General features: G+C 66.1%; 419 protein-coding genes, 1 tRNA gene, 4 pseudogenes and 1 riboswitch (1 of these 425 cut by a window edge). Of the genes and pseudogenes, 219 read left to right on the top strand and 205 right to left on the bottom strand.

The annotated features are described in order from the left end of the window. Positions 1-161: 161 nt before the first annotated feature. A complete protein-coding gene (locus ACPXCG_RS06775; protein WP_425790308.1) occupies positions 162-773 on the top strand; it encodes a DedA family protein in 612 nt (203 codons plus the stop codon). Positions 774-840: 67 nt separating this feature from the next. Here the strand turns inward: ACPXCG_RS06775 and ACPXCG_RS06770 are convergent, their stop codons facing one another. Together ACPXCG_RS06770 and ACPXCG_RS06765 are read right to left on the bottom strand one after the other, a co-directional pair. Beyond that, a complete protein-coding gene (locus tag ACPXCG_RS06770; RefSeq protein ID WP_425790306.1) occupies positions 841-1,764 on the bottom strand; it encodes a MaoC/PaaZ C-terminal domain-containing protein in 924 nt (307 codons plus the stop codon). Beyond that, positions 1,764-3,119 (bottom strand): 3-oxoacyl-ACP reductase, encoded by a 1,356-nt coding sequence (locus ACPXCG_RS06765; RefSeq protein WP_425790304.1) that lies wholly within the window; start codon positions 3,117-3,119, stop codon positions 1,764-1,766. The genes ACPXCG_RS06770 and ACPXCG_RS06765 overlap by 1 nt, the downstream gene beginning before the upstream one ends. A gap of 146 nt (positions 3,120-3,265) precedes the next feature. Here ACPXCG_RS06765 and ACPXCG_RS06760 point away from each other — a divergent pair, with 146 nt between their 5' ends. The 5 genes from ACPXCG_RS06760 (at position 3,266) to ACPXCG_RS06740 (ending at position 8,070) form a co-directional block, all read left to right on the top strand. Next, positions 3,266-4,561, top strand: coding sequence for an acetyl-CoA C-acetyltransferase (locus ACPXCG_RS06760; protein ID WP_425790302.1), 1,296 nt, complete (start codon positions 3,266-3,268; stop codon positions 4,559-4,561). Between the two features lie 203 nt (positions 4,562-4,764). Then, entirely contained in the window at positions 4,765-6,453 is a 1,689-nt protein-coding gene (locus ACPXCG_RS06755) for a VanW family protein (protein WP_425790301.1), read from the top strand. A gap of 79 nt (positions 6,454-6,532) precedes the next feature. Next, positions 6,533-7,309, top strand: a complete 777-nt coding sequence (locus ACPXCG_RS06750; RefSeq protein WP_164308217.1) for an SDR family NAD(P)-dependent oxidoreductase — start codon at positions 6,533-6,535, stop codon at positions 7,307-7,309. Positions 7,310-7,430: 121 nt separating this feature from the next. Next, on the top strand, positions 7,431-7,667 hold the full coding sequence (locus ACPXCG_RS06745) for an AbrB/MazE/SpoVT family DNA-binding domain-containing protein (protein ID WP_425790298.1): 237 nt from the start codon (positions 7,431-7,433) through the stop codon (positions 7,665-7,667). Further along, positions 7,651-8,070 carry a type II toxin-antitoxin system VapC family toxin gene (locus tag ACPXCG_RS06740; protein ID WP_425790297.1) on the top strand — a complete coding sequence of 140 codons (420 nt, stop codon included), beginning with the start codon at positions 7,651-7,653 and terminating at the stop codon, positions 8,068-8,070. Before ACPXCG_RS06745 ends, ACPXCG_RS06740 begins: the two co-directional genes overlap by 17 nt. Positions 8,071-8,202: 132 nt before the next feature. On the opposite strand, the gene ACPXCG_RS06735 is transcribed toward ACPXCG_RS06740, so the two are convergent. Both ACPXCG_RS06735 and ACPXCG_RS06730 read right to left on the bottom strand, forming a co-directional pair. Next, a complete protein-coding gene (locus tag ACPXCG_RS06735) occupies positions 8,203-10,038 on the bottom strand; it encodes an acyl-CoA dehydrogenase (protein ID WP_425790295.1) in 1,836 nt (611 codons plus the stop codon). Positions 10,039-10,161: 123 nt separating this feature from the next. Further along, a complete protein-coding gene (locus ACPXCG_RS06730; protein ID WP_425790293.1) occupies positions 10,162-11,148 on the bottom strand; it encodes a DMT family transporter in 987 nt (328 codons plus the stop codon). 36 nt (positions 11,149-11,184) lie between these two features. Between ACPXCG_RS06730 and ACPXCG_RS06725 the strand changes: the two genes are divergently transcribed. Next, the gene (locus ACPXCG_RS06725) at positions 11,185-11,766 is read left to right on the top strand and encodes a TetR/AcrR family transcriptional regulator (RefSeq protein WP_425790291.1); all 582 of its coding nucleotides are present in this window, start codon (positions 11,185-11,187) and stop codon (positions 11,764-11,766) included. On the opposite strand, the gene ACPXCG_RS06720 is transcribed toward ACPXCG_RS06725, so the two are convergent. Together ACPXCG_RS06720 and ACPXCG_RS06715 are read right to left on the bottom strand one after the other, a co-directional pair. Beyond that, complete coding sequence (locus ACPXCG_RS06720; RefSeq protein WP_425790289.1) at positions 11,749-12,519, bottom strand: deoxyribonuclease IV; 771 nt, start codon at positions 12,517-12,519, stop codon at positions 11,749-11,751. The genes ACPXCG_RS06725 and ACPXCG_RS06720 overlap by 18 nt on opposite strands. Before the next feature lie 27 nt (positions 12,520-12,546). Continuing rightward, complete coding sequence (locus tag ACPXCG_RS06715) at positions 12,547-12,762, bottom strand: hypothetical protein (protein ID WP_425790287.1); 216 nt, start codon at positions 12,760-12,762, stop codon at positions 12,547-12,549. Between the two features lie 175 nt (positions 12,763-12,937). On the opposite strand from ACPXCG_RS06715, the gene ACPXCG_RS06710 reads away from it, so the two are divergent. The 3 genes from ACPXCG_RS06710 to ACPXCG_RS06700 all read left to right on the top strand — a co-directional run bounded on the left by ACPXCG_RS06710 (position 12,938) and on the right by ACPXCG_RS06700 (position 15,393). Then, on the top strand, positions 12,938-14,239 hold the full coding sequence (locus tag ACPXCG_RS06710) for a phosphatase PAP2 family protein (protein WP_425790285.1): 1,302 nt from the start codon (positions 12,938-12,940) through the stop codon (positions 14,237-14,239). A 10-nt stretch (positions 14,240-14,249) separates the two neighbouring features. Further along, positions 14,250-14,672 (top strand): hypothetical protein, encoded by a 423-nt coding sequence (locus ACPXCG_RS06705; RefSeq protein WP_425790283.1) that lies wholly within the window; start codon positions 14,250-14,252, stop codon positions 14,670-14,672. A 106-nt stretch (positions 14,673-14,778) separates the two neighbouring features. Then, positions 14,779-15,393 carry a DUF305 domain-containing protein gene (locus ACPXCG_RS06700; RefSeq protein ID WP_425790281.1) on the top strand — a complete coding sequence of 205 codons (615 nt, stop codon included), beginning with the start codon at positions 14,779-14,781 and terminating at the stop codon, positions 15,391-15,393. A gap of 63 nt (positions 15,394-15,456) precedes the next feature. On the opposite strand, the gene ACPXCG_RS06695 is transcribed toward ACPXCG_RS06700, so the two are convergent. Next, the gene (locus ACPXCG_RS06695; RefSeq protein ID WP_425790279.1) at positions 15,457-16,530 is read right to left on the bottom strand and encodes a DUF4185 domain-containing protein; all 1,074 of its coding nucleotides are present in this window, start codon (positions 16,528-16,530) and stop codon (positions 15,457-15,459) included. Between the two features lie 52 nt (positions 16,531-16,582). Continuing rightward, on the bottom strand, positions 16,583-17,461 hold the full coding sequence (locus ACPXCG_RS06690) for an acyl-CoA thioesterase domain-containing protein (protein WP_425790277.1): 879 nt from the start codon (positions 17,459-17,461) through the stop codon (positions 16,583-16,585). Between the two features lie 67 nt (positions 17,462-17,528). On the opposite strand from ACPXCG_RS06690, the gene ACPXCG_RS06685 reads away from it, so the two are divergent. Next, positions 17,529-18,098, top strand: coding sequence for an HdeD family acid-resistance protein (locus tag ACPXCG_RS06685; RefSeq protein WP_425790275.1), 570 nt, complete (start codon positions 17,529-17,531; stop codon positions 18,096-18,098). Between the two features lie 43 nt (positions 18,099-18,141). Here the strand turns inward: ACPXCG_RS06685 and ACPXCG_RS06680 are convergent, their stop codons facing one another. Next, entirely contained in the window at positions 18,142-18,720 is a 579-nt protein-coding gene (locus ACPXCG_RS06680; protein ID WP_425790273.1) for a hypothetical protein, read from the bottom strand. Between the two features lie 106 nt (positions 18,721-18,826). On the opposite strand from ACPXCG_RS06680, the gene ACPXCG_RS06675 reads away from it, so the two are divergent. Further along, positions 18,827-19,345 carry a DUF4282 domain-containing protein gene (locus ACPXCG_RS06675; protein ID WP_425790271.1) on the top strand — a complete coding sequence of 173 codons (519 nt, stop codon included), beginning with the start codon at positions 18,827-18,829 and terminating at the stop codon, positions 19,343-19,345. Positions 19,346-19,466: 121 nt separating this feature from the next. Here ACPXCG_RS06675 and ACPXCG_RS06670 read toward each other — a convergent pair whose 3' ends face one another. Continuing rightward, positions 19,467-20,660: a hypothetical protein gene (locus ACPXCG_RS06670; protein ID WP_425790269.1), complete on the bottom strand. Its 1,194-nt coding sequence runs from the start codon at positions 20,658-20,660 to the stop codon at positions 19,467-19,469. Between the two features lie 174 nt (positions 20,661-20,834). On the opposite strand from ACPXCG_RS06670, the gene ACPXCG_RS06665 reads away from it, so the two are divergent. Beyond that, a complete protein-coding gene (locus ACPXCG_RS06665; RefSeq protein ID WP_425790267.1) occupies positions 20,835-21,344 on the top strand; it encodes a DUF5709 domain-containing protein in 510 nt (169 codons plus the stop codon). Between the two features lie 7 nt (positions 21,345-21,351). Here the strand turns inward: ACPXCG_RS06665 and ACPXCG_RS06660 are convergent, their stop codons facing one another. Next, complete coding sequence (locus tag ACPXCG_RS06660; protein ID WP_425790265.1) at positions 21,352-22,080, bottom strand: Clp protease N-terminal domain-containing protein; 729 nt, start codon at positions 22,078-22,080, stop codon at positions 21,352-21,354. A 261-nt stretch (positions 22,081-22,341) separates the two neighbouring features. Here ACPXCG_RS06660 and egtB point away from each other — a divergent pair, with 261 nt between their 5' ends. The 3 genes from egtB to ACPXCG_RS06645 all read left to right on the top strand — a co-directional run bounded on the left by egtB (position 22,342) and on the right by ACPXCG_RS06645 (position 25,080). Then, positions 22,342-23,583, top strand: coding sequence for an ergothioneine biosynthesis protein EgtB (gene egtB / locus ACPXCG_RS06655; RefSeq protein ID WP_425790515.1), 1,242 nt, complete (start codon positions 22,342-22,344; stop codon positions 23,581-23,583). Next, complete coding sequence (gene egtD, locus ACPXCG_RS06650; protein ID WP_425790263.1) at positions 23,580-24,536, top strand: L-histidine N(alpha)-methyltransferase; 957 nt, start codon at positions 23,580-23,582, stop codon at positions 24,534-24,536. Before egtB ends, egtD begins: the two co-directional genes overlap by 4 nt. A gap of 163 nt (positions 24,537-24,699) precedes the next feature. Continuing rightward, positions 24,700-25,080, top strand: coding sequence for an SHOCT domain-containing protein (locus tag ACPXCG_RS06645; protein ID WP_425790261.1), 381 nt, complete (start codon positions 24,700-24,702; stop codon positions 25,078-25,080). A 174-nt stretch (positions 25,081-25,254) separates the two neighbouring features. Here the strand turns inward: ACPXCG_RS06645 and ACPXCG_RS06640 are convergent, their stop codons facing one another. Further along, entirely contained in the window at positions 25,255-26,037 is a 783-nt protein-coding gene (locus ACPXCG_RS06640) for an HAD-IIA family hydrolase (protein ID WP_425790259.1), read from the bottom strand. Between the two features lie 126 nt (positions 26,038-26,163). Between ACPXCG_RS06640 and ACPXCG_RS06635 the strand changes: the two genes are divergently transcribed. The 4 genes from ACPXCG_RS06635 to ACPXCG_RS06620 are packed head-to-tail and all read left to right on the top strand — an operon-like array spanning position 26,164 to position 31,973. After that, a complete protein-coding gene (locus tag ACPXCG_RS06635) occupies positions 26,164-27,147 on the top strand; it encodes an ABC transporter permease (protein WP_425790257.1) in 984 nt (327 codons plus the stop codon). Between the two features lies 1 nt (position 27,148). Beyond that, entirely contained in the window at positions 27,149-28,189 is a 1,041-nt protein-coding gene (locus tag ACPXCG_RS06630) for an ABC transporter permease (RefSeq protein ID WP_425790255.1), read from the top strand. Continuing rightward, positions 28,186-30,318 (top strand): dipeptide ABC transporter ATP-binding protein, encoded by a 2,133-nt coding sequence (locus tag ACPXCG_RS06625; protein ID WP_425790253.1) that lies wholly within the window; start codon positions 28,186-28,188, stop codon positions 30,316-30,318. The genes ACPXCG_RS06630 and ACPXCG_RS06625 overlap by 4 nt, the downstream gene beginning before the upstream one ends. Beyond that, a complete protein-coding gene (locus tag ACPXCG_RS06620; RefSeq protein WP_425790251.1) occupies positions 30,315-31,973 on the top strand; it encodes an ABC transporter family substrate-binding protein in 1,659 nt (552 codons plus the stop codon). Before ACPXCG_RS06625 ends, ACPXCG_RS06620 begins: the two co-directional genes overlap by 4 nt. A 321-nt stretch (positions 31,974-32,294) precedes the next feature. On the opposite strand, the gene thiD is transcribed toward ACPXCG_RS06620, so the two are convergent. Both thiD and thiC read right to left on the bottom strand, forming a co-directional pair. Then, a complete protein-coding gene (thiD, locus tag ACPXCG_RS06615) occupies positions 32,295-33,149 on the bottom strand; it encodes a bifunctional hydroxymethylpyrimidine kinase/phosphomethylpyrimidine kinase (RefSeq protein ID WP_425790249.1) in 855 nt (284 codons plus the stop codon). Continuing rightward, positions 33,146-34,816 (bottom strand): phosphomethylpyrimidine synthase ThiC, encoded by a 1,671-nt coding sequence (thiC, locus tag ACPXCG_RS06610; RefSeq protein WP_425790247.1) that lies wholly within the window; start codon positions 34,814-34,816, stop codon positions 33,146-33,148. Before thiC ends, thiD begins: the two co-directional genes overlap by 4 nt. Then, positions 34,806-34,920: riboswitch (TPP riboswitch) on the bottom strand. It overlaps the preceding gene by 11 nt. A 223-nt stretch (positions 34,921-35,143) precedes the next feature. On the opposite strand from thiC, the gene ACPXCG_RS06605 reads away from it, so the two are divergent. Continuing rightward, entirely contained in the window at positions 35,144-35,491 is a 348-nt protein-coding gene (locus ACPXCG_RS06605; protein WP_425790245.1) for a GNAT family N-acetyltransferase, read from the top strand. 81 nt (positions 35,492-35,572) lie between these two features. Next, positions 35,573-36,334, top strand: coding sequence for a siderophore-interacting protein (locus tag ACPXCG_RS06600; RefSeq protein ID WP_425790243.1), 762 nt, complete (start codon positions 35,573-35,575; stop codon positions 36,332-36,334). Positions 36,335-36,473: 139 nt separating this feature from the next. Here the strand turns inward: ACPXCG_RS06600 and ACPXCG_RS06595 are convergent, their stop codons facing one another. Genes ACPXCG_RS06595 through ACPXCG_RS06585 form a run of 3 tightly spaced genes read right to left on the bottom strand, consistent with a single transcriptional unit; the run spans position 36,474 to position 48,576 of the window. Then, a complete protein-coding gene (locus ACPXCG_RS06595; protein WP_425790241.1) occupies positions 36,474-38,276 on the bottom strand; it encodes an ABC transporter ATP-binding protein in 1,803 nt (600 codons plus the stop codon). Then, on the bottom strand, positions 38,273-39,853 hold the full coding sequence (locus ACPXCG_RS06590; protein ID WP_425790239.1) for an ABC transporter transmembrane domain-containing protein: 1,581 nt from the start codon (positions 39,851-39,853) through the stop codon (positions 38,273-38,275). The genes ACPXCG_RS06595 and ACPXCG_RS06590 overlap by 4 nt, the downstream gene beginning before the upstream one ends. Beyond that, complete coding sequence (locus tag ACPXCG_RS06585; RefSeq protein WP_425790237.1) at positions 39,850-48,576, bottom strand: amino acid adenylation domain-containing protein; 8,727 nt, start codon at positions 48,574-48,576, stop codon at positions 39,850-39,852. Before ACPXCG_RS06585 ends, ACPXCG_RS06590 begins: the two co-directional genes overlap by 4 nt. Positions 48,577-48,745: 169 nt before the next feature. On the opposite strand from ACPXCG_RS06585, the gene ACPXCG_RS06580 reads away from it, so the two are divergent. Continuing rightward, entirely contained in the window at positions 48,746-49,681 is a 936-nt protein-coding gene (locus ACPXCG_RS06580; RefSeq protein WP_425790235.1) for a methionyl-tRNA formyltransferase, read from the top strand. 26 nt (positions 49,682-49,707) lie between these two features. Here the strand turns inward: ACPXCG_RS06580 and ACPXCG_RS06575 are convergent, their stop codons facing one another. After that, a complete protein-coding gene (locus ACPXCG_RS06575; protein ID WP_425790233.1) occupies positions 49,708-51,372 on the bottom strand; it encodes a (2,3-dihydroxybenzoyl)adenylate synthase in 1,665 nt (554 codons plus the stop codon). Between the two features lie 143 nt (positions 51,373-51,515). Between ACPXCG_RS06575 and ACPXCG_RS06570 the strand changes: the two genes are divergently transcribed. Genes ACPXCG_RS06570 through ACPXCG_RS06560 form a run of 3 tightly spaced genes read left to right on the top strand, consistent with a single transcriptional unit; the run spans position 51,516 to position 57,720 of the window. Next, entirely contained in the window at positions 51,516-52,868 is a 1,353-nt protein-coding gene (locus tag ACPXCG_RS06570; RefSeq protein WP_425790231.1) for a salicylate synthase, read from the top strand. Next, entirely contained in the window at positions 52,856-56,413 is a 3,558-nt protein-coding gene (locus ACPXCG_RS06565; RefSeq protein WP_425790229.1) for an amino acid adenylation domain-containing protein, read from the top strand. The genes ACPXCG_RS06570 and ACPXCG_RS06565 overlap by 13 nt, the downstream gene beginning before the upstream one ends. Further along, a complete protein-coding gene (locus ACPXCG_RS06560) occupies positions 56,410-57,720 on the top strand; it encodes a SidA/IucD/PvdA family monooxygenase (protein WP_425790227.1) in 1,311 nt (436 codons plus the stop codon). Before ACPXCG_RS06565 ends, ACPXCG_RS06560 begins: the two co-directional genes overlap by 4 nt. A 38-nt stretch (positions 57,721-57,758) precedes the next feature. Here ACPXCG_RS06560 and ACPXCG_RS06555 read toward each other — a convergent pair whose 3' ends face one another. Next, entirely contained in the window at positions 57,759-58,403 is a 645-nt protein-coding gene (locus ACPXCG_RS06555; protein WP_425790225.1) for a GNAT family N-acetyltransferase, read from the bottom strand. A gap of 76 nt (positions 58,404-58,479) precedes the next feature. Between ACPXCG_RS06555 and ACPXCG_RS06550 the strand changes: the two genes are divergently transcribed. From ACPXCG_RS06550 to ACPXCG_RS06525, 6 genes are all read left to right on the top strand, one after another. Continuing rightward, positions 58,480-59,259 (top strand): thioesterase II family protein, encoded by a 780-nt coding sequence (locus tag ACPXCG_RS06550; RefSeq protein WP_425790223.1) that lies wholly within the window; start codon positions 58,480-58,482, stop codon positions 59,257-59,259. After that, positions 59,256-60,578 (top strand): polyketide synthase, encoded by a 1,323-nt coding sequence (locus ACPXCG_RS06545; RefSeq protein ID WP_425790221.1) that lies wholly within the window; start codon positions 59,256-59,258, stop codon positions 60,576-60,578. Before ACPXCG_RS06550 ends, ACPXCG_RS06545 begins: the two co-directional genes overlap by 4 nt. Further along, entirely contained in the window at positions 60,571-63,744 is a 3,174-nt protein-coding gene (gene nbtC / locus ACPXCG_RS06540; RefSeq protein ID WP_425790219.1) for a nocobactin polyketide synthase NbtC, read from the top strand. Before ACPXCG_RS06545 ends, nbtC begins: the two co-directional genes overlap by 8 nt. A 62-nt stretch (positions 63,745-63,806) precedes the next feature. Beyond that, positions 63,807-64,721 carry a hypothetical protein gene (locus tag ACPXCG_RS06535; RefSeq protein WP_425790217.1) on the top strand — a complete coding sequence of 305 codons (915 nt, stop codon included), beginning with the start codon at positions 63,807-63,809 and terminating at the stop codon, positions 64,719-64,721. A gap of 72 nt (positions 64,722-64,793) precedes the next feature. Next, positions 64,794-70,112, top strand: coding sequence for an amino acid adenylation domain-containing protein (locus ACPXCG_RS06530; RefSeq protein ID WP_425790215.1), 5,319 nt, complete (start codon positions 64,794-64,796; stop codon positions 70,110-70,112). Then, complete coding sequence (locus ACPXCG_RS06525) at positions 70,094-74,653, top strand: amino acid adenylation domain-containing protein (RefSeq protein ID WP_425790213.1); 4,560 nt, start codon at positions 70,094-70,096, stop codon at positions 74,651-74,653. Before ACPXCG_RS06530 ends, ACPXCG_RS06525 begins: the two co-directional genes overlap by 19 nt. A 41-nt stretch (positions 74,654-74,694) precedes the next feature. Here the strand turns inward: ACPXCG_RS06525 and ACPXCG_RS06520 are convergent, their stop codons facing one another. From ACPXCG_RS06520 to ACPXCG_RS06490, 7 genes are all read right to left on the bottom strand, one after another. Then, complete coding sequence (locus ACPXCG_RS06520) at positions 74,695-76,074, bottom strand: SagB family peptide dehydrogenase (protein ID WP_425790211.1); 1,380 nt, start codon at positions 76,072-76,074, stop codon at positions 74,695-74,697. A 7-nt stretch (positions 76,075-76,081) separates the two neighbouring features. Continuing rightward, positions 76,082-77,059, bottom strand: a complete 978-nt coding sequence (locus ACPXCG_RS06515) for an ABC transporter substrate-binding protein (protein WP_425790209.1) — start codon at positions 77,057-77,059, stop codon at positions 76,082-76,084. Positions 77,060-77,121: 62 nt separating this feature from the next. After that, positions 77,122-77,907, bottom strand: a complete 786-nt coding sequence (locus ACPXCG_RS06510; RefSeq protein ID WP_425790207.1) for an exodeoxyribonuclease III — start codon at positions 77,905-77,907, stop codon at positions 77,122-77,124. Between the two features lies 1 nt (position 77,908). Continuing rightward, complete coding sequence (locus ACPXCG_RS06505) at positions 77,909-78,418, bottom strand: barstar family protein (protein ID WP_425790205.1); 510 nt, start codon at positions 78,416-78,418, stop codon at positions 77,909-77,911. After that, entirely contained in the window at positions 78,415-78,900 is a 486-nt protein-coding gene (locus tag ACPXCG_RS06500; protein WP_425790203.1) for a ribonuclease domain-containing protein, read from the bottom strand. The genes ACPXCG_RS06505 and ACPXCG_RS06500 overlap by 4 nt, the downstream gene beginning before the upstream one ends. Positions 78,901-78,920: 20 nt before the next feature. Next, positions 78,921-79,871: an N-acetylglutamate synthase, CG3035 family gene (locus ACPXCG_RS06495; RefSeq protein ID WP_425790201.1), complete on the bottom strand. Its 951-nt coding sequence runs from the start codon at positions 79,869-79,871 to the stop codon at positions 78,921-78,923. Between the two features lie 32 nt (positions 79,872-79,903). Continuing rightward, positions 79,904-80,512 carry a peptide deformylase gene (locus ACPXCG_RS06490; protein ID WP_425790199.1) on the bottom strand — a complete coding sequence of 203 codons (609 nt, stop codon included), beginning with the start codon at positions 80,510-80,512 and terminating at the stop codon, positions 79,904-79,906. Between the two features lie 275 nt (positions 80,513-80,787). On the opposite strand from ACPXCG_RS06490, the gene ACPXCG_RS06485 reads away from it, so the two are divergent. From ACPXCG_RS06485 to ACPXCG_RS06470, 4 genes are all read left to right on the top strand, one after another. Then, positions 80,788-81,162: a DUF3263 domain-containing protein gene (locus ACPXCG_RS06485; protein ID WP_425790197.1), complete on the top strand. Its 375-nt coding sequence runs from the start codon at positions 80,788-80,790 to the stop codon at positions 81,160-81,162. A gap of 69 nt (positions 81,163-81,231) precedes the next feature. Further along, the gene (locus tag ACPXCG_RS06480; RefSeq protein WP_425790195.1) at positions 81,232-81,726 is read left to right on the top strand and encodes a LytR C-terminal domain-containing protein; all 495 of its coding nucleotides are present in this window, start codon (positions 81,232-81,234) and stop codon (positions 81,724-81,726) included. 71 nt (positions 81,727-81,797) lie between these two features. Next, positions 81,798-82,475, top strand: coding sequence for a superoxide dismutase[Cu-Zn] (gene sodC, locus ACPXCG_RS06475; RefSeq protein WP_425790193.1), 678 nt, complete (start codon positions 81,798-81,800; stop codon positions 82,473-82,475). A 28-nt stretch (positions 82,476-82,503) separates the two neighbouring features. Next, positions 82,504-83,625 carry a glutamate--cysteine ligase gene (locus tag ACPXCG_RS06470; RefSeq protein ID WP_425790513.1) on the top strand — a complete coding sequence of 374 codons (1,122 nt, stop codon included), beginning with the start codon at positions 82,504-82,506 and terminating at the stop codon, positions 83,623-83,625. 188 nt (positions 83,626-83,813) lie between these two features. Here ACPXCG_RS06470 and mnhG read toward each other — a convergent pair whose 3' ends face one another. From mnhG to ACPXCG_RS06440, 6 genes are read right to left on the bottom strand one after another with little or no spacing between them, the layout of a single operon-like run. Beyond that, complete coding sequence (mnhG, locus tag ACPXCG_RS06465; protein WP_425790191.1) at positions 83,814-84,146, bottom strand: monovalent cation/H(+) antiporter subunit G; 333 nt, start codon at positions 84,144-84,146, stop codon at positions 83,814-83,816. Next, positions 84,143-84,406 (bottom strand): monovalent cation/H+ antiporter complex subunit F, encoded by a 264-nt coding sequence (locus ACPXCG_RS06460; RefSeq protein WP_425790189.1) that lies wholly within the window; start codon positions 84,404-84,406, stop codon positions 84,143-84,145. Before ACPXCG_RS06460 ends, mnhG begins: the two co-directional genes overlap by 4 nt. Further along, positions 84,403-85,125 (bottom strand): Na+/H+ antiporter subunit E, encoded by a 723-nt coding sequence (locus ACPXCG_RS06455; RefSeq protein ID WP_425790187.1) that lies wholly within the window; start codon positions 85,123-85,125, stop codon positions 84,403-84,405. Before ACPXCG_RS06455 ends, ACPXCG_RS06460 begins: the two co-directional genes overlap by 4 nt. Continuing rightward, positions 85,122-86,732, bottom strand: a complete 1,611-nt coding sequence (locus tag ACPXCG_RS06450; protein WP_425790185.1) for a Na+/H+ antiporter subunit D — start codon at positions 86,730-86,732, stop codon at positions 85,122-85,124. Before ACPXCG_RS06450 ends, ACPXCG_RS06455 begins: the two co-directional genes overlap by 4 nt. Continuing rightward, positions 86,729-87,331 (bottom strand): Na(+)/H(+) antiporter subunit C, encoded by a 603-nt coding sequence (locus tag ACPXCG_RS06445; RefSeq protein ID WP_425790183.1) that lies wholly within the window; start codon positions 87,329-87,331, stop codon positions 86,729-86,731. Before ACPXCG_RS06445 ends, ACPXCG_RS06450 begins: the two co-directional genes overlap by 4 nt. After that, complete coding sequence (locus tag ACPXCG_RS06440; protein WP_425790181.1) at positions 87,328-90,240, bottom strand: Na+/H+ antiporter subunit A; 2,913 nt, start codon at positions 90,238-90,240, stop codon at positions 87,328-87,330. The genes ACPXCG_RS06445 and ACPXCG_RS06440 overlap by 4 nt, the downstream gene beginning before the upstream one ends. A gap of 77 nt (positions 90,241-90,317) precedes the next feature. On the opposite strand from ACPXCG_RS06440, the gene ACPXCG_RS06435 reads away from it, so the two are divergent. From ACPXCG_RS06435 to ACPXCG_RS06410, 6 genes are all read left to right on the top strand, one after another. Continuing rightward, a complete protein-coding gene (locus ACPXCG_RS06435) occupies positions 90,318-90,737 on the top strand; it encodes a hypothetical protein (RefSeq protein WP_425790179.1) in 420 nt (139 codons plus the stop codon). A 124-nt stretch (positions 90,738-90,861) separates the two neighbouring features. Beyond that, positions 90,862-91,431 (top strand): hypothetical protein, encoded by a 570-nt coding sequence (locus ACPXCG_RS06430; protein ID WP_425790177.1) that lies wholly within the window; start codon positions 90,862-90,864, stop codon positions 91,429-91,431. Positions 91,432-91,476: 45 nt separating this feature from the next. After that, a complete protein-coding gene (locus tag ACPXCG_RS06425) occupies positions 91,477-91,635 on the top strand; it encodes a hypothetical protein (protein ID WP_425790175.1) in 159 nt (52 codons plus the stop codon). Then, on the top strand, positions 91,632-92,015 hold the full coding sequence (locus tag ACPXCG_RS06420; RefSeq protein ID WP_425790173.1) for a DMT family transporter: 384 nt from the start codon (positions 91,632-91,634) through the stop codon (positions 92,013-92,015). Before ACPXCG_RS06425 ends, ACPXCG_RS06420 begins: the two co-directional genes overlap by 4 nt. Continuing rightward, positions 92,015-92,335 (top strand): DMT family transporter, encoded by a 321-nt coding sequence (locus tag ACPXCG_RS06415; RefSeq protein WP_425790171.1) that lies wholly within the window; start codon positions 92,015-92,017, stop codon positions 92,333-92,335. The genes ACPXCG_RS06420 and ACPXCG_RS06415 overlap by 1 nt, the downstream gene beginning before the upstream one ends. A 67-nt stretch (positions 92,336-92,402) precedes the next feature. Further along, positions 92,403-92,942: a DUF1990 family protein gene (locus tag ACPXCG_RS06410; RefSeq protein ID WP_425790170.1), complete on the top strand. Its 540-nt coding sequence runs from the start codon at positions 92,403-92,405 to the stop codon at positions 92,940-92,942. Between the two features lie 5 nt (positions 92,943-92,947). On the opposite strand, the gene ACPXCG_RS06405 is transcribed toward ACPXCG_RS06410, so the two are convergent. From ACPXCG_RS06405 to glp, 4 genes are all read right to left on the bottom strand, one after another. Then, the gene (locus tag ACPXCG_RS06405; protein WP_425790169.1) at positions 92,948-95,371 is read right to left on the bottom strand and encodes an AAA family ATPase; all 2,424 of its coding nucleotides are present in this window, start codon (positions 95,369-95,371) and stop codon (positions 92,948-92,950) included. Beyond that, positions 95,371-96,492, bottom strand: coding sequence for a CDP-alcohol phosphatidyltransferase family protein (locus ACPXCG_RS06400; RefSeq protein ID WP_425790168.1), 1,122 nt, complete (start codon positions 96,490-96,492; stop codon positions 95,371-95,373). Before ACPXCG_RS06400 ends, ACPXCG_RS06405 begins: the two co-directional genes overlap by 1 nt. A 3-nt stretch (positions 96,493-96,495) precedes the next feature. Further along, complete coding sequence (locus tag ACPXCG_RS06395; RefSeq protein ID WP_425790166.1) at positions 96,496-97,215, bottom strand: phosphatidylserine decarboxylase; 720 nt, start codon at positions 97,213-97,215, stop codon at positions 96,496-96,498. 151 nt (positions 97,216-97,366) lie between these two features. Further along, entirely contained in the window at positions 97,367-98,581 is a 1,215-nt protein-coding gene (gene glp, locus ACPXCG_RS06390) for a gephyrin-like molybdotransferase Glp (RefSeq protein WP_425790164.1), read from the bottom strand. 67 nt (positions 98,582-98,648) lie between these two features. Here glp and ACPXCG_RS06385 point away from each other — a divergent pair, with 67 nt between their 5' ends. After that, a complete protein-coding gene (locus tag ACPXCG_RS06385; protein ID WP_425790162.1) occupies positions 98,649-99,449 on the top strand; it encodes an HAD-IIA family hydrolase in 801 nt (266 codons plus the stop codon). A gap of 69 nt (positions 99,450-99,518) precedes the next feature. On the opposite strand, the gene ACPXCG_RS06380 is transcribed toward ACPXCG_RS06385, so the two are convergent. The 4 genes from ACPXCG_RS06380 to ACPXCG_RS06365 all read right to left on the bottom strand — a co-directional run bounded on the left by ACPXCG_RS06380 (position 99,519) and on the right by ACPXCG_RS06365 (position 103,102). Then, positions 99,519-99,992 (bottom strand): SRPBCC family protein, encoded by a 474-nt coding sequence (locus ACPXCG_RS06380; RefSeq protein ID WP_425790160.1) that lies wholly within the window; start codon positions 99,990-99,992, stop codon positions 99,519-99,521. 203 nt (positions 99,993-100,195) lie between these two features. After that, entirely contained in the window at positions 100,196-100,624 is a 429-nt protein-coding gene (locus ACPXCG_RS06375; RefSeq protein WP_425790158.1) for a DUF350 domain-containing protein, read from the bottom strand. 118 nt (positions 100,625-100,742) lie between these two features. After that, the gene (locus ACPXCG_RS06370) at positions 100,743-101,855 is read right to left on the bottom strand and encodes an acyl-CoA dehydrogenase family protein (protein ID WP_425790156.1); all 1,113 of its coding nucleotides are present in this window, start codon (positions 101,853-101,855) and stop codon (positions 100,743-100,745) included. A gap of 50 nt (positions 101,856-101,905) precedes the next feature. Beyond that, positions 101,906-103,102 carry an acyl-CoA dehydrogenase family protein gene (locus tag ACPXCG_RS06365; protein WP_425790155.1) on the bottom strand — a complete coding sequence of 399 codons (1,197 nt, stop codon included), beginning with the start codon at positions 103,100-103,102 and terminating at the stop codon, positions 101,906-101,908. A 169-nt stretch (positions 103,103-103,271) separates the two neighbouring features. On the opposite strand from ACPXCG_RS06365, the gene ACPXCG_RS06360 reads away from it, so the two are divergent. Then, positions 103,272-103,886: a TetR/AcrR family transcriptional regulator gene (locus tag ACPXCG_RS06360; protein WP_425790153.1), complete on the top strand. Its 615-nt coding sequence runs from the start codon at positions 103,272-103,274 to the stop codon at positions 103,884-103,886. Between the two features lie 31 nt (positions 103,887-103,917). Here the strand turns inward: ACPXCG_RS06360 and ACPXCG_RS06355 are convergent, their stop codons facing one another. Then, a complete protein-coding gene (locus ACPXCG_RS06355) occupies positions 103,918-105,198 on the bottom strand; it encodes an MFS transporter (RefSeq protein WP_425790151.1) in 1,281 nt (426 codons plus the stop codon). An 80-nt stretch (positions 105,199-105,278) separates the two neighbouring features. Between ACPXCG_RS06355 and ACPXCG_RS06350 the strand changes: the two genes are divergently transcribed. Continuing rightward, positions 105,279-105,884 (top strand): TetR-like C-terminal domain-containing protein, encoded by a 606-nt coding sequence (locus ACPXCG_RS06350; protein WP_425790149.1) that lies wholly within the window; start codon positions 105,279-105,281, stop codon positions 105,882-105,884. A gap of 199 nt (positions 105,885-106,083) precedes the next feature. Beyond that, the gene (locus ACPXCG_RS06345) at positions 106,084-107,493 is read left to right on the top strand and encodes an amidase (protein ID WP_425790148.1); all 1,410 of its coding nucleotides are present in this window, start codon (positions 106,084-106,086) and stop codon (positions 107,491-107,493) included. Between the two features lie 73 nt (positions 107,494-107,566). Here ACPXCG_RS06345 and ACPXCG_RS06340 read toward each other — a convergent pair whose 3' ends face one another. Together ACPXCG_RS06340 and ACPXCG_RS06335 are read right to left on the bottom strand one after the other, a co-directional pair. Next, a complete protein-coding gene (locus ACPXCG_RS06340) occupies positions 107,567-109,207 on the bottom strand; it encodes a solute symporter family protein (protein WP_425790146.1) in 1,641 nt (546 codons plus the stop codon). Next, on the bottom strand, positions 109,204-109,563 hold the full coding sequence (locus tag ACPXCG_RS06335) for a DUF485 domain-containing protein (RefSeq protein ID WP_425790144.1): 360 nt from the start codon (positions 109,561-109,563) through the stop codon (positions 109,204-109,206). The genes ACPXCG_RS06340 and ACPXCG_RS06335 overlap by 4 nt, the downstream gene beginning before the upstream one ends. A 430-nt stretch (positions 109,564-109,993) precedes the next feature. On the opposite strand from ACPXCG_RS06335, the gene ACPXCG_RS06330 reads away from it, so the two are divergent. After that, complete coding sequence (locus tag ACPXCG_RS06330; protein ID WP_425790143.1) at positions 109,994-111,613, top strand: HNH endonuclease; 1,620 nt, start codon at positions 109,994-109,996, stop codon at positions 111,611-111,613. 123 nt (positions 111,614-111,736) lie between these two features. Here the strand turns inward: ACPXCG_RS06330 and ACPXCG_RS06325 are convergent, their stop codons facing one another. From ACPXCG_RS06325 to ACPXCG_RS06275, 11 genes are all read right to left on the bottom strand, one after another. Continuing rightward, positions 111,737-113,479: a cation acetate symporter gene (locus ACPXCG_RS06325; RefSeq protein ID WP_425790141.1), complete on the bottom strand. Its 1,743-nt coding sequence runs from the start codon at positions 113,477-113,479 to the stop codon at positions 111,737-111,739. Further along, positions 113,476-113,856: a hypothetical protein gene (locus tag ACPXCG_RS06320; protein WP_425790139.1), complete on the bottom strand. Its 381-nt coding sequence runs from the start codon at positions 113,854-113,856 to the stop codon at positions 113,476-113,478. The genes ACPXCG_RS06325 and ACPXCG_RS06320 overlap by 4 nt, the downstream gene beginning before the upstream one ends. Next, positions 113,853-114,650 carry a LytR/AlgR family response regulator transcription factor gene (locus ACPXCG_RS06315; RefSeq protein ID WP_425790137.1) on the bottom strand — a complete coding sequence of 266 codons (798 nt, stop codon included), beginning with the start codon at positions 114,648-114,650 and terminating at the stop codon, positions 113,853-113,855. The genes ACPXCG_RS06320 and ACPXCG_RS06315 overlap by 4 nt, the downstream gene beginning before the upstream one ends. A gap of 25 nt (positions 114,651-114,675) precedes the next feature. Next, positions 114,676-115,890: a sensor histidine kinase gene (locus tag ACPXCG_RS06310; protein ID WP_425790135.1), complete on the bottom strand. Its 1,215-nt coding sequence runs from the start codon at positions 115,888-115,890 to the stop codon at positions 114,676-114,678. Between the two features lie 65 nt (positions 115,891-115,955). Next, complete coding sequence (locus tag ACPXCG_RS06305; protein WP_425790133.1) at positions 115,956-117,587, bottom strand: polyamine aminopropyltransferase; 1,632 nt, start codon at positions 117,585-117,587, stop codon at positions 115,956-115,958. Positions 117,588-117,611: 24 nt separating this feature from the next. Then, positions 117,612-118,037: a DUF350 domain-containing protein gene (locus ACPXCG_RS06300; protein WP_425790131.1), complete on the bottom strand. Its 426-nt coding sequence runs from the start codon at positions 118,035-118,037 to the stop codon at positions 117,612-117,614. Between the two features lie 81 nt (positions 118,038-118,118). After that, positions 118,119-118,697, bottom strand: coding sequence for a DUF4247 domain-containing protein (locus ACPXCG_RS06295; RefSeq protein WP_425790129.1), 579 nt, complete (start codon positions 118,695-118,697; stop codon positions 118,119-118,121). Next, complete coding sequence (locus tag ACPXCG_RS06290) at positions 118,694-119,218, bottom strand: DUF2617 family protein (RefSeq protein ID WP_425790128.1); 525 nt, start codon at positions 119,216-119,218, stop codon at positions 118,694-118,696. The genes ACPXCG_RS06295 and ACPXCG_RS06290 overlap by 4 nt, the downstream gene beginning before the upstream one ends. Then, positions 119,215-119,847 (bottom strand): DUF4178 domain-containing protein, encoded by a 633-nt coding sequence (locus tag ACPXCG_RS06285; RefSeq protein WP_425790126.1) that lies wholly within the window; start codon positions 119,845-119,847, stop codon positions 119,215-119,217. Before ACPXCG_RS06285 ends, ACPXCG_RS06290 begins: the two co-directional genes overlap by 4 nt. An 82-nt stretch (positions 119,848-119,929) precedes the next feature. Further along, complete coding sequence (locus tag ACPXCG_RS06280; protein ID WP_425790124.1) at positions 119,930-120,547, bottom strand: response regulator; 618 nt, start codon at positions 120,545-120,547, stop codon at positions 119,930-119,932. Then, the gene (locus ACPXCG_RS06275; RefSeq protein ID WP_425790122.1) at positions 120,544-121,779 is read right to left on the bottom strand and encodes a sensor histidine kinase; all 1,236 of its coding nucleotides are present in this window, start codon (positions 121,777-121,779) and stop codon (positions 120,544-120,546) included. The genes ACPXCG_RS06280 and ACPXCG_RS06275 overlap by 4 nt, the downstream gene beginning before the upstream one ends. A gap of 168 nt (positions 121,780-121,947) precedes the next feature. On the opposite strand from ACPXCG_RS06275, the gene ACPXCG_RS06270 reads away from it, so the two are divergent. The 4 genes from ACPXCG_RS06270 (at position 121,948) to ACPXCG_RS06255 (ending at position 126,648) form a co-directional block, all read left to right on the top strand. Continuing rightward, positions 121,948-122,988 carry an ABC transporter permease gene (locus ACPXCG_RS06270; RefSeq protein WP_425790121.1) on the top strand — a complete coding sequence of 347 codons (1,041 nt, stop codon included), beginning with the start codon at positions 121,948-121,950 and terminating at the stop codon, positions 122,986-122,988. 75 nt (positions 122,989-123,063) lie between these two features. Continuing rightward, positions 123,064-123,774, top strand: a complete 711-nt coding sequence (locus ACPXCG_RS06265) for an ABC transporter ATP-binding protein (RefSeq protein WP_425790119.1) — start codon at positions 123,064-123,066, stop codon at positions 123,772-123,774. A 237-nt stretch (positions 123,775-124,011) separates the two neighbouring features. After that, the gene (gene groL / locus ACPXCG_RS06260) at positions 124,012-125,637 is read left to right on the top strand and encodes a chaperonin GroEL (protein WP_425790117.1); all 1,626 of its coding nucleotides are present in this window, start codon (positions 124,012-124,014) and stop codon (positions 125,635-125,637) included. Positions 125,638-125,838: 201 nt separating this feature from the next. Further along, on the top strand, positions 125,839-126,648 hold the full coding sequence (locus ACPXCG_RS06255; RefSeq protein WP_425790115.1) for a tyrosine-protein phosphatase: 810 nt from the start codon (positions 125,839-125,841) through the stop codon (positions 126,646-126,648). Between the two features lie 59 nt (positions 126,649-126,707). On the opposite strand, the gene ACPXCG_RS06250 is transcribed toward ACPXCG_RS06255, so the two are convergent. Together ACPXCG_RS06250 and ACPXCG_RS06245 are read right to left on the bottom strand one after the other, a co-directional pair. After that, the gene (locus ACPXCG_RS06250) at positions 126,708-127,796 is read right to left on the bottom strand and encodes a zinc-binding dehydrogenase (RefSeq protein WP_425790113.1); all 1,089 of its coding nucleotides are present in this window, start codon (positions 127,794-127,796) and stop codon (positions 126,708-126,710) included. Then, the gene (locus ACPXCG_RS06245) at positions 127,796-128,362 is read right to left on the bottom strand and encodes a 2,4'-dihydroxyacetophenone dioxygenase family protein (protein WP_425790111.1); all 567 of its coding nucleotides are present in this window, start codon (positions 128,360-128,362) and stop codon (positions 127,796-127,798) included. Before ACPXCG_RS06245 ends, ACPXCG_RS06250 begins: the two co-directional genes overlap by 1 nt. 103 nt (positions 128,363-128,465) lie before the next feature. On the opposite strand from ACPXCG_RS06245, the gene ACPXCG_RS06240 reads away from it, so the two are divergent. Next, the gene (locus ACPXCG_RS06240) at positions 128,466-129,494 is read left to right on the top strand and encodes an AraC family transcriptional regulator (RefSeq protein ID WP_425790109.1); all 1,029 of its coding nucleotides are present in this window, start codon (positions 128,466-128,468) and stop codon (positions 129,492-129,494) included. 225 nt (positions 129,495-129,719) lie between these two features. Beyond that, complete coding sequence (locus ACPXCG_RS06235; protein ID WP_425790107.1) at positions 129,720-129,941, top strand: hypothetical protein; 222 nt, start codon at positions 129,720-129,722, stop codon at positions 129,939-129,941. Positions 129,942-129,951: 10 nt separating this feature from the next. Here ACPXCG_RS06235 and ACPXCG_RS06230 read toward each other — a convergent pair whose 3' ends face one another. Next, positions 129,952-130,428 carry a PaaI family thioesterase gene (locus ACPXCG_RS06230; RefSeq protein ID WP_425790105.1) on the bottom strand — a complete coding sequence of 159 codons (477 nt, stop codon included), beginning with the start codon at positions 130,426-130,428 and terminating at the stop codon, positions 129,952-129,954. 125 nt (positions 130,429-130,553) lie between these two features. On the opposite strand from ACPXCG_RS06230, the gene ACPXCG_RS06225 reads away from it, so the two are divergent. The 8 genes from ACPXCG_RS06225 (at position 130,554) to ACPXCG_RS06190 (ending at position 136,557) form a co-directional block, all read left to right on the top strand. Beyond that, positions 130,554-131,093 (top strand): TetR/AcrR family transcriptional regulator, encoded by a 540-nt coding sequence (locus tag ACPXCG_RS06225; protein ID WP_425790511.1) that lies wholly within the window; start codon positions 130,554-130,556, stop codon positions 131,091-131,093. Between the two features lie 119 nt (positions 131,094-131,212). Beyond that, on the top strand, positions 131,213-131,890 hold the full coding sequence (locus ACPXCG_RS06220; protein ID WP_425790104.1) for a DUF4166 domain-containing protein: 678 nt from the start codon (positions 131,213-131,215) through the stop codon (positions 131,888-131,890). A gap of 51 nt (positions 131,891-131,941) precedes the next feature. Then, positions 131,942-132,382 (top strand): SRPBCC family protein, encoded by a 441-nt coding sequence (locus ACPXCG_RS06215; protein ID WP_425790102.1) that lies wholly within the window; start codon positions 131,942-131,944, stop codon positions 132,380-132,382. Positions 132,383-132,534: 152 nt separating this feature from the next. Next, the gene (locus ACPXCG_RS06210) at positions 132,535-133,056 is read left to right on the top strand and encodes a DUF6764 family protein (RefSeq protein WP_425790100.1); all 522 of its coding nucleotides are present in this window, start codon (positions 132,535-132,537) and stop codon (positions 133,054-133,056) included. 66 nt (positions 133,057-133,122) lie between these two features. Beyond that, the gene (gene ppk2, locus ACPXCG_RS06205) at positions 133,123-134,085 is read left to right on the top strand and encodes a polyphosphate kinase 2 (RefSeq protein ID WP_425790098.1); all 963 of its coding nucleotides are present in this window, start codon (positions 133,123-133,125) and stop codon (positions 134,083-134,085) included. 42 nt (positions 134,086-134,127) lie between these two features. Further along, complete coding sequence (locus tag ACPXCG_RS06200) at positions 134,128-134,955, top strand: hypothetical protein (RefSeq protein WP_425790096.1); 828 nt, start codon at positions 134,128-134,130, stop codon at positions 134,953-134,955. Continuing rightward, positions 134,952-135,839 (top strand): alpha/beta fold hydrolase, encoded by an 888-nt coding sequence (locus ACPXCG_RS06195; protein WP_425790094.1) that lies wholly within the window; start codon positions 134,952-134,954, stop codon positions 135,837-135,839. The genes ACPXCG_RS06200 and ACPXCG_RS06195 overlap by 4 nt, the downstream gene beginning before the upstream one ends. Positions 135,840-135,867: 28 nt before the next feature. After that, positions 135,868-136,557, top strand: a complete 690-nt coding sequence (locus ACPXCG_RS06190) for a rhomboid-like protein (protein WP_425790092.1) — start codon at positions 135,868-135,870, stop codon at positions 136,555-136,557. Here ACPXCG_RS06190 and ACPXCG_RS06185 read toward each other — a convergent pair. Further along, the gene (locus ACPXCG_RS06185) at positions 136,521-138,575 is read right to left on the bottom strand and encodes a prolyl oligopeptidase family serine peptidase (protein WP_425790090.1); all 2,055 of its coding nucleotides are present in this window, start codon (positions 138,573-138,575) and stop codon (positions 136,521-136,523) included. The two genes, ACPXCG_RS06190 and ACPXCG_RS06185, sit on opposite strands and share 37 nt — an antisense overlap. 319 nt (positions 138,576-138,894) lie before the next feature. On the opposite strand from ACPXCG_RS06185, the gene ACPXCG_RS06180 reads away from it, so the two are divergent. Further along, positions 138,895-140,544 carry a serine hydrolase gene (locus ACPXCG_RS06180; RefSeq protein WP_425790088.1) on the top strand — a complete coding sequence of 550 codons (1,650 nt, stop codon included), beginning with the start codon at positions 138,895-138,897 and terminating at the stop codon, positions 140,542-140,544. A gap of 103 nt (positions 140,545-140,647) precedes the next feature. Here ACPXCG_RS06180 and ACPXCG_RS06175 read toward each other — a convergent pair whose 3' ends face one another. Continuing rightward, entirely contained in the window at positions 140,648-141,886 is a 1,239-nt protein-coding gene (locus ACPXCG_RS06175; protein ID WP_425790086.1) for an NADH:flavin oxidoreductase, read from the bottom strand. Continuing rightward, positions 141,883-142,485 carry a TetR/AcrR family transcriptional regulator gene (locus ACPXCG_RS06170; RefSeq protein ID WP_425790084.1) on the bottom strand — a complete coding sequence of 201 codons (603 nt, stop codon included), beginning with the start codon at positions 142,483-142,485 and terminating at the stop codon, positions 141,883-141,885. Before ACPXCG_RS06170 ends, ACPXCG_RS06175 begins: the two co-directional genes overlap by 4 nt. Before the next feature lie 239 nt (positions 142,486-142,724). On the opposite strand from ACPXCG_RS06170, the gene lpdA reads away from it, so the two are divergent. After that, complete coding sequence (lpdA, locus tag ACPXCG_RS06165; protein WP_425790082.1) at positions 142,725-144,110, top strand: dihydrolipoyl dehydrogenase; 1,386 nt, start codon at positions 142,725-142,727, stop codon at positions 144,108-144,110. A 43-nt stretch (positions 144,111-144,153) separates the two neighbouring features. On the opposite strand, the gene ACPXCG_RS06160 is transcribed toward lpdA, so the two are convergent. The 3 genes from ACPXCG_RS06160 to ACPXCG_RS06150 are packed head-to-tail and all read right to left on the bottom strand — an operon-like array spanning position 144,154 to position 148,944. Further along, positions 144,154-145,677 carry an MFS transporter gene (locus ACPXCG_RS06160; protein ID WP_425790080.1) on the bottom strand — a complete coding sequence of 508 codons (1,524 nt, stop codon included), beginning with the start codon at positions 145,675-145,677 and terminating at the stop codon, positions 144,154-144,156. Between the two features lie 2 nt (positions 145,678-145,679). After that, on the bottom strand, positions 145,680-147,293 hold the full coding sequence (locus ACPXCG_RS06155) for an amidohydrolase (protein WP_425790079.1): 1,614 nt from the start codon (positions 147,291-147,293) through the stop codon (positions 145,680-145,682). Continuing rightward, the gene (locus ACPXCG_RS06150; protein WP_425790077.1) at positions 147,265-148,944 is read right to left on the bottom strand and encodes an MFS transporter; all 1,680 of its coding nucleotides are present in this window, start codon (positions 148,942-148,944) and stop codon (positions 147,265-147,267) included. Before ACPXCG_RS06150 ends, ACPXCG_RS06155 begins: the two co-directional genes overlap by 29 nt. Before the next feature lie 114 nt (positions 148,945-149,058). Between ACPXCG_RS06150 and ACPXCG_RS06145 the strand changes: the two genes are divergently transcribed. Continuing rightward, on the top strand, positions 149,059-149,943 hold the full coding sequence (locus ACPXCG_RS06145) for a DNA-3-methyladenine glycosylase family protein (protein ID WP_425790075.1): 885 nt from the start codon (positions 149,059-149,061) through the stop codon (positions 149,941-149,943). A gap of 104 nt (positions 149,944-150,047) precedes the next feature. Here ACPXCG_RS06145 and ACPXCG_RS06140 read toward each other — a convergent pair whose 3' ends face one another. Then, positions 150,048-150,689 carry a class I SAM-dependent methyltransferase gene (locus ACPXCG_RS06140; protein WP_425790073.1) on the bottom strand — a complete coding sequence of 214 codons (642 nt, stop codon included), beginning with the start codon at positions 150,687-150,689 and terminating at the stop codon, positions 150,048-150,050. Positions 150,690-150,729: 40 nt separating this feature from the next. After that, entirely contained in the window at positions 150,730-151,296 is a 567-nt protein-coding gene (locus ACPXCG_RS06135; RefSeq protein ID WP_425790071.1) for a carboxymuconolactone decarboxylase family protein, read from the bottom strand. A 26-nt stretch (positions 151,297-151,322) separates the two neighbouring features. Here ACPXCG_RS06135 and ACPXCG_RS06130 point away from each other — a divergent pair, with 26 nt between their 5' ends. Further along, positions 151,323-151,790, top strand: coding sequence for a MaoC family dehydratase (locus ACPXCG_RS06130; protein WP_425790069.1), 468 nt, complete (start codon positions 151,323-151,325; stop codon positions 151,788-151,790). Between the two features lie 58 nt (positions 151,791-151,848). Here ACPXCG_RS06130 and ACPXCG_RS06125 read toward each other — a convergent pair whose 3' ends face one another. The 3 genes from ACPXCG_RS06125 to ramB all read right to left on the bottom strand — a co-directional run bounded on the left by ACPXCG_RS06125 (position 151,849) and on the right by ramB (position 156,416). Next, positions 151,849-153,231 (bottom strand): lipase family protein, encoded by a 1,383-nt coding sequence (locus ACPXCG_RS06125; RefSeq protein WP_425790067.1) that lies wholly within the window; start codon positions 153,229-153,231, stop codon positions 151,849-151,851. Positions 153,232-153,432: 201 nt separating this feature from the next. Further along, complete coding sequence (locus ACPXCG_RS06120; protein ID WP_425790065.1) at positions 153,433-154,839, bottom strand: lipase family protein; 1,407 nt, start codon at positions 154,837-154,839, stop codon at positions 153,433-153,435. A 158-nt stretch (positions 154,840-154,997) separates the two neighbouring features. Continuing rightward, positions 154,998-156,416: an acetate metabolism transcriptional regulator RamB gene (gene ramB, locus ACPXCG_RS06115; protein WP_425790063.1), complete on the bottom strand. Its 1,419-nt coding sequence runs from the start codon at positions 156,414-156,416 to the stop codon at positions 154,998-155,000. A gap of 99 nt (positions 156,417-156,515) precedes the next feature. On the opposite strand from ramB, the gene ACPXCG_RS06110 reads away from it, so the two are divergent. The 5 genes from ACPXCG_RS06110 (at position 156,516) to ACPXCG_RS06090 (ending at position 163,379) form a co-directional block, all read left to right on the top strand. Then, positions 156,516-157,280: a hypothetical protein gene (locus ACPXCG_RS06110; protein WP_425790061.1), complete on the top strand. Its 765-nt coding sequence runs from the start codon at positions 156,516-156,518 to the stop codon at positions 157,278-157,280. Between the two features lie 392 nt (positions 157,281-157,672). Beyond that, positions 157,673-158,968, top strand: a complete 1,296-nt coding sequence (gene aceA, locus ACPXCG_RS06105; protein ID WP_425790059.1) for an isocitrate lyase — start codon at positions 157,673-157,675, stop codon at positions 158,966-158,968. Positions 158,969-159,123: 155 nt separating this feature from the next. Continuing rightward, positions 159,124-160,008 carry a 3-hydroxybutyryl-CoA dehydrogenase gene (locus ACPXCG_RS06100; protein ID WP_425790057.1) on the top strand — a complete coding sequence of 295 codons (885 nt, stop codon included), beginning with the start codon at positions 159,124-159,126 and terminating at the stop codon, positions 160,006-160,008. A gap of 81 nt (positions 160,009-160,089) precedes the next feature. Continuing rightward, positions 160,090-162,414 carry a 5-methyltetrahydropteroyltriglutamate--homocysteine S-methyltransferase gene (gene metE, locus ACPXCG_RS06095; RefSeq protein WP_425790055.1) on the top strand — a complete coding sequence of 775 codons (2,325 nt, stop codon included), beginning with the start codon at positions 160,090-160,092 and terminating at the stop codon, positions 162,412-162,414. Between the two features lie 239 nt (positions 162,415-162,653). Then, complete coding sequence (locus ACPXCG_RS06090) at positions 162,654-163,379, top strand: heparin-binding hemagglutinin (protein WP_425790053.1); 726 nt, start codon at positions 162,654-162,656, stop codon at positions 163,377-163,379. A 109-nt stretch (positions 163,380-163,488) separates the two neighbouring features. Here the strand turns inward: ACPXCG_RS06090 and ACPXCG_RS06085 are convergent, their stop codons facing one another. After that, positions 163,489-164,016, bottom strand: a complete 528-nt coding sequence (locus ACPXCG_RS06085; protein ID WP_425790051.1) for a helix-turn-helix domain-containing protein — start codon at positions 164,014-164,016, stop codon at positions 163,489-163,491. A 68-nt stretch (positions 164,017-164,084) separates the two neighbouring features. Between ACPXCG_RS06085 and ACPXCG_RS06080 the strand changes: the two genes are divergently transcribed. Next, positions 164,085-165,284 carry a benzoate/H(+) symporter BenE family transporter gene (locus ACPXCG_RS06080; protein ID WP_425790049.1) on the top strand — a complete coding sequence of 400 codons (1,200 nt, stop codon included), beginning with the start codon at positions 164,085-164,087 and terminating at the stop codon, positions 165,282-165,284. A 27-nt stretch (positions 165,285-165,311) separates the two neighbouring features. On the opposite strand, the gene ACPXCG_RS06075 is transcribed toward ACPXCG_RS06080, so the two are convergent. Beyond that, positions 165,312-165,665, bottom strand: coding sequence for a WXG100 family type VII secretion target (locus tag ACPXCG_RS06075; RefSeq protein WP_425790047.1), 354 nt, complete (start codon positions 165,663-165,665; stop codon positions 165,312-165,314). Between the two features lie 212 nt (positions 165,666-165,877). On the opposite strand from ACPXCG_RS06075, the gene ACPXCG_RS06070 reads away from it, so the two are divergent. The 3 genes from ACPXCG_RS06070 to ACPXCG_RS06060 are packed head-to-tail and all read left to right on the top strand — an operon-like array spanning position 165,878 to position 168,073. Further along, positions 165,878-166,774 carry a hypothetical protein gene (locus tag ACPXCG_RS06070; protein ID WP_425790045.1) on the top strand — a complete coding sequence of 299 codons (897 nt, stop codon included), beginning with the start codon at positions 165,878-165,880 and terminating at the stop codon, positions 166,772-166,774. After that, complete coding sequence (locus ACPXCG_RS06065; protein WP_425790043.1) at positions 166,765-167,529, top strand: hypothetical protein; 765 nt, start codon at positions 166,765-166,767, stop codon at positions 167,527-167,529. Before ACPXCG_RS06070 ends, ACPXCG_RS06065 begins: the two co-directional genes overlap by 10 nt. Next, positions 167,516-168,073 (top strand): hypothetical protein, encoded by a 558-nt coding sequence (locus ACPXCG_RS06060; RefSeq protein ID WP_425790041.1) that lies wholly within the window; start codon positions 167,516-167,518, stop codon positions 168,071-168,073. Before ACPXCG_RS06065 ends, ACPXCG_RS06060 begins: the two co-directional genes overlap by 14 nt. Positions 168,074-168,180: 107 nt before the next feature. On the opposite strand, the gene ACPXCG_RS06055 is transcribed toward ACPXCG_RS06060, so the two are convergent. From ACPXCG_RS06055 to ACPXCG_RS06045, 3 genes are read right to left on the bottom strand one after another with little or no spacing between them, the layout of a single operon-like run. Beyond that, the gene (locus ACPXCG_RS06055) at positions 168,181-169,050 is read right to left on the bottom strand and encodes a polyphosphate kinase 2 family protein (RefSeq protein WP_425790039.1); all 870 of its coding nucleotides are present in this window, start codon (positions 169,048-169,050) and stop codon (positions 168,181-168,183) included. Between the two features lie 29 nt (positions 169,051-169,079). Next, positions 169,080-169,889, bottom strand: a complete 810-nt coding sequence (locus ACPXCG_RS06050; protein ID WP_425790037.1) for an SDR family NAD(P)-dependent oxidoreductase — start codon at positions 169,887-169,889, stop codon at positions 169,080-169,082. Continuing rightward, a complete protein-coding gene (locus ACPXCG_RS06045) occupies positions 169,886-170,689 on the bottom strand; it encodes a TetR/AcrR family transcriptional regulator (RefSeq protein ID WP_425790509.1) in 804 nt (267 codons plus the stop codon). The genes ACPXCG_RS06050 and ACPXCG_RS06045 overlap by 4 nt, the downstream gene beginning before the upstream one ends. A 40-nt stretch (positions 170,690-170,729) precedes the next feature. On the opposite strand from ACPXCG_RS06045, the gene ACPXCG_RS06040 reads away from it, so the two are divergent. The 6 genes from ACPXCG_RS06040 to ACPXCG_RS06015 all read left to right on the top strand — a co-directional run bounded on the left by ACPXCG_RS06040 (position 170,730) and on the right by ACPXCG_RS06015 (position 175,869). Continuing rightward, a complete protein-coding gene (locus tag ACPXCG_RS06040; RefSeq protein ID WP_425790035.1) occupies positions 170,730-172,082 on the top strand; it encodes a DUF445 domain-containing protein in 1,353 nt (450 codons plus the stop codon). A gap of 135 nt (positions 172,083-172,217) precedes the next feature. Continuing rightward, positions 172,218-172,688: a helix-turn-helix domain-containing protein gene (locus ACPXCG_RS06035; protein ID WP_425790034.1), complete on the top strand. Its 471-nt coding sequence runs from the start codon at positions 172,218-172,220 to the stop codon at positions 172,686-172,688. Positions 172,689-172,692: 4 nt separating this feature from the next. Then, positions 172,693-173,496 carry a heparin-binding hemagglutinin gene (locus ACPXCG_RS06030; RefSeq protein WP_425790032.1) on the top strand — a complete coding sequence of 268 codons (804 nt, stop codon included), beginning with the start codon at positions 172,693-172,695 and terminating at the stop codon, positions 173,494-173,496. A gap of 65 nt (positions 173,497-173,561) precedes the next feature. After that, positions 173,562-173,858: a DUF2516 family protein gene (locus tag ACPXCG_RS06025; protein ID WP_420714213.1), complete on the top strand. Its 297-nt coding sequence runs from the start codon at positions 173,562-173,564 to the stop codon at positions 173,856-173,858. Positions 173,859-173,925: 67 nt separating this feature from the next. Next, the gene (locus tag ACPXCG_RS06020) at positions 173,926-174,768 is read left to right on the top strand and encodes a MerR family transcriptional regulator (RefSeq protein WP_425790030.1); all 843 of its coding nucleotides are present in this window, start codon (positions 173,926-173,928) and stop codon (positions 174,766-174,768) included. Between the two features lie 24 nt (positions 174,769-174,792). Next, positions 174,793-175,869: an alpha/beta fold hydrolase gene (locus ACPXCG_RS06015; RefSeq protein WP_425790028.1), complete on the top strand. Its 1,077-nt coding sequence runs from the start codon at positions 174,793-174,795 to the stop codon at positions 175,867-175,869. Between the two features lie 7 nt (positions 175,870-175,876). Here the strand turns inward: ACPXCG_RS06015 and ACPXCG_RS06010 are convergent, their stop codons facing one another. Next, complete coding sequence (locus ACPXCG_RS06010) at positions 175,877-176,971, bottom strand: UDP-N-acetylmuramate dehydrogenase (protein WP_425790026.1); 1,095 nt, start codon at positions 176,969-176,971, stop codon at positions 175,877-175,879. Between the two features lie 46 nt (positions 176,972-177,017). On the opposite strand from ACPXCG_RS06010, the gene ACPXCG_RS06005 reads away from it, so the two are divergent. The 6 genes from ACPXCG_RS06005 to ACPXCG_RS05980 all read left to right on the top strand — a co-directional run bounded on the left by ACPXCG_RS06005 (position 177,018) and on the right by ACPXCG_RS05980 (position 182,189). Beyond that, the gene (locus ACPXCG_RS06005; protein WP_425790024.1) at positions 177,018-177,512 is read left to right on the top strand and encodes a DUF2505 domain-containing protein; all 495 of its coding nucleotides are present in this window, start codon (positions 177,018-177,020) and stop codon (positions 177,510-177,512) included. 179 nt (positions 177,513-177,691) lie between these two features. Beyond that, positions 177,692-178,201, top strand: a complete 510-nt coding sequence (locus ACPXCG_RS06000; RefSeq protein WP_425790022.1) for a DUF2505 domain-containing protein — start codon at positions 177,692-177,694, stop codon at positions 178,199-178,201. 22 nt (positions 178,202-178,223) lie between these two features. Then, complete coding sequence (locus ACPXCG_RS05995; RefSeq protein WP_425790020.1) at positions 178,224-178,991, top strand: class I SAM-dependent methyltransferase; 768 nt, start codon at positions 178,224-178,226, stop codon at positions 178,989-178,991. A 145-nt stretch (positions 178,992-179,136) separates the two neighbouring features. Next, positions 179,137-179,970: a carbon-nitrogen hydrolase family protein gene (locus ACPXCG_RS05990; protein ID WP_425790018.1), complete on the top strand. Its 834-nt coding sequence runs from the start codon at positions 179,137-179,139 to the stop codon at positions 179,968-179,970. Next, a complete protein-coding gene (locus ACPXCG_RS05985) occupies positions 179,967-181,211 on the top strand; it encodes an LmeA family phospholipid-binding protein (RefSeq protein WP_425790017.1) in 1,245 nt (414 codons plus the stop codon). The genes ACPXCG_RS05990 and ACPXCG_RS05985 overlap by 4 nt, the downstream gene beginning before the upstream one ends. A 156-nt stretch (positions 181,212-181,367) precedes the next feature. Beyond that, on the top strand, positions 181,368-182,189 hold the full coding sequence (locus ACPXCG_RS05980) for a DUF1542 domain-containing protein (protein ID WP_425790015.1): 822 nt from the start codon (positions 181,368-181,370) through the stop codon (positions 182,187-182,189). Between the two features lie 10 nt (positions 182,190-182,199). Here ACPXCG_RS05980 and purU read toward each other — a convergent pair whose 3' ends face one another. Then, the gene (gene purU / locus ACPXCG_RS05975) at positions 182,200-183,114 is read right to left on the bottom strand and encodes a formyltetrahydrofolate deformylase (protein ID WP_425790013.1); all 915 of its coding nucleotides are present in this window, start codon (positions 183,112-183,114) and stop codon (positions 182,200-182,202) included. Positions 183,115-183,141: 27 nt separating this feature from the next. Here purU and deoC point away from each other — a divergent pair, with 27 nt between their 5' ends. After that, complete coding sequence (gene deoC, locus ACPXCG_RS05970; RefSeq protein ID WP_425790011.1) at positions 183,142-183,819, top strand: deoxyribose-phosphate aldolase; 678 nt, start codon at positions 183,142-183,144, stop codon at positions 183,817-183,819. Positions 183,820-183,899: 80 nt separating this feature from the next. Here deoC and ACPXCG_RS05965 read toward each other — a convergent pair whose 3' ends face one another. Further along, positions 183,900-185,015, bottom strand: coding sequence for an acyl-CoA dehydrogenase family protein (locus tag ACPXCG_RS05965; RefSeq protein WP_425790009.1), 1,116 nt, complete (start codon positions 185,013-185,015; stop codon positions 183,900-183,902). A gap of 171 nt (positions 185,016-185,186) precedes the next feature. Here ACPXCG_RS05965 and ACPXCG_RS05960 point away from each other — a divergent pair, with 171 nt between their 5' ends. Continuing rightward, positions 185,187-186,419, top strand: coding sequence for an aminotransferase class I/II-fold pyridoxal phosphate-dependent enzyme (locus ACPXCG_RS05960; RefSeq protein ID WP_425790007.1), 1,233 nt, complete (start codon positions 185,187-185,189; stop codon positions 186,417-186,419). After that, positions 186,416-187,909 carry an NAD-dependent epimerase/dehydratase family protein gene (locus tag ACPXCG_RS05955; protein ID WP_425790005.1) on the top strand — a complete coding sequence of 498 codons (1,494 nt, stop codon included), beginning with the start codon at positions 186,416-186,418 and terminating at the stop codon, positions 187,907-187,909. Before ACPXCG_RS05960 ends, ACPXCG_RS05955 begins: the two co-directional genes overlap by 4 nt. Before the next feature lie 42 nt (positions 187,910-187,951). Here ACPXCG_RS05955 and ACPXCG_RS05950 read toward each other — a convergent pair whose 3' ends face one another. Continuing rightward, complete coding sequence (locus tag ACPXCG_RS05950; protein ID WP_425790003.1) at positions 187,952-188,902, bottom strand: NAD(P)/FAD-dependent oxidoreductase; 951 nt, start codon at positions 188,900-188,902, stop codon at positions 187,952-187,954. A gap of 27 nt (positions 188,903-188,929) precedes the next feature. Next, a complete protein-coding gene (locus ACPXCG_RS05945; RefSeq protein WP_425790001.1) occupies positions 188,930-189,799 on the bottom strand; it encodes a class I SAM-dependent methyltransferase in 870 nt (289 codons plus the stop codon). A 48-nt stretch (positions 189,800-189,847) separates the two neighbouring features. On the opposite strand from ACPXCG_RS05945, the gene ACPXCG_RS05940 reads away from it, so the two are divergent. Both ACPXCG_RS05940 and ACPXCG_RS05935 read left to right on the top strand, forming a co-directional pair. Further along, positions 189,848-190,411 carry a helix-turn-helix domain-containing protein gene (locus ACPXCG_RS05940; RefSeq protein WP_425789999.1) on the top strand — a complete coding sequence of 188 codons (564 nt, stop codon included), beginning with the start codon at positions 189,848-189,850 and terminating at the stop codon, positions 190,409-190,411. A gap of 106 nt (positions 190,412-190,517) precedes the next feature. Beyond that, positions 190,518-191,789, top strand: a complete 1,272-nt coding sequence (locus ACPXCG_RS05935) for a L,D-transpeptidase (RefSeq protein ID WP_425789997.1) — start codon at positions 190,518-190,520, stop codon at positions 191,787-191,789. A gap of 20 nt (positions 191,790-191,809) precedes the next feature. Here ACPXCG_RS05935 and ACPXCG_RS05930 read toward each other — a convergent pair whose 3' ends face one another. Beyond that, a complete protein-coding gene (locus ACPXCG_RS05930; RefSeq protein WP_425789996.1) occupies positions 191,810-192,580 on the bottom strand; it encodes an SDR family NAD(P)-dependent oxidoreductase in 771 nt (256 codons plus the stop codon). Between the two features lie 42 nt (positions 192,581-192,622). Here ACPXCG_RS05930 and ACPXCG_RS05925 point away from each other — a divergent pair, with 42 nt between their 5' ends. From ACPXCG_RS05925 to ACPXCG_RS05915, 3 genes are read left to right on the top strand one after another with little or no spacing between them, the layout of a single operon-like run. Further along, positions 192,623-193,744: an ROK family protein gene (locus tag ACPXCG_RS05925; RefSeq protein WP_425789994.1), complete on the top strand. Its 1,122-nt coding sequence runs from the start codon at positions 192,623-192,625 to the stop codon at positions 193,742-193,744. Between the two features lie 56 nt (positions 193,745-193,800). Further along, positions 193,801-194,613: a transglutaminase-like domain-containing protein gene (locus tag ACPXCG_RS05920; RefSeq protein WP_425789992.1), complete on the top strand. Its 813-nt coding sequence runs from the start codon at positions 193,801-193,803 to the stop codon at positions 194,611-194,613. A 4-nt stretch (positions 194,614-194,617) separates the two neighbouring features. Next, positions 194,618-195,733, top strand: coding sequence for a zinc-binding metallopeptidase family protein (locus ACPXCG_RS05915; RefSeq protein WP_425789990.1), 1,116 nt, complete (start codon positions 194,618-194,620; stop codon positions 195,731-195,733). 231 nt (positions 195,734-195,964) lie between these two features. On the opposite strand, the gene otsB is transcribed toward ACPXCG_RS05915, so the two are convergent. The 4 genes from otsB to ACPXCG_RS05895 all read right to left on the bottom strand — a co-directional run bounded on the left by otsB (position 195,965) and on the right by ACPXCG_RS05895 (position 200,031). Further along, the gene (otsB, locus tag ACPXCG_RS05910; RefSeq protein WP_425789988.1) at positions 195,965-196,756 is read right to left on the bottom strand and encodes a trehalose-phosphatase; all 792 of its coding nucleotides are present in this window, start codon (positions 196,754-196,756) and stop codon (positions 195,965-195,967) included. Next, positions 196,753-198,288: an alpha,alpha-trehalose-phosphate synthase (UDP-forming) gene (locus ACPXCG_RS05905; RefSeq protein WP_425789986.1), complete on the bottom strand. Its 1,536-nt coding sequence runs from the start codon at positions 198,286-198,288 to the stop codon at positions 196,753-196,755. The genes otsB and ACPXCG_RS05905 overlap by 4 nt, the downstream gene beginning before the upstream one ends. A gap of 4 nt (positions 198,289-198,292) precedes the next feature. Beyond that, entirely contained in the window at positions 198,293-198,454 is a 162-nt protein-coding gene (locus ACPXCG_RS05900; protein WP_425789985.1) for a hypothetical protein, read from the bottom strand. Positions 198,455-198,534: 80 nt separating this feature from the next. After that, on the bottom strand, positions 198,535-200,031 hold the full coding sequence (locus tag ACPXCG_RS05895) for a threonine/serine ThrE exporter family protein (protein WP_425789983.1): 1,497 nt from the start codon (positions 200,029-200,031) through the stop codon (positions 198,535-198,537). A 4-nt stretch (positions 200,032-200,035) separates the two neighbouring features. On the opposite strand from ACPXCG_RS05895, the gene ACPXCG_RS05890 reads away from it, so the two are divergent. Further along, positions 200,036-200,110 (top strand) — tRNA-Thr (locus ACPXCG_RS05890). A gap of 95 nt (positions 200,111-200,205) precedes the next feature. Here ACPXCG_RS05890 and ACPXCG_RS05885 read toward each other — a convergent pair. Next, the gene (locus tag ACPXCG_RS05885) at positions 200,206-200,463 is read right to left on the bottom strand and encodes a hypothetical protein (RefSeq protein ID WP_425789981.1); all 258 of its coding nucleotides are present in this window, start codon (positions 200,461-200,463) and stop codon (positions 200,206-200,208) included. A gap of 101 nt (positions 200,464-200,564) precedes the next feature. Between ACPXCG_RS05885 and ACPXCG_RS05880 the strand changes: the two genes are divergently transcribed. Then, positions 200,565-202,121 (top strand): carboxylesterase/lipase family protein, encoded by a 1,557-nt coding sequence (locus ACPXCG_RS05880; protein WP_425789979.1) that lies wholly within the window; start codon positions 200,565-200,567, stop codon positions 202,119-202,121. Positions 202,122-202,133: 12 nt separating this feature from the next. Here the strand turns inward: ACPXCG_RS05880 and ACPXCG_RS05875 are convergent, their stop codons facing one another. After that, a complete protein-coding gene (locus ACPXCG_RS05875) occupies positions 202,134-202,880 on the bottom strand; it encodes an SDR family NAD(P)-dependent oxidoreductase (protein ID WP_425789977.1) in 747 nt (248 codons plus the stop codon). Between the two features lie 225 nt (positions 202,881-203,105). On the opposite strand from ACPXCG_RS05875, the gene ACPXCG_RS05870 reads away from it, so the two are divergent. The 6 genes from ACPXCG_RS05870 (at position 203,106) to ACPXCG_RS05845 (ending at position 208,220) form a co-directional block, all read left to right on the top strand. After that, positions 203,106-203,381, top strand: coding sequence for a hypothetical protein (locus ACPXCG_RS05870; protein WP_425789975.1), 276 nt, complete (start codon positions 203,106-203,108; stop codon positions 203,379-203,381). Between the two features lie 102 nt (positions 203,382-203,483). Continuing rightward, positions 203,484-203,882: a RidA family protein gene (locus ACPXCG_RS05865; protein ID WP_425789973.1), complete on the top strand. Its 399-nt coding sequence runs from the start codon at positions 203,484-203,486 to the stop codon at positions 203,880-203,882. Then, positions 203,882-205,075, top strand: coding sequence for a winged helix DNA-binding domain-containing protein (locus ACPXCG_RS05860; RefSeq protein WP_425789971.1), 1,194 nt, complete (start codon positions 203,882-203,884; stop codon positions 205,073-205,075). The genes ACPXCG_RS05865 and ACPXCG_RS05860 overlap by 1 nt, the downstream gene beginning before the upstream one ends. Before the next feature lie 157 nt (positions 205,076-205,232). After that, the gene (locus ACPXCG_RS05855; protein WP_425789970.1) at positions 205,233-205,958 is read left to right on the top strand and encodes a response regulator transcription factor; all 726 of its coding nucleotides are present in this window, start codon (positions 205,233-205,235) and stop codon (positions 205,956-205,958) included. Beyond that, positions 205,955-207,445 (top strand): sensor histidine kinase, encoded by a 1,491-nt coding sequence (locus ACPXCG_RS05850; RefSeq protein WP_425789968.1) that lies wholly within the window; start codon positions 205,955-205,957, stop codon positions 207,443-207,445. Before ACPXCG_RS05855 ends, ACPXCG_RS05850 begins: the two co-directional genes overlap by 4 nt. 97 nt (positions 207,446-207,542) lie before the next feature. Continuing rightward, on the top strand, positions 207,543-208,220 hold the full coding sequence (locus ACPXCG_RS05845) for a DUF899 domain-containing protein (protein ID WP_425789966.1): 678 nt from the start codon (positions 207,543-207,545) through the stop codon (positions 208,218-208,220). An 81-nt stretch (positions 208,221-208,301) separates the two neighbouring features. Here ACPXCG_RS05845 and ACPXCG_RS05840 read toward each other — a convergent pair whose 3' ends face one another. Together ACPXCG_RS05840 and ACPXCG_RS05835 are read right to left on the bottom strand one after the other, a co-directional pair. Further along, a complete protein-coding gene (locus ACPXCG_RS05840; RefSeq protein WP_425789964.1) occupies positions 208,302-209,141 on the bottom strand; it encodes a hypothetical protein in 840 nt (279 codons plus the stop codon). 21 nt (positions 209,142-209,162) lie between these two features. Further along, positions 209,163-210,194, bottom strand: a complete 1,032-nt coding sequence (locus ACPXCG_RS05835) for a DNA adenine methylase (RefSeq protein WP_425790507.1) — start codon at positions 210,192-210,194, stop codon at positions 209,163-209,165. A gap of 132 nt (positions 210,195-210,326) precedes the next feature. Between ACPXCG_RS05835 and ACPXCG_RS05830 the strand changes: the two genes are divergently transcribed. After that, positions 210,327-210,755 carry an HIT family protein gene (locus tag ACPXCG_RS05830; protein WP_425789962.1) on the top strand — a complete coding sequence of 143 codons (429 nt, stop codon included), beginning with the start codon at positions 210,327-210,329 and terminating at the stop codon, positions 210,753-210,755. A 58-nt stretch (positions 210,756-210,813) separates the two neighbouring features. Here the strand turns inward: ACPXCG_RS05830 and ACPXCG_RS05825 are convergent, their stop codons facing one another. Continuing rightward, entirely contained in the window at positions 210,814-212,988 is a 2,175-nt protein-coding gene (locus ACPXCG_RS05825) for a DEAD/DEAH box helicase (protein WP_425789960.1), read from the bottom strand. A gap of 122 nt (positions 212,989-213,110) precedes the next feature. Here ACPXCG_RS05825 and ACPXCG_RS05820 point away from each other — a divergent pair, with 122 nt between their 5' ends. From ACPXCG_RS05820 to purD, 4 genes are all read left to right on the top strand, one after another. Further along, positions 213,111-214,394 (top strand): glycosyltransferase, encoded by a 1,284-nt coding sequence (locus ACPXCG_RS05820; RefSeq protein WP_425789958.1) that lies wholly within the window; start codon positions 213,111-213,113, stop codon positions 214,392-214,394. Further along, complete coding sequence (locus tag ACPXCG_RS05815; protein WP_425789956.1) at positions 214,391-216,544, top strand: glycosyltransferase family 39 protein; 2,154 nt, start codon at positions 214,391-214,393, stop codon at positions 216,542-216,544. Before ACPXCG_RS05820 ends, ACPXCG_RS05815 begins: the two co-directional genes overlap by 4 nt. Before the next feature lie 180 nt (positions 216,545-216,724). After that, positions 216,725-217,945 (top strand): low temperature requirement protein A, encoded by a 1,221-nt coding sequence (locus ACPXCG_RS05810; protein ID WP_425790505.1) that lies wholly within the window; start codon positions 216,725-216,727, stop codon positions 217,943-217,945. Between the two features lie 63 nt (positions 217,946-218,008). Next, entirely contained in the window at positions 218,009-219,262 is a 1,254-nt protein-coding gene (purD, locus tag ACPXCG_RS05805; RefSeq protein ID WP_425789954.1) for a phosphoribosylamine--glycine ligase, read from the top strand. 201 nt (positions 219,263-219,463) lie between these two features. Here the strand turns inward: purD and ACPXCG_RS05800 are convergent, their stop codons facing one another. The 7 genes from ACPXCG_RS05800 to ACPXCG_RS05770 all read right to left on the bottom strand — a co-directional run bounded on the left by ACPXCG_RS05800 (position 219,464) and on the right by ACPXCG_RS05770 (position 224,370). Then, positions 219,464-220,420 (bottom strand): alpha/beta hydrolase-fold protein, encoded by a 957-nt coding sequence (locus ACPXCG_RS05800; protein WP_425789952.1) that lies wholly within the window; start codon positions 220,418-220,420, stop codon positions 219,464-219,466. 152 nt (positions 220,421-220,572) lie between these two features. Next, on the bottom strand, positions 220,573-221,373 hold the full coding sequence (locus tag ACPXCG_RS05795) for an ABC transporter permease (RefSeq protein ID WP_425789950.1): 801 nt from the start codon (positions 221,371-221,373) through the stop codon (positions 220,573-220,575). Continuing rightward, positions 221,373-222,356, bottom strand: coding sequence for an ABC transporter ATP-binding protein (locus ACPXCG_RS05790; RefSeq protein WP_425789948.1), 984 nt, complete (start codon positions 222,354-222,356; stop codon positions 221,373-221,375). Before ACPXCG_RS05790 ends, ACPXCG_RS05795 begins: the two co-directional genes overlap by 1 nt. Continuing rightward, positions 222,353-222,883 carry a GbsR/MarR family transcriptional regulator gene (locus ACPXCG_RS05785; protein WP_425789946.1) on the bottom strand — a complete coding sequence of 177 codons (531 nt, stop codon included), beginning with the start codon at positions 222,881-222,883 and terminating at the stop codon, positions 222,353-222,355. Before ACPXCG_RS05785 ends, ACPXCG_RS05790 begins: the two co-directional genes overlap by 4 nt. A gap of 98 nt (positions 222,884-222,981) precedes the next feature. After that, positions 222,982-223,380 carry a DUF302 domain-containing protein gene (locus ACPXCG_RS05780; protein ID WP_425789945.1) on the bottom strand — a complete coding sequence of 133 codons (399 nt, stop codon included), beginning with the start codon at positions 223,378-223,380 and terminating at the stop codon, positions 222,982-222,984. Between the two features lie 25 nt (positions 223,381-223,405). Further along, positions 223,406-223,675 (bottom strand): metal-sensitive transcriptional regulator, encoded by a 270-nt coding sequence (locus ACPXCG_RS05775; protein ID WP_425789943.1) that lies wholly within the window; start codon positions 223,673-223,675, stop codon positions 223,406-223,408. A 128-nt stretch (positions 223,676-223,803) separates the two neighbouring features. Next, positions 223,804-224,370: a TetR family transcriptional regulator gene (locus tag ACPXCG_RS05770; RefSeq protein ID WP_425789941.1), complete on the bottom strand. Its 567-nt coding sequence runs from the start codon at positions 224,368-224,370 to the stop codon at positions 223,804-223,806. 117 nt (positions 224,371-224,487) lie between these two features. Between ACPXCG_RS05770 and ACPXCG_RS05765 the strand changes: the two genes are divergently transcribed. Continuing rightward, positions 224,488-225,393, top strand: a complete 906-nt coding sequence (locus ACPXCG_RS05765; protein WP_425789939.1) for an SDR family oxidoreductase — start codon at positions 224,488-224,490, stop codon at positions 225,391-225,393. A 33-nt stretch (positions 225,394-225,426) separates the two neighbouring features. On the opposite strand, the gene ACPXCG_RS05760 is transcribed toward ACPXCG_RS05765, so the two are convergent. Further along, positions 225,427-225,900: a nucleoside deaminase gene (locus tag ACPXCG_RS05760; RefSeq protein ID WP_425789937.1), complete on the bottom strand. Its 474-nt coding sequence runs from the start codon at positions 225,898-225,900 to the stop codon at positions 225,427-225,429. Between the two features lie 152 nt (positions 225,901-226,052). Here ACPXCG_RS05760 and ACPXCG_RS05755 point away from each other — a divergent pair, with 152 nt between their 5' ends. Together ACPXCG_RS05755 and ACPXCG_RS05750 are read left to right on the top strand one after the other, a co-directional pair. Continuing rightward, positions 226,053-226,646 (top strand): TetR/AcrR family transcriptional regulator, encoded by a 594-nt coding sequence (locus ACPXCG_RS05755; RefSeq protein WP_425789935.1) that lies wholly within the window; start codon positions 226,053-226,055, stop codon positions 226,644-226,646. 116 nt (positions 226,647-226,762) lie between these two features. Further along, positions 226,763-227,098 (top strand): hypothetical protein, encoded by a 336-nt coding sequence (locus tag ACPXCG_RS05750; RefSeq protein ID WP_425789933.1) that lies wholly within the window; start codon positions 226,763-226,765, stop codon positions 227,096-227,098. Positions 227,099-227,108: 10 nt separating this feature from the next. Here ACPXCG_RS05750 and ACPXCG_RS05745 read toward each other — a convergent pair whose 3' ends face one another. The 3 genes from ACPXCG_RS05745 to ACPXCG_RS05735 all read right to left on the bottom strand — a co-directional run bounded on the left by ACPXCG_RS05745 (position 227,109) and on the right by ACPXCG_RS05735 (position 229,338). Continuing rightward, entirely contained in the window at positions 227,109-228,164 is a 1,056-nt protein-coding gene (locus tag ACPXCG_RS05745) for an LLM class flavin-dependent oxidoreductase (RefSeq protein WP_425789931.1), read from the bottom strand. Beyond that, positions 228,161-228,715 carry an SRPBCC family protein gene (locus tag ACPXCG_RS05740; RefSeq protein WP_425789929.1) on the bottom strand — a complete coding sequence of 185 codons (555 nt, stop codon included), beginning with the start codon at positions 228,713-228,715 and terminating at the stop codon, positions 228,161-228,163. The genes ACPXCG_RS05745 and ACPXCG_RS05740 overlap by 4 nt, the downstream gene beginning before the upstream one ends. 113 nt (positions 228,716-228,828) lie before the next feature. After that, positions 228,829-229,338 carry a winged helix-turn-helix transcriptional regulator gene (locus ACPXCG_RS05735; protein ID WP_425789927.1) on the bottom strand — a complete coding sequence of 170 codons (510 nt, stop codon included), beginning with the start codon at positions 229,336-229,338 and terminating at the stop codon, positions 228,829-228,831. Between the two features lie 98 nt (positions 229,339-229,436). Here ACPXCG_RS05735 and purB point away from each other — a divergent pair, with 98 nt between their 5' ends. Next, the gene (gene purB, locus ACPXCG_RS05730; RefSeq protein ID WP_425789926.1) at positions 229,437-230,864 is read left to right on the top strand and encodes an adenylosuccinate lyase; all 1,428 of its coding nucleotides are present in this window, start codon (positions 229,437-229,439) and stop codon (positions 230,862-230,864) included. A gap of 91 nt (positions 230,865-230,955) precedes the next feature. Here the strand turns inward: purB and ACPXCG_RS05725 are convergent, their stop codons facing one another. Next, a complete protein-coding gene (locus tag ACPXCG_RS05725) occupies positions 230,956-231,246 on the bottom strand; it encodes a SelT/SelW/SelH family protein (protein WP_425789924.1) in 291 nt (96 codons plus the stop codon). A gap of 35 nt (positions 231,247-231,281) precedes the next feature. On the opposite strand from ACPXCG_RS05725, the gene ACPXCG_RS05720 reads away from it, so the two are divergent. Beyond that, on the top strand, positions 231,282-232,172 hold the full coding sequence (locus ACPXCG_RS05720) for a phosphoribosylaminoimidazolesuccinocarboxamide synthase (RefSeq protein ID WP_425789922.1): 891 nt from the start codon (positions 231,282-231,284) through the stop codon (positions 232,170-232,172). A 3-nt stretch (positions 232,173-232,175) separates the two neighbouring features. After that, the gene (locus ACPXCG_RS05715) at positions 232,176-234,323 is read left to right on the top strand and encodes a S9 family peptidase (protein ID WP_425789920.1); all 2,148 of its coding nucleotides are present in this window, start codon (positions 232,176-232,178) and stop codon (positions 234,321-234,323) included. 79 nt (positions 234,324-234,402) lie between these two features. On the opposite strand, the gene ACPXCG_RS05710 is transcribed toward ACPXCG_RS05715, so the two are convergent. Both ACPXCG_RS05710 and ACPXCG_RS05705 read right to left on the bottom strand, forming a co-directional pair. Then, complete coding sequence (locus ACPXCG_RS05710) at positions 234,403-235,959, bottom strand: DHA2 family efflux MFS transporter permease subunit (RefSeq protein ID WP_425789919.1); 1,557 nt, start codon at positions 235,957-235,959, stop codon at positions 234,403-234,405. Then, positions 235,956-236,453, bottom strand: a complete 498-nt coding sequence (locus tag ACPXCG_RS05705; protein WP_425790503.1) for a MarR family winged helix-turn-helix transcriptional regulator — start codon at positions 236,451-236,453, stop codon at positions 235,956-235,958. Before ACPXCG_RS05705 ends, ACPXCG_RS05710 begins: the two co-directional genes overlap by 4 nt. A 213-nt stretch (positions 236,454-236,666) precedes the next feature. Between ACPXCG_RS05705 and ACPXCG_RS05700 the strand changes: the two genes are divergently transcribed. The 5 genes from ACPXCG_RS05700 (at position 236,667) to ACPXCG_RS05680 (ending at position 239,775) form a co-directional block, all read left to right on the top strand. After that, on the top strand, positions 236,667-237,149 hold the full coding sequence (locus ACPXCG_RS05700; protein WP_425789917.1) for a glutathione peroxidase: 483 nt from the start codon (positions 236,667-236,669) through the stop codon (positions 237,147-237,149). A 260-nt stretch (positions 237,150-237,409) separates the two neighbouring features. Then, positions 237,410-237,649, top strand: coding sequence for a phosphoribosylformylglycinamidine synthase subunit PurS (gene purS / locus ACPXCG_RS05695; protein ID WP_425789915.1), 240 nt, complete (start codon positions 237,410-237,412; stop codon positions 237,647-237,649). Positions 237,650-237,659: 10 nt separating this feature from the next. Then, a complete protein-coding gene (gene purQ, locus ACPXCG_RS05690) occupies positions 237,660-238,340 on the top strand; it encodes a phosphoribosylformylglycinamidine synthase subunit PurQ (protein ID WP_425789913.1) in 681 nt (226 codons plus the stop codon). Beyond that, positions 238,340-238,516 carry a hypothetical protein gene (locus tag ACPXCG_RS05685; RefSeq protein WP_425789911.1) on the top strand — a complete coding sequence of 59 codons (177 nt, stop codon included), beginning with the start codon at positions 238,340-238,342 and terminating at the stop codon, positions 238,514-238,516. The genes purQ and ACPXCG_RS05685 overlap by 1 nt, the downstream gene beginning before the upstream one ends. Further along, positions 238,513-239,775 carry a M18 family aminopeptidase gene (locus ACPXCG_RS05680; RefSeq protein WP_425789910.1) on the top strand — a complete coding sequence of 421 codons (1,263 nt, stop codon included), beginning with the start codon at positions 238,513-238,515 and terminating at the stop codon, positions 239,773-239,775. The genes ACPXCG_RS05685 and ACPXCG_RS05680 overlap by 4 nt, the downstream gene beginning before the upstream one ends. A 33-nt stretch (positions 239,776-239,808) precedes the next feature. Here the strand turns inward: ACPXCG_RS05680 and ACPXCG_RS05675 are convergent, their stop codons facing one another. The 3 genes from ACPXCG_RS05675 to ACPXCG_RS05665 all read right to left on the bottom strand — a co-directional run bounded on the left by ACPXCG_RS05675 (position 239,809) and on the right by ACPXCG_RS05665 (position 243,289). Next, the gene (locus ACPXCG_RS05675; RefSeq protein ID WP_425790501.1) at positions 239,809-240,549 is read right to left on the bottom strand and encodes a lytic transglycosylase domain-containing protein; all 741 of its coding nucleotides are present in this window, start codon (positions 240,547-240,549) and stop codon (positions 239,809-239,811) included. 443 nt (positions 240,550-240,992) lie between these two features. Then, positions 240,993-242,312 carry a hypothetical protein gene (locus tag ACPXCG_RS05670; protein WP_425789908.1) on the bottom strand — a complete coding sequence of 440 codons (1,320 nt, stop codon included), beginning with the start codon at positions 242,310-242,312 and terminating at the stop codon, positions 240,993-240,995. Beyond that, positions 242,312-243,289, bottom strand: coding sequence for an AraC family transcriptional regulator (locus ACPXCG_RS05665; RefSeq protein WP_425789906.1), 978 nt, complete (start codon positions 243,287-243,289; stop codon positions 242,312-242,314). The genes ACPXCG_RS05670 and ACPXCG_RS05665 overlap by 1 nt, the downstream gene beginning before the upstream one ends. A gap of 92 nt (positions 243,290-243,381) precedes the next feature. On the opposite strand from ACPXCG_RS05665, the gene ACPXCG_RS05660 reads away from it, so the two are divergent. Together ACPXCG_RS05660 and ACPXCG_RS05655 are read left to right on the top strand one after the other, a co-directional pair. Then, complete coding sequence (locus ACPXCG_RS05660) at positions 243,382-244,242, top strand: NmrA family transcriptional regulator (RefSeq protein ID WP_425789904.1); 861 nt, start codon at positions 243,382-243,384, stop codon at positions 244,240-244,242. Then, on the top strand, positions 244,239-244,718 hold the full coding sequence (locus ACPXCG_RS05655) for a DUF1772 domain-containing protein (protein ID WP_425789902.1): 480 nt from the start codon (positions 244,239-244,241) through the stop codon (positions 244,716-244,718). Before ACPXCG_RS05660 ends, ACPXCG_RS05655 begins: the two co-directional genes overlap by 4 nt. 7 nt (positions 244,719-244,725) lie before the next feature. Here ACPXCG_RS05655 and ACPXCG_RS05650 read toward each other — a convergent pair whose 3' ends face one another. Next, positions 244,726-245,592 carry an SDR family oxidoreductase gene (locus ACPXCG_RS05650; protein WP_425789900.1) on the bottom strand — a complete coding sequence of 289 codons (867 nt, stop codon included), beginning with the start codon at positions 245,590-245,592 and terminating at the stop codon, positions 244,726-244,728. A gap of 108 nt (positions 245,593-245,700) precedes the next feature. Between ACPXCG_RS05650 and ACPXCG_RS05645 the strand changes: the two genes are divergently transcribed. Beyond that, the gene (locus tag ACPXCG_RS05645) at positions 245,701-246,123 is read left to right on the top strand and encodes a winged helix-turn-helix transcriptional regulator (RefSeq protein ID WP_425789898.1); all 423 of its coding nucleotides are present in this window, start codon (positions 245,701-245,703) and stop codon (positions 246,121-246,123) included. Here ACPXCG_RS05645 and ACPXCG_RS05640 read toward each other — a convergent pair. From ACPXCG_RS05640 to ACPXCG_RS05630, 3 genes are all read right to left on the bottom strand, one after another. Continuing rightward, positions 246,111-247,463 carry a VOC family protein gene (locus ACPXCG_RS05640; RefSeq protein ID WP_425789896.1) on the bottom strand — a complete coding sequence of 451 codons (1,353 nt, stop codon included), beginning with the start codon at positions 247,461-247,463 and terminating at the stop codon, positions 246,111-246,113. The genes ACPXCG_RS05645 and ACPXCG_RS05640 overlap by 13 nt on opposite strands. Beyond that, positions 247,460-248,014 (bottom strand): RNA polymerase sigma factor, encoded by a 555-nt coding sequence (locus ACPXCG_RS05635; RefSeq protein WP_425789895.1) that lies wholly within the window; start codon positions 248,012-248,014, stop codon positions 247,460-247,462. The genes ACPXCG_RS05640 and ACPXCG_RS05635 overlap by 4 nt, the downstream gene beginning before the upstream one ends. Positions 248,015-248,090: 76 nt before the next feature. After that, a complete protein-coding gene (locus ACPXCG_RS05630; protein WP_425789893.1) occupies positions 248,091-248,945 on the bottom strand; it encodes an alpha/beta fold hydrolase in 855 nt (284 codons plus the stop codon). 72 nt (positions 248,946-249,017) lie between these two features. On the opposite strand from ACPXCG_RS05630, the gene ACPXCG_RS05625 reads away from it, so the two are divergent. The 3 genes from ACPXCG_RS05625 to ACPXCG_RS05615 all read left to right on the top strand — a co-directional run bounded on the left by ACPXCG_RS05625 (position 249,018) and on the right by ACPXCG_RS05615 (position 251,661). Beyond that, the gene (locus tag ACPXCG_RS05625) at positions 249,018-249,635 is read left to right on the top strand and encodes a TetR/AcrR family transcriptional regulator (protein WP_425789891.1); all 618 of its coding nucleotides are present in this window, start codon (positions 249,018-249,020) and stop codon (positions 249,633-249,635) included. Positions 249,636-249,734: 99 nt separating this feature from the next. Beyond that, positions 249,735-250,541 carry an LLM class flavin-dependent oxidoreductase gene (locus ACPXCG_RS05620; protein WP_425789889.1) on the top strand — a complete coding sequence of 269 codons (807 nt, stop codon included), beginning with the start codon at positions 249,735-249,737 and terminating at the stop codon, positions 250,539-250,541. 298 nt (positions 250,542-250,839) lie between these two features. Beyond that, the gene (locus tag ACPXCG_RS05615) at positions 250,840-251,661 is read left to right on the top strand and encodes an alpha/beta hydrolase (protein ID WP_425789887.1); all 822 of its coding nucleotides are present in this window, start codon (positions 250,840-250,842) and stop codon (positions 251,659-251,661) included. A gap of 360 nt (positions 251,662-252,021) precedes the next feature. On the opposite strand, the pseudogene ACPXCG_RS05610 reads toward ACPXCG_RS05615, so the two are convergent. The 4 genes and pseudogenes from ACPXCG_RS05610 to betT all read right to left on the bottom strand — a co-directional run bounded on the left by ACPXCG_RS05610 (position 252,022) and on the right by betT (position 258,539). Beyond that, positions 252,022-253,142: pseudogene (locus ACPXCG_RS05610) on the bottom strand (IS3 family transposase). Between the two features lie 143 nt (positions 253,143-253,285). Beyond that, entirely contained in the window at positions 253,286-254,866 is a 1,581-nt protein-coding gene (locus tag ACPXCG_RS05605) for a GMC family oxidoreductase (protein WP_425789885.1), read from the bottom strand. After that, positions 254,863-256,377: an aldehyde dehydrogenase family protein gene (locus ACPXCG_RS05600; protein ID WP_425789883.1), complete on the bottom strand. Its 1,515-nt coding sequence runs from the start codon at positions 256,375-256,377 to the stop codon at positions 254,863-254,865. The genes ACPXCG_RS05605 and ACPXCG_RS05600 overlap by 4 nt, the downstream gene beginning before the upstream one ends. Then, positions 256,374-258,539, bottom strand: a complete 2,166-nt coding sequence (betT, locus tag ACPXCG_RS05595; protein ID WP_425789882.1) for a choline BCCT transporter BetT — start codon at positions 258,537-258,539, stop codon at positions 256,374-256,376. Before betT ends, ACPXCG_RS05600 begins: the two co-directional genes overlap by 4 nt. 120 nt (positions 258,540-258,659) lie before the next feature. Here betT and ACPXCG_RS05590 point away from each other — a divergent pair, with 120 nt between their 5' ends. Continuing rightward, entirely contained in the window at positions 258,660-258,998 is a 339-nt protein-coding gene (locus ACPXCG_RS05590; protein ID WP_425789880.1) for a hypothetical protein, read from the top strand. Between the two features lie 391 nt (positions 258,999-259,389). Next, the gene (locus ACPXCG_RS05585) at positions 259,390-261,936 is read left to right on the top strand and encodes an ATP-dependent Clp protease ATP-binding subunit (protein ID WP_425789878.1); all 2,547 of its coding nucleotides are present in this window, start codon (positions 259,390-259,392) and stop codon (positions 261,934-261,936) included. Between the two features lie 330 nt (positions 261,937-262,266). Here the strand turns inward: ACPXCG_RS05585 and ACPXCG_RS05580 are convergent, their stop codons facing one another. After that, entirely contained in the window at positions 262,267-263,499 is a 1,233-nt protein-coding gene (locus ACPXCG_RS05580) for an RNA polymerase sigma factor (protein ID WP_425789876.1), read from the bottom strand. Next, a complete protein-coding gene (locus tag ACPXCG_RS05575; RefSeq protein WP_425789874.1) occupies positions 263,496-263,921 on the bottom strand; it encodes a YciI family protein in 426 nt (141 codons plus the stop codon). The genes ACPXCG_RS05580 and ACPXCG_RS05575 overlap by 4 nt, the downstream gene beginning before the upstream one ends. Positions 263,922-264,040: 119 nt before the next feature. Between ACPXCG_RS05575 and ACPXCG_RS05570 the strand changes: the two genes are divergently transcribed. Both ACPXCG_RS05570 and ACPXCG_RS05565 read left to right on the top strand, forming a co-directional pair. Further along, positions 264,041-264,904, top strand: a complete 864-nt coding sequence (locus tag ACPXCG_RS05570) for an enoyl-CoA hydratase-related protein (RefSeq protein ID WP_425789872.1) — start codon at positions 264,041-264,043, stop codon at positions 264,902-264,904. Between the two features lie 82 nt (positions 264,905-264,986). Next, entirely contained in the window at positions 264,987-265,889 is a 903-nt protein-coding gene (locus ACPXCG_RS05565) for an SGNH/GDSL hydrolase family protein (RefSeq protein ID WP_425789870.1), read from the top strand. Here ACPXCG_RS05565 and ACPXCG_RS05560 read toward each other — a convergent pair. Then, on the bottom strand, positions 265,873-267,204 hold the full coding sequence (locus ACPXCG_RS05560; protein WP_425789868.1) for an acyltransferase: 1,332 nt from the start codon (positions 267,202-267,204) through the stop codon (positions 265,873-265,875). The two genes, ACPXCG_RS05565 and ACPXCG_RS05560, sit on opposite strands and share 17 nt — an antisense overlap. Before the next feature lie 313 nt (positions 267,205-267,517). Here ACPXCG_RS05560 and ACPXCG_RS05555 point away from each other — a divergent pair, with 313 nt between their 5' ends. Further along, entirely contained in the window at positions 267,518-268,393 is an 876-nt protein-coding gene (locus tag ACPXCG_RS05555) for a lysophospholipase (protein WP_425789866.1), read from the top strand. An 18-nt stretch (positions 268,394-268,411) separates the two neighbouring features. On the opposite strand, the gene ACPXCG_RS05550 is transcribed toward ACPXCG_RS05555, so the two are convergent. From ACPXCG_RS05550 to ACPXCG_RS05535, 4 genes are all read right to left on the bottom strand, one after another. After that, positions 268,412-269,056, bottom strand: coding sequence for a DUF305 domain-containing protein (locus ACPXCG_RS05550; RefSeq protein WP_425789865.1), 645 nt, complete (start codon positions 269,054-269,056; stop codon positions 268,412-268,414). Continuing rightward, the gene (locus ACPXCG_RS05545) at positions 269,053-270,552 is read right to left on the bottom strand and encodes an LVIVD repeat-containing protein (protein WP_425789863.1); all 1,500 of its coding nucleotides are present in this window, start codon (positions 270,550-270,552) and stop codon (positions 269,053-269,055) included. Before ACPXCG_RS05545 ends, ACPXCG_RS05550 begins: the two co-directional genes overlap by 4 nt. A 136-nt stretch (positions 270,553-270,688) precedes the next feature. Continuing rightward, the gene (locus tag ACPXCG_RS05540) at positions 270,689-272,011 is read right to left on the bottom strand and encodes an MFS transporter (protein WP_425789861.1); all 1,323 of its coding nucleotides are present in this window, start codon (positions 272,009-272,011) and stop codon (positions 270,689-270,691) included. 169 nt (positions 272,012-272,180) lie between these two features. Next, positions 272,181-272,564 (bottom strand): winged helix-turn-helix transcriptional regulator, encoded by a 384-nt coding sequence (locus tag ACPXCG_RS05535; protein WP_425789859.1) that lies wholly within the window; start codon positions 272,562-272,564, stop codon positions 272,181-272,183. Between the two features lie 102 nt (positions 272,565-272,666). Between ACPXCG_RS05535 and ACPXCG_RS05530 the strand changes: the two genes are divergently transcribed. After that, positions 272,667-273,500, top strand: coding sequence for an alpha/beta fold hydrolase (locus ACPXCG_RS05530; protein ID WP_425789857.1), 834 nt, complete (start codon positions 272,667-272,669; stop codon positions 273,498-273,500). A 200-nt stretch (positions 273,501-273,700) separates the two neighbouring features. On the opposite strand, the gene ACPXCG_RS05525 is transcribed toward ACPXCG_RS05530, so the two are convergent. Continuing rightward, on the bottom strand, positions 273,701-274,300 hold the full coding sequence (locus tag ACPXCG_RS05525; RefSeq protein WP_425789855.1) for a TIGR03086 family metal-binding protein: 600 nt from the start codon (positions 274,298-274,300) through the stop codon (positions 273,701-273,703). A gap of 90 nt (positions 274,301-274,390) precedes the next feature. Between ACPXCG_RS05525 and ACPXCG_RS05520 the strand changes: the two genes are divergently transcribed. Next, a complete protein-coding gene (locus ACPXCG_RS05520) occupies positions 274,391-275,332 on the top strand; it encodes a helix-turn-helix transcriptional regulator (protein ID WP_425789853.1) in 942 nt (313 codons plus the stop codon). Positions 275,333-275,419: 87 nt separating this feature from the next. On the opposite strand, the gene ACPXCG_RS05515 is transcribed toward ACPXCG_RS05520, so the two are convergent. After that, positions 275,420-276,121: a TetR/AcrR family transcriptional regulator gene (locus ACPXCG_RS05515; protein ID WP_425789851.1), complete on the bottom strand. Its 702-nt coding sequence runs from the start codon at positions 276,119-276,121 to the stop codon at positions 275,420-275,422. A 158-nt stretch (positions 276,122-276,279) separates the two neighbouring features. Here ACPXCG_RS05515 and ACPXCG_RS05510 point away from each other — a divergent pair, with 158 nt between their 5' ends. The 6 genes and pseudogenes from ACPXCG_RS05510 (at position 276,280) to ACPXCG_RS05485 (ending at position 280,665) form a co-directional block, all read left to right on the top strand. Beyond that, on the top strand, positions 276,280-277,503 hold the full coding sequence (locus ACPXCG_RS05510; protein WP_425789849.1) for an oxygenase MpaB family protein: 1,224 nt from the start codon (positions 276,280-276,282) through the stop codon (positions 277,501-277,503). Between the two features lie 59 nt (positions 277,504-277,562). Further along, positions 277,563-277,754 (top strand): Sec-independent protein translocase subunit TatA, encoded by a 192-nt coding sequence (gene tatA / locus ACPXCG_RS05505; protein ID WP_425789847.1) that lies wholly within the window; start codon positions 277,563-277,565, stop codon positions 277,752-277,754. 4 nt (positions 277,755-277,758) lie between these two features. Beyond that, on the top strand, positions 277,759-278,187 hold the full coding sequence (locus ACPXCG_RS05500) for a globin domain-containing protein (RefSeq protein WP_425789845.1): 429 nt from the start codon (positions 277,759-277,761) through the stop codon (positions 278,185-278,187). Between the two features lie 52 nt (positions 278,188-278,239). Further along, positions 278,240-278,692: pseudogene (locus ACPXCG_RS05495) on the top strand (MaoC/PaaZ C-terminal domain-containing protein). A 103-nt stretch (positions 278,693-278,795) separates the two neighbouring features. Then, positions 278,796-279,896, top strand: coding sequence for an enoyl-CoA hydratase/isomerase family protein (locus tag ACPXCG_RS05490; protein ID WP_425789843.1), 1,101 nt, complete (start codon positions 278,796-278,798; stop codon positions 279,894-279,896). After that, a complete protein-coding gene (locus ACPXCG_RS05485; RefSeq protein WP_425789841.1) occupies positions 279,889-280,665 on the top strand; it encodes an enoyl-CoA hydratase in 777 nt (258 codons plus the stop codon). The genes ACPXCG_RS05490 and ACPXCG_RS05485 overlap by 8 nt, the downstream gene beginning before the upstream one ends. Positions 280,666-280,743: 78 nt before the next feature. Here the strand turns inward: ACPXCG_RS05485 and ACPXCG_RS05480 are convergent, their stop codons facing one another. Further along, a complete protein-coding gene (locus tag ACPXCG_RS05480) occupies positions 280,744-281,571 on the bottom strand; it encodes a mycofactocin-coupled SDR family oxidoreductase (RefSeq protein ID WP_425789839.1) in 828 nt (275 codons plus the stop codon). 124 nt (positions 281,572-281,695) lie between these two features. Here ACPXCG_RS05480 and ACPXCG_RS05475 point away from each other — a divergent pair, with 124 nt between their 5' ends. After that, entirely contained in the window at positions 281,696-282,337 is a 642-nt protein-coding gene (locus tag ACPXCG_RS05475) for a TetR family transcriptional regulator (protein WP_425789837.1), read from the top strand. Positions 282,338-282,494: 157 nt separating this feature from the next. After that, the gene (locus ACPXCG_RS05470) at positions 282,495-283,484 is read left to right on the top strand and encodes an alpha/beta hydrolase (RefSeq protein WP_425790499.1); all 990 of its coding nucleotides are present in this window, start codon (positions 282,495-282,497) and stop codon (positions 283,482-283,484) included. A 268-nt stretch (positions 283,485-283,752) separates the two neighbouring features. On the opposite strand, the gene kstR is transcribed toward ACPXCG_RS05470, so the two are convergent. After that, on the bottom strand, positions 283,753-284,415 hold the full coding sequence (kstR, locus tag ACPXCG_RS05465) for a cholesterol catabolism transcriptional regulator KstR (RefSeq protein WP_425789835.1): 663 nt from the start codon (positions 284,413-284,415) through the stop codon (positions 283,753-283,755). 121 nt (positions 284,416-284,536) lie between these two features. Between kstR and ACPXCG_RS05460 the strand changes: the two genes are divergently transcribed. The 7 genes from ACPXCG_RS05460 to ACPXCG_RS05430 all read left to right on the top strand — a co-directional run bounded on the left by ACPXCG_RS05460 (position 284,537) and on the right by ACPXCG_RS05430 (position 293,427). Then, a complete protein-coding gene (locus ACPXCG_RS05460; RefSeq protein WP_425789833.1) occupies positions 284,537-286,717 on the top strand; it encodes an acyl-CoA dehydrogenase family protein in 2,181 nt (726 codons plus the stop codon). Positions 286,718-286,835: 118 nt separating this feature from the next. Further along, positions 286,836-287,948 carry an acyl-CoA dehydrogenase family protein gene (locus ACPXCG_RS05455; RefSeq protein WP_425789831.1) on the top strand — a complete coding sequence of 371 codons (1,113 nt, stop codon included), beginning with the start codon at positions 286,836-286,838 and terminating at the stop codon, positions 287,946-287,948. After that, positions 287,938-289,101 (top strand): acyl-CoA dehydrogenase family protein, encoded by a 1,164-nt coding sequence (locus ACPXCG_RS05450; RefSeq protein WP_425789829.1) that lies wholly within the window; start codon positions 287,938-287,940, stop codon positions 289,099-289,101. Before ACPXCG_RS05455 ends, ACPXCG_RS05450 begins: the two co-directional genes overlap by 11 nt. Beyond that, complete coding sequence (locus tag ACPXCG_RS05445; RefSeq protein ID WP_425789827.1) at positions 289,098-290,150, top strand: bifunctional MaoC family dehydratase N-terminal/OB-fold nucleic acid binding domain-containing protein; 1,053 nt, start codon at positions 289,098-289,100, stop codon at positions 290,148-290,150. The genes ACPXCG_RS05450 and ACPXCG_RS05445 overlap by 4 nt, the downstream gene beginning before the upstream one ends. Then, positions 290,147-290,572, top strand: a complete 426-nt coding sequence (locus ACPXCG_RS05440) for a MaoC family dehydratase (RefSeq protein WP_425789826.1) — start codon at positions 290,147-290,149, stop codon at positions 290,570-290,572. The genes ACPXCG_RS05445 and ACPXCG_RS05440 overlap by 4 nt, the downstream gene beginning before the upstream one ends. Next, positions 290,572-291,756 carry a lipid-transfer protein gene (locus ACPXCG_RS05435; protein WP_425789824.1) on the top strand — a complete coding sequence of 395 codons (1,185 nt, stop codon included), beginning with the start codon at positions 290,572-290,574 and terminating at the stop codon, positions 291,754-291,756. Before ACPXCG_RS05440 ends, ACPXCG_RS05435 begins: the two co-directional genes overlap by 1 nt. Before the next feature lie 27 nt (positions 291,757-291,783). Continuing rightward, a complete protein-coding gene (locus ACPXCG_RS05430) occupies positions 291,784-293,427 on the top strand; it encodes an acyl-CoA synthetase (protein ID WP_425789822.1) in 1,644 nt (547 codons plus the stop codon). Positions 293,428-293,636: 209 nt separating this feature from the next. Here the strand turns inward: ACPXCG_RS05430 and ACPXCG_RS05425 are convergent, their stop codons facing one another. Next, entirely contained in the window at positions 293,637-294,917 is a 1,281-nt protein-coding gene (locus ACPXCG_RS05425) for an SLC13 family permease (RefSeq protein ID WP_425789821.1), read from the bottom strand. 17 nt (positions 294,918-294,934) lie between these two features. Continuing rightward, a complete protein-coding gene (locus ACPXCG_RS05420) occupies positions 294,935-296,635 on the bottom strand; it encodes an MFS transporter (protein ID WP_425789819.1) in 1,701 nt (566 codons plus the stop codon). Between the two features lie 175 nt (positions 296,636-296,810). Here ACPXCG_RS05420 and ACPXCG_RS05415 point away from each other — a divergent pair, with 175 nt between their 5' ends. After that, positions 296,811-296,951 carry a hypothetical protein gene (locus ACPXCG_RS05415; protein WP_425789817.1) on the top strand — a complete coding sequence of 47 codons (141 nt, stop codon included), beginning with the start codon at positions 296,811-296,813 and terminating at the stop codon, positions 296,949-296,951. A gap of 55 nt (positions 296,952-297,006) precedes the next feature. Here ACPXCG_RS05415 and ACPXCG_RS05410 read toward each other — a convergent pair whose 3' ends face one another. Together ACPXCG_RS05410 and ACPXCG_RS05405 are read right to left on the bottom strand one after the other, a co-directional pair. After that, entirely contained in the window at positions 297,007-297,438 is a 432-nt protein-coding gene (locus tag ACPXCG_RS05410) for a DUF6918 family protein (protein ID WP_425789815.1), read from the bottom strand. Positions 297,439-297,568: 130 nt separating this feature from the next. Continuing rightward, positions 297,569-298,354: an SDR family oxidoreductase gene (locus tag ACPXCG_RS05405; protein WP_425789813.1), complete on the bottom strand. Its 786-nt coding sequence runs from the start codon at positions 298,352-298,354 to the stop codon at positions 297,569-297,571. Positions 298,355-298,449: 95 nt separating this feature from the next. Between ACPXCG_RS05405 and ACPXCG_RS05400 the strand changes: the two genes are divergently transcribed. Next, positions 298,450-299,040: a TetR/AcrR family transcriptional regulator gene (locus ACPXCG_RS05400; protein ID WP_425789811.1), complete on the top strand. Its 591-nt coding sequence runs from the start codon at positions 298,450-298,452 to the stop codon at positions 299,038-299,040. 258 nt (positions 299,041-299,298) lie between these two features. On the opposite strand, the gene ACPXCG_RS05395 is transcribed toward ACPXCG_RS05400, so the two are convergent. The 4 genes from ACPXCG_RS05395 to ACPXCG_RS05380 all read right to left on the bottom strand — a co-directional run bounded on the left by ACPXCG_RS05395 (position 299,299) and on the right by ACPXCG_RS05380 (position 304,081). Then, the gene (locus tag ACPXCG_RS05395) at positions 299,299-300,159 is read right to left on the bottom strand and encodes a MaoC/PaaZ C-terminal domain-containing protein (RefSeq protein WP_425789809.1); all 861 of its coding nucleotides are present in this window, start codon (positions 300,157-300,159) and stop codon (positions 299,299-299,301) included. 5 nt (positions 300,160-300,164) lie between these two features. Beyond that, a complete protein-coding gene (gene kstD / locus ACPXCG_RS05390; protein ID WP_425789807.1) occupies positions 300,165-301,916 on the bottom strand; it encodes a 3-oxosteroid 1-dehydrogenase in 1,752 nt (583 codons plus the stop codon). Positions 301,917-302,013: 97 nt separating this feature from the next. After that, the gene (locus ACPXCG_RS05385) at positions 302,014-302,970 is read right to left on the bottom strand and encodes a tyrosine-protein phosphatase (RefSeq protein WP_425789805.1); all 957 of its coding nucleotides are present in this window, start codon (positions 302,968-302,970) and stop codon (positions 302,014-302,016) included. A gap of 37 nt (positions 302,971-303,007) precedes the next feature. Next, the gene (locus tag ACPXCG_RS05380) at positions 303,008-304,081 is read right to left on the bottom strand and encodes a 2Fe-2S iron-sulfur cluster-binding protein (protein ID WP_425789803.1); all 1,074 of its coding nucleotides are present in this window, start codon (positions 304,079-304,081) and stop codon (positions 303,008-303,010) included. Between the two features lie 178 nt (positions 304,082-304,259). Between ACPXCG_RS05380 and ACPXCG_RS05375 the strand changes: the two genes are divergently transcribed. The 3 genes from ACPXCG_RS05375 to ACPXCG_RS05365 all read left to right on the top strand — a co-directional run bounded on the left by ACPXCG_RS05375 (position 304,260) and on the right by ACPXCG_RS05365 (position 307,657). Further along, positions 304,260-305,060 (top strand): mycofactocin-coupled SDR family oxidoreductase, encoded by an 801-nt coding sequence (locus tag ACPXCG_RS05375; protein ID WP_425789801.1) that lies wholly within the window; start codon positions 304,260-304,262, stop codon positions 305,058-305,060. Beyond that, complete coding sequence (locus tag ACPXCG_RS05370; protein WP_425789799.1) at positions 305,060-305,887, top strand: mycofactocin-coupled SDR family oxidoreductase; 828 nt, start codon at positions 305,060-305,062, stop codon at positions 305,885-305,887. The genes ACPXCG_RS05375 and ACPXCG_RS05370 overlap by 1 nt, the downstream gene beginning before the upstream one ends. Before the next feature lie 270 nt (positions 305,888-306,157). Beyond that, positions 306,158-307,657: an MFS transporter gene (locus ACPXCG_RS05365; protein ID WP_425789797.1), complete on the top strand. Its 1,500-nt coding sequence runs from the start codon at positions 306,158-306,160 to the stop codon at positions 307,655-307,657. Positions 307,658-307,955: 298 nt separating this feature from the next. Here the strand turns inward: ACPXCG_RS05365 and ACPXCG_RS05360 are convergent, their stop codons facing one another. The 7 genes from ACPXCG_RS05360 to ACPXCG_RS05330 all read right to left on the bottom strand — a co-directional run bounded on the left by ACPXCG_RS05360 (position 307,956) and on the right by ACPXCG_RS05330 (position 316,663). Beyond that, complete coding sequence (locus ACPXCG_RS05360) at positions 307,956-309,068, bottom strand: DUF222 domain-containing protein (protein WP_425789796.1); 1,113 nt, start codon at positions 309,066-309,068, stop codon at positions 307,956-307,958. A gap of 442 nt (positions 309,069-309,510) precedes the next feature. After that, a complete protein-coding gene (locus ACPXCG_RS05355; protein WP_425789794.1) occupies positions 309,511-310,989 on the bottom strand; it encodes an FAD-dependent oxidoreductase in 1,479 nt (492 codons plus the stop codon). A gap of 26 nt (positions 310,990-311,015) precedes the next feature. After that, a complete protein-coding gene (locus tag ACPXCG_RS05350; protein WP_425789792.1) occupies positions 311,016-311,939 on the bottom strand; it encodes an alpha/beta fold hydrolase in 924 nt (307 codons plus the stop codon). 2 nt (positions 311,940-311,941) lie between these two features. After that, the gene (locus ACPXCG_RS05345; RefSeq protein ID WP_425789791.1) at positions 311,942-312,733 is read right to left on the bottom strand and encodes a glucose 1-dehydrogenase; all 792 of its coding nucleotides are present in this window, start codon (positions 312,731-312,733) and stop codon (positions 311,942-311,944) included. A gap of 303 nt (positions 312,734-313,036) precedes the next feature. After that, the gene (locus ACPXCG_RS05340; protein WP_425789789.1) at positions 313,037-314,701 is read right to left on the bottom strand and encodes an FAD-dependent oxidoreductase; all 1,665 of its coding nucleotides are present in this window, start codon (positions 314,699-314,701) and stop codon (positions 313,037-313,039) included. A gap of 11 nt (positions 314,702-314,712) precedes the next feature. Continuing rightward, on the bottom strand, positions 314,713-315,090 hold the full coding sequence (locus tag ACPXCG_RS05335; protein WP_425789787.1) for a nuclear transport factor 2 family protein: 378 nt from the start codon (positions 315,088-315,090) through the stop codon (positions 314,713-314,715). After that, entirely contained in the window at positions 315,077-316,663 is a 1,587-nt protein-coding gene (locus tag ACPXCG_RS05330; protein ID WP_425789785.1) for an FAD-binding protein, read from the bottom strand. Before ACPXCG_RS05330 ends, ACPXCG_RS05335 begins: the two co-directional genes overlap by 14 nt. 196 nt (positions 316,664-316,859) lie before the next feature. Here ACPXCG_RS05330 and ACPXCG_RS05325 point away from each other — a divergent pair, with 196 nt between their 5' ends. Next, positions 316,860-318,509, top strand: a complete 1,650-nt coding sequence (locus ACPXCG_RS05325) for a flavin-containing monooxygenase (protein WP_425789783.1) — start codon at positions 316,860-316,862, stop codon at positions 318,507-318,509. A gap of 61 nt (positions 318,510-318,570) precedes the next feature. On the opposite strand, the gene ACPXCG_RS05320 is transcribed toward ACPXCG_RS05325, so the two are convergent. After that, entirely contained in the window at positions 318,571-319,086 is a 516-nt protein-coding gene (locus ACPXCG_RS05320) for a flavin reductase family protein (protein ID WP_425789781.1), read from the bottom strand. Positions 319,087-319,211: 125 nt separating this feature from the next. Between ACPXCG_RS05320 and ACPXCG_RS05315 the strand changes: the two genes are divergently transcribed. Then, positions 319,212-319,889, top strand: a complete 678-nt coding sequence (locus tag ACPXCG_RS05315) for a PadR family transcriptional regulator (protein WP_425789779.1) — start codon at positions 319,212-319,214, stop codon at positions 319,887-319,889. A 6-nt stretch (positions 319,890-319,895) separates the two neighbouring features. On the opposite strand, the gene ACPXCG_RS05310 is transcribed toward ACPXCG_RS05315, so the two are convergent. From ACPXCG_RS05310 to ACPXCG_RS05290, 5 genes are all read right to left on the bottom strand, one after another. Next, the gene (locus ACPXCG_RS05310) at positions 319,896-320,831 is read right to left on the bottom strand and encodes an alpha/beta hydrolase (RefSeq protein ID WP_425789777.1); all 936 of its coding nucleotides are present in this window, start codon (positions 320,829-320,831) and stop codon (positions 319,896-319,898) included. Further along, positions 320,828-321,685, bottom strand: a complete 858-nt coding sequence (locus ACPXCG_RS05305) for an IclR family transcriptional regulator (RefSeq protein ID WP_425789775.1) — start codon at positions 321,683-321,685, stop codon at positions 320,828-320,830. Before ACPXCG_RS05305 ends, ACPXCG_RS05310 begins: the two co-directional genes overlap by 4 nt. Positions 321,686-321,876: 191 nt before the next feature. After that, positions 321,877-322,782 (bottom strand): biphenyl-2,3-diol 1,2-dioxygenase, encoded by a 906-nt coding sequence (bphC, locus tag ACPXCG_RS05300; protein ID WP_425789774.1) that lies wholly within the window; start codon positions 322,780-322,782, stop codon positions 321,877-321,879. Positions 322,783-322,824: 42 nt separating this feature from the next. After that, complete coding sequence (locus ACPXCG_RS05295) at positions 322,825-324,003, bottom strand: acyl-CoA dehydrogenase family protein (protein WP_425789772.1); 1,179 nt, start codon at positions 324,001-324,003, stop codon at positions 322,825-322,827. A 57-nt stretch (positions 324,004-324,060) separates the two neighbouring features. Then, a complete protein-coding gene (locus ACPXCG_RS05290) occupies positions 324,061-325,233 on the bottom strand; it encodes a Rieske 2Fe-2S domain-containing protein (protein WP_425789770.1) in 1,173 nt (390 codons plus the stop codon). Positions 325,234-325,423: 190 nt separating this feature from the next. On the opposite strand from ACPXCG_RS05290, the gene ACPXCG_RS05285 reads away from it, so the two are divergent. The 4 genes from ACPXCG_RS05285 (at position 325,424) to dmpG (ACPXCG_RS05270) (ending at position 329,231) form a co-directional block, all read left to right on the top strand. Beyond that, entirely contained in the window at positions 325,424-326,233 is an 810-nt protein-coding gene (locus tag ACPXCG_RS05285; RefSeq protein WP_425789768.1) for an SDR family NAD(P)-dependent oxidoreductase, read from the top strand. Between the two features lie 143 nt (positions 326,234-326,376). Then, entirely contained in the window at positions 326,377-327,165 is a 789-nt protein-coding gene (locus tag ACPXCG_RS05280; protein WP_425789766.1) for a 2-keto-4-pentenoate hydratase, read from the top strand. Between the two features lie 87 nt (positions 327,166-327,252). After that, entirely contained in the window at positions 327,253-328,158 is a 906-nt protein-coding gene (locus ACPXCG_RS05275; RefSeq protein ID WP_267627413.1) for an acetaldehyde dehydrogenase (acetylating), read from the top strand. Next, positions 328,155-329,231: a 4-hydroxy-2-oxovalerate aldolase gene (gene dmpG, locus ACPXCG_RS05270; protein ID WP_425789764.1), complete on the top strand. Its 1,077-nt coding sequence runs from the start codon at positions 328,155-328,157 to the stop codon at positions 329,229-329,231. Before ACPXCG_RS05275 ends, dmpG (ACPXCG_RS05270) begins: the two co-directional genes overlap by 4 nt. Before the next feature lie 107 nt (positions 329,232-329,338). Here dmpG (ACPXCG_RS05270) and ACPXCG_RS05265 read toward each other — a convergent pair whose 3' ends face one another. The 7 genes from ACPXCG_RS05265 to ACPXCG_RS05235 all read right to left on the bottom strand — a co-directional run bounded on the left by ACPXCG_RS05265 (position 329,339) and on the right by ACPXCG_RS05235 (position 336,806). After that, the gene (locus ACPXCG_RS05265) at positions 329,339-330,118 is read right to left on the bottom strand and encodes an SDR family NAD(P)-dependent oxidoreductase (protein WP_425789763.1); all 780 of its coding nucleotides are present in this window, start codon (positions 330,116-330,118) and stop codon (positions 329,339-329,341) included. A 141-nt stretch (positions 330,119-330,259) separates the two neighbouring features. Beyond that, complete coding sequence (locus tag ACPXCG_RS05260; protein ID WP_425789761.1) at positions 330,260-331,807, bottom strand: class I adenylate-forming enzyme family protein; 1,548 nt, start codon at positions 331,805-331,807, stop codon at positions 330,260-330,262. 7 nt (positions 331,808-331,814) lie between these two features. Beyond that, a complete protein-coding gene (locus tag ACPXCG_RS05255) occupies positions 331,815-332,543 on the bottom strand; it encodes a class II aldolase/adducin family protein (RefSeq protein ID WP_425790497.1) in 729 nt (242 codons plus the stop codon). A 351-nt stretch (positions 332,544-332,894) separates the two neighbouring features. Beyond that, positions 332,895-333,488 (bottom strand): TetR/AcrR family transcriptional regulator, encoded by a 594-nt coding sequence (locus ACPXCG_RS05250; protein ID WP_425789759.1) that lies wholly within the window; start codon positions 333,486-333,488, stop codon positions 332,895-332,897. Positions 333,489-333,614: 126 nt separating this feature from the next. Then, a complete protein-coding gene (locus ACPXCG_RS05245; protein WP_425789757.1) occupies positions 333,615-334,850 on the bottom strand; it encodes a cytochrome P450 in 1,236 nt (411 codons plus the stop codon). Between the two features lie 166 nt (positions 334,851-335,016). After that, the gene (locus tag ACPXCG_RS05240; RefSeq protein WP_425789755.1) at positions 335,017-335,754 is read right to left on the bottom strand and encodes a 3-oxoacyl-ACP reductase family protein; all 738 of its coding nucleotides are present in this window, start codon (positions 335,752-335,754) and stop codon (positions 335,017-335,019) included. A gap of 110 nt (positions 335,755-335,864) precedes the next feature. Continuing rightward, the gene (locus ACPXCG_RS05235; RefSeq protein ID WP_425789754.1) at positions 335,865-336,806 is read right to left on the bottom strand and encodes an SDR family NAD(P)-dependent oxidoreductase; all 942 of its coding nucleotides are present in this window, start codon (positions 336,804-336,806) and stop codon (positions 335,865-335,867) included. A 905-nt stretch (positions 336,807-337,711) separates the two neighbouring features. On the opposite strand from ACPXCG_RS05235, the gene ACPXCG_RS05230 reads away from it, so the two are divergent. The 6 genes and pseudogenes from ACPXCG_RS05230 to ACPXCG_RS05205 all read left to right on the top strand — a co-directional run. Beyond that, positions 337,712-339,349, top strand: coding sequence for a flavin-containing monooxygenase (locus ACPXCG_RS05230; protein WP_425789752.1), 1,638 nt, complete (start codon positions 337,712-337,714; stop codon positions 339,347-339,349). Between the two features lie 130 nt (positions 339,350-339,479). Next, positions 339,480-340,532, top strand: a complete 1,053-nt coding sequence (locus ACPXCG_RS05225; RefSeq protein WP_425789750.1) for a cyclase family protein — start codon at positions 339,480-339,482, stop codon at positions 340,530-340,532. 142 nt (positions 340,533-340,674) lie between these two features. Further along, positions 340,675-340,857: pseudogene (locus tag ACPXCG_RS05220) on the top strand (MFS transporter); the annotation flags it as partial. A gap of 130 nt (positions 340,858-340,987) precedes the next feature. Next, positions 340,988-341,182, top strand: coding sequence for a ferredoxin (locus tag ACPXCG_RS05215; RefSeq protein WP_425789748.1), 195 nt, complete (start codon positions 340,988-340,990; stop codon positions 341,180-341,182). Positions 341,183-341,708: 526 nt separating this feature from the next. Beyond that, entirely contained in the window at positions 341,709-342,089 is a 381-nt protein-coding gene (locus ACPXCG_RS05210) for a carboxymuconolactone decarboxylase family protein (RefSeq protein ID WP_425789746.1), read from the top strand. Positions 342,090-343,023: 934 nt separating this feature from the next. Continuing rightward, positions 343,024-343,539: pseudogene (locus ACPXCG_RS05205) on the top strand (cupin domain-containing protein); the annotation flags it as partial. Here ACPXCG_RS05205 and ACPXCG_RS05200 read toward each other — a convergent pair. Then, entirely contained in the window at positions 343,473-344,126 is a 654-nt protein-coding gene (locus tag ACPXCG_RS05200) for an MspA family porin (protein WP_425789744.1), read from the bottom strand. The pseudogene ACPXCG_RS05205 and the gene ACPXCG_RS05200 overlap by 67 nt on opposite strands. Before the next feature lie 122 nt (positions 344,127-344,248). After that, a complete protein-coding gene (locus ACPXCG_RS05195) occupies positions 344,249-344,866 on the bottom strand; it encodes an MspA family porin (RefSeq protein ID WP_425789742.1) in 618 nt (205 codons plus the stop codon). A 718-nt stretch (positions 344,867-345,584) separates the two neighbouring features. On the opposite strand from ACPXCG_RS05195, the gene ACPXCG_RS05190 reads away from it, so the two are divergent. The 4 genes from ACPXCG_RS05190 to ACPXCG_RS05175 all read left to right on the top strand — a co-directional run bounded on the left by ACPXCG_RS05190 (position 345,585) and on the right by ACPXCG_RS05175 (position 350,063). Further along, complete coding sequence (locus tag ACPXCG_RS05190; RefSeq protein WP_425789740.1) at positions 345,585-347,114, top strand: MFS transporter; 1,530 nt, start codon at positions 345,585-345,587, stop codon at positions 347,112-347,114. A gap of 247 nt (positions 347,115-347,361) precedes the next feature. Continuing rightward, positions 347,362-348,543, top strand: a complete 1,182-nt coding sequence (locus ACPXCG_RS05185) for an NAD(P)/FAD-dependent oxidoreductase (RefSeq protein ID WP_425789738.1) — start codon at positions 347,362-347,364, stop codon at positions 348,541-348,543. A 25-nt stretch (positions 348,544-348,568) separates the two neighbouring features. Then, positions 348,569-348,763, top strand: coding sequence for a ferredoxin (locus ACPXCG_RS05180; RefSeq protein WP_425789736.1), 195 nt, complete (start codon positions 348,569-348,571; stop codon positions 348,761-348,763). Positions 348,764-348,815: 52 nt separating this feature from the next. After that, entirely contained in the window at positions 348,816-350,063 is a 1,248-nt protein-coding gene (locus tag ACPXCG_RS05175) for a cytochrome P450 (protein ID WP_425789734.1), read from the top strand. A gap of 107 nt (positions 350,064-350,170) precedes the next feature. On the opposite strand, the gene ACPXCG_RS05170 is transcribed toward ACPXCG_RS05175, so the two are convergent. The 6 genes from ACPXCG_RS05170 to ACPXCG_RS05145 form a co-directional block, all read right to left on the bottom strand. Next, positions 350,171-351,691 (bottom strand): long-chain-fatty-acid--CoA ligase, encoded by a 1,521-nt coding sequence (locus tag ACPXCG_RS05170; protein ID WP_425789733.1) that lies wholly within the window; start codon positions 351,689-351,691, stop codon positions 350,171-350,173. Between the two features lie 29 nt (positions 351,692-351,720). After that, positions 351,721-351,915, bottom strand: coding sequence for a DUF3263 domain-containing protein (locus ACPXCG_RS05165; RefSeq protein WP_425789731.1), 195 nt, complete (start codon positions 351,913-351,915; stop codon positions 351,721-351,723). Between the two features lie 31 nt (positions 351,916-351,946). Next, positions 351,947-352,696 (bottom strand): SDR family NAD(P)-dependent oxidoreductase, encoded by a 750-nt coding sequence (locus ACPXCG_RS05160; RefSeq protein WP_425789729.1) that lies wholly within the window; start codon positions 352,694-352,696, stop codon positions 351,947-351,949. A gap of 171 nt (positions 352,697-352,867) precedes the next feature. Further along, the gene (locus ACPXCG_RS05155) at positions 352,868-353,542 is read right to left on the bottom strand and encodes a TetR/AcrR family transcriptional regulator (protein WP_425789728.1); all 675 of its coding nucleotides are present in this window, start codon (positions 353,540-353,542) and stop codon (positions 352,868-352,870) included. 67 nt (positions 353,543-353,609) lie between these two features. Then, positions 353,610-354,374: an enoyl-CoA hydratase/isomerase family protein gene (locus tag ACPXCG_RS05150; RefSeq protein ID WP_425789726.1), complete on the bottom strand. Its 765-nt coding sequence runs from the start codon at positions 354,372-354,374 to the stop codon at positions 353,610-353,612. Beyond that, positions 354,371-356,398, bottom strand: coding sequence for an alpha-ketoacid dehydrogenase subunit alpha/beta (locus tag ACPXCG_RS05145; protein ID WP_425789724.1), 2,028 nt, complete (start codon positions 356,396-356,398; stop codon positions 354,371-354,373). Before ACPXCG_RS05145 ends, ACPXCG_RS05150 begins: the two co-directional genes overlap by 4 nt. 144 nt (positions 356,399-356,542) lie before the next feature. On the opposite strand from ACPXCG_RS05145, the gene ACPXCG_RS05140 reads away from it, so the two are divergent. Further along, complete coding sequence (locus ACPXCG_RS05140) at positions 356,543-357,706, top strand: acyl-CoA dehydrogenase family protein (RefSeq protein WP_425789722.1); 1,164 nt, start codon at positions 356,543-356,545, stop codon at positions 357,704-357,706. A 258-nt stretch (positions 357,707-357,964) separates the two neighbouring features. Here ACPXCG_RS05140 and ACPXCG_RS05135 read toward each other — a convergent pair whose 3' ends face one another. Together ACPXCG_RS05135 and ACPXCG_RS05130 are read right to left on the bottom strand one after the other, a co-directional pair. After that, positions 357,965-358,705 carry an SDR family NAD(P)-dependent oxidoreductase gene (locus ACPXCG_RS05135; RefSeq protein WP_425789720.1) on the bottom strand — a complete coding sequence of 247 codons (741 nt, stop codon included), beginning with the start codon at positions 358,703-358,705 and terminating at the stop codon, positions 357,965-357,967. A 35-nt stretch (positions 358,706-358,740) separates the two neighbouring features. Further along, a complete protein-coding gene (locus tag ACPXCG_RS05130) occupies positions 358,741-359,160 on the bottom strand; it encodes a carboxymuconolactone decarboxylase family protein (protein WP_425789718.1) in 420 nt (139 codons plus the stop codon). A 200-nt stretch (positions 359,161-359,360) separates the two neighbouring features. On the opposite strand from ACPXCG_RS05130, the gene ACPXCG_RS05125 reads away from it, so the two are divergent. After that, positions 359,361-360,986 (top strand): flavin-containing monooxygenase, encoded by a 1,626-nt coding sequence (locus tag ACPXCG_RS05125; RefSeq protein ID WP_425789716.1) that lies wholly within the window; start codon positions 359,361-359,363, stop codon positions 360,984-360,986. 83 nt (positions 360,987-361,069) lie between these two features. Here ACPXCG_RS05125 and ACPXCG_RS05120 read toward each other — a convergent pair whose 3' ends face one another. Together ACPXCG_RS05120 and ACPXCG_RS05115 are read right to left on the bottom strand one after the other, a co-directional pair. Further along, positions 361,070-361,474 (bottom strand): nuclear transport factor 2 family protein, encoded by a 405-nt coding sequence (locus tag ACPXCG_RS05120; RefSeq protein WP_425789714.1) that lies wholly within the window; start codon positions 361,472-361,474, stop codon positions 361,070-361,072. 32 nt (positions 361,475-361,506) lie between these two features. Beyond that, complete coding sequence (locus tag ACPXCG_RS05115) at positions 361,507-361,902, bottom strand: nuclear transport factor 2 family protein (protein WP_425789713.1); 396 nt, start codon at positions 361,900-361,902, stop codon at positions 361,507-361,509. A 217-nt stretch (positions 361,903-362,119) separates the two neighbouring features. Between ACPXCG_RS05115 and ACPXCG_RS05110 the strand changes: the two genes are divergently transcribed. Next, positions 362,120-363,163: a cyclase family protein gene (locus tag ACPXCG_RS05110; RefSeq protein ID WP_425789712.1), complete on the top strand. Its 1,044-nt coding sequence runs from the start codon at positions 362,120-362,122 to the stop codon at positions 363,161-363,163. 98 nt (positions 363,164-363,261) lie between these two features. After that, positions 363,262-363,954: a TetR/AcrR family transcriptional regulator gene (locus tag ACPXCG_RS05105; protein WP_425789710.1), complete on the top strand. Its 693-nt coding sequence runs from the start codon at positions 363,262-363,264 to the stop codon at positions 363,952-363,954. Positions 363,955-364,034: 80 nt separating this feature from the next. On the opposite strand, the gene ACPXCG_RS05100 is transcribed toward ACPXCG_RS05105, so the two are convergent. Continuing rightward, a complete protein-coding gene (locus ACPXCG_RS05100) occupies positions 364,035-364,976 on the bottom strand; it encodes an SDR family NAD(P)-dependent oxidoreductase (RefSeq protein WP_425789708.1) in 942 nt (313 codons plus the stop codon). A gap of 194 nt (positions 364,977-365,170) precedes the next feature. Here ACPXCG_RS05100 and ACPXCG_RS05095 point away from each other — a divergent pair, with 194 nt between their 5' ends. Further along, positions 365,171-365,908 (top strand): SDR family NAD(P)-dependent oxidoreductase, encoded by a 738-nt coding sequence (locus ACPXCG_RS05095; protein WP_425789706.1) that lies wholly within the window; start codon positions 365,171-365,173, stop codon positions 365,906-365,908. Between the two features lie 65 nt (positions 365,909-365,973). Here ACPXCG_RS05095 and ACPXCG_RS05090 read toward each other — a convergent pair whose 3' ends face one another. Further along, the gene (locus tag ACPXCG_RS05090) at positions 365,974-366,750 is read right to left on the bottom strand and encodes an IclR family transcriptional regulator (RefSeq protein ID WP_425789704.1); all 777 of its coding nucleotides are present in this window, start codon (positions 366,748-366,750) and stop codon (positions 365,974-365,976) included. Between the two features lie 103 nt (positions 366,751-366,853). Between ACPXCG_RS05090 and ACPXCG_RS05085 the strand changes: the two genes are divergently transcribed. The 4 genes from ACPXCG_RS05085 to ACPXCG_RS05070 all read left to right on the top strand — a co-directional run bounded on the left by ACPXCG_RS05085 (position 366,854) and on the right by ACPXCG_RS05070 (position 371,554). After that, a complete protein-coding gene (locus ACPXCG_RS05085; RefSeq protein WP_425789702.1) occupies positions 366,854-367,714 on the top strand; it encodes a 2-keto-4-pentenoate hydratase in 861 nt (286 codons plus the stop codon). Then, the gene (locus tag ACPXCG_RS05080) at positions 367,707-368,678 is read left to right on the top strand and encodes an acetaldehyde dehydrogenase (acetylating) (protein ID WP_425789700.1); all 972 of its coding nucleotides are present in this window, start codon (positions 367,707-367,709) and stop codon (positions 368,676-368,678) included. Before ACPXCG_RS05085 ends, ACPXCG_RS05080 begins: the two co-directional genes overlap by 8 nt. After that, the gene (dmpG, locus tag ACPXCG_RS05075; protein WP_425789698.1) at positions 368,678-369,712 is read left to right on the top strand and encodes a 4-hydroxy-2-oxovalerate aldolase; all 1,035 of its coding nucleotides are present in this window, start codon (positions 368,678-368,680) and stop codon (positions 369,710-369,712) included. Before ACPXCG_RS05080 ends, dmpG (ACPXCG_RS05075) begins: the two co-directional genes overlap by 1 nt. Positions 369,713-370,156: 444 nt before the next feature. Further along, positions 370,157-371,554 (top strand): FadR/GntR family transcriptional regulator, encoded by a 1,398-nt coding sequence (locus tag ACPXCG_RS05070; RefSeq protein ID WP_425789696.1) that lies wholly within the window; start codon positions 370,157-370,159, stop codon positions 371,552-371,554. A 108-nt stretch (positions 371,555-371,662) separates the two neighbouring features. On the opposite strand, the gene ACPXCG_RS05065 is transcribed toward ACPXCG_RS05070, so the two are convergent. Both ACPXCG_RS05065 and ACPXCG_RS05060 read right to left on the bottom strand, forming a co-directional pair. Then, positions 371,663-373,252: an FAD-dependent oxidoreductase gene (locus tag ACPXCG_RS05065; RefSeq protein ID WP_425789694.1), complete on the bottom strand. Its 1,590-nt coding sequence runs from the start codon at positions 373,250-373,252 to the stop codon at positions 371,663-371,665. Positions 373,253-373,300: 48 nt separating this feature from the next. Beyond that, entirely contained in the window at positions 373,301-373,867 is a 567-nt protein-coding gene (locus ACPXCG_RS05060) for a VOC family protein (protein WP_425789692.1), read from the bottom strand. A 225-nt stretch (positions 373,868-374,092) separates the two neighbouring features. Between ACPXCG_RS05060 and ACPXCG_RS05055 the strand changes: the two genes are divergently transcribed. Next, a complete protein-coding gene (locus ACPXCG_RS05055; protein ID WP_425789690.1) occupies positions 374,093-374,638 on the top strand; it encodes a DUF86 domain-containing protein in 546 nt (181 codons plus the stop codon). A gap of 24 nt (positions 374,639-374,662) precedes the next feature. Here ACPXCG_RS05055 and ACPXCG_RS05050 read toward each other — a convergent pair whose 3' ends face one another. Continuing rightward, complete coding sequence (locus tag ACPXCG_RS05050; RefSeq protein ID WP_425789688.1) at positions 374,663-375,463, bottom strand: FadR/GntR family transcriptional regulator; 801 nt, start codon at positions 375,461-375,463, stop codon at positions 374,663-374,665. Positions 375,464-375,657: 194 nt separating this feature from the next. Between ACPXCG_RS05050 and ACPXCG_RS05045 the strand changes: the two genes are divergently transcribed. The 3 genes from ACPXCG_RS05045 to ACPXCG_RS05035 are packed head-to-tail and all read left to right on the top strand — an operon-like array spanning position 375,658 to position 379,759. After that, positions 375,658-376,647, top strand: a complete 990-nt coding sequence (locus ACPXCG_RS05045) for an NAD(P)H-dependent flavin oxidoreductase (RefSeq protein ID WP_425789686.1) — start codon at positions 375,658-375,660, stop codon at positions 376,645-376,647. A gap of 8 nt (positions 376,648-376,655) precedes the next feature. Further along, complete coding sequence (locus ACPXCG_RS05040) at positions 376,656-377,441, top strand: enoyl-CoA hydratase-related protein (protein ID WP_425789685.1); 786 nt, start codon at positions 376,656-376,658, stop codon at positions 377,439-377,441. Positions 377,442-377,458: 17 nt separating this feature from the next. Next, entirely contained in the window at positions 377,459-379,759 is a 2,301-nt protein-coding gene (locus tag ACPXCG_RS05035; protein WP_425789683.1) for an acyl-CoA dehydrogenase family protein, read from the top strand. 45 nt (positions 379,760-379,804) lie between these two features. On the opposite strand, the gene ACPXCG_RS05030 is transcribed toward ACPXCG_RS05035, so the two are convergent. Together ACPXCG_RS05030 and ACPXCG_RS05025 are read right to left on the bottom strand one after the other, a co-directional pair. Further along, positions 379,805-380,698 (bottom strand): acyl-CoA thioesterase, encoded by an 894-nt coding sequence (locus ACPXCG_RS05030; RefSeq protein ID WP_425789681.1) that lies wholly within the window; start codon positions 380,696-380,698, stop codon positions 379,805-379,807. A gap of 106 nt (positions 380,699-380,804) precedes the next feature. Then, positions 380,805-381,563 (bottom strand): SDR family NAD(P)-dependent oxidoreductase, encoded by a 759-nt coding sequence (locus ACPXCG_RS05025; RefSeq protein ID WP_425789679.1) that lies wholly within the window; start codon positions 381,561-381,563, stop codon positions 380,805-380,807. A gap of 255 nt (positions 381,564-381,818) precedes the next feature. Between ACPXCG_RS05025 and ACPXCG_RS05020 the strand changes: the two genes are divergently transcribed. The 8 genes from ACPXCG_RS05020 (at position 381,819) to ACPXCG_RS04985 (ending at position 390,692) form a co-directional block, all read left to right on the top strand. Next, positions 381,819-382,019, top strand: coding sequence for a hypothetical protein (locus tag ACPXCG_RS05020; protein WP_425789678.1), 201 nt, complete (start codon positions 381,819-381,821; stop codon positions 382,017-382,019). Between the two features lie 34 nt (positions 382,020-382,053). Then, positions 382,054-383,556 carry a class I adenylate-forming enzyme family protein gene (locus ACPXCG_RS05015; protein ID WP_425789676.1) on the top strand — a complete coding sequence of 501 codons (1,503 nt, stop codon included), beginning with the start codon at positions 382,054-382,056 and terminating at the stop codon, positions 383,554-383,556. A gap of 95 nt (positions 383,557-383,651) precedes the next feature. Then, positions 383,652-384,932, top strand: a complete 1,281-nt coding sequence (locus ACPXCG_RS05010; protein WP_425789674.1) for an FAS1-like dehydratase domain-containing protein — start codon at positions 383,652-383,654, stop codon at positions 384,930-384,932. A gap of 67 nt (positions 384,933-384,999) precedes the next feature. Next, the gene (locus tag ACPXCG_RS05005) at positions 385,000-385,782 is read left to right on the top strand and encodes an enoyl-CoA hydratase/isomerase family protein (protein WP_425789672.1); all 783 of its coding nucleotides are present in this window, start codon (positions 385,000-385,002) and stop codon (positions 385,780-385,782) included. Between the two features lies 1 nt (position 385,783). Further along, complete coding sequence (locus ACPXCG_RS05000; RefSeq protein ID WP_425789670.1) at positions 385,784-386,974, top strand: acyl-CoA dehydrogenase family protein; 1,191 nt, start codon at positions 385,784-385,786, stop codon at positions 386,972-386,974. Positions 386,975-387,101: 127 nt separating this feature from the next. Further along, the gene (locus tag ACPXCG_RS04995) at positions 387,102-388,616 is read left to right on the top strand and encodes a class I adenylate-forming enzyme family protein (RefSeq protein WP_425789668.1); all 1,515 of its coding nucleotides are present in this window, start codon (positions 387,102-387,104) and stop codon (positions 388,614-388,616) included. 78 nt (positions 388,617-388,694) lie between these two features. Further along, complete coding sequence (locus ACPXCG_RS04990) at positions 388,695-389,849, top strand: thiolase family protein (RefSeq protein ID WP_425789666.1); 1,155 nt, start codon at positions 388,695-388,697, stop codon at positions 389,847-389,849. Between the two features lie 45 nt (positions 389,850-389,894). Further along, positions 389,895-390,692: a crotonase/enoyl-CoA hydratase family protein gene (locus ACPXCG_RS04985; protein ID WP_425789664.1), complete on the top strand. Its 798-nt coding sequence runs from the start codon at positions 389,895-389,897 to the stop codon at positions 390,690-390,692. A gap of 75 nt (positions 390,693-390,767) precedes the next feature. Here the strand turns inward: ACPXCG_RS04985 and ACPXCG_RS04980 are convergent, their stop codons facing one another. Genes ACPXCG_RS04980 through ACPXCG_RS04965 form a run of 4 tightly spaced genes read right to left on the bottom strand, consistent with a single transcriptional unit; the run spans position 390,768 to position 394,452 of the window. Then, a complete protein-coding gene (locus tag ACPXCG_RS04980) occupies positions 390,768-391,616 on the bottom strand; it encodes a sugar phosphate isomerase/epimerase family protein (protein WP_425789662.1) in 849 nt (282 codons plus the stop codon). 45 nt (positions 391,617-391,661) lie between these two features. Next, complete coding sequence (locus tag ACPXCG_RS04975) at positions 391,662-392,504, bottom strand: sugar phosphate isomerase/epimerase family protein (RefSeq protein WP_425789660.1); 843 nt, start codon at positions 392,502-392,504, stop codon at positions 391,662-391,664. Further along, on the bottom strand, positions 392,504-393,400 hold the full coding sequence (locus ACPXCG_RS04970; protein WP_425789658.1) for an NAD(P)-dependent oxidoreductase: 897 nt from the start codon (positions 393,398-393,400) through the stop codon (positions 392,504-392,506). The genes ACPXCG_RS04975 and ACPXCG_RS04970 overlap by 1 nt, the downstream gene beginning before the upstream one ends. Then, positions 393,397-394,452 carry an acyl-CoA dehydrogenase family protein gene (locus tag ACPXCG_RS04965; RefSeq protein WP_425789656.1) on the bottom strand — a complete coding sequence of 352 codons (1,056 nt, stop codon included), beginning with the start codon at positions 394,450-394,452 and terminating at the stop codon, positions 393,397-393,399. Before ACPXCG_RS04965 ends, ACPXCG_RS04970 begins: the two co-directional genes overlap by 4 nt. Positions 394,453-394,577: 125 nt before the next feature. Between ACPXCG_RS04965 and ACPXCG_RS04960 the strand changes: the two genes are divergently transcribed. Then, positions 394,578-395,372: an enoyl-CoA hydratase/isomerase family protein gene (locus ACPXCG_RS04960; protein WP_425789654.1), complete on the top strand. Its 795-nt coding sequence runs from the start codon at positions 394,578-394,580 to the stop codon at positions 395,370-395,372. Between the two features lie 82 nt (positions 395,373-395,454). On the opposite strand, the gene ACPXCG_RS04955 is transcribed toward ACPXCG_RS04960, so the two are convergent. Beyond that, positions 395,455-395,916, bottom strand: a complete 462-nt coding sequence (locus ACPXCG_RS04955) for a cupin domain-containing protein (RefSeq protein WP_425789652.1) — start codon at positions 395,914-395,916, stop codon at positions 395,455-395,457. 140 nt (positions 395,917-396,056) lie between these two features. Between ACPXCG_RS04955 and ACPXCG_RS04950 the strand changes: the two genes are divergently transcribed. From ACPXCG_RS04950 to ACPXCG_RS04900, 11 genes are all read left to right on the top strand, one after another. Next, entirely contained in the window at positions 396,057-396,530 is a 474-nt protein-coding gene (locus ACPXCG_RS04950) for a cupin domain-containing protein (protein ID WP_425789650.1), read from the top strand. Further along, positions 396,527-397,393, top strand: coding sequence for an alpha/beta fold hydrolase (locus ACPXCG_RS04945; RefSeq protein WP_425789648.1), 867 nt, complete (start codon positions 396,527-396,529; stop codon positions 397,391-397,393). Before ACPXCG_RS04950 ends, ACPXCG_RS04945 begins: the two co-directional genes overlap by 4 nt. Positions 397,394-397,470: 77 nt before the next feature. Beyond that, the gene (locus ACPXCG_RS04940; RefSeq protein WP_425789646.1) at positions 397,471-398,313 is read left to right on the top strand and encodes an enoyl-CoA hydratase/isomerase family protein; all 843 of its coding nucleotides are present in this window, start codon (positions 397,471-397,473) and stop codon (positions 398,311-398,313) included. A 265-nt stretch (positions 398,314-398,578) separates the two neighbouring features. Beyond that, positions 398,579-399,559 carry an NAD(P)/FAD-dependent oxidoreductase gene (locus tag ACPXCG_RS04935; protein WP_425789644.1) on the top strand — a complete coding sequence of 327 codons (981 nt, stop codon included), beginning with the start codon at positions 398,579-398,581 and terminating at the stop codon, positions 399,557-399,559. Between the two features lie 203 nt (positions 399,560-399,762). Further along, positions 399,763-401,217, top strand: coding sequence for an aldehyde dehydrogenase family protein (locus ACPXCG_RS04930; protein WP_425789642.1), 1,455 nt, complete (start codon positions 399,763-399,765; stop codon positions 401,215-401,217). A gap of 71 nt (positions 401,218-401,288) precedes the next feature. After that, positions 401,289-402,149 carry a mycofactocin-coupled SDR family oxidoreductase gene (locus tag ACPXCG_RS04925; RefSeq protein ID WP_425789640.1) on the top strand — a complete coding sequence of 287 codons (861 nt, stop codon included), beginning with the start codon at positions 401,289-401,291 and terminating at the stop codon, positions 402,147-402,149. After that, positions 402,082-402,387, top strand: a complete 306-nt coding sequence (locus tag ACPXCG_RS04920) for a ferredoxin (RefSeq protein WP_425789638.1) — start codon at positions 402,082-402,084, stop codon at positions 402,385-402,387. The genes ACPXCG_RS04925 and ACPXCG_RS04920 overlap by 68 nt, the downstream gene beginning before the upstream one ends. Before the next feature lie 23 nt (positions 402,388-402,410). After that, positions 402,411-403,763 carry a cytochrome P450 gene (locus ACPXCG_RS04915; RefSeq protein ID WP_425789636.1) on the top strand — a complete coding sequence of 451 codons (1,353 nt, stop codon included), beginning with the start codon at positions 402,411-402,413 and terminating at the stop codon, positions 403,761-403,763. A gap of 53 nt (positions 403,764-403,816) precedes the next feature. After that, positions 403,817-404,653 (top strand): SDR family NAD(P)-dependent oxidoreductase, encoded by an 837-nt coding sequence (locus ACPXCG_RS04910; RefSeq protein WP_425789634.1) that lies wholly within the window; start codon positions 403,817-403,819, stop codon positions 404,651-404,653. A 74-nt stretch (positions 404,654-404,727) separates the two neighbouring features. Then, positions 404,728-405,828, top strand: coding sequence for a Gfo/Idh/MocA family protein (locus ACPXCG_RS04905; protein ID WP_425789632.1), 1,101 nt, complete (start codon positions 404,728-404,730; stop codon positions 405,826-405,828). Between the two features lie 5 nt (positions 405,829-405,833). Beyond that, positions 405,834-406,271 carry a nuclear transport factor 2 family protein gene (locus tag ACPXCG_RS04900; protein WP_425789630.1) on the top strand — a complete coding sequence of 146 codons (438 nt, stop codon included), beginning with the start codon at positions 405,834-405,836 and terminating at the stop codon, positions 406,269-406,271. Positions 406,272-406,499: 228 nt separating this feature from the next. Here the strand turns inward: ACPXCG_RS04900 and ACPXCG_RS04895 are convergent, their stop codons facing one another. From ACPXCG_RS04895 to ACPXCG_RS04880, 4 genes are all read right to left on the bottom strand, one after another. Continuing rightward, complete coding sequence (locus ACPXCG_RS04895; protein WP_425789628.1) at positions 406,500-407,543, bottom strand: IS3 family transposase; 1,044 nt, start codon at positions 407,541-407,543, stop codon at positions 406,500-406,502. Beyond that, on the bottom strand, positions 407,431-407,682 hold the full coding sequence (locus ACPXCG_RS04890) for a transposase (RefSeq protein ID WP_425789626.1): 252 nt from the start codon (positions 407,680-407,682) through the stop codon (positions 407,431-407,433). The genes ACPXCG_RS04895 and ACPXCG_RS04890 overlap by 113 nt, the downstream gene beginning before the upstream one ends. Before the next feature lie 64 nt (positions 407,683-407,746). Continuing rightward, positions 407,747-408,076, bottom strand: a complete 330-nt coding sequence (locus ACPXCG_RS04885) for a nuclear transport factor 2 family protein (protein WP_425789624.1) — start codon at positions 408,074-408,076, stop codon at positions 407,747-407,749. A 51-nt stretch (positions 408,077-408,127) separates the two neighbouring features. Further along, positions 408,128-408,892 carry an SDR family NAD(P)-dependent oxidoreductase gene (locus ACPXCG_RS04880; RefSeq protein ID WP_425789622.1) on the bottom strand — a complete coding sequence of 255 codons (765 nt, stop codon included), beginning with the start codon at positions 408,890-408,892 and terminating at the stop codon, positions 408,128-408,130. A gap of 347 nt (positions 408,893-409,239) precedes the next feature. On the opposite strand from ACPXCG_RS04880, the gene ACPXCG_RS04875 reads away from it, so the two are divergent. The 8 genes from ACPXCG_RS04875 to ACPXCG_RS04840 all read left to right on the top strand — a co-directional run bounded on the left by ACPXCG_RS04875 (position 409,240) and on the right by ACPXCG_RS04840 (position 417,324). After that, positions 409,240-409,923: a tyrosine-protein phosphatase gene (locus ACPXCG_RS04875; RefSeq protein WP_425789620.1), complete on the top strand. Its 684-nt coding sequence runs from the start codon at positions 409,240-409,242 to the stop codon at positions 409,921-409,923. Then, positions 409,887-411,539: a class I adenylate-forming enzyme family protein gene (locus ACPXCG_RS04870; protein ID WP_425789618.1), complete on the top strand. Its 1,653-nt coding sequence runs from the start codon at positions 409,887-409,889 to the stop codon at positions 411,537-411,539. The genes ACPXCG_RS04875 and ACPXCG_RS04870 overlap by 37 nt, the downstream gene beginning before the upstream one ends. 162 nt (positions 411,540-411,701) lie before the next feature. Then, on the top strand, positions 411,702-412,724 hold the full coding sequence (locus ACPXCG_RS04865; protein ID WP_425789617.1) for a phosphotransferase family protein: 1,023 nt from the start codon (positions 411,702-411,704) through the stop codon (positions 412,722-412,724). Between the two features lie 47 nt (positions 412,725-412,771). Next, a complete protein-coding gene (locus tag ACPXCG_RS04860) occupies positions 412,772-413,479 on the top strand; it encodes a TetR/AcrR family transcriptional regulator (protein ID WP_425789615.1) in 708 nt (235 codons plus the stop codon). 20 nt (positions 413,480-413,499) lie between these two features. Further along, positions 413,500-414,804 (top strand): acyl-CoA dehydrogenase family protein, encoded by a 1,305-nt coding sequence (locus ACPXCG_RS04855; protein ID WP_425789613.1) that lies wholly within the window; start codon positions 413,500-413,502, stop codon positions 414,802-414,804. Then, on the top strand, positions 414,801-415,544 hold the full coding sequence (locus ACPXCG_RS04850) for an SDR family NAD(P)-dependent oxidoreductase (protein ID WP_425789611.1): 744 nt from the start codon (positions 414,801-414,803) through the stop codon (positions 415,542-415,544). The genes ACPXCG_RS04855 and ACPXCG_RS04850 overlap by 4 nt, the downstream gene beginning before the upstream one ends. A 26-nt stretch (positions 415,545-415,570) precedes the next feature. Beyond that, positions 415,571-416,332, top strand: a complete 762-nt coding sequence (locus ACPXCG_RS04845; RefSeq protein WP_425789609.1) for an SDR family NAD(P)-dependent oxidoreductase — start codon at positions 415,571-415,573, stop codon at positions 416,330-416,332. Between the two features lie 17 nt (positions 416,333-416,349). Further along, entirely contained in the window at positions 416,350-417,324 is a 975-nt protein-coding gene (locus ACPXCG_RS04840) for an NADPH:quinone oxidoreductase family protein (RefSeq protein ID WP_425789607.1), read from the top strand. 51 nt (positions 417,325-417,375) lie between these two features. On the opposite strand, the gene ACPXCG_RS04835 is transcribed toward ACPXCG_RS04840, so the two are convergent. The 3 genes from ACPXCG_RS04835 to ACPXCG_RS04825 are packed head-to-tail and all read right to left on the bottom strand — an operon-like array spanning position 417,376 to position 420,126. Further along, positions 417,376-418,152 carry a crotonase/enoyl-CoA hydratase family protein gene (locus tag ACPXCG_RS04835; protein ID WP_425789605.1) on the bottom strand — a complete coding sequence of 259 codons (777 nt, stop codon included), beginning with the start codon at positions 418,150-418,152 and terminating at the stop codon, positions 417,376-417,378. Further along, entirely contained in the window at positions 418,149-418,916 is a 768-nt protein-coding gene (locus ACPXCG_RS04830; RefSeq protein ID WP_425789603.1) for an SDR family NAD(P)-dependent oxidoreductase, read from the bottom strand. The genes ACPXCG_RS04835 and ACPXCG_RS04830 overlap by 4 nt, the downstream gene beginning before the upstream one ends. 49 nt (positions 418,917-418,965) lie before the next feature. Continuing rightward, positions 418,966-420,126, bottom strand: a complete 1,161-nt coding sequence (locus tag ACPXCG_RS04825) for an acyl-CoA dehydrogenase family protein (protein WP_425789601.1) — start codon at positions 420,124-420,126, stop codon at positions 418,966-418,968. A 112-nt stretch (positions 420,127-420,238) separates the two neighbouring features. Here ACPXCG_RS04825 and ACPXCG_RS04820 point away from each other — a divergent pair, with 112 nt between their 5' ends. Together ACPXCG_RS04820 and ACPXCG_RS04815 are read left to right on the top strand one after the other, a co-directional pair. Continuing rightward, complete coding sequence (locus ACPXCG_RS04820; protein WP_425789599.1) at positions 420,239-421,306, top strand: CaiB/BaiF CoA transferase family protein; 1,068 nt, start codon at positions 420,239-420,241, stop codon at positions 421,304-421,306. Positions 421,307-421,600: 294 nt separating this feature from the next. Continuing rightward, a complete protein-coding gene (locus ACPXCG_RS04815; RefSeq protein WP_425789597.1) occupies positions 421,601-422,353 on the top strand; it encodes an SDR family NAD(P)-dependent oxidoreductase in 753 nt (250 codons plus the stop codon). A gap of 134 nt (positions 422,354-422,487) precedes the next feature. On the opposite strand, the gene ACPXCG_RS04810 is transcribed toward ACPXCG_RS04815, so the two are convergent. The 5 genes from ACPXCG_RS04810 to ACPXCG_RS04790 are packed head-to-tail and all read right to left on the bottom strand — an operon-like array spanning position 422,488 to position 428,140. Next, a complete protein-coding gene (locus tag ACPXCG_RS04810) occupies positions 422,488-423,639 on the bottom strand; it encodes a thiolase family protein (RefSeq protein ID WP_425789595.1) in 1,152 nt (383 codons plus the stop codon). A gap of 46 nt (positions 423,640-423,685) precedes the next feature. Then, positions 423,686-424,915 carry a CaiB/BaiF CoA transferase family protein gene (locus tag ACPXCG_RS04805; RefSeq protein ID WP_425789593.1) on the bottom strand — a complete coding sequence of 410 codons (1,230 nt, stop codon included), beginning with the start codon at positions 424,913-424,915 and terminating at the stop codon, positions 423,686-423,688. 33 nt (positions 424,916-424,948) lie between these two features. Next, positions 424,949-426,622 carry a thiolase C-terminal domain-containing protein gene (locus tag ACPXCG_RS04800; protein ID WP_425789591.1) on the bottom strand — a complete coding sequence of 558 codons (1,674 nt, stop codon included), beginning with the start codon at positions 426,620-426,622 and terminating at the stop codon, positions 424,949-424,951. Positions 426,623-426,634: 12 nt separating this feature from the next. Beyond that, positions 426,635-426,922: a hypothetical protein gene (locus ACPXCG_RS04795; RefSeq protein ID WP_425789589.1), complete on the bottom strand. Its 288-nt coding sequence runs from the start codon at positions 426,920-426,922 to the stop codon at positions 426,635-426,637. A gap of 33 nt (positions 426,923-426,955) precedes the next feature. After that, a complete protein-coding gene (locus ACPXCG_RS04790; protein WP_425789587.1) occupies positions 426,956-428,140 on the bottom strand; it encodes an amidohydrolase family protein in 1,185 nt (394 codons plus the stop codon). 248 nt (positions 428,141-428,388) lie between these two features. Between ACPXCG_RS04790 and ACPXCG_RS04785 the strand changes: the two genes are divergently transcribed. Both ACPXCG_RS04785 and ACPXCG_RS04780 read left to right on the top strand, forming a co-directional pair. Further along, positions 428,389-429,192: an NAD(P)-dependent oxidoreductase gene (locus ACPXCG_RS04785; RefSeq protein ID WP_425789585.1), complete on the top strand. Its 804-nt coding sequence runs from the start codon at positions 428,389-428,391 to the stop codon at positions 429,190-429,192. A gap of 92 nt (positions 429,193-429,284) precedes the next feature. Continuing rightward, entirely contained in the window at positions 429,285-430,151 is an 867-nt protein-coding gene (locus ACPXCG_RS04780; RefSeq protein ID WP_425789583.1) for a mycofactocin-coupled SDR family oxidoreductase, read from the top strand. A gap of 83 nt (positions 430,152-430,234) precedes the next feature. Here the strand turns inward: ACPXCG_RS04780 and ACPXCG_RS04775 are convergent, their stop codons facing one another. After that, positions 430,235-431,047: a sugar phosphate isomerase/epimerase family protein gene (locus ACPXCG_RS04775; RefSeq protein ID WP_425789581.1), complete on the bottom strand. Its 813-nt coding sequence runs from the start codon at positions 431,045-431,047 to the stop codon at positions 430,235-430,237. A gap of 232 nt (positions 431,048-431,279) precedes the next feature. Between ACPXCG_RS04775 and ACPXCG_RS04770 the strand changes: the two genes are divergently transcribed. After that, positions 431,280-432,074, top strand: a complete 795-nt coding sequence (locus ACPXCG_RS04770; protein ID WP_425789580.1) for a FadR/GntR family transcriptional regulator — start codon at positions 431,280-431,282, stop codon at positions 432,072-432,074. Positions 432,075-432,140: 66 nt separating this feature from the next. On the opposite strand, the gene ACPXCG_RS04765 is transcribed toward ACPXCG_RS04770, so the two are convergent. Continuing rightward, positions 432,141-432,572: a pyridoxamine 5'-phosphate oxidase family protein gene (locus ACPXCG_RS04765; RefSeq protein WP_425789578.1), complete on the bottom strand. Its 432-nt coding sequence runs from the start codon at positions 432,570-432,572 to the stop codon at positions 432,141-432,143. A 360-nt stretch (positions 432,573-432,932) separates the two neighbouring features. Between ACPXCG_RS04765 and ACPXCG_RS04760 the strand changes: the two genes are divergently transcribed. Next, the gene (locus ACPXCG_RS04760) at positions 432,933-433,424 is read left to right on the top strand and encodes a hypothetical protein (protein ID WP_425789576.1); all 492 of its coding nucleotides are present in this window, start codon (positions 432,933-432,935) and stop codon (positions 433,422-433,424) included. Positions 433,425-433,540: 116 nt separating this feature from the next. On the opposite strand, the gene ACPXCG_RS04755 is transcribed toward ACPXCG_RS04760, so the two are convergent. The 8 genes from ACPXCG_RS04755 to ACPXCG_RS04720 all read right to left on the bottom strand — a co-directional run bounded on the left by ACPXCG_RS04755 (position 433,541) and on the right by ACPXCG_RS04720 (position 444,052). Further along, entirely contained in the window at positions 433,541-435,058 is a 1,518-nt protein-coding gene (locus tag ACPXCG_RS04755) for an AMP-binding protein (RefSeq protein ID WP_425789574.1), read from the bottom strand. Positions 435,059-435,216: 158 nt separating this feature from the next. Continuing rightward, positions 435,217-436,107 carry a mycofactocin-coupled SDR family oxidoreductase gene (locus ACPXCG_RS04750; RefSeq protein WP_425789572.1) on the bottom strand — a complete coding sequence of 297 codons (891 nt, stop codon included), beginning with the start codon at positions 436,105-436,107 and terminating at the stop codon, positions 435,217-435,219. A gap of 189 nt (positions 436,108-436,296) precedes the next feature. Then, positions 436,297-436,770 (bottom strand): nuclear transport factor 2 family protein, encoded by a 474-nt coding sequence (locus ACPXCG_RS04745; protein WP_425789570.1) that lies wholly within the window; start codon positions 436,768-436,770, stop codon positions 436,297-436,299. 234 nt (positions 436,771-437,004) lie between these two features. Then, complete coding sequence (locus tag ACPXCG_RS04740; RefSeq protein WP_425789568.1) at positions 437,005-437,562, bottom strand: isochorismatase family cysteine hydrolase; 558 nt, start codon at positions 437,560-437,562, stop codon at positions 437,005-437,007. 160 nt (positions 437,563-437,722) lie between these two features. After that, the gene (locus tag ACPXCG_RS04735; protein ID WP_425789566.1) at positions 437,723-438,970 is read right to left on the bottom strand and encodes an ABC transporter substrate-binding protein; all 1,248 of its coding nucleotides are present in this window, start codon (positions 438,968-438,970) and stop codon (positions 437,723-437,725) included. Positions 438,971-439,156: 186 nt separating this feature from the next. After that, positions 439,157-439,924: an ABC transporter ATP-binding protein gene (locus ACPXCG_RS04730; protein ID WP_425789564.1), complete on the bottom strand. Its 768-nt coding sequence runs from the start codon at positions 439,922-439,924 to the stop codon at positions 439,157-439,159. Next, positions 439,921-442,749, bottom strand: coding sequence for an ABC transporter permease subunit (locus ACPXCG_RS04725; protein WP_425789562.1), 2,829 nt, complete (start codon positions 442,747-442,749; stop codon positions 439,921-439,923). The genes ACPXCG_RS04730 and ACPXCG_RS04725 overlap by 4 nt, the downstream gene beginning before the upstream one ends. A 40-nt stretch (positions 442,750-442,789) precedes the next feature. Then, positions 442,790-444,052 carry an ABC transporter substrate-binding protein gene (locus ACPXCG_RS04720; protein WP_425789560.1) on the bottom strand — a complete coding sequence of 421 codons (1,263 nt, stop codon included), beginning with the start codon at positions 444,050-444,052 and terminating at the stop codon, positions 442,790-442,792. Between the two features lie 157 nt (positions 444,053-444,209). On the opposite strand from ACPXCG_RS04720, the gene ACPXCG_RS04715 reads away from it, so the two are divergent. Continuing rightward, positions 444,210-444,677 (top strand): hypothetical protein, encoded by a 468-nt coding sequence (locus ACPXCG_RS04715; protein WP_425789558.1) that lies wholly within the window; start codon positions 444,210-444,212, stop codon positions 444,675-444,677. A 305-nt stretch (positions 444,678-444,982) separates the two neighbouring features. On the opposite strand, the gene ACPXCG_RS04710 is transcribed toward ACPXCG_RS04715, so the two are convergent. The 3 genes from ACPXCG_RS04710 to ACPXCG_RS04700 form a co-directional block, all read right to left on the bottom strand. Next, a complete protein-coding gene (locus ACPXCG_RS04710) occupies positions 444,983-445,834 on the bottom strand; it encodes a VOC family protein (RefSeq protein ID WP_425789556.1) in 852 nt (283 codons plus the stop codon). A 65-nt stretch (positions 445,835-445,899) separates the two neighbouring features. Continuing rightward, the gene (locus ACPXCG_RS04705; RefSeq protein ID WP_425789554.1) at positions 445,900-447,336 is read right to left on the bottom strand and encodes an aromatic ring-hydroxylating oxygenase subunit alpha; all 1,437 of its coding nucleotides are present in this window, start codon (positions 447,334-447,336) and stop codon (positions 445,900-445,902) included. 62 nt (positions 447,337-447,398) lie between these two features. Then, complete coding sequence (locus ACPXCG_RS04700) at positions 447,399-447,680, bottom strand: ferredoxin (RefSeq protein ID WP_425789552.1); 282 nt, start codon at positions 447,678-447,680, stop codon at positions 447,399-447,401. Positions 447,681-448,143: 463 nt separating this feature from the next. Between ACPXCG_RS04700 and ACPXCG_RS04695 the strand changes: the two genes are divergently transcribed. From ACPXCG_RS04695 to ACPXCG_RS04680, 4 genes are all read left to right on the top strand, one after another. Next, a complete protein-coding gene (locus ACPXCG_RS04695) occupies positions 448,144-449,004 on the top strand; it encodes an IclR family transcriptional regulator (protein ID WP_425789550.1) in 861 nt (286 codons plus the stop codon). Positions 449,005-449,973: 969 nt separating this feature from the next. Further along, a complete protein-coding gene (locus ACPXCG_RS04690; RefSeq protein ID WP_425789548.1) occupies positions 449,974-451,059 on the top strand; it encodes an ABC transporter substrate-binding protein in 1,086 nt (361 codons plus the stop codon). Between the two features lie 1,587 nt (positions 451,060-452,646). Further along, on the top strand, positions 452,647-453,957 hold the full coding sequence (locus ACPXCG_RS04685; protein WP_425789546.1) for an NtaA/DmoA family FMN-dependent monooxygenase: 1,311 nt from the start codon (positions 452,647-452,649) through the stop codon (positions 453,955-453,957). A gap of 90 nt (positions 453,958-454,047) precedes the next feature. Beyond that, positions 454,048-455,874: a flavin-containing monooxygenase gene (locus ACPXCG_RS04680; RefSeq protein ID WP_425789544.1), complete on the top strand. Its 1,827-nt coding sequence runs from the start codon at positions 454,048-454,050 to the stop codon at positions 455,872-455,874. A gap of 100 nt (positions 455,875-455,974) precedes the next feature. Here ACPXCG_RS04680 and ACPXCG_RS04675 read toward each other — a convergent pair whose 3' ends face one another. From ACPXCG_RS04675 to ACPXCG_RS04660, 4 genes are all read right to left on the bottom strand, one after another. Continuing rightward, positions 455,975-456,769: an IclR family transcriptional regulator gene (locus ACPXCG_RS04675; protein ID WP_425789542.1), complete on the bottom strand. Its 795-nt coding sequence runs from the start codon at positions 456,767-456,769 to the stop codon at positions 455,975-455,977. A 93-nt stretch (positions 456,770-456,862) separates the two neighbouring features. Next, positions 456,863-457,447, bottom strand: a complete 585-nt coding sequence (locus ACPXCG_RS04670; protein ID WP_425789540.1) for a 3,4-dihydroxy-2-butanone-4-phosphate synthase — start codon at positions 457,445-457,447, stop codon at positions 456,863-456,865. A 91-nt stretch (positions 457,448-457,538) separates the two neighbouring features. Further along, positions 457,539-457,835, bottom strand: coding sequence for a hypothetical protein (locus tag ACPXCG_RS04665; protein WP_425789538.1), 297 nt, complete (start codon positions 457,833-457,835; stop codon positions 457,539-457,541). Between the two features lie 70 nt (positions 457,836-457,905). Beyond that, a protein-coding gene (locus tag ACPXCG_RS04660; RefSeq protein ID WP_425789536.1) for a CaiB/BaiF CoA transferase family protein crosses the window boundary here: on the bottom strand, positions 457,906-460,239 show its 3' portion. It continues 96 nt past the right edge of the window; only the last 2,334 of its 2,430 coding nucleotides appear in the window; the start codon falls outside the window, past its right edge; it ends in the stop codon at positions 457,906-457,908.

The following is a 460,239-nucleotide window of genomic DNA, read 5'->3' as shown; positions in this document are numbered from 1 at the left end:
AGGCCGTGGACCTACTTGGGCGACGGAACTCTTTACTTCCTGGTCGCCCCTGTGATCTGCACGCCAACGATCCTTGCGTTAGTGGCCGGTCTGCTCGCCGCCGATGCGCTGTTCCACTGAGCACGAAATTCTCGACATAACCGCTCCAGTATCCTCGATCAGTGCACGTAATCGCCGACTGGCTCGTCGAGCTGGTGGAATCGGTGCCGTCGTGGGCGGTCTACCTGGTGGCGTGCGGAGTCGTCTACGCGGAGACCTCCACCCTCATTCTCGGGCTGATCCTGCCGAGCGAAGCCGTGCTGCTGGCCGCGGGTGTCGCCGCGGCCGTCGGCCCGACCGCGGTCGGCGCCCTCGTGGTGGCGGTCTGCGTGGCCGCGATCGCTGGCGACGCGACCGGGTACTGGATCGGACACAGCTCGGGACATCGGGTGAAGGCATCGCGGGCGGGACGACGGTTCGGCGAGGAGCGGTGGAAGAGTGCCGAGGCGCGGATCGACCGGGACGGCATGGTCGCGGTTGCCACCGGACGATGGATCGGATACGTGCGCACCCTCGTGCCACCGGTGGCCGGGATGACCCGGATGCGCCCGCTGCGATTCGGCATCGCCGATGTCATCGGTGCCACCACCTGGGCGACCACCGTGCTGCTGGTCGGCTACTTCGCCGGCGCCGCGTTCGGCGCGACACTGCTGCTCTACGCCACCGCTGCGCTGGTCGTCGTCGCGGTCAGCTGGTACGTCTGGCGGAAGTGGCAGGCCCGACGGCCGGCCTGAAACACGGAGTACTCCCACAAACACGGAAAGCATCGCGTGTTTGTGGGAGTTCTGCGTGTTGTTGGCGTCAGGCGCCGCGGGTGGTCGCGGTCAGGTGCGGATACCCCTTGCGCCGGTTGAGAATCGAGAGGTCGAAGTTGCCGCTCACATGCGGCCCGCTCGCTGCGCTCCCGGCGCCGGCACCGTCGATCCGCCGGGTGTAGAGATTCACCTTGGCGGGCAACAGGATCGGCTTGCCGAAGCGCACCGTGTAGGTGACGTCGTCGGGTAGCTGGGCCTCGACGTTGGCGATTGCCGCTGCAGCACTCCACATCCCGTGCGCGATGGCCTTCGGGAAGCCGAAGGCCTTGGCCGTCAGATTGCCCATGTGGATGGGATTGCGGTCACCGGATGCCTCGGCATACTGGCGGATGCGCCCCAGATCGACCGACAGCACCGCGTCCGGGGGCGGCGGCGCGATCTCCTTGGGTGCCGGCCCGCGCGGTTCGTCCGACAGGCTGGTCCGCTGCTGCTTGAGGAACGTCGCCACCTGGGTGGTCACGAGTTCCGAACCGACGCTGACCCGCGAGATCATGTCGACCAGCAGACCCTTGCGGTGCTCGCGCAGGTTCTCCGCATGCGTGTCGATGGTCAGCGGCTCGCCGACGCCGATCGGCCGAATCCGGTGGATGCTGTTCTCGACATGCACCGAGCCGACCGCGCCGAACGGAAAGTCGTTGTCGGTCATGACCTTCATCGCCAGCGGGAACTGCAGCACGAACGGATACGTGACCGGGAGCGTCGAGCCGAACCGCTGCCCGGTGACACGCGTGTAGGCATGCAGTCGCTCGGGCTCCACCCGGACGTTCTCCAGGCGATAGTGCCGCTCGGGGATGGTGGCGTCGGCCCGCACGGTGGCCGGCTTGCCGATGACCGGCAGCATGGCGCCGACGGCCTTGGAGTACACCTCCGCGGTGCCCGGCGCGCTCGGGAGCGTGATCGTCTTGGCCATCACGCGCCCAGGAATCCCTGGCCGCACACGCGGACCACGTTGCCGGTGATGGCGCTCGACGCCGGGCTCGCGAAGTACGCCACGGTCTCCGCGACGTCGACCGTCTGACCGCCCTGCTGCAACGAGCTCATCAGCCGACCGGCCTCCCGCGTCGCCACCGGGATGGCCGCGGTCATCTTGGTCTCGATGAAGCCCGGCGCCACCGCGTTGATGGTGATGCCCTTCTCCGCCAGGATCGGCGCATACGTGTCGACCAAGCCGATCACGCCCGCCTTGGACGCGCCGTAGTTGGTCTGGCCGCGGTTGCCGGCGATGCCCGCGATGGACGAGACGTCGACCACGGAACCGCCCGCACGCAGCGCGCCTTTCTCCAGCAGGTCGTTGACCAGCCGCTGCGGTGCGATCAGGTTGACCCCGATGACGGCGTCCCAGCGCGATGCGTCCATGTTGGCGAGCAGCTTGTCGCGGGTGATGCCCGCGTTGTTGACGATGATGTCGACGCCGCCGTGCCGCTCGAGGGCGTGCTCGGCGAGCTTGGTGCCGGCATCCTCGGCGGTGACGTCGAGCGGGAACGCGGTGCCCTTGATCTTGTTCGCGGTCTCCGACAGGGCCTCGCCGGCCTGCGGGACGTCGGCGGCGATCACGTGGGCGCCGTCACGGGCCAGCACCTCGGCGATGGTGGCGCCGATGCCGCGGGCGGCACCGGTCACCACGGCGACCTTGCCGGCCAGCGGCTTGTCCCAGTCGGCGGGGGCCTTCGCGTCGTCGGCGCCGACCCTGATGACCTGCGCGTCCACGAACGCCGACTTCGCGGAGAGTACGAAGCGGACTGTCGACTCCAGTCCGGTCAGTCCGGTCTTGGCATCGGGGGAGACGTAGACCAGCTGGACCGTCGCGCCCTTCTGCAGTTCTTTGCCCACGGAGCGGGTGAAGCCTTCCAGGGCGCGCTGCGCGATGTGCTCGTTCGGATCGCTCACCAGCTCGGGTGTGGTGCCGATGACCAGGAAACGCGCCGACGGTGCGAGTGAGCGCATGTTCGGCTGGAAGAACTCGAACAGTTCACGCAGCTCGGCCGGCGAGGTGATGCCGGTCGCGTCGAAGACGAGAGCGCCGTACTTGTCGGCGCTGCGGCCGGTGGTGGCGTTCTGGATCACGTCGTAGTCGGGCGAGGTGAGGATCTCGCGCAGCGGCTCGACCACGCGGCCGGCGCCGCCGAGCAGCACCGGGCCCGGCAGGGCGGGTTCGGACGGCTTGTACCGGCGCAGGGTCGGCGGGACCGGCAGGCCCGCCTGCTTGGCGATGAACGAACCGGGGGCGGAGTGGACGAAATTCGAGTACAGGCCAGTGGCTGCCACGGGAGATCTCCTCAGGTTTTCTTCGGCAGGTCGGTCAGACGGTGCGGTATGTGCGACGACGCCCATGGGAGCATCGTTCGACAACTAACTTACTCATGAGTAAGAATAGCTCATAGACACCGAACTACACCCCCTGGGAGATCGAAGTGGCTCAAGCACCCAAGACCCGCAGCATGCGTCCGGTCGCGATCCTCGGCGGCAACCGGATTCCGTTCGCCCGCCAGGACAAGGCCTATGCAAAGGTCAGCAATCAAGAGATGTTCACCACCGCCCTCGACGGGCTGGTGAGCCGCTTCAACCTGCAGGGCGAGCGGCTCGGCATGGTCGCCGGTGGCGCGGTGCTCAAGCATTCGCGTGACTTCAACCTCATCCGTGAGTGCGTGCTCGGCTCGGCGCTCTCCCCGTACACCCCGGCCTTCGACATCCAGCAGGCGTGCGGCACCGGTCTGCAGGCCATCGTCGCCGTCGGCGACGGCATCGCGTCCGGCCGCTACGACGTCGCGGTCGGCGGTGGTGTGGACACCACCTCGGATGCGCCGATCGGTGTCTCGGAGTCGATGCGTCGTCAGATGCTCGAGGTCAACCGGGCCCGCAGCGTCAAGGACCAGGCCCTCGCCGCCCTGAAGCTGCTCCCGAAACTGGGCATCGAGATCCCCCGCAACGGTGAGCCGCGCACCGGGATGTCGATGGGTGAGCACGCCGCGATCACCGCCAAGGAATTCGGCATCAAGCGCGCCGATCAGGATGCGCTGGCTGCCGCCAGCCACCAGAACATGGCCGCCGCCTACGACAGCGGCTTCTTCGACGACCTGATCACGCCGTTCCTGGGTCTCACCCGGGACCAGAACCTGCGCGGCGACTCCACCGCGGAAAAGCTCGCCAAGCTCAAGCCGGTGTTCGGTGTGTCCCTGGGCGACGCGACGATGACCGCGGGCAACTCCACCCCGCTCACCGACGGCGCCTCGACGGTGCTGTTGTCGAGCGACGAGTGGGCCGACGCCAAGGGCCTGCCGGTGCAGGCCTATCTGGTGGACAGCGAGAGCGCGGCCGTCGACTACGTCAACGGTCCCGACGGTCTGCTGATGGCGCCGACCTACGCGGTGCCGCGTCTGCTCGAGCGCAACGGACTCACGCTGCAGGACTTCGACTTCTACGAGATCCACGAAGCATTCGCCTCGGTGGTGCTCGCCACCCTGGCCGCCTGGGAATCCGACGAGTACTGCAAGGAGCGCCTCGGCCTCGACAACGCGCTCGGTGCTATCGACCGCACCAAGCTCAACGTGCACGGATCGTCGCTCGCGGCGGGACACCCGTTCGCGGCCACCGGCGGCCGGATCATCGCCCAGGCGGCCAAGACGATCAAGGAGAACGGTGGCGGTCGCGCACTGATCTCGATCTGCGCGGCCGGCGGTCAGGGCGTCACGGCGATCGTCGAAGGGTAGGCCCGACCAGCCCGGACATCGATCCGGTGACACCGGCCGAAAAAAATTCGCGGATGGATGTAACGCCGCGGAAAGTAGCGTAGATATACGAGTAGCCCCGGCTGAGCTGCCAGACCCCCGACCCGGCAGCTCGGCCGGGGCGCCTACTTTTTTCGGCGCCTCTCCCCACCACCCTTTTGCAGTTCTCCACATATGGTGTTTTCGTGAGCAAGTTTCCGACAACGCGTACCGCGGTGCGCATCATCGTCGGTGCGCTCGCCGTCGCGAGCGTGGTGCTCGCCACGGATCTCCTGCTGACCAAGGACACCACCGCACGCGGTGCGGTCGTGGCGGGTGTGCCCGCGGGGCATCTCCACCGCGACGAGGCCCAGGGCGTCATCGACGAATTGTCCGCCCGCACCACCGAACCGGTCTGGCTCCGCACGGCGGCGGGCACCGCGATGGTCGACGCCGCCTCTCTGGGGCTGACCTTTGACCCGGACGCGACGCTGGAGCGGCTCATGCAACAGCCGAAGAACCCGGTCACGCGGCTGGCGGGCATGGCCGGCGTGCCGCAGACGATCGACCCCGTCGTGCACATCGATCGGGTGGCCTTCGACAGCACGCTCGACGAGCAACAACCGACGCTCGAGCAGGCGGCCGTGGAGGGCGGGGTCCGCTATGACGGCACCACTCCGGTCGAGGTCATGCCGGTCGCAGGCGAACGGGTCGCCCACGATGCCGCTGCCGCGACGCTCGCCGAGAGATGGCTCGACGGGCGGCCGATCGATCTGCCGGTCGAGGATTTCGACCCTACGGTCTCGACCGACGTGGTCCGCGAAACCGCTGCCGGCCCCGCCGTCCGCGCCGTCGCCGGCCCGCTCACGCTCACGGGCTCCGACAACGAGACCGTGCGCGTGGAGCCTGCGCAGCTCGGATCGATCCTGTCGTTCGGCCCCGACGGCCAGGGCGGTCTGAAACCGGTCGTCGATCCCAAGAAGGGCGCGGCCCTGCTCGGTCCCCGGTTGGCGGCCACCGAACGCAAGCCCGTCGACGCCACATTCTCGGTGCGGACGGGCAGCCCCACCGTCGTCCCGTCCCGTGCCGGCGCCCGCGTCGACTGGACGAAGACCTTCGCCTCGATCGCGGCGGTGGCGACCGGTGCCGATGCCTCGGACGAACGTGTCGTCGAGGTGGCCTACAAGCCGCTCCCAGCGCGCCTGACGACCGAAGACGCCCGCAAACTCGGCGTGCGCGAAGTGGTCGGCGAGTTCACGACGTCGGGATTCACCAGCGCGTCGGGCGAGAACATCCGCCTGGTGGCCGACGAGGTCGACGGTGCGCTGATCCTGCCGGGCAAGACGTTCTCGCTCAACACCCACACCGGCCCCCGCGGGACGGCGCAGGGCTACGTGACGTCGACGATCATCGACCACGGTCACGCCGCCAAGGCGGTCGGCGGCGGCATCTCGCAGTTCGCGACGACGCTCTACAACGCGTCGTACTTCGCCGGTCTCGAGGACGTCGACCACACCGAGCACTCCTACTACATCTCCCGCTATCCGGAAGCCCGCGAGGCGACCGTCTTCGAGGGGGCGATCGACCTCGTGTTCCGCAACAACACACCACACGGCGTCTACATCGAGACGAACTGGACGCCGTCGGACGTCACGGTCCGGATGTGGAGCACCACCACCATGGACGTCGAGTCGATCACCGGCGACCGTCACTCGTACACCGAGCCGCCGCTGGTGAAGCTGCCCAAGGGCGACGACTGCATGGCCTCGAGCGGCAGCCGCGGATTCACCACGTCCAACACCCGGGTGATCTCCGACGCCGAGAGCGGCGCGGAGGTTCGCCGGCACACCCGCACCGTCAAATACGATCCGGAACCGAAGGTCGCCTGCGTCTGACGCCGGCCGGTGAAGACCACCGAGCAATCGCTCGGTGGTGGGTGTCGGCGATGCCATCCTGCGATGTAATCTCCACCTCGTGGATATCAATGGAGCAAGTGCAATTGTCACGGGCGGCGCATCCGGTATCGGTGCGGCGGCGGTTCGCCAGCTGGCGGCCAAGGGGGCCAAGGTCGTCGTCGCCGATCTGCAGGCCGACAAGGGGGAGGAGCTGGCCAAGGAGGTCGGCGGCACCTTCGTGCGCGTCGACGTGACCGACACCGCGCAGATCGAGGCGGCCGTCACCAAGGCCACCGAACTCGGCCCGCTGCGGGCCCTGGTGAACTCGGCAGGCATCGGCTGGGCCCAGCGCACCATCGGCAAGGACGGCGAGTTCTCGTCGGCCCACGATCTGGATGCCTACAAGAAGGTCATCGCGATCAATCTGATCGGCACCTTCGACTGCATCCGGCTCGCCGCGACCGCGATGAGCCGCAACGAGCCGCTCGAGTCGGGCGAGCGCGGTGCGGTCGTCTCGATGGCCAGCGTTGCGGCCTTCGACGGTCAGATCGGCCAGGCCTCGTACTCGTCGTCGAAGGGCGGCGTCGTCGGCATGACCCTGCCGGTCGCGCGTGACCTCGCCGCGGTGGGCGTGCGTGTCAACACCATCGCCCCCGGCCTGATCGACACCCCGATCTACGGCGAGGGCGAGGCCTCGGAGGCCTTCAAGGCGAAGCTCGGCGAGTCCGTGCTGTTCCCGCATCGTCTCGGCAAGCCGGACGAACTGGCGTCGATGGTCGTCGAGCTGGTCACCAACTCGTACATGAACGCCGAGGTCATCCGCGTCGACGGCGGCATCCGGATGCCACCGAAGTAGTCGGTCCCCGTACGTCGAACTGCCCCTGGCCCGCCACGTCGAGCCAGGGGCAGTTTGCTGCCGTGCCCGGCACGCCGTCGTCGGCGCAGGCCGATGCCATTCGAATGGTAGTTTCGATGCCATGAAGACCACCATCGATCGGTCGGGACGGATCGTCGTTCCCAAAGAGCTACGCGACCGCGTGGGGCTCGTGCCCGGCGAGGTGGAGATCACCGTCGCGGGGAGCGGTCTCGTCCTCGAACCCGTGGCGACCGACGAGTTACTGGCCGGCGACGACGGTCTGCTGATCCTGCCTGCCGGTGGTGCCGAACTGTCGAGCGACGACATCCGCGAGTTGCGCCTTGGCGACCAACGCTGACACGATCCTGCTCGACACGAGCGCGGCGATCGCACTCGTTCGTCCGGAACAGTCCGGTCACCGGGCTGTTCGCGCAGCGGTACAAGGACTCGTGTTGGGCCTCAGTGGGCATGCCGCCTTCGAGACCTACTCCGTGCTCACGCGATTGCCACCGCCGCAGCGACTGACAGCGTCGGCCGCCGCCCGACTCATCGCGACCAACTTTCCCCACGAGTGCCACCTGTCGCCGAGAACTGCGGCAGACCTGATCGAATCATTCGCCGCGGCAGGCATATCCGGGGGCGCGGTGTACGACGGTCTGGTCGCCTCCGCGGCGGTGGCGGCGGAGCTCCCGTTGGTCAGCGTGGACCGTCGAGCCGAACCCATCTATCGATCACTCGGAGTGCAGCTCCGCCTGCTGTGACACCCGGTCCGTGCCCGTGGCCCGTGCCCCGAAAACAGTTCTTCCCCCGGTTCTGCGTTCTTTCCCCACATGCATGCGGAGGACGAGAACGGAACCGGGGGAAGAACTTCGATCAGGTGAGGTGACGGCCGATCAGAAGACCGACTCGTCGACCTCCATGATGTCGGCGTCGATGTTCTCGACGGTGGCGCGAACGGCCGTCAGCAGCGGGAGCATGGACTTCGCGAAGAAGCTCGCGACCGCGACCTTGCCCTCGTAGAACGCCTTGTCCTCATCCGAGCTGCCGGCGTCGAGCGCGGCGAGCGCCACCTCGGCCTGACGCAGCAGCAGCCAGCCGATGAGGAGGTCGCCCACCGACAGCAGGAAACGCACCGAGCCGAGGCCCACCTTGTAGAGCTCCTGCGGGTTCTCCTGGGCGTTCATCAGGTAGCCGGTGAGGCTCGCGGCCATGGCCTGCACGTCGTCGACGGCGGTCTTCAGCAGGGCTCGTTCGGACTTCAGGCGACCGTTGCCGCCCTCGGCGTCGAGGAACTTCTGGATCTCTCCCGAGACATGCGCGAGGGCCTGGCCCTTGTCGCGGATGATCTTGCGGAAGAAGAAGTCCTGCGCCTGGATGGCCGTGGTGCCCTCGTAGAGCGAGTCGATCTTCGAGTCACGGATGTACTGCTCGATCGGGTAGTCCTGCAGGAAGCCGGAACCGCCGAGGGTCTGCAACGACTCGTGGCCGAGGGTGCCGTAGGCGCGCTCGGAGCCGACGCCCTTGACGATCGGCAGCAGCAGATCGTTGACCTTGTGCGCCATCTCGGCATCCGCACCCGAGACGATCTGAGCGGCAACGGGATCCTGATGCGACGCGGTGTAGAGATAGATCGCGCGCAGACCCTCGGCGTAGGCCTTCTGGGTCATCAGCGAGCGACGCACGTCCGGGTGGTGCGTGATGGTGACGCGCGGCGCGCTCTTGTCGGTCATCTGGGTCAGATCGGCACCCTGCACACGCTCCTTGGCGTAGTCCAGAGCATTGAGGTACCCGGTCGACAGGGTGGAGATGGCCTTGGTGCCCACCATCATCCGCGCGTGCTCGATGACGTCGAACATCTGCGCGATGCCGTCGTGCACCTCGCCGACGAGCCAGCCGACGGCCGGGGTGCCGTGCTGGCCGAAGCTCAGCTCACAGGTGGCCGAGGCCTTGATGCCCATCTTGTGCTCGACGTTGGTGACGAAGGCGCCGTTGCGCTCGCCCAGTTCGCCGGTCTCGTGGTCGAAGTGGAACTTCGGCACGAAGAAGAGCGAGAGTCCCTTGGTACCCGGCTTCGCGCCCTCGGGGCGGGCGAGCACCAGGTGGAAGATGTTCTCGGTCATGTCCTGGTCGGCAGAGGTGATGAATCGCTTCACACCGTCGATGTGCCAGGTGCCGTCCTCCTGCTTGACGGCCTTGGTGCGGGCCGCGCCCACGTCGGAGCCTGCGTCGGGCTCGGTGAGCACCATCGTTGCGCCCCAACCACGTTCGGAGCAGATGGCGGCCCACTTCTTCTGCTCGTCGGTGCCGTTGTCGAAGAAGATGTTGGCGAAGCCCGAGCCCGCGGCGTACATGAAGACCGGCGGGTTGGCGCCGAGGATCATCTCGCCGATGGCCCAGTAGAGCGACCGCGGTGCGGGCAGGCCGCCGAGCTCCTCGTCGATGCCGATCTTGTCCCAGCCGCCCTCGACGAGGGCGTTGTAGGACTTCGTGAATCCCTCGGGGATCGCGACGCTGTGCGTCTCCGGGTCGAAGACCGGCGGGTTCCGGTCGGCCTCGGTGAACGACTCGGCGATCGGCCCCTCGGCCAGTGTCCTGACCTCGCGAAGCATGTCGACGGCCGTCTCGTGGTCGAGATCGCCGAAGTCACCCTCTTCGAGCACCTTGTCGAGGTCGAACATCTCGAACAGGTTGAAGTGGAGGTCGCGCATGTTGCTCTTGTAATGGCCCATGAAAGTTTCCTTCTCTGACAAGTCTGGGTGGGCTACGAGTCGTTCGGCGATCGCATAAGTTACTCGCCGGTAACCTAAGGATACCTCCGATTCCGTGCACGGACCAACTCGATCCGGGTGTGATCAGCACTGACGGCTGCCAGCAGGGACTTCGGCGGTGAGATCCGGATGAAACGGACGCCGTTCGCGTCGTCGGCCGGGGCGGACGACGGCGATCGTGGCACCGAGGGCGACCGTGAGTCCGATGATCGTCGTCGGGGTGAGTGGTTCGCCGAACATCGCGGCGCCCCAGAGTGTGGTGACCGGTGGCATGAGGAACATCAGCGCGTTGACCGAGGTGACGCCGAGTCGGTCCACGAGGACCCAGTAGAGGCCGTATCCGCCGAGCGTCGACATCCCGATGAGCCACGCGATCGCGACCCAGAATCCCGCGGCCGCCGGCGGCGTCGCCGTGCCGGTGACCAGGCAGATCGCGGTGAAGATGATCGCCGAGGTGGTGCAGTGGACCGCGAGCGACTCGGTGCGCGACAAGGTGCTGGTCGCGCGTCGGTCCAGGAACGTGGCCGCGACCAGGCTCGCCATCCCGGCGAGGGGGACCAGGTAGGCCCACCAGGGCGCGGCCGTGGCCGATGTGGTGGCATCCGTCCACGTCACGATCACCACCCCGGTGGCGCCGAGTAGGAGTCCGATCCACTGCCGGCCGCTCACCGCGGCGCCGAGGAGTGGTCCGGCCAGCACGGCCACTGCCAGCGGTTGCACGCCGTCGATCAGCGCCGTGGTCCCGGTGCTGACGCCCAGTCCGATCGCCCAGTACACGGTCAGGGTGTACCCGCACTGGGACAGCGCCCCGACCGCGACCTGCGTCGCCCAGCCATGCCGCGCCCGGTGCGGGCCGAGGGAGCGGCGTGCGAGGACTGCCGCGACGACGGCGAGGGCCAGGGCTACGGGCACGAAGCGCCACATCAGCAGTGTGGTCGCCGGCGCATCCGACGCTCCGAGTTTGGCCCCGATGAACCCCGACGACCAGGACGCGACGAACAGGATCGAGAGGCCGGCGCTCGCCCACGCGGTCGATCTGCCGGCAGGTATACCGATCGGTGAAGTCCGCATGGGATCGACTTTACCGATCGGTGTAGTCTGTGTCATGTGACCACCGCGATCGACTGGACGCCGAAGGCGAGGGCGATTCTGAACGCCGCGTCGGACCTCTTCTATGCGCAGGGGATCCACGCCGTCGGCGTGGAGGCCATCGCCGAGCGGGCGGGCGTCACCAAGAGGACTCTGTACGACCGTTTCGGGTCGAAGGAGCGACTCGTGGTGGAGTACCTGCTGGCCCGGGACGCGTCATGGCGGGCGTTCCTGGCCGATCGGTCGGCGGCCGCCGCTGACGGCGCCGTCGCGCAGGTGTCGGCCGTCTTCGATGCGAGCCGCGACTGGGCCGCCGAGCGAGGCCCCAAGGGCTGCAGCATGATCAACGCCCACGCCGAGATCAGCGACCCGGCGCATCCCGCCTATCCCGTCATCGTCGGACAGAAACGATGGATGCTCGACCTCTTCTCCCGGATCGTCGACACCGCGGGGACGCGGCCGTCCGAGGCGATCGCGACGCGCCTGATGCTGCTGCACGAAGGGGCGCTCGTCGCCGCGGGGATGGGCGTCGTCGAGGACGCCTTCGGTGCGGCGAGATCTCTCGCCGTCGAGCTGCTGCGGTCAGAGCGCGTCGCGTAGATACTTCAGGTCGTCGGGAATGCCGTCGGCGGGGGTCTCCAGGATCACCGGCGCGCCCGCGGCCTTGGCGACCGCGGCCAGGACGGCGGGTTCGATGTGGCCGTCGCCGAGATTCGCGTGCCGGTCCCGCCCGGAGTCGAACTCGTCGCGCGAATTGTTCAAGTGCACCAGGTCGATACGTCCGGTGATGCCCTTGACCCGTTCCACGAGTCCGACGAGGTCCTCACCGCCGGCCCAGGCGTGGCAGGTGTCGAGGCAGAAGCCGGCCTGGTCGAAATCGCCCACCGACTCCCAGAGCCGGTCGATCGACTCCAGCGTGCGAGCCATCGCATGGTCGCCACCCGCGGTGTTCTCGATCAGGATCGGCACGCCGAATCCGCCCTTGTCGACCTGACGGTCGAAGAGCTTGCGCCAGTTGGCGAATCCTTCTTTTGCGTCTTCGCCGTCGCGGAGATGACCGCCGTGCACCACAAGTCCGAACGCGCCGAGCTCGGCGGCGGACGTGGCCTGCTGCTCGACCGCCTTGCGTGACGGCATCCGCAGCCGGTTGTTCAGGCTCGCGACGTTGATCTGATAGCTCGAATGCACGACGACGTCGATGGCCGAATCGCGGATCGCCTCGGCGTCCGGTCGAGGTGTGGGCTTCTTCCAGCCCTGCGGATCGGTGACGAACATCTGGAAGACGTCGATGCCGAGTTCGTTCGCGGTGGACAGCGGGTCGGTGTCCTCACGCAGATGTGCTCCGATGCGCATGGGTCAACGATAGTGTGCGCCGGCCCGTCACTCGCCGACGGCCGGCTCGGTCTCGATGGTGATCGGGACGCCGGTCGCGATGAGGAGTCGGCACGGGGCCTCGGAGCCGTGGTAGAGGCTGAGCCATTCGTGGCCGCGGCCGCCCTCGGCGTATACCGAGTCGAGGGCGCGATCGAGTCTCGCCTCGGTCTCCTTGGTGATGATGTAGCGCTGGTCGCCGTAGCGCAGGTAGCGGTCGGGCACGGCACTCCTCCCAGGTCCGGTTGGTGTGATACCGATCACGATCCTAGGGGAAAACGGCGGCAACGACGGTCGCGCGGCGGTTTGCTGGTCACCAAACGCCCGATGATCACTAGGCTGACGGAAAGTGAATACGCAGGGTGCCCCGAGCGGGGGCTTGGGTGGGCAGGAATCTCGGGTGAGCATTGACGACGCGGTCGACGTCCAGGACTCGGACGATGATGCGGGATCGCGATCTCGCCGTGCCGCGGGCAAGAAGTCGAGGTCGACGTCGGCGGAGAACGAGTCCGATACTTCTGAGTCTGATACTTCTGCGTCCGATACTTCTGCGTCCGATACTTCCGCGTCCGGGGCCGAGCCGTCCGGCGTCGAACCGGTGCTCGACGACATCGCGGCCGCCGCGGCGACCGATTCCGAACCCGGGAGTCGTCGAGACCTCACCATGGTCCGACGTGTCGCGATCGCTGCCTGGGTCGTGTTCATGGTGGTCGAGATCGCTCTCAACGGTCTGGCCTTCGACCGTACGCAGCTGATCGTCCTCCTCTGTCTGGGCATGTTGGCCGCCACCATCGGGCGGCGCAAGGCGATCAGCGTGATCATCGACTGGCTGCCGTTCGCGCTGATCCTCGTGCTCTACGACTGGACCCGCGACGTCGCGCGCATCGTCAACATGCCCACCCAGTGGCATCTCGCCCCCGACGTCGACCATGCACTGTTCGGCGTCAATCCGACGGTGTGGTTGCAGGAGCACCTGAAAGGCGCGACCCCACCCTGGTGGGAGGTCATCACCAGCGTCGTCTACATGTCGTATTTCATCGTTCCCTATGCCGCCGCGGCCGTGCTCTGGCTGCGCGACCGGTCGGCGTGGCGACGCTACGCGGCGTGCTTTGTGGCGACGACATTCCTCGCGCTCATCGGCTACACGCTGGTCCCGGCCGCACCGCCGTGGGCGGCCGCCCGGTGTACCGCCGAGCAGGTGGTCGACCATCCGCGCGAGCCACTGTGCATGACGAACGAGACAGGCGCCCCGGGCGGCGGCGTCCTCGGCGACGTCACGCCCACGCAGTCCGGCGCGGAGCCGTACGTGGAGCGGATCTCCGCCCGCGGCTGGAACGTCCTGAACATCCACGCGGCCTCGACGCTGGTCGAGGTCGGGCAGGGCAAGGCCAACCTCGTCGCGGCGATCCCGTCGCTGCACGCCGGTCTCACGATGTTGCTGGCCTTGTTCATGTGGCCGCGAGTCAAGGCCTTGGGCAAGACATTGTTCATGGGTTACGCGCTCGCGATGGCCTTCACGCTGGTCTACACCGCCGAGCACTACGTCTTCGACATCCTGCTGGGCTGGGCGTTGGCGGCGTTCGTCATCGTCGTCGCGAACCTGGTCGACAAGTACTGGCTGATCCCGCGAAAACAGCGACGCGAGGCGGCCGAGGCCCAGACCGAGGTCGGGGCCGGGACCGAGGTGTCCGCGCTTCGGTAGGCTCGTCGGCGTGTCGATCGCCGGTCTCCGTGAGCTGCCCCGCAGCGCGCGCGGCGCCGGTCTGTTGCTCACCATCGCGATGGCGATCCTGATCATGCACACCGTGGTCGCGCAGTGCGCGTCCGGTGGCGGTCATCATGAGGCGTCGGCCGCCGACCGTCCGCAGCCCTCGACGGTGATGCAATCGGCGCAGCACGAGGTGCTCGACGAGACGTCGATGAGCGGTACCGACTGCGGGCTGCATCAGCACGCGTGCGTCTTCATCCGGGCCGCCGATCCGGACGTCATCGTCCTGGCAGTCCTGGTGCTGGCCTGGGGGTTCCCCATCCCGCCGTTGCTGCGGTCGGTGCGCGGACGACGGCGTCCCAGGCCGGGCCGACCACCTCCGTGGGCCATGCCGACGCATCTGCAATTGCAGGTGATCCGCTGCTGATGGGCGACTGCCGGACCGTGTGTCCGGTCGCCGATCAGTACCGCCTACGCACGTCCGCTCCGGACGTCGCGGGACGGATCCACCACTCTTGCAGAGGATTCCTTCGATGAGACGACAGACAACCGCGTGCTCGCTCCTGATCGCCACCGCACTTCTCGGGGCGTGTTCCACCGGCACGGACGACCCGGCGACGAGTTCGCCGGCACCCACCTCGGCAGCTGATTCCGCCGCCTCCGGGTCGGAGTCGGTGTCGCACAACGACGCCGACATCGCCTTCAACCAGATGATGATCCCGCATCATCGTCAGGCGGTCGCGATGGCCGAACTCGTGGACGAACGCACCACGACACCGGCCGTGCGTGCGCTCGCCGACCAGATCGAGAACGCCCAGCAACCCGAGATCGACCAGATGACCGCCCGCCTCACCGACTGGGGCGTGCCGGCCGAGCCGGTCGAGCCGGGTGAACACGGCGGCCATGGCGGCCACTCGATGTCGGGCATGATGACCGACGACGAGATGGCTGCGCTGACCGACGCCCGCGGAACGGAATTCGACCGGTTGTGGCTCGACGGGATGATCCGCCATCACCAGGGCGCGGTCGCGATGGCCGACGACGAACTCACGCGCGGGATCGACGGTCCCTCCCGGGCCCTCGCGCAGCAGATCAAGGCCTCTCAGCAGGCGGAGATCGGCGAGATGAAGCAGCTGCTCGGGCAGTGACCCGCAGGCCGGGTGCCCTGCCACGCAGGGTGCCCGGCCGTGGCGGTCCGAGGGCAGCCCGCGTCAGGGCTTGTTCAGCGGAAGCCGCATCAGATAGACCTGATACCCGGTGTAGATCGAGTACGTGAAGTACAGCGAGCTGCCCTTCGACCACGGGTGGATGAAGGGGGCGTACCCCGAGTACGGGTCGTTGGCCGGCACCACGACCTCGCCCGAAGTCCACGGCCCCCACGGATTGTCGGCGGTCCGCAGCACCACACCGTTGTCCTTGGTGCCGAGCGAGATGTACTTGCCGAGATAGTCGTTCCAGGCGACCGACAACTCGCCGGTCGGCGCGCCCATCACCGGGGTGGCCGACTCCGGGTTGTTCTTGACCCAGTGACCCCATGAGAAGTACTCGTACTTGCCGAGATGCTCGATGTCCTTCTCGTTCACCCGCGCCAGATAGACCGAGCCCCAGCGGCCGTCGGGGGTGCCGTAGGTGTAGACGGTGTTGCCGACCTTCAGATAGGCCGCCATCTGGAACTTGTGGTTGCCGCCGCTGTTCGGCCGGAATGCGTTCACCGCATTCCAGTTCTGGCCGTTGTCGGTGGACGCCGCGAGTCCGGACCAGTTGGTGAACCAGATCCCGGCCGGTCCCCAGTGCTTGACCGACATCACGTTCATGTACTGCTTGCCGTTCGCCGCGACGCCCGCGGTCGGGATGATCGTGACCTCGCGGCGCAGATTCGGCTTCAGCAGGCGCTTGGCGTTGCCCGGACTGCCGGCATGGCCGGTGAACGTCATGCCGTCGGAGAGATTGTGGTCGGTGCTGCGCAGCAGGACGTTGGAGCGCCAGTACCAGAGCTGGCCGTAGAGCAGCGACCATCCGTTGAACGATTGGGTGTCGCCGAAGGCGGTCATGATCTCGCCGTGACCGTTGTCCCACATGACACCGAGGTCGGTGCCGACGATGTTGTATCTGCCGACCGTGTCGTTGATCGAACCCGGCCCGGTGAGGCGTGCGACGACCTTGCCGTTACCGGCCGCGACGGGAAAAGCCTCGGCGGATGGCGTGGTCGCCAAGCTCACCGTCAGAGTGGTCGCGAGGGCGGAAACCGCGAATGCCGTTCTCCATCGTCCTAGACGCCGCATCATGAGCGAGACCCTATCAAGACCTGATAGTCATCGGAGCGCGACATAAGGACTGTCAGCCTTCGGCATACCTTTCGCCGGGTTTCACCGACGTGAAATCGATGGTCGCGGCCGCGTTCTCCACGCCGGTGACCATGCCGACCCCGAATTGTCCGTCGTCGTCGTAGAGGTTGGCGGTACTCGTCGAGATCCCATCGGTCTCCAGGTGGGTGGCCGCCTCGACACCGATCCGGGTCCCGACCGGTAGTCGGGACAGCGCGACGGTGAGATCGCAGTTGATGTAGGCGATGCCCGCCGTGCCCCAATTGCAGACCAGACTGGTCGATTCCCCGCTGATCACCGCGCGCTGGAATGGTGTCGGGTCCTCCCCGACGACGGTGGAGACCGCCCGGGTCCACAGCCATTTCCGCTGCCCGTGCTGGTGGGCGGCCATGTCCTGACTCCAGACGATCTCGCCGCCGTGCGCCGAGGTGGTCCCGTACCAGGGGAAGTGGTCGTCGGGCGCGGTCTCGGGAGGTCGGAATCGGGTCGCGTCGGCCGGCCGGCGCCAGCGTTCCCCTGGCGGATCGGTGCTCTCGCTGACGAACACGGTGGTGCTCCGCGCGACGATCACCTCGGCACCGTCCACGGACTGGATAACGTCCACCTCGGCGACCTTGATCCGTCTGCCGTCGCGGACGAGTCGGCCCCGGGTGACGGTGACGGTGTCCCGGGCGACCTTGAACAGTTCGATGGTGAACCGTGCGGTGCGGAATCCCGCCGTCGCGAACTCGTCCTCGGCGGCGCGGGCGGCGAGTGCGCACACCGCGGGCCCGTTCAACGTCGACGGCGCCCAGAGGCTGGCCGCGTAGCGGGTGGGGATGAATCCGCGAGACTCTTCCGCAGCGGAATCGGCCGTCCCGGAATCGTGCGAGAAGAATGCGATCAGCGACACTGATTTTCCCTTCTGTTCGGCGGGTGAATGTGGTGTCGCACCCTCCGAGACGTACTAACCTGCCTCCATGACAATTGCAGATTACGCAAAGCAGATTCCGAACGAATTGGTGAATGCCGTTCGCTCGATGATGATCGCGACGTCCATCGTGGGAATCGTCCTGGGAATCATCGCGCTGATATGGCCGGGCGCCACCCTGCTCGTGATCGGTGTGCTCTTCGGGATCTCGTTGATCGTGGCCGGGCTGTTCCGTATCTACACGGCGTTCGCGGCCAACCTGTTGTCCGGCGGATGGCGGTCCGTCCTCGGCCTCGTCGGCGTGCTGATCCTGGCGGCCGGCATCATCGCATTGTTCAATCCCGAGGAGTCGCTGGTGTTCCTGGCGATCTTCATCGGCATCGGCTGGATCTTCCAGGGAGTCGCCGATCTGGCGCACGCGGTGGCCGGCTCGGTGCACACGCCGCGGTGGCTGTTGGTGCTCTCCGGTGTGGTCGCGATCATCGCGGGCATCGTGATGATGGCGATCCCCGGTCTCGCACTGGCCACCTTCTTGTGGGTGGCGGCGATCATGCTGATCGTGGTCAGCGTGGTCACGCTGGTGACACTGCCCAAGAAGATCGAGGACCCGACGATCTGAGAGGGATGATCTGAGCGGGCCGGCTCGCCGTCGTCGATGACTCTCAGGCGATGGCGAGCCCATCGAACGTGACCGACGCCCGCGCCGACGCCGCGTTGGGCGGGAGTCGGTCGACGAGTCGGTTGATCATCACCAGCACGTCGTGGCTGTGGGTCAGCCGGGCACTGTCGATGAGTGCGGTGTCGGCGGAGATCATCGCCAGCGGGTCGGCCTCGCCGCGGTGCGCGACCGCCGCCGCGAGCAGCCGGCGGGCCTGATCCGGATCGGCATCCCACAGCGCGTCGGCAGTGGTCAGGTAGAGGCGGACCGCGGGTGGATAGTCGTGCAGGTGGAGCAGCGCCCATGCCCAGTGTTTGGCCACGTCGACGGTGTCGGTCTGGCCGGGTCCATGGGTCCGCACGTACTTCCCGTGGAGTTCACGGCACAACGGCGTCGAGTCGGCCCAGAGGTGCAGCTGTGACATGCACCGGACGCAGTCGTGCAGATTCGACAGGTACTTGATCGAGTACGGACCCTCACGACGGGACCGAATCTCACGCAGTACCGAGAATTCGGCGAGGGCATGGGTGTATTCGCCCGCCGAGAGCAGGCCCTCCGCCTCGTCCTGCATCTCTTCGATCATTCCTCGATTGTCCCGGTTACCGGCCGGTCGCGAGTGATTTCGTCCGATAAGGCGCAAAAGGGCTGTGACCGCCCGACATCACACGCACCGTTGCTAATCTCGCGCCATGACATCAGGAGATCCCACGAATCCGAACGATCCGAACGGTCCCGGGTACACCCCGCCCGGCGGGCATACCCCGCCGCCCGGCTACGGGTCCCAGCCGCCCGGAGGTGGCTATGGGACACAGCCGACCGGTGGCTACGGGCCGCCGGCGGGTGGGGGCTATGGCGCCCAGCCGGCCGGTGGGTTCGGTGGCTATCCGGCCGCGCCGCCGCCCGGCCCCGGCCAGGCATCGTCGAAAGGGTTCTTCTCGGCCCTGTTCGACTTCGGTTTCAACTCGTTCGTGACACCGGCGCTCGTGAAGGTCGTGTACATCCTCGGCACGATTGTTCTCGCCATCGGTGTCATCTTCTTCATCATCGCCGGGTTTGTGGAGAGCATCGGTGCCGGTATCGCGGCCCTGATCCTGGCCCCGATCATCGGGTTGATCTACCTCGCGTTCCTGCGGGTGACCCTGGAGCTCTACTACGCGGTGGTCCGACTGTCCGAAGACGTCCACCATCGTGGCAACGGGCGGCTGTAACAGGCACCGCTGAAACAGGCACCGCAGAACAGGCACCGCAGATGCGAACAGGCCGCCGGCCCGATGGGGCGGCGGCCTGTTCGTCTGACGAGATCTTTACTGCGAGATCTCTACTGCGAGATCAGTACTGCTGATTCGGCGGGTATGGCGGCGGCGTCGCAGCGGCCATACCCGCGGCCGCGATCTGCCCACCGGTGAAGAACCGATAGGCGTAGGTGCTCGCGATCATGGTGACCGGGATCGACACCAGGAGCCCGACGAGGCAGAGGATGGCGCCGACGATGTTGAGTCCGATGCTGGCCAGGGCCAGCAGGAACAGCGGACCGGCGTTCTTGCTGATCACCGAGAAGCTCGCCTTGATGCCCGAGATCGCGTCCTGGTCGCGATCAACCACGAAGGTGAGGGACCAGTAGGTGAGGAAGGCGAAGATGATGCCCGGGATGATCAGCAGGATGAGGCCGATGTAGGTGCCGATCGCGACGAGCAGCGCCGTGATGATCACCGGTCCGAAGTTGAGCCGGAAGAAGTTCCCGATCGCCGGCTTGCCGCCGTCGAGCTCATCCAGTGCGCCGCGGACGAACGCACCCTGGAACACATAGCCGACGATCGCGCTGATGATGCCGAAGAGCAGATTGATCCACAGGACCCGGCCGTAGTCGGACGACACATTGCCGATCCAGCCGATCACGCCCGAGACGACGAGCGCGATCAGGATCATCAGGATCCAGGGAAGTGCGTTGTCCTTGTAACGATTCCAGCCGTAGCTGATCGCATCGCCGACCGAGAACTGTGATGTCGCGGGTGCGCCGTAGCCCGAAGCCCCGGGTACCGCCCCGTACGCACCACCCGGCGGCGGACCGTAACCACCCGGCGGGGGCCCGTATCCGCCCGGCTGTCCACCGGGGGGTGGCGGAGGCGGATAGCTGCCTCCGGGTGGCGGATAGTTGCCCCCGGGCGGTGGGTAACCGCCTCCCGGCGATGGGTATCCCGATCCGGGCGGGGGAGATCCCGGCGGTGGGTATCCCGATCCCGGCGGGGGCGACCCGGGTGGCGGGTACGACCCGGGCGGTGGGTAACCGCCTTCGGGCGGCGGCGGGTTTGATCCGGGTGGTGGGCCCGATCCCGGCGGAGGGGTCGATCCCGGGGGAGGGGTCGATCCCGGGGGAGGGGTCGATCCAGGCGGCGGGTTTGATCCGGGTGGTGGGTAGGAGGGCGGCGGATTTCCCGCGGCGGGTTCCGGGGCCTGCCCCGGGTATCCGGCGCCGTCGTCGGGCTCGGGGTTGCCGGGATTGCGTGGATCGGGCGGTGTGGTCATGGGTCGCAGGATACGGAACTGCGTCCGCGGACCACGGTGTTTCCGGGTCTCCGCGGCGTGTCAGTGGCGAGAATGCTTCGGACGCTCGACGACACCCCGCGGCTCCCGTGTCGACCGTGCGACGATTCGCTGTCGTGGTGGATTCCACCCGTCGGTACTGGCATCGTGAAGGTCGTGAGTGACATCGGCAGCACCCCGGAAGGGTCCGACGGCGAATACAGCCTCGACGACGACGACCAGCTCCAGCCCGAGGACACCCTCGACGATCGCGGTGTCGACGATGTTCTCGACGAGGGCTACTCGCCGCCGGATCATCGCCCGAGCGGCGCCCGACGGGGGCTCACCTCGCAGGAGCAGCGCGACGGCGAGACCCTCGACGAGCGGCTCTCCGAGGAGGAACCCGACATCGGTGCGAGCGATCCGCTCGACGACATCAAAAAAGACTGGCGCTCACACGCTTCCGACCGTGACGACGCGTACGACGACAGCGATCAGGCCGGCGGTGGCCGGGCCGGTCGGCTGATCGCGCCCGACGAGGGCACCGGCGTCGACGACGAGCAGGAGTCCTTCGCCGCCGACGCCGGCATCGACGGGGCGGGCGCCTCGGCCGAGGAGGCCGCGGTGCACTACATCGACGACGACACCGTCGAGGAATCCGAAGAAGCCGACGGAGATGGCGACTGACCTCGGATCACTTCGTGAACTGGGCGAGGGTCTCCCGGATGAACGTCCGCGCCGGATCGACCTCCACGCCCAGTGACTCCAGGACGGCCGCCACCGGCGGGTCCGTGAACAGCGCCAGCAGAAGATGCTCGGTGCCGACATAGTTGTGGCCCATCTCCAGCGCGGTGCTCACCGTCGTCTCGAGTACCGCCTTGGACCGATCGTCGAACGGGACGAGTGACTTCTTGTCGCCGCGGGTCTCCTCGGCGGCGCGGGCCTCCGGTGTGCAGGCCGCGGCCAGCGTCGTCAGTTCGACGCCCTGCGCACGCAGCGTCAGGTCGGCCACCGACTCGGGCGCGACGGCGAGGCCGCGGGCGAGATGTTCCGGGGTGACGGACTCGCTGTACTCGCCGATGGCGAGGTTGTTGGCCTCGGCCACCACGTTCCGGGCCCGAGGGGTGAAGCGCCCGAACGGGTTCGACTCCTCGGAGAGCGGCGTATCCGGGGTGCGCGGGACGAACCGCTTCTGCGCGGCCTGCTTGCTGACGCCCATGCTCGACCCGATCTCGGTCCACGACGCCCCCGCACGGCGGGCCTGGTCGACGAAGTGTCCGATGAGGTGATCGGCGACCTCGCCGAGGTGTTCGGCGGTGACGACGGCGTTGGAGAGTTGATCGAGCGGATCGTCGTGCACGGTCCGGATGGCCGCGATGAGGTCGTCGAGGCGGACGTTCTTCATGATGACTGGTTCGGACATACGTCAACACTAGGTTGACGGCCATGCACCGTCAACCCGTAGTTGACGACACCTGGCGACGGCGCGATACGGGATGCGCAAAATTGTCGGTGGCATGTGATGCGATGGCGCGTGGCCTCGGGGCGATTCGTTGACAGCGGTACCGACCGTGGGAACGATGGAGGTTCGAGGGTTGCCCGTCCGTCCCGACCACGTGCCAGGTCACACAGAAAACGGGAGGTACCAGTGAGCATCACCAACCGGCCCGCGCCGGCGTCCGCCATGCCCTCGAGCTTGGCGAACGACCCGAGTCCACGCAGATTCCTCGATGTCCGTGCCCTGACCGACGTCTTGACCGCGAACTTGTCCGCCGAGGACCAGACGCCGCAGTCGATGACCGACGCCAGCCCGGCCAAATGGCATCGTGCCCACGTCACGTGGTTCTTCGAGGAGTTCATCCTCCGTAGCGACCCGTCGTATGCGGTGTACGACGAGACCTACCGCTACCTGTTCAACAGCTATTACGAGGCGGTCGGTGCCCGGCATCCACGACCGGAGCGCGGGCTGGTGACGCGTCCCGGGATCGCCGACATCGCCCACTATCGCGAATACGTCGACAGTGCGATGGTCGATGCGCTCGAGCGCGGTGCCATCGATGACGACCTGCTGGCGCTGGTCGAGCTCGGGTGCAACCACGAGCAGCAGCACCAGGAATTGTTGCTGATGGACATCAAGCACCTCTTCTCCACACATGCCTTCGCCCCGGTCTATGTCGATCGCGAGGCCGACGACGCCGACGTCCGGGAACCCCTCACGTGGCGGTCGCTGACCGGTGGGATCACCGAGATCGGCGCCCACCGAGGACCCGACGCAGCGTTCGCCTACGACAACGAGGGACCGCGCCACCGCGTCTTCCTCGAGGACTTCGAGATCGCCGAACGAGCGGTGACCAACGCCGAATGGCTCGAGTTCATGGCCGACGACGGTTATCGCCGACCGGAGCTGTGGCTGTCCGACGGCTGGGCTCACATCCACGAAACCGGTTGGCAAGCACCGGAATATTGGCAGTTCAGCGATGGTGAGTGGACCACCTTCACGCTGTCCGGTCGTCGTCGCGTGGCACTCGACGAGCCGGTCGTGCACGTCTCGTTCTACGAGGCCGACGCATATGCCCGGTGGGCAGGTGCCCGTCTGCCCACCGAATTCGAGTGGGAGGCCGCCGCGGCCACTGCCGGAGACGCACGCGGACAACTGCTCGATCCGGCGCGGTGCCATCCGGGCCGGGCCGGGACCTCGATGGTCGGGGATGTCTGGGAATGGACCGCCAGTGCCTACCTGCCGTATCCGGGGTTCGTCCCGGCCAACGGTGCGGTCGGCGAGTACAACGGGAAGTTCATGTGCGATCAGCATGTGCTGCGGGGCGCCAGCGCGGTGACGCCACCGGGCCACGAGCGGGTGACCTACCGGAACTTCTTTCCGGCCCATGCCAGGTGGGCATTCTCCGGCCTGCGGCTGGCCCGATGACAGTCAGCATCGACGACGCGCTTGCCGTCGACGCCGTGGCGGGCCTGTGGGCCGATCCGCCGACCCTCCCGACGAAGTGGCTCTACGACGAGCGTGGGAGCCTGCTGTTCGACGAGATCACGCGAGTACCCGAGTACTACCCGACCCGTCGGGAGACCGCGATCCTGCGCGCGAGCAGTGCCGATATCGCGGCGGTGACGGACGCGGCCATGATGGTCGAGTTCGGTTCCGGCACCTCGACCAAGACCCGACTGCTGTTGCGCGCCTTCGCCGAGCGGGCCGCCGCCGCGGGGCGGTCGTTCACGTACGTGCCGCTCGACGTCAGCACCGAGATCCTCGAGTCGTCGTCGGCGGAGCTGTCCCTGGACTATCCGGACATCGGCGTCGAACCCATGGTCGCGGACTTCACGAGCCCCGATCTCACGCTGCCCGCCGCCGGCGGACCGCGAATCGCCGTCTTCCTCGGCGGAACCATCGGCAACTTCGATGTACCCGAGCGCGGGGCATTCCTCCGCACGCTCGCAGATGCGCTCGCGCCCGGTGACTATTTCCTGCTCGGGGCGGATCTCATCAAGGACACCGGCCGACTGGTCGCGGCGTACAACGACAAGGCCGGGGTGACCGCGGATTTCAATCGAAACATGATCGAGGTGCTGCGTACCGGACTCGACGCGCAGGGTCTCTACGTCGACGACTTCGACCACATCGCGCGATGGAATCCCGTCCGCCACCGGATCGAGATGTGGCTTCGGGCGCGCCGCGACATCGATGTGTACTTCGCTGCGCTGGACCGACGGTGGCGACTGACGCGGGGCGCCGAGGTCCTCACCGAGATCAGCACGAAGTTCGACCCGGCGGATCTCGCCGACGAACTCGCCGTCGCGGGCCTCGACGTCGTGAAGACGTGGACCGACGACGCGGGAGATTTCCTGCTGACCCTCAGCCGTCGGTGAGGTCGCCGGGCGGCGCATCGCGGCACCGTCGATCGACGCCGGCAAGCGACTCCGGGTGAGCGAATCGTCGCCAAGCCGTGCCTCTGAGTACGGGCTGTGAGAAGCTTTTGACGGCCCGGCGATCCCCGTCGGGGCCGACATTGACATGCAAGGAGCATTTCCCATGTGGGACTCGTTCTGGGACTTCATCTGGTACACGATCGTCATTTTCGCGTTCGTGGCATACCTGATGGTCCTCTGGTTCATCATCACCGACCTGTTCCGCGACAAGAAGGCGTCCGGCTGGCTGAAAGCCGTGTGGGTGATCTTCCTGGTCATCCTCCCGTACATCACCGCGATCGTGTATCTGCTCGTGAAGGGCCGCGGCATGTCCGAGCGGCAGAGCGAGGCGGCACAGCAGGCCAAGCAGGCCACCGACAGTTACATCCAGTCGGTCGCCGGCAAGAGCCCGGCCGAGCACATCGCCGATGCCAAGGGTCTGCTGGACGCCGGGACCATCACGCAGGAGGAGTTCGACGCCCTGAAGGCCAAGGCACTCTCCTGATCTGACGAGGGTCTGATCTGACGAGGGTCTGATCTGACGAGGGCCTGATCCGCTGACGGGTTTCTCGAGTTCACGCCGAGAGAACCCCGATGCTCATCGACAGCACCCGCACTCCTGTCGGAGTCGGGTGCTGTCGGCGTCTTCGGGGTTGCTGTCGGCGAAGTCGCGTCGCGGTCAGCTGCGGAACGGATCCTGGGTGCGCCCCACCAGGTCGGCCACCGAGCCGATCACCTCGGTCGGGCGGTAGGGATACAGCTCCACCGACGCCGGCGTGGAGATGCCGGACAGCACCAGCAGTGTCTGGAGGCCGGCCTCCATCCCGGCGATCACGTCGGTGTCCATCCGGTCGCCGATCATCAAGGTGTGCTCGGAATGTGCGCCCATCTGCCGGAGCGCCGACCGCATCATCAGCGGATTGGGTTTGCCGACGTAGTAGGGGTCGCGTCCGGTGGCCCTGCTGATCAGGGCGGCCACCGCGCCGGTCGCCGGCAACGACCCGCTCGTGGACGGACCGGTGGCGTCCGGGTTGGTGGCGATGAATCGCGCGCCCCGCTCGACGAGCCGGATCGCGGTCGTGATGGCCTCGAACGAATACGTACGCGTCTCGCCGAGGACCACATAGTCGGGGTCCGAATCGGTGATCACGTAGCCGATCTCGTGGAGCGCGGTGGTGAGGCCGGATTCGCCGACGACGTAGGCCGATCCGCCCGGACGCTGCGAATCGAGGAAACGCGCGGTGGCCAGCGCCGACGTCCAGATGGCCGATTCCGGGATGTCGAGACCGATCCGCAGCAGGCGGGCCCGCAGATCCCGTGGCGTGCGGATGGAGTTGTTGGTGAGCACGCTGAACGGCGTGCCGTTCGCGGTCAGTTCGGCGAGAAATGCGTCGGCACCGGGGATCAGGTGCTCCTCGCTGGTGAGCACGCCATCCATGTCCATGAGGTAGTTCCAGGCCATTGCCCGATTATGGTCGCGGTGACACCGTGCCGCGCGGAACCCGGCGAATCGACGGTCGCGCTGACACAATGGGTCGACTGCCGCCGGTCAGCCCCCGGCCGGGACAGCCGGAGTCAGAGGTCGTAGGTGATCGGTTACCTGTGCAAACGCATCGCCGCGTGGGCGGTCCTTGTCTTCGTCGCGACCAACCTCACGTTCTTCCTGGCGACCTGGTTTCTCGATCCGCGGTCGAACTACGCCGAACGCAAACCTCCGCTGCCTCCCGAGGTCGTCGACAACACGCTGACGAGTTACAACCTCAACGACAAGACGCCGGTGTTCGAGCGATGGTGGACCTGGCTGACCGACATCCTGCTGCACTGGGATTGGGGTTCGACGCCGGTGGGCACCAGCGTCAACGCGCAGGTGGGTTTCCGGATCTGGTCGTCGGTGCAGTTGCTCACCGCGGCGACCGTGCTGGCGACGCTGCTGGGTATCGCGCTCGGCGTCTACACGGCCCTGCGGCACTACCGATTGGCCGACCGCGCATGGCAACTGGTCTCGATCGTGATGATCAACATACCCATCGCGGTGGCCGGCCTGGCGGTGGTGCTCCTGGGCATCGCGGTCAATCAGCGGGTGGGGCACACGGTGGTGTACGTGGCCGGGTCGTCGAGCATCGACGTGCACGGGTTCTTCCCGGTACTGGCCGATCGGATCAAACACCTGATCCTGCCGACGATCACGCTGGTCGCCGTGCAATATGCGGGACTGCACCTCATGCAGCGCTCGCTGTTGCTCGACACCATCGATGCGGATTACGTCCGGACCGCCCGTGCCAAGGGGCTCAGGCGCGGGGTCGCGGTACGACGACATGCGTTGCGCACCGCGATCATCCCGGTGGCCGTCGGAGTGGCCTTCGCGATCCCGGCGGTGTTCACCGGCGCCGTCATCACGGAGACGATCTTCGGGTGGGAGGGGATGGGCCGCTACTTCGTCACGTCCATCAACACCAACGACGTGTACGGCGCGGTGGCCGTGGCCGCCTTCGGCGCCCTGGCCACCGCGGTCGGCGCGATCCTCGCCGATCTGGCGGTGGTCTACCTCGATCCACGAGTGCGGGTGACCTGACATGGTGATGATGCCTCCGGAACCGTCCCGGAACGACCGGTCCCGAGACGCCGATTCGAAGCACTTCCATGGGCGGGGCGCGCATGACCCGACGGCCACCGCGCCCATCATGGGTGAGACGGGTGGGCTGCTCGCCGACGGTGTCGGTCCGGTCGAGGGCAGCCTGCAGACCCCGATCGCCCGGCGGCGCCTGGGACGCGGCGCGCTCATCGCGCGGCGGTTCGCACGTCACCGTTCGGCGCTGGTCGGCCTGGTGATCTTCGCGATCCTGGTCTGCTTCGCGCTCTTCGGCGGTCTGTTCACCACGTACTCGTACACCGACACCGACTTCCTGGCGATCGGGTTCCCGCCGTCGTCCGGGCATTGGTTCGGCACCAACGACGCGGGCAACGACCTGTACGCGCAGGTCGTGCACGGTCTGCAACGATCACTCATCATCGCGTTGTCGGTCTCGTTGGGCACCACGGTGATCGCCGCTTTCGTCGGTGCCCTCGCCGCCTATTTCGGCGGATGGGTGCAGCGGCTGATCCTCGGTGTCATCTATCTTCTTCTCGTGGTGCCGACCTTCCTGATCCTGGCGCTGATCTCCAACAAGACCGGCGGTGACTGGCGCTGGCTCATTGTGGTCCTCACCCTGACCGGCTGGATGATGTTGGCGCGCATCATCCACTCCATGGCCCAGTCGATCCGGGAGCGTGACTATGTATCGGCCGCACGCTATCTGGGGGAGCCGCCCATCACGATCGTCGCCCGCCACATCCTGCCCAACCTCGCCTCGTTGCTGGTGATCAACTTCGCGCTCGGCGTGGTGGCAACGGTCCTCGCCGAGACCGGTCTGTCCTTCCTCGGCCTCGGCGTGAAGATCCCCGACGTCACGCTCGGCGCTCTGCTCCAGTCGGGGACCGGAGCACTGTTCGCATCGCCCTGGCTGTTCTACTTCCCCGCCGCGGTGTTGACCTTGCTGACCGTGTCGATGGCGCTGATCGCCGATGGACTTCGCGACGCACTGGACCCGACCTCCGGATCGGGGGCTCGCGCATGAGCAGCTCGACCGGCCCTGGCGCCGAACCGGTGCTGTCTGTGCGGGATCTGCGGGTGTCCTTCGGATCCGAGGCAGGTCGGGTCGACGCGGTCCGCGGCCTCTCGTTCGACGTGTCCGCGTCGTCGACGCTGGCGGTGGTCGGCGAGTCGGGCTCCGGGAAATCGGTGTCCGCGTTGGCGGTCCTGGGGCTTCTCCCGGAATCCGCGGTGGTGAGTGGATCGGTCACCCTGGACGGACGCGAACTGCTCGGGCTGGCCGACAAGGAGATGTCGACGATCCGGGGGCGGGAGATCTCGATGATCTTCCAGGACCCGCTCTCGTCGTTGACGCCCGTCTTCACCGTCGGTGCCCAGATCGTCGAGGCGCTCAAGGCGCATCAGGAGATCGGTACCAAGGCGGCGATGGCACGGGCGGTCGAGCTACTCGAGCTCGTGGGAATCCCGGACCCCGCCCGGCGGGTCAAGGCATTCCCGCACGAACTGTCCGGTGGTATGCGCCAGCGCGTGATGATCGCGATGGCCATCGCGAACGATCCTGCGGTGATCGTCGCCGACGAACCGACCACCGCCCTCGATGTCACCATCCAGGCGCAGATCATGTCGTTGCTGCGGACTGCGCAGGCCGAGACCGGTGCGGCCATCCTGCTCATCACCCACGATCTCGCGGTGGTGGCGGGCGCCGCCGACGACGTGGTGGTGATGTACGGGGGCCGGGCCGTCGAACGCGCCGCCGCGCAACCACTGTTCGACACACCACGGATGCCCTACACGATCGGGCTGCTCGGGGCGGTGCCGCGAGTGGACCGGATCGCCGAATCGCTCACGCCGATCCCCGGTACACCGCCGGTGCTCATCGATCCGCCGTCGGCCTGCCAGTTCGCACCACGCTGTCCGATCGCGATCGACGAATGTCTCCGGTACGAACCGGAATTGACACCCGTCGTCGGCGGGGACGGGGCCGTTGACTCTGCGGGAGCCGGGGCCGAGGCGGGTGGGCATGCGGCTGCGTGTGTCCGTGCGCCGGAGATCGGCGACGACGCCACCATCGACGGACAGCCCGTCTACGGCGAACCCGCCGTCGGGACCCGCGAGCCGGTCGCGCCGGGCGGCAACGACCGGCCGGTGATTCTCGAAGTCGCCGGCCTGCGTAAGGAGTTCCCGCTCACCAGTGGGATGATGAAGCGCCGGGTCGGGACGGTTCGGGCGGTCGACGGGGTCTCCTTCGACATCCGCCGCGGTGAGACGATGGCGATCGTCGGCGAGTCGGGCAGCGGGAAATCCACCACCCTGCTCGAGGTGATGGATTTCGGGCAGCCGGCAGGCGTCGTCCGACTGTCCGGGATCGACCCGGCCGAACTGTCCCGACGACGGGCCAGGGTCCTGCGGCGCGAGATGGCGATCGTCTTCCAGGACCCGTCGGAAGCGCTCGATCCGCGGTTCACCGCCTTCGACGTCGTCGGAGAACCGTTGCGCGCACTGGGTTTGTCCAAGCACGACACCGAAGAACGCGTCGGCGGACTACTGCGGCGGGTCGGACTCGATCCGGCGCACGCCGACCGCTATCCGTCGGCCTTCTCGGGCGGACAGCGCCAGCGCCTCGCCATTGCGCGAGCGCTGGCGACCGATCCCAAACTGATCATCCTCGACGAGCCGCTCTCGGCGCTCGACGTCTCGGTACAGGCCGACGTCGTCAATCTCATCCGTCGGTTGCAGGCCGACGGTGACGTCGCGTATCTCGTGGTGGCACATGATCTCTCGGTGGTTCGGCACATGGCCGACCGGGTTGCGGTGATGTACCTCGGCAGGTTCGTCGAGGTGGGTCCGACCGCCACGGTGTTCGACGAGCCGAGGCATCCGTACACCCAGGCCCTGCTGTCGGCCGTCCCGATTCCGGACCCACGTGCCGAGCGTGCCCGCACACCGATCGTGCTGCGCGGCGAGCAGCCGAGTCCCACCGACGAGATCGCCGGGTGTGCGTTCGTGGGCCGGTGTCCACTACATCTCACTCTCGCCGAGACCGAGCGGGCCCGGTGCCGGGATGAGGAACCTGTCCTGGCGGGCGCGGCCGCCGACCACAGTGCGGCGTGCCACTTCACGGACCGGATGCCGATGTCACAGGAGGCGTCGTGAAGCGATTCGTCGTGTTGATCCTCGTGTTCTCCCTGGCGATCATGGGATGTGCAGGCTGTGGCGTGCGATTGGACGACTCGGTGATCTCGACGACCGGTGCCGACCTCAACCCGCAACCGCGGGCGAACGTCCGGGACGGCGGGAGCCTGACCACGGCGATCACCGAGGTGAGTCCGCAGTGGAACACCTTCCAGGCCGACGGCTCCGCGTACACCCTCCTGCTCTGGCGCTGGTACAACCCGACCCTGGCCTACTTCGCGCCCGACGGCACCTACTCGTTCAACCGCGATTACCTCACCGACGTCCGCAAAGAACTGGTGGACGGCAAGACGGTGGTCACGTACACCATCAACCCGAAGGCCCATTACAACGACGGCGCGCCGATCGACTATCGCTCCTTCGTGAACACCTGGCGGTCGAGCAGCGGTGCCGACCCGAACTACATCGTGAGTTCGACCGACGGCTATGACCAGATCGAATCCGTCGCCAGGGGAGTCGACGATCGACAGGCGGTGGTCCGGTTCAAGGGTGTGTGGGCCTGGCCGGACGGGCTCTTCAACTACCTGCTGAACCCGAAGGTCAGCACCGCAGATCTCTACAACCGCGCGTACCTGCAGAACCCGCACGCGGAATGGGGTGCCGGGCCGTACACCATCGGCTCCTACGATCAGAACACCGGCGTCGTCGTGTTCAAGCGCAACCCGCAATGGTGGGGCAACCCCGGCAAACTCGATCGGCGGGCGTTCCGGCAGATGGAGGACCAGGCCGCGATCAATGCGTTCCGCAATGGGGAGCTCGATGCGATCGGGGTCGGCAGCAAGGACTCACGGGCCCAGGTGATCACGATGGGGGGCGTCACGATCCGGACCGCGGCCTCGCCGCAACAGTCCCTCCTGGTGGTGAATCTGGACACGCCGATCCTGAACGATCGGCGGGTGCGCGAGGCAGTGCTTCGCGGCGTCGACCGGAACACGCTGGCACGCATCCGATTCACCGGGCTCAACTACACCGAGCCGCTGCCCGGATCGCTGCAGATGTACTCGTTCCAGCCCGGCTACGAGGACAACGTCAAGGGCGTGGTCGACTACGACCCCGACCGTGCGCGCAGGCTCCTCGACGACGCCGGCTGGCGGGTCGGAGATGACGACGACGGCATCCGGATGAAAGACGGCCGGCGGCTGTCGTTGTCGCTGCCGATCTTGTCCGATTCGCCGGCGATCCAGAACCTGGGTCGCGCCTTTCAGGCCATCCTCAAGCAGATCGGCGTGGACGTGGTGATCGCCCAGCGACCGTCCTCGGATTTCTCGAAGGTCGTCGTGAACAAGGAATTCGACCTGTTCCTGATGGGATTCTCGTCCAGTGATCCGTTCGGGATGGCCTACCTCTGCCAGACGTGGTGCGAGGGATCGCAGCTGAACAAGGCCGGCGCCGGATCACCGGAGCTCGATGCCGAGATCGCCCGGGTGGCACAGATCCCGGAGCCGATGGCCCAGATCTCCGCCGGCAACAAGGTGGAACGGCAGGCGTTCGCGCAGTACTCCGATCTACCGCTGTTCAACGGTCCGGCGATGATCGCGGTCAAGGAGAACCTCGCCAATTACGGTGCGGGGCAGTTCTACATCGGCCCGGTGGAGGACGTGGGCTGGCAAAAGTAGCCCGCCCTGCCGACCCCCACCCCCGCCAACCCCCACCCGAATCCCGCCGACAGCAACCAGTTTCTCGCCGACAGCAACCCATATCCCGTCGACAGCAACGCGAATCTCGTCGAGAGCAACACCCCAGGGCGCCGACGACGATACTCAGACCGCGTGGGCGCGCTTCGGGCCGCGCCGGGGGAAGCCGGGGAACGTTGCTCTCGACGAGATTCGCGTTGCCGTCGGCAGGATCGAGGTTGCTGTCGGCGGAATTGAGGTTGCTGTCGGCGGGATATGGGTTGCTGTCGACGGGACGGGACGGGACGGGACGGGGTGCGGGTATCAGGGGGCGGTGACCCGCCACAGCGGGTTCACCGGACCGTGCCCGGCGCCGAGTGGGTAGGCGGATTCGAGCCCGCGGGTGACCCATCGCTTGGCGAACGACACGGCGTCGGGGACCGAATAGCCGTGGGCGAGCGCGCTCGCGATGGCGGCGGCCAGGGTGTCGCCCGCCCCGTGGTCGTGGGTCGTGGCGATCCTCGGGTGGACGAACTCGTGGAACTCGTCGCCGTCGAACAGAAGGTCGGGACTGTGGTCGGACGATCGCAGATGTCCGCCCTTCACCAGAGCCCAGAGCGCGCCGAGATCATGCAGGGCGTGGGCCGCCGCGCGCTGGGACGTCGCGTCGACCACGTCGATCCCGGTGATCAGGCGGACCTCGTCGAGGTTCGGGGTGACCACCGTCGCCAGGGGAATCAGCCTGGTGCGCAACGTGTCCAGGGCCTCGGTGGCCAGCAGTGCGTCGCCGTGCATCGACGCACACACCGGATCGACGACGAGGGGAACTCCGCGGTCGCGTCCGATGCCGAGGTCGATGCACGCGTCGGCCACCGCCTCGATGATCGGCGCCGACGCGAGCATGCCCGTCTTGGCCGCCCCGACCCCGATGTCGGTGACCACGCTGTGTATCTGCGCGGCGACCGTCTCCGGTTCGATCTCCTGAAATCCCTGGACGCCCAACGAATTCTGCACAGTCACCGCGGTCACCGCCACGCACGCGTGCAGGCCGAGCAGCGCGAAGGTGCGCATGTCGGCCTGGATGCCGGCACCGCCGCCCGAGTCCGACCCCGCGATCGTCAGGACGCGGGCCGGCGTGACACCCGGTGCGGCGGTCGGCAGTCCGAGGTCGTCGCTCATCTGGCGGGGGAACCGCCGGTCGTCGCCTCAAGCGGGAGGTAGACGTGCTTTCCCGCCTCGACGAATTCCGCCGACTTCGCGGCCATCTCCTCGGCGATCTTGCGGTCGATGTCCTCGGCCGTCACGAGCCCGTTCTCCTCGGCATAGGTGCGGACGTCCGCGGAGATCCGCATCGAGCAGAATTTCGGTCCGCACATGGAGCAGAAATGAGCCGTCTTGGCCGGCTCGGCGGGCATCGTCTCGTCGTGGTACTCGCGGGCGGTGTCCGGGTCGAGCGCGAGGTTGAACTGATCTGTCCAACGGAACTCGAAGCGCGCCTTGGACAATGCATCGTCACGTTCCTGCGCGCCGGGGTGGCCCTTGGCGAGGTCGGCGGAGTGGGCGGCGATCTTGTAGGTGATCACTCCGACCTTGACGTCGTCGCGGTTCGGCAGTCCCAGATGCTCCTTCGGCGTGACGTAACACAGCATCGCGGTACCCGCCTGGGCGATGAGTGCTGCGCCGATCGCCGAGGTGATGTGGTCGTAGGCGGGCGCGATGTCGGTCGCCAGCGGTCCGAGGGTGTAGAACGGCGCCTCCTCGCAGAGTTCCTCCTCGAGCCGGACGTTCTCCGCGATCTTGTGCATCGGGACATGGCCCGGGCCTTCGATCATCACCTGCACACCATGCGATTTCGCGATCTTCGTCAGTTCGCCGAGCGTCCGGAGTTCGGCGAACTGCGCCTCGTCGTTCGCGTCGGCGATCGATCCCGGCCGCAGACCGTCGCCCAGTGAGAACGTGATGTCGTAGCGGCGGAAGATCTCGCACAGCTCGTCGTAGTGGGTGTACAGGAACGATTCCTCGTGGTGCGCGAGACACCAGGCCGCCATGATCGATCCGCCGCGCGAGACGATGCCGGTGACGCGGCGAGCCGTCAGCGGCACATAGCGCAGCAGGACACCCGCGTGCACCGTCATGTAGTCGACGCCCTGTTCGGCTTGCTCGATCACGGTGTCGCGGTAGATCTCCCACGTCAGCTTGGTGGGGTCGCCGTTGACCTTCTCGAGGGCCTGATAGATCGGTACGGTGCCCACCGGGACCGGTGAGTTCCGCAGGATCCACTCGCGGGTGATGTGGATGTCCTTGCCGGTGGACAGGTCCATGATCGTGTCGGCGCCCCAGCGTGAGGCCCACACCATCTTCTCGACCTCCTCGGCGATCGAGCTGGTGACCGCGGAGTTGCCGATGTTGGCGTTCACCTTCACCGCGAACGCCTTGCCGATGATCATCGGCTCGGACTCCGGGTGACGATGGTTGGCCGGGATGACGGCCCGTCCGACGGCGACCTCGCTGCGGACGAGTTCCTCGTCGACGCCCTCGCGAGCGGCGATGTAGCGCATCTCGTCGGTGACGATGCCGGCACGTGCCCACGCGAGCTGGGTCGACGCGCCGTCGATCGCGTCCGGACGGTGCCAGGAATCCCTGGTGGGCGCCAGACCGCGCTCGACGTCGATCGTCGCGGTCGCGTCCGTGTATGGGCCGGACGTGTCGTAGACGTCGAGGTGTTCACCGTTGGTGAGTTCGATGCGTCGTTGGGGAATCCGCAGGTGATCGAGTTCGTGGTAGTGCTTGTGGCTGCCCTCGATCGGACCGGTGGTCACGACGGATTCAGATACGGGTGTTCCCATGATGGCTCCCTACGCCGGCATTATCCGGACAGGTTCGGGCGGTCGGCGACCGCCTGTCGCCATCTCAGCCCCCGGTGATCGTGGGAGCCCCCGCGTTGTGCAATTGTGCGGCCGATCGGCCTATCCGACACCCTACGTGCCGAACGACCTCGGCGACCAGTGCACCCGTACCGCGCGATACTTACCCACGCGAAAGCCTGTGCCGGTTTCCTGATACCTACGGGATCGTAGGGTATGGTTTGTGACCGGGATCACAGATGGTCCCAGGTCCGCTGGTGGGAAGGGGAGTCCTGTCATCGGGTCATCTCCCGATGCGCCGGAGGGCTCATGCAACGGAAACATCGATCTCGGCCACCGCAATCTGCGCAGGCGATCCTGCAGCAGATTTCGCAGGTCGTGCACAACCCGGTCCGCGAGCGGTTCGAGCTGTGGGTGGCCGGCGACCTCGTCGGCGTCCTCGGGTACAGCACCGACTGCGTGGACGGCAAGCGGACGATCACCATCCTGCACACCGTTCTCTACGACGAATACACCGGTCACGGACTCGGCACACGTCTGATGCGCGGTGCCGTCGACTACGTCCGCGGCCAAGGCGCCCGACTTCGGCCGGTGTGCTCGTTCACCAAGAGCTATCTCGACGCACATCCCGGGCTGGTGCCGCTCGCGCCGGCATGATCCTCCGCGGGAAGGAAGTTGGACAGTTAGCGTAGGCTACCCTGAGAGCGAATGCCTGTTCTCCGAGGAGGGGTCGTCCAGATGGCGGAAATGACGAAGTCGAAATCGCGCGGCTGGCAGGGGGCCGTCCTCAAACTGTTCGGTGCCGACGACTACGAGCTCACGGTCACGAGCAACGAGAGGATCACCGACGAGTACATCCGACTGGGGTTCACCGGCGGCGGCCTGCTCACCGACCGTCCGGTCCATCCGACCATGTGGGTCCGGATCTGGTTCGAGAACAAGCACGGCAAGCTGCATCAGCGCGCCTATACCCTGGTCGACCCGGAGCCGGCGACCGATTCGTTCTACCTCGAGTTCGCGATGCACGACGGCGCGGCGACCCGGTGGGCCGAGGCCGCGGAGCCCGGGGAGACGATCTCGTCGACCTTCATGGGGTCCAAGTTCGCCATCCCGGAGCCCGCGCCGGCCGGCTGGCTGATCGCCGGGGACACGGCCGCGCTGCCCGCGATCAACTCGCTGCTCGACGCGATCTCGGTGTCGGCGAATCCGTCGACCCCGGCCACCGTCTGGTTCGAGTACGCGCACGAGTCCGACAAGTCGCTGCCGTTGCGGCTTCGCGACCAGGACACCGTCAACTGGATCAAACGGGACCGCGGTGGAGACGCCCTCATCGAGGCCGTTCGCGATGCGGCGTTCGACGCGACAGGCCATTTCGGCTGGGTCGCCCTGGACATGAAGGCCACCCGGGCGGTGTCGGCCTCGTTCAAGAACGACTACAAACTCGGCAAGGCGGGTGTGAAGGCGCAGGCGTACTGGCGAGCGGGCGCGCCCGAATCCTGAGCGAATGAACGGTCGTCGGGCCGCTACCAACCGAATGTGCTCGGGCGCTCCACAAACCGGGCCACAAATCGGGCCATCAGTGGTGTCGCCTCACCGTTGTCGAGTTACGAGACGCGGTGGTTGTCTGACGTCGTGGGGGTCATCGGTGAGTCCTCATGTCGGTTGAGATTGTCTGCGGTGGATGTTCGGCCGGACCGGAATGGTCATCGTGGCCCGGGCGCTGCGCATGGAAGGTGTCCCACAGCCGCGTCAATTCGCCTCCCGCACGGATGAGTGTGTCCGGAGGGCCGTGTTCGGTGATGACGCCTTCGGAGATGATCGCGACGGAATCCGCGGTGAGCGCCTGGGAGAGTCGATGTGCGATCACCAATGTCGTGCGTCCCGCGGTTGCCGCCAACGCCGCCCGATCGAGGTCGGCGGCCTGGTCGCTGTCGGCCTCTGCCGTCGCCTCGTCCAGGATCGCGATCTCGGGGTCGGCGAGCACCAGACGGGCCAGCGCGACCTGTTGCGCTCGAGCCTCGCCGAGGCGGAACCCGCCCTCGCCGACCACGGTGTCGATCCCCGATGGCAATGACCGCACCCACCCGTCGGCACCGACGATGGCCAACGCCTCGAAGGCTTCCGCGCGGGTGGCGGCCGGCGCTGCCAGACGGAGATCGTCGATGAGCGGTCCGGCAAACACGTGTACCTCTTGGCTGATGGTGAAGACCTGTGCGGCAGCCGGTTTGAGTATCTCTCCGTGGTCGCACGCGAGGGTGCCGTCGATCAGGCCGCCGACCGTCGACTTGCCGGCGCCGCTGGCGCCGACCAGCGCGAGTCGATGGCCCCGGGGAATGTCGAGGTCGAGACCACGGAGAATCGCATGATCCGGTGTATAGCCGAAGTGGATGTCGCGCAGTGTCAATCCCGCCTGGCTGACCGGTGAGACCGGTGTGTCGACGTCGGAATCCTCATCGGGTGCCGACGACTTCGTCTCGACGACACCGACCAGTCGGGTGAGACCGGCGCCTGCCAGCTGCAACTCCGCGGAACTGTAGAGGATCATCCCGATCGGGTTGAACAGGCGATGGAAGAGCAGAGCGGCGGCGGTCGTCGCACCGACCGTGACGGCGTCCGTCGACACGAGCCAGAAGCCGATCGAGAGAATCGCTGCCAGACCGACGAACTCGGCTCTGTTCACCCGGCCGACCAGGCGGGTGAACAGGGTGAACACCGAGACCGCGAGGTCCCGGGTGCGCAGCGAGGCCTCCTCGATACGGTCGAGCTCACGGTCCTGCAGGCCGTAGGCAAGGACGGTGTCGCGACTGGTCGCCGACTCGACGACGGCTTGTGCGCGTTCGGCCGCGGCGGCGCGTTCCGCGGCGTAAACGGGTGCCGAACGGGGGACGTACCACCGCAGGGCCGCGACGTAGAACGGGATGGCGCTGAAACCGGCGAGGCCCAGCCGCCAATCGAGTCCGGCCATCGCGATCACGCTGACCACGGTGAGAGCTGCCGCGGTCACGACCGTCGGCACTACCGTGGTGACCGCGCGATTGATGACGGTCACGTCGTTGTTCACCCGCGAGAGCACATCGCCGCGGCCGGCCACCTCGATGGTCGCGCGCGGAAGGTGAAGGGCCGCATCCACTGCCTCGGCGCGTAGATCGGCGATCACGTCGGCCCCGAGGCGTGCCACCGCATACATGGTCGCACCGGCGGCCAGCCCACCGACGACGGCTGCGCACGCGGCGAGCAGTGCGACCGGGATCAACGATCCCGCGGTCGCTTGGCTGCTCACCCGATCCACCAGAATCCCGAGTGCGAGTACGGGAATCACTGCACAGATGGCGGTCACCGCGCAGAGCATCGCGACGGTCGCGGTCAGCATTGGCCTGGCCCGCACGGCCTTGAGCAGCCAGCGCGACGTCTCCGCTCGATCGGCGACCCGCAACGCCGTCATGAAGCGGGCTCCGTGGCACCCGAGGGGAGCGTGACCACACGATCGGCCACCCTGAGCCATGCGGGACTGTTGGTGATCACGGTCGTCGTCCGGGTCGCCCCGCGACCGTGTCGACGCCGGTACACCGCTTCGGCGATGACGCGCTCGGTCATGGCGTCGACCGCGGTCGTCGGATCGTGGAGGACGAGAGTGCGCGGGTCCCGGATGAGGGCGCGCACCAGCGCGAGTCGCTGTCGCTGCCCTCCGGACAGTGACAGTCCGCGATCCGAGACGGGGGTGTCGAGAGCCTCGACGCCGCCGCCGCCCAGGATGTCCAGGCTTCCGAGGGCCTCCAGGAGTTCGACGACCGCGGCCCGGGGCGGCGCACTGCGTCGGTCGACGACCAGATTCGACCAGATCGTTCCGGTGAACAGATCGACCGAGTGTGGTTCGACCAGCAGATCGGGTCGGGCGACGGAACCGATCTGGCTCGCGTATGCCCGAGCGGTCGCGGAATCCGGGGCCCGGACGGCCACGAACTCTCCCTGGTGGGGCGGAGCGGTTGTCGAGTCGCGGTCGGTACGGACGATGGTGTCGTCGGCGGATCGGTGTCGGGCGGTCAGCGTCGAGATGCGTTCGGCCGAGGCGCGAGCCGTCGCGACGCGGCCCGGCAGCATCGCGGCGATCGCCAGCGGCTCGGTCAGGAACTGGGCCAGGCCGAGGACGGTGATGAGTGCGCCGACGGTGATCTGGTCGGTCAACGCGAACCACCCCGCCAATGCAGCGACCCCGACCGCGATCAGACCGGTCACGCCGGTGGCGGCACCGAAGAACGCGCCGTGACCGATGGCCGCGCGCCGCATCGCGAGTCGGGTGCGGCCGTCGGCCTCCCGATAACGGTCGGACGCGATGTCGAGCGCGCCGATGCCGCGCAGCGTGCGCATCCCGGTCACGAGATCGGCCGCGAGTGCGGTGGAACGGCCGATGTGATGCTGCTGCGCGCCGATGAGGCGGGTTGTGAACGGGGACAGGAGCTGTACCAGAGAGAGGATGAGAGGTACCGCGATCAGGACGGTGATGCCGAGAGTGCTGTCGATGCCGATGAGCACTGCGGCGCAGGCGATCAGCGCCACGACGGCCGATCCCGCCTGGGGGACGTAGCGGAGCAGGTTGCCGGTCTCGTCGGCGTCGGAGTTGGAGATGCTCAACATCTCGCCGTCGCGTAGATCCGGTGACGTGACCGGGGTGTCCTCGATGATGGTTGCCGCACATCGCATCCGGAGTCGGTGTGCCTCGCCCTGTGCCGCGGTCATGGCGATCCGGGCCCCATACCGGTACGCGACGGTCAGGACGAGGAAGACCAGGGCCAGCACCGCCAACCACCGCACGAGGGATGCCGCGTCGGCATGGCCGAGCGCCCGATCGACCGCCACCCCGATGAGGACGGGGACCGACACCTCACAGAGCTGATGCAGCGACAGGAGTGCGGTCGAGGCGATCAGTGAGCGCCTGTTGTCCCGCATCGAACCACGCAACACGCGGGCGCCGTCGGGTATCCGGCCGCGGCGGTCCATGGAGACCAGTTCGACGTCGCTCATGGCGTCGCACGACCGTTCCCGCGCGCCGGCCGGGGACGCTGTAGATACGCTTCGACCGCAGGTCCGATGGCGTGCATCGCGGCGTGGGAGCACATCTCCCAGTGCGTGCACCGGACCCGGAGGTCGTCGACGTGCCCGGTGATGGGGCCCATCCAGCTCGACTTCGCGGTCGAGTCGGCGGTGCCGTCCGGATCGGCCGCCACGAACAACGCATCCCCGTCGTACACGGGCGGCACATGCCTGCGGAGAAGCCTGTCCGTGTGCGCGGCCGCATCGATCAGGTAGTACACGACCTCGGGTTGCAGACCTGGCGGCATGTCCTCCACCTCCGCCAGCAGATCATCCACCGATGCCCGTGTCACGGGTGCGTGGTGGTCCCTGATCGCCGCGATCGGGTGATCTTCGAGGCCGAGTGCACTGACCAGGTCTGTCAGTCGCATCGCGTCGTCCCGGTCGGGCAGAGCCGCCGGCAGGACGCTGTCCAACAAGGTCAGCGACCCGACGACGCCCCCGGCGGCCGCGATCCGGGCGGCGATCGAATGAGCGATCACACCGCCCAGTGACCAGCCCAGCAAGTGGACGGGACCGTGCGGCGCCACGTTTCGGATCTCCCGGAGATAGCGGTCCGCCAGGTCGTCGGTCGTGTCGTACGAGAGCACCGAGTCGTCATCGACCACTCCCGGGATCTGTAGGCCGTACACGGGTCGGTCGGCGTCCAGGTGGCGGAGCAATCCGGCGTAACCCCACGACAATCCGATGGCGGGATGAACACAGAACAGCGGGGCGCCGGAGCCGAACGGTCGGATCGGTAGCAGGACGCCCAGCGCAGCATCGTCCGCCACGGGATCTGGATCGTCGAGGCTGCGGGCGAGTGCGCGGGGAGTCGGTTCGTCGAGCACCGCAGCGATCGGCAACAGAGAACCTGTCCGGTCACGAAGTCGGGCAACCATGGCGAATGCGGATATCGATGTGCCGCCCAGCAGGAAGAAGTCGTCGTCGACACCGACGCGTTCGATGCCCAGCTGGTGCGCGAACTCCTCGGTGACCACGTGCTCGGTCGGCGTCGACGGCGGGGCATACGCGGTCGTGGAGGCGAACTCCGGATCGGGTAGGGCCCGCTCGTCGACCTTGCCCGACGGTGTCGTGGGGATCGCGTCGAGGACCACGATCGTCGACGGCACCAGGTGCCGCGGCAGGGTCCGCGCGACCTCGTCGAGGATCTCCCGGGATTGTGGCGCCACGACGTCGGGGTGCGAGGAGTCGTGTCCGACAATGTATCCGACAAGCACGGTATGGCCTTGCGGGCCAGGCTTGCCGACCGCCACGGCCTGCCGAACCGCCGGACTCCGGAGCAGCGCCGCCTCGATCTCGCCCAGTTCGATCCGATGACCACGGATCTTGACCTGTCGGTCGGCGCGGCCGAGATAGCGGATCGAGTCGTCGTCGGCGAGCGACACCAGGTCGCCGGTTCGATACATCCGATCACCGGGTGTACCGAACGGGTTCGCGACGAACCGGTCGGCGGTCAGCGCCGGCCGGGCGTGATAGCCCCGGGCGATGGCCGGGCCGGCGACGTAGAGCTCGCCCACCACCCCGCGCGCGACCGGTCGGAGCGCCGGATCGAGGACGACCATCTCGAAGCCCCGGACCGGACGGCCGATCGGGACCGCGCCGGTCGGCGTGACCGTTTCGGGTTCCAGCGAGGCCACGGTCGCGATGTCGGTGGCCTCGGTGGGGCCGTACCCGTTGCGCATCGCCCGACCGGGTGCCCAGCGGGACACCAGCTCGCGTCCGATCGCCTCGCCGCCGACCCCGAGCACGCGAAGTCCTTCGAGCGCGTCGGGTTCGATCGTCGCGAGGGCCGTCGGCGTCAGCAGGGCGTGGGTCACGCGCTCGTGTCCGACCAGATCGGGCAGCGTCATCGGGCTCGCCTCGGAATCGCTGATCACGAGGGTCGCGGACGCCGACAGGGCCGCGAGCTGCTCACCTACGGACATGTCGAAGCTCGGTGAGGTGTTGTGCAGGAACCGCGAGTCCTCTTCGACGAGGTACGTGTGCCGTCGCTCGCCGGCCAGATTGGCGAGGCCCCGGTGCGACACCACCACGCCCTTGGGGGTACCGGTGGAACCTGACGTGTAGATCAGGTAGGCGGGGTGATCGACGTTGTCGGCGAGCTCGATTCGTGGTTTCCCGGTGTGTGCGGGCACGTCCTCCGGCCGCGTCTGGTGATGCTCGGTCCGGTGATCGTCGAGAACCAGCCACTCGATCGAATCCGGGAGATGCGCACGCGTGCGGCGATCTGTCACACCCAGGCGCGCACCGGAGTCCTCGAGGAGCAGCGCGATGCGGTCGGCCGGATAGGTGGGGTCGACGGGCAGGAATGCGGCACCGGTCTTGGCGACGGCCCATACGCTGCGGACCGAATCGGCCGACCGGCGAAGGGCGATCGCGACATAGTCCTCGGACCGCGCGCCGGCCGCGGACAGGTGAGAGGCCACCTCGTCGGACCACCGGTCGGCCTCGGCATAGGTGATCGATCGACCGTTCCAGCGGATGGCGACACCGTCCGGCCGGCGATCCACCGCCGCCCGGATGATCTGCCGCAAGGTCATCGGCCGCTCCGCTGGCCGACCTCGGAGCGGAACTGTTTGCTGCTCTTCGGATTCGGTCAGGAACGGAAGGGCGTCCACGGCGACCGACGGGTCCGCGCACACGGTCCGCAGGATGCGATCGAAACGCTCGACCACAGCAGCGAGTGCGGTGTCGTCGACCGCCCCCGTCCGGGCGCTGAAGACGAGTCGTGGTCGTGGCTGCGCCTCGACGGTCAGGGTGAGGGGATAGTGGGTCGCCTCGTCCATCGCGACGTCGACGACCCGCACCCCGTCGATACCGTTGGCGGTCACCAGCCCTTCGGTGTCGACCGGGTAGGACTCGAAGACGACGAGGGTGTCGAATCCCGCACCCGGACCTGCTGCCTGCGTGATGTCGGCGAGTCCCAGGTGGTGGTGGTCGATCAAGCAGGCCTGGTCGTCGTGGAGGCGCTGCCAGATCGCCGTGACGGGTTCGCCTGCGTCGGCGCGGACCCGGACCGGCACCGTGTTGATGAACAATCCGACCGTCTCGTCGACCTGGTCGAGCTCTGCGGGCCGGCCCGAGACGGTCGCGCCGAAGGTGACGTCCAGACCGCCGCGCGTGGAGTCGTCGCCGGGTGCGAGGCGTTCCAGGATAATCGCCCAGAGCGATTGGACGACGGTGTTCGCCGTGACGCCGGCATCGTTGGCGCACTGCGCGAGTCGCGCCCATCGTTCGGGGCCGAGGTCCAGGGTCGCGCGTCGAGGAGACCCGGGATCGGAGGAGGTCGCATCCGGTGCGAGCAAGGTGCCCTGTGTCCGACCGGCGAAGGCCTGCGACCAGGCGGTTCGTGCCGCACCCCGGTCCCGGTCCGCGAGCCACAGCAAGAAGTTGCGGTAGCTCGGTGCGTCCGGGAGTGCCGCCTCCAGACCGCGCGTCGCGTAGAGGACGAGGAGGTCGCGGAGCAGGATCGGCATGGACCAGCCGTCGACGACGATGTGGTGGACGGTGACGATCAGCGCGAACGATTCGGGTGCCGTGCGGACGAGACCGAAGCGCAGGAGCGGGGCGCTGTCGAGTGAAAAGGGTTGTGCACGCTGGCGGTATCGGATTCCGTCCAGGAGGTCGGGCACCCGAACGGGGTCGAGATCGGTGAGATCGTCGACCTGCCAGCCGGGTTCGGCGCCTCCCTGCAGCAGGGTGACGAGTTCACCGTTGTCGGAGGTCGTGAAGGCACTGCGCAGCGCCGGATGTCGTGCCACCACCGCGCGCGCGGCGGTGTGGAGACGATCGGCATCGACCGGGCCGTCCAGGCTGATGGTCGCCTGCGAGACGTAGATGTCCGACGGTCCGAAGCCTGCCGTGACCCCGGAGGTCAGAGCTGAGTGGAATGCGAACCCCTGTTGCAGAGGCGAACTCGGCCAGACGTCGACCAGGTCGGGATACCGGGCGATCCACCGGTCCAGGTCTCGCTGGGTGACACGGGCCGGCGCGACGTCGGACGGTGTCCATCCGTGTGCGCCGTGGCGAACCGTGTCGGCCAGTAGCGTCAGTATCTGTTCCCATCGTGCGACAACGCCGCTGACCGTGCCCTCGTCGACGATTCGTGCCACATGGTCGACGGTGGCCGTCAGGGTCAGATCGGCAGGCGTCGCACCGGTCACGATGACGTTGACGTCGAGCGGGGCCACGGCCGGCATGCCCACGTCCGGCGTGACGGCGATCCGGCCGACCTCGTCGGTGGGCAGCCACCCGAGTCCGGCGAACTCGGCCGGAATGGCGTCTGCCGAGACCCGACCGAGATAGTTGAGGCTCACCGCGGGCGAGTCCGCGCCGGGCCCCGCCATCGTGTGTCCGGGTGGTGATGCCAGATACCGGATGACCCCGTAACCCGCTCCACGCGAAGGCAGACCGCGGATCAGTTCCTTGACATACTTGACTGCTTCGATCGCCGCGGTGGCATCGGGAGGGTCAGCGGGAGCGCCGCCGGGACCCACGCCCAGGCGGCCACGATCGATCGGCAGCGGGAAGGCGGTGGTGAACCACCCCACGGTCCGCGAGAGATCTGCTCCGGGTAGCAGCGAATCCTCTCGGCCGTGTCCTTCGAGCTGGACGACCAGCGTGTCGGATGTCGCGGGCGAGGAGGTGGCCACGGCCGCGGCGAGGGTCGCGACGAGGACGTCCTCGGTGGTCGCCCGGAACGCGGTCGGGATCGACTCGACCACGGCACGAGTGAGATCGGCCCCGAGACACATCTCCGTCCGGGCGAGATCGGCCACGGTGTCCCTGGTGGGATCGACCTGCAAGTTGCTGTCGGGCGTGACGGCGTCGAACGCGGATCTCCAATAACCGATCTCGCCGTCGGTGAGCTCGGCCGTACGTTCGGTGAGGCCGTGTGCCCACCGCCGTAGTGAGGTGCCGACCGGTTCGAGTGCCGGGTGCTCTCCCGCACTCACCGCCGACCACGCGGTCATCATGTCGGGTACCAGGATGCGCCACGAGACCCCATCGACCGCAAGATGGTGAATGGCCGCGATGAGCAGGTCGTCGCCGGATTCTTTATGTAGCCAGAGGAATTGGCTCATGATGCCGTCGCGGGGCGCCAGGCGGCCCAGGGCCGCCTCGAGAGCCGTCCGCGCCACCTCGGCGAGGTCGGCGTCGGAGTCCACATCGATACGCCGGACGAGGAGGTCCACCGGGACGGCGCTCTCGGGGTCGATACTCAGCGCGGTGTCCTCGTCGACGAGTCGCCCGCGCAGCGCATCGTGATGGGCGATGACGGCCGAGAGCGTCTCGACGATACCGTCCCGTCCGATTCCGGTGGGCAACCGGAGGACGAGATACTGTGCGTAGCGGTCGATTCCACCCGGCCGGCCGACCAGCCAGCGCATGATCGGGGTGAGCGGCAGCCTGCCCACGCCACCGCCGGGAAGTTCGTCGAGCCGTGGCCGGGGGTCCTGGGTGGTCGCGACGCGCGCCAGCGCTGCGACGGTCTTGCGTTCGAACACGTCGCGCGGGGTGAAATGCAGCCCGTTCGCGCGGGCGCGGGACACCAGGCCGATGGCCCCGATGCTGTCACCGCCGAGGGTGAAGAACGAGTCGTCGGCCCCGACCCGGCCACCCCCCAGTACCTGGCCGAAGAGGTCGGCCAGTGCCTGCTCCGTGGGTGTTCGTGGTGCGCGGTAGGGCTTCTCGGCGGCAAAGGTCGGCTCGGGGAGTCCGGAGGTGTCGAGCTTGCCGTTCGGAGTGACCGGCAGGTGCGCGAGGACCATGACGCTGTCGGGTACGAGACCCACGGGTAGACGTTGTTCGCACCACGATCGAACCACGTCCACGTCCACCGGTGTGCCAGGCACACCGACGACATGGGCAACCAGACGGGCGCCCGCGGCGGTGCCGCGAACCGTGACCACCGCGTGCCGGACCTCGGCGAGTTGCACGAGGGCGGCCTCGATCTCGCCGAGTTCGATCCGGCGGCCCCTGATCTTGACCTGGTTGTCGGATCTTCCGTGGTACTCGAGGTACGGCGTGTGGAGGTCGCCGGGCACCCACGACACCACGTCGCCGGTCCGGTACATCCGGGCGCCGGACACGAGGGGGCAGGCCACGAAGCGCGTCGCCGTGAGCGCGGTCAGGCCGTGGTAGCCCCGCGCCAGTCCCGGGCCGGCGAGATAGAGCTCGCCCCGGACGCCGGGAGGTACCGGGCGCAGCCATGAGTCGAGGACCATGACCTGGAAATCGTGGACCGGGCCACCGATGGTCACGGCGCTGTCCGCGGTGAGCGCGGCGACCGTGGCGATGTCGGTGGCCTCCGTCGGGCCGTACCCGTTTCGCATCTCGCGTCCGGGCGCCCACCGGCGCACGAGATCCGCGGTGACGGCTTCGCCGCCGACGCCCAGCATCCTGAGCCCGGTGAGGCGCTCCGGTGCGAGGGTCGAGAGGACGGTCGGCGTCAGCAGTGCGTGGGTGACGCCGGCGCGTGTGATGACGTCGGCGAGCTCGTCGGGGGTCAGACCGGGTGTGGCGACGACCAAGGTTGCCGACGCCGACAACGCCGAGATCTGTTCGCCGACAGCCATGTCGAAACTCGGTGAGGTGTTGTGCAGGAATCGGGAATCGGGGGCGACGCGATAACTGTGGCGCCGTTCGGCGGCGAGCGCCGACAGGCCCCGGTGGGTCACGACCACGCCCTTCGGGGTCCCGGTCGACCCGGAGGTGTAGATCATGTACGCGGGATCGTCCACGCGGGCGGTCTGCGTTGCCGCACCGGCGGATTCGCCCTCACCGGGCTCGCCGCAGGCGGTGTCGGAGTCGTCGAGATCATCGAGGACCAGCCAGTCGACGTCGTCGGGCAGGCGGTCGCGAAGCGCCCGGGTGGTGATACCGACCGTCGAACCGCTGTCGGTGAGGATGTGACGAATCCGCTCGGTCGGGTAATCGGGGTCGACCGGAACGAACGCGGCGCCCGAACGGGCCACGGCCCAGACGGAGCGGACCGAGTCCAGGGAGCGCTCGATCGCGATCGCGACGAATGTGCCCGGCCGTGCACCCCGATCGGCCAGGTGCCTGCCGACCGCCGCCGCCCAGTGCCCGGCCTCTCGGTAGGTGGCGCTACCGTGCTCAGCGCCGCGATCGTGATGGGTGAACGCGATGGCATCCGGGGCCCGGACGATCGCCTCGTCGATGATGGCCCCCAGGGTGCGCGGGGGCGGGGCGATCGGGCCGGGTGCGGGCACCAGGGTGTCGCGTTCGGCATCACTCAGCGTGTCGATCGACAGCACGCGGCGTGCCGGGTCGCCCTCGGCGAAGGCCTCCAGCACCGCCATCATGCGCTCGTGATGGCGGTCGAGTGTGTCGCGATCGTAGAGGTGATGGTTCGCCAGGATGTCGACCCGGGTGCCCTCGGCGGCCGGGTAGAGGTTGACCATCATGTCGGCGATCGGCCCGGAGGTCAGTACGTTGAAGTGGCCTGCGACAGAACCCAACTCGAGATCGGTCGGGAAGTTCATCACGTTGATGGTCGGGCCGTACAGCCCGCCGAGTTCGGCGCCGTTGGTGGCGCGTGCCGGATCGGCGGCGACCAGGTCGGCGCGGAGGTCCTCGCTGCGATACCGCTGATGGCGGAGGGCACCGGTGAGTTCCAGTCCGGTGGCCTTCACCAGCTCGCCGACGGTGGTGGCCGCGTCCACCTGCATCCGGATCGGCACGACGTTGGACACCATGCCCGCGGCCTTGCGCAGCACCGCGTTGGTGCGTCCGGTCACCGGCAGGCTGAGCACCACGTCGGAGGTGTCGGTCGCGATGGCGAAATAGGCGGCGACGGCGGCGATGGTGACGGCTGCGTCGATGCTCTGGTACCGCTCGGCCGCGGCGGCGAGGCGACCCGACAGGCCGGGCGAGAGCAGTCCGCCACCACGCAGCGGGGTGATGTCGGGAGGGCCCGCCACGCCGGCCGGAGACAGCGGGGCCGGCAGGTCACGTGCCTTCGCCATCCAGTGGTCGCGGTCGGTCCGAAACCGCTTCGAGTCCCGGTACGCGGCATCGGCGGCCACGAGGTCCTCGAGCGGGGATGCGGCATAGCTGTCATCGGACGCGCCGGTCCCGGCGAGTTCTGCGGTGTACAACTCGGCGGCGCGATTCATGAACCGGATCGCGCCGTATCCGTCGACGACGACGTGGTGGATGCACGAGTACCAGTAGTGGTGACCGTCGGCGAGGCGGAGTACGGCGCCGCGGATGAGCCGGTCTTCGAGCAGGTCGAAGCCCGCGGTGTAGTCGGCGACCATCCACTGGTGTGCGGCAGCGGCCGGATCGTCGTGATCACGCACGTCGACGATCGGGAAGTGGTCCTCGCCCGAACGGTCGACGACCTGGTAGGGCACCCCGTCGACCTCGCCGATCCGGATCAGGCACTCGACCTCGGTCAGGCCGCGGCGGCAGACCCGATCGAGGACATCGATGTCGAGATCGCCGTGGAGTTCCACATAGGTCGCGATGACGATCGGGGTGTCCGGGATCAGCTGTTGGGCGAACCACAGTCCCCGCTGAGCTGCGGTGAGCGGCAGGCGAGGCGACGCGACATCGTCAGTCCGACGTGATTCGGGCAGCCGTTCAGCGGCACCGATCTGATCATCGATCGTTCGTGGGTTCAACGAAGGTTCCTCGCGGCCATGTCGAGGCTCGTTTTCACGGAGCCAGGTAATGAGGTTACGCTAACCTCACTCATTGAAGTGAACCATGCGCACGCTGTCAAAGCCCGGCGACCTACCGAACGGGTCACCACCACGCGGATTGCGTTGCGCCACAAGGAGGATGAACCGAATGCGGATCGTGACCTTCGGCTACCAGACCTGGGGCCACCGGACGCTCGAGGCGCTCATCGAATCGCCGCACGAGGTCGTGTTGTCGGTGACGCACCCGCCGAGTGAGCACGCGTACGAGACCATCTGGTCGGATTCGGTCGAGGACCTCGCCCGTGAGCACGGCATACCGGTTCACCTCGCACAACGCCCCGACGACGAGTTGATCGAGCGGGTCAAGCACCTCGAACCCGACATCATCGTCGCGAACAACTGGCGCACGTGGCTGCCGCGGGAACTGTTCGACCTGCCGCCCCACGGAACGCTCAATCTGCACGACTCGCTGTTGCCGAAGTTCACCGGCTTCTCGCCGGTGATCTGGGCGCTGATCAGCGGTGAGTCCGAGGTCGGCCTCACCGCGCACCGGATGGACGACGGTCTCGACACCGGCGACGTCGTCCTCCAGCGGGCGGTTCCGATCACGTCGACGTCCACGGCGACCGAACTCGTCGCGGCCACCATCGACCTCATCCCGGGCGTTCTCGGTGATGCGCTCGAGCAGATCGAATCCGGCACAGCCGTGTGGACCCCGCAGCGGCTCGAGGACCGGACCTTCTTCCACAAGCGATCCGAGATCGATTCGGCGATCAACTGGAACTGGCCCGCCGACCAGATCGATCGACTGGTGCGGGCCCAGTCCGATCCATATCCGAACGCGTACACCCACTTTCGTGGTCAGCGGTTGAGGGTCACCAAAGCATCTGTGTCCCGTTGCGTCTACGGTGGCACGCCGGGACGGGTGTTCATCCACGAAGGCGACGGCATGGTGATCGTCGCCGGCTCGGATGCGCACCTGGGGCGTAACAAGGGTCTCGTGATCGAACGGCTGCGCACCGACGACGGAGTCGAGCATGCCGCCAAGGACTTCTTCCCGCACGGGGGCGGATACCTCGGGTGACCGGGTCGATGCCGCTCCGGTCCGGGTCAGGCGCCCGGCGACGGCTCCCGTAGTGCCGCCTTGTCGATCTTCCCGACGGCGGTGAGCGGGAGCGCCGGGACGACCCGCAGCGCGTCCGGGAGTTTGAACGCAGCCAAACCGCGTTCGGTCAAGAAGGCCCGGACGTCGCGCAGTTCCAGCGGCTCGGCGCGCGGGTGCTCGTGTGACAGCACGACGACGGCACAGATCTTCTCACCCAGCGCGTCGTCGGGGAGTCCGATCACGGCGGCCTGCCGAATCGACCTGTGTGCCAAGAGATTCTCCTCGACGTCGTCGGCGGCCACGTTCTCGCCGGCGCGCACGACGGTGTCCTTGATACGCCCGGTCACGGCGAGATGCCCGGAAGGCAGGCGGCGTACCTTGTCGCCGGACCGGAAGTACCCGTCCGACGTGAACGACCGCAGGTTGTGCTCGTCGGCGCGGTAGTAGCCCCGGATCGTGTACGGACCGCGGACCAGGAGTTCGCCCTCGGTTCCGTCGGGGACGTCGCGGCCGTCCTCGTGGACGACGCGGATCTCGTCGTACTCCGACATCGGTGCGCCCTGGGTGGTGTGCACGAGTTCCCGAGGGTCGTCGAGACGGGTGTAACAGATCAGTCCCTCGGCCATGCCGAACACCTGCTGGACCACGTCGCCGAGTGCGTCATCGAGGGCCATCGCATCCGGTGCCGCGAGTTTTGCGCCACCGACCTGGAGCAGACGCAACGAGCCGATGTCGGCGGGCTCCCATTCGGTGGCCGCGCACCACACCTGCGCGAGCGCCGGCACCAGCGCGGTGACGGTCACGCGATGGCTCTCGATGAGATCGAAAGTGTTGTCGGGACTGGGATTGTCGGTGAACACGACGTGCCCGCCGACCGTCACCATGCCGAGTATCCCGGGGCAGCAGAGCGGGAAGTTGTGGGCGGCGGGCAGCGCCACCAGGTACGTGTCGTCGGCGTTCAGCCCGGCGATCTCGCCTGACCGCCGCGCGTTGTAGGCGTAGTCGTTGTGAGTACGCGCGATGAGCTTGGGCAGCCCGGTGGTGCCGCCCGAGATGAGGAACAGGGCAGGCGCGTCCGGGTCGATGTCGCCCTCGTCCGGGAGCGGTACATGGGCGGGATCGGCATCGGGCAGAGCCGAGAACGAGCCGGGGTCACCGTCGACGAAGACCTTCCGTACAGACGGCACCGTGTCCTGTACCGCGACGGCGAGTTCCCGGTGGTCGAATCCGCGGCGATCGTCTTCGGTGATGTAGGCGACGGCTCCGGAGCCCGCGGCGAGGTGCACGATCTCGGCGCTCCGATGGGCGGGCAGGGTCATCACCGGGACGACGCCTGCGCGGAGCAGACCGAAGAGATTGATCGCGAACTGTGCGGAATTGTGCTGCTGCAGGATCACCCGGTCACCGAGGCGCAATCCGGCCCTGGTGAAACCGGCGGCGCGTCGGGTCGCGGCCGACTCGAGTTCTGCGTACGTCAGGGTGACCGGACCGTCGACAGATGCATCGGTCACCGCAGGCGCGGTGGGCCGTTTGGAGGCTGCGTCGATGAGTACGTGCCACAGGGGCCGTCCGGGAAACACCCCGGACTCCCGATAGCGGATCGCGGCGGACGCGGGGTGCGGTGCGAAGCCGACGGTGAGGTCGGATGCGTCGGCTGTCGGGTTCTGCACGCTGGAGCCTTTCGGTGGCGTCGAGGACAGTGAATTAGGTTACCCTTATCCGCTCGCGGCTACCGCAGGGCCATAGTTTAGGCTGTCCTAAGGTTATTGCCCAAGATTGTTGCCCTGGATCTCGACACACGAAGGAAGTCCGCATGTCGTTGACTGTCGACTCGCACGCCGCCGGCGCGCCTCGTCGCCCTCGGTTGTCCCCGGAGGTCGCTGCCCGGATCTGTGCGACGTGGGCTGCGTCCGGTGAGTTCGGCGAACACGTCGTGTACGAGCGAGATCGTCGGTGGACGTTCGCTGCCGGGGTGGCGGCCAGGATCGTGGTCACCACGACCGAGGTGATCGTCACCGAGGCCGGCCACCGGGTGTCCACCCCGTGGCATGGGGACCCGTCGACGACCGTGGCCGAAGCGCTGGATGCGCTGGCGGGCGACGAGTGGCGGGTCTACGGCTGGATCGGGTTCGACTACTGCGCGCCGTTCCACGGGCTCGTCGACAGAGTCACCGACGGCGTCGTCCTCGCGCACCTGATGGTGCCGGAGTTCGAGGCGTTCGTGGACGGCTCCGGTATCGACACGGGCACCGCCGACGACGTGCGGGCGGAGCGCCTACGGGAGCTCGCGGCGACCGCCACGTCACCGCCGGAGCCGACGCATGTCGACGTCGGTGTGGATCACGACGACTACCGGGGGCGCGTGGCCCAGGCCATCGACGAGATCACCAGGGGCGACTATCAAAAGGTCATCATGTCCCGTCGTGTCGATGTCCCGTTCGACGTCGACATCCCGGCGACCTACGCGCGGGGCCGGGCCGGCAACAATCCGGCTCGGTCGTACCTCCTCGATCTCGGGTCGTTGTCCGCGGCGGGGTTCAGCCCGGAACTGGTGCTGGCGACCGAACCCGACGGCACGGTGATCACCGAGCCGCTGGCCGGGACACGAGCGTTCGGGCGGTCGACGGAGCTCGACGCCGCCGCGCGTGCCGACCTCCTCGCCGACGCGAAGGAGATCGCGGAGCACGCGATGTCGGTCCAGGCGTGCTTCGAGGAGATCGCCTCGGTGTCACTGCCCGGTACCACGGTGGTCAGCGAGTTCATGGTGGTGCGCGAACGCGGCAGCGTCCAGCATCTGGCCTCCACCGTCCGCGGCGAGCTGTCGCCGGAGGCCGGGCCGTGGCGTGCGCTGGCCGTCCTGTTTCCGTCCATCACGGCGTCAGGAATTCCGAAATCCGATGCGCTGGAGGCTATCTACCGGCTGGAACCCGATCGCCGCGGGCTCTACTCCGGTGCCGTGGTGGTGGCGTCCTCGGCGGGTGACCTCGAGGCAACCCTGACCCTGCGGAGTATCTTCGCGGTCGGGAACCACGCGTGGTTGCGTGCCGGTGCCGGCATCGTCGGCCAGTCGAACCCCGACCGCGAGTTCGAGGAGACGTGCGAAAAGCTCGGGAGCGTGGCTCCTTACGTGGTCCGGCGGCATGCAGAGGGGAGATGCAGGTCATGAGCAGCCATCGTCACGAGGTCACGAGTGCGATCGCCGAAGCGCTCGACATCGCACCGGAGGACATCCGGTCCGACACCGATCTGATCGAACTCGGGCTGGATTCGATCCGGATGATGAAAATCGCAGGGCGGTGGCGCAAGCGTGGTCATCGACTGAATTTCGCGCAGCTGGCGGCCGAACCGACCGTGGATTCGTGGGCGGCGATGCTCGCGGCGACCGCCCCGGCGACCGAATCTCCGGGAATTGCTTCGGAAAGTGACCCCGATATCGTTGTGGGCCCGGACCTCTCGACATCCGATGGCACCACACAGTTGGAGCCGTTCGCCCTGGCCCCGATGCAGCACGCCTATTGGATCGGGCGCACCGAGGTGGCGGATCTCGGCGGCGTGGCCGCGCACCTCTACGTCGAATTCGACGGTGCGGGGCTGGATGCCGACCGACTGCGCTCCGCGATGGGGGCGCTGGTGGCGCTCCATCCGATGCTCCGTGCGGAATTCCGGCCGGACGGAACCCAGCGGGTCGTCCCCTCGTTGTCGCGAGACCTGCTGCAGGTCAACGACCTCCGGACCTCCGACATCGGCGGGATCGACGCCGTGCTGGCGGCGGAGCGCCGGACCAAGAGCCACCAGATGCTCGACGTCGCGGCCGGGCAGGTGGTCGATCTCACCCTCACGCTCCTGCCGGACGGCCGGCACCGCGTTCATCTCGACATCGACATGCTGGCCGCCGACGCGATGAGTTACCGTGTGCTGCTGGCCGATCTGGTCACCCTCTACGACGGGGGGACCCCACGGGTGCCGGACTACACGTACCGCGACTATCTGCAGCACCGCGCGGCGCATCCCGATCCTGCCCGCGCTCGCGACCAGTTGTGGTGGGCCGAGCGGATGGCCGATCTGCCTTCGGGTCCCGCACTACCCACGAGGAGTGAGGGTTTCGGCGAGCCCGCCGATGCTCATCGGGTGGTCAGGCACCACCACTGGGTCGATCCGGAGGCGAAGGACACGCTGCTCGCCGCGGCGCACCAACGTGGTGTGACACCGGCGATCGCGTTGGCCGCGGTCTTCGCGGCCACCATCGGGGCGTGGTCGAGTGACGACCGGTTCCTCCTGAATGTCCCACTGTTCCATCGCGAGCCGGTCCACCCAGACATCGATCGGGTGTCGGGTGATTTCAGTTCCTCGGTCCTGATCGACGTCGATGTGCGCCACGCCCAGTCCGTACTCGACCTCACGCGTGCGATGCAGAAGACGATGCACGCCAACGGATCGTACGCGAGTTATGGTGCGCTCGAGGTACTTCGAGACCTGGGCCGTACGCGTGGCGAACAGGTGATCGCGCCGGTCGTGTATACGAGTGCACTGGGCCTCGGCGAACTGTTCTCCGATGCCGTCCTCGAGCGATTGGGGGAACCCGCCTGGATCGTGTCGCAGGGGCCCCAGGTCACCCTCGACGCGCAGGTGACAGAACTGCGCGGAGGGCTGCTGCTCAACTGGGACGTAAGGGAATCGGCGTTTCCGCCCGGCGTCGTCGAGGCGATGTTCGCGCAGTACACCGCAGCCATCGAGCTGCTCGGTGACGGCGACGCCGGATGGATGGCCACGTCGGCCCCGCAACTGCCTGCCGAACAGCGGGCAATCCGGGCACGGGTCAACGGGACCGCCGGTGCGACGAGCGGCCGGGTGCTCCATGAGGAGTTCTTCTCGCGATCGATCCATGAGCCGGAACGAACCGCCCTGGTCTGGCGTGACGGGTCCCTCTCGTACGGGGAACTCGCCAGGGAGGCGCTTGCGGTGGCCGGTGCCCTGCGCGGCGCGGGTGTGCTGACCGGAGACGCGGTCGGTGTGCAACTCCCGAAGGGGCCGGAGCAGGTGGTCGCCACGCTCGGCGTCTTCGCGGCGGGGGCGGTCTGGGTTCCCATCGGACACGACCAGCCCACGGCCCGCCGGACGACGATCCTCGAGACGGGTGAGATCCGCGCTCTCGTCGGCAGCGCTGTGGCACTCGAGGACGTACCGGACGGGGTGGCCGGCATCGACCTGGACCAGGCGCGCCGCCACGGCACGCCGTTTGCCGAGGCCGTCCGGCCCGATCCGGAGTCGGTGGCCTACATCCTGTTCACCTCGGGGTCCACCGGCACGCCGAAGGGCGTCGAGGTGCCGCACCGAGCCGCCATGAACACGATCGATGACATCAACGACCGGTTCTCGGTGGGTCCGGACGACCGGTCTCTCACCGTCGCCGCCCTCGAGTTCGACATCTCGGTATACGACATCTTCGGACTCTTCAGCGCAGGCGGCGCTGTGGTCGTCGTGGATGCCGATGCCGCGCGGGACCCGGCGGCCTGGCTGGAACTCCTCCGTGTGCATCGGGCGTCGATCCTCACCTGCGTCCCCAGTGCACTGGACATGTTGCTGACCGTGGCCGAGACGGAGGTGGACGGACTCGGGGATTCCGTGCGTGCAACGCTTCTGGGTGGCGACTGGGTGGGCGTCGATCTGCCGCGTCGGCTGCATGCGCTGGCGCCCGAGGCGCGATTCGCCGGACTCGGCGGGGCGACCGAGATCGCCATCCACGGCACCGTGTGCGAGGTGACCGATCCGCCGGCGCACTGGACATCGGTTCCGTTCGGGACTCCGCTGCGCAACGTCGAGTGCCGCGTGGTCGATTCGTCGGATCGCGACTGCCCGGACTGGGTCACCGGCGAACTCTGGGTCGGTGGCGCGGGTGTGGCCCGCGGCTACCGGAACGATCCGGGACGCACCGCCGACCGCTTCATCGAGCGTGATGGGCAGCGGTGGTATCGCACCGGTGACCTCGCCCGGTACTGGCCGGACGGCACACTCGAATTCCTCGGACGCGCCGACCATCAGGTGAAGGTCCGTGGCTTCCGGGTGGAACTCGGTGAGGTCGAGGGCGCGCTGCGATCGGTGGACGGTGTCCGCCACGCCGTCGCGACGGTCGTCAACGGCTCGGGCGGCCTGCGCAACCTCGTTGCCGCGATCGTCGTCGACGATGCTGCGGCGACACCATCGACGATCGAGTCGGAACTGCACAAACTGCTGCCGACATACATGATCCCGTCGCGAATCGAGATCGTCGACGCGCTTCCCCTCACCGAGAACGGGAAACTCGACCGCAAGGTGATCGGCGCCCTGCTCGACAGTGGCGATGTCGTGTCCGAAAGCATCTCTCCCGCAGATGATCTGGAGAAGGCGCTGCTCGGCATCGTGGCCGAGACGCTGTCGGTCGACCGGGAGCGGGTCGGCGTCACGGATGACTTCTTCGCGATCGGTGGTGATTCGGTGCTGGCCACGACGGTCGTCGCCCGCGTGCGGGAATGGCTGGATGCGCCGCACGTCGGGGTCGTCGACATCTTCACGGCCCGGTCGGTCCGCGAACTCGCTCGCCGCATCGACGAATCCGACGAACGGCCTGGGCGACTCGAACAGGTCGCCGCCCTGTACCTGGAAGTGGTCGAGATGGACGACGACGCCGTCGACGCGGCGACACTCGCCGACGAACTGACGGAGACCCGCCGATGAGCGTCCGGCAACCGGAGACGATGATCATCATCGGCGCGGGTCCCAAGGCGCTGGCGGTCGCGGCCAAGGCGAAGGTGATGCGTGACCTGGGCCTGCCGGCACCGCGTGTGCATGTGGTCGAAGCCCATGCCGTCGGTGCCAACTGGCAGTCCATCGGGGGATGGACCGACGGGCGGCACCGGCTCGGTACCAGCCCGGAGAAGGACATCGGTTTCCCGTATCGCTCCGCGGTGGCCGGTCGCGGAGATGGCGCGATGAATGCCGAGATCAGCAGGCGGATGCTGGATTACAGCTGGATGTCGTTCCTGGTGGAACATCAGACCTACGCCGAGTGGGTGGACCGTGGACGTCCGAACCCTCACCACAACGTATGGGCCCGCTACCTGCAATGGGTGGCCACCCGCATCGAACTGGAAGTCACCATCGGAACCGTGCGGTCGATCTCGGCCGACGAGGACCAGTGGAGTCTCGATGTCGTCGGGGCCGACGGCCACCCGATCGAGATCGTCGGGGACGGTCTGATGGTGACCGGTCCCGGATCGAGCGGTAGCGCGATGATCGACGACGAGCGGGTGCTCTCGGTGTCGGCGTTCTGGGATCTGGTGTCGCGTAGAGGATTGCCGGTCGCGTCACGTGCGGCGGTGATCGGCGGCGGTGAGACCGCAGGCTCCGCACTCGACGAACTCGTGCGCCATGAGGTGATGACCGTCTCGGTGATCTCGCCGGGTGCGACGATCTACACGCGCGGCGAGAGCTATTTCGAGAACGCCATGTTCAGCGATCCGACCGGGTGGGCGAGTCTGTCGCCGGAGGAGCGACGTGACGTGATCCGGCGCACGGACCGAGGGGTCTTCTCGGTCACGGTGCAGGAGAATCTGCTCGGGGACAACAGGGTTCACCACCTCCAGGGTCGCGTGGTAGGGGCGCGGCGCGCTGACGACCTGATCGCGGTGACACTGCACAATCCCGGGCGGCCGGCGCAGACCCACTCCTTCGATCTCGTGGTGGACGCGACCGGTGGTCAGCCGCTCTGGTTCCTCGACCTCTTCACCGAGGATGCCGCCGACATCCTGGAGCTGACACTGGGCTGGCCTCCGACGCTGGAACGCATCGAGTCGTCGATCGGACACGACCTGGCGGTGACCGGGCTGACACCCAAGCTCTATCTGCCGAACCTCGCCGGCTTCGCCCAGGGGCCGGGATTCCCGAATCTCAGCTGCCTCGGTGAGGTGTCGAATCGCATTCTTCGCCTTGCTGTCCGGCAGGGGCGCGGTGTGCGCGAATCTCGTGTCGACGAGGCCCGCTGATGGGTGGCGGGCAGCTCCGTGCGGGCGGCGGGGCGAGATCAGATCTTCGGCACGTCGGCCGCGGTGCGCCCGAGCACGTGCAGCGCGATCCTTCGGTCCGGCCGCACATCGAACTCGCCGAGGTCGGTCCAGCCATGCTTGGTCAACGCGCGCCGCATCCGCTCGTTTCGCGCATCCGGTTCGAGAACGACTCGGCGGCAACGAATATCGGCGCGGAACAGGGCGCCCGCCAGCTCGGCCATCCACGCCGACATCACGCCGCGTCCGGTGAGCCCGGGTTCCGCGGTGGCGACGTGGAGGCCCATGTCATGCGGATCGGCCGGGTACAGGGTGGCGATCTCGTCGCGCGCCGGTCGGTAGAGTTCGATGTATCCGATCTCGGTGCCGTCGAGCGACACGATCAGCGGTCGCGAGTAATCGCCGGCCAGTCGATACGCGGAGTCGGCGCGCCAGCGCTCCGCCGACCATTCCTGTTCCCAGGTCTCGACGAGATGCGGACGGGCGAACCACGAGACGAGGAGTGCCGGGTCGCCGCCGTCGGGATCGACCGGCCGCAGTGTGAATCGACCTGTCGGATCCGGGACCACCGGAGGGCCCGCGGCGTCGACTTCCGCAGTGACATCGGTGATCTCACGCCCGATCGTGTACGGGGCACCGGATCGGGTGTCGGCGGTGTTCGTCATCGGTGCTCCATTCGACCTCGTGCAGACTTTCGAGCACAGGCTAGCCTACGCTCAGTACCCCAGTGGAAATGATGAGATGACAGTCAATCAGAACACCCGGTCCCGACCCGCCCTCGGCGCGCTGCGCCAGTTTCATCAACCGTTGCGCCCCGGATCGCCGCCGTTGCTCGTGTTCCCGCACGCGGGAAGTGGCGCATCGGCGTACCGACCGCTGTCCGAGCTGTTCAGCCGGGAGTTCACGGTGCTGATCATGCAGTACCCCGGTCGGCAGGACCGGATGCGTGAGCCGGCCGCGACCGCGCTGCACGATCTGGCGGCCGAGGCCTATGCCGAGTACTCGGATCGCGCCGACCTGCCCGACGTGCCGCTGACGGTGTTCGGCCACAGCATGGGTGCGCTGGTGGGCTTCGAGTTCGTCCGTTTCGCCGAAGGGGGCTCGACGCCGATCGGGCGACTGGTGGTGTCCGCGGCAACCGCACCGAGCCGGGTCGCCGACTTGCCTCCGCATCCGACCGATGACGAGGGTCTGATGGCACACCTCTCGGTGCTGGAGGGCACCGGCGACGGCGTGATGGGCAGCGACGCCGTGATGCGGATGGCCCTGCCGGTGCTGCGTGCCGACTACCAGGCGTTCGACGCGTATCGGGCGAGCGCGGAGGACCGGATCGCCGCGCCGATCGGTGTGATCGGTGGAGCCGACGATCCGGTGATCAAACCGCACGATCTGCACACGTGGTCGGCCCATGCTGATGACGTCGAGGTCAGCGTGTTCGACGGCGGACACTTCTATCTGCATGAGAACGGTCCGGGAATCCTCGACGTACTGACCGAGCCCGCGGTGAGCGGACGCCGATGATGTCGTCGCCGGAGCCCATCGTCATCGCCGGAATGGCGGTCGAGGCCCCCGGGGGGATCGAGACAACCGCGGACTATTTCGCCGCGCTCGCCGACGGTGTCGAGCTCATCGAACCGTTCCCCCGGGACCGGGACTGGCCGGTCGATCAAGTCCTGGCCCTCGGATCGATCGACGGGTGGGGCGACGTCGCCGATGCGGGTGGATTCCTCCGTGGCGCCGCCGAATTCGACCCGATGTTCTTCGGGATCAGCCCCCGCGAGTCGATCGCGATGGACCCGCAGCAGCGCGTGGCGATGCGGGTGGCCTGGCGTGCCGTCGAGAATGCCGGCATCAACCCGACCGCTCTCGAGGACGAGGAGGTCGGCGTGTACATGGGGGCCTCGATGGCCGAGTACGGCCCGCGAGCCGCCGCCGTCAACGAGTTCTCCGGGCACCGGATAGCGGGCACCGCGCTGGGGGCGGTTGCCGGCCGCATCTCGCACGCACTCGGCGTGGTGGGTCCGTCGATGACCGTGGACACCGCGTGCGCGTCGTCGCTCACCGCGCTGCACCTGGCCGCGAACGCCATCCGGAACGGTGAGTGTTCCTGGGCGATCGCCGGTGGGGTCTGCGTGATGGGCTCGCCCGCCGCCTTCTTCGAGTTCGCCAAGAACAACGGCCTCGCCGCCGACGGCCACTGCCGCTCGTACAGCGCCTCGGCCACCGGCACCCTCTGGGGCGAGGGTGCGGGAGCCGTCGTGGTCGAGACGGAGGGCCGTGCGCGCCGGCTGGGTCACCGGATCCTGGGAACGGTGCTGGCGACGCGGGTCAATCACAACGGGCGGGGTGCCCCGATCGTGGTGCCCAGTGCCGAGGCCCAGCAGCGACTCGTTGAACGCACGATCGCGGCCGCGGGTGTGTGCCCGGCCGACATCGATGTGGTGGAAGGGCATGGGACGGGTACGCCGCTCGGCGACCCGATGGAGTTGCAGGCCTTGCAGAACACCTATGGCGCGGCGCGGTCGGAGCAGGAACCTGTCCTGCTCGGTTCGGTGAAATCGAATGCCGGACATGCCCAGGCGGCTGCCGGGATGATGGGTCTGATCAAGGTGTTGCTCTGCGGTCGCCATGGGATGACCGTGCCGAGTCTGTTCGCCGACGATCCCACCGACAAGGTCGACTGGGACCGTGGTGGCCTGCGGTTGTCGGCCGAATGCGCGGAGTGGCCGGCGCGCGCGGGCAGGAGGCTGGCGGCCGTGTCCAGCTTCGGGGTGGCCGGCACCAACGCGCACGCCATCGTCGCGATGCCCGCGACCGACAGAGAGATCGATCATGTCTGACAACCGCACCCCGTCACCTGAGCCGGCTGGGCCTCGGCTCCCGGACGGCCGCGTTCCGGTTCTCGTCTCGTCGGACGTCGCGGATCTGGTCTCCGACGAGGCGGCCGCCCTGCTCGCCTTCGTGCGGGGCCACCCATCGGTCTCCGTCGGCGCCGTCGGCTCCCACCTGATGCGGACGCGGCCGGCGCGGCGTCACCGGGCGCTCGTCCTCGCCGACGACCGAGCCGGCCTCGTCGACGCGCTCGAGGCCTTGGTCGACGGTCGCGCCCACCCCGCGGTGGTCCGCGGTAGCGGACCGGCGACGGCGCGCCGGGTCGCCTACACCTTTCCCGGACAGGGCAGCCAGCGCCCAGGGATGGGACGGGACCCGTACGACCTGTCGGCCCCGTTCCGACAGGCCGTCGACGCGTGTCATGAGCAGTCGATGCGGCTGTTCGGATCGTCCCCCAGGGACTACGTTCTGGGCGTCATCGATCCCGGCGATCCGTCGGCAAGCGACGTCCGGGTCATTCAGCCGGCCTTGTTCATGCAGATGGTCGGGCTGACCGCGATGTGGGATGCGGCGGGCGCCACACCGTCTCTGACGGTCGGGCACAGTCAGGGAGAGATAGCCGCCGCGGTGCGGAGCGGCGTGATGACCTTGTCGGATGCCCTGACCATCGTGACCATTCGCGCTCGCCTGGTGCACGATGTCGCACCGCGCGGGCACACGATGGCGGTGGTCGGGATCGACATCGACGAATGTGAGGACATGCTCGCCCGGCACTCGGGGTGGGCGCAACTGTCGGTGGTCAACTCCGCGCACATCCTGTGCGTCTCGGGCAAGCGCGACACCGTCCTCGAGATGGTGGATTCGCTGAGTGCGCAAGGCAAGTTCGCGAAAGAGATCCGCGTCGGATATCCCGCCCACACCAGCATCGTGAGCGAGTATCAGCCGGCCTTCCTGGACGCCCTCGGTACGTACCTGGAGAACTCCGCGATGCTCCCCGGCGATCTGCCGTGCATCGGAGCGACCCTCGGCGCCGCGGTCGACGAGTCGATGGCGCTGGGGGACTACTGGTTCTGGAATCTGCGCAACCGTGTCCGATTCGACAAGGCCGTTGCCGGCGCCGTTGTCGAACACCGGGCCGACTTCTTCATCGAGATGTCCGAACATCCGACCCTGCTGCTGGCGATGGGTGAGACCCTGTCGGACGTCGACGACGGCGGTCTCGCGGCACGGCCGGTGATCGGGACCTCGCGACGCGATGCCGACGGTCTCGCGGAGTTCAGCCGGAATGTCGCGGCGCTCGCCGTCGCCGACACCGGATTCCGTTGGGATGCACTGGCGGCGGGGTCGCGGGGCGCAGTCCCGTGCCCGCCGCTCGAGGACTTCCCCAATACGGTCATGCGTCGCAGCCACCTCTGGGCGGATCGGGAGTCCGGGCTGGGGGATCCGATCAACGCACCGGAGTGGGCGGCGCGTCGTGCAGGTCGATCGGTACACCGGCTGGTCAGCGGCTGGTCTCCACTTTCCCGACGAAAGATGCTGTCACCCAGGAAGATCGCCGTCCTCGACCCGACGGGTCGAGGTCCCGGGCTGGCGGTCGCGATCAGGGCGGCGGCGCCCGGGCACGGAGCGGTGGTGACCGTGGTCGGCCCTGACGACGATCCGATACCGGCCGGCGACGTCGACACCGCGGTGCTGCTGATCGGAAGCGCCGGGAGTTCGCCGGACGCCGCGCCGGAGCTGCTGGCGGACGTGCTGGCCGACGCGCGGTGGCGGGCCGGACTCGAGACGTTGCCCGAACAATTCTGGTGGGTCACCGTGGGTGGTGAACAGGTCACCGAATCCGATCCCGCCCCCGACCACGTGCACGGATCGATCACGGCGGCGCTGCGGTGTGCAGCGGCGGAGCATCCCTCGACGCGGTTCCGCCACCTCGACCTGGAGTCGTCTGACGGTGCGGCGGCCGCCGACGAGGTCGTCGCCGCGCTCCACGTCGCCGGCGAACCGGAGGTGGCCATGAGAGGTGGCTCGGTCCATGTGAAGCGTTGGGCCGTTGCGGATTCCGAGGAGACGGTGTCCGACCCGAAGCTCGACCACGTGTTGATCACCGGTGGTACGGGAAAACTCGGCCTCGAGTTCTGCGAACACTACGCGACCGCCGGGGCAGGCCGGATCACGCTGGTGAGCCGAATGGGCGGATCTGCCGAGGCCGCACGGCGAATCGCGGCTCTGCGACGACGAGTCGACACGGTGATCGACGTCGTCTCCTGTGATGTCACCGACGAGGCAGATGTGGATCTTCTGGCCGCGACGCTCGCCGAGCCGGTGACGCTTCTGCTCCACGCTGCGCTCAATTACGTCGCGACGTCGATCGACGAGATCACCCGGACCGCCATCACGCACTCGATCGGCGCGAAGGTGACCGGGCTGCGGAACGTGGTCCGGGCACTTCCGGTCGCGGATGGAGTGTCGGTGGTGGTGTGCTCGTCGCTGGCGGCCTCGCTCGGCGGCCGCGATCAGGCCCTGTACGCCCTGGCGAACCGCATGCTCGGGATCGCGGCAGGGCATCTGCGCGCCGAGGGGGTCGCTGCCGGGTCGATCGAATGGGGGCTCTGGCGCGTGCAGGGCCCGCTCGACGAGGACGGGGTCGCCGCGGTGGAGGGTGCCGGCGTGGTGCCGATGGCGCCCGCCGCGGCGATGGCGGTCGGATTGGCCGACCCGACCGCCGACAGCATCGTGTTGTCGGCCGACTGGGCCGAACTGGGCGACCTGCTCAGTCTGTTCGGGTATCAGGCGGTGCTCGCCGATCTGCCCGATCTGTCCGCCGACGTCGTGGTTCCGGACACGACCGAGCGTCCGCCGGTCGAGGCGACCGTCGTCGATGAGCCGAGCGATTCGAAGCCCTCGCGAGGAGTGGATGCCGCCGAACCGGTGTCGCACGTGGCAGGCGGAGAATCGGTTGCCGATCTACTCCGAGCCGAACTCGCCGTCACGATGGGTCTGCGGGCCCAGGACGCCGACGTCGATCCGGACGTGCCTCTTGTCGCGCTCGGGCTCGATTCGCTGCAGGCTCTCGACTTCCGTAAACGTGTGAAGACCGCACTCGACCAGGACCTGCCTGTGGAGGCAATTCTCGGTGGTGCGTCGTTGCACGAGGTTGTCGATCTCATCGGATGAGTGCATCGCACCGTCTGTCAAGTAAGGTCAGGCTAATCAGCCTAATAAGGGGAAGTGGTCTCATGGCGACCGACTACGAATCAACGGGAACGCACACGCAGATGCCGACAGGTTATGACAACACCGATACCGGGCCCATCGGCCCGCAGGCATATTCGGCAGCTGACGGCGCCGATCTCGACGACACCGCAGGTGCCGCCGCCGACAGCGGCAATGGTGACGGCAGCGGCGGCAGCGGGGTCAACTGGCCGACCGTGATGATGGCCGGTGGCATCTCCGCGATCATCTCCGCCGTGGTCGTGACGATCGGCGTGGTGGGGCTGCTGGTATCGGACATCGGCCGCAACGGCGACGCGGCCGGTGGCGCCCAGCCGACAGTCGTCAACCTCGGCTCGGCGCAGAGTGCTGCTCCGCAGGCAGCGGCACCGCAGGGGTCCGCCGCGAATCCTCCGGCCGCGGTGCCGGGAGCCGCCCCGGGTGCGGCAGGGGCTCCCGCAGGCGAGGGCAGCAGCGCCGATCTCCCGGCCGGGGGAGGTGCGTCAGGAGGCGGGATGGTGCCGGGCACGGCACCGCAGGCCGTTCCGCAGGCGCCCGCTGCCCAGGCCCCGGCCCAGCAGCAGTCTGCACATCCGGCGAAGAGCCCGGCGCAGTTGCAGAACGATCTCGACACCCTGATCGGCACCGGCTCGACGGCTCGTAAGGCCCAAGGCCTCGAGGGGGGCTCCAAGGCGGTCCGCCAGGCGCAGCCCATCGTGGCGCTCCTGCAGCGGTTCCGTCCGTTGGGCATGACCTACCGCATCACCGGCCCCGTGTCGGTCACCGGCAACACCATGAAAGCGACTCTCGAACTCCGTTCTCCCGGTTGGCAACCCGCGCGTATGCCGCTCTACTGGGTATGGCAGGGCGGGCAATGGAAGCTGTCCAATCGCTCCATCTGTGACCTGGGCGCCTACGGCGGCATTCCCTGCTCCCTGTGACACGGTGGGCGCCTTGGCCGGAGTGCATGGCCGAGGCACCCTGGTTAGGGAAGCCTATGTAAACTAACGGGCATGGCTGACGACCTCTTGCAGCGAAAGAAAGAGTTGCTGCGACAGCGACTCGCGGCCGACGGACTCGTGCGCGACTCCCGTGGGGGGCCGGTCACTCTTCCGGCCCGGCCGGCGGGGGCGACCTCCCCGCTGGCGTCCGCGCAGCGGCGACTCTGGTTCGTGTCCCACCGCGATCCGTCCGACACCTCACTGAACGTCGGTGTCGCGTACCGCCTGGACGGTCCGCTGGATGCCGGGCGTCTGCGCGCAGCCTTCGACGGCGTGGTGGCCCGGCACGAAACTCTGCGCTCCACTTACGAACTGGGGCCAGACGGTGAACCCGTGGTGCGCCACCACGCGCCCGGTTCTGTGCCGTGGCAGGAGGTCGACCTCGCAGAACTGACCGGGCGGGCCCGCGACCGACGATTGCAGGTCCTCTCGCGGCGCGAGTTCGGTACGGCCTTCGACCTCACGTCGCAGTTCCCCATCAGGTTGCTGCTGGCCCGCCTCGCGGACGACGAACACATCGTGATGCTCACCGTGCATCACATCTGCTGGGACGACGAATCCTGGTCGGTCCTGTTCGACGAGGTGAACTCGGTCTACAACGCAGGCGCCGGGTCGACGCCACGACCGGCGCTCGCGCGACAGTATGCGGACCTGCCATCCACCGACCCTGAGCTGGTGTCCGACGATCTGCGCTATTGGCGCAACCAGCTGAACCCGCTGCCGGAGCCCCTCGCGCTCCCGGTCGGCGCACATCCGACCGGTGTGGAGCGGACGAGCGGGCGTGTGACCCGGGCGCTGCCTGCCGACCTGAGCCGCCGGGTGGATGATTTCGCCCGAGCATCGTCGGTGAGCCCGTTCACGGTGCACGCCGCCGTCACCGACGCGCTGGTCCACCGGATCACCGGGGCGGTCGATTTCACCGTCGCGGTGCCCGTGACCCATCGTCCCGGCGACGCCACGGACCTGATCGGGTACTTCGGCAACACCCTCCTGACCCGGACACGCCTCGCACCGACCGACTCGCTGGTCGTGCTGACGGCGGCCTCGGCGCAGCGTCTGATCACCGGCTTTGCGCACCAGAACGCGCCGGTGGATGCGGTGGTCGGGGCGATCAACCCGGAGCGCGGGGCTGCTGGCGACGGTCTGGCGCAACTCGTGTCGGTGAGCCTCAGTACCCGGCGCCAGGCGAGCGGCCTCGCCCTCGACGGCATCACCGCGAGTCACCTCGACGAGCTCGGCTCACCGAACGCCCAGCTGCCGCTCGAGTTCGCCGTCATCAGCGGTGACCAGGCGCAGATCGAGCTCCAATACGATGCGGCCCGGTTCACCGAGAACCTCGCCGCGGGGATCGCGGACGCGTACGTCCACCTGCTGGACCAGGCCCTTGCGGCACCGACCCGGCCGATTCGTGACCTCGAGATCCTCGACCCCGCCGCGTTCGCCCGCGTGTTGGAGGGATCGACCGGGCATCGCGCCGCGGTCGCGGACACCACGGTCGTGGAGCTGTTCGCCGCTGCGGTGCGGGCGCGTGCCGACCACGAGGCGCTGGTCTCCGATGACGTGGTGCTGACCTATCGGCAGCTCGATGAACGTTCGAATCGATTGGCGCACTGGATGCTCCGATCGGGTGTCGAGACCGAGGACCTGGTGGGTCTGCGTCTGGGCGGATCGGTGGGATTCGTGGTGGCCGCCCTGGCGGTGCTCAAGGCGGGTGCCGCGTATCTCCCGATCGACCCGGACTACCCGGACGATCGCACGCAGTTCCTCATCGACGACGCAGCTCCACGTCTTGTTCTCGACGCCGACGCCCTGGCCACCGCCGAGACGGAGGCCGCCGATTGCCCCGCCGACGTACCGGATGACCGGGTTCGGCGGACCCCGCTGCGGCCGGACAATCTCGCGTACGTCATCTACACCTCCGGGTCCACGGGTACCCCCAAGGGGGTTCCGGTGGCACACAAGGCGATCGCCGATCATCTGATCGGATTCGGAGCAGGCGAGGTGCTCTCACCGGATGACCGGCTGGTACAGACCTCGTCGGTGAGTTTCGATGCGTCGATGTTCGAGGTGTTCTGCACCCTCGCGGTCGGGGCAACCTTGGTGGTACCCAAACCACATGCAGTGCACGATATCTCGTACATGGCCGATCTGCTGGTGCGGCAGCGCGTGACCGTGATGCATATGGTGCCGACCCTGTTGTCGACTCTGCTGATGGTGCCCGAGGTGAAGCAGTGGACGATGTTGCGAACGGTCCCGGTCGGTGGTGAGGCCTTCTCCGGCGAGGTCGCCGACGCCTTCACCACCACATTCGACGCGGCACTGTCCAACAACTACGGGCCGACCGAGGCGGTGGTCGCCGCGACGCACTACCCGGTGGACGGGCCCCAAGGCAGCTCGATCGTGCCGATCGGCACCCCGAACACGAATGTCACGAGCTATCTGCTCGATGCCGGTCTGCGCCTCGTGCCCGACGGTGTGGTGGGCGAGATCTACCTGGGCGGGTCACAGCTCGCGCGTGGATACCTCGGACGGCCCGCGCTGACCTCGGCCCGATTCGTCGCCGATCCATTCGGCCGGGGCGGCCGGCTCTATCGCACCGGAGACCTCGCCCGTCGAAATGGCAACGGAGACCTGGAATTCGAAGGTCGTGCCGATGAGCAGGTGAAAGTCCGCGGATACCGGGTCGAACTCGGCGAGGTCGAGGCGGCGCTCGTGGACCATCCAGACGTCGCGCACGCGGTCGCGATGGTCGATGCCGCGGACTCCGGTGCGCGCCTGCTCGGCTACGTGATCGCGGAGCCGCACGCCGGCGCCGCGGTCGACCTCGAGGATGTGCTCCGCCACGCGCGCACGGTCGTGCCGGACTACCTGGTGCCCGCAGCTCTCGCGGTCATCGACGAGGTCCCGCTGACCGCGCACGGCAAGCTCGATCGTGATGCGCTGCCCGACATCTCCGCCGTCGCCCGGTCGGAGCGGGCGCCTCGCACACCGACCGAACAACGCGTGGCAGCGGTGTACGCCGAACTGTTCGGCCGGGATGACATCACCGCCGGTTCGTCGTTCTTCGACCTCGGCGGCCATTCGCTGCTGGCGGCGCGGTTGGTGACCACCCTGGTCACCGAATTCGGCATCGACGTGGATGTCCGTCTTCCGTTGGACAATCCGACGGTGGAGGGGCTGGCCGCAGCGGTGAACACCGCCGTCCGTGACGAGTTCGGCATCGACCTCGACGAGCTCGGCGAATTCGAGGATGCCGAGGTCGAATCGGCGCCGACGGATGTCGGCCGGCCCGCGAGTGCAACCGGACGGCCGCCGTGGGTGCACGTCGAGCGCCCCGATCCCATTCCGCTGTCGTTCTCGCAGTTGGCCATGTGGTTCCAGCACCGCTTCGAGGGACCGGGTGCCGCGGGGAACATCCCACTGGCGCTTCGTCTGGACGGGCCGGTCGACGTCGCTGCCCTCGCAGCGGCTGTCGAGGACGTAGTCGGCCGACACGAGTCGTTGCGGACGACCTTCGTGGAGCAGGACGGGCTGCCGACGGCGCGGGTGGGCGAGCGGCCGGAGATCGATCTGCCGGTCGTCGCGGTCGGCGACGCCGGTGAACGCGACGCGGCCCTCGCGGTCGCGCGTGAGCACGTGTTCGATCTCTCGGTAGGGCCCCTGCTGAAGCCGATGCTGTTGCGGGAGAACGAGACGACGCACGTCCTGTCGCTGGTGATCCACCACATGGTCATCGACCACTGGTCGACGGATGTGCTGATCTCGGATCTCGTCGACGCATACCGCGCACGCACCGCGGGCACGGAACCGGGCCTCCCGGCGCCGGCGCTGACCTACACCGACTACGCCTTGTGGCAGCACCAGGTGTTCCCGGTCGGGACCGATAGCGCGCAGGGGTCGGACGACGACCCGGCCGCTGGTTTCGGCCGCCGGCAGATCGAGCACTGGCGGACCGCTCTGGCCGGTCAGCCGGACGAGATCACCGTCACGCCCGACCGGCCACGTCCGCAGGCCCTCACCAAAGCCGGGGTACTGGCCGACCTCGCTGTGACACCGGAGGCCCGCAGGCGTCTGCGCCGGGTCGCCGACAGCAGCGGCGCGACGGAGTTCATGACCGTGGCCGCGGCGCTCACCGGACTGTTGAGCCGACTCGGCGGTGGCGACGACATCGCAGTGGGAACACCTGTCGCAGGCCGGATCGACACGGGCACCGACGATCTGGTCGGCCTCTACGCGAACATGGTGGTGCTGCGGACCAGCACTGGCGGTGCCCCGACCGTGAGGGAACTGATCGGGCGTAGCCGGGATGCGGTTCTGGGCGCCTTCGCGAATCAGGACGTACCGATCGAGCGGCTGGTCGAGGCGATCAATCCACGACGGACACGATCGCGTAATCCCCTGTTCCAGAGCATGATCCACTTCCGTGATCGGGATCAGAACGCCTGGGGCCGTCCGCTGGACGCCGACGGCCAGACCACCCTGACGTTGTTGCCGGTCGAGCAGGACACGTCGTTTCTCGACCTCAACGCGATCCTGACGGTCACCGAGGGCGGTGGACTCGAAGGACGCGTGGTCGGCAGCGCGGATCTCTACGACCAGGAGACGATCGAGGGGATCGCGGCGGCCTTCGCAGCGATGCTCGAATCCTTTGGGACCGGCCCGGACACCGCCCTGACGGCGATCCCGCTGCCCGCCCTTCCGGGGGTACTCACGGCCGAACGGCACGTCGACGACCCGGCCGCACTCGCCCGGCTGATCGTCGCCGAACGCCCGCGCCGGGTGCACGCGACGCCGCGGACGCTTGCTGCGTTGCAGCACACGGGGTCCACCGACCTCGGGTCGGTCCGCGAATGGGTCGTCACCGAGTCGGGTGCCGGATCGTCGCTCGCCGAATCCCTGGCGGCACTGTCACCGGGCTCGCGTCTCACCGATCCGTACGGTCATGTCGCCCCCGCCGTGGTGGCGATGGCGCAGACGGCCGGGGGTGGTGCGGAGACCCCGACCGAGGAACGACTGATCGGCATCCTCGCTGATCTGCTCGGTGTCGACGGTCTGGGTCGGGACGACAACTTCTTCGCCGTCGGCGGCGACAGCGTCATCTCGATCCAATGGTCCGCCCGCGCGGCGGCCGAGGGATTGCCGCTGGCACCCCAGCAGATCTTCGACCACTACACGATCGCCGAACTGGCGGCGGCGGTCGATGCCGCCGAGACCCACGAGACCCGAGGCGGCGGCGGAGCCGACGAAGCAGAGGCGGCGCCGATGAGCGCATCCGGTCTGAGTGACGACATGTTGCAATCGCTCGGGGCGGCATGGAAGTCCCAGCGGTGAGCGCCGCACCGGAGATCGAGGACGTTCTGGCACTCAGCCCGCTGCAGGAAGGGCTGTTCGTCCTGTCCGAGATGTCGGGCGACGGGATCGATCTGTACTCGATGCAATTCGTCGTGGAGATCACCGGCCCGCTGGATCGGCAGATCTTGCACCGCAGTGTCGATGTGATCATGGAGCGGCATCCCAACCTGCGGGTCTCGCTGTGGGACAAGGATCTCCCGAAACCGGTGCAGATCGTGCCGTCCCGCGTCGAGGTGCCGTGGGAGGAGCTCTCGGCCACCGCCGCGGATTTCGACGACATCGCGGCGGCCGAGCGCGCCGACCGTTTCGACCTTCGGCGCGGACCGTCGTTGCGGGTCAAGCTGATCGACCTGCCCGAGGGACGTTCGCGGCTGCTGGTGACCGCGCACCACATCCTCATGGACGGCTGGGCGATCGCGCTGTTCTTCCAGGAACTGCTGGCCATCTATGCGGCGGGTGGATCGGCGCAGGGCCTGCCGGCGGTTCGGCCCTATCGCAATTACATCGCCTGGCTGGCGGCGCAGGACGGGGCGGCCGCGCGTGCGGAATGGGCACGATATCTGGACGGTGTGGAGCCGCTGATGCTCGCCGCGCCGGGAGCCGCCGCAACAGAGCCGGTCCGCACCCGTCACGAGCTGTCCGCCCCGGCCACGGAACGCCTTGTCGCGTGGTCGCGCTCGGCCGGGCTCACGGTGAACACCGCGGTCCAGTTCGCCTGGGCCACCGTGCTGGGCCGCCTGACCGACCGTGACGACGTGGTGTTCGGGACCACCATCTCGGGGCGCCCGCAGGGGCTTGCGGGTGCCGACGAGATGATCGGACTCTTCATCAACACCGTGCCGTCCCGCGTCCGCCTCGCCGAAGCGGGGGGCGCCGATACCGTGACGGCCAAGTGCATTGCCCTGCAGCGTGAATCGAGTCGGATGCGCGACCAGGGCTACCTGGGCCTCTCCGAGATCCAGCGGTGCGCGGGGCTCTCGTCGCTCTTCGACACGTTGTTCGTGTTCGAGAACGCGCCGATAGGGGCGGCGACCGAGCCGATCAGCGCACCCGACGGTACGCGGTTCCTCCCGCTGGCGATGGAAAGTCTCGCGCACTACCCCCTCACCGTGGTCGCCTACCTGCTCGACGGTGAACTCGTGGTGATGACCGAGGCCATCGAGGACGCACTCGGCGGCATCGTCCCCGGTGACGTGGCGCAACGTGTGGTCCGGGTGCTCGAGCAGTTGCCGGATGCGGCCGACCGGCATCCCGACCGACTCGACGTCACGTTGCCCGGGGAACGTGCGCTGGCATCGTCGGCGGCCGCGGAGCGGAAGCTCAACGATGCCGTCGAACTCGCACCGACGGTGGTCGAGGCCTTTCTGTCGCAGTGTGATCGCACCCCCGAGGCGACCGCGCTCGTCGCCGGTGCCCGGTCGTACACCTACCGAGAGCTGGCAGACCATGCCACCCGCTTGGCCGGCGAGCTCACCGAAGACGGCATGGTCGCGGAATCGGCAGTGGCCGTAGCGATTCCGCGGTCGGCAGAGTCGGTTGTCGCCATCCTCGGGGTACTGATCGCGGGCGGCGCATATGTCCCGATCGATGTTTCCCTGCCGGATCAGCGGGTGGCCAACATCGTCGGTCAGGCGGGGATCGAGCTGGTGATCACCGATCTCGCACACCGCGACCGGTTCGCCCCGCTCGCCAAGCCGTTGGCCCTCGACGACCCCGAGACCGCAGGTCGCATCGAGGCGCGGCCCGTTCACATCGCACCGACGGGGCTCCGTCCGTCGAGCGCGGCATACATCATCTTCACCTCGGGCTCGACCGGTGAACCGAAGGGCGTCATCGGAACCCACCGCGCGCTGGTGAGTTACTGCCGCGATCATCGTGACCAGATGCTCGCGCCGGCCCGGGATCGGCTCGGCCGCCCGCTGCGCATCGCGCATGCGTGGACGTTCAGCTTCGACGCCTCCTGGCAGCCGCTGGCCGGTCTGCTCGACGGCCACGCGATACATCTCTTCGACGACGACGAGATGCGTGATGCCGGTCGCCTGGTGGCGGGTCTCTCGGAGCGGGAGATCGACATGATCGACACCACGCCCTCGATGTTCGGCCAGCTGGCCGCCGCCGGCTTGTTGGGGGAGTCCGGAGGCGGGCATGCACATCTCACCGTGCTGGCACTGGGCGGTGAGGCGATCGGGCCCGCGTTGTGGAAACAGCTGTCCGGGCTGCCGGATACGTCGGCGTACAACTGCTATGGACCGACGGAGACAACGGTTGAGGCGGTCGTAGCACGGATCGCGGATTCACCGTCGCCGATCATCGGCACCGCCACGGATCGAATGAGCGCACACGTTCTCGACTCCCGGCTGCGTCCGGTACCGACCGGTGTGCCCGGCGAACTCTACCTGTCCGGCGCCCAGGTCACCCGTGGTTACCAGGGCAAGGCCGCGCTGACGGCGACGAGCTTCGTCGCCGATCCCGACGGCATCGGCGAGCGAATGTACCGAACCGGAGATCTGGTACGCCGCAACGCCCGTGGGGAACTCATCTTCGTCGGCCGCAGCGACGACCAGGTCAAGATCCGCGGCTACCGGATCGAGACGGGCGAGATCGAAGCCGCGATGCGGCGACTGGCCGGGGTGTCGAACGCGGCCGTCGTCGTGGTCGACCGGGCAGCGGGTCCGGCGCTCGTCGGTTTCGCCGCCGGCACGGACCTCGAGGCCCGTGGGCTCCGCGGCGCGCTGGCCGAAGCGATTCCGGCCCACATGGTGCCCTCCCGGATTCTCTGTCTCCCAGTGCTGCCGATGAACAGCAACGGAAAACTCGACAGCAGGGTGCTGGCCGAGTCGGCCGCCGAATCTCTCCGAGCCCGAAGCGGAACCGCCGTGGCAGACCTGTCCGCCACGGCGACCGTCGTACGATCGGTGATCACCGACGTGCTCGGGTCCACACCCGGCGTCGACGAGGACTTCTTCGACCTGGGCCTGGACAGCATCGTGGCGATGGCCATGGTGAACGCCCTGCGCGATTGTGATCTCGTGGTGACGCCGCGAATGGTGTTGTCGCATCCGACCATCCAGGATCTCGGCGACGCCATCGACCGGGCTGGCGATGCCGTGATCGCCTCCGCATCCGGTTACGGCCCGGTGCCGGCGTTGCCGGTGGTCGAGTGGATGTACGAGTTCGGCAACTACCGCCGCTTCACCCAGACCGTGCTGTTCGCCTTGCCGCAGGGACTCTCGGACGCCGGACTCGTCGACATCCTCCGGTCGTTGATCGACGGTCACGACATGCTGCGGTCCCAGATCTCTGCGAACGGTCTGCTCACCCGCGAACCGGGAACGGTCGATGCGGCCGCGGTACTGATGACGCTGTCGGTCGATGAACCAGGAGACGGGATCACCGCGGCGGCCCGTCGGGCAAACGATGCGATCGATCCGGTCGCGGGACGGATGATCTCGGCGGTCCGGTTACGCTGCAACGCAACCGACGATCTGTTACTGCTCGCGATCCACCATCTCGCCGTGGATGCGGTGAGCTGGCAGGTGATCTTTGGTGAGCTCGCGACCGCCGGCCGCGCCATCGATGCGGGCGACACCCCGGTCCTGCAGACCGAGTACAGCGACTATCGACGGTGGTGTGAGTACGTGTCCGGCAGGAGCAGCCGCCAGGATGTGCTTGCCCAGCAGTCCTATTGGGTGAGCGAGGTGTCGGGACCCGATCCGGCGATCGGGTCCCGCAGGCCGGCGCCCGACACGGATACCTGGTCGTCGCTGCGTTCGGCGGTCACCCATACCGGGGTCGGGACCACTGCACAGGTCCTGCGGGCGATCGACAAGAGCATCGGTATGCGCGAATTCCTGCTGACCGCGCTGACGCTGACGCTCGCCACGTGGCGCCACCGGCGGGGTGAGGACGCGACCGGCGGGGCGTATATCGCACTCGAGGGACATGGTCGGGAAGATGCGCTGGCCGGGCCCGATGTCGACACCACGCGGACGCTGGGGTGGTTCACCACGGTGTTCCCCGTCCGGCTCGGGGCAGGTCGCGACCTCGACATCGACGCGGCGACATCCGATCCGCAGGCCGGCGCCGATCTGCTGGACGAAGTCGCCGCCCACGTCGGGCGGATCCCGTCGATGGGGCTCGATTTCGGTGTGCTGAAATACCTGTCCCGGGTGCCGGAACTGCTCGAAGCGCCGGAGCCGCAGGTGGAGTTCAACTACCTCGGCCGATTCGATCTCCACACGCCGGGCGCGCAGGGCGCCGCCGGATGGGAACCATGGTCGCCGATCACCGACCTGGAGATCAACGAGCATCTCCCGACCGATCCCGAACCCGACCTGCCCCTGCGTTACACGCTGGACGTCGTCGCGGTGGTCCGGGCCACCGACGCCGGTCCGCAGTTGGTGACCAACTGGCGCTACGGGGCGGATCTGCTCACTGCGGCGGAGGTCGACGTGCTGACCGGGCTGTGGGAGGACTCGGTGACTGCGCTGGCGACCGCGCTGGGCGGCCGGATGACCTGACCAGCAGCCCCGGGCCGGGCGCCACGCGAGAACCGGCAGGCTCAGCGCGGTGTGCCGACCACGAAACTCCCGACGTTGCACTCGGTGAGCTCGTCGGCCCCGGTGGCCTCGGCGAATGCCGCCGTGTCGCCGTATCCCTGTGCCACACCCCCCAAACCCATTGCGGTGGAGGTGAGGTAGAGCGTCTGCGTCAGTACTCCGACGTGTTTGAGGATCACCGCGTACGGCATCTGTTCGTAGGTCCACATGATCCGGCCCGGTCGGGCGGCGAGGACGAGCAGCACCTGCGGGAGCTGCCCGTCGGCCAGCGTGAGGGAGGCGGGTGCGACGAGCCTGCGGACGGCGGGACTGTCGTACGGCGCCACCGGGCGTAACACGTGGTCGAAGGAATCGTAGTGGTACATCCCGGCCGGGATGCCGTCGGCGATGCGCACCACCGCATACACCTCGAGTTCGTAGAGTGACCCACCCGAGGGAAACGGGCGCGACGGAAGTTCCTCGGGTACTGCGCGATTCGCGTTCGTGGTGCGTACGCTGCGGGTTCGGGCGCACCGGTGGAGGAGCTCGCCGAGTTGTGCGGCGGTCACTGGATGACGATCGTCGAAGTCGCGCACCGACTTCCGGTCCTCGACGACCGCAGTGAGTGGCTGGTCGTCCTGGCGCAATGCCGCGAGGTCGGGGGTGGGCAGGGAGACGGGCTCGCCGTCGTAGCGCTCGCGCCGCGCCGGCAGTGGCTCGAACTCGCCGTCCGCCCACCGGGTCGGCCCGAAGTGTGCCCAGCTGGTGCCGCGGTCGCCGACGGTGCTGCGCCGGTGGAACCACAGCTCGTGCGGACTCCAACTGCGCGTGGCGAAGTCGTGTGACTCGGTTCCCGGCCCGACCGCGTGACCCGACCATGCCAGGTCGGCGGCGAGCCGGTCGCGGATCTGTGCCGGCAGCGCGGAACCCAGCCCCACGAGCGTCGCGAGAGTTTCCGCGTCGTGGATGGCGACGTCGCACCATGATCGAGGGTGCTCGGCGACCACGTCGGTGCCGTTGCGCCGCACCACGGTGAACCGTGACAGCTCGAACGCGTCCGAGCATGGGACCGGGCGTGGCTGCGATGGCCGGCGAAAGGGGCGTAGCGAGTACAGGTCCCGCTGTCCAGCGGATACGATCAGCGACACCACACCGGCGCCGACCAGGCGGTTTAACAGGTCGACGGTGTCCTCGTCGGCGTCGTCGGCGATCCGTAGTGGTCCGCCGTTGAGCGTTCGCAACGTCGCGATCTGACCCGGTGACAATCCGTCGAGCCGCTGTTTGGCCGGTAGCAGGACGGCGACGCCGCCTCCTCCGAGCAGGCATCGCGCGCCGTCGGTGAGCGTATAGACGGTCTGTGGCGCAGTCGCCGGTGTAGTCGCCGGTGTTGTCGAGTTCGTCATCGGGTCGTCAGCCGGCAGCCTTTTCCATCGCCGGATGCATCTTGTCGAGCAGGTACGGGATGGACAGCGGCGTCGGCTCGTTCAGTCCGCCGATCTCGGCGACCGTCAGACGGCTCACGGCGCCGCTGCGCACCGATCGCAGATTGCGATAGCCGGGCAGCTTCTGCAGCGACGACATCAACTGATCGGTGTTGGCGGTGATGACCAACAGGTCGGAATTCAGGAGTGGCACGTTCTCGGTCGAGATGGGATATCGCGGCTGTCCGCTGCGTCGATAGCCGGCCACCAGCGCGGGGGCGATGCTCATGCCGAGTGAACTGAACAGGGAGGTTGCGCCGTCGTCGGGATCGCCGAGGACCTGGATCTGATCGTTCGAGTACATGTAGGCCATCGTGTACGTCTTGCCGTTGAGTCCGGGGAGCTCGTTCTTGGTCGCATCGACCTTCGAGTCGACGCCACTGGTGATCTCCTTGGCCTTGTCGGGCTGCCGCAACACGGTTCCCAAGAACGTGACCATGTCCTGCCAGGGGTCGATCTGCTTGCCGGTGATGCCGGGGATGGTCGGCGCGAGTTTGGAGATCTGGTTGTACATCTCGGGCTGGCCGTCGGCCATGTACGAGGTCGCCAGAATCAGATCCGGCTTCGCCTTGGCGACCTGTGCGACGACGTCGTCGGTGCTGATCGGCGTCGAATCCTTGAGCTTGTCGCTCGACCACGGCGCCGGCTTGCCGGTCAGGATCTGGATGTTGTCGAGGTATGCCACCGGTGTGACCCCGAACGAGAGTGCGACATCGATCCATTGCGCCCCGAGGGCGACGATGCGCTTGGGCACGCCGTTGATGGTGACCGAACCCTTGGACGTGTTGACCTGGATGGGTGCACCGCCCCCATCGGATTCGTCGGGCGCACTACAGGCGCTGACTGCCAGCATCGTCGTCACCAGCACGGTGATCATCACGAAGAAAACACGCAACGGACGAGTCATGGGAGCAGCTTAGCCTAAGCTCATTCTGGTGCTACGCCGCTGGCCTGTCGCGTCCGTCTGGTTCAGACCTCCAGGACGACCGGGGCATGATCGCTGGCACCCTTGCCCTTTCGGGCGCTGCGGTCGACAAAGGCGCCGCGGACCCGGTCGTCGAACGCGGGCGAGCAGAGCAGGTAGTCGATCCGCATGCCCTCGTCGCGCGGGAACCGGAGCTGGGTGTAATCCCAGAAGGTGTACGCATCGTCGTAGGGGTGCGCCGAGTCGTGGAATCCGGCGTCCCGGATCGCCTGCAGGGCGGCCCGTTCGGGTTCGGACACGTGGGTCCTGTCCTCGAACTGCGCGGGATCCCAGACGTCGGCATCGGTTGGGATGATGTTCCAGTCACCGGCCAGGACGATCTGCGCCGCGGGGTCGTGGGCCAGCCAGAGTGACCCGATGTCGCGGAGTCTGGCCAGCCAGTCGAGCTTGTACCGGTAGTGCGGGTCGTCGAGGGCACGGCCGTTGGGCACATAGAGGCTCCACACCCGTACGGCGCCGCACCGCGCGGAGATCGCGCGAGCCTCCCGCGCCGGCGCGGTGTGCTCGGTTCCGAAATTCGGCTGACCCTCGAAGCCGATCTCCACCTCGTCGAGCCCGATCCGGGAGGCGATGGCGACCCCGTTGAACCCGCCAGTGCCCGCATGAGTGACGTCGTAGCCGCCGGCCAGGAAGCTCATCAGCGGGAACTCGTCGTCGCGGCATTTCGTCTCCTGCATCGCGAGCACGTCGATGTCGTTGCGTTCCATCCAGCCGACGACGGCCTCCGAGCGCGCACGGATGGAGTTCACGTTCCAGGTGGCGATGCGCATGTCAGCTCTCTATCAGGGCGACCGGCGAGCCGGCGTCGTGCCAGCGTGTCTCGACCCGTCGACGGAGGGTGGGTGGACTCAGCAGTGCGACGGCGAAGGCGGCCGCCGGATCGGCGACGTCGCGGTAGTGATCGCGGTAGAACTCGAGAGATCCGGCGAACCAGCGCAGATCGTCGGGTTCGTGACTCAGCAGCCGCGGCGCGTTCTCGATCACGGTGAGGTAGGCGGACGGCGGGCGCACGTCCGGCGGCGTGTCGTCGAGGTCGCGCATGCACTCGTCGAAGGCGTCCTTGTTTCGGCCGAAGTGGTCGGGAAACGACCAGGCCCGGGCGAATTCGTCGAACAGGGCAGCGACTGTCGGCATCCGGTCGGCGTCGACGGACCGCACTGTGAGGTTGTGGGGGACCGTCGACAGCCGGGACCCGGTCAACACGCCGGCCACCGGACCGAAACGCCCGGCGGCGGAGATGAACTGTGCCAGCGGGATCGGGGAGTGCTCGGAGGTGGTCACAGGTCGGGCCCCCGGATCTTGACGAAGGTGCGGTAGTGGTCGGCGGTGTACCAGGCGCTGCCGTCGTTGCCGGTGACGATCCGCTCGGCGTCGCGGCTCTGCCCGGGTTCTTTGGGGTTGACGTCCCATTCGCGGTACGTGATGCGGCGGCCGCGGTCGTCGGTCGCCGGCAGGTTGCCCTCGGAATTCCGGAAGACGTCCCCGCCCCGGGTACCGGGCGCGTTGGCGGCCTCGGGCCAGGTGCCCGCGTCGATCAGAGCGAGGGTGTGCAGGACGTGTGCGGGTACGGCCCCCGGCGCACCGGACGTCGATTGCCCCGATGCGGTGGAGTTCTTCGTCGTCGACGAGTCGGCGGTCGCCGACCCGTGGTCGTCGCCTCCGCCGCTTAGTGCCCAGGTCAGCGCCGCCACGACGGCGATGGCGACCACGGTGGCCACCGACAGGATCGCCTGCCGCCGCTTGCTCGCGCTCGCCGCCACCACGCATTTACCCTACGAGAACATCAGATCTCGACGTACCGGTACGTGTGATGCAGGCCGAAACCGAGGGTGCGATACCAGTTCCCGGCGATCCGGTTGTCCTCCTCGACCTGCACGTAGGTGCGCTGCGCGCCGTGCTCGACTCCCCATGTGACGAGACCCGACAGCACTGCTCCGGCGAGCCCTTCGCGGCGCCGGGCCGACGAGGTCCACAGCGCGGTGAGACCGAGCCACCTGGTGCCGTCGGTCGACTCGGTGACCGTGGCGCGACCGATGGACACCGGATCGTCGTGGTCGCCGATCGATGCGAAGGCGACCGGTCCGCGCGATGCGGACACCACCGCCGCGGCGACCTCGACGTCGACCTCGACGCCGCGGTACGCGCGCAGCCACGGGGTCGTCGGGGCGTCGGTCTGCCGGACGGGCACCTTCGAGGTGGCCGTCGGGAGGCCGGCGACATCGCGGACCAGCATCTGCACCTCACCGCTCGCCGGCCGGCCGTCGATGTGCCCGGCGGGGATGAGTCGCTCGGGCAGCGCGATCATCGTCGGCAGACCGCGGGTCGAGTACCAGCCACGCATTGCAGCGATCGCGTCGGAGTCGGTGTCGGCACCGAACTCCAGCGGCACCGCCGAATTGGCGCGCCGGGTGAACCCGCCGCCCGCCCGCAACAGCCAGCCGGACACCATGGCCGATTCGGTGCCCGGCCAGGCGGCCGCGGCCGCCGCCTCGACGGCCCGTATCTCGGAATTGCGGACCGTCACCCGGGACAGGACCCGGACGGAGGTGATGGCCACCCGTGGAATGGATTCGGGTGTGCCGTCCCGGTCGATGACCAGTGGGTCCCCGTCCTCGCGCAGGATGCCGGTCACGTCCGACTGCGCGGCCGCCCGGTCGCCGCGCCAGTCCGCGGGGGTGGCGTCGCCGAGGCGATAGCGCACGACGATCCGGTCGCCGACGAAGGGTGCGCTCACCGGTGACAGCGCCCGGTCACGGCATCCATGCCTCAGTCCTCGTCGTCGTGCCCGAACGGGTCGTCGACGGCCCCGGGGAGCCACGACAACCCCGGCACACCCCAGCCTTGACGCTTGATTGCCTTCTTCGCGGCCCGGGCGTTGCGGCCGATCAGCACGTCGACATAGAGGAAACCGTCGAGATGGCCGACCTCGTGCTGCAGCATGCGGGCGAAGAATCCGGTGCCCTCGACGACGACCTCGTCACCGTTGCGATCGACTCCGGTCACGCGAGCCCAGTCGGCCCGCCCGGTGGGGAACTGCTCACCCGGCACGGACAGACAACCCTCGTCATCGTCGTCGGGATCGGGCATGGTCTCCGGGATCTCCGATGTCTCGAGCACGGGGTTGATCACCTCACCGCGCCGCCGCCGCGCCTCGTACCGTTCGCCGTCCGGGCAGTCGTAGACGAACATCCGTTTGCCGACCCCGACCTGATTGGCGGCCAGGCCGACACCGTTGGCGGCGTCCATGGTCGCGAACATGTCGTCGAGAAGCGTCACGAGCTCCGCCGCGGGACGACGCTGCGCATCGAGCTCGACGAGTTCGGTGGGGTCATGCAACACCGGCTCGCCGACGATGCAGATCGGGAGGATTGCCATGCCGGACAGATTACCGAGCGACCTCACACGGCTCGTCCGCGTGTCGCCATGGCGGCGGGAGTGGAAGTGAGCGTGCCACATCCGGTGAACGAAGGGTCATGGCGAGTCACACCACGAACCGGCCCGCCGATCGTGGTTAGATGATCACCGAACCACATTGCTGTGATTTGTTCGGCGACCTGAATATCCGGTTCGGTGGAGTTTTGTTCGGGCTGGTGGGTCGGGGGACCATATCCAGCGATGTGATGTGCACGAGGCGATCTTGAGGGAGCGAGATGGACGGCGCAGCTGCGCGAAGCCAGAAGCAGGGCGATCAACCCACACCCACAGACCCCACCCACACAGACGCTGCCACCGAACCGACCAATCCCGCCGACCCGCACGAGGTCGGTCCGGATGGGCTGTCCCGTCGTGAGCACGACATCCTCGCGTTCGAACGGCAGTGGTGGAAGTACGCGGGAGCCAAGGAAGAAGCCATCAAAGAGCTCTTCGGGTTGTCGGCCACCCGCTATTACCAGGTGCTCAACGCCCTCGTCGATCGGCCGGAGTCACTGGCCGCCGATCCGATGCTGGTCAAGCGTCTGCGACGGTTGCGGGCGTCGCGTCAGAAGGCTCGCGCGGCCCGTCGTCTCGGCTTCGAGATCACCTGATCGCACCGGCCTCACGACAGCGGCGACCGCACCCGGCACACCATCGGATGTGAAGTAAGGTTCTCGGTGATGAATCCTGATCGTGAACCGAGCCGGCTGCCGCTCCGCGCCGGTGCCATGCTGTTGCTGGCATTGGCCATCGTCTGCATTGGACTGGGTTGGCATTCCGCTGCGACCAGTGGCGACAATCCCGAGCAGGATCTGCAGAACGCCCAGCGCCAGGTGACGTCGGCGGCGGCACCGAGCGCTGCGTCCGCCTCCGCGTCGTCGTCGGCGAGCGCGTCGGCCGACACGCCGGAGCTGTGCGTCTTCAACGCGGGAGCGGTCTCCGGCCTGGCCGGCGAGGTCGCCGACAATCTGAAGGCCAAGGGTTTCCAGACCGCGTCGCCCGGCAACATCACCACATCGTCGATCACGGAGAACACGATCTTCTACGACGACGGCCAGAAGTCGGCCGCCGACGAGGTGGCCGCCGCACTCGGCGGCGACGCGAGCGTGGAGTCCCGCCCGTCGTCGTTCACGCAGTGTGCGGACGGTATCCCGGTCATCGTGGTCACCCGATGACGACGCCGGCTCGACCTGTACCCCGATGACAGTCCGCCAGACCAGGGTCCGTTCAGATCACAAGGAGTGACATGACCGTCAGATCGCAAACCGGCAATTCGACCCGTCGCACGTTGGCCGTGCTGGCCGCAGCCGGCATCGTCGGCGCGGCGTTGGCCGCATGTACTCCCGACGAGTCGGCGACCGACACACCCGGCACCACCCCGTCGGTGGTGACCGGAAACCAGGCGCCTCCCGGTGAGGTCGACGACGCCGACGGCGCGGGCGAGTCGCCCAAGGAGGACGCAACCGCGAACCTGATCGACGACAGCGGCAAATCGATCGGCGAGGCGACGTTCGCGCCGAGCGGGTCGTCGGTCAAGGTCACGGTGCGGCTGAACGCCGAGAGCGGGATCCCGGCCGGCTTCCACGGCATGCACATCCACCAGAACGGCGTCTGCCAGACCGGCGGCGGCGAGGCGTTCTCGAGCGCCGGCAGCCACCTGCAGGTCGACGGGCACACCGGTCATCCGTCCAGCGGAGACCTGGTGTCCATCAACGTCCTGAAGGACGGCACCGGCGAGACGGTCACCACCACCGACGCGGTGAATCTGGGGCAGATCGTCGGCAAGGCGATCGTCATCCACGAGAAGGCGGACAACTTCGCCAACATCCCCACCCGGTATGCACCGGCGCCGGACGAGCAGACGATGAAGACCGGCGATGCGGGTAGTCGGCTGGCGTGTGGGGTCATCGAGGCTCACGAGTGACCCGATGCGGTTCTGATCCGCGGCCATGATCACCCCGATCGAGTTCGACGGCTCGCCGACCCCGTCCCTGGGGGTCGAATGGGAATTCGCCCTGACCGACAAGGCGTCCGGCGATCTGTCGAACTCGGCCGCGGACCTGTTCGCGCTGGTGTCCGAGCGGGTGCCGGACCGTCGCGGCAAGGTACACAAGGAACTGCTGCGCAACACCGTGGAGATCGTCACCGGTGTCTGCCGTGACACGCCCGAGGCGATTGCGGATCTGTCCGCCACGCTCGACGGCATCCGCGGCCTCACCGAGGAACTCGGTGTCGATCTATACGGTGCAGGCACCCACCCGTTCGCCGAGTGGTCGACGCAGCTGCTCACCGAGGGGCACCGATACGCGGAGCTGATCGAGCGCACCCAGTGGTGGGGGCGTCAGATGCTGATCTGGGGAGTGCACGTGCACGTCGGGATCAGTCACCGCGACAAGGTGTTACCGATCCTGGGCGCCCTGCTGAACTACTATCCGCACCTGCTGGCACTGTCGGCGTCGTCGCCGATGTGGGCGGGTCAGGACACCGGTTACGCCAGCAACCGCGCGATGATGTTCCAGCAGCTGCCGACGGCGGGTCTGCCGTTCCAGTTCGGCACGTGGACCGAGTTCGAGGGCTTCGTCACCGACCAGATGACCACCGGCATCATCGATCACCTCAACGAGATCCGGTGGGACATCAGGCCTTCGCCGCACCTGGGCACCATCGAGGTCCGGGTCTGCGACGGGATGACCAACCTCGGCGAGCTGTCGGCGCTGGTCGCGCTGATCCACTGTCTCGTCGTCGATCTCGATCGGCGACTCGAGGCAGGCGAGAACCTGCCACAGATGGCGCCCTGGCTGGTGCAGGAGAACAAGTGGCGCGCAGCGAGATACGGGCTGGACGCCATCGTCATCCTGGACTCGGACTGCACCGAGCGTCTGGTGACCGACGATCTCGCCGACGTACTCGCCCGGCTCGCGCCGGTGGCTCACGACCTCAACTGCGTCGACGAACTCTCTCGCGTCGCCGACATCGCCGCTCGCGGTACCAGTTACCAGCGCCAGCGCGAGGTCTATCGGCGCACCGGTGACCTGCGCGCCGTGGTGAACTCAGTGGTCGGCGAGCTGGAGTGACAGTGCCATGCGCCGACCGTGCGCACATCGTCGCCGATCGTGCGCGGAACCTCGCCGAGCGGGTACAGAACCTCGCCGAGCGTGCGCAGTTTTTCGCCGACTGTGCGCACGCGTCTTTGTGAGCGCACGATCGGCGGGAAAGTGCGCACGATCGGCGAGGAGGTGCGCACGGTGGTCGGCGGGTGGGACTAGTCCCGGGTGCCGGACTCCATGTCCTCGCGTGCGATCAGACCGTCGCGTGCCCGTTGCTCCTGATAGACCAGCCGGCCGATGCGGTGCGCGATCACCGGCGCGGTGATGAGGGCGAACAGGCAGGCCAGGACCAGCATGCCGACGTCCACGTTGCGGCCGAGGCGGATCATCGCGCCGATCAGGACCAGCAGCAGGCCGAAGGTCTGCGGCTTCGTCGACGCGTGCATCCGGCTCAGCGTGTCCGGGAAGCGCAGCATGCCGATGGAGGTGGTCAGCGCCATCGCCGACCCGAGGATCAACAACACCGACGAGATGATGTCACCGATCATGTCTCGTCATCCCTCACTCGGAAACGGGCGATGGCCACCGACCCGACGAAACTCACCAGCGACAGCGCGACGATGGCGGGCACCACGGTCGAATCGCGGCTGTACGCGGCCCACGCACCGAGTCCGCACATGCAGAGTGCGATGACGGTGTCCAGGGCGACCAGCCGGTCGAGCGTGGTGGGACCGCGCAGGATTCGAATGGTCGTCAGTACCGCGGCGATCATCAGCATCGCACTCACGATCACCCAGACGTAGGTCATCGCTCACCCCCGTTCGCGCGTGCGACGCGGTGGTAGTCCTCGTCGATCCCGTGGTACGGACTCGGATGCCACTCGCTGTCGCGCTCGAATGCTCGGATGAACGCCCGCTCGACGAACTCGACCTGCTTGCGGAACGCCGCGAGGCGCTTCTCGTTGCGGACGTCGAAGACGTGGATGTAGAGCATGCGCCTGCGGTGGTCGATCTCGAGCACCATGGTGCCGGGCACCAGGTTGAGATAGTCGACGGCCAGGGTGAGGACCAGATCGGACTTGATCGCCAGACGGACCCGCACAACCGCGCCGAGTGGTGGTTTCCCCGGCCGGATCGCCGCCCACGCCACCTGGGCGCTCGAGATGAAGAAGTCGACGATCAGCCGTCCGATCAGGACGAGCAACCCGATCGGGTGGATGCGCCCCTCGACCGGCACCCGCGGCAGCGGCAACAGGGTGACGATGGCGGTCGCCAGCACCAGGCCGCCGATGATGTTGGCCCACGAGATGGTGCCCCACAGCAACACCCAGACGAAGGTGAGCCAGGCCAGGCTCCAGAGCCGGACAGCGACCTCGCGGCCATCGCTGCCGAGCCAGCGCGGGATGCGGACCCGATCACGCACCCAGACGTAGCCGCTCACCAGGTTCCAGAAGATGAACAGCAGCGACACACGCCAGGCGGTGATGATGCGCGCACGTAACGGACGCGCCGCGGCGCGGTTCTTCATCGGCCGTCACCTCCGAGTACTGCCTGCATGTAGATGCCACGGTCGGCGATGTCGGCCGCCGCGCGGTCGGTGAAACCGATGATCGGACCGGCCCACAGGGTCAGCACGAGTCCGGCGGCGACCATCACCGCGGTCGGGATGACCATGCCGATCGGCATCCGGCCGACGTCGGCCCGGTCGTCGAAGGCGATGTCGGTGCTCTCGTCGATCAGGGCCGACGGGCCCTGATCGGCCAGGTCGCCCTCCGGTGCGTCCGCGCGGGCGCGCCAGAAACCCTTGGTCCACACACGGGCCATGACGTAGAGCGTGAGCAGGCTCGTCACCACCGAGCCTGCGACCAGGACCCACGCCAGCACAGAGCCGTCCTGGGCGCCGGCCTCGAGGAGCGCGACCTTGCCGATGAACCCGGAGAACGGCGGGATGCCACCGAGATTCAGGGCCGGAATCAGGAACAGCGCGGCGAGTACCGGGGTCGCGATGAGCCCGCCCAGCCGGCGCAGCGACGACGACCCGGCCTGACGTTCGATGAGGCCCACCACCAGGAACAGTGTGGTCTGCACCAGGATGTGGTGGGCGACGTAGTAGATGGCTGCCGACAACCCGAACCGCGACGACAACGCGATGCCGAACACCATGTAACCGATGTGACTCACGAGGGTGAACGACAGCAGTCGTTTGATGTCGGACTGTGCGATCGCGCCGAAGATGCCGATCAGCATGGTCAACAGCCCCGCGATCAGGAGCACGTTGTCCATCGACCCGCCCGGGAACAGCAGGGTGTGGGCCCGGATGATCGCGTACACGCCGACCTTGGTGAGCAACCCGGCGAACACCGCGGTGACCGGCGCGGGTGCCGTCGGGTACGAGTCGGGCAGCCAGGTGGACAGCGGGAACACCGCGGCCTTGATGCCGAAGGCCACGAGCAACACCGCATACAGCGCGTTGCGCGTGCCGTCGGGGACGTGATCGAGTCGGGCGGCCATCTCGGCGAGGTTGAGGGTCCCGGTGGTCGCGTAGGCGAAGGCGATGCCGGACAGGAAGATCAGCGACGAGACCATCGAGACCATCACGTACGAGGCGCCCGCGCGGACCCGTTCGGGACTCGCGCCCAGCGTGAGCAGCACGAAGCTCGCGGCCAGCAGCACCTCGAACGACACGTACAGGTTGAACAGGTCGCCGGAGAGGAACGCGTTGCACACACCGGCGGTCAGGATGAGATAGGTCGGTAGGAAGATCGACACCGGCTGCTGCGACGTCCCGTCGCGAAGACCCTGGCCGACCGCGTACACGACGACGCACAGCAGCACGATCGTCGAGACCACCAGCATCAGCGCGGCGAGCTGATCGACGACGAGGGTGATGCCCAGCGGACCGTTCGGGAAGCCCTTGTCGCCCCAGCCGCCGATCGTGACGGCGAACGTGCCGCGCGCGTTGGTCAGGTAGAGCAACATGCACGACGCGATGAACGCCACGGAGATCGCGCCGACCGCGATCGCCCGCTGGAAACGCGGGCTGCGGCCACCCAGCAGGGTGAGGGCTGCCGCCACGATGGGTACCAGAGTGGGCAGGGTGATGAGCACCGGGACCCACGACGGCTGCGGGATCATCGGTGGGCTCCATCGGTCGGGTCGGCGGGACTGCTCGCGGATTCGCTCTCGTCGACGTTCTCGTCGACCACGTCGGCGTCCTCGGGCATGAGGTCGGTCTCGATCATCTCCGCGTGCCGTGCCGCGAACTCCTCCGGCGTGAGCGGATTGCCCTCGTCGTCGTACAGATCGCCCGCCGCGGTGTCGGCCAGGGTGACCGGGTCGTCGGTGCGGTCACGGTCGGGGGCGGTGTTCAGCGAGCCGCTGAGGATCTTCACGTCCTCGGTGTCGTCCTCGAGGTCGTCGTCGTCGCGGTTGATCACGAAGAGGCGGTAGACCAGCGACAGCACGAAGGCGGCGACGCCCATGGTGATGACGATGGCGGTCAGGATCATCGCCTGCGCCAGCGGATCGGCATCGGCGGCGCGGCTCTCCGACGACCGGCCCAGGATCGGCGGGTTCCCCATGCCGCCGGACACCACGAGAATCAGCAGATTGATCGCATTGCCGCACAACAGGAGTCCCAACAGCATGCGGATCAGGCTGCGTTCCATCAACAGGTAGGCGCCGCAGGCCGCCAGCACGCCGATGACGATCAGCAGTCCGAGGTTGATGCTCACTGGGGCACCTCCCCCGCGGTCGCGCGCACGGGTGCGTGGGTGTTGTCGACGGCGGTGGACTCGACGTCGAGGCGGGCACCGAGGCTGCGCAGGACGTCGAGGACCAGACCGACCACAATGAGGTAGATGCCGAGGTCGAAGAAGATCGCGGTCACGAGCTTCACGTGGCCCAGTACCGGTAGCGTCATCTCGAAGACCGCCGACGACAGGGCGGGGGCACCGAGCAGCAGCGAGGCCACCGCGGTGCCCGCGGAGATCGCCAGACCGGCACCGAGGATGCGACCCGGCTCGATGGGCAGCGCCTCGCCGAGTTCGTATCGTCCGCCGGCGAGATACCGCAGCACCAGCGCCAGGCCCATGGTGAGGCCCCCGGCGAAGCCGCCGCCGGGGGCGTTGTGACCCGCGTAGAAGAAGTAGACCGACAGCACCACCATGGTCGGGAAGATCAGTCGGGTGGTCGCCTCGAGCACCATCGACCGGTGCCGCGGGTCGCGGAAGTCGCTGCCCAGCAGCCATCGGGTCCGGTCCGGCGGGATCGGGTCGTCCACATCCTCGCCGTTGATCCCGGCCTGCAGGCGAGCCGCATCGGCGACGCGAGGAGCCGCACCGAACCGCCGGTTGCGGAACACCATCGACGCCACGCCGGTCGCCGCGACGATCAGGACGCAGATCTCGCCGAGGGTGTCCCAGGCCCGGACGTCGACCAGCAGCACGTTGACCGCGTTGGCGCCGTGGCCGAACTCGTAGGCAGCTGCCGGGATGTCGACGTGCAGCGGCTGCTCGGAGCGTGCCGCCGCCGCGAACAGTCCGATGATCACCAATGACGCGCCGAACGCGACGCCGATGAGGGCACGCAGCGGTTTGAATCCGGTGGCGTGACGGGGTTCGGGCTCGGCAGGGAGCTTGCGCAGTACCAGCACGAAGATCACCAGGGTGAGCGTCTCCACCAGGAACTGGGTGAGCGCGAGGTCGGGTGCGCCATAGAGGGCGAAGAGCATGCCGGCGCCGTAGCCGGTGAGACCGACGACGAGGGTGGCGGCGAGGCGATTGCGCAGCACGACCGCGGCCACCGCGGCGACCGCGATGATGGCGCCGATCACGAACTGCACCGCGGTGTCGAACCCGGCGATCTCCAGGCGTGTCCGGGAACCCCAGGCGAGCGCCGCGACGGGCACCACGATCGCCGTCGACAGGATCACGCCCTGGGTGATGGGCAGCGAGCCGCGCTGCGTGTTGCGGGTCAGCAGGAGCGAGAGGGTGTCGGCGGCCCGGAGGGTCGCGTCGTACATGCGGTCGGCGTTGAGGATCGGGCGGTACCGGAACAGCTGTTCGCGCAGCCGCCGGGTCAACAGGAACAGCAGCGCGCCGCCGATGATCACGATGATCGAGAACACGACCGGCAGACCGAAGCCGTGCCACATCGCGAGGTGCTCGAGCTCGTGGCCGTAGCTCGGGAGGGTTTCCGCGTACGGCTCGAACAGGTCACCGACCAGCGGGCTGAAGATGCCCGCCACCACGCCGCCGATCGCCAGCACGATCGGCGCAGCGAGGAACATCGGCGTCGGCGGATGCATCTTGGCGACCGCCGGGCTCGGTGTGGAGCGGACCTTACGGCCGAACGCACCCCAGAGGAACCGGCACGTGTAGGCGAAGGTGATGACCGAACCGACCAGCAGGACGATGTCGATCGTCTCGGACTGCCAAGGGACATAGGCGCCGGTGTCCCATACCGACCCGAAGGCCGTCTCCTTGCCGACGAAGCCGATGGTGAGCGGCAACCCGGCCATGCTGGCCCCGGCCACCGCCGCGGTCAGCGCGAGCACCGGGAGCCGGTGGCCGAGGCGGGCCAGCTTGCGGATGTCGCGGGTACCGGTCGAGTGGTCGATGATGCCCACGACCATGAAGAGCGCGGCCTTGAACAATGCGTGCGCGACGAGCATGGTGATGCCGGCCACGGCGACGTTCGCATCACCGATGCCGACCAGCACCGCCATGAAGCCGAGCTGGGAGACCGTTCCGAATGCGAGCACGAGTTTGAGGTCGAGTTCGCGAAGGGACCGCCAACCGCCGAGGACCATCGTCACCATGCCGAGCACGACGACGGCGATGTGCCAGCTCGGCGTCGTCGAGAAGGCCGGGGCGAGGCGCGCGATCAGATAGATGCCGGCCTTGACCATGGCCGCCGCGTGCAGATAGGCGCTCACCGGGGTCGGGGCGGCCATCGCGCCCGGGAGCCAGAAGTGGAACGGCACGATCGCGGATTTGCTCAGCGCGCCGATGAGCAACAGGACGACCGCACAGTCGACGTAGGTGCCACTGGCGGGCGGATCGGCCAGGATGTCCGACAGCAGGTAACTGCCGGCGCGTTCGCCCAGCATGATGATGCCGACGAGCATGGCCAGGCCGCCTGCGGTGGTGACCAGCAGCGCCTGGGTCGCGGCGCGGCGCGCGGTGGCGCGGATGCCGTAGAAGCCGACCAGCATGAACGACAACACCGTGGTCAGTTCCCAGAACACGTAGAGAACGAGCATGTTGTCGCTGATGACCAGCCCGAACATGGCCGCGGCGAAGGCGATCATCTCGCCGCCGAACACGGCGACGCGTGGCCGGGCGTCGTCGAAGTAGTGGGCGCAATAACACAGCACGAGCGCGCCGACACCGAGGATGAGGACCGACAGGATCGCGCTCAGGGTGTCGAACCTGGTGACGATGTCCATGTGCAGGACGGGCACCCATTTCACCGTCTCGACAATGGGCGGTTGCCCCTCCTGCGGCCAGTTCACGATGACCCAGACGAGCGCCCCGGCCGGAGCGAGCGCGAGGACGTAGAAACCGCGGGTTCCCAGCCACTTGATCACCGGCGGCGCGAGCAGCGCGCAGAGCGCGAGCGCAGCCAACACGGAGATCAAGTGGGCACACCGTCTTTCGCAGATTCGGGCGGGGTGTCACGGGCAACGCCCGCCCGCTCTACCTTACCGTTGCTGGCATGATGCGCTTCGACAGGCTGTCAATGCTGCTCGCACTTGTTGTCGCGGCCGCCGTGCTGCTGACCGGCTGCGGGGCCGACGGGGGCGATGCACCCGACGGCGCGGCATTGCCGAAAGACTTCCCCACCGAGCAGGTCCCGTTGGTGGAGGGCACCGTGCTGACCGCCGACGGAACTCGTGCGGACGGATGGTCGGCGACCGTGCAGGGCGGTCGTGACTCGGGAAATGTGCTCGAGAACGCCGTGACGACGCTCACCGATGCCGGCTTCACCGAATCCCAGCGCAGCTCCGACGGCGGGCAGAAGGTGGTGATCCTGTCGGCCGAGAAGGCGGGCGCCACCTATTGGGTGCAGGTGGGCACAACTGCGGGGGCGGCCGGTGGTGGGGGGTCGGTGTTCTATCAGATCAGTGTCGACTGACAGGTTCGCTGTCCGATTGGTCCGATCGCACAGCCAACTGGCAGGTGCGGGGCAGCCTGCGGCCAGCCGGCGACCGCAGGGTGGATGTCTCTTTTACTTTTCGTAGAAAGTGAGACCAACACCGATGTCCACACCACAGGGGGCGACGATCGCCTCTACCGAGCAGCCCGCCGAGCACGCCGTGGCACCGGGACCCGACGCCACGCCGACCGACGTGTTCGGGCCGGCCGGACAGCCGGCGGACCGTCCGGCCGCGACCACCGTGGTCACCGACAAGCTGCGCAACGCGGTCATCGCCGGCGGTATCGGGATCGCCGTCGTGTTCGCATTGATCGGGTTCGGTGCCGGCTACTTCGCCGGCAACTCGTCGTCGTCGAACCAGGGACCCGGCATGAACATGCAGGGCGGCAACATGCCAGGCGGTGGCATGCCAGGCGGTGGCATGCCGGGCGGCATGGGATCCGGCGGCCAGGGCGGTATGGGTCAGATGCCTGGCGGTTCGAGTGGTCAGGGTGGCATGGGTCAGATGCCCGGTGGTTCGACCGGCCAGGGTGGCCAGACCGGTCAGGGTGGCATGGGTCAGATGCCCGGTGGTTCGACCGGCCAGGGTGGCCAGACCGGCCAGGGCGGCATGGGTCAGATGCCCGGCCAGCCGGGCCAGACCGCCCCCACCCAGGGGTCGACCACGTCCTGACGCGCCCGAGGCCCGAGGCGATAGCACCGAGGTAGCGTGAGCCGCATGGCCTCGAACCTCGTGTGCGCCACCGTCAGCACCTGCGACCCCGAGGACCCGGCCGGTTTCTGGTACGAGGTCCTCGGGGTCGACGGCACCGCCGGCGCCGGCCATCGTGCACCGCCGCACCCGGCCCGGCCCGTCGACGACTCGGCCGGGTCATGAGGAACCAGACGGGCGCGGCCTGGCTGTTGCTCGTCGGAGCGATCCTGCTCGAAGTGACCGCGACGTTGTCGATGAAGGGTGCGCTCGAGCATCCGGCGCTGTACGCGGTGATGGTGATCGGCTATCTGGGTTCGTTCGTGTGCCTCACACTCGTGCTCCGGGCCCGGATGCCGCTCGGCGTCGCGTACGGAATCTGGGGAGCGTCAGGCGTCGCGCTCACCGCGGTGATGTCGAAGGTCCTCTTCGACGAACCGCTCACCGCTGTGATGAGCATCGGGATCGTGCTCGTCATCGGCGGGGTGCTGTGTGTCGAGATCGGCGCACAGACCGCACGGCCCAAGGGCGCTCCGGAGGCGCACGAGAAGCAGACGGTGCCCTGATGGCCTGGCTGTTCCTGATCGGTGCGATCGTCTCCGAGGTCGCGGGCACACTCGCGCTCCGGATGGCCTCGACCGGGCAGAAGATCTGGTTCGTCGCGGTCGGTGTCGGATACGTGGCGGCCTTCACGATGCTCGTCGTCAGTCTCGACCACGGCATGCCGGTCGGTGTCGCCTACGGGATCTGGGCGGCCGCCGGCGTGGCGCTCACCGCGACTCTCAGCAGGTTCCTGTTCGATGAACCGCTGACCTTTCTGATGGGATTCGGCATCGTCCTCATCGTCGGCGGCGTCCTTCTCATCGAGGTCGGGGCGACGCACTGACGGCGCCCGCACGGTGCGGAGCTCTCGTCGGTGGCCGTTGCGGTGTGGCCCGGGTTGAATGAGGTCGATGGTGCAGCGATGGCGACCCCTGGACACGGCGACCACACGCCGACTCCGAGACGTTCCGTTCACCTATCCCGAGGTCGCGGCCACTGCCGGCGAGTTGCCCGCCGGATACCACCACCTCTCCGATTCCGTTCAGATCGGTTCCGGCGCTGCGTCTTTCATGGCTGCCCGGGATGCCGTGCTGACCTGGCAGGTCCAGCTCCGATCCGGAGTGGCGATCTCGGCCTCGGAGCCGACAGTGATCGGCGGGGGCGTCGCGGTGCTCTCACTCGGCGTGGGACCCGCACGGATTCACGCGCCGGTCCGCGTCGTCGACGTCGTCGACGAGGGGCGGCGGGCAGGATTTGCGTACGGAACCCTGCCCGGTCATCCCGAATCCGGTGAGGAACTCTTCGTCGTGGAGATCCGGGACGACGGCAGCGTCACGTTCACCGTCACCGCGTTCTCGCGGCCGCACAGTCGACTGGCGCGGATGGGCGGCCCGCTGGGCAGACTGGCCCAGACGCTCATCACAAAGCGCTATCTCCGCGCGCTCGGGTGATCGCGCTACTCCACGCGTCGTTCGGCGTACGCGCGCAGGTTCTCCACCTGCGCCGCGTCGAGCGACGGACGGACCCGGGCCCGGGCCTCCGACACATCCTCCGGGCCGACGGTCGCGGCGTCGATGTCGCGCCGCATCGCAGACAGCGCGGCCTCCCGCAACAACGCCGAACAGTCGGCGGCCGAGTAGCCGTCGAGGTCCTCGGCCAACGCCTGCAGATCCACACCGTCGGCCAGCGGCACGTTGCGGCCCGCGGCGCGCAGTATTTCGGCGCGAGCGGCCGAATCCGGCGGCGGCACAAAGACCAGACGTTCGAGACGACCAGGGCGCAACAGGGCCGGATCGATCAGGTCCGGCCGGTTGGTCGCCCCGAGCACGACCACATCCTGCAGCGGCTCCACGCCGTCGAGCTCGGTCAACAGTGCGGCGACCACGCGGTCGCCGACCCCCGAATCGGAGGACTGACCGCGCCGCGGTGCCAGGGCGTCGATCTCGTCGAGGAAGATGAGCGAGGGCGCCGACTCACGTGCCCGGTCGAACAGGTCACGCACCGCCTTCTCCGACGACCCGACCCATTTGTCCATCAGCTCCGCACCCTTGACCGTGTGCACCGACAACCGACCCGATGCCGCCAGGGCCCGCACCACGAACGTCTTACCGCAGCCCGGTGGGCCGAACAGCAGGACACCACGCGGCGGTTCCACACCGAGCCGGGTGAAGGTGTCCGGATGCTGCAGCGGCCACAGCACGGCCTCGGTCAGTGCCTGCTTGGTCTCCACCATGTCGCCGACCTCGTCCAGGGTGAGCGACCCCAGCGCCACCTCTGGTGAATCCATCCGCGAGACCGGGCGGATCACCTCGAGCGCCCCGACCAAGTCGTCGGTGCACATCGCGATCCGTGGTCTGTCGTCGTCGGAGGTGGTGTGATTCGGCCCGCTCGCTGCGCTCCCGGCGCCGGTGTGATTCGGCCCGCTCGCTCCGCTCCCGGCGCCGGTGTGATTCGGCCCGCTCGCTGCGCTCCCGGCGCCGGTCACCCGAGCGGCGGCCCGCAGCGCGGCCTCCCGGGCCAGGGCGGCCAGATCGCCGGCGACGAAACCTGGTGTGCGCGAGGCGATCACATCGAGATCGAGATGTCCTTCGCTGGGCACGTCGGTGAGGATGACGCCCAGTAGCCGGGCGCGCGTGGCCATGTCGGGCAGACCGATGATCAGCTCCCGATCACACAACGCCGGATCGCGAAGCCGACTGTCGAGGCGCACGGCCTCGGCCGTCGTCGCGATCAATGCGATCGTGCCCCCGGGCATGCCTTGACCGTTCTCGCCGCGGTCGGCGATGGCGGCACGCAACTCGTCGAGGATCAGCGTGGAAACCGGTTCGGCAGGTGCGGGCTCCTGCGGCGCGGGCAACAGGGCATCGACGTCGGTGATCAGCAGGACACCGCCGCCGTCGCGAAGATCCGCGATCGCCGACCGCACCGCCTCGAGTCGGGCGCCGGCCTCCAGCGCACCGACAGTGGGTCCGTCGATCGTCGTCAGCCGGCGATCCGCACACACCGAGCGGGCCATCGTGGCCTTGCCGCCGCCGGCCGGACCGGTGACCAGGACACCCAGACGAGGCGCGGCCCCCAGCGTCCTCAGCACCTCCGGTTCGTCGAGGGTGATCGTCAACCATTCGGTGAGTTTGGCGACCTGGCCGTCGAGACCGACCAGGGTGGAGACCGGGCGGACGGCGGTGGTCGACGACGATCCGGGTGACGTGACACCGGGAGTGGTCGTGCTCCCAGTGGTCCGTCGTGCCGGTGACGACGGCTGTGACGCCGCGAATCCCAGCGCCGTCGACGGGGGCGGCGACGACGGTTCCCCGGCATCGTCCCCCGCCCACAGCACGGCGGTGTTGGTCTGCACACTGACCGGTCCGGCCGGATCGGTGGCGGTCACCGTCAACAGTTCGTTGGTCCAGGTGATGCCGACCGACACCGCGAGCGCCCGGGTGGCCGCACCGGCGGTGAACTCCGGACCGAGATCCCGCGGTAGCAACGAGACCGCGTCGCCGACCGAGACGACCTTGCCGAGGAGCGCGCGGCGCAGCGTCGTCTCGTCGACCGACCGCGTGGCGAGTGCCGAACCGGAGACCGTGACTCGAGTGGCGCCGTGCACGCGGACCGGTGCCACCACCACCGACGCGTTCTCCCGGACGCCGGCATTGGAGAACGTGATGTCGTCGAGCAGGGCGGTCCCCGTCGGTGTCCCGGACCCGGCGTCCGCGACGACCGCGGCGGTCACCCGGGCCCCGGTGATCGAGACCGCATCCCATTCACGCAGGCCCAACGCGGTGAGCACCTCGGAGTGCACACGCACGATCCCGCGGCGGGCATCGGCGGCCGACGGGTTCACCCGTGCGGTCAGGGTGAGCTGGACGCTGCCCGGCATCAGGGGTTCTCCTCGCTCGATGGGTCGGACACGGACTCGGGCGGCGCGACGTCGGGCACGGGAGAGCCGGGCGCGGGGGAGTCGGGCGCGGGGGAGTCGGGCGCGGGGGAGTCGGGCGCGGCGACCACACCGGTCGGGCGACGGAGCCCGAGCCTGGCCTGCGATTTGCCGCCGGTGGTCAGCCGTCGCCTACGCCCCGGCTGCGCGCGGGCGATGGCCCGACGCTGCGCGCGTCGTTCGGAGGGGTGATCCTCCCAGTGCTCGGGGCGCTCGGCGACCCAGCGCCGATTGCGCCATGCGAACGGGATGTGCAGCAGGTAGCCGACGATGGCGATGATCATCAGGACATATGGGAACGTCAGCAACAGCGCCGCACCGATGGCGACCACGATGAGCAGACCGGCCAGCGCACGCGGCGGCACCGACGCCGCCTTGAGAGATGCCGTCGGCACCCGGCTGACGGCCAGCAGCGCCACGAACACCAGCCATCCACCCACCACCGGCACCGAGGTCCACCACCCCGAACCGAATTGCTGCGACAACCCGATCGGCAGCAGCGCGATGATCGCGGCCGCCGGTGCCGGCACGCCGATGAAGAAGTCGCGGGTGAAGCCGGGCGCCTCGTCGTCGTCGAGCAGGGTGTTGAACCGTGCGAGACGAAGCACAATCGCGCAGCAGTAGATCAGGGTGAACGCCCAGCCGATGTCCTCGTCGGGCATCAGGTGGAGGTACACGATCAGTGCCGGTACGACCCCGAAATTGATGGCGTCGGCGAGCGAGTCGATCTCGGCGCCCATCCTGGTGGTCGCGCCCATCATCCGCGCGACCCGGCCGTCGAGGCCGTCGAGCAGGGCGGCGGCCACCACGAGGCCCATGGCCGCATTGATGTCGCCGGTGCCCGCCACCCGGATGGCCGTCAGTCCGGCACAGATCGCGAGGATCGTGAGCGCCGACGGGACGAACATGCGCCCGACGGCGGCCTGTTTGGCGAAGCGGGCACGCTCGGCCTGCATCCGGGCGGGCGGCGGCGTGGTCGCGGTGGTGCTGCGGGCGCGTCGCGTCGCGTGGGTGGTCGGGGTGCGATGCGACGTCGAGCGCTCGGATCTGCGGGCGTTCGGCATGGGTCAGTCCAGGGCCGCGAAGACGGTTTCGGCGCCCACCGCACGTTGTCCGACCCGCACCAGAGGTACCGACCCGGCGGGTAGATAGACGTCGACGCGCGACCCGAACCGGATCAGCCCGTACGTGTCCCCGACGGTGAGGCCCTCCCCGACGACGGGGTCGCAGACGATCCGTCGGGCGAGCAGCCCGGCGATCTGCACGACGGCGATGTCGCGGGTGGTCTGGGGTCCGACCGGGCAGCTCAGTGTCATCGTCGTGCGCTCGTTGATGCTGCTGGCCTCCGGGAGATCGGCCGACACGAACGATCCGGGCGTGTGCGTCACCGAGGTGACGGTGCCCGTGACCGGCACCCGCTGGACGTGCACGTCGAAGATGGACAGGAACGTGGAGACCCGGGGTAGCGGCTCGTCGCCCAGACCCGACTCGGGTGGCGGCACGGCCTCGTCCACCAGCGCGATGGTGCCGTCGGCCGGCGCCACGACCGCACCGGTGGCGGTCGGTGGCACCCGGGAGGGATGGCGGAAGAATGCGGCGCAGGCCGCGGCGGTGAGCGCGGCCGGCCGGGCGATCCACGGGTGGTGGCGCCCGACAATCGCGATCGCGGCGGGTCCCGCGACGAAAGGCAGTCCGGCACGGTGAACCGGGGGAATGGTCTCGCGTGCGAGGTCGATGAGATGACCTGCTCCGCTGCGCGTTCCGTCCGGACGCGGGCGCCTGGCCAAAATCAACCTCCTGTTGCGACAAAACGGGTGTGCGTTCGGCACGTGCGGGCCCGCTCGCCCCAGCTTAGAGCGTGCCCGGCGGAGCCTCCGGCCTCATCGCGCTTCGGCGACATCGGTCACAGAGCGGGTAGACCCCGGTGCAGGTGGCAGCTCAGAGAACGATGACGTCGACCGCGGACCCGGCGGCCACCGACTCGGTCTCGGCGGGGATGTCGATCAATGCGTCTGCCCTGGCCAGGTAGCGCAGGTGATGCGATGCCGGCGGGCCGATCGGGTCCACGACGGGCGTGCCGTCGTCGCCGTCGCCGAGCACTCCGCGCAGGAACTGCCGTTTCCCTCTGGGGGAGCGGATGTCGGTGGTGAGCTGCGCGATGACCCGCGGCCGCTCGGACGGCAGTCCCATCGCCGCGCGCAACGGTGGACGGATGAACACCTCGAACGACACGAGTGAACTCACCGGATTGCCCGGCAGCGTGATGATCGGGACCCGACGACCGCCGGGGGCAGCGTAATGACCACACCCCTGTGGCATTCCCGGCTGCATCGCGACCTTGGAGAACTCGACGCCGGTGCCGGTCAGGGCATCCTTCACCACCTCGAAGGCGCCCGCACTCACCCCACCCGATGTGATGATGACGTCCGCGTCGTCGCTGATCTCGTCGAGTCGTGCGCGGAAGGCGTCCACGTCGTCGGTGACGTAGTGCAGGTGCGTGGCGTCGGCGCCGGCCTCGAGTGCCGACGCGGTCAGCATCGGTCCGTTGGACTCGTAGATCTGTCCGTAGCGCAGCGGCTCGCCGGGAGTCACCAGCTCAGAGCCGGTCGACAGCACGACGACCCGCAATCGTGGCCGCACGGACACCTCGGTGACGCCGAGGGCGGCGAGCAGGCCGACCTGCGGAGGCCCGAGACGGGTGCCCGCGGGTATCGCCGCCTCACCGGCCTCGATGTCGGAGCCGGCCCGGCGGATGTGTCTCCCGGACGGCACCGATGCTCGGATCGCGACACGGTCGACCGCGCCGTCCGTCGCCTCCACCGGGACCACCGCATCGGCGCCCACAGGCATCGGTGCGCCGGTCATGATCCGGTGAGCGGTACCCGGGGCCAGTGTCAGCCGGTCGGTGCGTCCCGCCGGGATGTCCTGGTCCACCGGCAGGCTGACCGGGGATTCGTCTGTGGCCGAAGCGATCTCATCGGCGATCACCGCGTAGCCGTCCATCGCCGAATTGTCGAATCCGGGGAGTCCCATCGGTGCGACGACCTCGGCCGCCGTCACACAGCCGAGTGCATCGGCGACACGCGCAGTCGCGGCATCGGGGATACCGAACAGCGCCGCGACAATGGCCTGGTGATCCGACACCGATCGCATCCGCCCAGCATGCCATCCGGGCCCGGCGACCGTGCAGGGTGCCGCTGACGGGTCTAGATTTTTGGGCATGACTCTCGGGTTGCTGCTGGACATCGACGGGGTGATGGTCACCTCGTGGAAAGCGCTGCCGGGAGCTGTGGAGGCGGTCGCCGAACTTGTTGAGCAGGGCTATCCGCGAATGTTCCTGACCAACACCACCTCGCGCTCTCGTGGCGAGATCGCTCAGGCACTCAACGACTGCGGTTTCGACGTCGCCGCCGACGAGATCCTGACCGCGGCCAAACTGACCGCTGAGTATCTCACCGCGAATCACCCCGGCAAGCGGGCCTGGGTGCTCAACGAGGGCCCCATCGCCGAGGACATGACCGGGGTCGAGCTCATCGACCAACCGGACCGGGCGCAGGTGGTGGTCCTCGGCGGTGCGGGTCCGGTGTTCGACCACCGTGCCCTGTCACAGGTCCTCGAGCTGATGGTCGCCGGGGTGCCGGTGGTCGCGATGCACCGGTCCATGACCTGGTCCACAGCGGACGGGCTCAGCATCGACACCGGCGTCTATCTCGAAGGGCTGGAGAAGGCGGCCGGACGGAAGATCAAAGCGATCGGGAAGCCGTCACCGCTCGGTTTCCGTGCCGCGGTCGAACTGATGCAACTCGAGCCCACCCAGGTGGTGATGGTGGGCGACGACATGCACAACGATGTGCTCGGTGCCCAGGCCGCCGCCCTCATCGGGGTGCTCGTGCGAACGGGGAAGTTCCGCGAGGACGCGCTGCGGGCGCTGCAACGCGACGAGTTCGGCCCGGTCCCGGATCACATCGTGGACTCGATCGCGGATCTGCCGGCCCTGATGCAGAAGCTCTCCGACCGCTGAGCCGACGGCCCCTTCCGTCGGTCGAACAGCCGCGCGAGCGTAGCGAGCCGGCGTATCGAGACCCCCGCGTCAGGCAGCGCGCGTCGTCGACGACTCCGCGGTCCGCTTGATCTTCTCGAGCGTCTCGGCCATGCCCAGCTTGAGCTCCGCCTCGAAGTTGGTGGTCCCGCCCATCATCTTGTCGACCAGGAACGACGACACCTTGGTGGTGCCGTTGCCGACCTCACGCTTCTCGGTCAACCGCACGCCCGCACCGGACGGCTCGATGCTGTAGCTCCACACCGTGCGGTTCTCGGCCACGCGGAACGCCAGTTCCTTGGCAGGGGCGAAGCGGACGACCTTCGCGGTCGTCGGCCACACCAGCGGGCCACGCCGATTGATGTTGATCGACTTCGTGCCCAGGCCGATCGTTCCGCCCCGGATGATCATCTTCTTGCACTGCGGGCTCCACTCGCCCATGCGCTTGAGGTCGGAGATCACCGCCCAGACGTCCTCTGCGGAGGCGTTGATGTCGATGGATTCCTCGATCAGCGGCGCGGCCATGGTGTTCCCCTCGGTGTCGTCGATCAGTCAGCGATGACCATAAGAGCTTATTGAGCAACCGTCAATAGCTGTCGACCGCCGCCGACCGGGCGCAGATTCCCTCCGATCGGGCGCACCGGAGCACGCTCGGCGAGGATCTGCGCCCGCTCGGCGCGGTCGGAACCCGACCCTGCGCTCATCTCGGACGCGCCCGCATCAGCCCGTCAAGAACTCAACGCCGCGCCGATCACGGCGCCCACCCCGATGAACACGGCACCGCAGATCCAGCCGGCCGGGTGCTCGTCGTCGTCGAGCAGCAGGGTGCCCAGCTTGCCGGGGGTCAGCCAGTCGATCAGCACGAACGACCACATCATCACGGCGATGGCCAGCACCGTGTACGCGACGGTGTAGAGGACGCCGCGCCACAGATCGAGCGTCACCGAGTCGCGGACCCCGGCGACCATGACGATGGACAGCCCGATCACCTGGGCGGTCGCCAGCATCACCGCGTTGCGGTTGTGGTCGAGCCAGATGAGGTTGCGCAATCGACCGGGCGTGACGAGATCGAGGGCCACGAATCCGAGGACCAGCAACACGATCCCCATGAGGCTGTAGGCGGCCGCGTCACCCAGGTTGTCGCGCAGCTGGTTCATGAGAGAGACAGTAGCGATCCGAGATCGGCACGTCGCCCGGAAACGCCAAGGCCCCCGCCACCGTTTCGGGATGATTCCGAAACGTCGACAGGGGCCTTGGTGGCCGGTTCGAACCGACTCAGCCGATCATCACCATCTCGTGGTCGCCGACCGAGCGTGCCAGCACCGACACGTGATCGGCGGCGTCGCCGAGGGTGTGCGAGATCGCGGTCAGTCGGCTCAGGTAGTGGCCGACCGGGTACTCGGCGGTCATGCCGATACCGCCGTGCATCTGCACCGCCTCCTGTCCGATGACCCGGCCGGAGCGGCAGATCTGCAGCTTCGCACGCGACGCGATGGCCGGGTCACAGATGCCGTCGGACAATGCGGTTGTCGCATACAGGCTCATGCTGCGTGCCAGCTCCAGCTGGGCGTACATGTCGGCGGCGCGCTGGGTCAGGGTCTGGAATTGTGACAGCGTGACACCGAACTGCTTGCGGTTCTTCAGGTATTCGACGGTGAGGTCGAGGGCGCGCTCCATGGCACCCACGGCCTCGGCGCACAACGCGGTCTGGATGCCGACCTCGGCGTCGGCGATGACCTGGGTCGCGTCGCCGCTGCCCAGGCGAACCGCGGCGGCGTCGGTGAACTCGACCTGAGCGCCCCGACGACGGTCGTGCGTGCGGTACGGAGTCCGCGAGACACCGTCGGCGTCCGCGTCCACCAGGAACAGGGCGACACCATCGTCGGCGCGCGCCGAAACGACCAGCTTGTCCGCGCAGTCACCATGTCCGACAAGAACCTTGGTGCCGTTGAGCTTGCCTCCGGTGGCCGTGGTGGCGACCTTCGCGCCCGGCCAGCGGTCGCCCGGCTCGAGGTGGGCGAACGCCATCAGCAGCTCACCCGAAGCCAGCCCGCCGAGGATTTCGGCGCGGGTGTCGTCGTCGGCGGTCGCGGCGACGAGCGACCCCGGGACGAGGACCGCGTCGAGGTACGGCTCGGGTGCCAGCGCGCGCCCGAGCTCTGTCATGACGCTCGTGAACTCCACCGGGCCGGCGCCCATGCCGCCGTCGTCCTCGGGGAAGGTGAGGCCGAGGATGCCGATGTCGGCCAACGACTTCCACACCCCCTTGTCCCAGCCGAGTTCGGTGTCGGTGACCGCGCGGACCGTCTCGATGTCGTACTTGCGGGTCAGTACTTCGCGCACGGTGTCGCGCAGCATCGTCTGTTCGTCGGATAGTGCGAAATCCATGAAAGGTTCCAGGTTCTCTTGTGTGGTGAAAGATTCTGTGCGGTGGCCTTTTACAGGCCCAGCACGGCCTTGTCGATGATCTGACGCTGAACTTCCGACGATCCGCCGTAGATACTGACCTTGCGATAGTTGAGGTAGGTCGGTACGGACAGCTGCGCCCACTCCGGCGACGCGATGTCGGCGGTGCCGTTGGCGGCGGACGCATCCAGGCCGGCAACGGGCAGTGAGTCGGCGCCGGCGATGTCGGCAAGGAGCTCCATGGCCTCCTGCTGCAACTGGCTGCCACGCAGCTTCAGCAGCGATGACGCCGGGTTCGGCTTACCGTCCGCCGACGACGCGGCCACGCGGAGCTGAGTCACCTCGAGGGCGAGGAGGTCGTTCTCCAGCTCGGCCAGACGGGCTGCGAGCAGCGGATCCTCCAGGAGAGTGCCACCGGACGCGGTCGTGGTCTGGCGCGCGAGTTCTTTCGCCTTGGCCAGCTTGGTCTTGGTGTAGCCGATGCGGGCGATGCCGCTGCGCTCGTTGCCGAGCAGGAACTTGGCCTGGGTCCAGCCCTCGTTCTCCTTGCCGACGAGGTTCTCGACCGGCACGCGGACGTCGCTGAAGAAGACCTCGTTGACCTCGAAACCACCGTCGATCAGCTGGATCGGTCGCATTTCCACGCCGGGGGTGTCCACCGGGAACAGCAGCATGCTGATGCCGGCCTGCTTCTTGACGTCCGGATCGGTGCGCACGAGGCAGAAGATCCAATCGGCGAACTGGCCGAGCGTGGTCCACGTCTTCTGGCCGTTGACGATGTAGTGGTCACCGTCGCGGACCGCGCGGGTCTTGAGTGATGCGAGGTCCGAACCGGCCTCGGGCTCGGAGAAGCCCTGGCACCACCAGATGTCGAGGTTGGCGGTCTTGGCCAGGAAGCGTTCCTTCATCTCCGGTGAACCGAACTGCGCGATGACCGGACCGATCATGCCGACGTTGAACGGCAGCATGTCCGGGACGTGCATCAGGCTCATCTCCTCGCGGTAGATGTGGCTCTGGATGGGGGTCCAGTCGCGGCCGCCCGACTCGACCGGCCAACCCGGCGTCGCGACGCCGTGCTCGTTCAGGATGCGGGTGGTGGTGACGAGGTCGTCCGGGTAATTCAGCTTGCCCGCCTCTGACCGGCGCCGGAGGTCTTCGGGGACTTTCGCGAAGATCGCCCGCAACTCATCGCGGAACGCCTCTTCTTCGGGACTGAATTTCAGCTGCATGAGTTCTGTCTTACTCCTGGTCGGCGGGCGTGGGATGCAGACGTGAAAACGTACGGTGACGGTTGTATGCGTCTGCTGACTAAGCGCTTGCTTAGTGATACTCTGCACTATGCCGCGACCAGCGGCTCATGTCAATGTCAGCGGATCATCGGAAACGGAGGCCGGCGACATGTCAGTCGTGGAACCGCCGCCCCGTGCCGTCGCGGCGCGCTCACGGTTGCTGCGAGCCGCGGTGGAGGCGTTCGCGGCACAGGGATTCGACGCGACGACCACCCGTGACATCGCGACCGGGGCGCAGATGAGTCCGGCAGCTGTGTACGTGCACTTCCGGTCCAAGGAGGAGGTGCTCTACGAGCTCTCCGGTGCCGGGCACCGCTCGTTCCTCGAGCTGATCGATGCCGCCGACGATCCCGCGCGCCCGCCTGCCGCGCGGCTGCGGGCCGTGATCGGTGCGCTGGCAGCTCACCACGCCCGTGATCATGTGTGGTCGAGGGTCGTCAACTACGAGTTGGACTCGCTCTCGGTGGAGCATCGGGGCGCCATCGGAGTGATGCGCAAGGAGGTCGCCCGACGTGTCGGCGCGATCGTCGATGCGGGCATCGCCGCCGGAGTGTTCGACGTCGACGACCCACAAGCCACCACGACGCTGCTGCTGTCGATGGGTGTCGACGTCGCGCGCTGGTATCGGGAGTCCGGCGCGATGACGCCGGAGCAGATCGGTGAGTTCCAGGCGGAGATGGCTGCTCGGATCGTCGGCGCCCGGCCGGACGGCGCACCGACGTGACGCCTCGATTCGGGCGACGCGGGCGAGCGTGTCAGCGCCGCACTGAAATCGAGTGGTCAGGGGTCGTGCGGTCAGGGATCGTGCGCTCGGGCTCCGCCGCGCCGCTCGCCGGCCTGCTTCTCGCCGACCGCCGGCGGATACCGGCGGTCACGAGCGCACCGACCACCGCCAGCAACAGCACGTAGGCCACATAGCCGACGACGGTCTCCTGCAGGCCGATGTGGGAGACCACGAGTCCGGCCACCACCGCGGGCAGGCTGAAGGCGAGGTAGCTCGCCACGAATACCGACGAGAAGACCTGTCCGCGTTGCTGTGCGGGCGTTTCCGCGATGATGCTGTCCAGCGCGCCGAGGAAAGTGGCGGCGAAGCCTGCGCCCGCCACGATCGAGCCGACGATGTAGAGCGGCAGCGCCTCCATGAGCACACCCGACAGCGAGATGACGGCGCCACCGGCGAGGGCGGGGTAGCCGAAGGCGAGCTTGGTGCCTGCGTCGCGTCCGGTGATGAACAGCGAGGTCACCGCGGCGGACGCGAAGAAGACGAACAGCAGCAGGCCGGCCTCGGCGTGGTTGCTGACCCCGAAGACGCGGGCGACGACCGACGAGCCGAGGGACAGGTAGAGCCCGCCGAGTGACCAGGTCGCGACGAGTGCCGGAACGGCCGCCAAGAACGCGCCGCGGACCTCGGCCGGGACGCGGGCCTGCGGTACGAGTGTGGTGAAGAGGTGCCGACGCGACGTGAAGCCGATCTTCTCGGAGGTCTCGGGCACCAAGAGCAATGCGATCAGCAGAGCGGCGAACAGCGCCAGGATCACCTCGTAGACGAGGAAGCGGGGTGCCGGTGCGTACTCGACGAAGAGTCCGGCGACCGCGACTCCGCCGGCCAGGCCGATGGTGGGCGCCGCACCGGTGATCGCGGAGCCGATGCGGGGAGTGGGCTGCAGGTCGACGACGGTGGCGGTCAACGTGCCCATCGCGGCGCCCGTGGCCAGGCCTTGCAGTGCGCGGGCCGCCATCAGGACGCCGACGCTGTCGGCCTCGACGAACAGGACCATGCTCACGATCAGAAGGACCAGCGCCACCGCAAGTACGGGTCGGCGGCCGATGTGATCGGAGAGTGACCCGACGGTGAGCAGGCTCACCAGCATGAACGCGACGTAGATCGCGAAGACGGCGGTGAGGGTGAATGCCGAGAAACCCCAGAGTTGCTGATAGACGGGATACAGGGGCGATGGCGCAGCAGAGGAGAAGAGGACCATCACGAAAGTGGCCGTGACCACCCAGAATGCGCGATGCGGGTGCAGTCGAGTCATCTCATCTCCCTAAAGCAAAGAAATTTGCGTTAAATTCAAAGTAGCCACACCCACCCACTAAAGCAACTTGATTTGCAATAATGGCTGACATGAGTGGTTCCAGTGCAGCGGCGAATGCCCATCCCGGCAGTTCCAGGCGCCCGGGTGGTCGGAGTGCGCGGGTTCAGTCGGCGGTGTACGCGGCGGTCGGGCAGCTCGTCGGTGCGGGCCGGCGTGACACCATGACGATCCCCGAGGTGGCGGAGCTCGCCGAGGTGAACCCCACCAGCATCTACCGACGATGGGGGTCGATCGAGACGCTGCTCGGTGAGGTGGCCGTCGCCGCACTCACCCAGGGCGAGCCGTTGCCCGACACCGGTGTGCTCGACGTCGACCTCGCCGAGTGGTCGAAGATCATCGCCGCCGACATCGGGCGCCCGAAGCGGCGGGCGTATCTGCGTGCCATGGTGTTCGCCCGCAACGATGTCGTCGAGGAGTGTCCCTGCTGGGAGATCCGCCGGGAGCAGGCCGAAGAGATGGTCGGTCGGTCGGTCGCTCGTGGCGAGACGACGCCGTCGGTACGCCAGATCCTCGACCACGTCGTCGCGCCCCTCTATCACCACGCCGTCTTCGGCCTGGCCCTCGACGAGCGCTACGCGGAGGATCTGGTCGCGGACGTGATGGCCATGAGCGCGCGCAGGCGCTGAGGGCACACCCCTCGCTGATCGAGTAGGCACCGCCACCCCCGCTGATCGAGTAGGCACCGCCACCCCCGCTGATCGAGTAGGCAACGCCACCCCGCTGATCGAGTAGGCACCGAGCGTAGCGAGGCGCCATATCGAGATCACCCGCCCCGACATCCTCAAGCGATGGCCGATCGACGTCGCCGGACGCTAGGCTCCCCGCATGAAGAACGTCCACGCATTCGGGGACGACGCGCTCGGCGACCTCGACGGTGTGGGGGTCGCGGACGCGATCGGATCGGGCGAGATCTCCGCCGCCGAAGCACTCGATGCCGCGCTCGCCCGGATCGACGCGGTCAACCCGAGGCTGAACGCGATCGCCGTCGACGATCGTGATCGTGCGCGCAAACGGGCCGCGGAAGACGATTTCCCGGCCGGCTCGTTCGCTCGGGTGCCGTCGATCATCAAGAACAACACCCTGTTCGAGGGTCTGCCGGTGGGCAATGGTTCGGCTGCGATGCCCGACCTGCCCGCCAAGGGCAACGAACCCTTCACCGAGCAGTTCCTCTCGACCGGCGTCAACATCGTCGGGGCATCCACGCTGCCGGCCTTCGGACTCACCGCGACAACGGAATTCGTCGACCGCGACCCCACCCGCAATCCGTGGGACACCGACTACTCGTCCGGCGCGTCGTCGGGCGGGTCGGCCGCGCTGGTGGCCGCCGGTGCGCTGCCCCTCGCCCACGGCAACGACGGCGGCGGTTCGATCCGGATCCCCGCCGCGGCGTGCGGGCTGGTCGGACTCAAGCCATCGCGCGGGCGAGTGGCCCCGTCTCCGACCGGACAGATCCTTCCGGTGGACATCATCTCCAACGGAGTCCTGAGCCGAACTGTCCGCGACACAGCGCATTTCATCGATGATGCCGAGAAGTTCCGGACACCGTCAGAGCTCCCGACGGTGGGCCTCGTGGAGGGGCCGGGCAATCGGCGGCTGCGGATCGGGTTGATCAACGACACCGTGACCGGAACCCCGATAGACGCCGACACCGTGGCCGCGCTCTCCTCGGCCGTGGACCTGCTCACCTCGCTGGGGCATGAGGTCGAGGTGACCCCGGTCCCGTTGGACGAGACCTTCGTCCGGCAGTTCACCGACTACTGGTCGATGCTCGCATGCGCGATGCACCGGCTCGGAAAGTTGCTGGTGGGCAAGGATTTCGATACCGAAGCACTCGATCCGTTCACCGTGGGTCTCTCGCAGCGGTATCTGCGCGCGTTCTGGCGAACACCGTCGACGATCGTGGGACTCAAACGTGCCACCGCGCGGTTCCGCACCGTGTTCGACCGGTTCGATCTCATCGTGTCGCCGACCCTGTCGCACACCACCCCGAGGATCGGCTACCTCGATCCCGGCGGCGATTTCGACGAGATCTTCGAGCGGCTCGTGCACTACGTCGCCTTCACGCCCGCCAACAACACCACCGGCACCCCGGCCATCAGTCTCCCGCTGAGCCGGAGTTCCGAAGGGCTGCCGGTGGGTATCCACTTCTGCGCGGATCTGGGGCGCGAACGCCTGCTGCTGGAATTGGCCTTCGAGATCGAGGCGGCCCGGCCGTTCGCGCGCATCCAGGACTGATACGAACAGAGGTTGCATTCTGATCCGGTATCCGGACCAGAATGCAACCTCTGTCGTCGGCCGAGCGCGAGAGCTAGTGCGAAACAGCCTTTTCCGCACCGACACCGGTGAGTGAACGCACCTCCATCTCGGCCTTGCGTTCCGGCGTGCCCACGTCGGACGGCGACGTGAACGTTCCGACGATGCCGAGGATGAAACCGATCGGGATCGACACGATGCCCGGATTGGCCAGCGGGAACCACGCGAAGTCGGCGCCCGGGATCATCGCCGTCGCCGATCCGGAGACCGCCGGGGAGAAGATGATCAGCACGATCGTCGAGATCAGGCCACCGTAGATGCTCCAGAGGGCGCCGCGGGTGTTGAATCGCTTCCAGTACAACGAGTACAGGATCGTCGGGAGGTTTGCCGCCGCGGCGATCGCGAACGCCAGGGCCACCAGGAAGGCGATGTTCTGTCCGTTGGCGAGGATGCCCAGGATGATGCCCATGATGCCGAGCACGACGACGGTGTAGCGGGACACCCGGACCTGCTCTGCCTCACTTGCCTTGCCGCGCTTGATCACACTGCCGTAGATATCGTGCGCAAAGGAGGCCGACGCGGTGATGGCGAGCCCGGCGACGACGGCGAGGATGGTCGCGAACGCCACCGCGGAGATGATTCCGAGGAGTACCACGCCGCCGAGTTCGAATGCGAGCAGCGGAGCCGCGGAGTTCTGTTTGCCGGCGGCCGCCATGATCTTGTCCGGACCGACCAGAGCCGCGGCCCCGTAGCCCAGCACGAGTGTGAACAGGTAGAACGCGCCGATCAGCCCGATCGCCCAGACCACCGATTTCCGTGCCTCTTTCGCGGTCGGCACAGTGTAGAAGCGCATCAGCACGTGCGGCAGACCCGCGGTACCGAGCACCAGCGCGATGGCCAGCGACACGAAGTTGATCTGCGACTCGAACGAGCCGCCGTACTGCGCACCGGGCGCGAGAACGTCACGGGCGGCGATTTTCTCGTCGGTCGATCCGGAGATCGCGTCCTGGGCTGAGCCGAGGAGGCTGGACAGGTTCATGCCGAACTTGGCCAGCACGATGAACGTCATGATCGCGGCCCCGGCGATCAGCAGGACCGCCTTGATGATCTGCACCCAGGTGGTGCCCTTCATCCCGCCGATGAGGACGTAGACGATCATCAGCGCGCCGACGACGGCGATGACGATCGACTGGCCGACGCGGCCTTCGATGTCGAGGAGCAGGGCGACCAGGCCACCTGCGCCTGCCATCTGGGCGAGCATGTAGAACAGCGTGACGGCAAGCGTCGAGATGGCCGCGGCCAGTCGGACCGGACGCTGCCGGAGCCGGAAGCTCAACACGTCGGCCATGGTGAATTTGCCGGTGTTCCGGAGCAATTCGGCCACCAGCAGCAGGGCCACGAGCCACGCCACCAGGAAGCCGATCGAGTAGAGGAAGCCGTCATACCCGTAGACGGCGATCGCGCCGGCGATGCCGAGGAAGCTGGCTGCCGAGAGATAGTCGCCCGCGATGGCGATACCGTTCTGCGGTCCGGAGAAGCCGCGGCCGCCGGTGAAGAAGTCGGCAGCCGACTTGTTGTTCTTGCTCGCGCGGATCACCACGTACATGGTGACGGCCACGAAGGCCACGAAGATCGATATGTTGGCCACCGGGTTACCGACCGCGGCGGCCACCACCTGGGTGTGTGTGGAGCTCATGCGTTGACCGGCCCTTCCATCTCGTCACGGATCGCTTCGGCACGGGGATCGAGGTCGCGGTTCGCGAAGCGCACGTACAGCCCGGTGATGACGAAGGTGGACACGAACTGCAGCAGGCCCAGGATCAGACCGACGTTGATGTTGCCCCAGACCTCGGTCGCCATGAAGTCGTGGGCGAATGCTCCGAGCAACACGTAGAGCGCGTACCAGAGCAGGAAGAACGCCGTCATCGGAAAGACGAATCGGCGAAGGCGGCTGCGGAGATCCTGGAACTGCGGACTGGCCTGCACCTCCAGGAACTGTTCGCCGGTCGGCGGGTGCGGTACCGCGCCGGGTGGCTGTTCGATGGTGGACACGTCTGCCTCCTACAGGGACTGTGATGACACTCTGAACTGGAGAATATTGAGGGTCAGGTCACAGCAGAATGGGGTGGCATGGGTCACACGCCGAAGTCGGGTGACTGTGCGCCGGGCGGTCGATGTCCGGCGACGAACGGTTGGGTGGTTCCCGAGACAGATAACCCGCATCCCGCGGGTCGAGTGGTTCATATTCCGCCGGTCGAGTAGCCCGCTTCCCGCGGGTCGAGTGGTTCATATTCCGCCGGTCGAGTAGCCCGCGAGGAACGAGCGGGCGTATCGAGACCACCCCCGCTCGCCCCGAACAATTCTGTCGGTGCTCCGCGATAGTCTGTGTGCAGTTGATCTACACGCGGGCTTTACGCATTCGATGACGGGCAGATGTTGTTGGTGTCCTGTCGGTTTCGTCCAGTGAGGTCTGCTCGTGTTCGTGTTCACCGATCCTGTCGCGGATGATGCGGCGCTGTCCCGCGCGCCGTCGTCCGAGTTGGCGGGTACGGCACGTGATGCGTTGCGGTTGAGTCGGCAGGCCGAGGCACGTTCGCTGCTGGCGGCCCATCGGCTGGGACAGTCGGTCTACGACGAGATGTTGATGTCGCTGAGTCCCGAACGGCAGATGATGGTGCGCAACCCCGCCGACAAGGCGGCCATCGGCGAGATCTCGTTGCAGCTGGGCATCTCCCGGAAGAAGGCGGGTACCTGGTTCAATCTCGGCGATGCCTTGCAGCATCTGTCGAAGATCCGGATGGCATATCTGGCAGGTGATTTCAGCACACATCGGATGTCGGTGATGGTCTACGCGGCACGGTCGGCGCCCGAGGCGCCGCATGTCGGGGATGCGCGGGGATCGGAGCCCACGGGTGGTGCCGAAGATGTGGATCCGGCAAACGCCGACGTCACGTCTGACGGCCCAGAAGAGAACGGCGCAGAAGAGAACGGCGCAGAAGAGAACGGCCCAGAAGAGACCGGCGCAGAAGAGACCGGCGCAGAAGAGGACGCCGCCACCCCGGAACCCGATTTCGAGGACATCGCACTGGACTTGGCGTCGCGCCCCTCGACTGACAAGGTGCTGCGTGACGAACTCGAAGAGGCGGTCATCAGTCTCGATCCGGAGGCTGCGGCCGAGGCGCGTGACGGATTCGCCGATGCGTGGGAGAACGTCAGCATCACCGACGACTCATCCGGTCACGCCAACATCGACGCGTGTGTGCCGGCCGAGGACGCGGTGTTCCTGCGTGACCGGATCGGTGCGTTGATCGCCGTGCGGGTGTGTCGCCGCGATCCTCGAACGATCGGCCGCCGCCGCGTGCTCGCGTTGGCGGAGCTGCTCGGGGTGCCTGGCAAGAAGCTGACCTGTGCGTGTGGTCTGGACGACTGCCCGATGCGCGGGCCGGCGGCCGAGGCGAACGAACCGGCGGCCGAGGTCGATGTCCCGGCCGACGAGGTGGCCGGCGCTCGTGCACAGAGCCTTTCCGGAACCGAACCTGCACCGGAAGCGTCTCCCGGCCAGGCAGTTCCGGCCCCGTGGACCCTCGTCGTCGATCCGGCCGGTGTCGAGGTGCCTCGACTGCGCGGCTTCGGGGCCATCGACCCGTCATTGGCGGCCACCTTGTCCCCGCGAGCCTCGCTGATCACGCTGCCTCCACACCTGACCCGCCACGGCTCCGGCCTCATTGTCATCGGTGACCGTGGCCCGGCCCCGCCGGTGGATCCGACCGGCCACGGCGGGTTCGAGCATCCACCGCCCGGTGCCTTGACCCACACACCGTCGGAACGGCTACGTCGCGAGATCCTGTTGTCGGATCTCATCTGTCGATACCCGTTCTGCGGGATGCCCTCTCACGAGTGCGAGCTCGACCACATCGTGAAGTTCGACCATGCCGACCCGCGCGCCGGCGGGTGGACGGTTGCGTTCAACCTGGCTCCGCTGTGTCCGCCCGACCATCACCGCAAACACCTCGGCCGATGGCGACCCACCATGAACACCGACCGCACCATCACGTGGCGGAACGCCACCACGGGACAGGAGATCACCACATACCCGCGCTGACCAACGCCCATGTAAGCCCGACGATCCCGTAGGCCCGGCGATCCCGTAAGCCCTGCGATCCCGCAAGCCCGGCGACTTTGCAAGCCCGGTGATCCCGCGTACCCGGCGCCCACGCCGTCGCGACTACTCCTTCGGCAACCGTTCGATCCCCATCCCGAGGCGTTCCGGAACATGCATCCGCGCGAACGTGCGGGCGAGGTCGACGGGCAGGTGCGCTCGGGTGGCGAGACTGACCAGGATCATGGTGGCGAACGCGAGGGGCACGGTCACCGCGGCCGGGTATCCGATGATCATCGCCGGCCAGCCGCCGAGCGCATCGTTGTCGACCACACCCGCGATCGCCAGGCTGGTCGCCGCCCCCGACGAGAACCCGCCGACCACCAGGCCGGCGACGGCGCCGGGTGCCGTCAGGCCTCGCCACCAGATCCCCAGCACCAGAAGGGGACACAGCGTGGAGGCGGCGACCGCGAACACCAGGCCGACGGTCCGCGACAGTTCGAGCGAGGTGGCGGCGAGCGACAGCCCGATCGGGATCAGACCGCCGATCACGGCCGCCAGCCGGAAGTCGCGGACGCGCCCGCGCAGGACGTCGGTGGCGAGGGCGCCCGCGACACTGACCAGCAGGCCCGACGACGTCGCGAGAAAGGCGGCGATGGCGCCCGCGGCGACCAGGGCTGCGAGGAACTGCCCGGCCACCCCGCCGACCGCCGCGCTGGGCAACAGGAGGACCGCGGCGTCGGCGGTGCCGGTGATCAACAGCTGCGGTACGTACAGCCTGGCGAAGACTCCGAGCAGCGTGGGGAACAGATAGAACAGTGCCAGCAACGCGATCACCGCGAGCGCGGTCCGGCGCGCCGACCGACCGTCCGGATTGGTGTAGAAGCGCACCAGTACGTGTGGGAGTCCCATGGTGCCGAGGAAGGTCGCGACGATGAGGGACAGCACTTCGAACAGTGGTTGTCGCCCACCGAGTCCGCCGCCCGAGGCGATCCAGTCGGCCCCGGTGGTCGGGGCGCCCTCCACCACCGGGGTGGCCGCGCCCGCATCGAGGTGGATCACCGTACCGGCAGCCAGGTCGTGTGTTCCCGTGGTGGGGATCGGCACGGCCTCGACGTGCTCACCGTCGAGTGTTCCCGTCACGGTCAGGCCCGCTGTCTCGGTGACCGTCACCGTCACATCGGTGGTGATGTCGACCGTGGTGGCCTGCGCCACGCGTGGTGGTGCGGGCGCGCCGAGTTCTGCCCGGTCGGAGAAGAAGACGGCGAGCAAGGCGAGCGCCGGCACCGCGATCGCGGTGAGCTTGAGCCAGTACTGGAATGCCTGGACGAAGGTGATCGATCGCATGCCGCCTCCGACGACGTTGACGATCACGATCGCGCCCACCGCCACCACACCGATCCACACGGGCGCACCCAGCAGGATGTTCAAGGTGAGTCCCGCACCCTGAAGCTGGGGGATCAGGTACAGCACACACACCACCACCACGACCATCATCGAGGCGAGCCGGGCGGTCGAGGAGCTCAGCCGGAACTCGGCGAAGTCGGGCACCGTATACGCGCCGGACCGACGCAGCGGGGCCGCCACGAACAACAGGAGCCCCAGATACCCGGCGGTGAATCCGACCGGATACCAGAGCGCATCGGCGCCGTACTTGGCCACCAGGCCGGCGACGCCGAGAAAGGAGGCGGCCGAGAGATATTCGCCGGAGATCGCTGCGGCGTTCCAGCGAGAGCCGACGCTGCGCGAGGCGACGAGGAAGTCGGAGGTGGTCCGGGCCAGTCGGCCGCCGTACGCGCCGACGGCAACGGTGGCGACGGCCGCGAGCCCCAGCGCCACCGCGGTGAGCGCATCCACGTCGGTGCTCACCGCTGGTCGCGTTCGTCGTCGACGAGTCCGATGAAGTCGCGTTCGGCCTGTTCGGCGAACCGCACGTAGACCCGGCCGGTGACGTAGAGCAGGGGGTAGAGCAACAGCGCCAGGATCAGCCAGTTGAGCCGGATCCCGAGCACGCTGACGGTGGTGAGCCACGGAAAGATGGTGCCCACCACCGGGATCGCGACGATGATGGCGACCACACTCATCGCCAGGCGCAGGGCGAGTCCCAGTTGCGCACGCATCAGCCCGCGCACCAGGGCGTCGCCGACCTCGGTCTGCTCCTGCACCTCGACCCGGGTGCGTACCATCCGCGCGCCGCGCCGCCGCGACAAGACCACCCGTTCCCGCTGTGGCTGTTGACCGGTCATCGCTGCGCCGGGTCGTCCGAGATCGACTTGAGCTCACGCATCGGATCGCGGATCAGCAGATCCTTGAGCTCACGGAGCTGACGGCGACTGACCGGCAGCTCGACGGCGGCCGACGCCCCGTTCGCACGGATGGCCACGACGGTCGTGGAACCGCTCGTGCGCAGTCCGGTCACCATCGGCAGCGCCACCAGATAGGATCGATGGACGCGCTGGAACCCGTGATCCTGCCAGCGGGATGCCAGGGTGGACAACGGGATTCGCACGAGATGAGCGCCCGACTTCGAATGCAGCCGGGCATAGTCGCCCACCGCCTCCACCCAGGAGATGCTGTCGCGGCGGACCAGCGAGGTGACGCCGGACAACTCCACCGGGATCACCTCGTCGGTGCCGGTCACCCCCGGCGGAACCGGTCCGGGTTGGCCGGAGCTCTCGCGGACCGTCAGGACGCGGGAGATCGCCTGCGTGAGTCGTTCTTCGCGCAACGGCTTGAGGAGGTAGTCGACCGCGCCGACCTCGAAGGCGTCGACCGCCTTGTCGTCGTGGGCGGTCACGAACACGACGGCGGGCGGATCGGCGTACTTGGTCAGCACACCGGCGAGCTCGAGGCCGGAGAGCCCGGGCATGTTGATGTCCAGGAAGATCGCGTCGATGCGATGCTCGTTGAGCTGCCGCAGCGCGTGGGTGGCGTCGCCGGCGCTGAGCACATCGTCGACCTCGGGCTGGTGCCGGAGCAGATAGGTCAGTTCGTCGAGCGCCGGGGGCTCGTCGTCGACGGCGAGGACCACCAACGGCATTCGAGGACCTCCCTTCACGGACATGCTAGGCACGGATACCGGCGCGGAACTTGGGGACCCGCATGCCGACTCGGGTGCCCGCATCGATCCCCGTGTCGACCACTAGACCGTAATCGTTGCCGAACGCGGCCCGCAGCCGATGATCCACATTCGTGAGCCCCACGTGGGCGCCGTCGGACTCGCTGCGGGCGGCGTTCTCGGCGGGCGTCAGGGCATCGATGTCGCCGGACCGCAGGAGTTCGGGATCCATGCCGGCGCCGTCGTCCTCCACGGTGATCACACAGTCGGCGCCTTCGTCGCGGGCGATGATCGTGATGGTGCCGCCGCCCTTGCCCGCCAGTCCGTGCCGAACGGCGTTCTCCACGAGCGGTTGCAACGCGAGGAACGGCACGACGACGTTCAGCACCTCCGGCGCCACCTGGAGCTTCACGTTCAGGGCCGGTCCGAACCGGGCGCGTTCGAGCGTCAGGTACCGGTCGATGTTGCGCAGCTCGTCCGCCAGCAGGGTGTATTCGCCTGCGGCCCGGAAGGAGTACCGGGTGAAGTCCGCGAAGTCGAGGATCAGTTCCCGGGCCCGGTCGGGGTCGGTCCGCACGAACGACGCGATGGTGTTGAGGGCGTTGTAGATGAAGTGCGGACTGATCTGTGCGCGCAGCGCGAGGACCTCCGCGCGATCGAGGCGCGCCCTCGACGTCTCGAGGTCGGCCAATTCGATCTGGCTCGACACGTACCGCGCGACCTCGCCGACCGCGCCGAGCATGCCCGGTCCGGGACGCTGGGTGGTGGCCACCACGAGCACTCCGACGCTGCTGCCGTCGGCGATCAGCGGTTCGGCGATGAGTGCGCGGACCGGCGATTCCGGACCACACGGATCGTTCACCAGTACTCGTCGCCGATCGGGCTCCGCCGTCCGCGCCGCCTCTGCCGCGGCAGCGGTCAGCGCGTCATCCCACAGCGGATCGTCGGCGGGCTCGTGGGCCAGCACCTCGCCGACCGGATCGTAGAGCGCCAGGGCATCGGCCGCGGTGAGCGCTCGCAGGTGCGGGAGGGCGTCGCGCGCCGAGGACGCCGAGAGGCCCGTGCGTAGCGAACGCGCCGCCTGCGATGCCGTTTGCAGCGCGAAATGGACGGCACGCTCGGTCGGCGTGGTGACCACGCGGCGGGTGCGGATGAGCACCACCGCCGCGACGACGACGAGCACGGCCGCCACGGCGAGGGCGATCGCCAGCTGTCCGGACATGGTCTCCACGATCCCACCGCCCGGGCCCGGTGATCACCTTGACCGCCAAACCGGGACGGCCGAGCTCAGTACACCGACCACTCGCCCTGCGCGTACCGCAGGATGCGTGGGTCCATCAGTGTCGAGGGCGGAACATCGATCGGAGGGCGGTCGGCGGGGAAGACCGCCGCCGCGGCCAACTCGGCCCGGCTGAGGAAGCGCAACGGTTTCGGGGAGTCCACCCGCAGAGCGGGTTTCGACGTCCCGGCCAACAGGTAGCCCCAGTCGCCGAACGACGGCACGTCGACGTGGTAGGGCGTGGTCGCCAAGCCGGCCGCGCGGAGCGTCGCATCGATACACCAGAACGAGTGTGGTGCGAAGTAGGGCGAACCTGCCTGCACCACGGCGCGGCCGCCGTCGGCCAGATGCGCCCGGACGAGTGAATAGAACTCGGTGGAATACAGCTTGGCGGTGGCGGACTCGTCGGGATCCGGCATGTCGACGATGATGACGTCGAAGCGGTCCCGGTTGTCCCGCAACCACGAGAACGCGTCAGCGCTCACCACGGTGCTGCGCGGATCGTCCATCGAACCACGGTTCAGATCGCGCAGGCGGTGGTCGGAACGGGCCAGCCGGATCATCTCCTGGTCGAGCTCCACCAGGGTTGCCGCCTCGACGTCGGGATAGGTCAACACCTCCCGCAGCGCGAGGCCGTCGCCGCCGCCGAGGATCAGGACCTTGCCGTGCCGCCCGGACAGGGCCGGATGGACCAGCGACTCGTGATATCGGTACTCGTCGATCGACGAGAACTGCAGATCCCCGTTGAGGTAGAGCCGTGTGTCGGGCCCGACCGGCGTGCGGCGCTGGGTGATCACGATGTCCTGATACGGCGTGCGTTCGGCTGCGACGATCGGATCGCGGAAGAGGGCCTGGCGGGCGGTCACCTCGAATCGGTCGGCCCACACCAGTCCCGCGATCAACGTGGCGACGACGCCGACGCCCACGACGCCCAGCACCAGCCCCCGGGTACGGCCCAGGTCATGCCGGAACACCACGAACACGAGGAAACAGCCGGCCGCGGCATTGACCAGCCCGACGACGAGGGCGCCTCGCAATTGCCCGAACAGCGGGAGCAGCAGAAACGGGAAACAGAGGCCGCCGACGAGCGCGCCGATGTAGTCCACCGCGAACATGTCCGCGACCGCGGACCCCGCGTCCTGGCGACGAATTCGCTGCAGCAGCACCATCAGCAGCGGGATCTCGGCGCCGATCAACAGGCCGAGGACGAACGCCACGGCCACCAGTGCGGGTGTGTACAGCGAGAGATAGGAGAACGCGGCGTACAACGCCATCACCGACAACCCGCCGATCAGGGCGAGCGCCAGCTCGATGGCCGCGAACGTGGTGACGGCATGCGATTGCAGGGGTTTGGCCGCCAGCGACCCGATGCCCATTGCGAAGACCATCACCGCGAGCACGATGGAGGCCTGGGTGGCGGTGTTGCCGATCAGGAACGAGCCGAGGGACACCAGGGCGAGTTCGTAGACCAGACCGCATGCGGCGCAGACGAACACGACCGCGAGGAGCGCGGTGCGGGACCATCGGCCCCGTGTGTCCTCGACGGGCTGTGCCCCGTCGACAGGCCGTGCCGTGTCGACGGGCCGTGCCGCGTCGTCGTCGTTCGATGCGCCCGTTGCGGATTCCTCGGTGGTGGTCATGATTCTGCTGGTGCCGGCGTGAGGTCAGAGGATCGAGGCGGCCACGATCAGCGCGATGCCGACGTGGGTGACACCGTGGACCCAGACCGCCGGGTGGCTTTCGGGATGGACGACGAGTTCACCGAGCTTGCCCGGGGTGAACAGGTCGATGATCAGGAAGCTCGCCGTCATGATCACGATGCCGATGATCGTGTACACGACGGTGTAGGTGAGGCCCTCCAGCAGCCTGCCCTGGCTCGCGACGATCGCCGCGGTGACGATGATGGCGACCGCCGCCAGATTGGAGCCGACCAGGATGCCCGCGTTGCGGTTGCGATCCGCCCACAGCTGGTGACGGAGGTTACCGGGTGTCAGCACGTCGACGACGGCGAAGGCCAGCAGCATGAGGACCATGCCGGTCGCGCCGTACGCCGCTGCCGCGTAGGCATTCTCGATGAGTCTGGTGAGCACGGTGTCCTCCGGTTCAGGTGATGCTGGACGGTCGGGTGGGCAGATGGGGACTGATCGGTGGGCTCGGTGCGATGGTGTCGGTCACTTGCCGCCACCGCCGGATCCGCCGCCTCGGTAACTGCTGCCGGAGCCGCCGAAATTCGGTGTCGGCACCCAGAAGGCGCCGATGAACGGGAGGTAGTGGTTGTATCCCGATCGGTAGTCGCGGCTGAGCATGACGCGGGTCGTGTTGGCGGTCAAGGGAAACAGCCCGATCAGATAGTCCGGGTACTGCAGGAACTGGCTGCCCGCGACATTGGACGGATTCGCCGTGTCGCCGCTGCGCTGATCGTTGGGGCGCTCCACATCGCTCAACTCCGCGGCCACGGTATCGGGCGTCCCGTCGGCCACGTAGGCGTCGACGTCACCTTCGTCGAGGCTGGTGTCGCGCTGGTAGTGCGACGTGATGTAGCTGCGCGCGTTGGCGTCGTCGCCGGCGAGGCCGCGGAACGCTTTCACCGAGCACGATCCGACGATGGCGAGGACGGCGATCAGGACGATCGCGGCGACCGCGAGGTTTCGGGTTCGGCGCAGACCGCGACGAGGATCGTCGTCGCGGCCGGAACCGGGGTCGGGACCGAATCCGCCCGACGGTGGGGGAGGAGGTGGCGGTCGGGTCATCCGCCGGTCTCCGGAGTCCGGCGCAGCTCACTCGAGGTCACCACGAGCTCGGAGCATTGCGGATAGGTGTGCCAGGTCTGCCAGGCGAGTGCGTCGGCGTGTGCCGTCGCGATCACCGCGGTGACCGCGAGCGGCAGCCCGGGAAAGTGGCCCATCACCGCGGGGCCGCCGGCGGCGACGTGGCGGTCGATGCGGTGGCCGAGATCGGCGACGATCGACTGCATCCGGTCGGCATCGCACGACTCGATGCGCGCGGTGAACGTATATCCGTCCTCGACGACGGATTCCGGCAGTGGTTCGTCCATGCCGGGCAGGCAGGCCACCGTCTCGCACAGGCGGTCGATGCCGTCGTCGACCACCACCTGATGGCTTGCGCCGAGGAGGCGTAGCGACACCGTGCGGTCACCGATTCGCCGGTCGCAGCGTGCCAACGGTTCCTGGAGTTCGGCGGTCAGCGAGAAGGCGAGTCGGCGGGCGCTGGTGTCGGCATAGCGGACCTGCAGTCGCGTCGCGCCCTTCACGATTCAGGAGTGGGGTCGGACGGATAGATGCGGTACTCGCTGCGCTCGATCACCTCGCCGCGGGCGCATTCCCACCCGGATCCGAAATCCTCGAACGACAGGCGTTCGTCGCCTGCCTCGTAGTCGTGATAGCGCATCGAGCCGCGGGCGGCGAGACCGGTGGTTCCGATCGAGGTGAACTCCGCCGACCCCGACTCGTCGGAGTGATAGCGGCGACCGTCCAACTCCAGGCTGTCCGGTCCGGGGGTGAGCGTCACGCCCGTCAGCTCGTGCCACAGCACCACCTCGAGGTCCGGGTCGTCCTCGACCGAGATCCACGCCTTGCGGCCGGTGCCGGTGTCCAGGAAGTTCTCGGTCCAGAGGTAGCCGCTCTGGGACAATCGGAGGGTCCCGCGTACCGCGAACGTGTCGCCGCGGAGGTCGACCAGGTCGCTGGGTTTCAGCTGCCGGGGATCACCGCGCACCGCGTCGTCGTCGGCGGTCGAGAACGGGTCGCCGGGCCGGTACGCCCGGTCACGCAGCGCGTCGGACTCGGCCTGCCGCAACTTGCGGTTCCCCAGGAAGTTGAACACGACCACGACCGCGATGATCAGCAGCAGTGCCACGATGATGATCAGCAGGATCTCCACGCGCCCGACCCTATCGGTAACCGGTCGAATCAGACATCCCGGCCATGTGCGCGAATGACGGAACCCCCGTGGGCGAACGTCGTCAGAGCAGTCCGCGTCGGCGAGCCTCGGCGACCACCCGCGTCCGGCTGTCCACGCCGAGCTTGTCGAAGATGTGCACCAGGTGGGACTTGACGGTGGCCTCGGAGATGGTGAATGCACGTGCGATGTCGCGGTTGGAATCCCCGTCCGACAGCCGGCCGACGATCTCGAGTTCGCGTTGTGTGAGGGCGGTCTCCGGCGACTGCATCCTCCCGAGGAGCCGGGCCGCCACCGGTGGCGCCAGGACCGTCTCCCCGGCGGCCGCCGATCCGATCGCGCGGACGAGATCGTCGGGGTCGGCGTCCTTCAACAGATAGCCGGTGGCACCGGCCCGGACCGCGCGCAGGATGTCGCCATCCGTCTCGTACGTCGTGAGGATCAGCACCCGCGGCGGATTCGGAAGCGCCCGAATGGATTCGGTTGCGTCTACCCCGTCACCGCCGCTTCCGAGCCGCAAGTCCATCAGGACCACGTCGATGTCCCCGCGCTGCACCGCGGCCAGCGCATCCGCTGCGGTACCGGCCTCCGCGGCGATCTCGATACCGTCGACAGGTGCCAGCACGGCGCGCAGGCCGGCCCGCACCACCGGGTGGTCGTCCACGAGGAGTAGTCGGATCACGTGCCGGCCTCCGCGTCGGTCCCGACGTCGACCGGGATCGTGGCGCGGACCGCGGTTCCGGCGCCGGCCTCGGACTCGACGGTCACATCACCGCCCCGCTCGGCCAGTCGGCCGCGCATCGCGGTGAGTCCGTAGCCGGTCCCGTCGGCGCGCGGGCCGTCGAGGGCTGCCGGGTCGAACCCGACACCGTCGTCGACGACGTCGATGCTCACCTCGTCGTCCAGATAGGTCAGGGTGATGGTCGCCGAGTCGGCCCCGGCGTGCCGGCGCGCGTTGGACAAGGCCTCCTGCGCCGCGCGGAGCAGCGCGACCTGGACGCCGGTGGGCAGAGGTCGCGGGTTCCCGTGTTGTTCGAAGACGGTCCGCAACCCGAATGCGGAGCTGTCGTCGGCGAGTGATCGGAGTGCCTGGGTGAGACCGTCTCTCTCGAGCGCCGCCGGGTTCAGCCCGAGGACGAAACGTCTCGTCTCGCCGAGCGCTCCGGTCGCGGTGTCGAGTGCCGTGTGCAATTGCTGCGCGCGATGTGCCGGAGTGGACGGCCCGAGTGCCGCGCGCAGCAACATGATCACGCTCGCCAGACTCTGCCCCACGGTGTCGTGGATCTCCCCGGCGAGACGCTCGCGCTCGGCCAGCCGACCGGCCTCGCGTTCGCGGATCGCGAGTGCTTGCTGGGTACGCATCAGCTCGTCGAGGAGGCGCCGGCGTTCCTCCGACTGGGCTCGCAGCCGCTGATAGATCTCGGTCATCACCGCGGCGCAGGCCACCCCGATGACCGGGCCGAAGATCGCTCCCGCCACCCACCGGTCCTGATGTGCGGCGAACCCGATCGCCGCCGCGAGCGCGATCGTCACCTCGATGGGTATCGCGGCCCGGACGGGAAACAGATGCCAGACCAGCAATGCGAGCAGGAACGCCAGCCACACGAACTCGCCGGACAGCACGACGAGGCCCAGCCAGATCAGGATCAGTCCGGCCAACCACAGTCGGGCGATCCGCCCGCGTCGCCGCGAGACCCACACCGCTCCGGCGTAGTACCAGCCGGCGGCCGCCAGCGCGGCCAGGATCGGCACCGCCGGGGTCGACGAAGCCACTGTGGCCCGCACCGCTCCGAGCCCGAGCAGGACGGCGAACAACACGTGTCCGGCCAGCAGCACGTGCCGATCGACCTCGGGCGCTGCGCCATCACCCGACGAGATGCCGGGGGGATCGATCTGGCGAGGGGGCGAGGTCACATCCACAAGTATCCCCATCGGGCACCGGTCGCCGCCTCCAACTTTTGATGGACTTCCGGGTCGACCGAACGAGTTCCCGGAACCCATCGGTGCGCCGATGCCCAGCGAGTCCACGCCGCCGAGGCTGGAGACATCGACATCGACATCGGCAACGACGAAGGGAGTGCGGTGTTCATCGGCATCCGCGACATCAGATTCGCCACGGGGCGATTCGCCTTGATCTGTGCGGTCATCGCGATGATGACGTTCCTGGTGGTGGCCCTCTCGGCGCTGACCAATGGCTTGCAGAACCAGTCGATCTCGGCGATCAGCAGGTTGCCGGGGCAGACCCTGGTGCTCCAGGACACCGCCGGGTCGGAGGGTCCGTCACTGTCGCAGAGCGAGCTCGACGAATCGACAGTCCGTCGGATCGTCGACGAGAACGGCGGTGGCGCATCCGAACTCGGTGTGACGACCACCCGGATCACGCACGGCGACGTCACCTCGACGGCAGCCGTCTTCGGTGCCGGGACCGATCTGATGCCGACGCCCGACGTCGGCGGGTTGCCGCGCTCCGGCGGCATCCTGCTCACCCGGGAGCAGGCCGATGCATTGGGCGTCGGGATCGGTGACCCGGTCACGGTCGGCCCGACACGCCTACGGGTCGACGCCATCGGCCCCGCAGGCGACTACGCCCACACGCCGGTCGCGTACACGTCCATGGACACCTGGCGCGAGCTCTCGCACGGCCAGAACGCGAGCGCGGTGGTGCTGTCCGGCGGCTCGACCGACGCCCCTGGAACGGTGAGCGTGTCGATGCCGAAAGCCGTCGACACCGTTCCCGGTTACCGTTCGGAGCGCGGGTCGCTGCTGGCGATCCAGGCGATGCTGCTGGCGATCTCCGCACTCGTCGTCGGTGCCTTCTTCGCCGTGTGGACGGTGCAGCGCCTGCGTGATCTCGCCGTGGTGCGTGCTCTGGGCGCCAACCGGTGGTACCTGCTGCGAGACGGTTTCGGGCAGGCGGCGCTCGTCCTGTTCGTCGGCGAGCTGGTCGGCGCGCTGCTCGGGATCGGTTTGGCGGCCGCCGCGTCGGCAGCGGTACCGGTCGCCCTGACCGTCGGCGGCATCGCCCTGCCCCTGGTCGCGATGACACTGCTCGGCAGCGCCGGCGCGCTGCTGGCGGTTCGCCGCGTCACCGTTGTCGATCCGGTCGTCGCGATGTCGCGGTGATCCGGTTCTCGTCGCACCCACCACGAAATCTCCACACCCACGACCTCCGAACGCACGATCCGATAGGAGCCCACCATGAGTCTGTCGCTGTCGAATGTCACGCTCACCTTTGCCGACGGCCGCGGCCGGCTGACGGCCCTCGACGACGTCGATCTCGATGTCGCGAACGGCAGTTTCGTGGCGGTGACCGGACCGTCCGGATCCGGCAAATCGAGTCTCCTGTCCGTCGCGGGCACGCTCCTGACCCCGGACTCGGGGACCGTCGAGATCGACGGCACACCGACGACGGGCCTCTCCGACGAGGAGCGGGCACGGATTCGGCGAGACCGCATCGGGTTCGTGTTCCAGCAGGACAATCTGCTGCCATCGCTGACTGCCCTCGACCAACTGCTGCTGACCGTCGATCTGCGCGGACAGAAGCCGGCGCGGCATCGGGACGAGGCGATGGCACTGCTCGACGACGTCGGTGTGGTCGCGGCTGCCGGCCGCCGGCCGCACGAGCTCTCCGGGGGGATGCGGCAGCGCGTGAACATCGCCCGGGCGCTGATGGGATCGCCGTCATTGCTGCTCGTCGACGAGCCGACCTCGGCACTGGACACCGAGCGGGGCAGGGCGATCATCGAGTTGATCGGCACCCTCGTGCGGGACCGGGATGTCGCCGCTGTGCTCGTGAGTCACGACCTGGATTCGATGTCGGTGGCGCCGGGACGCGGCGTGGACCTCACGCTGCACATGCGCGACGGTCGTCTCGACTCGCCGGCGCGGACTTCTCCTGCCCTCGCCTGACCAGACCGCGCCGCCAAGGCCCATGCGGCCGGGGTGCTGGTGCGGCTGCTGCGGAAGTGATCGCCACCTTGCACTCGCCCCGGTCGAGTGCTAAAAACGAGTTTGGCACTCGCAAGCTGTGAGTGCCAGGTCGGGACGGTGAGACCGGTACCGAATGACACACCGGTCGTCCGTCGCGGGCACCGAGTTCCGGCCATAGATACCTGGTGTCACCCCCTATCGGAGGATCACTTACCCATGGCCAAGCAAATCGCGTTCGACGAAGAGGCCCGTCGCGGCCTCGAGCGGGGCCTGAACAGCCTCGCCGACGCAGTCAAGGTGACGTTGGGACCCAAGGGTCGCAACGTCGTCCTGGAGAAGAAGTGGGGCGCCCCCACGATCACCAACGATGGTGTGTCCATCGCCAAGGAGATCGAGCTGGAGGACCCGTACGAGAAGATCGGTGCCGAGCTCGTCAAAGAGGTCGCCAAGAAGACCGACGACGTCGCGGGCGACGGCACCACCACCGCCACCGTCCTGGCACAGGCCCTCGTTCGTGAGGGACTGCGCAACGTCGCTGCCGGCGCCAACCCGCTGGGTCTGAAGCGCGGCATCGAGAAGGCCGTCGAGGCTGTCACCGAGTCCCTCCTGAAGAGCGCCAAGGAGGTCGAGACCAAGGAGCAGATCGCTGCCACCGCGGGCATCTCGGCCGGCGACTCCTCGATCGGCGAGCTCATCGCCGAGGCAATGGACAAGGTCGGCAAGGAAGGCGTCATCACCGTCGAAGAGGCTCAGACCTTCGGGCTCCAGCTGGAGCTCACCGAGGGCATGCGCTTCGACAAGGGCTACGTCTCGGGCTACTTCGTGACCGACGCCGATCGTCAGGAAGCCGTCCTCGAGGATCCGTACATCCTGCTCGTCTCGGGCAAGGTCTCGACCGTGAAGGACCTGCTGCCGCTGCTGGAGAAGGTCATCCAGGCCGGCAAGCCGCTGCTGATCATCGCCGAGGACGTCGAGGGCGAAGCCCTGTCGACCCTGGTCGTCAACAAGATCCGCGGCACGTTCAAGTCCGTCGCCGTCAAGGCTCCGGGCTTCGGTGACCGTCGTAAGGCCATGCTGGCCGACATCGCCATCCTCAGCGGTGGCGAGGTCATCAGCGAAGAGGTCGGCCTCTCGCTCGAGGGTGCAGGCGTCGAGCTGCTCGGTACCGCCCGCAAGGTCGTCGTGACCAAGGACGAGACCACCATCGTCGACGGCGCCGGCGATGCCGACGCGATCGCCGGTCGCGTGGCACAGATCCGCAGCGAGATCGAGAACAGCGACTCCGACTACGACCGTGAGAAGCTGCAGGAGCGTCTGGCCAAGCTGGCCGGCGGTGTTGCGGTCATCAAGGCCGGCGCGGCCACCGAGGTCGAGCTCAAGGAGCGCAAGCACCGCATCGAGGACGCCGTCCGCAATGCGAAGGCTGCCGTCGAAGAGGGCATCGTCGCCGGTGGTGGCGTGGCCCTGCTGCAGTCCGAGGCTGCGATCTCCGGTCTGTCGCTGACCGGTGACGAGGCCACCGGCGCCAACATCGTGCGCGTCGCGCTCGAGGCTCCGGCCAAGCAGATCGCCATCAACGCCGGGCTCGAGCCGGGCGTCGTGGCGGACAAGGTTCGCAACTCCCCGCTGGGCACCGGCCTCAACGCCGCGACCGGCGAGTACGAGGACCTGCTGGCCCGTGGCATCAACGACCCGGTGAAGGTCACCCGCTCGGCGCTGCAGAACGCTGCGTCGATCGCGGCTCTGTTCCTCACCACCGAGGCCGTCGTCGCCGACAAGCCGGAGAAGAACCCGGCCCCGGCAATGCCGGGTGGCGACGAGATGGGTGGCATGGGCTTCTGATCTCCTGATCAGAGTCCGCGTCACTCAGTACGCACTCAGACCGAAGGCCGGACACCCCACGTGGGTGGCCGGCCTTCGGCGTGTGCAGCCACAGATGCGGTCCGTGGCGGGCCTCACGCCGATAATTGACGCCGCCTGGCGCGGACGCTGCAGGCATATCCGCGCCGACGTGCATCGGGCCCGTCTGCCAGGATGGATCCCATGACCGACTCGACAACCGAGCGTTTTGAACTCACCACCGTCGCGAACTTCCGTGACATCGGGGGAGCGGAGACGACGGATGGGCGACGGGTCGTCACTGGCCGGGTCTTCCGGTCCGCGGCCCTCGCCAAGGCGTCCGAGACCGACCGGGCGTACCTCTCCGGACTCGGGCTCCGCGCGATCTACGACCTGCGTTCGGTCGCCGAGACCGACGCCGAGCCCGATCCGGTGATCGACGGCGCCGTCGGTGTCCATCTCGATGTCCTCGCCGACGCACAGTCGGTCAGCGCTCCGGCCAACCTCGACAAGATCCTGTCCGATCCGGAGACCGTCGCGTCCGCCAACGAGAAGCTCGCCGACGGCAGCGGGGTCGAGCGCATGGTCGGGGCCTACCGCGAACTGGTCAATCTGCCGAGTGCGCTGACCTCGTACCGGGGATTCTTCCGTGGTCTCCTCGACGGCACGCCCGCGCTGTTCCACTGCACCGCCGGGAAGGACCGGACCGGCTGGGCGGCAGCGTCATTCCTCACCTTGATGGGTGTCGACCGGGACGGTGTCTATGCGGACTACCTGCTGACGAACGAGATGTTCCTCCCGGCCATCGCGTCGGTCTTCGACGGCTTCGAGGCGGCCGGCGGGAATCCCGACCTCCTCCGACCGCTGCTCGGGGTGCAGGAGGCCTACCTCGACGCGGCGTTCGCCGAAGTCGATCAACGCTTCGGGACCATCGAGAACTACTTCGCCGAGGGACTCGGCATCGATGCCGGCGCACAGCAGGAGCTGCGCGACCGGCATCTCGTCGATCGCTGACGCGCGGATGGCCCGAGCTGTTCCGATCGGTTGACTCCCGGCGGGACCCAGGCGCCGCTTCAGGACCCGATGGTCGGATTCAGCAGGATCTTCGCGTCGTGTGGATTGTCCTTCAGCCGGTCGAACGCGTCGGCGACACCGTCGAGGCCGACGGTCCCGGTGATCAGCGCTTCGACGTCGAAGTCACCCGCGGCCAGGTGGGCGAAGGTCTCCGCGAACTGCTCGGGTGAGTAGTACAGCGAGAACCGGATGGAGAGTTCCTTGAGGATGCCGTGTCCCGGAACAAAACTGTCCTCGCCCATGGCGATCCCGGCCACGACGATCCGTGCCCCAGGGGCTGCGCCGGCGATGCACTGCTGGATGAGTCCGGGTACACCGACACACTCGAAGATGACGGTGGGTCGCAGCGGCAGCTGGCCCATCACCGCTGTGGGTGGTGCCATCTCGGCCGGATCGTCGGTCGCCGCGGCGGCCATCAGCTGCTCGAACGGCGAGCCCTCGGCCGGGTCGACGACGATGTCGGCACCGAGGCGCTCGGCCAGCTTGCGACGTTCGGGGGAGAAGTCCGACGCCACTATGGGGCCGATGCCCTTCGCCTTCAGGACGGCGATGACCGCGAGGCCGATCGGTCCGCAGCCGACGACCAGAGCGACGTCGCCCGGCGTGGTGTCTCCGCGGGCTACCGATCGGTAGGCGACGGCCAACGGCTCGGTGAGAGCGGCGATCTCGGTCGAGACATGATCCGGTACCTCGATGAGCAGCGGCTCGGAGAGGACCATGCGCTCGGCGTAGGCGCCCGGCGCGTCGGTGCCCGCGAACCCGAGCATGACCGGCTGTTCACGCAGCAGGATCGGCATCGCGACGACACGCGCCCCGACGGCGACGTTCTGCTGTGTGTCGGGCCCGTAGGAGACGACGCGTCCGACGAACTCATGGCCGAACACGACCGGTTGTCCGAGGTCCATCAACTCGACGCCGGCCGCGCCGCGCGTCGCCTCGTTGAACTCGGGGCCGTGGGCGCAGCAGTGCAGATCCGTGCCGCAGATACCGCAGGCGAGCACGTCGACGAGGACCTCGCCGGGGCCGGGGACCGGCTCGGCGATCTCGTCGACTCGCAGCTGCGAGTCCTGCATGACGACCGCGCGCATCAGGCGCTCTCAGTGGTGGTGCGGGCGGCGGCAGCGCCACTGATGTAGGGGATCGGACCGAGGCCCTGCGCGTCGCCGAGGGTGTCGGTCAGGTGGCAGACCAGCGCGGCGTCGAGGATGGAATGGAACTGTCCGTCGTCGGTGAAGTTGATGTTGGCGCCGCTGATGCGGAACAGGACGACGGTGTCCTCGGTGTTGGACGCGGGGCAGGTCAGGGTGTGTACCGACGAACCGGGCTCGTACAGGTAGGAGCCGGCGGTCTGTGGCTGGTCGGCGTACTCCTCGTAGTTCCAGGAGCCGCTGGTGGTCCACGCGTCGACCGTGCCCGTGTGGTAGTGCAGGGGAATCCGGGAGCCGGGTGCGAAGGTGGCCAGCACCACCCACTCGCCGATCTCGATGTCGACGCGCAGCGGACGGAAGTGCACGCCCTCGCCGAGGGCATCGCGGATCAGCGGGATCTCGTCGACGTGGACGGTGAGTAGTTCGCCCTGCGGCAAGGCGACGAGTGGCAGGGGAGCGCCGGTCAGGGTGGTGGCGGGTCCGGGTGCCGGCAATGTGGCGGTCATGGATGGTCCTTTCGTACTGCTTGGGCTGTGGTAGCTATCACAATGCCCGTCGGACATGGCCGGCGTCTTGACAGTGCAGGACATTTGTTTGACTCTGGGGGACATGTCTGTGATCCGGGGCACAGGTCTGACCGGGTATCCCGAACTCGTGAGAGACCTGGGCGCTGATCCGGAACCGCTCCTGCTCGGTGCCGGGGTCTCGCCGAGAGATGTCGCGAGGTTCGACACGTTCATCCCGTATCTCGCACTGATCCAGGCCGTGGAGTCGGCCGCGGCCGTCACGCGAACCCCGGACTTCGGCCGTCGCCTGGCCGCCGAGTGGCAGGGCATCGAGATCCTCGGCCCGGTCGGTGTCGCGGCTCGGACCACCGGGACGGTGGCCGACGCGCTGGCGACGTTCGAGCAGTACCTCTACGCCTACAGTCCGGCGATCTCGGTGGTGATCAGAGACGAGGGTGAGATCTCGGTGGTCGAGTTCTCGATCGTGATCCCCCATCACCCGCCCGCTCCACAGACGATCGAGATGTCGTTGGGCGTCGCATTGCGAATCGTCCGTTTTCTGCTCGGTTCCAGGTACTCGCCGACCGCCGTGTACCTGCCGCACCCGGCACAGTCCCCGCCCGTCGAGTACGCGAAGTACTTCTCCTGCGCACCGCACTTCGGGGACACGCGGGCCGGGATCGCGGTTCGGTCGGCGGACCTGGCCCGGCCGATCCTGCAGGATGCGATGGCACACCAGATCGTTCTGGAGTATCTGGACACCGTCGTCGATCGTCAGCGACCAGGTACGGCGTCGTCGATCCGTGAGCTGGTCCGCCAGTTGCTGCCGACCGGTGGTGCCACGATCACCGTTGTCGCCGAGCAATTCCGATTGCACCCCAAGACATTACAGCGACGATTGGCCGTCGAGGGGGTGAACTTCAACGCCGTGGTCGCCGACGTCCGCCGCGAGTTGGCGCAGCGCTATCTGCGGGACACCGACATGACGCTGAGTCATCTCGCCAGGGAGTTGGGTTATGCCGAGCAGAGTGTGCTCACGCGGTCGTGTCGACGGTGGTTCGGAGCGAGTCCCGCGACGTTGCGGAAGGTATGGCGTTCGGCGGAGTCCGGGATCGCTTCACCGTCACCCTGAGTCGCTGGGCGAGGTGCAAGCCGAGCGGCTTCCCGCTGCCCGACGGTGGACGCGGCGTCTGCTTGCCGATCTACATCGACAACTTCGTGACGGGATGACGCTGGCGGGGGCTCCGACGATGCGATCGGGCAGGTCTACTTCATCAGCGACGGCGTCGGGGTTCCGTGCCGTGAGTTCGTCGGACATCTCGCCAAGATGAGTGGCGGGACGATCCGTACCCTGCCGATGAGTGTCGCGGCGCCGCTGGCCGGGGTCCTCGGGAACGTCCTGCGCCGGGTCGGGCAGAAGAGCGACCTCTGTGAGGGCACGATGCTGCTGCTCAATCGCCCCGGCACCTACTCGATCGAGAAGGCAGGCAAGATCCTCGGTTACCAGCCGCTGGTGTCCATCCCCGAGGGCATGGCCCGGGTCGAGGAGTGGGCTCGTGCCGAGGGGATCATCGGGTAACAGGAGTCCGTCAGCGGAACACGATGCACGTCGTGGTCCCGTGCGCGACGAGTTTGCCGTCGTCGGCGAACACTTTTCCCTCGGCGGTCGCCGTGCGCCCGCCGACGTGGATCACCGTGCCGACCGCGGTCAGTTCGCCTGCGTCGACGGCCACCGATCGGATGTAGTTGATCTTGAGTTCCAGGGTTGTGTAGCCGACCCCGGCCGGCAGCGTGGTGTGGACGGCGCAGCCCATCACCGAATCCAACAGCGTCGCGCAGATGCCGCCGTGCACGGTGCCCAGCGGGTTGGCGAAGTCGGCCTGCGGTGTGACGGTGAACGACACCCGCCCTTCGTCGATCTCCTTGGCGCTCATGCCGAGGAGTCGCCAGATGCCCGGACGGTCGGGATCGGGGTTGCTCATCGCGGCCCGCAGCAGTTGCAGCCCGGTCATGGCGGACGGGTCCAGAATCTCGGTGTCGGGGCTCATGACTATGTAGGATGGCATAGAACACGCCGATTATGAAGACCTGCATAGGGAGTGTGATGAGTTCGGTGGACGGGCACCCCGCGGAGACGAGGCCTCCGGAGGAGTTGCGGCCCCGTGCGGCCGAACGCGGTCCGCGCGAGCGCATGGTCGTGCACGCCGCAGACCTGATCGGTCGGGACGGGGTGGCGGCGACATCGATCGGCGACGTGATCGCCGCGAGTTCGGCGCCCCGCGGGTCCATCTACCACCACTTCCCCGGCGGCAAGACCCAGCTGATGACCGAGGCCGTGCGACACGCAGGCGACTACATGGCCGGCCGGATCAGCAGCGAGAGCTCGGCCACCCCGGCCGAGGCCGTCGCCGAGATCGGTGACGTGTGGCGCAGGATGCTGGTGACCACCGATTTCGAGTTCGGCTGTCCCATTCTGGCGGGTGGTCTCGCCCGCCGGTCCGAGCCGGAGGTGGCCGATGAGGCCGAACAGATCTTCGCCCGCTGGACGCGGCTGATCTCCACGCGACTGGTCCACGAGGGTGTGGAGCCGCAACGAGCAGATTCGTTGGCGCATCTGGTCATCGCCGCGATCGAGGGTGCCGTCGGGTTGTGCCAGACCCAACGAACCGTCGAACCGCTCGACCGGGTGATCGACGAATTGGCACGTCTGTGCGAGGCCGCGGCTGCCTGACCGCACGCCCGGCGTCAAGTTGCCTGGTCGGGTCGCGTAGGTTCTACTCTCAGGACACGAGTCCGTCCACGTGGTTTACATCACGTCGGCGCCCGAGTGAGATGGGGAGGGTAGACGTCATGACGCCGGTGTACCGGCAGATCCTCGGTTCGGATTTTGATCGGCTCCACCCCAATGTGGCGTGGCGCTACGGCATCGATTCGACGTCGGGTGTCGCTCAGATCGCCACTGGGATGTACGAGTCCGTCTACATCTCCTCTGCTCTGCCGCCCCCGTTCTGGTGGCACTATGCCAAGCGGAACGCGTTGCCGGCCAAGTCGAGCCGGATGGTCCCGTTCACGCAGGGCCACTATTGTTATGCCGACGAGATCGGCCGCGAGTCGCTCGCCGTCCTGCGCGCCTTCAATTACACAACCGGAACCCGCAATCTCAATTCCCTGTTGGTGTCCGGTCGCGGTGGGCTCGTCGACTATTTCGGCGACGGACCGGAGCTCCTCTACCCGATCGAGCCGTCGGTGACCAAGGCGGGTGAACTGCTGCTGGAGAGCGGGCCGATGCGATGGCTCGGACGCGGGCCGAAGGTCGGTATGAAGGGGTTGTTCTCCGCGCAGTTCAAATACATCGAGGGCTGGGATGACCAGCGGCAGCGATTCCGGTGCGACGCGACCGTCCGTAATCCGGTCGTCGGGGAGATCCTCCATTTTCGCGGCTGGTTCACCGCCGTCGATCAGGCCTGCACGCTGCGCGACATCCCGGACGAGGCGTGGCCGCTCAACCTCATCGACCGCGAGGCCTGATCGTGGTGGTTCACCGCGTCGGCACTCGCGCCGCACGGTAGGTTCTCTGCCATGGCTGTCTCCGCGAAGATCGAGTTCGAAGTCGCCGCCCCGCCGTCTGTCGTGATGGAGGTGCTGATGGACGTGGAATCCCTTCCGGATTGGTCGGGGCCCCACAAGGAGGCCGAAGTCCTCAGCAAGAACGAGGACGGCACGCCCGACAAGGTTCGGGTGGTGGTGACCGCGGCGGGTATCTCCGACGAGCAGACGCTGACCTATACCTGGACCGACAACTCCTGCACCTGGGATCTGATCGAGGCGAATCAGCTGAGCGAGCAGCACGGGGTCTACGTCGTGACCCCTGACGGCGACGGCTCGCATGTGGAGTTCACCCTCGACGTCGAGCTGAAGATCAAGCTGCCGGGAATGATCGTCAAGCGTGCACAGAAGATGGCGGTCGACACGGCCCGCAAGGGATTGACGGCCGAGGTCCAACGCCGCGCGGCGGGCTGACGGAAGACATCCCGCGCGACCCCGACCCCGACCCCGGCTTCGGCCGGGGTCGTTTTGCCAACCCGGGCCCCACGTTTCGGCGGTCACTGGGTACGCTTGCGGGCAGTGCTGCTGCACTCTGCGATCCGTGGCGAATGAGGAGGCCAATCTCTATGCGTATCAATAACTTCGGTGCTCGAGCCGCGGCGCTGGTGATCGGTGGTACCTCGTTGGCGTGGATGATCGGTCTGGCGGGCGGTGCCACCGCAGGTGCCGCGACGACATGCGCCGCCACCGACGGACATCAGATCCAGCGGATCGTCGGCAACGGCGGGTGCGGCGCGAAGGCCGGACCGGGCAGCAGCGCCCAGTCCGAGGACACGAGCAATCAGGGCACGGCCATCGCGGTCGCCGACAAGGGCGGAAACGCGAACGCGCGCAACCTGCAACCCGGATCGTCGGCACTCGCGGGCGCCACCACGCGGGGCAATTCCTACTCGGTGACGACCGGACCGAAGGCATTCTCGCTCGCCCAGGCCCGCGAGGGCGGCACCACCATCGCGATCGGCGGATGGGGTGGACAGGCCATCTCCGGTTCCGCGGGCACGGTGTGTCAGGGCGGGTTCGCCACCGCATACGACAGCACCACGGGCAAGGCCTGCCTCCACTCGGGATCGATCGACTTCCGTAACTGAGCCGGATCACGCGCCGGTTCACCTTTTGGCAACACGCTGTTTCGTCGATGCGCATATCGTTGAGCGGTGACTGAGCTACATGACGCGGAACTGTACGGATCGGCGGAGATCGGGCCGGATTTCAGTGTTCTCAACGGCCGCGAGGCACTCCAGCAGCTCGTCGATCTGCATGACACGACGCAATTCGCCGTCAACGACGACGATGACGACGACCCGGTGCTGCTGACGTTGCCCGAACGCAACGTGGTCGACACGTGGCGGCAGGACTACCCGTACGACGAGCGGATGAGCCGCCGCGAGTACGAGGTGACCAAGCGCCGCCTGCAGATCGAGTTGTTGAAGCTGCAGAAGTGGTCCAAGCAGACCGGTCAGCGACACCTGATGGTGTTCGAGGGGCGTGACGCCGCCGGAAAGGGCGGGACGATCAAGCGGTTCAACGAACATCTGAATCCTCGTGGCTCGCGTGTCGTCGCACTGGAGAAGCCCAGCGAGCGTGAATCGACCGAGTGGTACTTCCAGCGCTACGCCCAGCACCTGCCGGCCGGCGGGGAGATGGTCTTCTTCGACCGCTCCTGGTACAACCGTGCGGGCGTGGAGAGGGTCATGGGCTTCTGCACGTCCGAGCAGTACGACCAGTTCGTCGAGCAGGTGCCGGCCTTCGAGAAGATGCTGGTCGACGACGGCATCAACCTGGTGAAGTTCTGGTTCTCGGTGACCCCCTTGGAACAGCGCACGCGGTTCGCGATCCGCCAGATCGACCCGGTCCGGCAGTGGAAGCTGTCGCCGATGGATCTGGCGTCGCTGGACAAGTGGGATGCCTACACCGAGGCCAAGGAGGCCATGTTCGCGGCGACCGACACCGAGTACGCGCCGTGGACCGTGGTGAAGAGCAACGACAAGAAGCGCGCCCGCATCAACGCGATGCGCCACGTCCTGAGTCTCTTCGAGTACAAGGGCAAGAATGCCGATTTCGTCGGTGAACCCGACCCGTTGATCGTGGGACGCGCACGCGATCTGGTCGGGGAGTAGCCACTACGCCCGAACCCCGGGGGCCTCGGTAGCCTCGTGGCTGTGCGGACATTCCTCAGCGGGCTCCTGACACTGGTGGCGATGGCGGCGATCGTGTTGGCCTTCCCGTCGCTCTGGGTGAAAGAACGTCTGGTGGACCCCGAGGGCTTCGTCACCACGGTGACGCCGATGGCCCAGGACGACAAGGTCCAGGACTATCTGGCGAGCCAGATCTCGTCGTCGGTGACCGAGCAGGCGAACATCCCTGCGGCGTCGGACGCGGTGGAACCGGCGGCGCGTGCGTACACGCACAGTGACGCGTTCGAGGCCGATTTCGTCGACGTCATGTCCCAGCAGCACGCCTGGTTGTTCGATCCGCCCCCGGCGACCGGGGACACCACGGTCATGCAGCTCGACATCACGGACATGGTGAACCGCGTGATCGCCCAGACGAACGTCGATGCTCGCGTGACGGGTCCGATCCTCGTGCCCCTCAACCGTGACGGGTCGGGATTGGAGGCCGGGCGCTATCACGACGTGGGACAGCAGATCACCGAGATGGCCTACTGGTCCCTCGTGGTCGCGGTGGCGGGTAGCGTGCTGGCGTTGCTCATCGCGCGGCGCCGCGGAACCGTACTCGCGTGGCTCGGTGTCGGATTGATCGGTTCCGCGGCATTCGCGTGGGCCGTCGGGATCTTCTTCGCCGAGCGTGCCAAACAGGAGGTCGACGGCACCGAGGACGCCGGCCGCGAGGTCGCCAGGGTGATCATCGACGGTACGGTCGCCGACCTGCACCATCTGGCCCTGATCGTGGGGGCGGTCGGCGCCGGCGTCGTGGTGGTCGGATTCGTCGCCCGCCTCGCCTTCGGCCGGTCGCCCGCGCGCAGATGACCGACCCCGGATCGCGGGCAGACCCGGTCATCGAGGAGATCCGTCTCCCGGACGGCACCATGACTCCGCTGCGAGTGTTCGTCACCGCACCCGATCGTCCGGTCATCGTGCTGTGGCCCGGTCTCGGTGTGCCCGCGACGTATTTCGACCTGTTCGCCGGCCGTTGCGGGCAGGCGGGTGTGAACGTCGTGGTCGGTGAATTGCGTGGTCAGGGGCGCAGCAGACCACGGCCGTCGCGGGCGAGTCGTTTCGGTCAGCAGGCGCTGACCACCGAGGACATCCCGGCGGCCGTCGCCGTCGCGCGCAAGCACTGTCCGACGGCCCCACTGTTCGTCGCCGGCCACTCGATGGGTGGGCACATCGCCTCGATGTTCGCTGCCCGCAATGCCATTCGGGGTGACTCCGAGATCGCGGGCCTGATTCTCGTCGCGTCGGGCGTGCCGTATTGGAAGCTCTATCGTGGCGGCCAGGGGCTGCTGGCGACCGTCGGGCCGCCCGCGATGCACCGCGTGTCGAAGACGCTCGGATACTGGCCGGGCTCGGCCATCGAGGGGTACGGCAGGCAATCACGGGTGCTGATCCGCGACTGGACCTACCTCAATCGGAACGGGACCTTCGCGCCACGCGATGCCGATGTCGACTACGAGGCGGCGATGCGGCAGTTGCGGCTCCCGGTCTGCGCCATCACGGTCGGCGCAGACACCGATGCGCCGCCGCGGGTGATGCGCGCGCTCACCGCCAAGCTGGCCGGCTGCGTCGTCGACACACATCATGTCGCGGCGCCACTCGGTCACAATCGGTGGGCGCGGGATGCACGGGTACCGGCGCTCATCGCGGACTGGGTGGGTGGTGTCGCCGCGGACGTCGGCGCAAACCGCACCTGAGCGCGACGCCGAGACGATAATCGACAAGGTGTCCCGCTCACGTGCGATCTGTGTACGACTGTGGCGCATCGTTCGCGGTGCGCCACTCACGTGTGCGTGGTTGGTGGTGCTGCTGATCACCACCATCATCCAGCGCTCGATGACCCCGGAAGAACTGAACCGGCTGCTCGGCGAACGGTCGACCAACCTGCACCACCTGTCGACCGATCCGGTCCAGGTCCTGGTCACCAGCCTGTTCTGGATCGACGGGTCGTTCTGGCTCCCGTACCTGATCTTGTTCTGTGTCTTCCACCTCCCTGCCGAGCGGTGGCTGGGATCGCTGCGCTGGCTGGTGGTCGGTCTGAGCGCACACGTGATCGCCACCTACGTCAGCGAGGGCCTCCTCGGCCTGGCGATCAGAAACGGGATGGCCGGCTCGTCACTGGTCGACGTGACCGACGTCGGCGTGAGTTACTTCCTGGCCGCCGTGATCGGGGTGCTCACCTACCGGATCGCCTACCCGTGGCGCTGGGTCTACCTGGCCGGAATCCTCGCGGTGTACGGCCTGCCCCCGGTGCTCGATCTGACCTTCACCGGGATCGGGCATTTCTCGTCGCTGCTGATCGGGCTCGCCTGGTACCCGATCGCACAGGCGCGGCACGCGCCACCGTGGAATCCTCTGGACACCGTTCGCCGGTGGGGTCATTCCCCGGCCAGAGTCCTCCACAGGAACTCATAGGCCAGTGCCGCCTTGAACGCGGCCTGCTTGTTGTCCGCCGCACCGCCATGGCCGCCTTCGATGTTCTCGTAGTAGGCCACGTCGTGGCCGAGTTCTTCCAGGCGCGCAACCAGTTTGCGCGCGTGGCCGGGGTGGACGCGGTCGTCGCGGGTGGAGGTGGTGACCAGGATCTGCGGATAGTCGGCACCCGACTGTAGGTTCTGATACGGCGAGAACGGTTCCATGAACGACCACTGGTCCGGATCGTCCGGATCGCCGTATTCCGCCATCCACGACGCGCCGGCCAGCAACAGGTGATAGCGGCGCATGTCGATCAGTGGAACCTGACAGACCAAGGCGCCGAACAGTTCCGGATATCGTGTCAACATCACGCCCATCAGGAGGCCGCCGTTGGATCCGCCCTGGGCGCCCAACTGGCCCGGCGTGGTGAGTCCATCGGCGACCAACGCCCGTGCGACAGCGGCGAAGTCCTCGTAGACGAGGTGACGCCCGGCCTTCTGTGCCTGCGTGTGCCACGACGGCCCGTATTCGCCCCCGCCGCGGATGTTCGCGATGACATAGATGCCGCCGCGGGCGATCCAGCTGCGTCCACTGACGGCCAGATACCCAGGGGTCAGCGAATTCTCGAAACCGCCGTACCCGTACAGCAGGGTGGGACCGGAGGTGACGCCGCTGCGTCGGACGACGAAGTAGGGGACCGGGGTGCCGTCGTCAGAGGTCGCGAAGTGCTGTTCGGCGACCACGTCGTCGGCATCGAAGAACGACGGCGACTGCTTGATCACCTCGGGACCGACTCCGGACTCCCCGTAGAGGAGGCTGGGCGGAGTGGTGAACGAGCTTGCCGACCAGAAGATCTCGTCGCTCTCGTCGGCATCGGTGTCGAGCACCGAGATCGTGGCCAGCGAGGGCAGGCCGGACATCTCGACGGGCGCCCAGGTGCCCAGTTCGCGCACGGAGACCTCGGTGTGTACGTCGTGCAGTGTTACCAGGACCAGATGAGAGCGGGTGAAGGTGTAGTCGCTGAGACTGGTGTGGGCGTCCGGGGCGAACAGCACCGTCCCATCCCGGCCACCGGCGAGATAGTCGTCGTAGACGAACACCAGCAGTGTCCCGGCCGCGTGGGTGGCACCGCCGACCTCCCAGTCCGACCGCGGCATCACGAACAACCAGTCGTGCCGCACCCCGGAGTGCGCATCGGTCGGGACATCGACGAGAACCTTTTCGTCACCGCGGATCTCGTACCGCAGCGCGTTGAAGAAGTCGGTGGCACGGCTGGCGAAATGCCGCTCATACCCGGGGGTGCTGTCGAAGGTGACCCCGACCGAGACATCGTCGACCTCACCCGCGAACACGGTCACCGCGTCCTCAAGAGGGGTACCCCGTTCCCACCGTTTGACCACTCGCGGGTAGCCCGACGTGGTCAGCGACCCTCGACCATCCGGCTGCGCGCCGAAATCCGTTCCGACATAGACGGTGTCACGGTCGATCCAGCCGATGCTGGACTTGTTCTCCGGGAGCACGAAACCGTCGACGACCCACTCACGCGTGTCGAGGTCGAACTCGCGCACCACGCTCGCGTCCGCGCCGCCCCGCGACAACGACACCAGCGCATGCCGGTATTCGGGCCGGAGCACCGTGGCGCCCGCCCACACCCAGTTCTCGTCCTCGGCTGCCGCCAGCGCGTCGACGTCGATCAGGACATCCCATTCAGGAGAGTCCGTTCGATACGACTCCAGCGTGGTCCGCCGCCAGAGTCCCTTCGGGTTCGCCGCGTCGCGCCAGAAGTTGTACAGATGACTCCCACGCCGCCGTACGTACGGGATCCGGTCGTCGGTGTCGAGGATCTCCAGGGCCTCGGACTCGAGCACCGAGAACCGCTCATCCGACGTCAGATCGTCGACGGTGGGTTGATTGTGGGCGCGCACCCAGTCCAGCGCCCGATCCCCGCCGACCTCCTCCAGCCATAGGTAGGGGTCGTCGGTGCGGGTCATGTCGTCGGTTGCGCGCTCAGTGCTCATCGATGTCCTCCGGCTCTGCTGCGGTCACGCCAAGCTCTCGTCCCGCCAACCTAGCGCGGTGATGAGATCCGGCGCCGGTCGAGGTCCACCCCTGGTGACCGTGTTCACCTGCAGACGAGGGGGAACAAGGTGTGACACTCGGTCGCCGCCCTGCAAATTCCAGGAGCCCGAAGATCAGGTGCGCAGACTCCGCCCAACTGCGCCCAACTCCGTCCAACCGCGCCCGAGAAGTTCCGATTGCGGATATTCTGTGGTCGATCCAACGGGCGTCGCGCCTGGTCGGGGCCAGTGGGCACCTCGAGGAAGCGGGTATGGACTCATGGGCGTTCGAACCTCGTCGCGCGCGCGAACCCGACGATCGACCGCCGTCGTGGCCGTCGCGATGGTTGCCGCCACCGCCGTCGCCGCGTGCGATACATCGTCATCTGGGTCGTCGTCGGTGTCCGGTACCTCGTCGTCCGCGGTTTCTGCGGCGGAGGAACCAGGTGACCCGAACACGGCCGTCGCGCAGGATCTCCCGGACAACGCCGTCGACACCGCCGTCGGCAAGCTCGACGGGCTCGTCGATTCCCTGATGGAGTCCACCAAGATCCCGGGGATGGCGGTCGCCGTGGTTCATGGCGGCAAGTCGGTGTATGCAAAGGGTTTCGGCGTTTCGGAGGTGGGCACCGACCGAAAAGTCGATGCGGATACGGTGTTCCCGCTGGCGTCGATGTCCAAGTCGATCGGCTCCACCGTGATCGCGAAGTTGATCACCGACAAGGTGGTGGGATGGGACACCCCGGTCGCGGAGAATCTTCCGGGCTTCGCGCTCTCTGATCTGTATGTGAGCCAGAACGTCAGCATCGGGGACATGTATGCGCATCGTTCCGGCCTGCCCGATCACGCGGGGGACAAGCTCGAAGAGCTCGGATACGACCGGGATCAGATCCTCGCCCGGCTACGCTATATGCCACTGGATCCGTTCCGCATCACGTACAACTACACCAACTTCGGGGTGACCGCGGCGGCCGAGTCGGCCGCTCGGAAGGCGGGGTCGGACTGGGAGACGCTCTCGGGGCAGGCACTATACGGTCCACTCGGCATGACCCACACCAGTTCCCGGTTTCGCGACTTCGAAGCCGAGCCCGACCGGGTCGTCGGACACGTGCAGGACGGTGACAACTGGGTCAAGACTCCGCAGCAACGTGACCCCGATGCGCAGTCCCCGGCGGGTGGTATCTCGTCGTCGGTGAACGACCTGACGCACTGGATGGCGATGCTGCTCGGCAACGGGATGTACGACGGCAAGCAGATCGTCGGTGCGGACGCGCTGCTGCCGGCGGTGACACCGGAGATGGTCTCGTCGCCCGCTGGTTCACCGGACGCGCGGGCCGGCTATTACGGCTACGGATTCAACGTCTCGGTCACCGAAGGAGCCCGCACGCAGTACAGCCACTCCGGGGCCTTCTCGATGGGGGCCGGGACGAACTTCCTGGTCATGCCGTCGGCCGATGTCGCGATCGTCGCGCTGTCCAACGCCGCTCCCATCGGGGCCGTCGACGCGTTGACCGGTGAGTTCGCCGACATCGTCGCGTTCGGCGAGGTCCGCCACGATTGGCGCACCCTGTACGCCCACGGCTACGCCGAGATGAACAAGCCCTCCGGCAGTCTCGTGGGTCAGCAGCCGCCGGCGAATCCGGCACCGGCGCAGCCGCTCTCGACGTATACGGGCACCTATCAGAACGATGTGTACGGACCCGCCGTTGTCCGCGAGCAGAACGGCAAGCTCGTCCTCGCCCTGGGGCCCGACGGAAAAACGACCCACGAGCTGACGCACTGGGACGGCAACACCTACACGTTCACGCTGCGCACCGAGAACGCCGAACCCGGATCGATCTCCAAGGTCTCCTTCGCCGGCGCGGCAGGCTCACGGATGACCGTGGAGTACTACGACGACGGGACCTCGAACGGCGAGTTCACCCGCTGACGCGACAACCGACCCGGCCCGACATGGTTCTGGCCGCACTTTCGGGTTCCGGCCGCAGGAACCGCTCGAAGCCAGAACATGAACGTGCGGCCGGAACCGACGTTTACTGCGCGGTGACCTCGACGGCGAGCGGATCGGGGACCTCGCCCGCCCGGATCGGGCAACGGGTGTGGCTGTAGATGGTCGGCATGCACAGATTGCAGTGCACGCAGCGCGACGTCGTGGTCGGGTCGGCCTGGATGCGCAGCGGCAGGTCCGGTTCGCGTAACAGGGCACGCCCCATCGCCACGAAGTCGAAGCCTTCCGTGAGAGCCAACTCCATCGAGGCGCGATCGGTGATGCCGCCCAACAGGATCAGCGGCATGCGCACGGCAGCGCGGAGCTGTCGCGCGAGGGGAAGCAGATACGCATCGTGATACTCGTAGTGCTTGAGGAAGACCGGACCCATCGCTTTCAGTCCGGCGCGCATCGCGCCGCGGAACGCGTCGGCGAACTCGTCGCGCGGCGGCTCGCCGTGGAACAGGTACATCGGGTTGAGCAGTGAGCTGCCTGCGGTGGGCTCGATCGCATCGAGGTGGCCGTCGGACTCGAGGAGCTGCGCCACGGCACACGCCTCGTCGGTGTTGAAACCGCTGAATCGACTGCGGTGGCCGGTGCCGGGTGTGCCGACGCCGTCGTACATGTTGAGCTTGGCCCAGACCGCGGCCTCGTCGCCCACCTCGTCGCGCACCGCCTCGACGACCTCGCGGGCGAACCGGGCACGGTTGACCAGGGAGCCGCCGTAGCCGTCGTGGCGGTGATTGAGCAGCGGGGACAGGAAGCTGCTGATCAGGTAATTGTGGCCGCAGTGGATCTCGAGACCGTCGAACCCCGAGTCGACCGCGATCCGAGCCGCTCGACGAAAGGTTGCCAGCATCGCGGTGATCCCGTCGGCGTCGAGCTTCTGCGTGACGGACATGCCCATCGGTGCCGGGATGTGGGAGGGGCCGAGGGCCTTCTTGCGGTTGGACACGGAGTTCGCCACCGGACCCGCGTGCCCGAGCTGCGCGGCGGCCAGTGCGCCTTCGGAGTGGATGGCGTCGGTGAGCCGTCGGAGGCCTGGCATCGCCTCGTCACGCAGCCAGATCTGGTGTCGGTCGGTGCGGCCCTCGGGGGCCACGGCACAGTAGGCCACCGTGCTCATCGCGACACCGCCGGCGGCGACCTCGCGGTGGAACTCGATGAGGTCGTCGGTCACCAGGGCGTCGGGGGTGGCGCCCTCGAAGGTCGCGCACTTGATCAGCCGATTGCGCAACGTGAGCGGTCCGAGACGTGCGGGAGTGAAGGGGTCGGGCGCGGTCATGAGTTCTCCTCGGGTGTGGTGGGCGGTGCGGGGGAGGTGAGGCCGGCGACCACGAAATCGCGGAGGGTGATGACCGCGGTGCGCGACTGGGCGCGGTCGCCGCCGAACTGCGACAGGATCAGGCCGAACGCGAGTCCCCACCGGCGTCGCGCCTCGGTGTCGGACATTCCTTCGACGAGGCGGCCCAGCATGTCTGACCACCGGTCGAGCTGGAACCACGGCTGCGTCCAGGTCGCCTGGGGATGTGTGCGGACAAAACGATCAAGCAGTTGTAGGTGCAGCCGTCCCACCGGCTGCTCTCCGATGTCGACGAAGGGGCGCAGGATCTCATCGACCAGGTCGGTGACATCCGATCGGTCCGGATCAAATCGGTCCAGCGGATCGGTCCAGTGCGGAGCCATGCGGTCTTCGAGCAGTTCGACGGCGAGGCGGTCCTTGGATCCGAAGTGGTAGTGGACGGCAGCGGGATTGGCCTGTGCGTGCGCACAGATGGCGCGCACCGAGACCTGCTCGTACCCGTCGGTCAGGAACAGCGATTCCGCGGAGACAAGCAGCGCGGTCCGGGTCGTCGCGCTGCGTGACGGGGTCCTGGGGGCCATGATTCGATGCAAGCACAGTTCCATCATTGATTCAATCAGTGATGGAAGATCATGCCGTCGGCGGCGTTCGCGCGGGTCTTCGCCGATTGCGCGGGTCGCGACGGGTGGCGCTGGTCGTCGACGATTCGCGTGACCCAGATCGACACGCGTTGCCGGAATCGACCCGCGGCCGGACGAAGTTACCGATTGGTATGGGGACGCCCTGCGGCCGCGACATGGTGCGACGTAGGCTGGCAGACGTGTCTGAACACTTCCAAACAGTTGTCCTGGGTGCTGGTCCAGGTGGGTACGTGGCCGCGATCCGGTCTGCCCAGCTGGGCATGAAAACCGCCGTCATCGAAGAGAAGTACTGGGGCGGGGTCTGCCTCAACGTCGGATGTATCCCGTCCAAGGCGCTGCTGCGCAATGCCGAGTTGGCCCACATCTTCAACCATCAGGCGAAGACCTTCGGCATGAGCGGCGACGTCTCGTTCGACTTCGGCGCGGCCTTCGACCGGAGCCGCAAGGTGTCGGACGGGATCGTCAAGGGCGTCCACTTCCTGATGAAGAAGAACAAGATCACCGAGATCGACGGGTACGGGAAGTTCAAGGACGCGAAGACGATCGTGGTGGGAGATCGCGAGATCACCTTTGACAACGTCATCATCAACACCGGTTCCACGGTGAAGTTGCTGCCCGGCGTCGAGCTGTCCGACAACGTCGTCACCTACGAGACCCAGATCCTCACCCGTGAGCTGCCCTCCTCGATCGTCATCGTCGGGGCCGGCGCGATCGGCATGGAGTTCGGTTACGTGCTCGCCAACTACGGCGTCGACGTCACCATCGTCGAGTTCCTCGACCGCGTGCTGCCGAACGAGGACGTCGACGCGTCCAAGGCCATCGCGAAGGAATACAAGAAGCTCGGCGTCAAGGTGCTCACCTCCACCAAGGTGCAGACCGTCAAGGACAACGGCGACAGCGTCACCGTGAGCTACAAGGACGCCAAGGACAACGACGGCGAGATCACCGTCGACAAGGTCCTCATGTCCGTCGGGTTCGCCCCGCGCGTCGAGGGCTTCGGCCTCGAGAACGCCGGTGTGGAGCTGACCGACCGCGGCGCCATCGCGATCGACGACTTCATGCGCACCAACGTCGACAACATCTACGCCATCGGCGACGTCACCGCGAAGCTGATGCTGGCCCATGTCGCCGAGGCGCAGGGTGTGGTGGCCGCCGAGGTGATGGCCGGCGCCGAGACGATGGCGTTGGGCGACTACCGGTTCATGCCGCGCGCCACCTTCTGTCAGCCGCAGGTCGCGTCGTTCGGGCTGACCGAGGCCCAGGCCAAGGACGAGGGCTACAACGTGAAGGCGACCACCTTCCCGTTCAGCGCCAACGGCAAGGCACAGGGCCTCGGTGAGACGGCTGGCTTCGTCAAGCTGCTGACCAACACCGACACCGACGAACTACTCGGTGGCCACCTGGTCGGCGACAACGTCTCCGAGATGCTCCCGGAGATGACCTTGGCCCACAAATGGGATCTGACCGCCAAGGAACTCGCGCGCAACGTGCACACCCACCCGACGTTGAGTGAGGCGATGCAGGAAACCTTCCACGGCGCGATCGGCCACATGATCAACCTGTAAATCCCGATGCGTAGCAATAATCCGCGCCTGGCGCGGATTATTGCTACGCATCTGCGGACGTCCCTCGGAACAAGTAACAGACAAGAAGCCAGAACAACACGAAGATGACGGTGAACACGATCATCGTGAGCCGATAGGCGTCGACGTAGGTGTCCCGCGCGACAGCGGTGACCTGGTCGAAAAGGTCGTTGTTCCTGGCCCATTCGGGCACATCGCCGTCCGCGAACCAACCGATGACCGTCGATTGCTGCGATGGTGTCACGCCGAGTTCCGCGAGCCGATCCGGCAGGCCGTGCCCGATCCGCCCGTAGAGCAGGCTCGAGCTGAGCGCGAGGCCCAGGGCGAAGGATGCCTGCCCGACCGCCGGTTTGCTCGCCGCTGTTGCGCCGACCAGGTCGGCAGGCGGTACGTCGATGAAGAATTGTCCTGCCGTCGTCTCGGTGAGCATCCGGGAGAAGCCGCCGACGACAAGTCCGATCGCAAACACCCAGTAGGGCGTGTCGCCACCGCCGAGTGCGAGGATGGCCGACGCCACCGCGACACCGGCCAGTCCCAACTGGATCAGCCGCTGCGGCGGCTGGCCGCGAGTCGCGAGGCGCCCGGCGGCAAAGGCACCCACCGTCATCGCGATCGTCGCCGGAAGCTGCCCGACGGTGACCTCGATCGGCGTATAGCCGTACAGGTACTGCCACAGCAGCGAGAGCTGCAGGGTCATCACGGCCTGGAACATATTGAACGAGGCGTCGGCGACGACGGCGCCGGACAGGTTGCGGTCCGCGAAGATCCGCACCGGAAGGGCCGGCTCGGGGTGTCGGCTCTCCCAGAGCAGAAACCCGGCCAACGCTCCCACGCCGAGGCCGAGGCGGGTGAGCACAGTCGGCGATGCCCAGCCTTCGCTGGCGTCACTGACTCCGCTGATGATGCCGATCAGCGCCACTGCGATCAGGATCAGCCCGACCGGGTCCGAGCGTCGGCGATGGACCGCCTTTGAGCGCGGGACGTAGATCTTGTTGAGGACGAACGCGATTGCGCCGACCACGGGGACGACCAGGTAACCCAGCCTCCAGGAGACGCCGATCAGGGCGCCGCCGATCACGCTCAGCGGGAGTGCGAATGCGACCTGTCCGGTGAAGTAGAGCGACATCGCGCGGGGCACCCGGTCCGGTGCGACGGTCCTGATCAGGGCGATCGACAGGGCCAGGGTCCCAGCGAGTCCGGCTCCGGTGATCACGCGACCGAGCACATAGGTCGCGAACCCGGTGGACAGGGCAGTCACGATGCCGCCCAGGATGAGGGCGAAACAGCACCACATCAACGTCAGACGTCGCCCGTATCGATCACCGATGGTGCCGATGGTGAGGATGAGCGCGGCCATCGCAAGCGTTCCCGCGGAGGCCGCAAAGGACCGCTGCGACGCCGACAATCCGAAATCGGCAGCAGCGGAGGCGATCGCGGTGTTGTTCAGTGATACGTCGACGGCTTGGGCCACACCCGCGACGGTGAGCGCGAGAATCGCCGCGCCCGGCCGCCTGGCGACACCATCGGCGACCGGTATCGACGCGGTCATCGTCAGTTGCCGTCGTACACCACGACGCCGCGTTTGTAAGTCCGCAGCACCTCGATGTCCTTGATCGCGTCGGCCTCCACGTCGAGCGGATTGGCATCGAGGACGGCCAGATCCGCCATCTTCCCGACCTCGATCGAACCTCGGTCGGCCTCGGTCCGGTGCTCATAGGCCGCGTTGATCGTCAGTGCGCGCAGGCCTTCCATGGGCGTCACCCGCTCGTTCTCGCCGAGGACGACGCCCCCCGTGGAAGTCCGGGAGACCGACGACCACAGCAGCAGGAGCGGGTTGATGGGCGTCACCGGATAGTCGGAGTGATTCGTGGGTCGAAGACCCTTGTCGATGGCCGATCGCATCGGCGAGATCCCGAACGCACGCTCCTCGCCGAAGTTCGCGATGTGGGTGTCGCCGAAAAGATAGGTGTGCACGGTGAACATCGACGGTTCGAAGCCGGTGGCGATGTAATCGTCGAGTTGCTCGTGTCGCATCACCTGTGAATGGATCGGGATCGTGGGTGCCGTCGCGTGTGCGCCGAATTCCGTTGCCGCCCGATGGGCGTCGAGCAACCGGTCCACGGCTCCGTCTCCGTTGCAGTGGGCAAATACCTGCACACCATGACGGTAAGCGTTCTCGACCACCTCGTCGACCACCGGCTGACCCATGTTCGCCAACCCGTGCCAATGGGTTTCGCCGCCGGGGCCGCCCGTGACATATTCCTCCGTCACAAACGCCGTCTTACCTTGCGGAGATCCGTCGATGATGAGCTTGACACCCTGCAAGGTGTGTCCGCCGACGGTGCTGTCGAACATGCCGGAGTCGATTGCCTTGTCGAGGTCGGAAAAGATGACCAGTGAACGAATGTCGATCGGTAGCGGGCTGTCGGTCGCGTAGCCGCGCAACTTCTCCACTTGCGACCACTCCGCCGCGCCGTCCTGAACAGTCGTCATACCCCAGCGTGCGTACTCGGCCAGCATCGCGTGCAACTCGTCCTTGCCGTAGTCGAGCAGGCCGAACATCAGCTGCATCCAGGCTTGCTCCCACAGCACGCCGTTGGGCTGTTTGGTGCCTTCTTTGCGCACGATCGTTCCGCCCTCGGGATTCTCTACACCGTCGGTGTACCCGAGATCGTCCAGGACCCTCGAGTTCACGACACCGCCATGTGCGGAGACATGGACGAGGGCGACTCTGTGATCGGGGAACTCGCTGTCCAGCAATTCGGCCGTGACCACGCCGTCGTCATCCATCGCGTCGGGGTAGTAGCCCCAGCCGATGACGTATTCGCCGGGCGCCGGATTGTTGCGGTCCTTGGCCGCATGGAGTTTGGCGATGATGTCCTTCACGGTTCGGGTGTCGCCGACCGGGGGTGTCAGCAGCGCAGCGTGTTTCACATATGGTGCGCCCATCGAGACGTGGCTGTGGGCGTCGACGAATCCCGGTATGAGGGTGTGCCCCCCGAGGTCGGTCACCACAGTGTCAGGCCCGGCCAGTGCGGTGATGTCGGCGGTGGATCCCACTGCGCTGATCAGCCCGTCGGTGACGGCAACGGCCTCGGCGACCGTGTCAGCGCCGTCGACAGTCAGTACCGTCGCGTCAGTCAGTATCAGGTCGGGGGTGCTCATCGGAATCCGTCCTTTCGTGGGGAGCCGTCGCCGGCGGGGAAGAGGTGCCTGATGACTGCGGGGATGTGGAAGCGAGCGCTGCCGGCGTGCCGTCGAGAAGCAACGGCCCGTCGACGAGGCGTCCGTCCTTGCGCATCCGATCGGCGCGCCAGAAGAACGCCGTACTGATCACGGCGAAAATGGTGAGGAAGCCGGCAATGATGAACATGGTGTTCGAGAACGAGTCGACGAACACGTTCGACGCTTCGGCAACAACCTTGTTGACGGTGGCGTCGTCGTAACCGGACATGTCGCCACCGGCCACATAGGTCTGGATCATCCCCTGGAAATTGCCCTGCTGGGCCGGCTCGACATTCGCGTCGGAGAACGCCTCAGCGATGCCCCGGCCATACTGACCGAACAGAAAGGTCGAGCTGAGTGCGGTCCCCAGCGCAAAGCTGGTCTGGCCGATGGCGGTCTTCGACGAGGCCATTGCACCGGTCAATGCGGGTGGTGGCTTCGACACGAAATACTGGCCCATCGTGGTCTCGTTGATCATTCGGGCGAAGCCACCGATGATCATCGGGACGGCGAAGAAGATGTAGGGCGAGGTCGTGGTGGAGAACCCGAACATCACCATCGTCCCGATCAACAGCACGTGACCGACGATGAGGTTCAGCGAAGCCGGAATTCCCTTCGACAACAGCCATCCGGCAGCACTCGCACCGGCAACCATTGCCAAGCTCATCGGGAGCTGACCCAGACTGACCTCGATCGGTTGGTAGCGGTAGATGTACTGCCAGAGCATGGACAGCTGGATCATCACCACGGCCTGCCACATGTTGAACGAGAACCCGACCGCGATGGACCCGGAGAGCTCCGGATCCTTGAAGAGCTTGACGGGGAAGGCCGGTGCCTCGATCCGTGCTTCCCACCAGATGAAGAAGGCCAGGGCACCGAGACCGATGAGTACCGGAACCAGGACCTGCGTGGAACCCCAGCCGTAGGTGGCGGCATTGCTCAGTCCGTAGATGAGACCCACCAGGGCAACCGCGACGGTCCCCAGCCCGACGTAGTCGAACGGTCCGGTGTCCGACGCCTTTGCCTCGGGCAGTCCTCGCATGCACATCAGGAAGGCCACGACCGCCACGATGGGCACCGCCAGATAGCCGTAGCGCCAGCCGAAGCCGGCCAGCCACCCAGCCACCACTCCCAATACCAGGGCCGCCGCCGTTTGCCCGGCGAGCCAGAAGGCCACCGCCTTGGGGATCTGGCCGGGCAGTACCTGACGCAGCAGGGCGAAGCTGAGTCCGAAGGAAGCCGCGATACCGATACCGGTGATGGTGCGTCCGGCGATGAAAACCGCTGTTGTCGGCGCGATCGCGGTGATCACGCCGCCGAGAATCGCTACGAGCAGCCCGGACAACATCACCTTGCGTCGTCCGAGCCGGTCACCGAGCGAACCGGTGGTCAAGATGGAGGCGGCCAGCGCAAGCGTGCCGACGCTGGCGGCGAACGCACGCGCGGCGCCTGACATGTCCAGGTCGACGCTCGCACCGACCACCGCGATGTTGTTCGCGGTAGGGTCCACCACCTGCAGGCAGGATGCGGCGGTCAATGCAATCAACGCGCCGGTCGTGCTCTTGGTGAACCCGCGATCCACGGACGTCACTGAGGTCCTCCTCGATGTCTCGGCTTCGCGCTTTGCAGGGCAAACGCTAGTACACTCTCGCACAGCGAGGCTTCGTTTGAGTGAAAGCGATCGTGAAATGATGGGGTCGCATTGGTGACCGATGATGGACAGGTCAGAAGGTGGGAGACCCCGTGGCCGTTGGACATCCGCGCCACCGTCGGGCATCTGCGCCGCGGCAGCGGAGATCCCGCGTTCGTCTACGGCCGCGACGGTTCGGTGTGGCGCGCGGTCCACACGCCGGACGGTGCCGGCACTCTGACCGTCCGCTTCGACGGCACGACGGTCACCGGTCGCGCGTGGGGCCCGGGGGCCGGCTGGCTGCTCGATCAGATGCCCGACTTCCTCGGCGCACAGGACGATCCGAGCGCACTGGAGCCGCGCGACCCGGTCGTCGAACGGCTGGTGCAGCGATCCGACGGTCTCCGCATCGGTCGCACCGACCGGGTGTGGGAGGCGCTGGTGCCGGCCATCCTCGAACAGAAGGTCGTCGGCACCGAGGCGTGGCGAGCCTGGCGATACCTGTTGCGGCGCTACGGGGAACGGGCTCCGGGCCCGGTGCCGGACACCATGCGGGTGCCGCCACCGCAACCGACGTGGGCGCAGATTCCCAGTTGGGAATGGCATCGCAGCGGCATCGAGCCGGTACGCATGCGCACCATCCGCGGCGCGACCTCGATGGACGTGGAACGCCATCCCGATCACCTTCGACTACTCCGCGGCGTGGGCCGGTGGACCGAGGCAGAGACGCGCGCACGCGCAGTCGGCGACGCCGACGTCGTCAACGTGGGTGATTACCACATTCCGAAGCTGGTGGGCCTCACGCTGATCGGCGAACCCGTCGACGACGACGGCATGCTCGAACTGCTCGAACCCTACGCGGGGCAACGTCAGCGGATCATCCGGATGGTCGAACTCCATGGCGCCCGGCCCGAGCGGCGCGGTCACCGGATGTCGGTCCGGGACTACCGGGACATCTGAACCGCGACATCTGGCCTCACCCGCTGGAACTCGTGTCGCCGCTGCACCATTGCGTTCCCGCGGATTCGATCGATGCAGCGCGAGCCGAATGGTGTAGCGAGATGTCAGTGGCCTTTGGCGGCCAGGACGTATTGTCCCTGGCCTGTCATGGTCTGCTCGACGTGCTCTGCACCGGCCGCATGGAGCCGCTCGACGATCTCGTGTCTGCCGAAGATCCGATAGCCCGACATCCCCGCGATCTCCCGGACGCCGGGCACCGACGTGAGATCGGTGCGTACGGACGTGAAGATCACCACCTCGCCACCGGGGCGGGTGACCCGGAGCAATTCGTCGACGACGGGCAGCGGATCGGGGATGAGATAGAGCGCCGCCAGGCACGTGACGGTGTCGAAGGTGTTGTCCGCAAAGGGGATCGAGTGCGCATCGGCACGGATGTAGCTGGTGCGGGCGGTGGTGTTGGTTTCGGTGGCCTTGGCGAGCATCGACGGGGAGAAGTCGATGCCGACGCATCGGCCGTCATCGGTCAGGCCGTCGGCGAATCGGCGCGTGTAATTGCCGGGGCCGCAGGCGACATCGAGCATCAGTCGATTGCCGGGCCGCGACAGGTAAGCGGACAACGCCGAGTCGAAATCGGCGGTTCCGGATCCGCCGAGGCTGAACAACCGGGTGAAGACAGGTCGCCAGAGTTGTTCGTACACATGGGAGAACAGTTGATTGCGCATCAATCGCTGCGCGATCGAATCCATGTCGTTCCCCCCGGAATGGTGTGGATCAGGATGGTGTGGATCAGACCCGGGTGTCGCGCTGGACCCGCAGGGTGCCGATGGTCGTCGCCAGTGTGTCGTATTGCCCGACGAGCAGGACGAACGCGATCAGTCGGCCGTCGTCGAGATGGCGGCGTAGGGCCGCCCACGTGTCGTCGCTGATGTCCTTGGCGGTGACGAGTTCATCGGTGGCCTGCAACAACGCACGCTCGCGGTCACCCCAGCCGGCATCCGGGCCTTCCAGTACCCGGTCGAAGATGTCTCCCTTGACGCCCGCCCGAGCCCCCAGCCGCCGATGATGGTCGAGTTCGTAGTCGCAGTCGCGGAGGTGCGCGACCCGGATGATGATCATCTCGGATTCCTTGCGCGACAGGGCCCCGAACGGCATCAGTCGCCCGCTGAAATGCAGCCAGGCGCGGAACAGCCCCTTCGCCCGGCCCAGTGTGGAGAAGATGCGCGCGTTGTCGACCCCGATCACCCGGGCGGCCCCGCGGGCGAACACCCAATTGATCGGGCCGAGTTCGCGGAGACCGCCGGGGGCGACGCGAGGCGTGCCGGTGTCGTCCGGCGCGACGTGCGGAGTGCTCATGACGCCCACGGTAGACTACCGAAACTATGACGAGCACCACACAACGAACGTTCACCAGTGTCGAGGAAATGAAGGCCGCGATCGGCGAGGATCTGGGTTCCGGCGAGTGGCTGGAGATCACTCAGGATCGCGTCGACGCCTTCGCGGAGGCGACCGGCGACCATCAGTGGATCCACGTCGATCCCGAACGCGCGAAGGACGGCCCGTTCGGTACGACGATCGCGCATGGCTACCTGACGCTCTCCCTGCTCCCGGTGTTGGCCGGCGGCATCTTCACCGTCGAGGGTCCGAAACTGGTCATCAATTACGGTGCGAACAAGGTGCGTTTCCCCAACCCGGTGAAGGTGGGCTCGCGAATCCGTTCGAATGCCGTGATCACCTCGATCGACGAGACACCGGCCGGCGTCAACATGGTCGTCAAGAACACGATCGAGATCGAGGGCGTAGAGAAGCCGGCATGCGTCGCGGAGAACGTCCGCGTCATGGTCTTCTGACAGACCCTTTCGTGGCTCGCTGCGCTCTCACCTCAGGGAGCGGGGACGCTGTCGACCTTCACCGCGCCGGGCATCCGCTCTTCGCCGGGTGTCCGGCGAGGCGGTTTTCGAGCCAGGCCATCGCGTCGGGGAAGGCGACGAACACGGTCGTCATGTGTTCGCCCGGGTACTCGCGGTAGGTGGCATCGGTGCCGAGGCGGCACTGCTCATCGAACAGCGCGCGGGCCTGGCGGGCGGGAATCCACCACTCCTCGGCGCCGTGATAGATGAACTCCGGCATGGCCGACTTCATCCCGGCCATCTTGGTGACCTCGAAGATCTTCTCCGCGACCGGTGAGTGGAAGGGGTCGGGGTCGTTGGAGAGTGCCTGCGTCGGCGCGAACGTGGCGCCGAGGTCGCCCATGGTCCCCGTGCACAGATTCTTGAAGAAGTCGTTCGACGCCAGCCAGCGCGCGACATTGTTGGCCATCGGGAGCAGTTCGGGCCGCTCACGGGCGATGCCCAGGATCGCCGCGTGGTAGACGCCGGTGGCGAGATTGGCGTTCATACTCGCCGCGAGGACCCGGTAGTCGGCGGGGACGCCGCCGATCGCGGCGCCGACGAACCGGCCGGCCACGTCGGGCGCATACGAACTTGCGAGCTTGGCGGTCGCGTTCGTGGCGATCGCGCCGCCGGAGTAGCCGAGCATTCCGATCGGGCCGCTGCCGAAGTTGCGCTTGTCGTAGGTGGCCGCAGCGCGGACGGCATCGAGCACGACATGTGCCGCGACATACGGCTCGGCGTAGGCCATGCGTGGGCCGGTGTGGTCCGGAACGATCACCGCATAACCCTTTTTCAGCGAGTCCTGGGTGGTCGGCGGGTTCAGGTCGGTGTTGTTCGTGTCCCCGCTCTTGCCGTGCGAGAGCGTGTATCCGGTGGTGCAGCGTGTGCCCAGCGCGACGATCGGCGGATTGTTCACCATGACCGGGCGGGCACCGGCCCCCTTCCACGGTGTCGGGGGTACGAACAGGGTGGCCGTGCCGAAGATGGGCCGATCCGCTGCGTCGCGGGAAGTGAACTTGATCTGGCGTGCGTAGCCGACCTTCGCCTCCAGCAGAGGTGCGGCGACCGGGGCGACATCACGGGTCCTCAGGATCTCGCCGGGCCGGTGCTGCGCCAGGTCGGCGGGCCAGAAATCGAAGAAGGAGTCACCGGTCGGGGACGGCATGACCGCTTCCCGGAATTCCTGGAGCTCGCGCGACGCCCCTGGGGTGACGGCCCGCGCCGGTATCGACTTGAGCTGGGGAACCGGGGGTGGCGGCACCATGGAATCGACCCGGCCGGGGAACTGTGCCGGGGCCGGCATCAGACTGGGCGGGTCGGCGAGGGCGGTTGCCGAACCCGTCGCCAGAGCGGTCATCGTGACACCGACGATCATCGCCGTGCGCAGCACTGTTCTCATGGACCCCGACGATCGCCCAGGCATCACTCACTCCTCATGGTCGCGATCCCCGTATCCCCGGCCGCCGGTTGCGGCTGGATGACCGAGTTTTCGCTTCTCAAACAATCTTCGAAGGATTCTAAGCGCGGGTACCGACAAACGCCCTACCGGAGTCGACTGGGTCATCTGCATTGGTACGTTTGGGCGACCGGGCGGCCGATCTCACCGGCATTCGTTGGGCGCCGGTATGCCGCGTAGCCGCTGGTCAAGCCAATCCAGCGCGCCCGGGAAGCCGAGCACTGCCGCAGAGACGTGTTCGCCGAACACCTCGCGATACGCGGCAGTCCCGCCGAGTTGGCACTGCCGGTGGTACAGATCCCGCGCCCCGGCGGCAGGAATCCACCACTCGTAGGTGCCCTGATAGATGTACAGGGGAACAGCCGATTTTCGGTCGGCCATCTTGGTCACCCGGTAGATGTGTTCGGCGACCGGTGAGTGGAACGGGTCCGGGTTGTTCGACAGCAGCTGCATCGGCCAGAACGTCTGGCCCGCGAGCGCGGCGGGGATCGTGCACACGTTCTTCAGTGGTGAGGTGGCCAGCCACTGCGCGAAATCATTTGCCATCGGGAGGATCTCGGTCCGCTCACGCGCGATGCCGAAGGTGGCGGCATGGAAGAGACCGGTGGCGAGATTCGCGTTCATGCTGCCGACGAGCATGCGGAAATCGGCGGGTACCCCACCGAGTGCGGCACCGACGACGCGGCCGATCAGCTCAGGGGCGTAGTCGGCGAGCAGCTTCGTCGCGCCGTTGGTGGCGATCGCCCCACCCGAGTAGCCCGTCATGGCGATCCGCGATGCCCCGAAGGAACGGCGGTCGAGGTTGCCCGCGGCTCGGATGGCGTCGAGCACGACATGTCCCGCGACGACGGGTTCCGCATATGCCATCCGTGGGCCCTGGTGGTCGGGGATGAGTACCGAATATCCGTGGGAGAGGGCCAGCTGGGTGGTCGGGGGGATGAGGTCGGTGACGTTGGTTGCTATCGAAAATCCATGTGCCAGAGTATATCCCGGATCGCATGCGGTGCCGAGCGAATCGATCGGGAGATTGTTGACGAGAATCGGACGTGACGCGGTGGCGCGCGGGGTCCGCGGTGCCAGGATCGTTGCGGTGCCGAACGACGGAGCGCCGGTGGCGTCGGTACTGCGGAACTTGATCAACCGCGCGAACCGGATGGGAGACGTCACCACCGGCGCCGCGGTCGCCGTCACGTCCCGGGTGGCGATGATCTGGCCCGGTGCCAACGCCGCGAGGTTCGTCGGCCAACGGTCGAACAACGGGTCCCCCGTCGGCGACGGCAGGGCGGCCTCGCGCAATTCCAGTGTGCGATGGTCGAACCCCTTGGCCTGTGCGCGCAGTGGAATCCTCCCGAGTCGCGGGAAGGGTGGGGGCGGCAACGCCCCGTTGATGGCGTGTGGCACCTGCGACGGTACCGGCAGCATGTTCGGCGGTTCGGCCACGGCCGTGGCGGCGGAGGTCACGGTGGTGGCGGTGAGGACGGCGACCGCACCGAGGGTGGCGACGCCACCCCGGAATCGAAGGGCCGCAAGGTATGAGCGCTTCCGCTTCATGGCGTACTCCCTCTCGGGTGTGAGGGGAATCCCCGGTGATCTCCTCACTGGCCGAAGCGTACGACTGCGTCCAAGTCGATTGACTGGGACACGCGACCTACATGTGCAACCGTAATTGAACTGTGATCGGTATCACATCAATTGGTCTTGTTTGAAGGTCAATTCGTCATATAGGGAGACACCGTGCTGCGGTGCTCGTCGATGTGCAGGTTTGCGCCTAGCGCCGGAAACGCGCGCTGTGCACAGTTCAGGCGCTCGCAGACCCGGCAGCCCGCGCCGATCGGTGTGATCTGCGCCTGCGGACCTATCTCGAGTCCGTCGGAGTAGATGACCCGCCCCGCGTGGCGGAGTTCGCAACCGAGTCCGATGGCGAATGTCTTGCCGGGTTGTCCGTATCGGGCGGCGCGGCGCTCCACGGTCCGGGCAACCCAGAGATAGTCACGGCCGTCGGGCATCTCGGCGATCTGGGTGAGGATCTTGCCCGGCGATCCAAAGGTCTCGTAGACATTCCACAGGGGACATGTTCCGCCGCTGGAGGAAAAGTGGAATCCGGTGGCGGACTGGCGTTTCGACATGTTCCCCGCTCGGTCGACACGGACGAACGACCAGGGTATGCCGCGCAGATTGGGCCGCTGCAGCGTCGAGAGTCGGTGGCAGATCGTCTCGTAGGACACCGAGTAGAACGCCGACAGCCTCTCGATGTCGTATCGGAAATCCTCGGCCGCGCCGTGGAACTGGCTGTACGGAAGAACCGCTGCCGCGGCGAAGTAGTTGGCCAGCCCGAGCAGTGCGAGTGACCGGGCCTCGTCGCTGGTGAAATTGCCGTCGTCGACGAGCCGGTCGAGCAGTTCCCCGTATTCGAGGTAGCCCAGTTCGGCGGCGAGCTTCATCGTGCGCTGTCCCGCGGACAATGCGGCGGAGAACTCCAGTCGGCGTGTCTCCGGGTCGAATCGGTGCAGGGTGTAGTCGCCGAGATCGACTCGGCGGATGATGCTGACGCCGTGCACGTTCTCGAGCCGGTTGGCGATCTCCCGGCGGATGTCGGCCGAGTGCATCCGCATCCGTACCGTCATCTCCTCGGCGGCCACGTCGAGCTCGTGAATGTAGTTGCGGCGCTGGTAGAAGTAGTCGCGGACTTCTTCGTGAGGAGCCGTGATGGAGCCTCGCATGCTCCGGTCGCCCCGTTCGTCGGTGGCGGCAGCCAGTTGGTCGGTGGCGATCCGGTAGCGCTGATGGAGGTTCACCATCGCCTGCGCGATCTCGGGGTGTGTGGCGACCAGGGAACTGATGGTGTGCGCCTCGGTCGCCGCAGGCGCGGCCTCGAGGTCGTCGTCGAGGAGGACCTCGCGCAATTCGGCGACCAGCCGGACGCTGTCCTGGGAGTCGAAGAACTCCTCGTCGATGCCGAACACCTCGGTGATCTTCGACAGCACCGGCACGGTGAGCGGGCGGGCGTCGTGTTCGATCTGGTTGAGGTACGACGGTGAGATGGCCAGTGATTGCGCAAGCGCGACCTGGGAGAGGCCCCGCTCCGACCGGAGCTGGCGCAGTCGCGAGCCGACGTAGGTCTTGGTCATGGCAACCTCCTGTCGGGGCCGAGCGGGTGCGTGGGTGCGGGTCGTCGGAACGTGATCCCGTCACTCTGCTCGCCTGCATGTTCAGGGTACGGTGACCGCGTGCGTGTCCTGGTCCAGCGCCGGTGGCCGGTCTCGGCGATCATCACGGCGGCCGCGGTGGTGATTGTGGTCGCCGGGTGTGGTTCCGGTCCGGCGGCCGGTCCGGCACCCTCCGAGGTCCCGGCCGACCTGCTCATGTCACCAGACCAGCTACCTGCCGGCTTCACCCCTGCGCAGTTGTCGGTGGCCGACCTGGTGGCGGCGAATCGGGGACCGATCGAGTCGGCGAGATCGGCTGCGTTCGCACCGCCCGAATGTCGTCCGACCGCTGATGCCGATCTGAATCCACAACTGACCGCCGCGAACTCGGCAGTCCTGGCGGCACGCAGCGACGCGGGCTCGTTGGTCGAGCTCGTCTCGACCGTTCGTCGCGACATCGACGCCGACATCCGCGTCACGACCGGACGATGCGCGACCACCACCACGGTGATCGGCAGCGGAAACCTGCGTGGTGCGCGGATCGTCACCAGATACACCGAGGTGCCGAATCCGGATTCGGGCGACAGCGAGTCGTCGGTGCAGCAGTCGTCGGCGATGCGATCGACGGTCACGACCACCCTGACCGACGGTGCGGTGAGCACCCAGATCGGCTTCGCCGGGTACGCGATCGTCGCAGTTCCCGGCGCGGCCCCGGTCACCGTCCAGCTCACGGTGGGCGGCGAGGCGACCCCGGCCACGAAGCCGCCGTCCGGGGCGACCCAGCCCATGACCGATGCGGAGTTCGCAGCGGCATTGGGCGAGGCCATCTCGGCCGCCGCGCGCTGACCAGACACCGCCGAAGGTGTGAACGCCCTCACAGATCGGGTTCCGGTCGGATGCCTCGCCGGTCGACTGACGACGACGTGTGTGCGGTGCAGGGCGTCAGCGCACGTCGGTAAATACGCAGTACGCGCGTACTTTTTGGCGCCGGATGGTGAAAGATTCACATGACCAGGTTTGCAAACTTTGCAAAAGCTCGCCAGATCCTTGCCTGATTTTGCACATGAAAGGGATTGGACCTGCACATTTGTTCTGTGGCACCCTTGTCACAGGCACCACCGGACAGCGTCGGTTTGTTCGCACAATTTGCGGCCAACCTACGCGACTCGGGCACTGTCTGTCAGCACACCGGCCCGGGCGCCACCGGGTCGCAGCAGGACAACGAAAGCGAAGTAGGCATGAGCAACGTCGGAAAGCCACGCACCGCCGCGGAGATCCAGCAGGACTGGGACACCAACCCGCGTTGGAAGGGCGTCAAGCGCGATTACACCGCCGAGCAGGTGGCTGAGCTCCAGGGCTCGGTCGTCGAGGAGCAGACCCTCGCCCGCCGCGGCGCCGAGATCCTCTGGGAGGGCGTCAACGCCGGAGACGGCAGCTACATCAACGCGCTCGGCGCGTTGACCGGTAACCAGGCGGTCCAGCAGGTCCGCGCCGGCCTCAAGGCCGTGTACCTGTCGGGTTGGCAGGTCGCGGGTGACGCGAACCTGTCCGGCCACACCTACCCCGATCAGTCGCTGTACCCGGCGAACTCGGTGCCGTCGGTGGTCCGACGCATCAACAACGCGCTCATGCGCGCCGATGAGATCGCCCGCGTCGAGGGTGACGACTCGGTGGACAACTGGGTCGTGCCGATCGTGGCCGACGGTGAGGCCGGCTTCGGTGGGGCCCTCAACGTCTACGAGCTCCAGAAGGCCATGATCGCCGCGGGTGCCGCCGGTACCCACTGGGAAGACCAGTTGGCGTCGGAGAAGAAGTGCGGCCACCTCGGTGGCAAGGTGCTGATCCCCACCCAGCAGCACGTCCGCACGCTGAACTCGGCCCGCCTCGCCGCGGACGTCGCAGGCACCCCGACCGTCGTCATCGCGCGTACCGACGCCGAGGCCGCGACGCTCATCACCTCGGACGTCGACGACCGCGACAAGCAGTTCGTCACCGGTGAGCGCACCGCCGAGGGCTACTACCACGTGAAGAACGGCATCGAGCCGTGCATCGCACGTGCGAAGTCCTACGCTCCGTACGCCGACATGATCTGGATGGAGACCGGTACCCCGGACCTCGAGCTCGCGCGCAAGTTCGCCGAGTCGGTCAAGTCGGAGTTCCCGGACCAGCTGCTGTCCTACAACTGCAGCCCGTCGTTCAACTGGAGCAAGCACCTCGACGACAGCACCATCGCCAAGTTCCAGAACGAGCTGGGCGCCATGGGCTTCACCTTCCAGTTCATCACGCTGGCCGGCTTCCACTCGCTGAACTACGGCATGTTCGACCTTGCCTACGGTTACGCCCGCGAGCAGATGACCGCCTTCGTCGATCTGCAGAACCGTGAGTTCAAGGCTGCCGACGAGCGTGGCTTCACCGCTGTCAAGCACCAGCGCGAGGTCGGCGCCGGCTACTTCGACAGCATCGCCACCACCGTGGACCCGACCAGCTCCACCACCTCGCTGAAGGGTTCGACCGAAGAGGGACAGTTCCACTGAGTCGAGGTGCGGCCTGATAGTCGTTGCCTGACATGACATCCGGGGTGGGCGGGGTGATCCTCTGCCCACCCCGGGTTCGTCGGTATCCGGGGCCGTTATCCGGGGCCGGATCGACGAAGACCACCACCGAACTTTTCTGATTCGAGGAGCCGACCATGGCAACCGAAAAGATCTCCCGCGTCGGCGTCATCGGCGCCGGTCAGATGGGTGCCGGCATCGCCGAAGTGTGCGCCCGCGCGCACGCGGACGTCCTTGTCTACGAGTCCACACGCGAACTCGCTGCGGCCGGTCGTGCCCGAATCCTGCGCTCGCTGGATCGTGGGGTCTCCAGCGGGAAGCTGACCGAGCGTGAGCGCGAGCAGGCTGCCTGGCGACTCCGCTTCACCTCCGATCTGGGCGACTTCGCCGATCGTCAGCTCGTCTGCGAGGCGGTCGTCGAGGACGAGGCGGTCAAGACCGAGATCTTCAAGGAACTCGACAAGGTCGTCACCGACCCGAACGCGGTGCTGGCGTCCAACACCTCGTCGATCCCGATCATGAAGCTGGGCATGGCCACCGCCAATGCCCACCGTGTGATCGGCTTGCACTTCTTCAACCCGGTGCCGGTGCTCCCGCTGGTCGAGCTCGTCACCACGCTGATGACCACGCCGGAGGTCACCGAGCGCGCCGAGGCCTTCGCCCACGACATCCTGGGCAAGCAGGTCGTCCGCTCGGCCGATCGCTCCGGGTTCGTCGTCAACGCACTCCTCGTGCCATACCTGCTCTCGGCCATCCGCATGGTGGAGAGCGGCTTTGCCACCGTCGAGGACATCGACAAGGCGATGGTGCTCGGATGTGCCCACCCCATGGGCCCGCTGAAGCTGACCGACCTCGTGGGCCTCGACACCGTGAAGGCCATCGCGGACAAGATGTACGAGGAATTCAAGGAGCCGCTCTACTCGCCGCCGCCCCTGCTGCTGCGCATGGTGGAGGCCGGCCGCCTCGGCAAGAAGGCCGGGCACGGCTTCTACCAATACAGCGAGAACGGCGCGAACAAGTAACCCGCGCAAGCGCCTTCATGGTGATCCGGGGAACGCACCGAGGTCACCCATCGGGTCGGGAACTGCCGATAGGGTCTACCAATGACTAGCTCGTTGCAGGAGATCGAATACGGCTCGTCGATCCTGGGTTATCCCCGCATCGGCGCTCGCCGCGAGCTGAAGAAGGCCCTCGAGGATTACTGGCATCAAGGCAGTTCGCTCGACCAGCTGCTCGCAGCCGGTCGGGAGATCGGCGACGGGATGTGGCGTGAACTGGCCGCCACCGGACTCGAACAGGTACCCGGCAACATCTTCTCGTTCTACGACCACGTGCTCGACAACGCGCTGTTGTTCGGTGCCGTACCCGCCCGGTTCGAACCGCTGCGTGCCGACCTCGAGCCGCTCGACCACTACTTCGCGATGGCCCGGGGCAAACCCGACTTCCCGCCCTTGGAGTTGGTGAAGTTCTTCAACACCAACTACCACTACCGGCAGCCGGAGATCGGTGTGGACACCGAGTTCTCGCTGACCGCGGCTCCGGAGTTCGCGCAACGACTGCTCGACGAACACCGGCGTGCGAGCGCCGACGGCATCGAGTTGCGCCCGGTGACCCTCGGGCCGGTCAGCCTGCTGCTGCTGTCGAAGCCGGCGCCGGATGCGCCGGACGGGTTCCGTCCGCTCGATCGCCTCGATGATCTGCTGCCCGCCTACGTCGATCTGTTGGAACGCCTTGCCAAGCAGAACTGCAAGTGTGTCCAGCTCGATGAGCCGGCGTTCACCAGCGATCGGTCCGATGCCGAGCTCGAATCGCTTGACCGCGCCTACACCCAGCTGTCCCATGCGGGGTTGCGCCCGCGGTTGCTGGTGACGGGCCAGTACGGCGATCTCGGTGCGGCACTGCCGATCCTGGCGCAGACGCAGGTCGACGCGATCGGCGTCGATCTGGTCAGTGAGCCGATGTCGGCGGCGGCACTGGCAAAGATCCCCGGGCTGAAACGCAAGCGGCTGTACGCCGGTGTCATCGACGGGCGCAATGTGTGGAAGGCCGCCAAGGGCGGAAAGCTCGACTATCTGCTGGAGATCAAGAAGCACATCCCCGACATCGTCGTGTCCACGTCCTGCACATTGATGCATGTTCCGGTCGACAAGTTGATCGAGCCCGACCTCCCCGGTCACGTCGCCGATCGGCTGTCATTCGCGAAGCAGAAGGTCGGCGAGGTGGTGGCACTCGCGAAGGCCATTGCCGACGGTGCGCCCGCGCATTGGTACACGCGACCCACGAAGGTCGACTTCAAGCTGAAACATGATGTGCGGCAGCGGGTTGCCCACATCCGTCCCGACCAGCGCGAGCGTGCCCCGTACGCCGAACGCAAGAAGGCGCAGGACAAGACCCTCGGTCTGCCGACGGTGCCCACCTGCACCCTGGGCTCGTTTCCGCAGACCAGGGATGTCCAACTGGCCCGCTACTACTACGGCCAGGGCCGGCTCGGCTGGGACGAGTACGTCGACCGCCTCAAGCAGGAGATCAGACGGATCATCGAGTTGCAGGAGGACATCGGGCTCGACGTGCTGGTGCACGGCGAGCCCGAGCGCAACGACATGATCCAGTACTTCGCCGAGCTCATGGACGGATACGCGTTCACCCACATGGGTTGGGTCCAGGTGTACGGCTCGAGATGTGTCCGGCCGCCGATCCTTTACGGGGACATCAAACGTCGCGGCCCGATGACGGTCGAGTGGATCACTTTCGCGCAGTCGTTGACCGACAAACCCGTCAAGGCGATCCTGACCGGTCCGGTCACCATGCTCGCGCGTTCCTTCGTACGCCAGGACCAGCCGCTCCACGAGACCGTCGAGCAGTTGGCGCTGGCGGTGCGCGACGAGGTGACAGACCTGGAGAGAGCGGGGATCCGGATCATCCAGGTCGATGAGCCGTCGATCCGCGAGCTCCTCCCGTTGCGCGAGCGAGGGCGGGACGGCTACCTCGACTGGGCGGTGGCGGCGTTCAAGCTCGCCGTCGGTGGCGCCGGGCCGGCCACCCAGATCCACACGCACCTCGGCTATTCGTCCATCGCGCAGGTCGTCGAGGCCTTCGATGCCCTGGATGCCGACGTCACCTCGATCGTCGCGACCCGGTCGATCGATTGGGTGCTCGACGAATTGGCCAAACGCGGCACGGCGATCCAGCGAGATGTGGGTCCGGGCGTGTACGAGAGCCGCAGTGCGGCGATCCCCGACATCGACGAGATCGATGCGCGTATCCGACGCGCGACGAGCGCGATCGATCCGAAACGACTGTGGGTCAATCCCGATGGCGGTCTGAAGACGCGGCACTATTGGCAGCTCGAACCGTCGCTGCGCAACATGGTTGCCGCCGCCCGGCGCGAGCGCCGGCGTATCGCCGCGACGCAGGCTGTCTCCGGCTGATCATCCGTATTGACAGCAGATCAACTGGTGGTGACATCCACCACCAGTGCTAGCAGTGTGCTTGCATTTGCTAGCAGAACGTGGATACTGGGTGATGGAACCAAGGAAATGGCCCGATGCGCCATCGACAGCAACGGCGTTGTCGAGTGATCCGAGACCGCTGACCATTCGACAGTATTTGTGCCACGGCGTATTTGGTGACCACACAATCTCAAATCACAACTCATGAGGAGTTCGCTGTGAGTGAATCGACACGCACGCTGGCCAATCCGATCTACGCGGCCGTGGGAGCAGGCGACTATGTCGTCACCCAGTTCAACGACATCATCTCGCAACTGCGCGAGCGCACCGAGTCTGCATCGGAGAGCGCCCAGGCGCGCTTCGAGGAGACCCGCGGCACCGCTGCGGCGCGCTACGAGGAGACCAAGACTCGGATCGGGTCGCTGCCCGAGGACGTGCCCGCCGGCATCGAGGAACTGCGCGGCAAGATCAGCTCTGATGAGCTACGCAAGGCCGCCGAGGGTTACCTCGAGTCCGCCACCGAGTTCTACAACTCGCTCGCCGAGCGCGGCGAGGAGACCGTCGAGCGTCTGCGTCAGCAGCCGGTCGTCCAGGAGAACATCGACCGTGCGGGCAAGGTCTACAGCGACGCCGTCGACCTGACCGAGGACACCCTCGGTGTCGTGTCGTCGCAGACGCGCGTCGTCGGTGAGCGCGCGGCGAAATTGGCCGGTCGGGTGAGCAATCGCGTCGAGGACGTGGCCGTCGACATCGAAGAGGCGGGTCAGACCATCAAGTCCGGCACCGCCGACGCCGCCGATGAGATCGGTGGCGCCGCAGGGACTGTCGAGGCCAAGGGCCGTACCGCCAATGCGTCGCCGGCGAAGAAGATCGCCGCTGCAAAGAAGGCGCCGGCGAAGAAGGCACCCGCCAAGAAGGCGCCTGCCAAGAAGGCCGCCAACTAGTCAATCGCAAAGCGGGGGTGACACGTTCACCTCGTCTGCCGGAATCCACCTTCGCGTATTCGAAGGTGGATTCCGGCGTTTGAGGTGGAACCGTCGGGCGACTGTGCATTCACTGCGGCGGGGAGTGGATGGTGAGCACCGCGGTGGCACCTGTCCGGCTCCGATAGGTGTGCTCGACGTCGCTGATCCACTGCAGTGTTTCGCCTGGTTCGGCGTGCCGTTCGGTACCTGCGCGGCCGGCCTCGAGCGCACCGGTCACCACGTGGACGTTCTCGGTGACCCCTGCGCCGTGTGCGGGGGAGGTGCGGACGCCGCCCGGCAGGATGCGGAGCCAGAAGACCTCGGTGGTCGCGCCATCCGGATGATGCTCGACGTGCAGGATCTGGGCGTGCAGGAACTCGCCGCTCCCCTCGGTCCCGGCGTCCTCGCCGAGGAGTGCGGTCAGCGGGACGCCGAGTGGTCCGGCAACTGCGTAGAGCGTATCGAGAGTCGGATTGCGTTGCCCGGCTTCGATCTCCGACAGCGAACCCTTGCCGATCGCGGCGCGGCGGGCGAGTTCGGACAGGGAGAGTCCGCGGTCGGCGCGCAGGGCCGCGATTCGGCTGCCGACGGCTTGCCTGCGGTGTTCGACGGTCACAGGCTGGATTCTCCCACTCGATCGAGGCTGCGTTCTGTTTACGGAACGTTTGAGGTAGCCTCACTCCGGTGACAATCACAGCACAACCCGGTCTGCAGCAGCCGATTGTCGCGGGCATCGTCACTGCGCTGGTCGGGTTCACTTCGTCGTTCGCGGTGGTCACGGCCGGTTTGCGTGCGGTCGGTGCGACGGCCGAGCAGGCGGCGTCGGGACTGCTGGCGCTGACGGTGGTGTTCGGCCTGGGGATCATCGTTCTCAGCGTGCGGACTCGTGCGCCGATTACGCTCGCCTGGTCGACTCCCGGGGCCGCGATGCTGGTCAGTATGGGGGCGTCGTACGACGCCGGGTGGCGGGCCGCGGTCGGTGCGTTCCTGGTGGTCGGGGTGTTGATCCTGGTCACCGGCCTGGTGCCGGCGTTGGGAGATCTGATCTCGCGGATCCCGACACCGATTGCGCAGGCCATGCTCGCCGGCGTGCTGCTGACGCTGTGTCTCGCGCCGATGCATTCGCTGGTGGCCGCCCCCGCGCCGGCAATTCCGGTGCTGGCGGTCTGGCTGCTCGCGACACGGTGGTTGACCCGGTGGGCGCTGCCGCTGGCGTTGGCGACCGCGCTGGTGGTCATCGGTATCCACCTCGCCGTCGACGGCGGGGACGGCCTCGGCTCGGCAACCTGGTTTCCGGCATTGTCGGTCACGGCCCCGTCCTTCGACGCGGCCGCGATCATCGGCATCGCGGTGCCCCTGTTCATCGTGACGATGGCGTCGCAGAACATCCCGGGTGTGGCGGTGCTGAGCTCGTTCGGATATGTGACGCCGTGGCGTGCCGCCATGTCCGTCACCGGGGTCGGCACGCTGGTGGCCGCGCCGTTCGGAGGCCACGCCATCAATCTCGCCGCGCTGTCGGCGGCGTTGGCCGCGGGGGATGAGGCCGGACCGGATCGGGGGCGGCGCTGGGTGGCCGGCGTCTCCGCCGGAATCACCTACCTGGCGCTGGCCGGGTTGTCAGGGGTGCTGGTCACGATTGCGGCCGTCGCGCCCGGTGGACTCGTGGAAGCCGTTGCCGGCCTTGCACTTCTGGGGACATTCGCCAGCGCTATCGTCGGTGCGTTCACCGCCGTCGAGACGCGCGTGCCCGCCGCCCTGACGTTCGTCGCGGCCGCGTCCGGGGTCACCTTCTTCGGGATCGGGGGAGCGTTCTGGGGGCTGGTGATCGGGTTGGTGGCGTACGGGGTGCTGCGGGCGGGGAATCGGCGTTCGACCGTCACGTAGAGACGATGGCCTGTCCCGTCTCGTCGATCAGAGATTCAGGGTCGATTCGCCCGGTTGGGCGGTCACCGTCTCGATTCGTCCGGCGGATGAGTCGTCGGTGGTGGTGTAGTGCACCGCAGAGGTCCGAAAGTGGGTCGAATGATCGCCCATCCGGGTGGTCAATGTCTCTGCGGCAGCTCGCATCGACTCCACCCGAGAGCTCATAGCGGCGGCCGACGCTCCGACCCATCCCGACGCCACCGCACTCTCGATCTCGGCGTGCGCGCCCGAATACACATCGTCGGATTCCGATTGCCAGCCCGCGAGGCGATATCCGTCGTGGTGGAGGTCGTCGGGCGACACAGTCACCTCACCGGATTGCGGGGATGTCGCGTCGCCCATCCTGATCCTCCCTCGCTGTGCACAGCCGTTCGACTGCCAAGATACATTCACCCCAGCGCAGGGCCTGCGAAACGATCGGGGAGACACCGGAAAAGGGTGCATCTCGGACATGGTCGAGGTGGTTGAGTCCGTCGCCTGAATGACCAGGTGGCGAGTGTGCCCATCGCCCGTGGCACGATATGTGCTCGGTGAAGTGTGCCGTCGGGGTGAAAATGGGCAAACTGACCGCCTTCGAGACGTGGAACAGTTCCGCTGGCGATGCCGCTCGAGAGTCCGTCAGCAAGACCCGCAAGGACCTCGATCGTCACGGTGAGGTCGCGACGAGAGTTGCCGACGCCGCCCGCAGAGCTGAGGGCGAGATAGACCAGGTCAAAGAATCGCTCAAACGGCTTCGCGCGGACGTCGCAAAGTACGGTTTCGTTCTCGACGCGAACTCGGACACGATCTTCGACCCGCATCCGCCGAACATGGATGACTGGCCCGCCGAGAAGGTCAAGGCCTATCACGATGCACTGGAGAGGCTTCAGTTCGAGCTGCTGGCCGTTCTGACGGCGGCTGTCGTGGCCGATCACGACCTCGCGAAGGCGATCGACGCCGCGGATGGTGACGTGAAGGGAGACGTCGATTGGGCCCCTTCCACCGGTGACGTGGTCCTGGGGAGTACGGCGGGATTGACCGGTGCAAAGGCCGACATCATCCGCGACATCTGGCTCAAGTCGATCGGCGAGAATCCGACCGGTGTGAACGCAAAGATCCTGCCATGGTTGGAGGACATAGGCCGAATGAAGGGGATCTCCAAGATCGGCGGAGTCGTGGGCGTGCTGACAGCAGTGCCATCGGTATTTGCTGATCATGATGAGGGAAACTCGTGGAGTGAGGCGATTACCCGAGAAACTGCAAGTACAGCGGTCGGCGTGGGCACGGGAACTGTGGCGGCGGCCGGTGCGAGTGCGGCAATGGCCTCGATCATCGCAGGCACCGAGGTCGGCGCGACGATCGGTTCGGTTGTACCTGGCGCCGGAACCATCGTCGGTGCGATCGCTGGCGCTGCCATCGGAGGGACGGCGGCATTCTTCACGTCGAAGGGGATCGATGCACTATGGGACTGACCTCTGAAAGTCTGACTTATCAGTGGAAGCGACACACCACTTACGAAGTCCCACGGGCGCTGGGGCATATGTTGGCCCTGGTCCTGATCGGGATTGTGGGGATTGCCGTGGCAATCGCGCTGGGCGGCAACGTGTTGGCGTTGGTGTTTGTCGCAACGGCATTGATCCCCGTTCCGGTCGTGTTGCGGAAGAGGACCAAGTTGCGACGTGCGCCCCAACATCTCGTGCTCTACCGACAGCCGTTTTACACCAATGGATGGCTGTGGATGACAATGGTGTTCGCAATGATGACTGTTGGCGTCGTCGGACAAGTGGCAGTCGGGGCGACACAGGCATGGCGTATTGCGCTCCTTGCCGTTCCGACGCTTCTAGGTGCGGCGCTCACGGCTGTGTTGGCCTACAAGTACAGGGGTCCCTTGACGCTGACGGCGACCGCAGTGCGCTCCGGCAGCGGTAGGTCTGTGGACATCGGTACTGCACGAATTGATTTCGTGAGCGTGGAACAGGGTGCCCCATCGATCAAACTGACTCCTGCGTCAGGGCGTCCCCTTGTCGTGTCGCCCGTGCCCTACAACGTGGACTTCGACTCTCTGCTGTCGACGATCGAACAGCTTCGGACCTGGAATGAGCAGGGAAGAAACACTTCTCCGGCCGAGATCGAAGCCATGGTCTCGGCGACACCACCCGACGGACTCGAGGTCGGTGAATCGATAGCGCTGACTGTGTCTGTGGTGATGGATCATGAATCTCATTGAGGAATTGAACCGATTTCCCGGAGCGCGGGTCGAACCGGTGGTCGATCTGAGCGCCCATGAACTTCGTCCACGGGGGCTACCACCGGAGTGGCGTCGGATCCGTGCCGGCTACGCAGGTGGGCAACCGGCTGTGACGTGGCTCGATTCCGCCGCAGTGGACGAGATCGCCTCGTCGATCGGCAATGACGGTGATGCAATCGAGCCCGCGTTTGTTTCTTCAGCGATCCTGATGGGATGGACCATCAGCGGGCTGCACGACTCAACTGCCCGCGTCGGTGCACTCGCCAGTGAGATCACAGAGGATGTGCATGGCTGGACCGCGAGAGATCAACTGAGCGTTCGGCTGGGCGACGGGGCATTCTCCATCCGTTTGTTGGGAACGATGGAATCGCCATTCGGTCCGTTGGTCTCGAACATTCACAACATCGTGTTCTCGAGCGGCGATTTCGACACGACGCTCATACAACTCGCAGTCACCGCAACACAAGACTGGTCGTCCGTCGCGGATGACATCGTGCTGGACGCTCGGCCAGGGTGGGATTGAACTCGAGCCCCGTGTTCCGTGGCAGGTCGTACACAACTGCAACGTGAGCGAGCGTCGACGACAATAATTGTCGCGGAAACCCGCTCAGGGTGCATCTGTGTACGGAGTCAGTCCTCCAGCGCGGCCACGCGCTTCTTTTCCGCCTCGACGTCGAAGTCCGCCTTCGGCCATTCGAGGTCGAGACGCTCGAGAGCGTTGATCAACAGCTCGCAGATGGCCAGTCGCGCAAACCATTTGCGGTCGGCGGGGATCAGGAACCAGGGTGCATGGCTGCTGTCGCAGCGGTCGAAGATCGCTTGGTAGGCCTCGAGATAGTCGTCCCAGAAGCCGCGTTCGTCGATGTCGCCGGGGTCGTATTTCCAGTACTTGTCCGGACGCTCGAGGCGCTCGGTCAGGCGTGCCTTCTGTTCGGACTTGGACACGACCATCGCGCATTTGATGATCGTGGTCCCCGACGCCACGAGGTCGCGCTCGAACTGGTTGATCACCTCGTAGCGCTTCTCCCACTCCGACTTCGGTACGAGATCGTGCACCCGCACGGGCAACACGTCCTCGTAATGGGAACGGTCGAAGATGCCGATCCGGCCGCCGGGTGGCAGCGCACGATGAACACGCCATAAGAAGTCGTGCGAGAGCTCCACCGGTGTCGGCTTGCCGAACCCCTGAATGGTCAGGCCCTGCGGATCGACCAGTCCTCCGACGTGCCGGACGATCCCGCCCTTGCCGGCCGTGTCCATGCCCTGTAGGACGAGTAGCACCGATCGCCGGTCGCCGGCTCTTCCGTTGGCGTAGAGCAACTCCTGGAGATCGGCGAGGACGGCACCACGCTCGGTGAGAAGGGCTGCGCCACTGTCCTTGCCACCCTCGAAACCCGGTGTCGACGATGGCTCGAATCCGGCGATCGGCCCGGTCGCCGTGACGCGCAGTGACTCGACAGCGGGTGTGGTCCAGCCGGCCGTCTTCGCGTGCTTCCCCATTGAGCCGTGCCCTCCCGATCGTTGCAGTGTCAGCCGAGCGATTCGGCCGCCGCGGCGGTGGGCGGGAACAGCGGTCCGCCACCGAAGGCCTCACGATGTGAATCGGGCGCGGTCCCATCGTTGTTGGTGAGGCCGTATCGAGCGCCGAGTTCAGCAGTGACCAGGGTATGGCCGTTGTGGTCGTCCAGGTCGGGATCGCCTGCCAGGGCATCGATCACCCGCCCCACGAACTCCGGGTCCTCCGCGCGTTGCAGTGAGAACCCGGCGAACTCGTCGATCCCGAGGGACAGCAGCAGTTCGGTCCGGATGAGACCCAGCCACAACGACACCGCGGTGACGCCGGTACCGGAGAGCTCGTGACCCATGTCGAACGACATCTTGTCGAGCCCCGACTTGCTCATGCCGTACAGGACCGAATGCAGATGACCACGGGAACCGAAGGACGAGATCGAGGTGATCAGCCCGCTGCCGCGCGCGACCATCATCCGGGCGGCGTGAACGGAGGCGACGTAGTGGGCGCGCAACCCGACGTCGATGAGGGTGTCCCAGTCGTCGACCGGACGTTCCCAGAACCGGTCGGAGAAGCCGCCGAAGCCACGCGGGGCGGCCCAGGCGTTGTTGACGAGAAGGTCGAGTCCGTCGGTGTCGCGCTCGACCCGGGCAAACACCTCGGCGACCGCATCGTCGTCGGTGTGGTCGCAGGCCACCGCGATGGTTCCGTCCGGTCCGGTCCCCTGACGTGACGTGACGTAGACGGTCCAGCCGGCGACGGCGAGCGCCGTGGCCACCCCCTGTCCGACTCCGCGACTGCCTCCGGTGACCAGTGCGGTACGGCTCATTCGGTGTCCTCGATTCCGTTGTCGGTGATAGGTGGTTCCGGTTCCGGAAGTGGTGGCGGCGCGGCGACGAACGCCTCCCGGGAACCGTTGAATGCCGCGATGCCGACGATGGAGCTCCACGACAGCATCGTCAGGTAGTCGATCAGATCGCCGACCGGGATGGAACGTTCGGTCATCCACCAGTCGACCGCGCGCTGGATCGCGCCCACCAATGCGTTGGACCACACCTCGGCACCCGAGATGTCGGCGTCGCGCTCGGTCATCCGCAGGACGAGAGCGGCGGTCATCAACTGTGCGACCAGCTTCTCCGAGTCGGCGGTGGCCGCCGACGACGGGGGGCTGGTCAGCGCGAACTTGTACAGGTTCGGTTCGTCGGCGACCGCGTTCACGTAGACACCGATGGCAGTGCGGGTCAGCGTGTACTCGTCGACGTCGTCGGTGATTGCCTCGGTCAGGCGCGGCAGCAGCATCGTCTCGAAGAAGCGCACCGCGGTCGCCACACCGAGATCACTCTTGTCGGTGAAGTACCGGTAGAGAACGGTTTTGGACACACCGATGTGTGCGGCGATCTCGTCCATCCCGACGTCGGCGCCGAGTGTGCGCACCGCGTCGATGGTGCCGTCGGTCAGTTCGGTCCGTCGTGCCGCCTTGTGCTTCTCCCAGCGTTGCCGCCGGCCGTCGGGTTTGGCGACGCCCTCGGTGACGGTACTGATCAATGCCTGCTCGAGGCCCCGGGTCACGTTCGTGGCGGCGGCCACGGCGGCTCGGGCTGCCGCGGCTGGGCTCGGGCGATTGGCCATCACCTGGCTAGCGTAGTGGGTGGCGGGTAAAACTGGTCCAATGCCGCCAACAGTCATTTCGGACGTATCCGGTGGGCCGGACCGTCCACCTGCGCAGGAGCCGCCGCAGTCATCTCTCGGCTTCGGTTCCGACGGTGCCGGCGACGCCGCCCGCCGTCGCGACCTGCGCAAGATGAAGGTGGTTGCCACCGGATTCCTGGTCTTCGCGGCAGTCGTGTATCTCTTCACCCGCTATCTCGAACACCGTGACGGCGTCGACGTCGCCGCGTGGGTCGGCTATGTCCGCGCCGCTTCCGAGGCCGGCATGGTGGGTGCGCTCGCCGACTGGTTCGCGGTCACCGCGCTGTTCCGGCATCCGCTGGGATTGCCGATCCCGCACACCGCGCTGATCCGCAAGAAGAAGGACGACATCGGCGATCAGCTCGGGGGATTCATCGAAGAGAACTTCATGACCCCGGACGTGATCGAAGATCGTGCGACGAGCCTGGAACTGCCCCGCCGCCTGTCCACCTGGCTCGCCGACCCGGCCAACGTCCCGCGGGTGTCCGATGAGGCCGCGCGGATGATCTCGCTCGCCGCGGAGATGCTGCGCGACGAGGACATCGAGCAGCTGATCGAGCACGCGATCAAATGGGCGGGGGAGCCGGAATGGGCGCAGCCGCTGGGCCGGATTCTCGAGCAGCTCATCGCCGAGGACCGGCTCGAGCCGGTGTTCCAGCTGGCGTGCGACCGTGCCCACGAGTGGGCCCTGGGTAGCCAGGATCTGATCGACCGTGTCGTCGACCAGGATGTCGGCCCGTCGTGGAAACCCAAGTTCGTCAACGCCATGCTCGGCGACAAGATCTACCGCGAGCTGGTCGACTTCACCTACAAGGTGCGTACCGAGCCGGACCACCAGTTCCGCCGTTCGATGCATCAGTTCGTCGAACAGTTCGCCGACGACCTGCAGCACGATCCGGAGATGATCGCCCGGTTCGAGGCGATCAAGCAGGAGCTGATCGGCCGCGACGAGGTCTCGGATGCTGCTTCGACGGCCTGGAAGACCGGCAAGGCCGTCATCGAGCAGATGCTCACCGACCCCAACAGCACGTTGCGGAACTCGTTGTCGGACGCGGTGATCCAGTTGGCCACGCGAATCCGGGACGACCGTCCGCTGCAGGAGAAGATGAACGGCTGGGTGGCGCGGGCGGCCCGTCACGTCGCGGTCAACTACTCGCAGGAGATCATCTCGGTGATCACCGAGACGGTCCGCGGATGGGACGCCGACGAGACCAGCCGAAAGATCGAACTCCAGGTCGGCCGCGATCTCCAGTTCATCCGCATCAACGGCACGGTCGTCGGCGCGCTCGCCGGGCTCGCGATCTACACGGTCTCGGTGTTGATCTTCGGCTAGGCGGCGGGCGGGTGGGATCTGGCCCGCTCGCGCCGGCGGTTAGCACTCTGCTTGCACTAGCTAGCACACCCGCAGATACTGGTGGCAGGAACCGACCGGGGCGAGCGGAGCGACGGGGAATGTGACGGGAGTGTGATGAAGCCGCACGAGAACGATCTGCCCGAGCCGGCCGGAGGCGAAGTGCCATCTGCCGACGACGACAGTTCGACGGGCCCGGTGGAAGCGGTCGAGGCAGTGGCGACCGCCGCCCAGGATGCGGTGACGAATGCCGCCCAGGACATCGGCGGTTTCATCCGTGCACAACGGGTCGCGGCCGAGGTGTCGCTCCGGCAACTGGCCGAGCGCGCCGGCGTCAGCAATCCGTACCTGAGCCAGATCGAACGGGGACTCCGCAAGCCGTCTGCCGACGTCCTCGCCCAGATCGCCAAGGGCCTGCGACTGTCCGCCGAGGTTCTCTATGTGCGCGCCGGAATCCTCGAGGAGCGTCCGGCCGGGCCGGTTCGCGACGCACTGCTCGCCGACGACTCGATCAGCGAACGCCAGAAACAGATGCTGCTCGAGATCTATGAGTCGTTCCGAAGAGAGAACACCGACGCCAAGGAGTGAAGCCATGCCGGAGAACCCGATGAACACCGTGATCGAGCAGGTGGCCGTCCTGCTCACCGATCTCCGCGAGCGCAGCGAGGCCGCCGGTGACGAAGCGCAGAAACGATTCGGCGATGCGCAGAGCAAGGCGCAGGCACGGGTCGACGAGACGCGGGACTCGGCTCTGGCACTGTTCGAGGAGGCGCGGACCAAACTGTCCTCGCTCCCGGTGGAACTCCCCACCGAGATCGAGGACCTGCGTGCCCGGTTCACCCCCGAGGAACTCCGCAAGGTGGCCGAGGCCTATCTGGCCGTCGCGGCGGGCCTGCTCACCGCGCTGTCCGAACGCGGCGAAGAGGTGGTGGAGCGGCTCAAGGCCCAACCCCTCGTCGAAGAGAATCTGCCCAAGTTGGAAAAGGTCTACAACGACGCCGTCGGCCTCACCGAGGATGCGCTCGGCAGCATCTCGGGCCAGACGCGCGCGGTCGGAGAACGGGCCGCCGCGCTCGCCGGCCTGACCGGCGGGAAAGCGGATGAGGTGGTGCTCGAGCCGTCGAAGAGGTCGCCGGCAAAGAAGGCGCCCGCCAAGAAGGCCCCCGCGAAGGAGGCGCCGGCGAAGAAGACCGCTGCCAAGAAGACTGCTGCCAAGAAGGCCCCGGCCAAGAAGGCCCCGGCAGCCAAGAAGGCCCCAGCGAAGAAGACAGCAGCGACGAAGGCCCCGGCAGCCAAGAAGGCCCCCGCGAAGAAGGCCGCAGCGAAGAAAGCCCCGGCCAAGAAGGCCCCGGCGAAGACAGCCCCGGCGAAGAAGGCCGCCGCGAAGAAGGCCTGACGGGTTCGTCCGAATCGCGAACCGTGGGACATGTCTAAGGTGGGGGCGTGGACCTTCTTAGCGTGATGGCCTACGGGCAAAACCTGATCCTGCTGGCCCTGACCGTGATCGCCGGTGTCGCGTCGGCGGTGGCGCTGGTGCATGCGGCTCTCCAACGGTCCGATGCGTTTCCCGCCGTCGACCGGCAGAGCAAGGTCATCTGGGTGGCGATTCTGGCGGCGGCGACCTTGTTCATCTGGCTGTTCGGTGCGGTGAACTTCCTCGGTCTGATCGGTGTGGTGGCCATGCTCGTCTACCTCGTCGACGTGCGGCCGCGCGTCGACGACATCCAGGGCAAGCGGTGGTTCAGCAAGAAAGCGTGACGGATCCCTCCGGACAACTCGCGCCCGGTGGTTAGGGTCATCGGTCGGGACTGAATACACTGGCGAAATGGCCGAGTATCGGATCAACGACCTGGCTCAGGCGTCCGGGGTCAGCGTGCGCAACATCCGCGTCTACCAAGACCGCGGATTGCTGCCCGCGCCGGCCATCCGGGGACGCACCGGGTGGTACTCCGATGAGCACCTCGTCCGGCTGAACCTCATCTCCCGCATGCTCGAACGCGGGTATACCTTCGCCACCATCAGCGAACTCCTGCATGCGGCCCACTACGGGATGCGCGTCGAACAGATATTGCGGGGTACCCCGAAGAGTGGCCGGTTCCGCAACTTCAAACGCGCGGCGACGATCACCATCACCGAACTCCGCAAGACCCTGAACGCCACCGACCGGTCGATCGCATTGAGTCAGAAGCTCGGACTGCTGGCCAAGGACGGCGCGCACTATGCGATCCGCAATCCCGAGCTCCTCGAAGGCGCGGAGACCCTGGTCAAGGCGGGTGTGGACATCGACGTCCTGCTCGACCGCTGGGTCCGCGTACAGGACGATCTCGAAGACGTGGCGAAGAGCTTCGTCTCGATCATCACCGACAAGTACTTCGACGAGAACCTGCCCGACCTGGGCGAGGAGCAGGTCAGCAAGATGGCCGAGCTGATCCAGACCGTGCGGCCGATGGCCCACGAGATCGTGGAGTCGACCTTCCGACAGGCACTCGACAAGCAGATCTCCGTGGCGATCGGCGAGGCCAGCACCTATTTCGACGCCTCGACGGAGGGGGAACCGGCAGATCTGGAGACCGGGGCCGGAGCCCTCGAGCACGGCGAGGATGCTGACACCGTGGACGTCGGTGAACCCACCGACGGGGCGCGAACCGTGGCCGACCGCACGGACTGAATGCGGCGGCCCTAAGGGGAGATGATGAACAGACGAGCACTGGCGATCACGACGGGAGCGGTGGTGGCTGCGGGGGCCGGCGCGATCGCGGTGGGCACCGGAACGATCTTCGCGGGCCTGGCCCGGGACGCGTTCCGTGCCGAACGAGCCGTCGACGACGGTCCCGACGATCTGCTGGCCGTGCCCACCGTCGAGCCGGAGCGCATCCCGGTCGACGCGGTCGGCGGTGCTCGCCTGAACGTCGAGCGTTACGCGCCGGCGGAGGCGGGCGACGGAGACATCGTCGTGATGGTGCATGGCTGGACCTGCAACATCGCGTACTGGTACCCGCAGATCAATCACCTGGCCCGCACGCATGACGTGGTCGCCTACGACCAGCGCGGGCACGGCGCGAGCCAACTCGGTCGCACCCGGCCGACCATCGCGATGCTCGGGCAGGACCTCGACGCCGTGTTGTCGGCGGTGGTCCCGAAGGGTCGCCGTGCGATCCTCGTCGGACACAGCATGGGCGGCATGACCATCTTGTCGTGGGCGGCGCAATACCCGGAGAAGGTGGGCTCGCTGGTCTCGGGCGTCGCGCTCACCTCCACCGCGGCGAAGGGCGTGATGCAGAACCATTTGCTGATCCCGGTCGACCTCCCGCGGTACACCAAGCCTTTCGAGAGCGCCGTCAGCAAGCTGTTCACCTCGACACCGATGCCGATCCCGCGTACACCCTACGGTTCGCGGTTCTCCCACTACATCGCGCTGGGTCCCAATGCGCGGAAGGCCCACGTCGACTTCGTCGACGAGATGATCGCCGGCTGCCCGCCCCGGTCGCGGGCCGGCTGGGGTTCGGCGATGGGCAAGCTCGACGTGACCGCGGGACTCGACGCGCTCACCGTGCCGACCACCGTCGTCGTCGGCACGGACGATCGGTTGACCCCGCCGGTACACGCCGAGCAGATGGCCGACGTGTTGCGGCGCAACGGAAATCTCCGCGAACTGATCGTCCTCGACGGCGTCGGGCACATGTCGAGCATCGAGGCCGATGTGCGCTTCAACGAGATCCTCGACGACATCGTCGCGGAGTCGGCGCGGGCATCGAGTTCGGTGGGCTGACCGCCCGTCAGATCGAACAGTTCACCAGGACGGGCTCGGGATGCAGGGTCACGCCGAACGCCTCCTTTACGCCGGTCTGGACGTCGCGGGCGAGGTCGAGCAACTCATCGGTGGTCGCGTCGCCGCGATTGGTCAGCGCGAGAGTGTGTTTCGTGGACAGCCGGACCGGGGATGAAGGGCCGGGATACCCGCGCGCGTAGCCGGCACGTTCGATGAGCCACCCGGCCGACAGCTTCACGCCGTCGTCGGCCGGATAGGTTGGGACGGTGATGTCGCGGCCGACGCGGTGGTGGATCTGTTCCAGGATGTCGACAGCGCCCGATGCGAGGATCGGGTTGGTGAAAAACGATCCGGCACTCCAGGTGTCGTGGTCATCCGGGTCGAGGACCATGCCCTTGCCGCGTCGCAGGGCGAGGACCTGTTCGCGGACGTCGCCGGCATCCGCACGTTCCCCGGCCTCGACGCCGAGCGCCGCCGAGAGCTCGCGATAGCGCAGTGGCTGGCTGACACGATCGTCGTTGAGCCAGAAGGAGACCGCCACGACGACGTGGTCGTCGCGGTGCTTGAGACTGCTGGTTCGGTAACCCAATCCGAGTTCCGTCGGCGCCACCCACCGCAGTTTGGCCGCCCGCCGATCGAGCACCTGCACGCTGCGCAACAGATCGGCGACCTCGACGCCATACGCACCGACGTTCTGCACCGGGGTGGCGCCCGCGGCACCCGGAATGCCCGAAAGGCATTCCAGCCCACCGAAACCCTCACCGATCGTGGTGGCGACGAGGGTGTCCCAGTCGACGCCGGCATCGGCGGTGACATGCACCCGGCCCGATTCCCGGCCGGAGCCGAACTCGATGCGAGAACTCTGGATGAGGATGGCCGTGCCGTCGAAACCGTCATCGGAGATCACCAGATTCGAGCCGCCGCCGATGAGTAAGGTGCGTTCGGCCCGGCCATCGAGGGCGGTGATCTCGTCGACCAGGCTGCGGGTGTCGGGGCATCGCACCACGGCGCGGGCGGGACCGCCGAGGCGCAGGGTGGTGAGCTCGGCAAGACGGGCGCCCTGAGCTGCGGGCGCGGGTCGGTTCACCCCTGAATCGGTCACCCGAGTAACCGTAGCGGCAATTCGGTGGTCCGGTACTCTCCCCCTCATGGCCAGCAAGATGGAGCACGTGGTGTCCTACCCGTTCGGAGTACGGCGGCTCTGGGAGGTCCTCTCGACCGAACAGTACTGGCGCGATCTGCTCGAGGCGATCAACTCGAGCCACGGCAAGCTCGAGTCGTTCGAGTTCGCCGACGACACCATCACCGTCACCATGCAGCAAGGTGTGCCCGAGGAGAAGTTGCCGTCCATCGTCACCAAGGTCCGCCCCGGCGATCTGGAGATCCCGCGTCGTAGCACCTTCACGCTGGCCGGCGATCAGATCACCGGCGAGATCACCGCCACGGTTGCCGGCGCGCCGGCCAAGGTCGACGGAACCCTGGTGGCCAGTGGCGACCCGGCGTCGGCGACATATCAGGCCGACGTCGAGGTCAGTGTCCCGTTCGTCGGCGGCAAGATCGAGAAGGCCATCATCGACCAGCTCATCGAACTCCTGGACTCCGAGCGCGAGCAGACCGTGACTTGGGAAGCAGCGAATCGGTAGCGGTGCCCCGGTCCCTGAGGGGCGCAGTGGTGGCCATGCCCGATCCCTGAGGAGCGCAGCGTCGGCCATGCCCGATCCCTGAGGAGCGCAGCGTCGGCCATGCCCGATCCCTGAGGAGCGCAGCGTCTCGAAGGGCGGCGACTTGGGAAGCAACGAATCGGTAACGTAGCCTGGTCGCCATGGCACGACGGCTCAGCTACTCGGCGCGCTTCACCCACCCCGCGCAGACGCTCTACCAGGCGCAGAACACCCGGCAGTACTGGGATGACATGATGGCGGGGTTCCAGATGATCTCGCCACACTGCGAGGTCGAGTCCTTCACCTCCGACGAGACCGGAATGAAGGTCGTCCTCAAGCAGACGATCGGTCGCGACCAACTTCCGGCGCTCGCGCAGACCGTCCTGATGAAGGACATGGTGATCACCCGCGAGGAGTCGTTCGGTGTGTTCGATCCGGACAACACCAAGGGCAATTACAACGCCTCCATCCCGGCCGGCCCGGGCAGCCTCAACGGCTGGCAGGAACTGTTCCCCACCGAGACCGGCTGCACCATCCGCAAGACCAGCGAGGTCAAGGTCTACCTCCCGTTCGTCAACGGCAAGCTCGAGCAGCTGATGCTGGTCAACCTTGTCGACCTCTTCCGGGCCGAGGCCGAGTACGCGGCCGACTGGGTCACGAAGAACCTCTGAGATCCCCGTCCGGGCGCGGCGGATGAAACGGGTCGGTCGGGTCACGCGGGGGACCACGAACATCAATCGCCTGCGGCGCGTGGACCGGTGGATGGTCCACGACGACGTGGTCGTCCGTGCGCTGAGTGATGTGCCGCAGCCGATCGTCGTCGACCTGGGTTACGGCGCCCGCCCCGACACCGCTGTCGAGATGGCACTGCGTCTGCGGAAGGTCGCTCCCGGACTCCAGATGGTCGGTCTCGAGATCGATCCCGAACGCGTGGTGGAACCTCGTGCCGGAGTGCGGTTCGCGCTCGGCGGTTTCGAATTGGCGGGTCTCACCCCGCATCTCGTCCGGGCATTCAACGTCTTGCGGCAGTACGACGAGGACGAGGTCGCGGCGGCCTGGGCGCAGATGCAGGCTGCACTCGCGCCGGGTGGGCTCATCGTCGAGGGCACCTGCGACGAGATCGGCCGTCGCTGCTGCTGGGTGCTCCTGGATGCCGACGGGCCGCGGACGTTGACGTTGTGCTGGTCGCCCGAGCACACCGAACGCCCGTCCGAACTCGCCGAGCGGTTGCCCAAGGTGCTGATCCACCGCAACGTTCCCGGCGAACCCGTCCACCGCCTCCTGCGGCTCGCGGATCGGTGCTGGGATGTGGCTGCGACGCACGCCGCCTACGGTCCGCGGATTCGCTGGCGGCAGGCGCTCACCCTGCTCCGCGCGCAGGGGACAGATGTCGTGATTCCCCGGGGCCGAAGCGTCGACAACATTCTGACGGTGCCGTGGTCGGAGGTCGCACCCAGGTAGGTCGGCCGCGGTGGAGCCGTTCGTTCGGATGCCGCGGCGGAGCCGTTCGTTCAGATGCCGCGGCGGAGCCGTTCGTTCAGATGCCGCGGCGGAGCCGTTCGTTCAGATGGTTGTCAGCTGTTCGCCGGTGGCTACCCTGGTGCCCATGCGAATTGCGATGGCGCAGATCACGTCGGGCACCGACCCGGCCGCCAACCTCGAGTTGGTCGCGTCCGCCGCGCACACGGCGTCCGACGGCGGGGCCGATCTGGTGGTGCTGCCGGAGGCCACGATGTGCCGTTTCGGGGTGCCGCTGGGCCCGGTGGCCGAACCCGTGGACGGTCCGTGGGCGACGGCGGTGTCGGAGATCGCCGCGCGTCACGAGATCACCGTGGTCGCGGGGATGTTCACCCCCGACGATGATCGGGTGCGCAACACCCTGGTGATCGCCCGCCCTGACGGCACCCGGCTGTCCTACGACAAGATCCACCTCTATGACGCCTTCGGTTTCGCCGAGTCGCGCACGGTCGCGCCCGGGGAGGACCCGTTGACCTTCGCGATCGGTGACGTCGTCGTCGGCGTCGCGACCTGCTACGACATCCGGTTCCCGGCGCTGTTCACCGAACTGGCGTCACGCGGGGCGCAGCTCATCGTGGTGCCGGCGTCGTGGGGCGCGGGTCCGGGCAAGGTGCATCAGTGGGAGGTGCTGGCAACCGCCCGAGCGTTGGATTCGACGACGTTTGTCGCAGCGGTCGGACAAGCCCTGCCTGCGGATTCAGCGGTTCGAGAGTCGTCGGCACCCACCGGCACAGGACACAGCCAACTCACAGATCCCTTCGGTAGCGTGGTCGCAGCGTACGACGAAGGCGTGCATATCGGCGTCCACGACATCGATACTCGCGCAGTGGAGAAGGCCCGCAGCACCCTGGCCGTTCTCAACAATCAACGGCCTATCCGACCGGCCTCGGCACCTATGACAACTGAGGACCTCACGACATGACCGACAGCGAGAACAGCGACAGCGCGAAGCCCGGCAGCGACCCCACCGGCAGCGACCCCACCGGCAGCGACCCCACCGGCAGCGACCCCACCGACGGCGACCCCACCGACGGCGGCCGGACGGACAGCGGCCCCACCGACAGTGGCACCGGAGAAGATCAGACCGGACAGGGCCATGCCCCTGGCGAGCAGCCCCGGAGCGAGCAGGCCGCAGGCGAGCAAGCCGAAGTTGGTCAGCCTGCAAGCGTTCCCCACCCGGCGGACCCCGGAGAGCACACGACCCAATTCGATCCTCCGTCGACCGAAGAATCCCCGCGCGCCTACTCGCAGGTCGGCCGCACCGAGACCACCCGATTCGAGGACCAGGGTCAGACGACGGGGTTCGGACCGTCCGACGGATTCGCCCCCATCCCGCCGAACTCGGATCCCGGCGTCGTGACGACGGCGCCCGCACGGCGTAAACGCAGCACCGGCAAGATCATCGCGGCGTCGTCGGCGGCTCTCGTGATCCTGCTCGTCATCGCCGCGGTCGGTAGCGAACTCTACCTGCGCAACAAAGCCACCGACTGCATGAAGAGTGCGTTCGCCGACCTCACGGGCACCGAGACGTCTGTGTCGTTGAGCCGAAAGCCGATGCTGCTGCAAGGTTTTGGCAACGACATTCCGTTCGTGCAGGTCGACACCGCCGACAAACCCGGTGAGATGCGACTGCACGCACGAGCAGAAGGCATCAAGGGCGACGGCGACAGCTCCACCATCCACTCACTGGTCGGCACCGGCTTCGTTCCTTTCGACCGGGTGGTCGCCATGAGCAAATCGATGACCTCCGGCGCCGACTCATCGGCGTCCGGTGCCGGTCAGTCGGGAGCGGCGGGACTGATGCAGGGCGCCACCATCGACTCGATGACCGGGAACGCGGCCGACGGCACCATCCAGGTGGACTCGTCGGTGCAACTCGCGTTCCTGCCGATCCCGGTGTCGACGACGATCAAACCGACGGTGCAGGACGGCCACGTGCACTTCGAGGTCGTCAAGGCCAACGCGTTCATCTTCGGCATCCCCGCGGACTTCGCCCAGCAGGTCGTCGACAGCGTCTCGGGTTCGCTGTTCGGCCAGCTGAACCAGGTCACCGTGAAGAACTTGAAGGTGACCGACCAGGGTGTCGACTTCGCCGTGGACGGCAACGACGTGAAACTCAGCGGACAGGTCGCGGGCGGCTCGGGAGACTGCAAGGCCGCGTGACGCGTAACGCTCCGTTCTGAGCACGGACGCCGGACCTGCGGCGACGCGCGCGTCCTCGGATCGCCGGTACGCTGGGAGATGTCCGATTTTACCGGTCTGGTGGGATGCCCACGGCTCCCGAGCTGACGGGTGAGGTGTACCCAGACGGAGGAGAAAATGAGCGCACTGATCCTGATCGTTCTCGTGGTCCTGGTGGTCGTGGGCATCGTCGTGATGTCCCAGCAGCGGTCGGGTGCCAATGCCGCCCGTTCGCTCGATGATGCCAAGGCCGATGCCCGGCAGGCCATCGAACGTCTCGGCGGCCAGGTCTTCATGTTGGTCGGCGACGGCCCGGCGTCGAAGCAGGCACTAGCCGATGCCGGAGAGCGCTACAACGCCGCCGGATCGCAGATCGAGCAGGCCAACAGTGTCGCCCAGGCGCGACTGGCCAAGCAGACCGCGATCGAAGGCCTGTATTACGCCCGCGCCGCGCGGACCGCGATGAATCTCGATCCCGGCCCCCCGGTTCCGGAACTGGAAGGCCAGAAGAGTGCCGGTGCGGTCACCGAGGACCGCACGGTCGACTTCGAAGGACGACAGGTCGAGGCGTCACCCGGCCCGTCGTCGCGGACCCCCAACTACTACCCCGGCGGTCGCGTCGCAGGTCGGCCGGTGCCTGCGGGCTGGTACTCCGAGCCGTGGTGGAAGCCTGCGCTGGTCGCCGGCGCATGGGGCATCGGTTCGATGTTCCTGTTCTCCGCGATGTTCTCGGGCATGGCCGGCGTCAACTACGACGCCAATGCGTTCGAGAACGGCGCCGGTGACGGTTCCGATGGCGGCGCCCTCGACGGCGGGGACGGCGGCGGAGATGGTGGCGACGGTGGCGGTGATTTCGGCGGCGGGGACGGCGGCGATGGTGGCGGCGGATTCTTCGACGGTGGCGGCGACGGCGGCGGTTTCTTCGATGGTGGCGGCGACTTCGGTGGGTTCGACTTCTGATCGGCGAACGCTAGCTGAAGACGACCGTCTTCCGGCCGTGCACGAGGACCCGGTCCTCGAGGTGCCACCGCAGTCCGCGCGAGAGCACGAGCGTCTCGATGTCGCGTCCCTGGCGCACCATGTCGGCCACGGTGTCGCTGTGGTCGACCCGGATGACGTCCTGCTCGACGATCGGACCCGCGTCGAGGTCGGCGGTGACGTAGTGGCAGGTGGCGCCGATCAGCTTGACGCCCCGCGCGAACGCCTGGTGATAGGGCCGCGCCCCGATGAAGCTGGGCAGGAAGCTGTGATGGATGTTGATCGCCCGACCCCTCCAGGCGTCACACAGTTGGGGCGGCAGGATCTGCATGAAGCGCGCCAGCACGACCGCATCGGGTGAATAACCGTCGACGACGCGGCCCAATTCCTCGAAGGCGGCATCCTTGTTGTCCGGCGCGAACGGCACGTGATGAAACGGCACGTCGAACCGAGTGACCAGGTCCTCGAGGTCGCGGTGATTGCCGATCACCGCGGACACGTCGGCCGGTAGCTCGCCACGGTGGGCGCGGCCCAACAGATCGACGAGGCAGTGGGTTTCCTTGCTGACCAGCAGCACCACTGACTTCGGAGTCCCGGAGTCGGTGAGCCGCCACTCGGTTCCCGGTCCCAACTCGGCCGCCACCTCGTCGGCGAACCGAGCCCGCATCTCGTCGACACTCATCGCCACCGATCCGGCGCGCACCGTCTGGCGAGTGAAGAACCAGCCGGTCTCGGCATCGGAGTGATATCCGGCCTCGGTGATCCAGCCGCCGATCTCGGCGAGGAAACCGGAGATCCGCGCGACGATGCCGGTGCGATCCGGGCACCCGAGGGTCAGCACGTACCGATGTTCGGGGTCGGTTCGGTCGGTGGTGGTCGCTGCGGGGGATATCTCGGGTACTGCCACATCTGTCAGTGTGCCAAGCTCGTCTGTGTGACCACCAGCGACCTGACCCGCCGCGACGTCGCGGCCATCATCGACCACACCCTGCTCAAGCCCGAGGCGACCCGCGCCGCGGCCGAGGCGGCGGTCGCGGAGGCCGCCGAGCTGGGCGTCTACGCGGTCTGCCTGTCACCGTCGATGCTGCCGATCGACACCGGGAACCAGAAGACCTGTGTGGTGGCCGGGTTCCCGTCGGGCAAGCATCACTCACTGGTGAAGGCGTCCGAGGCGCGGCTGGCCGTGGACACCGGGGCCGACGAGGTCGACATGGTGATCGATGTGGGCGCGGCCGTGGACGGGAGATTCGACGAGGTGTTCGTCGATGTCCTGACCGTGCGGGAGGCCATCGGGGAGGGCGTCGTGCTGAAGGTCATCATCGAGTCCGCGGCGCTGCTCGAGCTGACCGGCCCCGACACCGTCACGGAGGTGTGCCGTCGCGCGGTGCAGGCCGGAGCGGCGATGGTCAAGACCTCCACCGGGTTTCACCCGGCCGGCGGCGCGAGCGTCGAGGCGGTGCGGCTCATGCGCGCGGCCGTCGGCGATCGCGTCGGCGTCAAGGCGAGCGGCGGGATCCGCACCGCCGAGTTCGCCGCCGAACTCATTGCGGCCGGCGCGACGCGGCTGGGACTGTCGTCGTCGCGGACGGTGCTGGACGGTTTTCCGGCGTAACCATTTCCGGCGGCCAACCGCTCCGACGGCCAGCTGCTCACCAGCGCGGGCACGCGACGCCGACGGCCTAGGTCTCGCTCTCAGGCGAAGGCGAACTCATGTCCCGCATGATATTTGGCGAGTGATTCGGACACCGACCGTCGTGACGGGGGATGGAAGGCGAACGCGTGAACAGCCGCGGCGAGATATCCGATGTCGGACGACTTGATGAACGCGATACCGCCCAGTGACTCGATCGCGGCCGACGATGCCCGGACGAGTGCATCACGAATAGCTATGCGGCACAGGAGCAGACGCACCGATATGTCTTGGCCACGCTCACCTTCGTCGAGGGACCGCGCAATGCTCTCCACCGCTGCCATGCCGTTCTCGATGTCGGCAGCTGCACGCACATATCCTTCGTGGTCGTTCTTGCCTGCGGCGAGCAACCTCTCGAGTAGTGAGCTCGCGGCGCCGAGGTAGTTGGCAGTGATGAGGAGACCGAACCACAGGTAGCCCGTCATCTCGTGTTGTCCGTTCGGGTCATCTGCGTCGTTGAGGAGCACGAGATCGGCCGGGACCTCGACGTCGTCGAGTTGCACCTCGTCACTCTCGGCGCCGGCAAGTATCTGGGTCTCCCAGAATCGGTGCACCGAGATCCCGGGTGTATCCGCAGGTATGAGTGCGATGGCACGTTCGCCGGTGTCGACTTCCACGCTGGCGGTCAAAAGGTTCATCGAGCTCGACAGACTGCATGGCTTCTTGCTGCCGTTGATGACATAGCTCGAACCCTTCTTCCGTGCGGACATGGTGGGGATGAAGACGCTGCCCCCGGTGACGCCCTCGGAGAACCCCGATGCGATGACGGCCCGCTGCTCCACGAGTCCTTGGATCAGGGCACGGTCCTCCTCCGTCGCAGCCTGCGCGAACTCGTTGAGTGTGGCCAAGGACAGATGGTGCATCGTGGTGCCCGCGCCGAGCGAAGGCGATCGACTACCGATGGCACGTTGTACCCGCACCGCATCGAGCGCGGATGCACCAAGACCTCCGGACTCCTTCGGGATGGTGAGCGCGGTGCCCCCGGCGTCGCGGAATCGCGCAATGGCGCCGCTGTCTCTGGCCTCCAGTGCGAGCAGCGGTGTCTCATCGAGGTAATCGGCGAGATCGGGCAGGTATGCCTTCAGTGCTTGGCGTTCACGGGTCATCAGTGCGGTCATGACGCTCCTCAGTCGTTCGTGGATGCCCCCGGATATCCCCGGGATCTCGAACCGTGGTTCGTGGCGCGGAGTCACGCGGATTGGCCGTGCAACCAATCTGATGTTCGCGCCGGTCCGAACCACCCGGGAAATCCGCTCACACATCCGCAATTGCGAGGGAGATCTTCACTGATGGCTGTGAACAGATTGATCCAAAGGCTCGAAGGTGACGACCGCGTGAAGCTGCTACGTGCAGGTCGTGGCACCGAGGGAAATCCCTATTTCCGCGTCATGGAATCCGCCACCTCACCTGTTGTCCAGGTCGAAGGTGAAGATCGGATCATGCTCGGTTCCAACAACTACCTGGGGCTGGCAGATCACCCCGCGATCCTCAAAGGTGCGCAAGCCGCGCTCGACAGGTTCGGTGGCGCCGTAACCGGAAGTCGCCTGCTCAACGGCACCATGGACCTCCATCTCGAACTCGAGTCGGAGATTGCACAATGGCACGGCACCGAGGACGCCATGGTGTTCACCACCGGTTATCAGACCAACCTCGGCACGATCAGCGCCTTGGTCGGACCTGGCGACACCGTGGTGGTGGATTCTGCTGCACACGCGTCGATTCGCGACGGGTGCGCACTCTCCGGTGCCACCACCCGGAAGTTTCGACACAATGACGTAGCCGACCTGGAAAGCATCCTCGCCGAGGCCTCTGAGTCGTCGGAGGCCGTCTTGGTGATAGTCGACGGCCTGTACTCGATGGAAGGCGACCTTGCGCCGCTGGCGCAGATCTCCGCGGTGTGCAACGGTTTCGGCGCCGCATTGATGGTCGACGAAGCTCACAGTCTGGGATTGTTCGGCGCGCAGAGAACCGGGGCGGCGGAACTCTTCGGCACCGACAGCGATACAGATGTCCGGATGGCATCCCTGTCCAAGAGTCCCAGTTCCACTGGAGGTTTCATCGCGGGATCCGGTGACCTGCTCGACTCACTCCGGGTCAACGCCAAAGCGTTCCTGTTCACCACCTCTGGCGTTCCGGCCGCGGTGGGCGGGTCATTGGCGGCCGTGCGACTCATCCGCAGCGAAGAGGGCGCGCAGCGTGCCCGACGCGCATTGGACAACGCGGCGGTTCTCCGTTCCGGACTGCTGGAGAATGGGCTCGACGTCAGCGCGTTGTCACCGTTGCCCGATGGAAACACCACGGTGACACCCATCGTCGCGGTTCACGTCGGTGATGACGTGCAGGCGATGGACCTGTGGCGGAAGATCTTCGCCAAAGGTGTGTTCACAAGTGCCGCACTGTATCCGGCGGTTCCGCGGGACGGTGCCATGCTTCGCCTCTGTGTCATGGCCACGCACACCGATGCTCAACTCCGCCGAGCAGTCGAGGTGATTTCCGAGACCTTGAACGAGGATGCCGCATGAGAGTTGCCGTCACCGGAGCGACGAGTGACTTCGGCGCCGCGATCCTCCCCGCGTTGTTGGCCGATCCCGAGATCGACAGCGTCATCGGGTTGAGCCGGCGGCCGCTCGAGTTGCAGCATCCGAAACTCGACTCCGTGCACATGGACATTCGCGACCCGCAGATCGAAGACGTCTTCCGCGGCTGCGAGGCGGTGGTACACCTGGCCTTCGTGGTGGAAGAGCTTCGCGACAAGCAGGCCACACACGACATCAACGTGCGAGGCTCACGCAATGTGATCGACGGCGCCGCACGCGCCGGTGTGCGTCGTTTGGTGATCGCATCGAGCATCAACGCCTACGGTCCGGAGATCTATGCCGAGCCCGTCGACGAAGATGTCTATCCTGCAGGCGATCCGGTGCGATACTACTTCTACGACAAGGCCGAGGTGGAACACTACGCCGAATGGTGGTTACGCCGACACCCGCGTGAGATGGCAATTTCGATGCTCCGGCCGACCTACATCATCGGTCCGAACTTCGCCAACGACGGCATCGACCAGCTCACCGGCCCCATCGGCGCCTTCCCTCGAGCCGACGACGCGTCGTATCAGTTTCTGCACCAACGAGACATGGCCGACGCGTTCCATCGTGCGACGAAGCAAGATCTGATCGGCCCCTTCAACCTCGCGCCACGTGAGTGGGTAGGTGTCCGCGAGCTGGCGGCAATGCAGGGCCAGCGCATGTTCTCCGTGCCCGAACGACCCGCCATCGTGGCCGCCAACATCGCTTTTCGGCTCCGCCTCACGGCGTTCTCCGGACATTGGGTGACGGCGGGTGAGACGGTGGTCGATTCGACACGGCTGACCGAGGCCACCGGCTGGCAGCCCACCTTGACCGCACGTGAGTCGGCGGCGATCATGATTCTCTTGCAGGGCAAGGCATTACTACGCAGAGAAGATGCGTTGGACCGGCATCTGGCCTGCGAGTGGGCACTCGAGCCTGCCTCGGAGTACGCCGGGGTCGACGGGCGGGGGGTCGAACACACGCAGCTTGCGGTTTCGGTTGGCAGCGTGCATGCCGAAGTGCACGTCGCGACGAGTGGCGAAGCGACCGTTGTCCTTCCGGCCCCGCTCGGACTCCACGCCCGGTATCTCACGGAAAAGGCCGTCGAACTTGCGGAGAGCGGCATCAACGTTGTTGTCGTCGACCTTCCAGGGCACGGATTGAGTACCGGGAAACGCGGTCACGTACTCGAACCGTCAGTCACCGAAGCGCTCGCCGCCGCGGTGACATACGCGAGCGACAGGTTCGGCGGTTTGCCGAAGGTCATCCGCTTCGGCGGACCCGAACCCACATCACCTGGGCGGTTTCGCGTGCTGCCGTGCCGAAACACCTGTGCCAACCCCGACGACGGACTCCTGCCCCGCAGGGTTCGTCACGATGGCTCGCTGGCTCGGCTGACCTCCGCGGGCTCCGTCCGTGAAGTCAGAGAACTCGTTCGCGGAGGATGACCACCATCGGCCGGTGCACGATACGCCCGTGCGGCCGGGTGTCTAGGCCCGAACCCGCCGAGACTCGACTGCCGCGCGGGTGTCTTCGGCGATCAGATCCGCGTTGACCGCTGCGCCCGCGTTCACTCCGGCCCCCATCGAGACGGCCACCGTGGCGGCGAGATCGGCGACGTTGCCGGCCGCCCACACGCCCGGGACATCGGTCATGCCCATCGGGCCGGTTGCGACGTACTGACCGCCCATCGGGTGGTCGGCGAGTGTACCGCCGAGTCGGGTGAACAGCGCCGAGCGGACGACGAACCGTGGCGCGACCACCACAGCCTCGCGTTCCACCTCGGTGCCGTCGCCCAGGACCACGGCCCGCACCGCGCCGTCTTCGATCGCCAGATGGTCGACGAGTCCGTCGACGACCCTCACGCCCAGGGCCGAGAGCTGTTCCGCCTCTTCGGCTCCGATCTCCGGGATGGTGTGTGTGAACAAGGTGACATCGTCGCTGAGCTGGCGGAACATCAGCGTCTGGTGCACCGACATAGGGCTGGTGCCGAGCACGCCGATCCGCCGACCGCGCACCTCGTATCCGTGGCAGTACGGGCAGTGCAGGACCGACGATCCCCAGAGTTTTTGCACGCCTGGTACTTCCGGTAGCTCGTCGACGAGGCCGGATGCGAGGACGACGCGTCGTGCGGTGATCGCGCTGTCGTCGCCGAGAGTGAGATCGAAACGGCCGGAGTCGCTGCGCGTTCCGTCGACGACCTCCGCGGTGCGGATCTCGACGCCGTAGCCGCGGGCTTCGGCTCGCCCTTTCTCGAGCAGTTCGAGGGGAGGTGTGCCCTCCTGGCCGAGGACGTTGTGGGCGTGTCCGGCCGGGGCGTTGCGCGGTTGGCCGGCGTCGAGGACGACGACCGAGCGCAGGGATCGCGCCAAGGTGGTCGCCGCGCTCAGGCCCGCGGGACCGCCACCGACGATGGCGACGTCGAAGGTGTTGCTGCTCATGGTTTCTCTCGCTTTCGGCAGGGGGATCTAGGAGTTCTCGGGTCGTCGCGCGATCCAGGCGATGCGACTGCTGCGCACGACCAGGTCGTTGCGGCGACGAAGGGAGGTCGGGTTGTCGTCGTGGAGGAGTTGGTCGACGGCGGCCAGATCTTCTGCTGAGGCGTCGTCATCGGTGAGGCCGGACCGCACCCGCGTCAGCCATTCGACCGCGTAGTCGGCCGCCGCGGCGGGCGGATTGTCGAGGTCGGTCGGGATGTCGCGGGTCTCGACGATCTCGAAGTCGGCCGCGGTGATGCTCGGTGCCCAGTCGGGCCGCCCGTTCCATCCGCCGTTCCAGCCTTTCCCGAGGATCGCCTCACGCAGGCGCTGCTCCACCTCACCGTCGGCGGAGTCCGGGGGCAGGAAGGTCGGCGGCTCGGCGATCTCGACGATGGCGAGCACGCCGCCGGGCCGCAGGGCCCGGAACGTCGAACGGAGCAGAGCTTCCGCATCGGCGAAATGGTGCAGCGTCGACGACGCCCATGCGACGTCGACGTCGGAGATGTGGTCGGGGAGTGCGCTGTCGAGATCGGCGGTCACGGTGCGGACCTGCCCGTCGAGTCCGGCCTCCTGCGCGGCCCGGGCGACGCGCTCGAGCAGTTCGGCCGAGTTGTCGAGCGCGACCACCTGCGACGACCCGAATCGCCGGGCCAGTGCGAGCGTCCCGGTGCCGGTCCCGGAGCCCAGGTCGAGCATGGTCCGGGGCTCGGGTACGAGCACCGCGATCCGGTCGCAGACCTCGCCGAGGTAGTGACCGTTCACGGTGGCGTCGAGGTCGAGGACCGTCGCCATCGTGTCGGCATCGGGATGATCCCCGTGTCCGTGCGCGTGGTGATGGGTGTTGTGGGAGTGCGCCATGACATCGAGGGTAGCGACGCTATGCGTCATGCGCATATAGTCTTGCGCATGGAGCAAGAAATCGATGCCGTCGTCCGCCAGCGCATCCGGGGTCTGCGCATTGCGAAGGGGTGGACCCTCGACTCGATGGCGGCACGCTGTTTCCTCAGCCCGTCGACTCTGAGTCGGATCGAGACAGGCCACCGCAGGGTCGCGTTGGATCAGCTGGTGCCGATCGCCCGCGCGCTCGGCACCTCGCTCGATCAGCTCGTCGAACCGGTCGGCGACGACGACGTCGTGATCCGGCCCGAGCCGCACACATCAGCCGGCATGACCGTCTGGAAGCTCTCCCGCGACGGCGCGCCCGGCGGGGTGACGGTGGCCAAGATGCGGGTGACGACCGAGCATCGCGTCGACCCTGATCACCTCGGGGTTCACCCTGGTCGGGAGTGGTTCACCGTGATCTCCGGGACCATCCGTCTCCACTTGGGCGAACGTGTGATCCTGGTGCCGCCGGGTCAGGCAGCGGAGTTCTCGACGATGATTCCGCACGGCATGACGGCCGTCGAAGGGCCCGCCGAGATCGTGTCGATCTTCGATCACGACGGTGAGCGGGCGCATATCCCCGGGTGAGAACACCTGCCGTCGAGCGGGCAGTGCGGACTCCGAACGTGAATTCGGCGACATCACAGCAGGCAGGCCGGGTTTTCTCGAGTTTCATCGGTACGCTGGACACGTTATGAGCGCGCACCTTCCCCTCTCCCGTCGAGCCGTCCTCGCAGCCGCCGGTATCGGCGCCGTCGGCGTGGCCGCGGCGGCCTGTTCCACCGGCAAGTCCGGCAGCACCGACGACGCGAAGCCCGATGCACCCACGGTCAACGTCGTCTACACGCCTGCGCTGGATTCCGGCGACGCCCCCAATCCGACCGCAGCAGTCTCCGTGAAAGCCGAGAACGGCCTGCTCAACCCAGACGTCAAGCTCCTCAACCCCAGCGGCAAGGTCGTCGCAGGCACCATGTCGGAGGATCGGAAGACCTTCACCGTCAGCGAGCCCCTGGGCTACGGCTCGCAGTACACCTGGCACGGCAGCGCGGTCGGCTACGACCGGGTCAGCACGCAGGTCACCGGCTCCTTCACCACGCTGTCGCCCCAATCGCAGATGAACGTGGTGGTCAACATCGGTGACGGGCAGGAAGTCGGGATCGCGGCGCCGATCATCCTGAAGTTCGACGACACGGTCGAGGACAAGGAAGCGGTCGAGAAGGCTCTCACGGTCACCACCGAACCGCCCATCGAAGGAGCCTGGGCGTGGCTCGGCGAGGACAACGGTTCGCGAGCGCACTGGCGGACCAAGGAGTACTACGCACCGGGCACCAAGGTGCACATGTCGGCCAAGCTGTACGGCGTCGATCACGGCGGCGGCGCCTACGGTGCAGCCGATGTGACGAGCGATTTCGTGATCGGCCGGTCGCAGGTGGTGAAGGCCGCGGCGCCATCCCATCAGATCGTCGTGGTGCGCGACGGAGGCGTGTTGATGACCTTGCCGTGCAGTTACGGCGGGGGCGACCTCGACCGTAACGTCACGCGCTCGGGCATCCACGTGGTCACGGAGAAGTACGAGGATTTCTTCATGAGCAACCCTGCCGCGGGGTACTTCAACATCCGAGAGCGTTTCGCCGTGCGGATCTCCAACAACGGTGAGTTCATCCACGCGAATCCGGAAACCATTGGCGTGCAAGGATCGTCGAACGTTACCAACGGCTGCATCAATCTCTCGCTGGAGAACGCGCAGCGCTACTTCGAGTCCGCGATCTACGGCGATCCCGTCGAGGTGACGGGCACCCGCATCCCACTCTCCGAGGCCGACGGTGACATCTTCGACTGGATCTACGACTGGGACTCGTGGACCGGGATGTCGGCGATCAAGGGTGATCCGTCACAGGTCACCGCGCCTGCCACCCCGTCCGGTGCGCCGACCTCCAACGCGCCCGCACCGGCGCCGCCCGGCTGATCACCGGAACCGACTGTCGCTCAGCCGGTCTTGACGTTGCGTCGGGCCGATGCCTGATCGCGCGGCTTGATGACGATCTGGTCGAGATCGACGTGAGGCGGACGGGACGCGACAAAGGCGATCACCTCGGCGACGTCGTCCGCGCTCAGCGGCGTGAGACCCTCGTACACCGCATCGGCTCGCTCCTTGTCACCCTCGAAACGGACGAGGGAGAAGTCCGTCTCCACCATGCCGGGCGCGATCTCGGTGAGGCGCACGGGCTTTCCGAGCAGCTCGAAACGCAGGGTCCGGTGCATCACCGCCTGCGCGTGCTTGGCCGACGTGTACCCGGACCCGTTGTCGTAGGCCTCGATCGCGGCGATCGAGGTTATCGTCACGATGAGCCCATCCCCGGAGGCGATGAGTGCCGGGATCAGCGCCTTGGTCATCCGCAGGGTGCCGAGGACGTTCGTCTCCCACATCCATCGCCAGTCGTCGAGGTCGGCGGTCGCCACCGGGTCGAGTCCTTTGGCGCCGCCCGCGTTGTTCACCAACACATGAACCTTCTCGAGGCCTGCGACAAAGGCATTCACAGAGGTCTCGTCGGTCACGTCGAGTTGTCGACCGGTGCCACCGATCTCGTTCGCGAGCTCGTCGATCAGCTCGGTTCGTCGCGCTCCGAGCACCACGTGGTAGCCCTGCGCGGCCAGCTGTCGGGCCGTCGCCGCGCCGATGCCCGAGCTGGCGCCGGTCACCACCGCGACCTTCTGCTCGGAGTCCGACGAACCTGATTGTGCCGTGCTGCTACTCATGCGTTCAGCTTAGCGACGCCCGCGGATTGCTAGATTCAGTGCATGTTGCCCACCGGAGTCGTACCCGCGGCGCTGCAGGTGGGCTCGATCCCCGCGGCCGCGGTGCTGCAGGCGGTTCGGGTCAACGCGCCGGTCACGCGTGATCATCTGTCGGCGGCCACGTCACTCTCACCGGCGACGATCAACCGGCAGGTCACGATTCTCTCGCGTCTGGGACTCGTCGTCGAACGGCCCGATCTGGTCGACCCCGGCGGTATCGGCCGGCCGAAGAATCCGCTGACCCTGGATCGAGACAAGCTGTGTGTCGCCGGAATGCACATCGGGGCGCGCCGGACGTTGCTGGCGATCGCCGACCTCGGTGGCCGCACGCTTTACAGTCACGCCGTGCGCACCCCGCGCGACGAGTCCGCGGTCGGCGACCTCTGCCGGCAGTTGCGTGAGCTCGCCGCGCGCTTCGGTGGCCGACGGTTGCTGTGGGCGGGTGTCGCATCCGGCGGTCTGGTGGATGCCGCGACCGGGGTCATCGACCACCCGGTGCTCGGCTGGCGCCGGGTGCCGATCGGGACGATGCTGTCCGAAGAACTCGGGGTCCCGGTCTCGGTGTGCGAACACGTGCAGGCGATGGCGGCCGCCGAACTCTTGTTGACCTACCCGCGAGAGTTCGACGGCACGGCGCTGTTCTTCTACGCGCGGGAGACTGTCGGCATGGCGATGACGATCGAGGGCAAGGTCCACATGCCGTTGCGGGGGGCCGGGACCATCGGGCACCTGCCGGTGCACGCATCGGTCCTCGCGTCCCCCGGCGCAGCCACGTTGCAACAGGTGATCGGCAGCACGCCGGCGCGCCGGGCGGCGAAACGGCTGGGGATCGCCGACGATGCCGCGCCCATCGCCGACGATCGTGCGGAGGTTCTCGGCGTCGCCGTGGCGATGTTGCGCGACGTCATCAATCCGGACGCGATCGTGGTGTCCGGCGACGCGTTCGCCGCACATCCCGACGGCCTGGCACCGGTGCAGGCCGCCTTCGACAAGGCATCGACCACTCGCCGGCCGATCGAGATCGCACCGTCCCGCTTCGGGATTCGCGTGCAGGAGAGTGCGGCGGTGGTGGTGGCGCTCAGCGTCATCTATGCCGATCCGGTCGGGGCGACCGCCACCGACTGAGCGAGTCGGACAATGCCCGCGGTACCGGCGGGCCGCCGATGACTTACCGTGGTGCCATGACCACATCCCCACGTGACGTCGCGGCGTCCCTCGAGGTATATGTCTCCGCCGCCACCGAGCTGGAGATGCAGATAGCGGTCGCCCGGCTCCCCGGACTGTCGATGACCGAATCGTTGACGGTCACGATCGACGGAAATCCGGTCCAGCCCGAAGAGATCGTCGGGGAGCACGGCAGCCGCATCCACCGCCTGCAGATCGAATCCGGCCTGGTGGCCATCGAGTACTCGGCGTCGGTCACGACTCCGGCCGACCCGATCCCGGTCGGCGTGACGGACCGTTCGATCTATCTGCGGCCCAGTCGATATGCGGAGTGCGACAAGTTCTTCGGATTCGCCGCCGGACAGTTCGACACGAGCCTGCCACCCGATGAGCTCCTCAACCAGGTGACCCAGTTCGTCCAGAATCGGTTGAACTACATACCCGGTGCGAGCGACCCGATCGACGGCGCCGCGGACACACTGCTCGCCGGTGCGGGCGTCTGCCGCGACTATGCGCACCTCGTCGTCGCGCTGCTTCGGGCGCTCAACATCCCGGCGCGTCTGGTCGCCGTCTACGCGCCGGGTTGTGACCCGATGGACTTCCACGCGGTGGCCGAGGCCATCATCGACGACGAATGGGTCGTCGTGGATGCCACCCGTCTCGCGCCCCGGCAGAGCCTGGTGCGGATCTCCACCGGCCGTGACGCCGCCGACACCGCCTTTCTCGACAATCACCGCGGGACGATCAACCTCAACTACTACAAGGTCACCGCGACGGTGCGGGGGGATCTGCCGGTGGACACCGGAGAGCAGCGTATCCGCATAGGCTGACGCCATGCATGCACTCACGTGCCCGATCTGCAACGCGCTCTCGGGTTTCGTCAACCAGGAATGCCCGGGATGCGGTACCACGGTGGGGCTCCACCTGCCCTCGCGTTCCCTGGTGGTGGCTTCCGAAGACGGTGTCGAGATCGACGGCAAGCGGTGGGTCCGTTGTTCGAACTGGTCCGGCACCGGCTGCAACTGGATGACCCTGGCCGAGGTCGACGAGACCTCGATCGGACTGCGGGGCCGCTGCTTTCCCGGTTCACTGGTGCGTCGCCACCCCGAGACCGACGACACGATCGCGCTCGAGAAGCTGAACCCGACCGCTCGGGACATGCGGATGCTGATCTATCAACTCGTCGACCTCGGGCTGCCGGTGGAACCGTTCTGGCGCTCCGACGGCGGCCTGGCCTTCGACCTGCTGTCGAGTCTGACCACGGGACGCCAGGTGATGATCGGCCACGCCAACGGGGTGATCACCATCGACCTCGCGGAGTCGATGGATGCCTACCGCGAACGGCTGCGGGTGGACCTCGGTGAGCAGTATCGGACCATGCTCGGTCACTTCCGGCACGAGGTCGGGCACTACTACGAGCACATCCTGGTCGAAACCGGTGACGGTGCAACCGAATACCTCGACAAGGCGCGTGAGATCTTCGGTGACGAACGAACCAGTTACGCCGACGCGATCACCCGCCACTACACGTCCGGCCCACCGCGCAACTGGCAGGATTCGTTCATCTCCGAGTACGCCACAATGCATCCGTGGGAAGACTTCGCCGAGTGCTTCGCCCATTACCTGCACATCACCGGAACCATCGACACCGCACGGGAATCCGGGCTCATGCTGGAGAGTGATCAGGTCCGCTTCACCATGGACCACGACATCGTCCCGCTTGCCTCGTACGCCGACGAACCCATCGAGCGCCTGCTCTACGACTGGAAGTGGTTGTCTACGATGTTCAATCGGGTCAACGCCGCGATGGGCCGTCGGCCGCTCTACCCGTTCGACATCCCGCAGCCGGTGGTCCGCAAACTCGGCTTTGTGCACCGGGTGATCCGTGAGACCGCCGAGCGGCAACATGCGCACGACCCGCTCGTCGACGCCCCGGTGGCATCCTTCTGACCGGCGTCTCGCCGATCGGGCGCAGAATCCCGTCGATCGGGCGCACTCCTGCGTCGATCGGGCGCGGCTCAGGGCTGACTGTGCGCAGAATCTCGCCGACTGTGCGCTGACATATTCTCCTGCGCACACTCGCCGCGAATCTGCGCCCGGTCGGCGAGATTCTGCGCCCGATCGGCGCTGGACTGTGCCCGATCGGCGCTGGTCTGCGCCCGGTGGGCGTTCCGCGGATCGTCAGGCCTTGTCGGTCAACCATTCCCGGCGACGGCCGGTGATGAACTCGAGCACAGTCGCCACGTCGTCGGTGTCCTCGATCCGATGGGAGGCCGCGGTCTCGCCTGCGCCGACCTTGATGCTCACATCGCCGTCGGCGGTGCGCAGATGTGCGAATGCCTTCTCGTCGGTGACGTCGTCTCCGAGGTAGATCACCACATCGGCGTCGAAGCGATCGCGCAGAACGTCGAGGGCGTGGCCCTTGCTGGTCTCGATGACGGCGAGTTCGACGACGGCCTTGCCCTCGGTGACCTCGACGCCGGGCCACGTGGCAGGGGCCGAGAGGGTGCGCCGCAGCGCGGTCTCGGCGTCGGCAGGGGTCGCGTTGCGTACGTGGATGACCGCGCTCGCAGGCTTGGTCTCCACCATCGCTCCGGGGTAATCGCCCGCGATGGAACGTAATTCGTCGATGATGCGGGCGAGGAGAGCGCGATGCTCGTCGGTGATCTCCGACGCGAATCCGGACTCGAACTCGCTGCCGTGGCTACCCACCAGGATCACCGGCGCCGTGAGCCCCGACAACTCCGCGAGCACCGACAGCGCACGCCCGGAGATGACGGCCGCCGCGGTGTCCGGCAGACTGCCCGCCGCCTCGATCGCCGCGACGGACGCCGGATCGGGGACGGCGTCCTCGGGCCGGGAGACCAGCGGTGAGACGCACCCGTCGTAGTCGGATGCCACCAGCAGACGACGCGACTGCGCGGCACTCAGCAACGCCTCACGTAGGTCGGCCGGGATTCCGGTCGCGCTCATTCGTCCCGGCCGGACGATTCGGCACCGCCGTCGACGAGGTGGACGCCGCGGTTGGCGTCGGCGGCCGTCTCCGACAATGAGGACAGGGTGCCCAGGAAGCTCTCCGCCCACTTCGTCACGTTGTGGGTGAGGACCTGACGACGAAGTGCGCGCATCCGCCGTCTGCCCTCGTTCTGGGTCTGCTCGACAGCGGCGACGATCGCGTCCTTGACGCCGTCGAGATCGTACGGGTTCGCTTGATATGCGCTCCGCAATTCGGATGCGGCGCCGGTGAATTCGCTGAGCACCAGCGCGCCTCCGAGATCACTGCGGCAGGCCACGTACTCCTTGGCGACCAGGTTCATACCGTCGCGGAGCGGGGTCACCAACATGACGTCGGCGGCGACGAAGAAGGCGATCAGTTCGTCGCGGGGGACCGGACGGTGCAGGTACTGGACCACCGGACGGCCGACGTTGCCGTACACGCCGTTGATGTTTCCGACGAGCTGCTCGATGCCTGCGCGCATCCGGACGTAGCTGTCGACGCGTTCTCGGCTCGGCGTGGCCAGCTGCACCATGACGGTCTGCTCGGGATCGATCCGCTTCTCCGCCAGGAGTTCCGACAGGGCCTTGAGCCGCACATCGATGCCCTTGGTGTAGTCGAGCCGGTCGACGCCGAGCATGATCGTCTTCGGATTGCCGAGTTCCTCGCGGATCTCCACCGCCCGCTTACGGATCTGCTTGGAGCGGGAATTGGCGTCGAGCTCGCCCGAGTCGATGGAGATGGGGAAGGCGCCCACCCGCACCGTGCGGAATCCGACCTGGACCACGCCGAAGCGGGATCGCACGCCCACCGAGCCCTTGCTGGTGGCCTGTCCGGCCAGCCGGCGGGCGAGGAAGAGGAAGTTCTGTGCGCCGCCGGGCAGATGGAACCCGATGAGATCCGCGCCGAGCAGGCCTTCCACGATCTCGGTCCGCCACGGGAGTTGCATGAACAGTTCGACCGGCGGAAACGGGATGTGGAGGAAGAATCCGATCTTGAGATCGGGCCGCAGCATCCGCAGCATCTTGGGGACCAGCTGCAGCTGGTAGTCCTGGATCCACACGATCGCGCCCTCGGCGGCCGCGGCGGCGGTCTTCTCGGCGAACCGGCGATTCACCTCGACATAGGTGTTCCACCATTCGCGGTGGTACTCGGGCTTGACGATCACGTCGTGATAGAGCGGCCACAGGGTCGCGTTGGAGAATCCCTCGTAGTACTCGGCGATCTCGTGTGTCGACAACGGGACCGCATGGATCTCGACGCCCTCGATGTCCGGGTTGTCGTCGGAGTCGGCGATGCCGGACCAGCCCACCCACGCCCCGGTCTGCGCACGCAGGATCGGCTCCAGCGCGGTGACCAGGCCGCCGGGGCTGCGTTTCCAGTTGGCGGTGCCGTCGGGCAGCACTTCTTTGTCGACCGGGAGACGGTTCGCGACGACGACGAACTCTGCGTCTCCCTTGGGTTGTTCGGCGGTGGTCCCGCCGTTCGAAACGCGCCCGGACTCCGCCATCCCGCTAGGCGTTCTCGCCCGGCGCGATCCCCAACATGGACAGGAGCATCCGGCATTCGTCGGCGTCGGTCGCGTAGGCGGCGACGACGCGGCGCGCCGAGGTGGCGGTCTCGTCGGCCACCGGCTCCAACTCGTCGTCGGGGATGTCGGTTGTCTTCGCAGGCATGTGTTCCTCTTGCTTCGCAATCGTGTGTCCAGCGGTGGCTGGCGGCGCCGCGCCTGGTGTGGTGGGCGCGACACCCGATTCTACCTGCTCGGTCGTGGTCGCTGGGCGATGACCTGGCGACGTCGGTCACCCACCGGGAAGCGTCCGTGCACCCGGTTGCGTCGGAGCATCGCCATCCAGGCCGGCCGGACCGCCAGTTGGGGTCGGCGCAGCGAACGTGCGATGAACTCGCCGAGGGTGACGCCCGCGGCCAGAGCACAACCGATCGCGAGTGCACTGGTGATCCATGTGAATCCGTCGACGGTCTGTTCGTTGAGGATGCCGTACAGACCGCGATAGACCGCCAGACCCGGCAGCAGCGGCGTGATACCCGCCACCGCGACGACCAGCGGCGGGGTGAGGGCCCGGCGGGCCATCAGGCCACCGAGGAAGCCGACGAGTGCGGCCGCGATGCCGTTCGCGACGACGTCGCCGATCGAGGTGAACGTCGCCACCGCGACCACGGCCGCGCCGATGGCGCCACCCACGAACGCCACGGGCAGGGCTCGCTTCTCGGCGTAGCTGGCCAGCGCGTACGCCAGTGCGGCGACGGCCCCGGCGAAGATGCGGGACGGGAGCTCGACGGCGGGGAACGTGGTGCCCGGGGTGATCGTCGGGAGGTAGATGCCCACATGCTCGAACAACTGGATCGCGATACCGACGCCTGCGATCAGTCCCCCGGTCATGAGGAGGAGTTCGAAGAATCGGGCGACACCGGTGATCGGCGCGCCGGTGATCGCGTCCTGCACGGAACCGACGAGCGACAGACCGGAGAGCAGCACCACGATGCCGGCCGCGATGACGAACGACGGACTCAAGTCGAAATTGAAGCGCTCGGAGAGACCGAAGGTGATCGCAGCCGGCACCACCGCGATCACACCTCCGGTGAACTGCTGGAAGAACACCGGGGTACCGATCCGGTTGAGCCGGCGATTCACGAGGATCACCGCGACGGTGCTGACGAAGGCGAGGAGGGCGCCCAGCATTCCGCCACCCAGCAACACGGAGATGCCGCCGGCCATCACGCCCCACGCCGAGGTGGCGACCCAGTGCGGATAGGGGTGCGGCGCGGTGATGATCTCGTCGACCATCCGGTGCGCCGTCGACGGCGTGAGGGCCATGTCGCGGATGCGTCGCACGAGCCGGTCGATCTCGGCGAGTCGGGTGAAGTCCATCGAGCGGTAGTAGACCTGCTCCATCGTCGTGATGGGCGGCAGGGTGGCTCCGCGCCGCGCACTCACCACGATGGTGTTGTAGGTGACGTCCACGTCGACGTCCTCGAGGCCGTAGACGCCTGCGACGAATTCGATCTGGTGCTGCGTGTCCGTCGCGGCGGTGCCCGAATCCAGCAGTACCGCCCCGATCTTCGTCGCCAGATCGAGAACCTCGGTGATGGCGGCGACGTCGAAGCGGTCGATCGGCTTGCGCGGCGACACCATGATGCTGCCGGGCTCGATGGTGTCGATGGTGGCCTGACGGTCACCGACGAGGTGGATGGGGTTCAGGTACCCCAACGCGCGGCCGATATACTCGCGCACGCAGGCCTCCTTAGCTCAGTGGTAGAGCACTCGCCTTGTAAGCGAGCGGTCGTCAGTTCAATCCTGACAGGGGGCTCCATCGGATTTCCCGGCGCCGAGCCCGAAGGAAAACGCTTCCCGCGAGCGGTCTCGTTCCCGGTTGTGACGAGACTCATGTATCGCGGATCGCAGATATCAGATCACGCACCGAAACCCCATGTGCGAGGGCGCGGAATCGTCGGATTGGGCCGACCTCGCGGTCGGCCGATACGGCCGCCGGTCGCCCAGGTCCACCGGGACCGTCGTCGGGGTGAAGGCCGGTGATCCGGGTACCGGTTCGGCCGGATCGGCTCCCGGGAAGTCGGCGGGATCGATGGGCTTCTCGGGGTGGTCGTGGTCCGAGCCCATCCAGAACGTACCGCCGGGCAGCGGGATCAGATCGGTGAGCGGCACACCCCGACAATAGGACGTGTCTCGGACGTCCGGCGGTCTCGTGGGCGAAGTTCCGTGCGGTCCCGGGAGCAGCGTGCCCCGAATGGGGACACCATGGACGGATGCCGACAGCGGAAAGACCAGTCGTCCCCACCGGCCACGGGCCTGTCCGCGGGACCGCGGGCCCTGCGGTCGATGTCTGGAAGGGCATCCGGTACGCAGCACCGCCGGTCGGTGATCTCCGATGGCGTCGTGCGCGTCCGCCGGAGCCCCACGACGGCGTCGTCGATGCGGATGCGTTCGGCGCCGTCTGTCCGCAGGAACGGAATCCGGCGATCCTGCTCCGCAAGGACGTCCGGATGGACGAGGACTGTCTGTTCCTCGACGTCTGGTCGCCGAGCGGCGCAGCAGCCGACGCGGCCCGGTTCCCGGTGATGGTCTGGCTGCACGGCGGTGCGTATGTGTTCGGGAGTGGCAGTCAAGCGCTCTACGACGCAACCGACCTCGTATCGGGAGGTGACGTTGTGGTGGTCACCCTCAACTACCGGATCGGTGCGCTCGGCTTCGCCGATCTCACCTCGCTCAACCATCCCGACGCCGACCCGCGCTTCGAGTCGAACGCCGCGCTCAGCGACGTCCTGCTCGCGATGAGCTGGGTCCGCGACAACATCGCAGGCTTCGGCGGTGATCCCGACAACGTCACCGTGTTCGGGGAGTCGGCCGGCGCCGGTCTGGTCACCACGCTGCTGACGATGCCGGCCGCCGACGGCCTGTTCCACAAGGCGATCGCGGAGAGCTCGCCGGCCACCTCGATGTACGACCACGAGCGTTCGGCCGGCATCGCACAGCGATTCCTCGACGCGATCGGTATCGGGTCGGATGACGCCACCGAGTTGGACACCGTCGGCGTCGACCGCATCACGTCGGCCACCATGGCGGCTTTCACGGCCGTTCCCCTCGACAGCCCCGGCACCATCGCGTTCGCGCCGGTCATCGACGGCGATCTGGTACCTCGTCACCCGATGGACGTGTTCCGGGCGGGTGAGTCCTTGTCGGTTCCCCTGCTGATCGGCACCAACAAGGACGAGGCGTCCGCGTTCAAGTGGATGAAATCGCCGTTGATGCCGATCACGCCCGCCGACATCGAGCGCATGTTCGCGGCGATGATGACCGAGTACCCGGAGGTCGCGTTGCCGGAACGTGCACAGATCACCTCGGCCTACTCCGGGATGCGTCCCAAGGTCGCCGGCCTCGGGGTCGCGCGCGACATCGCCTTCCGGATGCCGACCCTCTGGCTCGCCGAGTCGCACAGCCGCCACGCGCCGGTCTTCCTGTATCGATTCGACTGGGCCACGCGGATGCTCCGGGCACTCCGGGTGGGGGCGACGCACGCAACCGAACTGCCCTATGTGTGGGGCAACCTGGTGTTGGGTCCGGCCGACATCACGTTCAAACTCGGCGGCCGCAAGACCGGGGAGGAGATCTCGGCGCGCATGCAGAGCCGATGGACGTCGTTCGCCCATCACGGCGATCCGGGTACCGGTGCGGCGCCGGCCTGGCCCGCGTTCGACGAACACACCAGGTCGACACTCGTCATCGACGAGACCGACCGCGTCGTCGACGACCTCGACGCCGAGATCCGCCGCGCCTGGGGCGACGAGGTGCTCAGCTTTCGCTAGGGCGGTCGGCGGTCAGACTGCCGTTCGCCCGCCGTCAACGGGTACCACGGCGCCATGGATGAGAGCCGCCGCCGGACCGGCCAGGTAGCAGATGGTCTCGGCGATGTCGTCGGGTGCGGCCACCCGACGGGCCGGTGCGGTGCGCGCGAGTTTCTCGAGTCCGGCCTCGCCCCAGACCTCGACGGTTCCCTCGGTGAGGGTGGGACCGGGTGCCACCGCGTTGACCCGTACGCCTCGGGGGCCGAATTCGGCCGCCCACGACTTGGTCAACAGGTTGAGGGCGGCCTTGCTGGACCCGTAGACCGCGCTGCCGGCGCTGCCGAACGACGCGACCATGGTGCTCACGTTGACGATGACGCCGTCGCCGCGTTCGGCCATCGCCGGCGCGAGGGCGCCGACGAGGTAGAACGGGGCCTTGACGTTGGTGGCGAAGCACGCGTCGAACACGTCCTCGGTGATGGACGTCGTCGGTCCCAGTGGTCCGACGGCGGCATTGTTGATCAGGATGTCCACCCGGCCCGCGGTCGCGATCGCCTGCTCGGCGAGGGCCTGACAACCAGCCGCATCCGAGAGGTCGGCAGCCGCGAAGTCGGCCGTTCCGCCATCGTCGCGGATCGCGTCGACCACCGACCGGCCCCGCCGGACGTCTCGACCGGTCACCACGACCCGGGCCCCGCGCGCCGCGAGCAGCATCGCCGTCGCCCGCCCGATGCCGCTCGTCGCTCCGGTGACCAGCGTCACCTGGCCCTGAAATGTCATGTGTCTCACCGTATAGCTGGACGCGGGCGCTGGGAACTGACCATGCGCATCGCAGCTGTCGAATCGGAGATGTGCGTTCGTGACGACGATTAGGTGCGTCGTGGCGACGGATGTTGTGAATTGACCCATGTCGACGCGTGCCGACCGTCGCCGACCGCATACATTGGAGCACTGCAGACATTCATCACGACTTCCGCGTGGTGCGGGGGAAAGGCGGTCGACGACATGGACCGGAATATCAACAAGGGGTCACGGCGGCGTTCGGCTCGGGTCACACGGCGGGTGATCGGCGCGAGCATCGCCGGAGCGGCGATGGCGGGTGCGCTCGCGTTTGCCGCGGCACCCGCGAACGCGGCACCGCTGCCGAAGGTCGAGCCGACGGTCGAGAATGCCGCGCCGACCCTCGACAACATCAAGCTGGGGATCGACCGCGCGGTCGCCACCAATCCGAAGCTGGCCCCGGCAGGCGAACTGGCGCTGTCCTTCTTCCCCAAGTACTGACCACCGACCTCCAGACGGTCGACGACTTCGAGCCCTGCCGGACAGATCCGGCGGGGCTCGACGTCTCTCGGGGCCGTCGGATCGCCGACGTAGGATCGGCCCATGTCGCGAGTTCGCCTGAACGGTTCGTCCGCTCTGCACGACGGGGGTTTCGCCTACAGCGCGACCGTCGCGCCCGGTCCGCTGCTGTTCACCGCCGGGATCAGTCCACTCACCACCGACGGTGCCGTGGACGCCCCGGGTGACGTCGTCGGTCAGACACGGAAGTGCCTGCAGAACCTGGCGGTGGTCCTCACCGAGCAGGGCGCATCGATGTCGGACGTCGCCAAGCTGACCATCTACGTCGCGGAGCAGTTGCAGGCTGATCTCATGGTCGCCTGGGACGCGGTCGTCGAGCAGTTCGGCGACGCGGTCCCACCGGCGATGATGTTGGGCGCCACCGTCCTGCCCTACGACGAACAGGTGGTCGAGATCGAGGCGATCGCCGCACTGCCAGCCTGATGGGCGCTCGTCCCGCGATCAGTGACGTGCAACGGCGCGCCCGGCTGGTCCACCGGCATCGTCTCGCCGCCGGAGACCACGCCTCATCGGTGGCCGAACTCGCGGACTCCCTTGTCGGCTATCACGCGACCACTCCCTCGACCGTCTATCTCTCGGCCTGGGCCCGTATCGCGGGATTCCGGCCGGACCAGATGGACGCCGCCCTGTATCGGGACCGCAGCCTGATCAAGCAGCTCGCGATGCGCCGCACCCTGTTCGTGTTCACCCGACCGGTCCTCGCCGACGCCGTCGGGGCGGTGGGTCCGCGAGTCACGGCCTCGGAGCGCACCAACATGCTGCGCGATCTCCGGCGCAGTCCCGGCTTCGACGATCCGGACCGATGGATCGACACCGCACGCGCCGCCGTTCGCGACGATCTCGCCGACGGCTCGCTGCGCACCTCCACGCAGCTCCGCGAACGTCTGCCGGCCCTCGACGGTTACGTGGTCCACGGCGTCGGCACCAAGTGGGAGGCGCGAGCCCCGATGGGACCGAGGGTGCTCAACATGATGAGCGCGGCCGGCGACATCGTGCGCGGGCCCAATTCCGCCGGCTGGCATCTTTCGAGGCCGTCGTGGTCGTCGATGAGCACGTGGCTCGGTGAGCCGTTGCCGGGCGTGACGGTCGAGGACGGGCACCGCGCGATGATCGAACGCTGGCTGCGTTCGTTCGGGCCGGGCACCGAGACCGACCTCGTCTGGTGGCTGGGCTCGACGAAGCGCGCGGTGCGTACGGCCCTTGCCGCGCTCGCCGTCGTCGAGGTCGACCTCGACGACGGGAACGTCGGCTACGTCCTCGCCGACGACGTGCCCGGCGACGGATCCGTCGACGACCCGGCCGAACCGGCGGCATTTCTCCTCCCCGAACTCGACCCGACGACGATGGGCTGGAAGCAGCGCGACTTCTATCTGGGACCGCATGTCGGGCACGTCTTCGACAGCAACGGCAACGGCGGTCAGACCGCGTGGTGGGACGGCCGGATCGTGGGCGGTTGGCGACAACACAAGGACGACGGCCGGATCGAGATCCACCCGCTCGAGAAATTGCCGCGGGCCGCGACACGCGCCCTGGCGGAACGGGCGGCGCAATTGGAGGCGTGGCTCGGCGAGGTACGCCCCTCACCCGGATATCCCGCCCCGTTCATGCGCGCCTGACCGCCGACAGCAACCCGTTTCTCGCTGACGGCAACCGGTTTTCCGCCGACAGCAACCGATTTTTCGCCGGCAGCAACCATCGCCGCAGGTCGGCACTCACAGAAATCTCCCAGCAATGATCCAGACTCATGGCAGCCTGGTGGGAGAAGGTGATGCCATGAGCGAAGCTGTGAAGGGTCAGGGCGCCGGTCAGGGCGCCAAGGTGCTCGTCGTCGACGACGAGGAGAACATCCGCGAGCTGCTTTCGGTCTCCCTCAAATTCCAGGGCTACGAGGTCTCGACCGCAGAGAACGGCCCCGCGGCGATCGACCGCTGCCGCACCTTCAAGCCCGATGTGCTGATCCTCGACGTCATGATGCCCGGCATGGACGGCTTCGGTCTGCTCCGCCGTCTGCGCGCCGACGGTGTCGCCGCCCCGGCGCTGTTCCTCTCGGCGCGCGACTCGATCGAGGACAAGATCAACGGACTGACCATCGGCGGCGACGACTACGTCACCAAGCCGTTCTCCCTCGAAGAGGTGGTCGCGCGTCTGCAGGTGCTGTTGCGACGCAGCGGATTCGACGAGCAGGCCAAAGAGTCGGCGCGGATCACCTTCGCCGACATCGAGCTCGACGACGAGACCCACGAGGTGTGGAAGGCAGGCGAACTCGTGTCGCTCTCGCCGACCGAATTCACGTTGCTGCGGTATTTCATGGTGAACGCGGGCACCGTCCTGTCCAAGCCACGCATTCTCGACCACGTGTGGAACTACGACTTCGGCGGCGAGGTCAATGTGGTCGAATCGTATGTGTCCTACCTGCGGCGCAAGCTCGACACCGGCGACAAGCGGCTCATCCACACCCTGCGGGGTGTGGGCTACGTGATGCGCGAGCCCCGCGGGTGACCAGCCCACCCACCACCGCACCTTCCGACCGACGGCCTGCGCCGCCGGCGCCGGACACAGGTCACACGCCCAAGAGGGGCATACCACTGCGGTTGTCCCTGGTCGGGCTGACTCTCGTGCTGGTCGTGCTGGGGCTGCTCGCGTCGGGCCTCGCCGTGACCTCGGCGATGAAGCAGGATCTGCTCTCCCGCACCGACGACGGGCTCACGAACGCCGTCCAGACCTGGGCGCGCCCACGCGACCCGGCGAGCGCCCCAACGCAGGGGATGCCGCCCGGTCCCCGGCGCCCACCGTCGCAGTACTACTCGATGATCACCATCGGTAGCGGCGACACGATCGTCAACAACGACTTCTCGGACGAGCCGGACATCGACGGTCTCCCGCCGGGGAACACCGGGCCGACCACCGTCGGGTCGGCCGACGGTGACGGCCCCGACTGGCGAGTGGTCAAGGCCTCGACCCCGTTCGGCGAATCCGTCGTCGCGACCCCGCTCGGAGACGTGCACGCCACGTTGTCGCGCCTGATGTGGTTGCAACTCGCGATCGGGGCCATCGTCGTGGTGGCCATCGGGGTGCTGAGCTATCTGCTGGTGCGGTCGAGTCTGCGGCCGCTGCGTCGCGTCGAGGAGACCGCTCACGCGATTGCGGCCGGCAATCTGAACATGCGGGTGCCGCCCGCGCCGCCCAACACCGAGGTCGGGAGTCTGTCCGGTTCGCTGAACGCGATGCTCGGTCAGATCCAGCGGGCCTTCGCGCGGACCGCGGCGTCCGAGCAGCAGGCACGCGCCTCCGAGGAGAAGATGCGGCGGTTCATCGCCGACGCCAGCCATGAGCTGCGTACGCCGCTCACCTCGATCAAGGGTTTCGCCGAGCTGTACAAGCAGGGAGGTGTCCCCGATGCGACCGACGCGATGGGACGCATCGACGCGGAGGCAGGCCGGATGGGCCTGCTCGTCGAGGACCTGCTGATGCTCGCCCGTCTCGATGCACACCGGCCGATCTCTCATCAGCCGGTCGACCTGCTGACCCTGGCCGCCGATGCGGTCCACAGCGCGAAAGCGGCTGCGCCGCAACGAGCGATCCGCATCGAGGTCGGGGACGCGGCGGAACCGCCGGTGGTCTCGGGTGACTCGCCGCGTCTGCTGCAGGTGCTGCGGAATCTGATCAACAATGCGATCGCCCACACGCCTGCCGAGGCGTCGATCACCATCGGCGTCGGGGTCGACCAGACCAACGGCCGTGACGACGTGCTGCTCACCGTCACCGACACGGGGCAGGGGCTCACTCCCGAGGAGGCCTCACACGTCTTCGAGCGCTTCTACCGCGGCGACACGTCTCGTCACCGAGGGGACGGCGGCGGCGGTAGCGGCCTGGGGCTCTCGATCGTGGCGGCGCTGGTCGACGCTCATCAGGGCACGGTCGGGGTGGACTCGACACCAGGGGAGGGCTCGACGTTCTGGGTGCGGCTCCCGCGACTGGCCGGCTGAGCCGGAACGCAGCGGGAACCCGCCGGGAACCCAGCCGAACCGATGATTACCCGGCGCCGGGGCGGTCAGTATGGGGAGAGGACGAAAGGAACTCCCCATGTCTGATGCCCTGCCACCCGTGGTCGATGACCAAACCTGGCGCGATGCGCTGTCCGACCTGCGAGTCCGGGAGAAGGCCGCCACCCGCGAACTCGACGCCATCGCCGCTCAGCGCCGACGACTGCCCATGGTCGAGATGCCGGACTACACGCTGACCGGGCCGGAGGGGCAGACCCGGCTGGTCGACATCTTCGCCGGCCGGTCCCAGCTCATCGTCTACAACCACATGTGGTCGAACGGCGCCGAGTTCCAATGCGGCGGTTGCACGAGCTTCACCGCGCAGTTCACCCGGCTCGACTTCCTCGACAACTACGACGCCCGGTTCGTGATCGTCACCAACGGGCCGATCGACGAGGCGTTGGCGTACAAGGCGAGAGTCGGCAACGCGATGGAGTGGTACTCGTCGGCCGAGAGCGCGTTCGGCACCGACGTCGACGCCGCTCCCGGTGAGGGATTCGGTCTCAATGTCTTTTTGCGCCAGGGTGATACCGTCTACCGCACCTGGCACACGTCGGGCCGCGGAGTGGAACAGCTTTCGCATACGTTCCCGTTGATCGACACCCTGCCGCGAGGTCGTCGCGAGGAATGGCAGGACATGCCCGACGGATGGCCGACCACACCGACATACGCGGGCTGGCTCGATTCACCGGACGTCGCGCGGCTCTACGGGGAGTGACCTGACCTGGCAGCCGCGACGGTTCCCGACATCCGCGACCCCGAAAACCCGTCGCGGATGTCGGGAACCGTCGCGGCTGCGTCAGATCAGGCGCCGCAGAGCCGCGAACTCGCGGACGTCGTCGCGGAAGCGGTCGAGGCTGACCAGTGTGTACATCCCGTCGATCTGACGATCCGCCCACAGTTGATGAATACGGCGGAGATCGGATTGGCGTGACTTCCAGCCGATGCCGTCGATCACCGCGAGCACCAGTTGTTTCGGCAGACGCACCTCGGCCATCTCCTCGATCTCACGGACGGCATCGGTGAGTTTGCTGCCCGTCGAATCGAAACCCTTTGCCGCGACGACGATGTCGGCTGTCTCGGGGTCGCCGATGATCAGATCCGCCGGCGCGGTGCGACCATTGCGCCCGGTGAAGCGGGATCGCGTCACGTAGTCGAGACCGAGATCGTGTGCGATGGCCTCGATCTCGTCTTCGATGTGGCGCCCCGACGCCCCCGCCCTGGTGGCGGTCACCCGACTACCGGCGCGTGCCACCAGGATGTCGGCGAAGGTGTAGGTGCGTTCCAGCTGGGTCCGGAGCATCCGCACCAGATCGAATTCGGTGTCCAGCCAGGTGATCAGATCGACCGGCTGGGAGCGCGCGACGCCGTGCCAGCCGGTGGTGCCGAAGCGGTCGCGCAGCACGTTCTTCAACTTCTCCTGCGAGAGCCCGACGGCCAGGCCGAGCACCGGGACGTCCGCGGGGTGGTCACGTACCCAGGCCGCCAGCCCCGCGACATCGGTGTCGAGCATGTCGCCCAGAGTGCCGGTGGCCTGGATGATGCGTTCCGCCTCCGGTGTCGACGCGGTCGGGTCGACATGAGAGGTCAACCGGCCCAGCGTCTTCAGATATTCGTCGAATGATCCGGCGTCACTCATCGTGCTGAGCACATCTGTCGTTCAGTCCCGCCCGATGAACAGGTACTCGCTCACGTCGCGCCGAGTCGCGGCGACGTGCGTGCCGAAGCTGTACTTGTGATCGATGGCCACCACCTCCACCGACGGTTTGACCTTGCCGAGCAGGTCGACGATCCGATCGGCGCCGGGCAGCGCGTTGGACGAGTACGACAACACGATCGCGCCCGACGCCTCGAAGTGCTCGAAGGTCCGGACCAGCGCGTCCTCGATGGTGTGCTTGTAGGCGAACGGCGTGTAGCGCTTGGTCAGCTTCTTGGTCTTGGTGTGTTCCATGATCGTCATACCGCGCCAGTATGCGCTGAGCCCCTCGAGGAAGTGATAGCGCTTGATGTAGTCGTTGTCGTCGGTGGGCGGCGCGTAGGGCGGGTCGAGGTAGACGAGATCGGGAGCAGTACCCAGGCCGCTGATGTCGAGATCGAAGATGTCGCCGCTGACGCTGCGGTTCGACTGCCCGTTGCTGAACACGGTGGAGTTGTACTCGTCCACCGCGCGCAGCCGGAAGTGGTCGCGCAGCGACATCCGTAGGTCACGGCGTCCATCGGCGTACCGGGACGAATCGGTGAAGGTGAACACCCCGCGCGGCTGCTTGCGTGCGGCCGACAACACGAGTGCGGAGATGGCGAGGTCGCGCCGATATCCGCGCAGCCGGTCGATGTGCGACCACGCCGAGTCCAGGAAGGCGCGGTCCTCGGCGGTGAAGTACAGACCGTCGAAGGTGGTCTGGATGAAGTCCCGGTCGTCGGCGGGCGGCCCGCAGATCTCCTCGACGAGGTCGGGTTCGAGGTGCACGCTCGAGTTGGCGACCGTCGCCCTGGTGATGATGTGCGGGAAGTTCAGGAAATCGTTGCTGATGACCTGGAAACCCTGTCGCTTGAGCAGATACGACACCACGCCGGACCCGGAGAACGCATCGACCGCCGTGGTACCGCCGATCTCGGCGAAGGTCCGTTCGAGGTGGGGGAGGAGCCGGTACTTGGAACCCATGTACCGCAACCGCGGAAATCGCTGGGCCATCGCGACGACGTCCGTCGACACGACGGTCCTGGTGAACTCTGGGCGACTCACACGAAAAGAATGTCATGGACCCCCGACAGCCACCGCGACAACACGTCGGGCGGTGTCATGTCAGCACCTACACTGACTGCCATGGCATCGGTCTTCAGCATGATCATCAACGGAGAACTGCCCGGACGGTTCGTGTGGCAGGACGGTCAGGCCGTCGCATTCCTCACCATCAACCCGGTGACCCCGGGGCACGTGCTCGTCGTGCCCCGCAAGGAGGTCGATCACTGGGAGCAGATGGACACCGCGTCCTACGCCCACCTCGCCGACGTCTCGCAGAAGATCGGTCGCGCGGTCAAGCAGGCGTTCGGGGTGTCGAGGGTCGGCACGATGATCGCCGGGCTCGAGGTCCCGCATGTGCACCTCCACGTCTTCCCGCTCGAGAGCATGGACGCCTTTGACCTCGGCAACGCGGAGAAGGATCCCGACCCGGCCGAACTCGATGCCGTCGCCGAGAAGATCCGCACCGCCCTGCGTGACACCGGCTACGGCGAGTACGTCGCCGACGCCTGACCTCCCCGATTTGTAGCAACAATCCGCGCCCACCGCGGATTGTTGCTACGTCCTCGGGCTACACCGTGCGATGGATGAGCAGCGGGAGGACGGTGTCGGCGCCTGCCTCGCGCAGCGCCGCGGCCGCGAGGGTGATCGGCCACCCCGACGACGTCTCGTCGACGACCAGCAATACGTTCTGACCTGTGACGTCGGGCATCTCGCCGAGATGATCACGCCAGTACACCGCTTCGGTGGCTCCGGTCGCGTCGCGGCCCGGGCCGTGCCTATCCGGCCCGCTCGCTGCACTCCCGGCGCCGTGTTGATTCGGCCCGCTCGCTCCGCTCCCGGCGCCGTCGCCTGACCTCACCGGGACGGTCAGCCGAGGTCGTCGACCGACCTCGCAGAGGTGATCGGCGACCTTGTCGGCGAGCACGGTCCCGGTCAGCCGCAGGGACGCGATGACGTCCGGCCGGATACCGCTCTCGCGCACCCACGACGACAACGTGGCCACGGCGGCATCACCGAGATCTGCCAGCGCCTGCCCATCACCGCGCCGAGCGGCGGCGAGCAGATCGGTCCATTCCGGGGCGTCGGCGTGCGCCAGGACGCGTCCAGGCTCGGCGGCAAGGCCGGCGGGAATGCGGCCGCGGGTCCCGAATGCGCCGCCCGGCCACATCTTTCGCGGTTCCAGGGTCAGCGCGGATCGGCGGAGCGACCCGGTGATCGTGCGGACGAGTTCCGGTGACACCTCCGACGACAACGGCTCGGTGAGCTTGCCGCGACACACCGAGCAGCGACCACACGGTTCTGCGGCCGGATCGTCGAGCGACGACGTCAACAGCTGCATGAGGCATTCGCGGCCCGCCACGTAGGCGCGCATGATGTCGGCCTCGCGGCGCCGGACGGCCAACACCCCGTCGTAGTGCTCCTGGTCGTAGGTCCAGGGCCTGCCGGTCGACTCCCAGCCGTCGGGACCGCGTTCGGTCGCACCGTCGACGGCGAGCTGCTTCAACATCAATTCGACTCGGCCCCTGCGGAATCCGGTCGAAGATTCCAGCTGCGGCACCGACATCGGGCCGTCGGCGGCACCCAGTGTGTCGAGCAGAACCTGCATCCGATCCGGGTCCGGGATGGTCGCGGTGGCGAAATGCTCCCAGATCGCGTCGTCGGCCCGCGAGGCCAGCAGCATCACCACCGCGTCGTCGAGCGCACGGCCGGCGCGACCGACCTGCTGGTAGTAAGAGACCGGTGACGGCGGAGAACCGACGTGCACCACGAACCCGAGATCCGGTTTGTCGTAGCCCATGCCCAGTGCCGACGTCGCCACCAGGGCCTTGACCTCGTTGCGCAGCAAGGCATCCTCGAGTCGATGACGACTGTCGCCGTCCAGTTGCCCGGTGTAGGCGGCGATCGGGTAGTCGGCGCCGTGTACCGCACGAATCGCATCCACCAGCCGGTCGGCATCCGCGACCGTGAGCACGTAGACGATGCCCGACCCGGGCAGGCTCGGCAGATACTGTGCCACCCAGCCGTATCGTTCGATCGGCGACAGGTCGTCGATCACGTTGAGGTGCAGTGATTTCCGCGCCAACGAACCGCGTAGCACGAGGGTATCGTCCCCCAGCTGCGCCGCCACGTCCTCGGTCACCCGCGCATTCGCGGTCGCGGTGGTCGCGAGCACCGGCGTCTGCGGATTCAGCGTCTGCAACACATCCGATACCCGGCGATAGTCGGGCCGGAAGTCGTGACCCCAGTCCGAGATCGCATGCGCCTCGTCGATCACCAGTAGGCCCAGCTGACCGGCCAGCGCGTCCAGCACACGCCGTCCGAACCCGGGATTGGCCAGCCGTTCCGGCGAGACGAGCAAGACGTCGAGCTCACCCGACCGAAGCTCACCCTCGACCGCCGACCACTCGTCGAAGTTCGACGAGTTCAACGTCGCGGCCCGCAGCCCGGCCCGTTCGGCCGCGCTGACCTGATCGCGCATCAACGAGAGCAGCGGAGACACGATCAGGGTCGGCCCGCCGCCACCTTCTCGGCGGATCGCGGTCGCAGACCAGTAGACCGCCGACTTCCCCCAGCCGGTCGCCTGCACCACCAGGACTCGTGCGGCGGGAGTCACCAGCGCCGACACCGCCGTCAGCTGGTCGTCGCGCAGGTGCGCGCCGGGCCCGGCGAGACTCTCGATCACCCGGTCGGCGGCCTCCCGCTGCTCGGTGGACAGGGCGGCCGATGTGGATGAAGAGGACATGACGCCAACCTATCGGGCCGCGGTGACACCGGCACGTCGTCGTCCACAGGCTCGAAATCGCTCACAGGAACCTGACAGCGTCGACGCAGAGTGGGTGAAGTTTGACACCCGATTCTTGGATCATGACAACAGACGCCCTCCCGATGGCCGCCTCGCCGTCGACGATCGTCGCCGACAGTTCGACGCCGGCGCCCGTCCTCGACATCGTCGTGCCGGTCTACAACGAACAGGCCGACATCGCCGGTTCGGTCCGTCGCCTGCGCGACCATCTCCGCACCCATGTGCCCTACCCGTCGCGCATCACCGTCGCCGACAACGCCAGCACCGACTCCACGCTGGCGATCGCCGCTCAGCTCGCCGGCGAGATCGACGGAGTGCGCGTGGTGCATCTCGATCAGAAGGGTCGCGGGCGTGCCCTCAACGCGGTGTGGCGGGCCAGCGATGCCGAGATCGTCGCCTACTGCGACGTCGACCTCTCCACCGACCTCAATGCGTTGATGCCCCTGATCGCGCCGCTCATCTCCGGGCACTCCGACATCGCCATCGGCACGAGGCTCTCGCGGGCGTCGCGGGTGGTCCGGGGTCCGAAGCGCGAGTTCATCTCCCGTTCCTACAACCTGATCCTGCGGACCACGATGCGTGCGAAGTTCTCCGACGCGCAGTGCGGATTCAAGGCGATGCGCACCGAGATCGCCCGGCAGGTGCTGCCGTACGTCGAGGACACCGGCTGGTTCTTCGACACCGAGCTCCTGGTGCTCGCCGAGCGGATCGGGCTGCGGATCGCCGAGGTCCCGGTCGACTGGGTCGACGATCCGAACAGCACGGTCGACATCGTGTCGACCGCCGTCGCAGACCTGAAGGGCTGCGCCCGCGTCGGGTATGCGCTGACCACCGGACGGTTGCCCATCGCCGAACTGCGCGACACGATCGGACGGGACCGGGCTCCCGGTCCGCAGCTCGAGGGTGTGCCGTTCGGCCTGGTCGGCCAGTTGGCCCGGTTCTGCGTCATCGGCGTCGCGTCCACCATCGCCTACGCGGTGCTCTACCTGTTGCTGCACTCGTTCCTGGGAGCGCAGGTGTCGAACTTCGTCGCGTTGGCCGTCACCGCGGTGCTCAACACCGCGGCCAACCGTCGCTTCAGCTTCGGCATAGAGGGTCGGGAGGGCGCCGTCCGGCACCAGTTGTTCGGGCTCGGGGTCTTCGTGTTCGGCTGGCTGGTCACCTCGGGAGCCCTGGTCGCGCTCCACGCCTTCGCCCCCGAATCCACGAAGCATGTGGAACTGGTGGTGCTCGTGGTCGCCAACCTGGTCGCCACGATGACCCGCTTCGTCGGGCTACGGTGGGTCTTCCGCGGACACCTGGCCGCAGCCAACCCCAAACCCATCGCCGAAGGGGCAGCCGAATGAGCACTGTCGTCGACAGTCCCGCATCCGCCTCCGTTCCGCCCGACGCTCCAGCGTCCGGGCGGAACGCCCATGTGTGGCAGCGTGTCTCGCTCGCGCTGCTGCTCGTCGGCACCGGGGTGCTCTACATCGTGAACCTGTCGGCCAACGGCTGGGCGAACTCGTTCTACTCGGCGGCCATCCAGGCCGGATCCGAATCCTGGAAGGCCTGGTTCTTCGGGTCGTCGGACATGGCCAACTCCATCACCGTCGACAAACCCCCCGCCGCACTGTGGATTCCGGGGATCTCGGTGCGGATCTTCGGGCTCAACTCGTGGTCGATCCTGATCCCCGAGGCCCTGATGGGTGTCGCGTCGGTCGCGCTTCTCTACGTCATCACCAAGAAGTACTTCGGGCATTGGGCCGGCATCCTGGCCGGTGCGACGCTGGCGATCACACCTGTCGCGGCGCTCATGTTCCGCTTCGACAACCCGGAGGCATTGCTGATCCTGCTGATGGTCGCGGCCGTCTGGGCGACTCTCAAGGCCGTCGAGGACGGCCGGCTCCGGTGGATGATCCTGACCGGTGTGTTCATCGGGTTCGGCTTCCTCACCAAGCAACTACAGGTGATGCTGATCGTGCCGCCGCTGGCGATCACGTATCTCGCGTTCGGACAACACTCCTGGGTGAAGCGCCTCGGGCATCTCTTCGCGGCGCTGGGCGCGATGATCGTCAGTGCCGGGTGGTGGATTCTCACCGTCGAACTGTGGCCGGCGTCGTCGCGCCCGTGGATCGGTGGCTCGCAGAACAATTCGATTCTCGAACTCACCTTCGGTTACAACGGTTTCGGGCGACTCAGCGGCAACGAGACCGGCAGTGTCGTCCCCGGCGGCGGGCGCGGAGACGGCGCCGGTGCCGGCCTGAACGCCTACGCGGGCGCGATGGGCGGGCCGCCCGGCGGCGGCCCGGGTGGTGGTCCCGGCGGAGGCGGCGGCATGTGGGGTGAGACGGGGTGGCTCCGGATGTTCGAGCCGGCCCAGGGCGGTCAGATCGCGTGGCTGATCCCGACCGGCCTGGTGCTGGCCATCGCCGCGCTGTTCGTGATCGGCAAGGCCCGCCGCACCGACCTGCGGCGCGCCTATCTCGTCGTGTGGGGACTGTGGCTGCTGGTCACCATGATGGTGTTCAGCTTCATGGCGGGTATCTTCCACAGCTACTACACCGCTGCGCTGGCACCGGCGGTCGCGGCGGTGGTGGCCGGCGGCGCCGCGGTGTGCTGGTCGGCCCGTGATCGGCTCTGGGTGCGCGTCGTGCTCGCCGCCGCGGTGTGGATCGGGGCGATCTGGGGCTTCGCGCTGCTCGCTCGGTCGCCCGAATTCGTGCCGTGGTTGCGCTGGATGGTGCTGATCGTGGGCATCGTCGGCGGTGCCGCGATGCTGGTCGCGCATCGGCCGTACCTGTCGGCACTGGCGGTGATCACCGCGCTCGCCGCGGCACTCGCCGGCCCCGTCGCCTACACGATCGACACGGTGTCGACACCCAAAGAGGGGTCGATCATCTCGGCCGGCCCGCGCGTCAGCGGTGAATTCGGTCCCGGTGGCGGTGGACCGGGCGGTCACCATCGGTGGGGTGCGATGCGCGGCGGCATGCAGGCCGGCGGCGGGGGTGCGCCGGGCATGATGCCCGGTGGCGCGGCGAACAGGCCCGGCGGGATGCCAGGAGGCGGCGGCATGGGCATGCCGGGCGCTATGGCGGGCCCCGGCGGCATGGGCGCCGAGGGCGGACCCGGCGGCATGGGCGGACCCGGCGGCCTGCTGAACGGCTCGAAGCCGAGCGAAGAACTCGTCGCGATGCTGCGGACCGACGCCGACCAGTTCACCTGGGTGGCCGCGGCGGTCGGCTCGAACGAGGCGTCGGGTTATCAGCTCGAGTCCGGTCACTCTGTGATGCCGATCGGCGGGTTCAACGGCACGGATCCGTCGCCGACCCTCGAGCAGTTCCAGAAGCTGGTGGCAGAGAAGAAGATCCACTACTTCATCGGGGGTGGGCGCGGTTTCGGCAGCTCGGACACGACGCAACCGTCCGCCCAGATCGCCGCGTGGGTGCAGGAGAACTACACCGCGACGACGGTCGATGGCACCACGGTGTACGACCTGACGGCGGCGCCGGACTGACCCTGACCCGACAGCGCCGCTGATGGACCTCACCCGTCGTCGGAGACCTCTGTCCCGCAGAAGGTCTCCGACGGTGGGTGAGGTCTCTGCGTCCACGCGGTGCGCACGTCGCCCGATGCGCCCCCAAATGTCGTTAGAGTTCCGATCGTGAGCTTCACGATCGGACACCCCATACGGCGGATGACCGGACGCGACCCCCATGAGGAGGGCCGCGCCGCCACCAGTCTCGAGCTGTTCTACGACCTGGTCTTCGTGGTCGCCTTCTCCACAGCGGGGACGCAGGTCGCCCATCAGCTCGCCGAGGGGCACTATCAGGTCGCCATCTTCGGCTACCTGCTGTGCACGTTCGCGGCGATCTGGGCGTGGATCAACTTCGCCTGGTTCGCTTCGGCATTCGACACCGACGACTGGTTCTTTCGTCTGGTGACCCTGGTCCAGATGATCGGCGTCGCCATCATCGCGCTCGGCATCCCGCCGATCTTCGAGTCACTCGGCCATCACGAGCACGTCGACAACCGGGTCCTGGTCATCGGATACATCGTGATGCGCGTCGGGATGGTCGCGCAGTGGCTGCGTGTCGCGGTGCAGAGCGAGCAGCATCGGCGCGTAGCTCTGATCTACGCCGCGATGACCCTGCTCGCACAGATCGGGTGGGTCGGCGTGCTGATCGCCGACATGCGGCCGCTGGCGACCCTGTTCGCGATGATCGGCTGCATCCTGGTCGAACTCCTCGGGCCCTACCTCGGCGAGCGCAAAGGCGGTGGAACACCCTGGCATCCCCATCACATCGCCGAGCGCTACTCGTTGCTGACGATCATCACCCTCGGCGAGGGTGTGGTCGGCACGGTTGCGGTCCTCGGGGCGCTCATCGAGGTCGAGGGTTGGTCCGTGGAGACGGCGGTTCTCGGCCTGGCCGCCATGGGTGTCACCTTCGCGATGTGGTGGATGTACTTCATCATCCCGGTCGGCGATGCGCTACATGCGCATCGGGAGAAGAGCTTCGTCTGGGGGTACGGGCACATCGTGATCTTCATGGCTGCCGCCGCGGTCGGAGCCGGTCTGCATGTCGCGGCCCTCTACATCGAGCACGAGGCCCACATCGGCCCGGGTGCGGTGGTCGCCACGCTCGCCGTGCCGCTGGGGATCTACTGTGTCGGTCTGCTCGCGCTGTACGACTACCTGCTTCCGTTCGACCCGCTGAGCGTGATCCTCGCCCTGGGCGCGGGCATCTGCCTCGTCGCCGGTGTCTGGCTCGCCGCCGCCGGAGTGTCGGTGGTGGTCGCGGTGGTCGTGACGACCCTGGCGCCCGTGCTGATCGTCGTCATCGACGAGGTCATGGGTGTGCCGAGACGTGCCGAGGTGTTGGCGTCGATGGGGGTCGAGGTCGCCGACCACTCCTGATCGGTCCGTGCACGATTCACCGCGCCAAGCCGCCCGCCGACACCGCCCACTAGAGTCGACACCGTGCGCGTACTCGTGATCGGCTCGGGCGGCCGCGAACATGCCCTGCTCATCGGACTGTCGGCGGACCCGTCGGTGACCGCCCTGCACGTCGCGCCCGGCAATGCCGGGACCTCCGCGATCGCCACCAATCACGACGTCGACGTCGCGGCCGCAGAGGCGGTGGTGGCGCTGGCGACGAGCATCGCTGCCGACCTCGTGGTCATCGGCCCGGAGGTGCCACTGGTCCTCGGAATCGCGGATGCGTTGCGCGACGCCGGTTTCGCCACCTTCGGCCCGGGTGCGGAGGCGGCTCAGATCGAGGGATCGAAGGCTTTCGCCAAGGACGTCATGGCGGCCGCGGGGGTGCGGACCGCGCACAGCGAGATCGTCGACAACCCGGCCAAGCTCGATGCGGCCCTCAACCGATTCGGCCCGACCTGGGTGGTCAAGGACGACGGACTGGCGGCCGGCAAAGGCGTGGTGGTAACCACCGATCGGCTGACCGCGCGCGACCATGCGGCCGAACTACTGGAGAACGGCCATCCGGTCCTGTTGGAGAGCTTCCTCGACGGCCCCGAGGTGTCGCTCTTCTCCCTGGTGGATGGCGACACGGTGGTGCCACTCATCCCCGCGCAAGACCACAAGCGGGTCGGCGACGACGACGCCGGGCCCAACACCGGCGGGATGGGCGCGTACACGCCGCTGCCGTGGCTGCCCGACGAGGTGACCCAGCAGATCGTCGACGACGTGGTGAAGCCCGTCGCCGCGGAACTCGCCAAGCGTGGGACCCCGTTCTCCGGTCTGCTCTATGCCGGCCTGGCGATCGGCAAGGATGGCCCGTCCGTCGTCGAGTTCAACTGCCGGTTCGGTGATCCCGAGACCCAAGCCGTCCTCGCATTGCTGAAATCCCCACTGGGGCAGGCGCTCAACGCGACCGCCACCGGAGCGCTGGACAAGTTGCCGCCGCTGGAATGGGCCGATGGTGCCGCCGTGACGGTGGTCGTCGCGGCCGAGAACTACCCGGGTAAGCCGCGCACCGGCGACGTGATCGCCGGCGCCGAGGGCGACGGGGTGCTGCACGCGGGTACCGCGCGCAACGATGACGGCGCGGTGGTCTCCGCCGGCGGGCGGGTACTCGCCGTCGTCGGGACGGGTGCCGACCTCGCCGAGGCCCGCGCTCAGGCCTACGACCGGATCGCGAACATCAAACTTCCCGGCTCGCACTACCGCACCGACATCGGGAAAGCCGCCCTCGACGGCCGCATCACCCTCTGACCCACCCAACTCTCCCTCCCACCCCAGCCCCCTTCCCGCCAGCCGCGACGGTTCCCGTCATCCGCGCCCCCTGAATGCCGTCGCGGATGACGGGAACCGTCGCGGCTGGCGGGGTGGGGTTGGCGGGGTGGGGTTGGCAGGGTGGGGTTGGCGGGGTGGGGTTGGCGGGGAGGGTGCGGGAGGGGGAGTGGGGGTGTGCGGTTACCGGGCGAGGTTGCGGCCGAGGAACTCGACCTGTTCGGGGAGCGCGCTGCGCCAGTAGCGATTGGTATGCCCGCCCGCAGACGTGCCGAACGCCGCCGGCGGATGGAGTCCGGCCGCCCATTGACGCGTGTAGGTGAAGAACTGGTCGGACGAACCGATATCGATCAGCAGGGGGATCCTGGCGAAGGCGGCCTGCTGGCCGAAGAGAGAATTGGCCTGGTAGTCCTCGAGCGAGTCGAAGGCGCGGGGCGGATAGTTGCGCGGGTCTGCCCACAACGCCGGAGAACACACGGCGACGGCGGCCACGCGTGGAGCTCCCAGGAGCGCGGCCAGCCGCAACGCGCCGTATCCGCCCATGGACCAGCCGAACAGTCCGATTCGCTCGGTCGACAGATCGAGTTGCGGGTTCGACGCCAGCATCGGCAGGAATTCGTCGAGGATCATCGCCGCAGCATCGGTGCCGTCGGCGCGGGGGTGATAGTAGTTGCGCGCGGCGTCGGCAGCGGCCAGCGCGAACGGTGCATTGCCGGCGTCCACGTACTTCTGCAGCACGTTCTGCATCTCGAGCTTCGAGGAGAAAATGGACTTCTCGTTCGTGTTCAGCGCGTGCAGCACGACGACGACGGGGAGTCGGCCCGAGACACCGCTCGGCCGGGCGACGGCCCATCGGGTCTGCCGTCCGCCCATCTTCGCCGAGACGAAACTGCCGGTGACCAGCGGGGGGCCGCTCGCAATATTTTGTGGGCTGGTCTCCGACGGCAGCTCGTCGTCGGCGGCGCGAGTCTCCAGCTTGCGGGGCTGGACCTTGGGGGGTTGCTCACCTGAGCACGCCGCGAGGCCGCCGATCAGGGCGGCACCGAAGCCCCCGGCCAGCACCGAACGCCGAGTGACCCGGCCGAGACGGAGCTCGGTCGGGTCAGTCGGACGTCTCGGTGAGTCGCGTTGGGGCTTCATCGACTCCACAGATTACTGGTGCGGGGCGACCGGATCGAAACACGCCGGATCCGCCACGCCGAGGTGTGTGACGGATGTGGCGCAACAAGACTCGGTGATGCGTACTGCCCCGGGTGATGCGCATCACCCGGGGCAGTTGCGTCGCATCCGGATCAGGCGACGCGACGACGGTCGTAGGTCCGGAGAGCGGCAACGCAGCAGACGGCGGCGATCCCGAAGCTCCACGCCAGCGCGGCGACGGCGGTGCCGGTTCCGATCGCGGTGCCGGTGAGCAGGCCGCGCAGGGTCTCCGCGACCGGCGTGAACGGCTGATACGCCGCGAACTGACGCAGACCGGGTGGCATCGACTCGGTCGGCACGAAGCCGCTACCCAGGAATGGCAGCAGGGTAAGGAACATCGGGGTGTTGCTGGCGGTCTCCACACTCTTCGCCGAGAGCCCGAGATACACCGCGAGCCAGATCAACGCCACCGAGAAGAGGGTCAGCAGGCCGAATGCTGCCAGCCACTCGACCACTGTCCCCGACGGGCGGAAGCCCAGCGCGAGGGCGACGGCGAGTACCACGACCAGACTGGCCAGGGTCTGGAGCAGGCTCCCGATCACGTGCCCGGTGAGCACCGACGACCGACTGATGGCCATCGTCCGGAACCGGGCGATGATCCCGGAGGTCATGTCCATGGCAACGGAGATCGATGTGCCCTGCACCGCCGCTGCGACCGTGATCAGCAGGACGCCGGGTACCACGTAATCGAGGTAGGCGGCGCGTCCGGTGTTGCCCGATGGCGTGACCATGTCGGCGCCCAACTGCCCGCCGAACACATAGACGAACAGCAACAGGAACACGACCGGCATGCCGATGAGCAGCACCGTCATCGACGGGTAGCGGATGATGCGACGCAGACTACGGCGCAACATCGTCGTCGAGTCCTCGACGGCGTAGGTGAGCGTGGACATCAGGCGGCTCCTTCGTGCGGGGTGGGTGCGTCATCGGCTCGCGGTTCGGCGCGGCCCGTCAAGGCGAAGAAGACGTCGTCGAGGCTGGCGGTGTGCACCGAGACGTCGATGAGGTCGAGCTGCTCGGATTCGATGCGCCCCAGTGCTTCTCGTAGGGAACGGACGGTGTCGTCGGTGGACAGGTCCAGTCGGCGTGCGGTGGGAACGGCGGCGGCGTCGGCAAACACTGCCTGAGCGCGGTGGAAGGTCTCGTCGTCGGCGAAGACCAGGTGGATCGACGATCCGGGGACCAGGCCCTTCAGCTCGGACGGCGTCCCCTGGGCGACGATCGAGCCCTGGTCGAGGACGGCGACGCGGTCGGCGAGACGATCGGCCTCTTCGAGGTATTGCGTCGTCAAGAAGACCGTCACCCCGTCGCGCGCCAACCCGCTGATGGTGTCCCACAAGGTCCGCCGGCTGCGCGGGTCGAGTCCGGTGGTCGGCTCGTCGAGGAAGATCACCTCCGGTGTCGACACCAGGGTCATGGCGAGATCGAGGCGTCGGCGCATGCCGCCGGAGTAGGTGGACACCGCGCGGTCGGCGGCGTCCACCAGGTCGAATTCGGCGAGCAGTTCATCGACGCGGGCACGGCCGGGGCCGCGGCCGAGATGATTCAGATCGGCCATCAGCTGCAGGTTCTCGCGTCCGGTCAGCAGGTCGTCGAGGGCGGCGAACTGCCCGGTGACGCCGATGACGGATCGGATGCCATTGGGGTTGTCGGCCAGGTCGTGGCCGCCGACGACGACACGTCCGGCATCGGCGTCTATCAGGGTCGACAGAATGTTCACCGTCGTCGTCTTGCCCGACCCGTTGGGCCCCAGCAGCGCGAAGACCTCGCCCCGCGGGATCGTCAGGTCGAGCCCGTCGAGGACGACCTTGTCGTCGTAGCGTTTCACGAGTCCCCGGGCCTCGATCGCCGTGTCGTGCACACTTCGTGGATTCATTTCCGGTCTCCGTCCTCGTCGGATGTGCTGTCGGCGTTCGGGTCGTAGAGGTCACCCGACATGACCAGAGCTGCCCGGTGTTTCTTCCATTCCTCGTAGAGCGCAGGAATCCGGTCGACGAGGAAGTCGGCGAGCGCCGCTGTCTCGGACAGCGCTGCTCGACGTTCTGCGGGCGCGTCCCCGACGATCTCGAGGCCTTCGCGGGCGAGGTCGGCCAACTCCTCGTACTCGGTCATGTCGAAACCCAGCGATCGCGGTGTGGACAGGTCGATGGCGATGCGGTCCATACGTTCGCCTGCCGTCCGGGTGCGTTTGACGACGCCGAGGTTCTCGAGGTTCTCGATGGCGCCGGTGATCGCGCTGCGGCTGGCGAGCAGTGCCTCGCTCAGTTCGGCGATGCTCTGTCCCGGCGCGTCGCATACGGACAGATAGCCGATGACCCGTCCGACCATGGGCGGAAAGCTGAATCGTCGTGCGTAGTAGCGGGCCATGTGGTCGGCGAAGGTGAGCTGTGCGTCATCGGGCATGAACCAACTATGCACCGATGACTGAGATAACACAAATTTATGTCATTTCAGTCATCGGTGCACTCGTCAGGCGGACCTGCGCGGAAGTCGGGTCTCGGTCAGCTGGTCAGTGCCGCGATGGCGGCCTGCAATTTCTCCGCTGCGGCGGCGGCGACGTCCCCCAGGCCCGGTGCATCGGTGACCTGGACCATGATGTCGGGGTTCATCGCCTCGACGATTACGGTGCCCGCGTTGTCGGTGTCGTCGCGGACGACGACGTTGCACGGCAGGAGCAGCCCGATCTGCCGGTCGACGTCGAGGGCACCATGGGCCAGGGACGGGTTGCATGCGCCGAGGATGAGGTACTTCTCCATGTCGGCGTCGAGCTTCTGCTTGAGGGTGGCCGTCACGTCGATCTCGGTGAGAACGCCGAATCCCTGTTCGGCCAGTGCATCTCGTGTTCGGGAGACTGCGTCGTCGAAGGTGGTGGTGAGGGTTGTCGAGTATCCGAGCTGCATGAGCATTCCTTTTCGATGGCGGTTGTCAGGCGAGTGCGAGAAACAGCTTCTCGAGCTGCTCCTCGGTCATCGGTTCGCTGTTCCCGGCGTCCTCGCCGGTCAGGCACTCCCGCAGGCCGGTCGCCACGATCTTGAAGCCGGCGCGATCGAGCGCACGAGACACGGCAGCGAGTTGGGTGACCACATCCTTGCAGTCGCGGCCCTGTTCGATCATCGAGATCACGCCGGCCAACTGGCCGTGTGCGCGGCGTAAACGGTTGAGTACCACCGTGATCGATTCCTCATCGCCGACCATGCGTCCGCCCCTTCAGCTGATGTGCGCGATACCCGCAGGGGTATCCTCATTCGAGGATACCCCTGGGGGTATAGGTCGGCAAGCAAGCGTCCGGACCGCAGGGTGTCGACCTGGCGGTGGTGAGGGGGTCAGTGTGCTGCGACGTCTCGCATCTCGTCGAGGCAGGTGCGGATCAGATCTGCCAGCGAGAGGTCGTTGGCTGGGTCGATCCAGCTGCCGAAGGCCACCTTGAATGCGGCGACGGCCATCTCGGCCGCGAGTCGGGCCGCGATATCGGGGGTGTCCCGGGATTCCAGAGAGTCACGGATGGCATCGACGAGCGACGCCATCTTGAGCAGCTCGCGCTCCTGGAGTTCTGGGTTCGCGTCGATCACGGATTGTCGCTGTCTGGCGAAAGGTAGTCTGTCGGAGAAGAATTCGGTGGCGGCGTGCACAAGGGCGTGCTCGGCGGCCTCAAGTGGCCGCTCCTCGGCGGGTGATGTGGAAAGGTGCTCGGTGATGGCGAGCTCCAGTGACTTCCCGCCATCGAAGAGCACTTCGCGCTTCTCGCCGAACTGACGGTAGAAGGTTCGTTCGGTCACGCCGGCCCGTGACGAGATGTCGGCGACCGAGGTCTGATCGAAGCCCTTCTCCACGAACAGGGTCAACGCCGCCCGCTGCAGCCGCTCGCGTGAGCCCGTCGGCCATCGTCCCATGCGTCCGAGGATACGTGATGACACAACCTGACATCAGGCGTAGAGTCATTGATGTCAGAACATGACATCACGGCACGTGGGTCACGAACTCACGAAACGAGGGCCTAGGAGGGTCTCATGCGGGTATTCATCACCGGCGCGTCCGGGCACATCGGATCTGCGGTCATCCCGGAGTTGTTGCAGGCCGGGCACCAGGTCGTCGGCCTCGCGCGCTCGGATGCCGCTGCCGCCGCGGTGGCCGAACAGGGCGCCGTCGTTCGTCGCGGCGACCTCGACGACCTCGAGGGTCTGGCCGACGCCGCACGCGACGCCGACGGGGTCATTCACCTGGCGTTCAAGCACGACGCGATGGCAGCGGGGGACCTGGCGTCGGCGGCGGCCGCGGACCTGGCGGCTCTCGACGCACTGGGGAACGCGCTGATCGGAACGGGCAAGCCGCTGGTCGGGACATCGGGAACCGCGATGATCCCGATGATGGGCGTCACCGGCCGGCCGGGAACGGAGTCGGATGCGTTCGACGGCGGCTATCGCATCGACGCCGAGAATGCACTCGTCGGCTTGGCGGAACGCGGCGTCAGGTCGTCGGTTCTCCGGCTGCCGCCATCGGTGCACAGCGATCTCGACCACCACGGTTTCGTGCCGTCGCTGATCGGATTCGCGCGCGAGAACGGGTTTTCCGGATATCCAGGTACCGGGGACAACCGCTGGCCGGCCGTCCACACCCGCGATGCCGCACGTCTCTATCGGCTCGCGCTGGAGGGTGCCCCGGCGGGGACTCGGTTGCACGCGGTGGGCGATGAGGGTGTCCCGATCCGGGAGATCGCCGAAGCCATCGGTCGCGGTGCCGGAATTCCTACGCGCACAGTGAGATCCGAGGACAACGAAGAGGTGTTCCGGTTCCTGGCCGCCTTCGTCTCGGTGGACAACCCGACATCGGCGGCGATCACCCGCGAACTGATGGACTGGAAGCCGGAACTGCCCGGCCTGATCGAGGACCTCGATGCGGGGCACTACTTCGCCTAGAGCGTGTCTCCTAGGATTCGGAGCTGCCTCACATCACGATGCTCGCCAGAATCCCGCATGGACCTCACGTGCGGCCGGGATGTCGAACGGGCCGCGTACCGAGGTCGGGCGGGCGCCGCGTGCGAACACCTCCCGGCACGGCAGGTCCAGCGACGGGTTCTTGGGGTCGTCGCCGGTCATCGACCGTAGATCGGCCTCACTCAGCGCGAACACGACTGTCGGGATCGAGGCCCAATAGATCGCGCCGGCACACATCGCACATGGTTCGGTACTGGTGTACAGGGTCATCGAGCGCCGCTCGTCGGAGGTGAATCGGCGGCCGGCGGCACGCACCAGGTTCGTCTCGGCGTGGGCCGTCGGATCGTCGTCGGTCTCGATACTGTTCTGTGCGGTCAGGATCACCTCGCCGGTGGTGTCGGTGAGCAACGCCCCGAACGGGTGGTCGCCGCGGGCGCGGGCGGCGGCGGCGAGATCGATCGCGTGGTGGAGGAGTGCATCGTCGTCCATCAGGCCATCGTCCCAGGAAGCGGTGCGGGCGGCGCATGTTCAAGCCTCCGGCAGCGTCCACCCGTTCGTCCGGCGTTCTCGAATTCGTTGACCGCGTTACGGCTTTTGCCAAAGCAACCCGTGGCAGGTTACGCCTTTGGCAGCATGATTCCATGACGTCGGCGGCAACCCCGAAGGGACTGCGACGGCGGTCCCGACTGATCGAGGCCGCCGGCGAGTTGCTGCTCGACGGCGGATTCGATGCGGTCCGTCATCGGGCCGTCGCCGACCGTGCGAAGTTGCCGCTCGCCTCGACCACCTACTACTTCGGGTCGCTGGAGGATCTGATGGCGGAGGCGGCCGCCTATGTGTGCCGCAACGACGAAGAGTGCATCGCCGCGCGCCGCGATGCCCTACCGCGACGACGACGCGGTGGGCAGGCAACCGCCGACGCGCTCGCCGAGGTCTTCATCGGGCCCGACACGACCATCCAGACACTCGCCGCGCGGTACGAGACCATCGCCCTGGCGGCACGGTATCCGCGGTTGCGTGAGGTGGTGATCGACCGCCGGGTCCTACTGGCAGAGATGCATTCGGACGTTCTGCAGAAATCATTCCGGCTGGCCGAGCCGATGCACGTCCGTCAACTGATCGCCGTGGAGGATGGCGCCGTCGTCGGTGCGCTCGGTCAGCGGCAGGTCAGCCCGTATGCCGCCGCACGGGAAGCGCTGCACGAGGTCATCGACGTCCTCGCGCCGCGGGAATGACGATCGAAGCCACCAGTGGAGAGGGAGCCGTGTCGACGCAGCACACAGTGAGGCGACGCAGGAAGACTGTGCTGTCCGGGGCTCTCGCAACGGGTCTCGCGACAATCGGGTTGACGATGGTGTCACCGGGGTCGGCCGGGGCCGTCCCGGTCGGCAAGATCGACGCGGGCGTACCGTTCTCGTCGGTGGTGTACGGCACCGGATGTCTCTACGACCTGACCGTCGACGTCAACGCCTCGGGGCCGGTCACCTTCTGGGAACGCAAGCAGGGATACCCGGAGCGGTTCATCGGCGCCGCGCAGGCCGACGGGGCCATCGCGACGATCCGATGGGTGCCCCGACGGATCGGCGATCGCTTGCTGTACGCCAAACAGGCCGGGGTTCAGGGGCCGGTCGCGGTGATGCGTGTGCACCAGGGATACGGCTCCGGATGGGCGTGTTTCGCGCTCTGACCTGCGGCATTCACCAGGCGGGGGCGGCGTTGTCGGTCGCGCCCGCGAGCTCGATCCCTTCCGCGAGATTCGAGAGCCGTTCGTCGAGCGTGTCGCCTGCCGGATAGAGCCTCACAGTGGTGACGCCTGTCGCAGCCCAGTCGCGTAACCGCTCGGCCACCATGGGGCGTGTTCCGATCAGCGTTGTCGCCAGGACCATCTCGTCGGAGACGAGTTTCACCGCACCCTCGCGATCGCCGCCCTGCCAACGACTCTGGATCTCACCGGTCACCTCGGACCATCCCTGCCGTGCGTAGGCGGCGTTGTAGAAGTTGGTGTCGGCGTTACCCATGCCGCCGATGCTGAATGCAAGTTCTTTTTTCCGACCGTTGACGTGCTCCGCCAGGCGGTCGGCATCGTCGAAGATGGCAATCTCGGCGCCCTGACACACATCGATGTCGGCTCTGGTCCGTCCGGCTGTACGTAATCCTGCGTCGAGATGGTCGAAGTAGGCGGCGGACCCTTCGGGCACGAAGCTCGTGCCGAGCCAGCCGTCGGCGATCTGGCCGGTGAGTTCGAGCATCTTCGGCGACATCGATGCCAGGTAGATGGGTATGTCATCGCGGCCCGGGATCGACAGTCTCATCGGTTTGGAGTCCTCTGTGCGCGGTATGCGCACCGTCTCGCCGGCATAGGAGATCCGTGCCCCGGAGAACGCCTCCCGGATGACGTCGACGGTCTCCCGCATCCGGGTCATCGGGCGCCGGAACTCGACTCCGTGCAGGCCCTCCATGACCTGTGGTCCCGACGGTCCGAGACCGAGCAGGAAGCGACCCTCCGACAGTTCGGCGACCGTCAGCGCCGCCTGTGCAATCGACACCGGAGTGCGCGTGCCGATCTGAATGATCCCGGAGCCCAGCAGGATTCGGTTGGTTCGAGCAGCCAGGTAGCCGAGGTAGGAGGGCGCGTCGGAGCCCCACGCCTCGGCGACCCAACAGATGTCGAGTCCGAGGCGCTCGGCCTCCAGCACGAAAGTGGTCGTCTCGGCGGCGTCCCGGGAGACCTCGACGGTTGTCGCCGTCCTCATGGCCGCGCCTCCGGCGTCGTCGTCGCGCCGGCGGCGTCCTGTGCGAGACGTTCGGCGCGGTCCTTGATCTGGTCGAGGGTCGCGGTCATGTTCGTCTCGAACTCACGCATCCGTACGAAGACGATCTTCTGCTCCTTGTCCGGCATGGCGTCGATGGCGGCGGAGAGCCCGGACCTGCCGGGTCCCATCTGCACCCACTGGGTCAGCACCGTTTCGTCACCGTCGGGATCGAGGGTGAACCGCCAGGTGGCAGACGGGGAGTCCACATCCTCGACGGCCCACGCGAATGACGTGGGGGGATTCCATTCGACGACGTGGGAGGTGGTCGACCATTCGCCCATCGCCGGATGCCGGCTCGCGCCGATGAAGGTGACCCCGACCCCCGGCTCGGCAGCCGGGTCGGTCCAGCGGACCGACTGCAACTCCGAACTCATCTCGGCCATCGACTCGACATCGGTGACGACCTGCCACACAACGGCGGGCGGCGCCGCCACCCTGATGTGCACCTCTGCGGTCGGCCCGTCGGCGTACCGGGTTCCTGTCCACTCCATGTTGCCGGTCCCATCTCTCGCGATCACTTCTAACACAACAGATGGTTGCATGATGAGACCGTGGAGTTCAAGACGTTGAGAGTGCGGATCCCTCGAGAGCATGGATCCAAGTGTCAGTCGCGGGACATGCGGTCGAATCGGGCCTTGACGTCGGGACGCTCCCGCAGCCGCACCGGGTAGCCGGGGCCGAAGGACATCCGGGTCTCCTCGATCGGCATCGCCTCGCCGCAGTGTTCGCAGACCACCCGCGCTCGGGTCTCGTGCCCGCAGGCGGTGTGACGCATTGTCACCGGCGGGCCGGCGTCGTCGGCCAGCCAGCGGTCACCCCACGCGGACATGGCCAGCAGGACGTTCCAGAAGTCGGCGCCTTTGTCGGTCAGGACGTACTCGTGGCGGATCGGTTCGTTTGCATAGAGGTGGCGCTCCAGCATGCCCTCGTCGACCAGGCGTCGGAGGCGGTCCGTCAGGGTGTTGCGGGCGATGCCGAGCTCACGGCGGAACTCGTCGAACCGTCGGGTTCCGTAGAAGGCCTCACGGAGAACCAGTGAGGTCCAGGGATCGCCGACGAGGTCGGCGGTCCGAGCCATTGAGCACGGCCAGTGCGAGAAAGACGCGCGACGCATTGCGCGATTCTACGTCTCATCACGAGACCGAGCCGATCAGCCGCCGTTCCGGTGACCGCGATTCCAGGGGCCCACGCACTCGCGACTACACTGTGCACGTGTCGAAGCCTGCCATCTCCAACGTTCTGGCCAGTCGTTATGCCTCCGCTGACCTCGCGGAGCTCTGGTCCTCGCGCCACAAGATCGCTCTCGAGCGCCAGCTGTGGATCGCCGTCCTCAAGGCCCAGCGCGACCTGGGCATCGACGTCCCCGACGGTGCGATCGCCGACTACGAGAAGGTCGTCGGTCAGATCGATCTCGAGTCCATCGCCGACCGCGAACGGATCACCCGCCACGACGTGAAGGCGCGGATCGAGGAGTTCAACGCGCTCGCCGGCCATGAGCAGATCCACAAGGGGATGACCAGCCGCGACCTCACCGAGAACGTCGAGCAGCTGCAGATCTTGCGGTCGCTGGAGTACGTGCATGGACATGGGGTCGCGGTGCTCGCCCGGATCGTCGACCGGGCCGCCCAATACGCGTCGCTGGTGATGGCCGGACGCAGCCACAACGTCGCGGCGCAGGCCACCACGCTGGGCAAACGCTTCGCCAGCGCCGCCGACGAACTGATGATCGCGCTCACCCGACTCCGCGAGCTGATCGACCGTTACCCGCTGCGCGGCATCAAGGGGCCGATGGGAACCTCGCAGGACATGCTCGACCTTCTCGGCGGCGACGCCACGAAGCTCGCCGATCTCGAGGCCCGTGTCGCTGGTCATCTCGGTTTCGCGCGTTCCCTGACCTCGGTGGGCCAGATCTACCCGCGCTCGCTCGACCACGACGTGGTGTCGGCCCTGGTGCAGGTTGCCGCCGGGCCGTCGTCGCTGGCCCACACCATCCGCCTGATGGCCGGCCATGAATTGGTGACCGAGGGCTTCCAGCCGGGTCAGGTCGGCAGCTCGGCGATGCCCCACAAGATGAACACGCGCAGCTGCGAACGGGTCAACGGACTGCAGGTGATCCTCCGTGGCTACGGTTCGATGGCCGCGGAACTCGCCGGCGCGCAGTGGAACGAGGGCGACGTCTTCTGTTCGGTCGTGCGTCGGGTCGCGTTACCGGATGCCTTCTTCGCGATCGACGGCCTCATGGAGACCTTCCTGACCGTGCTCGCCGAGTTCGGCGCCTACCCGGCCGTGATCGCCAACGAGCTCGATCGCTACCTGCCGTTCCTGGCCACCACCAAGGTGTTGATGGCGTCGGTGCGGGCGGGCGTCGGCCGCGAGACCGCGCACGAGGCGATCAAGGAGAACGCCGTCGCGGTCGCCCTCGCCATGCGTGAGCAGGGTCGGGAGCCCGATCTGCTCGACCGGTTGGCGGGCGATGACCGCATCCCGCTCGATCGTGCACAGCTCGACGAGCTCCTCGCCGACAAGACGGTGTTCGTCGGTGCCGCGGAGCAGCAGGTGGCCGACGTTGTCGCCGCCGCCGAGAAGATCATCGCCGATTACCCGGACGCCGCCGGTTACGCGCCTGCGCCGATTCTCTGACGGTTCGCCGCGCTGCGTTCCTCAGGGACCGCGATGCGAGCGCTGCGCCCTGAGGAGCGAGCTTGCGAGCGTCTCGAAGGGTCTCGAACGGTCACGATGGGCCCGCCGACCGATCCGCGTGCCCCAGATTCCAGTCCGGTAGCGCGCTGTCGCGGACGAGGCGCTTGAGCGTCACCACATCGGGGAACCCGCCATCGCGTTTGCGTTCCCAGACCTGCTGTCCGTCGACGTCGATGTGGAACACACCCCCGGTGCCCGGAACCAGCGTCACCGAGCCCAACTCGGTGCCGAACGTGTTGAGCAACTCGCTGGCCATCCACGACGCCCGCAGCAGCCAGTTGCATTGCGTGCAGTAGGTGATGGAGATCAACGGACCGGACATGCGATGCAGGATGTCATACCTCTAGGGTCGAAGCCATGCGTCCTGAACTGCAGTCGTACACGCACCTGGCGTCAGGGAAGGTCCGTGAGATCTACGAGATCGACGCGAACACTCTTCTCCTCGTCGCCTCCGACCGGATCTCGGCGTACGACCACATCCTCAGTCCGGCGATACCGGACAAGGGCCGCATCCTGACCGCGATGAGCTTCTACTGGTTCGACGTGCTCGGGGTCCCGAACCATCTCGCCGGCGGACCGACCGACGAGCGGATCCCGGCCGAGTGCGTCGGGCGTTCGATGGTGGTCCGCAAGCTGCCGATGGTGCAGGTCGAGTGCGTGGCGCGCGGATACCTCACCGGCTCCGGTCTGCTCGACTACCGTGCGACCGGCGCCGTGTGCGGGGTCGAATTGCCGACGGGGCTCGATGAGGCGAGCGAGCTGCCCGAGCCGATCTTCACCCCGGCCACCAAGGCTGCGCAGGGCGACCACGACGAGAACATCAGCTTCGGGCGGGTGGTGGAACAAGAAGGTGCCGAACGCGCGGAGCGATTGCGTGCGACGACGCTCGACATCTACGGACGCGGCGCCGGCATTGCTGCCGAGCGTGGAATCATCTTGGCCGACACCAAGTTCGAATTCGGTCTCGGCGGCAGCGGTGAGCTCGTGCTGGCCGACGAGGTGCTGACCCCGGATTCGTCACGGTACTGGGAGGCGGCATCGTATCGGCCCGGTGAGGTGCAGCCGAGTTTCGACAAGCAGATCGTCCGGAATTGGCTGACGGGACCGGAATCCGGCTGGGATCGGGTGGCCGATCAGCCGCCACCGTCGTTGCCGGATTCCGTGGTGGATCGAACCCGAGAACGCTATATCGAGGCCTACGAGTGGATTTCGCAGAAGTCCTTCGCCGACTGGCCGGATCACGAGTAGGAGATGATTGTGAAGTCCGACGTCGCCGCCCCGGTGGCCAAGAAAGTGCCGAGCGAACGTGTGCACCATGGTGACACCTTCGTCGACGAGTATGAATGGCTGCGGGACAAGGAAGATCCCGAGGTCGTGGCCTACCTCGAGGCGCAGAACGTGTTCACCGAGTCGCACACCGCGCAACTCGACGGCTTGCGCAAGCAGATTTTCGGCGAGATCAAGAGTCGCACACAGGAAACCGACATGTCGGTGCCGAGTCGCCGTGGTCGGTATTGGTATTACGCCCGGACCGAAGAGGGCAAGCAGTACGCGATCCGGTGTCGCTGCCCGATAGCCGCCGACGACGACTGGACTCCGCCGGAGATCGTCGCGGATGCGACGCTCACCGGTGAAGAGGTACTTCTCGACGCCAATGTCGAGGCTGAGGGTCACGACTTCTTCAGCCTCGGTGGACTCTCCGTCAGCGACGACGGCGACTGGCTGGCCTACAGCACCGACACCGTCGGTGACGAGCGGTATCTGTTGCGGTTCAAGAACCTTCGCACCGGCGAACTCCTCGACGACCAGATCGCCGATACCGCGGGCGGCGCGGTGTGGTCGTCGGATGCCCAGCACGTCTTCTATCAGACGGTCGACGCGGCTTGGCGTCCGGATACCGTGTGGCGCCACGATATCGGCGCGGGCACCGACGACGTCAAGGTCTTCCACGAACCCGACGAGCGGTACTGGGTCGGAATGGGATCCACCCGCAGCGACAAGTACCTGATGATCGGGGTCGGCTCGAAGATCACTTCCGAGTGTTACGTCCTGGCCGCCGACGACCCGACCGGCGAATTCCGCAGCGTCGCGCCGCGTGTCGAAGGTGTCGAATACAACGTCGAACACGCGGTGATCGGTGGTGACGACTATTTCGTCATCGTGCACAACGACATTCGCGACGGGGTGAAGGCGGAGAACTTCGCCATCGACATCGCTCCGGTCGACGACCCGTCGGACCGACGCGAGTTCATCGCGCACGATCCGGAACGCCGGATCGAGGATCTCGACGCGTTTCGTGACTACCTCGTGCTGTCGTACCGGTATGCGGCACTTCCGAAGCTCGCCATTGCCGATCTGCGCGGCCTCGACGGAATCCCCGCGCCTGCAGACTTTCACGAGGTCGAGTTCGACCAGGAACTGTCGTCGTCAGGGCTCGGCGGCAATCCTGAGTGGGTCACGCCGAAACTGCGCATCGGATACGCCAGTTTCATCGAGCCCACCGAATTGCTCGATCTCGATGTCGCCACCGGCGACCGCACCCTGCTGAAGCGGCAACCGGTTCTCGGCGGGTATGACCCGGCCGATTACGTGCAATCACGCGAGTGGGCGACCGCGGCAGATGGCACCAAGATCCCGTTGTCGATCGTGCGGCGCAAGGGTGTCGACGACAACCGTCCCGCCCCCCTCCTGTTGTACGGCTACGGGTCGTACGAGACGAGCATCGATCCCGGGTTCTCGGTGTCGAGGCTGTCGATGCTCGACCGCGGGGTGGTGTTCGTTCTCGCCCACATCCGTGGTGGCGGCGAGATGGGTCGATACTGGTACGACAACGGAAAGACCCTGACCAAGAAGAACACCTTCACCGACTTCGTCGATGCGGCCGGGTACCTGGTCGATACCGGCTGGACCACGCCGAAACAGATGGTGGCCGAGGGTGGTTCGGCAGGTGGCCTGCTGATGGGTGCGGTCGCGAACCTGGCGCCGGAGCTCTTCAACGGCATCCTCGCCTCGGTGCCGTTCGTCGACGCTCTGACGTCGATCCTCGACCCGTCGTTGCCGCTCACGGTGATCGAATGGGACGAGTGGGGAGATCCCCTGCACGACCCGGACGTCTACGCCTACATGAAGACGTACTCACCGTACGAGAACGTCGGTGCCAAGCCGTATCCGCCGATCCTGGCCCTCACCTCGCTGAACGACACCCGCGTGCTGTTCACCGAGGCGGCGAAATGGGTGGCACGTCTTCAGGAACTGAGCACCTCCGACAACCTGGTGCTGCTCAAGACGGAGATGTCGGCAGGCCATGGCGGTGTCAGCGGCCGCTACAAGCAGTGGGAAGAGGTCGCCTTCGAGTTGGCATGGATTCTCCAGCAGACAGGCGCCTACGTCCCCGACTGACTCAGCACCACACGCAGAACTCCCACAAACACCGGATGCATTCCGGGTTTGTGGGAGTTCTGCGTGTGGGAGTGACGAGCTAGTGCATGACGATCGGCGCGCGATCCATGTCTTCTTCGGTCAGCGACGATGCGATCTTCTTGCGGGGCAGGAAGAACGCGGGGATCAGCGTGAGCGCGATCAGGACCGCGCCGACGACGAACGTCGAACCGAAGGCGTTCGCTGCGGACTCGAAGAACGAAGTCGGGACCGGTGCGCCCTGCATGTTCGCGGGGAGCTTGTCCGGTGCCGTGTTGGACACGATGGCGAGCATTCCCTCTGGTGCGTTCTTGAGATTCGTCGCCAGGATCACTGCGATGACGGCCGAACCGATCGAGGAGGCGGTCTGCTGGACCACGTTCACCAGCGTGGAGCCGTCGGGCACCTGCGAATTGGTCAGGGTCGCCAGGGCGGCGGTCATGATCGGCATCATCGTCATGCCCATACCCAGGCCCTGGACGAACAGCGCGCCGCACAGGATCAGGTAGGAGGTCTCCGCACCGACGAACACGAATGTACCCATGCCGAGGAACATCAGGACGATTCCGGACAGCACGAACTTTCCGGGACCGATCTTGTCGGTCATCCGCCCGGCGATCGGCATGGTCAGCATCGCACCGATACCCTGCGGGGCCAGCAGCAGACCGGCGGAGAGTGTCGTCTCACCGCGGACGCCGATGAAGTACTGCGGGAACAAGAGTGACGCGCCGAAGAACGCGATCATGAACAGCGTCATCGAGATCACCGCGACGGTGAGCGTGCGGTTGCGGAACAGACGCAGGTCCAGGAGCGGGTTCTTGGCACGCAGTGCGTGAAAGACGAACGCGACGATCAGGACCGCGCCGACGATCGCGGGGATCAGCACCTTGGCCGTGATGAATGTGCCTGCCTCGTTGCTCGACGAGATGCCGTAGAGGAACAACGCCAGTCCTGGTGACAGCAAGAGCAGACCGATGAAGTCGAATGATGGACGCGAGGTCGTCTCGTTGTCGCCACGCAGGGCGAACCACGAGTAGATGATCGCGACGACGCCGATCGGCACGTTGATCAGGAACACCCAATGCCAGGAGGCCTTCTCGATGAGCAGGCCGCCCAGGATCGGGCCGGCGATCGGGCCCAGCAGCATCGGGATACCGAGAACGGCCATCACCGAACCGACACGTTCCGGTCCGGCGGCCTTCGTCAGGATCATCATGCCGATCGGCATGAGCATTCCGCCGCCGAGGCCTTGGATGACGCGGAACGCCACCAGCGAACCGATGTTCCAGGCCAGCGCGCACAGTGCCGAACCGACCACGAACAGCACCAGTGAGGTGAGATAGACCTTCTTGGTGCCGAAACGGGCTGCAGCCCAGCTGGACAGCGGTATGACTGCGGCGAGCGCCAGCGTGTAGCCGGTCATCGTCCAGGCGGCGCCGGCCGCGTCCGTGCCGAACTCCTGCTGGAAGGTGTTCTGCGCCACCGACACAACGGTGACGTCGAGGATGGACATGATCGCACCGAGCACGACGACGCCGGCGACGATCAGGACGTGTCGGTCGAGCTTGGTGTCCGGCGGGCCCGCGTGGGCGTGCGCCGGCGTTGACGAGGAGGTCATGAATTGGCTTTCTGTGAACTGTCCGATGAGGGGGCGGGATCGGAGGCCGGGGGCGGATCGCCGATACCGGAGAAGTAGTCGACCTCGTTGTCGACGATGGGGTTCAGGGCGCCGCACAGGCCCCGTCGTAGCGGCTCGGGGAGTCGACCGATGAAACCGCGGATCAGATCCTGTTTGATGCTCAGCTGGGAGTCGACGATCTGCCGGCCCTCGGTGGTCAGTGACACCCGCTTGACCCGACGGTCGGTCGCGTCCTCGCGACGATCGACGAGCCCGGTACCGACGAGTTTGTCGACCGTCCGGCCGGCTGCCGCGAGCGAGAGATTGACCTGATCGGCGATCTCGTGGACCGACATGCTCTCGACACCGACACCGTGCGCTCCGAGCGCGAACAGAACGCGTAGTTGGGAGAACGTCAGCTCGGTGGCGGCGAGGGTGTCCATGGTGTGCGCCTTGCCCATGCAGGCTAGCCGGTCGAGGAAGCCCGTGAGCATGTCGCAGGCGACGTCGACGGACCCCGCGGGAGCGGGGGACGAGTCGTGGTTCTGCGTCTGGGTTTCGGCCACGGTATAAAAGTAACGCCTACGCAACTATTTCGGAAACGCAAGTAATGGTGAGATCCGGCATAACGGGTGCCGCACAGTGACGGCGGTCATACCGGGGGTGATCTCCGCCTCCGATCTCCGGGCTGCGATAGCGTCGAAGGGGTGAGCAACGTCAAAGACATCCCAGTCAAGGCGCTCGATGGCAGCGCGCTCGATCTCTCCGCCCTCCCCGGACCGATGCTGGTCGTCAACGTGGCGAGCAAATGCGGCCTGACCCCGCAGTACACGGGGCTCGAGGAGATCGCGAAGAGCTACGGTGACCGCGGTCTGACCGTCGTCGGCATGCCGTGCAACCAGTTCATGGGCCAGGAGCCGGGCACCGCCGAGGAGATCGCCACCTTCTGCTCGACCAGCTATGGCGTCACCTTTCCCCTCCTGGAGAAGGCCGACGTCAAGGGCGACGGCCAGCACCCGCTGTATGCGGAGCTGACCAAGACGGCCGACGCGGACGGCGAGGCGGGCGACGTGCAGTGGAACTTCGAGAAGTTCCTCGTCGGCGCCGACGGCACGGTGATCAACCGTTTCCGTCCCCGCACCGAGCCGAATGACCCCGCGGTTATCTCCGCCATCGAAGCGGCGCTCTGACGCAACACCAGGCAGGGTCACCGACCTCGCCGACCGGGTGCAACTTCCCGCCGAGCGGGCGCAGTTCCTCGTCGACCGTGCACATGAGTGCACGGTCGACGAATTTCTGTGCCCGCTCGACGCGGTCGAGGGCCCGATCGATGAATCCGTGCGCCCGGTCGGTGCAGTACGGGGTGGAGTGATCCGGACACCGTGTGGGCGGCGACCACCCGGTAAGGTGATCGCTGAACAGCGCACCAGCGAGAACGGAGCAAGTGCCCATGGCGCGAGTGGTGGTCGACGTGATGCCGAAGGCCGAGATCCTCGACCCGCAAGGGCAGGCGATCGTGGGAGCTCTGGGTCGGCTGGGATTCTCCGGGGTTGCCGACGTCCGACAGGGCAAGCGTTTCGAACTCGAGGTCGACGACTCGGTCGACGACGTGGCGCTCGAACGTATCGCGGAGGAATTGCTCACCAACACGGTGATCGAGAACTTCAACGTCTCGCGCGTCGCGGACTGAGGGCCGACTCATGACTGCTCGTATCGGGGTCATCACCTTCCCCGGGACGCTCGATGACATCGACGCCGCCCGCGCTGCGCGACTGGCCGGTGCCGAGCCGGTGGAACTGTGGCACGGCGACGCCGACCTCAAGAATGTCGACGCGGTGATCGTGCCGGGAGGCTTCTCCTACGGCGACTACCTGCGTGCCGGCGCCATCGCCCGATTCGCGCCGGTGATGGGTTCGGTTCTTGAGGCGGCCACCAAGGGGTTGCCGGTCCTCGGGATCTGCAACGGTTTCCAGGTGCTGTGCGAGGCGGGCCTGCTGCCGGGCGCGCTGACCCGCAACGAGGGCTTGCATTTCGTCTGCCGCGACGAGTGGCTGAAGGTCGAATCGAACACCACGACGTGGACGAGCCGCTTCGAGCGGGGCGCCGAGATCCTCATCCCGCTCAAGTCCGGCGAAGGCCGCTATGTCGCCCCGCAGGCCAAACTCGAGGAGCTCGGGGGCGAGGGCCGCATCGTGTTCACCTATTCCGGTGGCAACCCGAACGGCTCGGCACTCGACATCGCCGGGATCTCCAGCGCCGACGGCCGCATCGTCGGCCTGATGCCGCACCCCGAGCATGCGACCGAAGCGCTGACCGGACCCAGCGACGACGGTCTGGGACTCTTCTATTCGGTGATCGATTCCGTGCTCGCCGCCGCCTGATGACCTCTCTGATCATGGTGGCCACCGGGGTCGCCATGCTCGGGTTGTGCAACGTCTCGCTCCGTCCGCGAGCGCGGGTCGGCGGGATCGCGGTGTCCGTCGCGATCGGTGTGGTCGAGGAGATCGTCCGGGGCAGGCTGCCGCTGACATCCGCAACTGTAGGAGGTGCCCGTTGATCACGACCACTGCCACCGCCGAGGGGCTCGGCGAATTCATCGACGCTTCACCGTCGCCGTTCCACGTGTGCGCCACCGTCGCAGCGGAATTGGAGGCGGCGGGTTACGTTCGACTGCACGAGCACGAGGAGTGGTCGACCGCCTCGAGCCGGAACTACGTCATCAGGGGTGGTTCGCTGGTCGCGTGGGATACCGGCGACGGCAACGCTTTTCGTATCATCGGCGGACACACCGACAGCCCGAACCTGCGGGTCAAGCAGCATCCGGACCGGACGTCGGCCGGCGTGGGGATGGTGGCACTCGAGCCGTATGGCGGGGCGTGGCTGAATTCGTGGCTGGACCGCGACCTCGGGCTGTCCGGTCGGTTGGCCCATCGCGTCGGTTCCGCCGTCGAACATGTGCTGGTCCACGTGACCGAGCCGGTGGTCCGGGTGCCGCAGTTGGCAATTCATTTGTCCGAGGATCGCAAAGGGGTCACCCTCGACCCGCAGCGGCACGTGGACGGGCTCTGGTCGGCGAGCCCGGAGGAGCCCGGTGTCCTCGAGTGGGTGGCTTCCTACGCAGGCATCGAGCAGTCGTCATTGCTGGGCTGGGAGTTGATGACCCACGACGTCACGCCGTCTCGACTCATCGGTCCACGCGACGATCTGCTCAGCGCTCCGCGCCTCGACAATCAGGGGACGTGCTACGCCGGGTTGCGCGCGCTGCTCGATTCGGAGCCCTCGATCGAGACCCGGATGGTGGCGCTGTTCGATCATGAGGAGGTGGGCAGCGGATCCGAACGCGGCGCCGCCTCCGACTTACTGGCGACCATCTGTGAGCGGATCGTGTTGGCCCGCGGTGGTTCTCGATCCGAATACCTACAGGCGATGGCGGCAAGTGTCTGTGTGTCCGGTGACATGGCGCACGCCACCCATCCCAACTACCCGGACCGGCACGAGCCTTCGCACCGGATCGACATCAACGGCGGCCCGGTACTGAAGGTCAACCAGAACCTGCGGTACGCCTCGGATGCGGTGGGCGAGGCCGTGTTCGCGATCGCGTGCGATTCGGCGGGCGTGCCGATGCAGCGCTACACCCACCGCGCCGACCTGCCGTGCGGGTCGACCATCGGCCCCATCACGGCCGCGCGGACGGGTCTGACGACCATTGATGTCGGGGCGCCGCAGTTGGCCATGCACAGCGCACGCGAACTCATGGGCGCCGACGACGTACCGATGTATTCAGCTGCGCTGCAGGCGTTCCTGAGCGGATCGTGACGGCCCGGCGTTGGTGATGGCGTCGCAGTCGGGTCAGTAGCTCCGAGCGAAGCCCAGCACGTTGTCGACGTAGGTCATCGAGTTGTTGTATCGGAGGATCGCGGATACCTGTTCGGCGGTACTGCGAAGGTTTTTGTGCCCGTCGCAGAGATAGCGACCGGTGGTGAGCGCGGCGTCGTAGATGTTCTGCGGGTCGCTCTTGCCGTCGCCGTTGCCGTCGGCGCCGTAGTGCTCCCAGGTCGAGGGCAGGAACTGCATCGGGCCAACAGCACGGTCATAGGTGGAGTCGCCGTCTAGACGCCCGCCGTCGGTGTCGGTGATGACCTCATTGGCTGCCAGGCTGCCGTCCAGTGTCGGACCGTAGATAGGAGTGCGTAGCTCGCCCGTGGCGGGGTCGACGTCGCCGTTGTTGGCGTGATGGGACTCGACCTTGCCGATACCCGCGATGACCGACCAGGGAATCCCGCAGCTGGGGTTGGTCTTGGCCAGGATGTCGGCGGCCCTCTGGTAGGCGTCGTAATTCGGAGCGGGCACCTCGCCGTCGGCCACCACGGCCGGTGGGCGAGGCGGGGGTGGCGGCGGGAGTGGAGCCGGCAAGCGGAAGGTTGCTGCGGCCCGTCGGACCGTGGCCTCCGCGTCTCCGGTGAGCGGCTGCGCGGAGACCTCCGACGACGAGGCGGTCGCCTTCGGGGTGGTGGAGTGCCCGGCACCGGTGGCGCTCGCGGCGATGACGCCGATGGGGACGATGGCGGCCGCCAGGATGGGGGCGCGCACCTTCCAGACCTCCCGACGCGCGTGCCTGGTCGGAACTCTCGGTGTCTTCGGTGTCTTGGGGCCGGTGAGTGTGATCGGTTCGCTGGGCCAGAGCGGATTGGTCTGCTCGAACGGATTCCACTCGATCGACGGCCTGACAGGGTCCCAGTCGACCGGCGGTGGGGGCGGGGGAGCCAAGGTGAACGACGTTGCACCCAGCGTGGATGCGGAATGCTTCCCCAAGACGAATCAACCTCGCGAACAACACATCGGTGGACTGCTTACCCGGTGTGGTCCCCCCCCAGAGCGACCATCGACCGTCGCCGACCGTACACCAATTCTTGGGTGCACCGTTATCTTGCTGTTATCAAATCTGAGATATTCCTGAAGGCGTTCGGAGTGGCGCAGTTCAGCGCTCTGGAACCGGATTCGGTGTGACGCCACGCACAGTCGCGGCCGACGATTCAGTGGGGCCGCAGGACCGTGATCGAGGTGCCTTCGTGAAGGACGAGGTAGCCGTCCACGGCCTCGGTGGTGCCGATCACCGACCGCGTCCAGGAGATCTGTCCGGTCGTGGTGTCGATGGCCGTGACCTGGTCGGAGTCGGCGAAGATCATGGTCGTGCCCGACGAGCCGACGCACGACAGGTGGTCGATGTTGCTCTCCGGTCTGTCGAACGCGGGAGGGTCCATCCGGCCGATCCGCTTGCCGTCCGCGAGGGTGTAGAAGAGCCGGGTCCGATCCTTGAGGGCGAACGCCACCTCGGTGCCGCAGGGCTTGGTGTTCGCCTTCGACAGTTCCGGGTCGGTGATCTGCCAGAGCGCATCCTCTCGCGCCGGGTCGCGGATCTCGTATCGGCCTTGGGTGGCCTGGACCTGACCGTCACCGGTGCCGGTCAGGACGGGCAGCGTCGACTTACCTCCGAGAACCCGGAGTCCGTCGGAGACGGCGACCGGGGGAGTCTGTACGTCACCCTCGGTGACCGCGTACGTGGCAACCCGCTCGCGGCCGAACTCGTTGTACTGCACGGTGATACCGGTGTCGAACGAGGTGATGTCGCACTGGCTGCACGAGAGGCGGTCGGCCCCGGTGGCCGGGTCGAGGACGAATCGTGTGCCGTCCGCGGTGCTGACGATCAGAACGCCGTCGGGTCGGGTCCTCGCCTGAGCCGAGGCGGCGAAGGTGCGCGACCAGATCTCGCGGCCCGTCGGGTCGCGGAGGGTCGCGCGATATCCGGCCTGGTCGATGCGGAGATAGTCCGTGCCCACGCCGACGACGTGCTCGGTGTCGTCGAGGTCGGTACCCGAAGTGGGAGTGCCGGTGTCGTCGATCAGATAGAAGCCGTCGGGGACCCCGCCGAGCTTGATGGCGCAGCCGACCTGCCCGAGATCGTTGAGTCCGCAGCCGCCGAGTCCGGCGACCACGGGATCTTTCCACAGCGGTGAGCCGGCCCTCGCGTTCACCAGGACGAAGGCGCGGCCGAGTCCGGACGGATACGCGAGGAGCCATTCGTCGCGCCACGTGTCGACCACCTCGACGCCGGAGTCGGCGCGATAGCCGGGCAACGTGTCGCTCGACTGTGTCCACGCGACGTCGGGCTCGGTGGCGTAGCCGCGCAGGTGGCCGTCGCGGTACTCGGTCGAGTTGTCCGCCGGTGTACCGATGGCGAGGATCGCCGCGACCGACGCGACCATCGCAGCGACGAGAAGCATCGTCACCGTGCCGATGCCGAAGGGCATGCGCCGCACGAGACCGGCGAGCGACGAGCGGATGGACATGGCCATCAGTGAACCATGAGCCCCGCTGCTGTCGCGTCGTCGCCGTCGGTCATCTGTGCACGGTAGGCGGCCGGGCTCACCCCGCGCCGACGTTTGAAGGCGGCGCTGAACGCGAACGGGCTGCCGTAGCCGACGTGGCGGGCAATCGAACTCAGGGATGTGGTGCGGTCTGCCAGGAGATCTGCGGCCAACGACAGCCGCCACTCCGTGAGGTAGGTCATCGGCGGCTCGCCGACGAGGTCGGTGAATCGCCGGGCCAGCACCGCGCGCGACACCCCGGTTGCCGAGGCCAGGGAGGCGACCGTCCACTGTTGGTCGATGTTGTTGTGGAGCAACCGAAGTGCATGTCCAATCACTGGATCTGTGTGCGCGCGGTACCACTGCGCGGCCCGAACCCGACCCGATTCCATCGATTGACGCAGGCCGGTGATCAGCACCAGATCGAGGAGGCGGTTCAACACGGCTTCCTGTGCGGGGGAATCGCGGACGATCTCGGTTTCCATCATCGACACCAACGGGTGATCGTGCATGGGAATCACCGTGAACCTGTCGAGGGCGGCGAGCAGGCGCTGGCTGACCTCCCCGCTCGCGTAGGTGCCGATGAGCATGATGGCGTCGGCAGCCGAGTCGTCGGCGCAGTTGCCCCACGACCGGACGCCGAAGCACATGTCCTCGGCGACGCTGTGCGTGCCGGTGGGATCGAAACAGTCGCCGTTGGCGTCGATCCGGGCGACCCAATGGTGCGCAGGGTCGTGGGCGATCGTGTACGGGTGGGTGCCGCGGATGAGCGCGACGTCGCCGGCCGCGACGGGGTGTTCGGTGCCGTCGTCATAGGTGAGCGTCGAGGTTCCGCGGGTGACCGCGACGACGGTCAGTGGGGCGGTGTCCTCGATGCGCACCGACCATGGCGCCCTCATCGCCATCCGCAACAGCATCGGGCTCTGGGCGCGAGGTCCGTTGAGGAGACTGCCGAGTGCATCCATGGCCTCGAGCATACGACCCGACGAGACGATCTCGTATGTATCTGAGCCAATCAGCTATGGAACGTCTCGATCCGACGCTGTGAACTGAACGCATGAACCACCACACGACCCAACCCGAATCAGTACCCGTTCTCGTCATCGGGGCGACCGGCAAGACCGGCCGCCACGTCGCCGACCAACTCGAGAGGCGGGGCCGGCTCGTGCGCAGGGCCGGCCGGTCCAGCGCGACGAGATTCGATTGGTCCGAACGCTCCACGTGGGCACCGGCGCTCGCCGGAGCCGGGGCCGTCTACATCGCGTATCAACCCGACCTCATCGTGCCCGGCGCCACCGACGACATCGCGGAGCTGGTCCGTCTCGCCGATGCCGCCGGGGTGGGGCGGCTGGTTCTGCTCGCCGGACGGGGTGAGGGGGAAGCGCAGGAGGCCGGACGCATCGTGCACGCCGCTCGCGCGGAGTCGACAGTCCTCTCATGCGCCTGGTTCGATCAGAATTTCTCGGAGGGCGGCTTTGCGCCGGAGATCGCCGAGGGCTCACTGACTCTGCCGGTCGGCGAGGTGAGTGAGCCGTTCGTGGACACCCGTGACATCGCCGAGGTGGCGGTGGCCGCCCTGCTCGACGAGACGTCGCAGGGTGTCAGTCCTCACGCCGGGCAGACCTATGAGCTGACCGGACCGCGCCTGCTGACCTTCGCCGAGGCGGCCGCCGAGATCGGTGCCGCGCGTGGCCGGGCCGTCTCGTTCAATCATGTCGGTGCACAGGATTATCGCGATCTGCTCCGCGACGTCGGCGTGGCGGACGATGAGGTCGATCTGTTGTCGTCGTTGTTCGGCACGTTGTTCGACGGGCGCAACGCGCGCTTGTCGGGCGACGTCGCCCGCGTCCTCGGTCGCCCGCCGACGGACTTCGCCGACTACGTGAGTTCCCTTGTCGATGAGGCGGTGTCGCGATGAACCAGCTCCGTGACGGAATTCTCGTCCTGACGGTCACGACCATGGGCCTGAGCGCGGGCCTGTTGTCGGCGTTCGCGTACGCGGTGATGCCCGGGCTGAATCGTGCCGGCGCACAGGTCGCGGTGGTCGCGATGGCGCGCATCAATGCCGCGATCCTCAATCCTGTGTTCGCGCTGATCTTCTTCGGCGGGTTGGTGTTCGGTGCGCTCGGTATCGCGCTGTGGTGGCAGGAGACGCTGCGGTGGTGGCTGATCGTCGCGGTTGTCCTCTACCTCGTGGCCCTTCTCATCACCATGGGCGTCAACGTTCCGCTCAACACCCGGCTGGACGGCGCAGGCTCGGTGTCGTCGGCCGACGCACCCACGGTCTGGGAGGATTTCGTGCGACCGTGGGTGCGGTGGAACATCGTCCGGGCGTTCGCGGCGGTGGCCGGATTCGTGGTCATGCTCGTGGGTCTGGTGCAGACCCGTGGCTGATCGGTCCTCAGACGTGGAGGGCCAGCCCGGCCTTCAGGACGTCGGCGAGCGACACCAACGGTCGTCCGAGCAGGTCGGCAAGGTCGGTCGAGTCGGAATCCAGTGCGCCGACGGCGATACCCGCATCGGAGTTCGCCAGGATGCCGGCGAACGGCGCCGGAACGCCGTTCCCCTCGAGCGCGGCGGCGTACGCCTGCTCGGGCAGGTTCTCGTAACGGATCGGTGTGCCCGAGACCTCCGCGATCGTCGCGGCGATCTCGGTGTAATCGAGCCGCTGGGAACCGGCGAGTTCATAGATCGGGCGCGGGTCGTCGCTCAGGAGTACGGCAGCGGCTGCCGCGGCGTAGTCGTCGCGGGCGGCTCCGGCCACCTTGCCGTCGCCGGCCGCACCGTAGAGGATGCCGGATTCGATGGCAGCGCCGGCACCGGCGACGTAATTGTCCCAGTACCAGTTGTTGCGTAGGAATGAGTACCGCAGTCCACTGTCGGCGATCAGCTTCTCCGTCTCCAGATGCTCGGCCGCCAACGCCAACGGGTTGGTGTCCGCGTCGAGGATGCTGCTGTATGCGACGAAGCCGACTCCGGCCGTTTTCGCTGCGGCGATCACGTTGGTGTGCTGCGGAGTTCGCTGTCCCACCTCGGAGCCGGATACGAAGAAGAGCCGGTCCACGCCGGTGAGGGCACTGGTCAGCGCATCGACGTCACCGTAGTCGGCGACGCGGACGGTGACGCCGGCGTCGCGCAGGGCCTCCGCCTTCTCGGGCGAACGCACGATCGCCACGACGTCAGCTGGGGCAGCGCCCCGCTCGAGCAGGGAGCGGACGGCGCTTCCGCCGAGTCCGCCGGTCGCGCCGGTTACCGCGTATGTGGTCATCGAGTTTCCTCCTGGGATCGTGGTGGTTCCGTGACAGCATGCACTTACTATTCGTATGGTGCAAGCGTGAGAAGAAGCACACGCTCTCACGTGGCCTACACTGGCGGTATGGCTGCCACCGAACCCGCGTCTTCGATCAAGGAGGTCGCGGGCGATCCGACCCTCGAGGCGGATGTGTTCGCCCGCGATTGTCAGTCCCGCGACGTCTTGCAGAACGTGACGAGCCGATGGGGGTTGCTCGCGCTGGCGGCGCTCAACGAGGGCGACCTGCGTTTCAACGCACTACGACGCCGGGTCGACGGGGTCAGTGAGCGGATGCTGTCGGTCACCCTGCAGACGCTGGAGCGCGATGGATTCGTGAACCGTGCTGTGCTGCAGACGATCCCGCCGAAAGTGGAGTACTCGCTCACCGACCTCGGGGCCGACGTCGCGGCCCGCCTGATGGGCATCATCGAACTCGTCGAGTCACGCGTTCCCGACGTTGCCGTCTCCCGGACCGCCTACGACGCCGCCCGAGATCAGAACAGCTGACCCAGGTAGAACTCGGTGCCCTGATCATCGGCACACAGGGCCATCAGGCCGTACGCCTGGCCAGCGGGTTCGGTGATGACCCGGCCGCCTGCCGCGACGACCCGCTCGACCGCCGCATCCATGTCGGCGACGTTCCACATCGGTACGGCCACCGCCTTGTCGGACCCGCCGGCGATACCGACCTGCGGGCGGACGTCGTCGACCTCCCATCCGTCGTCGATGCGACCGCCATGGAAGGTCCAGCCGAGCACGGCGCCGTAGAAGGCGCGATAGCGCGAGCTGTCGGCGGTGTGCACGGTCAGATACGACATCTCTCCGATTCCGCGGGGATGTTGGTCTGGCCGCTGCTCGCCGGGGGCGGCGACGTGGACCGAGAAGGCGACTCCCGAATCGTCGGTGGCGTCGAGGACCTGTGTGCCGTCGCGAGAAACCTCGGTGACCACGGTCGCCTGGCCACCTGCCGCAACGATCGCGTCCCGCGCGGCGTCGAAGTCGTCGACCGCGTAGACGCAGTAGAGCGTGCCCGAGCCGTATCCGCCGGCGTCCGAGATGCCCAGACGGTGACCGAGGTTGGTGACCTGCCGGGATTCCGGATCGTAGTTCCAGCCGAGCACGGCGCCGTAGAAGCGCGCCGCGCGTCCGGCGTCGGGGGTCTGCAGCGACATGTAGACAATGTCGCCCGTGTGGATGCCGTTGTCGATCGGTGCGCCCGCCGTCGACGGCCCGGCCAGCATCCACCGATGGCCGAATGGGTCGACGATCGTCCCGCTTCGCATGCCGTAGCCGTCACGTGGTTCCAGGGTGACCGCCGCGCCACCGCGCTCCGCTGTGGCGACCGCGGCATCGGCGTCGTCGACCGGCAGCATCAGACTGACCGACACCTTGCCGGCCTGTGGTCGGGTGAGTCCCATCTCGGCGAACTCGTCCGCGAGGTAGATGGCACCACCGCCGATCTCGAGCTCGGCGTGCCCGACGCGTCCGTCGTCCATGATGATCGGTTCACCGCGCAGACGGGCGCCGAGATGTGCGACGTACCAGTCGATCGCGGCTCGCGCGTCGGCGACATTCAGGTAGGGGAGGGCGCCCGGCCGTTCGACGGCGGGCGGGGTCGGCGACGCTGCGTTCGACAATGCTGCGTCTGTCTCCATGGTCGATGTACTCATGACAACTCCTGTCGGAAGGGTGGCCCCACGCTCGAGTCGGTCCCGCAGCGTGCGGGCGAAGTCGGCGTCAGGCGCGACGGGTTCGGTCCAGCCGGGGGTATCGGAGGCCCGCAGGACGACGAGCGGATCGGACGGCGTTGCGCGGCCGCGATTCTCGGTGCTGTTGTGCTCGCTCATGCGTGACCTCCTCCCCGGGTGTGGTGGGGTTGGCCGGGCCGGGAATCGGTGTCCGGATAGGCCGCGCGAAAGGCCCGCTTGGCCCGGGTGAGCAGCGCTTCGGTCGCACCGACGGTGCGACCGAGGACCGCGGCACAGTCGCCGACCGTCAGGTCGTCGACATACCGCAGGGTCAGCACCGCCCGGTGCGTCGGCGACAGAGTGCCCAGCGTGTAGTGCGCCACCATCCGGTCGAGGTGGATCTCCCAGTCGTCGTCGACCGATTCCGGGAGTTGCTCGACGGGTTCGGGTGTCCGCTGCATGGCGCGCCAATGGTCGGCGAGTTTGTGTCGCGCCACCCCGATCAGCCATGGGGTGGTCGGACGGGCCTCGTCGTCGCGGCGCACGGTGTCCATCGCGGCCAGGAAGGTCTCCGAGGTGAGATCCTCGGCCACCCGGCGATCCGAACACCGGCGCAGCAAGTAGCCGTACACGGCCGGCAGTGCATCGTCGTACACCGCCAGCAGTGCCGGCGCTCCGCCCTGGGGCGGACCATCTTGTTCGCCGCTCACATCTTCATCGTCGTTCGTCGGAGGCGTTTTCCGACGCCTGATCCGAAAAGAATTCTTCGCAGCGACGTGCGAGGCGTCAGATTCTCGCGGTGGTCGAGGCGATCGCGTCGGCGACCGCACGCGGCTGGTCGAGTGGCACAAAGGTGCGCGCATTCGGGACGTCGATGAAGCGCGAGTTCGGGAAGACCGCCGCGAAGCGCCGACCGTGCGCTGGGGTGAAGCACCGATCGTCGGCGCCCCACACCATGGTCACCGGCCGGTCGGTGCGTGCAAGTCGCGGTGTCACCGCGGCGAGTTCGGCCGGGTCGATCTCCTTGAGGAAGGCGATGAAGTCGTCTCGGATGCGGGCGTCGGTACGCATCGGCTCGAAGACCGAGAGCGTGAAGTCGGGATCGGGATCGGCGAGCAGCAGACCGACGCCCAGCGACGAGTGTCGTAACGCCTTGACGCGCATGCTCTCGACCATCGGCTTGAGCAGAGGACGCTGACGCATCAGGGCGAAGACGAAACCGAACGGTTGTGGCGGGAACAGTTCGAAGGCATCGCAATTGGTGAAGACCAGAGCGCGGACGAAGTCCGGGTCGGCATCGAGGGCGAACTGGGTCACCGCGCCCCCGGTGTCGTTCGCGACCAATGTCGCGTCGGAGAGGCCGAGTTGCGCGACGAGCTCACGGACGAGTCGCGCGGCTCCCTGCGGACTGCGGTCGGCCGCCGGCCCCCACGGTATGTGGTGGGATCCCAACGGAAGGGTCGGGGCATGGCACCGGTAGCCGGCCTGCGCGAGGAGTTCGGCGACCGGTCGCCACAGTCGATGGTCGACGACCGCGCCATGGACGAAGACGATCGGCGGGTACGGCGAGTCCTCGGGACCGTAGGTCGTGTGCTCGATGGTTCCGGAAGGCAATTCGATGGTGGTCGTCGTGCCGGTCATGAGCTCTCACCCTCTCGACTAGGCTTGTCGTGAACTTACGAACACTCTGTATGAAAGTTACGTGCAACCTGTATGAAAGTCAATCGTCGAACACAGGCCGAGCGCACCGCCGCCACCCGATCCGCGCTGGTCTCGGCCGGCCGCGCGCTGTTCGGTGAGCTCGGATATGCCGATGTCGGCACGCAGGCGATCGTCGACAAGGCCGGTGTCACCCGCGGTGCGCTGTACCACCAGTTCAAGGACAAGCAGGGCTTGTTCGCGGCGGTGTACGACGACGTCGAACAGGACATCACCGCCGAGGTCGCCGTGCGTGTCGGCGACCTTGCGATCACTGATCCGCTCGCTGCGCTGAAGGCCGGTGTCCGCGTGTTCCTCGAGCGGGTGACGGACCCGGCGATCCACATGATCTCGTTGGTGGATGCCCCGTCGGTGCTCGGCTGGAGCGAGTGGCGGGCGCGTGGCGAAGAGTTCGGGTTCGCGCTGATCGAGGGCATTCTGCAGGCGGCGATCGCCGCGGGGCAGATCGACGACCAACCCACGCGACCCCTCGCGCATGTCGCCATCGGGGCCCTCGACGAGTCGGCGCTGTATGTCGCGAGTGCAGCGGACCGGGACGCCGCCACAGGAGAGGTGCTCGTCGTCCTCGACCGAATCGTCGATTCGTTCGGGGGACGGTCAGAGCAGCGGTGAATCCGAGACGCGGTGGCCTGCGATTTCGGCCGTACCGATGAATTCCGCGTGGACCCGTCGTCGATACCTCTGGACCGACCGACTGACAGGGGCCCGGACATGACGAAGCCGTTTCGATTCGGGGTGGTTGCCCCGCTCAGAACCGACCTGCCGACGTGGCGCGATCGCGTGCGCCGCGTCGCCGACAGCGGCTACTCGACGCTGCTGGTACCCGACTTCCCGCAGATGCAACCGGCTCCCGGTCCGATGCTGGCCACGGTCGCGGCCCTGACCGACCTGCGCGTGGGCACGTGGGTCTACGCCTCGCCGCTACGCCCGGCCTGGCTGACCGCGTGGGAGGCGCACTCGTTGTCGCTGGTGACCGAGGGCCGCTTCGAGATGGGCATCGGCACCGGCAGGCCGGGAATCGAGGATGAGCTCCGCGACAAGAGAATGCCTCCGGTGCCGCCGCCGAGCGGGCGGCTGGCCGGGGTACGTGAAACCGTCAGGGCGCTGCGGGAACTCGACGGTCCCGACCACCACACGCCTGTGGCGATGGCCGTATACGGTTCTAAGGCGCGGGCGTTGGCGGCCGAGGTTGCGGACACGGTCACGTTCGCACTGGGCGATCAGCCTCGAGGCGACGTCGAGCGGTTGGCGCGTGACTTCCGCGCCGCTGGGAAGATAGAGCTCGCGCTCGCCGTGCCGGTTGTCGGTGACCACGTCGCACCGCACATGGCGTCGCCCGACACCGACCCGGCTGTGCTTCGCGCCGCGGACGCGATGACCGTGCTCCCGGATGATCCGGCGGCGGCCGTCGAGGAGATCCAGCGGCGACGGGAGGAGATCGGCTTCTCGTACTTCATCTTCGGCGCCGACGTGGCCGACAGGTTTTCTCCGGTCGTCGCCGAGCTCGCCGGACGTTAGCCGGCCGTGTGGGGGGCTGCCCCCACTTCGGTTGACTCGTGGGGCGTGGTTCACGCCACGCTGTGCGGTCTGATTGATTGTCTCAGATTCGATCGGGGTGAGCTGGCCGAGACGTCGATGTCGATGCTTGCGGTGGTAGGACGTCTCCATCCAGATCACGATCGTCAGACGCAAACTCGACGCCCTATGGCCTCGTTCGGTCTGAGAGGGTAGACCCGTGAGCAGAGAACAGCGTGAAGTCATAGACAAGGTGTTGCGCAGCGTCCCGTCGGGATTTTCACCCCAGCCGGTGGAAGTCATGCGAGAGAACTTCGCGAAGCTCATGGCGCGCTTCCCCGTGCCCTCGGGCGTGCGGACCTCGGAGACGACCCTCGCAGGACGATCAGCGGTCCGGGTCGATCCGGAGGGCGAGATTCGTCCGGGCACGATCCTGTACTTCCACGGCGGCTCGTTCGCGCTGGGCTCGCCTCAGACGGCGATGGGTCTGACCGCCAGCCTCGTCGTGCGCACCGGCATGACCTCGATGTCCCTCGACTACCGGCTCGCACCGGAGCATCCGTTCCCCGCAGGACTCGATGACTGCCTGGCCGCCTACAAGGAGTTACTCGACCACGGCGCAGACCCGGCCACTATCGCCTTCGCGGGAGACTCCGCCGGCGGTGGCCTCTCGGTGACGACCACCTTGGCAACCCGCAAAGCCGGGTTGCCGCTGCCCGGCGCGGTCGTGGCGTTCTCCCCGGGGCTCGATCACACGAGGTCGGGTCGCACCATGGAGAGCAAGAAGGGCGTCGATCCCTTCTTCACGCGCGAGGGCATGGCCTACACCGGCGGCATGTACCTCGACGGGCAGGACCCGAACCAGGAACTCATCGCCCCCGCCGTCCTCGCCGATATGACCGGATTCCCCCCACTCCTGCTTCAGGTCGGAACGAACGAGCTGCTGCTGGACGACTCCGTCCGCCTCGCCGAGCGTGCCCGGGACGCCGACGTCGACGTTATCCTCGACGTCACCGCTAGAGTCCCCCATGTCTTCCAGTCGTTCATCGGCCAGCTCGACGAGGCCGACCACGCCCTCGACCGGGCGGCTCTCTTCCTAACTCAACATCTCACCGTTCAGTAGCAGCGTCTGTTGCCGGCCGGGCAAAACTGCACTCTCATCCCGCGACCAGGGGGCGACCGATGACGGATCGTCTGCCGGAGCCGTCAATGGTCGCGGCGGTAAGCCGCGGCGCCGGCGCATCGGGCGGTTAGTCCGGTTGGCCATGTTGTGCTGCCGTGATGTTCATCAAATGGTGCACCGCACAACATTATTCTTCGTCCCGAACTGGATTTCCCGCCAAGCCCGGTCCACCCCAGTCGCCGGCGACGACGAGCGCACGACCAGCTCGCGCGAATTCTTGGCCACCGCGAGAGAGCACCTGGATACAGGCCGCGACCGTTTGGGACTGCCCACTTCAGTTGACTCGTGGGGTTGAGCGGATCAGGCCGCGTGTGCGGCCTGGTTGATTGTCTCAAACTCGATCGCCGTGAGCTTGCCGAGGCGCCGTTGTCGACGCTTGCGGTGGTAGGTCTTCTCGATCCAGACAACGATCGCCAGACGTAGCTCCTCGCGGGTCGACCACCGCTGGCGGTCGAGCACGTTTTTCTGCAGCAGGGCGAAGAATGACTCCATTGCGGCGTTGTTTCCGCACGCACCCACTCGTCCTATCGATCCGCGTAACCCGTTGTGTGACAGCGCATGAACAAACTTGCAGGACCGGAATTGGGCGGGTTCAATCGGTCGGAGTGAACAACGGTCTGGTCCGGGTTGCGTTGAGCAACTGCATTGTTCAATGCCCGCACCCGAGCGAGGCCTTCATCCGGGAGTCGATCGAGTAGCCGACGACCTTGTTGGAGTACACGTCCTTGATCGCGCACAGGTAGATTTTGCCCTCGTCGGTCCGGTGTTCGGTAATGTCGGTCAGCCATACCTGGTCGGGTCGCTGTGCAGTGAAGTGGCGGTCGACGAGGTCGTCGTGGACCGGTGGGCCGGACTTGGTGGTCAGGCCCCGCTTCTTGGAGAACGCCGACGACAGACGCTCCTGTGAACACAATCGGGCAACGCGGTTTTCGCCGGCGGTGATGCCGTGGTCGGGAAGCTCGGCGGCGATGAAGCGGTATCCGAACGCCGGGTCGTCATCGTGGATCTCGCGGGCGGCATTGATCAGATGCGCGTTGTCCCAGTCGCGTTGTGTGACTGGAATTTTCTTCATCTGCAGAAGCCTTGGGTGGAGAATCCAAGCACCCGGCAGGTCACCGTGACGGGCACACCGTCAGCGGCAAGGTCGAGGACCAGCGGGTACATCATTTTGGGTTGACCCCCCGCGAGAGATAGCCCACGGCGCGCCGCATGACCTCGGCTTCCTGCTCGAGGAGTTTGATCCGTTTGTGGGCTTCACGCAGCTCTGCCGCCCGATCACCACAGTCGTGTTTGCCGGTGGACTCGACGCGGTCGTCGCGGTCGGCGGTCTTGAGCCAGCGATGCAAGCAGGCCTCGGAGATTCCGAAGTCTTTCGCGATCTGACGTAGCGGCGGCTCGCCCTTGCGGGCGACCTCGATCACGTCGCGACGAAACTCCTCGGGAACGCTTTGGGCATGGAAAACATCCTTCCACCGTGAGGGAAATCCTCACAGATCAGATGTCAACCAAACCGGGGGCAGTCCCGGGCATGGGGCATGGGAGGGGCAGGGCGGCGCGTTCGGCCTCAGCGGTCACCTTCGGTCGCCGCGGCAGCGACCAGCTCCGCGCACCGCTCGCCGACCAGCATCACGGTGATGTTCGGGTTGACCGTCGTGTGTGCGGGGAACACCGAGGCATCGGCAACCCGCAGTCCCGACACGCCTTTCACGCGCAGGTCCGGGTCCAGTGGTGACGTCGGGTCGTCGGCGGGCCCCATCCGGACTGTCCCGACCGGATGGTAGACGGTGTTGTGCGTCCGGCTGATGTAGTCGGCCAGCTCGGTGTCCGTCGTGGCATCCGCGCCCGGATACAGTTCGCGTGCAATCCAATCCGACAGCGGCGCGGCCGCCGCTATCTCGCGCGCCTTACGGATGCCGGCGATCATCACCCGCATGTCATGGCCGTCGGGGTCGGTGAAATAACGAGGATCCACCCGCGGTTTGTCGCGGAAGTCGAGGGAGCGCAGACGCACGGTGCCGCGCGACCGCGCGTGTGTGACATTCGGCGTGAGGCAGAAGGTGTTCTCGCTGGTGGGATATCCCTGGCGCAGTGTGTGCATGTCGAACGGCACACTGCCGTAATGCATCATCAGGTCGGGGCGGTCGAGGCCGTCGACGGTGGTGGTGAAGATGCCCGCTTCCCACCACTGGGTGGACTCGGTCGGCATAGGCCGTGTCGTCTCGAAGCCGATCACACCCTCCGGGTGGTCCTGCAGATTCGCGCCGACCCCCGGCGAGTCGACCAGCACATCGATCCCGTGCTCGCGCAGGTGGACGGTCGGCCCGATTCCCGACAGCATCAGCAGTTTCGGCGTGTCGATGGCGCCCGCCGATACGATCACCTCGCGTGTGGCGTGCACCGTGGTGGTGCGACCGAAGGCGTTGTCGGTGATGTCGACACCGCTCGCACGCAGACCGCCGCCGGATTGCTCGACGACGATCCGCTTGGCCCATGAGCCGGTGCGGACCGTGAGGTTCGGGCGGTCCAGATTCGGGTGGAGGTAGCTGACCGACGAGGATGCTCGTACGCCGTCCGGACGTCGGTTGATCTGGAAAAAGCTGGCGCCGTTGATCACCGTGGTGCCGCTGTTGAACTCGACGCGCGGGATGCCGACGGCCTCGCAGGCGTCGAGTACCGCCACGCCACACGGGTCGTTCGGCGGCACGGTCATGATGTGCACCGGACCCCTACGACCGTGGTGATCGCCAGGCGCGTCGTTGGTCTCGATCTGGGGATAGAGTCGATACACCGATTCGGACCCCCAACCGGTGCAACCGAAGTCGCGCTCCCAGGAGTCGAGGTCCTCGCGCGGTGCCCAGAACGCGATACAGCTGTTGTGGGAACTGCATCCGCCGAGCACCTTCGCCCGGGCATGGCGCATGAAGTCGTTACCGTTCTCCTGCGGCTCGATCGGATAGTCCCAGTCGTATCCGGACTCGAGTAGTTCCATCCACCGGTCCAACCGCAGGATGGCGTCGTCGCCGATATCCGACGGCCCGGCCTCGATGAGACAGACGGTGACGGCGGGATTCTCGGACAGCCGTGATGCGACGGCTGCGCCTGCCGAGCCACCCCCGACGACGACGTGGTCGAAGGTGTCGGTCATCGGTTTCTCCCTCGGTCGGCGAACCAGCCGGTCACGCCCGGCCGGAGATTCTCGTAGACGTGTTTGGCCTCTCGATACTCGGCGAGGCCCGATGGTCCGAGCTCGCGGCCGACGCCCGAGTGTCCGAATCCGCCCCATTCTGCCTGCGGCAGATACGGTCCGAACTCGTTGACCCACACGGTGCCGTGCCGCAATCGAGCCGCGATGCGACGGGCACGTGCGGAATCGGCGGACCAGACCGCGCCCGCCAGTCCGTATTCGGTGTCATTGGCGATGGCGACGGCTTCGTCCTCGTCGGTGAAGGTCTCGACGGTCACCGTCGGCCCGAAGGCCTCATCGTGTACGCACGCCATCTCCCTGGTTGCTCCGTCGATGATCGTGGGCAGGTAGAACCAGCCGTCGTCGAGACTTCCGGAGCCGTGGTCGCCGGTGCCGAATGCCCCGCCGGTTCGGATCACCGCGCCGTCGGCGCGGGCCTGCTCGACATACGCGTGCACCTTGTCGCGGTGCGCCGACGAGATCAGCGGGCCGGTCTCGGTGCCGTCGGCGAACGGGAGGCCGAGCCGGATCTGCTCTGCCCGACGGACGAGTTCGTCGACGAATCGGTTGTGCGCGGAATCCTCGATGACGAGACGTGCTCCCGCCGAACACACTTGACCCGAGTGCAGGAATGCGGCGTTGAGTGCGTTGTCGACCGCGGCGCCGAGCCGGTCGTCGGTGTCGCAGGCGTCGGCGAACACGACGTTCGGGTTCTTGCCGCCGAGCTCGAGCGCCACCTTCTTCACCGTCGCGGCCGCCTGCCGTGCGATCACCTTGCCGGTGACGAGACCGCCGGTGAAAGAGACGAGATCGACATCGGGGTGGGCCGACAGCGGCGCCCCGGCATCGGCTCCGGCGCCCAGGACAAGGTTCGCCACGCCAGGAGGCACCCCCAGGTGTTCGAGCACCCGCATGATGAGGATCGAGGTGTGCGGGGTGAGTTCGGCGGGCTTGAGTACGAAGGTGTTGCCCGCGGCGAGGGCAGGTGCGATCTTCCACGCCGCCTGCAGAAGCGGATAATTCCACGGTGTGATCAGGCCGCAGACGCCGACCGGCTCGTAGACGATCCGGGAGTCCACGTCCGCGGAGCCGGCGTCGACCACCCGACCGGCATCCTCGGCGGCGAGCTTGCCGAAATAACGGAAGCAGTTGGCGATGTCGGTCATGTCGAGGTCCGACTCGTACGGTCGCTTGCCGGTGTCGAGCGTCTCGGCGCGCACGAACTCGTCGCGGCGTGTGTCGATCTCGGCCGCGACACGCAGCAGGAGATCACCTCGCTCGGCCGCACCGGTCTGCCGCCAGGGACCGTCGTCGAAGGCGTGTCGTGCCGCGGCGATGGCGGACTCGGTGTCGACGGACCCCGCCTCCGCGACCACGCCGACGAGTGAACCGTCTGCAGGACAGCGGATCTCACGTGTCTGACCGGAGGCCGCGGGGCGCCACCGGCCGTCGATGAAAAGCGTGTCGCTCATGGTTCCGGGATTCCTTGGGGTTCGGCATCGGGTCTGTCGACCACAGGGATGGCGTGGCTGTCGGTGGCCGATCGTCGCAGATGAAGGTAGCCGAGGTGACGCTCGTACTGGTCCAGGATGTCGCCGATGACCTGTTCGCGATTGTAGGCATTGAGTGAATAGCCTTGTGACCCTTCGGTCAGGTACACCTCGCACCGGAAGTAGCGATCGTCGGACCGCTGCGACAGCACGGCGTAAGTCGGGGTCGGCGCCGACACCGGCCATACGCAGTATTCGAACCGCGGCTCTTGCGCGAGTTCGACGATCAGCCGGGGTGACGGCAGACCCTCGTTGCTCGCCGATTCGTCGACCCGGGCTGCGATGCCGCCCTTCGTGAACTCGTCGGCGACCTCACGCATCGCGGGGACGACGGATTTGGTGATGAACTTGCGCGTCGTCGACGGCCCCGGATAGCGCAGGGTGCCCACGAGGCGTTGCCGCCAACTCCCGTGTTCCGACGAGCCGCGGCCCGCGGCGATCACCTTGGGCAGTGTCGTCCGGAAACTGTCCAGCTTGTACGACTCGTTCCGGACCGCTCTCAGCAGCGAGATGCAGATGAGGCCGAGCACGAACGAGAACGGCAGTCCCATGATCACCGTCGCGGCCTGCAACGTGAGGATCGATCCGTCACCGCCGCCGGCGAACAGCATCGACAGCGTGAGCAGTCCGATGGCCACGGACCAGAAGATGCGCACGGATCGCGCGCAGTCGGCCATCGGATCCGGCAGCCGCGAGGTGAAATTGCCCATCACGAGTGAACCGGAGTCGGCGCTGGTGACGTAGAACAGCAGACCGGTGATCGTGGCGATCCCGATGAGCAGCGTGGACCCGGGATACTGCTCGAGCAGCGAGTAGAACCCGGCTTCGGGGGTGGAGGCAGTGGTCTCGGCGAAGCCCTGGTCGCCGCGCGCGACCTCGAGCGCGCTGTTCCCGAAGATGGAGATCCACAACAGGATGAAGCTGAACGGCACGACGAGGACGCCGAACACGAACTGGCGCATGGTGCGTCCGCGGGAGATTCGCGCCAGGAACAGGCCGACGAACGGCGCCCACGCCACCCACCACGCCCAGAAGAACAGCGTCCAGCCGTCGACGAACCCGCGGGCGTCGTTGCCCGGCGTCGGATTGACCTGATCCCAGGCGAACGTGTCGAGCGTGCGGTCGGCGAAGGTGGACACGTAGTCCCCGGCGTTCTGTGTGAGGCCGTTGAGCAGGAAGTCGGTCTTGCCCGCCACGAGGATGTAGACGAGCAGGACGATCGCGAGGATGACATTCAGCTCGGAGAGTCGGCGGATGCCCTTGTCGACACCCGAGGTGGCCGAGGCGGTCGCGATGACCACCGACAGCACGATCAGACCGATCTGGGCGGCCTTGCCCTGCGATATCCCGAAGATCTCGTTGAGACCGTAGTTGAGTTGCACCACACCGATACCCAGTGACGTCGCGATCCCGAAGATGGTCCCGAGGACCGCGGCGACGTCGATGGCGTCGCCCCAGCGCCCCTCGACCCGTTTCCCGAAGATCGGGTACAGCGCGGCACGGATGGTCAGCGGCAGGTTGTGGCGGAACGCGAAGTAGGCCAGGGCGCCGCCCATCAGTGCGTACATCGCCCATCCGGTGACGCCGTAGTGGAACACCGTCCAGGTGACCGCCTCGCGGGCGGCGGCATTGGTCTCGCCCGGTCCGGTGGGGGGATTGAGGAAGTGGGTGACCGGTTCGGCGACCGAGAAGAACATGAGGTCGATGCCGATCCCGGCCGCGAAGAGCATGGCGGTCCAGGTGAACAGGCTGTACTCGGGTCGGGATTCCTCGGGGCCGAGGCGATACCGGCCGTATTTGCTTGCCCCCAGGAAGACGACGACCCCGAGGATCGCCGTCGCGAGGATGAAATACCACCAGCCGAACCATCGGGAGATGAACTCGCGGACGTCGTTGATCACACTCGCGGCCGTGTCCGGTGAGACCAGGGCCCAGATCGCGAACGCGAGCACGATCGTCGCACTCGTGATGAAGACCGCGAGATTGACCGAGCTGCGGCCTGCCTCGGGATGTGGCGGATCGCTCGGGGAGGGGTCGATGATGTCGCCGGTGCTGTCGTGGTGAGGCCGAGCGTCATCACTCATGTGACGGAGGCTACCCGGCGATGTCCGAATTTTCGCCGGATGCTGTGGGCGACGATGACCTCGCCGTCCGCCCGTTGGTGGACGATGACTCTGCCGTCCGCCCGTCGCTACCCTTTGGCCATGTCGCTCGCGTTCTGGATCTGTGCCGCAGTTACTGCGATCAGTGCCGCCGTCAGCCTCGGCTACTCGGTCGCCGGTCTGACTTCGTCCGAGGCGGCTGAGCGCGCACCCTCGATGTATGCGTGCGCGCGGAGCTTGGCGCTGGCTGCCGTGGCGTTGGCTGCGCTCTTTGCCGGCTCAACGCCGTTCTTGGTGGCGGTCGCCGTCGCGATGGTGACCGTCCAGGCTGTGGACGCCGTGATCGGCGGCGTGATCCACGACCGCTTCAAGACCATCGGCCCGGCCGTCACGGCGGCCGCCAACCTGGCAGCCTTGGTCTGGCTCTGGATGGCGGCCTGAAGATTCATCGCCTGATCGGCAAACGGGCGGAGTTGCTGCAGCTCGGCGCCTTCGAGCAGGCCGCGCGCGGCATCGCGCGAGGTGGCGGCAACGGCCCGGAAATCGCGTCGTTCGCTGATCCGTCCGGAAACGTCATCGCGGTGCGCCGGAAACGAGCCGTTCGCTCTCGGCGTAGCGTCGATGGAACAGAGCGCCTACGTGCACGGTTGTAGTGCGCAGACCCCCGGCATGACCATCACGGATATCGTTGACGACCGACGTTAACGGTAGCTGCACTCCAAGCGACCACTAGAGTGGAGGCAGGCTGGTCGTCATGTATACGGACACCGCTGCAGTTGTCGACGCTGTGGTTGTCACCGACGGCCGGGGCGCTAGCTAACGAGGGAGAACAATGTTCGAACGGTTCACCGACCGCGCACGTCGTGTCGTCGTCCTGGCGCAAGAAGAAGCGCGGATGCTCAACCACAACTACATCGGCACCGAGCACATCCTCCTGGGTCTCATCCACGAGGGTGAAGGTGTCGCCGCCAAGGCACTCGAATCTCTCGGGATCTCTCTCGAAGGTGTTCGCAGCCAGGTCGAGGAGATCATCGGCCAGGGGCAGCAGGCACCCTCGGGGCATATCCCGTTCACGCCGCGTGCCAAGAAGGTCCTGGAGCTCTCGCTGCGCGAGGCGCTGCAGCTCGGCCACAATTACATCGGCACCGAGCACATCCTCCTCGGCCTCATCCGCGAGGGCGAGGGTGTGGCCGCCCAGGTGCTGGTCAAGCTGGGTGCAGACCTCAACCGGGTCCGCCAGCAGGTCATCCAGCTGCTCTCGGGCTACCAGGGCAAGGAGCCGCAGGAGGCCGGCACCGGCGGACGCAGCAGCGAGGCGGGCACACCGTCGACGTCGCTGGTCCTCGATCAGTTCGGTAGAAACCTGACCGCCGCGGCCGCCGAGGCCAAACTCGACCCGGTCATCGGGCGTGAGAAAGAGATCGAGCGGGTCATGCAGGTGCTGTCCCGCCGCACCAAGAACAACCCGGTGCTCATCGGTGAGCCCGGCGTCGGCAAGACCGCCGTCGTCGAGGGGCTCGCGCAGGCCATCGTCAACGGCCAGGTGCCGGAGACGCTCAAGGACAAGCAGCTCTACACCCTCGACCTCGGGTCGTTGGTGGCCGGCAGCCGCTACCGCGGTGACTTCGAGGAACGCCTGAAGAAGGTGCTCAAAGAGATCAACACCCGCGGCGACATCATCCTGTTCATCGACGAGCTGCACACGCTGGTCGGTGCGGGTGCCGCCGAGGGCGCGATCGACGCCGCGTCGATCCTGAAGCCGAAGCTGGCCCGCGGTGAGCTCCAGACCATCGGTGCCACCACCCTCGACGAGTACCGCAAGTACATCGAGAAGGACGCCGCCCTCGAGCGCCGGTTCCAGCCGGTGCAGGTCGGCGAACCGTCGGTCGAGCACACGATCGAGATCCTGAAGGGTCTGCGTGACCGCTACGAGAGCCACCACCGGGTGTCCATCACCGACGGTGCGCTCGTCGCGGCGGCGACGCTGGCCGACCGCTACATCAACGACAGGTTCCTGCCGGACAAGGCGATCGACCTCATCGACGAGGCGGGCGCGCGCATGCGCATCCGCCGGATGACCGCGCCGCCAGATCTCCGCGAGTTCGACGAGCGCATCGCCGACGCCCGCAAGGAGAAGGAATCCGCGATCGACGCGCAGGACTTCGAGAAGGCCGCCAACCTCCGCGACAAGGAGAAGCAGCTGGTCGGCGAGCGGGCCGAGCGTGAGAAGCAATGGCGCAGCGGCGACATGGACGTCGTGGCGGAGGTCGACGACGAGCAGATCGCCGAGGTCCTGGGCAACTGGACCGGCATCCCGGTGTTCAAGCTCACCGAGGAGGAGACCACCCGTCTGCTCCGCATGGAGGACGAGCTGCACAAGCGGATCATCGGCCAGGAGGACGCGGTCAAGGCCGTCTCCAAGGCGATCCGCCGCACCCGCGCCGGTCTGAAGGATCCGAAGCGTCCGTCCGGCTCCTTCATCTTCGCCGGCCCGTCCGGTGTCGGTAAGACCGAGCTGTCCAAGGCGCTGGCGAACTTCCTGTTCGGCGAGGACGATGCTCTCATCCAGATCGACATGGGCGAGTTCCACGACCGGTTCACCGCGTCGCGCCTGTTCGGTGCCCCTCCCGGCTACGTCGGATACGAAGAGGGCGGCCAGCTCACCGAGAAGGTGCGCCGCAAGCCGTTCTCGGTGGTGTTGTTCGACGAGATCGAGAAGGCGCACTCGGAGATCTACAACACGCTGCTGCAGGTGTTGGAGGACGGGCGTCTGACCGACGGTCAGGGACGCACGGTCGACTTCAAGAACACCGTGCTGATCTTCACCTCGAACCTCGGTACCAGCGACATCTCCAAGGCGGTCGGCCTCGGCTTCACGCAGGGCAACAGCGACGGCTCGCAGTACGAGCGGATGAAGCAGAAGGTCAATGACGAGCTGAAGAAACACTTCCGCCCCGAGTTCCTCAACCGTATCGACGACGTCATCGTCTTCCACCAGTTGACGCGCGACGAGATCATCCAGATGGTCGATCTGATGATCAACCGTGTGGAGACACAGTTGAAGGCCAAGGACATGGCGATCGAGCTGACCGACCAGGCAAAGGCGCTGTTGGCCAAGCGTGGCTTCGATCCGGTGCTCGGTGCCCGGCCGCTGCGTCGGACCATCCAGCGTGAGATCGAGGACCAGCTCTCGGAGAAGATCCTGTTCAACGAGATCGGCGCAGGCCAGATCATCCTGGTCGACGTCGAGGGCTGGGACGGCGAAGACGACGGCGAGGACGCCAAGTTCGTGTTCTCCGGCTCCGAGAAGCCGCGCGAGGTGCCCGACGCACCTGCCGAGCTGACCAAGGCCGGCGACAGCAACGGCGAGTCGAGCTAGTCGCTCACACAACCGAACACAGACGGGCCGCCGCGACAGTCATTGTCGCGGCGGCCCGTTCGTCATTCCCTGCTACTGGGACCTCTGAGGTGCGCTGCGCGGTTTTTGTTCCCTGAGGTGCGAGTCGTGGTTCTTGTTCCCTGAGGTGCGAGGCGCCAGCCGAGGGTCGTAGCGTGCCCTTCGAGACGCTCGCAAGCTCGCTCCTCAGGGGTCGGGGGCCGTTCGCAAGCTCGCTCCTCGGGGGCTGGGCGCGTCAGGCCCATCACCGGTCCCTGAGGAGCCTCGCGAGGTACGAGCGATGCGTCACGAAGGGCCGGCGCCGAAGGTCGCTCACAACGCCGCGATCTTCTCCTCGAGTACCCGACGTTGAGCACCGTTGGCGGTGAGGTCACGGGCACGTTCGAGCTCGGTCCGCGCCTCGTCGGTTCGGCCGAGCAGCGTGAGCAGTTCGCCGCGGACACTCGGCAGGAGGTGCGATCCGGCAAGTGCCCTCTCGTCGACCTCTGCGTCGAGTAGCTCCAGCGCCGCGCCGGCGCCCGAGGCCATGGAGATCGCGACGATCTTGTTGAGGGTGACCACGGGGTTCCGGGTCAGTTGCTCCAGCGCCTCGTAGAGCACGACGATCTGGGGCCAATCGGTTGCGTCGACGTCCGGCGCACCTGCGTGGCAGGCGGCGATTGCCGCCTGCAGGGCATACGGTCCGCGACCGCGCCCGAGCGCGTCGGACCGCTCGAGTGCGGTGAGTCCGCGGGCGATCTGCCCCCGATCCCACCGACGCCGGTCCTGGGCGGCGAGCAGTACCGGTCGCCCGTCGGCGGCGACACGAGCCGCGAAACGGGAAGCCTGCAGTTCCATCAGCGCGAGCAGTCCGTGGACCTCGGGCTCGCGGGGCACCAGGGCGGCGAGAACACGCCCGAGACGTACCGCTTCCTGCGCCAGATCGCGACGCATCCAGGTGTCACCCGCAGTCGCGGCATACCCCTCCGTGAAGATCAGATAGATCACCCCGAGCACACCGGAGAGGCGTTCTCGCCACTTCGGTGGCTCCGGGACCTCGTAGGGCACCCGGGCCGCCGAGAGTGTCTTCTTGGCACGGACGATCCGCTGCTGCATCGTCGGCACCGACGTCAGGAACAACCGAGCGAGTTCCTCGGTGCTGAGCCCGCCGACGACCCGTAGCGTCAAGGCCACCTGCGCCTCTCGTCCCAGTACGGGGTGGCATGCGGTGAACACCAGCTTGAGCACGTCATCGCGGACCGGTTCCCATTCCTCCTCGGTGACCGTCCCGAGATCGCGTGCGATGACCTCGTATCGCTGATCGAGACGTTCTTGTCGCCGCCACCCGTCGATCGCGCGCCGTTTCGCGACGGCCGTCAGCCAAGCGCCCGCATTCCGCGGGACACCCGACTGCGGCCACTGCTCCAGCGCCTCGGCGACCGCTTCTTGCGCCACGTCTTCGGCAAGTCCGACATCACCGACGACGCGGGCGAGTGTCGCGACGATCCGGGTGCCCTCGATACGCCAGACCGCGTCGACCCTCCGCCGTATCTCGACGTCGCTCACTCCGAAGCGAGCTGTTCCCGCCAGCCCTTCTCCTTCTGGACGTACTCGTTGTCGGCGAACTCCGCGAAGTCGGTCTCGTCGTTGATGCGCCGGACCTCCAGTTTGGAACCGGTCCCGAGCGGGGCCTTCTTCGCCCACTCGAGCGCCTCTTCGCGGCTGGAGACCTGCAGAATCCAGAATCCGTTGAACAGTTCGTGGACCTCGCCGTACGGGCCGTCGGTGACCAGCGGTTCGTCGTCGTCGGAAAAAGCCACGACGAAGCCTTCGGATGCGTCGCTCAGACCCTCGCCGGCCGCGAGGACTCCGGCGTTGATCATCTCCTCGTTGTACCGGCCCATCGCGTTGATGATCTCGGTGAAATCGACCTCTGCAGAGGCGGCGATCGCTTCTTCTGTTGCTCGCATGATCAGCATGTACTTCATCGTCGTGCCTTTCGTCGCGGGGCCGCGGGGTCGAGGCCCTCTATCCATGCGTCGAACGGGCTCGCGACAGATCGACACAGTTCTGAGAGTAGGTTTCCGTCAGGGTTAGTATCGCGAACGTGACTTCAGATCAGACCTCTTCCGGCTTGTCCGCTGCCGAGTCGGAGGCTGTCATCTCCGTGGAGCTCGACGACGAGATCGCAGTGATCCGTCTCAACCGTCCCGACCGGCTCAACGCCTTCACCTACCAGATGGGGGAGGAGATCAAAGCCGCGCTGGACAGGTGCGACGCCGACGACTCGATCCGGGCAGTCGTGATCACCGGGAACGGCCGGGCGTTCTGCGCGGGCGCAGACCTCGGTGGAGGAGCCACGACGTTCGAACTCGAGGAGCCCGCTCCCGGCGAGATCCCACCGGATTCGGGCGGACAATTGACCCTCCGGATCTTCGAGTCGTTGAAACCCGTCGTGATGGCGATCAACGGCGCGGCCGCGGGCGTCGGCGTGACGATGACGCTGGCCGCCGACGTCCGGATTGCATCGGAGGATGCCAAGTTCGGATTCGTGTTCGCCCAGCGAGGGTTGGTCCCGGAGGCGTGCTCGACCTGGTTCCTGCCACGACTCGTGGGACTGCCCACCGCGCTGCAATGGACGATGGGCGCACAGATGGTGCCGGTGGCCGAAGCACACGAACGGGGGCTGGTGCAGCAGGTGGTGCCCAAGGCGGACGTGCTCGCCACCGCGATCGGGGTGGCGAGGAAGATGACGTCCGGCACCGCGCCGGTGTCGGTCGCGCTGACGCGCCAATTGCTGTGGCGGATGGCCGGTGCGCCGAGCCCCCGGGTGGCCCACGAGGCCGATTCGAAGGCCATCTACTTCCGCGGCACCATGCCTGACGTCGCCGAGGGGGTCACGTCCTTCCTGGAGAAGCGACCCGCCACCTTCACCGATCGGGTGTCGACGGATCTGCCGCAGATCTTCTGATCGCCTAGCGCGCACAACAGCCTTCGGCATGCTCGGCGGGGTCTGTGCGCCAAGTGAGCGGCCCTGTGTGAGACTGTCCGTCATGAGGCGTGAACTCGTGACCCGCGCGGCGACCATCGCCGCGTCTGCGGCCGCTGTGGCCGCCGTCGTCGTCCCCGGCACCGCGATCACCGAGACGGTCAGCCCGCCGGTGAAGGCGAGTGCGGCCGGCTCCGGGCACATTCCCAAGACGTATGTGGCACTGGGAAGTTCCTATGCCGCCGGTCCGGAACTGTCGTCGGCGCCGCGAACGCCCTGTATGCGGTCGGCCGACGACTACCCGAACCAGGTGGCATCGGCGCGTGGGATGCGACTGATCGACGTGACCTGTTCCGGCGCCAAGACAGTCGACATCGTGGACCGCGCGCAGCGGGGCAAGACGAGCGAGCCGCAGGTCGCCGCGGTCACCCCGAAAACGGCCCTGGTGACCATCACGACCGGCGGGAACGATCTCGACTACATCGGCCGATTGACCTCACTCAGCTGCGGCAACGCCGTGCAACCCGCGGTTGCCGGGGTGGCCCGACGAGTCTGCGGCGCAGGGCGCCTCCCCGCGCCCGAGCCGGGCCCGGCCGCCTACCGCAAGGTCGAGCGGACGATCGCCCGAACCGTCGATGCCGTCCGTGCGCGGGCCCCGCATGCCAAGGTCGTCCTGGTCGACTACCCGCCGGTGATCGGGACGACCTCGACATCGTGTTCCGAGCTGCCGCTCACCTACTCCGAACGCGCGGAGACCAAGCGTGTTTTCGACGGGCTGGCCGAGGCCACCGCCCGCGCCGCGCGGTCGACCGGAGCTGTGCTGGTCACCGCATCGAAATCGGGTGCTGCCCACGCTGTCTGTTCACAGCGCCCCTGGGTGGACGGGTTCGAACGCGGGGTCTTCTATCACCCGAATCGCACGGGCAAGAGGGCTGTCACGCAGCTGATTCTCAGAGCGCTGCAGTAGCGGCGCGGCGCTGACGCCAGAACGCGAGACCGGCGGAGACGAGCAGCAGAGCACCCGTGGCGACGATGAGATCGCCCACGAGAGCAGCGAACACGACGCGCAGGAGCACGCCCAGAGCGATGGCAATGGTCGCCACGGCCATCGATCTGCCGGCATTCTGGGTTCGCCAATCGATGGTGCTGCGGCCGGTCGTGATCAGACTGATCGGGCTGCGGCGCAACACCTCCACGATGAAGATCGTCAACGCGACGGTGCCCACGTAGGCGACCAGGATCAGCGGCCAGGTCGGTAGATTCCGATGCTCGGAGATGATGGGCATCAATTCGCTGAGTGCGAGCGCGTGCGCCAAGTAGATGCCGAACGACCGGTCGGCGGCGGTCCGCATGAAGTTGTCGGGTACGGAGCCCTTGGTGCGACGGCTCTGCCAGACCGTGCCCAGGCAGTAGAGGATCGTGATGATCGCGATGTAGGCGAATGTGTTGTGCACCATGAACACGTTGGTGGCCCGGAAGATGGTCTCGCCCATGTGCGTCTCGTGCAGGTAATAGAGCAGCGTCAGGACGATCACCACGGCCGCGCCGGCGATCAACTGCCGGCGCCACCGGATCATGAAACCTTGGAACGCCGGGTAGTGCATCGCTGCAACACATCCGGCGAGCACGAAGAACTGATAGGGCAGGATCGTCGCGACGAGGTGCGACCACAGCATGTGCTGCGGGCCATGGGTGAAGAAGTCGAGCGGAGGCCGGACCATGAAGTACAGCAATGTGGTCTGCGCCGCGAAGCTCGCGAGCAGTAGGTACCGGTGATATCCCCAGGTCTTCCGGAGCACGATCAGGATGAGGGGGAAGACCGCGTAGATCTGCATGCTCACCGACAGGAAGTACAGGTGATACCACGCGTTGCCGGTGATGAGGTCGTAGCAGATGCTCTTGAGTGACACCGCGATCGAGTGGGGCGAATCGACCAGATCGCCCAGAGCGGACATACCGCCCGCGCGGTAGCGTCCGTACACCCAGTAGAAGAGGCTCCACACCACGAACGGCAGGCCGATCAGCTTGTATCGACGTCGCCAGAAGGTGAGGGGTTTCAGCTCACGGTCGCGGTACTGGTACGTCAGGACGAAGCCGGTCAACGCGAAGAACGAATACCGGGTGTAACGCAACAGGAGGCCGAGCGCCCCGGCGCCCACATCGGTGCCCGTCGCGATGCCGAGGAGGACATGGTCGAGGATGACCGCCGCGAACGTCACCAGCCGGACGAAATCGATCTGGTAGAGGTGCCGATCCGGCTTCTTGGTCACCGGCGTGGTCACCGGCTCCGCAGTGGCTGCGAGTTGGACTGTGGCACTGTCCGATTCGTCCGGATTCGGCGGAGGCTCGGGCGGTTGTATCTGTTGTTCCTGCGTAACGATGCCCCGGCCTCCCGCTTCACTTCGGCCGCCTCGGACACCAGATGTCCGAGGGACCCGCGCAGAGGCTACTCCTCGAACCTGAGAGTTCTCGGCTCGACCCGCGGTGCGGCGGGTCGAGCGGATCGGTGAACCGCCCCGAACACGTCCGATGCTGGGCTAGCGTGATTCGCGAATACCACCGACGACGGGGTCGGGACCTGTAGAGGAGCGCACCATGGCCGAAACCTTCACCGTGACCGCAGGCGACGGAAGCCCGCTGCTCGCCCGGCGGTGGGTGCCGGCCGCCGACGCCCGCGCGGCAGTGGTGCTGGTGCATGGCATGGGAGAACACTCACAGCGGTATGCGGAGACGGCCGAGTCGCTCGTCGATGAGGGGTTCGTGGTGTACGCCTACGATCACCGCGGCCACGGCGGGTCGGTGCTGCGGGGACGCGAGCCCGGTGACCTCGGGCCCGACGGCTGGCAGCGACTGGTCGCCGACATCGGCGTCGTCGTGGGTGGCGTGCACGCCGAATACCCCGGATTGCCGGTGGCGATGATCGCCCACAGCATGGGCTCGTTCGCCGCGCAGCAGTTCCTCCTCGATCACAGCGACACCGTCGACGCGGTGGTCTTGAGCGGGACTGCTGCGCTCGACGGCCTCGAACCCGCACTAGACCTCGACACCGAAATCGATCTGTCGGGATTCAATGCTCCGTTCGAGCCGGCCCGTACCGAGTACGACTGGCTGAGTCGCGACGACGCGATCGTCGACGCCTACGTCGCCGATCCCCTGTGTGGCTTCGGTCTCGATGCCGAGTCGGGGAAGGACATGTTCGTGCAGGCCCGGGCGATCGCCGATCCCGAACGCGTGGGCGGCATGGTCTCGTCGTTGCCGATCCTCATCGCGGTCGGCGATCTGGATCCCGTCAACGGAGGACTCGCCCTGTCGACTCTGCTCGCCGATCACTATCGGGCGGGTGGCCTGACCGACGTCACCGTGAAGGTGTATCCCGGTGCGCGGCACGAGATCCTCAACGAGACCAATCGTGACGAGGTGCGGCGCGACCTCGCCGACTGGATCGAACGCACGGTGATCGACCGGGATTGATCGTGGTCGGCCGACTGCTCAGGTGGGCAGTGGCAACGCATCCCGGGCGCGGAGCAGCAAGGTCATCTGCCCGATCTCGTCCCCCTCGTCACTGATCATCGTCAGGGCGAGCTGCTTCGTCACAGAGCTCGCCCGGGCATCGTTGTGCGCTGCCGCGGCCATGTCGATCCCACCGCGGTGGTGGCGGATCATCAACTGCAGGAAGAGGATTTCGGCGGCACGGCCGTGGGCGGCCGACAGCCGGGTGATCTCGTCGATGCTCGCCATCCCGGGCATCGGCGGACCATCGCCCGAGGGCGCGTCGTGATGATGGCTCCGCGGGTGGTCCATCCACGACATCGGATGATCCGAGGTGACCGGGAGACCGAACCACGTCAGCCACCCGCGCATCGTCGACGTCTCCGCGGTCTGCGCCACGACGATCCGGTCCGCCAGCCCGCGGATCTCGGGTGCCGTGTCGGCAGAGAGGCTCTGCGCCATGAGGATCGCCTGGTCGTGATGGGTCGACATGTCCTGGGCGAACCCGATGTCGGTGACGCTCGGGCGGTGCGAGGTGTCGTTGCCGTCGCGGGTGCTCTGCCATGCCACGCCGGCCACCACCCCGATCGAGATGAGCAGGACCGCGACACCTGCGGTCGCGACCGCGCGGATGGTGGTGATCATCCGATCGTCGACTGCTGGTCGGCGGGCGGCGTGTAGACCTTCGGACTCAGGGCGAGTGCGTAGAACCCGCCGTCGGCGCAGGTCGTCCAGAGCTCGTTGCCGTGGAACTCGGGTGGCGAGAGGCACCAGTCGGTGGACATGTCGCCGCCGACCACCATGCCGGAACGTGGGCCGATGATGTCGCCCAGCTTCACCTTCCCATGGGCCATCGACATCCCGAGACTCAGGAAATCGACGGCCGGGACTCCGATGACGGAGCCGAGGACGTGCGGCGAGTTGGGTGCATCGGCGAGGGTGGCGCCCTTGCGGGCGGGCGGATTGAAGTAGGCGAGCTCTCGGATTCTCGTGAAGTCGCGGATGTCGAAGACCCGGATTCCGGACGACTCCCATCCACACGCCAGGGTGGTTGGATCGGTGGGGCGGTCGACGGCGCAGTAGTGCGGATTGCTGCTGAACAGCGAGCCGCCCATCGACGAGCGCAGATTGCGGTCGAGATTGTCGGGGAGATTGATCTCGAGTTTGATCTGTGCGGCATATCTCGGCCGGTCGACCGAGCTGACGTCGAAGATCTTCACGCCGCCGGAACCGCCCTCGTCGGCGGTGATGATGTACGGACGGGATCGGTGGGTGACCGGGATCGAATGTTGATTGAGCTGGCCGTCCGGCCACAGATACGCGGCGAGATGTGGGACCTGCGGATAGGGGGCGCGCCGTTGCACGTCGCTGATGTCGAGGACGGTGATCCCCGCCATGTTGGAGAGGTACATGCGGTTGCCGTCGGGGGAGATGCCGAAACCGTGCCCGAGCAGACTGTGCAGCCCCTGCCAGATCACCCTGGGCCTGCTCGGATTCGAGACGTCGATCGCCGACAGGTGCCCTGGCGACAGACCGGAGGCCCAGTAAGTGCGGCCGTCCGGGGAGAACCCACCTTCGTGCGAGGTGAACGGCAACGGCGTGGTGATGCCCGGTCCACCGGCGTTGAGCAGTTTGGGGTGTGCGCAATCGGAGATGTCGTAGATGGCGAAGAGGCCTCCGCCCCAGAGCAATGGGACAGCGGTCGCCGCCAAGAGTTTGCGTTTCCGGTTGACCTTCAGCGTTTCCCAGGTGCCACCACGCATGGCGGGATCGGTGAGCGAGCCGACGACCCGTGGGCGCTCGGGATTCGAGGCGTCGACCACCTGGACGCCGGGCTGCTTCACGAAGTTGTCGCCCGGGAACAGACTGCCGGTATAGCTGCAGTGATCGTAGGTGGCGGAGACGATCCCGCCGCCGGCGCCGCGCACGTTGCCGAGCTGCGTCAGATTGCATCGATAGCCGCGTGTACTGCGACCCGAGTTGCGGTCCTCAGCGCTGACCTCACCCTGCAGGCCACGTTCGGGGAGTGACCCCGGGCCGCATTCGGCCTTCGGTACCGACTTCTCCGAGATATCGGGGAAGTAGTGCGTCCCGGCAGTGGCCGGGGCGGTGCCGAGGATCGAGATCAGCACCACGCCCATTGTGAGAACGGCTGACGCGGTGATGAGTGGGCGGACGCCCGACCGACATGAGAACAACGCACGGCCCGACATGTAGCCCCCCAGGTTCGACCGACTTCCGTGTGGCGATCACCCTAGACCGTTTGACGAACTCGACTCAGTGATTTCCGGTATCCGGTGCGGTAAGGGTGTCGGTGGGAGTCAGGCGTGCCTTTGGTACACGGCGACGGCGCCACACCAGCACGCCCAGCCCGGCGGCCACGAAACACGCGGCGGCACCGACCGCCAGGCCCACACGCGCACCTGCCGATTCGCTGATCGCCCCGATGATCGGCCCGCCGATCGGGGTCGATCCCATGAAGGCCACCGACCACAGCGACATCACCCGTCCCCTCATCCGGGGATCGGCGTTGAGCTGCAGTGTCGCATTGCCGGTGGACATGAACGTCACGCTCAGCCACCCGACGAAGAACAGGGCCGCTATCGCGACCGGCAGGGTGGGCGCCACGGCGGTGATCGCGATCGTCACCCCGAAACCTGCCGCCGCGATCGTCAGCGGCCGCAGACCGGTGGTTCCGCGGGCGGCCACCAGAAGACCGCCGACCACCGCGCCGATTCCCATCGCGGACGTCATGAACCCGAAGGCCTGCGGCCCGCCGTCGAACGTCTCCTTGGCTGCCGCGGGCAACGACACCTGGAACTCGTAGGCGAGGGTGCCGACCAGCGCCATCATCACCAGGGGAATCCACAGCGTCGGCAACCCGGCGACGTAGCGCAGTCCTTCGCGCAGCTGTCCGCGGGCGCGGGCGATCGGTTCCTCGTGTTCGATCGACGCGGTGTTCATCGCGATGAGGGATACGACGACCGCGACGAAACTCCCGGCATTGATGGCGAAGCACCAGCCCGCGCCGACGGCGGCGAGGAGCACGCCGGCGACCCCGGGACCGACGGCGCGTGCGGCATTGACCATCACTGAGTTCAGCGTGACCGCATTGCGGATCAAGGACGCACCGACGATCTGGTGGATGAAGGCCTGGCGAGCCGGATTCTCGAAGGCGTTGTTGAGCCCGAGTAGCAGGGCCAGGACTGCCACGTGCCAGATCTGCACCCGGCCGGCGAGGGTCAGCGCGGCGAGGACCGCGGCGAGCACGCCCATGACGGACTGCAGGATGATCATCAGCCGGCGGCGATCGACGCGATCGGCGATCACGCCCGCGTAGGGCCCGAGGAGTAGCACCGGCAGCGCCTGAAGCGCGACGATGACCCCGAGGATCGATGCCGACCCGCTGAGGGTGAGGACGAGCCAGGCCTGCGCGGTGGCCTGCATCCAGGTGCCGACCAGAGACAGTGCCTGTCCGAAGAAATAGAGCCGGTAATTCGGGTTGGACAAGGAGGCGAAAGCGCCTCTGGATGCCGGCCGCGAGTCCTCGGGTTGCGGAGTACCCGATTCGTAAACGTCGGGCATCCGGTCTTCGGTCATCGACGTCCATCGTATGCCGCCCGATTCGCGCCACCGTGGCCCTACCCGTCGGTCGACTGAGAGCAGCGAGGTCTGATATGGGTTGCGCGGCCAGGACAAGGCACCTTGATCGAACTCGACGCCCTCATGTTCGATGTTGTCAGCGATCGTCGAATCGACTGGTTTCAGGTCATTCTGCGTGCTCGGCCGCGCGCCGGTTGGCGTGAATCGTATCGATCTCATGCATGTGTGATTCTGCCCAGTTCCGAAGCGCCGCCAGAGGTGCTGACAACGAATCCCCCAGCGGTGTCAGGCGATAGTGGACGGCAGGCGGCACGCTGTCCTCGACGCGGCGCTCTACCAACCCGTCTGCCACGAGTTGCTTGAGAGTCTGCGACAACATCTTGTGCGTCACCCCGGGCATGTGCTGCTGGAGATGTGAGAAGCGCATCTCTGCCGACGAATCACCGAGAAGTTTGATGATCATCGAGACCCATTTGCCGCCGAGACGATCGAGCAGCCATCTCGTCGGGCACTGGGCGTCCAGAAGGTCGCCGTGTGGAGCGGTAGGCACTGTGCGGTAACCACCTTTCCGGGAAGTGCGTACTTCCACGATCGCTACAGGTTTCCTACGGTGACAGGGTATCCATTGGAAACCATAGTGGAAGGACCATCGATGGAGGTAGACGTCAGGAAGGTGGAGACGTCACGGCTCTCGATCAACGTTGCCACGGCCGGCGAAGGTCGGCCGCTTCTGCTGCTCCACGGATTCCCGCACACCTGGCGCCTGTGGGCCACCACGATGTCCGTACTCGCTCGCGATCGGCGTGTCATCGCGCCGGATTCACGCGGTCTCGGCGACAGTGAACGCTCCGCGGACGGCTACGACGCGGAGAACCTGGCGCGAGACATCGTCGCACTTCTCGACCATCTGCTGGTCCCGAGCGTCGACGTGGTCGCAATCGACGCGGGGGTCCCGCCGGCGTTCCTGTTCGCGCTCCACAATCAGGACCGGATCGGCCGCCTCGTCGTGATGGAGTCGCTGTTGGGGCAACTGGCGGGAGCCGAAACGTTCCTGTCATCGGGAGCGCCGTGGTGGTTCGGCTTTCATCAGGTGCCCGGACTGGCCGAACGCGTGGTGGTGGGCCACGAGGCCGAGTATCTCGACTTCTTCTATCGCTCTGGCACTTTCGATGGGCAAGGCATCGACCACGGCATTCGGGATGACTTCGTCAATGCGTATTCCGGGATCGAGTCACTGCGCTGCGGATTCGAGTACTACCGGGCGATGCCCTCGTCGGCAGCGCAGATCGCCACCGCGACCTCGGCGACAAGGCTGGCGACTCCGACGTTGGTCATCGGGTCCGAACCGGTCGGCGACGCACTGTTCGAACAGGTGACCGGAGTGGCCGACAACGTGATCGGCGATCGCATTGCCGAGTGCGGGCACCTGATACCACTTGACCGACCGGCAGAGCTCATCCGCCGGTTGGCATCCTTCCTGGCGTGAGCTGCGTTCACGTATCCGGTCGGCAACTGAGAACGATCAGGCTGCCGGGGATGTCACCCACCGTGCGGTGGCCACCGCGGAGGCCTCTCGCAATCAGGGCGGTATCGCCGGCGGCGATGAGGAAGATGCGTCGTCGTAAGCGTGCCGCGCCATCCCTCGCACCGGCGCCGGCAGTGCGTCGAAATCGAGACCACGCCTCGTCACGCGACCGACCGCACCCATTTCGTCGCATCCCGCCCGGTCCAGTTCGCGAGACGCTCCGTCGGCCCGGCCTCTGGCCGCGGCTCGACGACGGTCCCGAACGGGACCTCGGTGTCGCCACGGATCTCCGCCGGGATGAACTGCTGGGCGACGGCCAGCACCGGCTCGACAACGGACGCGTCGGCCTCGGCGGGTTGGCCAGTGGCCACCGCCAGGTCCCAGCCGTGCACAAAGGTCTCGCTGACGTAACCCCACAGCGCACCGGCGCCGGGCACCTCGCCCCATGGCACCCGCACCATCGCGCCGAGCTTGGCGTCGTCGGACCACAACTCGACGGCCCGGCCGACAAGGGCGGCAAAGGACTCGGCGTCGTGGGTCTCGGCAAACCGGGGCACCGCGAGCACGTCGCCGCCTTCGGCCAACACGATGGCGCGCTGTGCGGTCGCGGTCACATGTGCTGCGAGCATGCGGACGTCGAACTCCTCGCACGGGGTCGGCGCAGTGAGCTGGTCGTCGGACACCGCGGCGAGCAGGCCGGTGACCCACTCGGTGGCAGCAGCGTAGGCGGGGCGGGGGTCGGCGGGCTGGTTGCTGGTCATCGCTGTTCCTTCGGTTGTTCGGGCTGGTGATGATCAGTCAATCGCGTAAACACGACACCTTCTGTCATGTTTTCTTGAGAAGATTTCGGCATGCGTGCCGAACGTCTGCTGTCTGTGTTGATGTTGCTGCGCTCGAAAGGCCGCATGACCGCGTCCGAACTCGCGGTCGAGTTGGAAGTCTCCGAACGGACGATCCTGCGTGACATCGAGGCGTTGTCGTTGTCGGGTGTGCCCGTGTACTCGGAGCGCGGGCGCAACGGCGGATTCGCGTTGGTCAGTGGTTATCGGACGGATCTGTCGGGCCTCACGCTGCCAGAGGCGATCGCGCTGTTGTCGGGTGGCGGCCGGATCGATTCTGCGGCGGCCGTGAGTGCGAAGCGGAAGTTGGCGGCGTCGTTGCCGGAGGTGCATCGCGGTGGTGTGGCGGAGGCCAGCCAGCGGATTCTGGTGCGGCCGGAGGGTTTTGTGCGCCCACCACAGCAGATCGACGCGTTGGCGCCGGTGCAGGAAGCGGTGTTCGAGGGACGTCGTGTGCGCCTGTTGTACGAGCGGCGGGAAGGCTCGTCGGCTGAGCGGGTGCTGGACCCGATCGGGCTGATCGTGGCCGGCGACACCTGGTATCTGGTGGCGTACTCCGACGGTGTGGAGCGGATGTATCGGGTGTCACGGATGTCAGCTGTGGTGGTGCTCGACGACCCGGCGCAGCGGGAGCCGTCGGTGGATCTCGAGGCCGTGTGGGATCGGCATCGTGATGCATTCCGCTCGACGTTCGACCCGCTCGATGTGGTGATCGACTGTGCTGCAGGCGATGCGGAGAGGGTGTCGGCGTTTGCCGAGGTGCTCGGTCGCGTGGAGTCCGGGAAGGGGATTCGCGTGGGCCTCAGGTTCGCCGACAGGAATCACGCGATGCGGGTGTTGTGGATGGGTTATCTGGAGTCGACGTTCAGCGTCGTCGAACCGGAATGGATTCGGGAGGAACTGCACGATCGCGTTGGTGTGGTGTCGGAGATGACCGCGGCTGGTGACGGGTGAGTCGCCGCTTGCATCTCGACTCGAACGCTCGAGCAGTACCGCGTCGGTGAGTTCTTGGACGTCGGCCGCATGGACATCGGACTCCGATCAGGTCGACGAGATCGTGTCGTCGGTGGCTGGTGCGTCCAACATGGGAACCAGGAATTGCCGTGCGATGTCGGCGAGTTGGACATCGTCGTCGAGGTCGATGATCCGGCTTGGGACGGTCAGAAACGAAGCAGAGACGCGAACCATCATCTCGGCCGCGAGTTCGGTGTCGAGGTCGGCGGAGATCGTGCCTGCCTGCTGTTCGCTACGGAGCTGCCCGGCGACGAACCCGCGGACCGTGGCGAGGAGGCTCCCGTTGTCGCCGATCCCGATGATCGAACCGATCAGCAGAGTCGGTTCGGTCTCGAGCAGGCCGCCGATGAGCGGATTGTCGGAGATGGCGCGCAGCGAGCTGACGAAGCCGGCCACCACGCGATCCGCGACTGTGTCGGCGCCGGCGATGTCGTCGAGGAACCGGGCGAAGTACCTGCGGAACTCGCGGATGACGACTTGCTCGACGAGTGTGTCCTTTGTGTCGAACTTCCGGTAGATCGTGATGCGGGTGACGCCGGCGCGACGTGCGACTTCTTCCAGTGACGATCGCTGAATTCCCATGCGGCAGAACTGATCATGTGCGGCATCGAGAATTCGGGTCCGAGTCGGATCGTCGCGGTCGCCGTCGTCGTCCTGCGAGAACAATCCGATGTACGCGCGCTCGAGGAGTGATTTGGAGGGCGCTGTCGACGTTGGACGTGATTGCACGATTTCCCTCCTCGACGGCCGCCTTCACCGATCAGCCTATCGATTGGGATCGGCGACCCACCCCTTGTGATGCGGACCACAATCATGGTAGCAATGTTACAGAGTTACACGCATTGTTACATCGCGTCATCGAGTCGGGCGTTCGACGGGAGTGAAGAATGGAAGATCTGAACAGGCGCAGGCTGCTGAAAACCGGGGGAACGTTGGGGGCCCTCGGTGCGGCAGCGGTCGTCGCGCCGGCCACGCCGTGGACATGGTCGCCGGCGGAGTCCTTGCCGAGGGTCGGAAGCGGCGCGGATCCGAAGGGTGGGTGGGATCCGGAGGCCGATGCCGTGATCGCCGCGTTGCTGGATCGAGGCGAGGTGCCGAAGGTCAACAAGATCCTGCGGTCGTGGACCAAGAACGGCCAGCCGCTGCCCGCCGGCCTACCTGCGGATCTGCGGGACTTCATGGAACATGCCCGGCAGTTGCCGTCGTGGACCGATCGCGACAAGCTTGCGACGGCAGTGCGTTTCAACCAGAAGCGCGGTACGTATCTCGGTGTGCTGTACGGTTTTGCGAGCGGCATGATGAGCACGGTCATCCCCAAGGAGGCGCGCGCGGTCTACTACTCCAAGGGTGGCGCGGACATGAAGGACCGCATCACCAAGACCGCCAAACTCGGATACGACATAGGTTCTCTCAACGCCTATCAGCCGGATGGCGAGATGGTTGTCACCTGTGTCAAGACGCGGATGGCCCATGCGGCGGTCCGGCACCTCCTGCCGCAGTCGCCGCACTGGGTGCACGCGGCGCCGGAGAAGAAGCCGATCAGTCAGGCCGACATCATGGTCACCTGGCACAGCCTGCCGACCACGGTGTGGCGAAATCTGCAGAAGTGGAATGTGCCGATCGCGGCCGACGAGTCCGAGGGTTTCCTGCATTCGTGGCAGGTGACCGCACACATGCTCGGGGTGGAAGATCAATACATTCCGAAGTCATGGAACGCGGCCGATTCGCAGGCGAAGCAGGTGCTCGACCCCATCTTGGCACCCACGCCGGAGGGCAAGAAACTGGCCGACATCCTGCTCGGTCTCGGATACAACCTCGATCTGTCCCTGCTCTCGAGGGGTGTGCTGGGGGCGCTGACCAGGTTCATGCTCGGCGACAAGGTCGCCGACTGGCTCGACATCCCCAGGGAGCCGGTGTGGAGCCCGCTGCTGGAGACCGCGTGGGGGCCCTATGTCGCGGTCCGCGAGGGCGCGCTGAATGTCGGTGTGCCGAAAGAGGCGTACTGGCTCTTCGACGAGTTCCTGCGTCAGTTCGTGCTGCTCTACATGTCCGAGCTGCACATGCCCATCAACATCGAGATCCCGGTCATCAACAATCCGAAGTACCGCTGATGCCTACCACCAGCCGGCGAATGAATGACGAATAGTTCTGTGGTGGAAAGGAGATGGTGATGGGTGCGGTCCAGCCGTGGCATGTCGTCGTGGTGGCGATCGTCTTTCTCGTGTTGTTCGGGTCGAGCAAATTGCCGGCTGCCGCGCGCGGGCTGGGCAGCTCGTTACGCATCCTCAAGAGTGAGGTGCATGAGATGCACGACGACGGCCCCGCCGAGAACCCGCGTGACGACAGATCCGAGGGGGCCTGATTTGATGGACAGGCAGGCACTCGACGACGGTCTGTCGCTCGTCGATCTTCCCGACGACGGATTGACCGTCCGCTTCTACCAGGTCTTGTTCGACCGATATCCCGCAGTCGAGCCGATGTTCCGCCGCGACAACAAGGTTCAAGCCGCCATGCTGAGGACTGCGATCGTGGCGGTACTGGACCATCTCGACGACAATGACTGGCTCACCACCAACCTCCAGACGCTGGGGCGGCGCCATGACGACATGGGGGTCACCGCGGAAATGTATGACGCGGTGGGGGAATGCATGATCGCGACGATGGCCGAGATCGGCGGGGACAGCTGGACGACCGAGATGACCCGTGCCTGGCAGGAGGCACTCGGTGTGGTCTCCGCGCTGATGCTCGACGGCCACCGCCCCGAGGTGACTCCGGAGACGGGAGTCCGCCGCTGAACGCGACCCGCCGCACCGCGGTCGCGGATCGGCCGTGGCTACCCTGGCCACCGTGAAACATGCTCCCGATGTCACCTATGCCGACGATCTGCAGGTCGGTGCTCGGTACCCGCTGGACACTTACACCGTCACCGAGGCCGAGGTGATCGACTACGCCACGGCGTGGGATCCGTAGGGCTTCCACATCGACAAGGAGATCGCCGAGGCCGGCGCCTATGGAGGCCTCATCGCGAGTGGGATCCACACGCTGGCCGTCTACCAGCGGTTGGCGGTATCCGGTGTCTTCGGGGGCTGGAGTGTGATCGCGGGTAAGAGCCTCACCGACGTCCGATTCCTGCGGCCGGTCCGGCCTGGTGACACGCTCACCGGTGCGATCGTGATCGATGCGATCGACTTCGACAAGCGGGGCCGGGCGTTGGTGACGACGACGGCCGAGCTCGTCAACCAGGGTGGCCAGGCCGTGCTGAGCCTGCTCGTCGAGGCATTTGTGCGCGAGCGGCCGTAGCCTGACTCGCGACTCCGAGAACCGGCAGAGACCTGCTCTGTACTCCCTTACTAGGATATGCAAGTATTTGGTGGACTATCCGACGACGTTCGAGGAGTAAGCGATGGCGGACGAACCATCGGTGCTGTCCGCGCTGGACGGCCGACTGGCGACCCTGACACTGAACCGGCCCAGATCGATCAACGCGCTCGACCATCCGATGGTCACCGCGATGGACGAGTTGTTGCGAGGCTGGGCGGCCGACGGTGAGGTCGGGGCGGTGATGCTGGCCGGCGCCGGTGAGCGCGGGCTGTGTGCCGGCGGCGACATCGTGGCGATCCACCGGGACGCGTCGGCGCTCAGCGGCAACCCGGCGGCCGGCGACGCAGATGCGGCGGGGTGCGCCTCTGCGGAGTTCTGGCGCGACGAGTATCGGCTCAACGCCGACATCGCGCGCTACCCCAAGCCGTATGTGGCCATCATGGACGGGATCGTGATGGGTGGCGGTGTCGGCATCTCCGCCCATGCGAACACTCGGATCGTCACCGACCGCACCCGCCTCGCCATGCCCGAGGTGGGCATCGGGTTCGTTCCGGACGTCGGCGGGACGCATCTGCTCGCGCGGGTGCCGGATGGTCTCGGGGCCTATGCCGCGCTCACCGCCAAATCGCTGTCGGGTGCGGATGCCATCGCGCTCGGCCTTGCCGATCACTTCGTTCCCGCCGGCGACCTCGGCGCATTCCAGCGGGCTCTCCACACGGCCTCGCTCGACGACGCCCTCGCCGAATATGCGCAGCAGCCACCGGAGTCGACGCTCGCCGCACAGCGGAACTGGATCGGCACCGCGTTCGCGGCCGAGACCGTCGCAGAGATCATCGAGCGGTGTCGCTCCGTCGGTACCGAAGAGGCGGGCAAGGTCGCAGACACAATCGCCGCCAAGAGTCCGACCGCCCTGGCCGTGACCCTCAAGTCGCTGCGAGACGAAAAGCCCACGCTGGAGGAAACCTTGGCGCGCGAGTACCGCGTCTCGCTGCGCAGCCTACTCAATCCCGACATGGCCGAGGGCATTCGCGCGCAGGTGATCGACAAGGACCGCACACCGTCGTGGCGTCATGCCGACCACGCGGCGGTGACCGCAGCAGAGGTGGACGCATTCTTCGTCCCACTTCCCGACGAGCTGGAATTGACCATCGACACCGCACCACAGGAGGATTCGAGTGTCTGATCTGGAGACGATCGTCGTCGAGCGTGATGGACGAGTCGGTGTCATCACACTCAACCGGCCGAAGGCGCTGAACGCGCTCAATACCACCCTGATGAACGAGGTGGTCGGTGCGGCAACCGATCTCGATCGCGATCCGGACGTCGGGGCCATCGTGATCACCGGCTCCGACCGCGCGTTCGCGGCAGGAGCCGACATCAAGGAGATGTCGTCGAAGTCCTACAGCGACGTGGTGACGGAATCCTTCTTCGGCGCCTGGGACGAGCTGTCCCGGGTGCGCACGCCCATCGTCGCGGCCGTCACCGGCTACGCCCTCGGGGGTGGCTGCGAACTGGCGATGATCTGCGACATCCTCATCGCCGGCGACAACGCGGTCTTCGGTCAGCCCGAGATCAACCTTGGCGTGATCCCGGGAATCGGTGGCTCCCAACGACTCACGCGGGCTGTCGGCAAGGCCAAGGCGATGGACATGATCCTCACCGGCAGAAACATGAAGGTCGACGAAGCCGACCGGCTCGGCCTGGTGTCTCGGGTGGTCGCGGCCGAGGACTGCCTCAGTACCGCGAAAGAGGTGGCGGCCACGATCGCGTCGAAGTCGTTCATCGCTGCCTCGCTGGCCAAGGATGCGGTGAACCGGGCCTTCGAATCCGGTCTCGCCGAGGGGATCCGTGCCGAGCGGGCGTTGTTCTACTCGACCTTTGCCACCGACGATCAGACCGAGGGCATGGCGGCCTTCGTGGAGAAGCGCGACCCGAAGTTCACGCACAGCTGAACCTCGACCTGCCTGCCCGCTGGTCGAGTAACGGCGAGCCGCCAGGCGAGCCGTGTATCGAGACCACGGTAGACCGCGTCAGAGGCTGCCACCTGCGTCGAGCACCTGCGTCGTCCCGGTCACATAACGCCCGTCGTCGGAGACGAGATAGACGATGGCATTGGAGATGTCGACCGGGTCGAGCGCTGGGACGGGCAGCCGGTTCATCTCGCGGGCCGCGACTTCATAGTCCTCTCGCGTCGGTGCCGGGAGATCCGGTCGGAAGAGACGGTAGGTCGCATCGTTGAGGACCATCTCGGTGGCGACCGTCGTCGGGTGCACGGTGTTGACCCGAATGCTCTGCGGCCCGAGCTCTTTCGCGAGGACCCTCATCAAGCCGACCAGTCCGTGCTTGGCGGCTGTGTAGTGCGCGATGTTCTCGTTCGCCACGAGGGCGGCGAGTGAACTCGTGAGCACCACCGAACCGCCGCGTCCGCCCTCGACGATGTAGGGGACGGCCGCGCGCACCGTCTTCCACGCGCCGGTGAGGTTGATGTCGATCATCGTGTCCCACATCTCCTCGTCCATCTCGAGGGTGGGTGCCATGGTGTTGATACCGGCGTTCGCGAGGACGATGTCGATGCGCCCCAACGCGGCCATGCCATCGGCCGCTGCCTTCTGCAGTCCGGCGAGATCACGTACGTCGACCTCGGAGGCGATGATGCGACGGTCGAGCGCCTCGACCTCCTTGACGGTTTGCTCCATGTCACCGGGCCGGGCGGTGTCATACGGGACCGTCGAGACCTGCTCGGTGACATCGACCGCGATGACGTCGGCGCCTTCCTCGGCCAGCCGGATCGCGTGGCTTCGTCCCTGTCCGCGTGCCGCACCGGTGATGAAGGCGACCTGGCCTTCCAATTTGCCCATCTGACGCACTCCCTTTCGCCACGGACGTGTGATCCACGTCTCAAATCGAGGCTATGTCACACAGTGACAAAACACTAGGGTGTCAATTTCGGTGGCACCGACCCGACGGTGGGACGATGGCCTGATGGGTCACGAGGACACGCCAGGTGGCGCGGGGGTTTCCTCGGATGTCGAGATCGATCGGGGTGGACGTCCCGCGAGTACCAGTGCCCGCGAGCTAGCGGCCGCGGCGCAACGGCTGTTCCTCGGCGACGGCTTCGATCAGACGACAGTGGAGGACATCGCGGCCGCCGTCGGCGTGAGCAGGCGAACGTTCTTCCGCTACTTCGCCACCAAGGCCGACGTGGTGTGGGTCGAATCGAATGCCGAGCTTCGGCATTTCCGCGCGATGATCGCGGAGTCGGCGCCCTCCGCGAATCCGGTGGACGTCGTCGAGGATGCGTTCATAGCGGCGATCGATCACGGCCTTGCGGAGGACGAGTGGGCCCGGCATCGTGCGGAACTGATCCTGCACGCTGCGGCGGTGCAGGCGCAGGCGGGTGCCGTATATCGGCAATGGCGCACCGTGATCGCCGAATTCGTGGCGAAGCGGACCGGCGGTCGCCCCGGCGACGAGTACCCGCTGGCCGTTGCGTATGCGGTGATGGCTGCTTCGTCGGCCGGCCATGAACGCTGGCTGGCCGACCCCGGCGCCCGGCTCGCCGAATGCCTGCGGCCGATGTTCGCGCTCATGGTTCCGCGCCGCCCGGACGTCACAACTGACTAACAAGCCTGTTCCATGACTTGGGGCGGCGATCGCCCACGGCTAGCATCTGTGACAGATGTGACTTTTGTGGCTGAAGGGAATAGTGGTGGACACACGTTGGGGTCCTCGATGGGGTGCGTGGGTCAGTGCCGCGGCCACGGTCGCCGTCGCGCTCACAATGGGATCGGGGGCGGCGTCTGCCGCCCCGGAACCCGACCCGGCTGTGTCCCGGATCGACACGGTGATCCACGACAACAAGCAGCAGGCCACGGCCATCGTCTATTCGGCGTCGATGCGACGCATGGTCCCGATCACCGTCCTCCGGCCACGCGACACGAGCAAGCCGCGGCCGACCTTCTATCTGCTCAACGGAGCGGGTGGTGGTGAGGACTCGGCGACCTGGGCGGCCAAGACCGACTATGTGAAGTTCTTCGCGGACAAGAACGTCAACGTCGTGACCCCGATCGGTGGGGCATTCTCGTATTACACCGACTGGCGGCACGACGATCCGGTGTTGGGGCGAAACAAGTGGCAGACCTTTCTGACCAAGGAATTGCCCCCCTTGATCGACAAGGAATTCGGTACGACGAAGGTCAATGCGATCGCGGGGATCTCGATGGCCGGCACCTCGGTGCTGAATCTCGCGATCGCGGCTCCGCACCTCTATCGGTCGGTCGCCGCATACAGCGGGTGCGCGCGAACCAGTGATCCAGTGGGGCAGGCCTACATTCGCATGGTGGTCGCCGACCGCGGCCAGGGCAACCTCGACAACATGTGGGGGCCCGTCGGCGGACCGGGATGGCGGGAGAACGACCCGTTCGTGAATGCGGCCAAACTGCGTAGTACCAAGGTCTACATGACGTCCGGCACCGGCCTGCCCGGGCCCTACGACCGGCCCGAGGCGCGACTGGTCCAGGGCAATCCGCTGACGTTGGCCAACCAGGTCGTGCTCGGCGGTGTCATCGAGGCCGCGGTCAACTCGTGTACGCAGCAGATGGCCACGCGTCTGCGTGGTCTCCGCGTTCCGATGCAGACCATCTCGCGGCCGACCGGAACGCATTCGTGGGAGTACTGGGAGTCCGACCTGCGGCGTACCTGGCCGATGCTCTCGGCCGATCTGAACCGGAAGGCCGCGCCGGCAAAGCCCGCCGCTCGTTCAGCGCACTGACCGCTCCGCTCCTCGCCTCGCCTCGCTCCGCCTCGCCTCGCTCCGCCTCGCCGATCGTGCGCAATTCTGCGCCGACCGTGCGCAATTCTGCGCCGATCGTGCGCAGTTTGTCGCTGACTGTGCGCAGTCTGGTGTCGACAGTGCGCAGCCGCGCACGATCGAAGAACGTTCGCGCCCAGTGGGCGAGGAACTGTGCCCGATCGGCGAGGAACTGTGCCCGCTCGGCGAAGGAGGGGTCGGCCCAACTGTGCAGACGGGCGGTGGGTGACTAGTCCGCGCTATCCCTGAGGAGCAGTCGGACGGTCAGCTCGAGTCGGTTGGTGACGTCGGTGGCCGAGGCGCGACGGGTCAGCCACTGCACCAGATTCGACATCCAGACATCCGACAGCACGCGCGCGATGGCGAGGTCTTCTTCACCGGGCTCGCCGTTGCCGACCATGGCGCCCGCCAAGAGGCGATCGATGATGCCGGCCACCTGATCGACCTCGGCGGTCGCGGACGCATCGGCGAACATGAATGCGCGCGTCATGGCCTCGGTGAGCAGGGGATCGCGCTGCATCGCATAAGTGATCATGTCGAGGACATGCCGCAGACGGTCGACTGCGGTGTCGCCGCGCAGTTGTGAGCGATCGACGCGTGCCTCGACCCGCTCGAACTCCCGGGCCAGTGCGGTCACGAGCAGGTGGACCTTGGACGGAAAATACCGATAGAGGGTGCCGACGGCGACGTCGGCCTTGTCGGCGACGGTCCGCATCTGGACCGCGTCGTAGCCGCCCTTGGATGCCAGCGCCAACGTGGCGTCGAGGATGCGTCGGCGCCGCTCGCGCTGGGCCGACGATCCGGTCTCGGTTCCCCCCGACGGTGTGCCGGCCGTCGGGGCGGGGTTCGCCGCCGTGTCGACGGAGGCGCTTGCCGGTGCAGAACGTGCCATGTGGTCGAAGACATCCTCACGTGTTTCGGTTCCTGAAGGGTGCCTACCGGTTGGCAACCACCCATGGCATATTAGAACAGGTTCTAATTGCCCGTCACAACCTGACATACAGAGGAATAGCGTGACAATCGCCACGACAGCCGAACAGATCGCCGTCTGTGACGCGATCGCAACCTGGGCACATGGTGTCCAGACCACCGAACTGGTCCGCGCGGATATCGACAAACCGGCGGATCAATGGACCGGGCTGCTCGCCCAACTCGCCGAATTCGGCGTGTTCGCGGCGGCGCTGCCCGAGGAACATGGGGGTTTCGGCGCCACCTTCACCGACGTCGCCGCGATGATCGAACAGTGCGGCCGCAGCCTCGTGCCGGGGCCGATCAGTCCCACCGTCGCAGCGGCTCTCGGGCTCTCCCGCAGCACTGACGACCGGGCCGACGGTCTGCTCGCTCGGCTCGCGGCAGGTGAAGTGGCCGCTGCGGCCCCGGCATCCGCCTTCGCGGGCGTCGGGGCAACGGAACTCCGCGACGGCCAGATCGATCTCGGATCGGTCCCCGGCTATGTCGACGGCTGCGTGTTGCTGATCCCGCTGCAGGTCGACGGTGATCGCGTGTGGCGCATCCTGCCGTCCGGGGTCGGCGTCGTCGACGTGACGCCGCAGGCGCCCGTGAGTGGCGGCGAGTCGATCTCGCGGGTTCGCGTCACGTCGGTCGAACCGTCGGAGCTCGTCACCCTCGACGACCCGGATCTCGTGGCGGGCGTGCTGTCCGCGACGCTCGCCGCCTATCAGAGCGGCGTCGCCCGGTGGGCCCTCGATACCGCGGTGGACTACGCGAAGGTGCGGACCCAGTTCGGTGCGCCGATCGGTTCGTTCCAGGCGATCAAACACATCTGCGCCGACATGCTCTGCCGGAGCGAAGAACTCACGGCGGTGGCCTGGGACCTCGCGCGCGCCGTCGACGACGTGCTCGTCAGCGCGGAACCCGAACGCGCGCATGCGCAACTCCGGATCAGCAGATGCGCTGCCGACACCATCGTCGCCGACGCCGCGGTCGCCAACGCCAAGGACTGTGTCCAGGTGCTCGGTGGGATCGGCTTCACCTTCGAGCACGACGCCCACCTCTATCTGCGATCGGCGATGACGGCGCGAGCCGCACTGGGGCAGGCCGTCGAGGCCCGTCGTCAGCTGGGTCGTCTCGGGCTCCAGGGCGCGCGGCGGGATTTCGAGATAGACCTGTCGGCCGTGGAAGAACGTCGCCCCGAGGTACGGGAGGCGGTCGCCGCGATCAAGGCCGCCGAGCCCGACAAGCGTCGTCAGGCGATGGCGGAATCCGGCTATCTGATGCCCCACTGGCCCACGCCGTACGGTCTGTCGGCCGAGCCGGCACTCCAACTCCTGATCGACGGCGAGTTCGAGCGGGCCGGGGTGGACCGCCCGGACCTGGTGATCGGTGCCTGGGCCATCCCGACGATCCTCGAACACGGCACCGACACGCAGCGGGACCGTTTCGTCGGGCCGACGCTCGCCGGCGACATCGTGTGGTGTCAGTTGTTCAGCGAACCCGAGGCCGGTTCGGATCTGGCCGCACTGCGGACCAGGGCCACCCGGGTCGATGGTGGCTGGCAGCTGCAGGGACAGAAGATCTGGACGTCTCAGGCGCACAACGCCACCTGGGGGGTCTGTCTTGCCCGGACCGATCCGGATGCGCCGAAGCACAAGGGCATCACCTATTTCGTCATCGACATGACCTCGGCGGGCATCGACATCCGGCCGCTGCGTGAACTGACCGGCCGGGCCAACTTCAACGAGGTATTCCTCGACGACGTGTTCGTCCCCGACGACTGTGTGGTCGGCGAGATCAACGGTGGGTGGCGGCTGGCACGTACGACGCTTGCCAATGAACGGGTGGCCATGGGCGGATCGGGACTGGGCAAGGAGATGGACGCCCTGCTGCGCCAGATCGTGGACATGCCCAGGACTCTCGAACCCGACGAGATGGCGACCCTCGGCGGACTCGTCGCCGAGGCGCACGTCGGGCAGGTGATCGACGCGCGTGCGGTGACCCAGCGGTTGGCCGGGCACGATCCGGGTGCGCTGTCGAGCGTGCGGAAACTGATCGGCGTCCGGCACCGCCAGGCGGTTCCGGAATTCGCCCTGGATCTTCTCGGTACGGACGCGGTGGTGGCCGGTGATGCCTCGGACGCGTTCCTCCAAAACCGGTGTCTCTCGATCGCCGGCGGGACGACGCAGATCTTGCGCACCGCAGCAGCGGAACGGATTCTCGGTTTGCCCCGCGGTTGATCCCGCCGAATATGCGATTTCGGCATCGAATTGGCAGATGGGGGCCGGTAGCGGACACAGGCGCAAACCCGTCTGATACAACTAGAACAGGTTCTAATTGTCGCAAGGAGGCAGTGGGGTGGACTTTGCCCTCGACGACACGGCGGTCGCGGTACGCGATGCCGCCGCGGAGGTTTTTGCCCGGCACCAGCCGGACTGGGAGACCAAGTTCGGTCAGCGGGGTTTCGGCCCGGAGGTGACGGGTGCGTTCGACGACGTTCTCTGGCGATCGATCGCCGACGCCGGGCTGATGGCGTTGCCGCTCCCGGCCGATCTCGACGGCGACGACGTCGCCGTGATCGATCTCTTGCCGCTGTTGCGGAAGATGGGTGAGTCCGCGGCGGTCACGCCCGCACTCGGAACGCTCACCTCGGCGCTCACGCTGCGCCACGCATCGGCGGCATCGCGCGCGGCGTGGGGCCCAACATTGCAGGGTGCGGCGTGGCATGCGGTGGCCATCGGCGAGCAGGGCGACACCCTGACGCCGACACCGCGCACCACGATCCGTGACGGTCGGCTGACCGGAACGAAGACCGGTGTGCTGCACGCGGACGGCGCCGCGGCTCTCGTGGTGTCGACCGACGGCGGCGTCGTGATGGTTTCCGCCGACAAGCCGGGCGTCACCATCTCGCGGACACCCACCTCGAGCGGGTGGGGCGAGTACACGGTGCGTTTCGACGATGTCGAGATCGATGAGGCCGATGTCCTCACCGCCGATGTCTCGGTGCTGCGCGATCGCTACCGGCTGGTGCTGTCGGCCTATGCCGACGGCCTGGTGGCCGGTGCGACCCGGCTCACCGCCGACCATGTGACCGGGCGCGAGCAGTTCGGCAAGCCGATCGCGCTCTTCCAGGCAGTGGGTCAGCAGCTCGCCGACATCTACGTGATCGAGCGCTCGATGGATCTCGCGACCACGGCGGCAGCGTGGCGGATGGCCGAAGGGCTCGACGCCACACAGGATCTCGGGATCGCGTCGTATTGGCTGGCGGCGGAGATCCCGGCGACCATGCGCACCATGACCCACCTGCACGGCGGGATCGGCGTCGACGTGACCTATCCTCTGCATCGCTACTTCTCCATTGCCAAGGATCTCGCCCGGCTGATCGGCGGTGCCGATGCCCGTCTGGACGAGGTCGCCGACGATTCCGATGCGCGGCTCGATTCGAAAGCGCAGGCAGCACATGTTCATTGATCTCACCCCGGAGCAGAAGGCGCTCCGTGCCGAGCTCCGCGAGTACTTCGCGAACCTGGTCAGCCCGGCCGATGCCGAGGCGATGCTCACCGAGCGCCACGGCGAGACGTACCGCAAGGTCATCCGGCAGATGGGCAAAGACGGTCGGCTCGGAGTCGGCTGGCCGAAAGAGTACGGCGGCAAGGGTTTCGGTGAGATCGAGCAGCAGATCTTCACCAATGAGGCGGTCCGCGCCGATGTGCCGTTGCCTGCGGTGACGCTGCAGACCGTCGGACCCACGTTGCAGGTTCACGGCACACCGGAACTGAAGGACAGGTTCCTGCCCGACATCCTCGCCGGTGAAGTGCATTTCGCCATCGGCTACACGGAGCCGGAGGCCGGCACCGATCTCGCCTCCTTGACCACGAGTGCCGTCCTCGACGGGGATCACTATGTTGTCAACGGGCAGAAGATCTTCACCACCGGTGCGCACGACGCCGACTACATCTGGCTGGCCGTCCGGACCGACAAGGAAGCCCCCAAACACAAGGGCATCTCGATTCTGATCGTCGACACCAAGGACCCCGGCTTCAGCTGGACCCCGATCATCACCGCCGACGGGGCACACCACGTGAACGCGACGTACTACAACAACGTCCGCGTGCCGGTGTCGATGCGTGTCGGCGACGAGGGCGGCGGCTGGAAGCTGATCACCACGCAGCTCAACCACGAACGCGTCATGCTCGGCCCGGCCGGCCGCATCGACGGCCTCGCGGCCCGTATCAGGGCGTGGTCCCAACAGCCCGGTTCCGATGGCACGGTGATCGCCAAGCACCCCGACGTCCGTCGCGCGCTCGCCGAGATCGAGGCCTACGCCCGGATCAACGAGTTGCTGAACTGGCAGGTCGCATCCACCGGAGAGGCGATCTCGATGGCCGATGCCGCCGCGACCAAGGTTTTCGCCACCGAGCGTCTCCAGACCATCGGCCGCCTCATCAACGAGATCGTCGGGCGCTACGGAGATTTCACCGATCCGGAGACCGCGGCGCTGGTCGACTGGTTGGACGTCCAGCAGAAGCGCAATGTGGTGATCACCTTCGGCGGTGGTGTCAACGAGGTCATGCGCGACATGATCGCGACCTCCGGACTGGGATTGCCGAGGGCGAAGCGATGAGCCGAACTGCCGGTCGAGTGGCCCCGAGGGACGAGGGGCGTATCGAGACCTCCGCCGACGAGATCCGTGCTGCCGCAGAAGCCATCAAGGCCGACGGCCGCAGCGCACCCGTCACCGGGCGTGACCCGATCAACCAGCCGATGATCAACAACTGGGTCGAGGCGATGGGGGACGAGAACCCCATCTATGTCGACGAATCGGTGGCGCGTGCGGCGGGCCATCCCGGTGTGGTCGCGCCGCCGGCCATGGCCCAGGTCTGGACGATGCGTGGCCTGCACGGCAAGCGCACCACGGACGATCCGCTCGGTCGCGCCAGCGAACTGTTGGACGACGCGGGCTACACCTCCGTCGTCGCGACCAACTGCGACACCGTCTATCACCGCTACACCGAACCCGGCGAAGAGGTCAGCCTGTCGGCCGAACTCGTCGACGTGGTCGGCCCCAAGAACACCGCGCTCGGTGAGGGATGGTTCTTCACCACCCGCAACGTGTGGTCCGTCGGGGACGAGGTGGTCGCCGAGATGTCGTTCCGCATCCTGAAGTTCCGCCCGCCGTCATCGGAGGCGGAGGCAGATGTGGCCACGACGGTTCCCGAGGATCTCGATCCGACTCGCATGCTCAAGCCGAGCGCTTCGCGAGACACCACGTTCTTCTGGGACGGCGTCGCGCAGCACGAGTTGCGGATTCAGAAAGTGGCCGACGGGACGCTGCGACATCCGCCGATCCCAGCCACCTGGAAGCCGCGCCAAGCGGACGGCCTTGTGCCGGAGACGGATTACGTGGTCTCCACGGGGCGTGGAACCGTCTACAGCTACGTCGTCCATCACGCGCCGAAGGTACCCGGCCGCCAACTGCCGTTCGTGGTGGCACTCGTCGAACTCGACGAAGGCGTCCGCATGCTGGGCGAGCTCCGCGGCATCACGCCAGATCAGGTGCGGGTGGGCCTGCCGGTCGAGGCGACATATCTCGATTTCCCGACCGACGCCGACACCGAAGCCGACTCGTGGACCCTGTACGCATTCACACCCGTCGAGGAGGGAAAGTCGTGACCGCCCTTGCACCCCAACCGGTTCAGGTGGCAGACACGTTGCCGCCGCTGACGATCGAGGCCACCCCGACGTTCGTCGTTGCGACCGCGCTGGCCACCCGCGACTTCCAGGACGTACACCACGACCGGGATCTCGCACAGGCCAAGGGTTCCAAGGACATCTTCGTCAACATCCTCACCGACACCGGTCTCGTCGAGCGCTTCGTCACCGACTGGGCGGGACCGACCGCGCGGATTCGATCGATCTCCCTGAAACTCGGTGTGCCCTGGTATGCCTACGACTCGGTTACCTTCGCCGGTGAGGTCACCGACGTCACCGACGGCGTGATCACCGTGTCGGTGACCGGGACCAATTCCCTGGGAAAGCATGTGATCTCGACGGTCACCCTCACCCACGGGCAGACCACGGAAAGGAAGTCGTGATGGCCGGGCTCTCCGGACAGGCTGCGATCGCCGGCATCGGCGCCACCGAGTTCTCCAAGGATTCCGGGCGCAGTGAGTTGCGATTGGCCGCCGAGGCCGTGTCGGCCGCCGTGGCAGATGCCGGGCTCACTCCGGCGGACGTCGACGGTCTGGTCTCCTTCACGATGGACACCAACGCCGAGATCGCTGTGGCGCGTGCGGTGGGCATCAAGGAGATGACCTACTTCTCCCGCATCCATTACGGCGGTGGTGCGGCTTGCGCGACCGTGCAACAGGCGGCGATGGCCGTTGCGACCGGAGTGGCCGACGTCGTCGTCGCCTACCGGGCCTTCAACGAACGATCCGGCCTCCGATTCGGTCAGGTCAACAGTGCCGTCGCCAATCAGGAGAACTCGTCGGGCACCGACAACGCATTCTCCTACCCGCACGGCCTGTCTACGCCGGCCGCGTTCGTCGCGATGGTCGCTCAGCGGTATATGCACGAATATGGTGCAACCAGTGAGGATTTCGGCCGAATCGCGGTGGTCGACCGCAAACATGCCGCGGTCAACCCCAACGCGTTCTTTCACGGCAAGCCGATCACGCTGGAAGACCACCAGTCCTCCCGCTACATCGCCGAGCCGTTGCACCTCCTCGACTGCTGCCAGGAATCCGACGGTGGCGTGGCCATCGTGGTGGTGTCGGCCGAGCGCGCCCGCGACCTGCCGCAAGTGCCCGCGGTGATCTCCGCGGCAGCGGCCGGAAGCGCCGACGACCAGTTCATCATGTCGAGCTACTACCGCGACGACCTCGCGGGCCTTCCGGAGATGGGCCTGGTGGGCCGGCAGTTGTGGAAGCAGTCGGGGCTCGGTCCGTCCGACATGGACATGGCCATCCTCTACGACCACTTCACTCCTTACACGCTGATGCAGCTCGAGGAGTTGGGGTTCTGTGGTCGAGGAGAGGCGAAAGACTTCGTCCGGCGCCCGGGCGCGCTCGAGGTCGGTGGCGAGCTGCCTCTGAACACCCATGGGGGACAACTCGGTGAGGCCTACATTCACGGGATGAACGGGATCGCGGAGGCGGTCCGACAGATACGTGGCGATTCGGTCAATCAGGTCGAGAACGCCGACAAGATCGTGGTCACCGCGGGTACGGGGGTCCCCACCAGCGGTCTGGTGCTCACGCGGTCTCAGGTCAACTAGGCGAGTTCAGCAAAAGGGAGAAAGACAATGAAGTTCAATCTGGCCGACGTGTTCGAGACGGTCGCCGATTCGGTGCCCGAGCGCATCGCGCTGAGCTACCAGGGGCGTCAGATCAGCTATGCCGAACTCGACGGGCTGGCCAACCAGGTCGCACATATGCTGTCGGGTGCCGGGATCGGCGCCCACGACAACGTCTCGCTGTTCCTGAAGAACAGTGTCGAGCACGTGACCAGCCTGCTGGGGTTGCTGAAGATCCGTGCCGTGCCGGTGAACATCAACTATCGCTACACAAATCCCGAACTGCAGTACATCTTCGATAACTCGGACTCGCGCGCGATCATCGTCGAGCTTCCCGAACACCAGCGCAGCGTGGCCGCGCTGTTGCCCGAGCTGCCCTCGGTCCGCACCGTTCTGGTGATCGGTGCGGTCGAGAACGAGCTGTCGGACGCCGCAGTCGATCTCCCGGGTGACCGATCCGTGGAGATCGTGTCGTTCGCCGATTCGGACACGAAGTCAACCGAACGTGACTTCGAGGCGCGCAACGGCGAGGAGCTGTACCTCCTCTACACCGGCGGCACCACGGGCTACCCCAAGGGCGTCATGTGGCAGCACGACGACTTCTTCCGGAAGCCGCTGTCGGGCGGGAACCCGTACGGCGAGGCTCGGAAAGACCTGGCCGAGATCGCCACTGCGGTCAAGGATTTCCCGTCGATCGCCTTCCTGCTTGCGGCTCCGCTGATGCATGGTGCCGCGTCGTACTCGCTGTTCACCTTCTTCACCCTCGGCGGGCGGCTCGTCATCGAGCGGGACTTCGACCCCGTCGCCATCGTGTCCGCGGTCGAGGCGGAGAAGGTTCAGATCATCCTCATCGTCGGTGATGCCATGGGAATGCCGCTCGTCGAGGAGTTCGAGCGTCGCACCGATGAGGTCGACCTGTCGTCGCTGTTCTCGGTGACGTCCGGTGGCGCGATCTGGTCGCAGCATGTGCGCGACCGCTTCTTGGCGGTGAAGTCGGATCTGGTGTTGCGCGACAACTTCGGTGCATCGGAGTCGGGCAACGACGGCGAGATCATGATGGACGACAACGGGAATCTCCGGGTGCCGCCGACCGATCGGATGATGGTGGTCGACGAGTCGCTCAACAAGATCGAGCCCGGTTCCGGCGATGTGGGCTACATCGCGCGCATCGGCAATGTCCCGCTCGGCTACTACAAGGACGAGGCGAAGACCGCGAAGACCTTCCCGACCCTGCCGGACGGCACCCGGATATCGATCCTGGGCGACATGGGCACGGTGGAGGCCGACGGCACAATCGTGTTCCTCGGTCGCGGGTCGCAGTGCATCAACACCGGCGGCGAGAAGGTGTACGCCGAAGAGGTCGAAGCCGAACTTCATGCGCATCCCGCGGTCGCCGACGCACTGGTCGTCCCGGTGCCCGACGAGCGTTACGGTCAGCGCGTGGCGGCCGTCATCCAGGTGGCCGATGGCGCGATCGAGCCGACGCTGGAAGAGATCCAGGACCATTGTCGAAAGACCCTCGCCCGCTACAAGGTTCCGCGCACCGTCGTGTTCGTCGACGAGGTCAAGCGAACCCCGGCGGGCAAGGCCGACTACCGGTGGGCCAAGAACGCCGCCGCCGACGCCAGCGAGACCGCAGGCGCCGCGACGTAGACGGTCGCCCGGGTCTCAACTCGTAACCCGCCGATCGGGTACAGAATCCCGCCGACCGGGCGCAATTCCACATCGAGCGTGCGCAATTCGTCGTCGATCGGGCACCGGATCGCGTCGACTGTGCGCAGCAGTGAGCAGCATCGACTGATTGCGCACGGTCGACGGATTTCTGTGCACGGTCGGCGTGGTTCTGTGCCCGATCGGCGGGGTCAGCTGAGTTGCAGACTGATCCACAGTGCGACGACGGCGGTGATCAGGGTGGGCGGCACCGACAACAACCCGAGCTGCAAGTAGCGCCGCGAGGGCGGCGGCAGGGCGTGACGGTGCATCACGTCGCGCCACAGCAACGTCGCCAGCGAGCCGAAGTAGGCGAGGTTGGGTCCGATGTTGACGCCCAGCAGTACCGCGAGTACCAGCGCGGGCTGATGAGCGACCAGTGGTACCAGCAGCAAGGTGGCCGGTAGGTTGTTCAGGACGTTGGCCAGCACGGCGGCCAGCGCCGCGACCGCAAGAAATGCCAACAGGCCTGTGTCAGAGGGGATCAGCTCGGCGACCGCGTCACCGAGCGGGCCCGCACGTACAGGCAGGATGACCACGCCGAGGGCCGCGACAAAGGCGAGGAACGGGATATTGGCCGCCCGGATCACGTGGATCGTGGCCGAGCGTGGGGTCGCGACCAGCAACGGCGCGGCCATCAACACCGCGCCTGCGGCCGCGACGGCGGCCAACGGGATGTCAAGGGGTTCGGCTACCACGAATCCGACCAGCAGCAGTCCGAGGCAGGTGAGCGTCCACCGTGGTGCCGGCGGGTCGTCGCGGATATCAACCGAGTCATTGCCGGTAGCGGTCGCGATAGTGGGGCGGGCCCTGAGATCCTTGCCGAAGAAGAACCGGAAGATGAGGAACTCCACCACGATCGCAGCGAGCCATGGTGCGGCCATCGTCGCGGTGAAGGACAGGAAGGTGAGTCCCGTCGCCGAGAAGGCGATGAGATTGGTCAGATTCGACACCGGCATCAGCGTCGAGGCGCTGTTGGCCAGGTGAGCGGTGGCCATGCTGACCGGTGTCACCCGTGCGCCGACGCGGCGGGCAGCGGCGACGGCGAGCGGTGTCAGCAGCACGATGGTCGCATCCAGGCTCAGAATGGCTGTGACCACGGCGGCCACCGCGAACACGATGCGCAACAGTCGGTTCGGCGACCCGCGGCTCCGGCGTGACATGAGCGCGCCCACCCAGGCGAACACACCGGTCCGGGCACAGACATCGGCGACGACCAACATCGCCGCGAGAAAGGCGATCGTCGGCGCCATGAACTCGAGTTCGTCCGCGGCGCTCGACCATGACGCGAGCCCTGTCGCGACCACCAGAACTGCGGCGGGCACCGCGACGACGGCCGGGGGAGCCCGACGGGCGGTCATGGTGAACGCGATGACCGCGACGAGCAGCGCGATCGACACCCCCGCGCCGAACAGGTTGTCGGCCGAGATCATGGGCGAGCCGGCGGCATTCAGCCGCCTGGCCGCGTGTCGACGGTATCGGCGTCGGAGTCAGTGTCCGCGGGGGCGGCACCGTCGGCGTCCGCGAGGCCGGGATCGTCGGTGGCGTCGGGAGATTCCTCGACGATGCGCATCGGCGTCAGCCAGAACAGCAGTAATGAACTGGCGACGATCAATGATCCGAGCACGATGTAGGCCTGGCTCAGGGGACCCATGAATGCCTCGCGGGCCCCGTCGAGGATGCGGGCGGCGAGTGGGCCCGCCTGATCGGCGAGACGGTCGGCGACGGCGCTGGCCTCGGCGAGGGACCGGCGAATGGTGTCGGCCGCGACATCGGCCTGCGCGACCAGTGCCTGCCCGCCGGCAGCGTCACCGGCAGCGATTCTTTGCTGTCCGGCCTCGACCATCTGGTCGCGGGTCGCGTCGGCCACTGGGCCGATCCGCGACGACCAGCCCGCTGCCACGATGCTTCCCGCCAACGCGATCCCGATGGCCGCGCCGACTTCGCGAGACGTGTCGTTGACCGCGGACCCGATGCCCTGGTTGTCCAGGGGAGTGTTCGACATGATCGCGGTGGTCGACGTCGCGTTCGCCAGCCCGATACCGCTGGCGAAGATCCCGAGAATCCATGCGACCGACAGATAGTCGTCGTAGTCGATGGCCCCCATGAGGATGATGCCGACCCCGGAGAGCAGCACGCCGCCGCTGATGAAGTACTTCACCATGTGAAAGCGGACAGCGGCCCAGTTGCCGACCAGCGAAAAGATGCCGACGCCCACGACGAAAGGAAGCAGGGCAAGAGCGGACTTGAGTGGCGAGTATCCGAACACCAATTGGAGTTGCTGCAACAGCAGATAGAACATGCCGAAGGAGCCGAGGAACTGTATGGCCACCGACAGGGATCCCGACCCGAAAGCGCGGTTGGTAAACAGGCGGATGTCGAGCAGCGGCGACTCCCGTCGCAACTCGATGATGCAGAACACCCCGACGAGCAGGATGCCTCCGACGAGGCAGACCAGAACGACCGGATCATCCCAACCGCGATGCGGCGCTTCGAGTAAGCCGAACACGATGGCCGTCACGGCCAGCACCGAGGACATGGTGCCGAGATAGTCGAATGCGCCGGGATTGCGGTCTCGTGAGGTGCCGATGGTGAAGCACAACGCCGCCGATATCACCGACGACGCGGCGAAGGTTATGAAGATCGAGTGCCACGAGAAGAATTCGAGCAAGACGCCGGTCACCAGGAAGCCTGCGATGGCGCCACCACCTGCGACAGCGGCCCAGATGCTGACAGCCATCGCGCGCCGCGACTCCGGCACGCCGGAGGTGATCAACGAGAGGGTGGTCGGCATGATGAGCGCGGCAGCAGCACCGGCAAGGCAGCGAGTCGCGATCAACTCGGTGGGGCTGCTCACCCAGATGGCGATCAGGGATGCGATGCCGAAGATCACGAGACCCACGATCAGCACGCCCCGGCGGCCGAATCGATCACCGACGGCGCCGGCGGGCAACAACAGTGCGGCCAGCGCAAGGGTGTATCCGTCGACGATCCAGGTCATCTGTCCGGCGTCCGCGCCGACGTCGATGGCGATGGCGGGGAGCGCGGTGTTCAGCGCGGCCATCGCCGCGACGACCATGCTCACCGCAGCGCACGCGATCAAGATCAGCCACGCAGACCGGAGGTCGTCTCGACTCATCTTCGGGCGCATCGCCTCACCTCATCAGATCCCTGGCCGCGGTGTTGCTGTTTCGTAATCGAGACACGCGGTGTCGGCGACGTCAACCTGAGCGCAACATGTGACACATTTATCACTGCAGTAACAAATCCCGGCGATGGTCGGCCGTTCGGTCGATGGTGACCCGGACAACCGAAAGTGGGAGATCATGGCGCCATCCCGTGTCGCCTCTTCACAAGGTACCGACTACTCGCCTGTGCGCGTGCACGTATGGCGTGTGCTGTCGATGGTGGCGGCGTTGGTCGCGGTGGTCGTCGGCCTGCTCGTCATCGTCACATCTGCCGCCTGACACGATAACGCGCGCCGCCGAGGAGTTCTCGGCGACGCGCGCGTGGTTGGTCGAATCAGCCTGCGTGCTTCTCGATTGCGGTGCCCACACGAGGGAGCGCTGCAAGGACATAGCCTTTGGCCTTGCCTCGCAACGAGTTGTATGCCTTGGCGAGCGACGGCTTCGCGGTCGCGGCCTGATCATCGGTGACCGTCAACAGCGCCTCGGCGGCAGCATCGCCATTGGCGACGAGATGATCGCCGAAAGCGACCCCGCCCGGCTTCGAGTCCCACAGGGGGGCAAGTGCCGACAGGAAGTCCGGGAGCATCTTGTCGGTCGCCGACGCGGTGACGCCGGGCTTGACCTTCTGGGCGGCCGCGTAGGCCGTCTTCACCGCGGCGCCGCCGAGTCCCTTCTGGTCCGACACCTCGGCGTCGATCACCTCGACAAGGTCGGCGACCACGGCGGGGCGATCGTTGTCGAGCAGGGACTGCAGCGAATCACTCATGAGTTCTCCTCGCGGATGCCCGGCGGCCGGGCAAAGTCGACGGCGGTTGTCCGCGTCGAGATTACTGCCCGGCCGACCAGGTTGGGGTCACACGCACCGCGCTGTGGCGCAGACCACTCGAACTCCTCGATCAGTACTTCTCGGACTGCCCTCCGTCGATGGGGATGACGGTCGCATTGATGAACGACGACTCGTCGGAGAGCAGGAAGGCGACCAGGTTGCCGACCTCCTCGGGGCGACCGAAACGCTTCATCGGGTTGACGCTCACGAACTGTCGGCCCGCCTCTTCCCAGTTCTCCGGGTCCAGCTGCTTGAGTGAACCCTCGACCATCGGGGTCATGATCGCTCCCGGCGCGATGGCCTTGACGGACACGCCGTACTGGCCGTATTCGATGCCAGAGTTGCGGGTCAGGCCGACCACGCCGTGCTTGGCGGCCGCGTATCCCGACTGGTTGCCGACGCCGCGGATACCGCCGACCGATGCCGTGTTCACGACACTGCCCGATCCCTGCTCCTTCATGACCGCGAGCACGTGCTTGAGCCCGAGGAACACTCCGCGCAGGTTGATCGAGAGGACCTTGTCGAACTCGTCGGTTCCGAAGTCCTGGGTGAGATCCTGCTTTCCCTCGATGCCGGCGTTGTTGAAGAAGGCATCGATGCGACCGAAGGTCTCGACGGTCCGGTCAACGTAGCCCTTGACCGCATCTTCGTCGGCGACGTCGGCGACGATCTGGATCACCTTCGCGTCGGAGGCGATGTCGGCGATGGCGTCGGCGGTCCCGGCGAGGCCCTGCTCGCTGACGTCCACCAGAGCCAGGGACGCCCCTTCGCCGGCGACCTGAGTGGCGGCGGCCCTGCCGAGCCCCGAACCTGCGCCGGTGATGAGCACTACCTTGTCGCTGAATCGAGCAGTCATGGTGCGAACCTCTTTCGTGAAAGGCCGGCCCGTCCCATTGGCGGGTCGTACACTCCTAATAACGAGACTGGTCGTTCCGTTATTCCGGAAGCGGGATGAGGAAGCATGGTGAGATGGTCGACGGCGAGGTTTTGCGAGGGCGAGGTCGACCACGCGACGAGCGGCTCGACGAGAAGATCCTGGATGCCACCCGGGGCCTCATCGACGAGGTCGGTTATCACCAGACCACGATGGACGCCATCGCCGCCCGTGCGGGCGTGGGCAAGGCATCGCTGTATCGACGTTGGCCGACGAAGGCCGCGGTCATCACCGACGCCTTCGCCGCTGACCTCGCCGCGCCGCCGGCTCCTGACACGGGTTCGGTCGCCGGGGACGCCCTGAGCCATCTCCGCGACCTCAGGCACACCCTGACGTTGTTGGGCGGGCCGTCCGTGGTCGCCGGAGCGCTCGCCGAGCGCGGCGAGGCCGGGCAGCTCGAATTGCGCGAGCTCCTTCGCGCGTGGAAGGAGCCAGGAGCGGAGATCCTGCGGCGGGGGATCACACGATCGGAATTACCTGCCGTCCTGCCGATCGACGTCATCGTCGACGGCTGGGCGGGATACCTGCTCTATCGGGTCGTATTCGTCCGCGAGGTGCCGTCCGACGACGATCTGCGTGGGCTCGTCGGGCTGTTGCCCGCGGGATGATCTCGATACGACTTCCTCGCTACGCTCGTCGTCTACTCGATCAGCGGTGAACTACCGACCGCGGGTCGGTGGTGACCTGCCGGTCAGCGGGGAGTGCCTACCGCGGGTCGGCGGTGGCCTGCCGATCAGCGGGGAGTACCCACCCCGGTCGGTGGTGGCCTGCCGGTCAGCGGGGAGTGCCCACCGCCGGTCGAGTAGCCGGCGAGCGAAGCGAGTCGGCGTATCGAGACCTCGTGTTACCGAAGGCCTCTCGTACCGTCAGCGCGCGACGGTGAGGACCACGTTCGCGAGTGCAGGCGCGCCGTCGCGGTCGGCCACGGTCGCCGTGACGAGCAGCTGTTCGCCCTCGTCCCAGACGTTCACGTCCAGCGTCTCACCGGGGAACACAACACCGGCGAAGGATGCCGAGTACTCGCGGACCGCGGTGACGTCGCCGCCGAGGACAGCATCCGTGACCGCGCGACAGACCGAGCCGTAGGTGCAGCGGCCATGCAGGATCGGGCGCGGGAAGCCGGCATTCGCGGCGAACTCCGGGTCCGAGTGCAACGGATTACGGTCACCGCACAGCCGGTAGAGCAGCGCCTGCTGCGGCAGTGTCGGCACCGACAGACGATGGTCGGGCTCGCGATCCGGGTAGGCCACCTTGGCGGACGCGCCGCGTTCGCCGCCGAAGCCGCCCTCGCCCTTGGCGAAGATCGACCACTGGGTGGTCCACAGAGGACCAGCGTCGTCGGAGGTCGCTGCCTCCAGGATGACGACGGCCGCCGAGCCCTTGTCCTGGACTTCGACGATCCGCGTTCGGCTCGTCGCCTTGCCGGTCGCCGGCACCGGTCGGTGTGCGGTGATCTTCTCGCTCCCGTGCACCACCTTCGCGAGATCGATGTCGATGCCGGGAAAGTTCACCGTCGGCGGCTCGGTCATGTGGAACGACGCGGCGACAGCGGCGAACGTCGGCAGAACCTTCGGCGCGACGTCGTCGATGTAGGCGAGCCCGGCGGTGTCCATCGGGTCGGCCGCTGCGCCGACGGCAAGGTGATACAGCGCGACGTCAGAGGCCGACCATTCGAACGAGACCTCGCCGAGATCGGCGCCGACGGCTACGGATGGATCGATGGGCACGGTGATCAGGCTCCTGTGGTGCTCGTGGACGGTGCGGCGGTCTGCGCTTTCGCCGCGGCATCGAGGGCCGCGAGATATCCGAAGACCAAGGCCGGGCCGATGGTGGCGCCGGGGCCGGCGTAGGTGTGGCCCATCACCGGTGCGCTGGTGTTGCCCGCGGCGTAGAGGCCGTCGATCACGGAGCCGTCGGCCCGCAGTGCGCGACCGGACGCGTCGGTGTCGATGCCGCCCTTGGTACCGAGGTCGCCGGGAACCATCTTGGCCGCATAGAACGGCGCCTTGGCCACGGCGCCGAGGCTCGGGTTCGGTTTGTTGGTGATGTCGCCGTAGTAGTGGTCGTAGCCGCTCTTGCCGCGTCCGAAGTCGGCGTCCACACCTGACCGTGCGAAGCCGTTGAACCGCTCGGTGGTCGCCGCGAGGGCGTCCGCCGGCAGGCCGGTCTTCTCGGCGAGTTCGGCGATGGTGTCGGCCTTGACCACCACACCCGACTCAAGCCACTTCTTCGGAAGCGGTTGGCGCGCGTTGATTCCCGCGAACAGATAGCGGTTGCGGCAGTTCTGGTCGAAGATCAGCCACGACGGCACATTGGTGCCGGGCCCCTCGCCCTGACCGAACTCGCCGCCGTACATCTGATGCACCGCCTCCACGTACGGCAACGATTCGTTCATGAATCGCTGTCCCTGCTCGTTGACGATGAAGGTGCCGGGAACGGACCGTTCCGACAGCGCGAACCACGGACCGCGGGGCAGCGGGATCGTCGGGCCCCACCAGGCGTCGTCCATCAGTGAGACCGCAGCACCGATCTTCTGTCCCGCACTGATGCCGTCACCGGTGTTGGAAGGTGCGCCGGTGGTCCAGTCCGAACCGATCGGCTCCCGCTGGTACTTGCGCCGCATCTCGGCATTGTTCTCGAAGCCGCCGCACGCCAGGATCACGCCGTGCCGAGCGTGGATGGGGAAGGTCGCGCCGTCGGACTCGGCGACCACACCGACCACGCGGCCGTCCTCGGTCAGCAGATCGGTGAGACCGGTGTTGAGACGGAGCGGAACTCCGAGCTGACGGACCCCGAGCAGGAGTTCGGCCGCGAGTGCGGCGCCCATCGCGATGAGCTTCTTGCCACGCGAGCGGGCCCAGAAGAACCGGCTGCCGACCTTGGCCATCCGGAGCGGACCCCGCCAGTGCCGGAGACCGGTGTTGAGCCAGCGGTAATCCGACTGCAGGACCACCATGTTCAGCGGCGCCTTGGTGTACTGCGGATGCAGGGTCTTGAGGTCGTCGCCGAGTTTGCGGGCGTCGAACGGGCGTGGCTCGACGGACCGACCGCCGAGGCGGCCGCCAGGGGCCTCGGGGTAGTAGTCGGAGTAGTTCTTCACCCATTCGAGGTCGAGCGGGGCGTTCTTCATGAGGAAGTCCAGCGCCTCGGGCCCACGGTCGATGTAGGCGTCGATGCGCTCGGCGGGTGCGTGTTCGCCGATGATCGCGTGCACATACTCGCGGGCCTTGTCGGTGGTGTCGTCGACACCGTCCCGCTTCAGCACCGAGTTGTTCGGGATCCAGACACCACCGCCCGAGCGTGAGGTCGAGCCACCCCAGTACGGGGACTTCTCGATGATGACGGTCTTCAGGCCGCTCGCGGCGGCCGTGATGGCCGCGCTCAAGCCGGCCGCCCCGGCACCGACGACGATGACGTCGTACGTCTCGCTCTTTGTGGATTGTGCCGTGGTGGTCTGTTCTGCAGGATCGGTCGCGCCGGCCATGGAAGTCCCTTCGTGCGCCGCGGGGTGCAACAAGTTCTTGTTCTGAATTAGAACACGTTGCAGAAATGGTACGCCAGAGGAGGCCCGTAACTCCGGGTCAGTTCGAGCTGCCGCCGTCGAGCGATCCGAACAGCGGAGGGAGCCCGCCACGGCGCAACATCTTCGCCCGGAGGGCCTTCACGGTCACCGCGTCGACGCCCAGTCCGCGATCCAGGAAGCGGTCGAACGAGCCATACGACCGGCGGATCTGGTCGAACGACGCCGCGAGGAAATCTCTCTGGACGCCGAGGACCGGGGTGAACAGCGCGGGGTCGGTCACCAGACCGCGGTCGACGAGGTATTTCATCTGCGCTTGGTTGCTCGCGGCGAGGCGAGAGTTCGATGCGAGGTAATCCTGGAAGACGGTCCGCTCGGGTACGCCGAGGGCGGTCAGCAGGACAGCCGAGATGAGACCGGTCCGGTCCTTACCCGACGTGCAGTGAAAGAGGAGCGGTGTGGAGGACGTGGCGATGTCACGCAGGGTCGAGCCGACCTGGCGGCGGGCGGCCGCGTCCGTGATCATCCAGCGGTAGTAGTCCTGCATCATCCGCGCTGCCTTGCCCCCGCCGAGGGCCTGCTGCTGGGCCGCCGGGCCACTTCCGATGATCCGGTTGACCGTCAGATAGAAATCGTTGTCGGGATCCCAGATCGGCCGCTTGGTGTATCGGACCGGCGGGAGACTGTCAGGGCTCGCGGCGACCTCGTTGGGTGACCGGACGTCGACGATGTCGGTGATGCCCAGTGCGACGAGCTTCTGCTTGTCCGCATCGGTCAACGTGTTGAGTGCATTGCTGCGATAGACGAAGCCGGTGCGGACGGTGGAACCGTCCCGAGTCGCGTAGCCGCCGACATCACGCGCATTGGCTGCCGAGATCCCGATGCTCGCGCCGGCGACCGGAGCCGCGGATGCCGACGGTGCGGACTCCGGAATCGTGGCGATCCCGACGGACGTCAGGCAGATGCTGACGGCCGCAACGGCGAGGCGGATGCCGTTCCGCCGGCGAATCGTGGTCAACACAGGATTGTTCCCTCTTTCTCGAGTGGATTGTCGATCAGAATCTGATGCGGGCGAAATCACCGTTCGGACGGGCCTGGCACGCCAGGACGTAGCCGGCTTCGAGGTCGTCCTCGTCGAGCACGCCGGTGTCGGTCATCGTCACGTCGCCGTCGACGACGACACACGCGCACGTGCCGCATTGCCCTTCGCGGCAGGAGAAGGGGACGTCGACCCCGTGGGCGAGCATCGCTTCCACCAGGTTCTGCGATCGCGGCCAGTCGATGGTGTGGGTGTCTCCGTCGGTATCGACCTGCGCGGTCGTCGTGGCGAGGGCATCGGACTCCGCGGCCGGTTCCGGTGCGTGTGGTTCCGATGCGCGCTGGGCGAAGGGGTCGCCGCGAAGAGATGCGAAGACCTCGGCGTGCACCCGTGACCGCGGTACGCCGAGACTCGCCATCGCGTCCCGCACGGTCGCCATGAATCCCGCGGGACCGCAAATGTACGAGTGTCGGTCGGCGAACGGTTCGGCCAACCGCGCGAGTTGGTCGGCGGTTGGGCGCTCCCGGACGGATTCGAGCCAATGGATCACGACCAGACGATTCGGGTGCCGGGCGGCGAGTACGCGCAGTTGTTCGTCGAAGATGATCGAGTCGGCGTCGTTGTTGGCGTAGACGAGGGCAACCTGCCCACTCCCGGTCGCGAGAGTGGACTTGAGGATCGAGAACAGCGGGGTGATGCCGCTCCCGGCCCCCCAGAGGAGGAGATCCTCGTCGGCCGACGCCGGCGTGAAGACGCCGGAGGGCGGGAGCAGGTCGACGATGTCTCCTTCGGACACGTTGTCGCACAACCAGTTGGAGCCATAACCGTCCGCAGTGCGTTTGATCGTGACCATAAGCTCGGCGTCGCTGACCGGGCAGCTGGCGAGTGAATAGCAGCGCGCCACCGACCCTGTCGTATCGCTCGGGATGCGCAAGGTCAGGAATTGCCCGGGACGATAGGTGAAGTCGTGCGTGCGGTCGGCGGGCACCTCGAACACGATGGACTTCGCGTGCCGGGTCTCGTCGATGACGCGTGAGACGCGGGCCGACGCGGGACGCGGTGGGGCCACGCGCGCGGCAACCGTCGTCATAGGAACCTCCTTCGTTGCGATGACGTCATGGTGTGCGGTGGGTCGGCCCCGCGGAGTGGCGGATTCTGTTGTCCGGGAGAGATCTCGGCGGTGGCCCGCTGAGTGGGAGACAGATGGTTCCAGCGCGATCACCTGACCTTATGGTCGCGGCCATGCACAGGTGTTTCGGGAGAACGAGATGAACCGCATGAGCGATCAGGTCGTCCTGGTCACCGGCGCGGCCAAGGGGATGGGGCGAAGCCACTGCGTGCGGCTTGCCGAGGAGGGTGCGAGTGTCATCGCGGTCGACCTAGAGGCGTCGGTCGACGATCTGGCCGGCACGCTGCGCGAGGTCGACTGGGTGGGCGGGCGCTGCGTCACCGCTTGTGCCGACATCCGTGACTTCGAGAGCCTCGCCGCTGCTGTGCGCGCAGGCGTCGACGAACTCGGTCGCCTCGATGCCGTGGTCGCCAACGCCGGTGTCTACCCGGAGGCCCGCCCATCGTGGGAGATCGACGACGACGACTGGCGACGGGTCGTCGACATCAATCTGACCGGTGCGTGGCACACGGTGAAGGCGACGGTGCCCCTGATGGAAAGGGGCGGGTCGGTGGTGATCATCGGATCGACCAACGGGCTCAAGGGGATGGCGGGAACCGCGCATTACTGCGCGAGCAAGCACGGCGTCGTCGGGCTGACCCAGACATTGGCGAACGAACTCGGCCCGAACGGTATCCGGGTGAACGCTGTCCACCCGGGATCGGTGGGTACGTCGATGATCCTCAATGAACAGGTCTTCGCGAAGCTGCGCCCCGACCTCGAAGCACCCGCCGAAGACGACGCAGCAGTCGCGCTCGCCTCCCGCAACCTGCTCGGCGTGCCGTGGGTCAGCCCCGTCGACGTCAGCAACGCCGTGCTGTTCCTGTTGTCCGCGGAGGCGCGTTACGTCACCGGGACGAATGTCGTCGTCGATGCCGGCCTCGTGGCGAAGGTCTCGTGATGGGCCGCGTGGCAGGGCGCGTGGCTCTGGTGACCGGTGCGGCACGCGGCATCGGGCGAGCGCAGGTGTTGCGCTTCGCCGAGGAGGGCGCCGACATCATCGCCCTCGACATCTGCCAGTCCGTGGAGACGACAGTGACGCCGCCATCGACCTCCGAGGACCTCGACGAGGTGACGTTGCTTGCCGAGAAGCTGGGCTCACGGGTGATCTCCGCAGTTGTCGACGTCCGTGACGGCACATTCCTCCGCGCCACCGTCGACGCTGCTGTCGCTGATCTCGGTGGTCTCGACATCGTCTGCGCCACAGCGGGTATCACATCGAAGGGTGCGGCGGTCGGACTCTCCGACGACGCGTGGAACACGATGATCGACGTCAATCTCACGGGAGTGTGGCAGACCTGCAAGGCGACCGCGCCGCATCTCATTGAACAGGGCGGTGGTGCGATGATCCTGACCAGCTCCATCGCCGGGCTGCGCGGACTGTCCGGAGTTGCCCACTACGTGTCGGCCAAACACGGCGTTGTCGGCCTGATGCGGTCGCTGGCACATGAGCTGGCGCCGCACGGCATTCGCGTGAACTCTGTACATCCAACCAACGTCGACACGCCGATGATCCAGAACCCGATGGTCCGCAAGGCGTTCCGGCCGGATCTGGAGAACCCCACCCGTGAGGAGTTCGCCGCGGCGGCCCAGACGATGAACATGCTGCCGGTCCCGTGGATCGAGCCGGTCGACATCGCGAACGCCGCACTGTTCCTCGCCTCGGACGAGGCGCGATACATCACCGCGGTCACGCTGCCCGTGGATGCGGGGTCGACGCAACGCTGACAACCGGACTCGATTCCGACCGACGACGTGGGCCCGTGTGGAGCGGGACCACGTCGTCGTGTGCGTCGGTGGCTGTGAGATCCGCAATATGGTTGCAGTGCAGAATATTTCGTGACTAGCCTTGCCGGATAATCTGTCCCGGACAGCGGGAGCCTCGGCTGGTGCAGGCAGTTCGGCGCCGGTGTGATGTGACTGGCACCACATCCTGTGGTCGTCGATCACTTCGTACCGGCCCGAGGTCTGTGGGTCGGTGTCCATGGAAGGTATGCGATGCCTGTACAACCCACTCCGAGCGAGGGCTCGAGCGTCACGCCTGGCGCGGCGACATCCGACGACCAGCGGGTCTGGACGCCCCGGCTCGTGCTCGGTCTCGTGTCCATCGTGCTGTTGCTGGAGGTCCTGGCGATCAGCTATCTGATGATCTCGACGGCACTGCCGTTCATCGTCACCCATTACCAGACAACGCAGGGGGCCTGGCTGCTCACGGCATTCCTGCTCACCGGCGCCGTCACCGCGCCCGTCATCGGCCGCCTCTCGGACATGTTCGGTAAACGTCGACTCCTGCTCGTCTGTGTCGCGTTGGCTGCGGCCGGGTGCCTGTTGTCGGCGATCGCGCCCTCGTACGGCGTGATGATCGCCGGCCGTGCACTGGCCGGGTTCCTCGTCCCGTGCCTATTCCTCGGTTATTCTCTGATCCGAGATGTGTTCCCGCCGAAGGCCGTCGCGCTGGCGGTCAGCATTGCGACAACCGGGATGGGCCTGGTGGCGGTGCCGGCGCCGTTCCTCACCGGCTGGCTGATCGACGACTTCGGATTCCGCAGTATCTTCTGGTTTCTCTTCGCCGTCGTGGTCGCGATCGGGTTCGCGATTCTCGTCACCGTCGACGAGTCGCCGCTGAGGGTGCGGACAACCGTCGATCTGGTGGGCGCGGTGCTGCTCGGGGCAGGTCTCGCCGGGGTGCTGATCGGCGTCAGTTTCGGGCCGTCCTGGGGCTGGACCGCATCATCGACTCTCACCTATCTTCTCGGCGGGGTTGCGTTGCTCATAGCGTGGCTGGTGTCGGCGAGAACGGTTGCCGCGCCTCTGGTGGATCTGGATGTGCTGCGTCGTCGTCCGGTGTATCTCACGACCATCAGCGCTGGTGTCGCGTACGGGATCTCCGGGCTGTTCGCGGTGCTGCTGCCGATGATGGTGATGGTTCCCGGCATGCTGGGCCTCGGGTACGGCTGGGGTCTGTCGGCCGAGGACTTCGCGCTGTTCCAGCTTCCGATGGTGATCGCGATCGTGACCGGCGGACTCCTCGTCGGTGTGTTGGTGAGTCGCGGTCTCGCTCCCCGGCTGCTCATGCTCGCAGGCCTCTCGCTGATGGCGCTCGGCATGCTCGTGGTGGCGTTCAACCATTCGGAGAAGTCGACGATCATCCTTGGAGCGGTGATCCTCGGTCTGGGGCAGGGTATGTCGTATGCGGCCGTGCCGAACCTGGTGATCGAGGCCGTGTCGCCCACGCTGCAGGCCAGTACGGCCAGCATCGTCGCCGTGAGCCAGAGCATCTTCCCGGCGGTGCTGTCGGTGGTCGCGTTCACCGTGCTGAACAATTCGCATGTCGCGATGGTTGCGGAAGGAGCCACGTTCTATGACTCGGACGGATTCAAGGTGGCCTTCGTGATCGGTGCGATCGTCTCGGTGGTGGGCGCGCTGACAGCGCTGGCCATGCCACGGCGAGCGAGTGATGAAATCATCGAGACCACTGGGGTTCTCGGCGCCGCCTGATCGGCGACGACGCCCATACGGTGTCGCGTATCGCGCACCACTCAGTTCGGGGTCGGAAGACCCTGATCTGGGTGGCCGTCGGGTACGCGACACCGTAAGGTGACGCCCGATTCTCACACTATTGAGTTCTCAAGGGACAGATGCGGTCCCGGCCGGGACCAGGTGCGTGGGAAGTCATGTGAATCGTCGCGTCGGATGGTGGGTTCTCGCTGCACCGTTTCGTTCCCGCTGCTTCGACCGAAGGAGCGTGTTCGGAATGGAGGAGCGACAACGGGTCAGGTGGCGGGGATCGGCCGGGTCAGGCGGCCGAAGGCAGGTTGTCGAAACTCAGTGTGCGTCGGTTGTGAGCCGGTATCGGTTGCCGTTTGGGGTCTAAGGCGGCCGGTGGTATCAGCCAGGGGTGTTTGTCGAATCCCATCACCACGTCCCAGCCGTTGTGGTGAACGTCGGCGTGACAGGACGGGCAGAGTAAACAACCGTTTTCCAGGCAGGTTTCGCCACCGTCGGCCCAGTGACGCAGATGGTGCGCATGCGCACGGGATGCCGGCGCACCGCATTTGATGCAGCACTTGTCGCGCTCATGCAGGGCTCTTCGTATCGGCGGCGGGAACAGTCGTTTCTCCCGGCTGATGTCGAGGGGCACCTTTTCCCCGTCCACGATCATGGTGGTGATGGTGCCGTCGCACGTGAGGGTGTACAGGGTGGCTTCGGTGATCGAGCCCATGAACTCCAACTGCGCCTGTGCGGGTCTCTGCGCCGGCACGGTGATCAATGTTTGAGTCCGCGGTGCGGATGCGGTGTCGGTGCCGCGGGCGGCGATGTCGAGCAGTGTCTCCAGTGCATCGGCTTGGCGGCGCTCAGTCGACCGCGCATCCGGTGACCCGTTGGGTTCCGGCCGGGGTTTGGCGAGTTCTTCGATGGCGGCATGGAACTTTTCGCCGACTTCGACGTTGAGGTCGGCACGCACTTCCAGGCGACCATCGGTATCAATGGATTTCGACAGGGTATTCAGATTACGGTCTTCGGCCGCGGGAACTCCGCCCGTGTCGTCGGCCTGCTGATTACCCAGTGCACGAGCACGTTTGGCGATCTGGGCGGGTGTGGCTCCAGAGAAGAACTGGCCGAGGAGATCTGTCACAAAGGTCAGACGCGTCGCGTCGTCGATCGGTTCCGCAGACCGCGAAGCAGTATGCGCCACCCCTTTGACGATGGCGTCGACGTGTTCACCGGAGATCGCACCGTCGATGGCATGTGCGTGCAGTGTCGGCAACGATGACGAAGCCGCGGCGACGCGTTGTAGCCGGGCGGCGAATGCGGGGGCGAGGCCCATGACTATCAGTAGTTCGGTCATCTTGCGGCCGTGGTCTTTGGCGACCCCGAGGCGGTCGAGGTGGCCGGCCACGGTCGCCATGCGGTGTTCGAGCAGGTTGCGCATCACGATGAGCGCTCTCATGGTGTCGAATGCCGACGGCTTCGTCAGATTCGAAACGTCGTCGAAGTGCAGGTCGCGCACCGAATCGACAACGGTATTGACTGTGGTCATGAGTTCCCCCGAAGTTCTCATGCCATTCAAGGTATTCGAACGTATGTTCGACGTCAAGGGGTTTCTTGAAGATAGTGCAGAAGATTTTCCGGGGTTGGGTGCGGGGATCTCGATACGAGCTCGGCTGGCGCCTCGCTCTACTCGATCGGCGGGGGATGGCGAGCTCGGCTGGCGCCTCGCTCTACTCGATCGGCGGAGGATGCGAGCTCGGCGGAGGATGCGAGCTCGGCGGGGATGGCGAGCTCGGCGAGGGGACGGCGAGCTCAGTTGGGTGACGAGTCTTGGCACGTGTCCCAGGAGTGTGGCGTTGTCAACGCCTTTCGGCCGCAGCGGCGCCGGCGCGTCGGCCGAAGAAGGTGCCGTCGCCCAGTGAGGTGCCACTGATGTAGCCCCAGGAGTGCAGGCCCGACGTCGCGCGCCCGGCCGCGAAGAGCCCTGGTATCGCCTCTCCGTCGAGATCCAGGACCGCCCCGTCGACTGTGGTGCACACGCCACCGAGGGTGAAGACCTCTGCTCCGCCGCCACCGGCGGCACCGTATTCCGGTGGGGCGATGCCCTTGCGGACGTCGATGGCGGCGAATGGAGCCTGCAATGGCCGCAACCACCGGGCGGACTTGTGGAAGTAGGGATCGATGCCCTCGCCGGCATACCGGTTGTATTCGGCCACGGTGTTCTGTAGGGCTCCGTCAGGCATGCCGATCTCGCGTTCGAGCTCCGAGACGGACTCGGCGACGAAATGAGGTACCACGCCCCATCTCTCGTCCTCCGGGACCTCCTCGTACCCCTTCTCGTCGAGAATCACCCAGACCCGTAAGCCATGCTTGAACAGAGCGGCCTGACCGACGAGGCCGGGATACACGTCCTCGTTGATGAAGCGCTGGCCCAGTTCGTTCACGATCATCCCGCGGACCATCATCCCGGGGATCAACGAAATGCCGACCTGGCCGGCCGACATGTGCTGGATCGCGGCACCGGCGGCTTGTGCCATCCGGATACCGCGACCGTCGTCGCCGCCGTCGCTGTTCACGCCCAGACCGACCAGCTGTGGAGCGTGCTGAGCGACCATCTCGGTGTTGTCGGCAAACCCGCCGGTCGTGATCACAACCCCGCCCCGCGCCCGGTAGGTGACGGCCTCGCCGAAATGGCGCGCGGATACGCCGACGACGCGGTTGTTCTCGACGATGAGCCGTTGGACCGCGGTATCGGTGTGGACGGCAACATCCGATGCCGCGATCGCGTCACCCAGCACGGCCATCAGAACCTTGCCGCCGAAGCCGTCGGACGTGACGCGGTGGCCGCGGGGTACAGGCGTCGCGAGATCGCAGAAGGGATGGGCGTTCTCTCCCATCCACATAAGGCCGTCGTCGGTCGGCGGGACCCAGGTGGGTGAGTCCCACAGCGAGGGCTTGAACGGAACACCCTGTGCGACCAGCCATTCGTAGTGCTCGACACTCCCGCGGCAGTAACGTCGGACCTTGTCGGCGTCGGCGTCCGGGCCGAGGGCCGCGAGCAGGAACTTCTCCATCTCCGCAGGCGTATCCGTGAATCCGCACGCCTGCTGGATTCCTGTGCCGCCGCCCAGATAGATCTCGCCGCCGGACAACGCGGCCGATCCACCTCCACCGCTCTGCCGCTCGAGAAGGATCGTGTCGGCGCCGGCAGCGTCCGCCTCGAGAGCGGCAGCCGCTCCGGCACAGCCGAATCCGATCACCAGCACGTCGGTTTGGTAGGTGAACTGGTCGATTTCGGACGCTGCGAGCGGTCGGACGGATCTGGGCGTGCTGGTCATGCCTGGCCTCCTGTGGGTGACTGTCGCTATCGGGTGCCGCCGACGGCGGGCACCCGCCGCAGAAACGCAGACACCGCGCTCTCGAAAGCCGACTTCTGCTCGATCATCGCCCAGTGGCCGCATTGCGGGAACACGTGCAGCTCGGCGTTCGGGATGGTCCGCATCGGAATCAACGCCATGTCCAGCGGGCTCACGCGATCGTCGCGGCCCCACGTCAGCAAAGTGGGTGCGCTGACCTTGTGCATCGTCGCCCAGGGCGGGGGAGTGTCCGAGTTCTCCATCGCCGCGATCATCGCGGCGAATGCCGTTGACCCGTACATCCGTCGCGCGCTCTCGAGCGTGCCGGGCTCGGTGGCCTGCGCCCAGCGTTCCTCGATGAGGTCGTCGGTGATCAAGGCGGGGTCGTAGACCATCGAGTGCAGCCAGCGCACGAGTCGCTCGCGGTTCGGGTCGTCGGTGAATTCTTGCAGGAGCCGGATTCCTTCACTGGGTCCCGGGCTGAAGAGGTTCTTGCCGATCCCGCCGATCGTGACGAGGCTCCGGACCTTGTCCGGGTGGGCGGCCGCATAGCTCAGGGCGACGCCGCCGCCCATCGAGTTGCCGATGATCGCGGCATCCGTCAGTTCCAGCGCGTCGACGAACTCCTCGACCGCGGCCAGCGCGGTGACCATCGGATGGCCGCCGAAGTCGTCGCTGACGCCGAAACCTGGGAATTCCAGGACGAGGCAACGGAAATGCTCCGCGAAGAACGATAGATTTCCGCTGAAGTTGCGGAGCCCGGTGACGCCGGGACCTGAGCCGTGCAGAAGCAGCAGGACCGGTCCGTCGCCGGCCTCGTGGTAGCGGAGTACGCCACGGGAGGTGGCGATCTCGCGTGTCGTCACCCCGGGGATCGTCACAGCGGGATTCGTCGCAGCGGGATTCGTCGCAGCGGGATTTGTCACGGTCATGATCACTGTCCCATCGCGTAGGCGACGGTGGGGCCCGCGGTCCATCCGCCGTCCACGGCGAGCTCGGCACCGGTCATGTATGCGGCATCGTCGGACAGGAGGAAGCTGACGGCGCCGGCGATCTCGTCCGGGAGCCCCACCCGACCAATCGGCGTGTTGGGATATTTGCCATCGCCGGTCTCGATACCGATCGACGATGTCATCGGCGTGTAGGTCATCCCGGGGTGGACCGAGTTGACGCGGATGCGATCCGTGGCGAGTTCTACCGCGGTGATCTTGGTCAGTCCGCGGACGCCCCATTTCGATGCACCGTAGCCGCTGGTGAGTGGCAATCCGGTGAGACCGGCTGCAGAAGAGATGTTGACGATCGATCCGCCGCCCGCCGCTCGCAGAGGTGCGATGGCGGCGCGGATGCCGTTGAACACGCCGACGAGGTTGATCTCGAGGACCTGTCGGAAGTTCTCCAGCGTGTCCTGCTCGACGAATGCTCCCGTCGAGATCCCGGCGTTGTTGACGATCCCTGTGAGGGAGCCGAATTCGGCTTGTGCGTGTGCGACGGCTTCCGCCCACTGGTCGGGATCGGTGACGTCGAGACGGACGTAGCGTGCGGCGTCACCGAGATCTTCGGCGGTCTGCTTGCCCACGTCGTCGAGGATGTCGCCGATCACCACCTTGCCGCCGCGCGCGACGATGCGATGCGCGAACGCCGAGCCGAGGCCGCGCGCACCGCCGCTGACGACGATCACCTTGCCGGCCAATTGTGCTGTGTCCGATGGTGTTACTGGAGTGCTCATGATCTCAATCTCCTGGGGTGTTCTGATCGCGGCGCAATCGGTGGGGCAGTCCGCGGGTCGGCTCGACCCGAATGCTGTCGGTCGCCAACCGCCCGTTGCGGGCGGCCTCTTCGATGGTTTCGCGGAGTGCGGGACAGGTCGGAATGGCGCTCACGTTCTCGCCGGCCGCGATGATGCGAGCGAATTCGGGGCACGCGTGGGCGGCATCCTCGAGCCATTGAATGCTGGTATGGCTCGGACTGAATTTCTCTGCGAGGACGGTGGTTCGGCAAGTACCGCAGGTCAACTCTTGCATCGGAGGCCTCAGCGGTCGGCAGCGGCGCGGCGTGCCGCGACGTAGCCGAAGACCATGGCGGGACCGATGGTCGCACCGGCGCCCGCGTAGTCGTTGCCCATCACCGAGGCCGACGTGTTGCCGGTCGCGAAGAGACCGTCGATGACGGTTCCGTCGTTGCGCAGGATCTGTGCGTCGGCGTTGTACACGAGACCACCCTTCGTGCCGAGGTCACCGGCACGCATGCGGAGCGCATAGAACGGGCCGCGATCGAGAACGTCGAGCGTTGGCTGATCGAGACTCGGGTCGCCGTAGTAGTTGTCGTATGCACTGTCGCCGCGACCGTGATCGAGATCCTTGCCGCCGCGCGCGAAACCGTTGTAGCGCTCCACGGTTCCGGTCAATGCGGCAGGGTCGACGTCGATGGCGGCGGCGAGCTCCCCGAGGGTGCTCGCCTTCACCAGGAGACCGTTCTGTGACCAGTCCGCAGGGAACGACTGTCCAGGCATGATGCCGCCGATCGGATACCGGTTCTTCGCGGTGCGATCGAAGATGAACCAGGCCGGTTCGTGACCGCCTGCCAGTTGGGCGTGCACGAAGGTCACATAGGGCGCCGCCTCGTTGGTGAACCGGTGGCCGCTTTGATCGACGATGATCGAACGCGGAATCGATCGCTCGGACACCAGCACCTGGTTGATGCCGTCTGGACGCTGGAAGGACGGCATCCACCAGGCGTCGTCCATGAGATCCACCGCGGCACCGACGTCGGCGCCGGCGACTATTCCGTCTCCCGTGTTGTCCTTCGACGCCGCGCTGTAGTCGTCCTGCCCGCCGGACGGGAGATGGCGTTTGCGCATCTCGTCGTTGTGTTCGAACCCTCCGGTCGCCAGCAACACTCCGGCCCGGGCCCGGATGCGGATCTGTTCGCCACGGTGATCGGCGACGACGCCGATCACCGCACCGGACGCGTCGGTGATGAGTGACTCCAAGGGCGTGTCGAGGAGCAGTGGCACGCCCGCGTCCTTCAACGCCAGTCGGAGCCGGGCGACGAGTGCTCGGCCGAGCGTGTCCATATGGCGCCGCAGGACAACCGCTTTGACTGCCCGCAGGCCCGTCATCAACGCGGTCCGCCTGCCCTTCCAGGTGCGCATCACCATGTTGAGGGCGACGAAGTCCTTGGATGTGATGAACAGACCGGGAGGCGTGGCCAGTGCGGCCGGGCGCAACCGGTTCTCGTCCTCGCCGAGTTGCTTGAGATCGACCGGCAGCGGCTCGATCGACCGGCCTTCCGGACGGCCGCCGGGCCGCTCCGGATGGTAGTCGGAGTAGCCCGGACACCACTGGAAACGCATGTGCGGACTGGTCTTCTCCAGGAACTCGACCATCCGCGGTCCCTCGTCGATGAAGGCGTCGACGTTGGCGGAGGGAACTCGGTCGCCGACGACGGCGTCGAGATAGGCGCGCACATTCTCGCGTGAGTCGACGATCCCTTCGCGGCGAAGGGTGGCGTTGTTCGGAATCCATACCCCGCCGCCCGACAGCGCCGTGCTACCGCCGAAGACCGAGGCCTTCTCGATGATGAGCGTATCGAGTCCTTCCGCGGCAGCGGCCAACGCACCGGTGAGCCCGCCCGCCCCGCTCCCGACCACGACGAAGTCGACGTCGCGATCCCACTGCAGTTCATCTGTGGTCATGTCCGGTCTCTCTATCGGTTCTTGATGGTCAGGTCGTCGGGTGCCCAGACCGCACGCATGCTGGTGATCTGGGCATCGTCGTCGAACGTCATGATGTCAATGGGTTCGACGACGATGACCTGGTCGGGGGTTCGTGTGGTGACGCGGAAGTGAAATGCTGCGGTGTGGCCGGACACGCGCAGGGTGAGGAGTTCGGCGTCGCAGTCGGCGCCGCTGAGCGGGCCGTAGAATTCCTCGATCGCCGTTCGGCCGGTTCGGATGTCGGAACCGACGGGGTCCTCGACGGTGGCGCCGTCGGCGTACAGGGCGGCGATGTCCGCGGCCGTTCCGGACCCGATCGCCGACAGATATTGCAGGACTCGGGAGCGGATCAGGTCATTCGGATTCATCGGAACTCCTCGAGATCGTGGTGTCGGGGCCGGGTTCTCCGGTACGGGAGAGCATGTCGAGGACGGCGAGGTGGCTGAACAGGACCGAGGCGCCGATAGGGTTGCCGCCGCCCGGGTAGGTGGTCCCACTCACCGCGGCCATCGTGTTGCCCGCGGCGTAGAGGCCATCGATTCGTCGGCCCGTCTTGTCGAGAGCGGCCCCGGCACTGTCGGTGTGCACTCCGCCCTTGGTTCCGAGGTCGGAGATGCCAAAGGCTGCAGCGTGATAGGGCGGCTGGTCGATCGGGACCATCGGCGGCTCGCCGCCGGAGAACGCTCGGTCATACGCCTCGTCGCCACGGCCGAAGTCCGGATCGACGCCGTCGGCCACGAACTTGTTGAAGCGCTCGATGGTCGCTACGAGTCCGGTCGGGTCGACACCGATCCGGGCGGCGAGATCCTCCAGCGTGTCGGCGGAGTGCCACAGTCCCGCGGACTCGTAATCCTCGGTGTCCACCATGGACACGTTGGATGCCTTGACCGGCGGGACCACACCTTCCTTGTCGTCGTAGACCATCCAGAACGGCAGGGCCAGTGTTTCCTGTTCGATGGCCTGGATGGCCTCGCGGCCCAATCGGTCATACGGTGCGGACTCGTTGACGAATCGCTGCCCTTCCTGGTTCACGAAGATGCCACCGGTGAACCACAGGGCAAACGCCGAGCGCCCGTCCGGATGGGTCATTCCGGGCGACCACCATGCCTGATCCATGAGGTCGAGGTCTGCGCCGGCGGTGATCGCGGCCTGATGTGCGCGGCCGAGATTTCCCCACGATCCCATCGTGTCGCGCGCCGAGCCGGGAACCCCGAACCGATCGCGCATCTCGTCGTTCTGCTCGAAGCCACCGGCGGCCAGCAGCACGCCACGGAAGGTCCGGATCGCACGGCGCGTCCCGTCGTGTTCGACGATCGCCCCGACCACCGAACCGTCCTCGACGACGAGGTCGACCAGAGGCGAATCGAGGTGTAGTGACGCATTGGGGAAGCGGCTGATGGCCTTGAGAAATCGTCCGATGAGCGCTTGTCCGCCGATGAGCAGGTCCGGCGGTGGCGCACCAAGCCGATCGGTGTCGAGCGGGCCGCGCAACGAGTCACGTAGGTCGCCGAGTTCCGACGCGGGCAAAGGTACGGGAGTGATGTGGCGCTGACCGTCGAGCCGTGCGCCAGGTGCCTTCCCGAAATAGTCGGGCCAGGGGAACATCTCGAAGGCAAACGCGGGATCGCTCTCCAGATACTCGATCACGTCGGATCCGCGACGGATGTAGGTCTGCTGGAGATCGGCCGGAGTGCGCTCGCCGACCACGGCGTGGAAGTACTCGAGCGCCGCGTCGAGGGTGTCGTCGGTGCCCGCTCGACGCAAGGCCGGGTTACACGGAAACCACATCCCGCCGCCGCCGGAGTACGCGGTGGTACCCCCGAACTTGTCGGTCGCCTCGACCACGGCCACCCGCAGTCCTTCGCGTGCCGCGGTGTAGGCGCCGGCGAGTCCGCCGCCCGATCCCGCGACGAGCACATCTACTTCGTCGTCCCAGTGCATCCTGTTCCCCTTCCGTGAACCAGTACCGACGGTAGGTGAGCAGGGTGAGGGGCGGAGGTGCGTTGTCCCGATGATCGGGAGGGTGATGTGACCGGTGCCGAGTGTGCCGATCAGCGGGAGGAGTACTGGCATTCGGCGGACTCGCGATCCTAGCGTCGACGGTCAGTGAAACGTACCGATCGGAAGGCGAATTGACGTGGACACCACCAACTCAGAAGCCGCCACACATGTGCGTACCGTCGACGTCGTCGTGGTCGGTGCGGGAATCGCGGGACTGTATGCGCTACAGCGGTTTCGACGTGACGGTCAGTCCGTCCAAGTCTATGAGGCAGGTGGCGGCGTGGGCGGCGTCTGGTACTGGAACCGCTATCCCGGCGCGCGTTGTGACGTCGAGAGCGTTGACTACTCATACTCTTTCGACGACCAGCTTCAGCAGGAGTGGGACTGGAGCGAGAAGTACGCGACGCAGCCCGAGATCCTGCGCTATCTCAACCATGTGGCGGACAGATTCGACCTCCGGCGCGACATCGCATTGAACACCCGGGTGGTCGACGTGACGCTCGACGAGTCGACACTTCGCTGGCTGGTGCGCACCGATGCCGGTGAGGAGGTATCGGCCAGGTTCTGCGTGCTCGCGCTCGGGCCGCTGTCGAGTGCGAACATCCCGCAGATCCCCGGCCTGACGTCATTCGCCGGCGATATCCACCACACATCGTCGTGGCCGCACGGCGGCGTCGATTTCGCCGGGCGACGTGTTGGGGTGATCGGGACGGGATCATCGGGCATACAGGCCATTCCGCGCATCGCCGAGACCGCGGCAGAGCTCCATGTCTTCCAGCGGACTCCGAATTACAGCATCCCGGCCGGAAACGTGCCGCTCGACGATGCGACGCGGGCGGCCCACAAGGCCGGTTACGCGGAGCGTCGTCGCCGATCGATGGAGAGCGGTGGGGGCTCACCGCATCAGCCGCACCCGAGGTCGGCGCTGGACGTGTCCGACGATGAACGCCATGAGGCATACGAAAAGCGTTGGCTTCTGGGCGGAGTCCTGTTCAGCAAGACGTTCCCCGACCAGCTGACCGATCTCGAGGCGAACCGCACTGCCCGGGAGTTCTGGGAGCAGGAGATCCGCTCCGTGATCGACGACCCGGCGGTGGCCGAGGTCCTGATCCCGCGTGACCATCCGATCGGTGCCAAGCGGATCTGCACCGACGACAACTACTTCCAGACATTCAATCGATCGAACGTGCAGATCGTCGACCTGCGATCGACGCCGATCGATCGGATCACGCCCGACGGAATCAGCGTCGGTGGTCGTACCATCAGTCTCGACTCGCTGGTACTGGCCACCGGATTCGACGCCATGACCGGCTCGGTGGAACGGATCAACATCGTCGGGCGTGGGGGTGAGACGCTCAAGCAGGCCTGGAGCGAAGGACCACGGACCTACCTCGGTCTGGGGGTCGCCGGATTCCCCAACCTCTTCAACCTGACCGGTCCCGGCAGTCCCTCGGTCCTGGCGAACATGGTGCTGCACTCCGAACTTCACGTGGATTGGGTGGCCGACGCACTCACGGCCCTCGACGCCGTCGGGGCGGAGGCCATCGAGGCCCGGCCCGACGCCGTCGACAGCTGGGTCCGGGAATGCTCGGAACGAGCTGCTCGAACATTGATGCCCGAGGCGAACTCCTGGTACCTGGGTGCGAACATCCCGGGAAAACCCAGGGTGTTCATGCCGTTCGTCGGTGGGTTCGGCGTGTATCGCGACATCATCGAGGAGGTGGCGGCGGACGGGTATCGCGGCTTCGACGTGATTCGCGACGAGTCCGTCCCGAACCGGCCCTGACGCCGTGGCCGGTTCCACGCGCTCCCCGTTCGACCACGGACGGGGAGCGCCCGGCCGTGCATCACCCGGAGAGGTCGCCGAAGGTGCCGAAGCCGCCGCGGAAGAAGAGCAACGGGCCCTTGGCCTCCTGCGCCGACAACCCGGTGATTTGCGCGACGACGATGGTGTGGTCGCCGGCGTCGTGTTCGGAGTCCAGACGGGCGTCGATATGGGCGAGCGCGTCGTCGAGGACGGGAGCGCCGGCTGGGCTGGGCTGCCAGCCGATGTCGCGGAACTTTTCTGTTCCGGTTCGGGCGAACTGCCGGCACATCTCGTGCTGATCGTCGGCGAGGATGTTGATGCAGAACTCGCCGACTTGGCGTATCCGCGGCCACGAGGTGGATGTCGCCGCCGGGCAGAACGACATCAAGGGTGGTGTCAGCGAGACGGACACGACGGATTGGCAGGTGAAGCCGATCGGTTCCATCCCGTCGTGGGCGGTGATCACCGCCACACCGGTCGCAAAGTTGCCCCACACCCGCCGAAGGCTGCCCTCATCGATATCGAGCTGCCTGGTCAACACCCTGTCGTAACTCATGATTCCTCCGAAAGTTGCCGTATTACAACAGAATCAGCCCATTGCATCGACGAATCAACGGGCTGTCCCGCTGAGTGCGCGGCCACGCCGCGAGCTTCGGGCCAACCTGTTGGTAGCATTTGGCCGTGACCTCGGAAAAAGTTCGCTTCGAGGATCTGCCCAATCTTCCTCCGACCTCATGGGCTGTCCTCTGCATGCTCGCCTACGAGGAAGAGGTCTCCGGGTACGACATCAAGAAGTGGGCGGACTGGAGCCTTCGCCACTATTACTGGAGTCCGTCGTTCAGCCAAGTCTATTCGGAGCTGAAGCGGATCGAGAACCACGGTTACGCCACCTCGCGGATGGCCACCGGCGATGGTGGCCGCAATCGAAGGGTCTACAAGATCACGGATGCCGGCCGGCGGGCGGTCCGCATCTGGGCGCTCGATGCACCGGTCGATCCTCCTATGCTCAAGCACGGCGTGTTGTTGCGGACCGCTTTCGGGCACCTCAGTACGCCGGAGACGGTCAAGGCGATGCTCCGCGAGCATGTTGAGCGAGTTGAGGCGTTGCAGCACAGGGTCGCCGTCGATGCCGCGGCAGCCGAGGCGGAACCGGCATGGGCATACGCGCGGATCGCGATGCGTTGGGCCGAGCGCTATTACGCCAACGAGCGTGAACTGGCGCTGGAGCTGATCGACGAGATCGATGCCGCCGAAGAGATTTTCACAGCAGGCAAGCATGGCGAGAGCTTCCCCCGCCCACGACCAGGACATTGGCGTGAGGTCGAGAAGCAGGTCCAGGCGACCGAACACGACGACTGATCGATCTCAGTCCTGATCCGCCAGCGCGCGAAGGTCGGTCCATGCCTGCTTGCGTGCGGCTTCACACAGGTCGAGGACGGGCATCGTCATGAATCCGTGGATGGCGCCTGCATGGTCGTGGTGGACGGTCTGGACCCCGGCCGCAGCGAGCGCACGCGCGAGGTCGGCACCTTCCGACCACAGCGGGTCATACCCGGCGGTGATCACGAGGGTCGGGGGCAGGCCGACGAGGTCCGCGCGAATGGGAGAGGCATGGGGGTGTGTGCGGTCCTCGGGTTCCGGAACGTACTGATCCCAATACCATTTCATCGCGGCCGCCGTGTTGTAGTGGCCCTCCGCGAAGCGGACATATGAGTCGCTGGTGAAGTCCGCGGCCACCACTGGGTAGATCAAGGCCTGAGCGCGAATCGGCGGTCCGCCTGCCTCGCGGGCCAGGAGCGACGCGACGGCCGCGAGATTTCCGCCTGCGCTGTCGCCGGCCACGATCACGCGCTCCGGATCTGCGCCCAGTTCGGTCGCTTCGTCGGACGCCCAGATCGTGACCGCATGGACATCATGGGCAGCCGCGGGCCACGGGTGTTCGGGAGCGCGACGATAGTCGACGGACACCACGACAGCGCCGGTCCCGTTCGCCATCGAACGACAGAGGTCGTCATGGCTGTCGAGGTCGCAGAACACGAATCCGCCACCGTGGGCGAACACGATCAGAGGCCGTGCGGTGTGGGTGGTGTCCTGGTCCACGGGCCAGTAGATCCGGATCGGGATCTCGCCGTCCGGCCCGGGGACCGTCCGATCATGGACGCGGGCCACCGGGATGGGCTCGGGATCAGGTTGCAGCCGGGCACGGATGGCTGCTCGCGCCGCAGGGGCCGACATCGTCTCCACTCGAGGAAATCCCTCATTCAGTCGAGGCAGGATGGCGGCGACTCCCGGGTCGATCATCGCGCCACCCGGGTCGGCGCGCCGCTGATCGGGGAGACCGACGCCCGACGCATCCCGAGATGCTGATGCCTGCGCTGCAGGGTGGGCACCACCCGGCCCGATCCGCCCTCGAGGTTGCGCCATATCGCCAAGGCCGTCATGCGCACGGGTGCCGCCATCCGGTGATCGAAGTTCATCCGGTCTGCGGGACCGCAGACCGAGACCGCGGCGACGGCCTCGTCGAGGTCGCCGATCGGCGCCGCGACACAACCGATGCCGGGGAGCGACTCTTCGCGCTCGTAGGCGATCCCGTGGGTGCGGATCTTGACGAGTTCGGTCTCGAGGCGGGAGCGCGTCGAGATGGAGTAGCGCGTCTTCTGGGTCAGCGGTTCGCCCGGTTCCCGGCTGCCCGCCTGGTGGTCCGAGTGCGCGAGGATCGCTTTGCCGACCGCGGTGCAGTGGGCCGGCTGCCGGCCGCCCACCCGCGTCGGGATGGCGGCCGCGAGGGTGCCGCCGATCTTCTCCAGGTACACCACATCCGGTCCGTCGAGGATCGCGAGATGGACGACGAATCCCGTGGTCCGGTGTAACTCGTGCAGGAACGGAAGGGCCGCCTCGTGCAGGCGATCCTGATGGACGGCGATCGATCCGAGTTCCATCAACCGGATGCCCAGTTCGTAGTCACGTCCCTGCCGACGTAGCCATCTCAGCGCGACCAGACGTTCCAGCATTCGATGGGCTGATGATCGTGGCAGGCCGGTGCGCCGCACGATCTGGGCGAGGGTGAGTCGGCCTGGCCCGTCGAACGCGTCGAGGACGAGGGATACACGGTCGAGTACGGCATTCGGGGTGGATGTCTCCATCTCGAGGGTCATGACACCTCCATGGGGGAGCGGCGAGGAGTGCGGGCTGCAGACTATGCCTAATAGGCATATGCCTATTAGTAACACACTATGTGGCCGCTGTCACATAAATGCTTCCTGGGGCCCGCCCATCCTCGACGAAAACGGGGGCGTCCCACCCGCAGGTGGAACGCCCCCGTTCGTCTCATGACCGCAGATCGCTGTTACATCGCAGCCAGCGGCTCGCTTCCCGACCAGTCGTGGCCCCAGTAGCTGTCGGCGGTGATCTCCTCGGCCGTGTAGTGGGCCTCGTCCACTTTCATGCCCTCGGTGCCGAATTCGATGTCCCAGCCCCCGGGTGCCCGGACGTAGAAGGACACCATCTTGTCGTTGGTGTGCCGGCCCAGCGTGGACGAGACGGAGAAGCCGTCCTTGACCACACGGTCGAGAGCCTGGCCGACCGCGTCGAGGGAGTCGACCTCGACCATCACGTGGATGAGACCCGGCGCTCCGCCGTGGGGTGCAGGGCAGAGCGCGAGGCTGTGATGGCGCTCGTTGACGCCGAGGAACCGGATACGCATCGGGCCGAACTCCGGCGGCGCCGGAAGGCGCATCGCTCCGCGGGGCAGGAACCCGAGGACATCGGTATAGAAGTCGAGGGCCCCGACCGGGTCTGTGGTCGGCAGCACGACATGCCCGAGACCCTGGCCGCCGGTGACGAAGGTCGCGCCGAACGGGGTGACGACAGGGCTGTGGTCGAGCACGGGGCCGTGGAAGATCTCCACGGCGGCCCCGGTTGGATCCGTGAACGAGACAACCTCTTCGACGCGACGGGCTTCAGCCTCTTCGACGGACAGCGGCTTCACAGCAACGCCGGCCCGCTCCAACGCGGACTGGACTCGTGTGAGTGCGGCGCCGTCGCGAACCTCCCAGCCGATCTCGACGACCTCGTCGGTGTCCCCCGGGACGACGACGATGCGTGCTGCACGTTCGTCCATCCGGAGGTACAGGGCGTCCTCGTCGGGTCCGCTGCCCTGCGCGAAGCCCAACACGTCGAACGCGAAGGTGCGCCAGCGGTCGATGTCGGTGGTCTGGATCTTGAGATAGCCCAGCCCTTTGATCTCAGTCATGTCGATTCCTTTGTCGGTCATGTTATTCGGTGATGATTCCGGTCAGATCATCTTCTGCAGCGGCTCGGGCGGCTCGATGCCGAGCGAGCTGAGCGCCGAGGCGTGATAGACCGTGCTCGGCACGTGAATTGCGTGGTTCAGCCCGGCATGCGCGTCACGCCAGAATCGCTGCAGTGGCTTGTCCATGCGCAGGGCGTTGCCTCCGGAGCGCGCGAAGATCTGATCCACGGCCATCACGGCCCGCCATGCGGCCCGCACCTGGGTCCGTCGCCCGGCAGCCCTCTGGTCGAACGACACCTCCTTGCCGGCATCGACGATGTCCCACATGGTGTCGACGGTGGCCAGCAGCTCCTGGCGGGCCGCGTTGATGTCTGCTGCGGCCTCGCCGACGGCAAACAAGACGTAGGGGTCGTCCTTGATCGCGGTCCCCTGGGCGCCGACCCGTTCGCGCTGATAGTCGAGGTGCGCGGCGAGAGCGCCCTCCGCGATTCCGATGACCGCCGAGGAGATGCCCAGCGGGAACATGTTGGACCACGGCATCTTGTAGAGGGTCTCGGTCACGCCGTACTCCCGCTGCGCTGTGCCGTCGATCACCTGGTCGCCGTTCATCACCCGGTACGCGGGGACGAAGGCATCCTTGACGATGATGTCCTTGGAACCGGTTCCCTTGAGGCCGACCACGTTCCATGAGTCATCGACGATCTGGTAGTCGCTGCGGGGCAGGATCATGTGCAACATCGTCGGGGGGTCGGCGATGGACCCGTCGGCCGTGCCGAGCAGTGCACCGAGAAAGATCCAGTCGCAGTGATCGGTGCCGGAGCTGAATTGCCAGCGGCCGTTGAAGATGTATCCGCCGTCGACCGGGACGGCGAGCCCTGTCGGGGCATACGGTGACGCCATCCAGGTGTCGTTGTCGGTACCCCAGACCTCTTCCTGGACCTTCGGATCCGCGAATGCCAACTGCCACGGGTGGACGCCGACGATGCCGCAGACCCACCCGGTCGCGCCGTCGAGCGCCGCCGCGGCCATCACGGTCTCGGCGAACTCGCGCGGATGCGCCTCGTAGCCGCCGTACTTCTTGGGCTGCAACAAACGGATCGGTCCGGCGGCCTTGAGTTTCTTGGCCGTCTCGTCGGGCAGCCGGCCGATCCGCTCGGCCTCCTCGGCCTGACCGCGGATCTCGTCCGCCAGTGCCGTGATGTTCTCGAGTGCTTCGTTCATGTTCGTCTCCTCGTGCTCGTGATGGTGTGCGGCAGAATGGTCGGTGGCCGACCGCCGTCAGGCGTGGGCTTGCAGTGTGTTGCTGTTGGCGATGTTCTCGGCGACCTCGGCCTCCCAGCTCTGCACCGCCCGCTCGGTGTCGATCTCGAACTCGAAACGGTTGGTCATATCGTCGGTGACCTGATCGACGTCGACATAGAACTGCTCGTACCAGCGGCGCAGCTGGTACACCGGTCCGTCCTCTTCGGAGAGCAGCGGGTTGTCGATGGGCGCCTTGTTCTTCCAGATCTCGATGTCCTGCTCGAAGCCCATCTCCACGCCCTGGGCGAACTGTGCGGCCATCCCCTCCGCCGCCTCGTCGGACATGCCCTCGGGCTTCTTCACCATCGCGCCGTACTGCAGCACAAAGGAATTCGATGAGACCGGATAGTGGCAATTGATCAGGACCGTCTCGATGGTCATGCCCTGAGCCTCGCTCCACAGCCAGTCGATCATGTACGAGGGACCGAAGTACGATGCATCGGAACGCAATGTGGAGTTCGGATCGTCGTAGTTCGTACCGACCTCGATGTCCTGGCGAGGGGTGGATCTCATGTACTGCGTGGCGGTGTGGCCCTCGAAGACATTCTTGAAGTAGCGCGGAAACGCGTAGTGCACGTAGAAGAAGTGCGCCATGTCCACCACATTGTCGACGATCTCGCGGCAATGCGATCCCTCGACGAGGAGTGAGTTCCACGTCCAACCGGTCCATTCCGATGTTCCGAATCCCTCGATCTCGGGGATCGTCACGTCGTCGGTGGGCTTGCTCCCCTGCGGGTCGTGCCACACGAAGAGCTGCCCGTTGCGCTCGAGCGTCGGCCACGAGCGGGTCTTCGCCACCGGGGGAACCCGCTTGGCGTAGGGGATGTCGGTGCAGCGTCCATTGCCGCCCCAGCGCCAGTCATGGAACGGGCAGGCGATCGAGTCGCCCTTGATGGTGCCGAGCGCGAGGTTTCCGCCCATGTGCCGGCAATAGGCGTCGAGGATGTGGAGCTTCCCGGTCTCCTGGGCCTGAAAGACCACCAGCGTCGTACCGAAGGCCTTCACCTGGTGAGGCCGACCGTCCTGGAAGGTGTCGAGCAGCCCGAGGCAATGCCAGCCGCGGGCGAAGCGGGCCGGTGCGGCCGCCGCTTCGATCGTTCTGAACTCCTCGGTTTCCGAGGGGGATTGACCATTCGTGTGACCCAGCATCGAGACCTCCAACTCTCCAGACGGACTGGTGTGACGGTTCGATGGTCGTCGGAACCGGTCGCGACCGAACGGCTCTCTCCCGGTCAGTGGGCGGGAATTCCGGCTTCCCGCTCAGTGGATGCCGATTGAACCCGCGACGACGGCGTCTGGTGGTATCGCTTTGGGTAATGCCGAGAGAGGGAGAACTGCGATGCAGCAAGGCAGCGGACAGCAATACAGCGGACAGCGCTTTGAGGGACGCCGGGTCCTGATCACCGGTGCGGGTTCGGGGATCGGTCAGGCGACCACATTGCGGATGCTCGAGGAAGGGGCGCAGGTTGTCGCTGCCGATGTGAGCGAGGCGGGCCTGGCCGACACCAAGGACAAGGCGGGTGCCTCGGCGACCCTGACGACTGTTGCCGTCGACGTTTCCGACGAGGCATCGGTCCGGGCGGGCGTCGCCGCGGCCGTCGAGGCGCTCGGTGGCCTGGACGTTCTGGTCAACGCCGCGGGAATTCTGCGTTCGGCGCACAGCCACGAGATGTCGGTGGAGTTGTTCGAGACCGTCATCCGGATCAATCTCACGGGCACCTTCCTGATGATCCGTGAGTCCATACCGGCACTGCGTGAGGGATCGTCGCCCGCGGTGGTGAACTTCAGCTCGACGTCGGCGGCCTTCGCGCACCCGTACATGGCCGCGTACGCCGCGAGCAAGGGCGGCATTCAGGCGATGACCCACGCCCTGGCCTCTGAATACGGGAAGGCGGGCATCCGGTTCAACGCGGTACAGCCCGGATCGATCTCGTCGGGGATGACCGACGGTAGCGGGGCCAGCGGGCAGAGTGCGGGCCCCGGCCTGCCCGAGGATGCCGACTACTCGCTGTTCCCCACGCCGCTGCTGGCCGGTGGTGGCTTCGCTCCGCCGGAGGTCGTGGCCGGTGTGGTCGCGATGCTCGCCAGCGAAGACGCGGCGTTCATCACGGGTACCGAGGTGCGGGTCGACGGCGGCTCGCACGCCTGAGCGCATCCACCGAGGTCATTCGACCGACGGCGGAGCGGCGGGGGCATGTCGCGAATCTGCAACATGTTCTAAACTAGAACACGTTCACTCGGTGGCGCCCGGAGGGCGGCGAGCGGGCCGAAGGCAACGGAGAAGGAGACGAAGTGGCGGTCGACCAGGCAATTCGTGAGCAGATCGCGGCCGATCTGTGGAACTCGGAGAAGGCCGCCGTCGCGATCGATCGGCCGACCGACACCCACCCCGACCTCGATGTCGTCGACGCCTACGAGATCCAGCTGATCAATATCCGCAAGCGGCTCGATGCCGGCGCGAAGGTTGCCGGTCACAAGGTCGGCCTCGCCTCCGAGGCCATGCAGAAGATGATGAACGTCGACGAGCCCGATTACGGCCATCTCCTCGACGAGATGCAGTACTTCGAGAAGACGCCGATCGATGCGAAGAAGCTCTGCTTTCCGCGCGTCGAGGTGGAGGTCGGCTTCATCCTCGGCGCGGACCTTCCGGGCGAGGGCTGCACCAACGTGGACGTGATCGAGGCGGTCGAATGGGTGGTGCCGTCGATCGAGCTGATCGACTCACGCATCAAGGACTGGAAGATCACCCTGTGTGACACCATCGCCGACAATGCGTCGTCGTGCGGCTGGATACTCGGCGAACAACGTGTCCCGATCAGCGAGATCGACACCGGGAACATCGACGCGGTGTTGCACCGTAATGGTGAGGTGATTGCCAAGGGCAACTCGTCGGCGGTGTTGGGTCACCCGTTGAACGCGGTCTCCTGGCTCGCCCGCAAGGTCGAGGGCTTCGGCGTACGGCTCCGCAAGGGCGACGTGATCCTGCCCGGCACCGCGACCCGCGCGATCGACATCAGCTCGGGTGACCATTTCGTCGCCGAGTTCGAGGGGCTGGGCAGCGTGACGCTGGACTTCGACTAGCTCAGCCGGCGGCGGTGCTGACTGGGCCGATGGACGAGAACTGACCAACAAGAACTTCAACACGTACGAACGAGCAAGGAGGCGCAGGTGGCAGCCAAGCTGACCGCAGCGATCATCGGGTCGGGCAACATCGGCACCGACCTGATGTACAAGCTGGAACGATCCGGGGTCATCGAACCGAGGTGGATGGTCGGCATCGACGCCGACTCCGAGGGCATGAAGCGGGCCGCCGACCACGGCCTGATCACCATGAGCGGTGGCGCCGACGAACTCCTGTCGTCGTCGGAACGTCCGGACTTCATCTTCGAGGCGACATCGGCCTATGTGCATCGCGAATACGCCCCGAAGTACGAGGCGGCCGGGATCACCGCGGTCGACCTCACCCCGGCCGCGGTCGGTCCGGCGGTGGTCCCGCCTGCGAACCTCCGCGAGCACCTGGACGCGCCGAACACCAACATGATCACCTGCGGTGGGCAGGCGACCATCCCGATGGTGCACGCGGTGTCGTCCGTGGTGCCGGTGCCCTACGCCGAGATCGTCGCGTCGGTCGCGTCCGTCTCGGCCGGCCCGGGTACGCGCGCGAACATCGACGAGTTCACCGCGACGACGTCAAAGGGTGTGGAGACCATCGGCGGGGCGACCCGCGGCAAGGCGATCATCATCCTGAACCCGGCCGATCCGCCGATGATCATGCGCGACACCATCTTCTGTGCGATCCCGGAGGATGCGGACACCGACGCGATCGCCGAGTCGATCCACAAGCGGGAGAAGGAGATCCAGGCGTACGTGCCCGGCTATCGGCTGCTCCAGGATCCGCAGTTCGATCCGCCGTCAGTGCTCAACGGTGGGCACGCGCGGGTCTCCATCTTCGTCGAGGTCGAGGGCGCCGGTGACTTCCTGCCGCCGTACGCGGGCAACCTCGACATCATGACCGCCGCTGCCACCAAGGTCGGCGAAGAGATCGCGAAGCAGAAGTTGGGAGTCTCGGCATGACCGCAGCAGCAACAGATTTGATGGCGAACGCACGCAAGTACTCCGACACCCTGGACATCCGCATCACCGACTCGTCGTTGCGTGATGGCAGCCACCACAAGCGGCATCAGTTCACCGAGCAGGAGGTGCGCGATATCGTCGCGGCACTCGATGCCTCGGGTGTGCCGGTGATCGAGGTGACCCACGGTGACGGGTTGGGCGGGTCGTCGTTCAACTATGGGTTCTCGAAAACACCTGAGCAGCAGTTGATCAAGGCTGCCGCCGAGACGGCGAAGCAGGCCAAGATCGCGTTTCTGATGCTGCCCGGTCTGGGCACCAAGGACGACATCCGGGCCGCGCAGGACAACGGCGGGCAGATCTGCCGGATCGCCACGCACTGCACCGAGGCCGACGTGTCGATCCAGCATTTCGGCTTGGCACGCGACCTCGGGCTGGAAACGGTCGGCTTCTTGATGATGAGCCACTCACAACCGCCGGAGAAGTTGGCCGAGCAGGCCCGGATCATGGCCGATGCCGGCTGCCAGTGCGTCTACGTCGTCGACTCGGCGGGCGCGTTGGTGCTCGAAGACGTCACCGTTCGAGTGCAGGCGGTGCGCGCCGAGCTGGGCGACGACGCCCAGATCGGCTTCCACGGCCACGAGAACCTCGACATCGCGGTTGCCAACTCCATCAACGCGATCCGTGCGGGAGCTCAGCAGATCGACGGTTCGATCCGACGATTCGGCGCGGGTGCGGGTAACACGCCGACCGAGGCGTTCGTGGGTGTGTGCGACAAACTGGGGATCAGCACCGGCGTGGACTTCATGAAGATCGCCGACGCCGCCCAGGACGTGGTGCGTCCGGCGATGCCGTCGGAGTGCCTGGTCGATCGTTCGGCGATGATGATGGGCTACGCCGGCTGCTACAGCTCGTTCCTCAAGCACGCCGAGGGCCATGCCGAGCGCTACAACGTGTCGGCCGCCGAGATCCTGCTCGAGGCCGGCAACCGCAAACTGGTTGGTGGCCAGGAGGATCAGCTCATCGACATCGCGCTGGAACTGAAGAAGAAGCAGGACGCGAACGCCGGCGTCTGAGGTGCCGGTGCGCGAAACGCCCAGGCTTCAACCAGAGTCCCGATTTGCTTCGTGGGAACGGGTAGGGGCCTGGGCGAATGCGCCGACCGGCGTTGCGTCGTAGGACGTCAGGACCCCGTGTTCTCCGCGCCCATGCCCGAAAAGCCGATGGAGTAGCCGCCATCCACCGGCATGAGCGTGCCGGTGACGTACGAGGCCTCGTCGCTCGCCAGGAACAGTGCAGCAGCGACGACCTCCTCGGACAGGCCCCAACGGTCCAGGGGGATCCCCGCAACCCGGAAGACACCCGGTGGCGGCTCCGGCGACTCTTTCGACATCGGTACGAGACCGGTCCAGATAGTGCCCGGACAGACGGCGTTGACCCGGATGTTGTGATCGGCATAGTCGAGCGCGGCAACTTTGGTCAGCTGGTTCACGCCCGCCTTGGCCGCTCCGTAGACCCCGTGGTGTTTCCATCCGATCATGCTGGTCGCCGACGAGACGTTGACAATGGCACCCCCGCCCGTCTCGAGCATCGACCGCACACCGTACTTCATGCAGAAAAAGAGACCTCGAAGGTTGACCCCGTGCACGCGGTCCCAGGTCTCGGTGGTCTGCTCGTGCAACGGTTTCAGGCCCCCGCCGAACCCGGCATTGTTGACCAGGATGTCGATCCGGCCATAGGCGTTCTCCGCGGTGGCGATCAGGCGCCGTACGTCTCCTTCGTCGCCGACGTCTGTTCTGACTCCGATCGCCGCGTCACCGATCTCCTCGGCGACCTCCAAAGACCGAGTGCTGACGCTGGCGCAGACGACCTGAGCTCCCTCGGCGGCGAAGCGATGTGCCATCTCCTTGCCGATTCCCGAACCCGCGCCCGTGATGACCGCGGTCTTGCCTTTCAGACGCATATGTCTCCTTTCAGATCCTTCGCTCGCCAGCTGTGTGAGTTTCAGAATGCTGAGCGCGTGATCGCGCATGGTCGCCGTCGCTCGCGTCACGAGATGTCAAACTCGATCTTCCGGCGGTGAGTTAAGTTATGCCACAGTTGTTTACGTGGAATCGATCAGGAATCTCCGGACCTTGCCGACACTCGTGCGGGGGAGTTCGTCGATGAGATGCCATCGGTGGGGCCGAGCGGCCGGTGAGAGATTCCTCGCTGCCCAGGCATCCAATGTATCCGTATCCGGTGGTGTCAGCGCGTCTCGGGGCACCAGGTAGGCCACCGGGACCTGATCGCGTATCGGGTCGGTCTGCGCCACGACCGCCACTTCCAGGACTCCTGGCGCTTGCGCGAGCACGGACTCCACCTCGGTGAGGCTCACATTCTCGCCCGACACCTTGATGACGTCGTCAACACGGCCGACGAAACGATAGGCCCCGGTGTCCGGGGCGGCAACCACCAGGTCGCCGGTGTTGAACCAACTCGTCTCGTCAGGCAGATCTGTGAAAGCGCGATCCGTGGTGTGAGGGTCGTCGAGGTAACTCTGGAACAGGTCTACGCCGCGTTTCCCGCGGACGCACAGCGTTCCCGGAATGCCCGGCGCGGCGGTGCGGCCACGGCCGTCGACAAGTTTGACCTCGCGCCCATCGAGCGGCTCGCCGATGGAGTCGGGCACTGCGGCTTGGTGCGTTTGGACTGTGACGGCAGCGACGGTTTCGGTCATTCCATACAATTGTCGGGGCCGTGAACCGATGATCCTGCCGAACTGGTCGAGATGGTCAGGGCCCAGGCTCTGCGCAAACCACAGGTGTTCCAACTGGAGGGACGGTGCATCAATAGGATTGCGGGCGATGATCATTCGGATCGGCGCGGCGAACAGACTCGCATGGGTGGCTTGTAGGAACGACGCCTGGTGAACCCATTGTGATGCCGAGAAGGTATGGGTGAGTGCGACACTCGCTCCGACAGCTATCGCGGGTGCGAAGCAGTAGTACTGCGCGTTCGCGTGGAACAACGGTAGGGTGACCAGCCAACGATGCTGGGATCGCAGACCGGCCGCATCGGCCATGGACTCACCGACGGTACTGTAGTTCTCCTGCGTGAGAACGACTCCCTTTGGTTCGGACGTAGTTCCGGACGTGAACATCACCGCGAGCCGGTCTTGGGGATCGACATCCGTACTGAATGTCACCGGCTCTCCGGCGCACAATGGTCCGCCGGAGACGCAGTCGGCCGGGGCCTCGGTGACCTCGATGATCGTCGGGACCAGGCCGTCCGCTCCCTCCCGGTACGTCTGCGCTCGAACGTCGGAGCAGACTGCGACCACCGGACGCGTCCGGCGGACCTGGGTGGCGATGTCGCGGGCGGTCGAAGCAGGGTCGGTGGGTACCAACCACGCTCGCAGGCGCGCCACCGCGAGCCACAATGCCACAAACGCAGGGCTGTTGCGCAGCACCACATGGACCGACATGCCGGGTCGAACACCGTGGTGGCGCAGCATCCCTGCCGTCCGGCCAACGATCTCGTCGAACTCCCGGTAACTGTATTCAGTGATCCCGGTGCTGTCGTGGAACAGTAGGAACGGCCGATCGCCGTGCTCTGAGACCGTGGCCTCCCAATGCTCTTGGAAGGTACGGAGATGGATCGCGTCGCTCACCGTCGACTCAATCCCGGTACGAAGGATCGATACGGTCCAGTTTTCGCACGAGCGCAGGCCATTCGCGGTCTTTGGACACACCGAGATCGCGGAGCCACTGTGTAACAGTGGATTCAATCACTTCTGTCGGTGGTGTCACCAGTGACTGATTGGACGACAGTGCCAATAGCTGTGCGCGGGACGCTTTCTCGAGATAAAATCCTTCGATGACCGCGTGCGCCACGCTGCGTCCAACGGTGATGGTGCCGTGATTGCGCAAGATCAGACCGATACTCGTTCCGAGATCGGCGATCAGGCGGTGCTTCTCGTCCTCGTCCAGGGCGATTCCCTCGTAGTCGTGATATCCGAGACGACCGTGAAAGCGCATCGCATGTTGTGTCAGTGGGAGCAGCCCGTCTGCCATGATCGACAGTGCCATCCCCGCTTCGGTGTGTAGATGCATCACGCACTGTGCGTCTTCCCTGGCGCTGTGAATCGCCCCGTGGATGACGAAGCCGGCGGCGTTCGGCGAGTGGCTGGTGTCCCCGATGACGTTGCCGTCCAGGTCGATCTTGACGAGACTGGATGCAGTGATCTCATCGAATCCGAGACCGAGGGGATTGACCAGAAAATGGTGTTCCGGACCCGGCAATCGCGCCGAGATGTGGCTGTAGATGAGGTCATCCCAGCCCCAGAGGGCGCACAGGCGGTAGGCCGCCGCGAGATCGCGGCGTAGTGCGAGCTCGTCGGATGACATCGCTCCGCTGTCGGGGATTCGGTTGAGAGGCAGCTCGAAAGAAGAATGCTCGGTCTGCGTGGCACCGGTCGTCATCTGCCGTCCTTGAGTTCGTAGGTGCGAAGTTACTTCGTGGAGTTACGTTGAATCGACACCCGGATGGTCGGGGTATCTCATTCGCTGTTCGCCGGCCTCTGCGGTAGGTCCGTGCTGGGAGAGCATGCCGTATGAGTTCTGAACGTTTAGTTCAGTTTTGTGCCGAAACGCCGGCGTGTCAAGGCCTGTATTCCTGAAATAGGCTCCTGCGCAGAAATATTCGTCAGGTCGGCCGACCGGACTGCGACGTTGCCGGGAATCGAGACCTCATGAGTCTCATGCCAAGAGTCCGTCGAGTGCGAGCGTGACGTGCGCGCGTATTGCGTCATCGTTGAGCGGTTGGTGCCCGACGATCAGTCGGAAGTACAGCGGTGCGAACAGGAGGTCGAGGACCACATCAGGATCCGCCGGCTTGATCAGTCCTTCGTCGATCGCGTCGCGAACTATCTCCCTACCGCGTTCACGTCGCGCATTGATGTAGCCGTCCTGGAACGCACGCGCCGCATCCGGGTCGGTCTGACCCTCCGCGACCAGAGCACGGATGGCCTTGCCGGTGGGGCCGCGAAAGGAGTCGGCCATGTGGATCAACGAGTCGATGACGGCCTCCCGAGTCATGCTGTTGGGGTACGGGAGCGCGTGCCCTGACCTCGAGAGGAAGGCATTGGTGACCACCGCGGCCCGATTCGGCCACCACTTGTAGATGGTCACTTTGCTGACCCCGGCGCGGGCCGCGATGGCCTCGACCGTGGCTGCGGCCAGTCCCTCCTCGGTGAGTAGGTCGTAGGCCGCATCAAGGATGCGGCTCTCGGACCGTGGACCACCACCTCTGGTCGTGCCCCGAACTTGCCGGCGTCCACTGGGGATTGACATCAGAACGTGACTCCTCGGTCCGACCGTGTGGCGATCTGAACAACTGTAGATGAACGACAGCCTGATCGGACTCGTGTGGCGGCCGAATCAGCGGATCGATTGGCAAGCGAGACATGCCGAGTCAGGTCACCACCGGATGGGGAGCTGGTAGATGCCGTAGGCCTGCGAATCCTCTTTGAACTCGAGGTCCGCGAGGTCAGCGGCGAGCTGCATCGTGGGTATGCGGCGGAACAGCGTGCTGAAGACAACGATGAGCTCGATGCGCGCCAGTTGCTGTCCGACGCACTGGTGGGGCCCCCAACCGAATGCGTGGTGGTGCTTCGCCGGGCGGGTGAGGTCCAATTTCTCTGGTTGCGGGAACGCCTCAGGATCCCAGTTGGCGGCCGACAAGGGTGTGATGACTCCCTCGCCCGCCCGGATGATCTCACCGTCGAACTCGAAATCTTCGCGAACCGCTCGCCGAGCGAGTAGATGCGGAATCGTCAAGTAGCGCAGCAACTCTTCGACCGCGTTCCCGACGAATGTCTCGTCGGTGGAGTTCTTGCGGAGTAGTTCGAGCTGATCTGGATTCTGCAACAGAACAGCAGTACCGAGTGTGATCATGTTGGCGCTGGTGTCATGACCCGCGACGAGCAAGATGAACGCAAGCGGTGTGGCTTCTTCGAGCGTCAGGACACCGCTGGAAACTCGGTCCGCGAGATCGGTGACCAGGTCGTCGCCAGGATTCTTCATCTTCGCCTCGATGAGATCGGAGAGATACTGGCTCAATTCGGCAACCGACGCAGCAGCTTCTTCCGGCGTGTCGAAACGCGCATTGGTGAATCCGGCATGCTTTTGAAAGAACTTGTGATCGTCATATGACACACCGAGGAGGTCGCAGATCATCATCGATGGCAGCGGTAGGGACAGCGCCTCGTTCAGATCGGTCGGGTTGGGGCCTTCGAGTAACACGTCTATCAGGTGATCGGTGATCCGCTGGATCGCGGGACGGAGTTTCTCCATCCGCCGTCGGGTGAACGAGCTCGTGAGCATCCTGCGCCAACGTGCATGTTCGGTACCGTCGGTGTTGTTGATCGACGGTGGCATCTCCTTGGAATGCGCCTTCATCGAATCAGTGGTGTGTGGATATCCGTCTCGCCCGATCTCGGCACTGATACGCGGGTCGGTGAGTATCTGTCGCTGAGCCGCGTGGTTCGTGACCACCCACGGAGTGGTGCCATCCCAGGTCTTGACGCGGACGATCGTCTTCTCTGACTCATGTAGCCTGAGCAGCTCTGGGGGAGGAGCGAATGGGCAACCGCCTGCCCGCGGAGTCGGGTATTCCGGTAGGTGTTCAGCGGTTGTGGCGGTGGTCTCGGTCATCATCGTCCTTCTGTCGTCGTGGTGGGCATGACACGGCACCCGGTCATGGCGACGGCGGCCAGGAGTTCATCAGCACAACGACGCCGTCTTCATCACGCTGATCTCGTACATGTCGTGCAGGTCGTGCAGGTCCGCTCGCGCGACCGCCGACTGCGGACGCATCACGTCAGACGAGGTACCGTCCGCCGTTGACGCTGAGCGTCTGTCCTGTCACGTAGCCGGCTTCCTCGGAGGCCAAATACGCGACCGCGTGGGCGATATCCTGTGGTTGGCCGGCACGCTTCATCGGCATCGAGGCAGCAACCACATCAGGGTCGATGGACTCGCGAGTCAGTGGTGTGTCGATGAAACCGGGCGGGACATTGTTCACGGTGATCCCACTCGCGGCGTACTCGATGGCAAGAGCCTTGGTGAACCCGATGACCCCTCCCTTGGAGGCCGCATAGTGAGTCAGGGACGGGGCCCCGGATTGTGCGGACGATGACGAGATGTTGATGATTCGACCCCAGCCGGCGTCCAGCATGTCAGGGATGATCGCGCGTGAGACCAGAAAGGGCCCCTTGAGATTGATGTGGATCATCCGGTCCCAGAGTTCTTCGGTCATCTCGGTGAACGGAACGTACTTGGTGGTACCCGCGTTGTTGACGAGGATGGTGACCGGACCCAGCTCTGCACGGGTGCGTGCGGCCGATTCCGCCACTGCCGTTGCGTCGGCGGCATCGCCCACGATGGCCACAGCCTTGCCGCCGGCTTCGTGGATCGCGGCGATCGTCTCTTCGGCTCCGGCGGCGTTGAGATCCCATACTGCCACTGCCGCGCCGCGAGCTGCGAGTGCTGTCGCAATGGACCGCCCGATCCCGCGGCCGCCCCCCGTCACGACAGCTGTTCGTCCGTCAAGTGTCATCGTTGGGCCTCTCTTTCGTTGTACTGCACCGCGTGGTCGTCGCCTGTTTCGACGAAGAATCAATGTGCGGTCCGAGTGACTGGTGATTGGGCGGTGCGGGCGCACGCGCCCTACTGCGCCCCAGAGCGGGTCTGAGGGGCGAACTGATGTCGCAGAAAGGAGTTCGACCAGGACGGCAAGTCCTCGGGTACGTAGTAGCCCTCCTCGTCATTGATCTCCTGCCAGTTCGCGACAACCTCTTCGGGAGCGGCGAAGTCGCTGCCCCGGTGTAGGTATCCCTCGGTCGATGCGATGAACAACCGTGCGAATCGACCACCGCCGGCGGTGTAGATCTCTCCGTTGGCAGGGCAACTCTCATGTGCAAGGACCGCGACCATCGGGGCAACCGCCTCAGGCGACATGAAATCGGGCACCTCCTGCGTCTGGCCGTCGAGTGGGATGTCAACGGCCATCCGTGTCACCGCCGCCGGCGCAATGACATTGACTCTGATCCCGTGTGGTTCGCCTGCCAGCTTCGCGCTGCGGGCAAGCCCGATCACCCCGGCCTTTGCCGACGCGTACGGAAGATTGTTGTCGAGGCCGAACACTCCGCTGGACGTTGTCAAGACGACTCGGCCGTAACCCTGCTCGACGAAGTACGGCCATGCGGCACGTGTTGTGGTGAACGATCCGATCAGGTGGACATCGAGGTTACGCTCGACATTCGACAATTCGACGTTGGGCAAACCGCCGTACTTCACGATGCCGGCGTTGTTCACGACAGCATCGATCCGTCCGAAATGCCTTATGGCCGAATCGATGATCGCCGAACCGCCGTCCAGGGTGGACACGTCGTTCGTATCCGCCACGGCTTGACCGCCCGCCGCGACGATCTCCTCGACGACCGATTGGGCCGGCGCGGCATCGATACCGTCACCTTCACGGGAGCCGCCAAGGTCGTTGACGACCACGCTCGCGCCTCGTGCTGCAAGGAGGTGAGCGTAAGCCCTGCCGATGCCGCGTCCTGCACCGGTGACGACGGCGACGCGTCCATCAAATCTCAGAGCGTTCATCTCCGACTCCTCGGGTGTTGTCTTTGGAGGCCAGTCTGCACAGGATGTAAGTCATTGGCCACAAATGTTTTTCGGCACGAGTGAATGTCGTTCGCCCGGCCCGCCCTCATCGCAGGTGCGTTGCGGGGTCGCTCATGATCGACGTATTGCCTGAACGTTCAGTTCACACTATCCGACACTCGACCGTCTGGGAAGCCCTTTCCGCAACTTATCCAACTTGGTTGTCGGAGTCGCCGGAAGCGCCGGCACGAGAGGGTGGCCGAGAGGTTGTCCCGAACCGACGCATATTCAGGGCCACAACGTCTTCGGTGTGTCGTCGCGACGCATCGCCGGTCCGGATCACCCGACATCTGATGAGTGGAACGGTGCGGATCGAAGCAGTTCATGCGGGATGGGTGTTGCCAAAACCATTGAACGTGTCTAACTTGGTCGACAGCCCAGTGTGAAGCACATCATGAGCCCAGGATGATCATGGCGGTGGCAAGCACGCGCCGGGCAACAGCGCAACGCGCGAATTCGCCGGCCGCGTCGGTCAGCAGCACCCCAGTGATCGCCAGGGGCGTACTCGTCAGTTGGGCGCCCATCATCCTGTTGCCTGAATCCTCAGGCTCACAGCCCATTTTGGAGTAATGATGACACCATCGACCTCCGACACCGATGGATCGGGCATCGACGCCTCTCCAGGCGCCGACCCCGCCCCGCGGAACGAGTTGTCGTCGCCGGGTGTCGCGCTACTCACCCAGCACCGATCGCGATCGAGGGTCGATGGGCTGCTTCGATGCTGACGCCGGTCGGCGAGTAAGTGGCATCGAACCGGTCCGGGCCACCTTTCGTCGCCACTGTCAATGCAATTCACATATCTTCGCGACGCCGCAACAACATGGAGTTCGACAATTGGAGGAAGCATGATCCGAACCAACGCGACTGGTCCGATTGATGTCGACGTGGTCGTGATCGGAGCAGGAGTGACCGGCATACACCAGGCGTACTGCGCTCGCGAGGCGGGCTTCTCGGTGAAGGTCCTGGAAGCCGGAGATGGAGTCGGTGGTACTTGGTATTGGAATCGATATCCCGAAGCGCGATTCGACTCCGAGAGCTTCACCTACGGCTACCTGTTCTCGAAAGCGTTGTGGGAGGAGTGGGAATGGTCGGAACGATTTGCCGGCCAGCCAGAGGTCGAACGCTATTTCAATTATGTCGTCGATCGATTCGACCTGCGTCGACTCATCAGTTTCGGTGCGAGGGTCTCGTCGGCGCAGTATGATGAACAATCCGGCACCTGGATCACACGGAGTGCCAACGGAAACACATTGCGTAGCAGGTTTCTCGTGGCTTCGACGGGCGTTCTCTCGGTGCCATTCTATCCTGCTGTACCCGGGCGCGAGGATTTCCGGGGCGAGAGCTACCACACCGGTCTGTGGCCGTCTACGCCCGTGGACTTTCGGGGCAAGCGGGTTGCCGTCATCGGTGCCGGGTCGAGCGGGGTGCAGTTGATCCCGGTGGTGGCGCGCGAGGCGGAGACTTTGACCGTATTCCAGCGAACCGCCAATTGGTGTACACCGCTGAACAACTCGCCGATCGGCCCGCAGGAGCAGGCGGAGCTGAAAGCGAACTTCGAGAATATCAAGCAGACGCTCGATACCTCGGTCAGCGGATTCTTGCACCCGATGGAGGGCCGCATGTTCGCCGACGATGCCGAGGGCGATCGTCAACAGTTCTACGAGAAACTCTGGAATAGCCCGGGGTTCGAGAAATTGACGATGCATTACGCGGACATGACTGTGAATCCCGCGGCCAACAAGGAGTGGTCTGATTTCATCGCCGATAAGATACGTTGCATTCTCAACGATCCGGAAGTGGCTGAGAGATTGATTCCCAAGGACCATGGATACGGCGGTAGACGCCCACCGTTCGTGACAAACTACTACGAGGTCTACAACGAGCCACATGTCTCTTTGGTATCGCTGAAGGAGACCCCATTGGTTCGCGTCACCGAACGAGGTATCGCGACCAGCAACGGTCTCGAGGAGTTCGATGTCATAGTGTGGGCGACCGGATACGATTTTGGTACCGGAGCACTGAACCGGCTGGGTGTTCGCGGCCGACACGGGCTCGGGTTGGAAGAGCATTGGGCGGATGGTCCGCGCACATTTCTCGGGGTCGTGAGTGCCGGCTTCCCGAACTTCTTCTTTCCCGGTGGGCCGCATGGCTCTACCGGAAACAATCCACGATATTCGGGTGATCAGGTTGACTTCGTGATGCGCGCGCTGATCAATGCGCGGGAAAAGAACATCGATGTGATCGAGGTGACCGCGGCAGCCGAGGAAGAATGGACCGGGTTGATGGACGCATCCAATGCCTACTCGTCATTCAACGAGAGCAGCTATTTCTACGGCTCCAACATCCCGGGCAAGCCCGTAAAGCAACTCCTCAATCCAACCGGTCGTCCCACCCTCCAGCAGATGATCGGTGACGTTGTCCGCACCGATTTCGCGCAGTTCGAACTCACGCGGCGACCGGTAGCCGACCGCGTCACTGTGTGAGCGGAAGCGACCAGCCGCGACGGACGAACCGCGGCCGACCCTCACGAATTCGGCACGGCTGATCAGATCCACTGAAAGACAGATGCTCTTGTCCCAGTCTGTGGGGCCTGAACTCAAACCAAGGAGCGAGATGGCGAAACGATGGAAGCAGCGACCTGAAGGATCGAACTGGGGCGACTTCGGCGAAGACGACGAACTCGGGCGCATCAATCTACTGACACCGGACAAGGTCTTGCAGGCGGCGAATGAAATCCAAACCGGACGGACCTTCAGCCTCAGTCTGCCGTTGGACTACCCTGGCGGATCATCGCTGAACCAGCGCCGCTATCCACCGATCATCAACCCGACCGAGGACCTGGCCTACCAAGCCGGAACCTTCTACAACGTGATCGCGAAGGACAAGATCTCGCCGTCGTTCATCGACGTGTGGGGCGACGATGTCGTCACATTGTGGCCGCAGTACTCCACGCAGTGGGACGCTCTGGCTCATCAGGGTGCGTTGTTCGACGCAGACCTGGACGGTGTCGATGAACCGGTCTACTACAACGGATTCCGTGCCGGGGATGACATCGTCGGGCCGGCGACCGACGCCAAGGGTGACGACAGCGGGAGCACCGCCTTCGCTCGACATCTCGGTCTCGAGCACATGGCGGCCCACGGTGTACAGGGACGCGGGGTCCTCATCGATGTGGCCCACCACCTCGGCGACACTGCCCATGAGTGGCAGCCGATCAATCTCGTCATGCTGAAAGAGATGATGGCTGCCGACAACGTCGTCGTCGAGCCCGGTGACATGGTCATCATTCACACCGGTTATGCCACAAAGATTGTGGAGTGGGAAAAGAAGCCGGACGCGAGCCGGATACAGGCGATGTATTCGTACCTCGATGCCGAAGATGACTCGTTGCTCCAATGGATCACCGACACACAGATGTCTGCCTTGATCTCGGACAACTACGCGGTGGAGGGGTTCGTGCACGGCGACGAGACGCCCCACACGCTTCTACCCATCCACAACCTCTGCCTGTTCAAGCTCGGTATCCCCTTGGGAGAGTTGTGGTACACGCAGGAGCTGGCCGACTGGTTACGCCAGAACGGGCGCAGCCGGTTTCTACTGACTGCACCACCATTGCGACTGCCTGGAACCATGGGCAGTCCCTTGACCCCCGTGGCGACGGTCTGAGGTGGTCGGTCGTCCTCCGGGCGGTGCGCCTTCGCTTCCTTCGTGATTCTCTCTGCACACATGTGCGAGCCGAAACTTCCCGTTCGCGCACAGACCATCAAGGAGTCCTTGTGACTACGTCGGCAGATCCTTACTTCCCCGGATCGCCGATGGGGAAGGCGGCTGGACGCCCAGACTCGCACTCTCCTTGTTCTCCATCGTGCTGACTCTCGAGGTCCTCGCGGTGAGCTATGCAATGGTATCCATCGCGTTGCCTCAAGTCTCGGCGCACTATCGGACCACCCAGGGTGCGTGGATACTCACCGCGTTCCTGTTGGTCGGGGCCGAGCACGGGCGGAAGGGTGGGCGCTGTTTCGGTTGGAAGATCCCGAAGCCCGACGCGCCGGCACCGCGAACTCATTGTCGACGACCTGCAACTGCAGGCAGCCTGTACAGCCGAGTGATCAGGAGAGATCATGAAAGTAATCATCGACGAGGACAAGTGCGTCGCCGCGGGCCAGTGCGTGGCCGCAGCTCCCGATGTGTTCGATCAACGTGACGAAGACGGAATTGTTGTATTGCTGAACGACAATCCACCCGAGGATGCGGCGGAGCGTGTTCGTCAGGCGGCAGCGGTGTGTCCGGCGCTGGCGATTCGGGTCGAGGAGTGAGTCCGGCGCGCCGGCGGGTGGAGCGGACCGCGCCGCCGTAAGAGGCGATCACGACCGACGGAGCGGACGGCGCATCCACGCAACCATTGCGTGGATGCGCCACTCGAGTTCCTGGCGCCGTTGGATGTCACGTGTCTCCGAGAAGAATCGCTACGGGACAGTGAAATCAAGGCTGCCATCACGGGCACTTTGGTTGAAACCAGTGACCAGCTCTTGGTGCGGCGCACCGGGATGACGAGCTCACCGATTCTGGGTGTATGACACGAGATGCTGATGATCTGCCCAGAATCCATCCAGCGTGGCGCCGACGAATTCCTGGGCGACCACAGGCATTCTCCTCCGGACCACCCGGGCCACTCCGTTCCTCCGGAGTTCCTGTTGGAAAACAGCCGAATATCCCACTCCCGCAATCCGAGCCGAGCGACTGATGCCGCTTCAACGGTGCTCCTGTCACGACCTTGATTCCTACCGGCCGAAAGGGCTAACGTTCGAAATGACCACCGAAATATCAAATGGGAGAGCATAAATGACGTCTAACAACATTCGAGCACGCGGGCTTGATGTCATGCGCCGATCACTTCCGGGAACTTTCCCCGACGGCGATATCGATTTGCGAGATGGCGGCATCGCGGATGATCTCTACGAGATCGGACTGACCAGCGTCTGGGGGGCACTGTGGGGTCGTGAGGGGCTGAGCCCGCGCGAGCGCAGCCTGGTGACCCTCGGCATCCTGATCGCGCGCAGCGCCGAAACCGAGATGAAAGCTCATTTCGCCATCGGCCGGACCAATGGACTCACCGACGACGAGATCTCAGAACTCATCTACCACTCGGCCGGTTATGCCGGATTCCCCGCCGCCACAGCAGCTCGCAAAGCGGCCCGCGATGCGCTCGAGTCGCCGTCCTAGGGGCCCATAGCTGAAATTCGTTGCGTAAGTCCGGCGATCCAGATGGATGCATAGCCAGACGGTGGAGGAAGTCGCTACCGGGTCGCTGCCGCGATGCCGAATGACGCGAGGCGCCACCTGGCCGCCGGAGTCATGCACCGAATTCGTGTGTGGGACGACAACAAACCATCCGGCGGTCTGCTGTTCGCCCGCCGGCCTGAGATCAGCAGCTCTTCAACTGTGCAGTCGGCAGGTTGGATCTGCGCAAGCCACCAGAATTCGCTGCATGAGGTGGCCCGCTCGGACGTACGATCCCGTTCTTGCAAGTAGGACAAACGCTGTCCGGAGAAGCGTGCCACCGCTGGGGTGGCCCATGTGTCAGGTAACCGGGTGGGGATTGACTCCTGCAGGCCAACAGGCGCTCGCCGCCGCAGGCGTCTTCATCAGGTCCGTCAGGGTTCTGATCTCGTCCTCTGCGACCGGTGACGTTGTGAGAATGTCTGCTCCGAAGAGAGTTTCAGTGTTTGCGGGCGCCCCTGTTCCGGCCTGCCTGCATGCGTCGGCGAAGCTCGGGTGTCACGACCGAGATTGTGTGGACCACCCGTCGAGCTGCCATCCACCGCATCGAGATTGACCTCGAGGGGTTATCGGACGCACCTCAGTGTTACGGGCGAAGGCGATCAAGTTGGGGTCTTACCCACTGGTCTGTACGGATCGCACGAGTATCGGCGATTACCTACGCATCGCGGGAGCGTCAAGTACTTTCGACGCGATCGGCGAGTGTGCACCGGTGAACTTCGTGCCCGCCATGTTGGAAATCGACGATTTCGACGTTGGGTGCAAGCTGCTCCCCGAGCTGCGAGTGTGATGGACATCCTGGCGTCGGCACAAACCATTTCGGCCAACCCGCCGGCGGCCGTGGTCGTGACTCGATCCCCAACGGCGAGATCTCCATCGTCGTCCGCCTCGACGACCGCACACACAAGCGCAGTTGGGCATGGTTCTCCGTGGAAAACAGATCTTCATCGTCGACGGTAGAGAATGCGAACTCGGGGTCCATCAGGGCTACCAGATCCCGGCTGGGAAGCCGCACGCCGCGCGTTCGGGTCCGGATGGAGCGCTGGTCATCGAGGTCTTCTTCCCGCTACGGAACGACTGCCTGGACGCCTCACACGGCGTGACAGCGACCTCGTTCAGCTGGTGCCGACCGTCAGTCGACCTCCGAGAAGAATTTCACACCAACAAGACTCAGCTGACCTCAACAAGATGGCGAGGCCAAGTTGTCGAGGTCAGCTGGAGGTCTGTCTCGGTTCGTCCGATCGATCGCCGGCGTGCGGCGTCGCAGTCGGCATGCGCGAGCACTCGGGCAGTAATCGCGGTGCCCGATTTCAGAGGCAGTCGATGTCAGCCCAGGGAGAAGGGGCGACCCCACAGCGTGGTTTCACTCTTTGATGTCGGAGTGCTCACCTGAATCGTCATTCGCGCGCGCGCTTGCGCATAACCACCGCATCCGTTGAGACGCAGAGGTTCCTGGCTGTATGCCACCGATCCCCGTGGGCCGGTGAACTTGTATCCACTGATCCGGTAGAGCTCGTTGTCGGCGTCGAGAAGTGTATTGGTCTCCGCGATGAGCGGTACGTACGTCGCCTGGCCCGGCCCGAGACTGAGCGTGCTACCCATTGTCGGCCCGGTCACGGCGCCCGTCGATGGATTGACTCCCGCACCGCCGGAGTTGCCGAGATTGAGCAGATCCACCTGGCATCCTACGACGTATCCGCCCTTGATGACGCCGCCGGTGGCGGCCCCGGTCACCTGGACTCGTACTTTCCCGGATACCCAGACTTCGCGGCTCGTCGGCACTGAGGCAACATTGCCTCGGTGATAGGTCACGCGCTCCTCCGCGAGCTGCGCATGCATGGTTGCGCCCGCGCTGATGCGGGAGCTTGTACTACCGCCCGGCAGCGGCCCGGCGTTCGCGTCGGGAGTCAGGGTCGTCATTGCGACGGACGCAATGCCGGCGAGTGCCACGAAGCCCAGCACCCTTCTGGCCGAGGTCATGTTGTTTCGCATTGTAGTCCTTACGGTGGTGACGCTGGTTGCGTCGATCAGTCGGCTCGGTGGTCGATCCGCAGCCGGATCCTGGTGTCACATGGCGCTGATTGATTATCTTGCACCGAAGTTCAGCTGAGGCTGAACGGCTTTCCGTAGAGAGTTGATTGCACGTAGGCGCCGGTGCCGCCGATGTTGTTGGTATTTGTGGTGCTGTCGATCGAAAAGTTCTCTGCGGCCTCGATCGTGGCGTAGGACCGCGCGCTCGCATAGCCGCCGCACCCCTGCGCCTCGACCTCGAGCCCGGAGTACTGATACTGGGCGTTCTTGCCCTGAATGGCTTGGGCGCTGAGCAGGACTGCCTTGATCTGTCCTGGCGCCAGTGGGAACGACACCGAACCGGATACTGACGGTGCGGCCATACTCAGATTGCCACTGATGCCTGCCGTGAGTGTGCCGACCGTGACCTGACACCCGACCACGTAGCCGACCCGCAGACGCCCGGCGACGCTTTTGTTGAACTTGGCCGTGAAGTTTCCCGACACCACGGCTGATCGACCAATTCCGTTGGCGGCCATAGATGGAGCAGCCATCGCCGATTCGCCTGTGCGTCCCAGTTGTGCGGTCAATCCGCTGTCCGATACTGCCTTGTGACCGTTCGGTAGCGTGGCGGCGCCGGCCGGCGCCGCCAGTCCTACGCAGGCGACTGCCGCGGCGGCCAGGGGCACGATCGCTCGATGGAATTTCATTCGGGTTCCTTCCATGCACACTGCAGGTTCAGACGCCAAGTGCCGTTTGGTTTCACCTGGCCCCGGCCAACTGGCCCTTGTTCGCCTGGTCGCCCGAACGCACTGTGCGCCAGCTGATTCTGCCGTAGTGGAGTTGAGTATGCCAGGTGGCGAGAACTGTAACTAAGTTCAAAGCGTAAGCGATGCGACTGTGAGAATCAATAACCCAAAACGAGGTGCATGTGACGGGAGCGCATCCGAATCACCCACACGCAGTTGGCAAGACGGAGGCAAACGAGTCGCTACTCGCATGGCGCGGATGCGATGGAACGCGGAGCCGGCGAGGCGACGCCTGAGTGAGTGCCGGGAGGATTGACGCAGTGTTGATCGCTGTCTGCACGCCCGGAGCCGTCCGAGGGGGCGGGACCGACGGGGTGTGGTCGGCGGACTCTCGAACCCCATTGCGTTGCATCAGAAGTCCAGGTTCGCGATCGAATCGGTCATGAATTCGAACGCGCTTGGCGCCGCGTGGGCGAATCGACATGTGTGTGATGCAAGTCACGCATTATTTGTGATGTGGAGTACACAAGGTTCACTAAGTGAGCTAAATTACTGGAGATCCTGCAGGACAGCGCCACGAGAGCGTGGCGACCTTTGCTTACCAACACATGCCTGACACTGACCAACCCATACGCCGGCAAGGCGATTCGGAGTCAGGTACCCACCCGTAAGGATGCCCATGTCTCTTGCGTCGGAACCAAGCCATGCCCGAAGTACCGTCGGTGCTGGATGGACACCCAGACTTGTTCTCTCGCTGTTCTCCATCGTGATGACTCTCGAGATCCTCGCGGTCAGCTACGCGATGGTGTCGGTAGCCCTGCCGCAGATCTCCGCGCATTACCAGACCGCCCAAGGCGCATGGATGCTGACGGCCTTCCTGCTCGTCGGCGCCATCTCGGGGCCGATCCTGGGCAAGCTCGCCGATATGTACGGCAAGCGCAAATTGCTGCTCATCGCGATGTCGCTCGCCGCGATCGGGTCGCTGATCTGCGCGATCGCACCGAACTATTCGACGATGATCGCGGGCCGCGCGCTCAGCGGCGTGCTTGCACCCTGTGTCTTCCTCGGTTATTCACTCGTTCGAGATGTGTTCCCGGAGAAGATCACTGCTGTTTCGGTCAGTATCATCACCAGCGGTCTCGGCCTTGTCGCCGTGCCGTCGCCGTTTCTGTCGGGCTGGCTCATCGACAACTTCGGCTTTCGTAGCATCTTCTGGTTCTTTGTCATCGGTCTGATCGTCTGCGGCGCACTGATCATGGTGTCGACCACCGAGTCCGCCGTGCGGCTTCGGTCCCGGCTCGATCTCATCGGCGCAGCCCTTCTCGGTGGTGGCATCGCGGGTGTGCTCGTGGCGATCAGTTTCGGGCCCACCTGGGGTTGGACCGATGGGTCGACCCTCGGCTATCTGATTGTCGGGATTGTGCTTCTGGGCGCCTGGCTGTTCTCTGCGACCGTGATCCGCGAGCCGCTGATCGAACTGTCGATTCTGCGGAATCGGGCAATCGGCCTCACTGCCTTCGGATCGGGTGTCGCCTACGGTTGTAGCGCCCTTTTCTCGGTGCTGTTGCCGATGTTGGTCATGACGCCGGCCGTGCTGGGTCTGGGATATGGCTTCGGTATCGATGCCGAGTCGTACGCCTTGTTCCTGGTTCCGAACGCTGCCTGCGTGGTCATCGGCGGTATCGTCGCGGGCAACCTCGTCGCGAGGGGGCTCCGGCCGAGAATGTTGATGATCTCCGGCCTCGCCTTCATGGCGCTCGGGTTCCTGCTCGTCGGTGCCGCGAATGGCTCCAAGCCGATGCTCATGTTCTTCGCCGGTGTCGCCGGACTCGGTATGGGCTTTGCCTATTCGTCGGTTCCGAACCTGCTGATCGAGGCCGTCCCGCCGCAGATGCAGGCGACCTCGGCGAGCGTCGTGAACGTCGCACAGAATGTCGTCGCGGCGATTCTCCCGGTGGCTGTTTTCGCCGTGCTCAACAACTCGTTCATGGCGCCGATCCCGAAGGAGATGGTGCATGGTGCCACGTTCTACACCGACGGCGGAATCTCGGTCGCCTTCTGGATCGGGGCAGGTGTGTGTCTCTTCGGTGCGCTCGCTGCCATCCTGATTCCGCGTACCGTGCGACGTATTGATGCTCCGCCCGCCGGCATCGTGAACGCCGACGAACCGGCCGCGAACAACGCTGTGGCGGGGGCGACCACAGCCTGAGCGGACACGCCGACCCATCGGCGCCACAAAACAAGCGAGGAGATTCTCGGTGACACCGGGAGTCTCCTCGCCGTCGGTGTCCGCGAGGCAGGCGCTCGAGGTCTGTTCTGGCCCGCCGCTGTTGTTTGTACCGACCAGTTGGTCTAATATACTCTGTGATGTAGACCTCACCTTCCTTCGAGACGGGAGTCAGCGTGAAGGAATCGATCCGCTGCCGCGTGATGGCACCATTTCACCGGGGGGTGCGATGAAGGCCGTCGCGAGCGTTCTCGTCGTCGGCGCGTCCGCGTCCGGTCTGTCGACCGTCGATGCGTTGCGCCGCAAAGGGTTCACGGGCGGTATCACCGTCATCGGTGACGAGCCGCACATGCCGTACGACCGCCCGCCGCTCTCCAAGCAGATCCTCGAGGGCGTGTGGACCCCGGACCGTGCACAGCTCCGGAGCGAGGAGATGCTCGGAAAACTCGACGCCGAGTTCGTCCTCGGTGAGGAGGCGGTGGCACTCGACGTCCTTGAGCGGCGGGTGACCACGCGGTCAGGGCGTGAGTTCGGTGCCGACGCCGTGGTCCTGGCAACGGGCGTTCGCCCGCGCGAGCTCCCGGGGCAGGCTGGTCTGGACGGGGTCTTCGTCATGCGGAGCCTCGAGGACTCGATGAACCTACGGCGCAGGCTTCTCGATCAGCCGAAGATCGTCGTGGTGGGGGAGGGGGTACTGGGGTCTGAGGTCTCTGCGACGGCTCGAAAGATGGGGGCCGACGTCACCATGACCGGTCCGCAATCACACCCGATGTCACTGCAGATCGGCCCGATGGCTTCACAGTTGCTGGCCGACGTGCACACCGAGAAGGGCGTGCGGCTGAGACTCGGAGTCGGCGTCGCAGAGCTCGTACGCGAGGGAAATGCAGTGTCGGGGGTCCGGTTGGAGACCGGTGAGGTCCTCGACGCCGAGGTGGTCGTGGTGTCCATCGGCTCCGTACCGGCCACCGCGTGGTTGGTCGGCAGCGGACTCACCCTCGAGAACGGGATCGTGTGCAACTCGAGCTGCTTGGCGGCAGATTCGATCTACGCGGTGGGCGATGTGTCCCGGTGGTACCACAATTCGATGCGCCGCCACTTCAGGCTCGAGAACCGCACCAACGCCACCGATCAGGCCGCCGTGGCCGCCGACGACATCCTTGGGATCGCGCATCACTACGAGCCGATCCCCTACTTCTGGACCGACCAGTTCGACGCGAAGATCCAGGTACATGGGGCGGTCGGTGCCGGCGCCACGGCGCAGATCGTAGAAGGGGACATTTCGACGAGGAGATTCGTCGCGACCTATCGAACCGATGACCGCGTGACCGGTGTCCTGGGGTGGAACATGCCCAAGCAGACCCGCCTTCGTCGGCAGGAGATCGTCGATGATCTCGAGTCGCAGTTCGCGTAACAGTCCATCAGTTCAGGAGGAATCAGTGAAAGTCATCATCGACGAAGTGAAATGTGTCGCGGCCGGTCAATGTGTGGCGGCGGCGCCCGACGTGTTCGATCAGCGTGACGAGGATGGGATCGTCTTTCTGCTGGCTCAGGATCCGCCCGAGGACGAGGCCGAGAACGTCCGCCAGGCCGCTGCGGTCTGTCCTGCCATGGCCATCGTGGTCGAAGAATGAAACACGCTCCTCCGCACGTGAGGACCGTCGTGCCCGATCGAAGGAGATGAACATGACCGAAGGAACAAATGGAGTGACACTGCCGGTGGAGTCCGACGATGTACCCGTCTATCCCACCCCTCGCGACGCCACATGCCCATTCCTGCCGGCTCCGGAGATCCGCGAAATGCTTGCAGACGGTGTCGTGCTGTCACGGGCGCGAACCTGGGATGGCCGTACTCCGTGGCTGGTGACGTCGCATGCGGGGCAACGCACGATCATGTCCGACCCACGCGTCAGTGCGAACGATCATCTGCCGGGCTTCCCGCACCCGACTCAGGCGCAGGCGGAGACCATCCACGAGCGCCCCAAAACCATCTTCGACTCCGACGGCCCGGAACACGCGCGCTTGCGAAGAATGCTCACGAACTCGTTCACTCGTGGACGAATGGAGAAGATCCGCCCGGCCATTGCGCAGCAGACCGACGATCTGATCGACGCGATGCTTGCCGGCCCGAACCCTGTTGACCTGGTCGAGGCGCTGTCGCTGCCGTTGCCGTCTTTGATGATCTGCGAGCTGTTGGGTGTGCCATACGGCGATCACGACTTCTTCCAGGAGCATGCCAAGGTCGCAAACGCGAGGGAGGTGACCCCGGAGGAGAATGCTGTCGCGATGCGCGCACTCGGGGGCTATGTCACCCAACTCATCGAGACCAAGATGGCGAAGCCCGAAGAGGATGTCATCTCCGATCTTGCCCAGCGCGTGTCCAACGGCGACCTCGATCTCGCCGAGGCCTCGATGTTGGGGATGATCCTGCTGATAGCCGGGCACGAGACGAGCGCCAACATGATCACCCTGGGAACTGCCGTGCTCCTGCAGAATCCGGATCAGCTTGCGTTGGTGCGCGATATGACGGAGCGTAAGCCGTTGGCTGCCGCGGTCGAGGAGTTGTTGCGTTATCTGACGATTCCGCATCTGCTGGAGCGTCGGGTTGCCTTGGAGGACATCGAGTTCGAGGGGGAGGTGATCCGTGCGGGAGACGGCATCATCGCGCCGCTGCCCGCCGCCAACTTCGATCCCACGGCGTTCCCGAACCCGGAGAAGCTCGACGTCACCCGTGATGCGCGGCACCACCATGCGTTCGGGTGGGGTCCCCATCAGTGCATCGGCCAGCAGCTGGCGCGTATCGAGCTGGAGGTGGTGTTCGGTACCTTGTTCCGTCGGGTACCGACCATGAGGCTCGCCGCACCGTTCGAATCCTTGCGCTTCAAGGGTGATTCGCTGGCGTACGGCATCTACGAGCTCCCGGTGGCCTGGTAGGGCCACCGGCGACCCGGGGGATCGGAAAAGCGGTCGGGGCGAGATCAGATCTCGTCCCCGACCGCTTTTCTAGCGCTTTTGTCACCACAACGGACACAGCGACGCTATCAGTTCGATTCGCGCAGTGTACGTTTCAAGACTTTGCCCGACGGCGTCCTTGGCAGGGCGTCGATGAATACGACCTCGGCGGGAACCTTGTACTTGGCGAGCCGCGCGCGAACGAAATCCTGAAGGGCTTCGGCAGTCAGCGGAGAACCCTGGCGTAACACCACATATGCTTTGGGCACCTCACCCCACTTCGGATGCGGTACACCTAGCACGGCGGCCTCTATGACGTCGTCGTTCTCGTAGAGGACGCGCTCCACCTCTGGAGTCGCGATGTTCTCGCCGCCGGACACGATCATGTCCTTCTTGCGGTCCTCTATGAACAGGTAGCCGTCGGCATCGATGCGTCCGACATCGCCAGTATGGAACCAGCCATCGCGAATCGACTTCGAGGTGGTCTCGGGGTCCTTCCAATATCCGCGAGTCACCTTCGGCCCCTTGATGACGATCTCACCGAGCTCGTTGGCCCCGGCAACGGTCCCGTCGTCGGCAACAACTCGGATCTGGGTGTGCGGCATCGGACGACCGACCGAACCGAGCTTCGACCGAGAGTGTCGCGCGTCGTTGACACAATCCCCGGACACAGTCTCGGTCAAACCGTAGGCATCGGCGAACCAGGTGGCCGGGAAAACCTTGCTGATGTACTCGAACAAAGGCTCCGGCATCTTCTCGCCGCCGCCGGTGATGATGCGCAGGGACGCGGTGTCGCGGCCGTCGACATCGGGCACCTGCAACAGCGCGTTCATCATTGCGGGCGCGAGCCACATGACGGTGGGCCGCAGCGACTCGATTGCGGCGAGTACGGAGTGTGCTTCGAACTTGACCACGATATGCAATGTGCCGCCGGCATGTAGGGTCGCGAGCCCCGGCAGGTCCATTCCGCCCACGTGATACATGGGACCGCAGATCAGCGTCGAATCATTCTCGGTGAGTCCGAATTCGAGGATGTGGGCGAAGTTCTTCCACAGTAGGTTCTCGTGTGAGATCTGAACGCCCTTGGGCCGTGAGGTGGTCCCCGACGTGTACATGAGTCGTTGCAGTTCATCGGGTTCCACGGCGACGAGTTCGCTGTGCATACCGTGGTGCGGTGTGACGAGTTCACGGTAGCCGACCCAACCGGGCGCGGCGGGCTGCTCCACCGTGACCCACAGCGTCATGTTCGGTAGGTCGCTTCGGAGTTCATCGAGTGCCTCGGCGAACTCCTGCTCGGTGAGGATGCCCACGGCACCGGAATGCTCGAGGATGAACTGCCACTCTTGTGGTGACAGACGGTAGTTCAACGGCACTATCGATGCGCCGAGGCGGTTGGCCGCCAACATGATGTCGAGATACTCGATGTGGTTGTACATCAACACGGCGATGATCTGTCCGCGGCGGATGCCGTTGTTCGACAGGGCGGCCGCCAGCGCGTTCACCCGATCGCGAAGTTCGGCGTGGGTGACGCGCCGGCTTCCTTCCGTGACGGCGATCGCGTCGGGTCTGACCTCGGCGTTGTGATCGACGATGGATGCAAAGTTGTACATGGCCTACCTTGTCGTGCGTGGATTCGACGTTACGTGAGATCGGAACGGGCGCGGTCCGCCAGAGCACGCAGGGTCTGCTGGTACCGCTCTCGTGACATACCGAACTCGACAAAGATCTCGTCGTCGGGTGGTCCGCCGAACCTCGCCCATCGATGAGCGAATCTCAACAGATAAGCGGCCTCCCGTGACGACAAGAGCAGCCTGGGAGCGGTCGAGCTGGTCATCGTTACGACCTCCTGGAGGGTCGGGTCGGGTTCAGGGGAGCGAATATCCGCCGTCGACGACGATCGTCTGCCCGGTCATCCAACGAGATTCGTCGCCGGCCAAGAATGTGACGGCCCCGACGATGTCGCCCGGTGTGCCCAACCCCATGGGGTGCTTGGCGTCCAGATCGGCAAGGACCTGCTCTGGCATGTCGGCGTGAATCGCGGTCGGGAAGGTTCCCGGCGACACCGAGTTGATCCGCAGACCTTCTTTGGCGTACTCCAGGGCGGCGACACGCGTCAGATGCAGCACACCGGCCTTGGACACGCAGTACGCGGACGCGTACGGCCACGCGGTCAGGCCGCTCACAGACGCGATGTTGACGATCGAGACCGGTGCCTTCTTACGGAGCACCCGGGCAACCGCGCGAATGCCGTTGAAGGTGCCGTTCAGATTCACGGCAAGGGTGCGATCCCAATCGTCGAAATCCAGATTGTGGATGCGGGCGTTGGGGGAAACGATTCCTGCCGTGTTCACGTACACATCGAGTGCACCGAAGGTCGCGACGGTTTCCCGAACCGCTTCCTCGACCGCCGCACCGTCGGTGACGTCGACCGAGATGCATTCGCATTTCACGGAACTCGGCAGGGCGCCGCGAGTTCTTTCGGCTGCTTGTCGGGTCACGTCGACGAGCACGAGGTTCGCGATCCCCTCATCGGCAAAGCGGGACGCGATCGCTGCGCCCAGAGATCCCCCGGCTCCCGTGATGACTGCTGTCTTGCCGCTCAGTTGCTCGCCCATGGCCGCCCTCGTAGTCGCATTTTGATCGCGCGACCGGGCGACGGAAATAGTTCGACCAGTCGGTACAAAAAAGTCTAATCGGTGAGGGACCTCTAGTCGAGCGATTCGGAGATTCTCGGCAGCTGGATTTCGCGGATCGTGCGGCAGGGGAGCCGGCCGGGGCGCCTCGGGTCAGGCGCCGATGGCGGTCTGTACCGATTCGTTGTACGTCGCGACCTCTCGCTCGACCTCGTCGATGTCGAGGATGGTTGTCGCGAAACCACCGAACAGCGTGCGGCAGTAGGTTTTGGACAGCTCTTCGGCACTCCATCGCGTGGTTCCCGGTTTGAGCCACTGGTAGGTGTGGTTGTGGAGGTTGAAATACTGCAACATCGCGAGGTGGGGATCCGAGTGCAGGAACTGCTCGTCGCGCATCGCTTCCACGATGATGCTCTCGATTATCATCTCGAACTCATGGCGTCGGGCGAGGAACTTCTTCAGGTTCTTACCACTGAGGTGCCGGTAGTCGTGCTCATATACCCAGATGTGATCGAGCCTGGCATAGATCATGTCGAGCAGGATCTCGGAGATCAGCCGGAGCCGGGCGGCCGCAGAAATGTCGACGGACTGGGCGGCGCGGGTGTCCTCGAGAAGTGGCTCGAGGACGCGGTCCTGGATCTCTACGAGAAGATTCTCCTTGGACTTGATGTAGTAGTACAACGCGCCCTTGGCAAGGCCGGTGACCTCGCCGAGTTCGGTGGTCCCGGTCGAGGCGTAGCCGTTCTTGGCGAACAGGGCGGCCGCGGTGTCGATGATGTCTTGCTTCTTGGCCTCGTAGCCTTTGCTGTGGCCTGGTGGTCTGCCCATGTCTCACTCCAGACTAGTCGGTCGTCCAAGATTATCGCGGCTGACAACCGATGTGGGTGCCACGTGATCATCGCTTGAGGAACGCGTCGATACCGGCGCGGGCCTCATCAGTGGCAAAGACCGTGGTCAGCGTCGCACGGTCGGCCGCCAGAGAGGCCTGCAACGCACTGTCAGTGGAACGATCCACCGATTCCTTCACGGCGCGGATCGCGGGTTGCGGAGCGGTTGCCAGTACTTCGGCCAGGTCCTCGGCAGCGGCGAGGGCACCCTGTGGCCCGGCTTGCCAGGCCAGTCCGAGTGCGTCTGCCTCATCCGGCCGTATGCTGCGCCCGCTCATCAGCAATTCCTTGGCGCGCATGGCGCCGACCGTACGGGTGAGACGGCTCATGCCACCTGCGCCGGGGACGATGCCGAGCGTCACCTCGGGTAGTCCGACCGTCGCGGCATTCGAGAGGAAGCGGAAGTCGGCGGCCAGGACCAGTTCGAAACCACCGCCCAACGCGTGTCCGTTCACTGCCGCGATGACCGGTATGGGTAGGCGCGCGACGCGATCGACCGCACGTTCCAGACGCCGGTTCCACAAGCTCATCTCACCGACCGGAAGGCCGGCGATCTCATCGAGATCGGCGCCGGCCGCGAAACACCGCCCCGCCCCGGTCAGGATCAGGACATGCACGCCCGGCGCCGTCTCTACGACGGAAACGGCTTCGTCGAGTTGGGAGATCAGGTGTGCGTTCAGCGCGTTCACCGGTGGCCGGGACAACGTGAGACGGGCGACGCTGTCGACGATCTCGAGGGTCACGGTGTCGGTCATCGTGTCGGCGCCGGTCATCGGGTGCTCGTTGCCGCCGCCGCCAGCGGATCCGGGTTCATCGCCCGCTCGACAGCGGCCTCGATCTCGTCATGCGACGGCAGCCAGAGCTGCTCCAGGTTGGGCGCGTAGGGCGCGGGTGACTGCATCGAGGCGACCCGTTCCACCGGTGCGTCGAGGTACCAGAAGCCCTCGCTGACTGCACGAGCCGCAAGCTCCGCGCCCACCCCGAAGTCGCGGGTCGCCTGATGTACCACGACGAGCCGGTTGGTCTTCTCCAACGAAGTCAGCACCGTGTCGAAGTCGAGAGGTGAGACCGTCCGGAGGTCGATGACCTCCGCATCGATCCCCCGGCCCGCGAGGCGGTCGGCGACGGCGAGGCAATCGTGGACGTACGACGAGTACGAGACGATCGTGACATCGCTTCCGGAGCGGCGGACAATGGCGCGGCCCAGTGGAATGCGGTGATCGGGCGCAGGCTCCGGGCCCTTCATCCCGTATAAGAGCCGATTCTCGATCACGATGACCGGATTGGGGTCGGCGATGGCGCTGCGCAGGAGGCCGTAGGCATCGGCAGGGGTCGATGGCATCACCACAGTCAGCCCCGGGATGTGGGCGAGCAGGGCCTCCAGGCTCTGTGAGTGTTGACTCCCCGACGACTTCCCGGCGGCGAACTGGGTGCGGATCACCAGCGGCAGTGACGCGTTGCCGCCGGTCATGAATCGCATCTTGGCGGCCTGATTCATGATCTGGTCGAGGCATACGCCGATGAAATCCAGATACATGATCTCCACCACGGGTTTCATCCCGGCCATCGCGGCACCGACGGCGGTGCCGATGATGGCGCTCTCGGAGATGGGCGTGTCGCGCACGCGGCCCGGGAAACGCTCCGCCAGTCCGCGGGTGAGGCCGAAGACGTTGCCACCGGCACCGACGTCGATGCCGGCGACGAACACCCGGTCGTCCTCTTCGAGTTCGCGGGTGAGCGCATTCGTTATCGCATGCATCATCTTCACCTGACCGCCGGCGGGCGGAGTCGGCTCTGCCACCGGTGGTCGGGGTGCGTAGACGTCCGCGATCACAGTGTCGTCGTCGGGGTAAGGGGCGTTCGTCGCCTCGGCGACCGCCTTGTCCGTGTTCTCGGTGACCTCTGCGTCGATGGCGTCGACATGATCGCCGAGTGCTCTGGCTCGCAGGTGATCGCCCAGCAAGGCGATCGGGTCGCGTCGCTGCCATTCGGCGATCTCGTCGGCCTCACGGTATTTTTGCGGATCCCCTTCGTAGTGCCCGTGCCACCGATATGTCGACGCGTCCACGATCACTGGCCCCGACGTGCCGTTGCGGATGTCATCGACCAGTTGTCGCTGGAGATCGACGACGGCGAGGACGTCGTTTCCGTCGACGGCGGCATATTCGACTCCGTAACCGGCAGCACGCGCACGCAGGTCGGCCCGATGCTGATCGGACGCCGGCGAGAACTCGGCATAGCCGTTGTTCTCACAGAAGAAGATGATCGGCAGATCCCAGACCGCAGCCAGGTTGACGGACTCGTGGAACACTCCTTGCGCGACTGCCCCGTCCCCGAAAAAGGCGACCACCACTGATTTGTTGCGGCGGAGGGCGGCAGCGGTTCCGGCGCCCACTGCGATCGGCAGTCCCGCCCCGACGATCCCGTTCGCGCCGAAGATGCCGCGGCGCGGATCGGCGATGTGCATCGAGCCGCCCCGCCCCTTGCAGGTGCCGGTCTGTTTGCCCATCAGCTCGGCGAACATCGGGCCGACCTCGAGGCCTTTGGCGATGCAATGACCATGACCGCGATGCGTCGAGGTGATGACATCTGAGTCCGACAGCGGCCAGCACGCACCGACAGCAGTCGCCTCCTGTCCGATGGACAAGTGCAGGAACCCGGGAATCTTGCTGTCCCGGTACAGGGTTGATGCACGCTGCTCGAACTCGCGGATTGTCTGCATCCGCCGGTACAGATCGATCTGCTGATCGTCTGTGAGTGCTCGGCGTCCGATGGCCGGCGATGTTTCGGTGGTCATGGATGTGTTCCAACTCTCCGATCGACGCGTCGGCGTTGACTGTTGTCGACGTCTAGAGCAATATTATACCGACTGGTCGAAAAAACTAAAGGTTGAGTGGGCGGCTGCGGCGCCGCTGGTCATACCGCCGAGAGAGGGACGACGATGGACTTTTCGCTGCCCGAAGATGCGCGACAACTGCAAAAACTCTGCCTCGATTTCGGCGAGAAGGAAATCGAGCCGTTTGCGCAGGAGTGGTCAGAAGAGGAGCGATTCCCCTCCGAGACGTTCCTGAAACTGGGCAGGCTGGACCTGGCCGGCCTGCTCGTTCCTGAGCAATACGGGGGTGCGGACGTCGGGTACATGGCCTATGTCGCCGCGATGGAGGCGATCGGCGCCGCGGACCAATCGTTCGCGGCCGCCTGGAACGCTCATTCGACGATCGCGTCACTGCCTCTGCTTGCATACGGTACCGAGGAGCAGAAGCAACGATGGCTACGTCCCCTTGCCCGGGGCGAGGCGATCGGGGCCTTCGGCCTGACCGAGCCGTCGGCGGGTTCGGATGCGGCCGCGGTACGGACCCATGCACGACCGGCCGACGGCGGGTGGGTGCTCAACGGCACCAAGATGTTCATCACCAATGCCGGTACAGACATCACCCTTGGTGTCACGGTGCTGGCCTCGACATCGCGTGGATCGGAGGGGCCCAAGCGATTCGGAACATTCTTCGTCCCCTCGGGAACCCCAGGGTTCACCGTCGGCCGCAAATTGCGCAAGCTCGGATGGCATGCCATGGACACCCGAGAACTGATCTTCGAGGACTGTTTCATCCCCGCCGAGAACCTGATCGGGGAGGAAGGGGAGGGTCTACGGCAGTTTCTGGCCGTTCTCGATGGCGGTCGCATAAGTGTTGCGGCGCTGTCGCTATCGCTTGCGAGTCGGGCATTGGAGCTCGCGATCGGCCATGTCCGAGAGCGAGAACAGTTCGGCAAGAAGCTGAGCGATTTCCAGGCCGTCCAGCACAGCATCGCCACGACGGCCACCGAGGTCGAAGCCGCGCGGATGCTGGTGTATCGGGCGGCGTGGCTGGCCGACAACGGTGAGGACTTCAGTGAAGCCGCGGCCATGGCGAAGCTCTATGCGTCCGAGGTGGCCAACCGAGCAGCCAGCGCAAGCGTTCAAGCGCACGGTGGCTACGGGTATATCCGGGAGTCGACGATCTCGCGATTCTATGCCGACGCAAAGGTACTCGAGATCGGCGAGGGTGCCAACGAGATCCAACGCAACGTGATCGCACGGTCGGTACTGCGGCGCACCGTACGGGGCTGACCTCCCACTCATGTGCCGTGCAGGAGCGGATCGACGGGGTCGTCGTGATCGCGGCGACCCCGCTGGGAGATGACCTGCGATTCGATGAACACGCCGCCTCCTGGTCCCCGTGGCCAATCCATGCGGTTTGTCAGACTGGAATCAGCCCAGGGGCCTTCGGGATTCGTGGTGGCGGTCGCATCCGGTCATCGGTATGAACGAGGTGTCCCCATCGGAAGTGCCGACCGCTCCGATGGTCCCTGCGTCAATGCGATCTCGTCAGAAGAGGTAGCGTCCGCCGTTGACGCTCAACGTCTGACCGGTGACGTAAGCGGCCTCGTCCGAGGCCAGGTAGGCCACTGCGTGCGCGACATCGGCCGGTTGTCCGGCGCGTTTCATCGGCATCATCGTCGCGACCTGTTCGACGTCGACCGGACCTTCCCGGACGAGCGGGGTGTCGACGAAGCCCGGCGGGACATGGTTCACGGTGATCCCCTTGTCCGCGAACTCCATCGCCAGTGCCTTCGTGAAGCCGATGACCCCGCCTTTGGAGGCGGCGTAATGTGCCATCGCGGGGGCGCCGGTCTGGGCGGAGGACGACGAGATGTTGATGATCCGTCCGTTGCCGGCGTCGAGCATCTCCGCGACGAACTCCTGAGTGACCATGAAGGTGCCTTTGAGGTTAACCCGGATCATCCGGTCCCACGCATCCTCGGTCATGGTGGCGAACGGCTCGTAGGCGGTGATTCCGGCATTGTTGACCAGTATGTTCACCGGCCCCAGATCGGTGCGGGTTCGGTTCGCCGCCTTCGTGATCGAGTCACGGTCAGCGATATCGACCTCGAGAGCGACTGCCGTTCCACCGTTCTCGCGGATCGTGGTGACCGTGTTGTCGGCGCCCGCTTTGTCGAGGTCCCAGATCGCGACATCGACGCCCTTGGCGGCCAGGACGGTGGCAATCGCCTGACCGATTCCTCGGCCTCCGCCGGTCACGACAGCGACCTTGTTTTCCGGCGACATCGTTGATCTCCCTTGATCGGCTGGTGGTGATTGCGCTACGACGACGATGAATCGAGGGCCGTACGGGCCGCGTTGCGCGCCGCGGTGGCGGCCGGGAATCCGGCGTAACCTGCTGCGTGGTAGATGAGTTCGGAGATCTCGTCGTCGGTGAGTCCGTTGGTACGCCCGATCGCGAAATGCGTCCGCATCTCGGATTCAGCGCCCAGGGCGATCAGGATGCTGAGTGTCACCAGACTGCGGTCGCGAGGACTCAGGCCTTCACGGTCCCACAGCGCTCCCCACACGCTGGTGAGTCCGATCTCGAGGAGGTCGTCGGCAATCCCGCCGTCGCGCAAGTCGAGGTCACCGTCGGGGAAGACTCCGGGTAGTGCTCGTCGCATCGCGTCGAGTCCGCGCGCTCGTAGGTCCTCGTCGGTTGCCAATGTCGTCTCCATTCGGGGCTGTGCTGAACGCATCCGAAGATTAGACCAATCGGTCGGTACAAGCAAGGACTTGGCCGTCTGGATCAGCAGGCCGATGGCGCTGAGGGGCCTGATATGGCGAAAGGCGTTGATCTATGTCACAGCAGACCTTACTCTAGGGGGATAGTTCGACTGAGTGGTCTAACAAACCTCGACGGCGGGTGTGCCGTGCGAGTCCAGAGATGGGAACACAGATGACCGAGAATCCCGGTGCCGAGTACGACGTCGTGATCATTGGTGCCGGCGTGACCGGTATCTACCAGCTGTATCGGGCGCTGGAGGCGGGGTTCACGGCGAGGCTGCTGGAGGCCGGTGACGGTGTGGGCGGTACCTGGTACTGGAACCGCTACCCCGAAGCCCGATTCGACTCAGAGAGCTACACCTACGGCTACCTGTTCTCGAAGGAACTGTGGGAGGAATGGGAGTGGTCCGAGCGGTTCGCCGGCCAGCCCGAGATCGAGCGATACTTCAACTACGTCGTCGACCGCTTCGATCTCCGCAAACACATCGAGTTCGCGACCAAGGTGACCGCGGCGGCCTTCGATGAGAGCTCTGGAGTGTGGCAGATCACCGATGGTCAAGGCGGCTCGCGCACAGCGCAATTCGTGGTGGCGGCCACCGGAATTCTCTCGGTACCCTTCATCCCGGACATTCCGGGACGCGACGATTTCACGGGCGAACAGCATCACACGGGTCTCTGGCCGCACGAGCCCGTGGACTTTGCAGGTAAGCGCGTCGCTTTGATCGGTACCGGTTCGAGCGGTGTGCAGATCGTCCCGGCGATCGCCGACACCGTCGAGTCGCTCACCGTCTTTCAGCGGACGCCGGATTGGTGCACGCCGCTGAACAACGCTCCGATCACCTCCGAGGAACAGGCGGAGTTGAAGGCGAACTTCGAGTCCATTCGCGACGTCCTGAACACCTCGCCGAGCGGGTTCCTCCACGAGATGGATTACCGTCAGTCCAGCGAGGACACGAAGGAGCAGCGTCTGGCCTTCTACGAACAGTTGTGGGAGCGGCCGGGGTTCTCGAAGCTCACGCAGAACTACATCGACATGACCTTCAATCCGGAGGTCAACAAGGAGTTCTGTGTGTTTCTCGAGGGCAAGATCCGTGCGCTGATCGACGATCAGTCGCTGGCGGACAAGCTCATTCCATCCGATCACCTCTACGCCGGGCGGCGCCCTCCGTTCGGCACCAGGTACTACGAGGCATACAACAAGCCCAACGTCCACCTGGTCTCCCTGCGGGAGACACCGATCACCCGCCTCACCCCGAGTGGTGTCGAGACCGCCGACGGGGAGCGCGAGTTCGACATCATCATCTGGGCGACCGGATACGACTTCGGCACCGGCGCTCTGAACCGGCTCGGCGTACAGGGCCGCAAGGGTCTGCAGCTGCACGACTACTGGAAGGACGGCCCGCGTACCTATCTGGGTGTCGCGGCAGCGGGGTTCCCCAATTTCTTCTTTCCCGGAGGACCTCACGGTGCATTGGGCAACAACCCGAGATACGCCGGCGATCAGGTCGAGTTCGTGATGGACGTACTCGAGCACGTGCGGAGCGGTGCGGGTGAGGTCGTCGAGGTGGATCCGGCGGCGGAGGAGCAGTGGACCGCCACGATCGACGGTAGCGGCGACCTCTCCTCTTTCCTGGAGAGCAGTTACTTCTATGGGTCCAACATTCCCGGTAAGCCGGTCAAGCAGTTGTTGAATCCGACCGGCCGACCCAATCTGCAGGCCCTCATCAAGGAAGCGGTCGACGGCGGATTTTCGACGTTTGTCGTGTCGGATGCCGCCGAGAAGGTGTCGGATGCCTGAGCCGGTCCTCGTCACCTGATGGCCGCACGTTCAAGGGCCTCGCCGAACGGCGAGGCCCTTGAACTTTCTTGGAAGACGTTCCCTCACATCACATATGAGGTGGCGCGACGGTGGAAGCGCCAGCGGCCGTCGGATTCGTCGAGATGCAGATCATCCTCGTAGTGGCCGGCGACCGCGGCTGCCCAGCCGGCCTCGCCCCGTGCGAGGAACAGGAAGTCGCTCGAGGCGCGCGCTTCGCCGGCGCTGATCGGGGTCACGACGACATTGGAGACCAGGTGGCGCTGCGGTGCGGTCGGTGCCAACCCCGCGTAGCCGGCGCGGATCTCCTCGCGGCCCTCGTACCGGCCGACAGCGCTGATCTCCGATACGCCGTCGACGCAGAAGAGTGCGGCGACGTCGTCGGCCCGTCCGTCGTCGAGCGCGTGCGCGTACTCGGCGATCGTGTTGTGGACACCGTAGATGGTGTCCGCGTTGGAAGAATCGCTCATGTCAGGTCCTTCGGTGTGTAGGGGTTACGACGTCACATCTGGTAGGTGGTGGAACGACGCGAGATCTGCCAAGCGCCGTCGACCAGTGCGAATGCGTCGTCGTAGCGGCCCACGATGAGGGGGGTCCACCCTGCGTCGGTGCGCTGGAAGAACACGACATCGCTGATCGCTCGAACAGTGTCTCCGTCGACGCTGATCGAGGTATTGCCGACGAGATGTTTCTGAGGTGTTGTCGGTGCCCAGCCCGCGAAGGCCTCGCGAATGGCAGTCCGGCCGACGATAGGGTCGCCACCAGGTACTTCGAGAACTGCTTCGTCCGCATACAGCGCGGCGACTTCCTCGGTCCGGCCCGCGTCCTGTGCCTGGGTATGTGTCCCGATGACTGACCGCACTGCAGCGGCAACCTCGGCGTGAGTTTGGGTTATCACGACGACCCTTTCGATAGATGAGTGAGAATCAGTTGTTCCGACCGATCAGTCTATGCCGCTGGGGATGCACCTGGGAGCGAAATGTCGGTAATTGGCAAGGTATTTCGTCGGCACCGCTGCGATATGAAGCAAATCAAATAATTGACCGGTCGGTACATTAGAACGTAGTGTGTGTGACACCAGTCACCGGAGACTGTGGAACACGAGGAGGAGAACTGTGACCAAACGGTGGAAGCAGCGCCCGGAGAACTCGACCTGGGGCGACTGGGGCGACGACGACGAGCTCGGTAGGATCAATCTGCTCACGCCCGAGAAGGTGCTGCAGGGTATCCGTGAGGTGAAGACCGGTGAGACATTCAGCTTGAGTCTCCCCTTGGACTACCCCGGTGGTACTTCGCTGAACCAGCGACGCTATCCGCCGATCCTCAAGCCCACCGAGGATCTTCAGTACAACCAGGACACCTTCTTCAACGTGGTCGCGCGAGACACGATCGATCCGTCGCTCATCGACGTGTGGGGTGACGATCAGGTCACCCTCTGGCTGCAGTACTCCACGCAGTGGGACGCGCTGGCACATCAAGGCGCGCTGTTCGATGCGGACGGTGACGGCGAGCCGGAGCCCGTGTATTACAACGGTTTTCGGCCGGGTGATCACATCATCGGTCCACAGGAAGATGCCAAGGGCGACGGTAGCGGAAGCGTCAGCTTCAACAAGCACCTCGGCCTGGAGCATATGGCAGAGCACGGTGTGCAGGGGCGAGGTGTACTGATCGACGTCCGCCGTCACCTGGGTGACGATTGGCAGCCGGTCAACTTGGCGACCCTGAAGGACATCATGGCCGCCGACAACGTGGTCGTCGAGCCAGGTGACATGCTGCTCATCCACACCGGCTTTGCCACCCAGATCCTCGAGTGGGAGCGCAATCCCGATCCCGAGAAGATCCAGGCGATGCATGCCTATCTCGACGCGAGCGACGACGACCTTCTGCAGTGGATCATCGACTCCCAGATCTCGGCACTCGTCGCAGACAACTACGCGGTCGAGGGCTGGGCACCGCAGAGTGCCGAGCCGCATACGCTTCTCCCGATTCACAATCTGTGCCTGTTCCGGCTCGGGGTTCCGCTTGGTGAGCTGTGGTACCTCAATGACCTGGCGAAATGGCTGCACGAGAATGAGCGCAGCCGGTTCCTCCTGACCGCTCCTCCGCTGAACCTCCCCGGCGTGATGGGATGTCCCCTCACGCCGATCGCCACAGTGTGATCTGATCACAAAGACAGCAGGGCGGGTGCAGATGGACGCGATCCACATGCACCCGCCCTGTTTCCACCGGAGCAGGAACGAAGTGGAAGGACAGCCTGATGCCGGCCGCGACTCGGCGAGATCGACACAAGACGGATCGGTACCACGCGAAGCGTCAGCACATCGTTGAGGTCGCGGTGGAGTTGTTCTCTCGCAATGGATATGCGGCCACTGGCGTCGCGGATATCGGCGAGGCCGCCGGATTGGCCCGTGGCGCGCTGTACTACTACATCGGGTCCAAGGAAGAACTGCTGGGCGCAATCCACGACAAGGTCCTCGACCCGTTGCTCGTGGAAGGCTCGGCTGTGGTTGCGCTGGACCTCGGTTTCGCCGCACGTCTGCAGCTCATCTCTGAGTCGCTGCTGAGGCAGATCATTCACCGACCCGACTATGTGCGCGTGTTCCTGCATGACCATCGGCATCTGGAAGGTGAACGTCGAGAACTATTTCGACAGAAGCGTTCTCGATTCGAAGGGCAGGTCCGTAGGATTCTGCAAGATGGCGCCATCCTCGGACATCTCGACGTCGAGGACCTCGAGTTGGCCACCCTCGCCTTCCTCAACCTGCACAATTACACGTATCAATGGGTGGGGCGGAGGGAGTTGGTCGTGGAAGATCTCGCCGGGTTCTATTGCCGTCTCTTCTTACACGGTGTGGCAGGCGGCGAGGAGCTTGCCGGCGACCTCGAGCAGGAGATCGACTTCGGCCGTTCGGTTCTCGGAGTGCTCCGCGAACGCGGTCTCGATCACTGAGACCACGTCGATGCGGTCATTGCCGAAGAGCCGTCGGCGGAGTCGGGGATCGACCTCCGCCGACGGCGATGGCGCGGTGATCACGTTTGCGCTGTCGCAGCATCCTGGGCGAACAAGTGGGTGAGGAATGTTCCTGACCATGACATCAGGTCGACCGGTACGTAGTAGCTGGTCTCGTCGTTGATCTCGTCCCAATGCGCTACGACATCCTCCGCCGTTGCCGACTCCGAGGTCAGATAACCCTGTGTGTGCCCGATGAAGACGCGGGCGAAGCGTCCTGCGCCTGCTGCGTAGATCTCGCCGCTGACGGGGCAGGATTCGTGGCTCAGCACCGCGACCATCGGCGCTACCGCAGATGGCGGCATGAACGATTCCTCGTGTGCCTGCTCGGGTTGCTCGCCCAGCGGGTCGCCACCGGCCATGCGCGTCTGTGCGGCCGGCGCGATCAGATTGACCTTGATGTTGTGTGGTTCGCCGGCGAGACGTGCGCTCCGTGCCATGCCGATGGTGCCTGCCTTGGCCGCCGCGTACGGAAGATTGTTCTCGAGACCGAAGATGCCACTGGACGTCGTATGGACCACTCGTCCATAACTCCGCTCGACGAAGTGCGGCCACGCCGCTCGCATGGTGTTGAAGGAGCCGAGTAGGTGTACATCGAGATGACTTGCCACGTGGTCGACGTCGAGTTCGGGCAGTGTGCCGTAGCGCACGATTCCGGCGTTGTTGACCAGGATGTCGAGCTTGCCGAACTCGGAGACAGCGCGATCGACGAGTGCCTCCGCGCCGGCGGTGGTGGAGATGTCGTTGATGTCCGATACGGCCGTACCGCCGGCGTCGACGATTTCATCCACGACTCGAGATGCGGGACCGGCATCTGCACCCGTCCCCTCCATCGACGAGCCGAGATCGTTGACGACGACGCGGGCACCGCGAGCGGCCAATAGTTGGGCATAAGCTCTGCCGAGCCCCCGTCCCGCACCGGTGACAACGGCAACCCTGCCGTCGAACCTCAGATCAGTCATCGTGTTTCCTCTCGGTCTGGATCGTGTGCGAGGCAGCGTTCCGCCTCGAATGGCGCGTCACTTCTGTGGTGACGGACCGAGAATACCTCATTTTATGTACCGACCGGTCGAAATATGTGATTTGATGTGTGCGGAAGTTGAGCAGTGGCCTTGTGCCGCACTGAGTTCGTGGAACGGATCGGGTGGTGTCCAAGATGGAAGTGACGGGGAAGCGCGTGGTGATCACGGGTGCCGGCCGGGGCCTCGGTGCCGTCCTCGCCCGGGCCTTCGACGACGCCGGCGCACAACTCGTGCTTGCGGGGCGAACCAGGTCTGCGCTCGATGAGGTGGCCGGAGGCCTCGGCCGCAGGCCCGTGATCGTCGCCGGGGATGTACGGGACGCGGAGTTCGGCGAGGCGATCGCGGATGCGGGGGAGCAGGCATATGGGGGAATCGACGTCTGGGTAGCCAATGCTGGTATCTCGCCGGCAGTCACGGACGCGCAGACCCTCTCGACCGAGGTTTGGCGAGAAATTGTCGATGTCAACCTCACCGGAGTGTTCCTGGGAGCGCGAGTGGCTTCGCGGGTGCTATCCGATGGTGGACGCATCATCGTCACGAGTTCTGTTCTCGGGGAACGACCCAAGTCGGGGCTGTCGGCGTACGCGGCGTCCAAGCGTGCGATACACGCCTTGGTCGAAACCCTCGCCCAGGAACTGGGTCATCGCTCGATCACTGTCAACGCGGTGGCGCTCGGATGGTTCGACGTGGGGCTGGGAGCGTTGTGGAATCACGACCGGAGTCGCGGAGATGAAGTGATCCGGCACAGTGCGCTCAAGCGACTCGGGTCGGATTCCGATCTACCAGGCGTCTACCTGTTCTTGGCCTCGTCTGCGTCAGCGTTCGTCACGGGCACGACGATCACCGTGGACGGGGGCTACTCGTTGATGTGAAGGCCACTTCGTCGGGGACGTTCGTGTGCCGCAGTGTGCGGAGTACGGGCGGACCTGGGTGGTGGTCACGAATCAGCAGTCCGTGACTGCGCGCGACGGGCCAGGATCGATGCGGTTCCGCTCGCGGCGGCGCGCACCGATGTGGCGTGCGCACTCGGCCGAAAGCGCGTTGCCGGGCCGGTCGCGGAAATCGCCGCCAGCGGGGTGCCGTCGACCCCCAATATCGGGGCGGCGATACAGACGACGCCTCGTGTCGACTCTTCGTTCTCGTACGCCACCCCCTGCTCGACGACCTGCTCGAGCTGGGTGCGCAGCAGGCCGGTGGCCACAATGGTGTGCGGAGTACGGCGCTCCAACGGCTTCGACAGGACACTGTCGATCGCCTCCTGGCCAGAATGGGCGAGCAGCGACTTTCCGATGGCTGTGCAGTGCAACGGCATTCGGCCACCCAGTCGCGACGGGACCGATGCCTGGCGGTGCCCGCCGAGCTTGCTGATATAGACCACCTCATCGCCGTCGAGGACACCTAGGTGCACCGTCTCCTGTGTGCGCGCAAGAAGATCTTGCATGAACGGCACCGCGACCTCGAGCAGGGAGCGTTCCGCAGCGGCCCGCATCCCCAATTCGAACAGCCCGCGGCCCAGGCGAAACCCGTCCGACGAGGCGGTCAGAAGGCGCGCGACCACGAGGTCGCCGGCGATGCGGTGCACCGTTGGCTTCGGGATACCGGTCCGCCGGGACAACTCGGAAAGCCCCAGTGGGCGACCGTCGCTGCCGAACGCATCCAATATGCGCATCACACGGCCGAGCACCGACCGCTCGTCGAGCAAACGTTCGGGCATGATCACTCCTACGTCAGATCGCGGTCCACTCACCGGAACAGTTTACTGTTCGGCGGCAGGTCTGTCCCGCACACTGTGAATCGCTGAGCAAGGAGGAAGTCCAGTGTCCACAACCGCCGCCAAGGGCGACAGCAGCGTTGCAACCGCTACGAATATCGATGACGAGGTGATCGCCCGCGCGGCCGCACGACTTGCCGGTGCGGTGCGGACCGGCCGGCCGTGTACCGCGGTGCGCGACCTGATCGGCTCGGACAATGTGGCCGCCGCCTATCGGGTCCAGGAACAGTTCAATGCATTGCTCGACGACGGTCGGCGGACCGTGGTCGGCCGCAAGATCGGCGCGACGTCCGCCGCGGTGCAGGAGCAGCTCGGTGTCGATCAACCAGATTTCGGAGTCCTGTTCTCCGACATGGTGTTCAACGACGGAGCGACAATCCCGACGGGACGGCTGCTGCAGCCCAAGGCGGAAGCCGAGGTCGCCTTCCGCCTCGTCGAGGATCTGGCCACCGGCAGCCTTGATGTCGCACAGTGCCGGGCAGCGGTGGGCGAGGCTGTCGCTGCCATCGAAGTTGTCGACAGTCGAATCCTCGAGTGGGACATATCATTTGCTGACACGGTTGCCGACAATGCGTCGAGTGGAGTGTTCGTTCTCGGCAGCCGGTGGCGGTCGCTGACGGAGTTCGAACCGGTCGACGTGGCGATGTCGATGAGCATCGACGGGGTGGTGGTCTCTTCCGGCGGCGGTGTCGACTGCTTGGGAGACCCGCTCAATGCCTTGTCGTGGCTCGCCCGTCGAGCGCGCGAGTTCGGCACCCCGCTCGAGGCCGGACAGATCATTCTTTCCGGTGCCCTCGGACCGATGCGTCCGTTACATCCCGGCGCCCAGATCACCGTCACCATCAGCGGACTCGGCGAGGTATCCGCATCCTTCACCCCTGACCTGGAGGTCACAGAGCATGAGTAACGACACAGCACGGACCAAGGTGGCCATCATCGGCTCCGGCAACATCGGCACCGACCTGATGATCAAGGTGTTGCGTACCTCGCAGCACCTGGAGATGGCCGCGATGGTCGGAATCGATCCCGACTCCGACGGTTTGGCCCGGGCCGCCCGGCTGGGCGTACCCACCACGCACGAAGGCGTCGATGGTCTGATCAACCTGCCCGGCTTCGACGACATCGACATCGTGTTCGACGCGACATCGGCCAAAGCCCATCAGCACAACAGTTCATTGCTGGCGCCACTGGGCAAACGGCTGATCGATCTCACCCCCGCGGCGATCGGCCCGTTCGTGGTGCCGGCCGTCAACATCGACGATCATCTCGGCGCCACCAACGTCAACATGGTCACCTGCGGCGGCCAGGCCACCATTCCCATCGTGGCGGCGGTGTCCCGCGTGACTCCGGTGGCCTACGCGGAGATCGTCGCATCGATCTCCTCGAAGTCGGCAGGCCCTGGTACCCGTGCCAACATCGACGAGTTCACCGAGACCACCTCACACGCCATCGAATCCGTCGGTGGCGCGCAGCGTGGCAAGGCCGTCATCATCCTCAATCCTGCCGAGCCGCCACTGATCATGCGCGACACCGTGTTCTGCTTGGTCACCGCAACCGATCAGGACACCCAGGACCAGATCCGCGCGTCGGTCACCAAGATGGTCGGCGACGTCGCCGCCTACGTTCCCGGCTACCGCCTCAAGCAGGAGGTCCAGATCGACGCGATACCGGTTGATCAGCCCGTCCACACACTGGTCGGCGCGGGCACGACCACCGCGCCCACACATACCGTGTCGGTCTTCCTGGAAGTGGAGGGCGCAGCACACTATCTGCCCGCCTACGCCGGCAACCTCGACATCATGACCTCGGCCGCGCTTCAGATGGCCGAGCGGATCGCTCAGCATTCGCATGAGCAGAAAGAAGCCGTCTGATGACCACCACGCTGTCTCCGACATCGATCTTCATCCAGGACGTCACCCTGCGCGACGGGATGCACGCCGTCCGCCATCGCATCACGCCGCGTGACGTCGGAAAGATCGTCGCCGCTCTCGACGCTGCCGGTGTCGATGCGATCGAGGTCGCGCACGGCGATGGTCTGGCGGGCGGATCGCTCAACTACGGGCCGGGCTCCAACAGTGATTGGGAATGGATCGAGGCCGCCGCGGCCAACCTCACCCATGCACGGCTGACCACCCTGCTGCTACCTGGTGTCGGTACGGTCGAGGATCTCAAGCGGGCCTACGATCTGGGCGTGCGCTCGGTGCGGATCGCGACACACTGCACCGAAGCCGACGTGTCGGCCCAGCACATCGGCACCGCACGCGAGATCGGGATGGACGTCTCCGGCTTTCTGATGATGAGCCACATGTCCTCACCGACCGATCTCGCCGGCCAGGCCAAACTCATGCAGGACTACGGCGCCCACTGCGTGTACGTGACGGATTCCGGCGGTCGACTGACGATGAACGGAGTCCGCGATCGGGTTCTGGCGTATCGCGACATCCTCGACGAGCGCACCGAGATCGGTATCCACGCGCACGAGAACCTCTCGCTGTCGGTGGCGAACTCCGTCGTCGCGGTCGAGAACGGCGTCACCCGCGTCGACGCCTCCCTGGCCGGGCACGGCGCCGGAGCCGGGAACTGCCCCATCGAGGCCTTCATCGCAGTGGCCGATCTGCTCGAGTGGAAACACGGGTGCGATGTGTTCGCACTGCAGGATGCCGCCGATGATCTCGTCCGCCCGCTGCAGGACCGCCCGGTCCGCGTGGACCGCGAAACCCTCACTCTCGGTTACGCAGGCGTCTATTCGAGCTTCCTGCGCCATGCCGAGGCCGCCAGCGAACGCTACGGGATCGACGTACGCACCTTGCTGATGGAGGCCGGCCGCCGCCGACTGGTCGGTGGGCAAGAAGACATGATCATCGATATCGCTCTCACAATGAACAAGGAACGCCAACGCGATTGACCTTCTCACGCCCGCGCCGAACGCGAGAGGAGCAGCAGACGGCTGATGAGTCCTGACTCGATGCGTCGGTGCACCGTCCGCAATATCATTCTGGCCAATGGAATCCCGACGGGGTAATTGTCCAGACTGCCCGATAGCGTCGATAGTCATGGAAACGAAGTTGTTCGCACTGCAGGATGGGTGCAGCGTGTTCTCGACGTATCCGGCGCAGTACATCACGGCTATGCCTCTCCGGCGGACTCATGTGACGCCCTCGAGCATCCACATCGCACGCGCAATCCTTCCTCGGAGCGATCGGACGCAGCGGATACGATCCCTGGAAGGTGTGGCGGACTGCCACTGGATCGCTCCGGCTGCGGTTCGGCGTACTGCAGAGGATGATCGCGTAGGTGACGTGCATGCAATTCGTGTAGGACTGGCGTGCAGGGGGTAAGGAGTGCGGGTATGCGGCCCCAGTCGGACCGGAAGTCCTCGGGCGGAGGCTCTGAGCGGCTCGCCGTCGGCGTCGCCAGACGACTCGAGCAAGAGATCAAGGATCGGGGCTGGCCGATCGGTGAGGTCCTCGGGTCGGAGACGGCGCTGCGCGAACAGCTCGGGGTATCACGGTCCATCCTGCGCGAAGCCGTGCGCCTGCTCGAGAACTCTCAAGCAGCGCAGATGCGCCAGGGGCCCGGCGGCGGATTGGTCGTGTCCGTCCCGGACCCGCGGTCCTCGATACGTGGCCTGGTCATCTCGTTGGAGTATCTCGGGGCCACTGTGGACCAGCTCGTCTACGCGAGGTCCGTGTTCGAGCGGATGGCGATCGATCGGATCATGCATACGCTGACCGAAGGCAGTGTGCAAGAGCTCAGGAGGAGTGCGGCCGGCGCGGTCGGTCCCCCTATCGACTTCCACGTCACGGTGGGCGAGTTGTCCGGCAATCCGCTGCTCGAGCTGTTCGTCGACGTATTGGCGCGGTTGACCGCCGCATACACGCAGCGTGCCTACGCCGTCACCGACGACCGGAGCGGCGAGCTCCAACATGCGGCTCAGCTGCATTCCGAGCTCGCGGATGCCATCATCGCCGGTGACAAGTACCTCGCCCATCAGAAACTGCTCGCGCATCTGGACGACACGACCTCGTGGCTGAGGATGTACGTTGCCCCCTTACCGGGGGAGCGGACCGCGACCCGGCCGATGGACCCCGACCCCGGCGAACGGCCGCGCGAGAAGAAGCTCGCAGAGCATGTCGCGGGCTGGATCCACGACGACATCGTGGACGAGGGACGCCAGATCGGTGAGGTGGTCGGGTCAGAACCCTACTTCGTCGAGAAGTACGGTGTCAGTCGCTCGGTCTTCCGCGAGGCGATACGGATACTCGAGTACTACCGCGTCGCGCAGATGCGCCGCGGACCGGGCGGCGGGCTCGTCGTCCTCGCCCCGGACCCATTGGCGACCGTCGAGACGATCGCGCTCTACCTCGACTATCGGGGCATCTCGATCGACGATCTCCGTGCGGTTCGCGACGAACTCGAGATGGGCGTGCTGACCCAGGTCATGCGAACGGCGCCCCCGACCGCTGACGCGATCGGTGTTGACGGTCGCTGCTGCAGCGCGTGTCTGCGAGACCGCATGGCCGATCTCAGCGGCGACCCGGTGCTGGTGCTGTTCCGGTCCGTTCTCGCAGTGGTGTGGAAACAGTGCGCCGGACCGCAGTTCTCGCACGAGGTCTGTGTTGGCGGGAGCGGGGCGCCTGCCGAGCGCGACGAGCTGGACGCTCTGGTCGAGGCCGTGGTCTCCGGGGACACTGAACTGGCGTCGTTCCGTCTGCGCGCGCACCTGCAGTCGCATCAGGAATTGTGAACCTCTGACGTCGCGCGCCGGGAATGTCCGGGGCGGCCGCCACCGACGAAACGAAGGCTCCCGAGTCGAATCGTTCGACTCGGGAGCCTTCGCGAGCGGGGTGGGTCCTCAGGCGTTCGAACCCGCCATATCGAGCGCAGCCAGGTACGAGAACACCATCGACGAGCCGACGGGACCTCCGGCGCCGGGGTAGATTCGGCCGGTCATCGGGGCCATCGTGTTGCCGGAAGCATAGAGGCCTGCGATCACCGATCCGTCCTCATACAGGACGCGCGAGTGGTCGTCGGTCCTCAAGCCGCCCTTCGTCCCCAGATCTGAGAGCGCGATCTTCGCCGCGTAGAACGGCGCGCGGTCGATGAGGCCGATGCACGGATTGGGCCCGTCCTCGTGAGGGCCGCACATATTCGTGATGATGCGATCCCACGGCGAGTCGCCACGACCGAAATCCTCATCTTTGCCGCTGCGGACATGGCCGTTGAACTGATTCACACTGGCGACCAACGCATCTGCGGGAACACCGATCAGCTCGGCGAGCTCCTCGAGCGTGTCCGCCCGGTGTAGGAGGCCGGCGTCGAGGAACTCGTCGGCGTCGAACCATCCCGGCGATTGAGGTGCGACCGGAGGCGATGCGAAAGCGCGTTCGTTGTCGAACTGTCGTTGATCGAACACCCAGTGGACCGGGATGTGAGACACGTCTGACGACTTGTGGTTTCGAAGGATCTCGTGTCCGGACCGGTCGTAGGGGAGGCGTTCGTTCATGAATCGTTCGCCGCCATCATTCACCCAGATACCGCTCCACACCGACGGATAGAACACCGGACGGTCGTTCGGAACCATCAGTCCGGGAGCGAACCATGCCTCCTCGAGCAGATCGGTCGCCGCACCGACATCCATACCGGCCACGAGCGCATCACCGGTGTTGCCCGGTGCTCCCTGCGACCAGTCGGCGCGCGCCTCGGGCTGGTACTTCTTTCGCAGCTCCGGGTTGCGTTCGAAGCCGCCCGCGGCGAGGAGTACACCGCGTCGCGCCGTCAACGTGACGGGCTCTCCGTTCGACGTGGCATCGACGCCGACGACACGGCCTTCCTCGACGACGAGCCGTTCCAACCCGGTGTTCGTGCGGACAGTTCCGTTCCCGGTTTCGGTGAATGCGAGCAGCAGACGGCCGATCAGGGCCTGCCCTCCGGTCATCTCGTCGCCCGGATCCGCGCCGGAGCGCTCCGCCCACTGCGGTCGGCGGACGAGCGGTTCGAGGTCGCCGAGGGCCGCGCGCTCGAGCGGCTGCGGGAAGATGGTGCGTCCTGCGGGAAGGGCGTTGGGAGCTTTCTCGAAGTAGTCGGGAACCCCTTGCCAGAAGAACTGTCCGACCTGCGGGAAGCTCTCGAGTTCGTCGATCATCGGCGCGCCGGTCTGCAGGAATGCCTCCCGGAGCGCTGTCGGTGCATCGTCGCCGACGATCTCATCGAGATAGGGCCGGGCCTTGTCGGGGCCCGAGTCGACACCGCCACGACGTTCGGCAGCGTTGCCCGGAAGCCAAAGACCCGAACCCGAATAGGCGGTGGTACCGCCGACGAATTCGGTCTTCTCGATGACGAGGGTCTTCAGGCCACGGGATGCGGCGGCGAGGGCACCCACCAGTCCTGCACCGGAACCGACGACGATGACGTCGTAGATATCGTCGGAATCATTCTTCTGCAATGTATCTCCCCTTCTAGGAATGCTGAGAACTCCAGGTCGAAACGAATCTCAGGCGACGGCGTTCGACGCGTTCTCCAACGTGGCGAACACCGAGGCGCCGTTCTCGTCGAGCTCCATGACCTCGACAAAGTGGCCGAGTTCGGCAGTGAGATCGAGGTACCCGAAACGTACGCCGCCGGTGGCGCCGTACTGAGCCCAGGATCGGCCGCTCTTCTCCACTATCGCCGACGCCTCGTCGAAATCGTCCACCCGGAAGCCCGCGTGATGGAAGGTGGCTGCCGCTCCGGGCCGAATGCCGTTGCGATACAGGTCTACTCGACCGCTCACCGGCCGGATGATCTCCAGATTCGTCGGACCTGCGTTGACCAGCGCGACGTCGATGACCCATTCGTCCCCGAGTGTGCCGTCGACGACGATGTGTGGGCCGTCGACGACCGGCGGCTGCGCGGACGATGCGTTGGCATCACCGAGCGGGCGACCCAGTGACGACCGGTAGCTCTTGACGCATCGAACTGTCCCGAGCTTCGATTCGAGAAACTCCGCGGCGGCATCGAGGTCGTCTGTAACGTAGCCCAGCTGCAAGGTGTTTCGGAGTAGATCGCTCAGTGTTTTCATCGGGAATCCTCGTTCCAAGACTGTCGTCGACGGTGATGTTTTCTCGGCGACAGCAAGGCACACGCCGATTGCACACTACGATTCACTGTCGTCGCGCCCGTGTGCAGCGTCCACCGTGCATACCATCTGGTGGAATGGGCATCGGTTGGTCGAATGCGGCGACGCCGATCCGGCCACCGGGACGGCGGTGTTGACGTTCCCGGACGATCAACTGAGGATGGGCGAATGATGACGGGCACCGACGATTTTCCGCCCACGGCGGAGACCCGCAAAGGCGGATTTCCGGCGGGTATCGAACTGACGGAGATCGCGGCGCGAGCATCGGTCTCGGCATTCTCCCGAACAGATGCCGAGCGCATCGAGCATGTCTTGATCTCGATTCGCCGCACACTACGACAGCTGGAGAAGCTCGGCCCGGTCGATGTCGAACTGCTCGAGATCAATCCGACCGCGGGTCTGGTGATCGAGCGGATACTGGCGAACCTGCTCGACCTGGTCGTCGACGTGAACACTGCTGTCGTGCAGGGGTTCGGCGCGCGGCCGCCTGCCACCTTGGCCGAGTCGTTCGAGGCGGCGATCGCGGTCGGCCTGATCGATCATGATCTCGCCGAAGAACTCCGGCCCGTCGACGGCCCGCACCACGTAGTACTTCAGCTGTGCCTCGACTCCGACCCCGCAGAGGTGGAGGCGGTGGTGGTCCGGGCGGTGTCCGCCTTTCAAGAGTTCGAGCGGCGGGCGGTCGAATGGCACGGGCGGGTCTACCGGGACTGAATCCGGCAGACCTGTCCGCCGGATTCAGTCGAGGATGTCGCGGACCTCGATGGATTCGTGGCCGGCGAGCGACATCTCGCGAGCGGTTGTCATGTGCTTGTTCCAGTGGGCGAACGCGGCTTCTCCGTCGCGCTCACGAATCAGCTTGATCAGCCGCCGGAGAGAGCGGACGAACAGCCGGTAGCGCTCCTGTCCGGCGTCTGCGTTGGCAAACGACCGGTCGCGGGAGACGTTGGTCGTGTGGCGTTCGAAGATCTCGTGCAGCATACCGGCGATCAGCGCGAGCGCGGCATTGCCGGACAGCTGCACCATCCGGAGGTGGAAGCGGGCTGCAGCGGGGCCGAAATCTCCTGCTGCGAAGGCGACTGGGATCTCCTCATCGATCATCGCCTCGAGTTCGGCGAAGGCCTCCTCGGAGCCGGACTCTGCCAGGATGCGTGCCGCCGCGGGTTCGATCGCCTCGCGTGCGACGAAGACGTCCTCGATCGTGGCTCCCGACAGTTCCAAGAGCAGCGAGGCGGGACGCGCCACGACCTCCGGCCCCGGGACGCATACTCGGGCGCCCGAACGAGACCCTCGACGGACCTCGACCAGTCGCTCCGCCTCGAGCACTCGGACCGCCTCGCGCAGAGTGGGGCGACTCACCGAGAAGTGCTCCATCAACTCTGCTTCGTGGGGGAGGTGGTCGCCATCCTTCAACTCCCCATCGACGATCATGCGGCGGAGCTTGCCCGCGACCAGCTCCGCGGTCTTCGGTGTGCGGATCGCGCGTCCCGAGAGCGGCCTCTGATCGAAGACCGGAGCGACTGCGGATTGTTCGGCCATGCGTTTCACCACCGCTTTCAAAGATGACTATGAGTACCCGGTAAATATGCCCAGGGTACCTGTAACAAGCGTCCCGACACGGTAACGCTCGTCGTTGGCTAACATAGATAACTATGTTAGCGTAGTGCAACTGCGGCGTAGAGACTGTCAGTCGCCGCCTATCCCGCGTGTCGGCCTGTACCCAGGAGCAGCAAATGTTGAAAACCCGGTTCACCGAGGAATTCGGTGTGGAACATCCGATAGTGCAGGGCGGCATGATGCATGTGGGCCGCGCCGAGCTTGCCGCCGCGGTCTCGGAGGCCGGCGGCCTGGGCATCATCACCGCGTTGACGCAGCCGTCCCCAGCGGCGCTGGGTCGAGAGATCGCCAGATGCCGGACGATGACGGACAAACCCTTCGGCGTCAATCTGACGCTGACGCTGTCGATCAACCCGCCCCCGTATGCGGAGTTGCGGCAGGTGATCATCGACTCCGGTGTTCAGATCGTGGAGACCGCGGGATCTGATCCGACAGTCCACGTCGAGCACTTGAAGGCAAACGGCATCAGGGTGATCCACAAGTGCACGAGTGTCCGCCATGCGCTGAAGGCCGAGGCGCTCGGCGTGGACGCGGTCAGCATCGACGGATTCGAGTGTGCAGGTCACCCAGGCGAGGATGACATACCCGGACTTGTCCTGATACCTGCCGCGGCCGACGCACTGTCGATTCCGTTCGTCGCCTCCGGCGGTTTCGCCGACGGGCGCGGGCTTGCGGCCGCTCTCGCGCTGGGCGCAGACGGGATCAACATGGGCACCCGGTTCATGTGCACGCAGGAGAGCCCGATCCATCAGAACATCAAGGAACGGATCGTCGGAGCCTCCGAGCTCGACACCCAGCTCATCTTTCGTCAGCTCCGGAACACGATGCGAGTGTCGCGCAACACGATCAGCGAAGAAGTGGTCGAGATCCTGAACAAGGGCGGACGATTCAAGGACGTCAAGGATCTCGTGGCGGGAACGCGCGGGCGCAAGGTCTACGAAGACGGCGACGCGGAGTTCGGTACGTGGACAGTTGGCATGGTCCAAGGGCTGATCAACGACATTCCGCCGGCCGGTGAGGTTGTTCGGCGGACGATGGTCGAGGCGGAATCCCGCCTGCTCGGTCTGGCCGGCGAGACTGTCGTGACCCGAGCGCGGGCAGTGTGAGGCCGGTGATGAATGACGTTGCAGCAACAACGACCTCGGAGTCCGGCGAACCGCCTCTGCTCGTCGAGAAGGACGGGTTCGTCACCGTCCTCACCCTCAATCGGCCCGATCGGCGTAACGCCATCAACCGCGCGATGCGCAAGGCGCTCAAGAAAGAACTGTGGCGGGCCGACGGCGACGACGACGTCCGAGTGGTCGTCCTCACCGGTGCGGGGACGAGCTTCAGCTCCGGTGTCGATCTCCCCGAGGCCTTGTCCGGGCCGTCACCGCGCACGGAGGGGCCGACGCCCACCCAAGTGGTCCGCGCCATCTCCAAGCCGGTGATCGCGGCGGTGAACGGCCCCTGCTATACCGGCGGCTACGAGCTCGCGGTGAACTGCTCGTTCATCATCGCTTCCGAGCACGCCGAGTTCGCGGACACGCACGCCCAGATCGGGCTGCTCAACGGGTGGGGCGGTAGTGCGATGCTGCCGCGCATGGTCGGCCTCCCAGCGGCAATCCAATTCGTCCTGAGCGGTGAGCCGATCGATGGCGCGACTGCCGCTCGGATCGGTCTGGCAAACGAGGTCATCGAACACGATTTCCTCATGCGTCGGACACTCGAGATCGCACACAAGATCGCAGGCGGGCATCCGGGAGCCGTCCAGCGAATGCTGCGCCTACTCAAAGAGGGGGCCGGAGCGTCGTTGTCGCATGCGTTGAGCCTCGAGGCCGAAGCCGCGGTGACCTTCCGCAGCGACGGCCGGGACGTCGGCGCGCGCTTCGACAGCCGAAATGCGCAGCAGCAGAATTGACCGGGGAAGGTAGCGACGTGAAGCAGCAGGAACTCGCAGTTGTGTCCCACGACGGGATCGGCGACGACTGGCGAACTCGGCTGACCGCGCTGCTCGACGACTACCGCAGGCGGCCACGGCCGAGCACGTCGCGTGACCGGCTGGAAAGGTCGATCGCGTGGCAGTCCGAGCTCGTGGATGCGGGTCTTGCTGCGCCGGGGTGGCCGGCTGCGGTCGGAGGCATGGAGCTGTCCCTCGAGGATCAGCTCGACTACTACCGGATGACCTCGGCAGCGGCCACGCCCAAGCATCCCTGCGCGATGTCGTTCATCGTGGCGCCCACGATCATCGTGCACGGGACACCCGAGCAGCGCGATCGTTTCCTGGAACCTTTGCTGCGTGCGGACGAATTCTGGTGTCAAGGCTTCTCCGAACCCGGTGCGGGCAGTGATCTCGCCTCGTTGTCGACTCGGGCGGTCCGGGACGGCGACTCGTACCGGGTGACCGGTCAGAAGGTCTGGACGACGAAGGCGGACCGGGCCGACTGGATCTTCGCCCTTGTCCGGACCGGCCCGGCGGGCCGGAGTACGTCGGGGATCACGTACCTGTTGATCCCGATGGACTCTCCGGGCATCGAGGTCCGCCCGCTCCGCGACGCGGCGGGCGGTCACCATTTCGCGGAGATCTTCTTCGACGATGTCGTGGTTCCGGTGGCGAACCGGCTCGGCGAGGAGGGGGAGGGATGGTCCATCATGCGGACGTCCCTCGGCCACGAGCGGGCGACCGCATTCCTGGCCGACGAGTTCCGTTACCGCTCGACCGTGGACAAGGTGTTGCGCCTCGCCGTCGATCGCGGCTACGCCGACGACCCACTGGTCCGGCGTGAGCTCGCGCTGGCCGAGACATCGGTCCGGAGCATCACCGCCAACAGCGCGCGGGCGCTCGACGCCGTTTTGCGCGGTGCAGATCCCGGCGGTGTCGCGTCGGTGAACCGGCTCGTCAAGTCCGAGTTCGAGCAGCATCTGCACCGGCTGGCCCTGCGGTTGACCGGCAACGGAGCGGTTTTGGGGGCGCGCTCGGACGGAGTGGTGGAGAACGGTCGGTGGACCTACGGCTACCTGATGTCGCGCGCTGCGACGATCGGTGCGGGGACCTCGGAGATCCAACGGAACACGATCGCGGAGGGAGTCCTGGGCCTGCCGTCTCATCGCGGCGAGGGCACACGTCCGCGCACTGTGGTGCCGGGGCGTCCGCTCACGGCGCCCGGCGACGACGAGTCCGCGATCCGCGAGGCTCTGCGTGGATCCATTGCTGCGAGTGTCGACACCTCTCGTCTCCTCGGGCGGGAAGACCGTCCGGGCGAATACGACGTCGCCCTGTGGCGGCACCTGGTGGCGTTCGGGCTTCCCGGCCTGTCCGCTCCCGAGCGGCTAGGCGGAGGGGGAGCGCCCGATCGGCTGCTGTGTGCGGCCATCGAGGAAGCCGCCTACCACCTCGCGCCGGTTCCGCTTGTGCCGACTGCTGTCGCACTGCAGGTCCTGCTGGGTTGCGACGCGTGTGAGGCCACCGCGGCCGTGATCAACGGCGCGACTGCCGCTTTCGTCGTCCCGGTCGACGATCGGGGCTGGGCGTACGACGCGGGTCTGCCCGCGCTGACCGGGGGCGTGCTCAACGGCGTCGTCGACCGGGTGGCCGGTGCCCCCGCAGCCGAGGTGTTGGTGGTCGCGGCACACGACGCCGACACCGGTGAGCTCCGGCTGGTGACCGTGGATGGGTCCGCCTCGTCGGTCACGGTGCAGAACTCGATCGACCTCACCGCCACTGTCGGCGTCGTCGCATTCGCCGACGCGCCGGCAACGGTGGTCGCGTCAGGACCGACGGCCGTGGAAGCGCTCGCCGCAGCACGTCGACACGCCCAACTTCTGATCGCCGCAGATTCCGTTGGCATAGCGAACAGGGCGTTGTCGCTTGCCGTCGAGTGGGCGGGGCAACGGCAGCAGTTCGGTCGGCCGATCGGCTCGTTCCAAGCCATCTCCCACAGGTGCGCGAACCTTCTGGTGGGCGCTGAGGGGGCGCGTGGTCAGGTGCTGGCCGCAGCGGACCTCCCGGCGTCGGACCCCGATGCGATCGTCGCAGCTGATCTCGCGTGTGCGGAGGCGTTGACCGTCGCCGTGCGGTCGAGTGAAGAGTGCATCCAGATCCACGGCGGGATCGGCTTCACCTGGGAGCATCCAGCCCATCTGCTGTTGCGCAGAGCGACAGCGAACGAGGCGTGGCTGGTGCGACCCGAGGTGATGCGCGACCGCGCCGTCGCGGAGCTGCTGGATCGGCTCCGATGAGCAGGGATATATCGCGGTCGACTGTGCCTGGTTGAAGCACTGGGCCTACCTGAAGCGGAGCAGGCCTTCCTGCATCGTGCTGGCCAGCAGGATTCCATCGCGATCGAAAAGGCGGCCGCTGCTGATGCCGCGACCGTTGCCCATCCAGTAGCCGTGTTGCTCGTACAGATGCCATTCGTCGGCGCGGAAGGGCGAATGCAGCCACACCGCGTGGTCGAGGCTCGCGAGCTGCAGGCCTGGAGTGTCGATGTGCCGGGCGTGCGGTGGCAACGCAGCCGAGAGCAGGAACAGGTCCGAGCAATACGAGAACCCGGCGGCGTGCGTCAGCGGGTCGTCGTCGAGCGCCTCACTGGTCCTGATCCACGCGCGTTGCACCGGAGGGCGCGGTTCGCCGCGTCTGTTCGCCAGGCGTGGATATTCTTCGGGGAATCGGAATTCGACGCCGACGGAGGAGAGCAGGCGGTGCAGCCAGCGCGCGTCGCCGAGATCGGGTGGGCTCACACTGTCTTCGAAACGAGGCAGTGCCTCGGGCGTCGGCACGGGGGTCGCGGTGGTGTCCTGGTGCTCGAGTCCGTGCTCGATCCGCTGGAAAGACGCCGTCGCGATCAGGATCGTTCGATCGCCCTGGATGCCCCGGACTTGGCGCGTGGTGAACCTTCCACCATCGCGGATGCGTTCGACCGTGTAGTCGACGGGCATGTCGGAGCGGCCCGGGTGGATGAAGTGGCCGTGCAGGGAGTGTGGACGGTGGTCGTTGTGGACGGTCCGTCCGGCCGCGGTCATCGCCTGTCCGAGGGTCTGGCCTCCGTACACACGGCGTGCCCGGGTGTACGAGTCGCCACGGAAGGTGTCCGGTCCGGACGGCCGGACGGAGAGGATGTCCCTGACGGGCGGGCGATCGATGGAGAACAGCGAGCCGGTCCCGGGTGTCCGGTGCATGCCAGGTCCTTTCACGCGGACACATCACGATCGTCGGCGACCGGTGTGCTCCGCCGAGCCCATGCCCGGCGAATGGCCGGACACGGATTCGGGGGCGGTGGCCGGTTCAGCGAGGTGCGAATCGCTGGCCGGCGTCGAGGCGCAGGGCCTGGCCGTTCAGCATCGGATTGTCGACGATCGCAAGGGCGAGCTTCGCGTATTCCTCCGGGCGGCCCATGCGCTTGGGGAACGCGGCGTCGGCGACGAGCGGAGCCACCTGCTCGTCGGTGAACTTGGCGGTCGCACCGGTGGCGAAAAGGCTCGGCGCGATGGCCATCGCCCGGATACCCTGCGGGCCGAGGTCGCGTGCCATGACCAGGGACATGGCTGCGATGCCTGCCTTGGCGGCGCTGTACGCGACCTGTCCGATCTGACCTTCGTAGGCGGCGATCGACGACGTGTTGATGATGACCCCGCGCTCGTCGTCCTCAGGTTCGTTGTGCGACATGTGGAACGCCTGGAGTCGGTTGAGGTTGAACGTCGAGACGAGATTCAGATTTATCACGTTCTGGAAGCTCTCGAGGTCATGGGGGCCGCTGCGGCCCAGTGTCCGCTTCACCGTTCCGCCACCGGCGGTGTTGATCGCGACATGCAAGGCCCCGAGCTCGTTCACGGCGTTCGCGAGCGACAGCTCGGCGCCGGCGAAGTCGGTGATGTCGATCGGATGGAAGATGCCGCCGAGTGTGCCGGCGACCTCTTTGCCCGCACTGCTCTCGCGATCGAGAATCGCGACATCGGCCCCGGCAGCGGCGAGAGCCTCGGCGGTCGCCCGACCCATACCCGAAGCGCCACCGACGACGACGGCTTTCTTGCCTTTGATGTTCATGTTCCTGGTCCTTGGTGTCTTGGAGATCCACGATAGTTCCTAGTTCACTTATAGTACTATCTAAACTATGTTGTCGATGCGGGTCGCCCGAAGACGGTGCGATTGTGCGCACCGCCCCCTGGAAGGCGCCCGTGAAATGGAGGAATCGTGATTCTCAAGGTGGGCCAGTCGCTGGCCAGTGCAGTCGATACCACGACCGTCGTCGTAGTCCGTTCCACAGAGGGGAATGTGACGTTGACGTGCGGAGGCGTGGCGATGTCCGATGGCAAGAACCCCACCGGGGACGGATCGGGGATCGATGCCGAGCATATCGGCGGAGCGCTTCTCGGCAAGCGATACGTCGACGATGCGTCGGGACTGGAGGTGCTGTGTACCAAGGCTGGTCATGGGCGCCTCGCGCTCGACGGTGCGGTGCTGGAGATCAAGGCCGCCAAGCCCCTCCCGTCCTCGGACTGAGTGCTTCGAAACCGAACGACGAGTGGAGTGACGCGTGAATATTTCCATGCTGCTGGACATGGCGGTGGACGGTTTCGGAGATCGGGTGGTCATCGGCCGACGCGCTACCGGCCTGACCGCGTCTCGGCTGGAAGAACTTTCGAGGATCGGCGCTCAGGCGGTACGTAGGTCAGGTGCCGATTCGATCGTGTACCTGGCCGTCAACGGGCCCGCGTTCCCGGTTGCGATGTTCGCGGCGGCACGTGCCGGCGTCCCACTGATCCCGGTGAACTACCGCCTCGGAGGCGAACAGCTCGACGCGCTGCTGGCCAACCACCCCCACGCGATGGGCATCGCCGACCCGGAAAAGGTCGCAGTGCTCGAGCGTGCCGGGCTCGAGGTTCGCACGCCGACCGAGTGGCTCCATGAGCTCGGCGAGGCAGAGGTCGTCGACGCCGGCACCGACATCGGATCGGACTCGGATGCCGCAGCGGTGATCATCTACACCTCGGGCACGACGTCCGCGCCCAAGGGAGTTCTCCTCCGTCACGAGAACCTCACGTCCTACGTATTCGGGTCCGTCGAATTCGCGAACGCTGACGAGTCCGACGCCGCGCTCGTCAGCGTGCCTCCGTATCACATTGCCGCGGTTGCGAATGTGATCACGAATCTCTTTGCCGGGCGACGGACCATGGTCCTGGAGCAGTTCACGCCGCAACAGTGGCTCGACACCGTTCGCACCGAATGCATCACGAACGCACTCGTGGTGCCCACGATGCTCGCGCGCATAGTCGATTCCGGCGTCGATCCGTCGATCCCGACTCTGCGCGGACTCGCCTACGGCGGTGCGCCCATGCCGACGCGAGTCGTCGAGCGCGCGCTCGCGATGTGGCCCGAGGTCGACTTCGTCAACGCATATGGCCTCACCGAGACCAGCTCCACCATTGCGGTCCTCGGTCCCGACGAGCATCGCGCGGCGATCGAATCGTCGGACCCCTCAGTTCGGGCGCGTCTGGCATCGGTCGGGATTCCGGTGCCGGGCGTCGAGATCGAGATCCGTGGCGAGGACGATGTGCTCGGCCCCGGCGAGGTCGGCCGAATCTGTGTGGCGGGCGACCAGGTCTCGGCCGAGTATGCCGGTGTGGGGAGGCTGGTCGACGATCGCGGTTTCTTCGACACGCGAGACGAGGGGTACCTCGATGACGCCGGATATCTTTTCGTCGGCGGACGTGTCGACGACACCATCATCCGCGGCGCGGAGAACATCGCGCCCGCCGAGATCGAGGACGTCCTCCTCCGACATCCCGCCGTGTCCGACGTCGCGGTGGTCGGCCTGCCCGACGACGAATGGGGCCAGCGGATCGAGGCGGCGGTGGTGCTCCGGCCCGGAGCCAGGGTCGAAACCGACGAACTGCGTTCGTTCGTTCGAAGTTCATTGCGCAGCAGCAAAACCCCCGAAAACATCGTGTACTGGGACGATTTGCCCCGCACCGAGACCGGCAAGCTCGTGCGCCGGCACGTCGTCGACCGACTCGGCGAGCAGACATCACCCGTGTGAATACGGTCCGCGTTTCCCCATCCACAACCCACTGCCCGCTTGCGGGCGTGTCACCGGCGTCGACTCGTTCCGCGCCACCGATCACGGAGGCATTCATGACCACTGCGGAGAAGTCGCAGGAAGACAGTGAGATCTACACGTTCCTCGACTCGGATATCCAGCGAGCCAAGGACATCTGCGGCATCTATCACGCCGTGACCCAGCGCGAGCAGTTCAGCCGCGCCACACCCGACGTCATCCGCAACTTCGCGCGGTCGTATGGCGATGACAACCCGTTGTTCGTCGACGAGGACTACGGGCAGAACACCCGGTGGGGGGCACAGATCGCGCCGCCGATGATCAACATCGCGCTGCGCAAGGATCTGCTCGCAGACAAGATGCCGCGCGAGCACCGCCGTCCGGCGTTCCGAGGTATCCACGTGTTCGTGTCGGGCAGTCAGACCGACTGGTACCGCCCCGTCTACGACGGGGACACGATCTACGCCTTCCACGGGTTCGAGAAGGTGGAGCTCAAGGAGTCAGAGTTCGCCGGCCGGTCGCTGTTCGTCACGCGCATCCACGTTCAGTTCAACCAGCGAGCCGAGGTGGTGCAGGCGCAGCGCGTCCTGACCATCCACACCGAGCGACACGAGTCGAAGAAGCGCAAGAAGTACGACGCCATCGAGGCGGCAACCTACACGCCTGACGAGATCGCCGCGATCGACGAGCTCTATGCCGCGGAGGCTCCGCGCGGGCAGCAGACCAGATACTGGGATGACGTGCAGGCCGGCGACTCGCTCGGCGACCTGGTCAAGGGGCCGTTGACGGCCACCGACATGATGGTGTTCCACTCCGGCGGTTACGGTTTCGCGCCGTACACGCCGTCGGCGGGACGCCTCGGCTACAAGAACCGCCAGCGCATCGCGGCCTTCTACATCCCGAACGAGCAGGGCGTACCCGACGTGGCCCAGCGGATCCACTGGGACAGCGAATACGCCCGGTCGATCGGCCTGCCCGCCGCCTACGACTACGGCATGATGCGCGACTGCTGGCTGACGCATTACCTCACGGACTGGATCGGCGATGAGGGCTGGATCGAGTCGATGTCGAGCCAGATGCGCAAATTCAACTACCTCGGCGACACGCACTACTTCACCGGTGAGGTCACCGGTAAGCGCGTCGAGGGTGGTCGGCACCTCGTCGACGTGGAATTCCGTGGCACGAGTCAGCGCGGCGAGGTCACGTGTCCTGCGACTGCGACCATCTCGCTGCCGAGCCGCGAGACCGGGCTTGCGATTCTGCCCACCGCGCCTGCCGAGTGGGAGCTGATCGCCGCGCAGATGCTCAAGCGGCACGGCGAACTGCGCGCGGAAAAGCGTCGTTCCGCACAGGCGTGAGCAGCAGTCGGCCGACACATCTGTCATTCAGCGGGTGCCCAGCACTCGAATGCCTCCAGGAGGAATTGTGGACCTGAGCGGACTGACCACGGTCATCGCCGAGCTCGATGAGCACGTCCTGACGATCACGCTGAACCGTCCGGATCGGATGAACTCGTTCACCAACCAGATGCGCGCAGAGTTCCGGTCGCTGTGGGCCTTCGCCTCCGAGACCGACGACGTCCACGTGATCGTCCTGCGTGCCGCCGGTGATCGTGCGTTCAGCACCGGCATGGACGTCAAGGAGGGCACGTATGTGTCCGCCAACGTGTTCAGCCGTCGTGACCCGGGGGCCGATCTGTCGCCCAAGCAGAACGGTTGCTGGAAGCCGCTGGTCTGCGCGGTCCACGGCATGGTGGCAGGCGGAGCGCTGTACTGGATCAACGAATCCGACATCATCGTGGCCAGCGACGACGCCCAGTTCTTCGACCCGCATGTCTCCTACGGCCTGGTGGCAGCGCTCGAGCCGATCGGCCTTGCCCACCGCATTCCGATCGGGGAGGTGCTGCGTATGGTCCTGCTCGGGCTTGATGAGCGGATGTCGGCCCAGCGCGCCTACGAGATCGGTCTCGTCACCGAGATCGTCTCGCGCGACGTGCTGTGGGACCGTGCCCAGGACCTGGCTTCTCGCATCGCCGCCAAGCCGCCGGCCGCGATTCAGGGCAGCGTGCGGGCGATCTGGGAATCGAAGGATTCGACGCGGTCGCAGGCCCTGGCGACAGGTATGGCGTACACGTCGCTGGGCAATCCGATCGGTAAAGCACAGGTCGTGCGTTCGGAAGTCCCGACTCGGGCATACGAGGTGCGTTGACATGGATTACGGGATGACCCCGGAACTCGAAGAGTTCCGTACAGAGGTTCGCGCGTTCGTCGCGGAGCATGCACCCGACATTGCGCCCAAGGCAGGTGTGCGCAGTGCGGAAAACACCGACGAGCTCGTCTTGTTGAAGGACTGGACCCGCAAGCTCTTCGCCGTCGGCTACGTCGGCGGGGCGTGGCCGGAGCGTTTCGGCGGACGCGGTCCGGCGCACGAGTCCGAGCGCGACGTGGTCGTCGGAGAAGAACTCGCGCGCGGACGCACGCCGGCAGCGGTCCAGGGCGCGGCGAACCTCGTCTCGAACGCTCTGATCGATTTCGGAACGGAACAGCAACGCGAGAAGTATCTGCCCGGCATCCGGTCCGGTGAGCTGATCTTCTGCCAGCTGTTCAGCGAGCCCAACTCGGGCAGCGACCTGGCCTCGTTGCGGACCAAGGCGACACGGACCGCCGGAGGCGGATTCCGCGTGTCGGGCCAAAAGGTCTGGACCACGAACGGCCACTGGGCCGACTACGGGTACCTGCTGGCCAGGACGGACCCCGAAGCGCCGAAGCACCGGGGGATCAGCGCGTTCATCGTGGACATGCGGCTGTCGGGCGTCGAGGTGCGACCCCTTCGGGAGATGACCGGGACGTCGGACTTCAACGAGGTGTTCCTCGATGACGTCGAATTGGCCCCGGACGCGTTGATCGGCGAGGTGAACCAGGGGTGGACGATCGCGAATTCCAGCCTCGGTCACGAGCGCAGTGGCGTCGGAGCCAACGCTGTTCGCCTGCGGCGCAACGTCGCCGCGCTCGTCGAGCTCGCCGGGCAAGTCACGATCGGTGGCAAACCCGCAATCGAGGACGGCGCCGTACAGGAACGCCTCGGCGGTCTGTCGGCATCGGTCGAGGCGCTCTCGGCCCTCGTGTACGCCAACATCAGTCGATGGTCCGGGAAAGCTGAGCGGGTGTCGGACGGGCCGATGGCGAAGCTCATGTTCAGTGAACTCGGCGTCGAGATCGCCCGAATGGGTGTGGAACTGTGCGGCGAGGCCGGGATCCTCGTCGACAGCGATGCACAGGCCGTCGATCACGGTCGGTGGCAGGACGAGTTCCTGTATGCCCGGGCGTACACCATTGCCGGCGGCAGCTCGGAGATCATGCGCAACATCATCGCCGAGCGGGGGCTCGGCCTGCCGCGCTGACCTGTCGGCAGCAATTCTCATTCAGCGGAATGCGGATTGACATAGTTAACTACGTGTTCTAGGTTCATTTCACGGCGTCGACTCGGCGCGATCACACTCTCGCCAACGGCGGAACTGGAGGCGGTCAGTGGCCGGAATCAGAGACGGTATCGGCGCGCTGTGGGCAGCGCCCGACAACGCGAACATGGTTCAGCACGAGGGACATTGGTCTACCTGGGGTGATATTCGCGACCTCGTCGAGCGCATCGACGAGGCCCTCGATCGGGTCGGCTGCAGAGAAGGCTCCCGTATCGGTGTCGTGCTCGCGAATCGGGTCGAGTCGATCGCGGCGCTGGTGGCGATCCTGGGCAAGGGCCGCACGATCGTCACGCTGAATCCGATGCAGCCCGCGGCCCGGATCGCCGGCGACCTGCAGAACTCGAATCCGCAGGTCGTCCTCGCCCCGTCGAGCCTCTGGGCGGAGGACGAGTTCGCCGATGCGGCTTTCGATTCCGGAGTTCTCGGCTTCGCCGTCGACGGTGCAGGCGTCGAACAGCGATGTGGTGGTCCGCGTGTCGGCTATCCTGCCGGCACCGACGAACGGGATCCGGTAGCGGTCGAGATGTTCACCTCGGGCACCACCGGTCCGCCCAAGCGGGTGCCGCTCACGTGGCGCCAACTCGACGCAGCCATGTCCGCGGTCCACCGCCATACCGGTGCGGCGGGACCCGAGCGCGACCCGCTCACCGGCAGAGTGTCTTTGGTCGTCCTCGCGCTGGTTCACATCGGAGGCATGTGGGCCGTCCTGCAGGCGCTCACCGAGGCGCGCCCCTTCGTCCTGCTCCCGCGATTCACCGTGGGCGGCTGGGTGGGGGCGGTGTCCGAGCACAAGCCTCGCATAGCGAGTCTGCCCCCTGCGGCGATGCGCTCGGTGCTCAGTGCGGACGTGCCGGCCGAGAAGCTGGCGAGCCTGCGTGCCGTCACCGCGGGTACCGCCTTTGTCAGCCCGGATCTCGCCGACGAGTTCATCGGCAAGTATCAGATCCCGGTGTTGATCGTCTACGGGGCGACGGAGTTCTCCGGGGCGGTTGCAGGTTGGACCAAACCGCTGCACGCGCAGTGGTGGTCGCGCAAGCGCCGGAGTGTCGGTCGCCCCTTCCCCGGCGTCGACCTACGCACCGTCGACGACGACGGGGCCGTGCTCGCCACGGGTGAGACCGGTCGCCTCGAGGTGCGCGCCGGGCAGACCGGCACGGGAGCCGATGGCTGGCTGCGCACCAGTGACCTCGCGCATCTCGACGACGACGGCTTCCTCTACCTCGATGGCCGTGCCGACGATGCGATCGTCCGCGGTGGGTTCAAGGTCCACCCGGAGGTCGTGTCCGATGCACTGCGTGCGCATCCCGCGGTCCTCGACGCCTGCGTTTTCGGTCGCGCGGACGATCGGCTAGGACAGGTGCCGGTGGGTGTCGTCGAACTCGTGGCCGGGGCCGCGCCCCCGACCGAGGCCGATCTCAAGACGTTCGTGCGCGGACAGCTCACCGGCTACGAGGTCCCCGTCGTCATCCACACCGTCGACGAACTTCCGCGCGGTGTGTCACTCAAGGTCGACAGGCGTCGCCTGCTCGACCTCGTCGCAGACCTCGAGGCCACGCGCGTCTGAATCCGATCCGCTGCCGTAGCTCAGCGAGATCCCGTCCAATCCCCGTAGCCCGCCACTCGAAACATCAAGGAGCACAGCATGACTGCAGTCATCGTCGAAGCCGTCCGCACCCCCGTCGGCAAGCGCAACGGCGGACTCTCGACGGTGCACCCCGCCGATCTGTCCGCAGTCGTCCTCAACGCCGTGGTCGAGCGTGCCGGGATCGACCCGTCGGTCGTCGAGGATGTGATCTGGGGATGCGTCCAACAGGTCGGAGACCAGGCCAACGACATCGCCCGCAACGCGGTGATCTCGGCCGGATGGCCCGAGACGATTCCCGGTGTCACCGTGGATCGCCAGTGCGGCTCGTCGCAACAGGCGCTCAATTTCGCCGTGGCCAGCGTTGAGGCCGGGCACTACGACGTCGTCATCGCGGGCGGGGTGGAATCCATGTCGCGGGTGCCGATGGGTTCGGGTGCCACCTTCCAGGGTTCGCCATACAGCCCGGCGTACATGGAGCGCTACGACGGGGTGAAGCCGAATCAGGGGATCGGCGCGGAGATGATCGCCGAGCGCTGGGGGCTTTCTCGATCGGAGCTGGACGCGTTCGCGGTGCAGTCGCACGAGCGTGCGGCGGCCGCGCAGGACGACGGGTTCTTCGACCTGCAGATCGTTCCGGTCAAGACCCCCGACGGTGAGGTGATCACCCGCGACGAGGGCATCCGCCGGGGCAGCTCGCAGGAGTCGCTCGCGAAGCTCAAGACCGTGTTCAAGGAGGACGGCGTCATTCATGCGGGCAACGCCTCGCAGATCTCCGACGGTGCGTCCGCGCTGCTGATCATGAGCGAAGAGGCCGCGGCACGCCACGGCGTGCGGCCGATCGCCAAGGTCCACTCAGTTGCCGTCGTGGGCGATGACCCGATCACGATGCTGACGGCACCCATTCCGGCCACCCAGAAAGTGCTCGCCAAGTCGGGCCTGTCGCTCGAGGACATCGGCGTGTTCGAGGTGAACGAGGCGTTCGCCAGCGTGCCGCTCGCGTGGCTGAAGGACATCGGTGCGGACCCGGCCAAGGTCAACCCCAACGGCGGCGCGATCGCGCTCGGACATCCGCTGGGTGGTTCCGGTGGGCGAATCCTCACCGACATGATCCACCACATGCGTGCCAACGGTCTGCGCTACGGACTGCAGACGATGTGCGAAGGCGGCGGGCAGGCCAACGCCACCATTGTCGAACTCATCGACGCCGCCTGAGATCGGTCCGGCGACGTGCGAACCGAAGAGGAAGTAGGACAAACGATGACGGCAACGACCGACCCGGCAGTGCTCATCGAGCGCACGGGCAACATCATGGTGATCACGATCAATCGCCCGGCCGCGCGCAACGCGGTGAACTCGGCGGTGAGCGCGGGCATCGGCGGAGCGCTGGACGAGGCTGCCGCCGACTCAGAAGTGCGTGCGATCGTCTTGACCGGAGCCGGAGACAAGTCGTTCTGTGCGGGGGCGGATCTCAAGGCGATCTCGCGCGGCGAATCGGTTTACGCTCCGGAGCATAAGGACTGGGGCTTCGCCGGCTTCGTGAACAAGTACACCGACAAGCCCACGATTGCCGCAGTGAACGGTACTGCACTCGGCGGCGGCACCGAGCTCGCGATGGCTGCCGATCTGATCGTTGCGGCGGAGAATGCCACGTTCGGCCTGCCCGAGGTCAAACGAGGACTGATCGCGGGGGCGGGTGGTGTGTTCCGTCTCCCGGCTCAGATGCCGCAGCGTCTCGCGATGGAGATGATCTTCACCGGCGACCCCATCTCCGCGGCGCGGGCACTCGATGTCGGTCTGATCAACCAGGTTGTCCTGGAAGGCAAGGTCCTCGAAGCCGCAATCGACCTCGCTGCGCGGGTGGCGGTCAATGCGCCGCTGTCGGTACAGGCGAGCAAGCGCGTCGCCTATGGCGTGGTGGACGGCGTGCATGTCGCCGAGGCTGATCGGTGGGATCTGTCCCGTGCGGAATGGGACCTGCTGGCAACGAGCGAAGACGCCAAGGAGGGGCCGCGCGCGTTCGCAGAGAAGCGGCAGCCGGTCTGGCAGGCGCGCTGAGCCGGTCGCTCAGACAGAAGGTCTCGGTCCGGGTCGCGGTGTTTCATCCCGCTACCCGGACCGCACCATTTCCGGTCAGGCGCCGAGTTCGGACAGAACCTCGCTGATCCAGGCGACCGCGGTCGCCGCCGCCTCGGCATGTCCTGCAGCGTCGATGTTCGGCCCGCTGAGTTCCAGATCGAAGACGCCCTCGTATCCGGCGTCGAGGATCTCGGCCACGATGTGCCGAAGTGGAATATCGCCGCCGCCCGGGACATCTCGGCACGGCAGGGCGCGAATGCCCGGCGTCATGTCGCTGAGTTGGACATGCGAGATGTGTTCGATGTTCTTGCGGATGTCCTCGAGCAGCTCAGCCTCGGTCCAGACGTGGAAGAGGTCCAGGCACACCCCGATACCGGTACGGGCGCCCAACAGAAGCGCGTCGTGGAAGCTGTGAACGAAATTGAGATCCGCGTAGAGCCAGTTCGTGGGCTCGACGGCAACCCTGATGCCCTTGCTGGTGGCGTAGTCGATCACGCCGGCGGCCGCGTCGGCATATGCGCAGACGTTCGCGTCCCAGTCGGGCAACACTCGTCGTCCGGTCAGGGTGTACACCGTGCTCGCGCCGACTGTCACGGCCTGGTCGATGTCGGAACGTGCGCGGGCGAGCTGGTCGTCGATGTCGGCGCCCGGCGTCAGGTCGAAACGCAGCAACGCCGTGGTGGTGCCGATACGGACCCCATGTCGGCGGCCGGCCTCGGCCACCAGGTCTGCGCCGCTGTCGAGGACCTTCCCGGACGTGAGAGACGTCGTCGACGCGCCCAGCCGGGCGACCGCCTCGATCGACTCGATCGCGGTCGCCGTCGGAAAGCACAGTCCGCTCACCGATACGCGCGGGTGCGGCCGGTCCATCGCGGTACGGGTCACTGGCGCTTCGTTGTTCATGTCCGGCCTCCTGAACTGGTGGTGTTGTTCGCCTGCCATCGATGGTCAGCGGTGGCAGCCACGTGCCCGGGTCTTCCGGAGTTCGTCGGCGGCCTGTAAGACCTCCCGTGCGCCCGCGACCGCTTGGCGGGCACACTCGGACACCGGCGTCCCCGCTGCGAGCAGCGAGCGCATCGGTGCCTCGACGCCGACGACCGGGACCGGGGGTAGCGCAGCGACCATCTCCACCAGGGGCATCTCGCCCGTGCCGGGTACCCGGCGGTCACTCGAGTCGTCCCGGTAGACCGGATTGCGTTGTGCAAGTGTGTCGTCGCTGAGTTGGATGTACCCGACCCACTCGGGTTCGAGCATCAACAGATCATCGGGACCGTTGCCGGAGCGCACAGCATGCATGGTGTCGACGAGCAATGCGAAATCAGGGCGACCGACATGAGCGACGGCCTGCAGAGCGGTTGGCAGGTCCGTCACGGTCAATGACTTGGCGAACTCCATCGTCGTGGTCATCCCGCGGTCGGACGCCATCTCGGTGAAGACGGCGAACTGATCAAAGCTACGTGGCAGATCGGGATCCATCGTCACGGTGTTCACGCGGGTCACGCCGAATTCAGCCATGACGTCGAGGGCCGCTGCTTCGTCACGCAATTCGTATGCGGGGCGGACGACGAAACCCTCGCCGAGGGAGATCGTGACATCCCGGTCTCGCAGCGCCGCGATGAACTGTTGCCGCAGGGCGGTGTCGTCGAGCATGGAGAAGGAGGGGTGGTCGTAGATGCCGCCGCCGGTGACCTTCATGGAGATGTGGTGGCAGTCGAGGTCGGCGGCGAGGTGGACGAAGTCCACGGGCGGCAGGCCGAGCACGGTCTGATATTCGATCCCGAGTTCGCTCATCATCTCTCCTTCGCGGCTGGTCGCTTCATCGAGTCCGGTGTCCGTGTGCTGGAGCGGGCGAGTGCTCGGTCGGGAATGCCACCGGCACAGAGGATCTGATCCTCGACAAGATCTGAGGAGAGCACCTCTCCGAGGAGTCCGAGATCTGTGCCCGAGCGCTCGGCGATCTGACGGACAACGGCCACGTCCTTGCTCATCAGCTCGGCCAGTCGGCTACCGACGTGCTCCACGCCGATCCAGGCGACGCTATTGAGGGCGCGGCTGTCCCCACTGCCGTGCTGGACGGCCGACAGGATGTCGGACTCGCTGATACCGACGGCATCGGCGAGTCGAACCGCGTCGACGGCCAGGCCGACCTGTGCGACGAAGAGTGCGTTGTTGACCAGCTTGACCCGTTGACCGTGACCCACCGACCCGACGTGGAGTACCGGCGACGCGTAGGCCGCCAACGCCGGCCGCACGGCATCGAGCACAGCGGCGTCGCCGCCGACCCAGAGAGTGAGTTGACCTTCCTCGATATCCCGGGGGCCACCGGAGACCGCGGCGTCCACGACGTGCACGCCGCGCGCCGCACCGGTGTCGGCCAGCAGCGCAACAGTGTCGGGGTCGCAGGTGGTGTGCGCGACGAGTACCGCTTCGGTCTTCATTGCGGCGAGCGCACCGTCGGCGCCGAGCATCGCTTCCTGAACCTGCTCGTCGTTCAGCACCATGCTGATGACGATGTCGGCATCCTGAACGGTCTCGCCGATCGTGCCGGCGGTGACCCACCCCTTGGACTGCGCGGTAGCCAAGGCTTCCGGGCGCCGAGTGAGAACCGTGACCTCATGGCCCGCCGCGACCAGCCGTTCGACTGTGGGTGCGCCCATTCGGCCGGCCCCGATGAATCCGATCTTCATGCGGAGACCAGCCGACGGCGGTGGAAGCCGACGGACCCGTCGAGGAGTTCGTCCACCTTGATGCGGCGGATATACAGGTGGACATCGTGTTCCCAGGTGAAGCCGATCCCGCCGTGGACTTGCAGCGCGGTTTGTGCGGTTGTCCGGGTGGCTTCTCCGACGAAGGCCGCGCCTGCGGCAACTGCACGGGTCCGTGCCCGAGCGTCGTCGCCGTCGAGCGCAACGGCCGCAGCCCACAGTGAGGCGCGTGACGCTTCGACGGCCAGCGCCATGTCGGCGCAATGGTGCTTGATCGCCTGAAAACTCCCGATCACGCGATCGAACTGCGTCCGTTGGCCGGCGTAGTCGACTGTCAGCTCGAGAAGCCGCGAGGCCGCTCCCAGCGCGTCGACGGCGCGGTAGGTGGCGAGTTGGTCCCGGAGGCGGGCAACGGTTCCGGAGGGTGCCGGTGACCAGGCACTCGAGTCGAGTTCCAGGTCGATGTCGACCACAGACCACGCTCGGGTGAGGTCCAGTGTGTCGAGCGCTCGAGTGGACACGGATTCAGCCGGGACGACGGCGACGACGTCGTCTCCCTGCTCGGTCGTGGCCGCGACGAGGAGCTGCGCGGCGTCCGGGAGGCCGGTGGCGGGCGCGGTCGCACCGTGAAGTCGCAGTCGGGCCCCGTCGATCTCAGCCGACAACGACGGCGAAGCAAGGGAAGCGAGCACCGGCAGCGTCACCGACTCACCTGAAGCCGCCTCCGGGAGTCCTTGGTGGCCGATCTGTTCGAGGATCTGACAGGTGACGGCAAGTTCTGCGACGGGCACAGCGCTGCCCGCACGACCGTGTTCCTCGCTCAGCACGAGCAGGTCGACATGACAACCTCCCATTTCGGAGGTCAGCAGGCCGATGAGTCCGGATTCGGCGACGTGGGCGAGCGCGTTCGACGAGATCCTCGCCGGGCCGTCGTCGATCGTCGAGCGTCGGACGGCCAGCGGATCGTTCTTGACCAGCCAACCTCGTTCGGCTTCGGCGAGGGCTGTCTGCTCCTCGCTCAGGGCGAAATCCATGACACTCCTTGCGGATCGTAACAATTGACGTAGTTAACCACGTCAACTACCTTGCGGTCTAGATCTAGGCGGCACCCGGCCGAGAAGGTGCCGCCCATCGCGATCTTCGGAAAGAGTGGAGAGCAATGTCGATGGACTCGCTGCGTATCGAGCGAAACGCTGGTGTCGTGACGGTGGTCATGTCCCGTCCCGAGAAGAAGAACGCCGTGCACGTGCCGATGTGGCACGAGTTGGCGGATACCTTCCTCGCAATCGAAAGGGCTCGGACCGACCGCGTGATGGTGCTCACCGGCGACGGCGGAGACTTCTGCTCCGGGTCCGATCTCGCGGGCATGAAGGGTGACGACAAACTCGCGTTCATGGCGGACGTCAGTGAAGCGGCGCGTGCCTTGCATGCCTTGACAATTCCCACCATCGCGAAGGTGGACGGCGTCGCGGTCGGAGCGGGATGGAATCTGGCGTTGGGCTGTGACCTTGTGGTGGCGACCGATCGCGCCAGGTTCTCGGAGATATTCGTTCGCCGGGCACTGTCGCTGGACGGCGGCGGATCGTGGCTGCTGCCCAAGCTGGTGGGCCTCCAGAAGGCGAAGGAGATCGCGTTTTTCGGCGACATCTACTCGGCGCAGGAGGCTGCCGATCTCGGGTTGGTGACCAGCGTCGTGGCTCCCGAGGAGATCGACGAGAGGGTCACCACGATGGCCACCAGGCTGGCCGGCGGACCGGCTCGCGCCCTCTCGCTGACGAAACGGCTTCTCGATGCAGCTGCCGAAGGCGGCAGTCTGGAGCAGGCGCTGCGCGCGGAGTCGAGCGCTCAGGTCAACAACATCGGTGGGCCCGATGCGGCCGAGGCCAAGGCGGCGTTCCTGGAGAAGCGGGTGCCGGTGTTCGGTCGGCGAACTCCGTCGACGGCCACGAGCTGAGAACGAGCAGACGAGCCCCCGCGCTGCTCCGTCGGCAGCCGCGGAGGCTCGCTCGGAATCGGTCACAGCAAGGATTTGATGCTCAGTGATGGACCCATCCGCCGTCGTGCCAGTAGGTCTCGAGCTTCGACATCGGTTCCGGCCAGGTTTCCAGGTAGGTGACACCTTCGGGTCCCGCGGTCATCAGGTAAGGAGTGCCGGCTCGGCTGATCCAGAATTCGCCGGGTCCGACTGTCCGGCTGCCTTCTTCGCCGTTCTCGCCCCACGTGACATGGAATTCCCCTTCGAACACGATGATCAACTCGTCGAGATTGTGGTGATGCCTCGGAACGGCGAATCCGGGAGCGCAGCGGAGGCCGTTCAGGTTGAACGACGGGTCTATCTTCGACGCGACCCACATCTGTTCGGCGAATGTCTTCTCCATGTCGACCGGTGCCTCGGTGAGGGTACCTCCCGCCGCCCACAGGTACGCGGGGAAGGACTGGTCCACAGTCATGTCTCGCCAACCATCGGTGGACAGCAGTTCAATGAGTTCGGTTGCCATCGGACGAGTATGTCGGGACGCGGCGATATCGCGCACAGGAAAATTCCGTTCACCGGAACCCCAGAGGACGCATCCTCCCCTGTTCCATCGAGCGGAATGGGCGTGAGACACAGTGTCATCGCTGCACCTACGGTGCAGGGATGACACTGGTATTCGGCAATCTCACCGACGGCCTGGACTGGGTTCAGATGGGATTGGATCAACAGGACAATCCCAGCTATTTATGGAATGACGGCGGACTCCTCAAAGACGCACCTGTCGACTTTCGTGCGACATTCGAGGATCACATGTTCGTTACGACAAAGCCGATCGAAATGCTTCGGTTCAATCGTAATCCGTTGCGAGTGACACCAGGATTCACGGTTCCTCGCCACCATCACAACGTGGACGAAATGCTCTTTGTACTTCAGGGTGAATACCACATCGAGCACTACGACAACGACGAGCCCGAGACGGTCACGGTGCGTCCGGGGCAGGTGTTCGTCAGCCGAGCGGGGACCGCGTACACGATGACCGCAGGCGACGAGGGTGTGACCTACATCGAGACCTGGCCGCGGCCGGTGACCGAGCTGGAGACTTACTGGCACGACTTCGGCTGGGCGGTCCGGCGATGAGCTCGACGCTGACCCACGACACCACGCGTCGCACGCTCGATACCGAGAAGGGCGTCCTGCACTATCACGAGGCCGGTGATGGACCGCCTCTGCTCCTCCTGCACGGCTCCGGCCCGGGTGTCAGCGGCTGGAGCAATTATCAGGGGAATCTCCCTGCCTTCGCAGAGCATTTCCGAACCCTCATCCTGGACTTCCCCGGGTTCGGGAAGAGCTATTCGTGCGATGAGAACCCGATGCTGACCGCACTGCCGTCGGTGCTGGACTTCCTCGACGGCATGGGCCTCGACGAGGTTGCGGTGGTCGGAAACTCCATGGGTGGCAACGTCGCGTCGCGGCTTGCCGCGGCGCATCCCGAACGGGTCAGACGACTCGTCACGATCGGCGGCATCGGCACAGCGGTGTTCAGCCCGTCTCCGCCCGAGGGCATCAAACTCCTGGTCCAGTTCGTCGACCATCCCACTCGCGAGAACCTGATGTCCTGGATGGAATCGATGGTCTACGACCCGGCGATCCTGACCGAGGAGTTCGTCGAGAGCCGATGGAAGACCGCCTCGGATCCTGCAGCATTGGCCGACGTTCGGCGATTGTTCAATGCGGGGTCGTTGGCGGGTATGCGTGTCCGCAACGGCGCAGCGGTCGTCAACCAGATCGAGACCCTGACGAAGATCCAGGCACCCACCCTCATCACCTGGGGGCGCGATGATCGGGTGACGCCGTTGGACAGCTCGCTCATGCCGATGCGATTGATCCCGACATGCGAGTTGCACGTCTTCCACAACTGCGGCCACTGGGCAATGATCGAGCGCAAGGACGAGTTCGAGAGCACCGTGATCCCATATCTTCTCCGCGATGTCGAGGGCTAGGTGACTGATCGGTCCACGGGGGTGTCGCCCGGCAGTGCACGACACTGGATGTCGGAGCAGATCCCGACGGCCAATTCATGACCGATCCGGCCGTGCCTCCCGGATCGCCCCCTTCGGAACCGAGTCCTCCCGAAGGGGACTTCACCGGCAGCCCGTATCTGCGACTGACTCGCGAGGGATCCTTTGCGCACCTGGTGGTCGATCGACCGGAAGCACGCAATGCTCTGACCAACGCGATGTATTTCGGCATACGGTATGCCTCCCAACGGGTCGACGAAGATCCCGATCTGCACGGCATGCTGATCACGGGCACCGGAAATGTCTTCATCCCCGGTGGCGACTTGGGACGGCGCGGCCCGGACGCCTGGATGGACTTCTCCATCCTCGGTGGTGATGCCTTGCCTTTCAACACTCTTCGCCACAGTGTCAAGCCTGTGATCTGCGCGATCAACGGTATCTGTCAAGGTGGCGGTTTCATGATCGCGTTGTGTTCGGACGTGGCTGTCGCCGCCGAGAGTGCCACGTTCCGGGTGCCCGAGCTGTTACGAGGTATCGCCGACCTCTACTACGCGCAGATGCTGCCGCGGATCATCGGGCCGGTCCGTACCCGGGATCTGATGTTCACCGGACGCACACTGACCGCGCAGGAAGCCCTCGACTGGGGGCTGATCGCACGTGTCGTCCCGGACGAATCGCTGATGGACGCCGCGACCGAGCTGTTACGCCAGTGCGCGACAACGGCGCCGGACGCGCGCCTCCAGACCAAACGGGTGCTGGATGCCCACATGGGTCTGCACGACCGTATCGGGATGGCCGCCAGCCTACGGGGGCCCGAGTTCGTCGAGGGGTGGCAAGCGTTCTCGGAACACCGTGCCCCGGAATGGGTTCCGGAAGAACTGCGCCGTCCGGGACGGCTCTGACGGCGTCGACGACGCAACCGCGCCGCCAGCGGTTCCGGCAGGCCCCGCTGATCCCGACAGTCGGTGGTATGCGCGCCTCACCAGCGATTACGGACGGTCCCACCGAGCGGAATCGACGCTTCTTCCTGTCGATGGTGCGAAATAGACTCGCGCCAGAGGGTTCAGGTAGAAGCCGGACTGTGCCCCTGCGACGACTGTCACTCGTCCACCCCCGCGCCGCGTCGGTGGACTCACGATTCATTTCACGACTTCGATAGGTGGGCTCATGGCCGAGACCGTCACGACAGACATTCTCATCGTCGGCGCAGGTCCAGTCGGACTGTTCGGCGCGTACACGGCGGGCTTCCGCGGGTTGTCCACCGTTCTCGTCGACGGGCTCCCCCAGTGCGGCGGTCAGATCACCGCGTTGTATCCGGAGAAGGAGATACGCGACATCGCCAGTGTCCCCGCTGCCCGAGGCCGCGAGGTGGTCGCTGCGCTCAAGGCCCAGGCCGATGCCTTCGATCCGACGTATCTGCTCGGACGGGAGGCGGTGACCCTGGCTCACACCGATGAGGGCAGGGCCGTCGTCACCCTTTCCGACGGCACCGTCGTCGATGCCGGGGCAGTGATCGTGACCGCGGGCATCGGGACATTCACCCCGCGTACCCTGCCGGCCGGTGAGGAGTTCCTCGACCGAGGTCTGAGCTATTTCGTACCGGACCCGAACGAACACACCGGCCGCGACGTGCTCGTCGTCGGGGGCGGTGACAGCGCCGTCGACTGGGCTCTCGCATTGCGCGAGATCGCTCGTTCGGTGACTGTCGTCCATCGGCGCAGTACTTTCCGTGCCCATGCGGCGAGCGTCCAGGAACTGAAAACGAGTGGCGTGGAGATCATTACCGACGCACAAGTTGCTGCGCTGCTCGGAAATGGCACTGTCAGCCAGGCGCATGTCCGGGTTGACGGTCAGGACGATCACCGGGTTCTGGACGTGGACTCGGTGATTGCCGCACTGGGCTTCATCAGTAATCTCGGGCCCCTGACGACATGGGGTATGGAACTCGACCGGCGGACGATCGTCGTGGACACGCGGATGCAGACGAACGTTCCGAGGGTGTATGCAGCGGGCGACATCACCTCTTACACCGGCAAGGTGCGGCTGATGTCGGTCGGGTTCGGCGAGGTTGCGACGGCTGTCAACAACGCAGCGGTGGTTCTCGATCCCGGATTGACGTTGTTCCCCGGCCATTCCACCGACGGCTGAGCTGACCACCCGGCTCACGGCTGGGCAATCACGACGAATCATCGCAACAAGTAGGTGACTAGGTATACTATGACAGCTATGATGTAGATCTCAGCCGCGCCAGGTGCGCATCCCGATCACACGACACATCCCCGGCGCTTGGTCGGCAACGACGAGACACAAGGCGCAGCCGCAAACCAGAAACAAGCAAGGAACTTGAAACGATGAGCGATTCTCAGTACCGAATGTTGATCGACGGTGAACTGGTCGAAGCGACCGGTGGACGTGTGTACGACAACATCAATCCTGCTACCGAAGAGGTCCTCGGAACAGCTCCGAACGCGGGTGTCGAAGATGTGGAGCGGGCGATCCACGCAGCACGTCGCGCCTTCGACACCACGACGTGGTCGACCGACGTGGAGTTCCGCCGCACGTGCTTGATCCAGTTGCAAGACGTTCTGCGCAAGCACGCCGAGGACATGCGCCCGGTTCTGATCGCCGAAGCCGGGCTGCCCTACGAGCTGACCAAGCAGGTCGGGCTGGACGGCTCCATCGAGATGATCGGACATTACATCGATCTCCTCGAGAACTACGAGTTCGAGAAGGTCATCACCCCGAACGCGGGTGATGAAGGCGCCCACCGTGTCATCCGACGCGAGGCCGCCGGTGTCGTCGCCGCGATCACACCGTGGAACTATCCGGTCTTCCTCGCACTCGGCAAGCTGGCACCTACGCTGGCCGCAGGCTGCACGGTGGTCCTCAAGCCGGCACCGGACACTCCGTGGAGCACGCTGGAGATCGGGCGGCTCCTGAACGAGCACACCGACATCCCGGCCGGTGTCGTCAACATCGTGACCACCGATGACAACGAGGTCGCGTCGGTCCTCACCACGCACCCCGAGGTCGACGCCATCACCTTCACCGGTTCAACGGCCACCGGCCGCCGCATCATGGCGGCTGCCGCGCCCACGGTCAAGCGACTTCAACTCGAACTCGGCGGTAAGTCGTCGGCGATCGTGCTCGACGACGCCGACTTCGCCTCTGCCATCCCGTTCATCGTGGGCACCACCATGAGCCACGCCGGTCAGGGCTGTGGCATCTATTCGCGCCTGCTGGTGCCGCGTGAGCGCCAGGAGGAGGCGATCGCGATCGCCGAGGCGACCATGAAGATGATCCCCTGGGGCGATCCGGCCGACCCCAACAATTACATGGGGCCGTTGGCCAACAAGAAGCAGTACGAGTCCGTGCTCCGCTACTACGCGCAGGCCGAAGACGCCGGTCGGGTGATCACGGGCGGTAAGGCCAGCGACCGCTTCGACAAGGGTTACTACGTCGAGCCGACAATCGTCGCAGACGCGGACCCCCGCTCGGTGGTGGCGCAGGAGGAGATCTTCGGACCGCTGCTGTGCATCATTCCCTTCGACGACGATGACGAGGCGATCGCGATCTCCAACGACACGGTCTACGGACTCGCCGGCGGCGTCTGGAGCGCAGATCCAGAGCGTGCACGAAAGGTCGCGGAGGGCATGCGGGCCGGCGCCATCCAGATCAACGACCAGATGTGGAACCACCAGACCGCACCGTTCGGCGGCTACAAGCAGAGCGGCGTCGGTCGAGAGTGGGGAGTCGAAGGTCTCGAGGACATGCTCCAGGTCAAGTCGATCGCACGTCCGGCCTGAGGGGCCCGCTGCGGTCCGAGCATCAAACACGTTGAACAACAACCAAAATCACGTATAGCAAGGAGAACATCATGGGTAGGGTCGAAGGTAAGGTCGCTTTCATCACCGGTGCCGCGCGCGGGCAGGGGCGTAGCCACGCCGTACGCCTGGCCGAAGAGGGCGCCGACATCATCGCGATCGACATCTGCAAGGACGTTCCGTCCAACACCTACGCGATGTCGCGTCCGGAAGATCTCAAGGAGACCGCCCGCCTGGTGGAGGCCCACGGGCGACGCATCATCACCGTCGAAGCCGACGTGCGGGTGGAGGACGAGCTCGCGGCCGCGGTGGCGAGCGGGGTCGAGGAGTTCGGTCGCCTCGACATCGTCGTCGCCAACGCAGGTATCTGTCCGATGCTCAGCGATGCCGGCATGCAGGGCTGGATCGACGTCATCGGAATCAACCTCATGGGTGCCCAGAATGCCATCCACGTGGCCCTCCCGTACCTCAAGGAGGGTGGGTCGATCATCGCGACGGGATCGACTGCGGCACTCATGCCATCCGGCGGCGTGGAGAACCCCGGTGCGGACCCGGGCGGCGCCGGCTACCCCGTTGCCAAGCAGTTGCTCACCCATTACATGAACGAACTCGCTCGCGTGGTGGCGCCGCAGATGATCCGGGCCAACGTGGTTCATCCCACCAACGTCAACACCGCGATGCTGCAGAGCGACGCGATGGCCAGGATCTTCCGCCCGGACCTGGAGAACCCGAAGATGGAGGATGCGCGCGACGCGTTCACCGTCCAGCAGTCGATGCCGGTTCCGTGGGTCGACCCCGTCGACATCAGCAACGCTGTGGTCTACCTGGCATCGGACGAGTCCCGTTATGTCACCGGAACGCAGATGCGCGTCGACGCCGGCGGTTACCTCAAGTGGTACCCGTTCCATGTCTGAGCCCACCGTCAAGATGTCACCGACAGAAGGGGTCGAAATGAGAGTGCAAGTTGATGAGCGGGTGTGCCAAGGACACACGCTGTGCGCAATGGTCGCGCCCGATCTGTTCACGCTCAGGGACGAAGACGGTCACAGCGAGGCGAATGATGGCGGCAGGATCGCCAGTGGCCAAGAACAGGCGGCGAATTCGGCGATCAGTTCGTGTCCCGAGCGCGCGATCCAGATGATCGAGGGCTGATTCTCATGGACGACGGAATCACAATGACGACGGACAGTGCCTCCAAGACCGAAGAACTGAAGAAGTGCCCGATCGACTTCGAGCGTCACGGTCCCGGGTTCCGCCAGGGGTTTGTCGAACAGACGCACGAGTTGCACGCGAAATGCCCCGTCGCGTGGACCGGTTCCTACGAGGATCACTGGGTCGTGAGCGGGATGGATCAGGTGTTCGCGGTGGCTCGCCGACCCGAAGTGACCAACTTCCGCGACGCGGACGGCAGCGTCAACGGCTACAAGGGAATCTCCATCCCGGCATACGACTATGGGCCGTACGACACCCCGTCGTTCCTCGAGCTCGATCCGCCGGAACAGACCGACTTCCGAAAAGTGCTGAACCCCTACATGTCACCTGCGGCCGTGGCGCGGTGGGTGCCGATCATCGACGAGCTCGTCCATGCTTGCCTTGACGACCACATCGAAAGCGGCAGCATCGACTTCATCGACGATCTGGCGACCATCGTGCCTGCGATCACCACGATGGGCATGCTGGGGCTGCCGCTGGCCGACTGGGATGTCCACAGCGAAGCCCAGCACGCGTTGATGTACACCCCGCCGGGCTCGCCGGATCATGAACGGGTGATGAAGATCGTCATGGCCAGTAGGGCCGCGCTGACCGATGCGGTGCCCGAGGTCCGGGCGAATCCCCGGCCGGGATTCGTCGACGCACTCATCAACGCGACTGTCGCCGGTAGGGTCCTCACCGACCAGGAGATCACCGGGACGTTGATGCTGCTGGTCGGCGGCGGATTCGACACCACGACTGCATTGACTGGCCAGTCGCTCCTGTGGCTGTCCCAGCACCAGGACGAGCGGGCGCGCCTCGCTGCCGAGATCGACACGCTGCTCGACCCGGCCACCGAAGAGTTCCTCCGATTCTTCACCCCGGCGGTGGGCGACGCGCGTACCTTCAGCGAGGACGTCGAGATCGACGGCGTCGAGTTCAAAGAGGGTGAGCGCGTATGGGTCTCGTGGTCGATGGCGAACCGCTCGCCGGAGGTGTTCCCGGACCCGGACGAGGTCGATTTCGACCGCACGGGTAACCGGCACGCTGCCTTCGGCCTCGGTATCCACCGGTGCATCGGTTCGAACGTCGCGCGCAATGTCTTCAAGCGGATGGTTACCGCGGTGCTCGATCGGATGCCCGATTTTGTGATCGATCCCGACGCGGTGGTCCACTACGAGTCGGTCGGTCAGATCAACGGCCTGGTGAACATGCCTGCGACCTTCACCCCGGGCGAGCGCCGTGGTCCGGGGCTCGCGCAGACCATCGAGAAGGTTCAGAAGATCGTCGTCGACGAGCAGCTGGCCGAGCGGGTCACCGCTCGACGGGATCGGTAAAGCCGTACGCCGAAGGGGGAGTCAGGTCTGGACACCCCCTTCGGCTTCGTTTCATGTCCAGATTGGTGGAACCAGTGGTATTCGAACTACCGAACCCGACCGACATCGACTGGTTCGCTGGACGAGTCGCAGTCGTCACAGGCGGGTCGCGAGGGATCGGCCGCGCGGTGGTGGGCCGTCTCGCGGACCGAGGTGCGTCCGTCGTCCTCAACGGCCGTGATCACGGAGTCCTGAACCGTGCCGTGGCAGAGATCAGGGAGGCCGGTGGCACTGCGGTCGGAGTGCAGGGAGACTTCACCGAATCCGCTTTTGCGACGCGGCTCGTGAACACCGCGATCGACGAGTTCGGCAGGATCGACTTCGTCGTCAACAATGCCGCCGCCAGCTTTTATCACGGACCCGTACTGGACTGCGGGAGAAAAGAGTTCGAGGCAACCATCCTGGCAAATACCTGGCCTGCGGTGTCGATCATCCAGGCGGCGTCGGCCGTCGGGCTTCCCAACGGATCGGCCGTGGTCAACATCTCCTCGGCTGGGGCGCGGCGTGTTCACGAGGCGGCGGGGATCTACACCGCGGGAAAGGCGACTCTCGAGAGTCTGACCTTCACTCTGGCCCGCGAGCTGGGACCGCGCGGGGTCACCGTCAACACGATAGAACCGGGCATCATCAAAACCGATCTCGCCGCGCCGATCTGGGAGGGCGAGCGCGGAGTCGCCGAGGCCGGTTTGGTGCCGATGCAGCGACTAGGGGAACCGACCGATATCGCCGGCGCGGTGATCTACCTCTTGGGCCCAGACGCGCGATGGGTCACCGGATCGATGCTGCGAGTCGACGGCGGGCGCTTCCATGTCGGCGGCGAGTCGGCCGACAAGATCGGGTCCTTCTCCTAGGGACATCGTCCCGGCAAATGAGCGTCCGAGACCACTCGGGCGCCGACAATTCATCGAGTGGATAGGTTCTGACAGTGACATTACGAGTCGGTGTGGTCGGTCTCAGCGCGTCAGGAAGCTGGGCGTCCTACGGCCATCTCCCCGCGTTGCGGGCCGCCGAAGGTTTCGAGATCAGCGCCATTGCAACGAGTTCTGCGGCCTCGGCACAGGCGGCCGCCGAAGCATATGGGGTGCCGCGGGCCTTCGCGAGCGTCGAAGAACTCGCGCAGTGCGACGACGTGGACCTCGTGGTGATCGCGGTGAAGGTGCCCGAGCATCGAGACCTGGTCCTCAAGGCGCTGGGAGCGGGGAAACCCGTCCTCTGCGAATGGCCACTCGCCAACGGCGTCGCCGAGGCGGAGGAACTGGTGCGCGCCGCGGAGGGTGCCGACGTGTTCGTCGGCTTCCAGGGGACAGCGGCTCCGGCCGTGCGATACCTGCGTGACCTGATCGCGGATGGATTCGTCGGCGACGTCGTGTCGACGAGTCTGCTCGCGACGTCGGGTCCTTGGGGTGGCCCGGTCGGGGACCGCACCGCGTACCTGCTGGACAAGTCGCACGGCGCGACTCTCCTCTCGATCGTCTTCGGGCATCTTGTCGACTCCTTCGCTTACGTCCTCGACGACTTCGTTGACGTGAGCGCGACCACCGCGGTACGCCACCCGCGAGTCCTCAACACCGACTCGGGGGCACTCGTCGAAGCCACTGCCGCGGACGAGATCTCCGTTTCCGGCACCCTCGCCGGCGGCGCGGTCGCGTCGATCCACCTCCGGGGTGCCAACAGCCATTCCACCAAGTTGCTCTGGGAGATCGTCGGTACGGACGGCTTCCTGCGGATCGAAGGCAACGGCGGGACGCTGTCGAATCCGTTGACGATCACCGGAGCTCACGGAGACGAAGAGATTCACGAACTCCCGTTGCCCGACGGCTATGACGATCACCCGGACCTCGCCGGCTCGCCGGCACACGCCGTCGCGCACGAGTACGACCGTATCCGAGCGCACCTCGATGGCGGAGCGCAGCAGGCGCCGGACTTCACGCACGGCCTGCGACGTCATCGTCTGCTCGACGCGATCGAGCGCGCGGCGCAGACCGGTTCGAGGCAGGGCGTCGGCGAGCCGTCGGCAGTCCGGTGACAACGGTGGGCGAGCTCAACACTCTGAACGAGCTCGAGGAGCTGCGGGCCGTCGAGTCCATCAAGCTCCTGCGCGCACGTGTCGCGCGCTTCCTGGACACCAAGAAGTGGGCGGAGTTGCGTGACTGCTTCACCGAAGACGCCGTCCTCGAAGCGCCAGAGGTGAACCTTCGGTGGGATGGCCGGGATGCGATCGTGCAGGGCATCAGCTCCGGCATGGACGGCGTGCGCAGTGTGCACCATCTCCACGCTCCGGAGATCGAGATCACCGGCGTCGACACCGCGACCGGGGTGTGGGCGATGTCGGACAGTCTAGAACGGACCTCGTCCGACGGGACGGCGATCGTGACCGGGTACGGGCACTACTGGGACACCTACGTCCGCAGGGGCGACCAGTGGCGAGTCCGGTCGCTGCGGTTGGAGCGTATCCGCATCGACTCGTAGCGTTCGAATGCCAAGAGACCCAGTGGAATACGGCAGATCCGGTCGGATGCGAGACAAGACGGCCGCCAGAGCGATGCTCTGGCGGCCGTCGTCGTTGGGCAGTCACGGGGTGTCGAACGACAGCGCACGTTCCTCGAACAGCCACTGCTCGCCTTCGCCCTGTACCAGCACGTCCTCGTATGTGCCCACCAGTTCCACTGAGGTTCCCCCCGCATAGTGGAGGGTGATTTACGCGGCTAGAAGCTCCGCAGTCAGTGACATCTCGTAGTTGACCGGGCTGAGCATCTCGATCGTTGAGTGCCGCCTCGTAGTGTTGTAGTAATTCATCCAGTTGTCAACCGCAGCAATCAATTCGGTCTTGTGGACGTAGCTGTGGCGGTAGTAGTGCTCGTGTTTGAACGTCGACCACAGCGATTCGGCACCCGCATTATCCCAGCACACCCCGGTCCGGCCCATCGAACGCAGCAGACCGTGCGGTTCACATGCCTGGGCCATCGTGTGAGCGGTGTATTGAGATCCCCTGTCCGAGTGCACAATCGTGCCTTGCACCCGGCCGCCACGGGTCCGCACCGCCATCTCGACCGCATCGGTCACCAACTCAGTACGCATGTGATCAGCGACCGCCCACCCCAGCACCCGTTTGGAGTGCTCATCTTTGATCGCGCACAAATACATGTCGCCTTCGCCGCAGGTCAAGTAGGTGATGTCCGAAGTCCAGACCGCATCGATCCGCCCCTGATCGAAGACCCGGTTGACCAAATCAGGCGGGAACGTGGCGAACGGATCGACGACCGTAGTCGGCGGTGAGAACGTGCGCGGGCTGATCCCGGCGATACCTCGCTCGGCCATCATCTTGGCAACAGTCTTCTCGGTCACCAGCTGGCCCTGTGCGCGCAGCTCGGCAGTGATTCGAGGCGCCCCGTACACCCCGTGCGACTCCTTGTGGATGGACGTGATCTGCACACCCAACTCCTCGCGGCGCCGTTTGTTGGGACTCAAATCTGTTGTTACCGTTGACTTGAGGTGCTTGTAATAGCCCGACACCGACACACCCAGCAGGGTGGCCATGCGACCGATTGCTGTGGTGGCGCACTCCGCGGCCATCAACGCGTGCTTCTCTACCGTTGATGGTTCGCCGCGAAGTACGCCGACGCTTTTTTCAAGAACGCGATGTCCTTCTCCTGCTCGGCAACCGCGCCAGCTCGTCTCGCTCAGCGGCTGTGAGCGGCTCCTGTCCGGTCTGACCGGCAGCGTCGAGGCGCCGGCGTTCATCGGCCACCCAGCGGCCGAGCAAGCCGTCGTTGAGGCCGAGGTCGCGGGCGACCTCGGCGATGGATCGACCTGAATCGATCACTCGATGCGCAGCATCGACTTTGTACTCGGTCGTGAACGACCGACGCTTCCGCGACATGTGAACATCCTCCCAGCGCGACCATCAATCCCGCTATCTCGGTGTCCACTACCAGGGGGGAACCTCACACCACCCACGCATGGTCGCGAGCGTTGATCCACAGCAGGGTGCTGGTCGCCAGCGCGCGCCCGTCGTCTCTGCGGGTGACGACGGTGTCGACCACCACGTGGCGCTGTGGATGGTCTGCCATCAGCGGTGCGTAGAGCGTGCGGAGCGCGGCGTGCCCGACGGCCGGCTCCATCCGAGGCAGCTCCGAACGTCCCTCGGGGGTGAACAGCCCGATCAGTTCGTCGAGGCGGCCGCTGTCGAGTGCACGCGTGTAGGCGGCGAGGGTATGGCGGACGCCCTCTGCCACAAGGGGGTCGGCGAGCTTGAGCGGGGCGGGATTGCCCATGGAATCCTCTGTCGGAGTGGGGTTACGGTTGATCGTGGAGTGGGTTCAGGTCTACACCGGCGCCATGCGGATCGCGCCGTCGATCCGGATCGTCTCGCCGTTGATCATTGCGTTGTCGACGATGGCCAACGCCAGCTTTGCGTACTCGGACGGGTCGCCGAGGCGGCTGGGATGGGGGACCTGAGATGCGAGGGAATCGCGGACCTTCTCCGACAGCCCCCCGAGGATCGGCGTCTCGAACGTGCCCGGTGCGATCGTCACGACCCGGATGAGTTTGCGCGCCAGATCGCGCGCCGCGACGATCGTCAGCCCTGCGACGCCCGCCTTCGCAGACGAGTACGCGGCCTGGCCGATCTGTCCTTCGAAGGCGGCCACGGAGGCTGTCATGATGATCACTCCGCGTTCGCCGTCTACGGCCTCGTTCTTGGCCATCCGCGTGGCCGCCAGACTGGCGACCGTGAACGTCCCGACCAGGTTCGTGTCGATCACCTGCTTGTAGAGTTCGAGGTCGCCCGCCGTGCCGTCTTTGTTCACCAGCCGCACCTTGCCGCCGCGACCTGCGCAATGGACGACCGCACGCAGCGGCGCGATCTTTTCTGCGGCGGCGAGACCGGCGTCGATGGACGCAGGGTCGCGGACATCGGCGGGAACGAAGGTGGCCAGTTCGCCTAGCTCGGCGGCGACCGCAGCGCCGTTCGACGATGGCAGATCGATGAGAACGGTCGGAACGCCGCGCGCGATGAACGCCTCGGCGGTGGCTTTGCCGAGGCCGGATGCGCCCCCGGTGACTGCGGTGCAAGCATTCGTGAGGTCCATTGATCGTGCCCTTCTCTACGGCTTGTGCGGGGTGAGAGTCCCGCGATACGTTCAACGTAGTTAAATAGGTAATATTTGTCTACCAGCGTCGAGTCGACGTCGGGCCGTTGTGTCGAAGGGGTGAGCATGGATGGGGTAGACGGCGGTGTGCTGGTCTTTCGGATCTGTTTCGTTCTGGCGGGTGGGCCGACCACAGCGCAGCGGCCACTGCTCACGGTTGCGTATCGAACCACAGCCGTGCAGGTTTCGGTCGTTTCCGCGGTATGAGCGCCGGGATGTCGGTCGAGCGGACGAGGTCGTCGGAGGCCGACCGTTGTGGGCGCGGTGAAGGGGCCATTCGAGGCCTCGTGAACCTTCGCGATGTCGGGGGGTTGGCGTTCACCGACGGCGGCGTGACCGCGAGCGGGGTTCTCTATCGCGGCGATGCTCCATACCCGGGTGACACTGATCCCGAGCTGAAATCCTGGCCGCCGGCATGCGTTGTCGATCTGCGTGGTGTCCGAGAACGTTCGCGCTTCGCTTACGAATGGCCTGCGGGACAGGCGGTCTATCACGTGCCGATGCTGGACGCCGCTGCGCCGGACGCGGCGCCGACCGACCTGACAGAAGTCTTCCTCCGCATGCTGCACTGCGCGGAGATCTGGGCGGCTGACCTGCTCCGGTACGTAGCGTCGTCGACGGGTCCTACGCTCGTGCACTGCACAGCGGGAAAGGACCGGACCGGCGTGGCCGTGGCGGCTCTTCTGCTCGCCGCAGGCGTCGAACCTTCTGCGGTGACCGGCGACTTCGTCCGCAGCGAAGCGGCCGTGCCGAACCTGTACGCGAGGTGGCTCGACGTTGGCGTTCGGAAGCACGATTCGCCTCCGCTCCCGGAGAAGTACATGCACGCGCCGGTCGAGGCGATCGCACCCGTCATCGACCGCTTGACGTCGATCCGTGGTGGACCGGCCCGGTGGTTTCTCGACAACGGGGCGGACCCTGATGCACTCGCCCGGTGGCAGACCCGGCTGCGCGGGACTGGCCGGCGATGACCCGCTCACCGAACCCAGCACACCCGGTCGGTGGCGCACGCGGTGTGCTCGAGCAGTGGTACCGCCGGGGATACTACGGCTCCAGTACCTGGGTCGATGTCCTGTCGGACGAACACGCGCCCGGATCACACAGTCCGGTCGTCTATTGCGCTGCCGACGGTTCCCGATCGGTGACGTCCATCGGTGAGATTCGCGAGGAGGCGAAGCGGGTGGCCGCCGGGCTGCGCACCCACGGGGTGCGTCCGGGAGATGCAGTGGCAGTGCAGCTCGCCAACCGGATCGAGGCGTCCGTGGCGTATGCGGCCGTCCTGCTGGCCGGCGGGGTACTCGTGCCCATCGTGCACATCTACGGACCGAACGAGGTGCGGTTCATCCTCGAGCAGTCGGAAGCCGTGATGCTGATCCAGTCGGATCGGTGGCGCACCACGGATTTCGGCTCCCGACTCGAGAGCTACACGGAGCTGCCGTCTTTGCGACACGTGGTGATCGTGGGCGATGACACTCCTGCCGGGGCGGTGCCCTGGCGTGACCTGTCGACCTCGGCGGAGTACCTCCGACCCACCGTGCTCGCGGACGACATAGCTCTTCTCGTCTACACGTCGGGTACGACCTCAGCGCCGAAGGGTGTTCAGCACAGCCATAATTCGTTGATCGCCGAGGTGCGATCCGAACCCGGAGCGCCCGGGGGACCCAGGGATCGCGTCCAACTCGTCTCGTTCCCGCCGGGGCACATCGCGGGAGTCAGCAATGTGCTGCGACCGCTCGTGCACGGCCGCAGCGCGGTCTACATGGAGCGCTGGGATGCCTCCGTGGCCGCGGAGCTGATCTCACGCTATCGGGTCACCTCGACCTCCGGGACGCCGTTCCATCTCGCCGGGCTGCTGGACGTGGAGGACGTCGAGTCCAAGCTGCGGACGCTGACGGACTTTCTCGTCGGGGCGGCCACGGTCCCGGAAGGGTTGGTTCGGCGTGCGGAAGCGGCCGGCATCGCCACGTTCCGCTGCTACGGCTCCACCGAACATCCCACCGCCACTTCCGGTCACGCCGGGGAGGCGGTCGCGGCGCGACTGGGCACCGATGGTGCGCCGATGGCCGGCGTCGGGGTTCGCATCCTCGACAACGACGGAGCTGATGTACCCATTGGGATGGACGGTGAGGTAGTGCTCCAGGGGCCCGACCAGTTCGTCGGATACCGAGACGCGCGACTGGACGCGGATGTGTTCACCATTGATGGCTGGATGCGTACCGGCGACCTCGGCCACCTGGACGGCCAGGGTCGTCTGACGATCACCGACCGGATCAAGGACGTGGTGATCAGGGCAGGGGAGACGATCTCTTCGAGTCAGGTCGAGGACATCATCGCAAGTCACCCGGCGATTGCAGAGGCCGCGGTCGTCGCGGCGCCGGACCCACGCTACGGAGAGGTGATCGCGGCCGTGGTCGTCCTCGAACCCGGTGCGGGCCTCACCCTCGACGGGCTCCGGGCGCACTTCGCGTCGTCGGGCCTGGCCCGTCAGAAGACGCCCGAACGCCTTGTGTTCGTCGACGCGTTGCCGCGCACTGCATTGGGCAAGGTCCGAAAGTCTGACCTGCGTGCGGAACATTTTGGTCGTTGACCGGGGTGTCTCTGTGTCGCAGCACTATTCGAACTGATAGCGGTTCCGTTGGGTGGAATGCGGGGTTGGGTATCCACTGGAAACTCGAAATGATGTTCCCAGAATCGCAATCTCACTTTCGTCCTCACACTCACTGTCGTCACCGTCAAGTGAAGGAGCCACATGACAACGGAGTTCGTCCAATCCGAGCTGCTGGCCGACATCAGCACGCGTGCTGCGCAAGCTGGTCGACGTTGGCGGGCCGACATTCGGGTCGACAACGTCCGCCCGCTGACCGGTGGAACGTCGAGTTTGACGTTCGTCGCCGACATCACGGGCAGCGCCGCCGCCGAGTCGGTCGTGCTCAAAGTCGCACCTCCGGGCCTCGAACCGGTCCGCAACCGTGACGTGATCCGCCAAGGTCGGGTCATGCAGGCGCTACAAGGTGTCCCCGGTGTCGCTGCGCCTGCCATCTATTTCGACGACGACGGCATTCCGCCGTTCGTGGCCATGCAGATGGTTCCCGGTGAGTGTGTCGAACCGCTCCTGGCCGCGGAGCGGTCGACCGACGACATGACCCGGGCGCAGACCCGCGCGCGGTATCTCGACGCGGCACGCATGCTGGCTCACCTCCATTCGGCCGTTCCGGCGGACATCGGTCTGGCTGACGAGCCGGTCGTGACTCTCGGCGCGGAGATCGACCGGTGGACAAGGGCCTTCGAAACCGTCCCAGCAGACCTTCGGGGTGACTACCGAGGCTGCGCGAAGGCGCTGCACGCGACGATGCCGGAGCCCGCCCGCCCGGTCGTCAACCACGGCGACTACCGCCTCGGCAACACACTCTGTGACGGCGATCGGGTCACGGCGCTCATCGACTGGGAGATATGGTCCGTCGGCGATCCGCGCATCGACCTCACCTGGCTCGCCTACTTCACCGACGAAGCCGGCCACCCCGCTGCGGCATCCCAAGCGCCCTGCGGTACACCGACCATCGCCGAAGTCACGAAGGCCTACGAGGAGACGACGGGCCGCCGGGTGGACGACATCGACTGGTTCCATGCACTCACTCGCTACAAGGAGGCCGCGGCAACCGCGCTGCTCATCAAACGGGCGCGCAAGCGGGGCGGGCTGAGCCCTGCCTTCCAGAAGATGGAACCCGCGCTGCCGGGCCTGCTGACCGAGGCTCTGACGCTCATCGGGTACTGACCACTGCGCGCCACCGGGAGAACACCAACGGGAAGGAGACGATTTCGATGATCGACACGGTGCGTGTGCATGGTGACGTCACACCGGTGATCTCGGGAGGTCGTCAGCTCCGCCGCGTACCGAAGCCGCGCCGCCAGGCCTCCTACGACGACGAGGTCAAGCTCCTGATCCGTGCGACGCAGGCCGTGATTGTGCGCAAGGGGTGTACCGAGGTTCCGAAGCTGGCGGAGATCGTTGCCGAAGCGGGACTGTCGAATCAGGCCTTCTATCGACATTTTCGCAGTCGTGACGACGTCATCGTCGCCACTTACGAACAGGGCCTGCTGACGATCCACGACTACCTAGAACATCAGGTGCTCAAGCAACCCGACCTCGAGGCCCGGCTCGCGGCCTGGATCGACGGAGTCCTGGCGCAGATCCAGGACCCGGAGCTCTCGGAGCTCAGTCGGGCGGTCATCTGGAACGTCGAGCAGATCGCCCGCACCAAAAGCGAGATCCGCCCGGTCGGGCACGAGCGCATCGCAAGCCTGCTCGCCTCTGTGCTGACCGACGGCGCCGTCGCCGACGCAGACCGGACCGCCCTGTTCGTCCACACCCTGGTGATGGGGCTCACGACAACATATCTGACCTCCGGTGAGTCGCCGACGGACCAAGCCCGTGAACACCTCCTGGCTTTCTGCCTGTCGGGCGTCACCGGCCCGGCCCCGACCGCGCCCACACTGCCGGCGCCCCCCGACCCATCAACCGAGAAGTGACTGAGTAAAGGACCGCATGCATGTGGGATTTCCAGACAGACCCCGAGTTCCAGGCGAAGCTCGACTGGGCAGCCGCCTTCGTCCGCGAGGAGTGTGAACCGCTAGACCTGTTGTTCCCACACCTCGGCCAGCCATACAACACCGAGAACAAGGCCGCCCGCGCCATTCTCGCTCCGCTGCGTGAGCGAGTGAAGGAACAGGACCTGTGGGCGTGCCACCTCGGCCCCGAGCTCGGTGGGCAGGGCTACGGCCAGATCAAGCTCGCACTACTGAACGAGGTGCTCGGCAGGTCGATGTGGGCGCCGACGGTGTTCGGCACCGCGGCCCCGGACACCGGCAACGCCGAGATCCTTGCCATGTTCGGCACCGACGCGCAGAAGAAGGAGTATTTGCAGCCGTTGCTCGACGGTGACATCGTCTCGTCGTTCTCGATGACCGAGCCCCAGGCGGGTGCCGATCCCAAGGAATTCATCTGCTCTGCTCGCAAGGACGGCGACGAATGGGTCATCAGCGGTGAGAAGTGGTTCTCGTCCAACGCGCGGTATGCGTCGTTCCTGATCGTGATGGCGGTCACCGACCCCGACGCGTCACCGTACCGGCGCATGTCTATGTTCGTCGTGCCGACCGAAACCCCCGGCGTGGAGATCATCCGGAACGTGTCTGTCATGGGGGATCGCGATGAACTCGACGAGGGAACCCACGCCTACATCCGCTACAACGACGTCCGCGTCCCTTCGGATGCAATTCTGGGTGGCCCCGGCCAGGGCTTCGAGGTCGCGCAGGCTCGCCTCGGCGGCGGCCGCGTCCACCACGCAATGCGGACCGTGGGCAAATGTCAACGGGCACTGGACATGATGGGCGAGCGGGCGCTGTCGCGCCGTACGCAGGGCGAGCTGCTCGCGAAGAAGCAACTGGTGCAGCAGTTCATCGCCGACTCGGCGATCGAACTCGAGCAGTACCGACTGCTGGTCCTCAAGACTGCGTGGGTCATCGACAGCCAACCGCACGGAGCCGCCCGCACATACATCGCGATGTGCAAGGTCGCGATGGCGAAGGTGTACCACGACATCATTCACCGCGCGATCCAACTTCACGGGTCGCTCGGGTCCACTGTCGAGACGCCGCTGCACGATTATTGGCACGGGGTCATCTCGATGGGTCTCGCGGACGGTCCGACGGAGGTGCACAAGGTGGCGGTCGCCCGCGGTGTGCTGGCGGGCTACGAACCGACCGACTCGTTGTTCCCGACCGAACACATCCCCACACGACTGAGCGCGGCAAAGGCCAAGCACGCCGCCATTCTCGAGGAGTACGGAATCGCATGACCAATCATTTCGATCTGTCCGGCAAAGTTGCTCTCGTCACCGGTGGTAGTCGTGGCCTCGGCCGCGAGATGGTGCTGGCGTTCGCCGAGGCCGGTGCCGACGTCGTCATCACCAGTCGCAAGGCCGAAGCATGTGAGGACGTTGCCCGCGAGGTAGAGGCGCTCGGTCGCAAAGCGCTCCCGGTGAGCTGCCACATCGGCAAGTGGAACGAGATCGACGCGCTCGTCGAGAAGGCGTACGAGGTGTTCGGCAAGGTCGATGTCCTGGTGAACAACGCGGGTATGTCGCCGGTTGCTCCCTCGTCGGCCGAAACCAGCGAAGAGCTGTTCGACAAGGTCATCGGCGTCAATTTCAAAGGGCCGTTTCGCTTGACGTCGCTGGTCGGCGAACGCATGGCGGCCGGTGACGGCGGCTCGATCATCAATGTGTCGTCATCGGGCGCCCTGTTCCCGCAGCCTCGATTCGGTCCGTACTCGGGTGCCAAGGCGGCACTGAACGCGGTGGCCGGCGCCTTCTCCCGAGAATTCGGTCCCAACGTGCGCGTGAACACCATCTCGGCGGGCCCGTTCCTGACCGACATCTCCAAAGCGTGGGCGCCGGAGAAGCGGGAGACCACGCAGAGCGCGATCGGACGACCGGGACGGCCCGAGGAGGTCGTCACGACTGCGCTGTATCTGGCCAGCCCGGCGTCGAGCTACACCACGGCGTCGCTGATTCGGGTCGACGGCGGACTGTACTGAGCCGCAAGAAGATCAAGGAGCAGAGAGTGGATGACAACGGATTGACCGATCGACGGGTGATCATCACCGGTGGGGCGAGCGGGCAGGGCGCGGCTTTGGTTGCTGCCTTCAGGTCTGCGGGCGCGCAGGTGGTCTCGATGGATCTCACCGAACATGAAGGCGAGCGAATCGCGTCGGAATCGGGTGCCAGGTTCATTCGATGTGACGTCGCAGCCAAGGAGTCGGTCGATCAGGCGTTCGCCGAGGGCGTCTCGCATCTGAACGGGCTGGACGTTCTGATAAACGCAGCGGGCATCGCTCCTGGGTGCCCCGCCGAGACGACGCCCCTGCAGCTGTGGGAGCAGACCATGGCGGTCAACACGACCGGGACGTTTCTGACGAACCAGGCTGCGTTCGAGCCGCTCACGGCCGGCGGGGGGCGGATTCTGAACTTCGCGTCGGCAGCAGGCGCGAAGGGCCTGCCGGGCAAGGCCGCATACGCTGCCAGCAAGGCCGCCGTGCTCGGATGGTCTCGGACCATCGCTGTCGAGTGGGCTCGGTACGCCATCACGGTCAATTCGATCGTGCCGGCGATCTGGACGCCGATGTACGAGAAGACCCGTTCCGAGATGACACCCGAGCAACTCGTCGAACACGATCGCAAGCTGTCCACGATGATCCCCCTCGGTGGAAAGCTCGGACAGGTCGACGACCTGATCCCGGTGATCAAGTTCATGGCTGGTGAGGGTTCCCGATTCATGACCGGCCAGATCATCGCCATCGACGGCGGATCCCTCATGGTGCGATAGCCGGGGAAGGACACGAGATGCGAGCAGTACGCTGCGAGACCCACGGCGATCCCGAGTTGCTGATGGTCCGCGATATCCCCGAGCCGGTAGCCGGGCCCGGTGAGGTCGTCGTCGGGGTCCAGGCCGCGTCGGTGAATTACCCCGACGTCCTGATCGTCGCGGACAAGTACCAGGTGAGCGTCCCGACCCCGTTCACGGCCGGCAGTGAGTTTGCCGGCACGGTACGCGCGGTCGGGGAGGACGTCACCGGTCTCCGGATCGGCGATGCGGTGATGGGCACCGCGTTCGGCGGCGCGTTCGCCGAGAAGATCGCGGTGCCGGCGAGCGCGTTGTCGCCGGTGCCCGAGGGCCTGGACATGGTCCAGGCAGCGGCATTCAACGTCACCTACCGGACCGCCTATCACTCGCTGACGACGTTCGGTGACGTCACGGCGGGCGAATGGGTGGTCATCCTGGGGGCGGCCGGCGGCGTGGGCACCGCGTGCATCGATGTCGCGACCCGCCTCGGCGCCCGCGTGATCGCGGCGGTGTCCACACCCGAACGGGCGCAGGCATGCCGTGACCTCGGCGCGGCGGAGACGATCGTCTACCGGGACGAGAATCTCAAGGACCGGATCAAGGAGATCACCGGCGGCGGCGCCGATGTGGTGATCGATCCGGTCGGCGGTCATTACTCGGAGCAGGCGTTGCGCGCAATCGCGTGGGGAGGTCGCTTCGTCGTCGTCGGATTCGCGCAGGGCGACATTCCGCGAATCCCGCTGAATCTGATCCTGCTCAAGGGTGCGATCCTTCGGGGGTTCGAGATCCGAACTCTCGCGCAGCGTCTGCCGGAGGTCGTGGACCGGGGCCGTTCCGCGATCGCGACCCTCGTCGCCGAGGGCATGAAGCCGCACGTCTCGGAGATCCACGGGCTCGATGAGGCGCCGAAGGCATTGGCTCGTGTCGCACAACGCCAGACCACGGGGAAAGTTGTCATCGACACCACGCGGTGAGCGTGCAATCGGCAGGGGCGCAGACGGATCGCCGTCTGCGCCCCTGCCGTGTCAGGCTCCTTGCCAGCGCGGTGCGCGGCGTTCCGTGAAGGCAGCTGCACCTTCGATCGCGTCCGCCGAGGCGAACACGGGATCGGTGTAGGTGGACTGGCGCTCGAACGACTCGTCGTCGGTCCAGGTGCGCGCGGCGAGCGCCAACGCTTTGCTGGCGCGTACCGCGAGCGGAGCGTTCGAGACGATCGCCATGGCCAGCGTGCGCGCCACATCGACCGCACTACCGTCGTCGACGACGCGATTGATCAGTCCGTGCACATGTGCGTCTCGGGCGCTGATGGGTTCGCCGGTGAGCAGCATCTCGAGTGCGACTGCACGCGGAAGGACACGAGGTGCTCGGAAGATGCCACCTGCACGGGCTGCCAGACCACGCTTGACCTCTGGCAGTCCGAACTTCGCACCCGTGCCGGCTACGACGAGGTCACAAGCGAGAACCATCTCGAACCCGCCGCCCAGTGCCCAGCCCTCGACAGCGGCGATCAGGGGCTTGGCCGGTGGGGCCTCGACGAGCCCGCCGAATCCGCGGCCGGCGACGACGGGACGCTCGCCCAGCTGGAACCGCTTGAGATCCATACCCGCGCAGAACGTTCCGCCGCTTCCGGTGAGGATTGCGACGGAGAGTTCGGGGTCGTCGTCTAGTCGGGTCAGCGCGTCGGCGATCGCGGTCGCCGCCGACAGGCTCATGGCGTTGCGCTGCCGTGGACGATTGATGGTGATCGTGAGGATTCTGCCGTCGGCCTCCACGAGGGCCTCGTGTTCAGGCGTGCCGCTCATCGTGGAGGCATCCGGATCGCGCCGTCCACACGGATGGTCTCACCGTTCGTATAGCCGTTCGCCAGGAGAGCGAGCGCCATGTCGGCGTAGTCCTCCGCGCGCCCGAGACGCTTTGGGAACGGTACGCCTGCGGCGAGACCTTCGCGGATGTCGTCGCGCAACCGTGCAAGCATCGGGGTGTCGAACGTACCCGGAGCGATCGTGTTCACTCGTATCCCGTGACTCGCCAGGTCGCGGGCGGCGACCAGCGTGATGCCATGCACGGCCGCCTTCGACGCGGTGTAGGCCGTCTGGCCGATCTGGCCGTCGAACGCGGCGACCGAAGCCGTCAGCACGATGGAACCCCGCTCACCGTCGATCGCCTCGTTGCCCGCCATCCGCGCGGCGGCCGTGCGCAGCACGTTGTAGGTCCCGATGAGGTTGATCTCGAGGATGTTGCGGAAGCTCTCGAGATCGTTTGGCTCGCCCTGCTTGTTCAGGATGCGAAGACGGTCGCCGCCGCGGCCTGCGCAGTGCACGACGCCGCGCAACGGACCGAGCTTCTCGGCCGCATCGAGGGCAGGTCCGAGTGAGTCCTCGTCGGTGATGTCGACCGGCGCGAAGACGGCGGCGTCACCGAGGCGCTCAGCAGTCGCCGCGCCGTCGGATGCCGCGAGGTCGGCGACGATCACGCGAGCACCAGCACCGACGAGTGCGGTGGCGGTCGCCGCTCCGAGCCCGGACGCACCGCCGGTCACGAAGAATGTGTTGTCTTTCAGCTGCATGACTCAGCCTTTCTGTTGTGGGGTGAGATGGACGCCTGCGCGTGCGGGCCTATGCGGGAAACCGTCCCGCGATGTCGCGGCCGATGATCTCCTTCATGATCTCGGTCGTTCCGCCGACGATCGTCTGCACGCGCGCATCGGCGTACGCGCGGGAGATCGGGTATTCGTCCATGTATCCGTATCCGCCGTGCAATTGGAGACAGCCGTTCACGATCCGGTTTTGCAGTTCGGTCGTCCACCACTTGGCTTTTGCTCCGCGCGTGACATCGAAGGTGCCGTCGTTGTAGGCGTGAATGGACTGCTCGAGGAACGTCCTGGTGATCTCGACCTCGGTTGTCATCTCGGCGAGGCGGAACCGGGTGTTCTGGAAATCGATGATGCGCTCGCCGAATGCCTTTCGCTCACTGGTGTATTTGACCGTCCATTCCAGAGCCGCCTCGGCGGCGCACAGTGCGCGCCAAGCGATGGAGAGCCGCTCGAGCGGAAGCTGTGCGGTCAGGTGATGAAAGCCTCTGCCTTCCTCGCCGACGAGGTTGGTGACGGGTACTCGAACGTCGTTGAACGCGATCTCTGCGGTGTCCTGCGCATGCAGGCCCAGTTTGCGGAGCTTGCGTCCGCGACTGAATCCCGGCGTGGTGGTCGGTACCAGGATCAAGGACAACCGCGGTCGGCCCTCGTGTTCACCGGTGCGGGCGGCCGTAAGGACGACATCCGAGGAGAATCCGCTGGTGATGAATGTCTTGGCGCCGTTGATGACCCACTCGTCTCCGTCGCGGACGGCAGTGGTCTTCATGCCCCGCAGGTCGCTTCCGGCGGCGGGCTCGGACATGGCGATCGACGCGACGACGGTTCCGCCGGCCATACCGGGCAGCCACTGTCGCTGCTGTTCGTCGGTACCGAATGTCGTCAGGTACGACGCGACGATGTCCTCGTTGATCGAGAATCCGGATGCGAGTGAGGCGGCCCCGACCGCGGCGAGTTCCTCCTGTACGACGCAGCGGAATCGGTAATCGCGCATGCCGCCGCCGCCGAGCTCTTCGGCGATTCGGATGCCGAGTACTCCGTGCGATCCGGCCGCTTTCCAGACATCGCGGCCGGTCTCTCGATCCTCTTCCCACTGGTCCAGATTCGGAACGACTTCTCGTTTCACGAACTCGCGGACCACGTCGCGGAAATGTTCGTGATCGTCCTCATAGAATGGCTGAGGCACTTGTTTCTCCTAATTCGATGAATGCCGGAAGGTTCGGCCTCCGGCTTGTGTTCTCCGGGGTCTTTCGGTTTGAATCACACTGTCTGACAACTCGATTCAAAGGATGAAGAGAATGAGCATTCCAGCACCGCTGACTGGCCTGCGGGTCGTGGAGTTCCTCGGTTTGGGCCCGACTCCGTTCGGGTGCATGATGCTTGCGGATCTCGGCGCAGAAGTGTTGACGTTGCGTCGGCCCGGAGCCGATCTCCCAGCATTGGTCCGCAACCGGGACACGCTGGAGGTCGACCTCAAGAACGGGGCGTCGCTGCAGCAGGTCCGAGGCGCCATCGCCGCAGCCGATGTCGTCGTCGAGGGATTCCGCCCGGGTGTCATGGAGCGACTCGGGCTCGGCCCGGAGGACGTGCGGGCCGACAACCAAGGTCTGGTGTACGCACGAATGACGGGGTGGGGGCAGTCCGGCCCGTTGGCGAGGACCGCCGGTCACGACATCAACTACATCGCACTGTCGGGGGCGCTCCACTCGGCGACTCGACGTGGTGGTGTTCCGACGCCACCGGCAAACCTTCTCGGCGATTTCGGCGGCGGGGCCATGTATCTCGTGACGGCGGTGCTGTCGGCCGTATACGAGCGCGGCCGGACGGGGCGAGGGGCGGTACTCGATGTCGGCATCCTTGATGGCACCACGTATCTGACGTCGATGCTCCAGGAGTATCGCTCGGCTGGTCGATGGTCGGACGAGGCCGGCACGAATCGACTCGACACCGGTGCTCCGTACTACGACGTGTATCGCTGTGCCGACGGCAAGTTCGTTGCTGTCGGCGCGCTGGAGGATCCGTTCTTCGCTGTTCTGCTCGAGGTTCTCGGGCTCGAGCCGGAGCTCGTGGACGGGCGCGCAGATCCGGAATCGTGGCCTGCGCTCCGGGAGCGGATCGCCGCCGCCGTGTTGACCCGGACTCGTGACGAATGGGCCGAGGTCGCCGCACCGACCGACGCGTGCCTGACCCCGGTGTTGGGCCTCGCGGAGGCGCCGGCCGACTCGCAGGTCCGAGCGCGCGGGATCCTCGCTGATGACGGCAGGGGAGGCTGGACGCCGCGTGTGCCGATCGGGTATCGCACGACGGTCGTGCCCGCTCAAGAGCTGCTCGACTCGTGGACGGCGGAGGCGGATGCCGGTCGGTGACGGCCGAGTACGTTCCGGTGGCCGGTGATGGCCACCGGAACCGATGGCAAGAGCGGCCAAGCGGCGTCTCATGAGTCCCGATCCGTTCGGAGGGTGCATGTCGCTCCTCTGGGGGCTTCGGTCTGACCGGCCGAGCGGCCGGATTCGTGGGTCCGGCCGGGTAGAGTCCAGTTCTGTTACTGTCAACATAGATAACCAAGTAAACCTAGCACGGCTCGCCGGCGGTCAGGTCGAAGCTGCCACTGCGTTCATGGCGACCGGTTGCGACATACTCACTCACCTCAGGAGGTTGACATGAGCTCGTCTGTCGAGGCCCGGCGCGTGTTGGTGACCGGCGCCGCCACCGGCATCGGCGCCGCCGCGGTGGCGGCGCTCAGTGCCGCCGGCGCGCGAGTGGTCGGAACCTTTCACAACACCGAACCCGTGGCCCGGGCGGGTGCCGCCTGGATCCGTTGCGACGTCACGGATCAGCATTCTGCGGAAGAAGCTGTCGCCGAGGCGGTTACGGAGCTCGGTGGACTCGACGTGCTGATTCACGCTGCAGGCAACTGGCAGCCCGCCATACCCGGTCAGCTCGATGCCGAGGACATCCGGTCGATGCTGGACGCCAACTTCGGTGCCACCGTCTTCACGAATCAGGCTGCGTACGCATCGATGAAGTCATCGGGAGGGCAGATCGTCAACTTCGGTTCGGCCGAAGGTGTGACCGGAAGTCCCTTCGCCGCGACCTACTCTGCCGCGAAGGCCGCAGTGCATGCCTGGACCCGATCGGCCGCCCGCCTGTGGGCAGCCGACGGCGTCACCGTCAACGCCGTTGCCCCGGCCGTCCAGACTCCAGGTGCCGACCGGCTGCGGGACACGCTGAGTCCGGAGGGGGTGCAACAGCTCGAACAGCAGCTGAAATCGGCGATTCCGCTCGGCGGTAAACTGGGCGACCCGGTCGAGGATCTGGGGCCCGTGCTGCTGTTTCTGTCGAGCGATGCCGCCAAGTTCATCACGGGACAACTTCTCGCGGTAGACGGTGGCCTGCAGATGCTGGGCGCGTAGCTCCCGGATCGGCTGCCGCGGATCAGGATCGCGCGCCGCGGCTGTCCCGGTGGCCGAAGGGATCTCCGGGACAGCCGCTGATTCTGGAGTTGACGTCTACCGGTTCGAACGAGGTCGGACCGACGACGGTCGGATCATTCGACGAGTTCGTAGATCGTCGCATTGGCTGTCCCGCCGCCCTCACAGATTGTCTGTAGCCCGTACTTGATTCCCTGCTCACGCATGTGATGGATGAGCCGCGTGGTCAGAATCGCACCCGTCGCACCGAGAGGATGGCCGACGGCGATCGCGCCGCCCAGCGGATTCACGCGGTCAGGATCTGCGCCGATCTCGATCTGCCATGCGAGCGGCACGGGTGCGAACGCCTCGTTGATCTCGATTGCGCCGATGTCGCTGATGGTGAGGCCGGCCCGTGCCAGAACCTTTTCGGTTGCCGGGATCGGCGCGGTCAGCATCATGACCGGATCGGCACCGACGACCGACCCCGAGTGCAGGCGGACGATCGGCGTGAGTCCGAGTTCGGCGGCCTTTTCCGGTGTCGTGATCATCACGGCGGAGGCGCCGTCGGAGATCTGTGAGGCATTGCCGGCGTGGATCACGCCGTCGTCGGAGAACGACGGCTTCAGCTTGGCCAGCGTCTCGGGCGAGGTGCCGCGTCGCAGGCCTTCGTCCACGTCGAGATCTGCCTCGCCCACATGGACGGGCGCCAGCTGGGAGTCGAACGCACCCCGATCGATGGCATCGGCCGTGAGTTGGTGTGAACGCGAGGCGAATTCGTCAAGGGCGTAACGGGAAAGGCCCCACTTCTGAGCGATGAGCTCGGCGCCCATCCCTTGATCGAGCTTGTCGGTGTCGAACCGGTCGAGCACGGTCTGGCCGTAGGGGAAGCCGGTGGCGCGGCCGGCGCCCAGCGGAACCCTCGACATCGTCTCGACACCGCCGGCCACGGCGATGTCGTATCTGCCGGACATGACGGCGTGCGCGGCCGATTCGATCGCCTGCTGACCCGAGCCGCACGCGCGGTTGATCGTGACCGCAGGTACGCTCTCGGGCCATCCGGCGGCGAGCGTGGCGAACCGTGCGACATTGCTCGACTGATCGCCGAGCTGTGTCACGCAACCCCACATGACATCGTCGACGATGGCGGAATCGACGCCGGTGCGGGAGATGAGCTCGTTCAGAACCAACGCGGACAGGTCAACCGCGTGGACGCTGCTCAGTGAGCCGTTGCGCTTACCGATGGGTGTGCGGACGGCCTCGACGATGACCGCGTCTCTTACGTGCATTCTTTTACTCCTGTGACGCAGACTGATGAGATGACGACCACGTGCACTAGGTGACCGCCCCGGCGATCTTGAGGCCGATGAGCTGCTCATCGTCGATACCGATCTCGCGCAGGATCTCGTCGGTGTGTTCGGCGAATTGAGGTGCTCGGGTCATCGTGACGGGGGATTTGTCGAACTTCACCGGATTCGCGACAAGTCGCTGAGCGTTCCCTTCGGCGTCGGTGAGCTCGACGATGCGCCCGTTCGCGATCAGGGCGTCGTCGTTTCCGACGTCCCAGCTGTTCTGGACCGGAGCCCACGGCCCGCTCAGATCGGCGAGGATCTCGGTCCACTCGTCGAAGGTCTTGTCTGCGAGGGCTTTGGCGAACAAGGCGCCGATCTCCTCGCAGTTCTCGGCGATACCGTCGTGCGTCGCGAATCGGGGATCGTCCACCAGGTGGCCCAGGCCGAGGAGTCCGACGAACTCGTTCCAGAAACGCGTGGGCTGCAGCATGGAGAACTGTAGCCACCGATTGTCCGCCGTCTTGTACGAACCGGTGAGGGGATTCCCGGCGGCCTGGGTCTTCTTCACGACCTTCTCCAGAGGCCCGCCGTTGGCCAGCGCCATGTTGACCGTGAACTGGGTGGCCCAGGCTCCCACGCCGAGTAGTGACACATCCACCTCGGACGGCTCGCCGGTGCGCTCGCGTCCGGCGATGGCGGCGGCGATGCCGCCCGCAATGGTCATCCCGCCGATATTGTCGCCGTAAGCGCCTGCCGGCATGAACGCCATGTGGTCGGCGTCCGGTGGCAGCACGCCGTCCGCACTGCCGCCACGGGCCCAGAACCCGGTCGAATCGTAAGCGCCGGAATCCATGTCGCGACCCTCGTTGCCGAAGCCGTTGCCCGTCACGTAGATGATCTTCGGATTGATTTCTCGTACGCGCTCGAGGGTGATCCCGAGCTTCGTCAGCTGCGTCGGGAGGTAATTGGTGAGGAACACGTCGCTACGACGGATGAGTTCCTCGAGCACCGGTCGGGCGTCCGGATTTGCCAGGTCGAGGCCGATGCTGCGTTTGCTTCGATTCGGACCGTCCATGATGGGACTGAACGACGAGCCCGCAGTGCCCGTCTTGTGACCGAGTACGCGGACCAAACCACGTTGGGCGTCGCCCTTCTCGGCGTGTTCGATCTTGAGGATGTCGGCACCCCAGTCGGCGAGGACAGCACCCGCGGCCGGAACGAACGTGAACTGGGCGACCTCGAGGATGTGGATACCTTCGAGAGGGCGATCCATGTTGGACTCCTATGAGTAGGTAGAAAGACGGGATCAGTTGGTGCGGAGGAGGATCGCGCCGGACGGAACACCACCGCCGGACGAGACCACGGCGACTTTCGGGTCGATGACCTGTCGGCCGGGCGCTTGCCCGCGGAGTTGCAGCACGGCTTCGCGGAAGAACCCGAAGCCGTGCGTCCGCCCGGCCGAGAGTTGGCCACCGTGCGGGTTCAGCGGAAGACTGCCGTCGAGCGCAATGGTCTTGCCGCCGTCGATGAAGTCTGTTGCACCGCCGAACTCGCAGAAGCCGAGCGCTTCGATCCAGCTCAATGCGTCGAAGGTGAAGCCGTCGTAGATCAGACCGACGTCGACGTCGTCCGGGCGGAGATCGGTTCGACTCCACAGGTGCGCGCCGGGGCCCAAGGTCTGCGGCAGATGTGCCAGGGTGCTCTGGTCCCACGAGAGGTTCTCCATCACCTGCGTGCCGACGGCTTCGACGAAGACCGGCTTGCCGGGGAGGTCCTTGACGGTGTCGGCGGCCGAGACGATGACCGCGATCCCGGCGTCGACGGGTACGTCGCAGTCGTACAGTCCGAACGGCGTCGAGATCGGCCGTGCGTTCAGGTAGTCGTCCATGGTGATCGGGTCGCGGTAGACGGCCTCGGGGTTGGCCGAAGCGTTGTCGCGGGCGGTGACCGCGATGGCCCCGAGGGCTTCTTTCGCGTTGCCGTATCGGTGGAAGTAGTTCGAGGCCTGGCAGGCGATCCAGTTGGACGCCGACATCGCACCGAAGGGATGCAGGTACTCGAACATGTCAGTCGCCCGGCTCGTACTCGCGGCCCACTGCCCCGAGCGCATCAGCGCGGAATGGGAGGACTCCCACACAGTGCGAAAGCAGAGGACATGCCGACACAGGCCAGAGGCGACGGCGAGCATCGCGGCGACGATTGCACCGTTCTGCCCGTGGAGCTCGCTACCGGCGTTGACCCACGTCGGCCGGACCCGCAGTGCCTGCTCCACGGGCATGATGCCGCCCTCGGACATGCCGCCCCCGTACCGGCCGGGATATGTGGACAGGCCATCGATGTCGTCGAGGGTGAGCCCCGCGTCCTCGACAGCAGCCAGGCAGGCGTCGACTGTCAGTGACAGCGGATCGACCATGAGCCTGCGGCCGACCCTCGACTGTCCGACGCCGGTGATCGCGACGCGATCCTCGAAGCGCTCGGTCCTGACCGGCGCTCGCAGGTGGGACCGAAAGTCGTCGGGTTCCGGCATCGGAGCGGGCACGTCGGCGGCGTCCGGGTCGATCTCGAACAAAGGAAGCCAGATCGACTCGTCGACCTGCTGAAAGAGCACCCTGACCCGTGTGCCGACGGCAACCTCGTCGGGCTCGCAGCCGACGATGTTGGTCGTCAATCGAACGTCCGAATCCTCGTCGAGCGCAACGACCGCGATGATGTACGGCGGTGGGAAATCGGGCAGCCACTGCTGCACGTTCACCGTCACGCCGACGACGAAGGCGTTGCCGGAGACGGGTTGGAGTGGGAGGTCGCGCCCCCCGCACACCGGGCACCGCACCGACTGCGGGTGGTTTCGTTTTCCGCAGTCGGCGCACTGCGCGATCCGCAGGATGCCGTCGGCGCCGGATGCCCAGAACTCACGGCTCGCGAGTGTCGGCTGCGGGAGAGGGCGTCCGGTGGCCAAGGTGGTGGTCAAATCTTCCTCCATTCGAGGCGGTGCTCAGTGCGCCGCATCCGAGTCGGCCGAGGTCGTCTCCTGTGCGCGAGCATCGACTCCGCGGACCCGCGCGATGTCGGGGTCGCGGTGGCGATCGCGGACGGCGACCATTGCGGCGATCCGGCGCTCCCGGTCGGCTCGGCTGAACAGGTCGCCTTCCGCGCCGGAGTCACCGAGCCGTTCGGTCTCGGTGGTGATCTCCTCGTCCAGCAACTCACTGGCGAGTTCGCGTGTCAGGAGATCCTGGTCGACCCAGTCGTCCTCGGGTAATTGTTCGATGTGTTCTTCCATGACGATTCTGGCGGTCTCTCTGTCGTGCTCGGCTCAGTTGCGGGGGAAGTCGAGGAGCGCGCGGGCGTTGGTCTCGACCATCTTCTCCACCTCGTCGTCGGGGACGTCGATCATCGAGTCGTGAACCTTCTTGCGGCTGTTGGGCCAGTTCGAGTCCGAATGCGGGTAGTCGCCTTCCCACGTGATGTTGTCGATGCCGACTGCGTGGCGGTTCGCGACGCCGAAGTCGTCCTCGATGAAGCACCCGTAGAGATGCTTGGCGAACAGTTCCGAGGGTCGGATGGTTTGGTTGATGTTCTGATAGAAGCGGTGCTTCGCCCAGGTTTGGTCCATGCGCTCGAGCATGTAGGGAACCCAGCCGATGCCACCCTCGGAGAGCATGAACTTCAGTTTCGGGTGGCGGTGGAAAACCGGCGAGAACAGCAGATCGGCGGTCGCGTACATCGAGTTGCACCCGAACAGGGCGGTCATCACGGCCATGGGCGCCTCGGGTGCGGTGATGGGCGGCTTGCCCGAGGTCCCGAAGTGCACGGTCAGCGGGATGCCGACTTCTTCGACCGCGGAGAAGAACGGATCCCAGTGGTCGGTGTGGAATGAGGGGAGCCCGAGCGGGACCGGATTCTCCGGGAACGAGATCGCCTTGGCGCCCTTGGCGGCCGTGCGATAGACCTCCTTGACGCACTCTTCGACGGACCACAGTGGCAGGATCACCAGCGGGATGAGACGGTCGGGAGCGGTGGCGCACCACTCGTCGATGTGAAAGTCGTTCCAGGCCTGGACAGAAAGCAGGGCCAGCTCCTTGTCCTCACCATCGAGGAACACGGTGCCGGCGAAACGCGGGAACGACGGGAACGAGAGTCCGGCCTGGACGCCGTCGATGTCCATGTCCAGGACACGAGCCTTGGGCTCGTAGCACCCCGGGATCATGTCCTCATAGCGAGTCGGCTCGGCCCCATACTCCTCCGGCTTCTTGCCCGCAACGGCGTTCAGGCCGATATACGGGTAGACCCGGCCTTCGTAGATCCACACTTCGGCGAGCTTGGTGCCGGTCTTGTTGTTGTTTCCATCACCGGCGTGAACGGAGCGAGGCATCTCCTTCTCGATGATCCGCGGGCCGGCCTCGAGGAACTTCTTCGGCAGGCGATCGACCCAGAGGCTGGGAGGTTCGATCAGGTGGTCGTCAGTGGAGATCAGGTGCATATGGTTCTGCAGTGGCATGGACCCTCCTGGAGTGCTCGGATCGGCAGCGAATGCGATCACTTGTTTATCTATGTCGACGCTAGCAGTGGATGTTGGCCAAGTCACTGCGCTTTTCCGCTCAGTGGGGCGACGTCTCGTTCGGTTTGGGTGAGGCTGCACATATGTCTCGGCCATCGACGCCGTCCACGTTGTGTGATCTACGGTACATGTTATAAACAGTTAGATATGTGTCGATGAGATTCTGTGCGGATCGCAGAGGGGGAACGATGTCAATGGATGAGGTCGGTTTCATCGGTGCAGGTCATATCGGTGAGCCGATGGTCGAGCGACTGCTCGGCACCGGCCGGCGCGTGGTCGTGTATGCCAGGCGAATCGAGGTCCGCGATCGGCTGGCGGACCTCGGCGCCACGATCGTCGAGACACCCGGCGAGCTCGCGGCCCTACCGTTCGTGATCACGTGCTTGTTCAGCGAGGATCATGTGCTGGAGCTGTGCACGCCGATCGTGCGGGACATGCAGCCCGGTTCGGTGTTCATCTCGCACACCACTGGAGGTCCGGCAGCGATCCGTTCGCTCGGTGCGACCGGATCGGCGAATGGTGTGTCAGTGGTGGAGGCTCCGTTCAGCGGCACCCCGGACGCAGTGCGCGCCGGCGCCCTGACCGTCCTGCTGGCCGGTGACGACACTGCAGTGGAGGCGGCCGCCCAAGTGGTCCGTGCGTATGCCGATGCCCCGCAGAAAACGGGCGGCCCGGGTACCGCGCTGGCCGCGAAACTGCTGAACAACGCACTGTTCGCGGCATGCACCCAGCTCACGCTGGCGGCGCTCGAGGCCGGAGAGTCGCTCGGGATCGAGCAGGGCACACTGCTCGACGTGCTGGCCGCCAGCAGTGGGGGGAGCACCGCGGCCGGCTACCTCAGCGGCTCGGGAGTCGATGCGCGAACGTACAGCGAACGGTTGCTCCGATATCTGCGAAAGGATGTCGCGTCGGTGCGGCTCGTCGCCGCCGAGCTGGACGTCGACCTCGCCGACCTGATCGCCGCTGCCGAGCGCGGACCGATGGATCTCTGACTGAACGACGTTGCGGCGGAGAGAATTCACGCAGACTGCGGGTAGATGCGCCGACGACCACAGTAGGAACCGAAGAAGCGGAAGAGGAATCAATGGATACATCACTGGAAGGGCGCGTCGCATTCATCACAGGCGCCGGACAGGGCCAGGGGCGCAGTCACGCAATCCGATTGGCGGAGGCCGGTGCGGACATCATCGCGATCGACATCTGTGAACAGATAAAGACCGCGACCCACACCATGGCCGGGCCGGACGATCTCGCGGAGACTGCACGGCTGGTGACGGATCTCGGTCGAAGGGTGCTCACTCGGGTGGTCGACGTTCGGGATCGATCGAGTGTCATCGAAGCGGCGGAGGCCGGTGCCGCCGAGTTCGGGCGCATCGACATCGTGGTGGCGAACGCGGGGATCTGCCCGTTGGGGCCGGATGTCGCGACGCCTGCGTTCCTGGACACCATCTCGGTCGATCTGGTTGGTGTGGTGAACACCGTCGACGCGGTCTTTCCTCACCTTCGTTCGGGTGCGTCGATCGTTTGTACCGGGTCCATGGCAGCATTGCTGGCGAGCCTCACCGACAATCCCGCTGCAGGACCCGGAGCCGCGGGTTACGCGAATGCGAAACGAGGTGTGACCCGCTTCGTGCACGATGCCGCGTTGCAGTTCGCGCCGCTCGGCATTCGCGTCAATGCCGTACATCCCGGCAACATCGACACCGCGATGCTCCAGAACGAGGCGATGTACAAGATTTTCCGGCCGGATCTGCCGAATCCGACTCGCGAGGACGCGGAGCCTGCCTTCGGGGTCTCCCACCGGCTCCCGGTGAACACCATCGCGCCCCGGGACGTGAGCGAGGCTGTTCTCTTCTTGGCCTCGGACGCGTCGCGGTACATCACCGGCCAGCAGCTGAAGGTCGATGCCGGTGCGCTTCTGGCCGACACAACGTCGGGGGCTCCGGCCTGACGGTCACCACCAGCCGGACAACGACTGCCGCCCATCGAACCAGATTCGTTGGGCGGCAGTTGTTTTGTCGATGGGTATCTGGGTCAACCGGCGGTGAGCGGGGCGCCCGCGAGCGCTTGATCCATGTAGGCGACCGCGCGTTCGGTCGCCGTGGTCACGCCGACACTCTCAATGAACGGCCCGTCGATCTCCAGGTCGAATGCTCCCTGGTAGCCGGCATCGACAATGCGAGCGGTGAGGCCGGCGATTCCGACGTTTCCCTCACCCGGGATCTGCTTCTGCAAGTTCCCTTCCGAGTCGCGCTGCGAGTCGCCGATCTGGACGATCCCCACCAGGTCGATGTCATCGCGGAGGACGCGCTCCAGGTCGGGGTCCTCCCAGACGTGGTAAACGTCGAGGCATAGGCCGACATTGCATTCACCGGCCAGTCGCAGGTACGTCTTGAGCGTGTATACGAAGGAGACGAACGCGTAGACGGGAAGTGTCGGCTCGATGAGGAACTTGACGCCCACCTTGTTCGCGTATGCGACGACGGGCTCGATGTAGCGCTTGAATGCCGCGACGGAGGTGTCTTCGTCGACAACCAGCGAACCGCTCACGGTGTACACCGCGGGGACTCCCAGTGTCACAGCCATGTCGATCGTGTCGATCAGCTCCGCCCGCTTGCGGTCCCAGGTCTGGGTATCGGCGAGATCGGCAGGCAGTCCCGGGATCAGGGCGGCGACCGAGATCCCCGATGACTCGAGGAGATCGCGTGTTTGTTCGACGCCGAACTCGGTGATCGGACCTGCCATGAGTGTTGTGGTGCTGACGCCTTGCCGCTTCAACTCGTCGATGAAGTCCGGGAGAGGAGTCGTGTAGTAGCACAAGGCGCTCAGCGAAACGCGTGGATCCATTGTCATTCTCCTGGGTTGGACGAGATTCGTCAGATGAACTGAAAGGGCGGTGCTCGGCCGCCACGTGAAACGCGCTCCGAACATAATCAGTTGACTAGTTATACAATGTGATATGGGTTACTGTAAAGACCTATACAGCAGGGTGTGGGCCGACGGCCTGCGGTCAGCGTGCTGCCTGCTCGCGTCGGCGTAACGGCACGCCGCGGGATGCGGAGGGGAAGGATCTCGGAGAGTGGTTTCGTTGTTTGAGGGCGGCGGCTCGGTCATGCGCGTTCCCCGGGCATCGGAGCAGATCGCCGACCGGCTCCGTGGACAGATCGTGCGCGGCGAGTTCGCCGAAGGCGAGATGCTTCCGTCCGAGAGTCGAATGGTGGAGGACCTGGGTGTGTCGAGACCGACTCTGCGGGAGGCATTCCGCATTCTCGAGAACGACGGATTGATCACCGTGCTGACCGGGGCGAGGGGCGGCCCGCGAGTCCGGCTCCCAGATCTGGCTGTGGCGTCTCGGCACATCGGGCTCTTTCTGCAAACGCAGGGCACCACCCTCGCTGACCTTCTCGAGGCGCGGACCGAGTTCGGCGCTGTGTGCGCTCGACTTCTGGCGACGCGGGGCACACAGAAGACCATCGAATCGCTCGACGGCTGTATCCAATCGCAGCGAGAGGTGTGGGAAGCGGGGATCAGCACCGGCGCGCGTTTCGCCCAATGGGTATCCCTGACCGGTGATTTCCACGACCTGGTAGCACTTCATTGCGGTAACAAGACCCTGGCTGCCCAGATCATGGCGCTCGCGGAGGTGATCGGTGCGGAACGTGCGGTCAGCATTCGGGTCAAGAGTGGCTCCGGCGCGTCTGCCGACGTGTCCTACATTCCGCGGATGATCGCAGATTACGCGGAACTCGTTCGACTCGTCGAGGCGCGTGACGCGCGTGGCGCCGAGACTCATTGGCGCGACCATCTGGAGAGGGCCGCCGAGATCGTCTACCGGAATCGTGACCGTGATTCGGTGCTGAGCTTGTTCGAATGAGGTTGCGGCGAGCACCTTCTCCTCCTCTCCGGGGTCAACGACGCTCCTGCGATCAGTTAGGTGGACTCAGCCGGTGGCCGCTTTCCGAAAGTCCCAGCTGACGATCCGTGACGGCGTGACGCGCAACCAGCCATGCCTGCCGTCGCTCTTGAACGTTTCGGAGGTGCTGTACTTCCGGGCGAACAGCAGCTCCGGTACCGACAGGGACTCGCAAGGCTCGTTGCCTCGGGGGATGTCGCCGACTCTCTCTGTGGTGCCGATCATTTCGACTCCGTGGAGTTCGGCGAAGGCGTCTCCGCAGTCAATGACGACCGCGATGCGCGGATCCCGGACGACGTCGGTCCACCGCCGGCTGCGGACGAGCGAGTTCAGCCAGAGGTGCGTTCCGTCCCAAACAAACCACAACGGCGACACATGAGGATTGCCATCGGCGTCTACCGATGCCACACGGCAGACGCGTGCCTGGGTCAGATACGACTGAACCTCGCCGGGGGTCATGGCGATCCTTCGGCCGCGCTTCTGTGTGATCACGGTATGTTCCATGGCAGGATTCCTTTGTCGCTCCGCAAGTTTGCGTGCCACGAACGTTCCGCCGTTACTCTGGCGACGACGGCGTGGCCAACAGAACCAGCCTACCAACATATCTGACTACGTTATACAAATCACTCTCGCGGGTGAAGGGCTGCCTGCGGGTGGGATCGAATAGCTTGAATCATCCACCTGGCCATATGTCGGTACGCCGTGGTGGTGGACCAGATCTGGTCCTCCGTTTCTCTGAGTGGAATTCGAGGAAGTCGAGAGCGCACTCCGCTTGTAGCCTCAGTCGATATGGGCGACAGGATCAATAGTCTCGAGGATGTGTCTGCATTCACGTTGAGCCTCGAAGAGCGTGAGAGGCTCTTCGAGGTCCAGAATGAGTGCACCGTCTGCTGGACCAACAGGGACGGCTGGCCGATAGCGATGCCGCACTCCTTCGTTTGGGACAGCGGGCGGTTCTGGGTGCACACCACAACGAAGCGAAAGCGGGTGCAGGCGTTGCGAGATCGCCCCGAGAGTTGCGTGGTCGTGACGAGCCTCGGTGTGGAAGCGGGTGCAGCGATGGTGACTGCGAAGACCCGGGCGGTGGTCCACGACGGTGATCGTGACCGTGTGCGATGGCTCCTGCCGCTCTTCCTGAAACGCGTCGGGATGGCAGCCGACGACGAGGCATACCGACAACAGATGCAACTTCTCGACACCCCTGCTCGCGTGGTCATCGAGTTCGAACCCGTTGATGTCTTCACCTACGACTCGAAGAAGCTCAGAGAGGCGGTGACGGCCAGTGGATTCGACAACTGGGCGAAAGAGTGAGCGACCTGCGGTGAGCGCCGCGGGGGTGCCGCGATAGCGGGTGCGATCGAGGTCCTCGAGATCACGGACGAGCACGACCCCGATACGGCTCTTCTGAGCCGGTGTAGCCGGAGAGGTCAGTCCCCGGCGGCGGCGCCCATGAGTTGGCGGCGCAGAATCTTGCCACTCGGCAGCCGCGGTACGTCGCCGAAACTCAGTGTGCGAGGGCACTTGAAGGATGCGAGGCGCGAGCGGCAGAAAGCGAGTATGTCGGCTTCGAGTCCGGGACCGACGACTCTGCTGTGGACCGGGGTCACGAGTGCATGGACGACCTGTCCCATGTCGGGGTCCGGCCGCCCGATGACCGCGACGTCCACGATGGCCTCGTGTTCGATCAGCACATCCTCGACTTCTGTCGGATAGATGTTGACCCCACCGGAAATGATCAGGTCCGTCCGGCGAGACGACAGATAGAGATAACCCTGATCATCGACATGGCCAAGGTCGCCCAGTGTTGTCCAGCCGCGATGATCGAATGCGTCCGCGGTGCGCTGGGCGTCACGATGGTATTCGAACCGGCCGACACCGTCGAACCACACCGTGCCGGTCTCACCGGTGGGCAGTTCGCGCCCCTCGTCGTTGCAAATGTGTACCGACCCCAGCAACGGGCGTCCGACGGACCCCGGGTGAGCCAACCACTCCTGGCTGTCGATCATGAAGAAGCCGGTTCCCTCGCTGGCGCCGTAGAATTCGGTGATCTTGGGGCCGAACCAGTCGATCATCGCGCGCTTGACGCTGTCGGGACACGGGGCCGCCGAGTGAATGACCAGTTCCAGACTGCTCACGTCGACTCCGAGGCGTGTGTCCGGATCAAGTTTGAGCATTCGCACAAACATCGTCGGCACGAACATCGCGTGCGTGACCCGATGGGTCGCGATGGCGCGCAATGCCGACTCGGCAGCGAACTTCCGCGTCACGATCGCCGTGCCGCCGTTCCGGATCGTGCCCATAACCCATCCGAGGGGCGCTGCGTGATACAGGGGCCCAGTGCTGAGAAAGACTGTGTCAGAGCCGAACCTGAAGCGGGTACTCATGCGGTGATCGATTGGCAGGCCGGTGCCGAACGCGTGTCGATCGCGCGTCGGAAGTATGCCCTTGGGTCTGCCCGTGGTTCCGGACGAGTAGAACATGTAGTAGCCCTCGGTCTCGTCGTCGATGGGTGTCGATGGCAAGCCGAGGAGTGCGTCGGAGAGGCGCTCGCCCGCAGATCCGGTGGTCTCGCCGACTACGAATCGGTTCTTCACTCCGGCGACGGAATCAGCGATGGCATCGCCGTTGAGGGATGCCGAATGAAGCAAGACCTGGGCGTTGCAGTTGTCTACGATGTAAATGGCCTCCTCGTCGCCGAGGTGCCAGTTGACCGGAGTGTAGAACAGGCCGGCACGTTGTGCCGCCCACACGATGGGGAAATAGTCCAGGCAGTTCTCCACCAGGACGGCGACATGATCGCCCGGCTGCAACCCGAGGCGGCGGAAGAGGTGCGCGATCTGATTGGACTGGCTCTCGAGTTCACGGTAAGACAACGCTTCACCGCTGTCGGCCATGATCACAGCGGGCTTGTCGCCGAGCGTCCGAGCGAGTGCTGTCAGGTTCACGCGTACCGGCTTCTTCCTCAGATCGCGCCTGTCGACGCGGCGCCTTCTGGCTGGGTTGTCACAGTGTGTTGGCGATTGTGGTTCGCTGCCGATTGGCGCGACAGCGAACCACACGCCATCTCATCGGGCTTGCGTTCTGCGCAATCCCGGCGCAGGCATCACCGATTCGTCCTGCCGAGGTCCACGGGCAGTTGGATGCCGGTGACGTGGCGCGCCTCATTGGAGGCGATCCAAGCAACGGCGGCGGCGATATCTTCGGACTCGCTCGTTTCGTCCGGCAGGCTCCCCATGTACAGCAGGCCGAGGTCCTGTCGGGCGGCAAGCTTGCCGTGCAGCTCCGGAACCGTGAGGTCGGTGGCGACGCCGTGCGGATGCACGGTATTGACCCGGATGCGATAGGTGGCGAGCTCGTTGGCGAGCGTCTTGGCCAATCCGGTGACACCGTGTTTCGCGGCCGCGTAATCGGCAAGCAACGGCAGGCCTTTGAGGCCCGCCACAGAGCTGGTGAACACAATGGCGCCGCCGAGTCCTTGCTCGATGAGGATCGGCACCGTTGTCTTCGCGGTATAGAACGCGCCATGGAGGTTGTTGTCGATGGTGGCATGCCAATGATCGAGGTCGATCTCCCACGACAGAGACGCTGTCGTCATCCCTGCGTTTGCGATCACCACGTCGAGACGTCCGAGCTGCTCGACGCCGTCGTCCACCGCCGCCTTCAGAGCCGCGAAATCAGTGATATCGGTGATCGACGTGATGATTCGACGGCCGTGGCGTTTCACCAACTCGGCGGTCTCGGCGAGGTCGGCGGGTGTGGAACCGGCATACTCTGTCGTGGGCAGGTCCGCGCAGATGTCGATGGCGATGATATCGGCGCCTTCGGCGGCAAACCGGACCGCCTCGGCCCGACCTTGTCCCCGGGCCGCGCCGGTGATCAGCACGACCTTGTCGACGAAGCGGCGTGCGGTGGGAGTGTCTGGAATCGGCGCCTCGGGAACCGTCGCAATGGCGGCTGGTCCAGGGATCGAGGGGGCGGCGTTCGGTTCGGTCATAGCGTGTATCTCCTTCGTAGGTGGGCGATGCGAGTTCGCCCACATCGATCCCATCGGCGCTTAGGGCCTCGGGCACACCCGCAGGTGCTGCTCTACTGTTGCTGGGCGCTGGTTGTGTCGTGCGTGTCGCGGAGGTGATCGACACCGGTGATTGCGATGCGACATCTCTCGCCGAAAAGTCGCTTCGTGTCAGCTGCCGGTGGCAATGCCGTGCATGGATGCCGGGAGATGGATACCTGCGGATGTGATGTCGGCCGCGTCCGACAGGACGACATCCATTCGTCGGCGGGCGATCCGCCACGTGTTGCCCTCGTATCTCAACTCATCACGATAGACATTCAGTGCGTGGTTGAGCCGATTCTCATCTCGGCGGTGCAGCCACCGGACGTCGCCGTAGCAGATGGCCCACGCGCCGTCTGGACCTTGCCCTGAGCGGTGATTCGTCATCACGTGCGACGTCCAGGTGCATTCGTCATGAAACGGGATGAAGTAGTCCAGCCACTGGGTGATGCCACGGATCTCGGGCATGCCCTTGTACTCGACGACAACGTCATCGGTGAACACGCTGGCGAAGAGATCCCAGTCGCGGGCGTCGATGGCGTACGCGTAGTCGACACTGAGGCGAGTCGCGGTCGCCTGAAGCTCGTGTGTGGTAGTTGTCATCCGTCGCCTCCACTCGATCCGGCGTTCGGGGCGATCTCCGCATTGCCTGCGCGGCCGGGGTTCCCGAGGTTCATTCCGAAGTCTTACTCGAATCTGAGCGTACGGAATGGCGTCGTCGCATCCCGTGAGGTGATTCCGTTGAGTGGGATCGAACTTCGGACGGCACGCTACGACGTCGTGACACGGGCGGACATCGTATCAACGTCGGACCGCTTGCCGGCGACCTCGCGAGCGCTACTCGTCCAGTAACGAAAGGACTTCGGCAGTCGTGGCGAGCTCGGCCAGCGCGGGAAACACTGATGACACCACATGGTCGTGTGATGCGGACTGCGAGTCGCTGATGGCATCGAGCACAATCGTTACGTGATAGCCGAGGTCATAGGCTTCACGTGCGCTGGATTCCACTCCAAAGCTGGTGGCGACACCGGCAAGGACGACCTGGGTGATGCCGCGTGCTGACAATTCGCCGTGGAGGTCTGTGCCGACGAATGCGCCCCAGCTGGATTTATCCACGCGTACTGCGGCATCGAGGGCATCTACGTCGGGATGGAGTTCGGCGAACTCGGCCGGAAACGTGGCGGGCATCGAAGCCGAGTACTCGGTCCGGCCGGGTGGCGTACCGGTCGCTCGCACGACGACTATCGGCATATCGTTTTCGCCGAAGGCATTTGCCAGAGCGACGGAACGGGCGACGATGTCGGCCGGTTGATGCACCAGGCCACGGCCGAGGGTTCCGCTCTGCAGATCTATCAGTACGAGGGCAGTGTGTGGATCAAGCGCAGTGGCGGTCAAGGTCTCACTCCCGAACGACGAGGATCATCCGCCTCGATGGTACCTGAGTTGTCCGTGATCCGATTCGGAACAGCCCGTGCTGCAACGAGAAGCCCTCTGCCATCAGGCTGACGGCAGAGGGCTTCTCGATGCAGATCGTCGAACGGTGTCGACCGCCGTATCAGGCGGAGAGAGGGACCGTGCTGGGCTCGGTCAACTTGCCGTCCTTCATCGTCAGCACGATCAATTCGTTCCCGCACACCGACTTCATACCCGGTACCTGGTTGCCGTCGCAGGTGAAAGTGATTCCGTCGCCCGCCGGCAGGACCACGCTCTGTGCCTGCTTGATCGCGTCACCCACCGATGTCGGATTCACCTCGCCGGTGAGTCCATTGGTCGCGCGCACGAGGCCCAGCACACCCTGGTAACCGGTGACCGCGTAACCCACGGTCGACGTGTTCGGCGCGTACTTCTGCATGACGGCGCGGAACAAAGCGCTCTCCGGGTCGTCGGAGGTGGTGTCAGCATTGCTGAACACCTTGAGTCCTTCGAGTTTTCCGGCACCGACGCCTTGTACGACATCCTGAGCCGCACATGCTTGTGGAGTCATGATCGTCGCGGTCGAACCCAGAGTGGCGAGCGACTTCATGACCGAGGTGCAGACCGTCGATTCGCCGTACACGATGACACCGTCGGGATTGGCATCCAGGCCCGAGCTGACCTGCGGTGTGGCGTCTGGTGAGCCGAAGGGGATGGGGATGACCTTGAAGTCGATCCCGGCGGCCTTGAAGGCTGGTGCGCCGATCATCTGTAGCGATCCGGTAGCCGCGGGACTGTCGATCGAGTACGCGACAACCGATTTCATGCCCTCCTTCTTCGCATAGTTGGCCATGACCTGAGAGGTGCTGCTACCGGCGGTCCACACGTACGCGTTGTCGCTGCTGGTCTCGGCCTGGCTGCCCGCAAGTGCTGTGGCATAGGGGATTCCGGCAGAGGTGACGATCGGGGCAATGATATTGCCGAGGCCGGTGCTGGTGACGACGACGGCCGCAACCTTCTGCTCGACCATCTGATTGGCACAATTGCGCGCAGAAACCGGGTCTTCTTGCTCCTTGCACACCACCAGCTCGATCGGGCGACCCGCGATCCCACCGAGATTCTCGTTGGCGTACTTCGCCGTGGCCTCGGCGGCCTCCCGATTCTCGGGTTGCGAGATTGCTTGGCCACCTTCGTTGTTGATGAGTCCGATGCGCACGGGCGCACCGCTCGCCGCCTTGCCGGGGAATGCGTCGGAGGGCACTGCGGCGCTGGTGGCCGTGCCTGCGCTGTCAGAGGAATCCGACCCGCACGCAGTGGCGGCTGTCATCACTGCCGCGGAGGCGGCAATTGCTATCACCCATGGAGAGGTGATCCCGCGAAAGAGCTTCATGGCAAAATCCTTTCGCCTCTGTCGAGGCTTGGCTGATTCTGAACTTCGTGTCGCCATCTCATAAGCATCATTCGCGAAATACGCTCGTTCGCCACGTCATCGATCAATGGTCTGCGGCTTTTGTCGCCAAAAGCCGGTGTGGGCCGCAGGAGATTCTGATGCACCGCCGTTACGGTGCGGATGGCCTCATGCCACGGTGTCGGCGGCCCCCGACTGGGCGGCGTCTGGGTGATGACCTTCGCCGGCCCCGAGATAGGCATCCTCGATCAACCCGGGGTTTTTCGCGAGCTCCCTCCCGTCTCCCTCGAGCACGATGTTCCCGTGTCGCAGAACGACAGCCGTGTCAGCAATCTCCAACGCAAGCTGCACATGCTGCTCGACCAGCACCACGGCGCTGCCGGTATCGTCGGCGACCCGCCGGATGACCGGTAGCAGGCGTTCGACGATGACCGGTGCCAGACCCATGCTGAGTTCATCGATGAGCAAGACCTTGGGGTGTTGGGCCAAGGCGCGACCGATCGCGAGCATCTGCTGTTCTCCACCGGACAAGGCTCCCGCGGCCACTTTGAGGCGCTCGGCGAGTCGTGGAAAGTAGTCCAGGACCGCATCTCGCTCCTGCGCCCACCTGCGGCGAGCTTTCACCGCGAGCCGGAGGTTCTCTTCGACGGTCAGGCTGGTGAACAGTGCGCGGTTGTCCGGCACGAGCACGAGTCCGGCGCGTGCGGCCGCTCGCGCATTTCCTGCCTTGATCACGGTGCCGTCGACCGTGACGGTGCCGTCGAGACTGGGCAAGAGGCCTGACAGGGTCAGCAGTGTGGTGGTCTTTCCAGCCCCGTTCGGGCCCAGCAGCGTCACCACCTCGCCGGCGGCGATGTCGATGTCGAAGTCGCGCACACATGGGCGGTCCTTCGCGTATCCGGCATGGACCTTCTGGCAGCTCAACATCGTGGTCATGCGTTCACCTCCTGTCCGTTCACTTCCTGCGAGTTGGATTCGTTCCTGTCGACCTCTTCGCTGGCGCTGTCCTCCCCGCTGTGCGTGGCACCCAGATACGCGCGGGTCACCACCGGGTCGGTACGGATCTCGTCGGGTGTACCAACCGCGATCCGACGGCCCAGATCGAGCACGACGATTCGGTCGCACACGTTGAGAACCAGATCCATGTCGTGGTCGACCATGACGATGGTGGTGCCCGCATCCCGGATTGCCCGCAATCGCTCACCGAGCCACTGACTTTCGCTGCTGTCGAGACCTGCGGCGGGCTCATCGAGCAACACGACTCGCGGCCGGCCGGCCAGCGCACGGGCGACCGACACCAACTGCCGTTGCCCCTGGGACAACTCTCGGACCGGCCGATCGATCACCTTGGCCAGGTGGAGGACCTCGAACAACCGATTCATCTGATCGTCGTCCAGCGGTTGAAGGCCCGAACCATGATGGTGTGCAGCGGTTGTGCCGACTTCGACATTCTCGCGAACCGACAGGTCATCGTAGAGTTCGATACCTTGGAACGTCCGTCCCAGTCCGGCACGACTACGTCGGAAAGCGCGCTGGCCGTCGAGGGACTTGCCGTCGAGTGCCACTGCGCCGCTTGCGTCGGCAAAACCGCTGATCGCATCGATGAATGTCGTCTTGCCTGCACCGTTTGGCCCGATCAGGCCGATGATCTCACCTTCTCGGACGTCGAAGGTCACGTCGTCGAGTGCCGTGATCCCCCCGTAGGACACGCCGATCCCATCTGCGGTCAGGATCACGTCGCCGATGCTGTCTGGTCGGCTGCGCTGGACTGCTTCCTCAGTCTGAGTGATGTCGAGCCCCAGGTCGGGGCGGTCGGCATCGGTGGTACGGAATCGTGCACGCAACTGATCGCGGCGTTTGTAGATGTCGGAGATGATGCCCTCTGGGTTGGCGATCACTGTTACCACCAGCAGCAGGCCGGTGATGACCGCGTAGTAGTCGCCGATGTTGGCCACTCGGTCGAGGACGACGAACATGACCCCGCCTGCACCCATCACACCGGCGAGTACGCCGCCCGAAACGCAGGTCACACCTGCGAGGTAGCAGATTGCGAACATGGCTATACCGCCCATGGCGGTGAACGAATCGGGCACCGCCATCGTCTGTTGATAGGCCATCAGCGATCCGCCGATACCAGCGATGAACGCTCCGAGGGCGAATGCGATGAGCTTGGTGCGCGAGACGTTGATGCCGGCCGCGGCCGCCGACCGTTCGTTGGCGCGGACCGCGAGCATCGATGCGCCGAGTCGACTCGTCCGCAGCTTGGCCACCCCGATGCCGATCACGACCAGGACGAGCAGGCACATCAGACCGAACGGAATTCGTGGGTAGTCGTCACCCGCGCCGATGCCCAGGTCCAGACCGAAGATGGAAGGTGGTTCGACGTGAGCGCCATTGACGCCGCCGTTGAATGAGTTGTTGCGGAACCAGAAGGCCTCGAGGAAGACTGCGAGGCCCAACGTGACGACGGCGACCGGAAGGCCGCGAATGCGCAGCGCCGGCAGACCTACCACCACGCCGACGACGGTCGCCACGAGCGCGGCCAGGATCGGTGCGATCGGGAACGGGATTCCCCAATCCTGCGAGAGTCGGCTGACCATGAAGGCGCCCACGCCGCCGAGGGTGAGCTGTGCCAGTGAGATCTGACCCGCGAATCCGGTGACCACCACTTGTGACAGGGCGATGATTGCCAGGATGAATGTCGCGATGATCGCGCCTCGATAACTACCCGCGGTGAACATCAATCCGGCTGCTCCGATGACAGTCCAGACCGCTGTCACCGGCAGCAGGTTCTTCGGCCGCGGTGCGGTGCCGAGCGTGTTCTGGATCAACGCGCCGCGAGTCGGCAGTGGCCGGCCACGCACCACGAGGAACAACAGCAGGAGGACGAGCGGGATGAGTTCGGCCATACCCGACTTCGGCATCCAACTGACGGTCGACTGGATATGGGTCATCTCGGATTGCAGTACGCCGATACCCAGGCCGGCGGCGACGGCGACCCCCACCGAGCTGAAGTTGCCGACCAGTGCGGCAGCCAGCGCCGGCACGATGAACAGAGTGTACGAGATGGGGATCAACGGCACGATGGGCGCGATGAGGATGCCGGACAGGCCCGCGATTGCGGTGCTCAGTGCCCAGTTGGAGTACGCGATCCGTTCTGGCGAGAGTCCGGTGACCAAGGCGCCGGTCTCTGACTCGGCGGCCGCCCGGGTGGCGAGACCGAACCGGGTCAGGCGGAACGCCAGGATCAGCAGGATGGTCAGCACGACGATGACGACGGCAAACCAGAGTCGGTCGGAGGGCACCCTGATGCTCCCGAAGGTCATCACATCCGAGGGCAGAATCGCGTCGACGGACACTGGCGTGGTCCCGACGCGAGCGGCGAGGAGCGCCTGGACGACGAGCATCAGCGCGATCGATGCCACCGCCTTCGCCGTGGCCGGAGCGGTACGAAGCAATCGGAAGACCGCGAAGTACAGGAAAACACCGAGCGCTGCCGCGATCACGAGAGAGATGGCCATGGCGGGTGCTACCGAGAGCGAGTCGGCCAGGTGAAGTGTCTTCGGCAACCCGGGAATCGGGATCAGCAGCTCCCCGGTCCGGAGATATGCGTAGGTGTAGGCGACGTAGAGCGCGATCGCACCAGTGGCAAAGTTGACCACGCCTGACGACCGGTAGGTCAACACCAGGGCCAGCGCGAGCGCTGCATACACCGCGCCATTCCCGAGGCCGAGGAACAGGAATTGGATGTCTTGGGTCATGGGGTCACCGCTATCTTCGGGTCATGTGCAGGGTGAGGGGTCATTTCTCCTCCGTCTGCGGGTTGGTGAGTTTGCCTTGCTCGACAGTTGCGACCACAGATCCCTTGCCGCACACCGACGGCAGCGTCGGGTTTGCGGTTCCGTCACATGTGAATGTGAGTCCGCCGCCGGCCGGCAGCGTGACGTCCTTCGCGCCGCGGATCGCTGCTGCGAACGCCTGTGGAGATGTGTCGGCCGGATTGATGCCTGCGGCCGCGCGTACCAGCCCGAGCACACCCTGGTAGCCGACGTATGCATAGCCTGAGATGTCGGTGCCGGGCGCGTATTCGTTGATCACGCTGTGGTAGAGCTGGGCCTCGGGATCGTCGCCGGTCGTCTTGGCCGCTGTGTAGACCCGAAGTCCCTCCATGGACGAGGCGCCGACCCCTTGAACGACAGTGGGTGTGGCGCAGCCCTGGATGCCCATCTTGGTACCCGAGAAGCCGAGCGTGCCGAGCGCCTTGAGCGTGGCAGTGCACAAATTGCCTTCGCCGACGACGATCGCGCCCTGCGTATCACCAGTGAGGCCTGCGCTGACCTGAGGTGTCGCATCTGGGGTTCCGGGCGGGATCGTCACCACGTTGAGTGCGATGCCCTTCGACGAGAATGATTCCTGGCCAAAAGTCTTGAGGCCGTTGACCGCAGCCGGTATGTCGATGGTGAAAGCGGAAACCGATTTCATTCCCGCACGCTCGGCGTCTTCCGCCATGGTCTCGATGCTGGCCGGAAATCCGCCACTCCACATGAATGCGAGCTTGTTGGTGAGTTCCTCGTGACTCTGGCCGGCTGCCGCGACGTACGGGATTCCCGCCCCCGTGATGATCGGCACCAGAATGTCGCCCTCGCCTGTGCTGGTGACGACGACAGCGGACACCTTCGCCTCGACCATCTGATTGGCGCAGTCACGCGCCGATGCCGGTTCCTCTGCGTTCTTGCAGATCACCAGGTCGACGGGATGGCCGCCGATGCCACCGAGGTGGTCGTTGGCATATTTGGCTGCGGCGACAGCTGCCTCCCGATTCTCGGGTTGCGAGATCGACTGCCCGCCCTCGTTGCTGATCAGACCGATCTTGATCGGGTTCGCGGACGCCGGCTTTGCGGTGAAGCTTGCTGCCGGAATCGATTCGGTGGCCGAGCCACTCATGCTGCTCGTGGAAGTACTCGACGAGCTGCACGCCGCGAGTGAGGCGGCCGCCAGAAGGGATACCGCAGCGAGGGTCCTGGTGGTCCAGCGCTGGCGCAACGGTTTCATGAGAGGTTTCACTTTCTCTGCTCAGTGGGCGGTTCGCGTGAGGGTGTATCACCTAGATAACTATGTGTTGTGCGCCACTATGGCATAGTCCGGATGGAAAAGTCACTACTTCCGGCGCTTTTCGCTTCGAACTTCTCGTCGCGCGCCGGTGAGATGGAGGAGGGTCCTGATGGTGCCGGGGATGCGTGTGTTCGAGGATCTGGACGATCTCGTGTCGTCGGTCGGCGCGGTTCTCGGTCCGACGCCATGGCGACGGATCGACGAGAACGCGGCCGCTCGGTTCGCCTCGTCCGTCGCGCCCGAGCGGGGGGCGCGCCTGCTCCTCGAGGCTGAGTGTGACGTGGTGAGACCTGATTTCCTGCTATCACTCATCCCGGTGTTCGTGATGCAGATGCGTCGCATCCGAGGGATGCGATCGGGCGTCAACTATGGCGCCGATCGAGTCGTGTTCCCGGCGGCGGTGCGCATCGGGGATCGAGTGCGAGCACGGTCTACGATCACCGCGGTGGAGTGGACAGGACCGGCCTCGGTCGCACTTGTCGCGTCGACCGTAGTCGAGGCTTGCCGCGACGAGGTGGAGTGTGGCCCGCATCCCATTGCTGTTCGGGGCGACCTACTGAGTCGCATCTACTGTTAACTAGTTTTACCAAGTGCGCGAAGTGGGGGCCCGAGCCGTGGCGAGGTGAGAGGTGAACTGAATCGTGGGAGTGCGCGCTGGTCTGGGTCGCGCAGAACGACGCCGGCCGGCGCGAAACACCATATGGTGATCGCGCCGGCCGGTGGTCCCGAACGACCTCGCTGCCCGGCCTATCCAGAACCGGGATCCGATTCGTCGGCCTGGCGGGGGACTGAGGCGGATTGGTCGGTCGCCGCGCCAGGCGGACCGGAATACCCTCTGCACACCACGCAAGTGCGTCGTTCGGTAGTCAGATGGCGAAAGTTCTAACTCGGGGGTGGGGTGAACCGATGGCCCCAGAGGGCTCCTTCGGTGATGTTGTATGTCGGGACCGCCTCGGGCACCTGCAGGCCGTCGAAACCGAACTCGAAAGCGTAAGTGTCCGGCGAGTAGACGTAAAACGAGACCATCTGGTCGTTCGTGTGCTTGCCCAAGGTGTGCATCATCGGCAGGTCCATCGCGTACGCCCGGTCGAGGGCGATCCCGACGTCGTCGAGCGTCTTGGCCTCGACCATGATGTGTACCAGTCCCCCCGGCCCGGGCCGGGGTGCCAAACCGAAGCTGTGGTGCCGAGCGTTGCAGCCCATGAAGTACGTGGGGCCTGCGGTGTTGCGTTCGACGAATCCGAGGATGCGGTTGTAGAAGTCGAACGTCTTCTCGACGTCCTCGGCAGTGACGATGACGTGTCCCAAGCCCATGTCACCGGTGACGAACCCGGAGACGAGCGGCGTCTGCACCGGCACATGGTCGAGGATCGGCCCGTAGTACAGCTCGACCTGGTTTCCCCCGGGATCCGTGAAGCGTGCGAACCCGGTGACCCGCCGTTCGGCGCATTCATCCTTCGAACCCGCGACCGTGTCGATTCCCTCGGCGCGGATCTTTTCGACCAGATCCGCGAGCTCACGTCGGTCCAACACCTCGAAACCGATTGCCGTACAAGAGGCTTCCTCGGCTGGGCTGACGACCAGTCGGGGAGGGTGGTCATCCATGCGGAAGTAGACAGACTTCTCGTCCGCGCCTTCGACCTTCATGAGGCCGGCGAAATCTTTGCCGAATCTTCGCCACTCGTCGATGTCGGGGGAGTTCAGCCGGATGTAGCCGAGGGAATGTACTCCCATGGCAAGCTCCAATCAGTATGTTTCTGGGGTTGTGGGTAGGTCGTCCAGGCGTCGCCTGGTGGGCGTCAGTCCCGCCAGATGTACCGGTCGGATACCCGATGGTGGTTCCAGATGGTCATCTCCTGCTCTTCACTGAGCCGATGTCCGTCAAAGCTCGGCGAGTGCATTCCGGCTGTCACTTCCGTCATGTTCATGAAGTCCTGGCCGAAGACCTGGCCCATATCGGCGTCTCTGTAGTCGTCAAAGTGGGACGGCTCGAAACGCCGCTTCTTGTCGTAATCGGCAATCGGGATCTGATCGAGGCTGAAGACCTCGAACACGCACTTGTTCGGATCCTTCTCGTAGGGGCGTGACCGGTACCAGAACGCGGAGCCCTGGCCGGGCAGGATGATGCTGTTCGGGAACACCGCCCAGGAGCTGCCCGCCTCGGTCCACTGTTCCGGCGGGATCACGGGCCAGTCGTAGCCCTCCTCGATCGACAGTTCGCGGTACAGCTGTAGAAAGTACTTGCCCGCGGTCATGCCTTCCGGCACGTCGGCGGTCTTGAGAGCTTCAGCCGCTCGCCAGCTGCGCTCGTTTTCCAGGCCGCGCATGTCCTCGTGCAGATACTGGACGGCGTTGGCGACGTTCAGGCGCGCGTCCGAGATCTGGTCTCCGCTGCGCTTGGAAGGGTCCTTGCCGTCATTCTTCGAAGAGGTCGACTTGGGGCCGAGAGCTGAATAGTGGGAATGCCGTTCGTAGACCGTTGTCGGTGCCCACGGACGGATGTCCAGCTCGCGAAGCGATGCCAACTTGTCGTTGGTCCGGTCGAGCCGAAACAGCTGAGGATGCGTGCCGGCGACGTGGTATGCCTCGAGAAACGCGTCCAGCCCGGTCTTCCAGTTGGTGTCCAGGACGACGCTCTTTCCCCACCGGAGCCGGAAGTTCTGGAGCTGGAAAGGTTCGAAGATCCGGGGAATCGGGTCGAGATATTCCAGGAGAGGGATGGCGTCGGGATCCGGATTGATGAAGACGAACCCGGCCCACTGATCCACGCGGACCTGGGCCAGACCGAGATCCTCGTCGGACCGTGGCACGAACTCCTCGCGGTCGAGCACCAGCCGGATGGAGCCGTCGAGGTTCCACCGCCACCCATGGAACGGGCAGATCAACGATCCGACTCGGCCGCGGCCGCGGGCCAAGCGGGTACCGCGATGGCGGCACGAATTGTGATACGCACGGATGGCGGTCTTCGACTCGCGCACGACGAGGACGGAGAAGTCTCCGACTGCGTATTCCACGAAGCTTCCCACGTCGGCCAACTCCTCGGCCCGGCATGCGATCTGCCAGGTGCGAGGGAACATTCGCCCGAGCTCGAGATCCAGGAAATCTGGGTCGAGGTAGCGGGCCTTCGGAATGAATGCCCGGCCGAGTCGGTATTTTTCGGGGACTTCCTCGGGTGGCACGTCGCCCTCGAACCAGATCGGCGGTCGGTTCGTTGTGGGCTCGTCGACGATAGTCATCGAATCACTCCTTGTGTCAGTGGAATCGTGCGCCCGCGGGCGCGGAAATGTGATCTCGTCGATTAGTCGGCGTTGGGTCCGGCGATTTCTACTCCGTCGGATCGACGGGCGACGTGAATGCAGTTCCCTGGGCATCCGTCGGCGGCGTCGATCACGTCGAGTCGGAGGTTTTCCGGCACGTCAGCGGACGCTCCCTCTTCGGTCAACAGGGGTCCCTCAGCACTGGGTTTGACGTGCGCCACGCCGGCATCGTCGAACTCGAAAACGTCCGGCGCCAGCTGAGTGCACAGTCCGTCTCCGGTGCAGAGATCGTGCTCGATCCAGACTCGAACATCTTCATTCATCGGATTTCCTCTTCCTATTGTCCGGGCCGAATGATCTATGGAGATCGACAGGTTTCCATTTCTTCTGTCCGCGAGGGAAAGGGCCTGAACGAGCGGTATGCAGAACGCTCCCGCAGTCTGGTCAATTGGTGGTCGCACGGCTCAAGAGGAGATCGAGCCTCACCGTCGATGCTCTCTCGACTCTGGCACAAACTTTCGTGGAGCGTGTTTCGGAAGTCAATCCGCCTTTCCGTCAGGCGGGATGGCCGATCTGTCGCACGATCCGACTGCCGGCGTTGCCGGGCGCGACATGAGGCAGGTCCTCGGATCGGAGTGCGCCTTGACAACTTCACGGCGGGGTGTGATGCTGCTTACAGCTCAAAAGAGGGCACTGAATAGCTCTGGATCTCCTCCTCAGCCCGCCAGATCCGCCTCAGAATTGGGCATGTGGAGACACAGAGTGTCCTGAATGAAAGGTGACAACATGTCATCCAGCCTGATGCAGCCCGTCTCGACTGCGCCGATCGCAGCACCTCCAGAGCCGTCGACATCGGTCCGTAAGGCCCTCGCATCCACGGATGATTGTGAGAGTTCGGACCGTCGGAGTCCGGACCGTACTGTCCTCGGCCGGGTCGCGGCAATCATGGATGCGTTCAACTGCAGTCAGCAGGTGCTGGGCCTTGGTGATCTGAGCGCGCGGACGGGCCTGCCCAAGTCGACCCTGCACAGGCTCGCGGATCAGCTGTGTCAGATCGGGTGGGTCGAACGCGAGCGGGGGGGATACCGGGTGGGACTCCGGATGTTCGAGCTCGGCGGCTTGGCGGCCGAGGCCAGTCGCCTGCGAGAAATTGCGCTGCCCCATCTCCAGGCGTTGTCGGCGCGTACCGGAATGCCGGTCCACCTCGGTGTTTTCGACAACGGCGAGATCGTCGATCTCGAACGAGTGATGGCAGGTCCGGTGCGCACCCCTGTTCGTCGTGGCGGACGCTTCCCGGTTCACTGCAGTGCTCTGGGAAAGGCCATCGCAGCATTCGACCCTCAGGTGGCCGAGTTTGCAGTGGACGGACGGCAAGGAGCTTCACCGTCCGGATCAGACGCTGCCGCAATGCTGGCCGAGCTCGATACGATTCGTCGTCTCGGGGTGGCGTTCGACCGCGGTGAGACGTTCGAGGGGTGGGCTTGCGCTGCCGCTCCCATCCGTGGCGCCGGCGAAGTGATTGGCGCTGTGTCGGTCAGCGGTCAGCTCGGCCGGCTCCGCCTGGGCGCGTTGGCAGAAGCTGTCGATCACGCAGCGACGGCGATCTGGAATGCGAGCAATAAGCAGGCGGCAGTACGTCGTCGGTAGTCGAGATCGTTGGTGCCGCATGGGGCCGGTGGCACCCACCTCTTGAACTGTCTTTCGACGAGGATGTGCCTGCGAGACCAGCCCAAGGCAAATGGCTCGGTATCGCATGCGCCACTGACAGTCTGGCGGGGCCATGCGCGCATTGCGCATGCCTCGACGGCCGGCGAAGCGATGATCAGGCAGTCGCACATGATTCGAGCGTCAGGCGGGATCGCCACATAGCTCGACGTCGAAGGGGCGACCTCCCTCGGTTGAGGCGGATCGGCTCGTTCGGTATGGGCCACTGCACGATCGAATGGTCGTGCGTGGCTTCCTGTCACGCCTCGATCGTCTCTTCGCGAACCAGCAGTCGCCGCCGAAGCAGTGGAAGGCCTTTCTGGGCTGCCCTGAGTGCCCCATGTCACTTGCTACATTTTGCCCCGTAGAAGTATCACTACGTGGGTCCGGAAGGGCGTGGAACGCCCGCATCATCTGATCCGGTGGGACCACTGGCACACCGATGCGAGGTCCCCAAAACAAAAGGGTGACACCCATTACAGGGCTGTAGTAAGGTGACGAACACAACATAGTTATCTAGGTCATCTACATTAACGTTGAGCGCTGGTGTCAGCTGAAGCTGCACCTGGTGCCTTCGACGTCGCCCTCCTTGCCCAGAGGTTGGTCAAGGGGCGGATCGAGAGCGCCGACCTGCTTGAGCAGATCATGGCGGCCTCGGCAGTTGACCCACGATGATCCCGTTGGCAAGACGCCCAGCCGGGACCGGATGATTCCCAGGGCGATCACATGAGGAGAAAGCAAATGGCAATATTCAAACCCGCCCGTGTGGCGATGGCGGCTGTCGGCGCGTCATGTCTGGTCCTGGGGATTGTGACGGGTTGTGGATCGAGCGACGACAGTGCATCGGACGCCGGCAGTAGCGCCGCTGTGCCGTCGGAGGCATTTCCGGGGCAGGTTGCGTCTGGCGAATCTGTGAAGATCGGTCTGATCAACAACGAGGGCGGTGCGTCCATTTCGCAGCCGGAGAACCGTGAAGCAGCGGAAGCGGCCACCAAGTACGTCAACGAGAACTACAAAGGAATTGCCGGTCGTCCAATCGAACTGGTCGTGTGCAAGTCGGCTGAGGAGCCGGTTTCCGCCCGGGACTGCGCGAACCAGATGGTGGAGAAGAAGGTCGCAGCGGTGATCGTGACCTCCTCTGGTTTCGGCAACATCATGGCGCCGATCATCACCGGCGCGAAGATCCCATACGTGACCGCAGTGACGGGCGGGGCAACCGAGGGCACGACGGACGGGGCCTTCGTCTGGGCCGCGGGGCAGAACACCTCGCAGGCGCTCGCCAACTACGCCAAGGGCAAGGGGATGAAGTCGGTCGTCGCGTACGCAATTGATGTTCCGGCTTCGATCAACGCTCTCAAGATGATCGGTGAGCCGGCGTTCAAGGAGGCCGGAGTCGACTTCAAGCTCGTTCCGATTCCATTGGGTACCCCTGATGCGACTCCGCAGGTCAGTGCCGGATTGTCCTCAAATCCGGACGGCGCAATAGTGTTTGGTGAGTCGACGGTCTGCACCGCGGTGATCAAGTCGTTGGTCACCTTGGGTTCGAACGCGGAGATCATGACTCCGCAGTCGTGTGCCGCTCCGGAGGTTGTCTCCGGAGTCGGTGCGAGCGCGCTGGAAAACATGAAGGTGGTCAGCAGTGCCGACACCTCGTCCGACGCGCCAGAGAGCGCGCTGTATCGCGCGATCATGGCGAAGTACGCGCCGGACACGGCGACCTCCGGCTACGCGGTCACCGGCTACCAAGGCGCGCTGGGTCTCTATCGTGCGGTCGCCGGTCTGACCGGTGATGTCACGGCGGCCACGATGACCGATGCAATCCGTTCCGCCAAAGATGTCGTTCTCCCGGCAGGCGACGGGATCACCTTCACCTGCGACGGCACGGCGCTCGCCGGCCAACCGTCTGTATGCAGCAACGAGATGATCATGCTCACGATGAAGGACGGTCAGCTCGTCGATCCGACCACCGTGAGTGCGCTGCCGACGACGTCGGGCTAGAGGCGGCAACTGTTCCGACAATGAACCAGTTGCGGGGGCAGCGCAGGCCGGCGACCACGAATCTTGTCGGTCAGTCCGCCTCCGCGGCCAGGTCACGGTCCCGTAGGGGCCGGATGTGAGTCCCCAACTGTCGTTCGGCGTGTCGACCTGGAGCTGACGGCTGAGGCGGTGACGGTGTCAATTGAGCACCGTCACCGCCTCAGCGTTGCGACCTCCCGCCTCACGGCCACACCCAGCGCGACGCGGCGATGGCGGCCACCGCCGCCGCCCGTTCACGCGTACCAGGTCCAGAGGTACCCGGCCATCGGGTCGGTGCCAGGCCGCTGACTGTGGTTTCACGGTCTTTCGCACGTCGGCCACCACCGTCGGGGATACGGCCGCGCTTGCTGACATCTGTGTGCACAGTTCTCCAGGATGGTCACGTTCGTATCGCACCGAGGTCTGCGACGCCCGGATCACGTCTCCGGGCACTAGGCCAGGGGAGACGGTGCGGGCTATGACCCCGAGTTCGGCAGCGAGACAGCCTTGTCCGCGACTTCACCCCGACGCTACGGTGGGGCATGAGACCTCCGGTCGATCTGGTCCTTGGACAAGCAACACCCCAACCTGGGCTCGCTTCACTTCACGCCGGGACACCTGCCCCGAACGCATTGGCCGGCTACGTCCAAATCGACCTGATATCCGACCGCCCATCCGGATTCGGGTGCCATTTGGGACGCCGGCAGGCCGGAGCCGTCTTCCATACCAACAACTATCGGTTACTGCGGCCCATCCTGGTATCGCCGGCAGAGAGGGCCATCTCGGCCTCGATGTGCAGAGAACACTTGCGCGGTGTACGTGAACTTTCTTGGACTGACAGGGAAGTCGTCAGGAGTTCGCGGTCGGGACCCTTGGATTGGCGCGAGGATATCGTGGCCGACTACCTGGATTATTGTGGTCTCTGTGCCAGTGTGGTTCTGGCGCCGTCGTAGTCAGCAATCAGCGGAGATGACATGTCGGATGCCAGACAACGGTTGCCGTACCGATCTGGTTGCGCGCGTGGCTCCGCACGACCGGCGCCGGTGGTCACTGTAACTCTGCCGCCGGTCTTCTCATTGATTGGCATCCGTTTGTCCGCGGGTCCGAATCCGATACGCCGGGGCTGAGGAGCGGCGGTTCCAGACGACGGATCAGCAGGGTGGTCGCGGTCTTCGTCACTCCCTGGTCGCGTCGCCTCTGTTGGAACCGCGTTCAAGAGCTGCGTCCTCGCCGTGAACGCCTCCCAGCGCAACGCTGCCGTCATTCGGAAGCAAAATTCGCAAACGGCGCACCAATTGTCCGCGTTGCTGCGTCGGATCGGTCACCAGTATGCCGGAATACGTTGCAGAAGTGTGTGTTTGGGCGAGCCCTATTTCGGCGTCGGGCCCTGTTGTCCGCGAGTCGCATCAACCCGGCGCGTGTTGAGAGCTGAGGGTTCGAGGTCTCAACCAGCGGGACGGCGGGTGACCTGTCTCCGTCGCCCTCCTAACCTGACCTGACACTTGCCGGCGAACGCCTCAAGTTCCTTCATTTACGTTCCACCGGGACAAAGTCGAAGACGGAGAGCAGATGTCCAACCAACGCTATCTACACCTGAACCTGGTCGGCAACGAGATCAATCACCACCAGGGCGCGCCCGCCTACGAACGCGACCATGGCGGCGGTCCGAGCCGGCGCAACGCCTACCTCCCGATCCTGGAGATGGGCCGACTGGCGGAGGAAGGCCTGTGCACGGCGATGTTCCTCGGCGACATCGCTGGTACCGCCGGGTCGCCTGCGCCGGATCACGGCCCGCCGGAGCCCATCACCGCGTTTGCGGCGCTCGCCTGCCAGACGCGCTACCTCGGTCTCATCGCGACCGCATCGACGTCGTTCTATGACCCGTACAACCTAGCCCGGCTCCTCGGTTCGCTCGATCAGATCTCGAACGGGCGGGCCGGCTTCAACGCTGTCACCAGTGTCAGTGAGGAATGGGCACTGAACTACAGCAAGGAAAGCCATCCGGATCGCAAGACCCGTTACCAGATCGCGGACGAGTTCCTCGATGTGGTGACGGGTCTCTGGGAGAATCGTGAGCTACGTTTCGATCCCGACGGCATCAGGCGCTTCTATGCCGATCCGATCAACCACCAGGGGAAGAATTACCAGGTCCTCGGCCCCCTCAACGTCGCACCGAGTCCGCAGGGCCGCCCTCTGATCGCACAGGCCGGGGGTTCGGGCCCGGGCATCAAGGTCGCGGCCAAGCACGCGGAGATGGTGTTCACGAACGCGAACACGCGTGAGCAGGCGGCCGAATACCGGGCGCAGCTCGACCAGGCATTGGCGGAGGCGGGGCGGGCGAAAGGTACCGTCCCGGCGATCCCTGGTCTGATCCCGTATCTCGGTCGGACCCTCGCGGAGGCCGAGGAGAAGCAGCGCGAGCTCGACCAGCATGTGGACTACGAGCTGTACGCGCCGTTCGCACTGGTCCAGTTCGGGCTGGAGTACACCTTCGACAGCATCGATGATCCGTTCCCGCTCGACCAGCTCCCGAAGCCCGAGGACGTCCAGGACACGATCAAGAGCACATACGGCAATTATGTCGGGCTCTACACCTGGATCACCGAGCATCCGGGTGCCACGGTGCGTGACGTGACCGCTCATTCGTTGGCCCGGGGCGGTGCGCAGCACCGCAAGTTCATCGGGTCCTACGACGATTTCGTCGAGGATCTGGCGACCTGGCACGCCGACGGTCACGTCGGGGGGTTCAACCTGATGTTCCCCACCGGGGTCATCGACATCCGTGAGTTCGTCGCCGAGGTGGTACCCCGTCTGATCGACCGGGGCATCTATCGTGGTCGCCCTGACTCACGTCCTCTCCGCGAGCGATTCAGCGCGTGAGCATCCGGCGGAACGCGGAGGCTCACGGCCAGTGATCACATTCAGCGGCAGCGACTTCGGTCAGATTCTTTTGAAAGAGGTGAGTACGAGATGACGCTCCCCGAGCAGGCCCCGGGGCCGCAGCCAGAGTTCTACGACCCGGAATGGGTACGCGCGAAGTACGCGCACGAGCGCGCGAAGCGGCTGCGGACAGACGCTCTCGGACAGTTCATCGAGGTGACTGCCGAGTTCTCCCACTACGCGGATGATCCTTACACGGAGTTCGTCGAGCGGGAACCCGTCGACGACGAGGTGCAGGTCCTCGTCATCGGCGCCGGGCTGGGCAGTCTGATCGCGGCGGTCCGGTTGCGGGAGGCCGGATTCGACGACATCCGGATCGTCGACAAGGCGGGTGATGTCGGGGGGACCTGGTACTGGAACCGCTATCCGGGCGCCCAGTGCGACATCGAGTCGTACATCTACATGCCCATGCTCGAAGAGCTGGAATACATTCCGGAGCGTCGGTACGCATTCGGTCCGGAGATCCGCAAACACTGTGTGAGGATCGCCGAACACTACGACCTCTATCGCAACTCGCTCCTGCAGACCGTCGTGACAGAGATGGTATGGGACGACGACGCACGGAAGTGGACGGTGACGACGGATCGGGGGGACCGGATCAGCGCGACGATCGTCTTGGTCTCGCCCGGGCCGCTGAGCCGACCGAAGCTGCCCGGCATTCCAGGCATCAACTCCTTCGAAGGACACACCTTCCACACGAGCCGGTGGGACTACTCGTACACCGGCGGTGACGAGACCGGCGGACTGGATCGACTGCGTGACAAGCGAGTCGGGATCGTCGGTACCGGTGCCACAGCGCTGCAATGTATTCCGCATCTCGGCGAGTCGGCGGGCAAGCTGTATGTGTTCCAGCGAACGCCGGCGGCGGTCGACGTCCGAGGCGACCAGCCCACCGATCCGGAATGGGCCGCGGGCCTGCAGCCGGGATGGCAACGCGAACGGATGGAGAACTTCACCCAGGTGACCGGCGGTATGGGCGCCGACGAGGATCTCGTGGGCGACGGGTGGACGCAGGTCGCTCTCGAGCTGACCGGTCCCGCCGTGATGAAAGAGATGGAGCGTCGCGGCACCGCCATGTCGATGGAGGAGATCGCCGAGTTCCTGTTCGAGGAGGACTTCAAGTCGATGGAGCGGGTGCGGCGTCGTATCGAGTCGCTCGTCGACGATCGGTCGACGGCCGAACGTCTGTTGCCGTGGTACAAGCGGCAGTGCAAGCGACTGAGCTTCCACGATGCCTACCTGCAGACCTTCAATCGGGACAACGTCGAGCTGGTGGACACCGACGGCCGCGGACTGAACCGGCTGACCCGCGACGGCGTGGTGGTCGACGACGTCGAGTACAAGGTCGACGCGTTGATCTTCGCCACCGGGTTCGAGGTGGCGACGAATTACACGCGGCGGGCAGGATTCGACATCACCGGTCGTGGTGGAACCCGTCTCAGTGACAAGTGGGCCAAGGGTCCGCGCACATTCCACGGACTGCAATCGCACGACTTTCCCAATTGCTTCTTCCTGGGATACACGCAGACGGGGATCGCGCCCAACTACGTGCACACCGCCGAGGAGCGGGCGCGTCATGTCGCGTACATCCTCGAGGAGTGGGCGAATCAGGGCGGCCTCCTGGTGGAGGCCGACCAGGAGGCCGAGGACGAATGGGTGCAGACCATGGCCGAGAGCACGGTGATGGGCAAGCAGTTCTTCGCCGACTGCACACCGAGCTATCTGGATTCGGAAGGTGACACGGAGAATCCGGACAGCCTGCTCTCAGCCGGATACGGGGGTGGCCCGGTCGCCTTCTTCGAGATCTTGGAGAAGTGGCGTGCCGCGGGGACCATGGAGGGCGTGACGGTCGAATGATCTCGCGGGCGCCCGGTGGTGGCAGGCTTCTGCAAGCCGTCACCGGGCGCTCGTGCATGCGGGGAACGAGTTGCGTGACGGCAGTCCGGGAGCAGTCGGGTCAGGAGAAGCGGCTGCCGTGAATGAGTTTGTCCGAGATGCTCCTTGCCGCACGGAGCACCATCGGGGCGAGCGGCTCGAGCGGGCTTGCGTGGCGCGTGACGATGGAGATCGCGCCGACCGGCCCGTCGGAGTTGCGTACTGCCGCGCCCACGCACGCCAGGTGTCCGAAGCATTCGCCACGCTCGGTGGCCAGACCGTTCCGGGCGCGGATCCGAGCCAGTTCCTGGTGCAGGACGACGATGTCGCCGATGCTGTAATCGGTACGGCCACTGCGAATCACGCTCGAGTACTGGTTGTCGACATATTCGGGCGACAGGCTGGCGAGGATCGCCTTGCCGGCAGCGGTGCAATGTGCAGGAGCACGGCCACCGACCTGGGAGGGAACCCGATGGCCGTTTCGCCCACCGAACATGTCGAGATAGTAGATCTCGGAGCCGGCCAGAGACGCGAGATGAACGTACATGCCGGTACGAAGCGCCAGCGCTTGCAGGGTGTCCGACGCTGCCGAACGTAGCTCGTGCTGAGCGAGCTCTCGGCCTCCGAGCGTGAGCGCGAGGCTTCCGAGGCTGTAGTGGGTCTTGGCGTGAATGAGCCAGCGACACTGCACGAGCTGATCCAGGATCCGGTGTGCCGTCGAGCGCGGCAGGCCGGTGTGCTGGGTCACCTCGTCGAGAGTGAGCCGGGCCAGCGGCCGGTCGAATGCCTCCATGATCAGCGTCATCCGCTCGACCATCGACAGAGGCAAGGCGTTCTGCACGTTCACCGCGCAGTCGTCGGTCAGCAATGCGGTCATGTTGCACCATCCAAAGTGATCGGCCCAGGGTGCCTGGGGTTCGCATGTGTGAATTTTGCAGTGAGGTGACGAGATGGCTTACCGGCGACGACGTCAGCCGGTCCGAGAACCGCGCACCTGCCCGGCCTCGGAATAGCCGATGATCTGCAGATGATGACGGTCAGCGAACACCTCTGCCTCATCTCTGTCGAGAAGACCGTCAGAGCGGCGGCCGGTACCGACCAGCGTGGCGAACACCGCCGCCACCGAACCGGCGCTCTCGGCCAGTCCCAGTGCGAGACCCGCGAGTTCGTGCCACGGAGGGCTCACGGCGACACGAACAGGGAGGACATGACCTGGGCGTGTGAAGTCGTTCGGAGTGGAGTCACGCCGCCCCAGCGTGTTGATGGTCTGCGTTCGGTCGGTGGCCGAGATTCCGGTACCGGTTCCCGCCGCGGCGTCCACCCCGACACATTGCTGGGATGACCGCCGGTCGACCGTGGGGGCCACGGGTGGGAGCTGCAGGCGGTCGCAGTGCGCATCGCGCAGCGCCACCTGCAGGAAGCCGGAGGTGTGGCGGACGAGGAACGCCGTTTGCTCAGTGGTCAGGCGATCGGCGGTGCAGACAAGATCGTAGCGGCGCGAGATACTGACATCATCGCCGATCATCACCATCTCGCCGCTCCGGAGCCGTGACACCGCCTCCCGCGCCGAGGCTGAAACACCATGTTCCCGAAGGGAATCACCAAAGTCCATCTCGAGGTCGAAGAGAGAGCCGGCACTCACGGGATCAATCCGATGCCGGTAGTGGCGACGCGGCCTTGATGCCCAACGGGGCTCCATCGATGGCGAGAGTGCCGTCGCCCGGCTTGGTGCAGAGAAGTTCGACGTCTCCATCGTCCGTGCAGTACCGCTTGCCGAGTTGCGTGGCACCCATTCGCGGAGGTTCGCCCTGCGTCGCCGGGGGAGTCTCGCTCATCGCTTCACCTCCGCAGGTCAGATCGAGATCGACGTCTCCCCAGCGGATCACGACGACGGAGGTGGTGTCGACGGTGCTGAAGAGTGCCTTGCCGGGTGACGGTTTCATCTGTAGTGCCTTTCTGTTCGGTGGGCTGAGCGCTGCGGAGACGACGTGACCGCCGATTCGGCAGCCGGTGCTAGAAGAACAGCGTTCGTCCGATGATCTTGTCGTGCTCCAATCGCTCGATGTCGCTCTCTGACAGTCCGAGTCCGGACAGGATCTCGACGTTGTGCTCGCCGAGCAACGGGGCGGCTCTGACGGTGAACTCGCCAGGCCCTGCCGAGAACGTCAGGGGCAAAGTGCTGTGCGAGGCCGTCCCGTTCACGGAATGCTCGACCTGTGCGAAGAAGCCGCGAGATCGCAGTTGCGGCAACTCGGCCTGCCGATGGGGTTGCATCACCTTGCCGACGGGAACGTCGACACTCCAGAGCTTCTCGACGATGTCGTCATCGTCGAGACCCCTGCACCATCGCGCCAGGTGATCGTCGATGAGATCGTGCTGTCGCCGGCGCCCCTGGGCGGTCAACAGTTCGGGGTCCATGGCCCAGTCGGGCGAACCCAGTGCGGATCGGAGGGAGAGCCACTGCTCGTCTGTCTCGACGGCGATGGCGACCCAGCGATCGTCTCGGCCGAACTCGTCGAGCCCCGCAGCCTGATAGAGGTTCTGCGGTGCGGCCGCCGGGCCCCGGTTGCCTTCTCGGTTGAGCAGGTTCCCGTACGCCGAGTGTTCGACGACCTGCTCGGCGGTGACGTTGAGTGCGGCGTCGATCATGCTTGCCTCGACGAGGGTGCCCTCGCCGGTCTTCCCGCGGTGTTCGAGTGCGATCAACAGTCCGAGCAGAGCGTGTACTCCGGCATTCGGATCCCCGATGGAATAGGGCTCGACGGGATTCTGGTCGGGATGTCCGGTGAGCCAGGTGAGTCCGGCTGCATCCTCGATGACGTAGGCGAAAGCAGCCTTGTCCCGCCATGGTCCGTCGAGTCCGAATCCGGGCATGCGGACCATGATGATGTCGGGGCGGAGCGCCTTGACGGAGTCGTAGTCCATGCCGATCTGGTCGAGGACCCGCGGAGTGTAGTTCTCCACCAATACATCACAGGTCTTGACGAGCTCTCGAAGCAACTCCTGCCCCTGCTCGGTCTGGATGTTGATGGTCACGCTCTTCTTGTTCGTGTTCAGCCCGGAGAAGATCGGCGACTTCTCCCACCAGAGTTCGTCGGTCATCGGCACGCCGGCGATCATCCGGGTGCCGTCCGGACGTGAGGTCGACTCCAGGTGGATCACCTCGGCTCCGAGCATGGCGAGCACATGCGTGCACGATGGCCCGGCCCAGAAGGCGGTCATGTCGAGAACTCGGACGCCCTCGAAGGGGAGCGTGGCTGCGCCTGCTCGGGATATGTCTTCCGCCGTGGAACGGGACTCTGCCTGAGTGGCTTGTGCGCGGTACGAGTCGGTGTGCTCGCCGAGTGTCGGCGCGTTGTCGGGTTGGGGGAGAGGGAAAGCGCTCATCCGGTACGGATGGGCGGGTTGGCTGAAGCCTTTCGAGGGGTTCTTGATGAACGAGCCGCGCTCGTCGTGGTGGGGCATACCGGTGAGGTTCGCGCCGTTCGCCACCGGGGAGTTCGGTATCCGGAAGGCGGTGGCCTGCTCGCACACCTCGTCCACCGTCCGAGCCCGGATCCAGTCGTAGATCTCCGGCGCGACCTTGGACGCCGTCTCGGTGATGGCCAGGGGATTGTCCCGGTCGATCCACTCGGGATGGCCGACGAGCACACAGAGGTCGAACCACTGCTGGGCGGTGGCAACCCCCACCGCCACCATCCCGTCGGATGCCTGCGACACACCGGGGACGAAAACCGAGCGTTCTGATCGGAACGGCCGGTCGCGCAGCTCGAGGAAGGTCACCGGGTGGTAGGTCAGTCCCTGGATCTGGGTCTCGAGCATCGACAGGTCGATGAGATCTCCCCGTGCGGAGTCGGCGCGCCTGCGCAGTGCCGTGAGGGTCCCCGCTGCGGCGTATGCGCCGGCGAACCACTCACCGATCCGGCCGCCGACATGGACCGGGGCGCGATCCGGTGCCCCACGCCCGAGTCCGACGATACCGCCCGACCAGGCTTGGAGAGTAAATTCCGTTGCCGCCCTGTCGCTCCAGGGACCCTCGAGGCCGAAGGGGGTGATCGCGGTGACCACCAGGTGCGGATGAGCGGATCGGATCGCGTCCGGACCGAAGCCGCAACGACCCGCGAAACGTGATTCGCGGGACCACACCACGGCGTCGACGCGAGCAAGCACGCCGTTCAGCGTCTCGAGATCCGCATCGCTGTCGGGATCGATCACCACGCTCCGCTTCGAGCAGGCGAGGTGGGTGAACAGCGCGCCGTCGGACCCCGGCTCCACGGAGGCTCCTGAGGCAGACCAACCGCGCAGCGGATCGCCCTCCGGTGGCTCGATCTTCACGACCTCGGCGCC

The sequence above is a fragment of the Gordonia sp. DT218 genome (genome assembly GCF_049847105.1).
Lineage (GTDB): Bacteria > Actinomycetota > Actinomycetes > Mycobacteriales > Mycobacteriaceae > Gordonia.
The sequence above is the reverse complement of the archived record's forward strand: the minus strand, read 5'-3'. Positions and strand labels throughout refer to the sequence as shown.

Coding starts and splice junctions, on each gene's coding strand:
- ACPXCG_RS06770 (WP_425790306.1), bottom strand. CDS start 1,764: ATGGCCAAGACGATCACGCTCCCGAGCGCGCCGGGCACCGCGGAGGTG.
- ACPXCG_RS06745 (WP_425790298.1), top strand. CDS start 7,431: ATGAAGACCACCATCGATCGGTCGGGACGGATCGTCGTTCCCAAAGAG.
- ACPXCG_RS06735 (WP_425790295.1), bottom strand. CDS start 10,038: ATGGGCCATTACAAGAGCAACATGCGCGACCTCCACTTCAACCTGTTC.
- ACPXCG_RS06730 (WP_425790293.1), bottom strand. CDS start 11,148: ATGCGGACTTCACCGATCGGTATACCTGCCGGCAGATCGACCGCGTGG.
- ACPXCG_RS06720 (WP_425790289.1), bottom strand. CDS start 12,519: ATGCGCATCGGAGCACATCTGCGTGAGGACACCGACCCGCTGTCCACC.
- ACPXCG_RS06700 (WP_425790281.1), top strand. CDS start 14,779: ATGAGACGACAGACAACCGCGTGCTCGCTCCTGATCGCCACCGCACTT.
- ACPXCG_RS06695 (WP_425790279.1), bottom strand. CDS start 16,530: ATGATGCGGCGTCTAGGACGATGGAGAACGGCATTCGCGGTTTCCGCC.
- ACPXCG_RS06685 (WP_425790275.1), top strand. CDS start 17,529: ATGACAATTGCAGATTACGCAAAGCAGATTCCGAACGAATTGGTGAAT.
- ACPXCG_RS06680 (WP_425790273.1), bottom strand. CDS start 18,720: ATGATCGAAGAGATGCAGGACGAGGCGGAGGGCCTGCTCTCGGCGGGC.
- ACPXCG_RS06675 (WP_425790271.1), top strand. CDS start 18,827: ATGACATCAGGAGATCCCACGAATCCGAACGATCCGAACGGTCCCGGG.
- ACPXCG_RS06670 (WP_425790269.1), bottom strand. CDS start 20,660: ATGACCACACCGCCCGATCCACGCAATCCCGGCAACCCCGAGCCCGAC.
- ACPXCG_RS06660 (WP_425790265.1), bottom strand. CDS start 22,080: ATGTCCGAACCAGTCATCATGAAGAACGTCCGCCTCGACGACCTCATC.
- egtB (WP_425790515.1), top strand. CDS start 22,342: ATGCCCTCGAGCTTGGCGAACGACCCGAGTCCACGCAGATTCCTCGAT.
- egtD (WP_425790263.1), top strand. CDS start 23,580: ATGACAGTCAGCATCGACGACGCGCTTGCCGTCGACGCCGTGGCGGGC.
- ACPXCG_RS06645 (WP_425790261.1), top strand. CDS start 24,700: ATGTGGGACTCGTTCTGGGACTTCATCTGGTACACGATCGTCATTTTC.
- ACPXCG_RS06640 (WP_425790259.1), bottom strand. CDS start 26,037: ATGGCCTGGAACTACCTCATGGACATGGATGGCGTGCTCACCAGCGAG.
- ACPXCG_RS06630 (WP_425790255.1), top strand. CDS start 27,149: ATGGTGATGATGCCTCCGGAACCGTCCCGGAACGACCGGTCCCGAGAC.
- ACPXCG_RS06625 (WP_425790253.1), top strand. CDS start 28,186: ATGAGCAGCTCGACCGGCCCTGGCGCCGAACCGGTGCTGTCTGTGCGG.
- thiD (WP_425790249.1), bottom strand. CDS start 33,149: ATGAGCGACGACCTCGGACTGCCGACCGCCGCACCGGGTGTCACGCCG.
- thiC (WP_425790247.1), bottom strand. CDS start 34,816: ATGGGAACACCCGTATCTGAATCCGTCGTGACCACCGGTCCGATCGAG.
- ACPXCG_RS06605 (WP_425790245.1), top strand. CDS start 35,144: ATGCAACGGAAACATCGATCTCGGCCACCGCAATCTGCGCAGGCGATC.
- ACPXCG_RS06600 (WP_425790243.1), top strand. CDS start 35,573: ATGGCGGAAATGACGAAGTCGAAATCGCGCGGCTGGCAGGGGGCCGTC.
- ACPXCG_RS06595 (WP_425790241.1), bottom strand. CDS start 38,276: ATGACGGCGTTGCGGGTCGCCGATCGAGCGGAGACGTCGCGCTGGCTG.
- ACPXCG_RS06590 (WP_425790239.1), bottom strand. CDS start 39,853: ATGAGCGACGTCGAACTGGTCTCCATGGACCGCCGCGGCCGGATACCC.
- ACPXCG_RS06580 (WP_425790235.1), top strand. CDS start 48,746: ATGCGGATCGTGACCTTCGGCTACCAGACCTGGGGCCACCGGACGCTC.
- ACPXCG_RS06570 (WP_425790231.1), top strand. CDS start 51,516: ATGTCGTTGACTGTCGACTCGCACGCCGCCGGCGCGCCTCGTCGCCCT.
- ACPXCG_RS06565 (WP_425790229.1), top strand. CDS start 52,856: ATGCAGGTCATGAGCAGCCATCGTCACGAGGTCACGAGTGCGATCGCC.
- ACPXCG_RS06560 (WP_425790227.1), top strand. CDS start 56,410: ATGAGCGTCCGGCAACCGGAGACGATGATCATCATCGGCGCGGGTCCC.
- ACPXCG_RS06555 (WP_425790225.1), bottom strand. CDS start 58,403: ATGACGAACACCGCCGACACCCGATCCGGTGCCCCGTACACGATCGGG.
- ACPXCG_RS06550 (WP_425790223.1), top strand. CDS start 58,480: ATGACAGTCAATCAGAACACCCGGTCCCGACCCGCCCTCGGCGCGCTG.
- ACPXCG_RS06545 (WP_425790221.1), top strand. CDS start 59,256: ATGATGTCGTCGCCGGAGCCCATCGTCATCGCCGGAATGGCGGTCGAG.
- nbtC (WP_425790219.1), top strand. CDS start 60,571: ATGTCTGACAACCGCACCCCGTCACCTGAGCCGGCTGGGCCTCGGCTC.
- ACPXCG_RS06535 (WP_425790217.1), top strand. CDS start 63,807: ATGGCGACCGACTACGAATCAACGGGAACGCACACGCAGATGCCGACA.
- ACPXCG_RS06530 (WP_425790215.1), top strand. CDS start 64,794: ATGGCTGACGACCTCTTGCAGCGAAAGAAAGAGTTGCTGCGACAGCGA.
- ACPXCG_RS06525 (WP_425790213.1), top strand. CDS start 70,094: ATGGAAGTCCCAGCGGTGAGCGCCGCACCGGAGATCGAGGACGTTCTG.
- ACPXCG_RS06520 (WP_425790211.1), bottom strand. CDS start 76,074: ATGACGAACTCGACAACACCGGCGACTACACCGGCGACTGCGCCACAG.
- ACPXCG_RS06515 (WP_425790209.1), bottom strand. CDS start 77,059: ATGACTCGTCCGTTGCGTGTTTTCTTCGTGATGATCACCGTGCTGGTG.
- ACPXCG_RS06510 (WP_425790207.1), bottom strand. CDS start 77,907: ATGCGCATCGCCACCTGGAACGTGAACTCCATCCGTGCGCGCTCGGAG.
- ACPXCG_RS06490 (WP_425790199.1), bottom strand. CDS start 80,512: ATGGCAATCCTCCCGATCTGCATCGTCGGCGAGCCGGTGTTGCATGAC.
- ACPXCG_RS06485 (WP_425790197.1), top strand. CDS start 80,788: ATGGACGGCGCAGCTGCGCGAAGCCAGAAGCAGGGCGATCAACCCACA.
- ACPXCG_RS06480 (WP_425790195.1), top strand. CDS start 81,232: ATGAATCCTGATCGTGAACCGAGCCGGCTGCCGCTCCGCGCCGGTGCC.
- sodC (WP_425790193.1), top strand. CDS start 81,798: ATGACCGTCAGATCGCAAACCGGCAATTCGACCCGTCGCACGTTGGCC.
- mnhG (WP_425790191.1), bottom strand. CDS start 84,146: ATGATCGGTGACATCATCTCGTCGGTGTTGTTGATCCTCGGGTCGGCG.
- ACPXCG_RS06460 (WP_425790189.1), bottom strand. CDS start 84,406: ATGACCTACGTCTGGGTGATCGTGAGTGCGATGCTGATGATCGCCGCG.
- ACPXCG_RS06455 (WP_425790187.1), bottom strand. CDS start 85,125: ATGAAGAACCGCGCCGCGGCGCGTCCGTTACGTGCGCGCATCATCACC.
- ACPXCG_RS06450 (WP_425790185.1), bottom strand. CDS start 86,732: ATGATCCCGCAGCCGTCGTGGGTCCCGGTGCTCATCACCCTGCCCACT.
- ACPXCG_RS06435 (WP_425790179.1), top strand. CDS start 90,318: ATGATGCGCTTCGACAGGCTGTCAATGCTGCTCGCACTTGTTGTCGCG.
- ACPXCG_RS06430 (WP_425790177.1), top strand. CDS start 90,862: ATGTCCACACCACAGGGGGCGACGATCGCCTCTACCGAGCAGCCCGCC.
- ACPXCG_RS06425 (WP_425790175.1), top strand. CDS start 91,477: ATGGCCTCGAACCTCGTGTGCGCCACCGTCAGCACCTGCGACCCCGAG.
- ACPXCG_RS06420 (WP_425790173.1), top strand. CDS start 91,632: ATGAGGAACCAGACGGGCGCGGCCTGGCTGTTGCTCGTCGGAGCGATC.
- ACPXCG_RS06415 (WP_425790171.1), top strand. CDS start 92,015: ATGGCCTGGCTGTTCCTGATCGGTGCGATCGTCTCCGAGGTCGCGGGC.
- ACPXCG_RS06410 (WP_425790170.1), top strand. CDS start 92,403: ATGGTGCAGCGATGGCGACCCCTGGACACGGCGACCACACGCCGACTC.
- ACPXCG_RS06405 (WP_425790169.1), bottom strand. CDS start 95,371: ATGCCGGGCAGCGTCCAGCTCACCCTGACCGCACGGGTGAACCCGTCG.
- ACPXCG_RS06400 (WP_425790168.1), bottom strand. CDS start 96,492: ATGCCGAACGCCCGCAGATCCGAGCGCTCGACGTCGCATCGCACCCCG.
- glp (WP_425790164.1), bottom strand. CDS start 98,581: ATGCGATCGGTGTCGGATCACCAGGCCATTGTCGCGGCGCTGTTCGGT.
- ACPXCG_RS06385 (WP_425790162.1), top strand. CDS start 98,649: ATGACTCTCGGGTTGCTGCTGGACATCGACGGGGTGATGGTCACCTCG.
- ACPXCG_RS06380 (WP_425790160.1), bottom strand. CDS start 99,992: ATGGCCGCGCCGCTGATCGAGGAATCCATCGACATCAACGCCTCCGCA.
- ACPXCG_RS06375 (WP_425790158.1), bottom strand. CDS start 100,624: ATGAACCAGCTGCGCGACAACCTGGGTGACGCGGCCGCCTACAGCCTC.
- ACPXCG_RS06370 (WP_425790156.1), bottom strand. CDS start 101,855: ATGGATTTCGCACTATCCGACGAACAGACGATGCTGCGCGACACCGTG.
- ACPXCG_RS06365 (WP_425790155.1), bottom strand. CDS start 103,102: ATGCAGCTGAAATTCAGTCCCGAAGAAGAGGCGTTCCGCGATGAGTTG.
- ACPXCG_RS06360 (WP_425790153.1), top strand. CDS start 103,272: ATGTCAGTCGTGGAACCGCCGCCCCGTGCCGTCGCGGCGCGCTCACGG.
- ACPXCG_RS06355 (WP_425790151.1), bottom strand. CDS start 105,198: ATGACTCGACTGCACCCGCATCGCGCATTCTGGGTGGTCACGGCCACT.
- ACPXCG_RS06350 (WP_425790149.1), top strand. CDS start 105,279: ATGGCTGACATGAGTGGTTCCAGTGCAGCGGCGAATGCCCATCCCGGC.
- ACPXCG_RS06345 (WP_425790148.1), top strand. CDS start 106,084: ATGAAGAACGTCCACGCATTCGGGGACGACGCGCTCGGCGACCTCGAC.
- ACPXCG_RS06340 (WP_425790146.1), bottom strand. CDS start 109,207: ATGAGCTCCACACACACCCAGGTGGTGGCCGCCGCGGTCGGTAACCCG.
- ACPXCG_RS06320 (WP_425790139.1), bottom strand. CDS start 113,856: ATGACCGGTCAACAGCCACAGCGGGAACGGGTGGTCTTGTCGCGGCGG.
- ACPXCG_RS06315 (WP_425790137.1), bottom strand. CDS start 114,650: ATGCCGTTGGTGGTCCTCGCCGTCGACGACGAGCCCCCGGCGCTCGAC.
- ACPXCG_RS06310 (WP_425790135.1), bottom strand. CDS start 115,890: ATGTCCGGACAGCTGGCGATCGCCCTCGCCGTGGCGGCCGTGCTCGTC.
- ACPXCG_RS06305 (WP_425790133.1), bottom strand. CDS start 117,587: ATGACCACCACCGAGGAATCCGCAACGGGCGCATCGAACGACGACGAC.
- ACPXCG_RS06295 (WP_425790129.1), bottom strand. CDS start 118,697: ATGACCCGACCGCCACCTCCTCCCCCACCGTCGGGCGGATTCGGTCCC.
- ACPXCG_RS06265 (WP_425790119.1), top strand. CDS start 123,064: ATGAGTCTGTCGCTGTCGAATGTCACGCTCACCTTTGCCGACGGCCGC.
- groL (WP_425790117.1), top strand. CDS start 124,012: ATGGCCAAGCAAATCGCGTTCGACGAAGAGGCCCGTCGCGGCCTCGAG.
- ACPXCG_RS06255 (WP_425790115.1), top strand. CDS start 125,839: ATGACCGACTCGACAACCGAGCGTTTTGAACTCACCACCGTCGCGAAC.
- ACPXCG_RS06250 (WP_425790113.1), bottom strand. CDS start 127,796: ATGCGCGCGGTCGTCATGCAGGACTCGCAGCTGCGAGTCGACGAGATC.
- ACPXCG_RS06245 (WP_425790111.1), bottom strand. CDS start 128,362: ATGACCGCCACATTGCCGGCACCCGGACCCGCCACCACCCTGACCGGC.
- ACPXCG_RS06240 (WP_425790109.1), top strand. CDS start 128,466: ATGTCTGTGATCCGGGGCACAGGTCTGACCGGGTATCCCGAACTCGTG.
- ACPXCG_RS06235 (WP_425790107.1), top strand. CDS start 129,720: ATGAGTGTCGCGGCGCCGCTGGCCGGGGTCCTCGGGAACGTCCTGCGC.
- ACPXCG_RS06230 (WP_425790105.1), bottom strand. CDS start 130,428: ATGCCATCCTACATAGTCATGAGCCCCGACACCGAGATTCTGGACCCG.
- ACPXCG_RS06225 (WP_425790511.1), top strand. CDS start 130,554: ATGGTCGTGCACGCCGCAGACCTGATCGGTCGGGACGGGGTGGCGGCG.
- ACPXCG_RS06220 (WP_425790104.1), top strand. CDS start 131,213: ATGACGCCGGTGTACCGGCAGATCCTCGGTTCGGATTTTGATCGGCTC.
- ACPXCG_RS06215 (WP_425790102.1), top strand. CDS start 131,942: ATGGCTGTCTCCGCGAAGATCGAGTTCGAAGTCGCCGCCCCGCCGTCT.
- ACPXCG_RS06210 (WP_425790100.1), top strand. CDS start 132,535: ATGCGTATCAATAACTTCGGTGCTCGAGCCGCGGCGCTGGTGATCGGT.
- ACPXCG_RS06195 (WP_425790094.1), top strand. CDS start 134,952: ATGACCGACCCCGGATCGCGGGCAGACCCGGTCATCGAGGAGATCCGT.
- ACPXCG_RS06185 (WP_425790090.1), bottom strand. CDS start 138,575: ATGAGCACTGAGCGCGCAACCGACGACATGACCCGCACCGACGACCCC.
- ACPXCG_RS06180 (WP_425790088.1), top strand. CDS start 138,895: ATGGGCGTTCGAACCTCGTCGCGCGCGCGAACCCGACGATCGACCGCC.
- ACPXCG_RS06175 (WP_425790086.1), bottom strand. CDS start 141,886: ATGACCGCGCCCGACCCCTTCACTCCCGCACGTCTCGGACCGCTCACG.
- ACPXCG_RS06170 (WP_425790084.1), bottom strand. CDS start 142,485: ATGGCCCCCAGGACCCCGTCACGCAGCGCGACGACCCGGACCGCGCTG.
- ACPXCG_RS06160 (WP_425790080.1), bottom strand. CDS start 145,677: ATGACCGCGTCGATACCGGTCGCCGATGGTGTCGCCAGGCGGCCGGGC.
- ACPXCG_RS06155 (WP_425790079.1), bottom strand. CDS start 147,293: ATGAGCACCCCCGACCTGATACTGACTGACGCGACGGTACTGACTGTC.
- ACPXCG_RS06140 (WP_425790073.1), bottom strand. CDS start 150,689: ATGGATTCGATCGCGCAGCGATTGATGCGCAATCAACTGTTCTCCCAT.
- ACPXCG_RS06135 (WP_425790071.1), bottom strand. CDS start 151,296: ATGAGCACTCCGCACGTCGCGCCGGACGACACCGGCACGCCTCGCGTC.
- ACPXCG_RS06130 (WP_425790069.1), top strand. CDS start 151,323: ATGACGAGCACCACACAACGAACGTTCACCAGTGTCGAGGAAATGAAG.
- ACPXCG_RS06125 (WP_425790067.1), bottom strand. CDS start 153,231: ATGAGAACAGTGCTGCGCACGGCGATGATCGTCGGTGTCACGATGACC.
- ACPXCG_RS06120 (WP_425790065.1), bottom strand. CDS start 154,839: ATGAAGCGGAAGCGCTCATACCTTGCGGCCCTTCGATTCCGGGGTGGC.
- ramB (WP_425790063.1), bottom strand. CDS start 156,416: ATGACCAAGACCTACGTCGGCTCGCGACTGCGCCAGCTCCGGTCGGAG.
- aceA (WP_425790059.1), top strand. CDS start 157,673: ATGAGCAACGTCGGAAAGCCACGCACCGCCGCGGAGATCCAGCAGGAC.
- ACPXCG_RS06100 (WP_425790057.1), top strand. CDS start 159,124: ATGGCAACCGAAAAGATCTCCCGCGTCGGCGTCATCGGCGCCGGTCAG.
- metE (WP_425790055.1), top strand. CDS start 160,090: ATGACTAGCTCGTTGCAGGAGATCGAATACGGCTCGTCGATCCTGGGT.
- ACPXCG_RS06075 (WP_425790047.1), bottom strand. CDS start 165,665: ATGGGCGACGCGACATCCCCGCAATCCGGTGAGGTGACTGTGTCGCCC.
- ACPXCG_RS06070 (WP_425790045.1), top strand. CDS start 165,878: ATGGGCAAACTGACCGCCTTCGAGACGTGGAACAGTTCCGCTGGCGAT.
- ACPXCG_RS06065 (WP_425790043.1), top strand. CDS start 166,765: ATGGGACTGACCTCTGAAAGTCTGACTTATCAGTGGAAGCGACACACC.
- ACPXCG_RS06060 (WP_425790041.1), top strand. CDS start 167,516: ATGAATCTCATTGAGGAATTGAACCGATTTCCCGGAGCGCGGGTCGAA.
- ACPXCG_RS06055 (WP_425790039.1), bottom strand. CDS start 169,050: ATGGGGAAGCACGCGAAGACGGCCGGCTGGACCACACCCGCTGTCGAG.
- ACPXCG_RS06050 (WP_425790037.1), bottom strand. CDS start 169,889: ATGAGCCGTACCGCACTGGTCACCGGAGGCAGTCGCGGAGTCGGACAG.
- ACPXCG_RS06045 (WP_425790509.1), bottom strand. CDS start 170,689: ATGGCCAATCGCCCGAGCCCAGCCGCGGCAGCCCGAGCCGCCGTGGCC.
- ACPXCG_RS06040 (WP_425790035.1), top strand. CDS start 170,730: ATGCCGCCAACAGTCATTTCGGACGTATCCGGTGGGCCGGACCGTCCA.
- ACPXCG_RS06035 (WP_425790034.1), top strand. CDS start 172,218: ATGAAGCCGCACGAGAACGATCTGCCCGAGCCGGCCGGAGGCGAAGTG.
- ACPXCG_RS06030 (WP_425790032.1), top strand. CDS start 172,693: ATGCCGGAGAACCCGATGAACACCGTGATCGAGCAGGTGGCCGTCCTG.
- ACPXCG_RS06025 (WP_420714213.1), top strand. CDS start 173,562: ATGGCCTACGGGCAAAACCTGATCCTGCTGGCCCTGACCGTGATCGCC.
- ACPXCG_RS06020 (WP_425790030.1), top strand. CDS start 173,926: ATGGCCGAGTATCGGATCAACGACCTGGCTCAGGCGTCCGGGGTCAGC.
- ACPXCG_RS06015 (WP_425790028.1), top strand. CDS start 174,793: ATGAACAGACGAGCACTGGCGATCACGACGGGAGCGGTGGTGGCTGCG.
- ACPXCG_RS06005 (WP_425790024.1), top strand. CDS start 177,018: ATGGCCAGCAAGATGGAGCACGTGGTGTCCTACCCGTTCGGAGTACGG.
- ACPXCG_RS06000 (WP_425790022.1), top strand. CDS start 177,692: ATGGCACGACGGCTCAGCTACTCGGCGCGCTTCACCCACCCCGCGCAG.
- ACPXCG_RS05995 (WP_425790020.1), top strand. CDS start 178,224: ATGAAACGGGTCGGTCGGGTCACGCGGGGGACCACGAACATCAATCGC.
- ACPXCG_RS05990 (WP_425790018.1), top strand. CDS start 179,137: ATGCGAATTGCGATGGCGCAGATCACGTCGGGCACCGACCCGGCCGCC.
- ACPXCG_RS05985 (WP_425790017.1), top strand. CDS start 179,967: ATGACCGACAGCGAGAACAGCGACAGCGCGAAGCCCGGCAGCGACCCC.
- ACPXCG_RS05980 (WP_425790015.1), top strand. CDS start 181,368: ATGAGCGCACTGATCCTGATCGTTCTCGTGGTCCTGGTGGTCGTGGGC.
- ACPXCG_RS05965 (WP_425790009.1), bottom strand. CDS start 185,015: ATGACCGCACTGATGACCCGTGAACGCCAAGCACTGAAGGCATACCTG.
- ACPXCG_RS05960 (WP_425790007.1), top strand. CDS start 185,187: ATGGCTGTGAACAGATTGATCCAAAGGCTCGAAGGTGACGACCGCGTG.
- ACPXCG_RS05955 (WP_425790005.1), top strand. CDS start 186,416: ATGAGAGTTGCCGTCACCGGAGCGACGAGTGACTTCGGCGCCGCGATC.
- ACPXCG_RS05950 (WP_425790003.1), bottom strand. CDS start 188,902: ATGAGCAGCAACACCTTCGACGTCGCCATCGTCGGTGGCGGTCCCGCG.
- ACPXCG_RS05945 (WP_425790001.1), bottom strand. CDS start 189,799: ATGGCGCACTCCCACAACACCCATCACCACGCGCACGGACACGGGGAT.
- ACPXCG_RS05940 (WP_425789999.1), top strand. CDS start 189,848: ATGGAGCAAGAAATCGATGCCGTCGTCCGCCAGCGCATCCGGGGTCTG.
- ACPXCG_RS05935 (WP_425789997.1), top strand. CDS start 190,518: ATGAGCGCGCACCTTCCCCTCTCCCGTCGAGCCGTCCTCGCAGCCGCC.
- ACPXCG_RS05930 (WP_425789996.1), bottom strand. CDS start 192,580: ATGAGTAGCAGCACGGCACAATCAGGTTCGTCGGACTCCGAGCAGAAG.
- ACPXCG_RS05925 (WP_425789994.1), top strand. CDS start 192,623: ATGTTGCCCACCGGAGTCGTACCCGCGGCGCTGCAGGTGGGCTCGATC.
- ACPXCG_RS05920 (WP_425789992.1), top strand. CDS start 193,801: ATGACCACATCCCCACGTGACGTCGCGGCGTCCCTCGAGGTATATGTC.
- ACPXCG_RS05915 (WP_425789990.1), top strand. CDS start 194,618: ATGCATGCACTCACGTGCCCGATCTGCAACGCGCTCTCGGGTTTCGTC.
- otsB (WP_425789988.1), bottom strand. CDS start 196,756: ATGAGCGCGACCGGAATCCCGGCCGACCTACGTGAGGCGTTGCTGAGT.
- ACPXCG_RS05905 (WP_425789986.1), bottom strand. CDS start 198,288: ATGGCGGAGTCCGGGCGCGTTTCGAACGGCGGGACCACCGCCGAACAA.
- ACPXCG_RS05900 (WP_425789985.1), bottom strand. CDS start 198,454: ATGCCTGCGAAGACAACCGACATCCCCGACGACGAGTTGGAGCCGGTG.
- ACPXCG_RS05880 (WP_425789979.1), top strand. CDS start 200,565: ATGCCGACAGCGGAAAGACCAGTCGTCCCCACCGGCCACGGGCCTGTC.
- ACPXCG_RS05875 (WP_425789977.1), bottom strand. CDS start 202,880: ATGACATTTCAGGGCCAGGTGACGCTGGTCACCGGAGCGACGAGCGGC.
- ACPXCG_RS05870 (WP_425789975.1), top strand. CDS start 203,106: ATGGACCGGAATATCAACAAGGGGTCACGGCGGCGTTCGGCTCGGGTC.
- ACPXCG_RS05865 (WP_425789973.1), top strand. CDS start 203,484: ATGTCGCGAGTTCGCCTGAACGGTTCGTCCGCTCTGCACGACGGGGGT.
- ACPXCG_RS05860 (WP_425789971.1), top strand. CDS start 203,882: ATGGGCGCTCGTCCCGCGATCAGTGACGTGCAACGGCGCGCCCGGCTG.
- ACPXCG_RS05855 (WP_425789970.1), top strand. CDS start 205,233: ATGAGCGAAGCTGTGAAGGGTCAGGGCGCCGGTCAGGGCGCCAAGGTG.
- ACPXCG_RS05845 (WP_425789966.1), top strand. CDS start 207,543: ATGTCTGATGCCCTGCCACCCGTGGTCGATGACCAAACCTGGCGCGAT.
- ACPXCG_RS05840 (WP_425789964.1), bottom strand. CDS start 209,141: ATGAGTGACGCCGGATCATTCGACGAATATCTGAAGACGCTGGGCCGG.
- ACPXCG_RS05835 (WP_425790507.1), bottom strand. CDS start 210,194: ATGGCCCAGCGATTTCCGCGGTTGCGGTACATGGGTTCCAAGTACCGG.
- ACPXCG_RS05830 (WP_425789962.1), top strand. CDS start 210,327: ATGGCATCGGTCTTCAGCATGATCATCAACGGAGAACTGCCCGGACGG.
- ACPXCG_RS05825 (WP_425789960.1), bottom strand. CDS start 212,988: ATGTCCTCTTCATCCACATCGGCCGCCCTGTCCACCGAGCAGCGGGAG.
- ACPXCG_RS05820 (WP_425789958.1), top strand. CDS start 213,111: ATGACAACAGACGCCCTCCCGATGGCCGCCTCGCCGTCGACGATCGTC.
- ACPXCG_RS05815 (WP_425789956.1), top strand. CDS start 214,391: ATGAGCACTGTCGTCGACAGTCCCGCATCCGCCTCCGTTCCGCCCGAC.
- ACPXCG_RS05810 (WP_425790505.1), top strand. CDS start 216,725: ATGACCGGACGCGACCCCCATGAGGAGGGCCGCGCCGCCACCAGTCTC.
- ACPXCG_RS05800 (WP_425789952.1), bottom strand. CDS start 220,420: ATGAAGCCCCAACGCGACTCACCGAGACGTCCGACTGACCCGACCGAG.
- ACPXCG_RS05795 (WP_425789950.1), bottom strand. CDS start 221,373: ATGTCCACGCTCACCTACGCCGTCGAGGACTCGACGACGATGTTGCGC.
- ACPXCG_RS05790 (WP_425789948.1), bottom strand. CDS start 222,356: ATGAATCCACGAAGTGTGCACGACACGGCGATCGAGGCCCGGGGACTC.
- ACPXCG_RS05785 (WP_425789946.1), bottom strand. CDS start 222,883: ATGCCCGATGACGCACAGCTCACCTTCGCCGACCACATGGCCCGCTAC.
- ACPXCG_RS05780 (WP_425789945.1), bottom strand. CDS start 223,380: ATGCAGCTCGGATACTCGACAACCCTCACCACCACCTTCGACGACGCA.
- ACPXCG_RS05775 (WP_425789943.1), bottom strand. CDS start 223,675: ATGGTCGGCGATGAGGAATCGATCACGGTGGTACTCAACCGTTTACGC.
- ACPXCG_RS05770 (WP_425789941.1), bottom strand. CDS start 224,370: ATGGGACGATGGCCGACGGGCTCACGCGAGCGGCTGCAGCGGGCGGCG.
- ACPXCG_RS05765 (WP_425789939.1), top strand. CDS start 224,488: ATGCGGGTATTCATCACCGGCGCGTCCGGGCACATCGGATCTGCGGTC.
- ACPXCG_RS05760 (WP_425789937.1), bottom strand. CDS start 225,900: ATGGACGACGATGCACTCCTCCACCACGCGATCGATCTCGCCGCCGCC.
- ACPXCG_RS05755 (WP_425789935.1), top strand. CDS start 226,053: ATGACGTCGGCGGCAACCCCGAAGGGACTGCGACGGCGGTCCCGACTG.
- ACPXCG_RS05750 (WP_425789933.1), top strand. CDS start 226,763: ATGGTGTCACCGGGGTCGGCCGGGGCCGTCCCGGTCGGCAAGATCGAC.
- ACPXCG_RS05745 (WP_425789931.1), bottom strand. CDS start 228,164: ATGAGGACGGCGACAACCGTCGAGGTCTCCCGGGACGCCGCCGAGACG.
- ACPXCG_RS05740 (WP_425789929.1), bottom strand. CDS start 228,715: ATGGAGTGGACAGGAACCCGGTACGCCGACGGGCCGACCGCAGAGGTG.
- ACPXCG_RS05735 (WP_425789927.1), bottom strand. CDS start 229,338: ATGCGTCGCGCGTCTTTCTCGCACTGGCCGTGCTCAATGGCTCGGACC.
- ACPXCG_RS05725 (WP_425789924.1), bottom strand. CDS start 231,246: ATGTCCGGTCCGTTGATCTCCATCACCTACTGCACGCAATGCAACTGG.
- ACPXCG_RS05720 (WP_425789922.1), top strand. CDS start 231,282: ATGCGTCCTGAACTGCAGTCGTACACGCACCTGGCGTCAGGGAAGGTC.
- ACPXCG_RS05715 (WP_425789920.1), top strand. CDS start 232,176: ATGATTGTGAAGTCCGACGTCGCCGCCCCGGTGGCCAAGAAAGTGCCG.
- ACPXCG_RS05710 (WP_425789919.1), bottom strand. CDS start 235,959: ATGACCTCCTCGTCAACGCCGGCGCACGCCCACGCGGGCCCGCCGGAC.
- ACPXCG_RS05705 (WP_425790503.1), bottom strand. CDS start 236,453: ATGCTCACGGGCTTCCTCGACCGGCTAGCCTGCATGGGCAAGGCGCAC.
- purS (WP_425789915.1), top strand. CDS start 237,410: ATGGCGCGAGTGGTGGTCGACGTGATGCCGAAGGCCGAGATCCTCGAC.
- purQ (WP_425789913.1), top strand. CDS start 237,660: ATGACTGCTCGTATCGGGGTCATCACCTTCCCCGGGACGCTCGATGAC.
- ACPXCG_RS05685 (WP_425789911.1), top strand. CDS start 238,340: ATGACCTCTCTGATCATGGTGGCCACCGGGGTCGCCATGCTCGGGTTG.
- ACPXCG_RS05670 (WP_425789908.1), bottom strand. CDS start 242,312: ATGGCCATGTCCATCCGCTCGTCGCTCGCCGGTCTCGTGCGGCGCATG.
- ACPXCG_RS05665 (WP_425789906.1), bottom strand. CDS start 243,289: ATGGATGCACTCGGCAGTCTCCTCAACGGACCTCGCGCCCAGAGCCCG.
- ACPXCG_RS05660 (WP_425789904.1), top strand. CDS start 243,382: ATGAACCACCACACGACCCAACCCGAATCAGTACCCGTTCTCGTCATC.
- ACPXCG_RS05655 (WP_425789902.1), top strand. CDS start 244,239: ATGAACCAGCTCCGTGACGGAATTCTCGTCCTGACGGTCACGACCATG.
- ACPXCG_RS05650 (WP_425789900.1), bottom strand. CDS start 245,592: ATGACCACATACGCGGTAACCGGCGCGACCGGCGGACTCGGCGGAAGC.
- ACPXCG_RS05645 (WP_425789898.1), top strand. CDS start 245,701: ATGGCTGCCACCGAACCCGCGTCTTCGATCAAGGAGGTCGCGGGCGAT.
- ACPXCG_RS05640 (WP_425789896.1), bottom strand. CDS start 247,463: ATGAGCGAGCACAACAGCACCGAGAATCGCGGCCGCGCAACGCCGTCC.
- ACPXCG_RS05630 (WP_425789893.1), bottom strand. CDS start 248,945: ATGACCGGCACGACGACCACCATCGAATTGCCTTCCGGAACCATCGAG.
- ACPXCG_RS05625 (WP_425789891.1), top strand. CDS start 249,018: ATGAAAGTCAATCGTCGAACACAGGCCGAGCGCACCGCCGCCACCCGA.
- ACPXCG_RS05620 (WP_425789889.1), top strand. CDS start 249,735: ATGACGAAGCCGTTTCGATTCGGGGTGGTTGCCCCGCTCAGAACCGAC.
- ACPXCG_RS05615 (WP_425789887.1), top strand. CDS start 250,840: ATGCGAGAGAACTTCGCGAAGCTCATGGCGCGCTTCCCCGTGCCCTCG.
- ACPXCG_RS05605 (WP_425789885.1), bottom strand. CDS start 254,866: ATGACCGACACCTTCGACCACGTCGTCGTCGGGGGTGGCTCGGCAGGC.
- ACPXCG_RS05600 (WP_425789883.1), bottom strand. CDS start 256,377: ATGAGCGACACGCTTTTCATCGACGGCCGGTGGCGCCCCGCGGCCTCC.
- betT (WP_425789882.1), bottom strand. CDS start 258,539: ATGAGTGATGACGCTCGGCCTCACCACGACAGCACCGGCGACATCATC.
- ACPXCG_RS05590 (WP_425789880.1), top strand. CDS start 258,660: ATGTCGCTCGCGTTCTGGATCTGTGCCGCAGTTACTGCGATCAGTGCC.
- ACPXCG_RS05585 (WP_425789878.1), top strand. CDS start 259,390: ATGTTCGAACGGTTCACCGACCGCGCACGTCGTGTCGTCGTCCTGGCG.
- ACPXCG_RS05575 (WP_425789874.1), bottom strand. CDS start 263,921: ATGAAGTACATGCTGATCATGCGAGCAACAGAAGAAGCGATCGCCGCC.
- ACPXCG_RS05565 (WP_425789870.1), top strand. CDS start 264,987: ATGAGGCGTGAACTCGTGACCCGCGCGGCGACCATCGCCGCGTCTGCG.
- ACPXCG_RS05555 (WP_425789866.1), top strand. CDS start 267,518: ATGGCCGAAACCTTCACCGTGACCGCAGGCGACGGAAGCCCGCTGCTC.
- ACPXCG_RS05550 (WP_425789865.1), bottom strand. CDS start 269,056: ATGATCACCACCATCCGCGCGGTCGCGACCGCAGGTGTCGCGGTCCTG.
- ACPXCG_RS05545 (WP_425789863.1), bottom strand. CDS start 270,552: ATGGGCGTGGTGCTGATCTCGATCCTCGGCACCGCCCCGGCCACTGCC.
- ACPXCG_RS05540 (WP_425789861.1), bottom strand. CDS start 272,011: ATGACCGAAGACCGGATGCCCGACGTTTACGAATCGGGTACTCCGCAA.
- ACPXCG_RS05530 (WP_425789857.1), top strand. CDS start 272,667: ATGGAGGTAGACGTCAGGAAGGTGGAGACGTCACGGCTCTCGATCAAC.
- ACPXCG_RS05525 (WP_425789855.1), bottom strand. CDS start 274,300: ATGACCAGCAACCAGCCCGCCGACCCCCGCCCCGCCTACGCTGCTGCC.
- ACPXCG_RS05520 (WP_425789853.1), top strand. CDS start 274,391: ATGCGTGCCGAACGTCTGCTGTCTGTGTTGATGTTGCTGCGCTCGAAA.
- ACPXCG_RS05510 (WP_425789849.1), top strand. CDS start 276,280: ATGGAAGATCTGAACAGGCGCAGGCTGCTGAAAACCGGGGGAACGTTG.
- tatA (WP_425789847.1), top strand. CDS start 277,563: ATGGGTGCGGTCCAGCCGTGGCATGTCGTCGTGGTGGCGATCGTCTTT.
- ACPXCG_RS05500 (WP_425789845.1), top strand. CDS start 277,759: ATGGACAGGCAGGCACTCGACGACGGTCTGTCGCTCGTCGATCTTCCC.
- ACPXCG_RS05490 (WP_425789843.1), top strand. CDS start 278,796: ATGGCGGACGAACCATCGGTGCTGTCCGCGCTGGACGGCCGACTGGCG.
- ACPXCG_RS05480 (WP_425789839.1), bottom strand. CDS start 281,571: ATGGGCAAATTGGAAGGCCAGGTCGCCTTCATCACCGGTGCGGCACGC.
- ACPXCG_RS05475 (WP_425789837.1), top strand. CDS start 281,696: ATGGGTCACGAGGACACGCCAGGTGGCGCGGGGGTTTCCTCGGATGTC.
- ACPXCG_RS05470 (WP_425790499.1), top strand. CDS start 282,495: ATGGGATCGGGGGCGGCGTCTGCCGCCCCGGAACCCGACCCGGCTGTG.
- kstR (WP_425789835.1), bottom strand. CDS start 284,415: ATGGCACGTTCTGCACCGGCAAGCGCCTCCGTCGACACGGCGGCGAAC.
- ACPXCG_RS05450 (WP_425789829.1), top strand. CDS start 287,938: ATGTTCATTGATCTCACCCCGGAGCAGAAGGCGCTCCGTGCCGAGCTC.
- ACPXCG_RS05445 (WP_425789827.1), top strand. CDS start 289,098: ATGAGCCGAACTGCCGGTCGAGTGGCCCCGAGGGACGAGGGGCGTATC.
- ACPXCG_RS05435 (WP_425789824.1), top strand. CDS start 290,572: ATGGCCGGGCTCTCCGGACAGGCTGCGATCGCCGGCATCGGCGCCACC.
- ACPXCG_RS05430 (WP_425789822.1), top strand. CDS start 291,784: ATGAAGTTCAATCTGGCCGACGTGTTCGAGACGGTCGCCGATTCGGTG.
- ACPXCG_RS05425 (WP_425789821.1), bottom strand. CDS start 294,917: ATGATCTCGGCCGACAACCTGTTCGGCGCGGGGGTGTCGATCGCGCTG.
- ACPXCG_RS05420 (WP_425789819.1), bottom strand. CDS start 296,635: ATGCGCCCGAAGATGAGTCGAGACGACCTCCGGTCTGCGTGGCTGATC.
- ACPXCG_RS05415 (WP_425789817.1), top strand. CDS start 296,811: ATGGCGCCATCCCGTGTCGCCTCTTCACAAGGTACCGACTACTCGCCT.
- ACPXCG_RS05410 (WP_425789815.1), bottom strand. CDS start 297,438: ATGAGTGATTCGCTGCAGTCCCTGCTCGACAACGATCGCCCCGCCGTG.
- ACPXCG_RS05405 (WP_425789813.1), bottom strand. CDS start 298,354: ATGACTGCTCGATTCAGCGACAAGGTAGTGCTCATCACCGGCGCAGGT.
- ACPXCG_RS05400 (WP_425789811.1), top strand. CDS start 298,450: ATGAGGAAGCATGGTGAGATGGTCGACGGCGAGGTTTTGCGAGGGCGA.
- kstD (WP_425789807.1), bottom strand. CDS start 301,916: ATGGCCGGCGCGACCGATCCTGCAGAACAGACCACCACGGCACAATCC.
- ACPXCG_RS05380 (WP_425789803.1), bottom strand. CDS start 304,081: ATGACGACGGTTGCCGCGCGCGTGGCCCCACCGCGTCCCGCGTCGGCC.
- ACPXCG_RS05375 (WP_425789801.1), top strand. CDS start 304,260: ATGAACCGCATGAGCGATCAGGTCGTCCTGGTCACCGGCGCGGCCAAG.
- ACPXCG_RS05370 (WP_425789799.1), top strand. CDS start 305,060: ATGGGCCGCGTGGCAGGGCGCGTGGCTCTGGTGACCGGTGCGGCACGC.
- ACPXCG_RS05365 (WP_425789797.1), top strand. CDS start 306,158: ATGCCTGTACAACCCACTCCGAGCGAGGGCTCGAGCGTCACGCCTGGC.
- ACPXCG_RS05360 (WP_425789796.1), bottom strand. CDS start 309,068: ATGGCGACCGTGGCCGGCCACCTCGACCGCCTCGGGGTCGCCAAAGAC.
- ACPXCG_RS05355 (WP_425789794.1), bottom strand. CDS start 310,989: ATGACCAGCACGCCCAGATCCGTCCGACCGCTCGCAGCGTCCGAAATC.
- ACPXCG_RS05350 (WP_425789792.1), bottom strand. CDS start 311,939: ATGACCGTGACAAATCCCGCTGCGACGAATCCCGCTGCGACGAATCCC.
- ACPXCG_RS05345 (WP_425789791.1), bottom strand. CDS start 312,733: ATGAGCACTCCAGTAACACCATCGGACACAGCACAATTGGCCGGCAAG.
- ACPXCG_RS05340 (WP_425789789.1), bottom strand. CDS start 314,701: ATGACCACAGATGAACTGCAGTGGGATCGCGACGTCGACTTCGTCGTG.
- ACPXCG_RS05335 (WP_425789787.1), bottom strand. CDS start 315,090: ATGAATCCGAATGACCTGATCCGCTCCCGAGTCCTGCAATATCTGTCG.
- ACPXCG_RS05330 (WP_425789785.1), bottom strand. CDS start 316,663: ATGCACTGGGACGACGAAGTAGATGTGCTCGTCGCGGGATCGGGCGGC.
- ACPXCG_RS05320 (WP_425789781.1), bottom strand. CDS start 319,086: ATGAGTTACGACAGGGTGTTGACCAGGCAGCTCGATATCGATGAGGGC.
- ACPXCG_RS05310 (WP_425789777.1), bottom strand. CDS start 320,831: ATGATCGACCCGGGAGTCGCCGCCATCCTGCCTCGACTGAATGAGGGA.
- ACPXCG_RS05305 (WP_425789775.1), bottom strand. CDS start 321,685: ATGACCCTCGAGATGGAGACATCCACCCCGAATGCCGTACTCGACCGT.
- bphC (WP_425789774.1), bottom strand. CDS start 322,782: ATGACTGAGATCAAAGGGCTGGGCTATCTCAAGATCCAGACCACCGAC.
- ACPXCG_RS05295 (WP_425789772.1), bottom strand. CDS start 324,003: ATGAACGAAGCACTCGAGAACATCACGGCACTGGCGGACGAGATCCGC.
- ACPXCG_RS05290 (WP_425789770.1), bottom strand. CDS start 325,233: ATGCTGGGTCACACGAATGGTCAATCCCCCTCGGAAACCGAGGAGTTC.
- ACPXCG_RS05285 (WP_425789768.1), top strand. CDS start 325,424: ATGCAGCAAGGCAGCGGACAGCAATACAGCGGACAGCGCTTTGAGGGA.
- dmpG (WP_425789764.1), top strand. CDS start 328,155: ATGACCGCAGCAGCAACAGATTTGATGGCGAACGCACGCAAGTACTCC.
- ACPXCG_RS05265 (WP_425789763.1), bottom strand. CDS start 330,118: ATGCGTCTGAAAGGCAAGACCGCGGTCATCACGGGCGCGGGTTCGGGA.
- ACPXCG_RS05255 (WP_425790497.1), bottom strand. CDS start 332,543: ATGTCATCCGACGAGCTCGCACTACGCCGCGATCTCGCGGCGGCCTAC.
- ACPXCG_RS05250 (WP_425789759.1), bottom strand. CDS start 333,488: ATGTCAATCCCCAGTGGACGCCGGCAAGTTCGGGGCACGACCAGAGGT.
- ACPXCG_RS05245 (WP_425789757.1), bottom strand. CDS start 334,850: ATGACCGAGACCACCGCCACAACCGCTGAACACCTACCGGAATACCCG.
- ACPXCG_RS05240 (WP_425789755.1), bottom strand. CDS start 335,754: ATGACACTTGACGGACGAACAGCTGTCGTGACGGGGGGCGGCCGCGGG.
- ACPXCG_RS05235 (WP_425789754.1), bottom strand. CDS start 336,806: ATGAACGCTCTGAGATTTGATGGACGCGTCGCCGTCGTCACCGGTGCA.
- ACPXCG_RS05230 (WP_425789752.1), top strand. CDS start 337,712: ATGATCCGAACCAACGCGACTGGTCCGATTGATGTCGACGTGGTCGTG.
- ACPXCG_RS05225 (WP_425789750.1), top strand. CDS start 339,480: ATGGCGAAACGATGGAAGCAGCGACCTGAAGGATCGAACTGGGGCGAC.
- ACPXCG_RS05215 (WP_425789748.1), top strand. CDS start 340,988: ATGAAAGTAATCATCGACGAGGACAAGTGCGTCGCCGCGGGCCAGTGC.
- ACPXCG_RS05210 (WP_425789746.1), top strand. CDS start 341,709: ATGACGTCTAACAACATTCGAGCACGCGGGCTTGATGTCATGCGCCGA.
- ACPXCG_RS05200 (WP_425789744.1), bottom strand. CDS start 344,126: ATGACCTCGGCCAGAAGGGTGCTGGGCTTCGTGGCACTCGCCGGCATT.
- ACPXCG_RS05195 (WP_425789742.1), bottom strand. CDS start 344,866: ATGAAATTCCATCGAGCGATCGTGCCCCTGGCCGCCGCGGCAGTCGCC.
- ACPXCG_RS05190 (WP_425789740.1), top strand. CDS start 345,585: ATGTCTCTTGCGTCGGAACCAAGCCATGCCCGAAGTACCGTCGGTGCT.
- ACPXCG_RS05185 (WP_425789738.1), top strand. CDS start 347,362: ATGAAGGCCGTCGCGAGCGTTCTCGTCGTCGGCGCGTCCGCGTCCGGT.
- ACPXCG_RS05175 (WP_425789734.1), top strand. CDS start 348,816: ATGACCGAAGGAACAAATGGAGTGACACTGCCGGTGGAGTCCGACGAT.
- ACPXCG_RS05170 (WP_425789733.1), bottom strand. CDS start 351,691: ATGTACAACTTTGCATCCATCGTCGATCACAACGCCGAGGTCAGACCC.
- ACPXCG_RS05165 (WP_425789731.1), bottom strand. CDS start 351,915: ATGACCAGCTCGACCGCTCCCAGGCTGCTCTTGTCGTCACGGGAGGCC.
- ACPXCG_RS05160 (WP_425789729.1), bottom strand. CDS start 352,696: ATGGGCGAGCAACTGAGCGGCAAGACAGCAGTCATCACGGGAGCCGGG.
- ACPXCG_RS05155 (WP_425789728.1), bottom strand. CDS start 353,542: ATGGGCAGACCACCAGGCCACAGCAAAGGCTACGAGGCCAAGAAGCAA.
- ACPXCG_RS05150 (WP_425789726.1), bottom strand. CDS start 354,374: ATGACCGGCGCCGACACGATGACCGACACCGTGACCCTCGAGATCGTC.
- ACPXCG_RS05145 (WP_425789724.1), bottom strand. CDS start 356,398: ATGACCACCGAAACATCGCCGGCCATCGGACGCCGAGCACTCACAGAC.
- ACPXCG_RS05140 (WP_425789722.1), top strand. CDS start 356,543: ATGGACTTTTCGCTGCCCGAAGATGCGCGACAACTGCAAAAACTCTGC.
- ACPXCG_RS05135 (WP_425789720.1), bottom strand. CDS start 358,705: ATGTCGCCGGAAAACAAGGTCGCTGTCGTGACCGGCGGAGGCCGAGGA.
- ACPXCG_RS05130 (WP_425789718.1), bottom strand. CDS start 359,160: ATGCGTTCAGCACAGCCCCGAATGGAGACGACATTGGCAACCGACGAG.
- ACPXCG_RS05125 (WP_425789716.1), top strand. CDS start 359,361: ATGACCGAGAATCCCGGTGCCGAGTACGACGTCGTGATCATTGGTGCC.
- ACPXCG_RS05120 (WP_425789714.1), bottom strand. CDS start 361,474: ATGAGCGATTCTTCCAACGCGGACACCATCTACGGTGTCCACAACACG.
- ACPXCG_RS05105 (WP_425789710.1), top strand. CDS start 363,262: ATGCCGGCCGCGACTCGGCGAGATCGACACAAGACGGATCGGTACCAC.
- ACPXCG_RS05100 (WP_425789708.1), bottom strand. CDS start 364,976: ATGACTGATCTGAGGTTCGACGGCAGGGTTGCCGTTGTCACCGGTGCG.
- ACPXCG_RS05095 (WP_425789706.1), top strand. CDS start 365,171: ATGGAAGTGACGGGGAAGCGCGTGGTGATCACGGGTGCCGGCCGGGGC.
- ACPXCG_RS05090 (WP_425789704.1), bottom strand. CDS start 366,750: ATGCCCGAACGTTTGCTCGACGAGCGGTCGGTGCTCGGCCGTGTGATG.
- ACPXCG_RS05080 (WP_425789700.1), top strand. CDS start 367,707: ATGAGTAACGACACAGCACGGACCAAGGTGGCCATCATCGGCTCCGGC.
- dmpG (WP_425789698.1), top strand. CDS start 368,678: ATGACCACCACGCTGTCTCCGACATCGATCTTCATCCAGGACGTCACC.
- ACPXCG_RS05070 (WP_425789696.1), top strand. CDS start 370,157: ATGCGGCCCCAGTCGGACCGGAAGTCCTCGGGCGGAGGCTCTGAGCGG.
- ACPXCG_RS05060 (WP_425789692.1), bottom strand. CDS start 373,867: ATGAAAACACTGAGCGATCTACTCCGAAACACCTTGCAGCTGGGCTAC.
- ACPXCG_RS05055 (WP_425789690.1), top strand. CDS start 374,093: ATGATGACGGGCACCGACGATTTTCCGCCCACGGCGGAGACCCGCAAA.
- ACPXCG_RS05050 (WP_425789688.1), bottom strand. CDS start 375,463: ATGGCCGAACAATCCGCAGTCGCTCCGGTCTTCGATCAGAGGCCGCTC.
- ACPXCG_RS05045 (WP_425789686.1), top strand. CDS start 375,658: ATGTTGAAAACCCGGTTCACCGAGGAATTCGGTGTGGAACATCCGATA.
- ACPXCG_RS05040 (WP_425789685.1), top strand. CDS start 376,656: ATGAATGACGTTGCAGCAACAACGACCTCGGAGTCCGGCGAACCGCCT.
- ACPXCG_RS05030 (WP_425789681.1), bottom strand. CDS start 380,698: ATGCACCGGACACCCGGGACCGGCTCGCTGTTCTCCATCGATCGCCCG.
- ACPXCG_RS05025 (WP_425789679.1), bottom strand. CDS start 381,563: ATGAACATCAAAGGCAAGAAAGCCGTCGTCGTCGGTGGCGCTTCGGGT.
- ACPXCG_RS05020 (WP_425789678.1), top strand. CDS start 381,819: ATGTCCGATGGCAAGAACCCCACCGGGGACGGATCGGGGATCGATGCC.
- ACPXCG_RS05010 (WP_425789674.1), top strand. CDS start 383,652: ATGACCACTGCGGAGAAGTCGCAGGAAGACAGTGAGATCTACACGTTC.
- ACPXCG_RS05000 (WP_425789670.1), top strand. CDS start 385,784: ATGGATTACGGGATGACCCCGGAACTCGAAGAGTTCCGTACAGAGGTT.
- ACPXCG_RS04990 (WP_425789666.1), top strand. CDS start 388,695: ATGACTGCAGTCATCGTCGAAGCCGTCCGCACCCCCGTCGGCAAGCGC.
- ACPXCG_RS04985 (WP_425789664.1), top strand. CDS start 389,895: ATGACGGCAACGACCGACCCGGCAGTGCTCATCGAGCGCACGGGCAAC.
- ACPXCG_RS04980 (WP_425789662.1), bottom strand. CDS start 391,616: ATGAACAACGAAGCGCCAGTGACCCGTACCGCGATGGACCGGCCGCAC.
- ACPXCG_RS04975 (WP_425789660.1), bottom strand. CDS start 392,504: ATGAGCGAACTCGGGATCGAATATCAGACCGTGCTCGGCCTGCCGCCC.
- ACPXCG_RS04970 (WP_425789658.1), bottom strand. CDS start 393,400: ATGAAGATCGGATTCATCGGGGCCGGCCGAATGGGCGCACCCACAGTC.
- ACPXCG_RS04965 (WP_425789656.1), bottom strand. CDS start 394,452: ATGGATTTCGCCCTGAGCGAGGAGCAGACAGCCCTCGCCGAAGCCGAA.
- ACPXCG_RS04960 (WP_425789654.1), top strand. CDS start 394,578: ATGTCGATGGACTCGCTGCGTATCGAGCGAAACGCTGGTGTCGTGACG.
- ACPXCG_RS04955 (WP_425789652.1), bottom strand. CDS start 395,916: ATGGCAACCGAACTCATTGAACTGCTGTCCACCGATGGTTGGCGAGAC.
- ACPXCG_RS04950 (WP_425789650.1), top strand. CDS start 396,057: ATGACACTGGTATTCGGCAATCTCACCGACGGCCTGGACTGGGTTCAG.
- ACPXCG_RS04945 (WP_425789648.1), top strand. CDS start 396,527: ATGAGCTCGACGCTGACCCACGACACCACGCGTCGCACGCTCGATACC.
- ACPXCG_RS04940 (WP_425789646.1), top strand. CDS start 397,471: ATGACCGATCCGGCCGTGCCTCCCGGATCGCCCCCTTCGGAACCGAGT.
- ACPXCG_RS04935 (WP_425789644.1), top strand. CDS start 398,579: ATGGCCGAGACCGTCACGACAGACATTCTCATCGTCGGCGCAGGTCCA.
- ACPXCG_RS04930 (WP_425789642.1), top strand. CDS start 399,763: ATGAGCGATTCTCAGTACCGAATGTTGATCGACGGTGAACTGGTCGAA.
- ACPXCG_RS04925 (WP_425789640.1), top strand. CDS start 401,289: ATGGGTAGGGTCGAAGGTAAGGTCGCTTTCATCACCGGTGCCGCGCGC.
- ACPXCG_RS04920 (WP_425789638.1), top strand. CDS start 402,082: ATGTCACCGGAACGCAGATGCGCGTCGACGCCGGCGGTTACCTCAAGT.
- ACPXCG_RS04915 (WP_425789636.1), top strand. CDS start 402,411: ATGACGACGGACAGTGCCTCCAAGACCGAAGAACTGAAGAAGTGCCCG.
- ACPXCG_RS04910 (WP_425789634.1), top strand. CDS start 403,817: ATGTCCAGATTGGTGGAACCAGTGGTATTCGAACTACCGAACCCGACC.
- ACPXCG_RS04895 (WP_425789628.1), bottom strand. CDS start 407,543: ATGAACGCCGGCGCCTCGACGCTGCCGGTCAGACCGGACAGGAGCCGC.
- ACPXCG_RS04890 (WP_425789626.1), bottom strand. CDS start 407,682: ATGTCGCGGAAGCGTCGGTCGTTCACGACCGAGTACAAAGTCGATGCT.
- ACPXCG_RS04885 (WP_425789624.1), bottom strand. CDS start 408,076: ATGGGCAATCCCGCCCCGCTCAAGCTCGCCGACCCCCTTGTGGCAGAG.
- ACPXCG_RS04880 (WP_425789622.1), bottom strand. CDS start 408,892: ATGGACCTCACGAATGCTTGCACCGCAGTCACCGGGGGCGCATCCGGC.
- ACPXCG_RS04865 (WP_425789617.1), top strand. CDS start 411,702: ATGACAACGGAGTTCGTCCAATCCGAGCTGCTGGCCGACATCAGCACG.
- ACPXCG_RS04860 (WP_425789615.1), top strand. CDS start 412,772: ATGATCGACACGGTGCGTGTGCATGGTGACGTCACACCGGTGATCTCG.
- ACPXCG_RS04855 (WP_425789613.1), top strand. CDS start 413,500: ATGTGGGATTTCCAGACAGACCCCGAGTTCCAGGCGAAGCTCGACTGG.
- ACPXCG_RS04850 (WP_425789611.1), top strand. CDS start 414,801: ATGACCAATCATTTCGATCTGTCCGGCAAAGTTGCTCTCGTCACCGGT.
- ACPXCG_RS04840 (WP_425789607.1), top strand. CDS start 416,350: ATGCGAGCAGTACGCTGCGAGACCCACGGCGATCCCGAGTTGCTGATG.
- ACPXCG_RS04835 (WP_425789605.1), bottom strand. CDS start 418,152: ATGAGCGGCACGCCTGAACACGAGGCCCTCGTGGAGGCCGACGGCAGA.
- ACPXCG_RS04830 (WP_425789603.1), bottom strand. CDS start 418,916: ATGCAGCTGAAAGACAACACATTCTTCGTGACCGGCGGTGCGTCCGGG.
- ACPXCG_RS04820 (WP_425789599.1), top strand. CDS start 420,239: ATGAGCATTCCAGCACCGCTGACTGGCCTGCGGGTCGTGGAGTTCCTC.
- ACPXCG_RS04815 (WP_425789597.1), top strand. CDS start 421,601: ATGAGCTCGTCTGTCGAGGCCCGGCGCGTGTTGGTGACCGGCGCCGCC.
- ACPXCG_RS04810 (WP_425789595.1), bottom strand. CDS start 423,639: ATGCACGTAAGAGACGCGGTCATCGTCGAGGCCGTCCGCACACCCATC.
- ACPXCG_RS04805 (WP_425789593.1), bottom strand. CDS start 424,915: ATGGATCGCCCTCTCGAAGGTATCCACATCCTCGAGGTCGCCCAGTTC.
- ACPXCG_RS04800 (WP_425789591.1), bottom strand. CDS start 426,622: ATGGAGGAAGATTTGACCACCACCTTGGCCACCGGACGCCCTCTCCCG.
- ACPXCG_RS04795 (WP_425789589.1), bottom strand. CDS start 426,922: ATGGAAGAACACATCGAACAATTACCCGAGGACGACTGGGTCGACCAG.
- ACPXCG_RS04790 (WP_425789587.1), bottom strand. CDS start 428,140: ATGCCACTGCAGAACCATATGCACCTGATCTCCACTGACGACCACCTG.
- ACPXCG_RS04785 (WP_425789585.1), top strand. CDS start 428,389: ATGTCAATGGATGAGGTCGGTTTCATCGGTGCAGGTCATATCGGTGAG.
- ACPXCG_RS04780 (WP_425789583.1), top strand. CDS start 429,285: ATGGATACATCACTGGAAGGGCGCGTCGCATTCATCACAGGCGCCGGA.
- ACPXCG_RS04775 (WP_425789581.1), bottom strand. CDS start 431,047: ATGGATCCACGCGTTTCGCTGAGCGCCTTGTGCTACTACACGACTCCT.
- ACPXCG_RS04765 (WP_425789578.1), bottom strand. CDS start 432,572: ATGACCCCCGGCGAGGTTCAGTCGTATCTGACCCAGGCACGCGTCTGC.
- ACPXCG_RS04750 (WP_425789572.1), bottom strand. CDS start 436,107: ATGACCGAACCGAACGCCGCCCCCTCGATCCCTGGACCAGCCGCCATT.
- ACPXCG_RS04745 (WP_425789570.1), bottom strand. CDS start 436,770: ATGACAACTACCACACACGAGCTTCAGGCGACCGCGACTCGCCTCAGT.
- ACPXCG_RS04735 (WP_425789566.1), bottom strand. CDS start 438,970: ATGAAGCTCTTTCGCGGGATCACCTCTCCATGGGTGATAGCAATTGCC.
- ACPXCG_RS04730 (WP_425789564.1), bottom strand. CDS start 439,924: ATGACCACGATGTTGAGCTGCCAGAAGGTCCATGCCGGATACGCGAAG.
- ACPXCG_RS04725 (WP_425789562.1), bottom strand. CDS start 442,749: ATGACCCAAGACATCCAATTCCTGTTCCTCGGCCTCGGGAATGGCGCG.
- ACPXCG_RS04715 (WP_425789558.1), top strand. CDS start 444,210: ATGGTGCCGGGGATGCGTGTGTTCGAGGATCTGGACGATCTCGTGTCG.
- ACPXCG_RS04710 (WP_425789556.1), bottom strand. CDS start 445,834: ATGGGAGTACATTCCCTCGGCTACATCCGGCTGAACTCCCCCGACATC.
- ACPXCG_RS04705 (WP_425789554.1), bottom strand. CDS start 447,336: ATGACTATCGTCGACGAGCCCACAACGAACCGACCGCCGATCTGGTTC.
- ACPXCG_RS04700 (WP_425789552.1), bottom strand. CDS start 447,680: ATGAATGAAGATGTTCGAGTCTGGATCGAGCACGATCTCTGCACCGGA.
- ACPXCG_RS04695 (WP_425789550.1), top strand. CDS start 448,144: ATGTCATCCAGCCTGATGCAGCCCGTCTCGACTGCGCCGATCGCAGCA.
- ACPXCG_RS04685 (WP_425789546.1), top strand. CDS start 452,647: ATGTCCAACCAACGCTATCTACACCTGAACCTGGTCGGCAACGAGATC.
- ACPXCG_RS04680 (WP_425789544.1), top strand. CDS start 454,048: ATGACGCTCCCCGAGCAGGCCCCGGGGCCGCAGCCAGAGTTCTACGAC.
- ACPXCG_RS04675 (WP_425789542.1), bottom strand. CDS start 456,769: ATGACCGCATTGCTGACCGACGACTGCGCGGTGAACGTGCAGAACGCC.
- ACPXCG_RS04665 (WP_425789538.1), bottom strand. CDS start 457,835: ATGAAACCGTCACCCGGCAAGGCACTCTTCAGCACCGTCGACACCACC.